Source organism: Pseudomonas sp. LBUM1666 (genome assembly GCF_059695775.1).
The window spans coordinates 5,549,178-6,009,292 of record NZ_CP166789.1; the positions used below are offsets into that span (position 1 = coordinate 5,549,178).

Annotated in this window: 420 protein-coding genes, 7 tRNA genes, 3 rRNA genes, 1 other RNA gene, 2 pseudogenes and 1 riboswitch (2 of these 434 cut by a window edge); of the genes and pseudogenes, 184 read left to right on the forward strand and 249 right to left on the reverse strand. The window is 59.1% G+C overall.

Annotation, left to right across the window (positions count from 1 at the left end; translation table 11 throughout):
- Positions 1 to 301, forward strand: the 3' portion of a protein-coding gene (locus tag ACA056_RS25620; protein ID WP_497268677.1) for an OmpW/AlkL family protein. Its footprint begins 398 nt before the window's first position; only the last 301 of its 699 coding nucleotides appear in the window; the start codon falls outside the window, past its left edge; its stop codon occupies positions 299 to 301.
- Positions 302 to 357: 56 nt separating this feature from the next.
- Here ACA056_RS25620 and pgnE read toward each other — a convergent pair whose 3' ends face one another.
- Positions 358 to 1,287 carry a UDP-N-acetylglucosamine epimerase PgnE gene (pgnE, locus tag ACA056_RS25625; RefSeq protein ID WP_497268679.1) on the reverse strand — a complete coding sequence of 310 codons (930 nt, stop codon included), beginning with the start codon at positions 1,285 to 1,287 and terminating at the stop codon, positions 358 to 360.
- A complete protein-coding gene (locus tag ACA056_RS25630; RefSeq protein ID WP_046053235.1) occupies positions 1,280 to 2,164 on the reverse strand; it encodes a sugar nucleotide-binding protein in 885 nt (294 codons plus the stop codon). Before ACA056_RS25630 ends, pgnE begins: the two co-directional genes overlap by 8 nt.
- A gap of 344 nt (positions 2,165 to 2,508) precedes the next feature.
- Here ACA056_RS25630 and ACA056_RS25635 point away from each other — a divergent pair, with 344 nt between their 5' ends.
- Positions 2,509 to 6,825 (forward strand): DEAD/DEAH box helicase, encoded by a 4,317-nt coding sequence (locus ACA056_RS25635; RefSeq protein WP_497268681.1) that lies wholly within the window; start codon positions 2,509 to 2,511, stop codon positions 6,823 to 6,825.
- A 61-nt stretch (positions 6,826 to 6,886) separates the two neighbouring features.
- Here the strand turns inward: ACA056_RS25635 and ACA056_RS25640 are convergent, their stop codons facing one another.
- Entirely contained in the window at positions 6,887 to 9,010 is a 2,124-nt protein-coding gene (locus ACA056_RS25640; protein ID WP_497268683.1) for a mechanosensitive ion channel family protein, read from the reverse strand.
- Positions 9,011 to 9,367: 357 nt separating this feature from the next.
- Here ACA056_RS25640 and ACA056_RS25645 point away from each other — a divergent pair, with 357 nt between their 5' ends.
- The 5 genes from ACA056_RS25645 to ACA056_RS25665 all read left to right on the forward strand — a co-directional run bounded on the left by ACA056_RS25645 (position 9,368) and on the right by ACA056_RS25665 (position 14,795).
- A complete protein-coding gene (locus ACA056_RS25645; protein WP_497268685.1) occupies positions 9,368 to 10,579 on the forward strand; it encodes an MFS transporter in 1,212 nt (403 codons plus the stop codon).
- Between the two features lie 226 nt (positions 10,580 to 10,805).
- Positions 10,806 to 11,732 (forward strand): DUF72 domain-containing protein, encoded by a 927-nt coding sequence (locus tag ACA056_RS25650; protein WP_497268687.1) that lies wholly within the window; start codon positions 10,806 to 10,808, stop codon positions 11,730 to 11,732.
- Positions 11,729 to 12,526, forward strand: coding sequence for an endonuclease/exonuclease/phosphatase family protein (locus tag ACA056_RS25655; protein ID WP_497268689.1), 798 nt, complete (start codon positions 11,729 to 11,731; stop codon positions 12,524 to 12,526). The genes ACA056_RS25650 and ACA056_RS25655 overlap by 4 nt, the downstream gene beginning before the upstream one ends.
- Complete coding sequence (gene clsB / locus ACA056_RS25660) at positions 12,523 to 13,806, forward strand: cardiolipin synthase ClsB (protein ID WP_497268691.1); 1,284 nt, start codon at positions 12,523 to 12,525, stop codon at positions 13,804 to 13,806. The genes ACA056_RS25655 and clsB overlap by 4 nt, the downstream gene beginning before the upstream one ends.
- Positions 13,806 to 14,795, forward strand: coding sequence for a lysylphosphatidylglycerol synthase domain-containing protein (locus tag ACA056_RS25665; RefSeq protein ID WP_497268693.1), 990 nt, complete (start codon positions 13,806 to 13,808; stop codon positions 14,793 to 14,795). Before clsB ends, ACA056_RS25665 begins: the two co-directional genes overlap by 1 nt.
- A gap of 11 nt (positions 14,796 to 14,806) precedes the next feature.
- Here ACA056_RS25665 and ACA056_RS25670 read toward each other — a convergent pair whose 3' ends face one another.
- The 3 genes from ACA056_RS25670 to ACA056_RS25680 form a co-directional block, all read right to left on the reverse strand.
- The gene (locus tag ACA056_RS25670) at positions 14,807 to 15,565 is read right to left on the reverse strand and encodes an alpha/beta hydrolase family protein (RefSeq protein ID WP_497268695.1); all 759 of its coding nucleotides are present in this window, start codon (positions 15,563 to 15,565) and stop codon (positions 14,807 to 14,809) included.
- The gene (locus ACA056_RS25675) at positions 15,555 to 16,664 is read right to left on the reverse strand and encodes a DUF3182 family protein (protein ID WP_497268697.1); all 1,110 of its coding nucleotides are present in this window, start codon (positions 16,662 to 16,664) and stop codon (positions 15,555 to 15,557) included. The genes ACA056_RS25670 and ACA056_RS25675 overlap by 11 nt, the downstream gene beginning before the upstream one ends.
- A gap of 177 nt (positions 16,665 to 16,841) precedes the next feature.
- Complete coding sequence (locus ACA056_RS25680) at positions 16,842 to 17,828, reverse strand: GlxA family transcriptional regulator (RefSeq protein ID WP_497268699.1); 987 nt, start codon at positions 17,826 to 17,828, stop codon at positions 16,842 to 16,844.
- 103 nt (positions 17,829 to 17,931) lie between these two features.
- Here ACA056_RS25680 and ACA056_RS25685 point away from each other — a divergent pair, with 103 nt between their 5' ends.
- Both ACA056_RS25685 and ACA056_RS25690 read left to right on the forward strand, forming a co-directional pair.
- A complete protein-coding gene (locus ACA056_RS25685) occupies positions 17,932 to 18,486 on the forward strand; it encodes a cysteine hydrolase family protein (RefSeq protein WP_497268701.1) in 555 nt (184 codons plus the stop codon).
- Positions 18,487 to 18,522: 36 nt separating this feature from the next.
- Positions 18,523 to 19,347, forward strand: a complete 825-nt coding sequence (locus tag ACA056_RS25690; protein WP_497268702.1) for an alpha/beta fold hydrolase — start codon at positions 18,523 to 18,525, stop codon at positions 19,345 to 19,347.
- A gap of 60 nt (positions 19,348 to 19,407) precedes the next feature.
- On the opposite strand, the gene ACA056_RS25695 is transcribed toward ACA056_RS25690, so the two are convergent.
- Positions 19,408 to 20,760, reverse strand: coding sequence for an amidase family protein (locus tag ACA056_RS25695; protein WP_497268704.1), 1,353 nt, complete (start codon positions 20,758 to 20,760; stop codon positions 19,408 to 19,410).
- 81 nt (positions 20,761 to 20,841) lie between these two features.
- Positions 20,842 to 21,639, reverse strand: coding sequence for an AraC family transcriptional regulator (locus ACA056_RS25700; RefSeq protein WP_497273600.1), 798 nt, complete (start codon positions 21,637 to 21,639; stop codon positions 20,842 to 20,844).
- 108 nt (positions 21,640 to 21,747) lie between these two features.
- Here ACA056_RS25700 and ACA056_RS25705 point away from each other — a divergent pair, with 108 nt between their 5' ends.
- From ACA056_RS25705 to ACA056_RS25720, 4 genes are all read left to right on the forward strand, one after another.
- A complete protein-coding gene (locus ACA056_RS25705; RefSeq protein WP_497268706.1) occupies positions 21,748 to 22,530 on the forward strand; it encodes a crotonase/enoyl-CoA hydratase family protein in 783 nt (260 codons plus the stop codon).
- 78 nt (positions 22,531 to 22,608) lie between these two features.
- Positions 22,609 to 23,568 (forward strand): diiron oxygenase, encoded by a 960-nt coding sequence (locus ACA056_RS25710; protein ID WP_497268708.1) that lies wholly within the window; start codon positions 22,609 to 22,611, stop codon positions 23,566 to 23,568.
- Positions 23,569 to 23,615: 47 nt separating this feature from the next.
- Positions 23,616 to 25,523 (forward strand): asparagine synthase (glutamine-hydrolyzing), encoded by a 1,908-nt coding sequence (gene asnB / locus ACA056_RS25715; RefSeq protein WP_497268710.1) that lies wholly within the window; start codon positions 23,616 to 23,618, stop codon positions 25,521 to 25,523.
- Between the two features lie 54 nt (positions 25,524 to 25,577).
- Positions 25,578 to 26,477, forward strand: coding sequence for an EamA family transporter (locus tag ACA056_RS25720; protein WP_497268712.1), 900 nt, complete (start codon positions 25,578 to 25,580; stop codon positions 26,475 to 26,477).
- Between the two features lie 151 nt (positions 26,478 to 26,628).
- Here ACA056_RS25720 and ACA056_RS25725 read toward each other — a convergent pair whose 3' ends face one another.
- Together ACA056_RS25725 and ACA056_RS25730 are read right to left on the reverse strand one after the other, a co-directional pair.
- On the reverse strand, positions 26,629 to 27,159 hold the full coding sequence (locus tag ACA056_RS25725) for a single-stranded DNA-binding protein (protein ID WP_008145505.1): 531 nt from the start codon (positions 27,157 to 27,159) through the stop codon (positions 26,629 to 26,631).
- Positions 27,160 to 27,168: 9 nt separating this feature from the next.
- Positions 27,169 to 28,566: an MFS transporter gene (locus ACA056_RS25730; RefSeq protein ID WP_415771747.1), complete on the reverse strand. Its 1,398-nt coding sequence runs from the start codon at positions 28,564 to 28,566 to the stop codon at positions 27,169 to 27,171.
- 191 nt (positions 28,567 to 28,757) lie between these two features.
- Between ACA056_RS25730 and uvrA the strand changes: the two genes are divergently transcribed.
- On the forward strand, positions 28,758 to 31,592 hold the full coding sequence (gene uvrA, locus ACA056_RS25735; RefSeq protein WP_497268714.1) for an excinuclease ABC subunit UvrA: 2,835 nt from the start codon (positions 28,758 to 28,760) through the stop codon (positions 31,590 to 31,592).
- Between the two features lie 65 nt (positions 31,593 to 31,657).
- On the opposite strand, the gene bfr is transcribed toward uvrA, so the two are convergent.
- From bfr to tyrS, 56 genes are all read right to left on the reverse strand, one after another.
- Positions 31,658 to 32,122 carry a bacterioferritin gene (gene bfr / locus ACA056_RS25740; protein ID WP_497268716.1) on the reverse strand — a complete coding sequence of 155 codons (465 nt, stop codon included), beginning with the start codon at positions 32,120 to 32,122 and terminating at the stop codon, positions 31,658 to 31,660.
- A 149-nt stretch (positions 32,123 to 32,271) separates the two neighbouring features.
- Positions 32,272 to 33,726 (reverse strand): catalase, encoded by a 1,455-nt coding sequence (locus ACA056_RS25745; protein WP_497268718.1) that lies wholly within the window; start codon positions 33,724 to 33,726, stop codon positions 32,272 to 32,274.
- Between the two features lie 209 nt (positions 33,727 to 33,935).
- Positions 33,936 to 34,322 (reverse strand): 50S ribosomal protein L17, encoded by a 387-nt coding sequence (rplQ, locus tag ACA056_RS25750; RefSeq protein WP_008145500.1) that lies wholly within the window; start codon positions 34,320 to 34,322, stop codon positions 33,936 to 33,938.
- A gap of 42 nt (positions 34,323 to 34,364) precedes the next feature.
- A complete protein-coding gene (locus ACA056_RS25755) occupies positions 34,365 to 35,366 on the reverse strand; it encodes a DNA-directed RNA polymerase subunit alpha (RefSeq protein ID WP_003186012.1) in 1,002 nt (333 codons plus the stop codon).
- A 22-nt stretch (positions 35,367 to 35,388) separates the two neighbouring features.
- Entirely contained in the window at positions 35,389 to 36,009 is a 621-nt protein-coding gene (rpsD, locus tag ACA056_RS25760; RefSeq protein ID WP_003210056.1) for a 30S ribosomal protein S4, read from the reverse strand.
- An 18-nt stretch (positions 36,010 to 36,027) separates the two neighbouring features.
- A complete protein-coding gene (gene rpsK, locus ACA056_RS25765; RefSeq protein WP_002555466.1) occupies positions 36,028 to 36,417 on the reverse strand; it encodes a 30S ribosomal protein S11 in 390 nt (129 codons plus the stop codon).
- A gap of 30 nt (positions 36,418 to 36,447) precedes the next feature.
- Complete coding sequence (rpsM, locus tag ACA056_RS25770; RefSeq protein ID WP_003186020.1) at positions 36,448 to 36,804, reverse strand: 30S ribosomal protein S13; 357 nt, start codon at positions 36,802 to 36,804, stop codon at positions 36,448 to 36,450.
- 130 nt (positions 36,805 to 36,934) lie between these two features.
- Complete coding sequence (gene rpmJ, locus ACA056_RS25775) at positions 36,935 to 37,051, reverse strand: 50S ribosomal protein L36 (protein ID WP_002555468.1); 117 nt, start codon at positions 37,049 to 37,051, stop codon at positions 36,935 to 36,937.
- Positions 37,052 to 37,078: 27 nt separating this feature from the next.
- A complete protein-coding gene (gene secY / locus ACA056_RS25780; protein ID WP_007896784.1) occupies positions 37,079 to 38,407 on the reverse strand; it encodes a preprotein translocase subunit SecY in 1,329 nt (442 codons plus the stop codon).
- A complete protein-coding gene (gene rplO / locus ACA056_RS25785; protein ID WP_007896782.1) occupies positions 38,408 to 38,845 on the reverse strand; it encodes a 50S ribosomal protein L15 in 438 nt (145 codons plus the stop codon).
- Positions 38,846 to 38,848: 3 nt separating this feature from the next.
- Positions 38,849 to 39,025: a 50S ribosomal protein L30 gene (gene rpmD, locus ACA056_RS25790; protein WP_003186033.1), complete on the reverse strand. Its 177-nt coding sequence runs from the start codon at positions 39,023 to 39,025 to the stop codon at positions 38,849 to 38,851.
- Between the two features lie 2 nt (positions 39,026 to 39,027).
- Positions 39,028 to 39,528: a 30S ribosomal protein S5 gene (rpsE, locus tag ACA056_RS25795; protein ID WP_003186035.1), complete on the reverse strand. Its 501-nt coding sequence runs from the start codon at positions 39,526 to 39,528 to the stop codon at positions 39,028 to 39,030.
- Between the two features lie 3 nt (positions 39,529 to 39,531).
- The gene (gene rplR / locus ACA056_RS25800) at positions 39,532 to 39,882 is read right to left on the reverse strand and encodes a 50S ribosomal protein L18 (protein ID WP_003186037.1); all 351 of its coding nucleotides are present in this window, start codon (positions 39,880 to 39,882) and stop codon (positions 39,532 to 39,534) included.
- A gap of 10 nt (positions 39,883 to 39,892) precedes the next feature.
- The gene (rplF, locus tag ACA056_RS25805) at positions 39,893 to 40,426 is read right to left on the reverse strand and encodes a 50S ribosomal protein L6 (protein ID WP_003176412.1); all 534 of its coding nucleotides are present in this window, start codon (positions 40,424 to 40,426) and stop codon (positions 39,893 to 39,895) included.
- A gap of 12 nt (positions 40,427 to 40,438) precedes the next feature.
- Positions 40,439 to 40,831, reverse strand: coding sequence for a 30S ribosomal protein S8 (rpsH, locus tag ACA056_RS25810; protein ID WP_003186040.1), 393 nt, complete (start codon positions 40,829 to 40,831; stop codon positions 40,439 to 40,441).
- 209 nt (positions 40,832 to 41,040) lie between these two features.
- Complete coding sequence (gene rpsN, locus ACA056_RS25815; protein WP_003176414.1) at positions 41,041 to 41,346, reverse strand: 30S ribosomal protein S14; 306 nt, start codon at positions 41,344 to 41,346, stop codon at positions 41,041 to 41,043.
- Between the two features lie 13 nt (positions 41,347 to 41,359).
- Positions 41,360 to 41,899 (reverse strand): 50S ribosomal protein L5, encoded by a 540-nt coding sequence (gene rplE, locus ACA056_RS25820; RefSeq protein ID WP_003176415.1) that lies wholly within the window; start codon positions 41,897 to 41,899, stop codon positions 41,360 to 41,362.
- 20 nt (positions 41,900 to 41,919) lie between these two features.
- Positions 41,920 to 42,234 (reverse strand): 50S ribosomal protein L24, encoded by a 315-nt coding sequence (rplX, locus tag ACA056_RS25825; RefSeq protein ID WP_033059465.1) that lies wholly within the window; start codon positions 42,232 to 42,234, stop codon positions 41,920 to 41,922.
- Positions 42,235 to 42,245: 11 nt separating this feature from the next.
- Positions 42,246 to 42,614 carry a 50S ribosomal protein L14 gene (rplN, locus tag ACA056_RS25830; protein WP_002555479.1) on the reverse strand — a complete coding sequence of 123 codons (369 nt, stop codon included), beginning with the start codon at positions 42,612 to 42,614 and terminating at the stop codon, positions 42,246 to 42,248.
- A gap of 23 nt (positions 42,615 to 42,637) precedes the next feature.
- Entirely contained in the window at positions 42,638 to 42,904 is a 267-nt protein-coding gene (gene rpsQ, locus ACA056_RS25835) for a 30S ribosomal protein S17 (RefSeq protein ID WP_003176419.1), read from the reverse strand.
- Between the two features lie 2 nt (positions 42,905 to 42,906).
- Positions 42,907 to 43,098, reverse strand: a complete 192-nt coding sequence (rpmC, locus tag ACA056_RS25840) for a 50S ribosomal protein L29 (RefSeq protein WP_002555481.1) — start codon at positions 43,096 to 43,098, stop codon at positions 42,907 to 42,909.
- Positions 43,098 to 43,511 (reverse strand): 50S ribosomal protein L16, encoded by a 414-nt coding sequence (gene rplP / locus ACA056_RS25845; RefSeq protein WP_282379294.1) that lies wholly within the window; start codon positions 43,509 to 43,511, stop codon positions 43,098 to 43,100. The genes rpmC and rplP overlap by 1 nt, the downstream gene beginning before the upstream one ends.
- 12 nt (positions 43,512 to 43,523) lie before the next feature.
- A complete protein-coding gene (rpsC, locus tag ACA056_RS25850; protein ID WP_003176422.1) occupies positions 43,524 to 44,210 on the reverse strand; it encodes a 30S ribosomal protein S3 in 687 nt (228 codons plus the stop codon).
- Between the two features lie 13 nt (positions 44,211 to 44,223).
- Entirely contained in the window at positions 44,224 to 44,556 is a 333-nt protein-coding gene (gene rplV, locus ACA056_RS25855; RefSeq protein WP_003103908.1) for a 50S ribosomal protein L22, read from the reverse strand.
- Positions 44,557 to 44,569: 13 nt separating this feature from the next.
- A complete protein-coding gene (gene rpsS, locus ACA056_RS25860) occupies positions 44,570 to 44,845 on the reverse strand; it encodes a 30S ribosomal protein S19 (RefSeq protein ID WP_002555486.1) in 276 nt (91 codons plus the stop codon).
- A gap of 16 nt (positions 44,846 to 44,861) precedes the next feature.
- Positions 44,862 to 45,686 (reverse strand): 50S ribosomal protein L2, encoded by an 825-nt coding sequence (rplB, locus tag ACA056_RS25865; protein WP_032884535.1) that lies wholly within the window; start codon positions 45,684 to 45,686, stop codon positions 44,862 to 44,864.
- Between the two features lie 14 nt (positions 45,687 to 45,700).
- Positions 45,701 to 46,000, reverse strand: a complete 300-nt coding sequence (gene rplW / locus ACA056_RS25870; protein WP_002555488.1) for a 50S ribosomal protein L23 — start codon at positions 45,998 to 46,000, stop codon at positions 45,701 to 45,703.
- A complete protein-coding gene (rplD, locus tag ACA056_RS25875) occupies positions 45,997 to 46,599 on the reverse strand; it encodes a 50S ribosomal protein L4 (protein ID WP_007896707.1) in 603 nt (200 codons plus the stop codon). Before rplD ends, rplW begins: the two co-directional genes overlap by 4 nt.
- A 12-nt stretch (positions 46,600 to 46,611) precedes the next feature.
- Complete coding sequence (gene rplC / locus ACA056_RS25880; RefSeq protein WP_003186059.1) at positions 46,612 to 47,247, reverse strand: 50S ribosomal protein L3; 636 nt, start codon at positions 47,245 to 47,247, stop codon at positions 46,612 to 46,614.
- A gap of 80 nt (positions 47,248 to 47,327) precedes the next feature.
- Positions 47,328 to 47,639 carry a 30S ribosomal protein S10 gene (gene rpsJ / locus ACA056_RS25885; RefSeq protein WP_003186070.1) on the reverse strand — a complete coding sequence of 104 codons (312 nt, stop codon included), beginning with the start codon at positions 47,637 to 47,639 and terminating at the stop codon, positions 47,328 to 47,330.
- 141 nt (positions 47,640 to 47,780) lie between these two features.
- Complete coding sequence (gene tuf, locus ACA056_RS25890; RefSeq protein ID WP_201190746.1) at positions 47,781 to 48,974, reverse strand: elongation factor Tu; 1,194 nt, start codon at positions 48,972 to 48,974, stop codon at positions 47,781 to 47,783.
- A 31-nt stretch (positions 48,975 to 49,005) separates the two neighbouring features.
- Complete coding sequence (gene fusA, locus ACA056_RS25895) at positions 49,006 to 51,111, reverse strand: elongation factor G (RefSeq protein WP_461966598.1); 2,106 nt, start codon at positions 51,109 to 51,111, stop codon at positions 49,006 to 49,008.
- 30 nt (positions 51,112 to 51,141) lie between these two features.
- Positions 51,142 to 51,612 carry a 30S ribosomal protein S7 gene (gene rpsG, locus ACA056_RS25900; protein WP_002555493.1) on the reverse strand — a complete coding sequence of 157 codons (471 nt, stop codon included), beginning with the start codon at positions 51,610 to 51,612 and terminating at the stop codon, positions 51,142 to 51,144.
- Positions 51,613 to 51,730: 118 nt separating this feature from the next.
- Complete coding sequence (gene rpsL / locus ACA056_RS25905; RefSeq protein WP_002555494.1) at positions 51,731 to 52,102, reverse strand: 30S ribosomal protein S12; 372 nt, start codon at positions 52,100 to 52,102, stop codon at positions 51,731 to 51,733.
- A gap of 216 nt (positions 52,103 to 52,318) precedes the next feature.
- A complete protein-coding gene (gene rpoC, locus ACA056_RS25910; protein WP_282379310.1) occupies positions 52,319 to 56,518 on the reverse strand; it encodes a DNA-directed RNA polymerase subunit beta' in 4,200 nt (1,399 codons plus the stop codon).
- A gap of 64 nt (positions 56,519 to 56,582) precedes the next feature.
- Positions 56,583 to 60,656, reverse strand: coding sequence for a DNA-directed RNA polymerase subunit beta (gene rpoB / locus ACA056_RS25915; RefSeq protein ID WP_095131480.1), 4,074 nt, complete (start codon positions 60,654 to 60,656; stop codon positions 56,583 to 56,585).
- A gap of 220 nt (positions 60,657 to 60,876) precedes the next feature.
- Complete coding sequence (rplL, locus tag ACA056_RS25920; RefSeq protein WP_008145490.1) at positions 60,877 to 61,242, reverse strand: 50S ribosomal protein L7/L12; 366 nt, start codon at positions 61,240 to 61,242, stop codon at positions 60,877 to 60,879.
- 80 nt (positions 61,243 to 61,322) lie between these two features.
- Complete coding sequence (gene rplJ, locus ACA056_RS25925) at positions 61,323 to 61,823, reverse strand: 50S ribosomal protein L10 (protein WP_008145489.1); 501 nt, start codon at positions 61,821 to 61,823, stop codon at positions 61,323 to 61,325.
- A gap of 198 nt (positions 61,824 to 62,021) precedes the next feature.
- Positions 62,022 to 62,717: a 50S ribosomal protein L1 gene (gene rplA, locus ACA056_RS25930; protein ID WP_497268733.1), complete on the reverse strand. Its 696-nt coding sequence runs from the start codon at positions 62,715 to 62,717 to the stop codon at positions 62,022 to 62,024.
- Complete coding sequence (gene rplK, locus ACA056_RS25935) at positions 62,717 to 63,148, reverse strand: 50S ribosomal protein L11 (protein ID WP_003210097.1); 432 nt, start codon at positions 63,146 to 63,148, stop codon at positions 62,717 to 62,719. Before rplK ends, rplA begins: the two co-directional genes overlap by 1 nt.
- 117 nt (positions 63,149 to 63,265) lie before the next feature.
- A complete protein-coding gene (gene nusG / locus ACA056_RS25940) occupies positions 63,266 to 63,799 on the reverse strand; it encodes a transcription termination/antitermination protein NusG (protein ID WP_007896622.1) in 534 nt (177 codons plus the stop codon).
- 9 nt (positions 63,800 to 63,808) lie between these two features.
- A complete protein-coding gene (gene secE, locus ACA056_RS25945; protein ID WP_008145488.1) occupies positions 63,809 to 64,177 on the reverse strand; it encodes a preprotein translocase subunit SecE in 369 nt (122 codons plus the stop codon).
- A gap of 45 nt (positions 64,178 to 64,222) precedes the next feature.
- Positions 64,223 to 64,298 (reverse strand) — tRNA-Trp (locus ACA056_RS25950).
- A gap of 53 nt (positions 64,299 to 64,351) precedes the next feature.
- Positions 64,352 to 65,545 carry an elongation factor Tu gene (tuf, locus tag ACA056_RS25955; protein WP_007896619.1) on the reverse strand — a complete coding sequence of 398 codons (1,194 nt, stop codon included), beginning with the start codon at positions 65,543 to 65,545 and terminating at the stop codon, positions 64,352 to 64,354.
- Between the two features lie 84 nt (positions 65,546 to 65,629).
- Positions 65,630 to 65,705 (reverse strand) — tRNA-Thr (locus tag ACA056_RS25960).
- Positions 65,706 to 65,731: 26 nt separating this feature from the next.
- Positions 65,732 to 65,805 (reverse strand) — tRNA-Gly (locus ACA056_RS25965).
- Positions 65,806 to 65,829: 24 nt separating this feature from the next.
- Positions 65,830 to 65,914: transfer RNA gene (locus tag ACA056_RS25970), tRNA-Tyr, on the reverse strand.
- Positions 65,915 to 66,056: 142 nt separating this feature from the next.
- Complete coding sequence (locus ACA056_RS25975; protein WP_497268735.1) at positions 66,057 to 66,497, reverse strand: hypothetical protein; 441 nt, start codon at positions 66,495 to 66,497, stop codon at positions 66,057 to 66,059.
- A 7-nt stretch (positions 66,498 to 66,504) separates the two neighbouring features.
- Positions 66,505 to 67,254, reverse strand: coding sequence for a pantothenate kinase (locus ACA056_RS25980; protein ID WP_497268737.1), 750 nt, complete (start codon positions 67,252 to 67,254; stop codon positions 66,505 to 66,507).
- Positions 67,244 to 68,203, reverse strand: a complete 960-nt coding sequence (birA, locus tag ACA056_RS25985) for a bifunctional biotin--[acetyl-CoA-carboxylase] ligase/biotin operon repressor BirA (RefSeq protein WP_497268739.1) — start codon at positions 68,201 to 68,203, stop codon at positions 67,244 to 67,246. Before birA ends, ACA056_RS25980 begins: the two co-directional genes overlap by 11 nt.
- Before the next feature lie 135 nt (positions 68,204 to 68,338).
- Positions 68,339 to 68,454, reverse strand: a 5S ribosomal RNA gene (rrf, locus tag ACA056_RS25990).
- A gap of 154 nt (positions 68,455 to 68,608) precedes the next feature.
- Positions 68,609 to 71,500 (reverse strand): 23S ribosomal RNA (locus tag ACA056_RS25995).
- Positions 71,501 to 71,736: 236 nt separating this feature from the next.
- Positions 71,737 to 71,812 (reverse strand) — tRNA-Ala (locus ACA056_RS26000).
- A 27-nt stretch (positions 71,813 to 71,839) separates the two neighbouring features.
- A tRNA-Ile gene (locus ACA056_RS26005) sits at positions 71,840 to 71,916 on the reverse strand.
- 161 nt (positions 71,917 to 72,077) lie between these two features.
- Positions 72,078 to 73,616 (reverse strand): 16S ribosomal RNA (locus ACA056_RS26010).
- The 16S, 23S and 5S rRNA genes sit together here with 2 tRNA genes alongside, the layout of an rRNA operon.
- Before the next feature lie 552 nt (positions 73,617 to 74,168).
- Positions 74,169 to 75,368, reverse strand: coding sequence for a tyrosine--tRNA ligase (tyrS, locus tag ACA056_RS26015; protein ID WP_010467228.1), 1,200 nt, complete (start codon positions 75,366 to 75,368; stop codon positions 74,169 to 74,171).
- Between the two features lie 212 nt (positions 75,369 to 75,580).
- Here tyrS and ACA056_RS26020 point away from each other — a divergent pair, with 212 nt between their 5' ends.
- Together ACA056_RS26020 and ACA056_RS26025 are read left to right on the forward strand one after the other, a co-directional pair.
- Positions 75,581 to 77,002: a peptidoglycan DD-metalloendopeptidase family protein gene (locus ACA056_RS26020; RefSeq protein ID WP_497268741.1), complete on the forward strand. Its 1,422-nt coding sequence runs from the start codon at positions 75,581 to 75,583 to the stop codon at positions 77,000 to 77,002.
- 3 nt (positions 77,003 to 77,005) lie between these two features.
- Positions 77,006 to 78,097, forward strand: a complete 1,092-nt coding sequence (locus tag ACA056_RS26025; RefSeq protein ID WP_497268743.1) for an anhydro-N-acetylmuramic acid kinase — start codon at positions 77,006 to 77,008, stop codon at positions 78,095 to 78,097.
- A 67-nt stretch (positions 78,098 to 78,164) separates the two neighbouring features.
- Here the strand turns inward: ACA056_RS26025 and erpA are convergent, their stop codons facing one another.
- Positions 78,165 to 78,515: an iron-sulfur cluster insertion protein ErpA gene (gene erpA, locus ACA056_RS26030; RefSeq protein ID WP_007947969.1), complete on the reverse strand. Its 351-nt coding sequence runs from the start codon at positions 78,513 to 78,515 to the stop codon at positions 78,165 to 78,167.
- Positions 78,516 to 78,683: 168 nt separating this feature from the next.
- A complete protein-coding gene (gene argC, locus ACA056_RS26035) occupies positions 78,684 to 79,718 on the reverse strand; it encodes an N-acetyl-gamma-glutamyl-phosphate reductase (protein ID WP_008147251.1) in 1,035 nt (344 codons plus the stop codon).
- Between the two features lie 135 nt (positions 79,719 to 79,853).
- Between argC and hemJ the strand changes: the two genes are divergently transcribed.
- From hemJ to coq7, 6 genes are all read left to right on the forward strand, one after another.
- Positions 79,854 to 80,282, forward strand: coding sequence for a protoporphyrinogen oxidase HemJ (hemJ, locus tag ACA056_RS26040; RefSeq protein ID WP_282481848.1), 429 nt, complete (start codon positions 79,854 to 79,856; stop codon positions 80,280 to 80,282).
- 33 nt (positions 80,283 to 80,315) lie between these two features.
- Positions 80,316 to 81,284, forward strand: a complete 969-nt coding sequence (locus ACA056_RS26045; RefSeq protein WP_497268746.1) for an NAD(P)H-dependent flavin oxidoreductase — start codon at positions 80,316 to 80,318, stop codon at positions 81,282 to 81,284.
- A gap of 56 nt (positions 81,285 to 81,340) precedes the next feature.
- Complete coding sequence (locus ACA056_RS26050; RefSeq protein WP_497268748.1) at positions 81,341 to 82,306, forward strand: DUF805 domain-containing protein; 966 nt, start codon at positions 81,341 to 81,343, stop codon at positions 82,304 to 82,306.
- A 62-nt stretch (positions 82,307 to 82,368) separates the two neighbouring features.
- Positions 82,369 to 83,157 (forward strand): SDR family NAD(P)-dependent oxidoreductase, encoded by a 789-nt coding sequence (locus ACA056_RS26055; RefSeq protein WP_046052341.1) that lies wholly within the window; start codon positions 82,369 to 82,371, stop codon positions 83,155 to 83,157.
- 83 nt (positions 83,158 to 83,240) lie between these two features.
- On the forward strand, positions 83,241 to 83,579 hold the full coding sequence (locus ACA056_RS26060; protein ID WP_008147240.1) for a histidine triad nucleotide-binding protein: 339 nt from the start codon (positions 83,241 to 83,243) through the stop codon (positions 83,577 to 83,579).
- A gap of 126 nt (positions 83,580 to 83,705) precedes the next feature.
- A complete protein-coding gene (gene coq7 / locus ACA056_RS26065; protein ID WP_008147238.1) occupies positions 83,706 to 84,353 on the forward strand; it encodes a 2-polyprenyl-3-methyl-6-methoxy-1,4-benzoquinone monooxygenase in 648 nt (215 codons plus the stop codon).
- 73 nt (positions 84,354 to 84,426) lie between these two features.
- Here the strand turns inward: coq7 and speD are convergent, their stop codons facing one another.
- Together speD and ACA056_RS26075 are read right to left on the reverse strand one after the other, a co-directional pair.
- Positions 84,427 to 85,221 carry an adenosylmethionine decarboxylase gene (gene speD, locus ACA056_RS26070; protein ID WP_497268751.1) on the reverse strand — a complete coding sequence of 265 codons (795 nt, stop codon included), beginning with the start codon at positions 85,219 to 85,221 and terminating at the stop codon, positions 84,427 to 84,429.
- A 239-nt stretch (positions 85,222 to 85,460) separates the two neighbouring features.
- Positions 85,461 to 85,883, reverse strand: coding sequence for an OsmC family protein (locus ACA056_RS26075; RefSeq protein WP_008061600.1), 423 nt, complete (start codon positions 85,881 to 85,883; stop codon positions 85,461 to 85,463).
- Positions 85,884 to 86,114: 231 nt separating this feature from the next.
- Here ACA056_RS26075 and crp point away from each other — a divergent pair, with 231 nt between their 5' ends.
- The gene (gene crp, locus ACA056_RS26080) at positions 86,115 to 86,759 is read left to right on the forward strand and encodes a cAMP-activated global transcriptional regulator CRP (RefSeq protein ID WP_008147233.1); all 645 of its coding nucleotides are present in this window, start codon (positions 86,115 to 86,117) and stop codon (positions 86,757 to 86,759) included.
- Here crp and ACA056_RS26085 read toward each other — a convergent pair.
- The 4 genes from ACA056_RS26085 to ACA056_RS26100 form a co-directional block, all read right to left on the reverse strand.
- Positions 86,756 to 87,457 carry a lipoate--protein ligase family protein gene (locus ACA056_RS26085; RefSeq protein WP_497268754.1) on the reverse strand — a complete coding sequence of 234 codons (702 nt, stop codon included), beginning with the start codon at positions 87,455 to 87,457 and terminating at the stop codon, positions 86,756 to 86,758. The genes crp and ACA056_RS26085 overlap by 4 nt on opposite strands.
- A 67-nt stretch (positions 87,458 to 87,524) precedes the next feature.
- On the reverse strand, positions 87,525 to 88,361 hold the full coding sequence (gene trpC, locus ACA056_RS26090; RefSeq protein WP_111452567.1) for an indole-3-glycerol phosphate synthase TrpC: 837 nt from the start codon (positions 88,359 to 88,361) through the stop codon (positions 87,525 to 87,527).
- Complete coding sequence (trpD, locus tag ACA056_RS26095; RefSeq protein ID WP_056741323.1) at positions 88,358 to 89,407, reverse strand: anthranilate phosphoribosyltransferase; 1,050 nt, start codon at positions 89,405 to 89,407, stop codon at positions 88,358 to 88,360. Before trpD ends, trpC begins: the two co-directional genes overlap by 4 nt.
- A gap of 9 nt (positions 89,408 to 89,416) precedes the next feature.
- Complete coding sequence (locus ACA056_RS26100; RefSeq protein WP_033056198.1) at positions 89,417 to 90,010, reverse strand: aminodeoxychorismate/anthranilate synthase component II; 594 nt, start codon at positions 90,008 to 90,010, stop codon at positions 89,417 to 89,419.
- A gap of 47 nt (positions 90,011 to 90,057) precedes the next feature.
- On the opposite strand from ACA056_RS26100, the gene ACA056_RS26105 reads away from it, so the two are divergent.
- Both ACA056_RS26105 and estP read left to right on the forward strand, forming a co-directional pair.
- Positions 90,058 to 90,420 (forward strand): hypothetical protein, encoded by a 363-nt coding sequence (locus ACA056_RS26105; protein WP_497268757.1) that lies wholly within the window; start codon positions 90,058 to 90,060, stop codon positions 90,418 to 90,420.
- On the forward strand, positions 90,417 to 92,324 hold the full coding sequence (gene estP / locus ACA056_RS26110) for an esterase EstP (RefSeq protein WP_497268759.1): 1,908 nt from the start codon (positions 90,417 to 90,419) through the stop codon (positions 92,322 to 92,324). The genes ACA056_RS26105 and estP overlap by 4 nt, the downstream gene beginning before the upstream one ends.
- An 81-nt stretch (positions 92,325 to 92,405) precedes the next feature.
- On the opposite strand, the gene trpE is transcribed toward estP, so the two are convergent.
- From trpE to ACA056_RS26160, 10 genes are all read right to left on the reverse strand, one after another.
- Entirely contained in the window at positions 92,406 to 93,887 is a 1,482-nt protein-coding gene (gene trpE / locus ACA056_RS26115) for an anthranilate synthase component I (protein WP_497268761.1), read from the reverse strand.
- Positions 93,888 to 93,958: 71 nt separating this feature from the next.
- Complete coding sequence (locus ACA056_RS26120; protein ID WP_497268763.1) at positions 93,959 to 94,777, reverse strand: phosphoglycolate phosphatase; 819 nt, start codon at positions 94,775 to 94,777, stop codon at positions 93,959 to 93,961.
- Positions 94,774 to 95,448, reverse strand: a complete 675-nt coding sequence (gene rpe, locus ACA056_RS26125; RefSeq protein WP_008035979.1) for a ribulose-phosphate 3-epimerase — start codon at positions 95,446 to 95,448, stop codon at positions 94,774 to 94,776. Before rpe ends, ACA056_RS26120 begins: the two co-directional genes overlap by 4 nt.
- Before the next feature lie 90 nt (positions 95,449 to 95,538).
- The gene (locus ACA056_RS26130; protein ID WP_497268765.1) at positions 95,539 to 96,687 is read right to left on the reverse strand and encodes an iron-containing alcohol dehydrogenase; all 1,149 of its coding nucleotides are present in this window, start codon (positions 96,685 to 96,687) and stop codon (positions 95,539 to 95,541) included.
- Positions 96,688 to 96,999: 312 nt separating this feature from the next.
- On the reverse strand, positions 97,000 to 97,824 hold the full coding sequence (locus tag ACA056_RS26135) for an ABC transporter permease (protein ID WP_045059981.1): 825 nt from the start codon (positions 97,822 to 97,824) through the stop codon (positions 97,000 to 97,002).
- A gap of 12 nt (positions 97,825 to 97,836) precedes the next feature.
- Positions 97,837 to 99,084 carry an ABC transporter permease gene (locus ACA056_RS26140; RefSeq protein ID WP_497268768.1) on the reverse strand — a complete coding sequence of 416 codons (1,248 nt, stop codon included), beginning with the start codon at positions 99,082 to 99,084 and terminating at the stop codon, positions 97,837 to 97,839.
- A 169-nt stretch (positions 99,085 to 99,253) separates the two neighbouring features.
- The gene (locus tag ACA056_RS26145) at positions 99,254 to 100,297 is read right to left on the reverse strand and encodes an ABC transporter substrate-binding protein (protein ID WP_282381942.1); all 1,044 of its coding nucleotides are present in this window, start codon (positions 100,295 to 100,297) and stop codon (positions 99,254 to 99,256) included.
- A 51-nt stretch (positions 100,298 to 100,348) separates the two neighbouring features.
- Complete coding sequence (locus ACA056_RS26150) at positions 100,349 to 101,473, reverse strand: ABC transporter ATP-binding protein (RefSeq protein WP_497268770.1); 1,125 nt, start codon at positions 101,471 to 101,473, stop codon at positions 100,349 to 100,351.
- A 341-nt stretch (positions 101,474 to 101,814) separates the two neighbouring features.
- On the reverse strand, positions 101,815 to 102,444 hold the full coding sequence (locus ACA056_RS26155) for a response regulator (RefSeq protein WP_003210977.1): 630 nt from the start codon (positions 102,442 to 102,444) through the stop codon (positions 101,815 to 101,817).
- Complete coding sequence (locus ACA056_RS26160; protein WP_497268772.1) at positions 102,445 to 104,847, reverse strand: PAS domain-containing sensor histidine kinase; 2,403 nt, start codon at positions 104,845 to 104,847, stop codon at positions 102,445 to 102,447.
- Positions 104,848 to 104,920: 73 nt separating this feature from the next.
- On the opposite strand from ACA056_RS26160, the gene ACA056_RS26165 reads away from it, so the two are divergent.
- Positions 104,921 to 105,913: an alpha/beta hydrolase family protein gene (locus ACA056_RS26165; RefSeq protein WP_497268774.1), complete on the forward strand. Its 993-nt coding sequence runs from the start codon at positions 104,921 to 104,923 to the stop codon at positions 105,911 to 105,913.
- A gap of 7 nt (positions 105,914 to 105,920) precedes the next feature.
- On the opposite strand, the gene ACA056_RS26170 is transcribed toward ACA056_RS26165, so the two are convergent.
- From ACA056_RS26170 to ACA056_RS26180, 3 genes are read right to left on the reverse strand one after another with little or no spacing between them, the layout of a single operon-like run.
- Positions 105,921 to 106,688, reverse strand: a complete 768-nt coding sequence (locus tag ACA056_RS26170; RefSeq protein WP_497268776.1) for a TerB family tellurite resistance protein — start codon at positions 106,686 to 106,688, stop codon at positions 105,921 to 105,923.
- Between the two features lies 1 nt (position 106,689).
- Positions 106,690 to 107,361 carry an N-acetylmuramate alpha-1-phosphate uridylyltransferase MurU gene (murU, locus tag ACA056_RS26175; RefSeq protein WP_497268778.1) on the reverse strand — a complete coding sequence of 224 codons (672 nt, stop codon included), beginning with the start codon at positions 107,359 to 107,361 and terminating at the stop codon, positions 106,690 to 106,692.
- A complete protein-coding gene (locus tag ACA056_RS26180) occupies positions 107,358 to 108,377 on the reverse strand; it encodes an aminoglycoside phosphotransferase family protein (protein ID WP_497268780.1) in 1,020 nt (339 codons plus the stop codon). The genes murU and ACA056_RS26180 overlap by 4 nt, the downstream gene beginning before the upstream one ends.
- 130 nt (positions 108,378 to 108,507) lie before the next feature.
- On the opposite strand from ACA056_RS26180, the gene ACA056_RS26185 reads away from it, so the two are divergent.
- The 11 genes from ACA056_RS26185 to ACA056_RS26235 all read left to right on the forward strand — a co-directional run bounded on the left by ACA056_RS26185 (position 108,508) and on the right by ACA056_RS26235 (position 122,698).
- Entirely contained in the window at positions 108,508 to 111,309 is a 2,802-nt protein-coding gene (locus tag ACA056_RS26185) for an LPS-assembly protein LptD (protein ID WP_497268782.1), read from the forward strand.
- The gene (surA, locus tag ACA056_RS26190; protein ID WP_497268784.1) at positions 111,290 to 112,606 is read left to right on the forward strand and encodes a peptidylprolyl isomerase SurA; all 1,317 of its coding nucleotides are present in this window, start codon (positions 111,290 to 111,292) and stop codon (positions 112,604 to 112,606) included. Before ACA056_RS26185 ends, surA begins: the two co-directional genes overlap by 20 nt.
- Positions 112,603 to 113,592, forward strand: a complete 990-nt coding sequence (gene pdxA, locus ACA056_RS26195; RefSeq protein WP_497268786.1) for a 4-hydroxythreonine-4-phosphate dehydrogenase PdxA — start codon at positions 112,603 to 112,605, stop codon at positions 113,590 to 113,592. Before surA ends, pdxA begins: the two co-directional genes overlap by 4 nt.
- Positions 113,589 to 114,407 carry a 16S rRNA (adenine(1518)-N(6)/adenine(1519)-N(6))-dimethyltransferase RsmA gene (gene rsmA, locus ACA056_RS26200; RefSeq protein WP_033056215.1) on the forward strand — a complete coding sequence of 273 codons (819 nt, stop codon included), beginning with the start codon at positions 113,589 to 113,591 and terminating at the stop codon, positions 114,405 to 114,407. The genes pdxA and rsmA overlap by 4 nt, the downstream gene beginning before the upstream one ends.
- Before the next feature lie 121 nt (positions 114,408 to 114,528).
- A complete protein-coding gene (gene apaG / locus ACA056_RS26205) occupies positions 114,529 to 114,909 on the forward strand; it encodes a Co2+/Mg2+ efflux facilitator ApaG/CorD (protein WP_008147202.1) in 381 nt (126 codons plus the stop codon).
- A complete protein-coding gene (locus ACA056_RS26210) occupies positions 114,909 to 115,790 on the forward strand; it encodes a symmetrical bis(5'-nucleosyl)-tetraphosphatase (protein WP_415771802.1) in 882 nt (293 codons plus the stop codon). The genes apaG and ACA056_RS26210 overlap by 1 nt, the downstream gene beginning before the upstream one ends.
- A 33-nt stretch (positions 115,791 to 115,823) precedes the next feature.
- Positions 115,824 to 116,153 carry a thiosulfate sulfurtransferase GlpE gene (gene glpE / locus ACA056_RS26215; protein WP_008147200.1) on the forward strand — a complete coding sequence of 110 codons (330 nt, stop codon included), beginning with the start codon at positions 115,824 to 115,826 and terminating at the stop codon, positions 116,151 to 116,153.
- 296 nt (positions 116,154 to 116,449) lie between these two features.
- Positions 116,450 to 118,372 carry a PrkA family serine protein kinase gene (locus tag ACA056_RS26220; RefSeq protein ID WP_033056218.1) on the forward strand — a complete coding sequence of 641 codons (1,923 nt, stop codon included), beginning with the start codon at positions 116,450 to 116,452 and terminating at the stop codon, positions 118,370 to 118,372.
- Positions 118,373 to 118,574: 202 nt separating this feature from the next.
- Positions 118,575 to 119,846 carry a YeaH/YhbH family protein gene (locus ACA056_RS26225; RefSeq protein WP_497268789.1) on the forward strand — a complete coding sequence of 424 codons (1,272 nt, stop codon included), beginning with the start codon at positions 118,575 to 118,577 and terminating at the stop codon, positions 119,844 to 119,846.
- Positions 119,843 to 121,405 (forward strand): SpoVR family protein, encoded by a 1,563-nt coding sequence (locus ACA056_RS26230; protein ID WP_347803164.1) that lies wholly within the window; start codon positions 119,843 to 119,845, stop codon positions 121,403 to 121,405. The genes ACA056_RS26225 and ACA056_RS26230 overlap by 4 nt, the downstream gene beginning before the upstream one ends.
- A gap of 63 nt (positions 121,406 to 121,468) precedes the next feature.
- On the forward strand, positions 121,469 to 122,698 hold the full coding sequence (locus tag ACA056_RS26235; protein ID WP_497268791.1) for a multifunctional CCA addition/repair protein: 1,230 nt from the start codon (positions 121,469 to 121,471) through the stop codon (positions 122,696 to 122,698).
- 82 nt (positions 122,699 to 122,780) lie between these two features.
- Here ACA056_RS26235 and folK read toward each other — a convergent pair whose 3' ends face one another.
- Together folK and folB are read right to left on the reverse strand one after the other, a co-directional pair.
- Positions 122,781 to 123,299: a 2-amino-4-hydroxy-6-hydroxymethyldihydropteridine diphosphokinase gene (gene folK, locus ACA056_RS26240; protein ID WP_497268793.1), complete on the reverse strand. Its 519-nt coding sequence runs from the start codon at positions 123,297 to 123,299 to the stop codon at positions 122,781 to 122,783.
- Complete coding sequence (gene folB, locus ACA056_RS26245) at positions 123,290 to 123,646, reverse strand: dihydroneopterin aldolase (RefSeq protein ID WP_008008297.1); 357 nt, start codon at positions 123,644 to 123,646, stop codon at positions 123,290 to 123,292. The genes folK and folB overlap by 10 nt, the downstream gene beginning before the upstream one ends.
- Positions 123,647 to 123,720: 74 nt before the next feature.
- Between folB and plsY the strand changes: the two genes are divergently transcribed.
- The gene (gene plsY, locus ACA056_RS26250; protein ID WP_129440691.1) at positions 123,721 to 124,290 is read left to right on the forward strand and encodes a glycerol-3-phosphate 1-O-acyltransferase PlsY; all 570 of its coding nucleotides are present in this window, start codon (positions 123,721 to 123,723) and stop codon (positions 124,288 to 124,290) included.
- Between the two features lie 23 nt (positions 124,291 to 124,313).
- Here plsY and tsaD read toward each other — a convergent pair whose 3' ends face one another.
- The gene (gene tsaD / locus ACA056_RS26255; protein ID WP_497268795.1) at positions 124,314 to 125,339 is read right to left on the reverse strand and encodes a tRNA (adenosine(37)-N6)-threonylcarbamoyltransferase complex transferase subunit TsaD; all 1,026 of its coding nucleotides are present in this window, start codon (positions 125,337 to 125,339) and stop codon (positions 124,314 to 124,316) included.
- 199 nt (positions 125,340 to 125,538) lie between these two features.
- Here tsaD and rpsU point away from each other — a divergent pair, with 199 nt between their 5' ends.
- The 5 genes from rpsU to ACA056_RS26280 all read left to right on the forward strand — a co-directional run bounded on the left by rpsU (position 125,539) and on the right by ACA056_RS26280 (position 134,083).
- Positions 125,539 to 125,754: a 30S ribosomal protein S21 gene (gene rpsU / locus ACA056_RS26260; protein ID WP_002551877.1), complete on the forward strand. Its 216-nt coding sequence runs from the start codon at positions 125,539 to 125,541 to the stop codon at positions 125,752 to 125,754.
- A gap of 482 nt (positions 125,755 to 126,236) precedes the next feature.
- Entirely contained in the window at positions 126,237 to 128,204 is a 1,968-nt protein-coding gene (dnaG, locus tag ACA056_RS26265; protein WP_033056223.1) for a DNA primase, read from the forward strand.
- 67 nt (positions 128,205 to 128,271) lie between these two features.
- Complete coding sequence (gene rpoD / locus ACA056_RS26270) at positions 128,272 to 130,122, forward strand: RNA polymerase sigma factor RpoD (RefSeq protein WP_497268797.1); 1,851 nt, start codon at positions 128,272 to 128,274, stop codon at positions 130,120 to 130,122.
- 122 nt (positions 130,123 to 130,244) lie between these two features.
- On the forward strand, positions 130,245 to 133,991 hold the full coding sequence (locus ACA056_RS26275) for an EAL domain-containing protein (protein WP_497268799.1): 3,747 nt from the start codon (positions 130,245 to 130,247) through the stop codon (positions 133,989 to 133,991).
- A gap of 15 nt (positions 133,992 to 134,006) precedes the next feature.
- Positions 134,007 to 134,083: transfer RNA gene (locus ACA056_RS26280), tRNA-Ile, on the forward strand.
- Between the two features lie 95 nt (positions 134,084 to 134,178).
- On the opposite strand, the gene ACA056_RS26285 is transcribed toward ACA056_RS26280, so the two are convergent.
- The gene (locus ACA056_RS26285) at positions 134,179 to 134,826 is read right to left on the reverse strand and encodes a peptidase M41 (RefSeq protein WP_497273601.1); all 648 of its coding nucleotides are present in this window, start codon (positions 134,824 to 134,826) and stop codon (positions 134,179 to 134,181) included.
- Positions 134,827 to 135,031: 205 nt separating this feature from the next.
- Between ACA056_RS26285 and ACA056_RS26290 the strand changes: the two genes are divergently transcribed.
- From ACA056_RS26290 to ACA056_RS26335, 10 genes are all read left to right on the forward strand, one after another.
- Positions 135,032 to 135,493, forward strand: a complete 462-nt coding sequence (locus tag ACA056_RS26290; protein WP_007980298.1) for an Lrp/AsnC family transcriptional regulator — start codon at positions 135,032 to 135,034, stop codon at positions 135,491 to 135,493.
- Positions 135,494 to 135,649: 156 nt separating this feature from the next.
- Positions 135,650 to 137,332 (forward strand): flavin monoamine oxidase family protein, encoded by a 1,683-nt coding sequence (locus ACA056_RS26295; RefSeq protein WP_497268802.1) that lies wholly within the window; start codon positions 135,650 to 135,652, stop codon positions 137,330 to 137,332.
- Between the two features lie 12 nt (positions 137,333 to 137,344).
- Positions 137,345 to 138,139, forward strand: a complete 795-nt coding sequence (locus ACA056_RS26300; RefSeq protein ID WP_497268804.1) for a carbon-nitrogen hydrolase family protein — start codon at positions 137,345 to 137,347, stop codon at positions 138,137 to 138,139.
- Between the two features lie 48 nt (positions 138,140 to 138,187).
- Entirely contained in the window at positions 138,188 to 140,620 is a 2,433-nt protein-coding gene (gene pqqF / locus ACA056_RS26305; protein WP_497268806.1) for a pyrroloquinoline quinone biosynthesis protein PqqF, read from the forward strand.
- A gap of 155 nt (positions 140,621 to 140,775) precedes the next feature.
- Positions 140,776 to 140,850 carry a pyrroloquinoline quinone precursor peptide PqqA gene (gene pqqA / locus ACA056_RS26310; RefSeq protein ID WP_009045898.1) on the forward strand — a complete coding sequence of 25 codons (75 nt, stop codon included), beginning with the start codon at positions 140,776 to 140,778 and terminating at the stop codon, positions 140,848 to 140,850.
- A 76-nt stretch (positions 140,851 to 140,926) separates the two neighbouring features.
- Complete coding sequence (gene pqqB / locus ACA056_RS26315; RefSeq protein ID WP_497268808.1) at positions 140,927 to 141,838, forward strand: pyrroloquinoline quinone biosynthesis protein PqqB; 912 nt, start codon at positions 140,927 to 140,929, stop codon at positions 141,836 to 141,838.
- A gap of 144 nt (positions 141,839 to 141,982) precedes the next feature.
- Positions 141,983 to 142,735, forward strand: a complete 753-nt coding sequence (pqqC, locus tag ACA056_RS26320) for a pyrroloquinoline-quinone synthase PqqC (RefSeq protein ID WP_497268810.1) — start codon at positions 141,983 to 141,985, stop codon at positions 142,733 to 142,735.
- Entirely contained in the window at positions 142,732 to 143,007 is a 276-nt protein-coding gene (pqqD, locus tag ACA056_RS26325; protein ID WP_415771827.1) for a pyrroloquinoline quinone biosynthesis peptide chaperone PqqD, read from the forward strand. Before pqqC ends, pqqD begins: the two co-directional genes overlap by 4 nt.
- Entirely contained in the window at positions 142,979 to 144,154 is a 1,176-nt protein-coding gene (pqqE, locus tag ACA056_RS26330) for a pyrroloquinoline quinone biosynthesis protein PqqE (RefSeq protein WP_497268812.1), read from the forward strand. The genes pqqD and pqqE overlap by 29 nt, the downstream gene beginning before the upstream one ends.
- Positions 144,120 to 145,946, forward strand: a complete 1,827-nt coding sequence (locus tag ACA056_RS26335) for a S9 family peptidase (protein ID WP_497268814.1) — start codon at positions 144,120 to 144,122, stop codon at positions 145,944 to 145,946. The genes pqqE and ACA056_RS26335 overlap by 35 nt, the downstream gene beginning before the upstream one ends.
- 65 nt (positions 145,947 to 146,011) lie before the next feature.
- Here the strand turns inward: ACA056_RS26335 and ACA056_RS26340 are convergent, their stop codons facing one another.
- Together ACA056_RS26340 and ACA056_RS26345 are read right to left on the reverse strand one after the other, a co-directional pair.
- Complete coding sequence (locus ACA056_RS26340) at positions 146,012 to 146,170, reverse strand: YqaE/Pmp3 family membrane protein (RefSeq protein WP_007904205.1); 159 nt, start codon at positions 146,168 to 146,170, stop codon at positions 146,012 to 146,014.
- Between the two features lie 207 nt (positions 146,171 to 146,377).
- Positions 146,378 to 147,661, reverse strand: coding sequence for an aspartate aminotransferase family protein (locus ACA056_RS26345; RefSeq protein ID WP_497268816.1), 1,284 nt, complete (start codon positions 147,659 to 147,661; stop codon positions 146,378 to 146,380).
- Positions 147,662 to 147,830: 169 nt separating this feature from the next.
- Here ACA056_RS26345 and ACA056_RS26350 point away from each other — a divergent pair, with 169 nt between their 5' ends.
- Positions 147,831 to 148,760, forward strand: a complete 930-nt coding sequence (locus ACA056_RS26350) for a LysR family transcriptional regulator (RefSeq protein WP_497268818.1) — start codon at positions 147,831 to 147,833, stop codon at positions 148,758 to 148,760.
- An 86-nt stretch (positions 148,761 to 148,846) separates the two neighbouring features.
- On the opposite strand, the pseudogene ltrA reads toward ACA056_RS26350, so the two are convergent.
- The 4 genes and pseudogenes from ltrA to ACA056_RS26370 all read right to left on the reverse strand — a co-directional run.
- Positions 148,847 to 150,088: pseudogene (gene ltrA, locus ACA056_RS26355) on the reverse strand (group II intron reverse transcriptase/maturase); the annotation flags it as partial.
- 574 nt (positions 150,089 to 150,662) lie between these two features.
- Positions 150,663 to 152,441 (reverse strand): acyl-CoA dehydrogenase C-terminal domain-containing protein, encoded by a 1,779-nt coding sequence (locus ACA056_RS26360; RefSeq protein WP_497268820.1) that lies wholly within the window; start codon positions 152,439 to 152,441, stop codon positions 150,663 to 150,665.
- A 187-nt stretch (positions 152,442 to 152,628) separates the two neighbouring features.
- Complete coding sequence (locus ACA056_RS26365; RefSeq protein ID WP_497268822.1) at positions 152,629 to 154,425, reverse strand: acyl-CoA dehydrogenase C-terminal domain-containing protein; 1,797 nt, start codon at positions 154,423 to 154,425, stop codon at positions 152,629 to 152,631.
- Between the two features lie 90 nt (positions 154,426 to 154,515).
- Complete coding sequence (locus ACA056_RS26370) at positions 154,516 to 155,805, reverse strand: GGDEF domain-containing protein (RefSeq protein ID WP_497268824.1); 1,290 nt, start codon at positions 155,803 to 155,805, stop codon at positions 154,516 to 154,518.
- A gap of 405 nt (positions 155,806 to 156,210) precedes the next feature.
- On the opposite strand from ACA056_RS26370, the gene ACA056_RS26375 reads away from it, so the two are divergent.
- Positions 156,211 to 157,794 carry a hypothetical protein gene (locus ACA056_RS26375; RefSeq protein WP_497268826.1) on the forward strand — a complete coding sequence of 528 codons (1,584 nt, stop codon included), beginning with the start codon at positions 156,211 to 156,213 and terminating at the stop codon, positions 157,792 to 157,794.
- A gap of 88 nt (positions 157,795 to 157,882) precedes the next feature.
- Here the strand turns inward: ACA056_RS26375 and ACA056_RS26380 are convergent, their stop codons facing one another.
- The 7 genes from ACA056_RS26380 to bioB all read right to left on the reverse strand — a co-directional run bounded on the left by ACA056_RS26380 (position 157,883) and on the right by bioB (position 164,990).
- On the reverse strand, positions 157,883 to 159,688 hold the full coding sequence (locus tag ACA056_RS26380; RefSeq protein ID WP_046045347.1) for a phenylacyl-CoA dehydrogenase: 1,806 nt from the start codon (positions 159,686 to 159,688) through the stop codon (positions 157,883 to 157,885).
- Between the two features lie 277 nt (positions 159,689 to 159,965).
- A complete protein-coding gene (locus ACA056_RS26385) occupies positions 159,966 to 160,262 on the reverse strand; it encodes a pyrroloquinoline quinone biosynthesis protein PqqE (RefSeq protein WP_150658478.1) in 297 nt (98 codons plus the stop codon).
- 120 nt (positions 160,263 to 160,382) lie between these two features.
- Entirely contained in the window at positions 160,383 to 161,063 is a 681-nt protein-coding gene (gene bioD / locus ACA056_RS26390; protein WP_497268829.1) for a dethiobiotin synthase, read from the reverse strand.
- Positions 161,060 to 161,872 carry a malonyl-ACP O-methyltransferase BioC gene (gene bioC / locus ACA056_RS26395; RefSeq protein WP_497268831.1) on the reverse strand — a complete coding sequence of 271 codons (813 nt, stop codon included), beginning with the start codon at positions 161,870 to 161,872 and terminating at the stop codon, positions 161,060 to 161,062. The genes bioD and bioC overlap by 4 nt, the downstream gene beginning before the upstream one ends.
- On the reverse strand, positions 161,865 to 162,596 hold the full coding sequence (locus ACA056_RS26400) for an alpha/beta fold hydrolase (RefSeq protein ID WP_497268833.1): 732 nt from the start codon (positions 162,594 to 162,596) through the stop codon (positions 161,865 to 161,867). The genes bioC and ACA056_RS26400 overlap by 8 nt, the downstream gene beginning before the upstream one ends.
- Positions 162,589 to 163,767, reverse strand: a complete 1,179-nt coding sequence (gene bioF / locus ACA056_RS26405) for an 8-amino-7-oxononanoate synthase (protein WP_497268835.1) — start codon at positions 163,765 to 163,767, stop codon at positions 162,589 to 162,591. The genes ACA056_RS26400 and bioF overlap by 8 nt, the downstream gene beginning before the upstream one ends.
- A 167-nt stretch (positions 163,768 to 163,934) precedes the next feature.
- Positions 163,935 to 164,990, reverse strand: coding sequence for a biotin synthase BioB (gene bioB, locus ACA056_RS26410; RefSeq protein ID WP_059407420.1), 1,056 nt, complete (start codon positions 164,988 to 164,990; stop codon positions 163,935 to 163,937).
- A 92-nt stretch (positions 164,991 to 165,082) separates the two neighbouring features.
- Here bioB and ACA056_RS26415 point away from each other — a divergent pair, with 92 nt between their 5' ends.
- The 5 genes from ACA056_RS26415 to rarD all read left to right on the forward strand — a co-directional run bounded on the left by ACA056_RS26415 (position 165,083) and on the right by rarD (position 170,864).
- On the forward strand, positions 165,083 to 165,823 hold the full coding sequence (locus ACA056_RS26415) for a ComF family protein (protein ID WP_497268837.1): 741 nt from the start codon (positions 165,083 to 165,085) through the stop codon (positions 165,821 to 165,823).
- A 63-nt stretch (positions 165,824 to 165,886) separates the two neighbouring features.
- Positions 165,887 to 166,651 carry a TOBE domain-containing protein gene (locus tag ACA056_RS26420; RefSeq protein WP_497268839.1) on the forward strand — a complete coding sequence of 255 codons (765 nt, stop codon included), beginning with the start codon at positions 165,887 to 165,889 and terminating at the stop codon, positions 166,649 to 166,651.
- A 58-nt stretch (positions 166,652 to 166,709) separates the two neighbouring features.
- Positions 166,710 to 168,611, forward strand: coding sequence for a PhoX family protein (locus tag ACA056_RS26425; RefSeq protein ID WP_497268841.1), 1,902 nt, complete (start codon positions 166,710 to 166,712; stop codon positions 168,609 to 168,611).
- Between the two features lie 185 nt (positions 168,612 to 168,796).
- Positions 168,797 to 169,771, forward strand: a complete 975-nt coding sequence (locus tag ACA056_RS26430) for a serine/threonine protein kinase (RefSeq protein ID WP_497268843.1) — start codon at positions 168,797 to 168,799, stop codon at positions 169,769 to 169,771.
- A gap of 205 nt (positions 169,772 to 169,976) precedes the next feature.
- Complete coding sequence (gene rarD, locus ACA056_RS26435) at positions 169,977 to 170,864, forward strand: EamA family transporter RarD (RefSeq protein ID WP_497268845.1); 888 nt, start codon at positions 169,977 to 169,979, stop codon at positions 170,862 to 170,864.
- 215 nt (positions 170,865 to 171,079) lie between these two features.
- Here rarD and ACA056_RS26440 read toward each other — a convergent pair whose 3' ends face one another.
- Positions 171,080 to 171,598: a glycine cleavage system transcriptional repressor gene (locus ACA056_RS26440; RefSeq protein ID WP_007947710.1), complete on the reverse strand. Its 519-nt coding sequence runs from the start codon at positions 171,596 to 171,598 to the stop codon at positions 171,080 to 171,082.
- Positions 171,599 to 172,075: 477 nt separating this feature from the next.
- Between ACA056_RS26440 and ACA056_RS26445 the strand changes: the two genes are divergently transcribed.
- Complete coding sequence (locus tag ACA056_RS26445) at positions 172,076 to 174,253, forward strand: malate synthase G (protein ID WP_497268847.1); 2,178 nt, start codon at positions 172,076 to 172,078, stop codon at positions 174,251 to 174,253.
- 69 nt (positions 174,254 to 174,322) lie between these two features.
- Here ACA056_RS26445 and ACA056_RS26450 read toward each other — a convergent pair whose 3' ends face one another.
- Positions 174,323 to 174,769: a response regulator gene (locus ACA056_RS26450; RefSeq protein WP_497268849.1), complete on the reverse strand. Its 447-nt coding sequence runs from the start codon at positions 174,767 to 174,769 to the stop codon at positions 174,323 to 174,325.
- Positions 174,770 to 175,023: 254 nt separating this feature from the next.
- Here ACA056_RS26450 and ACA056_RS26455 point away from each other — a divergent pair, with 254 nt between their 5' ends.
- From ACA056_RS26455 to ACA056_RS26490, 8 genes are all read left to right on the forward strand, one after another.
- Positions 175,024 to 176,964: a putative nucleotidyltransferase substrate binding domain-containing protein gene (locus ACA056_RS26455; protein ID WP_497268851.1), complete on the forward strand. Its 1,941-nt coding sequence runs from the start codon at positions 175,024 to 175,026 to the stop codon at positions 176,962 to 176,964.
- The gene (locus ACA056_RS26460) at positions 176,961 to 177,668 is read left to right on the forward strand and encodes a 3'-5' exonuclease (RefSeq protein ID WP_497268853.1); all 708 of its coding nucleotides are present in this window, start codon (positions 176,961 to 176,963) and stop codon (positions 177,666 to 177,668) included. The genes ACA056_RS26455 and ACA056_RS26460 overlap by 4 nt, the downstream gene beginning before the upstream one ends.
- A gap of 348 nt (positions 177,669 to 178,016) precedes the next feature.
- Positions 178,017 to 178,535, forward strand: coding sequence for an RNA polymerase sigma factor (locus ACA056_RS26465; protein WP_046052410.1), 519 nt, complete (start codon positions 178,017 to 178,019; stop codon positions 178,533 to 178,535).
- The gene (locus tag ACA056_RS26470; protein WP_497268855.1) at positions 178,532 to 179,503 is read left to right on the forward strand and encodes a FecR domain-containing protein; all 972 of its coding nucleotides are present in this window, start codon (positions 178,532 to 178,534) and stop codon (positions 179,501 to 179,503) included. Before ACA056_RS26465 ends, ACA056_RS26470 begins: the two co-directional genes overlap by 4 nt.
- A gap of 116 nt (positions 179,504 to 179,619) precedes the next feature.
- A complete protein-coding gene (locus ACA056_RS26475; protein ID WP_497268857.1) occupies positions 179,620 to 182,055 on the forward strand; it encodes a TonB-dependent siderophore receptor in 2,436 nt (811 codons plus the stop codon).
- A 72-nt stretch (positions 182,056 to 182,127) separates the two neighbouring features.
- Positions 182,128 to 183,258 (forward strand): PepSY-associated TM helix domain-containing protein, encoded by a 1,131-nt coding sequence (locus ACA056_RS26480; protein ID WP_497268859.1) that lies wholly within the window; start codon positions 182,128 to 182,130, stop codon positions 183,256 to 183,258.
- Complete coding sequence (locus tag ACA056_RS26485; protein WP_497268861.1) at positions 183,255 to 183,434, forward strand: hypothetical protein; 180 nt, start codon at positions 183,255 to 183,257, stop codon at positions 183,432 to 183,434. The genes ACA056_RS26480 and ACA056_RS26485 overlap by 4 nt, the downstream gene beginning before the upstream one ends.
- A gap of 68 nt (positions 183,435 to 183,502) precedes the next feature.
- On the forward strand, positions 183,503 to 184,132 hold the full coding sequence (locus ACA056_RS26490) for a glutathione S-transferase (protein WP_497268863.1): 630 nt from the start codon (positions 183,503 to 183,505) through the stop codon (positions 184,130 to 184,132).
- Between the two features lie 210 nt (positions 184,133 to 184,342).
- On the opposite strand, the gene creD is transcribed toward ACA056_RS26490, so the two are convergent.
- From creD to rloA2, 4 genes are all read right to left on the reverse strand, one after another.
- A complete protein-coding gene (gene creD / locus ACA056_RS26495; RefSeq protein ID WP_497268865.1) occupies positions 184,343 to 185,713 on the reverse strand; it encodes a cell envelope integrity protein CreD in 1,371 nt (456 codons plus the stop codon).
- 259 nt (positions 185,714 to 185,972) lie between these two features.
- A complete protein-coding gene (gene creC, locus ACA056_RS26500; protein WP_497268867.1) occupies positions 185,973 to 187,394 on the reverse strand; it encodes a two-component system sensor histidine kinase CreC in 1,422 nt (473 codons plus the stop codon).
- A complete protein-coding gene (gene creB, locus ACA056_RS26505; RefSeq protein ID WP_497268869.1) occupies positions 187,394 to 188,074 on the reverse strand; it encodes a two-component system response regulator CreB in 681 nt (226 codons plus the stop codon). Before creB ends, creC begins: the two co-directional genes overlap by 1 nt.
- Positions 188,075 to 188,148: 74 nt before the next feature.
- Positions 188,149 to 188,655, reverse strand: a complete 507-nt coding sequence (gene rloA2, locus ACA056_RS26510) for a retropepsin-like aspartic peptidase RloA2 (protein ID WP_497268871.1) — start codon at positions 188,653 to 188,655, stop codon at positions 188,149 to 188,151.
- Positions 188,656 to 188,954: 299 nt separating this feature from the next.
- On the opposite strand from rloA2, the gene yihG reads away from it, so the two are divergent.
- Positions 188,955 to 189,842, forward strand: a complete 888-nt coding sequence (yihG, locus tag ACA056_RS26515) for a 1-acylglycerol-3-phosphate O-acyltransferase, YihG family (protein WP_497268873.1) — start codon at positions 188,955 to 188,957, stop codon at positions 189,840 to 189,842.
- Position 189,843: 1 nt separating this feature from the next.
- Here the strand turns inward: yihG and ACA056_RS26520 are convergent, their stop codons facing one another.
- The 9 genes from ACA056_RS26520 to ACA056_RS26560 form a co-directional block, all read right to left on the reverse strand.
- Positions 189,844 to 190,395 carry a DUF2780 domain-containing protein gene (locus ACA056_RS26520; RefSeq protein ID WP_497268875.1) on the reverse strand — a complete coding sequence of 184 codons (552 nt, stop codon included), beginning with the start codon at positions 190,393 to 190,395 and terminating at the stop codon, positions 189,844 to 189,846.
- Positions 190,396 to 190,615: 220 nt separating this feature from the next.
- Positions 190,616 to 191,815 carry a formaldehyde dehydrogenase, glutathione-independent gene (fdhA, locus tag ACA056_RS26525; RefSeq protein ID WP_033053966.1) on the reverse strand — a complete coding sequence of 400 codons (1,200 nt, stop codon included), beginning with the start codon at positions 191,813 to 191,815 and terminating at the stop codon, positions 190,616 to 190,618.
- A 203-nt stretch (positions 191,816 to 192,018) separates the two neighbouring features.
- Positions 192,019 to 192,876 (reverse strand): formyltetrahydrofolate deformylase, encoded by an 858-nt coding sequence (purU, locus tag ACA056_RS26530; RefSeq protein ID WP_008147101.1) that lies wholly within the window; start codon positions 192,874 to 192,876, stop codon positions 192,019 to 192,021.
- Positions 192,877 to 193,103: 227 nt separating this feature from the next.
- Complete coding sequence (locus ACA056_RS26535; RefSeq protein ID WP_497268877.1) at positions 193,104 to 193,736, reverse strand: sarcosine oxidase subunit gamma; 633 nt, start codon at positions 193,734 to 193,736, stop codon at positions 193,104 to 193,106.
- 144 nt (positions 193,737 to 193,880) lie between these two features.
- Positions 193,881 to 196,898: a sarcosine oxidase subunit alpha gene (locus ACA056_RS26540; protein ID WP_497268879.1), complete on the reverse strand. Its 3,018-nt coding sequence runs from the start codon at positions 196,896 to 196,898 to the stop codon at positions 193,881 to 193,883.
- Positions 196,895 to 197,224, reverse strand: a complete 330-nt coding sequence (locus ACA056_RS26545; protein WP_059407449.1) for a sarcosine oxidase subunit delta — start codon at positions 197,222 to 197,224, stop codon at positions 196,895 to 196,897. Before ACA056_RS26545 ends, ACA056_RS26540 begins: the two co-directional genes overlap by 4 nt.
- Positions 197,225 to 197,238: 14 nt before the next feature.
- Positions 197,239 to 198,489: a sarcosine oxidase subunit beta gene (locus ACA056_RS26550; RefSeq protein WP_007947735.1), complete on the reverse strand. Its 1,251-nt coding sequence runs from the start codon at positions 198,487 to 198,489 to the stop codon at positions 197,239 to 197,241.
- A gap of 23 nt (positions 198,490 to 198,512) precedes the next feature.
- On the reverse strand, positions 198,513 to 199,766 hold the full coding sequence (gene glyA, locus ACA056_RS26555) for a serine hydroxymethyltransferase (protein ID WP_497268882.1): 1,254 nt from the start codon (positions 199,764 to 199,766) through the stop codon (positions 198,513 to 198,515).
- A gap of 204 nt (positions 199,767 to 199,970) precedes the next feature.
- Positions 199,971 to 200,690, reverse strand: coding sequence for a TraX family protein (locus tag ACA056_RS26560; protein WP_497268884.1), 720 nt, complete (start codon positions 200,688 to 200,690; stop codon positions 199,971 to 199,973).
- 133 nt (positions 200,691 to 200,823) lie between these two features.
- Here ACA056_RS26560 and ACA056_RS26565 point away from each other — a divergent pair, with 133 nt between their 5' ends.
- Together ACA056_RS26565 and ACA056_RS26570 are read left to right on the forward strand one after the other, a co-directional pair.
- The gene (locus ACA056_RS26565) at positions 200,824 to 201,864 is read left to right on the forward strand and encodes a threonine aldolase family protein (protein WP_497268886.1); all 1,041 of its coding nucleotides are present in this window, start codon (positions 200,824 to 200,826) and stop codon (positions 201,862 to 201,864) included.
- Positions 201,865 to 202,108: 244 nt separating this feature from the next.
- Positions 202,109 to 202,933: an SDR family oxidoreductase gene (locus ACA056_RS26570; RefSeq protein WP_497268888.1), complete on the forward strand. Its 825-nt coding sequence runs from the start codon at positions 202,109 to 202,111 to the stop codon at positions 202,931 to 202,933.
- 203 nt (positions 202,934 to 203,136) lie between these two features.
- Here the strand turns inward: ACA056_RS26570 and gbcB are convergent, their stop codons facing one another.
- A complete protein-coding gene (gene gbcB, locus ACA056_RS26575; RefSeq protein WP_129440532.1) occupies positions 203,137 to 204,237 on the reverse strand; it encodes a glycine betaine monooxygenase reductase subunit in 1,101 nt (366 codons plus the stop codon).
- Positions 204,238 to 204,523: 286 nt separating this feature from the next.
- On the opposite strand from gbcB, the gene gbca reads away from it, so the two are divergent.
- On the forward strand, positions 204,524 to 205,819 hold the full coding sequence (gene gbca / locus ACA056_RS26580; RefSeq protein ID WP_497268890.1) for a glycine betaine monooxygenase oxygenase subunit: 1,296 nt from the start codon (positions 204,524 to 204,526) through the stop codon (positions 205,817 to 205,819).
- 813 nt (positions 205,820 to 206,632) lie between these two features.
- On the opposite strand, the gene ACA056_RS26585 is transcribed toward gbca, so the two are convergent.
- The 7 genes from ACA056_RS26585 to ACA056_RS26615 all read right to left on the reverse strand — a co-directional run bounded on the left by ACA056_RS26585 (position 206,633) and on the right by ACA056_RS26615 (position 215,007).
- Positions 206,633 to 207,199: a GNAT family N-acetyltransferase gene (locus tag ACA056_RS26585; protein ID WP_497268892.1), complete on the reverse strand. Its 567-nt coding sequence runs from the start codon at positions 207,197 to 207,199 to the stop codon at positions 206,633 to 206,635.
- A 21-nt stretch (positions 207,200 to 207,220) separates the two neighbouring features.
- The gene (gene etfB, locus ACA056_RS26590; protein WP_056739081.1) at positions 207,221 to 207,991 is read right to left on the reverse strand and encodes an electron transfer flavoprotein subunit beta; all 771 of its coding nucleotides are present in this window, start codon (positions 207,989 to 207,991) and stop codon (positions 207,221 to 207,223) included.
- Between the two features lie 15 nt (positions 207,992 to 208,006).
- The gene (etfA, locus tag ACA056_RS26595) at positions 208,007 to 209,227 is read right to left on the reverse strand and encodes an electron transfer flavoprotein subunit alpha (protein WP_497268895.1); all 1,221 of its coding nucleotides are present in this window, start codon (positions 209,225 to 209,227) and stop codon (positions 208,007 to 208,009) included.
- Positions 209,227 to 211,176 (reverse strand): dimethylglycine demethylation protein DgcB, encoded by a 1,950-nt coding sequence (dgcB, locus tag ACA056_RS26600; RefSeq protein ID WP_497268897.1) that lies wholly within the window; start codon positions 211,174 to 211,176, stop codon positions 209,227 to 209,229. Before dgcB ends, etfA begins: the two co-directional genes overlap by 1 nt.
- 168 nt (positions 211,177 to 211,344) lie before the next feature.
- Positions 211,345 to 213,405 (reverse strand): dimethylglycine demethylation protein DgcA, encoded by a 2,061-nt coding sequence (gene dgcA, locus ACA056_RS26605; protein WP_133835677.1) that lies wholly within the window; start codon positions 213,403 to 213,405, stop codon positions 211,345 to 211,347.
- A 15-nt stretch (positions 213,406 to 213,420) separates the two neighbouring features.
- A complete protein-coding gene (locus tag ACA056_RS26610) occupies positions 213,421 to 213,951 on the reverse strand; it encodes a DUF5943 domain-containing protein (RefSeq protein ID WP_008033249.1) in 531 nt (176 codons plus the stop codon).
- A 78-nt stretch (positions 213,952 to 214,029) separates the two neighbouring features.
- On the reverse strand, positions 214,030 to 215,007 hold the full coding sequence (locus tag ACA056_RS26615) for a dipeptidase (protein ID WP_008033250.1): 978 nt from the start codon (positions 215,005 to 215,007) through the stop codon (positions 214,030 to 214,032).
- A gap of 235 nt (positions 215,008 to 215,242) precedes the next feature.
- On the opposite strand from ACA056_RS26615, the gene ACA056_RS26620 reads away from it, so the two are divergent.
- From ACA056_RS26620 to ACA056_RS26635, 4 genes are all read left to right on the forward strand, one after another.
- A complete protein-coding gene (locus ACA056_RS26620) occupies positions 215,243 to 215,644 on the forward strand; it encodes a lysozyme inhibitor LprI family protein (protein ID WP_497268900.1) in 402 nt (133 codons plus the stop codon).
- A 214-nt stretch (positions 215,645 to 215,858) separates the two neighbouring features.
- Positions 215,859 to 216,113, forward strand: a complete 255-nt coding sequence (locus ACA056_RS26625) for a type II toxin-antitoxin system RelE family toxin (RefSeq protein WP_497268902.1) — start codon at positions 215,859 to 215,861, stop codon at positions 216,111 to 216,113.
- Positions 216,097 to 216,420: a helix-turn-helix domain-containing protein gene (locus ACA056_RS26630; protein ID WP_497268904.1), complete on the forward strand. Its 324-nt coding sequence runs from the start codon at positions 216,097 to 216,099 to the stop codon at positions 216,418 to 216,420. The genes ACA056_RS26625 and ACA056_RS26630 overlap by 17 nt, the downstream gene beginning before the upstream one ends.
- Before the next feature lie 32 nt (positions 216,421 to 216,452).
- A complete protein-coding gene (locus ACA056_RS26635) occupies positions 216,453 to 216,869 on the forward strand; it encodes a DUF3010 family protein (RefSeq protein WP_497268906.1) in 417 nt (138 codons plus the stop codon).
- A gap of 120 nt (positions 216,870 to 216,989) precedes the next feature.
- Here the strand turns inward: ACA056_RS26635 and ACA056_RS26640 are convergent, their stop codons facing one another.
- Positions 216,990 to 217,949, reverse strand: coding sequence for a GlxA family transcriptional regulator (locus ACA056_RS26640; RefSeq protein ID WP_497268908.1), 960 nt, complete (start codon positions 217,947 to 217,949; stop codon positions 216,990 to 216,992).
- A 195-nt stretch (positions 217,950 to 218,144) separates the two neighbouring features.
- Between ACA056_RS26640 and choX the strand changes: the two genes are divergently transcribed.
- From choX to ACA056_RS26670, 6 genes are all read left to right on the forward strand, one after another.
- Positions 218,145 to 219,089, forward strand: coding sequence for a choline ABC transporter substrate-binding protein (gene choX / locus ACA056_RS26645; RefSeq protein ID WP_150658437.1), 945 nt, complete (start codon positions 218,145 to 218,147; stop codon positions 219,087 to 219,089).
- Between the two features lie 73 nt (positions 219,090 to 219,162).
- On the forward strand, positions 219,163 to 220,050 hold the full coding sequence (gene cdhC, locus ACA056_RS26650; RefSeq protein WP_140674841.1) for a 3-dehydrocarnitine:acetyl-CoA trimethylamine transferase CdhC: 888 nt from the start codon (positions 219,163 to 219,165) through the stop codon (positions 220,048 to 220,050).
- Positions 220,051 to 220,192: 142 nt separating this feature from the next.
- Positions 220,193 to 221,158 carry an L-carnitine dehydrogenase gene (locus ACA056_RS26655; protein WP_077747265.1) on the forward strand — a complete coding sequence of 322 codons (966 nt, stop codon included), beginning with the start codon at positions 220,193 to 220,195 and terminating at the stop codon, positions 221,156 to 221,158.
- A 229-nt stretch (positions 221,159 to 221,387) separates the two neighbouring features.
- Positions 221,388 to 221,864, forward strand: a complete 477-nt coding sequence (locus ACA056_RS26660) for a thioesterase family protein (protein ID WP_497268911.1) — start codon at positions 221,388 to 221,390, stop codon at positions 221,862 to 221,864.
- Positions 221,865 to 221,878: 14 nt separating this feature from the next.
- Positions 221,879 to 223,039, forward strand: a complete 1,161-nt coding sequence (locus ACA056_RS26665) for a gamma-butyrobetaine dioxygenase (RefSeq protein WP_497268913.1) — start codon at positions 221,879 to 221,881, stop codon at positions 223,037 to 223,039.
- A 370-nt stretch (positions 223,040 to 223,409) separates the two neighbouring features.
- Positions 223,410 to 223,673, forward strand: coding sequence for a hypothetical protein (locus ACA056_RS26670; RefSeq protein ID WP_497268915.1), 264 nt, complete (start codon positions 223,410 to 223,412; stop codon positions 223,671 to 223,673).
- Between the two features lie 118 nt (positions 223,674 to 223,791).
- Here ACA056_RS26670 and gbdR read toward each other — a convergent pair whose 3' ends face one another.
- Positions 223,792 to 224,895 carry a choline metabolism transcriptional regulator GbdR gene (gbdR, locus tag ACA056_RS26675; RefSeq protein ID WP_123368585.1) on the reverse strand — a complete coding sequence of 368 codons (1,104 nt, stop codon included), beginning with the start codon at positions 224,893 to 224,895 and terminating at the stop codon, positions 223,792 to 223,794.
- A gap of 572 nt (positions 224,896 to 225,467) precedes the next feature.
- A complete protein-coding gene (locus ACA056_RS26680) occupies positions 225,468 to 226,844 on the reverse strand; it encodes an L-serine ammonia-lyase (RefSeq protein WP_497268917.1) in 1,377 nt (458 codons plus the stop codon).
- A gap of 435 nt (positions 226,845 to 227,279) precedes the next feature.
- On the opposite strand from ACA056_RS26680, the gene ACA056_RS26685 reads away from it, so the two are divergent.
- The 3 genes from ACA056_RS26685 (at position 227,280) to choV (ending at position 230,328) form a co-directional block, all read left to right on the forward strand.
- Complete coding sequence (locus tag ACA056_RS26685) at positions 227,280 to 228,230, forward strand: choline ABC transporter substrate-binding protein (protein ID WP_010466989.1); 951 nt, start codon at positions 227,280 to 227,282, stop codon at positions 228,228 to 228,230.
- 77 nt (positions 228,231 to 228,307) lie between these two features.
- A complete protein-coding gene (gene choW / locus ACA056_RS26690) occupies positions 228,308 to 229,153 on the forward strand; it encodes a choline ABC transporter permease subunit (RefSeq protein ID WP_282380591.1) in 846 nt (281 codons plus the stop codon).
- Entirely contained in the window at positions 229,150 to 230,328 is a 1,179-nt protein-coding gene (choV, locus tag ACA056_RS26695; protein ID WP_283181978.1) for a choline ABC transporter ATP-binding protein, read from the forward strand. The genes choW and choV overlap by 4 nt, the downstream gene beginning before the upstream one ends.
- Before the next feature lie 198 nt (positions 230,329 to 230,526).
- On the opposite strand, the gene ACA056_RS26700 is transcribed toward choV, so the two are convergent.
- Entirely contained in the window at positions 230,527 to 232,476 is a 1,950-nt protein-coding gene (locus ACA056_RS26700; protein WP_497273602.1) for a BCCT family transporter, read from the reverse strand.
- A 379-nt stretch (positions 232,477 to 232,855) separates the two neighbouring features.
- On the opposite strand from ACA056_RS26700, the gene betI reads away from it, so the two are divergent.
- The 9 genes from betI (at position 232,856) to yccS (ending at position 246,777) form a co-directional block, all read left to right on the forward strand.
- Positions 232,856 to 233,449, forward strand: a complete 594-nt coding sequence (gene betI / locus ACA056_RS26705; protein WP_489264504.1) for a transcriptional regulator BetI — start codon at positions 232,856 to 232,858, stop codon at positions 233,447 to 233,449.
- 110 nt (positions 233,450 to 233,559) lie between these two features.
- The gene (gene betB, locus ACA056_RS26710; RefSeq protein WP_497268921.1) at positions 233,560 to 235,032 is read left to right on the forward strand and encodes a betaine-aldehyde dehydrogenase; all 1,473 of its coding nucleotides are present in this window, start codon (positions 233,560 to 233,562) and stop codon (positions 235,030 to 235,032) included.
- 151 nt (positions 235,033 to 235,183) lie between these two features.
- Positions 235,184 to 236,887, forward strand: coding sequence for a choline dehydrogenase (betA, locus tag ACA056_RS26715; RefSeq protein WP_497268923.1), 1,704 nt, complete (start codon positions 235,184 to 235,186; stop codon positions 236,885 to 236,887).
- 289 nt (positions 236,888 to 237,176) lie between these two features.
- Positions 237,177 to 238,619 carry a TldD/PmbA family protein gene (locus tag ACA056_RS26720; protein ID WP_497268925.1) on the forward strand — a complete coding sequence of 481 codons (1,443 nt, stop codon included), beginning with the start codon at positions 237,177 to 237,179 and terminating at the stop codon, positions 238,617 to 238,619.
- The gene (locus ACA056_RS26725; RefSeq protein WP_497268927.1) at positions 238,619 to 239,956 is read left to right on the forward strand and encodes a TldD/PmbA family protein; all 1,338 of its coding nucleotides are present in this window, start codon (positions 238,619 to 238,621) and stop codon (positions 239,954 to 239,956) included. The genes ACA056_RS26720 and ACA056_RS26725 overlap by 1 nt, the downstream gene beginning before the upstream one ends.
- 219 nt (positions 239,957 to 240,175) lie before the next feature.
- The gene (gene mdtD, locus ACA056_RS26730; protein WP_497268930.1) at positions 240,176 to 241,603 is read left to right on the forward strand and encodes a multidrug transporter subunit MdtD; all 1,428 of its coding nucleotides are present in this window, start codon (positions 240,176 to 240,178) and stop codon (positions 241,601 to 241,603) included.
- A gap of 105 nt (positions 241,604 to 241,708) precedes the next feature.
- Positions 241,709 to 243,046, forward strand: coding sequence for an ATP-dependent RNA helicase DbpA (gene dbpA / locus ACA056_RS26735; RefSeq protein WP_497273603.1), 1,338 nt, complete (start codon positions 241,709 to 241,711; stop codon positions 243,044 to 243,046).
- 145 nt (positions 243,047 to 243,191) lie between these two features.
- Positions 243,192 to 244,370 carry a BaiN/RdsA family NAD(P)/FAD-dependent oxidoreductase gene (locus tag ACA056_RS26740; RefSeq protein ID WP_497268932.1) on the forward strand — a complete coding sequence of 393 codons (1,179 nt, stop codon included), beginning with the start codon at positions 243,192 to 243,194 and terminating at the stop codon, positions 244,368 to 244,370.
- A gap of 223 nt (positions 244,371 to 244,593) precedes the next feature.
- Positions 244,594 to 246,777, forward strand: a complete 2,184-nt coding sequence (gene yccS, locus ACA056_RS26745) for a YccS family putative transporter (protein ID WP_497268934.1) — start codon at positions 244,594 to 244,596, stop codon at positions 246,775 to 246,777.
- A 150-nt stretch (positions 246,778 to 246,927) separates the two neighbouring features.
- Here the strand turns inward: yccS and ACA056_RS26750 are convergent, their stop codons facing one another.
- Positions 246,928 to 247,665: a substrate-binding periplasmic protein gene (locus tag ACA056_RS26750; RefSeq protein ID WP_497268936.1), complete on the reverse strand. Its 738-nt coding sequence runs from the start codon at positions 247,663 to 247,665 to the stop codon at positions 246,928 to 246,930.
- 257 nt (positions 247,666 to 247,922) lie between these two features.
- Here ACA056_RS26750 and ACA056_RS26755 point away from each other — a divergent pair, with 257 nt between their 5' ends.
- On the forward strand, positions 247,923 to 248,375 hold the full coding sequence (locus ACA056_RS26755) for a GNAT family N-acetyltransferase (RefSeq protein WP_046045281.1): 453 nt from the start codon (positions 247,923 to 247,925) through the stop codon (positions 248,373 to 248,375).
- 96 nt (positions 248,376 to 248,471) lie between these two features.
- Here ACA056_RS26755 and ACA056_RS26760 read toward each other — a convergent pair whose 3' ends face one another.
- From ACA056_RS26760 to ACA056_RS26770, 3 genes are read right to left on the reverse strand one after another with little or no spacing between them, the layout of a single operon-like run.
- Entirely contained in the window at positions 248,472 to 248,768 is a 297-nt protein-coding gene (locus ACA056_RS26760; protein ID WP_497268939.1) for a winged helix-turn-helix domain-containing protein, read from the reverse strand.
- Positions 248,769 to 248,799: 31 nt separating this feature from the next.
- The gene (locus tag ACA056_RS26765) at positions 248,800 to 249,291 is read right to left on the reverse strand and encodes a M48 metallopeptidase family protein (RefSeq protein WP_008151965.1); all 492 of its coding nucleotides are present in this window, start codon (positions 249,289 to 249,291) and stop codon (positions 248,800 to 248,802) included.
- Between the two features lie 45 nt (positions 249,292 to 249,336).
- A complete protein-coding gene (locus ACA056_RS26770) occupies positions 249,337 to 251,460 on the reverse strand; it encodes a putative bifunctional diguanylate cyclase/phosphodiesterase (protein WP_497268941.1) in 2,124 nt (707 codons plus the stop codon).
- A gap of 323 nt (positions 251,461 to 251,783) precedes the next feature.
- Between ACA056_RS26770 and ACA056_RS26775 the strand changes: the two genes are divergently transcribed.
- Positions 251,784 to 252,452 (forward strand): polysaccharide lyase family 7 protein, encoded by a 669-nt coding sequence (locus tag ACA056_RS26775; protein WP_497268943.1) that lies wholly within the window; start codon positions 251,784 to 251,786, stop codon positions 252,450 to 252,452.
- A 337-nt stretch (positions 252,453 to 252,789) separates the two neighbouring features.
- Positions 252,790 to 252,957 (forward strand): annotated as a pseudogene (locus tag ACA056_RS26780) (fructose-bisphosphate aldolase); the annotation flags it as partial.
- 68 nt (positions 252,958 to 253,025) lie between these two features.
- Here ACA056_RS26780 and fba read toward each other — a convergent pair.
- From fba to tkt, 6 genes are all read right to left on the reverse strand, one after another.
- Positions 253,026 to 254,090, reverse strand: coding sequence for a class II fructose-bisphosphate aldolase (gene fba / locus ACA056_RS26785; protein ID WP_497268945.1), 1,065 nt, complete (start codon positions 254,088 to 254,090; stop codon positions 253,026 to 253,028).
- Positions 254,091 to 254,333: 243 nt separating this feature from the next.
- The gene (locus ACA056_RS26790; protein WP_462048107.1) at positions 254,334 to 254,666 is read right to left on the reverse strand and encodes an MliC family protein; all 333 of its coding nucleotides are present in this window, start codon (positions 254,664 to 254,666) and stop codon (positions 254,334 to 254,336) included.
- 56 nt (positions 254,667 to 254,722) lie between these two features.
- Positions 254,723 to 254,944, reverse strand: a complete 222-nt coding sequence (locus ACA056_RS26795; protein WP_497268948.1) for a hypothetical protein — start codon at positions 254,942 to 254,944, stop codon at positions 254,723 to 254,725.
- A 34-nt stretch (positions 254,945 to 254,978) separates the two neighbouring features.
- Positions 254,979 to 256,142: a phosphoglycerate kinase gene (locus ACA056_RS26800; protein ID WP_033060390.1), complete on the reverse strand. Its 1,164-nt coding sequence runs from the start codon at positions 256,140 to 256,142 to the stop codon at positions 254,979 to 254,981.
- A gap of 12 nt (positions 256,143 to 256,154) precedes the next feature.
- Positions 256,155 to 257,222: an erythrose-4-phosphate dehydrogenase gene (gene epd, locus ACA056_RS26805; protein ID WP_497268950.1), complete on the reverse strand. Its 1,068-nt coding sequence runs from the start codon at positions 257,220 to 257,222 to the stop codon at positions 256,155 to 256,157.
- A gap of 179 nt (positions 257,223 to 257,401) precedes the next feature.
- Positions 257,402 to 259,399, reverse strand: a complete 1,998-nt coding sequence (gene tkt / locus ACA056_RS26810) for a transketolase (RefSeq protein ID WP_497268952.1) — start codon at positions 259,397 to 259,399, stop codon at positions 257,402 to 257,404.
- Positions 259,400 to 259,659: 260 nt separating this feature from the next.
- On the opposite strand from tkt, the gene ACA056_RS26815 reads away from it, so the two are divergent.
- The 4 genes from ACA056_RS26815 to ACA056_RS26830 all read left to right on the forward strand — a co-directional run bounded on the left by ACA056_RS26815 (position 259,660) and on the right by ACA056_RS26830 (position 264,198).
- Complete coding sequence (locus ACA056_RS26815; protein WP_497268954.1) at positions 259,660 to 260,655, forward strand: ArsR/SmtB family transcription factor; 996 nt, start codon at positions 259,660 to 259,662, stop codon at positions 260,653 to 260,655.
- A gap of 18 nt (positions 260,656 to 260,673) precedes the next feature.
- Positions 260,674 to 261,864 (forward strand): methionine adenosyltransferase, encoded by a 1,191-nt coding sequence (metK, locus tag ACA056_RS26820; RefSeq protein ID WP_497268956.1) that lies wholly within the window; start codon positions 260,674 to 260,676, stop codon positions 261,862 to 261,864.
- Between the two features lie 159 nt (positions 261,865 to 262,023).
- Positions 262,024 to 263,703 carry an NAD-dependent DNA ligase LigB gene (ligB, locus tag ACA056_RS26825; RefSeq protein WP_497268958.1) on the forward strand — a complete coding sequence of 560 codons (1,680 nt, stop codon included), beginning with the start codon at positions 262,024 to 262,026 and terminating at the stop codon, positions 263,701 to 263,703.
- Positions 263,704 to 263,802: 99 nt separating this feature from the next.
- On the forward strand, positions 263,803 to 264,198 hold the full coding sequence (locus ACA056_RS26830) for a DUF1090 domain-containing protein (RefSeq protein WP_497268960.1): 396 nt from the start codon (positions 263,803 to 263,805) through the stop codon (positions 264,196 to 264,198).
- A gap of 15 nt (positions 264,199 to 264,213) precedes the next feature.
- On the opposite strand, the gene ACA056_RS26835 is transcribed toward ACA056_RS26830, so the two are convergent.
- Positions 264,214 to 264,663 carry a c-type cytochrome gene (locus ACA056_RS26835; RefSeq protein ID WP_497268962.1) on the reverse strand — a complete coding sequence of 150 codons (450 nt, stop codon included), beginning with the start codon at positions 264,661 to 264,663 and terminating at the stop codon, positions 264,214 to 264,216.
- Between the two features lie 128 nt (positions 264,664 to 264,791).
- On the opposite strand from ACA056_RS26835, the gene mltA reads away from it, so the two are divergent.
- Positions 264,792 to 265,964 (forward strand): murein transglycosylase A, encoded by a 1,173-nt coding sequence (gene mltA / locus ACA056_RS26840; protein WP_497268964.1) that lies wholly within the window; start codon positions 264,792 to 264,794, stop codon positions 265,962 to 265,964.
- A 45-nt stretch (positions 265,965 to 266,009) separates the two neighbouring features.
- Here mltA and ACA056_RS26845 read toward each other — a convergent pair whose 3' ends face one another.
- Both ACA056_RS26845 and ACA056_RS26850 read right to left on the reverse strand, forming a co-directional pair.
- The gene (locus ACA056_RS26845) at positions 266,010 to 266,393 is read right to left on the reverse strand and encodes an MAPEG family protein (RefSeq protein ID WP_497268966.1); all 384 of its coding nucleotides are present in this window, start codon (positions 266,391 to 266,393) and stop codon (positions 266,010 to 266,012) included.
- A 40-nt stretch (positions 266,394 to 266,433) separates the two neighbouring features.
- Positions 266,434 to 267,267: an EamA family transporter gene (locus tag ACA056_RS26850; protein WP_008152002.1), complete on the reverse strand. Its 834-nt coding sequence runs from the start codon at positions 267,265 to 267,267 to the stop codon at positions 266,434 to 266,436.
- Between the two features lie 197 nt (positions 267,268 to 267,464).
- Here ACA056_RS26850 and ACA056_RS26855 point away from each other — a divergent pair, with 197 nt between their 5' ends.
- A complete protein-coding gene (locus tag ACA056_RS26855; protein WP_497268968.1) occupies positions 267,465 to 268,634 on the forward strand; it encodes an MFS transporter in 1,170 nt (389 codons plus the stop codon).
- Positions 268,635 to 268,744: 110 nt separating this feature from the next.
- Here ACA056_RS26855 and ACA056_RS26860 read toward each other — a convergent pair whose 3' ends face one another.
- Together ACA056_RS26860 and ACA056_RS26865 are read right to left on the reverse strand one after the other, a co-directional pair.
- On the reverse strand, positions 268,745 to 269,632 hold the full coding sequence (locus tag ACA056_RS26860) for a formate/nitrite transporter family protein (RefSeq protein WP_497268970.1): 888 nt from the start codon (positions 269,630 to 269,632) through the stop codon (positions 268,745 to 268,747).
- A gap of 108 nt (positions 269,633 to 269,740) precedes the next feature.
- Positions 269,741 to 270,142: an acyl-CoA thioesterase gene (locus ACA056_RS26865; RefSeq protein WP_008152010.1), complete on the reverse strand. Its 402-nt coding sequence runs from the start codon at positions 270,140 to 270,142 to the stop codon at positions 269,741 to 269,743.
- Positions 270,143 to 270,340: 198 nt separating this feature from the next.
- Positions 270,341 to 270,443, forward strand: a riboswitch (S-adenosyl-L-homocysteine riboswitch).
- 23 nt (positions 270,444 to 270,466) lie between these two features.
- Here ACA056_RS26865 and ahcY point away from each other — a divergent pair.
- From ahcY to rhlE2, 5 genes are all read left to right on the forward strand, one after another.
- Complete coding sequence (gene ahcY / locus ACA056_RS26870) at positions 270,467 to 271,876, forward strand: adenosylhomocysteinase (RefSeq protein ID WP_033060420.1); 1,410 nt, start codon at positions 270,467 to 270,469, stop codon at positions 271,874 to 271,876.
- A gap of 89 nt (positions 271,877 to 271,965) precedes the next feature.
- Positions 271,966 to 272,811, forward strand: a complete 846-nt coding sequence (gene metF / locus ACA056_RS26875) for a methylenetetrahydrofolate reductase [NAD(P)H] (protein WP_123369147.1) — start codon at positions 271,966 to 271,968, stop codon at positions 272,809 to 272,811.
- A 75-nt stretch (positions 272,812 to 272,886) separates the two neighbouring features.
- Complete coding sequence (locus ACA056_RS26880) at positions 272,887 to 273,969, forward strand: hypothetical protein (RefSeq protein ID WP_497268973.1); 1,083 nt, start codon at positions 272,887 to 272,889, stop codon at positions 273,967 to 273,969.
- An 88-nt stretch (positions 273,970 to 274,057) separates the two neighbouring features.
- Positions 274,058 to 274,873, forward strand: a complete 816-nt coding sequence (locus ACA056_RS26885; protein WP_497268975.1) for a substrate-binding periplasmic protein — start codon at positions 274,058 to 274,060, stop codon at positions 274,871 to 274,873.
- 223 nt (positions 274,874 to 275,096) lie between these two features.
- Positions 275,097 to 276,980: an RNA helicase RhlE2 gene (rhlE2, locus tag ACA056_RS26890; RefSeq protein ID WP_123369145.1), complete on the forward strand. Its 1,884-nt coding sequence runs from the start codon at positions 275,097 to 275,099 to the stop codon at positions 276,978 to 276,980.
- Positions 276,981 to 277,232: 252 nt separating this feature from the next.
- Here the strand turns inward: rhlE2 and ACA056_RS26895 are convergent, their stop codons facing one another.
- The 3 genes from ACA056_RS26895 to ACA056_RS26905 form a co-directional block, all read right to left on the reverse strand.
- A complete protein-coding gene (locus ACA056_RS26895; protein WP_497268977.1) occupies positions 277,233 to 277,859 on the reverse strand; it encodes a YceI family protein in 627 nt (208 codons plus the stop codon).
- Positions 277,859 to 278,410, reverse strand: coding sequence for a cytochrome b (locus ACA056_RS26900; RefSeq protein ID WP_497268979.1), 552 nt, complete (start codon positions 278,408 to 278,410; stop codon positions 277,859 to 277,861). The genes ACA056_RS26895 and ACA056_RS26900 overlap by 1 nt, the downstream gene beginning before the upstream one ends.
- Before the next feature lie 263 nt (positions 278,411 to 278,673).
- Entirely contained in the window at positions 278,674 to 280,425 is a 1,752-nt protein-coding gene (locus tag ACA056_RS26905) for a flavin monoamine oxidase family protein (RefSeq protein WP_497268981.1), read from the reverse strand.
- Between the two features lie 223 nt (positions 280,426 to 280,648).
- On the opposite strand from ACA056_RS26905, the gene ACA056_RS26910 reads away from it, so the two are divergent.
- Together ACA056_RS26910 and ACA056_RS26915 are read left to right on the forward strand one after the other, a co-directional pair.
- On the forward strand, positions 280,649 to 282,055 hold the full coding sequence (locus tag ACA056_RS26910; RefSeq protein ID WP_497268983.1) for an adenosylmethionine--8-amino-7-oxononanoate transaminase: 1,407 nt from the start codon (positions 280,649 to 280,651) through the stop codon (positions 282,053 to 282,055).
- A gap of 144 nt (positions 282,056 to 282,199) precedes the next feature.
- Positions 282,200 to 282,919 (forward strand): 16S rRNA (uracil(1498)-N(3))-methyltransferase, encoded by a 720-nt coding sequence (locus ACA056_RS26915; RefSeq protein WP_497268985.1) that lies wholly within the window; start codon positions 282,200 to 282,202, stop codon positions 282,917 to 282,919.
- A gap of 9 nt (positions 282,920 to 282,928) precedes the next feature.
- On the opposite strand, the gene ACA056_RS26920 is transcribed toward ACA056_RS26915, so the two are convergent.
- The 3 genes from ACA056_RS26920 to ACA056_RS26930 are packed head-to-tail and all read right to left on the reverse strand — an operon-like array spanning position 282,929 to position 285,469.
- On the reverse strand, positions 282,929 to 283,831 hold the full coding sequence (locus ACA056_RS26920) for a transporter substrate-binding domain-containing protein (RefSeq protein ID WP_497268987.1): 903 nt from the start codon (positions 283,829 to 283,831) through the stop codon (positions 282,929 to 282,931).
- Between the two features lie 27 nt (positions 283,832 to 283,858).
- Positions 283,859 to 284,209 (reverse strand): RidA family protein, encoded by a 351-nt coding sequence (locus ACA056_RS26925; RefSeq protein WP_149628292.1) that lies wholly within the window; start codon positions 284,207 to 284,209, stop codon positions 283,859 to 283,861.
- Positions 284,210 to 284,227: 18 nt separating this feature from the next.
- Positions 284,228 to 285,469, reverse strand: coding sequence for a D-amino acid dehydrogenase (locus tag ACA056_RS26930; RefSeq protein ID WP_497268990.1), 1,242 nt, complete (start codon positions 285,467 to 285,469; stop codon positions 284,228 to 284,230).
- Between the two features lie 107 nt (positions 285,470 to 285,576).
- Here ACA056_RS26930 and ACA056_RS26935 point away from each other — a divergent pair, with 107 nt between their 5' ends.
- Positions 285,577 to 286,539 (forward strand): LysR family transcriptional regulator, encoded by a 963-nt coding sequence (locus ACA056_RS26935; RefSeq protein WP_497268992.1) that lies wholly within the window; start codon positions 285,577 to 285,579, stop codon positions 286,537 to 286,539.
- Positions 286,540 to 286,592: 53 nt separating this feature from the next.
- Here ACA056_RS26935 and trhA read toward each other — a convergent pair whose 3' ends face one another.
- Positions 286,593 to 287,210: a PAQR family membrane homeostasis protein TrhA gene (gene trhA, locus ACA056_RS26940; protein WP_497268994.1), complete on the reverse strand. Its 618-nt coding sequence runs from the start codon at positions 287,208 to 287,210 to the stop codon at positions 286,593 to 286,595.
- Positions 287,211 to 287,348: 138 nt separating this feature from the next.
- On the opposite strand from trhA, the gene ACA056_RS26945 reads away from it, so the two are divergent.
- A complete protein-coding gene (locus ACA056_RS26945; protein ID WP_497268996.1) occupies positions 287,349 to 288,263 on the forward strand; it encodes a LysR family transcriptional regulator in 915 nt (304 codons plus the stop codon).
- A gap of 111 nt (positions 288,264 to 288,374) precedes the next feature.
- Here ACA056_RS26945 and madM read toward each other — a convergent pair whose 3' ends face one another.
- From madM to mdcA, 9 genes are all read right to left on the reverse strand, one after another.
- Entirely contained in the window at positions 288,375 to 289,139 is a 765-nt protein-coding gene (madM, locus tag ACA056_RS26950) for a malonate transporter subunit MadM (protein ID WP_497268998.1), read from the reverse strand.
- Between the two features lies 1 nt (position 289,140).
- Positions 289,141 to 289,557 (reverse strand): malonate transporter subunit MadL, encoded by a 417-nt coding sequence (gene madL / locus ACA056_RS26955; protein ID WP_046045246.1) that lies wholly within the window; start codon positions 289,555 to 289,557, stop codon positions 289,141 to 289,143.
- Positions 289,558 to 289,618: 61 nt separating this feature from the next.
- Positions 289,619 to 290,530, reverse strand: a complete 912-nt coding sequence (mdcH, locus tag ACA056_RS26960; RefSeq protein WP_497269000.1) for a malonate decarboxylase subunit epsilon — start codon at positions 290,528 to 290,530, stop codon at positions 289,619 to 289,621.
- The gene (locus ACA056_RS26965) at positions 290,527 to 291,138 is read right to left on the reverse strand and encodes a malonate decarboxylase holo-ACP synthase (RefSeq protein ID WP_497269002.1); all 612 of its coding nucleotides are present in this window, start codon (positions 291,136 to 291,138) and stop codon (positions 290,527 to 290,529) included. Before ACA056_RS26965 ends, mdcH begins: the two co-directional genes overlap by 4 nt.
- Complete coding sequence (gene mdcE / locus ACA056_RS26970; RefSeq protein WP_497269004.1) at positions 291,132 to 291,935, reverse strand: biotin-independent malonate decarboxylase subunit gamma; 804 nt, start codon at positions 291,933 to 291,935, stop codon at positions 291,132 to 291,134. Before mdcE ends, ACA056_RS26965 begins: the two co-directional genes overlap by 7 nt.
- Positions 291,932 to 292,774: a biotin-independent malonate decarboxylase subunit beta gene (locus ACA056_RS26975; protein ID WP_497269006.1), complete on the reverse strand. Its 843-nt coding sequence runs from the start codon at positions 292,772 to 292,774 to the stop codon at positions 291,932 to 291,934. The genes mdcE and ACA056_RS26975 overlap by 4 nt, the downstream gene beginning before the upstream one ends.
- Positions 292,767 to 293,066 (reverse strand): malonate decarboxylase subunit delta, encoded by a 300-nt coding sequence (locus ACA056_RS26980; protein ID WP_497269008.1) that lies wholly within the window; start codon positions 293,064 to 293,066, stop codon positions 292,767 to 292,769. The genes ACA056_RS26975 and ACA056_RS26980 overlap by 8 nt, the downstream gene beginning before the upstream one ends.
- Positions 293,066 to 293,941: a triphosphoribosyl-dephospho-CoA synthase gene (locus ACA056_RS26985; RefSeq protein WP_497269010.1), complete on the reverse strand. Its 876-nt coding sequence runs from the start codon at positions 293,939 to 293,941 to the stop codon at positions 293,066 to 293,068. Before ACA056_RS26985 ends, ACA056_RS26980 begins: the two co-directional genes overlap by 1 nt.
- Positions 293,941 to 295,611 (reverse strand): malonate decarboxylase subunit alpha, encoded by a 1,671-nt coding sequence (gene mdcA / locus ACA056_RS26990; protein WP_076029439.1) that lies wholly within the window; start codon positions 295,609 to 295,611, stop codon positions 293,941 to 293,943. The genes ACA056_RS26985 and mdcA overlap by 1 nt, the downstream gene beginning before the upstream one ends.
- A 655-nt stretch (positions 295,612 to 296,266) precedes the next feature.
- Here mdcA and ACA056_RS26995 point away from each other — a divergent pair.
- Positions 296,267 to 296,647: a DUF6124 family protein gene (locus ACA056_RS26995; RefSeq protein WP_497269012.1), complete on the forward strand. Its 381-nt coding sequence runs from the start codon at positions 296,267 to 296,269 to the stop codon at positions 296,645 to 296,647.
- Between the two features lie 113 nt (positions 296,648 to 296,760).
- Here the strand turns inward: ACA056_RS26995 and ACA056_RS27000 are convergent, their stop codons facing one another.
- From ACA056_RS27000 to pilG, 6 genes are all read right to left on the reverse strand, one after another.
- The gene (locus ACA056_RS27000; RefSeq protein ID WP_283182021.1) at positions 296,761 to 297,216 is read right to left on the reverse strand and encodes a chemotaxis protein CheW; all 456 of its coding nucleotides are present in this window, start codon (positions 297,214 to 297,216) and stop codon (positions 296,761 to 296,763) included.
- Positions 297,209 to 303,115 carry an Hpt domain-containing protein gene (locus ACA056_RS27005; RefSeq protein WP_497269015.1) on the reverse strand — a complete coding sequence of 1,969 codons (5,907 nt, stop codon included), beginning with the start codon at positions 303,113 to 303,115 and terminating at the stop codon, positions 297,209 to 297,211. The genes ACA056_RS27000 and ACA056_RS27005 overlap by 8 nt, the downstream gene beginning before the upstream one ends.
- Before the next feature lie 36 nt (positions 303,116 to 303,151).
- Positions 303,152 to 305,209, reverse strand: a complete 2,058-nt coding sequence (locus ACA056_RS27010; RefSeq protein WP_497269017.1) for a methyl-accepting chemotaxis protein — start codon at positions 305,207 to 305,209, stop codon at positions 303,152 to 303,154.
- A 135-nt stretch (positions 305,210 to 305,344) separates the two neighbouring features.
- Positions 305,345 to 305,893, reverse strand: coding sequence for a chemotaxis protein CheW (locus ACA056_RS27015; protein ID WP_497269019.1), 549 nt, complete (start codon positions 305,891 to 305,893; stop codon positions 305,345 to 305,347).
- Positions 305,894 to 305,903: 10 nt separating this feature from the next.
- Complete coding sequence (gene pilH, locus ACA056_RS27020) at positions 305,904 to 306,269, reverse strand: twitching motility response regulator PilH (RefSeq protein ID WP_008068134.1); 366 nt, start codon at positions 306,267 to 306,269, stop codon at positions 305,904 to 305,906.
- 57 nt (positions 306,270 to 306,326) lie between these two features.
- Positions 306,327 to 306,731: a twitching motility response regulator PilG gene (pilG, locus tag ACA056_RS27025; RefSeq protein ID WP_497269022.1), complete on the reverse strand. Its 405-nt coding sequence runs from the start codon at positions 306,729 to 306,731 to the stop codon at positions 306,327 to 306,329.
- 235 nt (positions 306,732 to 306,966) lie between these two features.
- Here pilG and gshB point away from each other — a divergent pair, with 235 nt between their 5' ends.
- The 7 genes from gshB (at position 306,967) to ACA056_RS27060 (ending at position 312,879) form a co-directional block, all read left to right on the forward strand.
- Positions 306,967 to 307,920, forward strand: a complete 954-nt coding sequence (gene gshB, locus ACA056_RS27030) for a glutathione synthase (RefSeq protein ID WP_497269024.1) — start codon at positions 306,967 to 306,969, stop codon at positions 307,918 to 307,920.
- Between the two features lie 77 nt (positions 307,921 to 307,997).
- Positions 307,998 to 308,897 carry an energy transducer TonB gene (locus ACA056_RS27035; protein WP_497269026.1) on the forward strand — a complete coding sequence of 300 codons (900 nt, stop codon included), beginning with the start codon at positions 307,998 to 308,000 and terminating at the stop codon, positions 308,895 to 308,897.
- 84 nt (positions 308,898 to 308,981) lie between these two features.
- Complete coding sequence (locus tag ACA056_RS27040; RefSeq protein ID WP_497269028.1) at positions 308,982 to 309,554, forward strand: YqgE/AlgH family protein; 573 nt, start codon at positions 308,982 to 308,984, stop codon at positions 309,552 to 309,554.
- Entirely contained in the window at positions 309,554 to 309,991 is a 438-nt protein-coding gene (gene ruvX, locus ACA056_RS27045) for a Holliday junction resolvase RuvX (RefSeq protein ID WP_005792259.1), read from the forward strand. The genes ACA056_RS27040 and ruvX overlap by 1 nt, the downstream gene beginning before the upstream one ends.
- A gap of 84 nt (positions 309,992 to 310,075) precedes the next feature.
- Positions 310,076 to 310,579 carry a bifunctional pyr operon transcriptional regulator/uracil phosphoribosyltransferase PyrR gene (gene pyrR / locus ACA056_RS27050; protein ID WP_033060467.1) on the forward strand — a complete coding sequence of 168 codons (504 nt, stop codon included), beginning with the start codon at positions 310,076 to 310,078 and terminating at the stop codon, positions 310,577 to 310,579.
- 27 nt (positions 310,580 to 310,606) lie between these two features.
- Positions 310,607 to 311,611: an aspartate carbamoyltransferase catalytic subunit gene (locus ACA056_RS27055; protein WP_007897943.1), complete on the forward strand. Its 1,005-nt coding sequence runs from the start codon at positions 310,607 to 310,609 to the stop codon at positions 311,609 to 311,611.
- Positions 311,608 to 312,879, forward strand: coding sequence for a dihydroorotase (locus ACA056_RS27060; RefSeq protein WP_497269031.1), 1,272 nt, complete (start codon positions 311,608 to 311,610; stop codon positions 312,877 to 312,879). Before ACA056_RS27055 ends, ACA056_RS27060 begins: the two co-directional genes overlap by 4 nt.
- A 138-nt stretch (positions 312,880 to 313,017) precedes the next feature.
- Here ACA056_RS27060 and ACA056_RS27065 read toward each other — a convergent pair whose 3' ends face one another.
- Positions 313,018 to 313,449 (reverse strand): NINE protein, encoded by a 432-nt coding sequence (locus ACA056_RS27065; RefSeq protein ID WP_497269033.1) that lies wholly within the window; start codon positions 313,447 to 313,449, stop codon positions 313,018 to 313,020.
- 250 nt (positions 313,450 to 313,699) lie between these two features.
- On the opposite strand from ACA056_RS27065, the gene ACA056_RS27070 reads away from it, so the two are divergent.
- Positions 313,700 to 314,320: a C40 family peptidase gene (locus ACA056_RS27070; RefSeq protein WP_497273604.1), complete on the forward strand. Its 621-nt coding sequence runs from the start codon at positions 313,700 to 313,702 to the stop codon at positions 314,318 to 314,320.
- A 137-nt stretch (positions 314,321 to 314,457) separates the two neighbouring features.
- Here ACA056_RS27070 and ACA056_RS27075 read toward each other — a convergent pair whose 3' ends face one another.
- Positions 314,458 to 315,492, reverse strand: coding sequence for a type IV pilus twitching motility protein PilT (locus ACA056_RS27075; RefSeq protein WP_497269035.1), 1,035 nt, complete (start codon positions 315,490 to 315,492; stop codon positions 314,458 to 314,460).
- A gap of 55 nt (positions 315,493 to 315,547) precedes the next feature.
- Between ACA056_RS27075 and ACA056_RS27080 the strand changes: the two genes are divergently transcribed.
- From ACA056_RS27080 to ACA056_RS27125, 10 genes are all read left to right on the forward strand, one after another.
- Complete coding sequence (locus tag ACA056_RS27080) at positions 315,548 to 316,234, forward strand: YggS family pyridoxal phosphate-dependent enzyme (RefSeq protein WP_497269037.1); 687 nt, start codon at positions 315,548 to 315,550, stop codon at positions 316,232 to 316,234.
- 35 nt (positions 316,235 to 316,269) lie between these two features.
- Positions 316,270 to 317,088, forward strand: a complete 819-nt coding sequence (proC, locus tag ACA056_RS27085; RefSeq protein ID WP_497269039.1) for a pyrroline-5-carboxylate reductase — start codon at positions 316,270 to 316,272, stop codon at positions 317,086 to 317,088.
- Between the two features lie 10 nt (positions 317,089 to 317,098).
- On the forward strand, positions 317,099 to 317,689 hold the full coding sequence (locus ACA056_RS27090; protein WP_497269041.1) for a YggT family protein: 591 nt from the start codon (positions 317,099 to 317,101) through the stop codon (positions 317,687 to 317,689).
- 4 nt (positions 317,690 to 317,693) lie between these two features.
- Positions 317,694 to 317,990: a DUF167 domain-containing protein gene (locus ACA056_RS27095; protein ID WP_497269043.1), complete on the forward strand. Its 297-nt coding sequence runs from the start codon at positions 317,694 to 317,696 to the stop codon at positions 317,988 to 317,990.
- A gap of 280 nt (positions 317,991 to 318,270) precedes the next feature.
- Entirely contained in the window at positions 318,271 to 319,410 is a 1,140-nt protein-coding gene (gene metX, locus ACA056_RS27100) for a homoserine O-succinyltransferase MetX (RefSeq protein WP_497269045.1), read from the forward strand.
- Positions 319,411 to 319,417: 7 nt separating this feature from the next.
- Positions 319,418 to 320,038 (forward strand): methionine biosynthesis protein MetW, encoded by a 621-nt coding sequence (metW, locus tag ACA056_RS27105; RefSeq protein WP_008152632.1) that lies wholly within the window; start codon positions 319,418 to 319,420, stop codon positions 320,036 to 320,038.
- A 26-nt stretch (positions 320,039 to 320,064) separates the two neighbouring features.
- Entirely contained in the window at positions 320,065 to 320,499 is a 435-nt protein-coding gene (locus tag ACA056_RS27110) for a DUF4426 domain-containing protein (RefSeq protein ID WP_497269047.1), read from the forward strand.
- Positions 320,496 to 321,092 carry an RdgB/HAM1 family non-canonical purine NTP pyrophosphatase gene (gene rdgB / locus ACA056_RS27115; protein ID WP_497269049.1) on the forward strand — a complete coding sequence of 199 codons (597 nt, stop codon included), beginning with the start codon at positions 320,496 to 320,498 and terminating at the stop codon, positions 321,090 to 321,092. Before ACA056_RS27110 ends, rdgB begins: the two co-directional genes overlap by 4 nt.
- Positions 321,089 to 322,294 carry a radical SAM family heme chaperone HemW gene (gene hemW / locus ACA056_RS27120; RefSeq protein WP_497269051.1) on the forward strand — a complete coding sequence of 402 codons (1,206 nt, stop codon included), beginning with the start codon at positions 321,089 to 321,091 and terminating at the stop codon, positions 322,292 to 322,294. Before rdgB ends, hemW begins: the two co-directional genes overlap by 4 nt.
- Before the next feature lie 22 nt (positions 322,295 to 322,316).
- Complete coding sequence (locus ACA056_RS27125) at positions 322,317 to 322,640, forward strand: DUF3392 domain-containing protein (RefSeq protein ID WP_497269053.1); 324 nt, start codon at positions 322,317 to 322,319, stop codon at positions 322,638 to 322,640.
- 117 nt (positions 322,641 to 322,757) lie between these two features.
- Here ACA056_RS27125 and trmB read toward each other — a convergent pair whose 3' ends face one another.
- From trmB to ACA056_RS27145, 4 genes are all read right to left on the reverse strand, one after another.
- Positions 322,758 to 323,483, reverse strand: a complete 726-nt coding sequence (gene trmB / locus ACA056_RS27130; RefSeq protein ID WP_497269055.1) for a tRNA (guanosine(46)-N7)-methyltransferase TrmB — start codon at positions 323,481 to 323,483, stop codon at positions 322,758 to 322,760.
- A gap of 9 nt (positions 323,484 to 323,492) precedes the next feature.
- Positions 323,493 to 324,287, reverse strand: a complete 795-nt coding sequence (locus ACA056_RS27135) for a thiazole synthase (protein WP_497269057.1) — start codon at positions 324,285 to 324,287, stop codon at positions 323,493 to 323,495.
- Positions 324,288 to 324,478: 191 nt separating this feature from the next.
- A complete protein-coding gene (gene thiS / locus ACA056_RS27140; RefSeq protein ID WP_007897898.1) occupies positions 324,479 to 324,679 on the reverse strand; it encodes a sulfur carrier protein ThiS in 201 nt (66 codons plus the stop codon).
- Positions 324,680 to 324,769: 90 nt separating this feature from the next.
- Positions 324,770 to 325,141: a DUF423 domain-containing protein gene (locus tag ACA056_RS27145; protein ID WP_497269060.1), complete on the reverse strand. Its 372-nt coding sequence runs from the start codon at positions 325,139 to 325,141 to the stop codon at positions 324,770 to 324,772.
- A gap of 74 nt (positions 325,142 to 325,215) precedes the next feature.
- Between ACA056_RS27145 and mtgA the strand changes: the two genes are divergently transcribed.
- Entirely contained in the window at positions 325,216 to 325,938 is a 723-nt protein-coding gene (mtgA, locus tag ACA056_RS27150; RefSeq protein WP_497269062.1) for a monofunctional biosynthetic peptidoglycan transglycosylase, read from the forward strand.
- Positions 325,939 to 326,005: 67 nt separating this feature from the next.
- On the opposite strand, the gene rpoH is transcribed toward mtgA, so the two are convergent.
- From rpoH to ftsY, 4 genes are all read right to left on the reverse strand, one after another.
- A complete protein-coding gene (rpoH, locus tag ACA056_RS27155; RefSeq protein ID WP_007897890.1) occupies positions 326,006 to 326,860 on the reverse strand; it encodes an RNA polymerase sigma factor RpoH in 855 nt (284 codons plus the stop codon).
- Positions 326,861 to 326,973: 113 nt separating this feature from the next.
- Positions 326,974 to 327,996: a permease-like cell division protein FtsX gene (gene ftsX / locus ACA056_RS27160; RefSeq protein ID WP_008152652.1), complete on the reverse strand. Its 1,023-nt coding sequence runs from the start codon at positions 327,994 to 327,996 to the stop codon at positions 326,974 to 326,976.
- Positions 327,993 to 328,664 carry a cell division ATP-binding protein FtsE gene (gene ftsE / locus ACA056_RS27165; RefSeq protein ID WP_283182044.1) on the reverse strand — a complete coding sequence of 224 codons (672 nt, stop codon included), beginning with the start codon at positions 328,662 to 328,664 and terminating at the stop codon, positions 327,993 to 327,995. The genes ftsX and ftsE overlap by 4 nt, the downstream gene beginning before the upstream one ends.
- Positions 328,661 to 330,181, reverse strand: coding sequence for a signal recognition particle-docking protein FtsY (ftsY, locus tag ACA056_RS27170; protein WP_497269065.1), 1,521 nt, complete (start codon positions 330,179 to 330,181; stop codon positions 328,661 to 328,663). The genes ftsE and ftsY overlap by 4 nt, the downstream gene beginning before the upstream one ends.
- A gap of 344 nt (positions 330,182 to 330,525) precedes the next feature.
- Here ftsY and ACA056_RS27175 point away from each other — a divergent pair, with 344 nt between their 5' ends.
- From ACA056_RS27175 to ACA056_RS27195, 5 genes are all read left to right on the forward strand, one after another.
- Positions 330,526 to 331,881 (forward strand): M16 family metallopeptidase, encoded by a 1,356-nt coding sequence (locus ACA056_RS27175; RefSeq protein ID WP_140675083.1) that lies wholly within the window; start codon positions 330,526 to 330,528, stop codon positions 331,879 to 331,881.
- The gene (locus ACA056_RS27180) at positions 331,874 to 333,364 is read left to right on the forward strand and encodes a M16 family metallopeptidase (RefSeq protein ID WP_497269067.1); all 1,491 of its coding nucleotides are present in this window, start codon (positions 331,874 to 331,876) and stop codon (positions 333,362 to 333,364) included. Before ACA056_RS27175 ends, ACA056_RS27180 begins: the two co-directional genes overlap by 8 nt.
- The gene (gene rsmD / locus ACA056_RS27185) at positions 333,364 to 333,975 is read left to right on the forward strand and encodes a 16S rRNA (guanine(966)-N(2))-methyltransferase RsmD (RefSeq protein ID WP_033060498.1); all 612 of its coding nucleotides are present in this window, start codon (positions 333,364 to 333,366) and stop codon (positions 333,973 to 333,975) included. Before ACA056_RS27180 ends, rsmD begins: the two co-directional genes overlap by 1 nt.
- A 63-nt stretch (positions 333,976 to 334,038) precedes the next feature.
- Positions 334,039 to 335,037 (forward strand): hydrolase, encoded by a 999-nt coding sequence (locus ACA056_RS27190; RefSeq protein WP_497269070.1) that lies wholly within the window; start codon positions 334,039 to 334,041, stop codon positions 335,035 to 335,037.
- Between the two features lie 4 nt (positions 335,038 to 335,041).
- Complete coding sequence (locus tag ACA056_RS27195; protein WP_497269072.1) at positions 335,042 to 335,872, forward strand: AraC family transcriptional regulator; 831 nt, start codon at positions 335,042 to 335,044, stop codon at positions 335,870 to 335,872.
- A 124-nt stretch (positions 335,873 to 335,996) separates the two neighbouring features.
- On the opposite strand, the gene ACA056_RS27200 is transcribed toward ACA056_RS27195, so the two are convergent.
- Together ACA056_RS27200 and ACA056_RS27205 are read right to left on the reverse strand one after the other, a co-directional pair.
- The gene (locus ACA056_RS27200) at positions 335,997 to 336,851 is read right to left on the reverse strand and encodes a sulfurtransferase (RefSeq protein ID WP_497269074.1); all 855 of its coding nucleotides are present in this window, start codon (positions 336,849 to 336,851) and stop codon (positions 335,997 to 335,999) included.
- 44 nt (positions 336,852 to 336,895) lie between these two features.
- Positions 336,896 to 337,567, reverse strand: coding sequence for a TetR/AcrR family transcriptional regulator (locus ACA056_RS27205; protein ID WP_497269076.1), 672 nt, complete (start codon positions 337,565 to 337,567; stop codon positions 336,896 to 336,898).
- A 146-nt stretch (positions 337,568 to 337,713) separates the two neighbouring features.
- On the opposite strand from ACA056_RS27205, the gene ACA056_RS27210 reads away from it, so the two are divergent.
- From ACA056_RS27210 to ACA056_RS27230, 5 genes are all read left to right on the forward strand, one after another.
- Positions 337,714 to 339,144: a coniferyl aldehyde dehydrogenase gene (locus ACA056_RS27210; RefSeq protein WP_497269078.1), complete on the forward strand. Its 1,431-nt coding sequence runs from the start codon at positions 337,714 to 337,716 to the stop codon at positions 339,142 to 339,144.
- 28 nt (positions 339,145 to 339,172) lie between these two features.
- A complete protein-coding gene (locus ACA056_RS27215) occupies positions 339,173 to 339,718 on the forward strand; it encodes a twin-arginine translocation pathway signal protein (protein ID WP_497269080.1) in 546 nt (181 codons plus the stop codon).
- Positions 339,719 to 339,862: 144 nt separating this feature from the next.
- The gene (locus tag ACA056_RS27220; RefSeq protein WP_497269082.1) at positions 339,863 to 341,458 is read left to right on the forward strand and encodes a GMC family oxidoreductase; all 1,596 of its coding nucleotides are present in this window, start codon (positions 339,863 to 339,865) and stop codon (positions 341,456 to 341,458) included.
- Positions 341,459 to 341,573: 115 nt separating this feature from the next.
- Complete coding sequence (gene coaD, locus ACA056_RS27225; RefSeq protein ID WP_008150570.1) at positions 341,574 to 342,053, forward strand: pantetheine-phosphate adenylyltransferase; 480 nt, start codon at positions 341,574 to 341,576, stop codon at positions 342,051 to 342,053.
- A gap of 102 nt (positions 342,054 to 342,155) precedes the next feature.
- Positions 342,156 to 342,407 carry a YfhL family 4Fe-4S dicluster ferredoxin gene (locus ACA056_RS27230; protein ID WP_003195146.1) on the forward strand — a complete coding sequence of 84 codons (252 nt, stop codon included), beginning with the start codon at positions 342,156 to 342,158 and terminating at the stop codon, positions 342,405 to 342,407.
- A 142-nt stretch (positions 342,408 to 342,549) separates the two neighbouring features.
- On the opposite strand, the gene ACA056_RS27235 is transcribed toward ACA056_RS27230, so the two are convergent.
- The 3 genes from ACA056_RS27235 to ACA056_RS27245 are packed head-to-tail and all read right to left on the reverse strand — an operon-like array spanning position 342,550 to position 344,583.
- Positions 342,550 to 342,873: a multidrug transporter gene (locus ACA056_RS27235; RefSeq protein WP_497269084.1), complete on the reverse strand. Its 324-nt coding sequence runs from the start codon at positions 342,871 to 342,873 to the stop codon at positions 342,550 to 342,552.
- 53 nt (positions 342,874 to 342,926) lie between these two features.
- Positions 342,927 to 343,739 (reverse strand): bifunctional DNA-formamidopyrimidine glycosylase/DNA-(apurinic or apyrimidinic site) lyase, encoded by an 813-nt coding sequence (mutM, locus tag ACA056_RS27240; RefSeq protein ID WP_497269086.1) that lies wholly within the window; start codon positions 343,737 to 343,739, stop codon positions 342,927 to 342,929.
- A gap of 28 nt (positions 343,740 to 343,767) precedes the next feature.
- Complete coding sequence (locus ACA056_RS27245) at positions 343,768 to 344,583, reverse strand: HDOD domain-containing protein (protein WP_497273605.1); 816 nt, start codon at positions 344,581 to 344,583, stop codon at positions 343,768 to 343,770.
- A gap of 233 nt (positions 344,584 to 344,816) precedes the next feature.
- On the opposite strand from ACA056_RS27245, the gene ACA056_RS27250 reads away from it, so the two are divergent.
- The 5 genes from ACA056_RS27250 (at position 344,817) to ilvD (ending at position 351,789) form a co-directional block, all read left to right on the forward strand.
- Positions 344,817 to 346,013 (forward strand): class I SAM-dependent rRNA methyltransferase, encoded by a 1,197-nt coding sequence (locus tag ACA056_RS27250; RefSeq protein ID WP_046045202.1) that lies wholly within the window; start codon positions 344,817 to 344,819, stop codon positions 346,011 to 346,013.
- 424 nt (positions 346,014 to 346,437) lie between these two features.
- Positions 346,438 to 347,517, forward strand: a complete 1,080-nt coding sequence (locus tag ACA056_RS27255) for a SagB family peptide dehydrogenase (RefSeq protein WP_497269089.1) — start codon at positions 346,438 to 346,440, stop codon at positions 347,515 to 347,517.
- Positions 347,514 to 348,491, forward strand: coding sequence for a diiron oxygenase (locus ACA056_RS27260; protein WP_497269091.1), 978 nt, complete (start codon positions 347,514 to 347,516; stop codon positions 348,489 to 348,491). Before ACA056_RS27255 ends, ACA056_RS27260 begins: the two co-directional genes overlap by 4 nt.
- Positions 348,484 to 349,689, forward strand: a complete 1,206-nt coding sequence (locus ACA056_RS27265) for a multidrug effflux MFS transporter (protein ID WP_497269093.1) — start codon at positions 348,484 to 348,486, stop codon at positions 349,687 to 349,689. Before ACA056_RS27260 ends, ACA056_RS27265 begins: the two co-directional genes overlap by 8 nt.
- Positions 349,690 to 349,947: 258 nt before the next feature.
- A complete protein-coding gene (gene ilvD / locus ACA056_RS27270; protein WP_497269095.1) occupies positions 349,948 to 351,789 on the forward strand; it encodes a dihydroxy-acid dehydratase in 1,842 nt (613 codons plus the stop codon).
- A 211-nt stretch (positions 351,790 to 352,000) separates the two neighbouring features.
- On the opposite strand, the gene ACA056_RS27275 is transcribed toward ilvD, so the two are convergent.
- A complete protein-coding gene (locus ACA056_RS27275) occupies positions 352,001 to 353,068 on the reverse strand; it encodes an HAD family hydrolase (RefSeq protein ID WP_497269097.1) in 1,068 nt (355 codons plus the stop codon).
- Between the two features lie 241 nt (positions 353,069 to 353,309).
- On the opposite strand from ACA056_RS27275, the gene ACA056_RS27280 reads away from it, so the two are divergent.
- Positions 353,310 to 354,701 (forward strand): L-cystine transporter, encoded by a 1,392-nt coding sequence (locus ACA056_RS27280; protein WP_497269099.1) that lies wholly within the window; start codon positions 353,310 to 353,312, stop codon positions 354,699 to 354,701.
- 117 nt (positions 354,702 to 354,818) lie between these two features.
- On the opposite strand, the gene ACA056_RS27285 is transcribed toward ACA056_RS27280, so the two are convergent.
- Positions 354,819 to 355,331, reverse strand: a complete 513-nt coding sequence (locus ACA056_RS27285; protein ID WP_497269101.1) for a dihydrofolate reductase — start codon at positions 355,329 to 355,331, stop codon at positions 354,819 to 354,821.
- A gap of 85 nt (positions 355,332 to 355,416) precedes the next feature.
- Here ACA056_RS27285 and ACA056_RS27290 point away from each other — a divergent pair, with 85 nt between their 5' ends.
- On the forward strand, positions 355,417 to 356,796 hold the full coding sequence (locus tag ACA056_RS27290; RefSeq protein ID WP_497269103.1) for a DUF2868 domain-containing protein: 1,380 nt from the start codon (positions 355,417 to 355,419) through the stop codon (positions 356,794 to 356,796).
- Entirely contained in the window at positions 356,789 to 358,165 is a 1,377-nt protein-coding gene (locus ACA056_RS27295; protein ID WP_497269105.1) for a GTPase/DUF3482 domain-containing protein, read from the forward strand. The genes ACA056_RS27290 and ACA056_RS27295 overlap by 8 nt, the downstream gene beginning before the upstream one ends.
- Before the next feature lie 126 nt (positions 358,166 to 358,291).
- On the opposite strand, the gene ACA056_RS27300 is transcribed toward ACA056_RS27295, so the two are convergent.
- The 8 genes from ACA056_RS27300 to ACA056_RS27335 form a co-directional block, all read right to left on the reverse strand.
- The gene (locus ACA056_RS27300; protein WP_497269107.1) at positions 358,292 to 358,714 is read right to left on the reverse strand and encodes a hypothetical protein; all 423 of its coding nucleotides are present in this window, start codon (positions 358,712 to 358,714) and stop codon (positions 358,292 to 358,294) included.
- An 85-nt stretch (positions 358,715 to 358,799) separates the two neighbouring features.
- Positions 358,800 to 359,366: a phosphonate degradation HD-domain oxygenase gene (locus tag ACA056_RS27305; protein WP_497269109.1), complete on the reverse strand. Its 567-nt coding sequence runs from the start codon at positions 359,364 to 359,366 to the stop codon at positions 358,800 to 358,802.
- A complete protein-coding gene (locus ACA056_RS27310; RefSeq protein ID WP_497269111.1) occupies positions 359,366 to 360,499 on the reverse strand; it encodes a TIGR03364 family FAD-dependent oxidoreductase in 1,134 nt (377 codons plus the stop codon). The genes ACA056_RS27305 and ACA056_RS27310 overlap by 1 nt, the downstream gene beginning before the upstream one ends.
- 117 nt (positions 360,500 to 360,616) lie before the next feature.
- Entirely contained in the window at positions 360,617 to 361,642 is a 1,026-nt protein-coding gene (locus ACA056_RS27315) for a putative 2-aminoethylphosphonate ABC transporter substrate-binding protein (RefSeq protein ID WP_497269113.1), read from the reverse strand.
- A gap of 31 nt (positions 361,643 to 361,673) precedes the next feature.
- Positions 361,674 to 363,398, reverse strand: coding sequence for a putative 2-aminoethylphosphonate ABC transporter permease subunit (locus ACA056_RS27320; RefSeq protein WP_497269115.1), 1,725 nt, complete (start codon positions 363,396 to 363,398; stop codon positions 361,674 to 361,676).
- Positions 363,398 to 364,474 (reverse strand): putative 2-aminoethylphosphonate ABC transporter ATP-binding protein, encoded by a 1,077-nt coding sequence (locus ACA056_RS27325; protein ID WP_497269117.1) that lies wholly within the window; start codon positions 364,472 to 364,474, stop codon positions 363,398 to 363,400. Before ACA056_RS27325 ends, ACA056_RS27320 begins: the two co-directional genes overlap by 1 nt.
- Positions 364,475 to 364,710: 236 nt before the next feature.
- A complete protein-coding gene (locus tag ACA056_RS27330) occupies positions 364,711 to 365,574 on the reverse strand; it encodes a LysR family transcriptional regulator (RefSeq protein ID WP_497269119.1) in 864 nt (287 codons plus the stop codon).
- Between the two features lie 16 nt (positions 365,575 to 365,590).
- Positions 365,591 to 367,864: a heavy metal translocating P-type ATPase gene (locus ACA056_RS27335; protein WP_497269121.1), complete on the reverse strand. Its 2,274-nt coding sequence runs from the start codon at positions 367,862 to 367,864 to the stop codon at positions 365,591 to 365,593.
- 85 nt (positions 367,865 to 367,949) lie between these two features.
- Here ACA056_RS27335 and cadR point away from each other — a divergent pair, with 85 nt between their 5' ends.
- Positions 367,950 to 368,399 carry a Cd(II)/Pb(II)-responsive transcriptional regulator gene (gene cadR / locus ACA056_RS27340; protein ID WP_010466748.1) on the forward strand — a complete coding sequence of 150 codons (450 nt, stop codon included), beginning with the start codon at positions 367,950 to 367,952 and terminating at the stop codon, positions 368,397 to 368,399.
- Between the two features lie 124 nt (positions 368,400 to 368,523).
- Here cadR and ACA056_RS27345 read toward each other — a convergent pair whose 3' ends face one another.
- From ACA056_RS27345 to ACA056_RS27355, 3 genes are all read right to left on the reverse strand, one after another.
- Positions 368,524 to 369,495: a thymidylate synthase gene (locus ACA056_RS27345; protein WP_438661234.1), complete on the reverse strand. Its 972-nt coding sequence runs from the start codon at positions 369,493 to 369,495 to the stop codon at positions 368,524 to 368,526.
- Positions 369,496 to 369,543: 48 nt separating this feature from the next.
- Positions 369,544 to 370,350 (reverse strand): prolipoprotein diacylglyceryl transferase, encoded by an 807-nt coding sequence (gene lgt, locus ACA056_RS27350; protein WP_415772068.1) that lies wholly within the window; start codon positions 370,348 to 370,350, stop codon positions 369,544 to 369,546.
- Positions 370,351 to 370,431: 81 nt separating this feature from the next.
- A complete protein-coding gene (locus ACA056_RS27355; protein ID WP_033060544.1) occupies positions 370,432 to 371,214 on the reverse strand; it encodes a sulfite exporter TauE/SafE family protein in 783 nt (260 codons plus the stop codon).
- A gap of 120 nt (positions 371,215 to 371,334) precedes the next feature.
- Between ACA056_RS27355 and ACA056_RS27360 the strand changes: the two genes are divergently transcribed.
- Positions 371,335 to 372,081 carry an NRDE family protein gene (locus ACA056_RS27360; RefSeq protein WP_497269124.1) on the forward strand — a complete coding sequence of 249 codons (747 nt, stop codon included), beginning with the start codon at positions 371,335 to 371,337 and terminating at the stop codon, positions 372,079 to 372,081.
- A gap of 114 nt (positions 372,082 to 372,195) precedes the next feature.
- Here the strand turns inward: ACA056_RS27360 and ptsP are convergent, their stop codons facing one another.
- Both ptsP and ACA056_RS27370 read right to left on the reverse strand, forming a co-directional pair.
- Positions 372,196 to 374,475 (reverse strand): phosphoenolpyruvate--protein phosphotransferase, encoded by a 2,280-nt coding sequence (gene ptsP / locus ACA056_RS27365; RefSeq protein WP_033060547.1) that lies wholly within the window; start codon positions 374,473 to 374,475, stop codon positions 372,196 to 372,198.
- A 22-nt stretch (positions 374,476 to 374,497) separates the two neighbouring features.
- Positions 374,498 to 374,977: an RNA pyrophosphohydrolase gene (locus tag ACA056_RS27370; RefSeq protein WP_008150514.1), complete on the reverse strand. Its 480-nt coding sequence runs from the start codon at positions 374,975 to 374,977 to the stop codon at positions 374,498 to 374,500.
- Between the two features lie 143 nt (positions 374,978 to 375,120).
- On the opposite strand from ACA056_RS27370, the gene ACA056_RS27375 reads away from it, so the two are divergent.
- The gene (locus ACA056_RS27375) at positions 375,121 to 375,777 is read left to right on the forward strand and encodes a histidinol-phosphatase (protein ID WP_497269127.1); all 657 of its coding nucleotides are present in this window, start codon (positions 375,121 to 375,123) and stop codon (positions 375,775 to 375,777) included.
- A gap of 104 nt (positions 375,778 to 375,881) precedes the next feature.
- On the opposite strand, the gene ACA056_RS27380 is transcribed toward ACA056_RS27375, so the two are convergent.
- Both ACA056_RS27380 and ilvA read right to left on the reverse strand, forming a co-directional pair.
- Complete coding sequence (locus ACA056_RS27380) at positions 375,882 to 376,310, reverse strand: DUF2269 domain-containing protein (RefSeq protein WP_497269129.1); 429 nt, start codon at positions 376,308 to 376,310, stop codon at positions 375,882 to 375,884.
- A 39-nt stretch (positions 376,311 to 376,349) separates the two neighbouring features.
- Complete coding sequence (ilvA, locus tag ACA056_RS27385; RefSeq protein ID WP_497269131.1) at positions 376,350 to 377,864, reverse strand: threonine ammonia-lyase, biosynthetic; 1,515 nt, start codon at positions 377,862 to 377,864, stop codon at positions 376,350 to 376,352.
- Positions 377,865 to 378,011: 147 nt separating this feature from the next.
- Between ilvA and rpiA the strand changes: the two genes are divergently transcribed.
- A complete protein-coding gene (gene rpiA / locus ACA056_RS27390) occupies positions 378,012 to 378,686 on the forward strand; it encodes a ribose-5-phosphate isomerase RpiA (RefSeq protein ID WP_497269133.1) in 675 nt (224 codons plus the stop codon).
- A 128-nt stretch (positions 378,687 to 378,814) separates the two neighbouring features.
- Here the strand turns inward: rpiA and ACA056_RS27395 are convergent, their stop codons facing one another.
- From ACA056_RS27395 to ACA056_RS27410, 4 genes are all read right to left on the reverse strand, one after another.
- On the reverse strand, positions 378,815 to 379,732 hold the full coding sequence (locus ACA056_RS27395) for an SdiA-regulated domain-containing protein (RefSeq protein WP_497269135.1): 918 nt from the start codon (positions 379,730 to 379,732) through the stop codon (positions 378,815 to 378,817).
- A 132-nt stretch (positions 379,733 to 379,864) separates the two neighbouring features.
- On the reverse strand, positions 379,865 to 380,794 hold the full coding sequence (locus ACA056_RS27400; RefSeq protein WP_497269137.1) for an SdiA-regulated domain-containing protein: 930 nt from the start codon (positions 380,792 to 380,794) through the stop codon (positions 379,865 to 379,867).
- Between the two features lie 257 nt (positions 380,795 to 381,051).
- Positions 381,052 to 381,717 (reverse strand): fumarylacetoacetate hydrolase family protein, encoded by a 666-nt coding sequence (locus tag ACA056_RS27405; RefSeq protein ID WP_497269139.1) that lies wholly within the window; start codon positions 381,715 to 381,717, stop codon positions 381,052 to 381,054.
- A gap of 36 nt (positions 381,718 to 381,753) precedes the next feature.
- Complete coding sequence (locus ACA056_RS27410; RefSeq protein WP_497269141.1) at positions 381,754 to 383,148, reverse strand: D-2-hydroxyglutarate dehydrogenase; 1,395 nt, start codon at positions 383,146 to 383,148, stop codon at positions 381,754 to 381,756.
- A gap of 204 nt (positions 383,149 to 383,352) precedes the next feature.
- Here ACA056_RS27410 and serA point away from each other — a divergent pair, with 204 nt between their 5' ends.
- The gene (gene serA / locus ACA056_RS27415; RefSeq protein WP_497269143.1) at positions 383,353 to 384,582 is read left to right on the forward strand and encodes a phosphoglycerate dehydrogenase; all 1,230 of its coding nucleotides are present in this window, start codon (positions 383,353 to 383,355) and stop codon (positions 384,580 to 384,582) included.
- A 63-nt stretch (positions 384,583 to 384,645) separates the two neighbouring features.
- On the opposite strand, the gene ACA056_RS27420 is transcribed toward serA, so the two are convergent.
- Complete coding sequence (locus ACA056_RS27420; RefSeq protein ID WP_415772087.1) at positions 384,646 to 385,071, reverse strand: DUF4399 domain-containing protein; 426 nt, start codon at positions 385,069 to 385,071, stop codon at positions 384,646 to 384,648.
- Positions 385,072 to 385,206: 135 nt separating this feature from the next.
- On the opposite strand from ACA056_RS27420, the gene ACA056_RS27425 reads away from it, so the two are divergent.
- Positions 385,207 to 385,794 (forward strand): transporter substrate-binding domain-containing protein, encoded by a 588-nt coding sequence (locus ACA056_RS27425; RefSeq protein WP_497269145.1) that lies wholly within the window; start codon positions 385,207 to 385,209, stop codon positions 385,792 to 385,794.
- Between the two features lie 208 nt (positions 385,795 to 386,002).
- On the opposite strand, the gene ACA056_RS27430 is transcribed toward ACA056_RS27425, so the two are convergent.
- A complete protein-coding gene (locus tag ACA056_RS27430; RefSeq protein ID WP_497269147.1) occupies positions 386,003 to 386,488 on the reverse strand; it encodes a 2-thiouracil desulfurase family protein in 486 nt (161 codons plus the stop codon).
- Between the two features lie 2 nt (positions 386,489 to 386,490).
- A complete protein-coding gene (locus ACA056_RS27435) occupies positions 386,491 to 387,123 on the reverse strand; it encodes a 2OG-Fe(II) oxygenase (RefSeq protein ID WP_497269149.1) in 633 nt (210 codons plus the stop codon).
- 108 nt (positions 387,124 to 387,231) lie between these two features.
- On the opposite strand from ACA056_RS27435, the gene ACA056_RS27440 reads away from it, so the two are divergent.
- A complete protein-coding gene (locus ACA056_RS27440; protein WP_497269151.1) occupies positions 387,232 to 387,984 on the forward strand; it encodes a DUF2059 domain-containing protein in 753 nt (250 codons plus the stop codon).
- A gap of 134 nt (positions 387,985 to 388,118) precedes the next feature.
- On the opposite strand, the gene bipL is transcribed toward ACA056_RS27440, so the two are convergent.
- The gene (bipL, locus tag ACA056_RS27445) at positions 388,119 to 389,066 is read right to left on the reverse strand and encodes a phospholipase BipL (protein WP_497269153.1); all 948 of its coding nucleotides are present in this window, start codon (positions 389,064 to 389,066) and stop codon (positions 388,119 to 388,121) included.
- A gap of 97 nt (positions 389,067 to 389,163) precedes the next feature.
- Between bipL and ACA056_RS27450 the strand changes: the two genes are divergently transcribed.
- Together ACA056_RS27450 and ACA056_RS27455 are read left to right on the forward strand one after the other, a co-directional pair.
- Positions 389,164 to 389,745, forward strand: a complete 582-nt coding sequence (locus tag ACA056_RS27450) for a DUF6436 domain-containing protein (RefSeq protein WP_497269155.1) — start codon at positions 389,164 to 389,166, stop codon at positions 389,743 to 389,745.
- A 108-nt stretch (positions 389,746 to 389,853) separates the two neighbouring features.
- Positions 389,854 to 392,265: a penicillin acylase family protein gene (locus ACA056_RS27455; protein WP_497269157.1), complete on the forward strand. Its 2,412-nt coding sequence runs from the start codon at positions 389,854 to 389,856 to the stop codon at positions 392,263 to 392,265.
- Positions 392,266 to 392,383: 118 nt separating this feature from the next.
- Here ACA056_RS27455 and ACA056_RS27460 read toward each other — a convergent pair whose 3' ends face one another.
- Positions 392,384 to 393,349 (reverse strand): GlxA family transcriptional regulator, encoded by a 966-nt coding sequence (locus tag ACA056_RS27460; RefSeq protein WP_497269159.1) that lies wholly within the window; start codon positions 393,347 to 393,349, stop codon positions 392,384 to 392,386.
- Between the two features lie 272 nt (positions 393,350 to 393,621).
- On the opposite strand from ACA056_RS27460, the gene ACA056_RS27465 reads away from it, so the two are divergent.
- A complete protein-coding gene (locus tag ACA056_RS27465; RefSeq protein WP_497269161.1) occupies positions 393,622 to 394,263 on the forward strand; it encodes an HD domain-containing protein in 642 nt (213 codons plus the stop codon).
- A 141-nt stretch (positions 394,264 to 394,404) separates the two neighbouring features.
- On the opposite strand, the gene ACA056_RS27470 is transcribed toward ACA056_RS27465, so the two are convergent.
- The 8 genes from ACA056_RS27470 to ACA056_RS27505 all read right to left on the reverse strand — a co-directional run bounded on the left by ACA056_RS27470 (position 394,405) and on the right by ACA056_RS27505 (position 403,586).
- Positions 394,405 to 395,298 carry an ABC transporter permease subunit gene (locus tag ACA056_RS27470; RefSeq protein WP_347802446.1) on the reverse strand — a complete coding sequence of 298 codons (894 nt, stop codon included), beginning with the start codon at positions 395,296 to 395,298 and terminating at the stop codon, positions 394,405 to 394,407.
- The gene (locus ACA056_RS27475; RefSeq protein WP_178082364.1) at positions 395,295 to 396,176 is read right to left on the reverse strand and encodes an ABC transporter permease subunit; all 882 of its coding nucleotides are present in this window, start codon (positions 396,174 to 396,176) and stop codon (positions 395,295 to 395,297) included. Before ACA056_RS27475 ends, ACA056_RS27470 begins: the two co-directional genes overlap by 4 nt.
- Before the next feature lie 35 nt (positions 396,177 to 396,211).
- Positions 396,212 to 397,354: an ABC transporter ATP-binding protein gene (locus ACA056_RS27480; protein ID WP_111448387.1), complete on the reverse strand. Its 1,143-nt coding sequence runs from the start codon at positions 397,352 to 397,354 to the stop codon at positions 396,212 to 396,214.
- A 70-nt stretch (positions 397,355 to 397,424) separates the two neighbouring features.
- Positions 397,425 to 398,522: a polyamine ABC transporter substrate-binding protein gene (locus ACA056_RS27485; protein ID WP_497269163.1), complete on the reverse strand. Its 1,098-nt coding sequence runs from the start codon at positions 398,520 to 398,522 to the stop codon at positions 397,425 to 397,427.
- 188 nt (positions 398,523 to 398,710) lie between these two features.
- Positions 398,711 to 399,808, reverse strand: a complete 1,098-nt coding sequence (locus tag ACA056_RS27490) for a polyamine ABC transporter substrate-binding protein (protein ID WP_403107633.1) — start codon at positions 399,806 to 399,808, stop codon at positions 398,711 to 398,713.
- 182 nt (positions 399,809 to 399,990) lie between these two features.
- On the reverse strand, positions 399,991 to 401,355 hold the full coding sequence (locus tag ACA056_RS27495; RefSeq protein WP_046045153.1) for an aspartate aminotransferase family protein: 1,365 nt from the start codon (positions 401,353 to 401,355) through the stop codon (positions 399,991 to 399,993).
- Positions 401,356 to 401,413: 58 nt separating this feature from the next.
- Positions 401,414 to 402,772 (reverse strand): glutamine synthetase family protein, encoded by a 1,359-nt coding sequence (locus tag ACA056_RS27500; protein WP_497269165.1) that lies wholly within the window; start codon positions 402,770 to 402,772, stop codon positions 401,414 to 401,416.
- A 37-nt stretch (positions 402,773 to 402,809) separates the two neighbouring features.
- Positions 402,810 to 403,586 (reverse strand): gamma-glutamyl-gamma-aminobutyrate hydrolase family protein, encoded by a 777-nt coding sequence (locus tag ACA056_RS27505; protein WP_497269167.1) that lies wholly within the window; start codon positions 403,584 to 403,586, stop codon positions 402,810 to 402,812.
- A 278-nt stretch (positions 403,587 to 403,864) separates the two neighbouring features.
- Between ACA056_RS27505 and ACA056_RS27510 the strand changes: the two genes are divergently transcribed.
- The 3 genes from ACA056_RS27510 to ACA056_RS27520 all read left to right on the forward strand — a co-directional run bounded on the left by ACA056_RS27510 (position 403,865) and on the right by ACA056_RS27520 (position 406,911).
- The gene (locus ACA056_RS27510; RefSeq protein ID WP_008150449.1) at positions 403,865 to 405,241 is read left to right on the forward strand and encodes a glutamine synthetase family protein; all 1,377 of its coding nucleotides are present in this window, start codon (positions 403,865 to 403,867) and stop codon (positions 405,239 to 405,241) included.
- A gap of 257 nt (positions 405,242 to 405,498) precedes the next feature.
- The gene (locus tag ACA056_RS27515) at positions 405,499 to 406,131 is read left to right on the forward strand and encodes a TetR/AcrR family transcriptional regulator (RefSeq protein WP_497269169.1); all 633 of its coding nucleotides are present in this window, start codon (positions 405,499 to 405,501) and stop codon (positions 406,129 to 406,131) included.
- A gap of 15 nt (positions 406,132 to 406,146) precedes the next feature.
- Positions 406,147 to 406,911, forward strand: coding sequence for a hypothetical protein (locus tag ACA056_RS27520; protein WP_497269171.1), 765 nt, complete (start codon positions 406,147 to 406,149; stop codon positions 406,909 to 406,911).
- A gap of 62 nt (positions 406,912 to 406,973) precedes the next feature.
- On the opposite strand, the gene ACA056_RS27525 is transcribed toward ACA056_RS27520, so the two are convergent.
- The 9 genes from ACA056_RS27525 to ACA056_RS27565 form a co-directional block, all read right to left on the reverse strand.
- A complete protein-coding gene (locus ACA056_RS27525) occupies positions 406,974 to 407,189 on the reverse strand; it encodes a TOBE domain-containing protein (RefSeq protein WP_003229256.1) in 216 nt (71 codons plus the stop codon).
- Positions 407,190 to 407,222: 33 nt separating this feature from the next.
- A complete protein-coding gene (ssuB, locus tag ACA056_RS27530) occupies positions 407,223 to 408,029 on the reverse strand; it encodes an aliphatic sulfonates ABC transporter ATP-binding protein (protein ID WP_497269173.1) in 807 nt (268 codons plus the stop codon).
- Positions 408,026 to 408,808, reverse strand: coding sequence for an aliphatic sulfonate ABC transporter permease SsuC (ssuC, locus tag ACA056_RS27535; protein WP_497269175.1), 783 nt, complete (start codon positions 408,806 to 408,808; stop codon positions 408,026 to 408,028). Before ssuC ends, ssuB begins: the two co-directional genes overlap by 4 nt.
- 8 nt (positions 408,809 to 408,816) lie before the next feature.
- On the reverse strand, positions 408,817 to 409,965 hold the full coding sequence (ssuD, locus tag ACA056_RS27540) for an FMNH2-dependent alkanesulfonate monooxygenase (RefSeq protein ID WP_497269177.1): 1,149 nt from the start codon (positions 409,963 to 409,965) through the stop codon (positions 408,817 to 408,819).
- Positions 409,966 to 409,990: 25 nt separating this feature from the next.
- Positions 409,991 to 410,956 (reverse strand): sulfonate ABC transporter substrate-binding protein, encoded by a 966-nt coding sequence (locus tag ACA056_RS27545; RefSeq protein WP_497269179.1) that lies wholly within the window; start codon positions 410,954 to 410,956, stop codon positions 409,991 to 409,993.
- 89 nt (positions 410,957 to 411,045) lie between these two features.
- Complete coding sequence (gene ssuE / locus ACA056_RS27550) at positions 411,046 to 411,639, reverse strand: NADPH-dependent FMN reductase (protein WP_149416286.1); 594 nt, start codon at positions 411,637 to 411,639, stop codon at positions 411,046 to 411,048.
- 303 nt (positions 411,640 to 411,942) lie between these two features.
- On the reverse strand, positions 411,943 to 412,581 hold the full coding sequence (locus ACA056_RS27555; protein WP_497269181.1) for a peroxiredoxin: 639 nt from the start codon (positions 412,579 to 412,581) through the stop codon (positions 411,943 to 411,945).
- Between the two features lie 294 nt (positions 412,582 to 412,875).
- Positions 412,876 to 414,249 (reverse strand): OprD family porin, encoded by a 1,374-nt coding sequence (locus tag ACA056_RS27560; protein WP_497269183.1) that lies wholly within the window; start codon positions 414,247 to 414,249, stop codon positions 412,876 to 412,878.
- A gap of 352 nt (positions 414,250 to 414,601) precedes the next feature.
- Positions 414,602 to 415,939, reverse strand: a complete 1,338-nt coding sequence (locus ACA056_RS27565; protein WP_497269185.1) for an OprD family outer membrane porin — start codon at positions 415,937 to 415,939, stop codon at positions 414,602 to 414,604.
- Between the two features lie 350 nt (positions 415,940 to 416,289).
- On the opposite strand from ACA056_RS27565, the gene tauA reads away from it, so the two are divergent.
- Entirely contained in the window at positions 416,290 to 417,279 is a 990-nt protein-coding gene (gene tauA / locus ACA056_RS27570; RefSeq protein ID WP_497269187.1) for a taurine ABC transporter substrate-binding protein, read from the forward strand.
- Positions 417,280 to 417,426: 147 nt separating this feature from the next.
- Here the strand turns inward: tauA and argA are convergent, their stop codons facing one another.
- Positions 417,427 to 418,725 (reverse strand): amino-acid N-acetyltransferase, encoded by a 1,299-nt coding sequence (gene argA / locus ACA056_RS27575; RefSeq protein ID WP_074871805.1) that lies wholly within the window; start codon positions 418,723 to 418,725, stop codon positions 417,427 to 417,429.
- A gap of 267 nt (positions 418,726 to 418,992) precedes the next feature.
- Complete coding sequence (argE, locus tag ACA056_RS27580) at positions 418,993 to 420,162, reverse strand: acetylornithine deacetylase (protein WP_497269189.1); 1,170 nt, start codon at positions 420,160 to 420,162, stop codon at positions 418,993 to 418,995.
- Between the two features lie 157 nt (positions 420,163 to 420,319).
- On the opposite strand from argE, the gene ACA056_RS27585 reads away from it, so the two are divergent.
- On the forward strand, positions 420,320 to 421,687 hold the full coding sequence (locus tag ACA056_RS27585; RefSeq protein WP_497269191.1) for a CYTH domain-containing protein: 1,368 nt from the start codon (positions 420,320 to 420,322) through the stop codon (positions 421,685 to 421,687).
- Positions 421,688 to 421,802: 115 nt separating this feature from the next.
- On the opposite strand, the gene ACA056_RS27590 is transcribed toward ACA056_RS27585, so the two are convergent.
- On the reverse strand, positions 421,803 to 422,267 hold the full coding sequence (locus tag ACA056_RS27590) for an Lrp/AsnC family transcriptional regulator (RefSeq protein WP_131061030.1): 465 nt from the start codon (positions 422,265 to 422,267) through the stop codon (positions 421,803 to 421,805).
- 125 nt (positions 422,268 to 422,392) lie between these two features.
- On the opposite strand from ACA056_RS27590, the gene ACA056_RS27595 reads away from it, so the two are divergent.
- From ACA056_RS27595 to ACA056_RS27620, 6 genes are all read left to right on the forward strand, one after another.
- Entirely contained in the window at positions 422,393 to 422,731 is a 339-nt protein-coding gene (locus ACA056_RS27595) for an ACT-like domain-containing protein (protein WP_497269193.1), read from the forward strand.
- Positions 422,732 to 422,821: 90 nt separating this feature from the next.
- Positions 422,822 to 424,606 (forward strand): type IV pilus assembly ATPase TfpB, encoded by a 1,785-nt coding sequence (gene tfpB, locus ACA056_RS27600; RefSeq protein ID WP_497269195.1) that lies wholly within the window; start codon positions 422,822 to 422,824, stop codon positions 424,604 to 424,606.
- Between the two features lie 108 nt (positions 424,607 to 424,714).
- On the forward strand, positions 424,715 to 425,635 hold the full coding sequence (locus ACA056_RS27605) for an SPFH domain-containing protein (protein ID WP_008150402.1): 921 nt from the start codon (positions 424,715 to 424,717) through the stop codon (positions 425,633 to 425,635).
- An 8-nt stretch (positions 425,636 to 425,643) separates the two neighbouring features.
- Positions 425,644 to 426,093: an NfeD family protein gene (locus tag ACA056_RS27610; protein WP_497269197.1), complete on the forward strand. Its 450-nt coding sequence runs from the start codon at positions 425,644 to 425,646 to the stop codon at positions 426,091 to 426,093.
- 68 nt (positions 426,094 to 426,161) lie between these two features.
- Positions 426,162 to 426,479, forward strand: coding sequence for a DUF2388 domain-containing protein (locus tag ACA056_RS27615; protein WP_134420813.1), 318 nt, complete (start codon positions 426,162 to 426,164; stop codon positions 426,477 to 426,479).
- A gap of 214 nt (positions 426,480 to 426,693) precedes the next feature.
- Positions 426,694 to 427,359, forward strand: a complete 666-nt coding sequence (locus tag ACA056_RS27620) for an outer membrane protein (protein ID WP_497269199.1) — start codon at positions 426,694 to 426,696, stop codon at positions 427,357 to 427,359.
- A gap of 66 nt (positions 427,360 to 427,425) precedes the next feature.
- Here the strand turns inward: ACA056_RS27620 and gcvP are convergent, their stop codons facing one another.
- The 9 genes from gcvP to ACA056_RS27665 form a co-directional block, all read right to left on the reverse strand.
- A complete protein-coding gene (gene gcvP, locus ACA056_RS27625; RefSeq protein ID WP_497269200.1) occupies positions 427,426 to 430,299 on the reverse strand; it encodes an aminomethyl-transferring glycine dehydrogenase in 2,874 nt (957 codons plus the stop codon).
- A 134-nt stretch (positions 430,300 to 430,433) separates the two neighbouring features.
- Entirely contained in the window at positions 430,434 to 430,817 is a 384-nt protein-coding gene (gene gcvH, locus ACA056_RS27630) for a glycine cleavage system protein GcvH (RefSeq protein WP_033060614.1), read from the reverse strand.
- A 50-nt stretch (positions 430,818 to 430,867) separates the two neighbouring features.
- Entirely contained in the window at positions 430,868 to 431,950 is a 1,083-nt protein-coding gene (gene gcvT / locus ACA056_RS27635; protein WP_497269202.1) for a glycine cleavage system aminomethyltransferase GcvT, read from the reverse strand.
- Between the two features lie 156 nt (positions 431,951 to 432,106).
- A complete protein-coding gene (locus ACA056_RS27640; RefSeq protein ID WP_497269204.1) occupies positions 432,107 to 433,723 on the reverse strand; it encodes an ABC transporter permease in 1,617 nt (538 codons plus the stop codon).
- A gap of 257 nt (positions 433,724 to 433,980) precedes the next feature.
- On the reverse strand, positions 433,981 to 434,985 hold the full coding sequence (locus tag ACA056_RS27645) for an extracellular solute-binding protein (protein ID WP_046053772.1): 1,005 nt from the start codon (positions 434,983 to 434,985) through the stop codon (positions 433,981 to 433,983).
- A gap of 221 nt (positions 434,986 to 435,206) precedes the next feature.
- A complete protein-coding gene (locus ACA056_RS27650) occupies positions 435,207 to 436,424 on the reverse strand; it encodes a 2-octaprenyl-3-methyl-6-methoxy-1,4-benzoquinol hydroxylase (protein ID WP_497273606.1) in 1,218 nt (405 codons plus the stop codon).
- 66 nt (positions 436,425 to 436,490) lie between these two features.
- Positions 436,491 to 437,678, reverse strand: a complete 1,188-nt coding sequence (ubiH, locus tag ACA056_RS27655) for a 2-octaprenyl-6-methoxyphenyl hydroxylase (RefSeq protein WP_497269207.1) — start codon at positions 437,676 to 437,678, stop codon at positions 436,491 to 436,493.
- Entirely contained in the window at positions 437,675 to 439,009 is a 1,335-nt protein-coding gene (pepP, locus tag ACA056_RS27660) for a Xaa-Pro aminopeptidase (RefSeq protein WP_497269209.1), read from the reverse strand. Before pepP ends, ubiH begins: the two co-directional genes overlap by 4 nt.
- A 27-nt stretch (positions 439,010 to 439,036) precedes the next feature.
- A complete protein-coding gene (locus ACA056_RS27665) occupies positions 439,037 to 439,597 on the reverse strand; it encodes a YecA/YgfB family protein (protein WP_497269211.1) in 561 nt (186 codons plus the stop codon).
- Between the two features lie 128 nt (positions 439,598 to 439,725).
- On the opposite strand from ACA056_RS27665, the gene ACA056_RS27670 reads away from it, so the two are divergent.
- The 4 genes from ACA056_RS27670 (at position 439,726) to ACA056_RS27685 (ending at position 441,150) form a co-directional block, all read left to right on the forward strand.
- Positions 439,726 to 439,935, forward strand: coding sequence for a TIGR02449 family protein (locus ACA056_RS27670; protein WP_007982902.1), 210 nt, complete (start codon positions 439,726 to 439,728; stop codon positions 439,933 to 439,935).
- Positions 439,932 to 440,249 (forward strand): cell division protein ZapA, encoded by a 318-nt coding sequence (locus ACA056_RS27675; protein WP_007942435.1) that lies wholly within the window; start codon positions 439,932 to 439,934, stop codon positions 440,247 to 440,249. The genes ACA056_RS27670 and ACA056_RS27675 overlap by 4 nt, the downstream gene beginning before the upstream one ends.
- Before the next feature lie 30 nt (positions 440,250 to 440,279).
- Positions 440,280 to 440,458, forward strand: a non-coding RNA gene (ssrS, locus tag ACA056_RS27680) — 6S RNA.
- Between the two features lie 86 nt (positions 440,459 to 440,544).
- Positions 440,545 to 441,150, forward strand: a complete 606-nt coding sequence (locus tag ACA056_RS27685; protein WP_046045124.1) for a 5-formyltetrahydrofolate cyclo-ligase — start codon at positions 440,545 to 440,547, stop codon at positions 441,148 to 441,150.
- Between the two features lie 34 nt (positions 441,151 to 441,184).
- Here ACA056_RS27685 and ACA056_RS27690 read toward each other — a convergent pair whose 3' ends face one another.
- On the reverse strand, positions 441,185 to 441,337 hold the full coding sequence (locus ACA056_RS27690; RefSeq protein WP_008024268.1) for a hypothetical protein: 153 nt from the start codon (positions 441,335 to 441,337) through the stop codon (positions 441,185 to 441,187).
- A gap of 201 nt (positions 441,338 to 441,538) precedes the next feature.
- Here ACA056_RS27690 and ACA056_RS27695 point away from each other — a divergent pair, with 201 nt between their 5' ends.
- On the forward strand, positions 441,539 to 441,991 hold the full coding sequence (locus ACA056_RS27695; protein ID WP_497269214.1) for an EVE domain-containing protein: 453 nt from the start codon (positions 441,539 to 441,541) through the stop codon (positions 441,989 to 441,991).
- 139 nt (positions 441,992 to 442,130) lie between these two features.
- Here ACA056_RS27695 and ACA056_RS27700 read toward each other — a convergent pair whose 3' ends face one another.
- Positions 442,131 to 442,538, reverse strand: coding sequence for a flagellar basal body-associated protein FliL (locus ACA056_RS27700; RefSeq protein ID WP_033060630.1), 408 nt, complete (start codon positions 442,536 to 442,538; stop codon positions 442,131 to 442,133).
- A 150-nt stretch (positions 442,539 to 442,688) separates the two neighbouring features.
- Between ACA056_RS27700 and ACA056_RS27705 the strand changes: the two genes are divergently transcribed.
- On the forward strand, positions 442,689 to 443,666 hold the full coding sequence (locus ACA056_RS27705) for an NADPH:quinone oxidoreductase family protein (protein WP_008150352.1): 978 nt from the start codon (positions 442,689 to 442,691) through the stop codon (positions 443,664 to 443,666).
- A 61-nt stretch (positions 443,667 to 443,727) separates the two neighbouring features.
- Here ACA056_RS27705 and ACA056_RS27710 read toward each other — a convergent pair whose 3' ends face one another.
- The gene (locus ACA056_RS27710; protein WP_497269217.1) at positions 443,728 to 444,342 is read right to left on the reverse strand and encodes an energy transducer TonB; all 615 of its coding nucleotides are present in this window, start codon (positions 444,340 to 444,342) and stop codon (positions 443,728 to 443,730) included.
- 327 nt (positions 444,343 to 444,669) lie between these two features.
- Between ACA056_RS27710 and glpT the strand changes: the two genes are divergently transcribed.
- Positions 444,670 to 446,019, forward strand: a complete 1,350-nt coding sequence (gene glpT, locus ACA056_RS27715) for a glycerol-3-phosphate transporter (RefSeq protein WP_497269219.1) — start codon at positions 444,670 to 444,672, stop codon at positions 446,017 to 446,019.
- On the opposite strand, the gene ACA056_RS27720 is transcribed toward glpT, so the two are convergent.
- The 6 genes from ACA056_RS27720 to ACA056_RS27745 all read right to left on the reverse strand — a co-directional run bounded on the left by ACA056_RS27720 (position 445,995) and on the right by ACA056_RS27745 (position 452,127).
- Positions 445,995 to 446,663 carry a gamma-glutamylcyclotransferase gene (locus tag ACA056_RS27720; RefSeq protein WP_497269221.1) on the reverse strand — a complete coding sequence of 223 codons (669 nt, stop codon included), beginning with the start codon at positions 446,661 to 446,663 and terminating at the stop codon, positions 445,995 to 445,997. The two genes, glpT and ACA056_RS27720, sit on opposite strands and share 25 nt — an antisense overlap.
- A 221-nt stretch (positions 446,664 to 446,884) precedes the next feature.
- On the reverse strand, positions 446,885 to 447,853 hold the full coding sequence (locus ACA056_RS27725; RefSeq protein WP_497269223.1) for a CDP-6-deoxy-delta-3,4-glucoseen reductase: 969 nt from the start codon (positions 447,851 to 447,853) through the stop codon (positions 446,885 to 446,887).
- Positions 447,853 to 449,319, reverse strand: a complete 1,467-nt coding sequence (gene ubiD, locus ACA056_RS27730) for a 4-hydroxy-3-polyprenylbenzoate decarboxylase (RefSeq protein ID WP_056738783.1) — start codon at positions 449,317 to 449,319, stop codon at positions 447,853 to 447,855. Before ubiD ends, ACA056_RS27725 begins: the two co-directional genes overlap by 1 nt.
- 142 nt (positions 449,320 to 449,461) lie before the next feature.
- A complete protein-coding gene (rho, locus tag ACA056_RS27735) occupies positions 449,462 to 450,721 on the reverse strand; it encodes a transcription termination factor Rho (protein WP_007942421.1) in 1,260 nt (419 codons plus the stop codon).
- 248 nt (positions 450,722 to 450,969) lie between these two features.
- Positions 450,970 to 451,299, reverse strand: a complete 330-nt coding sequence (gene trxA / locus ACA056_RS27740) for a thioredoxin TrxA (RefSeq protein ID WP_008150340.1) — start codon at positions 451,297 to 451,299, stop codon at positions 450,970 to 450,972.
- Positions 451,300 to 451,419: 120 nt separating this feature from the next.
- Complete coding sequence (locus ACA056_RS27745) at positions 451,420 to 452,127, reverse strand: FadR/GntR family transcriptional regulator (protein ID WP_140894862.1); 708 nt, start codon at positions 452,125 to 452,127, stop codon at positions 451,420 to 451,422.
- Positions 452,128 to 452,383: 256 nt separating this feature from the next.
- Here ACA056_RS27745 and ACA056_RS27750 point away from each other — a divergent pair, with 256 nt between their 5' ends.
- From ACA056_RS27750 to ppx, 5 genes are all read left to right on the forward strand, one after another.
- On the forward strand, positions 452,384 to 453,169 hold the full coding sequence (locus ACA056_RS27750) for a transporter substrate-binding domain-containing protein (protein WP_497269227.1): 786 nt from the start codon (positions 452,384 to 452,386) through the stop codon (positions 453,167 to 453,169).
- A gap of 36 nt (positions 453,170 to 453,205) precedes the next feature.
- Entirely contained in the window at positions 453,206 to 453,874 is a 669-nt protein-coding gene (locus tag ACA056_RS27755; protein WP_497269229.1) for an amino acid ABC transporter permease, read from the forward strand.
- Positions 453,871 to 454,521: an amino acid ABC transporter permease gene (locus ACA056_RS27760; RefSeq protein WP_033060645.1), complete on the forward strand. Its 651-nt coding sequence runs from the start codon at positions 453,871 to 453,873 to the stop codon at positions 454,519 to 454,521. The genes ACA056_RS27755 and ACA056_RS27760 overlap by 4 nt, the downstream gene beginning before the upstream one ends.
- The gene (locus ACA056_RS27765; protein ID WP_497269231.1) at positions 454,508 to 455,245 is read left to right on the forward strand and encodes an amino acid ABC transporter ATP-binding protein; all 738 of its coding nucleotides are present in this window, start codon (positions 454,508 to 454,510) and stop codon (positions 455,243 to 455,245) included. The genes ACA056_RS27760 and ACA056_RS27765 overlap by 14 nt, the downstream gene beginning before the upstream one ends.
- 216 nt (positions 455,246 to 455,461) lie before the next feature.
- Entirely contained in the window at positions 455,462 to 456,964 is a 1,503-nt protein-coding gene (gene ppx / locus ACA056_RS27770; RefSeq protein WP_497269233.1) for an exopolyphosphatase, read from the forward strand.
- Positions 456,965 to 457,192: 228 nt separating this feature from the next.
- On the opposite strand, the gene ppk1 is transcribed toward ppx, so the two are convergent.
- Both ppk1 and hemB read right to left on the reverse strand, forming a co-directional pair.
- Positions 457,193 to 459,415, reverse strand: a complete 2,223-nt coding sequence (gene ppk1, locus ACA056_RS27775; RefSeq protein WP_497269235.1) for a polyphosphate kinase 1 — start codon at positions 459,413 to 459,415, stop codon at positions 457,193 to 457,195.
- Positions 459,416 to 459,433: 18 nt separating this feature from the next.
- Positions 459,434 to 460,115 carry the 3' portion of a porphobilinogen synthase gene (gene hemB, locus ACA056_RS27780; RefSeq protein ID WP_497269237.1) on the reverse strand. 332 nt of this gene lie beyond the right edge of the window, so 682 of the gene's 1,014 nt are visible here — the last part of the coding sequence; its start codon lies off the right edge, out of view; it ends in the stop codon at positions 459,434 to 459,436.

Genomic DNA, 460,115 nt, shown 5'->3' on the forward strand with positions numbered 1-460,115 from the left:
TCAGCCGTATGTCGGTGCCGGTATCAACTACACCTGGATCTACGACGAGCACGTTGGCAGCGAAGCCAGCGCCAACGGCTTCAGCAATTTCAAAGCGGATAACTCCTGGGGCATGGCCTTCCAGGTCGGCGCCGACTACATGCTGACCGACAGCATCATGATCAACGCCCAGGTGCGCTACATCGACATCGACACCACCGCGACCGTGCAAAATAACGCAGTGGCACAAGGCACTCGCGCCAAGGTCGATGTGGACGTAGACCCGTTCATCTACATGGTTGGCCTGGGTTACAAGTTCTAAAATTGCCGCACAAAAAAGGCGCCTCGAAAAGCGCCTTTTTCATGACTGCGTAAACCTCAGAGCCCCAACAATCGCGCCAGGCCGACACGCATCGGAGTCTGTTCCGGGTAGGTAAAGCGCTCCAGCAAACGCTGATTGTTCGCTCGCGAATGGCGGATGTCACCGGAGCGCGCCGGGCCATAGCTCACCGGCGGCAATTGACCGACCACCGTTTCAAGGGCTTCAAGCATTTGCTTGAGCGTGGTGGCCTGGTTCCAGCCGACGTTCACCGCGCCGACTTCGACCTGCGGTTTCTCGATGGCTTGCACCAGCAAGTCGACCAGGTCTTCGACGTAGACAAAATCGCGAGTCTGCTCACCGTCCCCGAACACCGTGATCGGCAGGCCCTTCTGCGCGCGCTCGCTGAAAATGCTGATCACCCCGGAGTACGGCGAGGACGGATCCTGGCGAGGGCCGAAGATGTTGAAGAAGCGAAATACCACCGGCTCCAGACCATGTTGGCGACGGTAAAAATCGAAGTAATGCTCGCTCGCCAACTTGTCCGAAGCGTAGGGCGTCAACGGTGCCTTGGGCGTGTCTTCGTCGATCGACTCGCCTTCGCCATTGTTGCCGTAGACCGCCGCGCTGGAGGCGTACAGTACCCGTTTGACACCGGTCTGACGCATGGCTTCGCAGACATTCAGCGAACCAATGAAATTGCTCTGGTGAGTCTTCACCGGATCATCCACCGACGCCTGCACCGAGGCCACCGCGGCCAGGTGCGCCACCGCGCTGCAACCGATCATCGCCTTCGCGACCAGCGCGGCATCGGCGACATCGCCCACGATCAGTTCGACGCCGGGATTGTCCAACGGCAAGTTGCTGCGCTTGCCGGTGGAGAGGTCATCGAGAATGCGCACCGAATGGCCCTTGGCGAGCAAGGCATCGGTGAGGTGCGAGCCGATGAAACCGGCACCGCCGGTGATTAAAACAGGGCCGTCAGCCATGGCGATAAAACCTATCCAGTAAGCCCGGGAGTGCCGCACGCCAGGCGCGAGGCTTGATCCCGAAAGTGTGCAGAATTTTCTTGCAGGCCAGCACCGCGTGTTGCGGTTCTTCGGCGGCGTCCGGTCGCGCGGCGTGAGCCTGAGCGGTCGGAGCTTCGATGGCGAGCGGATGCAGAGCGCGTGCTTCGGTGAGGATCGCCTGCCCAAGTGCCAGCGGCGTGGTCGCCTCATGCCCGGCGTAATGGTAGGTGCCCCACAGCGGCGCCGAGCAATCGAGTTGCTTGAGGACCGAGATGATCACCCGGGCGGCGTCATCCACCGGCGTCGGATTGCCCCGGCGGTCATCGGCCATGAGCAATTCTTCAGGCAGTTCGGCGCGACCGAGGAAACGCCCGAGGGTGCCGTCGGGGCTGTCATCCAGCAGCCAGCCGAATCGCAGCAACACGTGTTGCGGGCAGGTGGCGCGAACGCTTTGTTCGATTCGCCACAAGGCCTGACCGCGCAGGCCCAGGGGCACCGGTTCGTCTTTTTCGCTGTAGGCCGTCGCCCGGGAGCCATCGAACACGCGATAGCTCGACGGTTGCAGCAGCACGATGTTGTGATGCTGGCACAGTTCGGCCAGACGCTCGATCGCCCGCTCCTGCCCGGCCAGACGCTGTTCGCTGACCGTCTCCGCCTGAAACCAGTCGAAGTAATAGGCGAGGTTGATCAACGCGTCCGGACGGGTGTCGTCGAGCAGTTGCGTCAGGGTCGCGGCGTCCCAGCCGTCTTGCGGTGGGCGGGGGGCGAGGAAGCCGATGTCTTCCTCCGCACCGAGGCGAATCAGCGCCTGCCCAAGGGCATTTCCGCCGCCCAGTAACATAAGGCGCATTCGCATAGAGTCAGCAGGCCCAGTCTGATTGAAACAATGGCTTTATCGACACCGCTCGCGGGCGATGTCGTCGATAGTTGCCGGAATCGTTGCATTTTGCGGGTTTAGTGCGCAACCGTCATCCGTAAAGTGTAGATACCTGAGAACGGCGACGCCTGTGTGGCGAGGGGGCTTGCCCCCGTTCGGCTGCGAAGCAGTCGCTATCCAGTCGATGCGGTGTGCCAGGCGAAACGTATTTGCTGATTCTGGGGCCGCTTCGCAGCCCAACGGGGGCAAGCCCCCTCGCCACAGGGATACCGGCCAGCTTCAAGGGCTTGCAACTTCCCCGACTCGCCCGCATAAATCAGGACATGAATCTGCCAATCCCGACGGACAGCGCCCTGGCAGGCTTCCACCCCGCCGTCAGCGCCTGGTTCAGCAGCACCTTCCCGACGGTCACCGCCGCCCAGGCCCGGGCGTGGCCGTTGATCCGCCAGCACCGTTCGACCCTGGTCGCCGCACCCACAGGCTCCGGCAAAACTCTCACCGCGTTCCTCGCGGTCATCGACGACCTGGTCCACCGCGCAATGGCCAACGGCGGCCATCTGCCGGATGAAACCCTGGTCGTCTACGTTTCGCCCCTTAAAGCCTTGTCCAACGACATCCAGATCAACCTGCAAAACCCGCTGGCCGGCATCACCGAGCAGTTACGCGCGATGGGCCTGCCGCAATTGCAGATCAACACCGCCGTGCGCACCGGCGATACACCGCAAAAAGACCGCTCGGCGATGCGCAAGACCGCGCCGCATATCCTGGTGACCACCCCGGAATCCCTTTACGTGCTGCTCGGCTCCGACTCCGGTCGGCAAATGCTCAGCACCGCCCGCACGGTGATCGTCGACGAAATCCACGCGATTGCCGCCAGCAAGCGCGGCAGCCACCTGGCCCTGAGCCTCGAGCGACTGCAAGCGTTATGCGCGGAACCGCTGATGCGGATCGGCCTGTCTGCCACGCAAAAACCCATCGAAGCCGTCTCGCAATTTCTGGTTGGCCGTGATCGCGCGTGCGAAATCATCGACATCGGCCACGCCCGCCCACGGGATCTGGACATCGAAGTACCGCCTGTGCCGTTGTCGGCGGTGATGGCCAATGACATCTGGGAACTGGTCTACGACCGCCTCGCCACCCTCGCCCGCGAACACCGCACCACGCTGATTTTCGTCAACACCCGACGCCTCGCCGAACGCCTGAGCCGTCACTTGAGCGAACGCCTCGGCAAGGAGGCGGTGGCCGCCCACCACGGCAGTCTGGCCAAGGAGTTTCGTCTCGACGCCGAACAGCGCCTCAAGCGCGGCGACCTGCAAGTGCTGATTGCCACGGCGTCCCTGGAACTGGGAATCGACATCGGCGATGTCGACTTGGTCTGCCAAATCGCCTCGCCCCGCTCGATTGCCGGATTCCTGCAACGGGTCGGCCGTTCCGGGCACCAGGTCGGCGGCACGCCCAAGGGCCGTTTGTTCGCCACCACCCGCGACGACCTGATCGAGTGCGCCGCCCTGCTCGACTGCGTGCGGCGCGGCGAACTCGACACCTTGCTGATCCCCAAGGCACCGCTGGACGTACTCGCGCAACAAATCATCGCCGAGGTCAGTTGCCAGGAATGGCAGGAGCAGGCGCTGCTGGAGATGTTCCGCAACGCCTCGCCCTACCGCGAACTCGACGAAAAACACTATCAAGCACTGCTGCAAATGCTCGCTGAAGGCTACAACGGTCGCCTGGGCATCCGCAGCGCTTACCTGCACCGCGACGCCGTGACCCGCACCCTGCGCGGTCGCCGGGGCGCCAAGCTGACGGCCGTGACCAGCGGCGGGACGATCCCGGACAACGCCGACTACAGCGTTTTACTCGAACCTCAAGGGCTGAACATCGGCAGCGTCAACGAAGACTTTGCGGTGGAAAGCATCGCCGGGGACGTCTTCCAATTGGGCAACACCTCCTACCGAATCCTGCGGGTCGAAACCGGCAAGGTCCGGGTCGAAGACGCTCAGGGCCAACCGCCGACCATCCCCTTCTGGCTCGGCGAAGCGCCGGGGCGCAGCGCGGAACTGTCGTTTGCCGTGGCCCGCCTGCAAGCGCAACTCGATGAGCTGCTCGGCGCCACACCCGGTCACTTGCAGCCCGCAATCGACTGGCTGACCGACACCCTTGGTCTGAACCTCGCCAGCGCAGAACAATTGGTCGATTACCTGGCCCGTGCGCGCCTGACGTTGGGCGCCCTGCCGTCACAGGACACGCTGCTGATGGAGCGGTTTTTCGACGAGTCCGGCGGCACGCAATTGATCATCCACACGCCGTTCGGCAGCCGCATCAACCGTGCCTGGGGCCTGGCCCTGCGCAAGCGCTTCTGCCGCACCTTCAACTTCGAATTGCAGGCCGCCGCCAGCGAAGACGCCATCGTCCTGTCGCTGTCCACCAGCCACAGTTTTGAACTCGATGATGTCTGGCGCTATCTGCACAGCAACAACGCCGAGCACACCCTGATTCAAGCCGTGCTCGATGCGCCGCTGTTCGGTGTGCGCTGGCGCTGGAATGCCGGGGTCGCTCTGGCGCTGCCGCGCTACAGTGGCGGCCGCAAAGTTCCGCCGCAGATCCAGCGGATGAAAAGCGAAGACCTGATCGCCAGCGTATTTCCGGATCAGATTGCCTGCGTGGAAAACCTCGCGGGCGAACGGGAAATTCCCGACCATCCACTGGTGGAACAAACCCTCGACGACTGCCTGCACGAAGCCATGGACAGCGAAGGCTGGCTGGCGTTGTTGCGGCGCATGGAACGTGGCGACATCCGCTTGATCAGCCGCGACCTGCCGGCTCCCTCGCCGCTGGCAGCGGAAATCCTCAGTGCCCGGCCCTACACCTTTCTCGATGATGCGCCGCTGGAAGAGCGCCGCACTCAAGCAGTGCTCAACCGCCGCTGGAGCGATCCGCAGTCCACCGACGACCTCGGTGCGCTGGATGCGCAAGCGATTCAAGCCGTGCGCGAGGAAGCCTGGCCAACGCCGACTGGCGTCGATGAAATGCATGAGGCGTTGATGAGCCTCGCGTGCATCACCGACGTCGAGGCCCAGGCCCATCCAGACTGGCTCGACTGGCTGAGCGCCCTGGCCGACAGCGGTCGCGCCAGCCGCTTGCAAGTCAATGCCGGGCAAGCGCTATGGTTGGCTCTTGAGCGACTGACCTGCCTGCGGGCGATTCATCCTCAGGCGATTTTGCAGCCACCGCTGGAGGCGTTGCCCGGGTTCGATGAAGTCTGGGCGCCGGACGAAGCGGTGCTGGAAGTGATCCGTGCGCGGCTCAGCGCGTTCGGTCCTTTGCCGCTGAACGCGATTGCCGAACCGCTCGGTTTATCGGCGACTCAAGTCACCCGGGCGTTGGCGCAACTGGAACGCGAAGGCTATGTGCTGCGCGGTCAATTCACGCCCGGCACGGTGGAGGAAGAATGGTGCGAACGGCACCTGCTGGCGCGGATTCACCGCTACACCGTCAAGCGTCTGCGGCGGGAAATCGAGCCCGTGGCGTTGCAGGATTTCATGCGTTTCCTGTTCGACTGGCAGCATCTGTCTGCCGCAACCCAGGGTCGGGGCAGCGCAGTGTTGCCCGCGATTGTCGGTCAGTTTGAAGGCTACCCCGCCGCCGCTTCGGCCTGGGACAGTGACATCCTGCCGGCGCGGATCAAAGACTATTCGGCCAGTTGGCTTGATGACCTGTGTCGCAGCGGCAAACTGGTCTGGACTCGCCTGACCGCACGCAACAAAAGCGCCAGCACGGCGCTGCGCAGCACACCGATTCTGCTATTGCCACGCAGTCAGGTCGGGTTATGGAGCGGGTTGACGGAGCAGACGCCGGTCAGCGAACTGTCACCCAAAACGCAAAAAGTCTACGAAGCCCTGAGCCAACACGGCGCGCTGTTTTTTGATGAGCTGACTCACGAAGCCCACCTGCTGCGCTCGGAACTGGAAATCGCTTTGCAGGAATTGGTCGGCGCCGGGTTGGTGAACGCCGACAGTTTCGCCGGTCTGCGAGCACTGATTACGCCGGCCAGCAAGCGACAGAATCGCAGCAGCCGACGCGGGCGCGGAGCGTTTGTCGGCGGGATGGACGATGCCGGGCGCTGGGCGCTGTTGCGGCGCGGGGCGCCTGCGCCGGTTGTGGATAACAAGCGCCCCGCGCCCACGCCTACCGACACCCTGGAACATATCGCCATGACCTTGCTCCGGCGCTACGGCGTGGTGTTCTGGCGCTTGCTGGAACGTGAAGCGGATTGGTTGCCGAGCTGGCGGGAATTGCTGCGCACTTTCCATCGACTGGAAGCTCGAGGCGAGATTCGCGGCGGGCGGTTTGTCAGTGGCTTGGCGGGTGAACAGTTTGCGTTGCCTGAAGCCATTCCGTTGCTGCGCGAAGTGCGGCGACGGCCGCATGACGGGAGTTTGATTGCCGTGTGTGGGGTTGATCCGCTGAACCTCGCCGGGACGCTTTTACCGGGTGCAAAAGTACCGGCATTGGCGAGTAATCGATTGGTGTATCGCGATGGATTACCCGCTGCTGCCGAGATTGCCGGTAAGCAGCTTTTTTGGTTGGAGCTGGATCAGCAAGACAGTGCTGAACTGCATAACAAACTGATCCGGCATTGATGTTTTCCGGGCTGGCCTCATCGCGAGCAAGCTCGCGATGAGGCCATCACCCCCACACAAATCATTGGGTTCTCGGCTGATCCGGCAGGAACACCGATGAATGCTCCGATGCAAGCCCATCGCTTTGCGGCGGCTCAACAGCCTGTCTGGGCATCAAGACCTGCTGTGGATAAGTCTGCGCAAAATGCACCCACGGACTGTTATCCACAAGCTTTTTCAAACGCTGGTTGAACGCCCGACTCACTGCGTATTGCCCGCCCGACACGGTTCGGAACTGTGCCGTCAGCACCACGCCGTTGAGGTCCATCTTGTCGACACCAAACACATCCAGCGGCCCTTGCAGGTTGTACTTGAGGAACGCATCGTCGCGGATGGAATCCCCGGCCTCGCGAATCAACTCGATAGCCTTGTCGACATCGGTGTCGTAGGTGAACTGCACCGAGAAGAACGCATAGGCGAATTGCCGCGATTGATTGGTCACGGCCTTGATCTGACCGAACGGCACCGAGTGCACAAACCCCTTGCCGTCGCGCAGGCGCAAGGTGCGGATGGTCAGGCCTTCGACGGTGCCGGCGTGACCAGAGTCGAGCACTACCCAATCGCCAATCGACAACGTGTCTTCGATGATGATGAACAGCCCGGTGATCACGTCCTGCACCAGTTGCTGGGAACCGAAACCGATGGCCAGCCCCACGACACCGGCACCGGCCAAAAAGGGAGCAACGTTGATCCCCAGGTTAGCCATGGTGGTGATGGCGCAGATCACCACCAGGATGATTTTGATCGCGTTGCGCAGCAGCGGCAGGATGGTTTTTGTTCGGGTACTGGGTTGGCGCGCCGAGCGTTTGTTAACGGGTGGTTTCAGGGCTTCCTGAATCGCCGTATCCAACACTACCCAACCCATCCAGGTCACCAGGAAAATCAAACCGATACGGCTCAGGGAATCGCTGATCGCCCGGCCGACCGAATTGCTCACCGCAAACTCAAACAGCGACACGCCCCAGATGCGTCCCAGGACATCGATGAAAACAATCGCCAGGGCGATGCGCAGCAACGCATGGGAAAGGCTAAGAAAGCGTTCTTTGTAGGCACTGCTGCGGCGTACGGCCAACTCACTGCGCGACTTGAACAAGTGATGAAGCGACGTGCTGAGAAACACCGTCGCAATCAGCAACACCGTGGTAAACAGCGCACAGCGCAGTACTTTCTGGTTGTCATCGCCGATGCCGATCAGGTTGATCACCGACACCAGCACCATCAACAGAATCGGCCAGTACCAGAGCCCGGAAAAGACCCGCAACATTTCACGCACAGCCGGCTGACTGAGGCGCTGGGACAACGGCAAAATGCGGATCAGATGGGCGACCGGACGGCGCATCTTGATCACCAAAAAGCCAAAGGTGACCGAGGCCGCCACCCCGGTGAACACCGCGACACTGCTGGTGAGATTGCCGCCGAGCAGGCGGGCGATCTGCGGACTGGTCAACGCATCGCTCAGGGCCACGAGGAAGCCCATCAAAAACAGCGGTCGTGGGCTGTACTGACGAATAATCTGCACCGCCCGGCGCTTGTGGCCGGCGTTGAACAGCACCACCAGCGACAACAGCAACGACGCGGCGAAAATGCCGCTGCTGGTGGCATAGGCGAAACACAATGCCAGCGCCCGGCCGGCGGACACTTGCAAGAAGTGGCTGACATACAGCGTCAGCGGCAGGCTGATCAGCGCCGGAACCGTGTAGGGCAACACATAACCCAGTAAAGCCTGACCGCGCTCGCGAGTGAGCAGCAGGCGGTTCTGGCACAGACGTTTGGCGAGCAGCCCTCCCAGCAGCCAGAGCAGCGCAAAGACGCCCATCCACACACCGGACAACAGCAGGAAATCCCCCGCCACGCTCCAGCTCGAACGGGCCGAAGGACGATTGACCAGTTGATCCACCTCAACCGCCGCCCGGTCTGCACGCAGACGCCAGGCGTCGAGCAGGTCCTCGTTGAGATCGAGTTTTCCCTGGACTTGATCAATGCTCGAACTGATGGCACCCAGCAAACCACCCTGTACCAGCGGTTCGGGGTGGGCCAGTGGTGTCGCGGCGGTGGCCGGCACACCCGGTAGTGCGGCAGCCTCCAGCTCGTTGCTGCCCAGAATCAGCAATGCCCCCAGTAGTATCGCGGTCTTGAACTTGAACAAACGCGGTGCTCCTGCAAAAGGGACTGTAAGGAACTGATCGGGGAATTGTAGGCAAGTTCGGTTTTTGGGTGAAATCAAGGGCCACCCCCTCACCCCAACCCTCTCCCCTGGGGAGAGGGAGCCTACCGAGGTGTTCTTGGAGCTACGTCGACCTGAAATATCGAGTCGAACTCAGGTTTGAAGAGCATGGAGATCTGCTCCCTTCCCCCTCGCCCCCTTTGGGGGAGAGGGCTGGGGTGAGGGGGCGCTTTTGATCTTTGCGCAGAACGCAAATATCAAATGCCCATCCCCCTATTTTTCCGCATAACCCAAACCCCGACACTGCGCTCCATCAATCAATCCACCGGAGTTGCAGCCATGCCCATTGCCTTGCTCGCGCTGACCCTCAGCGCCTTCGCCATCGGGACGACCGAGTTCGTCATCGTTGGCCTGTTACCCACCATCGGCGCCGACCTCGGCGTCAGCCTGCCGTCCGCCGGCCTGCTGGTCAGCCTCTACGCATTGGGCGTTGCCATTGGCGCCCCGGTGCTGACCGCCCTCACCGGCAAAGTCCCGCGCAAAATGCTGCTGTTGTCGCTGATGGTGCTGTTCACCCTCGGCAACCTGCTGGCCTGGAAAGCGCCGAGTTACGAGTCGCTGATCATTGCACGGATCGTCACAGGCCTGGCCCATGGGGTGTTTTTCTCGATTGGCTCGACCATCGCCACCAGCCTCGTGCCGAAGGAAAAAGCCGCCAGCGCGATCGCCATCATGTTCACCGGCCTGACCGTCGCACTGGTCACCGGCGTACCACTGGGGACGTTCATTGGTCAGCATTTCGGCTGGCGTGAAACCTTCCTCGCGGTGTCTGCATTGGGTGTGATCGCGTTCATCGGCAGCCTGCTGTATGTGCCGAAAAACATTGCCCACAGCAAACCGGCTTCACTGTTGCAGCAATTGCAGGTGCTCAAGCAACCCCGTCTGCTACTGGTGTACGCCATGACCGCGGTCGGTTACGGCGGCTCGTTCATCGCGTTCACCTTTCTAGCACCGATTCTTCAGGACATTTCCGGCTTCAGCGCCAGCACCGTCAGCCTGGTGTTGCTGGTCTACGGCATCTCGGTGGCCGTCGGTAACATCTGGGGCGGCAAACTGGCGGACAAACGCGGCCCGATCAGCGCCCTGAAAATCATCTTCGCCCTGCTCGCTGCCGTGTTGTTCGTACTGACCTTTACCGCTGGCAACCCATGGCTGGCCCTGGCCACCGTGCTGGTCTGGGGCGCGGTTGCGTTCGGCAACGTGCCGGGCCTGCAGGTTTACGTGGTGCGTCAGGCCGAACATCACACCCCGCATGCGGTGGATGTGGCGTCGGGCCTGAACATTGCCGCGTTCAACCTCGGCATCGCCGGTGGCGCGTGGGGCGGTGGCTTGATCGTTGCTCACATGGGCCTGATCCACACCGCGTGGATCGGTGGTCTGGTGGTGTTGGTCGCGTTGGCGCTGACTGCGTGGAGCGGGCGTCTTGATCGACTGGGTCCGGTGTATGCCGAACCTGTTGAAGGCTCACAACGGATCGTCACCGGCCACTAACCCCTGTGGGAGCGAGCTTGCTCCGGGCGGCGTTCCGACGATAGCGGACTAACAGTCGATTGAGATGTTGACTGACGCTCCGTCATCGCGAGCAAGCTCGCTCCCACATTTGATTTGTGTGGGTCTGTTGAGCATTAACCGTCCGTAGTCCCGTCGAAACTTTCTCGCCCGCCCCGCAGTCATCAAAAGACAGGGGCAGTCCGAAGACCATTAGACGGGAGGCGACATGGCGGCGATTCACATCGGTATTTCAGGCTGGCGCTACACGCCCTGGCGGGGGGATTTCTACCCAAAGGGGCTGGCCCACAAGCGCGAATTGCAATTCGCCTCACGGGCGGTCAACAGCATCGAAATCAATGGATCGTTTTACGCCCTGCAACGGCCCGAACGTTATGCCCAGTGGTACGCCGAAACCCCGAGGGGCTTCGTTTTCAGCGTCAAAGCCCCGCGCTTCATCACCCACATCAGGCGACTGCGGGAAATCGATAAACCCCTGGCGAATTTCTTTGCGTCCGGGGTGCTGGAACTAAAAGAAAAACTCGGCCCGATCCTCTGGCAATTCCCGCCCAACTTCAAATTCGATGCCGAGCTGTTCGAAACCTTTCTGGAGCAGTTGCCCCACAACACCGAAGAGGCCGCCGCCCTCGCCCGCCAGCATGATGCGCACGTGAACGGTCACGCCAGCCTGAAGGCCTACGGAAAAAAGCCTTTGCGCCATGCCGTAGAAATCAGAAACGAGAGCTTCGTCGACCCCGCCTTCATCCGCCTGCTCAAACGCCACAATGCTGCGCTGGTTATCGCCGACACCGCCGGTAAATGGCCGTACCGCGAAGACCTCACCAGTGACTTCGTTTACCTGCGCCTGCACGGTGCCGAAGAACTTTATGCCAGCGGTTATACCCCCGAAGCGCTGAAGCGCTGGGGTGACCGGATCGAGGCTTGGCACCACGGCCAGCAACCACCCGACCCGCAGCTGATTGCACCCCGGCAAAAGCCCAAGGCGCGCAAGTCCCGTGAGGTGTTTTGCTACTTCGACAACGACATCAAAGTCCGCGCGCCCTTCGATGCCCGCCGCTTGCTGGAGCGCTTTAATCTGGATAAAGACCTCGCTACCCGCCCCGGTGAACGGGTCGCCGAAGGAGTGCTGTCATGAGCATTTCCGAACCGCTCGGCACCACCGACGAACAGCAACCGATCATCAGCGCCGTGCGCCGCTTCACCGTGCTGACGGTCAACACGCACAAGGGATTCACCGCGCTCAACCGGCGTTTCATCCTGCCGGAATTGCGCGAAGCAGTTCGCAGCGTGTCCGCCGACGTGGTGTTTTTGCAGGAAGTCCACGGCACCCACGAGCATCACCCCCAGCGCTACAGCAATTGGCCGGCGATGCCGCAATACGAATTCCTCGCCGACACCCTGTGGCCGCAGTTCGCCTATGGACGCAACGCGGTCTATCCGGCGGGCGATCACGGTAATGCGCTGCTGTCGAAATTCCAGATCATTCGCCACGACAACCTTGATGTTTCCATCAGCGGTCACGAGAACCGCGGCATCCTGCATTGCGTGCTGCGCCTGCCGGGTGACGGCCAGGAAGTGCATGCCATTTGCGTGCATCTGGGCCTTCGCGAAACCCACCGGACCGAACAGCTCAAGTTGCTGGCCCGACGCCTCGAAGAACTGCCCAGCGATGCCCCGGTGATCGTTGCCGGTGACTTCAACGACTGGCGTCAGCGTGCCGATGCACTGCTCAACCCCTGCGGTTTACGGGAGGTTTTCGCCGAACTCCACGGCAAACCGGCGCGCAGTTTTCCAGCGCGCTTGCCGGCATTGCGCCTTGACCGCATCTACGTGCGCAACCTCAAGGCCAGTCAGCCGCAAGTGCTGGCCGCGCGACCCTGGTCACACCTTTCCGACCATGCACCGCTATCGGTGGAGATCGAGCTATGAGCAGCCCGTCGATGGATAAAACCAATGTGGAGCACTTATCCACAACCCCACCGGCCCGTGAGCCGGGTGTGGTCGACGTCGAATATGGCTGGCAAGGCAACAACCGCGTAGAGCTGCTGGAAAACGGTGAAGCGTATTTCCCTCGGGTGTTCGAGGCCATGCGTCAGGCGAAGACTGAAATCCTGCTGGAAACCTTCATTGTGTTCGAGGACAAAGTCGGCAATGAGCTGCAGGAAGTACTGATCGCCGCCGCTCAACGCGGCGTGCGAATCAGCGCCAGTCTCGATGGCTTTGGCTGCGGTGAACTGAGCACGGGATACCTCTCTGCCCTGAGCGAGGCTGGCGTGCGCATCCAGATTTTCGACCCAGCGCCCAAACATCTGGGCATCCGCACCAACTGGTTCCGCCGCCTGCACCGTAAGATCGTGGTGGTCGACGGCACGATTGCGTTCATCGGCGGCATCAACTTTTCGGCCGACCATTTGGCTGACTTCGGCCCTGAGGCCAAGCAGGATTATTCCGTGGAAGTGCAAGGCCCGGCGGTGGCCGACATCCATCACTTCGCCTTGCTGCAATGCGGTCGCCCGGCTCGCGCCAAATACTGGTGGCAACGACGCAGACAGCGGCGCTCGGAGCTGGCGTTCACCGATCATGACGGCCAGGTTCGCCTGGTGTACCGCGACAACGGCGAACATCCGACCGACATCGAAGAGGTTTACCGACAGGTGCTGCGCAGTGCCCAGCGCCGGGTGGTGATCGCCAATGCCTACTTCTTTCCGGGCTATCGCCTGCTGCGCGAGATCCGCAACGCGGCGCGCCGTGGCGTCGATGTGCGACTGATCCTGCAAGGCCAGCCCGATATGCTGGCGGCCAAACTCGCCGCGCGCATGACCTATGACTACCTGCTCAAATCCGGCGTGCAGATTTACGAATATTGCGACCGTCCACTGCACGGCAAAGTCGCGCTGGTGGATGAGGATTGGAGCACGGTCGGTTCGAGCAACCTCGACCCGTTGAGCCTGGCCTTGAACCTGGAAGCCAATGTGTTGATCCGCGATCGCGCCTTCAACCGTGACCTGTTCGAGCGCCTCGAAGACCTGAGTAACCACCACTGCAAGGCGATGTGCGCAGACAAGGCTCCGCGCGGGCGGGTCTGGCACATGACCGTCGGTTTTCTGGTGTTTCACTTTCTGCGGCACTTCCCCGCTTGGGCCGGTTGGCTGCCGGCGCACAAGCCGCGCCTGAAACCCTTTTCCCATTCCGCCGGGAGTGACACCTGATGAGCCACTCTGATACGCAACCGGCGACCCACGCCGACAACCCGACCAAATCCCGCTGGAGCCGCTGGAAACGGCCATTGACGATGCTGTTTTTCCTGGCGCTGATCGTGCTGTTCACGATGCTTGCCCAGCGCATTGAATGGGATGAAGTGTTCAACAACCTCGCAGATTTCAAGGTGCGCACGCTGATTATCGCGTCCGGTCTGACCTTGGTGAGTTTTCTGGTTTACGCCTGCTTCGACCTGATCGGCCGTACCTACATTCGCCAGGACCTGACGTGGAAGCAGATCCTGCCGGTGGGGATTATCAGCTATGCCTTCAACCTCAACCTGAGTGCCTGGGTCGGCGGCATTGCCATGCGTTATCGGCTGTATTCGCGACTCGGGGTGAGCAAGGGCAACATCGCGAAAATTCTCGGGTTGAGCCTGGCGACCAACTGGTTCGGTTACATGGTGATTGCCGGTGCAGTGTTCAGCAGCGGATTGGTGCGAATGCCGCCAGGCTGGAAGCTGAGCACCGGTGCGTTGCAAGTTGTGGGCGTGGTGTTGTTGCTGGTGAGCGCGGGGTACCTGGCAGCGTGTCAGTTTTCCAAGCGGCGGGAGTGGGTGATACGCGGGGTGGAAATCAACCTGCCGTCCCTGCGCATGGCGGTGCTGCAACTGGCCCTCGGGGCGCTGAATTGGTCGCTGATGGCGGCGGTGATTTTCACCCTGCTGCCGAGCAAGCTGGATTACCCGCTGGTGCTTGGGGTGTTGTTGATCAGCGCGATTGCCGGAGTCATCACGCACATTCCTGCCGGGCTTGGCGTGCTTGAAGCGGTGTTCGTGGCGCTGCTGCAACATGAAGCGTCCCGAGGCAGCCTGGTGGCCGGATTGCTGGCCTATCGGGCGATCTACTTCATCCTGCCGCTACTGATTACCCTGGTGATGTACCTGATCGTGGAAGCCAAGGCCAAGTCGTTGCGGATCGAGAAGAAACCGAGGCATTAACAGTCGAAGTTTTACGATGATTGAATGATGCTCAACCGTTCGCCCACCACCATTTCGGTGATCCAGCCCACCAGGATCGAGGTGTATGCCTGTTGCGAAACAGGCTCACTCAAGGCGTGATCGGAGCCGTCGATAATCCGGTGGGTCAGCGAGTGAGTCTGCTGACAGGCCGCGCGGTAACTCATGATGGTTGAGTGGGGCACATGGTCGTCGGTCTCCGATTCGACCAGCAGCACATCCCCGGTAAATTGCGAACAGGCATGCAGCGCACGATTGCTGTCGGCGCGCACTAACGTGCTGCGGTAATCACGTAAATCGAGCTTGTCCAGGTCACGTTTGGGCGTGTGCCATTGATCATCGCGATACAGCGCCGGCACCCGCAGCGCCAGCCAGCGCACCGGACGCAATGACGTCAGGATCGAGGCCAGGTAACCGCCATAACTGGTGCCGACCACGGCAATCGCCGATGTATCGAGCGCCGGGTGCGCGAGCAAGCGGTCATACGCCGCCAGAAGGTCGCGCAGGTTGTCTTCCCGCGTGACTCGACTCAGCGCAATACCGGCCCCGCCGGTGTGCCCGCGCAAGTCGAACGTCAGGCAAACGCAACCCAAACCGGCGATGCCTTTCGCCCGTTCCAGATCCCGCTCCTGACTGCCGCCCCAACCGTGCACAAAGAGCACACCGGGCACTTTCGATTTTGGACTGAGAAAGGTCCCGATCATCTGTTCATCGTCGATGTCGATTTGAATGGTTTCGCTTCTAGCCGTCATAGGATTTAACCGTTACGTACTTGAGAAGAAAGTCACTGTTTTGCGCCGGCCCGCGATACACCTCGATGGCGTCCGCCGGCAACGGCTGGTCGATGTAGGTCTCGACCGAAGACACGCGAATCGCACGCATCTCGGGGTCGTTGACGAAGCTTTGCAAGGCGGCGACTTCGGCGCTGCTGGCACCGCCCATCCGCCAGGACTGCTCGAGCACGCCGCTGCGCTGTTTGCCGTTACTGTCCACTCCTTGGGCGATGTCGTAGTTGCGACGCGAGGCGTAGAAACCGGGATAAGCCTCATCAGCGGCACGGTCGAACACTTGCGCCTGCCGGATCGCCAGCTGAATATCGTCCGGCAGTTCCAATTCGAGCAAATCGTCGTAGTGACCCCGCACCACCAGCAGGTTGGACCCTCCATAAACCTGCTCGCCCTGACCGTCTTCGGTCAAGTATTGATCACCGCAATAACTCAGCACCTGGTCGCCGATAAAGCTCTGACCGACGCTGTGGGTGATCACTTGGTCCAGGTCCTGCTCCAGCACCACGCCTTCAGTGAACAGCGCTTTGGCATCGGGTCTGGCGAGGATGGCATCGAACTGGTCGAGGCTTTTGATCACTTCCTGGCCACGGCCGGCACAGGCATGAATAGGTTTGATGCGGATAGGACCAGTGTAGAGCAGGTGTTCTGCCGCGGGCCGCGCATCGTCCATGGAAAAAACACTGAGGCCGTCGAGCACCACGCTGCGCACACGTTCGGAAAACAACGGTGACCAGCCTTCCGGAGCGTGAGCATTTTTGTTGCGCAACCCGTGACTGATGGCTTTGGTGCAGATGAAATCATGCTCGACATAACCGCCCCACAAATCCTCCGGTCCCTTGACGCCTAATTGCCGGGCGGCAGCGACGCCAACAAGCGTCTGGGTCGGCAACAAATAAAGGTCTCGACCGTTGTGCCGTTTGGGGTCGTAACTACCGCCGAATTTAAGCCCCAGTATCTGCGCCAGCCAACGGGCCAGCGCACGATTGGTTTCCACTTCGTGCAACGGAGCCTCGGGGCGCACGGAGTGGGCGACCACCACTTTCTTGCGGCTTGCTGGGGTCATGCGTCCCCCTTCAATCTGCGCTTGATGAATGTAGTAGAAGGGGTGCAGAGATCAGGCCAAGGGAGGCCAGAGATAAACGTTTTTCAAATCAGCCAGTTGCGAAAAACGTGATGGCACCGTGCCTGCCTGATTCTGCACGACAAGGGTTTCAACTCTGGCATTTTGCACGACTGACGCTCATCCCTGACTCGCTCCCACCCCAAACCGCGTCCGGTAATCACTGGGCGCCAACCCGGTAATCTTCTTGAACGTCGCCCGAAAGGCACTCGGGTCCTGATAACCCACCGTCCAGGCAATGTGATCGATGGTGCCGTTGGTGAACTCGAGCATTTCCCGAGCCTTGCCGACCCGCAGGTGCTGGCAGTACTCAGTGGGTTTGAGTCCGGTTGCCGCACGAAATCGACGCAGGAACGTGCGCTCTTCCAGCCCTGCCCGCTCGGCCATCGTCGCCAGCGACACATCGGTCGCTCCGGTGCTTTGCAGCCAATGCTGGACCTTGAGAATCGAAGCATCTCCATGGCTGAGAATGGGTGAAAAATTGCTGCCGCATTCACTCGCGCTGTCGCTGTGTTCCACCACCAGAAACCGCGCGGTACTGGTGGCGATGCTCGGCCCCAGCAGACGGTTGACCAGACGCAAGCCCAGTTCGGACCAAGCCATCAGCCCGGCGGTGGTGATCAGGTCGCCGTCATCAACGATGGGGGTGTCGGCCTTGAGGTTGATCGCCGGGTAACGCTCGGCGAAGGTTTTGGCCGAGGTCCAGTGGGTGGTGGCGCTACGACCGTCGAGCAGGCCGCTCTCGGCCAACAGAATCGACCCCACACAAACCCCGCCGAGTGTCGCGCCATTGGCGTGTTGCTGACGCAGCCAGCGAATCAGTCCCTGTGGTGCCTGGCCTTCGGAAAAACCGGCAATCGACGGCGGAATCAACACCGCCACCAACGCGCCGCCCGGAGCGGGATGACTGTCGTAGACCCGCACGGGCGTCTGATCGCCGTCAACTTGCCAATGGCTGACCCGCAGCAACGGCAACTGCGCCGCCTGATGCTCGGCGGCAATCCGGTTCGCCACACCGAACAAGTCCGTCAACCCATGCACCGCCGCCATCTGCGCACCGGGATAGATCAGCACGCCCAACTCGGCGATTGGCCTTTCTGCGTCCATTGTCAGTTTTCCCCCTTCTATTGTCGGTGCGGCCAATCCTCGGACGGCCTGCCAGACCCAATACTTCATTCCACACCCAACAAGCAACTTCGAGGAAACAGTCATGACCAAGCAAGCACTCATCGTAGTTGATATCCAAAACGACTACTTCCCCCAAGGCAAGTGGCCGCTGGTCGGCGCCGATGCCGCCGCGGACAACGCCGTTCGTATGCTCAAAGCCTTCCGCGATGTCGGTGATTCGGTGGTGCACATCCGCCACGAATTCACCTCCGACGAAGCGCCCTTTTTCACTCCGGGCTCCGAGGGCGCGAAGCTGCACCCTAAAGTCCTCAACCGCGCCGACGAACCGGTCGTGCTCAAACACTTCGTCAACTCGTTCCGCGAAACCGAACTACAGTCAATCCTCGACGAGCAAGGCATCAAGGAACTGGTCGTCGTCGGCAGCATGAGCCACATGTGTGTCGACGGCATCACCCGCGCCGCCGCCGATCTTGGCTACACCGTCACGGTGATTCACGACGCCTGCGCTACCCGTGATCTGGAGTTCAACGGCGTCACCGTTCCGGCAGCCCACGTTCATGCCGCCTTCATGTCGGCCCTGGGTTTTACCTACGCCAGCGTGGTGTCCACCGATGACTTCCTGGCGGCCAACCACTAACGCTTCAACCCACTATCCTCATCGGAGATGATCGACATGGCTACTCTGACGACTCGCGAAGGCAACACGCTTTATTACAAGGACTGGGGCAGCGGACAACCGGTGGTGTTCAGCCACGGCTGGCCATTGAGCAGCGACAGCTGGGAATCACAGATGCTGCACTTCGCCAACAACGGTTTCCGCGCCATCGCTCACGATCGTCGGGGCCATGGCCGATCGAGCCAGCCGTGGGACGGCAACGACATGGATCATTACGCCGATGACTTGGCGGAGCTGATCGAACACCTGGACTTGAAGGACGTGATCCTCTTCGGATTCTCCACCGGTGGCGGCGAAGTCGCCCGTTACATCGGCCGCCATGGCACACAGCGTCTGGCGAAAGCCGGGTTGATCTCCGCCGTGCCGCCGCTGATGCTGAAAACCGAAAGCAACCCCAAAGGCCTGCCGATCGACGTCTTCGACGGCATCCGCGCCGGTTCTATCGCCGACCGTTCGCAGCTGTACAAAGACATCGCTGGCGGCCCGTTCTTCGGCTTCAACCGGCCTGGCGCCAAACCGTCACAAGGGTTGATCGATTCGTTCTGGATGCAAGGGATGATGGGCGGCCATAAAAACACTCTGGACAGCATCAAGGCATTTTCGGAAACGGACTTTCGGGAGGATTTGAAGAAGTTTGATGTACCGACCTTGATCATCCACGGCGATGACGACCAGATCGTGCCGATCCAGGCGGCTGGGCTGGAGAGCAAGCGGTTGATCGCACATGCCGAGTTGATTGTGTATCCGGGCGCGCCGCATGGGCTGACGGATACGCATAAAGAGAAGGTGAATGCGGATATGTTGGCGTTTGCCAGAGGCTAGTCACCTTATGTTGTACGACTCAGGAAACCCGCGTCTGCCCTCCAGTCGCGGGTTTTACTGTCACGTTCTGTTCGCGCAACGACACAGCCGCTCGACGGCCAGTCCGATGCTCAAGACATCATCGTCCCGGCCAGAGGGTGCGGACAGCAGAATGGAGGTCGGCAGCCCTTGAGCGTCAACTCCGGTGGGCATGGCCAGCCCCGGCATATCGAGAAAACTGCCAATCATGGTGTTGGCCAGTGTCTGCAAATTCGTGGTGGCGAACAGCTCGTCGTCGGCCTCCAGCGCAGCGAGCGGTGGTGCGACGTGTTTGACGGTGGGCATCAGCAAAATGGCATCAGAGAGCTCCGCTCTGACACCGAGCATCAACTCGGTCCGTAACTGACGAAGCTCGGCTTCAGCAGTGTCTGGCAACGCCGCAGCGGCCAGAAGCCGGTTACGCACGCGCCGATCCATCCGCACACCGTCGGGGCTCTCGACAATACTGCGCAACAATCGCCAGGCCTCAATCGCCCCCAACCACCCCAGTCGTTTGATCGCCTCGCGGGTTCGACTGACCGAGAGCAGTGTTTTGTCATGCAGATGGGCCCCTGCCCGCTCCAACAGGTCCAGGGTGGCCAGGAAATTCGTGCGAACCGCAGGCTGGAGTTCCGGGTCGTCGAGACTCTGTTTTTCCACCACAAAATGAACGCCCTTGAGATCAACAGCGCCGCTGTGCTCCCCGGGCACTCCACGCATAAGGCAATCCAGCGTCACGCAGTCCTGAACGCTGTGGGCGAAGCAGCCAAGACTGTCAAAGGTGACCGCCAGAGGATGAATCCCGCTCATGTCGTATCGCTGACTGGATCCCTTGAACCCCGTCAAACCATTGAAAGCTGCGGGAACGCGAATGGAGCCCGCCGTATCGGTGCCAATGGCCACGCAGACAATACCGCGCTGCACCGCAATCGCCGATCCGGACGAAGACCCCCCGGGCACTCGCGGCTCAACCTGATTGAAGTCTGCGGTGGGCGTTCCGTAATGCGGATTCAGACCCAACCCCGAGTAGGCAAATTCGGTGAGGTTGGTCTTGCCGATCGGGATCATGCCGGCATCACGCAGTCGTGCAATGACGGGAGCATCCACCATCGCTGGCGCCCGTTCATCACGGGTAATGGAACCGGCAGTGGTCCGGCTGCCAGCCACATCGATAAGGTCCTTCACCGCAAATGGAATGCCATCCAGAACGCTCAGCGGATTGCCCTGCTGCCAGCGCGCGAGGGATTGTTGCGCTGCTGAAAGTGCTTGGGTATCGAGCAAGCTGATGAACACATGTTCTGCCGTCTCGCTCTTGCGCAGTGCTGCGCGAATCAGTTCCGGAGCGCTGGTCGTGCCTTGCGCCAGCGCTTCAATCGTCTCGCTCATGGTGTTCATGGTGATTCACTCCTTGAAGACGTCCCTGAGCGGCGCACCGAACTTACGGAGCGCCGGTCCTTTTGGCCCGCTGTCAATCGCTCAGAACAGCGAGGCCCCTTTTGATTTGGCCAGATACCGAGCCGGCGAATCCCCCAGGTTGCGGCGAAACACCGACGTGAATGCACTGGAGCTGCTATAGCCCAACTCAATCGCCACCTCGGTAATGGATGAGCCATGGCTCAGCCGTGCAGTCGCCTCAAGCAGGCAGACTTGCTGGCGCCAGGCAACAAAGCTCATACCGATGCTTTCGCGGAAATTGCGGGTAAATGTTCGTCGGCTCATGCTCGACCAGTCGGCCATCTCACTGATGGAAATTCTCTGGGTCGGGGCATCGAGGAATCGATGACAGGAGCGCGCCAGACGGGGTTCCGTGGGGATGGGGGCACTGAGCGGAAGCGCGGGCATGGCGCCAATCTCATCGACCAGCAGCGTCAACACGCACTGATTACGCACCGTCGGCGGTTGCTCCGGCCCGATCGCCAGCGCCGCCCCGAGCAGATGCCTGAGCAGCGGCGACACCCCGAACACCTGACATTGATCAGGCAAGCCCGCGCGTTTGGCGGCCGCATCATCCAGATAAGTATTGAGCATCGTGACATCACCGCGCATGTGCATCTCATGGGAGACCCCAGCGGGCACCCACAGTGCACGTTGCGGTGGAACGACCCAGTTGCCCAGGTCGGTAAACATCTTCATCGCCCCGGTGGAGGCATAAGCGAACTGGCCGCGCCGGTGGGTATGCCGCGCAAAAACAGTCCCGGAAGGGTACTCGCGCAAAGTCACCACAGCATCAGGGCTGTCGGATTCGAAAGGTTCAGATGTAAAAAATGATGTCATGGCCCGATTTTGGCAAAAAATGGCCTGACAGAGCAAGCAGGCCATTTGCCCCCACCCTAGAATCAACTCTCCCAAAGTTGGGGCTATTCGAAGGGATATTCGGAAAAAATGAGCACAAAGTACTTGGACGTCAGAGTAGAAGGCTCTGTTTTGCTGGTGGGCCTCAATCGCCCGCAAAAGCGCAACGCCATGTCGCTGGATGTCATGCACGAACTGCGCGAGACCTTCTCCAACATTCCTGACGGCGTCGGTGCAGCAGTGCTTTACAGCACTGGCGAGCACTTCTGCACGGGCCTGGACTTATCGGAAATCAGGGATCAATCCGTCATCGATAACGTGCATGCCTTCCGGGAATGGCATGCAACGTTCGATCTGATTCAGTTTGGCAAAGTACCGGTGGTTGCTGCCATCTCCGGCGCCGCGATTGGCGGCGGACTGGAAATCGCCACTGCCTGTAGCCTGCGTGTAATCGACGACAGCGCTTTCTTTTCGCTCCCCGAGGCGATGCGTGGCCTTTACGTGGGGGTCGGCGCATCGGTGCGATTCCCGAGAATTGCCGGTATCACGCTGATGACCGACATGATGCTTACCGGGCGCACGTTATACGCCCAGGAAAGCTACGACCGAGGCATTGCCCAGTACCTGGTGCCAAACGGTCAAGTGCTGATTAAGGCGATCGAGTTGGCACAAAAGATTAGCGGCAACCTGCCAATGACCAACTACGCCGTCACTCACGTCTTGCCAAGGATTGTTGATCAGAGCCAGCAGGATGGTCTCATCACTGAAGCCCTGATTGCCGCCGTGGTGTCATCGGATGCCCGTACGCAGGATCGCCTGGCTGACTATCTCGATCGTAAAAACAACAAGATCCAGACCGCCCCCGCACTGTAATCCCCGGACGTGACAGTTGCCGACGATTCGGCAAGCCCATGGATGGCCATAAAACTACAACAGTAAACCGGTGAAACGATGTTTCAGCATAGTACTCAAGATGATCTATACCGAAGCAATGACAGCTCCGATGAAAGGCTGATCAAGATAGAACGCAGCTGGCACAAACGCGCGCAAATAAAACTCGACTCCCAGCGCCCGGAAATCCAGCTTGATCTTAATGCACCGGACTTTCTGGAAACACTGCTGCCTTTTTCCGATGACCCCAACTACCAGCACTACCCGGCAAAGTTGAAGTTACTCATCCTGTCTGCCGGATGGGTTATTTACAACCAGAAAACCATTGCCATTGAAACAGAGATCATCTGTCCGTCCTGCATCGACCTGCTCCATCTTGGCTCGCGCCTGAGTTATGCAAGCGCCGCGACGATTTCTGAAACGCTGGCAGACGAAGCTTTTCATACGCTGTTCTCAATCAACATGTGCGAGTTGGCCATTACCCAGCGCGGCATGAGTATTCAATGGCCCGAACTCGAGCTGACGCGGCACTTGAGCCAAGCGCAGACGACAATGTCCGAGACCGACTTCAAGGTCTATCGCCTGGCGTTTTCGCTGGTCTCCGAAACGTTCATCAGCGATTACCTTGCCGAACTCAGCGATGCGACGCAGATACAGCCGGTGTTCCGCCACGCAGTGGCCTTGCACAAAAAAGACGAACTGGTGCACAAACACATATTCCCCCTGTTTGTGCAGCCCATAGTCGACGACTTTTCACCGCAACAGAAAACGTTGTTTACCCGCGGCATCGCCAACTCCATCCGGATCTTCCCGATGCGGGAGATTTCCGCCTGGCGAATCATTCTTCCGCAACTTCTTGAACTGTTCGGCGATCACTCACTGTTATTACCGACTCAGTTCATCGAGACCGGCGAAGCGGACTATTCCGCCATGCCCGGCATCCTGAGTTCAATCGGTATTCATCCGACAACCGAACTCACCGGTGCGGGCGTCACTGCCGAGCTGACCACAACCGTTTAAGAGTCATCGCGCTATTAACGGACTACAAAATCAATAGAGTAATTTTTATGTGTGGATACATTGGCGTCTTCTCCAAACAACCTCGTGCGTTCAATCCAAACATGTTTGATGCCGCCCTGCACGCGATACATCATCGTGGGCCGGACAGTTCCAGCCAGTGGTTCGATCCGCAAGGTCAAGCGGCCTTCGGTTATGTGCGTTTAGGCTTGGTCGGGCTGGGAAACGGCACTCAGCCCATCGTCGCCGACGAAGGCGACCTGGTGATGATGGTCAACGGGGAATTTTACGACTACCAACGCATTCGCAAAGAACTGGAAGGCTTTGGCTGCCGCTTCAAAACGTCCTCGGACAGCGAAATTGCCATGCACCTGTACCGCCGGCACGGTGTGCGCGGCCTCAAGCAATTACGCGGTGAATTCACCATTCTGATCTTCGATCGCCTGCGCAAGATGCTGTTTGCCGTGCGCGATCGTGTCGGCGTAAAACCGCTGTATTACACCGAGCACGAAGGCGCGTGGTATTTCGCGTCCGAAGTGAAGGCATTGCTCGCGGCGGGTGTTCCTGCGCAATGGGATCATGAAGCCTACGCCAATCGGGGTTTCATCTTGCGAGACCGTACGGTCTTCAAGAACATCCGCAGCGTCAAACCTGGCTGCTGGATCATCGCCGACGGCAGCGGTCTGCAGACCGAGCAGTATTGGGATTGGGACTTCCCAACGTCCGAAACCGCAGGCAACCACGCGTCTGAAGCCGAGATGATCGATTCGCTGCGTAGCACCATTGAAGAATCGGTGCGCCTGCGTCTGCACGCGGATGTTCCGGTGGGCGTGTGCCTGAGCGGAGGCCTGGACTCATCCGCCATGCTCGGAATCGCCACTGAACTGACTGGCAAACCACTGGAAGCGTTTCACCTGTCATTCGAAGGCGAAAAAGCCTACGACGAGCGCCAGTATGCAGAGATTGCAGCACTGCATAACCGCGCCAACCTGAACGTGTTGTCGGTTGATTCGTCTGACATGGCGGACAATTTCGAAAATGCCCTCTGGCATGCCGAGATGCCGTTCGCCAACGCCCACAGCGTGGCGAAGTACCTGCTCTGCAAGTTTGTTCAGAAGCAGGGGATGCGGGCAGTACTGACCGGTGAAGGCGCCGATGAAGTGTTCGGCGGTTACCCGCACTATCGCCGTGACATGGTGCTGTACAACCACGAGCATCAAGATCCCGCTGTCATCGCCGAGCTGACCAAGCGTCTGCGCGGTAGCGAAAACCGCTACCTGCCCGGCAGTACCAGTGGCGTCGACTGGGTTCACAACGAACTCGGCCATGGCGTGTCCTGGCTGGAAACCCAGGCAGCGTTGTTTGGTCCTCTCGCGCAACTGTACAGCGATGATTTCCGTGAACGTTTCTGTGACGTGGATGCCTATCGCCAGTTCTATGACCGCCTGAGCCCAAGGGCCCTGAACGGCTGGGAGCCAGTTAACCGTTCGCTGTACATGGTCGCCAAATCGAGCCTGCCAAACGTTGTACTGACCTCCCTGGGCGACCGAATGGAAATGGCCGGTAGTCTGGAAGGACGACCTCCCCTGCTCGATCACCAGGTCATTGAAGCGGCTTGCCGCCTCCCGGTGTCGATGAAAGTTCGTGGGGCCACCGAAAAGTACGCCTTGCGCGAGGCCATGCGGCCTTATGTTCCACAAGCGGTTTATGACCGCAAGAAACAATACTTTCGCGCGCCGCCAGCGTCCGAAAGCCCGCAGTCGAAGCTGTACGAAATGATCCACGATGTTTTGAGCGGGCCGGCACTCAGCCAGGTTCCGTTCTTCGATCCGGTCAAGGTTCGTGGATTGCTGGCCAAACTCCCTTCGCTGTCTCCCGCGCAACGTGCATCGGCGGACAACTTACTGATGGAAATCGCCGGGCTTTGCCTGATGCAAAAGCGGTTCGCATTGAACTGATTTGAATGCGGCATACCGTTGCTTCGGTGTGCCGCTTAATGTGAGGCGAGGTATATGCAGAAAAAACATTTGGCGCTCGCAGTACTGGTCACCCTGGTGTGGGGCGTGAACTTCCCTATCACAAAACTGGGGTTACGCTCGATCGATCCCTTTGTATTAACGGGAATACGTTTCGCACTGGCCGCCCTGCCACTGGTGTTCTTCATAAAACGCCCCTCAGTTAAATTCAGCTATGTCGCCGCCTATGGCTTCATCTTCGGGCTGGGTATGTGGGGTGTCATTAACTACGGAATTCAGGTGGGTGTCAGCCCAGGTATTGCGTCATTGATCATCCAGCTCAGTGTGTTCTTCACCATGGGTTGGGGGGCGTTACTGTTCAAGGAGAAAATTCGTGGGGCACAACTGCTCGGCGCGTTACTGGCGCTGGTCGGGCTAGCCGGAATTGTTTCCACCCAACAAGGAGAGCACGCCATTTTGGGGGTGATGCTGATTGTGCTCAGTGCCGTGGCCTGGAGTGTCGGCAATGTCATCATCAAGAAGTCCGGGGTGAAGGAAATCTTTTCGTTCATGGTCTGGGCCAGCCTGTTTCCACCCATCCCCCTGTTCCTTGTCGCCTGGTTCATGCATGGCGCAGCGCCCTTCCAGGGCTTGCAAGACAGTCTCGACCTGACTGCGATGCTGTCCATCATTTTCCAGGTTTACCTGGCTACGCACTTTGCCTATTGGGGCTGGAACTCGCTGCTCAAGTTGTACCCGGTTTCAACCGTGGCGCCGCTGTCATTGCTGATCCCGGTATTCGGTATCGCAAGCTCGATGCTGATTATCGGCGAACATATTTCGACCCCCAACTTGATCTCGATTGCGATCATTATTGCCGGGCTGGCAGTCGGTCTCTATCGCAAACCGGTCGGGACACTCAATATCGTGACAAAGGCGGGGCTCAGACCGGACTGACTCGATATGCCATAAACGAAAATTGGCTCGCAACCGTGAGGTTTGCGGGCTGTCTTATGGTGTAGATCCGCATTGTGTTTAGCGGCCATACAAAAAGGCCCATAGCATCTATAGCTACAGGCCTATTGTTTACACTTTGAAAAAGTATCCGCTAGAACGGAATATCGTCATCAAAGCTGTCGAAATCCGGTGCCGGCTGTGGAGCAGCCTGCTGTGGAGCCGGAGCCTGGCGCGACTGTTGCGGCGCTGCCGACTGCTGCGGACGCGGAGCCTGTTGGCGTGGGGCTGGGGCGGACTGCTGGTAGTTATTGCCCCCGCCTTGTTGGTCGCCCTGCTGTGGACGGCCGCCCAGCAGTTGCATGGTGCCTTGCATGTCGACCACGATTTCAGTGGTGTAACGCTTGATACCGTCTTTTTCCCACTCGCGGGTCTGCAGCTTGCCTTCGATGTAGACCTGCGAACCTTTACGCAGGTATTCGCCGGCGATCTCGGCAACTTTGCCGAACATCGACACACGGTGCCATTCGGTCTTCTCGACTTTCTGACCGGTTTGCTTGTCGGTCCACTGTTCGCTGGTCGCCAGACTCAGGTTGGTCACGGCGTTACCGTTAGGCAAGTAGCGAACTTCGGGATCCTGGCCGCAAGTGCCGACCAATATGACTTTGTTAACCCCACGGGCCATAACGTTCTCCTAGGCTACGCACGCTGCCCCGGCCGGGTTGTTCACCAGGCGCTCAAGGGTGGTGCGATCCAATAGTTCTGTGTCCAATTTGATGTAAATCGCCGCTTCATCTTCGACGATCACTGCATCTGTTACCCCTACGACGGCCTTCAGGCGCTCGACCAGACCCGCTTCGCGGATCGCCTCGGGCGACAACGGCAAGCGCAGGCTCGTCACGTAGGGAGGTTCGCGCATGGTAACAGCAAAGGCCAGCCAGAGGGCAGCCAGACCGGCGCATCCAAGGAACACAACCGACAGACCGCCATGCTGGAACAACCAGCCACCGAGGATGCCGCCCAGTGCCGAACCGAGGAACTGGCTGGTGGAATAAACCCCCATCGCCGTGCCCTTGCCGCCTGCCGGTGAAACCTTGCTGATCAGCGATGGTAGAGAAGCTTCCAGCAAGTTGAACGCGGTAAAGAACACCACCGTCCCGATCACCAAAGCTCGCAAGCTATCGCCGAACTGCCAGAAGAATAGCTCAGTGAGCATCAGCGTCGCGACGGCACCGAGTAAAACTCGTTTCATTTTGCGTTTCTTCTCGCCGTAGATAATGAACGGGATCATGGCGAAGAAGGAAATCAGCAGCGCGGTCAGGTACACCCACCAGTGCTGCTCTTTGGGCAACCCGGCTTTTTCGACCAGCGCCAAAGGCAACGCAACGAAGCTCGACATCAACATCGCGTGCAACACAAAAATGCCCAGGTCCAGACGCAGCAGGTCCGGGTGCTTGAGCGTCGGTATCAGCGCCTGGCGCGCAACACCGGACTCGCGGTGCTGCAACGGCCCGGTCGAGCGCGGCACCATGAACATCACGATCACGATGCCGAACAGCGCCATGCCGCCCGTGGCGAGGAACAATCCGGACAGGCCGAAGGCGCGGGTCAGCAACGGTCCTACAACCATCGCGACAGCGAACGACAGACCGATCGTCATGCCGATCATCGCCATGGCTTTGGTCCGATGCTGTTCGCGGGTCAGGTCTGACAGTAACGCCATCACTGCCGCGGAAATCGCCCCGGCACCTTGCAGGATTCGTCCGGCGATCACGCCCCAGATCGAGTCGGCATTGGCCGCCAGTACGCTACCGAGAGCGAAAACGATCAGCCCCAGATAAATCACCGGACGGCGACCGATCCGGTCGGAAATGAAGCCAAAAGGAATTTGGAAAATCGCCTGGGTCAGGCCGTAAGCGCCAATCGCCAGCCCGATGAGGGCCGGGGTCGCTCCCGCCAGGTCCATCCCATAGGTCGCCAGTACCGGCAACACCATGAACATGCCAAGCATACGGAAGGCGAACACCAGGGCCAGACCGCTTGCTGCGCGGGTCTCACTGCCACTCATGCGTTCGCTGTGGGGATCGTGCATGGAAAAACCTCATGTGAACCGGCGGCGATTCTACCAGTCCCATCGATTGACGGGGTATATCGCGACGCTTTGACGCGCTCTGCTGACAGACTCTTCATGTAAGGCTGCAACCCGCTCATTCGATAGTGTGCATCCATCCAGTATTTGGCCGTATACTCCTACGTTTTCGACGCCCGCCGAGCGAGGCCACTTTGGACAAGATCCTGATTCGTGGGGCCCGAACCCACAACCTGAAGAACATCGACCTGACCCTGCCACGGGACAAACTGATCGTCATCACCGGCCTGTCCGGATCCGGCAAATCGTCCCTGGCGTTTGACACGCTGTATGCCGAAGGCCAACGCCGCTACGTCGAATCGCTGTCGGCCTACGCGCGGCAATTTTTGTCGATGATGGAAAAGCCTGACGTCGACACCATCGAAGGTCTGTCGCCAGCCATTTCCATCGAGCAGAAATCGACCTCGCACAACCCGCGTTCGACGGTCGGCACCATCACCGAAATCTACGATTACCTGCGCCTGCTTTACGCTCGCGTGGGTATTCCGCGCTGCCCGGATCACGACATTCCGCTGGAAGCCCAGACCGTCAGCCAGATGGTCGACCTTGTCCTCGCCCAACCGGAGGGCAGCAAACTGATGCTGCTGGCCCCGGTGATCCGCGAGCGTAAAGGCGAACACCTCTCGGTCTTCGAGGAACTGCGTGCCCAAGGCTTTGTGCGAGCCCGGGTCAACGGCAGGCTCTGCGAGCTGGACGAGTTGCCGAAGCTGGACAAGCAGAAGAAGCACTCGATCGATGTGGTGGTCGACCGCTTCAAGGTGCGCTCCGATCTGCAACAGCGCCTGGCCGAGTCGTTCGAGACCGCGCTGAAGCTGGCGGACGGCATCGCCCTGGTAGCGCCGATGGACGATGAGCCCGGCGAAGAAATCATCTTCTCCGCGCGCTTCGCCTGCCCGATTTGCGGTCATGCCATCAGCGAGCTGGAACCCAAGCTGTTCTCCTTCAACAACCCGGCTGGCGCTTGCCCGACTTGCGATGGTCTGGGGGTGAAGCAGTTCTTCGACATCAAGCGATTGGTCAATGGCGAACTGACGCTCGCGGAAGGCGCGATTCGTGGCTGGGACCGGCGCAACGTCTATTACTTCCAGATGCTCGGCTCGTTGGCTTCGCACTACAAGTTCAGCCTGGAAGTGCCGTTCAACGAACTGACGGCCGATCAGCAGAAGTTCATCTTGCACGGCAGCGGTTCGCAGAACGTCGACTTCAAATACCTGAACGACCGTGGCGACATCGTCAAACGTTCGCACCCGTTCGAAGGCATCGTGCCGAATCTGGAACGTCGCTACCGTGAAACCGAGTCGGCTTCTGTGCGTGAAGAGCTGGCCAAGTTCCTCAGCACTCAACCTTGCCCGGATTGCCGTGGTACTCGCCTGCGTCGTGAGGCGCGGCATGTGTGGGTGGGCGAGAAGACGCTGCCGGCGGTGACCAATCTGCCAATTGGCGATGCCTGTGAATATTTCGGCGTGCTGAAACTTACTGGCCGTCGCGGTGAAATTGCCGACAAGATTCTCAAGGAAATTCGCGAGCGACTGCAGTTCCTGGTCAACGTTGGCCTGGACTATTTGTCGCTGGATCGCAGTGCCGACACGTTATCCGGTGGTGAAGCGCAGCGTATCCGTCTGGCCAGCCAGATTGGTGCCGGCCTGGTTGGCGTTCTGTACATCCTCGACGAACCGTCAATTGGTTTGCACCAGCGGGACAACGATCGGCTGCTGGGCACACTCAAGCACCTGCGGGATATCGGCAATACGGTGATCGTGGTCGAGCACGACGAAGATGCGATTCGCCTGGCTGACTACGTGGTGGATATCGGTCCGGGCGCAGGTGTACACGGCGGACACATTGTCGCCGAAGGTACGCCGGCCGAAGTCATGGCTCATCCAGATTCGCTGACCGGCAAATACTTGTCGGGCCGGGTGAAGATTGCAGTCCCAGCCAAACGCACGCCGCGTAACAAGAAGTTGTCGCTGTCCCTCAAAGGCGCCCGTGGCAACAACTTGCGCGATGTCGACCTGGACATTCCAATCGGCCTGCTGACCTGTGTAACCGGCGTGTCCGGCTCGGGCAAGTCGACGCTGATCAACAACACCCTGTTCCCGCTTAGCGCTACGGCATTGAACGGTGCGACGACGCTCGAAGCGGCCGCTCACGACAGCATCAAAGGTCTGGAGCATCTGGATAAGGTTGTCGACATCGACCAGAGCCCGATCGGTCGAACGCCACGCTCCAACCCGGCGACCTACACTGGGTTGTTCACACCGATTCGCGAACTGTTCGCCGGTGTGCCGGAGTCCCGCTCCCGCGGTTATGGTCCTGGACGCTTCTCCTTCAACGTGAAGGGCGGACGTTGCGAAGCTTGTCAGGGCGATGGCCTGATCAAGGTGGAAATGCACTTCCTGCCGGACATCTATGTCCCCTGCGACGTCTGCAAGAGCAAGCGCTACAACCGCGAAACCCTGGAGATCAAGTACAAGGGCAAGAGCATCCACGAAACCCTCGAGATGACGATCGAGGAAGCGCGGGTGTTCTTCGATGCGGTTCCGGCGCTGGCGCGCAAGCTTCAGACGCTGATGGATGTCGGCCTGTCTTACATCAAGCTCGGGCAGTCAGCGACCACGCTGTCGGGTGGTGAAGCCCAGCGGGTGAAGCTGTCCCGTGAACTGTCCAAACGCGATACCGGCAAGACGCTGTATATCCTCGATGAGCCGACGACCGGCCTGCACTTCGCGGATATTCAGCAGCTGCTCGACGTTTTGCATCGATTGCGCGACCACGGCAACACTGTGGTGGTGATCGAACACAACCTTGATGTAATCAAAACAGCCGACTGGTTGGTGGACCTCGGGCCGGAAGGCGGCTCCAAGGGCGGACAGATCATTGCCGTCGGTACGCCGGAAGAAGTGTCAGAGATGAAGCAATCCCACACTGGCTTCTACCTCAAGCCGCTACTGGCTCGCGACAAGGCCTGAATCAGGCCCACGAAAAAGCCCCTGTCACTTCATCGGTGACAGGGGCTTTTTTGTATCCGGTGGAATCAGGCGTGCGATTGCAGGTAATTTTCCAGACCGATCAACTTGATCAGACCCATCTGCTTTTCAAGCCAGTAGGTGTGGTCTTCTTCGGTGTCATGCAATTGAACCCGCAGCATCTCGCGACTGACATAGTCCTTGTGCTGTTCGCAGAGCTTTATGCCCTTGCAGAGCGCGGCGCGGACTTTGTATTCAAGTCGCAGGTCAGCGGCGAGCATGTCAGGCACTGTGGTGCCGACGTCCAGGTCGTCCGGACGCATGCGCGGCGTGCCTTCAAGCATGAGGATCCGGCGCATCAGGGCGTCAGCGTGCTGCGCCTCTTCTTCCATCTCGTGGTTGATACGTTCGTAGAGCTTGGTGAAACCCCAGTCCTCATACATCCGCGAATGGACGAAATATTGATCACGCGCCGCCAGTTCGCCGGTCAGCAACGTGTTGAGGTAATCGATTACGTCTGGGTGGCCTTGCATCGCCCTACATCTCCCTGCTTGAAAGTCTGTAGTTTGAACCAAGCAGACTGTTTGGTCACTCTGCTTGCGCGATAAAAGCGAAGATATTCTGAGAAAAGTGGTTTAAATAACGCAAAAACCGCCCAAATGAGGGCGGTTATGCTTCTCGTTTAGACTTCGTTAAGCTGTACACCCAACGCCGTTGCGATTGCTTCTCCGTACGCCGGGTCAGCTCTGAAGAAGTGCTGCAGTTGACGATCAACCACGTCACCGGAAACTCCCGACATGGCGCCTGCAATGTTGTTGACCAGCAAGGTTTTCTGCTCATCATTCATCAGGCGGAACAGTGCACCGGCGTGGCTGTAGTAGTCAGTATCTTCGCGATGATCGTAACGATCAGCTGCACCACTCAGCGCCAGCGCTGGCTCTGCATAGCGAGGCGCTTGTTTCGGCGATTCTATGTAGCTGTTCGGCTCGTAGTTAGGTGTCGCACCGCCATTGCTGCCAAACGCCATCGAACCGTCGCGCTGATAGCTGTTTACCGGGCTGCGAGGCGCGTTCACCGGCAATTGCTGGTGGTTGGTGCCAATGCGGTAGCGGTGAGCATCTGCGTAAGCGAACACTCGACCTTGCAGCATGCGGTCAGGCGACAAACCGACACCCGGGACCATGTTGCTTGGCCCGAACGCCGCTTGCTCGACTTCAGCAAAATAGTTCTGCGGGTTGCGGTTAAGCTCCAACTCGCCCACTTCGATCAGCGGAAACTCTTTCTGCGACCAGGTTTTGGTCACGTCAAACGGGTTCTCGTAGTGCGCTGCGGCCTGAGCCTCGGTCATGATCTGGATGCACACGCGCCATTTCGGAAAATCACCGCGCTCGATCGCGCCGAACAGATCACGCTGTGCGTAATCCGGATCGGTACCGGCCAGGCGTGCTGCTTCTGCTGGCGCCAGGTTTTTGATCCCTTGCTTGGTCTTGTAGTGCCATTTCACCCAGTGACGCTCGCCATTGGCGTTGATCAGGCTGTAGGTGTGGCTGCCGAAGCCGTGCATGTGACGGTAGCCATCAGGGATGCCGCGGTCCGAGAACAGAATGGTGACCTGGTGCAACGCCTCAGGCGAATGCGACCAGAAGTCCCACATCATTTGCGCGCTTTTCAGATTGCTTTGTGGCAGACGTTTTTGGGTGTGAATAAAGTCCGGGAATTTCAAAGGATCGCGGATGAAGAACACTGGCGTGTTGTTGCCGACGATGTCCCAGTTACCTTCTTCGGTGTAGAACTTCAGGGCGAAACCACGTGGATCGCGCTCGGTATCAGCAGAACCGCGCTCGCCACCCACGGTGGAAAACCGCAGGAAGGTTGGAGTTTGCTTGCCGACAGACTCAAACAGCTTGGCGCTGGTGTACTCAGTGATGTCACGCGTCACGGTGAACGTACCGTAAGCACCCGAGCCTTTGGCGTGCACACGGCGCTCAGGGATGTTTTCACGGTTGAAGTGGGCAAGCTTCTCGATCAGGTGAAAGTCGTCGAGCAGCAGCGGGCCACGAGGGCCGGCGGAACGCGAATTCTGGTTATCAGCGACAGGAGCGCCACTGGCGGTGGTAAGTGTTTTATTTTGGCTCATGCGATGTCTTCCTCTGTCAGTCTTTCCTACTGCCGGCTAATCGGCTGAGAGGGAGTATTGACGATCAGCATGACACCATCAAATTCATTAAATTGTGAGAATCGATAGATAAATACTAATGAAGCTGTATCGCCCAAGCCTCTCGATACTTTTCGAACGCGCACAAAAAACCGGGCACTAGGCCCGGTTCTTCGTTTCAGACTGACGTCTTACTCAGCGGATACAGCTTCACCACCGGCAGGACGATCAACCAACTCGACGTACGCCATAGGCGCGTTGTCGCCAGTGCGGAAACCGCACTTGAGGATGCGCAGGTAGCCACCCTCACGGGTAGCGTAACGCTTGCCCAGGTCGTTGAAGAGCTTACCAACGATTGCTTTCGAACGAGTACGGTCGAAAGCCAGACGGCGGTTAGCCAGGCTGTCTGTCTTGGCCAAAGTGATCAGCGGCTCAGCAACGCGACGCAGTTCTTTAGCTTTCGGCAGTGTAGTTTTGATCAGCTCGTGCTCGAACAGCGACACTGCCATGTTTTGAAACATGGCCTTGCGGTGCGAGCTAGTGCGGCTCAGGTGACGACCACTTTTACGATGACGCATGGTTCATTCCTTACCAAACACAACGTTCGGTGATTACGACGATCAGGCAGTCGCCTTGTCGTCCTTCTTAAGACTTGCAGGCGGCCAGTTGTCGAGGCGCATGCCGAGGGACAGACCGCGGGAGGCCAGAACGTCCTTGATTTCAGTCAAGGATTTCTTGCCAAGGTTCGGAGTCTTCAACAGCTCTACTTCGGTACGCTGAATCAGGTCACCGATGTAGTAGATGTTTTCCGCCTTAAGGCAGTTAGCCGAACGTACAGTCAGTTCCAGATCGTCAACCGGGCGAAGCAGGATCGGATCGATCTCGTCTTCCTGCTCGACAACCACTGGCTCACTGTCACCTTTGAGGTCGACGAACGCAGCCAACTGCTGTTGCAGAATGGTTGCAGCGCGGCGAATTGCCTCTTCAGGATCCAGAGTACCGTTGGTTTCCAGATCAATAACCAGCTTGTCCAGGTTAGTACGCTGTTCGACACGGGCGTTTTCCACCACGTATGCGATACGGCGAACCGGGCTGAACGAAGAGTCAAGCTGCAAGCGACCGATGCTGCGGCTTTCGTCTTCATCGCTCTGACGCGAGTCTGCCGGTTCATAACCACGACCACGAGCTACGGTGAGCTTCATGTTCAGGGCGCCGTTAGACGCCAGGTTAGCGATTACGTGATCGGGGTTAACGATCTCGACATCATGATCCAGCTGAATATCGGCAGCGGTAACCACCCCCGAACCCTTCTTCGACAAGGTCAGCGTAACTTCGTCACGGCCGTGCAGCTTGATAGCCAGACCTTTAAGGTTCAACAGGATTTCAATTACGTCTTCCTGTACACCTTCGATGGCGCTGTACTCATGGAGCACACCGTCAATCTCGGCCTCGACCACTGCGCAGCCGGGCATTGAGGACAACAGGATGCGGCGCAGCGCGTTGCCCAGGGTGTGGCCAAAACCACGCTCGAGAGGCTCGAGAGTGATCTTGGCGCGGGTTGGACTGACAACCTGCACATCAATATGGCGGGGTGTCAGGAACTCATTTACCGAAATCTGCATGGATGCACCTATTTTCTAGCCCTTACTTGGAGTAGAGCTCGACAATCAGGCTTTCGTTGATGTCGGCGGACAGATCACTGCGAGCTGGAACGTTCTTGAAAACGCCCGACTTCTTCTCAGTGTCTACTTCTACCCATTCTACGCGGCCACGTTGGGCACACAGATCGAGAGCTTGGACAATGCGAAGTTGGTTCTTTGCTTTCTCGCGAATCGCGACCACGTCACCAGCACGAACCTGGTACGACGGCACGTTTACGGTCTGACCGTTAACGCTTACGGATTTGTGCGATACCAGCTGACGGGATTCGGCACGAGTAGAGCCAAAACCCATACGGTATACAACGTTGTCCAGACGGCATTCGAGCAGTTGCAACAGGTTTTCGCCAGTTGCACCTTTCTTGCCAGCAGCTTCTTTGTAGTAGCCGCTGAATTGACGCTCGAGAACGCCGTAGATACGACGGACCTTCTGCTTTTCACGCAGTTGGGTGCCGTAATCGGACTGGCGACCGCGGCGTTGGCCGTGGATACCAGGTGCTGCTTCAATGTTGCACTTCGATTCGATCGCGCGCACGCCGCTCTTCAAGAAGAGATCGGTGCCTTCGCGACGAGCGAGTTTGCATTTTGGACCAATGTAACGAGCCATTCTTTACAATCTCCTGGATTACACGCGGCGCTTCTTCGGCGGACGGCACCCGTTGTGCGGGATTGGCGTCACGTCGGTGATGCTGGCGATCTTGTAGCCACAGCCGTTCAAAGCGCGGACTGCAGATTCACGACCTGGACCTGGACCTTTGACGTTAACGTCGAGGTTTTTCAGGCCGTATTCCAGCGCAGCTTGACCAGCACGTTCAGCAGCTACTTGAGCAGCAAACGGCGTGGACTTGCGGGAACCGCGGAAACCCGAACCACCGGAGGTAGCCCAGGAAAGAGCGTTGCCTTGACGGTCGGTGATGGTCACGATTGTGTTGTTAAAAGATGCATGGATGTGGGCGATGCCATCAACCACTGTCTTTTTAACTTTTTTACGAGGACGAGCAGCAGGTTTAGCCATGATTAATTTCCTGTCGATTCGCTGGGGCGATTACTTGCGGATCGGCTTACGCGGACCTTTACGGGTACGCGCGTTAGTCTTGGTACGCTGACCGCGCACTGGAAGACCACGACGATGACGCAGACCGCGATAGCAACCGAGGTCCATCAAACGCTTGATTTTCATGTTGATTTCGCGACGCAGATCACCTTCAGTGGTGAACTTCGCCACTTCGCCACGCAGCTGTTCAATCTGCTCGTCGCTCAGATCTTTGATCTTTGCGGCTGGGTTTACCCCAGTCACTGCACAGATCTTCTGTGCAGTAGTGCGACCAACACCATAGATGTAGGTCAGCGAGATAACAGTATGCTTGTTATCTGGAATGTTAACGCCTGCAATACGGGCCATTCAGTGGGACTCCAATTGACAGCTACCTACGCCCCGGAAGCCAAGAAATAGGGCGCGAGATAATATCGCTGTAATAACAAATAATCAACCCGGTAGCGCACTAGCTACCGGGCTTGAAGCACAATCACACTCAGCCTTGGCGCTGTTTGTGACGCGGTTCCGCGCTGCAAATTACTCGAACAACACCTTCGCGGCGAATAATCTTGCAGTTACGGCACAGCTTTTTCACCGATGCACGAACTTTCATCACCAACTCCTCGAACCTTATGGGTACTCAGCGCAACATGCCGCTGCCGTAACCCTTCAGGTTGGCTTTCTTCATCAGGGATTCGTACTGGTGCGAAACGAGGTGCGATTGTACTTGAGACATGAAGTCCATCACAACCACGACCACGATCAGCAACGAGGTCCCGCCAAGGTAGAACGGAACGTTTGCTGCAACCACCAGAAACTGGGGCAACAGGCACACGGCCGTCATATATAGAGCACCGAACAGGGTCAAACGAGTCAGAACGCCATCAATGTAGCGCGCAGACTGCTCACCTGGACGGATGCCCGGAATAAAGGCACCGGACTTCTTCAGGTTTTCCGCTACGTCTTTCGGATTGAACATCAACGCCGTATAGAAGAAGCAGAAGAAAATAATCCCTGCACTAAACAGCAGAATATTCAACGGCTGACCAGGAGCGATCGACTGCGAGATGTCCTGCAGCCAGCCCATACCTTCAGACTGACCAAACCAGGTACCCAACGAAGCCGGGAACAGCAAAATGCTGCTCGCGAAAATGGCTGGAATAACACCGGCCATGTTCACCTTCAACGGCAAGTGGCTAGTCTGCGCAGCAAAGACCTTGCGGCCCTGCTGACGCTTGGCGTAATGAACAGCAATACGACGCTGACCACGCTCAATGAACACCACGAAACCGATAATCGCTACTGCCAGCAAACCGATGGCAACCAGGGCAAAAATGTTGATATCACCCTGACGCGCAGACTCGAAAGACTGCCCGATCGCTCTCGGAAGACCGGCGACGATACCTGCGAAAATCAACATCGAGATACCGTTGCCAACACCACGCTCAGTAATCTGCTCACCCAGCCACATCATGAACATCGCACCAGCCACAAACGTGGATACCGCGACGAAATGGAAGCCAAAGTCACCAGTGAACGCAACGCCCTGCCCTGCCAGACCAATGGACATGCCAATTGCCTGAACGAGAGCGAGGACGACAGTGCCGTAGCGGGTGTACTGAGCGATCTTGCGACGCCCAGCTTCACCTTCCTTCTTCAACTGTTCCAGCTGCGGGCTGACGGCGGTCATCAGCTGCATGATGATCGATGCCGAAATGTACGGCATGATCCCCAATGCAAAGATGCTCATCCGTTCCAGCGCGCCGCCGGAAAACATGTTGAACAAGCTAAGAATGGTCCCCTCATTCTGTCGAAACAGGTCCGCGAGTCGGTCCGGGTTGATACCTGGAACCGGGATGTGTGCGCCTATTCGGTAGACGATAATCGCCAGGAACAGAAAACGCAGACGAGCCCAGAGTTCAGACATACCGCCTTTGCCGAGCGCAGAGAGAGCACCTTGCTTAGCCATTTATTCCTCGAACTTGCCGCCAGCTGCTTCGATAGCCGCACGCGCACCTTTGGTGGCGCCGATTCCCTTTCCGATGGTGACAGCGCGAGTAACTTCGCCGGACAGCATGATTTTCACACGCTGTACGTTGACGTTGATCACGTTGGCATCTTTCAGGGACTGCACGGTGACGATGTCGCCTTCCACTTTAGCCAGCTCGGACAGACGCACTTCTGCGCGGTCCATGGCTTTCAGGGAAACGAAACCGAACTTCGGCAGGCGACGATGCAGCGGCTGTTGACCGCCTTCAAAGCCTGGAGCAATGGTGCCACCGGAGCGGGAGGACTGACCTTTGTGGCCACGGCCACCGGTCTTGCCCAAACCACTACCGATACCACGGCCCGGACGATGCTTTTCGCGACGGGAACCCGGCGCTGGACTCAGATCATTGAGTTTCATCGATTAACCCTCGACACGCAGCATGTAGTAAGCCTTGTTGATCATCCCGCGATTCTCGGGAGTATCAAGTACTTCTACAGTGTGACCGATGCGACGCAGACCCAGACCCTTAACGCACAGTTTGTGGTTAGGGATGCGGCCGGTCATGCTTTTGATCAGCGTAACTTTAACGGTAGCCATGATCAGAAGATCTCCTTGACGCTTTTGCCACGCTTGGCGGCAATGGATTCAGGAGACTGCATAGCTTTCAAACCTTTGAAAGTGGCGTGAACCACGTTTACCGGGTTAGTCGAGCCGTAGCACTTGGCGAGAACGTTCTGAACGCCAGCAACCTCGAGGACAGCACGCATAGCGCCGCCAGCGATGATACCGGTACCTTCAGAAGCAGGCTGCATGTACACCTTCGAAGCGCCGTGAGCGGACTTCATTGCGTACTGCAGAGTGGTGCCGTTCAGGTCAACTTGGATCATGTTGCGGCGAGCAGCTTCCATTGCCTTCTGGATCGCAGCAGGCACTTCACGCGACTTGCCACGGCCGAAGCCAACACGCCCTTTACCATCACCAACCACGGTCAACGCGGTGAAAGTGAAGATACGGCCGCCTTTAACGGTTTTGGCTACGCGGTTAACTTGAACCAGCTTCTCGATGTAGCCTTCGTCGCGCTTTTGGTCGTTATTTGACATAACTTAGAACTCCAGCCCAGCTTCACGAGCAGCATCAGCCAGCGCCTTGACGCGGCCGTGGTACTTGAAGCCAGAGCGGTCGAAAGCCACCTGCGAGACGCCAGCGGCTTTAGCACGCGTAGCGACCAGCTGGCCAACCTTAGTGGCCGCGTCGATGTTGCCAGTGGCGCCATCACGCAGTTCTTTATCCAAAGTCGAGGCACTTGCCAGGACTTTGTTGCCGTCGGCCGAAATGACCTGGGCGTAGATGTGCTGCGACGAGCGGAACACGCAGAGACGCACGACTTCGAGTTCGTGCATTTTCAGGCGTGCTTTGCGAGCGCGACGCAGTCGAGTAACTTTTTTGTCGGTCATTTGCTATGCCCTACTTCTTCTTGGCTTCTTTACGACGGACGACTTCGTCCGCGTAGCGCACACCTTTGCCTTTGTACGGCTCTGGTGGACGGAAGTCGCGGATCTCGGCGGCCACTTGACCTACCAGCTGCTTATCGATGCCCTTGATCAGGATATCGGTCTGGCTAGGAGTCTCAGCGGTGATGCCTTCCGGCAGTTCATAATCCACTGGGTGCGAGAAGCCAAGAGCCAGGTTCAGCACTGTGCCTTTTGCTTGCGCTTTGTAACCAACACCGACCAGCTGGAGCTTGCGCTCGAAGCCTTGGCTTACGCCTTGGACCATGTTGTTTACCAACGCACGAGTGGTACCAGCCATTGCGCGAGTTTGTTGATCGCCATTGCGAGCAGCGAAACGCAGCTCACCAGCTTCTTCAACGATCTCAACGGACGAATGGATGTTCAGTTCGAGAGTGCCCTTGGCACCCTTCACCGAAAGCTGTTGGCCTGCGAATTTGACTTCGACACCGGCTGGCAGCTTAACGGGGTTCTTAGCGACGCGTGACATGCTTATCCCCCCTTAGAACACAGTGCAAAGAACTTCGCCGCCGACACCGGCAGCGCGCGCAGCACGATCCGTCATCACACCTTTGTTGGTGGAGACGATAGACACACCGAGACCGCCACGAACTTTTGGCAGATCATCGACGGACTTGTACTGACGCAGGCCTGGACGGCTAACGCGCTTCACTTCTTCGATGACCGGACGGCCTTCGAAGTACTTCAGCTCGATGGACAGCAGTGGTTTGATTTCGCTGCTGATCTGATAACCCGCAATGTAACCTTCGTCCTTCAGGACTTTGGCAACAGCTACCTTCAAAGTAGAAGATGGCATGCTTACGACGGACTTTTCAGCCATCTGGGCATTACGGATTCGAGTTAGCATGTCCGCTAACGGGTCCTGCATACTCATGGGCTAGACGCTCCTAATACAAAAAAATTAGCCTTGCGGCTACTACTTGTCGCCGAGCTCATCCATGCGAAAAAAGCACGGGCTCAGGCGAGCCGGGTATTCTAGACACACCCCACAAATGAATCAAGCCCCAATAGGGGCTTGATTCAAGTTCAAGGTCACCGGTGGTCAGGATCTTGCGATCCCGAACACCGAGACTTTGACAGTGCTTACCAGCTGGCTTTAACCAGACCAGGCACGTCACCACGCATTGCAGCTTCACGCAGTTTGTTACGGCCGAGGCCGAACTTGCGGTAAACGCCGTGTGGACGACCGGTCAGGCGGCAGCGGTTACGCATGCGCGAGGCGCTTGCGTCACGTGGCTGCTTCTGCAGAGCTACTGTAGCTTCCCAACGCGCTTCTGGACTTGCGTTCAGATCAACAATGATAGCTTTCAGTGCTGCACGCTTTTTGGCGTACTTGGCAACCGTGAGCTGACGCTTCAGCTCGCGGTTTTTCATGCTCATCTTGGCCATTTTCCTACTCCAATCAGTTGCGGAACGGGAATTTGAAAGCACGCAGCAGCGCGCGACCTTCATCATCGTTCTTGGCAGTGGTGGTCAGGGTAATGTCCAGACCGCGGAGAGCATCGATCTTGTCGTAGTCGATTTCCGGGAAGATGATCTGCTCTTTAACGCCCATGCTGTAGTTACCACGACCATCGAAGGACTTGGCATTCAGGCCGCGGAAGTCGCGGACCCTAGGCAGGGAGATCGACAGCAGACGATCCAGGAATTCGTACATACGCTCACGGCGCAGAGTCACTTTGACGCCGATCGGCCAACCTTCACGGACTTTAAAGCCAGCGATGGATTTCCGAGCGTAGGTCACAACGACTTTCTGGCCGGTGATCTTTTCCAGGTCAGCAACAGCGTGTTCGATGACTTTTTTGTCGCCGACCGCTTCGCCCAGACCCATGTTCAGGGTGATTTTGGTAACGCGCGGAACTTCCATCACGTTCGAAAGCTTAAGTTCTTCCTTAAGTTTCGGTGCGATTTCCTTCCAGTAAATCTCTTTTAGTCGTGCCATGGTCTTCTACCTAGCAGTGTTCAAGCATCAACCGCTTTTTGGGTCGACTTGAAGACACGAATTTTCTTGCCGTCTTCTACTTTGAAACCAACGCGATCAGCCTTGTTGGTTTCGCCGTTGAAAATGGCAACGTTGGAAGCGTGCAGTGGCGCTTCTTTTTCGACGATACCGCCTTGTACGCCCGACGCCGGGTTAGGCTTGGTATGACGCTTGACCAGGTTCAGACCACCAACGACCAGACGGTCGTCAGCGAGAACCTTAAGCACCTTACCGCGCTTACCTTTGTCTTTGCCGGCGATCACGATGATCTCGTCGTCACGACGAATCTTTTGCATGTCGGATCTCCTTACAGCACTTCTGGGGCGAGCGAGACGATTTTCATGAACTTCTCAGTACGAAGTTCACGGGTCACTGGCCCAAAGATACGGGTGCCGATCGGCTCTTGCTTGTTGTTCAGAAGAACAGCAGCGTTGCCATCAAAGCGGATAATGGAGCCATCAGCACGGCGTACGCCGTGACGAGTGCGGACTACAACAGCAGTCATCACTTGGCCTTTTTTCACTTTACCGCGAGGAATTGCTTCCTTGACGGTAACTTTGATGATGTCACCGATACCAGCGTAACGACGATGGGAGCCACCCAGCACCTTGATGCACATAACACGGCGAGCGCCGCTGTTATCGGCCACATCGAGCATGGATTGAGTCTGAATCATATAATTTCTCCGACCCCTAGTCCTTAGACTTCCACAGCGCGTTCGAGAACATCAACCAGCGCCCAAGACTTGGTCTTGGCCAAAGGACGAGTTTCACGAATAGTGACTTTGTCGCCGATGTGGCACTGATTGGTTTCGTCGTGCGCGTGCAGCTTAGTCGAACGCTTAACGTATTTACCGTAGATCGGGTGCTTAACGCGACGCTCGATCAGAACGGTGATGGTTTTGTCCATCTTGTCGCTGACAACACGGCCAGTCAGCGTACGGACAGTTTTTTCGGCTTCAGCCATGATCACTTACCTGCCTGCTGGTTGAGCACAGTCTTCACGCGAGCGATGTCACGTTTAACTTGCGAGAGCAGATGAGACTGCCCCAACTGGCCAGTTGCTTTCTGCATACGCAGATTGAACTGGTCGCGCAGCAGGCCGAGCAGTTGCTCGTTCAGCTGCTGTGCGGATTTTTCACGAAGTTCATTCGCTTTCATCACATCACCGTCCGTTTAACAAAGGAGGTGGCGAGCGGCAGCTTTGCAGCAGCCAGGGCGAAAGCCTCACGCGCCAGCTCTTCAGAAACACCCTCGATTTCATACAGGACTTTGCCTGGCTGAATCTGGGCAACCCAGTACTCCACGTTACCCTTACCTTTACCCATCCGAACTTCGAGTGGCTTTTTGGTTACAGGCTTGTCCGGGAACACACGGATCCAGATCTTGCCGCCACGTTTAACGTGACGGGTCAGAGCACGACGCGCTGACTCAATCTGACGAGCGGTGAGACGACCACGAGCTACAGACTTCAGCGCATATTCGCCGAAGCTGACTTTGCTACCGCGCTGAGCCAAGCCACGGTTGTGGCCAGTCATCTGCTTGCGGAACTTCGTACGCTTTGGTTGCAACATTTGGCGTACCCCTTACTTAGCAGCTTTTTTACGAGGCGCTGGTGCTTGTGGTTTCAGTTCTTCTTGGCGACCACCAATTACTTCGCCTTTGAAGATCCAAACCTTTACACCGATCACACCGTAAGTGGTGTGAGCTTCGTAGTTGGCATAGTCGATGTCGGCACGCAGGGTGTGCAGTGGCACACGACCTTCGCGATACCATTCAGTACGTGCGATTTCAGCACCGCCGAGACGACCGCTCACTTGGATTTTGATGCCTTTGGCACCAATGCGCATGGCGTTCTGAACAGCGCGCTTCATAGCGCGACGGAACATTACGCGACGCTCCAGCTGCTGAGCTACGCTCTGCGCAACCAGCATACCGTCAAGTTCCGGCTTGCGGATCTCTTCGATATTGATGTGCACAGGCACACCCATTTGCTTGGTCAGGTCCTGACGCAGTTTCTCAACATCTTCACCTTTCTTCCCGATAACGATACCAGGACGGGCGGTGTGAATGGTGATACGTGCAGTCTGAGCCGGACGATGGATATCGATACGGCTTACGGACGCGCTTTTTAGTTTGTCTTGGAGATACTCGCGCACCTTCAGATCAGCGAACAAATAGTCCGCATAAGTCCGACCGTCTGCGTACCAGACGGAGGTGTGCTCCTTGACGATTCCCAGGCGAATGCCAATGGGATGTACTTTCTGACCCATCTCTTCGACTCCGTTACTTGTCAGCAACCTTGACAGTGATATGGCAAGACCGCTTGACGATGCGATCAGCACGGCCTTTGGCACGTGGCATGATTCGCTTCAGCGAACGCCCTTCGTTGACGAAAACGGTGCTGACTTTAAGGTCATCAACGTCTGCGCCTTCGTTATGCTCGGCGTTGGCTACGGCCGACTCCAGCACTTTCTTCATGATCTCGGCGGCTTTCTTACTGCTGAAAGCCAACAGGTTGAGCGCTTCGCCCACCTTCTTCCCGCGGATCTGGTCGGCGACCAAGCGGGCTTTCTGGGCGGAGATTCGAGCGCCCGACAACTTAGCGGCTACTTCCATCGTTCCTTACCCCTTAACGCTTGGCTTTCTTGTCTGCCACGTGCCCACGATATGTGCGGGTACCGGCAAACTCGCCCAGTTTGTGGCCGACCATGTCTTCGTTCACGAGAACTGGAACATGTTGACGACCGTTATGCACTGCAATGGTCAAACCGACCATTTGTGGCAGGATCATCGAACGACGCGACCAGGTTTTAACTGGTTTGCGATCGTTCTTTTCCGCCGCCACTTCGATCTTCTTCAGTAGGTGAAGATCAATAAAAGGACCTTTTTTCAGAGAACGTGGCACTGTCGTATCCCTCTATTTACTTGCGACGACGGACGATCATTTTGTCGGTACGCTTATTACCACGAGTCTTCGCGCCCTTAGTCGGGAAGCCCCATGGCGATACCGGATGACGACCACCAGAGGTACGACCTTCACCACCACCATGTGGGTGGTCAACCGGGTTCATGGCAACACCACGAACGGTTGGGCGAACGCCACGCCAGCGTTTGGCACCAGCTTTACCCAGCGAACGCAGGCTGTGCTCGGAGTTCGAGACTTCACCCAGGGTCGCGCGGCATTCAGCCAGCACTTTACGCATCTCACCAGAACGCAGACGCAGGGTCACGTAGACACCTTCACGAGCGATCAGCTGAGCCGAAGCACCAGCGGAACGAGCGATTTGCGCGCCTTTACCTGGCTTCAATTCGATGCCGTGTACGGTGCTACCAACTGGAATGTTACGCAGTTGCAGAGCGTTGCCCGGCTTGATCGGTGCCAGAGCACCTGCGATCAGCTGGTCACCAGCACTCACGCCTTTAGGGGCGATGATGTAGCGACGCTCGCCATCTGCGTACAGCAGCAGAGCGATGTGAGCAGTACGGTTTGGATCGTATTCGATACGCTCGACAGTGGCAGTGATGCCATCTTTGTCATTGCGACGGAAATCGACCAGACGATAATGCTGCTTATGGCCACCACCGATGTGACGAGTGGTAATACGACCATTGTTGTTACGACCACCAGTCTTCGATTTTTTCTCGAGCAGCGGTGCGTGAGGAGCGCCTTTATGCAGCTCCTGGTTGACCACCTTGACCACAAAACGGCGGCCAGGGGAAGTCGGTTTGCATTTAACGATTGCCATGATGCACCCCTTCCTTACTCAGCACTGCTGCTGAAATCGAGATCTTGGCCTGGTTGAAGGGAGATAACTGCCTTCTTCCAGTCATTACGCTTGCCCAGACCGCGAGCAGTGCGCTTGCTCTTACCCAGAACATTCAGGGTAGTAACACGCTCTACTTTCACGCTGAACAGGCTTTCGACGGCCTTCTTGATTTCCAGCTTGGTTGCGTCAGTTGCAACCTTGAAAACGAACTGGCCTTTCTTGTCAGCCAGAACCGTAGCCTTCTCGGAAACGTGCGGGCCAAGCAGAACTTTAAATACGCGTTCCTGGTTCATCCCAGCAGCTCCTCGAATTTCTTCACGGCCGACACGGTGATCAACACCTTGTCGTATGCGATCAGACTAACTGGATCGGAACCTTGCACGTCACGTACATCAACGTGTGGCAGGTTACGAGCAGCCAGGTACAGGTTCTGATCAACCACTTCAGACACGATCAAGACGTCAGTCAGGCCCATGCCGGTCAGTTTGTTCAGCAGATCTTTGGTCTTCGGTGCATCAACAGCGAAGTCCTGAACCACAACCAGACGATCAGTACGCACCAGCTCAGCAAGGATGGAACGCATTGCTGCGCGATACATCTTCTTGTTCAGCTTCTGGGTGTGATCCTGAGGACGAGCTGCGAAAGTGGTACCGCCGCCACGCCAGATTGGGCTACGGATAGTACCGGCACGAGCACGGCCAGTACCTTTCTGACGCCATGGGCGCTTACCGCCACCACGAACGTCGGAACGGGTCTTTTGCTGCTTGCTACCTTGACGGCCGCCGGCCATGTAGGCCACGACTGCTTGGTGAACCAGCGTCTCGTTGAATTCGCCGCCAAATGTCAGTTCGGAAACTTCGATCGCTTGAGCGTCATTTACATTTAATTGCATGTCAGCTTCCCCTTAACCGCGAGCCTTGGCTGCTGGACGTACAACCAAGTTGCCGCCAGTAGCGCCAGGAACAGCGCCCTTGACCAACAACAGATTGCGTTCAGCGTCCACGCGCACTACTTCGAGGGACTGCACGGTCACGCGCTCAGCGCCCATATGACCGGACATTTTTTTGCCCTTGAATACACGACCAGGAGTCTGGCACTGGCCGATAGAGCCTGGAACGCGGTGGGATACGGAGTTACCGTGGGTATTATCTTGCCCGCGGAAATTCCAACGCTTGATCGTACCCTGGAAGCCTTTACCTTTGGACTGACCGGTTACATCAACCAGCTGACCAGCGGCGAAGATTTCAGCGTTGATCAGATCGCCGGCCTGGTACTCGCCTTCTTCAAGACGGAATTCCATTACGGTACGACCAGCGGCAACGTTCGCTTTAGCGAAGTGGCCAGCTTGAGCAGCTGTAACACGCGAAGCACGACGCTCGCCTACAGTGACTTGCACTGCACGATAGCCATCGGTCTCTTCAGTTTTGAACTGGGTGACGCGATTCGGTTCGATCTCAATGACCGTGACCGGAATGGAGACACCTTCTTCGGTGAAAATACGGGTCATACCGCATTTACGACCGACTACACCAATAGTCATGTTGTAAACCTCATGAGTGTACGGGGCTTTCACCCGCTATGGCCGCCCATTTCAGAGCGTTACACGACTAAGACCGAGTCTTAGCCGAGGCTGATCTGCACTTCCACACCGGCCGCAAGATCAAGCTTCATAAGAGCATCAACGGTTTTATCCGTTGGCTGGACGATGTCCAGAACGCGCTTATGAGTACGGATCTCATACTGGTCACGCGCGTCTTTGTTGACGTGCGGGGAGACCAGAACGGTGAACCGCTCTTTACGGGTAGGCAGTGGAATTGGACCACGCACTTGAGCACCAGTACGTTTCGCGGTTTCCACGATTTCCTGGGTGGATTGGTCGATCAGGCGATGGTCAAAAGCCTTCAACCTGATACGGATTTGCTGATTTTGCATTGGATTTCAGACTCCGGCTGCTATTCCCAGCGAGCGCAATACGCCCGTTAAAAGGAGGCGCAATTCTATAGACGGGCTACTACAGTGTCAACCCAATAAAAAAGCCCCCGCTAGGCGGGGGCTTTTTCAAGTCATCACTTATTAGGCGATGATTTTGGCTACGACGCCAGCGCCGACGGTACGACCGCCTTCACGAATAGCGAAACGCAGACCATCTTCCATTGCGATGGTTTTGATCAGGGTGACAACCATTTTGATGTTGTCGCCCGGCATTACCATTTCAACGCCTTCCGGCAGCTCGCAGTTACCGGTCACGTCAGTGGTCCGGAAGTAGAACTGTGGACGGTAGCCTTTGAAGAACGGAGTGTGGCGACCGCCTTCTTCTTTGCTCAACACGTACACTTCAGCTTCGAAGGTAGTGTGCGGCTTAACCGAACCTGGCTTGACCAGAACCTGGCCACGCTCAACGTCGTCACGCTTGGTGCCGCGCAGCAGCACGCCGCAGTTCTCGCCAGCACGACCTTCGTCGAGCAGCTTACGGAACATTTCAACACCGGTGCAGGTGGTGACAACAGTGTCACGCAGACCAACGATTTCCAGCGAATCCTGAACCTTGACGATACCGCGCTCGATACGACCAGTTACAACAGTACCGCGACCGGAGATCGAGAATACGTCTTCGATTGGCATCAGGAACGGCTTGTCGATAACACGAACTGGATCTGGAATGTAGCTGTCCAGAGTCTCAACCAGTTTACGAACGGCAGTTGTGCCCATTTCGTTGTCGTCTTGACCGTTCAGAGCCATCAGAGCGGAACCGATGATGATCGGAGTGTCGTCACCCGGGAAGTCGTAAGTGCTCAGCAGATCGCGCACTTCCATCTCAACCAGTTCCAGCAGCTCAGCGTCGTCAACCATGTCAGCCTTGTTCAGGAAGACAACGATGTACGGAACGCCAACCTGACGGGACAGCAGGATGTGCTCACGAGTCTGTGGCATCGGACCATCAGCGGCCGAGCAAACCAGGATAGCGCCGTCCATCTGAGCAGCACCGGTGATCATGTTCTTCACATAGTCAGCGTGACCTGGGCAGTCAACGTGAGCGTAGTGACGGATCAGCGAGTTGTATTCAACGTGCGCGGTGTTGATGGTGATACCACGAGCCTTTTCTTCCGGAGCGCTGTCGATCTTGTCGAAAGCAACAACGGCCGAACCGAAAACTTCGGAGCAGACGCGAGTCAGAGCAGCGGTCAGCGTGGTTTTACCGTGGTCAACGTGACCGATGGTGCCAACGTTAACGTGCGGGAGGTCACGTACAAATTTTTCTTTAGCCACGACAATTAACTCCTAGCCTAAAGGGGCTGAATCAGCCTTGTTTTTTGGTAACAGTTTCGACGATATGCGACGGAGCTGTATTGTATTTTTTGAATTCCATAGAGTAGCTTGCGCGACCTTGGGACATGGAGCGAACGTCGGTTGCGTAACCGAACATCTCACCCAACGGAACCTCGGCACGAATTACTTTGCCGGAAACCGTATCTTCCATACCCAGGATCATGCCGCGACGACGGTTAAGGTCGCCCATCACGTCACCCATATAGTCTTCAGGCGTAACAACCTCTACCGCCATGATCGGCTCAAGCAACTCACCACCGCCTTTCTGGGCCAGTTGCTTGGTCGCCATGGAAGCGGCCACCTTAAACGCCATCTCGTTGGAGTCGACGTCGTGGTAAGAACCGTCAAACACGGTAGCCTTCAGGCCGATCAGCGGATAGCCGGCGACAACGCCGTTCTTCATCTGCTCTTCGATACCCTTCTGGATAGCCGGGATGTATTCCTTAGGAACCACACCACCCACTACTTCGTTCACGAATTGCAGACCTTCCTGACCTTCGTCAGCAGGCGCAAAACGAATCCAGCAGTGACCAAACTGGCCACGACCGCCGGATTGACGAACGAACTTACCTTCGATTTCACAGTTCTTCGTGATGCGCTCACGATAGGAAACCTGAGGCTTACCGATGTTGGCTTCGACGTTGAACTCACGGCGCATCCGGTCAACCAGGATGTCCAGGTGCAACTCGCCCATGCCGGAGATGATCGTTTGACCAGTCTCTTCATCAGTCTTGACGCGGAAAGATGGATCTTCCTGAGCGAGCTTGCCCAGAGCGACACCCATTTTTTCCTGGTCGTCCTTGGTCTTAGGCTCTACGGCAACCGAAATAACCGGTTCCGGGAAGTCCATACGAACCAGGATGATTGGTTTGTCACCGTTGCACAAAGTTTCACCAGTGGTGACGTCCTTCATGCCGATCAAGGCCGCGATGTCACCAGCGCGTACTTCCTTGATTTCTTCACGGGCGTTTGCGTGCATTTGCACCATACGACCCACGCGCTCTTTCTTGCCTTTGACCGAGTTGATCACGCCGTCGCCGGAGTTCAACACGCCCGAGTAAACACGGACGAAGGTCAAGGTACCCACGAATGGGTCGGTGGCAATTTTGAATGCCAGAGCGGAGAACGGTTCGCTGTCATCTGCATGACGCTCCAACTCGATAGTCTCGTCATCCGGGTCAGTACCCTTGATGGCAGGAATATCGACAGGTGCAGGCAGGTAATCGATAACGGCGTCGAGAACCAGGGGAACACCCTTGTTCTTGAAGGAAGAACCGCAAACAGCCAGAACGATCTCACCAGCGATAGTACGCTGACGCAGAGCGGCCTTGATTTCCTCGTTGGTGAGTTCTTCACCTTCGAGGTACTTGTTCATCAGCTCTTCGCTGGCTTCGGCCGCAGCCTCAACCATATTGCCACGCCACTCGTCAGCCAATTCCTGCAGTTCAGCAGGGATAGGCTTGCGAACTGGAACCATGCCTTTGTCAGCGTCATTCCAGTAAACAGCTTCCATGGCCATCAGATCGATCTGACCCTGGAAGTTGTCTTCGGAACCGATAGCCAACTGGATTGGCACCGGGGTATGACCCAGACGCTGCTTGATCTGACCGATCACGCGCAGGAAGTTTGCACCAGCACGGTCCATCTTGTTTACGTAAACAAGACGTGGAACGCCGTATTTGTTGGCTTGACGCCATACGGTTTCCGACTGAGGCTCAACACCCGAGGTGCCGCAGAACACAACGACCGCGCCATCGAGTACACGCAGGGAACGTTCAACTTCAATAGTGAAGTCAACGTGGCCCGGGGTATCAATAACGTTGAAGCGGTATTGGTCTTTGTGCTGCTTCTCGGAACCCTGCCAGAAGGCGGTAATAGCAGCAGAAGTAATGGTAATACCACGCTCCTGCTCCTGCACCATCCAGTCTGTGGTCGCGGCGCCGTCATGCACCTCGCCCATCTTGTGACTTTTGCCAGTGTAAAAAAGGACGCGCTCAGTGGTGGTGGTTTTACCAGCATCCACGTGAGCAACGATACCAATGTTACGGTAGCGATTAATCGGTGTAGTACGAGCCATAAAGCCCTCGCAAAATTAGTGACGCTAAAATTAGAAGCGGTAGTGCGAGAAAGCCTTGTTGGCTTCAGCCATACGGTGCACGTCTTCACGCTTCTTAACTGCAGCACCTTTACCTTCGGCAGCATCCAACAGCTCGCCAGCCAAACGCAGAGCCATAGACTTCTCGCCGCGCTTGCGGGCGAAGTCTACCAACCAGCGCATTGCCAGGGCGTTACGACGGGACGGGCGAACTTCGACCGGAACCTGGTAAGTAGCACCGCCTACACGGCGCGACTTCACTTCGACCAGCGGAGCGATGGCGTCGAGAGCTTTCTCGAAGATTTCCAGGGGATCGCTGTTCTTGCGCTCTTTAACCTTCTCCAGCGCGCCATAAACGATACGTTCGGCAACGGCTTTCTTGCCGCTTTCCATAACGTGGTTCATGAACTTGGCCAGGATTTGGCTACCGTATTTTGGATCGTCAAGCACTTCGCGCTTGGCTGCTACGCGTCTTCTTGGCATGGATAAGCCCTCAAACGGTCTTCAGGTTCGCTCGGAATCGGTGCCCTTTCGGGACGCCTCCGACCTTACTCTTATCGACTCAGAAAAATAGAAAATCAGTTTTTACAAAAAGCCGCTACTACTTAGGCTTCTTGGTACCGTACTTCGAACGACCCTGGTTACGACCTTTAACGCCGGAAGTATCCAAAGAACCGCGTACGGTGTGGTAACGAACACCTGGCAAGTCTTTTACACGACCGCCGCGGATCAGTACCACGCTGTGCTCTTGCAGGTTGTGGCCTTCACCGCCGATGTACGAGGAAACCTCGAAACCGTTGGTCAGACGCACACGGCATACTTTACGCAGTGCCGAGTTAGGTTTTTTCGGCGTGGTGGTATACACACGGGTGCATACGCCACGACGTTGCGGGCAGTTCTGCAGCGCAGGCACGTCGGATTTCTCGACGATACGCTTACGCGGCTGACGTACCAGCTGGTTGATAGTTGCCATCTACTAGCTCCACTGTTGTCTTGCGACGCTATTGTCTTGCAAGAAAAGCAAAATGGCAGGAACGAATTCCCGCCAAATTTAGGGGTACAAGAGTCTAAAGAGGATCTTGCCCCCAGTCAAGGCAAGGCCCCGATCTCCCCCCTCATCCAACCTCGACGAATTGTCTCGATTCGATGAACGGAGCGACCAGGGCCTCACGCTCATTTACCGCAGAACTCAGTTACCGCTCGAGTTCAATGCTTCGGTCAGTGCAGCTTCCACTTCACTGGCGCTTACGCGCAACGGTTTGTCAGCTTCACGGCGACGCTTGCGCTCGCTGTGATAAGCCAGACCGGTACCAGCCGGGATCAGACGACCCACGACCACGTTTTCTTTCAGGCCGCGCAGGTAATCGCGCTTGCCGGTTACCGCCGCTTCGGTCAATACGCGAGTGGTTTCCTGGAAGGAAGCCGCCGAGATGAACGATTCGGTGGACAACGACGCCTTGGTGATACCCAGCAGCACGCGAGTGAACTTGGAAACGAATTTCTCGTCGCCCGCCAGACGCTCGTTTTCTACCAGAACGTGAGTCAATTCCATCTGGTCGCCCTTGATGAAAGTGGAATCGCCGGATTCAGCGATTTCAACTTTACGCAGCATCTGACGCAGGATGGTCTCGATGTGCTTGTCGTTGATCTTCACGCCTTGCAGACGATAAACGTCCTGGATCTCGTTCACGATGTACTTGGCCAGCGCACTCACACCCAGCAGACGCAGGATGTCGTGTGGATCGCTCGGCCCGTCGGAGATAACTTCGCCGCGGTTTACCTGTTCGCCTTCGAAGACGTTCAGGTGACGCCACTTCGGAATCAGCTCTTCGTACGGATCGCTACCGTCGTTCGGGGTGATAACCAGACGGCGCTTGCCTTTGGTCTCTTTACCGAACGCGATGGTGCCGCTGACTTCAGCCAGAATCGAGGCTTCTTTCGGACGACGAGCTTCGAACAAGTCGGCAACACGCGGCAGACCACCGGTGATGTCACGGGTCTTCGAAGTCTCTTGCGGAATACGAGCGATAACATCACCGATCGCGATTTTCGCACCGTCCGCTACACCGACAAGGGCGTTAGCAGGCAGGAAGTACTGAGCAATTACGTCGGTACCCGGCAGCAAGAGATCCTTGCCGTTGTCATCAACCATCTTCACAGCAGGACGGATATCTTTACCGGCAGCTGGACGATCTTTGGCGTCGAGTACTTCAATGTTGGTCATACCGGTCAATTCGTCAGTCTGACGCTTGATCGTGATGCCTTCTTCCATGCCCACGTAGGTCACGGTACCTTTCATTTCGGTAACGATTGGGTGAGTGTGCGGATCCCACTTGGCCACGATTGCGCCAGCGTCGACCTTGTCACCTTCTTTAACCGAAATCACAGCACCGTACGGCAGCTTGTAACGCTCGCGCTCACGACCGAAGTCATCAGCGATCGCCAGCTCACCGGAACGGGACACAGCAACCAGGCAACCATCCACTCGCTCAACGTGCTTCAGGTTGTGCAGACGGACGGTACCGCCATTCTTCACCTGAACGCTGTCGGCTGCGGAGGTCCGGCTTGCCGCACCACCGATGTGGAACGTACGCATGGTCAGCTGGGTACCCGGCTCACCGATGGACTGGGCAGCGATAACACCGACCGCTTCACCGATGTTCACCTGGTGGCCACGAGCCAAGTCACGGCCGTAGCACTTGGCGCAAATGCCGTAGCGCGTTTCACAGCTGATCGGCGAACGCACGATCACTTCATCGATGCTGTTCAGCTCGATGAACTCAACCCACTTCTCATCTACCAGCGTGCCGGCAGGAACGATGATTTCTTCGGTACCTGGCTTGTACACGTCACGGGCAATAACACGACCCAATACGCGCTCACCCAACGGCTCAACAACGTCACCGCCTTCAATGTGCGGAGTCATTACCAGGCCATGTTCGGTGCCGCAATCGATCTCGGTTACTACCAGATCCTGCGCCACGTCTACCAGACGACGAGTCAGGTAACCGGAGTTCGCAGTTTTCAACGCGGTATCCGCCAAACCTTTACGAGCACCGTGAGTGGAGATGAAGTACTGAAGTACGCTCAAACCTTCACGGAAGTTCGCAGTAATCGGCGTTTCGATGATGGAACCGTCCGGCTTGGCCATCAGGCCACGCATACCGGCGAGCTGACGGATCTGCGCAGCAGAACCCCGTGCGCCAGAGTCGGCCATCATGTACATCGAGTTGAAGGATTCCTGGTCGACTTCGACACCATGACGGTCGATGACTTTCTCTTTCGAGAGGTTGGCCATCATCGCCTTGGAAACTTCGTCGTTCGCCTTGGACCAAAGGTCGATCACTTTGTTGTACTTCTCGCCCTGGGTTACCAGGCCAGAGGCGTACTGACTTTCGATCTCTTTCACTTCATCAGTGGCAGCACTGATGATGCGAGCTTTTTCATCCGGGATAACGAAGTCGTTAACACCGATGGAAACGCCGGAAATGGTCGAATAGGCAAAACCGGTGTACATCAACTGGTCAGCGAAGATCACGGTCTCTTTCAAACCAACCACGCGGTAGCACTGGTTGATCAGCTTGGAGATCGCCTTTTTCTTCATCGGCTGGTTGACGACGTCGTACGACAGGCCAGGTGGAACAACCTGGAACAACAGCGCACGGCCGACAGTAGTGTCGACGATACGGGTGTTCTTGACGCTGCCACCGTCACGATCGTTGACGGTTTCGTTGATCCGCACTTTGACTTTAGCGTGCAGTGCGGCTTCGCCGGCACGGAACACACGGTCAACTTCTTGCAGATCCGCGAACACACGACCTTCGCCCTTGGCGTTGATCGCTTCACGAGTCATGTAGTACAGACCCAATACAACGTCCTGCGACGGAACGATGATTGGCTCACCGTTGGCTGGCGACAGAATGTTGTTGGTCGACATCATCAACGCACGCGCTTCCAACTGGGCTTCCAGTGTCAGCGGTACGTGCACGGCCATTTGGTCGCCGTCGAAGTCGGCGTTGTACGCAGCACAGACCAACGGGTGCAGCTGGATAGCCTTACCTTCGATCAGTACTGGTTCAAACGCCTGGATACCCAGACGGTGAAGGGTCGGTGCACGGTTGAGGAGAACCGGGTGTTCACGGATCACTTCAGCGAGAACGTCCCAAACCTCAGGCAGCTCGCGCTCGACCATCTTCTTGGCAGCTTTGATGGTGGTAGCGAGACCACGCATTTCCAGCTTGCCGAAAATGAACGGCTTGAACAGCTCGAGAGCCATCTTCTTCGGCAGACCGCACTGGTGCAGACGCAGGGTCGGACCTACGGTAATTACCGAACGACCGGAGTAGTCAACACGCTTACCGAGCAAGTTCTGACGGAAACGACCTTGTTTACCCTTGATCATGTCAGCCAGGGATTTCAGAGGACGCTTGTTGGAACCAGTGATAGCGCGGCCACGACGACCGTTATCGAGCAGTGCGTCGACAGCTTCCTGCAACATACGCTTTTCGTTGCGCACGATGATGTCCGGAGCGGACAGATCAAGCAGGCGCTTCAAACGGTTGTTACGGTTGATCACTCGACGATACAGATCGTTGAGGTCGGAAGTCGCGAAGCGACCGCCATCCAGCGGGACCAATGGACGCAGATCTGGCGGCAGAACCGGCAGAACGGTCAGCACCATCCACTCTGGCAGGTTGCCGGAACCCTGGAAGGCTTCCATCAACTTCAGACGCTTGGACAGCTTCTTGATTTTGGTTTCGGAGTTGGTTTGCGGAATTTCTTCACGCAGACGGCCAATCTCGTGTTCCAGGTCGATAGCGTGCAGCAGTTCACGGACAGCCTCGGCACCCATGCGGGCATCGAAATCATCACCAAACTCTTCCAGCGCTTCGAAGTACTGCTCGTCGTTCAGCAGCTGACCTTTTTCAAGGGTGGTCATGCCTGGATCGATAACGACATAGCTCTCGAAGTAGAGAACGCGTTCGATATCACGCAGGGTCATGTCCATCAGCAAACCGATACGCGACGGCAGCGATTTCAGGAACCAGATGTGGGCAACTGGCGAAGCCAGTTCGATGTGCGCCATGCGCTCACGACGAACTTTGGCCAGCGCAACTTCAACGCCGCACTTCTCGCAGATCACACCACGGTGCTTCAAGCGCTTGTACTTACCGCACAGGCACTCGTAATCCTTTACCGGGCCAAAGATCTTGGCGCAGAACAGGCCATCACGCTCAGGTTTGAACGTACGGTAGTTGATGGTTTCCGGTTTTTTAACTTCACCGAACGACCACGAACGGATCATCTCAGGCGATGCCAATCCAATACGGATGGCGTCGAACTCTTCGACTTGACCCTGGTTTTTCAGCAAATTCAGTAGGTCTTTCAAGGCCTTTCCTCCTGGCGGAGCAGAGAGCGGGCAATCCTGCCCCGCTCTCGATTCGCGTCACGTGTTATTCGGTTTCCAGATCGATATCGATGCCGAGGGAACGAATTTCCTTGATCAACACGTTGAAGGACTCGGGCATGCCCGGCTCCATACGGTGATCGCCATCCACGATGTTTTTGTACATCTTGGTACGGCCGTTCACATCGTCCGACTTCACTGTGAGCATTTCTTGCAGAGTGTAAGCAGCACCGTATGCTTCCAGTGCCCAGACCTCCATCTCCCCGAAACGCTGACCACCGAACTGCGCCTTACCACCCAGCGGCTGCTGAGTAACCAGGCTGTACGAACCGGTAGAACGAGCGTGCATCTTGTCGTCTACCAAGTGGTTCAGCTTCAGCATGTACATGTAGCCAACAGTAACCGGGCGCTCGAACTTGTTGCCGGTACGGCCGTCGGTCAGCTGCATCTGCCCGCTTTCTGGCAGGTCTGCCAGTTTCAGCATGGCCTTGATTTCGCTTTCCTTGGCGCCGTCGAACACTGGAGTGGCCATTGGAACGCCGCCACGCAGGTTCTTCGCCAGATCCAGGATTTCCTGGTCGGAGAAGCTATCCAGATCTTCGTTACGACCGCCGATCTGGTTGTAGATCTCGTCCAGGAATTTACGAAGCTCAGCGACTTTGCGCTGTTCTTCGATCATCCGGTTGATCTTCTCGCCCAAGCCTTTAGCCGCGAGGCCCAGGTGGGTTTCAAGGATCTGACCAACGTTCATACGCGAAGGTACACCCAACGGGTTGAGGACGACGTCGACCGGGGTGCCATTGGCATCGTGCGGCATGTCTTCAACCGGCATGATCACGGAGACCACACCTTTGTTACCGTGACGACCGGCCATCTTGTCGCCCGGCTGGATGCGGCGACGGATTGCCAGGTAAACCTTGACGATTTTCAGCACGCCTGGAGCCAGGTCATCGCCCTGCTGCAGTTTGCGCTTCTTGTCTTCGAACTTGTCGTCCAGCAGACGGCGGCGATCAACGATGTAGGCCTGAGCCTTCTCGAGCTGCTCGTTCAGAGCATCTTCAGCCATGCGCAGTTTGAACCACTGACCATGCTCAAGACCGTCGAGAACTTCGTCGGTGATTTCCTGACCTTTCTTCAGACCGGCGCCGCCTTCGGCTTTATGGCCGACCAGAGCGGAGCGCAGACGTTCGAAAGTTGCGCCTTCAACGATACGGAACTCTTCGTTCAGGTCCTTGCGGATCTCGTCGAGTTGAGTCTTCTCGATCGACAGTGCACGAGCATCACGCTCAACGCCGTCGCGGGTGAAGACCTGTACGTCGATGACGGTACCCTTGGTGCCGGTAGGCACGCGCAGGGAGGTGTCTTTAACGTCGCTGGCTTTTTCACCGAAGATGGCACGCAGCAGTTTTTCTTCCGGAGTCAGTTGAGTCTCGCCTTTCGGAGTGACCTTACCAACCAGGATGTCGCCTGCGCCAACTTCAGCACCTACGTAAACGATACCGGCTTCGTCCAGCTTGTTCAGTGCAGCTTCACCCACGTTCGGGATGTCTGCAGTGATTTCCTCTGGCCCAAGCTTGGTGTCACGTGCCACACAGGTCAGTTCCTGAATGTGGATCGTGGTAAAGCGGTCTTCTTGAACAACTCGTTCCGACAGGCAGATGGAGTCTTCGAAGTTGTAACCGTTCCAGGCCATGAACGCGATGCGCATGTTCTGACCCAGCGCCAGTTCACCCATGTCGGTGGACGGGCCGTCAGCCATGATGTCGCTACGCTGAACCCGATCACCTTTACGCACCAGCGGACGCTGGTTGATGCAGGTGTTCTGGTTGGAGCGGGTGTATTTGGTCAGGTTGTAGATGTCGACACCAGCTTCACCGGTTTCAACTTCATCATCAGCAACACGAACCACGATACGGCTGGCGTCGACGGAATCGATAACGCCACCACGACGAGCCACGACGCAAACGCCGGAGTCACGAGCTACGTTACGCTCCATGCCAGTACCGACCAACGGCTTGTCAGCGCGCAGGGTTGGTACAGCTTGACGCTGCATGTTCGAACCCATCAACGCACGGTTGGCGTCATCGTGCTCGAGGAACGGGATCAGCGACGCTGCAACCGAAACTACCTGCTTCGGAGAAACGTCCATCAAGGTGACGTCTTCCGGCGCCTTGACGGTGAACTCGTTCAAGTGACGAACAGCTACCAGCTCGTCGATCAGCATTTTCTTGTCGTTCATCGTGGCCGAAGCCTGAGCGATCACGTGATCAGCTTCTTCGATGGCAGACAGGAACACGATCTCGTCGGTGACCAGAGCGTCTTTCACCACACGGTACGGGCTTTCGAGGAAGCCGTACTGGTTGGTGCGCGCATAAGCGGCCAGGGAGTTGATCAGACCGATGTTCGGACCTTCCGGCGTTTCAATCGGGCATACACGACCGTAGTGAGTCGGGTGTACGTCACGAACTTCAAAGCCAGCACGTTCACGAGTCAAACCGCCAGGGCCGAGTGCAGAAACACGACGCTTGTGGGTGATCTCGGACAGCGGGTTGTTCTGGTCCATGAACTGGGAAAGCTGGCTGGAACCGAAGAACTCTTTCACCGCCGCAGCCACTGGCTTGGCGTTGATCAGGTCTTGCGGCATCAGGCCTTCGCTTTCAGCCATCGACAGACGCTCTTTGACCGCACGCTCAACACGTACCAGGCCAACGCGGAACTGGTTCTCGGCCATTTCGCCTACGCAGCGAACACGACGGTTACCCAGGTGGTCGATGTCATCGACGATGCCTTTACCGTTACGGATGTCGACCAGTGTCTTCAGCACCGCAACGATGTCTTCTTTGCACAACACGCCCGAACCTTCGATCTCGGTACGACCGATACGACGGTTGAACTTCATCCGGCCGACCGCAGACAGGTCATAGCGCTCAGGACTGAAGAACAGGTTGTTGAACAGAGTCTCGGCAGCGTCTTTGGTTGGCGGCTCGCCTGGACGCATCATGCGATAGATCTCGACCAGCGCTTCCAACTGGTTGCTGGTGGAGTCGATCTTCAGAGTGTCGGAGACGAACGGACCACAGTCGATATCGTTGGTGTACAGAGTTTCGATGCGAACAACCTGGGACTTGGCGATTTTTGCCAGGATCTCGGTGTTCAGCTCTGTGTTGCACTCTGCCAGGATTTCGCCGGTTGCCGGATGCACGATGACCTTGGCGGTAGTGCGACCCAGGACGTAGTCCAGAGGCACTTGCAGCTCTTTGATCCCGGCTTTTTCCAGCTGGTTGATGTGGCGAGCAGTGATACGACGACCTTGCTCGACAATAACCTTGCCTTTGTCATCCAGGATATCCAGGACAGCAATTTCACCACGCAGGCGGTGAGGCACCAGTTCCAGGCTGAGGTTTTCACCTTGCACGTGGAAGACGTTGGTGGTGTAGAACGCGTCGAGCACTTCTTCAGTGGTATAGCCGAGCGCGCGCAGCAGTACCGATGCAGGCAGCTTGCGACGACGGTCGATACGCACGAATACGCAGTCTTTCGGGTCGAACTCGAAGTCCAACCACGAACCGCGGTAAGGAATGATACGCGCCGAGTACAACAGTTTGCCGGAGCTGTGCGTCTTGCCACGGTCGTGGTCGAAGAACACGCCCGGGGAACGGTGCAGCTGGGAAACGATTACACGCTCGGTACCGTTGATTACAAAGGTACCGTTCTCAGTCATCAGGGGGATTTCACCCATGTAGACTTCTTGCTCTTTGATGTCCTTGATCGCTTTGTTCGACGATTCTTTGTCGAAAATGATCAGGCGCACTTTTACCCGCAAAGGTACGGCGTAAGTTACACCGCGCAATACGCATTCTTTGACATCAAATGCCGGTTCGCCCAGGCGATAACCGACGTACTCCAGCGCAGCATTGCCGGAGTAGCTGATGATCGGGAAAACGGATTTGAAGGCCGCATGCAGGCCCACGTCGCGGAACTGATCTTTAGTCGCTCCCGCTTGCAAGAATTCACGATACGAATCCAGCTGGATGGCCAGGAGGTACGGCACATCCATGACGTCCGGCAACTTGCTAAAGTCCTTGCGGATACGTTTTTTCTCAGTATATGAGTAAGCCATCAGCGTTCCCCAGCTTGGTCACCTGCTTGTTTGGCCCCTCCCGACGGGAGCAGCCAGAAAATCGTGCAAACCCCATGGTTTGCGCCACCGCATCGGGTGGTTACAGCTCGTTATCAGCACCGACCCAGTCGGCTGCCAATAACGGAAAAAGGCCGGTGGCAAGAGCCACCAGCCATCAGCCTTTCGCTTAACGCTCGGGCTGGAGACGCAAAGTCGATGCTTACTTCAGCTCGACTTTAGCGCCTGCTTCTTCCAGAGTGGCTTTTGCTTTGTCAGCTGCGTCTTTCGAAACAGCTTCCAGAACAACGCCAGGAGCGCCGTCAACTACAGCCTTGGCTTCTTTCAAGCCCAGACCGGTCAGTTCACGTACTGCCTTGATCACGTTAACTTTCTTCTCGCCAGCTTCCAGCAGCATGACGTTGAATTCAGTTTGTTCTTCAACAACGGCAGCGACAGCAGCTGGACCAGCGGAAGCAGCGGCAGCGGAAACGCCGAACTTCTCTTCCATGGCCTTGATCAGCTCAACGATTTCCAGAACGGATTTTTCGCCGATTGCTTCGATGATTTGGTCGTTAGTCAGAGACATGACTATAAATTCCTGTATTGGGGTGACAGCCTACGCGGCCATCGAAATAAACAATAAACGCTGAAAGGAGTCGCTCAGCCTTAGGCTGCAGCAGCTTCTTTCTGGTCGCGAAGAGCCGCCAGAGTACGAGCCAATTTGCTGGTTGCGCCTTGAATCACGCTCATCAGCTGAGAAATTGCTTCGTCACGGGTCGGCAGGCTTGCCAGTACGTCGATCTGATTAGCTGCGAGGAACTTGCCCTCGAACGCAGCTGCCTTGATCTCGAACTTATCCTGACCTTTTGCGAACTCTTTGAAGATACGGGCAGCAGCGCCCGGATGATCTTTGGAGAATGCAATCAAGGTCGGGCCGGTGAACACGTCGTTGAGCACGTCATATTGAGTGCCAGCAACGGCGCGCTTGAGCAGGGTGTTACGTACAACACGTACGTATACACCAGCTTCACGAGCCTCTTTACGGAGTCCGGTCATAGCGCCTACTGTTACGCCACGGGCATCAGCCACGACAGCGGACAGAGCAACTTGGGCAGCCTTGTTGACTTCAGCGACGATGGCCTTCTTGTCTTCAAGTTTAATTGCCACGGGAAAAACTCCTGCTTGTTACCGTTTCATCCAACCGAGGCCAGATGTCGTTTTGGTGTCTGATTCGGTAAGGAACCGGGAGCACCATCTGCGTAGGCTTGAGGTTTAAGACTTGCGTCGCCTACGGTCTTGGATAGCCCCCGCCAGGCAGGGACCCCAATCTTTCAATTGGCGCAATCGCTTGCACCAACCTGTGTCTTACGCGTCGAGCGAACCTTGGTCGATGACCAGGCCTGGACCCATGGTGGTGCTCAGGGTAACGCGCTTGACGTAAATACCTTTCGAGGAAGCTGGCTTGATACGCTTAAGATCAGCGATCAGGGCTTCAACGTTTTCCTTCAGCTTGACGGCGTCGAAGCCGACTTTGCCAACGGAGGTGTGAATGATGCCGTTTTTGTCGGTGCGATAACGAACCTGACCAGCCTTGGCGTTTTTAACCGCGGTAGCTACGTCTGGGGTTACGGTGCCGACTTTAGGGTTAGGCATCAGGCCACGTGGGCCCAGGATCTGACCCAGCTGACCGACAACGCGCATTGCATCCGGGGATGCGATAACGACGTCGAAGTTCAAGTTGCCGGCTTTCATTTCGGCAGCCAGATCGTCCATACCTACACGGTCAGCGCCGGCAGCCAAAGCGGCCTCAGCAGCTGGCCCCTGGGTGAACACAGCAACGCGAACGGTCTTGCCAGTGCCGTGTGGCAGCACAGTAGCGCTACGAACGACCTGGTCGGATTTACGCGGGTCAACACCCAAGTTTACAGCAACGTCAAACGACTCGCTGAACTTGACGGTCGACAGCTCAGCCAGCAGAGCAGCAGCGTCTACAAAGTTGTAGGACTTGCCTGCTTCGATTTTGCCGGCGATAGCCTTTTGACGCTTGGTCAACTTAGCCATTACACACCCTCCACGTTAAGGCCCATGCTACGAGCAGAACCGGCGATAGTACGCACGGCCGCGTCCATATCAGCTGCAGTCAGATCCGCGTTTTTGGTTTTCGCGATTTCTTCCAGCTGAGCACGGGTAACAGTGCCAACCTTAACGGTGTTCGGACGAGCGGAACCGCTAGTCAAACCAGCAGCTTTCTTCAGCAGAACCGAAGCAGGTGTGGATTTTGTTTCGAAAGTGAAGCTACGGTCGCTGTAGACAGTGATGATCACTGGAGTCGGCAGACCTGGCTCAATACCCTGAGTACGGGCGTTGAAGGCCTTGCAGAATTCCATGATGTTCACGCCGTGCTGACCCAGAGCAGGACCAACAGGTGGGCTTGGGTTAGCCTGAGCGGCCTTCACTTGCAGCTTGATGTAAGCGGTAATCTTCTTGGCCATGAGGCACTCCAATTACGGGTTCGAACGCCTCGAAAGGCTCCCCGGTTACTTGCGCGTTTATCCCAGTGACGACAAAACCCCACAGCCTAGGGCTGCGGGGTTGGGATGCTTGCTCAGCTAGACTTTTTCGACCTGGCTGAACTCTAGCTCTACCGGAGTAGAGCGACCGAAAATGAGCACTGCCACTTGGATCCGGCTCTTCTCGTAGTTAACTTCTTCGACCGTGCCAGTAAAGTCGGCAAACGGACCGTCATTGACACGTACTGACTCACCTGGCTCGAACAACGTCTTCGGCTTCGGCTTGTCGCTACCATCAGCAACGCGACGCAGAATCGCTTCTGCCTCTTTATCTGTGATAGGTGCAGGCTTATCAGCAGTACCGCCGATAAAACCCATCACCCGAGGAGTATCCTTGACCAAGTGCCAAGTACCCTCATTCATGTCCATCTGAACCAGCACATAACCTGGGAAGAACTTGCGCTCGCTTTTGCGTTTCTGGCCATTACGCATTTCAACCACTTCTTCAGTGGGAACCAGAATTTCGCCAAAGCCATCTTCCATGCCAGCCAGCTTTACGCGCTCTACCAACGAGCGCATGACATGCTTCTCGTAACCGGAGTAAGCATGCACAACGTACCAACGCTTAGCCACGGGACACCCTTAGCCGACAATCAAGGAAACAAGCCAGCCGAGCAGGGAATCAAGCCCCCACAACAGCAACGCCATAACCAGCACAACAGCCACAACGATCAACGTGGTCTGCGTGGTTTCTTGGCGAGTTGGCCATACGACTTTACGAATCTCAGTGCGAGCTTCCTTAACCAGTACAAAGAAAGACTTGCCCTTGACTGTTTGCAGGCCTACAAAGGCAGCTACAGCAGCAATGGCGAGCAAAGCTAGCACGCGGTACAGGATCGGCGAAGCAGAGTAATACTGATTGCCAACAACGCCAACAACCACCAAAGCAACTACTACTAGCCACTTGAGCAGATCGAAGCGAGAGCCTTGAGCTTCAGCTTTAGGAGTCATCTATGAAGATCCTGTGAAAAGAAAGCCAGACACACCAAGTGAATCTGGCAGGTCAGGAGGGAATCGAACCCCCAACCTACGGTTTTGGAGACCGTCGCTCTGCCAATTGAGCTACTGACCTAAAACAAAATCAGGCCGACCATTATGCCGGCCCGAAAAAGACATTACAACAACTTACTCGATGACTTTAGCTACGACACCGGCGCCGACGGTACGACCGCCTTCACGAATGGCGAAACGCAGACCATCTTCCATTGCGATGGTTTTGATCAGAGTGACCGTCATTTGGACGTTATCACCTGGCATCACCATTTCAACGCCTTCCGGCAGTTCGCAGTTACCGGTCACGTCGGTGGTCCGGAAGTAGAACTGTGGACGGTAGCCTTTGAAGAATGGCGTATGACGACCACCCTCTTCCTTGCTCAGAACGTAAACTTCAGCGGTGAACTTGGTATGAGGCTTGACAGTGCCCGGCTTGACCAGAACCTGGCCACGCTCAACATCATCACGCTTGGTACCACGCAGCAATACGCCGCAGTTCTCGCCAGCACGACCTTCATCGAGCAGCTTGCGGAACATCTCAACACCAGTGCAAGTAGTTTTGACAGTGTCACGAAGACCAACAATCTCAACTTCTTCCTGAATGCGGACAATGCCACGCTCAACACGACCAGTCACAACAGTACCGCGACCGGAGATCGAGAAAACATCCTCGATCGGCATCAGGAACGGCTTATCAATAGCACGCTCAGGCTGCGGAATGTAGCTATCCAGAGTCTCGACCAACTTCTTGACGGCAGTAGTACCCATCTCATTGTCGTCTTGACCGTTCAACGCCATCAGCGCAGAACCAATGATGATCGGAGTGTCATCACCTGGGAAATCGTAAGTGCTCAGCAGGTCGCGCACCTCCATCTCAACCAGCTCCAGCAGCTCCGCATCATCAACCATGTCAGCCTTGTTCAGGAAGACAACGATATACGGAACGCCAACCTGGCGGGACAGCAGGATGTGCTCACGAGTTTGCGGCATCGGACCATCAGCGGCCGAGCAAACCAGAATCGCACCATCCATCTGGGCAGCACCGGTAATCATGTTTTTTACGTAGTCAGCGTGACCTGGACAGTCAACATGTGCGTAGTGACGCACGGCCGAATCGTATTCAACGTGAGCGGTGTTGATGGTGATACCACGAGCTTTTTCTTCAGGGGCGCTATCGATCTTGTCGAAGTCAACCTTTGCCGAACCGAAAACTTCGGAGCAGACACGGGTCAAAGCAGCAGTCAGAGTGGTTTTACCGTGATCGACGTGACCAATGGTACCAACGTTGACGTGAGGCTTATTACGTTCGAACTTTTCCTTAGCCATCAAAATCACCCCTAGGAGAAGAATTGAGCAGGTCAAACAAGCCATTAAAACAAAGGCAGATATTTTCATATCTGCCTTGTTATATGGAGCTCTTGAGCGGATTTGAACCGCTGACCTCACCCTTACCAAGGGTGTGCTCTACCAACTGAGCTACAAGAGCGTAACACTATGCAGGATCTGCAAACTTGGAGCGGGTAGCGGGAATCGAACCCGCATCATCAGCTTGGAAGGCTGAGGTTCTACCACTAAACTATACCCGCGGAGCTTGCAGCTCTCGCTAAAAATGGTGGAGGGGGAAGGATTCGAACCTTCGAAGTCGTAGACGTCAGATTTACAGTCTGATCCCTTTGGCCGCTCGGGAACCCCTCCTAAGCGAGCCGGCATTCTATATCATGCCAGCCTTCTGTCAAGCATTTTCTCATTAAAAACCTGAGGTTAGCTGCGTTGACACCACTTTGCGGTGTTAACCATTAAAGGTCTTCACTGCGAAGCGGGCGCCATTCTATGCAAACTATTCGGCGGGTGCAACCCCCTCGCACGGCATTATTTTATGTTTTAACTCATTGAATTCTCTAGAAAGGTTTTTCAGCTGCGAATCATCCAGCCAACGCCGGCTTTCTGGTGCCACACGCACCCAGTAACCATCAGACTCGGCGGGGGCCCTCAGCAAGGACTCGAACTTGATTTCCATACCACTCAATCGCCGCTCAACCGCCTGAGCCGCTTCCTGACGAGTAAAACCGCCAAGATAGAGACATCCATCGTCTGCCTGGGCAGGCTTTCCTTTGTCACGAGCCGCATCAGTCGTTTCACTCAACAAGCGAATGTCCTGCTGCGAACCCCGATACAAACTCAAAGGGGTTACATCCTTTGCGCGCAGAGGAGCCTCTTGTTGGTGCCAGATGTAATAGAACACATTGAGGACAAGCAGCAGCAGAAACAACCAACGCATAAAAACCTCAGGATAAGGGACACGCCATCGCCAAACCTACAAAAACCAGATCGGGAACCAACCTGGCCCCAGGCACGATCTCGGAAACCAAATCTGCGTCTCCCCCAGTGAGGAACACCGCAAAATCCTCCCCCCAATAGCTACGCGCCAGCTCTAGCTGTGTCAGGACAAAGCCTCTCAGCATCAACGAGCATCCCCGCTCGACCGCTTCGACAGTTGTCCGACCAGGAACAAGACTTTCCAGAGCGCGCTCCGCCGCCAGATCCCCATAACGAATTTTACGGGTATGGGTACGCAGCTGGTTTCGCATCAACGGCATGCCCGGACATATAAACCCTCCGAGATGCTCTCCATCCCCGGAAATAAAATCAGAAGTAACAGCTGTACCAAAATCGAGCACAAGACACGCGCCCGAGGCAAGACGGAATCCTCCCAGCATCGCCAGCCAACGATCGAGCCCTAGCCGCTCGAACTCCTCATAGCCATTACGAACCCCGGACATTTCGCGGGACGGAGCCGCACATACCACCGACACACCAAAAGCTTCTGTCAGCAGAGAAATCAGCGCACTGGTTTCTTCGGCAGTCCTGACACTGACCAACCGACAAAATTTGAGAGCGAGCCCTTTAAGCGCTTTCAAACTCTCCAACAAAGCGAGATCCGAATCAACGACGCCCTCACCAACCACCCGCCGAACATCCGCGTCGAGCACACGCCACTTGATAAAACTGTTTCCGCAGTCGAGCTCAAGAATCATCACGCAACCTCAGACTGAGCTCACCACCACTAAAGACTTTTTCCACACCACCCACCTTCAAGCGCAGAGCACCCTGACTATCAATACCCAGCACTTCGCCTTCTATATGGTTAACACCTGCGATCAACGACACGGCCCGCCCCTGCCAGAGATGATTTTGCTCCCACTCTGCCTGGATAGCTGAAAATCCGTCGACTTGATGACGACACAGATATGCCTGGAGCATCGCGCCCAACTCCCCGATCAAGTGATTACGATCAAACACCTTGCCCGACTCTAGCCGCATGGACGTCCACTGCTGATCTACCTCATCGGTAATCTGCATGTTCACATTAATTCCCACACCCAGCACAACGTGACACACATCAGCAGGATCTCCCACCAGCTCGAGCAATATCCCGGCAATCTTCTTCTGACCAACCAGAACATCGTTGGGCCACTTCAATCCAGCCCCCGAAATACCGAGTTCACGCAGGGCCTGCATGACGGCAAGCCCAACAACAAGACTCAAGCCTTCCAGCTGACGCATTCCACCTTCAATACGCAGCACGAGGCTGTAATAGATGTTTTCCGCGAATGGACTCGCCCATTTACGTCCACGCCGCCCACGACCTGCAGTTTGCCGTTCGGCAAGCACCAGAAAGGGTGCCGCCTGCCCCCGCTCTATGGCGCGCAAAGCCTCGGCATTAGTGGAGTCAATTGAATCAAAAACCAGGATGGGCCAATCACAAGAAGGCGCCTGCTCTCTTATCTCGACAGGATCAAGCAGCGTCAATGGCGCAGCCAGTTGATAGCCGCGACCCCGCACCTTATGAATGGATAATCCCAGCTCCGCTTCTAAATGCTGAAGCTGCTTCCAAACGGCACTACGACTGATACCCAAGGCGACGCCCAAGGCCTGACCCGAATGGAATCGGCCATCTTTAAGAAGCTTTAACAATGTCAGCATGCAAGTCTCGCCTCACAATGAGGCCCGCATGATAGCCATGCCCCGCGCCATTGCATAGAAACCCTACAGGTCAGTTTTCCTGCGGACAAAACAAAACCCCTACCTGCATACGCAGATAGGGGTTTCGGAATTTAATCTTGACGATGACCTACTCTCACATGGGGAAACCCCACACTACCATCGGCGATGCATCGTTTCACTGCTGAGTTCGGGATGGGATCAGGTGGTTCCAATGCTCTATGGTCGTCAAGAAATTCGGTAGCCAGGTCGTTTGCCTTGCGGCTCACGCTCCAGCGAATGGGTATGCGATAGATTTGTGTGTTACGTTGCGAATTTTCGACTCGTGTCGTCTTCACACACCGCAATCTGGTGCCTCTTCAGGTCAGCAAATTGCTTGGGTGTTATATGGTCAAGCCTCACGGGCAATTAGTATTGGTTAGCTCAACGCCTCACAGCGCTTACACACCCAACCTATCAACGTCGTAGTCTTCGACGGCCCTTCAGGGGACTCAAGGTCCCAGTGAGATCTCATCTTGAGGCTAGTTTCCCGCTTAGATGCTTTCAGCGGTTATCTATTCCGAACATAGCTACCCGGCAATGCCACTGGCGTGACAACCGGAACACCAGAGGTTCGTCCACTCCGGTCCTCTCGTACTAGGAGCAGCCCCTCTCAAATCTCAAACGTCCACGGCAGATAGGGACCGAACTGTCTCACGACGTTCTAAACCCAGCTCGCGTACCACTTTAAATGGCGAACAGCCATACCCTTGGGACCGGCTTCAGCCCCAGGATGTGATGAGCCGACATCGAGGTGCCAAACACCGCCGTCGATATGAACTCTTGGGCGGTATCAGCCTGTTATCCCCGGAGTACCTTTTATCCGTTGAGCGATGGCCCTTCCATACAGAACCACCGGATCACTAAGACCTACTTTCGTACCTGCTCGACGTGTCTGTCTCGCAGTCAAGCGCGCTTTTGCCTTTATACTCTACGACCGATTTCCGACCGGTCTGAGCGCACCTTCGTACTCCTCCGTTACTCTTTAGGAGGAGACCGCCCCAGTCAAACTACCCACCATACACTGTCCTCGATCCGGATAACGGACCTGAGTTAGAACCTCAAAGTTGCCAGGGTGGTATTTCAAGGTTGGCTCCACGCGAACTGGCGTCCACGCTTCAAAGCCTCCCACCTATCCTACACAAGCAAATTCAAAGTCCAGTGCAAAGCTATAGTAAAGGTTCACGGGGTCTTTCCGTCTAGCCGCGGATACACTGCATCTTCACAGCGATTTCAATTTCACTGAGTCTCGGGTGGAGACAGCGCCGCCATCGTTACGCCATTCGTGCAGGTCGGAACTTACCCGACAAGGAATTTCGCTACCTTAGGACCGTTATAGTTACGGCCGCCGTTTACCGGGGCTTCGATCAAGAGCTTCGCGTTAGCTAACCCCATCAATTAACCTTCCGGCACCGGGCAGGCGTCACACCCTATACGTCCACTTTCGTGTTTGCAGAGTGCTGTGTTTTTAATAAACAGTCGCAGCGGCCTGGTATCTTCGACCGGCATGGGCTTACGCAGTAAATGCTTCACCCTCACCGGCGCACCTTCTCCCGAAGTTACGGTGCCATTTTGCCTAGTTCCTTCACCCGAGTTCTCTCAAGCGCCTTGGTATTCTCTACCCAACCACCTGTGTCGGTTTGGGGTACGGTTCCTGGTTACCTGAAGCTTAGAAGCTTTTCTTGGAAGCATGGCATCAACCACTTCGTCACCCAAAGGGTAACTCGTCATCAGCTCTCGGCCTTAGAATCCCGGATTTACCTAAGATTCCAGCCTACCACCTTAAACTTGGACAACCAACGCCAAGCTGGCCTAGCCTTCTCCGTCCCTCCATCGCAATAACCAGAAGTACAGGAATATTAACCTGTTTTCCATCGACTACGCTTTTCAGCCTCGCCTTAGGGACCGACTAACCCTGCGTCGATTAACGTTGCGCAGGAAACCTTGGTCTTTCGGCGTGGGTGTTTTTCACACCCATTGTCGTTACTCATGTCAGCATTCGCACTTCTGATACCTCCAGCAAGCTTCTCAACTCACCTTCACAGGCTTACAGAACGCTCCTCTACCGCATCACCTAAGTGATACCCGTAGCTTCGGTGTATGGTTTGAGCCCCGTTACATCTTCCGCGCAGGCCGACTCGACTAGTGAGCTATTACGCTTTCTTTAAAGGGTGGCTGCTTCTAAGCCAACCTCCTAGCTGTCTAAGCCTTCCCACATCGTTTCCCACTTAACCATAACTTTGGGACCTTAGCTGACGGTCTGGGTTGTTTCCCTTTTCACGACGGACGTTAGCACCCGCCGTGTGTCTCCCATGCTCGGCACTTGTAGGTATTCGGAGTTTGCATCGGTTTGGTAAGTCGGGATGACCCCCTAGCCGAAACAGTGCTCTACCCCCTACAGTGATACATGAGGCGCTACCTAAATAGCTTTCGAGGAGAACCAGCTATCTCCGAGCTTGATTAGCCTTTCACTCCGATCCACAGGTCATCCGCTAACTTTTCAACGGTAGTCGGTTCGGTCCTCCAGTTAGTGTTACCCAACCTTCAACCTGCCCATGGATAGATCGCCCGGTTTCGGGTCTATTCCCAGCGACTAGACGCCCTATTAAGACTCGCTTTCGCTACGCCTCCCCTATTCGGTTAAGCTCGCCACTGAAAATAAGTCGCTGACCCATTATACAAAAGGTACGCAGTCACCCAACAAAGTGGGCTCCCACTGCTTGTACGCATACGGTTTCAGGATCTATTTCACTCCCCTCTCCGGGGTTCTTTTCGCCTTTCCCTCACGGTACTAGTTCACTATCGGTCAGTCAGTAGTATTTAGCCTTGGAGGATGGTCCCCCCATATTCAGACAAAGTTTCTCGTGCTCCGTCCTACTCGATTTCATGACTAAGAGATTTTCGCGTACAGGGCTATCACCCACTATGGCCGTACTTTCCAGAACGTTCCGCTAATCTCAAAGCCACTTAAGGGCTAGTCCCCGTTCGCTCGCCACTACTAAGGGAATCTCGGTTGATTTCTTTTCCTCAGGGTACTTAGATGTTTCAGTTCCCCTGGTTCGCCTCTTAAGCCTATGTATTCAGCTTAAGATAACCATCTTATGATGGCTGGGTTCCCCCATTCAGACATCTCCGGATCAAAGTCTGTTTGCCGACTCCCCGAAGCTTTTCGCAGGCTACCACGTCTTTCATCGCCTCTGACTGCCAAGGCATCCACCGTATGCGCTTCTTCACTTGACCATATAACCCCAAGCAATCTGGTTATACTGTGAAGACGACATTCGCCGAAAATTCGCAATTTAACTCACAAATTTTACCTTAGCCTGATCCGTTACCAGTGAAAGTAACGTTCAGTCTATCTTTCTATCACATACCCAAATTTTTAAAGAACGATCTAATCCAAAGACTAGAAATCAACATTCACCATCGTGCGATGGAATGCTCATTTCTAAGCTTTCAACAAACAGAAGCAGTAGTGGTGGAGCCAAACGGGATCGAACCGTTGACCTCCTGCGTGCAAGGCAGGCGCTCTCCCAGCTGAGCTATGGCCCCGTATTTCTACAGGTTCCCACACAAAATTGGTGGGTCTGGGCAGATTCGAACTGCCGACCTCACCCTTATCAGGGGTGCGCTCTAACCAACTGAGCTACAGACCCAATTTCGAGCTTTAAGGCCGACCTCACCCTGCTCTTTACCACAGAGCATGGGGTGCGCTCCAACCAACTAAGCTACAACCTGTTAGGGCTGCTTCTTATCGTCTTCTTCAATGAATCAAGCAATTCGTGTGGGAGCTTATGGAGCAGCTGATGTCGTCGATTAAGGAGGTGATCCAGCCGCAGGTTCCCCTACGGCTACCTTGTTACGACTTCACCCCAGTCATGAATCACACCGTGGTAACCGTCCTCCCGAAGGTTAGACTAGCTACTTCTGGTGCAACCCACTCCCATGGTGTGACGGGCGGTGTGTACAAGGCCCGGGAACGTATTCACCGCGACATTCTGATTCGCGATTACTAGCGATTCCGACTTCACGCAGTCGAGTTGCAGACTGCGATCCGGACTACGATCGGTTTTCTGGGATTAGCTCCACCTCGCGGCTTGGCAACCCTCTGTACCGACCATTGTAGCACGTGTGTAGCCCAGGCCGTAAGGGCCATGATGACTTGACGTCATCCCCACCTTCCTCCGGTTTGTCACCGGCAGTCTCCTTAGAGTGCCCACCATTACGTGCTGGTAACTAAGGACAAGGGTTGCGCTCGTTACGGGACTTAACCCAACATCTCACGACACGAGCTGACGACAGCCATGCAGCACCTGTCTCAATGTTCCCGAAGGCACCAATCCATCTCTGGAAAGTTCATTGGATGTCAAGGCCTGGTAAGGTTCTTCGCGTTGCTTCGAATTAAACCACATGCTCCACCGCTTGTGCGGGCCCCCGTCAATTCATTTGAGTTTTAACCTTGCGGCCGTACTCCCCAGGCGGTCAACTTAATGCGTTAGCTGCGCCACTAAGAGCTCAAGGCTCCCAACGGCTAGTTGACATCGTTTACGGCGTGGACTACCAGGGTATCTAATCCTGTTTGCTCCCCACGCTTTCGCACCTCAGTGTCAGTATCAGTCCAGGTGGTCGCCTTCGCCACTGGTGTTCCTTCCTATATCTACGCATTTCACCGCTACACAGGAAATTCCACCACCCTCTACCATACTCTAGCTTGTCAGTTTTGAATGCAGTTCCCAGGTTGAGCCCGGGGATTTCACATCCAACTTAACAAACCACCTACGCGCGCTTTACGCCCAGTAATTCCGATTAACGCTTGCACCCTCTGTATTACCGCGGCTGCTGGCACAGAGTTAGCCGGTGCTTATTCTGTCGGTAACGTCAAAACACTTACGTATTAGGTAAATGCCCTTCCTCCCAACTTAAAGTGCTTTACAATCCGAAGACCTTCTTCACACACGCGGCATGGCTGGATCAGGCTTTCGCCCATTGTCCAATATTCCCCACTGCTGCCTCCCGTAGGAGTCTGGACCGTGTCTCAGTTCCAGTGTGACTGATCATCCTCTCAGACCAGTTACGGATCGTCGCCTTGGTGAGCCATTACCTCACCAACTAGCTAATCCGACCTAGGCTCATCTGATAGCGCAAGGCCCGAAGGTCCCCTGCTTTCTCCCGTAGGACGTATGCGGTATTAGCGTCCGTTTCCGAGCGTTATCCCCCACTACCAGGCAGATTCCTAGGCATTACTCACCCGTCCGCCGCTCGCCACCAGGTACAAGTACCCGTGCTGCCGCTCGACTTGCATGTGTTAGGCCTGCCGCCAGCGTTCAATCTGAGCCATGATCAAACTCTTCAGTTCAAACATCTTTGGGTTTTTAAGAAACCCTAAACTTGGCTCAGCAATCGTTGGTTACATCTTTGATTTCTCGCGGAGTAACTTGTGATGCTGATAATCTTGTTGACTATCAGTCTGACTCCACAAGCACCCACACGAATTGCTTGATTCAGTTGTTAAAGAGCGGTTGGTTAAGATCTTTCGTCTCAACCGAGGCGCGCATTCTACAGCAGCCTCTGTTGCTGTCAAGCGGTTATTTTTCGAAGTTTTCAAAGTTTCCTTTGCAACTTCAACCACTTGCGCTTCCGATCTCTCGTTAGCGGGAGGCGAATTCTACAGCGTTACTCGCTGCTGTCAACACCTCTTTTACACCGCTTTCGACCGAGAAGATCGAATCGTTAAAAGAGCCAAACAACCTCGCTCTTTCAACTCCTTCTGGGCTTCGATGACCTGAAACAACTCGCTGTCGAAAACTGCGTAACTCATTGTTTACCAAGGAGTTTCCCGTTTCGACTGCGCCGGAAGTGGGGCGAATTATAGACTTCCAGAATCTGCCGTCAACCCCTGATTTCAGGTTTATTCGGATTTGAGCGTAATACGCGCAAATGCCTTCTTTCCGGCCTGGCAAACATGGGTTGCACCAAGTACATATATAAAGGTGCGATCGACAACCTCACCATCTATACGCACACCACCGGAATTCAGCAGATCACGAGCCACCGCCGAGTTCTTCACCAGGCCTGCCTTATTAAGGACAGCTGCAATCGGCATGTCTTCAGTAGCCGTCAATTCGATCTCTGGCAGATCGTCCGGCAGCTCACCATCCTTCATACGGTTGCCCGCTGCACGGTGAGCATTAGCCGCAGCCTCTTCACCATGGAAACGCGCAACGATTTCTTCGGCCAGCTTGATCTTGATATCACGCGGATTGGCACCCGCCTCGACATCAGCACGGAATGCGTTGATCTCATCCATGGAACGGAAGCTGAGCAATTCGAAGTAGCGCCACATCAGCGCATCCGGAATAGAGACCAGCTTGCCGTACATGACGCCCGGCGCTTCCTGGATACCGACGTAGTTGCCCAAGGACTTGGACATCTTCTTCACGCCATCCAGACCTTCGAGCAGCGGCATGGTCAGAATGCATTGAGCCTCTTGACCATAACCACGCTGCAGCTCACGCCCCATCAGCAGGTTGAACTTCTGATCGGTACCACCCAACTCGACGTCCGCGCGCAAAGCAACCGAGTCATACCCTTGAACCAACGGATAGAGGAACTCGTGAATGGCGATTGGCTGATTGGTGGTGTAGCGCTTGTCGAAGTCATCGCGCTCAAGCATGCGAGCCACAGTGTACTGCGAAGTCAGACGAATGAAGTCCGCCGGCCCCATCTGATCCATCCAGGTGGAGTTGAACGCTACTTCCGTCTTGGCTGGATCAAGAATCTTGAAGACCTGAGTCTTGTAGGTCTCGGCATTCTCGAGAACCTGCTCGCGGGTGAGCGGAGGACGCGTCGCGCTCTTGCCACTCGGATCACCAATCATCCCGGTGAAGTCACCTATAAGGAAGATCACTTGGTGACCCAGCTCCTGGAACTGGCGCAGCTTATTAATAAGCACGGTATGACCCAGGTGCAAATCCGGCGCAGTCGGATCGAAGCCTGCCTTAATACGTAGCGGTTGGCCACGCTTGAGCTTTTCGATCAGCTCGGACTCGACCAACAGTTCTTCCGCACCACGTTTTATCAGCGCTAGCTGCTCTTCAACCGACTTCATAACAGACCCGCAAGGCTCGAATTCAAAGGGAACCAACCATACAAGATCACGCGTCAAATACAAAGTTTGGCCGGCGCAATGACGCCAATCCGCTGGCAGAGTGACCATGGACTTGCTTCAGAGATGATTTGGTTATATTTTATACAGTTATTTCATCTTCATCATGTCATTCATCTTTTCCAATTCATCTTTTTCAAAGTCAAAAATTACCTATGACCAAAGAATCGTCTAAAGCGCCACCGCTTTACCCGAAGACCCACCTGCTCGCAGCAAGTGGTATCGCCGCTCTTCTGAGCCTGGCGCTTCTGGTATTTCCTTCCAGTGATGTAGAAGCCAAAAAGACGACGCTGAGTCTTGAACTGGAAAGACCTGCTGAACAACTGACACAAGATCAAGACGCTGCCGAAGCCGTTCAAGCCACAAATGAGCCGGCAGCTTCTCCTTTTGCGCAGATCGAAAACAGCGCCGAAGAGACTCAGGAAACCGCCCAGGCCGAGCCTGCACCTGCCCCGGTGATCGAAGAAAAGAAGGCCCCAAACCACAGGGAAGTGATCGTTTCCAAAGGCGATACGCTGTCCACACTGTTTGAGAAAGTCGGCCTCCCCGCCACTTCGGTCCATGAAGTACTGGCCAGCGACAAGCAGGCCAAGCAGTTCAGCCAACTCAAGCACGGCCAGAAACTCGAATTCGAACTGACCCCCGATGGCCTGCTGACCAACTTGCACAGCAAGGTCAGCGACGTCGAAAGCATTACCCTGACCAAGAATGACAAGGGTTTTACGTTCAACCGCATTACCGCCAAACCTACCGTGCGTTCCGCCTACGTTCATGGCGTGATCAAAAGCTCGCTGTCACAGTCTGCCGCGCGCGCCGGCCTGTCCCACAGCCTGACCATGGACATGGCCAGCGTGTTTGGCTATGACGTCGACTTCGCCCAGGATATTCGCCAGGGTGACGAGTTCGATGTGATCTACGAGCAGAAAGTCGTCAACGGCAAGGCTGTCGGCAACGGCCCGATCCTTTCCGCACGCTTCACCAACCGCGGCAAGACCTACACCGCTGTGCGTTACACCAACAAACAAGGCAACAGCAGCTACTACACCGCCGATGGCAACAGCATGCGCAAGGCGTTTATCCGCACACCGGTAGACTTTGCCCGCATCAGCTCGAAATTTTCCATGGGCCGCAAACACCCGATCCTGAACAAAATCCGCGCCCACAAAGGTGTCGATTACGCAGCACCACGCGGCACCCCGATCAAAGCGGCCGGTGACGGTAAAGTATTGCTGGCCGGTCGCCGTGGCGGCTACGGCAACACCGTGATCATCCAGCATGGCAACACCTACCGTACGCTGTACGGCCACATGCAAGGCTTCGCCAAAGGGGTCAAGACTGGCGGCAGCGTCAAGCAAGGCCAGGTGATCGGCTATATCGGCACAACCGGGCTCTCCACTGGCCCGCACTTGCACTACGAGTTCCAGGTCAATGGCGTGCACGTCGACCCACTGGGCCAGAAAGTTGCGATGGCCGATCCAATCTCCAAAGGAGAACGCGCACGCTTCCTTGCGCAGAGTCAGCCGTTGATGGCCCGTATGGACCAAGAGAAAGCCACAATGCTGGCTTCGAAGCGCTAAATCATGACGCTCTATATAGGTGTGATGTCCGGGACCAGCCTCGATGGCCTGGACATCGCGCTGATCGAGCTGACCCCGGCGATCAAGCTGATCGCCACTCACTACACCCCCATGCCTGATTCCCTGCACGCCGAGCTGCTTGGCTTGTGCGCCAGCGGCCCGGACGAGATTGCCCGCTCCGCCATCGCTCAGCAGAACTGGGTGACACTGGCCGCTCAGGGCATTAACGCCCTCCTCCAACAACACAACCTGAAACCCGAAGACATTCGCGCGATTGGCAGCCACGGCCAGACCATTCGCCACGAACCGGCGCGCGGTTTCACGGTGCAGATCGGCAACCCTGCCCTGCTCACCGAGTTGACCGGCATCACCGTGGTCAGCGACTTCCGCAGCCGTGACGTGGCCGCCGGCGGGCAAGGTGCACCGCTGGTTCCAGCCTTTCACGAAGCGTTGTTTGATGAACGTGCCGGTAATCGTGCGGTATTGAATGTTGGCGGATTCAGTAACCTGAGCCTGATCGAGCCTGGCAAACCCGTTGCCGGTTTCGACTGTGGCCCGGGCAATGTTCTGCTGGACGCGTGGATTCACCAGCAACGCGGCGACAACTTTGATCGCGATGGCCAATGGGCGGCCAGCGGCAAGGTTGAACCAATACTGCTGAATGAATTGCTGAGTGATCCGTTCTTCGTGACCAAGGGCCCGAAAAGCACCGGTCGCGAAGTGTTCAACCTGCCATGGCTGACACAGCACCTCTCGAAGCTGCCGAGCTTCACCGCTGAAGACGTGCAAGCAACCCTGCTTGAGCTGACCGCACTGACTATCGTCGAGTCATTGCAGCACGCCCAATCGGACACGCAGGAACTGCTGGTCTGCGGTGGCGGCGCGCACAACGCCACACTGATGAGACGCCTGGCCAGCCTGCTGCCGACCGCGACGGTCAGCAGCACCGCCGCTTACGGCGTAGACCCGGACTGGGTCGAAGCCATGGCCTTCGCCTGGCTAGCCCATTGCTGCCTTGAAGGCATCGCTGCCAATCGCCCGAGCGTTACCGGCGCCCGCGGCCTGCGCGTACTCGGCGCCATCTACCCGGCATAAACGCCACACAGCAAAACGCCGCAAAGCCCTGAAGCCATGCGGCGCCTGGTAATGCGGTGAAGCGCGATCAGATCGAGAACGAAGAGCCGCAGCCACACGTGGTGCTGGCGTTCGGATTCTTGATCACAAAGCGCGAACCTTCCAGACCTTCCTGATAATCCACCTCGGCACCTGCCAGATACTGGAAGCTCATCGGATCAACGACCAGACTCACCCCTTCGCGTTCGACGATGGTGTCGTCATCGGCCACTTCTTCATCGAAGGTAAAGCCGTACTGAAAACCTGAACAACCGCCGCCCGTAACGAATACGCGCAGTTTCAAGCGATCATTCCCCTCTTCATCGACCAGGCTCTTCACCTTGTGCGCGGCACCGTGGGTGAATTGCAAAGCCGTGGGGGTGAAGGATTCGACGCTCATGCTAACTATCTCCCGGCGTTACGCCGCCATAATGCGTGATGACGCGCATTATCCGCTTCTCCTAGAAAATCGGTCAACTATTGTTACGGTATATCAATAAACCCGATTGCCGGCTCGAAATGCAAAAAGGCCCGTCAGACGGGCCTTTTTGCTGAGCGGGCTAAAGCCTTACGGCAACATGCCAGCGTGGGACAAGCCCAGGCGCTCATCCAGCCCAAACAGGATGTTCATGTTCTGCACCGCCTGCCCCGACGCGCCTTTGACCAGGTTGTCGATCACCGACAACACCACCACCAGGTCACCATCCTGTGGACGGTGCACCGCAATACGGCAAACGTTGGCACCGCGCACGCTGCGGGTTTCCGGATGGCTGCCAGCGGGCATGACATCGACGAACGGTTCGTTGGCATAGCGCTTTTCAAACAGCGCCTGCAGATCCACCGAGCGATCCACGACCGTCGCGTAGAGCGTCGAGTGGATGCCTCGAATCATTGGCGTCAGGTGCGGAACGAACGTCAGACCGACGTCCTTGCCCGCAGCGCGACGCAGGCCCTGGCGGATTTCCGGCAGGTGACGGTGACCTTTGACGGCGTAAGCCTTCATGCTTTCCGACGTCTCGGAGTACAACGAACCTACAGACGCGCCACGACCGGCACCACTGACACCGGATTTGCAGTCAGCAATCAAGCGAGTGGTATCGGCCAGACCTGCTTCCAGCAATGGCAGGAAACCCAATTGCGTCGCGGTCGGGTAGCAACCCGGCACGGCGATCAGACGAGCCTGCTTGATCTGCTCGCGATTGACTTCCGGCAAGCCGTAAACCGCCTCTTCCAGCAGTTCCGGCGCGCCGTGCGGTTGACCGTACCACTTGGCCCACTCATCGGCGTCTTGCAGACGGAAGTCCGCCGACAGGTCGATGACTTTGGTCCCGGCCGCCAACAGTTCGCCGGCCAGGGCATGAGCAACACCGTGAGGCGTGGCGAAGAACACCACATCGCAAGCACCCAGCGTCTTGATGTCCGGAACGCTGAACGCCAGGCCATCGTAATGACCGCGCAGGTTCGGATACATATCAGCCACGGCCAGACCGGCCTCGGATCGGGAAGTGATCACTACCACTTCAGCTTGCGGATGCTGTGCCAACAGACGCAGCAGTTCGACACCGGTGTAACCCGTGCCGCCGACGATACCGACCTTGACCATAAACCTGCCCTCAACGAACCCACTGGAAAGCCGTCGATAATAGGGCCCGTATCGTCCTGCGACAACCGGCAAGGTGACGTGCGGACGCTCAAGCCTCTACTATCCGGGCTACCGTGAACCTGGGAATAACTAAAAATGCTTTATCTGTGGCTCAAAGCGCTTCACATCGTCAGCATGGTCTGCTGGTTTGCCGGCCTGTTTTACCTGCCGCGCCTGTTCGTCTATCACGCTCAAAGCGAAGACACCGTCAGCAAGGAACGCTTCAGTATCATGGAGCGCAAGCTGTACCGGGGCATCATGGGGCCGGCGATGATCGCCACCCTGGTATTCGGCATCGCACTGATCGCCCTCAACCCCAGCATCTTCAGCCAAGGCGCGTGGATACACGCCAAGTTGACCCTGGTGGTGATCCTGATCGGCTACCACCACATGTGCGGCGCCCAGGTGAAACGTTTTGCCCGTGGCGAGAACACCCGCAGTCATGTCTTTTATCGCTGGTTCAATGAAGTGCCGGTTCTGATATTGCTGGCCATTGTAATTCTGGTCGTCGTTCGACCGTTCTAACTCCAATAAGCACAACTCACCGGAGTACTTCCAATGTCGCTGCCCGCTCTGCTCGAACAACGCTTGCGTCTACCAGTGGTGGCAGCGCCGATGTTCCTGATTTCCAACCCACAATTGGTGCTCGCCTGCTGCCGTAATGGCGTGGTGGGCAGCTTCCCCGCACTGAATCAGCGCGAGAGCAGCGGCTTCAAGGCCTGGCTGGAAGAGATCGAAGCAGGATTGGCGACATTGGAGAATCCGGCGCCTTATGCGGTGAACCTGATCGTCCACAACAGCAACCCGCGGCTGCAAGCGGACCTGGCGATCTGCATCGAGCACAAAGTGCCGATTGTGATCACCAGTCTCGGCGCTGTGAAAGAACTGGTCGATGCAGTGCACAGCTATGGCGGTCTGGTGTTCCATGACGTGACGACTCGTCGCCATGCAGAGAAAGCTGCCGAGGCAGGGGTCGACGGTTTGATCGCCGTGGCAGCAGGCGCCGGTGGACACGCCGGAACCTGGAGCCCGTTCTCGCTGATTGCCGAGATACGCCAATTCTTCGACAAGACCCTGCTGCTGGCCGGTTGCCTGAACCACGGCCACGAGATTCTCGCGGCACAATTGCTCGGTGCGGATCTGGCCTACTTCGGTACGCGATTTATCGGCACCACCGAAAGTCATGCGCCTGACGCCTATAAAGAGATGCTGCTGACTTCCAGAGCCGCGGACATCGTCCATACTCCAGCGGTGTCGGGCGTACCCGCGAGCTTTATGCGTCAGAGCCTTGAGGCTGCGGGTTTCGACATGGCAGCGCTGCAAGGCAAAGGTGAGGTGGACTTCGGCTCCAAACTCAAGCCTATAAGCGATGAAGCCAAAGCCTGGAAAACCGTTTGGTCCGCAGGCCAGGGCGTCGGCGAAATCGATGACCTGCCGAGTGTCGATCAATTGGTCGCTCGTCTCGATGCCGAGTACCGCAAAGCACTGGAGCTGGCGGCAACGCTGCCCAAGCGCTGGCCGCGCTGACAGGAAAACCGGGCCAGTCCATTCCGGCTGGCTTTACACGACAAGGATGCCACGCTATGAGCGAAAACCGTTTCAAGATCGTGTTCGACGGCGCTCTGCTGCCAGGTGTTGACGTCACCACCGCCAAGCTCAATCTCGCCGAGTTGTTCAAAAGCGATGTGGCTGCCATCGAGCGGCTGTTCAGTGGCAAGCCGGTTGCGCTCAAACGCGACCTGTCGCAGGTCGATGCGCAGACTTATCTCCAGGCGCTGACCAAAACCGGTATCGATGCCCGGATCGAATCCGAACCCTCGATCGAGCTGAACCTGGCTGACGTTCATGAACACGCCCCTGCCGTCGCGGCAGATCCCGAATCCCCTTACGCACCACCTCAGGCCACCGTTGGCGAAGCCTTGCCTGCGTTTTCCACACTCAAGCCGTTCAGCTTCGACGGTCGCATCGGCCGCTTGCGTTATCTGGCCTGGACGATGTCGCTGACGCTGGTGACCCTTAGTGTTGGTGCTGTGCTTGCTGTTTTCGGCTTGGCCCTCATCACTACGGACTCGACCGCCGGCCTGATTCTCGGTGGCTTGCTGGCCTTTATTCTCTTCGTGGCGCTCGCGTTCGTCAGCATTCAGTTCAGTGTCCAGCGTCTACACGATATCGGCTGGTCTGGCTGGCTCTGGCTGCTGACCCTCGTGCCGTTCGTGGGCAGCATCTTTCCGTTCGTGATGATGATCGCGCCGGGTAATAACAACGCCAATCGATACGGTGCGCCACCACCGCCCAACAGCACCGCGGTCAAGATCCTGTCATCACTGTGGCTGGTGTTTATCGCGATCCTGTTCATCGGCGGACTGACCGGTGGCCTTACTACCATTCAGAGCGAATACGAAAGCGCCACCCAGAGCAGCTATGAAAGTGACTCCGTGACCACCGAAGAGATCGAAGATCAAACCGCCGTGGAAGCAGAGCCAGCGCCAAATTCAGCCGACGATGCAGCCGAAGAAGCCCAGCCCCCTGTAGACTCTGCGAAAGAATGAACAGCGCTCCCCGCCCGTGACACCTGCGTCGCCGGCGCGGAGCTGTTGCGATGGAGAAATGCATGACCCGTTACGCTCTGATCACTGGCGCTTCCAGCGGCATCGGCCTGGCGATGGCCGAAGCGCTGGCCCGGCGCGGCCGCAGCCTGATTCTGGTGGCCCGTCAGCGTGATCAGCTGGAAAGTATTGCGATTGAACTGACTCAACGTTTTGGCGTGGAAGTGCTGTTCCGAGCCTGTGACCTCGGCGAGCCACTACGGCTGTCCGGTTTTCTGCTGGAGCTGGAGGAAGGTGACCGACAGATCGATTTGCTGGTCAACTGCGCCGGCATCGGCACCTGCGGCCCATTCCTGGCTCAGGACTGGATGACCGAGCAGGACCTGATCGAAGTGAACATCCTCGCGCTCACTCGCCTGTGTCACGCTATCGGCAACAGTATGGCGCTGCAGGGCGGCGGGCAGATTTTGAATGTCGCCTCGGTAGCGGCGTTCCATCCCGGCCCGTGGATGAGTACTTACTACGCCAGCAAGGCTTATGTGCTGCACTTTTCCGAAGGGTTGCGCGTCGAACTGAAAAAATGCGCGGTCAAGGTGTCGGTGCTCTGCCCCGGCCCTACCCGCACGGCGTTTTTCCGCACCGCGCAATTGGACGCTGGCAAACTGGTCGACAGCAAAATGCTGATGAGCCCCGAGGAAGTCGCGCTCTACACCGTCCGGGCTCTGGAGAAAAATCGCGCCATCATTATTCCGGGTCGACGCAACCGCTGGCGCGCCTTCCTTCCGCGACTCGGCTCGCGCTGGCTGACCCGGACAATCGCCGGCATGGTCAACAAGGCTTACTGCCCGCGCTGATCGCACCCTCAAGGTAAAAGGCTGGGCCTCGGGCATAACCCATGGTTACACTCAGGCCAGCCCAAACAACGGAGAAAAAAGCTGTGGATACTCTGTTCACCAAGATCATCAACCGGGAAATCCCGGCGAAGATCATTTACGAGGACGACCAGGTACTGGCCTTCCACGACATCGCCCCACAGGCACCGGTGCATTTTCTGGTGATTCCAAAAAAAGCGGTGCGCACGCTTAACGACCTGACCGAGGACGACAAGGCATTGGCTGGGCATATTCTGTTCACCGCCCAGCGTCTGGCCCTGGAACTGGGTTGCGAAGAGGGCTTCCGCGTGGTCATGAATTGCAATCCACTGGGTGGGCAGACCGTCTATCACATACATATGCATGTATTGGGTCAGCGCCAGATGCATTGGCCGCCGGGCTGATTGCAGTAAGCCCTGTGGGGGTGGGCAATCCCGCTCCCACAAGCACCTGCGTCGCAATGACCCAGCGCAAACCTTCCCCGGCCGATTGGGTTAAACTGGCCGCCGAGATTCTTCCCGGAGGTCAGCATGACTACCCAACGTCACTACTCGCCGATTGACCGCCTTCTGCTGCAAGCCGATGCCGCGATGCGTACCTTGTTGCCCTTCAGTGGCCAGCCGTACCGTCCTTCGCCCGCTATCGTTCAGCCGGATGCGCAAATGAGCGACGAAGACACCCGGCACGTCGCCGGTCTGATGCGCATCAACCATACCGGCGAAGTCTGTGCCCAGGCGCTGTATCAGGGTCAGGCCCTGACCGCCAAGCTGCCGCAAGTGCGCGCCGCCATGGAACATGCCGCCGAAGAAGAAATCGACCACCTGGTCTGGTGCGAACAACGCATAAAACAGTTGGGCAGCCACACCAGTATTCTCAATCCGCTGTTCTATGGCATGTCGTTCGGGATTGGCGCGGTGGCCGGGTTGATCAGCGATAAAGTCAGCCTGGGTTTCGTTGCTGCTACCGAGCATCAGGTCTGCAAACACCTCAACGAACACCTTGAGCAACTGCCAGCCGAGGACGAAAAGTCCCGGGCGATCCTCGAACAGATGCGCATTGATGAAGAACACCACGCCGAAAGCGCGCTGGAGGCTGGGGGTTTCCGCTTCCCGGCACCGGTGAAGTTCGGCATGAGCCTGATGGCCAAGGTCATGACCAAGAGTACTTACCGGATCTGACCCCCCTCACCCCAAAAAAACCCGGGCACAAAAAAGGGCGCTTTTCAGCGCCCTTTTTTTTGCTCGCAGAAAATCAGCTCGGCATGTTGCGCGCGTAGAAGATTTCCAGCATTTCGTGTTTCACGCGGTCAGTCACCTGGGCACGCTGCTCAGCGGACAGGCTGCTGGTGGCGTCGCCGAACAGGTAGTTATCCAGTTCGAAGTTCTTCAGCAGCATTTTGGTGTGGAACAGGTTTTCCTGGTACACGTTCACGTCGGTCATCTGGTACGCGTCGCGGGTGTCTTCGGAAAGGTAGTTCTGAATCGAGTTGATCTCGTGGTCGATGAAGTGCTTTTTGCCTTCCACGTCACGGGTGAAACCGCGCACACGATAATCCACGGTCACGATGTCCGAATCGAACTGGTGAATCAGGAAGTTGAGCGCCTTGAGCGGTGAAATGACGCCACAAGTCGACACATCAATGTCCACACGGAATGTCGCGATGCCATCGTCCGGATGGATTTCCGGGTAGGTGTGCACCGTGATGTGGCTCTTGTCGAGGTGGGCCAGGATAATTTCAGGCAGCGGGCCCGGGGACTCTTCGATCTGGCTGTCGGTCGGGGTCACCGGCTCTTCGGAGATCAGAATCGTGACACTGGCGCCTTGGGGCTCATAATCCTGACTGGCAATGTTCAGGATGTTGGCACCAATGATATCGACAACTTCTGTGAGGATCTGCGTCAGGCGCTTCGCGTTGTACTCTTTATTGATGTACTCGACGTAAGCCTGTTGGTCTTGCGGGGTTTGCGCGTAGCAGATGTCATAGATGTTGAAGCTCAAGGTCTTTGTCAGGTTATTGAACCCGTGGAGCTTGAGTTTGCTTTTCACCGTTAGACGCTCTCTGTGTATTGCGGACCGGCCGCGTGATCAAGCATGCCCGTCAGCTGCGAACGACGCACCTGCGTAGGACGGGTTAACACCTCTTCGCAATGGCGATTTTGGTTATCTGTTCGGGTGCGCGGCCTGTCGGCGGACGGGCCACTACCCTGAAAAAAGTGGCGCATTGTGCAGACGTCAGCTTGGGATCGCCACAGTCTGCACTGCCTTTATGATAGTTGAATGTCGATTCAACCGAGCTCGATGATCTCGTAGTCGTGGGTGATCTCTACGCCCGCCGCGCCCAGCATGATCGACGCCGAGCAATACTTCTCGGCAGACAGCTCGATGGCGCGTTTGACCTGGGCTTCTTTCAAGCCTCGGCCCTTGACCACGAAGTGCATGTGGATCTTGGTGAATACCTTCGGATCTTCGGTGGCACGCTCGGCTTCGAGGAAGGCTTCGCAGCTTTCAACGGCCTGACGGGACTTCTTGAGGATGCTGACCACGTCGAAATTGCTGCAACCGCCAACACCCAGCAGGAGCATTTCCATCGGCCGGACACCCAGGTTGCGGCCGCCGGCATCGGGCGGACCATCCATGACCACGACATGACCGCTGCCGGATTCGCCGAGGAACATGGCTTCGCCAGCCCATTGGATGCGTGCCTTCATCGCCAAGACTCCACTGTATAAAAAAGGGTCGCCAGCTTAGCACAGGGGCCTTGATTGACGACGTCTCGCCTTCCTACGACGCAAGCCGCTGCGCTGTAGGTAAATTCTCGAATATTGCAGGAAGTGTCTGTTAAGCTGGCGCCAATTCACTGGCGCATAGCCAGCTTTGTAGCAACCTCAGCGACTCATAAGAAAACCAAACACACCGTGAAGTCTTTTCGGGATACAACCATGGTTGCTATTACCCCAACACCCAAAATCAAGAACCTCGACAAGCTGTTGATGCACTGCCAGCGCCGTCGTTATGCGGCCAAAAGCAACATCATTTGTGCCGGCGACCGCTCGGACACGTTGTTCTTCATCATCAAAGGTTCGGTCACCATCCTGATCGAGGATGACGACGGCCGCGAAATGATCATCGCCTACCTGAACTCCGGAGACTTTTTCGGCGAGTTGGGCCTGTTCGAACAGGCCGGCCTGGAACAGGAACGCAGCGCCTGGGTGCGCGCCAAGATCGAATGCGAAGTCGCGGAAATCAGCTACGCGAAATTCCGCGAGCTGTCCCAACAGGATCCAGACATTCTTTACGTGCTCAGCGGACAAATCGCACAGCGCCTGCGTAACACCACCCGCAAAGTGGGTGACCTGGCATTCTTCGACGTTACCGGCCGCGTCGCACGCTGCCTGCTGGAACTGTGCAAACAGCCGGATGCCATGACCCATCCCGATGGCATGCAGATCAAGGTAACCCGTCAGGAAATCGGGCGGATTGTCGGTTGTTCACGTGAGATGGTTGGTCGCGTACTCAAGGACCTGGAAGAACGTAACCTGGTGGACGTCAAAGGCAAGACCATGGTGGTCTTCGGTACGCGCTAAGCCCTGAACATGTCTGCCAGCAACTGGCGGTACAACGTGTCGAGTCGCTCCAGCGCATCAGGTGCTGCATATTTTTCATGCAGGGCGATGTGGCTCTCGGCGCGAACTCGCTGCTCCAGGCCACAGGCTTCATTGAAACGGTTAACCGCCGCAACCATCGACTCACGCTCGTTATCGAGCAACAAAGCACCGTGCACCAACCCTACCGGGCGCGTACCGCCCTTGCTCTGGCGCCAGCGTTGAGCCGTGCCGACCATCTTGCGCCCATCAAGGTTGACGTTGAAACGGCCATCACAGAACGCACCCTCTATTTCGCCCAAAGACGAAACGCCGCCCAGTTCATCGAGTAACTGACAAATCGGATCGCAAAGTCGGCGATAACCGGTTTCGATGCGGTTCTGGTCACCCTCGCTACGCGGTGGCGCGTAGACCAGTGCGATGTTGATCGTTGAGGCCGATTGCGGCACCGGTTCACCGCCGGTCTCACGCAACAGCACCGGCCAACCCGCCGCAGCCGAAACCTCGCACGCGGCCTCGAATCCAGGCAGACGATTCAACCGCCGCGGCATGACCAGCGCCCGGTCACTGGGCTGCCAGAACAACAGACCAAACTCCGAATCACCGGTGCACACATGGGCCAACAGGTCCTGTTCGGCGAGCAGGCCGGCTTCGACGGTCAAGGCGATGGGCTGGGTCATGGCAGTAGACATCCTTTGTTTGGGGTACAAAAAAGCCGGCATCGCCGGCTTCTTCATTAAGTCACGTTCAGTCGAGTGTAGAACCGCTCACCGCGATGCCACGCTCAGGAAAGAACAGACGCTGCAGTTCGGTGCCTGGGCTTTCGGCGCGCATGAACGCTTCGCCAACCAGGAACGCGTACACATCGCTGATTTCCATCAGTTCAACATCGGCCCGGTTGAGAATGCCACTTTCGGTGATCACCAAGCGATCACGCGGGATACGCGGCAACAGATCGAGGGTGGTTTCCAGATTGACTTCGAAGGTATGCAGGTTGCGGTTGTTGACGCCGACCAATGGAGTGTCGAGGGTTTTCAAGGCCCGTTCCAGCTCGTCGCCATCGTGAACTTCCACCAACACATCGAGGCCGACGCTTTTGGCCACGGCCGCCAACTCGGCCATTTTCACGTCATCCAGTGCGGAGACGATCAATAGCACGCAGTCAGCGCCCAACGCTCGAGCTTCAATGATCTGGTACGGATCGATCATGAAGTCCTTACGGATCACCGGCAGTTTGCACGCCGCCCGCGCCTGTTGCAGATACACGTCGGCGCCCTGGAAGTAATCGATATCCGTCAGCACTGACAGACAGGTCGCGCCGCCCTTCTCGTAACTCTTGGCGATGTCGGCGGGAACGAAATTCTCGCGGATCACGCCTTTGCTCGGTGAAGCTTTCTTGATTTCCGCAATGACCGCTGGCTGCTTGAGCTTGGCCTGAGCCAACAATGCCTTGGCAAAACCACGGGGTGCATCGGCCGCCTTGGCCAGACTTTCCAGCTCCGCCAGGCTTACGCGAGCGCTACGCTCAGCGACTTCCTGGACTTTACGGGCCAGAATGTTTTCCAGAACCGTCGGTACACTCATCCCTCATTCTCCACTTTGAATACCGCGGTAAATGCACCCAACTCCTCCAGTTTTTCCCGAGCGAGGCCTGTGTGCAGCGCATCGTGCGCCAGGGCAACGCCTTCTTTCAAACTGCTGGCATGGTCGGCGGCGTACAGCGCGGCACCGGCATTGAGCATTATCATTTCCGCGGCTTTCTGACCGTTCTCAGTCTTGCGCTTGCCCAGAGCATCGCGAATCAGCTCCAGCGAGGCCGCCGGGCTATCCACTGCCAGACCGTGCAGGCTCTGGCTTTTCATGCCCAGGTCTTCTGGCTCGACCCAATACTCGGTGATCTGGTCATCCTTCAATTCCGCCACAAAGGTGGGTGCCGCCAGACTGAACTCGTCCAGGCCATCCTTCGAATGCACCACCAGCACGTGCTTGCTGCCCATCCGCTGCAAGACTTCAGCCAGCGGCCGGCACAGCGCCTGATTGAATACGCCCACCACCTGATGCTTCACGCCGGCCGGATTCGTAAGCGGGCCGAGCATGTTGAACAGCGTACGCAAGCCCAGCTCCCGGCGCGGGCCGGCGGCATGTTTCATGGCGCTGTGATGGGTCTGGGCGAACATGAAACCGATACCGACGTTGTCGATGCAGCGTGCGACCTGAACCGGGGTCAGGTTCAAGTAGATACCCGCCGCCTCCAGCAAATCGGCGCTGCCGCTTTTGCCCGAAACCGCACGGTTGCCGTGCTTGGCGACGGTGCAACCCGCCGCCGCGACCACGAATGAGGAAGCGGTCGAGACGTTAAAAATGTTCGCGCCATCGCCACCGGTACCCACCACATCGACGACGCCGTCGAGGGTCTTGAGTTCGACCTTGTCTGCCAGCTCACGCATGACTGACACGGCGCCGACGATCTCGTCGATGCTTTCACTCTTCATGCGCATGGCCATCATGAACGCGCCGATCTGCGCATCCGTGCATTGACCGGTCATGATTTCGCGCATCACATCGCGCATCTCATCGGTGCTGAGGTCGAGCTGTTCGACGATACGGCTCAGGGCTGTCTTGATATTCATGAAAAGTCCTTAGCGCGTGCCGCCGGTTTGTTTGAGGAAATTAGCGAACAGCTCGTGGCCCTGTTCGGTGAGGATCGACTCAGGGTGAAACTGGACGCCCTCGATGTTCAGTGTCTTGTGGCGCAGGCCCATGATTTCGTCGACCGAACCGTCTTCAAGCTGAGTCCAGGCGGTCAGCTCCAGGCAATCGGGCAGGGTTTCGCGTTTGACGATCAGTGAATGATAGCGGGTGACTGTCAGCGGATGGTTCAGGCCTTCAAATACGCCTTTGTCCTCGTGGAACACCGGGCTTGTTTTGCCGTGCATGACCTGACGGGCGCGCACAACATCTCCACCAAAGGCCTGGCCGATGGACTGATGACCCAGGCAGACGCCGAGAATCGGCAATTTACCGCCAAAATGTTTGATCACATCAATCGACACGCCTGCTTCATTCGGCGTGCAAGGGCCGGGCGAAACGACGATTCGCTCAGGGTTGAGGGCTTCGATTTCGGCAATGGTGAGTTCATCGTTGCGCACGACTTTGACCTGGGAGCCGAGCTCACCGAGGTATTGCACAACGTTGTAGGTAAAAGAGTCGTAGTTATCGATCATCAGCAACATGGCGTTAAGAACCTCTTGAATTTACTGACTTTGAATACAGCCTTCGAATGATTTACCCGCAGCGTCCTGCACTTTGTCAGTCGCTGGAGTTGCGCTGCAAAGCGGTTTGTCTTACGGGTAAAGAAGGCAAAGCGGTAAAGATCCGGCCGGGCCGGCAGAAGGATTCAGGCGCGCCAACGCCAACGGGCGTGTGCCTTGATGACTTGATCCAGAAGTTTGCTGACGATCAACACGGGGAAGGTCTCATTTATACGTCTTGGCACAGTAACTTAGCTGGGCAGAGCGTGCAATATGGGGCGATCGAAGCTCTTGAAACAATTGACGGGTTCGCGCCGAACGGCAACAGGCTCTATAGTTTTTGGCACTGTCGTTTTGCTCACTACAACAATAACAAACGGACTTGCTCATGATCAGACAGACGTTGGCTGTACCGCTTGCCGGCTGCCTGCTCGCTATGGCCTGCACCCAGGCGATCGCGGCGCCCAACCCTTATTCGAATTTCATCGTCTTCGGCGATAGCCTCAACGATGCCGGGCAGTTTACCGACACGGGCGGCCCTCCCGGCTCGACCCTGCGCTTCACCAACCGGACCGGACCGGTTTACCAGGACGGCAGCGGCGAAGTCTACTCCGCCAACTCGACCCAACTGCTGGGTGGCAAGCTCGGGTTTTCACCGGACCAGACGGCCGCTTCAACCTCGGCGGCGCGTGCGAACCTGGGCCTGCCGGACGGTAATAACTGGGCCGTTGGCGGATATCGCACCGACCAGATCCTCACCTCGATCACCAGCGTATCCGCCACGGGTGAACGCACGCGTTCGGGCTATCTGCCGACAAACAACTTCAGCGCCGATCCGAATGCGCTGTATTACATCTCCGGGGGCGGGAACGATTTTCTTCAGGGGCGTGTACAAAGTGGCGCTCAGGCGAATGCCGCTGCGGATCGTCTGGCCAACAGCGTCCAGGTTCTGCAAACCGCCGGCGCCCGGTACATTATGGTCTGGCTGCTGCCCGACCTGGGTTTGACGCCCGCCATCAATGGCACGCCCCAGCAGACACCCACCTCACTACTGAGCTCTGCCTTCAACCGGCAACTGGTCACCCGTCTCGCGGGGATCGATGCCGAAATCATCCCGTTGAACATTCCGCTGCTGTTGCAGGAAACCTTCGCCGATCCGGCTCGATTCGGTTTTGCTACAGGCCAGAACCTGACGGCGACCTGTTTCAGCGGTAACAGCTGCACCGAAAACCCTACGTATGGCATCAACAGTGCCACCCCGGACCCCAGCAAGCTGATTTATAACGATGGGGTTCATCCGACCGAAGCCGGGCAAAAACTGATTTCCGACTACGCCTATTCCTTACTGGCAGCGCCTTGGGAGCTGACGTTGTTGCCGGAAATGGCCCACGCTACCTTGCGTGCGCACCAGGATGAACTGCGCAGCCAATGGCAATCGGACTGGGAGAACTGGCAAGCGATCGGCCAATGGCGCGCGATTGTCGCCGGTGGCGGTCAGCATCTGGATGTCGATAGCCAAAGCAGCGGCGCCAGCGCCGATGGCAACGGTTACAACTTGAATATCGGCGGCAGCTATCGGCTCAATGACGCTTGGCGCGTCGGTGTGGCGGCGGGTTTCTATCGTCAGAACCTGGAAGCAGGCAATAACGATTCGGACTACAAACTCAACAGCTACCTCGCCACCGCCTTCGCCCAGTTCCAGCAGAATCGCTGGTGGGCCGATGCTGCGTTGACCGGCGGCAAGCTGGATTACGACAACCTCAAACGCAAATTCGATCTGGGTGCCGGCGAAGGAGCGGAAAAAGGTGATACCGATGGCTATCTGTGGGCCTTCAGCACACGGGTTGGCTACGACATTGCACAACCGGGCAGCGAGTGGCACCTGTCGCCGTTCATCAGCGCCGATTACGCGAAAGTGGAAGTCGACGGCTACTCGGAAAACAGCACTCGTTCCACAGCGCTGACTTTTGATGACCAGAAACGCGATTCAAAACGTCTGGGGGCCGGGCTGCAGGGTAAGTATCAGTTCACCGTGCAGACTCAAATATTCGGCGAATACGCATATGAGCGTGAATACGAGGATGACACTCAGAAAGTAAACATCGCGCTCAACAGCCTGCCGTCCCTGGACTTCAAGCTGGATGGCTATACACCGCAAAGCCACTTGAATCGCGTGAGCCTGGGGGTCAGCCACAAGTTGACGGCCGATCTGGCGCTGCGCGGTGGGTATACGTTCCGCAAGGATGATGACTTTACCCAGCAAGGGCTTACCGTTGGGGTTGCGCTGGACTTTTAATCCGGCAAACAGCAGGCACAAAAAACGCGGCTCCCTCACAGGTGCCGCGTTTTTTTATGGTGGTGAGATCTTTGTGGAAACTCAGCTTGCCGGGGTTTGCTCGGCCAGGGCCACCGCACGGAACATCGCGCGGCGCTTGTTCAGGGTTTCTTCCCATTCCAGCGCCGGCACCGAGTCGGCAACGATGCCGCCACCTGCCTGCACGTGCAGTTCGCCGTTCTTGATCACCGCGGTGCGGATCGCGATCGCGGTGTCCATGTTGCCGTTCCAGGCGAAGTAGCCGACCGCGCCACCGTAGACACCACGCTTGACCGGTTCCAGTTCGTCGATGATTTCCATCGCGCGAATCTTCGGTGCGCCAGACAAGGTGCCCGCCGGCAGAATCGCCCGCAGTGCGTCCATCGCTGTCAGCCCGGCCTTCAATTGACCGGTGACGTTGGAAACGATGTGCATCACGTTGGAATAACGCTCGATCACCATCTTTTCAGTGAGTTTCACCGAACCGATTTCCGAGACCCGACCGGTGTCGTTACGACCCAGGTCGATCAGCATCAAGTGCTCGGCAATTTCCTTGTCGTCGGACAGCAGGTCTTTTTCCAGCGCCAGGTCAGCCTCTTCGTTGGCCCCGCGTGGGCGGGTGCCGGCGATCGGGCGCACGGTGATCAGGTTGTCTTCGACCCGCACCAGCACTTCCGGCGAACTGCCGACGACGTGGAAGTCGCCGAAGTTGAAGAAGTACATATAAGGCGTCGGGTTGAAGCAACGCAGCGCCCGGTACAGATCGATCGGCGCAGCCTTGAAGTCGATCGACATGCGCTGGGACGGCACGACCTGCATGCAGTCACCGGCCAGGATGTATTCCTTGATGGTGTCGACGGCTTTTTCGTAATCGTCCTGGGTGAAACTGGAGCGAAACACCGGATCAGCAGACTGTTGTTTGCTGAAATCCAGACCACGGCGCGGGGTAATCGGCTGACGGAGTTTTTCCAGCAGCTCTTCCAGACGCGCCTGACCTTGTTCGAAAGCATCGTCTTGCGAGGGATCGGCCAGGACAATCGCGTGCATCTTGCCGGCGAGGTTGTCGAATACCACTACCGCGTCAGAAACCATCAGCAGAATGTCCGGCACGCCCAACGGATCCGGGTTCGGGCACTTGCCCAGACGCTTTTCCACATAGCGCACGCAGTCGTAACCGAAGTAACCCACCAGACCGCCATTGAAACGCGGCAGGCCGGCGATGGTCGGCACGTTGTAACGGGCCTTGAACGCTTCGACGAACGCCAGCGGATCTTCAGCTTCGTGGCTTTCGATCTCGACGCCGTCATGGATCACGCTGATGTGATGGTCATGAACCCGCAGCACGGTGCGGCACGGCAGGCCGATGATCGAGTAACGGCCCCACTTCTCCCCGCCCTGCACCGATTCCAGCAGGTAGGAGTTGGGCTCGTCGGCCAGTTTCAGGTAGATCGACAACGGCGTGTCGAAGTCGGCCAGGGTTTCGCAGGCAAGCGGGATGCGGTTATAGCCGGCAGCGGCCAAACGCAGGAATTCTTCGCGGATCATGGGGTAGCCTCGTGGCTTGAGGGTCTAACAGTCAGGTATGCAAACGCGCCGGTACGCCGGCCAGGAACAAGTCAGGCGCGCCAACGCCAGCGGGCCAGGGCCTTGATGACTTTCATCCAGAGTTTGCGAGTGACCACCACGATGGCGTTTCCAGAAGGGGGTTGAACAGCGTCGGGCAACGTTATCTCAGCGGCCGGATCCAGGCAACCGCGAATTAACTTGCGCAGATCGTCGATCACCAGCGCCGGCGACTCTTCGGCAATCGGCCGGCCATGGTTATAGCCGTAACTGAGCGCCACGCATTTGACCCCCGCCGCTTTCGCCGCCAGCACATCGCTGCGCGAATCGCCGACGAACAAGGATTGCGACGCCGGGATGTTGGTCATTTTCATCACGAAAAACAGCGCTGCCGGGTCCGGCTTTTTCTGTGGCAGGGTGTCGCCGCCGATGATCAAGCGGAAGTAACGACCGATTTTCATCTGATCCAGCAGCGGCGCGACGAAGCGCTCCGGCTTGTTGGTGATCAGCGCCATCTCGACACCCTGCTTGTGCAGCCATTTCAGGGTGTCGCGCACGCCGGGGTAAACCACCGTCAGCTCGTGACCGTCTTCGTAAAAGCCGTTGAACAACTCCAGGGCATGCTCGGCCTCGACCTCATCGACACCCTCGGCGTCGATGTGATTGGCCAAGGCCCGGCGCACCAGCGTTTGCACGCCGTTGCCTACCCAATCACGCACCGATGCGATGCCGACAGGTTGACGCCCGAGTTTGAGCAGCATGTTATCCACAGCCGCTGCGAGGTCGGGGACCGAATCGACCAGCGTGCCATCCAGATCGAACATCACCAGCCGCGGCAGAGACCCCGGGAACAGCTGCTCAAAGCCACTCATGGGCGGGCCAGCGCCAGTTCGGAACGCATCTTTTCAATCACCTCTTGGTAGTTCGGTGCATTGAAGATCGCCGAGCCGGCGACGAAGGTGTCGGCGCCAGCAGCGGCGATTTCACGAATGTTGTTCACGTTCACGCCGCCGTCGATTTCCAGGCGGATGTCACGCCCGGAAGCATCGATCAGCGCCCGCGCTTCACGCAGCTTGTCGAGGGTGCCGGGGATGAACTTCTGCCCGCCGAAGCCTGGGTTGACGCTCATCAGCAGGATCATGTCGACCTTGTCCATCACGTACTTGAGCACGTCCAGCGGGGTCGCCGGGTTGAACACCAGGCCCGACTTGCAGCCACCTTCGCGGATCAGTTGCAGGGAACGGTCGACGTGCTGCGTGGCTTCCGGGTGAAAAGTGATGTAGGTCGCGCCGGCTTCGATGAAGTCACCGACGATGCGGTCCACCGGGCTGACCATCAGGTGCGCGTCGATCGGCGCAGTCACGCCGTACTTGCGCAGCGCGGCACACACCATCGGGCCGATGGTCAGGTTCGGCACGTAGTGGTTGTCCATGACATCGAAGTGCACGAAGTCGGCGCCAGCGGCCAGGACGTTGTCCACTTCCTCACCCAGGCGGGCGAAGTCGGCGGAGAGAATCGACGGAGCAATTACGAAGGGCTGCATGACGCACCTTTTTTGAGCAGAATCACGATGGCGCGCATTGTATACCTCATGCTTTGACCCGCGCACCGTGGCCGCGATGATTGACCCGCCCTAGTAGGCCGCTCGGTAGATCTTCTCGATATCGACAGCGCTCAATTTGCGCGGATTGTTGCGCATCAGGCGCTCAATTCCCGCCGCTTCCACGGCCATGGCAGGGAGGGCGTCTTCGGGAACGCCGAAGCTGCGCAGTCCCGGCGGGATTTCCACCGCAGCGCACAACTCGGTCATCGCCTCGACGGCTTTGTCGGCCGCGTCGTTGGCGCTCAGATGAGCGGTCTTCACGCCCATGGCCTCGGCAATATCCTGCATGCGCTCCACGCAGGCCATTTTGTTCCAGGTCATGACATACGGCAGCAGCAAGGCATTACTGACCCCGTGTGCAATATTGAACCGCCCGCCGAGCGGATACGCCAATGCATGCACCGCGCCGACCCCGGCATTACCAAACGCCATACCGGCCATCAGGCTGGCGGTGGCCATGTCTTCGCGGGCCTGGAGGTTGGACGGATTGGCGTAAGCCTTCGGCAGTGCCTTGGCGATGAGCTTGATGGCGCCGATGGCCAGCGCGTCGGTAATCGGTGAGGCGTTCAACGACAGATAGGATTCGATGGCGTGCACCAGTGCATCGACGCCACTGGCGGCAGTGACACTGCGCGGACAGGTCAGGGTCATTTGTGGACTGACCAGCGCCACGTCCGGTAATAGATAGTCGCTGACGATGCCTTTCTTCAGTTGCGCGACCTTGTCGGAGAGGATCGCCACGTTGGTGACTTCCGAGCCGGTGCCGGCGGTGGTCGGGATGGCGATCAGCGGCGGGCCTTTGCGCGGCACCTGATCGATGCCGAACAGATCCTCCAACGCCCCGTGATAACCGGCGTAGGCCGCGACACTTTTGGCGATGTCGATGGCACTGCCGCCGCCCAGGCCGATCAGTCCGTCGTGCCCACCCTCGCGGTAGACCCGCATGCAATCTTCGACGATGGCGATTTCCGGGTCTGGCAACACACGGTCGAAAATTTCGTAGGTTCGGTCACCCAGCTGGGCCAGCGCCAGCTCGACCGTGCCGGACTTGACCAGTGCGGCATCGGTGACGATCAGCGGGTTGTCGATGTCCAGGCGTGTCAGTTCAGCCGCCAGTTGCTCGATGGCACCTGCGCCGGTGATTAGTTTGTGAGCGATTTTGAAAGAGGAAAGACTCATGTGCGCAGCCTCTTATAGATAGGGGAGCTGGGCACAAGAGTAGCTGGGGATTGGGGTTTGTCTGCTATTTGGGGGGTGAATGATTGGTTGGTTTGCGGTGGTGGATAAGTATTGGGTGGGTCAGTTGGATCCGCCCCTCACCCTAACCCTCTCCCCAAGGGGTAGAGGGGACTGACCGAGGTGTCTTTCGCTATACATCGACCTGAAATATCCAGTTGAACTCAGGCTCTGAAAACGCTGGAGATCGGCCCCCTTTCCCCCTCTCCCCACTGGGGAGAGGGCTGGGGTGAGGGGTGGCTCTTCAGCTCGCCACTAAACTTGCGCGGTACGCAGTTTTTCGCTACGCCCGCGCAACCATTCCAGGGTCAGCAGCAGGATCACCGAGAAGGCAATCAGCAACGTTGCGGCCGCCGCGATGGTCGGGCTGAGGTTTTCGCGGATACCGCTGAACATCTGCCGTGGCAATGTAGCTTGTTCAGGGCCGGCGAGGAACAGCGTCACCACCACTTCATCGAACGAAGTCGCGAAGGCAAACAGCGCACCGGAAATCACACCGGGAGCGATCAACGGCAAGGTCACTCGGCGAAACGCCGTCAATGGCGAGGCACCGAGGCTCGCAGCGGCGCGCACCAGGTTTTGATTAAACCCCTGCAACGTCGCCGATACCGTGATGATCACAAACGGCACGCCCAACACCGCATGCACCACGATCAGCGAGAAGAAGCTGTTACCCAGCCCCAAAGGCGCGAAGAACAGATAGCTCGCCACACCGATGATCACCACCGGCACCACCATCGGCGAAATCACCAGGGCCATGACCAGCGCCTTGCCCGGGAAATCACCCCGAGTCAGGCCGATAGCCGCAAGCGTCCCGAAGATCATTGCCAGCACGGTCGCCGCCGGGGCAACGATGATGCTGTTCTTCAATGCCCGCATCCATTCCGCCGAAGCGAAGAAATCCTGGTACCAGTGCAGCGAAAAGCCTTGCAACGGGTACACCAGAAAACTCCCGGAGTTGAATGACAGCGGAATGATCACCAGCACCGGCAGAATCAGGAACAACAGAATCAAGCCGCAGAGAATCCGCAAGCTGTAGAACCACACCCGCTCGATGGGCGACATATAAGGACTCAGCATTTCATTCTCCCCTTAGCTCAGGCGCAGGCGACTGGCGCCCACCAGCCAGCTGTAAATCAGATAAAGCACCACGGTCGCCAACAGCAGCAGCCCACCGAGTGCGGTCGCCATGCCCCAGTTGATGCTGGTGTTGGTGTAGAAGGCGACGAAGTAACTGACCATCTGATCGTTCGGGCTGCCCAGCAAGGCCGGGGTGATGTAGTAGCCGATGGCGAGGATGAACACCAACAGGCAACCGGCGCCGACACCGGCATAGGTCTGCGGGAAGTACACCCGCCAGAAACTGGCGAACGGGTGGCAACCGAGGGAAATCGCGGCGCGCATGTAGGTCGGCGAAATGCCTTTCATCACGCTGTAGATCGGCAGAATCATGAACGGCAGCAGGATGTGCACCATGGAGATGTAGACCCCGACGCGGTTAAACACCAATTCGAGCGGCTTATCGATGATACCCATGGCCATCAGGCCGCTGTTGATCAAGCCACCCGATTGCAGCAACACGATCCACGCGGCAACCCGCACCAGAATCGAGGTCCAGAACGGCAACAGCACCAGAATCATCAGCAAATTGCTTTGGCGTGATGGCAGGTTCGCCAGCAAGTACGCCAACGGATAAGCCAGCAACAGGCAGATCACGGTGATGATCAGCCCCATCCAGAAGGTCCGGGCGAAGATGTCGAGGTAGATCGCCTGATCGGGTGTGGCCGGGGCGATTTCGCCGAGGTCGTCGATACGGTGATCGACCGCCGCCAGCAAGTAATAAGGTGTGATGTTGCTGGTGTTGCGGCGCACGGCTTGCCAATAGGCCGGGTCGCCCCAGCGCTCGTCGAGACCTTCCAACGCTTCTTTATAAGAGGCCGGTTCGGTGGCGAACGGTAAGGCACGTGCAGTTTTGGTCAGCAGGCTGCGGTAGCCGGCCAACTCCATGTTCAAGCGCTTGGACAGGTCGCCCAGGGTCTGATTCTTGCGCGCTTCAGCGAGATCTTCGCTGGCCGCCTTGTAAACCGGTTCAGCGGGCAGGCCTCGGCCATCCCAACTGGCGATAGCCGCGACGGTGCGGGGCATGCCGCCGACCACTTCCGGGTTACCGACACTTTTGTAGAGCAGCGCCACGATGGGCACCAGGAACACCAGCAACAGAAACAGCACCAATGGCGCGATCAAGGCTTGTGCTTTCCAGCGGTTGATCCGCTCGGCGTGCTTGAGCCGCTGCTTCAAGGTGGGGTCGGTGCCCGCGTTCAGGGGAATGGCGGTGGCCATGGCGTACTCCGGAAATCTTTGATCGTTACAGAGGCATACAAACAACCTGTGGGAGCGAGCTTGCTCGCGATGGGGGCATTACATTCAACATCAATGTTGACTGCCCCACTGCTATCGCGAGCAAGCTCGCTCCCACAAGGATTGCGGTGTTCAAACCACAGGGTATTGCTTACTTCGCAGCCCAGGAATTGAAGCGCTGTTCCAGTTGCTCACCGTTGTCAGCCCAGAAGCTGACGTCGATCTGCACCTGGTTGGCGATGTTTTCCGGGGTGGTCGGCATGTCTTTGAGGACATCCTTGGCCAGCAACGGTACGGCTTGAATGTTGGCCGGGCCGTAGGCGATGTTTTCCGAGTAGGTCTTCTGCTGCTGCGGCTGCACCGAGAACGCGATGAATTTCTTCGCCGCTTCAGCGCGTGCTTTATCCAGACCTTTCGGGATGGCCCATGCGTCAAAGTCGTAGATACCGCCGTTCCACACGACTTTCAGGTTGCTTTCTTTCTGCACGGCAGCGATCCGGCCGTTGTAGGCCGAGCTCATGACCACGTCGCCGGAAGCGAGGTACTGCGGCGGTTGCGCGCCGGCTTCCCACCACTGGATGCTCGGTTTCAGCTCATCGAGCTTCTTGAACGCGCGGTCCTGACCATCCTTGCCGGCCAATACTTTGTAGACGTCTTTCGGCGCAACGCCGTCAGCCATCAGAGCGAATTCCAGGGTGTACTTGGCGCCTTTGCGCAGGCCACGTTTGCCCGGGAATTTCTTGGTGTCCCAGAAATCCACCCAACTGGTCGGTGCGGAAGCCAGTTTGTCGGCGTTGTAGGCCAGCACGGTCGACCACACGAAGAAGCCCACGCCGCATGGCTGGATGGCGCCTTTGACGTAGTCTTCGGACTTGCCGAACAACTTCGGATCAAGCTGCTCGAACATGTCTTCGTCGCAACCACGGGACAGTTCTGGCGATTCAACTTCTACCAGGTCCCAGGACACGCTCTTGGTGTCGACCATGGCTTTGACCTTGGCCATCTCACCGTTGTACTCGCCCGCCACGATCTTGCCGTTGCCTGCCGCTTCCCACGGTGCGTAGAAGGCTTTGACCTGCGCTGCCTTGTTCGCCCCGCCAAAGGACACCACGGTCAGGTCCGGGCCCGCCGCCATTGCGTGTGCCGCACCGATCATGCCCATGACCAAAGCGGTGAATTTCAGGGATCTCAACATTTATTGTTCTCTCCACGTGCAGGGTTGGTGTTGTTGAAGCAGGGGGGGCGATCAATGCGCCTCTAGAAGTGGGTCGAGCGCGCGAACGTGTTCGACCTGCCAGCCAAGCGGTACTACGTCGCCGACGGCCAGCGCGGGATCGAGCTCGGCAATCGGTTGTTTCACAAAGAAATCGGTCTTGCCGCAGACTTCCAGGCGAACCCGGACGTGGTCGCCCAGATAGATGAATTCCGCCACCCGCCCTGAGAAGCGGTTGACGCAGGATTCGCTGGAGCCGTTGAGGCTCACGCGTTCCGGGCGAATCGACAGCGTGACCGGTTCGCCGGTCTTGCCGACATTGACCGCCAGCGCTTCAACCTTTTCACCGCGACCGAGTTCGACGATGCAGCGGTCGCCGGTCTGGCTGTGCAAGCGGCCGTTGAGGCGGTTGTTCTCGCCGATGAAGTTGGCGACAAAGGTGTTTTTCGGCTCTTCATAGAGGGTGCGCGGCGCAGCGATCTGCTGGATCTCGCCCTGATGGAACACTGCCACGCGGTCGGACATGGTCAGGGCTTCGCCCTGGTCGTGAGTCACGTAGACCACGGTCACGCCGAGGCGCTGGTGCAGGTGTTTGATTTCCATCTGCATGTGTTCGCGCAGTTGTTTGTCCAGTGCGCCGAGGGGTTCGTCCATCAGCACCAGTTGCGGTTCGAACACCAAGGCGCGGGCCAGGGCCACACGCTGCTGCTGACCGCCGGACAGTTGCGCCGGGTAGCGCTGGGCGAAGGCGTCGAGCTGAACCATGCTCAGGACTTTTTTGACCTTGTCGCTGACGTCGCTCTTGTTCAAACCGCGCACGGTCAGCGGGAACGCCAGGTTCTCGGCGACGGTCATGTGCGGGAACAACGCGTAGTTCTGGAACACCATGCCGATGTCGCGTTTGTGCGGCGGCACGTTGTTGATGGAGCGTCCGGCCAGCAGGATTTCCCCGGCGGTCGGGGTTTCGAAACCGGCGAGCATCATCAGGCTGGTGGTTTTGCCGGAGCCGGAGGGCCCGAGCAGGGTGAGGAACTCGCCTTTGCGAATCTCCAGGTTGAGGTCTTTGACGATCAGGTTCTCGCCGTCGTAGCTTTTTTGTACTCCACGAAAGCTGACCAGAATATCGCTGGCCCCTGCGCTTGAATCGACCTGGCTCATACCCACACCTTTGTTGTGATGACTGCTGTGGACTAAGCCTAGTGGACGCTGCCGACCACGCAAATCGGGGTGCAGGAGAGAATGGCCTCAGCGGGATGGAAGGTTGGGGGTAGGGATTGCCCTACAAGGATGACGGGGATGGATAGGGGCAGCGGTGATCTTGACGCTGCAAGCCGCAAGAACGGGCAAAAGCGATGATTAAGCCTGTCGCAAATGGACATGTCACCACGGTCCTGTGGAAGCGAGCTTGCTCGCGAAAGCGGTCTGCCAGCCGACATATGTATTGAATGTAACGCCGCCTTCGCGAGCAAGCTCGCTCCCACAGGGGACAGCGGTGTTCTTTAGAGCAGTTTGTGCTCCATCGCGTACTTCACCAGCTCCGCCAGGGAGGTGATGTTGAGTTTCTGCATCAGCCGCGCCTTGTGGGTGCTGATGGTTTTGCTGCTCAAGGCCAGTTGCTGGGCGATGTCGTTGACGTTGGCGCCCTGGGCCAAGCGTTCGAACACCGAGAATTCGCGCTCGGACAGCAACGAGTGCAACGGCCGCGAATCGGTCAGGCCGACTTCGAAGACCATGCGGTCGGCCAGGTCCGGGTCGATGTAGCGCCCGCCCGCCGCGACCTTGCGGATCGCCGTCAGCAGTAGCGCCGGATCGCTATCCTTGGTCGCATAACCCGCAGCGCCGACCTTCAACGCACGGGCGGCCATTTGCGCTTCGTCGTGCATCGACAACACCAGAATCGCTGGCGGATTGTTCAACGCACGAATCCGCGGAATCGCCTCCAGGCCGTTAACCCCGGGCATGGAGATGTCCAGCAAGACCACTTCGCAGGGAACATGGCGCAAGGTCTCGAGCAACTGCTCGCCATTGCTCGCCTCCCCTACCACTAGCAAATCCTTGGCCAGGCCGATCAATTGCTTGATGCCTTCGCGGACGATGGTGTGGTCTTCGGCTACCAGTACACGGATCACTTACTTCTCCTCATCCAGCGGCACTCGCACGCTCAGGGTCGTGCCTTCACCCGGTTCACTCTCAAGCGACAACTGCCCGCCCATGATCAACACTCGCTCGCGCATGCCGACCACCCCGAAGGAGGTTGACCTACCGGTGGCAGGGACGAATCCTACGCCATCATCGCTGACGGTCAGACACAACTCGTCGCCTTCCAGCGCCAATGTCAGTTCGACAGTATGCGCCTGGGCATGGCGCATGACATTGGTCAGCGCTTCCTGAAGGATCCGGAACAGGCCAATCGCCTTGGCATCACTGAGTACCGGCAGGTTCTCCGGCACCTGCACCAGACACGGAATCTGCGTGCGCGCCTCGAATCGGCGAGCCTGCCACTCGATGGCCGACGCGATCCCGGCGTCGAGAATCGGCGGCCGCAGCGCCGTGGCGACATCGCGAACCAGTTGGAACAGCTGAGCGATCAAGCGCTTCATGCTGTTCAAACGTTCGTTCAGACCGGGGTCGAGCTGGGCGTAGGCCAGTTCGCACATTGAGGTTTCCAGCTTGAGCACGGTGAGCATCTGACCCAGTTCGTCGTGAACTTCTCGGGCGATGCGGGCCTTTTCCTCTTCCCGCACGCTCTCCAGGTGCGCGGACAATTCACGCAACTGCTCGCGAGAGCTGGCCAGTTCCAGTTCGATGCGTTTGCTCTCGCTGATGTCCCAGACGATCCCGTCCCAGACATAGGCGCCGTCTTCGAGTCGGCGGGTGATGGCCTTGATTTCGGCCCAGCGCTGTTCACCCGAACGGGTGAGAATCCGTCCCTGCCACGACCAGTCACTGTCGGTATCCAGCGCATGGTCCTGGGTTTGGTGATAACTGGCCTTGTCGTCCGGGTGCACCAGGCTGCGCAGGCCTTTGTCGCGATGGGCCAGGGTGGCCGGCGAGTAACCGACCAGGCTCTCGCTGCCTTCACTGATGTAGGCAAAGTCGATCTGCCCCGTCACCGGTGCCCGCTCCAGACGAAAGACCAGTCCTGGAACGTTGGCGGCGATCCCTTGCAGACGCGCTTCGCTTTCCTGCAACGCGGCCAATGCACGACGGCGCTCGGTGACGTCGTTGAGGTAAACCACCAGGTATTCGCCGTCGCGAAACCGCAAAAAGCTCAGCGAAACATCCACCGGCAAATCGCTGCCATCCGCCCGTACGCAGTTGGTTTCAAAACTTTGCGGGCCGTCTTCACTGGCCCGGGCGCGTTTCCACAGGTTCAGCCAGCGGTCCATGTGCAAGCCGGGTTCGAAGTCGATCAGCGGCCGATCAATGATCCCGCCCGCCGGATAACCCAGCATGGTTTCGGCCGCGCGATTGGCGTAGCGCACATGGCTGTCCCAGTTGACCCAAAGGATGCCGACGGTGCTCTGGTCGATTGAAAACTGGGTGAGGCTCAAGGCTTCTTCGCTGGCGGCACGCAGCGCAATGTCTTCGCGAGCGGCTCGCAAACGATGCTCAAGACTGTGCTGCTGCCGACGCTGCCAGAACACGATGGCCATGCTGCTGAGCATCAACACCACCAACAGCAGGCAGAGGTTTTGCCAGAACCCCGGGGACTCGGTCAGCCTCGGGTATTTGGGTTGCAGCCATTGGTTGTGCAGTTGCTCCAGGTCCTTGGCCGGGATCGCCCGCAGCGCGCTTTCGACGATGCCGGCCAGTTCTGGCCAGTCCCGGCGCGTGGCCACCCGCAACAGTTGCGGCAGGCCGATGTCGCCCACCACCACCACCAGCCCGGCGAACTCCGGTTCGACGGACAAACGCCCCAGCTGCGCTTCGTCGACCACGGCGTAACTGGCCTGCTGACTCAGTAACAGTTGCAGTGCCTGGCGCTCGATCGGTACGCCTTGAAGGTTCAGGTGCGGGTAGTTGCTGCGCAGGTAATCGGCGGTGGCGCCGGGCATGCGCACGGCGACGCGGGTCTGGCTGTCGAGTTTTTCCAGTTCTACCACGCCGGCGCTTTTCTGGTCGCTGACCACCAGTTGCGGCACCCGCATATACGGGTCGGAAAACTGCCAGAGCCGCAGGCCACCGGGGGTTTGGGTCAGCCCCGGAGCGATGTCGATTTCACCCTCGCGCGCGGCGGCTTCCAGTTGCGCCAGGTCGGGAAAGTTGCGCCAGCTCAGCTCGACTTTGAGCGCCTTGGCCAGCCACTTCATCAGCTCGACATTGACCCCGGACAAACGCTGCAAGCGGCGATCGTATTGGGCGTAGGGCACCTGCAACACCAGCCCTACGCGCAATTCGCCATGTTGCGCCAGCCATTGCTGCTGGTCCGCAGACAATTGCGCGACGTGCACCGGTGGCGCGGGAGCCGCCCAGCCCATCAAGGGAAACCACAAACAGCCGATAACCCACAGGCAGCGAAAACGCATCATCGAAGTCTCACACACTGACAAATACTGACCAACCCATTAGGCTGCCGGAATAACTTCTGGCCTGGAATATCCGATGCCCCCTGTCTACCGCCTGGCACTGCCAGCATTGTGCCTGTCGCTGATCCTGCCCTGCGCCTTTTCTGTCGAGGCTGCCGCCCCGGAACCTGCCGCAACGGAAACACCCGCCGAAGAAAAACCGGTCGAGCGCCAGCCGCTGCTTGAGCGTAGTCAGGAAGAAGCGTCTGCACTTGAGCGACAGATCCCGGCTCAGGAACAGCAGCAACTGCAAGCGGGCAGCGACACGTTTCTGGCCTTGTGGAAACCGGCCAATACCGCCGAACCCAAAGGCGCTGTGATTATCATCCCGGGCGCCGGCGAAACCGTTGACTGGCCGCAAGCAATCGGTCCATTGCGACGTAAATTACCGGACGCCGAATGGAGCAGCCTGAGTATCACCTTGCCGGACCTGCAAAGCGATGCCATTGCGCCGCGTATCGTAGAAGTGGCACCCACACCAAAAGCCCCTGATGCCGGCAGCAAAGACTCGACCACTGCAGCGCCCATCGAACAAGTGGCGGGCGGCGAAGCGGAGGTGGCGGACAAAGCGATCACCGAAACCACCGAGGAGCAGGCCAAAGCCGACGCCGAACGAATCTTCGCCCGCATCGACGCCGCGATTGCCTACGCCGAACAGCAAAGTGTTCGCCGCATTGTCGTGCTGGGGCATGGCACTGGCGCTTACTGGGCCGCGCGCTACCTGAGCGAGAAGCAGCCCCCGCAAGTGGAGAAGTTTGTGATGGTCGCCGCTCAGATGCCAGCGAAAGCCAAACCAGAGCTGGTCGAACTGACACCGACCCTGAAGCTGCCCACCGCAGACATCTTCTATATGGATAGGCCGCTGGATCGCAACCTGGCGCTGGAACGCTTGCAAGCCAGCAAACGTTTGAAGACTTCGGGGTTCAGTCAGGTCTCGCTCAAGGCTTTGCCGGGTAATTCCAAGGCTGAGCAAGAGCAGCTGTTCCGTCGGGTGCGGGGCTGGTTGAATCCACAGAGCACGGTGAACTGATAGACCGCTACCGAAAATCCCGCCGCTCGCGAATCAATGTGTAGGCGCTATGCAGTTCGCGAGTCTTGTCAGTGGCTTCGCGCACCTGCAGCGCCGTCGCACCGCTGCCGGCGATCTTGTCCGGGTGATGGCGACTCAGCAGGCGTCGATAAGCACGCTTGATCTGCGCCGGCTCGGTGGTCGCCGAAACGCCCAAAAGCCGCAGAGCCTCTTGATAGGTCAGCGCGCTGCTGGCCTGTGCAAACTTGTGCGGCTCGTAATCGGCCGACAGAGCCTGTACCTGTCGTGACGTCCAGCCCAGCCATTTGCCCCACTGCCTGATCAGCTCTCGCTCAGCCCTACCGGCGTGGCCATCAGCCCAAATCATTCGCCAACAGGCGCGCAAGACGCCTTCGGCGGCATGGGGTTGAGCACGCAAGCGGCGCAGGTAACCGCTCAATCGGTCATCTCCCGACTTGCCGCGATTGAACGCGGCAATGGCCCGACGCTGGGCCGACTCGGTCATTTCCAGCGAACGCATTTCCTGACGGGCCTGCTGGATGTGGCCTTCCACCACCCGTCCATCGCACTTGGCCAGCCGCCCCAACAACACAAACAGCAGTTCATCATTGCGCAGCACCGAGCGGCCACCGAGCATTTCTCGCAAGTGCGCCCAGCTCTGCAAGTGCAAGTGCCGATCCAGCACCTGCCCCAACAAGGCGCCAAGCATGGCCCCCGGAATGCTGGCGATGTAAAAGCCCGCTCCGGCTCCAATCAGAGTCCCTGGCCACAGCATGTCAGCGTCTCGCTTCTAGCAGGGTTTCGACTTCAGCCAGACGTTCGTGAGTGCCAACATCCACCCAATGTCCGTTCAAGTGTTCGCCAGTGACTTGTCCATCAACCATAGCCTTGCGCAACAGTGGTGCAAGCTTGAAGGCCCCGGCGGAGCAACCGTCGAACAGCTGCGGGTGCAGGACCGCGATGCCGCTGTAGGTCAGGGTTGCAGTGTCTGGCTGACCGTCGCGGACTTGCCCGTCGATCAGGCTGAAATCGCCTGTCGGATGATGGGCAGGGTTATCCGCCAACACCAAATGCGCCAGCCCGGTGATGGGTTGGTGCAACACGCTGAAGTCGTAGTCGGTCCAGATGTCACCGTTGACCACCATAAAGGCCTCGTCACCCAGCAACGGCAGCGCGCGGAAAATCCCGCCTCCGGTTTCCAGTGGCTCACCTTCCGGCGAGTACTGAATACGTACGCCGTATTGCGAGCCATCACCCAGGTAGTTTTCGATCAGCTGGCCGAGCCAGGCGTGGTTGATCACCACCTCGGTAAACCCCGCCACCGCCAAGGCCTTCAAGTGATACTCGATCAACGGAATACCGCCAGCGCGAACCAACGGTTTCGGCGTGGTCAGGGTCAGCGGGCGCATGCGCTCGCCTTTGCCTGCTGCCAGAATCATTGCCTTCATGCATTCGCTCCAGCACGCAAACTCAGCAGCAACACATCCAGCTCGGCCAGTTCAGGACGGCGGGCGATCACGGCGTCTATATAAGCAAAGAAGCGCGGTACATCACCAAGATAGCGCGGCTTGCCGTCGCGATGGCAGATGCGGGCAAAGATGCCGATCACTTTCAGGTGCCGCTGCACGCCCATCAGGTCGCTGGCACGCAGGAAATCATCGAAATCGGGCTGAACCGGGATCCCGAGATCGCCCGCTTGCTGCCAGTAAGCTTCCAGCCATCCGCGCACTCGCTCTTCGGGCCAGCTGAGGAACGCATCCTTGAACAGGCAGGTCACGTCGTAGGTCACGGGACCATAAACTGCATCCTGGAAATCCAGCACACCGGGATTTGGCTCGCTGAGCATCAGGTTGCGCGGCATGTAATCGCGGTGCACCAGCACTTTGGGCTGGGCCAGTGCGCTGTCGATCAATAGCTCAGTCACGTTCTGCCAGAGCATTTGCTGCGCCGAGTCGAACTCGATGCCCAATTCGCGCTTCACGTACCACTCAGGGAACAATTCCAGCTCGCGTCGCAGCAGCGCCACGTCATAACTTGGCAACGGTGCAACCATCGGCAACTGCTGAAAAGCCAGCAGCGCTTGCAGGGCATCCTTGAACAAATCGTCGGCATTTTCGCTGTCGATCACGTCAAGGTAAGTCTTGTTGCCCAGGTCATTGAGCAAAAGAAAACCACGCTCGAGGTCTTCGGCATAAATTTTCGGAACATTTATTCCGGATTTCGCCAGCAAAAAAGCGATATCCACGAAGGGTTTACAGTTTTCCTGGGGCGGTGGCGCGTCCATCACGACGAAGCTTCTGCCCTCGCCTTCCCAGCGGAAATAACGTCGAAAACTCGCATCACTACTGGCCGCGGTCAACGTGGCCGGGGGTACGGCACCCCAACCCTGTTCTGCAAAGAGGGCAGCCAATTGCTCATCGAGCCATACTTTCAGGTGTTGCAAACGTACATCTTGGTCAGGCATTGCAAGGGTCTCCGACGGCGCTAGCCGTCAAGCGGGTCATGCTTTATTATCCAGCATCTTTTTCAGACCATCGAGAGGCGTGCGGCCCACACCGCGGGCAGATGGCACGCAGGAAGCCCGGACTAATAAGATGGCATTGAAATCCCCCGCGTTTCGTAAAAAATTTCCGTTGTTGGTTACCGGCAGTCTGCTGGCCCTGCAACCTCTAGCCACTTCGTTCGTGGTCGCCGCGGAACAGTATGACTGCTCAGTCTCTGCTTCGGGTGCCTGGAACTGTGCGCCAAAATCTCCAGCAGCTGCGCTGCCACCTCGCCCCGTCCATGACGGCAGTGCGGCGGTAAGCACGAGCGGCGAGACTCCGGCTGACAGCGGTTTTAGTCAAGACACCGGCGCCAAGCCTGTGCTGGTGACCGAATCCAAGGGCCGCGGCCTGAAGTCGCGTAGCGAAGACTACAGTCACCTCGACTGGGTTCCGCGCGAGAAGCTCACTGCAGCGCAATTGGCCGAAACAGGTCCTTACTGCGCTGGTTCCTATATCGAACCGATTCGTCCTGGCATGAATGACAAGACGAATAAAAGTGACGCTCCGACCTTTCTCGGCGCCAAAGCCTCTCGCTATAAGCAGGATGAGCAGGTCGCGACCCTCGCGGGTGACGTGGTCATGCGTCAGGGCAGCATGCAGGTCGAAGCCGACGAAGCGAACCTGTACCAGGCCGAGAGCCGTGGCGAACTGAGCGGCAACGTCCGTATTCGCGACAACGGCGCACTGATCGTGGGCGACCACGCCGACGTGCAGCTCGACACCGGTGAAGCCAAGGTCGACAACGCCGAATACGTGATGCATAAATCCCGTATCCGCGGTAATGCGCTGTACGCCAAGCGTGCCGAGAACGCGATCATCCGCCTCAAGGATGGTACGTACACCACGTGCGAACCGGACAGCAACGCCTGGCAGCTCAAGGGCAACAACATCACCTTGAACCCCGCCACCGGCTTCGGTACCGCGACCAACGTGACGCTGCGGGTCAAGGACATTCCGGTCCTGTACACGCCGTACATCTATTTCCCGATCGACGACCGTCGCCAGTCCGGTTTCCTGCCGCCGACTATCGGCACCGGTACCGATACCGGCTTCCTGCTGGTCACACCGTATTACTTCAACCTGGCACCGAACTACGATGCCACGTTGTACCCGCGCTACATGAGCAAGCACGGGCTGTTGATGGAAGGCGAGTTCCGTTACCTGACCCCGTCCAGCGAAGGTCAGTTCGGTGCCGCGTACCTCAACGACGAAGACACCGATCGCAGCAAGCAGACCGACTACCAGAAAAACCGCTACATGTATAACTGGCAGCACAAGGGCGGTCTCGACTCGCGCGTTCTGACACAAGTCGATTACACCAAGATCAGCGATCCGTATTACTTCCAGGATCTGCAAACCGATCAGATCGGGGTTAAAAGCTCTGACTTCGTGAATCAGCAGGGTTCTGTCACCTATCGTGGCGACAGCTACACCGCTCGCTTGAATGCACAGGCTTATCAGCTCGCGACGGTTTCGGACATTACGCCGTACGACCGGTTGCCGCAGATCACTTTCAATGGTCAGTTGCCGACTCACCCTGGCGGCCTGAATTTCGACTACGAGACAGAAGTCGTGCGGTTTGACCGTGACTTGAAGGACGGTAACTTCGTAAACGAAGATGGTAGCGTTGATCCGCGTCTTGATAACAACGTGACGGGACTGGCACGTGCCAACGGCGACCGTTTGAATCTCAAACCGGGTGTCAGCCTGCCGCTGGACTGGACTTATGGCTTCCTGAAGCCATCGCTGAAGTATCAGTACACCCAGTACCAGTTGGACCTCGACGGCCAGGGTAAAACCGACATTGCCAATCAGGGCGCTGAAGGCGACCGACTCAACGGCACTTTCAGCAGCAACCAGAACCGTGGCGTCCCGATCGCCAGCATCGACAGCGGTCTGTACTTCGATCGCAACACCAACTGGTTCGGCAAGGACTATCGCCAGACCCTGGAACCGCGCCTGTTCTACCTTTACGTACCTGAGGAAGACCAGAAAGACATTCCGGTATTCGACACCGGCGAGTACACCTTCAACTACGCATCGTTGTTCCGCGACAACCGCTTCTCCGGCTCCGACCGTGTCGGCGACGAGAACAAGCTGTCTCTGGGCGTCACCAATCGCTGGATCGAAGAAAACGGTTTCGAGCGTCAACGCATCAGCGTCGGTCAGGCCCTCTACTTCAAGGATCGCAAGGTTCAGTTGCCAGGCATTGATGCCAGGACTCGCAAGGACACGCAGTCGGACGTTTCGCCCTACGCGCTGGAATACGAATACCGCTGGAACCGCGATTGGCGCACCACTGCCGATTACAACTGGGACCCGGACAGCCGCAGCCCTCGCTCGGGCAGCGCAATGTTCCACTACCAGCCCGAAGACAACCCGAACAAGATCATCAACGCGGGCTATCGCTATCGCAATGACCAGATCCGTTACGACCAGAACACCGGTCAATGGTCCGTGGGTGGCGGTGACTACGGCACCCCGGGCACTCCGGGCTACGTGAAGGATTACTACAAGATCCAGCAGCACGACTTCTCGGTAATGTGGCCGATCGTGCCGCAATGGAACCTGATCAGCCGCTGGCAGTATGACTACAACCGCAACCGTACCCTGGAAGCTTTCGGTGGTTTCGAGTACGACAACTGCTGCTGGAAACTGCGCCTGATCAACCGTTACTGGGTCGACTATGACGAAACCAGTCAAGACGCCCCGGAAAACGAAAAAGGCGACCACGGCATCTTCCTACAAATTGTTCTGAAGGGACTCGGCGGCCTCACCGGCGCCAAAGTAGAGAGCTTCCTCGACAAAGGCATCCAAGGTTATCGTGAACGTGAAGACCAAGCTTTCTGATTGTCTGCGCCCGCTGATGCTGGGCGCGCTGTTCCTGGGTACCGCGGCGAACGCCGCGGTGCAGTCCATCGATAAAGTGGTGGCCATTGTCGATAACGACGTGGTCATGCAGAGCCAACTGGACCAACGCGTTCATGAAGTTCAGCAAACCATCGCCAAACGCGGCTCTGCTGTACCACCGGCCAACGTGCTGGATCAGCAGGTGCTTGAACGTCTGATCGTCGAAAACCTGCAACTGCAGATCGGCGAACGTTCCGGTATCCGCATTACCGATGAAGAACTGAACCAGGCTGTCGGCACCATTGCCCAGCGCAACAACATGTCCGTGGATCAATTCCGCGCCGCCCTGACTCGCGACGGTCTGTCTTACGACGACGCCCGTGACCAGATTCGCCGCGAGATGGTCATCAGCCGTGTGCGTCAGCGTCGAGTGGCCGAGCGCATCCAGGTTTCCGAACAGGAAGTGAAGAACTTCCTCGCTTCCGACCTTGGCAAAATGCAGCTGTCCGAAGAGTTCCGCCTGGCCAACATCCTGATTCCTACGCCGGAAAGCGCCAACTCCGACGCGATTCAGAATGCAGCCAAACAGGCAGACGCGGTTTACCAGCAGCTCAAGCAAGGCGCTGACTTCGGTCAGTTGGCAATCGCCAAATCCGCCAGCGAAACCGCACTGGAAGGTGGCGACATGGGCTGGCGTAAAGCCGGTCAACTGCCACCTCCGTTCGATCGCATGCTGAGCACCATGGCTGTGGGCGACATTACCCAGCCAATGCGCACACCGGGCGGCTTCATCATCCTGAAGATCCTCGACAAGCGTGGCGGTGAGACCCAGGTACGTGATGAAGTGCACGTACGTCACATCCTGGTCAAACCTAGCCCGATCCGCGACGAAGCAAAAACCAAGGCGCTGGCTGAGTCGCTCTACACCCGAATCGAAGCGGGCGAAGATTTCGGCGAACTGGCGAAAAGCTTCTCGGAAGATCCGGGTTCAGCCCTCAACGGCGGCGACCTGAACTGGATCGACCCAAATGCATTGGTGCCTGAATTCCGCGAAGTGATGGCCAAGACCCCACAAGGTCAGCTGTCCAAGCCATTCCAGACCCAATACGGCTGGCACGTTCTGGAAGTCCTTGGCCGTCGTGCCACTGACAGCACCACCCAGGCCCGCGAGCAGCAAGCAATGACCGTATTGCGTAACCGCAAATATGACGAAGAGCTGCAAACCTGGCTGCGTCAGATCCGTGACGAAGCGTACGTAGAGATCAAACTCCCTGGTGCAGACCAGGCAGCGCAGTGAAACCCAAACGTTTCGCGCTGACACCCGGCGAACCGGCCGGCATAGGTCCTGACCTGTGCCTGCTGCTCGCCTCGCAAGCCCAGCCACATCCCCTGATTGCCATTACCAGCCGCGACCTGCTCCTTGAGCGGGCCGTGCAGCTGGGTGTGGTGGTCGATTTGCTGCCGGTCGCCCCGGACAACTGGCCGGATGTACCCGCGCCAGCTAACAGCCTGTATGTCTGGGATACACCGCTCAACGCCAAGGTCACCGCCGGGCAACTGGACAAGGCCAACGCGGCTTTCGTTCTCGAAACCCTGACTCGAGCCGGCCAAGGCTGCCTGGACGGGCATTTTGCCGGCATGATCACGGCGCCTGTGCACAAAGGCGTGATCAATGAATCCGGGATCGCCTTTTCCGGGCACACAGAATTTCTCGCCGACCTGACCCATACCGCACAAGTGGTGATGATGCTCGCCACTCGCGGATTGCGCGTGGCGCTGGTCACCACTCACCTGCCTCTTCGCGAGATTGCCGATGCGATCACGCCGGAGCGTCTGGAACGGGTCACGCGAATTCTGCACACCGATCTACAAGAAAAATTCGGCATTGCCCGGCCACGCATCCTCGTGTGTGGGCTCAACCCCCATGCCGGCGAAGGCGGACACCTGGGCCATGAAGAAATCGACATTATCGAACCTACATTAGAGCGCCTGCGCGGCGAAGGAATGGACCTTCGTGGCCCCCTGCCCGCCGACACTCTGTTTACCCCCAAGTATCTGGAGCACTGCGATGCAGTGCTGGCGATGTACCACGACCAGGGCCTGCCTGTGCTGAAGTACAAAGGCTTCGGTGCGGCAGTCAATGTGACCCTCGGCTTGCCGATCATCCGCACATCGGTCGACCACGGCACTGCCCTGGACCTGGCCGGCAGCGGCAAAATCGATACCGGCAGCCTGCAAGTCGCCCTGGAAACCGCCTACCAGATGGCCGAGACCCGTTTATGACCGAGCATTACCAACACCGTGCGCGCAAGCGCTTCGGCCAGAACTTCCTGCACGATGCCGGCGTTATCGACCGCATCCTGCGCGCCATCCACGCCAAGCCCGAAGACCGTCTTCTGGAAATCGGCCCTGGCCAGGGTGCGCTAACCCAAGGCCTGCTAAACAGCGGCGCCCAGTTGGACGTGGTGGAACTGGACAAGGATCTGATCCCGATCCTCAACCAGCAATTTGCCAGCAAGAGCAATTTCAACCTGCATCAGGGCGACGCGCTGAAGTTCGACTTCACCAGCCTGAACGCCGCGCCGAACAGCCTGCGGGTGGTCGGCAACCTGCCGTACAACATCTCTACGCCGCTGATTTTTCACCTGCTGCATAACGCCAGCCTGATTCGCGACATGCATTTCATGCTGCAAAAGGAAGTGGTCGAGCGCCTGGCAGCAGGCCCTGGCGGTGGTGACTGGGGTCGCTTGTCGATCATGGTTCAGTATCACTGCCGGGTTGAACATCTGTTCAACGTTGGCCCGGGCGCGTTCAATCCGCCGCCCAAAGTCGATTCGGCTATCGTGCGCCTGGTGCCTCACGCGGTGCTGCCGCACCCGGCCAAGGATCACAAGCTGTTGGAGCGTGTCGTGCGCGAAGCCTTTAACCAGCGCCGCAAGACCCTGCGCAACACCCTCAAGCTGCTGCTGAGCAACGCTGAAATCGAAGCCGCCGGCGTTGATGGCAGCCTGCGCCCCGAACAGCTCGATCTGGCCGCCTTCGTGCGCCTGGCCGACAAGCTCAGCGAACAAGTCCTACAGACGCCCGCCGCCGACTGACAGGCAATGAGCGTTATCGGGTAGGACACCAGCCTTCATGTCTGGTTTACTACCCGATACTTGGCCTAGACTGATCTCCATCAGCTACGCCCCGCGTTCCGCTTCGTTTAAGGCCTCTTGCATGTCCGATCCTCGTTACCAGGTCGACGTCAGCGTCGTCACCCGCTATCTGGCAGAACAATCGCAACCCGAGCAAAACCGCTTTGCCTTCGCCTACACCATCACCGTGCACAACAATGGCGAGCTACCGGCCAAACTGTTGTCGCGGCACTGGGTGATCACCGACGGTGACGGGCATGTCGAAGAGGTTCGCGGTGCGGGCGTTGTTGGCCAGCAACCGTTGATCGAGGTGGGCGAAAGCCACACCTACAGCAGCGGCACCGTCATGACCTCCAAGGTCGGCACGATGCAGGGCACTTATGAAATGGTTGCCGATGACGGCAAACACTTCGACGCCATCATCGCCCCATTCCGTCTGGCGGTGCCCGGAGCCCTGCACTGATGGCAACGTACGCCGTCGGCGATCTGCAAGGCTGCCTTCAAGCATTGCAATGTCTGCTCAAGCAGGTCGCCTTCGACCCGACACGGGATCGTCTGTGGCTGGTAGGCGATCTGGTCAACCGTGGCCCGCAGTCCCTGGACACCTTGCGCTTCCTCTATAGCATCCGCGAATCGCTGGTATGCGTGCTCGGCAACCATGACCTGCACTTGCTGGCCGCCGGGAAAAACATCGAACGCCTGAAGAAGTCCGACACCCTGCTCGAGATTCTCGCAGCCCCCGATTGCGCGGAACTGCTGGAGTGGCTGCGTCAGCAAAAGCTCATGCATTACGACGAACAGCGCGATGTCGCCCTGGTACATGCTGGCATTCCGCCCCAGTGGTCGCTGCGCAAGGCCTTGAAGCATGCCGCCGAAGTCGAGACTGCATTGCGCGATGACAACCTGTTGCCGCCCTACCTCGATGGCATGTACGGCAACGATCCGGCGAAATGGGACAACGACCTCAAAGGCGTGACACGCCTGCGGGTGATCACCAACTATTTCACCCGCATGCGGTTTTGTACCGCCGAGGGCAAGCTTGACCTCAAAAGCAAGGAAGGCCTCGACAATGCGCCACCGGGCTACAAACCCTGGTTTCAGCACAAAGAGCGCAAGACCAAGGGCCTGAAGATCATCTTCGGTCACTGGGCCGCTCTGGAAGGCCGATGCAATGAGCCGGGCATCTCGGCCCTCGACACCGGTTGTGTCTGGGGTGGCGCCCTGACCCTCATGAATGTCGACAGCGGTGAACGCCTGTCTTGCAAATGCGACGAGCATGGCCTTGCCCTGCCGCCAGTCGCCGCACTTATCCCCGAACCATCGTCAGCCAGCGCCCCGCGCTAGACTGCGCTTTCAGCCGAGCCACAGGAGCCCGCAATGAGCGAATTCAAACGTATCCCCCCGGAACAGGCCCAGGCCCTGCGCGAACAAGGCGCGGTGGTGGTCGATGTTCGCGACCCAGCGACCTTTGCCGCACTGCATATCGCCGGCTCGAAGCATCTGGATAACCACTCCATCTCGGATTTCATCCGCGCTGCCGACCTCGACGCACCGACCGTGGTCGTCTGCTACCACGGCAATTCCAGTCAGAGCGCCGCTGCGTACCTCATTAGCCAGGGCTTCTCCGACGTCTACAGCATGGATGGCGGTTTTGAGCTGTGGCGTACGACTTACCCTTCGGAAACGGCGCAAGGCACTTCCGAATAATTTTTTTGTAACGCGCAAGCCCCGGTCCCCGCGGGCTCGCGCGGTGGCAGACGAACGGTCTGCCACAACTAATTACGTATCTCGCCTTTACCTCCCGAATTCCCAACTATCCTTAAGCGCAGGCCATCCAAAACAGGGGAGAGCCGGTACACCGGCGCGCGGGTCATCGGGAGTAGCTTTCGGGGTAGTCAGCTTCGAAAGAGTTCTGGGGGGTAAACAGCGACTGCATATTCGGTCGCTGCCAGCATCGACTGAATGATCCGGCGTCGGCTCCACGTATCGAGCGAGGTGACGTCATGAGTATCTTTAGCCACTTCCAACAACGCTTCGAGTCCACACGCCAGGAAGAACTCTCGCTGCAAGAGTATCTGGAGCTGTGCAAAAGCGACCGCAGCGCCTACGCCTCCGCCGCCGAGCGTCTGTTACTGGCCATCGGTGAACCGGAGCTCCTCGACACCTCGGCCAACTCGAGGCTGTCGCGAATCTTTTCCAACAAGGTAATCCGCCGCTATCCGGCCTTTGAAGACTTCCACGGGATGGAAGAATGCATTGACCAGATCGTGTCGTATTTCCGCCATGCCGCTCAGGGCCTGGAAGAGAAGAAACAGATTCTCTATTTGCTCGGCCCTGTGGGTGGTGGTAAATCGTCCCTGGCCGAGAAGCTGAAACAGCTGATCGAAAAAGTGCCCTTCTACGCGATCAAGGGCTCGCCGGTATTCGAATCACCTCTGGGTCTGTTCAACGCCACTGAAGATGGCGCGATCCTCGAGGAAGACTTCGGCATTCCACGGCGCTACCTAAACACCATCATGTCGCCATGGGCTACCAAACGCCTCGCCGAATTCGGCGGCGACATCAGCCAGTTCCGTGTGGTGAAGCTGTATCCGTCGATCCTCAACCAGATAGCCGTGGCCAAAACCGAGCCGGGAGATGAAAACAACCAGGACATCTCGGCGCTGGTGGGCAAGGTCGATATCCGCAAACTCGAAGAATTCCCGCAGAACGACGCCGACGCCTACAGCTACTCGGGCGCACTGTGCCGGGCCAACCAGGGCCTGATGGAATTCGTCGAAATGTTCAAGGCACCGATCAAGGTGCTGCACCCACTGCTGACCGCCACTCAGGAAGGCAACTACAACAGTACCGAAGGTCTGGGGGCAATTCCGTTTACCGGGATCCTGCTGGCCCACTCCAACGAATCGGAATGGCACACCTTCCGTAACAACAAGAACAACGAAGCCTTCATCGACCGGATCTACATCGTCAAAGTGCCATACTGCCTGCGGGTCAGCGACGAAGTGAAGATCTACGACAAGCTCTTGTTCAACAGCTCCCTGGCCAAGGCTCACTGCGCGCCTGACACCCTGAAGATGCTTGCCCAGTTCACCGTACTCTCGCGACTGAAAGAGCCGGAAAACTCCAACATCTACTCCAAAATGCGCGTGTATGACGGCGAAAACCTCAAGGATACCGATCCGAAGGCCAAGTCGATCCAGGAATACCGCGACAACGCGGGTGTCGACGAAGGCATGAACGGCTTGTCGACCCGCTTCGCGTTCAAGATCCTGTCGAAAGTGTTCAACTTTGATCCGCACGAAATCGCTGCCAACCCGGTGCACTTGCTTTACGTGCTGGAACAACAGATCGAACAGGAACAATTCCAGGCGGAAACCCGCGAACGCTATCTGCGCTTCCTCAAGGAGTACCTGGCACCGCGTTATATCGAGTTCATTGGCAAGGAAATCCAGACCGCCTACCTCGAGTCTTACAGCGAGTATGGCCAGAACATCTTTGATCGCTATGTGCTGTACGCCGACTTCTGGATCCAGGACCAGGAATACCGCGACCCGGAAACCGGCGAGATCCTCAACCGCGTAGCGCTGAACGAAGAACTGGAGAAAATCGAAAAACCGGCCGGCATCAGCAATCCGAAGGATTTCCGCAATGAAATCGTCAACTTCGTGCTGCGCGCCCGGGCCAACAACAACGGCAAGAACCCGACCTGGCTCAGCTACGAAAAACTGCGGGTGGTCATCGAGAAAAAAATGTTCTCCAACACCGAGGACCTCCTGCCAGTCATCAGCTTCAACGCCAAGGCCAGCAAAGAGGACCAGCAGAAGCACAACGACTTCGTCACACGGATGGTCGAGCGGGGCTACACCGACAAACAGGTACGACTGCTGTCCGAGTGGTACCTGCGGGTCAGAAAATCACAATAACCCGCTGCCGGTCAGACCGGTTGTCGTCAGCCAGAGGCCTGTGTACGCATTTTCTGTTACACAGACCTCTGGAAGGTGTTCGAAAGTCGGTAGCGAGGTTCAGGCAGCGTCCAAAAGCGCTTGGGGGAGCGTGAACATCCCTTGGCACCGTCGATGCTGCATAACCGCTCGCCCCTTTCAGGACAGCTTCTAAGGAGCAGTCATGAGCTATGTGATCGACCGACGTCTCAATGGCAAGAACAAGAGCACGGTGAACCGTCAGCGGTTTCTGCGGCGTTACCGTGATCACATCAAAAAGGCTGTCGAAGAGGCGGTCAGCCGGCGCTCCATTACCGATATGGAACACGGCGAACAGATCAGCATTCCCGGCCGCGACATTGATGAGCCGGTGCTTCACCACGGTCGCGGTGGCAAGCAGACCGTCGTGCACCCGGGCAACAAGGAATTCACCAGCGGCGAGCACATTGCCCGTCCGCCCGGAGGTGGCGGTGGCAGAGGCCCCGGCAAGGCCGGCAACTCGGGCGAAGGGATGGACGAATTCGTCTTCCAGATCACCCAGGAGGAATTCCTCGAATTCATGTTCGAGGACCTTGAACTACCGAACCTGGTCAAGCGCAACCTGACCGGCACCGACACCTTCAAGACCGTTCGTGCCGGGATCAGTAACGAGGGCAATCCGTCGCGGATCAACATCATCCGCACTTTGCGCTCGGCCCATGCACGGCGAATCGCCCTGTCTGGCAGCAGCCGGGCAAAATTACGCGAAGCCAAGGAAGAACTCCTGCGACTCAAGCGTGATGAGCCAGACAACTTCGGCGATATTCGGGAAGTCGAAGCAGAAATCGAAAAACTCAGTGCGCGCATTCATCGCGTACCGTTCCTCGATACCTTCGACCTCAAGTACAACTTGCTCATCAAGCAACCCAACCCCAGTTCCAAAGCGGTGATGTTCTGCCTGATGGACGTGTCCGGCTCCATGACCCAAGCGACCAAGGACATCGCCAAGCGTTTCTTTATCCTGCTGTACCTGTTTCTCAAGCGTAACTACGACAAGATCGACGTCGTGTTCATCCGCCACCACACCAGTGCCAGGGAAGTGGATGAAGAGGAGTTTTTCTATTCTCGCGAAACCGGCGGCACCATCGTTTCCAGCGCCTTGAAACTGATGCAGGAGATCATGGCCGAGCGTTATCCGAGCAACGAGTGGAACATCTATGCCGCCCAGGCCTCCGACGGCGATAACTGGAACGACGACTCGCCGATTTGCCGCGACATCCTGATCAACCAGATCATGCCGTTCGTGCAGTACTACACTTACGTTGAGATCACCCCGCGCGAACATCAGGCCTTGTGGTTCGAGTACGAACGCATCGCCGAAGCCTTCTCTGACACTTTTGCCCAGCAACAACTGGTCTCGGCCGGGGATATCTATCCGGTCTTCCGTGAACTCTTCCAGCGCAGGTTAGTGACATGACCGCCAAAGAGCAGAAGCGCCAACCCATTTCCACCGGCTCCGAATGGACGTTCGAGCTGATTCAGGCCTACGACAAAGAAATCAGTCGTCTGGCGGCTCGCTACGCGCTCGATACTTACCCTAACCAGATCGAAGTGATCACCGCCGAGCAGATGATGGACGCCTATGCCTCCGTCGGCATGCCGCTGGGTTATCACCATTGGTCCTATGGCAAACACTTCCTCAGCACCGAAAAATCTTACAGCCGTGGGCAGATGGGGTTGGCCTACGAGATCGTGATCAACTCGGACCCCTGCATTGCCTATTTGATGGAAGAAAACACCATCTGCATGCAGGCGTTGGTCGTCGCCCATGCCTGCTATGGGCACAACAGTTTTTTCAAAGGCAACTACCTGTTCCGCACCTGGACTGACGCCAGTTCGATCATCGATTACCTGGTCTTCGCCAAGCAATACATCATGCAGTGCGAAGAGCGCCACGGTATCGACGCGGTCGAGGACCTGCTGGATTCCTGCCACGCCCTGATGAACTATGGGGTCGATCGCTACAAACGCCCATATCCGATTTCCGCTGAAGAAGAACGTCGCCGGCAAAAGGATCGGGAAGAGCATTTGCAGAAACAGATCAACGACCTGTGGCGGACCATTCCAAAAGGTGCGGACAAGTACAGCGACAAGGACAACGCACGCTTCCCCGCCGAGCCTCAGGAAAATATCCTCTACTTCATCGAAAAACACGCCCCACTGCTGGAGCCATGGCAGCGGGAAATCGTGCGGATCGTGCGCAAGATCGCTCAGTATTTCTACCCGCAACGTCAGACTCAGGTGATGAACGAGGGGTGGGCCACGTTCTGGCATTACACCCTGATGAACGACCTGTATGACGAAGGCCTGGTGACCGACGGCTTCATGATGGAGTTTTTGACGTCCCACACCAGCGTGGTCTATCAACCCGGCTTCGACAGCCCCTACTACAACGGCATAAACCCCTACACCCTGGGTTTCGCCATGTACCGGGACATTCGCCGCATGTGTGAACACCCTACCGAAGAGGACTACCGCTGGTTCCCTGAGATTGCCGGCACCGACTGGCTGTCGAGCATCAAGTTCGCCATGAGCAGCTTCAAGGATGAAAGCTTCATCCTGCAGTACCTGTCACCCCAGGTGATCCGTGACCTGAAGTTGTTCAGCATTCTTGATGATGACCAGAAGGACGATCTGCTGGTCCCGGCCATTCATGACGAAGGTGGCTACCGCATCATCCGTGAAACCCTGGCGGCACAGTACAACCTCGGCAATCGTGAACCCAACGTGCAGATCTACAGCATCGACCGGCGTGGTGACCGCTCGCTGACCTTGCGTCACCAACAACACGACCGCAAACCGCTGGGCGAGTCCACCGAGGAAGTGCTCAAACACCTGCATCGCCTCTGGGGCTTCGATATTCATCTGGAAACCCTGCAAGGCGACCAGGTGATGAAAGTCCATCATGTTCCGCCCAGAGGTGAACACAGCGAAGGGGACTACGGCCGGCTGGACCTGGCTGTCATCCATCTTTGATCCTGTTTCTGCCTCCGGAGGTTCGACGCAAAGGTTATTCTGTCGGGCTAACGGAGGTTTTTTATGCAGATTTATAAAGTCGGCGGCGCGGTACGTGATCGCCTGCTGGGCAAGCCTGTCACCGACATCGACTGGGTTGTTGTTGGCGCCACCACTGAAGAAATGCTCGCCAAGGGCTTTCGCCCGGTGGGTGCGGATTTCCCGGTTTTTCTTCACCCCAAAAGCGGTGAGGAATACGCCCTCGCCCGGACCGAGCGCAAAAGCGGACGCGGTTACGGCGGCTTTACCTTTCACGCCAGCCCCGAAGTCACCCTCGAAGAAGACCTGATCCGTCGTGACCTGACCATCAATGCCATGGCCGAAGACGATCAGCAGAACCTGACCGATCCTTACCATGGCCAGCGCGATCTCGAGGCGCGCTTGCTTCGTCACGTTTCCCCCGCGTTCGCCGAAGATCCACTCCGGGTCCTGCGCGTTGCCCGCTTCGCAGCTCGTTATGCGGGGCTCGGTTTCACCGTGGCGCCGGAGACACTGGAACTGATGCGCCATCTCAGCGAATCAGGCGAACTGGAAGCCTTGACCGCCGAACGCAGCTGGAAGGAAATTTCCCGCGCCCTGATGGAAGATCAGCCACAGGTGTTCATCGAAGTGCTGCGCGAGTGTGGCGCTCTCAAGGTATTGATGCCGGAAGTCGATGCCCTGTTCAGCGTACCGCAACCGGAAGCCCACCACCCGGAAATCGACACGGGCGTGCACACCCTGAGCGTGCTGGAGCAAGCGGCGAAGCATAAACAACCACTCACCGTACGCTGGGCCTGCCTACTGCACGACCTCGGCAAAGGACTGACGCCCGAGGAAGAGTGGCCCCGACACATTGCTCATGAGCACAAGGGCTTGAAGCTGATCAAAGCGGTCAACGAACGCTTCAAGGCGCCGAAGGACTGTCAGGAGCTGGCACTGCTGGTGGGCGAATATCACACCCACGGCCATCGCGCCCTGGAGCTGAAGCCGTCGACTTTGCTGGAGTTGCTGCAAAGTTTTGACATTTACCGTCGGCCGCAGCGGTTCGAGGAATTTATCGCGGCGTGCGAGATGGACGCGCGTGGACGCAAAGGATTGGAGCAGCGAAGTTATCCACAGGCGGAATATTTGCGGGGAGCGGCGAATGCTGCTCGGACCGTGGCGGTTCAGCCGTTGCTGGAGAAGGGATTCAAGGGGCCGGAGCTGGGTGAAGCTCTGAAACGAGAACGCCTGAAAGCGTTGAAATTCTACAAGGAAGCGGCGTCTGCCTGAAAAGCTTCGCGAGCAGCTCGCTCCCACAGGGGTCAGCGCAAATCCTGTGGGAGCGAGCCTGCTCGCGAAGACGTCATCCGCATCACAACAATTCTGAAGGGGTCAACTGCTCACCGCGCCACTCGAACGCCACCGGCGCTAACACCTGATCAATCTTCGCCTCACACCACAACGCCGCAAAGCTCTTGCCTACACCCGGATGCACGCGATCCGGCGCAATCAGCGACAACGGCCACAGCACGAAGGCATTTTTCAGAATCTCTGCCCGCGGCAGGATCAAACCATCGAAGTTGCCCACCAGATCGCCGAATAGCAAAACGTCGATATCCAGCGGCAAACCCTTGCGATCCGGCGCATAACGGCCGTTGTCCGCCTCGATGAATTTCAGCCGGCGATCCAGCTCCATCAGCGGCAAATCGGTAAAAGCCGACACCACAAAATTGAAGAACGGCCCGCTCTTGATCCCCACCGGCTGGCTTTCGAACACCGCCGAGCAGCGTATATCCACCAGGAAGCCTGCCAAGGCTTCCAGGCCAGCCTGCAAATGGGATTCGCGCTCGATATTGCTACCGAGCCCGAGATACACCTGAGTCAGCGACATCCGCGCTCGATCTCCACGCCCACACCGCCCGTGGCAGCCGGGATGGCGCCTGGCTTGGTCAGCTTGAGACGCATCCAGGTGATGTTGAATTCGCTCATCAGGACTTCAGCCAGACGCTCGGCGAAGGTCTCGACCAGCTGGAACTGCGCCTGCTCGGCAAAGGCCTGGATTCGCGACGACACACTGGCGTAATCGAGCGCCAGTGTCAGGTCATCACCGGCGGCGGCCGGGCGATTATCCCAGGCGAAGCTCAGATCAAGACGCAAGCACTGTCGGATGCCTCGCTCCCAGTCGTAGGCACCAATCACGGTGTCGACTTCCAGGCCCTCGATAAACACTCTGTCCAAGCACTTTTCTCCGCTGCACGACAAGGGCGCAATGCGCCGTTAGAATCAGGGCGTCCTCGCCCGGAATAGTTAGCATGTTTTGGTTACTGGCGACCCTCGCCTACCTGCTCGGCTCTCTGTCCTTCGCCATTTTGCTCAGCCGCCTGACCGGTAACCCCGATCCGCGAATGAGTGGCTCGGGCAATGCCGGCGCCACCAACATGTTGCGCCTGGCCGGCAAAAAGCTCGCCGTTCTGACCTTGATCGGGGACCTCTTCAAAGGTCTGCTACCCGTACTGATCGCCGGCGTTGCGGGCCTTTCGCTTCAGGAGCAGGCCTGGATCGGCGTCTGTGCCGTCATCGGTCACCTGTTCCCGCTGTACTTTCGCTTTCGCGGTGGCAAGGGTGTCGCCACCGCTGCCGGCATGTTGCTGGGCCTCTACCCGCCCGCAGCACTGCTGGCGGTTTGCGCCTGGCTGCTGACGTTCTACCTGACTCGCACCAGCTCATTGGCGGCCTTGATCGCCACACCGCTGACCCTGCCGCTGCTGGCCTGGCAAGAACCGGCGGCACTGCTGCCCATGAGCGCACTCACGGGACTGATTGTCTGGCGTCATCGGGGCAATCTACGCGACCTGTTTGCCGGGCGCGAACGGCATTTTTAATTACCGGGCATGAGCGCCGCTCATCACAGCGCCGACAATTGCTCCATCGGCCAACGCGCCTGCACGCTGATCGCCAGGCTTTCATGCTGGCCGGCCTGCAAACGCTGGCAGCCGGCAAAGGCAATCATCGCGCCGTTGTCGGTGCAGAACTCCGGGCGAGCATAAAAAACATCGCCCTTCATGTCGCCGAGCATCTTCTCAAGTGAGGTACGCAGTGCCTTGTTGGCGCTGACGCCGCCAGCGATCACCAGACGCTTCATACCGGCCTGTTTCAGGGCTCGCTTGCACTTGATGGTCAAAGTCTCCACCACGGCCTGCTGGAACGCCAGCGAGATGTCGCAACGGGCTTGCTCGCTGTCGTCCCCGGCGCTGACACACTGCTGCCAGGTGTTCAGGGCGAAGGTTTTCAAGCCACTGAAGCTGAAAGCCAGGCCCGGGCGGTCGCACATCGGACGCGGGAAAGTGAAACGTCCTGCAACCCCTTGCTCCGCCAGGCGCGCGATTTCCGGGCCACCCGGATAATTGAGCCCCATCATCTTCGCGGTCTTGTCAAAAGCTTCACCGGCGGCATCGTCGAGGGTCTCGCCCAAGAGTGTGTATTGACCGATCCCGTCGACCTGAACCAGCTGCGTATGACCGCCAGACACCAACAAAGCGACGAACGGGAATTCCGGTGGTTGCGACTCCAGCATCGGCGCCAGCAGGTGACCTTCCATGTGGTGCACACCCAGCGCCGGAATACCCCAGGCGAAGGCCAGCGCCTGAGCGCAAGAGGCGCCCACCAACAAGGCACCGACCAGGCCAGGACCCGCGGTATAAGCGATGGCGTCGATCTCGGTCGGCACACAGTCAGCTTCGGCCAACACCTGACGAATCAAGGGCAGCATGCGTTTGACGTGATCACGCGAGGCCAGCTCGGGCACGACCCCGCCATAGGCGCGGTGCAGGTCGATCTGGCTGAACAGCGCGTCGGCCAGCAGGCCGCGCTCACTGTCATATAATGCGACACCGGTTTCGTCGCAGGAGGTTTCTAATCCCAGTACTAGCATGGGTTTGCGCCTTGTTTAGGCTGAATTCGAAGGCGCGCATAATAGTCGCCATGGGATGCCCCGACTAGCGGTTTTCGATCAGAGGCTTTGCATTCCTGTCGATGAGGAGTTAACATCCGCAACCCTTAAAAACCGACGTCTTCAAGTGCTCTTTTGCCACGAGGATGTTGACCCCGGTAATGAATGAAGGTAGCTCTGGATGCCAGCCGTCAAAGTAAAAGAGAACGAACCCTTCGACGTAGCTCTGCGTCGTTTCAAGCGCTCCTGCGAAAAAGCCGGTGTACTGGCTGAAGTTCGTAGCCGCGAATTCTACGAGAAGCCTACTTCTGAGCGTAAGCGCAAAGCAGCAGCCGCTGTTAAGCGTCACGCCAAGAAAGTTCAGCGCGAACAGCGCCGCGCGGTTCGTCTGTACTAATACACAGACGTTCGTAGCAAGCTTCTGCCAAGCCCGGCCCTCAGCCGGGCTAATGGCATTTGCGGACAACGCTTGATGCTTCACCGTCAAAGCCGCACACGCGACCGAGACAAACCTGCTTCACAGCGTCAGACCTGGCTCTTTTGCCAGCGGTGCACGTCTTTTCTGACGAGCCTTCCAAGGCTACTGACGAGCACACCCACTGATTCCTCTCACGACGATCAGCCCAAGGCACCTTCTTGCGTGCCAGCTTATGAGCTATCCGAGGCCATCGACAGGCCGCAGCCGGATTCAGCGCAACACTTTCAAATAGTCGAATACTGATTGGTACTAACGTCAGTGGATTTTCGGCAGATACACTTCCCGACAGCGATTACGCAGACGACACTGGTCGAGCCGCACATTTTGCGCGCCTCAAACAACGACCCGCGCTCAGCCGCTCTTCGTTTCGGATCCATTGCAGCGCAGATGACGAGAACGCCATGGCCGGGCTAATTCCCCAGAGCTTCATTGACGACCTTCTGAACCGGACCGACATCGTCGATGTGGTCAGCTCGCGCCTGCAAATGAAAAAGGCTGGCAAGAATTACACCGCCTGCTGCCCGTTTCACAAAGAGAAAACCCCCTCCTTCAGCGTCAGCCCCGACAAGCAGTTCTATTATTGCTTTGGCTGCGGCGCTGGCGGCAACGCCCTCGGCTTCATGATGGACCACGACAATCTGGATTTCGTCCAGGCTGTCGAAGAACTGGCCAAAGCCGCCGGCATGGAAATCCCCCGCGAAGAAAGCGGACGTCCGCACAAACCGCGGCAGCCGACCGATTCGCCGCTCTACCCGCTGCTCACCGCCGCCGCCGACTTTTACCGTCAGGCACTGAAAAGCCATCCATCGCGAAAAGCGGCTGTGGATTACTTGAAAGGTCGCGGACTGACCGGTGAAATCGCCCGTGACTTCGGCCTCGGCTTTGCCCCGCCTGGCTGGGACAATCTGTTCAAGCACTTGAGCAGCGACACCCTGCAACAGAAAGCCATGATCGATGCCGGCTTGCTGATCGAGAACGCCGAAACCGGCAAACGCTATGACCGCTTCCGCGATCGCGTGATGTTCCCGATCCGCGACAGCCGCGGGCGAATCATCGCCTTCGGCGGCCGGGTATTGGGCGACGACAAGCCGAAATACCTGAACTCACCGGAAACCCCGGTATTCCATAAGGGCCAGGAACTCTACGGCCTTTATGAAGCACGCAAGAACAACCGCAACCTCGACGAAATAATCGTCGTCGAAGGCTACATGGATGTTATCGCCCTCGCCCAGCAAGGCCTGCGCAATGCTGTCGCGACCCTGGGCACCGCCACCAGCGAAGAGCACTTGAAGCGCCTGTTTCGCGTCGTGCCCAACGTGCTGTTCTGTTTCGACGGCGATCAGGCAGGTCGAAATGCCGCCTGGCGGGCATTGGAGGCAGCGCTGCCGAGCCTGCAGGACGGGCGGCGCGCACGCTTTCTGTTCCTCCCCGAAGGCGAAGACCCGGACACGCTGGTCCGCTCCGAAGGCACTGACGCCTTCCGCGCACGGATCAACCAGCACGCCCAACCATTAGCGGATTATTTTTTTCAACAGCTGACCGAAGAATCGGACCCACGCTCGCTCGAAGGCAAGGCCCACATGGCCACCCTCGCGGCGCCACTGATCGACAAAGTCCCGGGTGCGAACCTGCGTATCCTGATGCGTCAACGCCTGACCGAAATTACCGGGCTTAGCGGTGAAGCCGTGAGCCAACTGGTACAAAGCGCCCCCCAGGAAGCGCCGCCGGCGTACGACCCGGGCATCGATTACGACGCCATGCCGGATTACAGCGACTACCATCAGCCGCAGGCACAAGAGATGTATGCGCCGCAACAGGAATGGACGCCGAAGAAACCCGGCGCCGGCGGCAAAAAATGGGACAAAAAACCGTGGGACAAAAACGGCAAACGCGGTGGTGATCACGATCAACCCCGCGCGCCACGGGTGCCGGCCGCTGTAGAGCCGCCGACCCTGGCCGCCTTGCGCACGCTATTGCATCACCCTCAATTGGCCGAGAAAGTCGAGGATGCCGGACACTTTGCTGCCGAGGATCACACCAACACACAATTACTGGTGGCCCTTCTCGAAGCCGTACAGAAGAATCCCAAGCTAAACTCATTTCAGTTGATTGCACGCTGGCACGGTACGGAGCAAGGACGTTTGCTCAAGGCGCTGGCGGAAAAGGAATGGCTGATTGATGGAGATAACCTTGAACAACAGTTTTTCGACACCATTACTAGCTTGTCAGCTCGCCAACGCGAGCGAAACCTGGAACAACTTCTCAGGAAAGCACGTCAAAGTGAACTGAGTGCCGAAGAGAAAAATCAACTGCGCGACCTATTAAGTCGCAATGTTTCCGCAACAAGCCCGACCTCAACTGGCGCGTGAGGTCATAGCTCAGGTATAATCCTCGGCTTGTTTTTTGCCCGCCAAGACCTTCAGTGGATAGGGTGTTATGTCCGGAAAAGCGCAACAGCAGTCTCGTATCAAAGAGTTGATCACACTTGGTCGTGAGCAGGGTTACCTGACTTACGCGGAGGTCAACGACCACCTGCCGGAGGATATTTCAGATCCGGAACAGGTGGAAGACATCATCCGCATGATCAATGACATGGGGATCAACGTATTCGAGGTTGCGCCAGATAAGGATTCCCTTATGCTGGCCGACGCCGATACCGACGAAGCCGCGGCCGAAGAGGCAGCAGCAGCGTTGGCAGCGGTCGAGACCGACATTGGTCGCACCACCGACCCAGTGCGCATGTACATGCGTGAAATGGGTACGGTAGAGCTCCTCACACGTGAAGGCGAAATCGAAATCGCCAAACGTATTGAAGAGGGCATCCGCGAAGTGATGGGCGCAATTGCGCACTTCCCTGGCACGGTTGACCATATTCTCTCCGAATACACTCGCGTCACCACCGAAGGTGGCCGCCTGTCCGACGTCCTGAGCGGTTATATCGACCCGGACGACGGTATTGCGCCACCTGCAGCGGAAGTGCCACCGCCTGTCGATCCGAAAGCCGTGAAAGCGGACGACGACACCGAAGACGATGACGCCGAAGCGACGACTGATGACGAAGAAGAAACCGAAAGCGGTCCGGATCCGGTCATCGCTGCACAGCGCTTTGGTGCTGTCTCCGATCAGATGGAAGTCACCCGCAAGGCGCTGAAAAAGCACGGTCGTGGCAACAAGCTGGCAATTGCCGAGCTGGTGCTCCTGGCTGAGCTGTTCATGCCGATCAAACTGGTTCCGAAGCAATTCGAAGGCCTGGTCGAGCGTGTTCGCAGTGCCCTGGATCGTCTGCGTCAGCAAGAGCGCGCGATCATGCAACTTTGCGTTCGTGATGCTCGTATGCCGCGTGCCGACTTCCTGCGCCAGTTCCCGAGCAATGAAGTCGACGAAAGCTGGACCGATGCACTGGCCAAAGGCAAAAGCAAATACGCTGAAGCCATTGGTCGCCTGCAACCGGACATCATTCGTTGCCAGCAGAAGCTGATCGCGCTGCAAACCGAAACCGGTTTGACGATCGCCGAGATCAAGGACATCAACCGTCGCATGTCGATCGGTGAGGCCAAGGCCCGCCGCGCGAAGAAAGAGATGGTAGAAGCGAACTTGCGTCTGGTGATCTCCATCGCCAAGAAGTACACCAACCGTGGTCTGCAATTCCTCGATCTGATCCAGGAAGGCAACATCGGTTTGATGAAAGCGGTAGACAAGTTCGAATACCGCCGCGGCTACAAATTCTCGACTTATGCCACCTGGTGGATCCGTCAGGCGATCACTCGCTCGATCGCCGACCAGGCCCGCACCATCCGTATTCCGGTGCACATGATCGAGACGATCAACAAGCTCAACCGCATTTCCCGCCAGATGTTGCAGGAAATGGGTCGCGAACCGACCCCGGAAGAGCTGGGCGAACGCATGGAAATGCCTGAGGACAAGATCCGCAAGGTATTGAAGATCGCTAAAGAGCCGATCTCCATGGAAACCCCGATCGGTGATGACGAAGACTCCCATCTGGGTGACTTCATCGAAGACTCGACCATGCAGTCGCCAATCGATGTCGCCACTGTTGAGAGCCTTAAAGAAGCGACTCGCGAAGTTCTGTCCGGCCTCACTGCCCGTGAAGCCAAGGTTCTGCGCATGCGCTTCGGTATCGACATGAATACCGACCACACCCTCGAGGAGGTTGGTAAGCAGTTCGACGTGACCCGTGAACGGATTCGTCAGATCGAAGCCAAGGCGCTGCGCAAGCTGCGCCACCCGACGAGAAGCGAGCATTTGCGCTCCTTCCTCGACGAGTAACAACAAAACCCCCGGCCCAGGCCGGGGGTTTTGCTTTTATACAGATTAAATCCCCCGCACCTCCCTCCCTCCGAATTGCCCGTCTACACTCGAAACATTCCCCGAGCCATAACGAGACCGTTATGCCCAGACTGCCGACCGTGCTTTTTTTGCTGTCGCTATTGACCTGGACCGCAACGGCTGGCGCGCTGACTCTGACCGACGAAGAACGTAGCTGGCTGGCGGCTCACCCGGACTTGCGCCTGGGTGTCGATGCGTCATGGCCACCCTTCGAGTTTCGCGACGATCAGGGCCGCTATCAGGGCCTTGCAGCAGACTATATCGACCGGATCCGTCAACGCCTGGCCATCAAGCTCACGCCCATCGAGCCCGTCAGCTGGACCGTCGTCCTGGAGCAGGCCAAACAAGCCAAGCTGGACCTGTTGCCCGGCATCATGTCGACCCCGGAGCGCCAGACTTACCTCTCATTCACCCGCCCCTACCTGGACTTTCCGATTGTCATCCTTGCCCATGTCGGAGGCCCCCAGCCACGTAAACTCGAAGACTTGTACGGTCTGAAAGTCGCCGTGGTGGAAAACTACGCACCCCACGAGCTGTTGCGCACCCACAATCCCGACCTCAATCTGGTGGCGATGCCTAACGTCAGCTCAGCGCTGCAGGCGCTGGCTACCAATGAAGTGGATGCGGTGGTCGGCGATCTCGCCTCCAGCGTCTGGAGCCTGCGTCAGCTAAAGCTCGACGGGCTCTACGTCAGCGGCGAAACCCCCTATCGCTATCAATTGGCGATGGGCGTGCCCCGGGACAACAAGATACTGGTCGGCATTCTGGATAAAGTCCTGGCGGACATGACCCCGAACGAAATCAATGAGATTCAGGAGCACTGGGTCGGCAACGTCCTCGATCATCGAACATTCTGGAACGATCTGCTGGTTTACGGTCTGCCGGGATTACTGCTGCTGATCATCGTGCTGGCGATGGTTATCCGGATCAACCGACGGCTGAGTTCAGAAATTGCCCGCCGGGTCAACCTGGAGCAAGAGCTGCGCAGCAGCGAATACCATTACCGCGGGCTGGTGGAGAGCCTTTCGGCCATCGCCTGGGAAGCGCGGATCAGCGATTTCACCTACAGCTATGTGTCGCCCCATGCCGAGGATCTGCTCGGTTACCCCTTGTCTCATTGGCTGATTCCGGGCTTCTGGCGCAACATTATCCACCCGGCCGACCTGACTCGCGCCCAGACCTTCTGCGATCACGAAGTACTGGCCGGACGCGATCACAGCCTCGATTACCGGGTCATCACCGCCGATGGCCGCTGCATTTGGGTGCGAGATATCGTCAGCCTGATCGAGCACGGCCATGAACCGGTAATGCGCGGGCTGATGATCGACATCAGCGAAGCCAAGCGCACCGAAGAGGCGTTGCGCCTGTCGGAACAGAAGTTCGCCTCGGTGTTCCAGCAATGCCCGGACATTCTGGTCATCGCGCGACTCTCCGACGGCTGCCTGCTGGAGGTCAACGAGGCGTTCGAAGAACAGATCGGCCTCAAGGCTGAAGACGTCATCGGGCAGACGGCCACCGACCTGAACATCTGGGGCATACCCGGCGTCGGGCCAGGCTTGTTGCAACGGTTGCAGGCCGGCAGCATCCGTAACCTGGAGATGCCCTTTCGCCGCAACAATGGCCAAGTGTTTACCGGCCTGATCTCCGCTGAACCGTTCGACCTCGATACAACCCCTGCGCTGGTAGTGGTCGTGCGGGACATCAGCCAGCTCAAGGAAACCCAGCAACAGCTGCAAACCTCCGAAGAGAAATTCGCCAAGGCCTTCCATGCCTCCCCCGACGGCTTGCTATTGTCACGGCAGAGCGACGGTTTACTGATTGAGGTCAACGAGGGTTTCAGCCGCATTACCGGTTTCAACAGCGCGATGTCCGTGGATCGCTCCGCCCTCGAACTGGGAATCTGGGTCAATCTCAACGAACGCAAACAGATGCTCGATCTGCTGCACCGGGACGGTTTCGTCCGCGACTTCAGTTGCCATATACGCCGTAGCGACGGACAGATTCGCCTCTGCGAAGTGTCCAGCCGTCCGCTACCGATCGGCGATGAAGATTGCATGCTGACCATCGCCCGGGATATCACCGAGCGACACCTGATGCAGGAGAAACTGCAACAGGCTGCGACGGTATTCGAGAGCACCGCCGAAGGTGTATTGATCACCGACACTCAACAGCACATCAGCGCAGTCAACCGTGCGTTTACCGAAATCACCGGCTACAGCGAGAGCGAAGCGTTGGGCCACACCCCTCGCCTGCTCGCCTCGGGCCTGCACGACAGCGCGTTTTATGCCGCCATGTGGCATCAACTGACCGCCGAAGGTCATTGGCAGGGCGAAATTTCCAACCGGCGCAAGAATGGCGAGCTCTATCCGAGCTGGCTGACCATCAGTGCGGTGCGCAACCGAGACAGATTCGTCACCCATTTTGTCGCGGTGTTCGCGGACATTTCCAGCCTCAAACACGCCCAGGCCAAGCTCGATTACCAGGCACACCACGACCCGCTGACCGGGCTGCCAAATCGCACGCTGTTCGAGAGCCGATTGCTGACTGCGCTCAACAACCAACAGGAAAACGGCGGCCAGGGCGCGGTGCTGTTCCTGGACCTGGACCGTTTCAAACACATCAACGACAGCCTGGGTCACCCGGTCGGTGACCTGCTGCTCAAGGGCATTGCCGTGCGCCTCAAGGAGCAGTTGCGCGACATCGACACCGTGGCGCGCCTGGGCGGCGACGAATTCATCATCCTGCTGCCCGGGTTGCAGCAAGCCAGTGACGCCGACAATATCGCGACCAAGCTGCTCAATTGCTTTGGCGCACCGTTCCAGGCTGGCGAACATGAGTTTTTTATCAGCGCCAGTATCGGCACCAGCCTGTATCCCAAAGATGGCTGCGACGTCGCCACGCTGGTCAAGAACGCCGATGCGGCGATGTACCGCTCAAAGGCCAAGGGTCGCAACCGGGTCGAAAGCTACACCCGCGACCTCACCGCTCAAGCCAGCGAGCGAGTGGCACTGGAACATGAACTGCGACGCGCTATCGAGCGCAACGAACTGCACCTCCATTATCAACCGAAGATCAGCCTGGTCGACCATCGCCTGGTCGGCGCAGAAGCGCTCATTCGCTGGCGCCACCCGACCTTCGGCGATGTGCCACCGGAGCACTTCATTCCGCTGGCCGAAGAAAACGGCATGATCCTGCAAATCGGCGATTGGGTTCTCGAAACCGCCTGCCGGCAGATGTTCGAGTGGAATCAGGTTTACGAACCCGTCGGCCCGCTGTCGGTCAACCTCGCGGGCGCTCAATTGCGCCAGCCGAACCTGCTCGGCCGGATCGAACAATTGCTCAAGGACAACCGCCTCAAACCCGGTTTCCTGCAACTGGAAATTACTGAAAACTTCATCATGAGCCAGGCTGAAGAGGCGCTGGCTGTGCTGCATCAACTCAAACACCTGGGCGTGCAACTGGCGATCGACGACTTCGGCACCGGCTACTCGTCCCTGAGCTACCTCAAACGTCTGCCACTGGACATTCTCAAGATCGACCAGTCTTTCGTCCGCGGCCTGCCGGATGATCCCCATGACGTAGCCATCGTTCGCGCCATCATCGCCCTGGGCCGCAGCATGCAATTCACCATCATCGCCGAGGGTGTCGAAACCCTCGCGCAGCAGCAATTCCTCGCTGCCGAAGGCTGTGAACAGATCCAGGGCTATATCGTCAGCCTGCCCTTGCCACCGGAAGAGTTTGCCGCGACGTTTCTTCGTATAGCCATTTCAGACTTTTCGGATAGCACAGCGGAGAAACCGTCGCTATAATCCGCGGCCTACTGAGGGCCTATAGCTCAGTTGGTTAGAGCAGGGGACTCATAATCCCTTGGTCGTAGGTTCGAGTCCTACTGGGCCCACCAAACAAGAAAGCCGCGCAATGCGCGGCTTTTTCGTGCCTGATGTTTAATCGGTTGCTTACCGTGGATGCCGCTCATATGCGTACGCCATCCTCGGCTCAAGAAGCCACCGTTAGCACGGGAATGGCCTTCACCGATTGCAGCCGCTCAAGCATTTCCCCCGTCAACACGACCTCATACGTATCCGCCGCCCTGCCCCACTGCTCCACGATGACCATACCGTCTACCAGCATGCTTCCCAATCCGGTCACCGTTTCGGCCAGTTCCTCTACGATTTCTTGAGTCCGAAACCACACACGATCAGTAATCTCTTTCAGCTCAGCCGTTATGCGGTCAGACGACGCCGGATCCGTATCGGGGTAGGCGATATTGCGCAGCAAGTGCCGTAACTCTCTTATTTTTGCGTAATCCTGTTCCGCCCCGAGCTCTCCTTTGAGGATGGCTGTCGCTTTCGACTTATCGACGCGTTTCTCGGGCGAAGGCTTTGAAGCTAATGTCTGCCCCATAGCGCCAGCAAACAGGACCATCATCCGCGCTTCCAGATGTTCCCTCATTGCTTCTATCGACGAAATTGACCGCGCCAAGCTTATGGACGCCCCACCTTGATGCCGCAAGTCCATGGTCACTGTCAGGCTCACGCCGCCCGTTGCAAAACCCAAGGCACGGGCTACGACGTAGTGCGCCATTTCATGATGTGCAATCTGCAATGCATGATCCCGCAATGCGGGAGGCATTTTGTTTGTCATTTCCATTGCCTCGCATCCCTCGATTTTGCATTCGACTACGACTGACTGTTGGTGTCCATCCTGTCGATCGCGCCTTGCTCAAGCCAAAGAGAACCCCGTGATGTAGAAACTGGTATGAACGGTACTGAGGCGAGATCAACCATCCGCTGTGCGAGATGTGCCTGTAACATGCCAACCCATTGATCTGTGCCGCTGGAGACGACCCTTGCCTGACACTCGCCCACCCGTTCTTGACGAAATCGACCGCCAATTGATTGCAGCCCTGCAGATCAATGCCCGCGAAAGCGTGGCTATGCTCGCGCGACAATTGGGCATTGCTCGCACCACCGTGACTTCGCGATTGGCTCGGCTGGAAAAGGCCAAAGTGATCACCGGTTACGGCGTGCGTTTGGGTCAACGTGTCGTGGATGGCGGCTTGCAGGCGTACGTCGGGATCACGGTGCAACCGCGCTCGGGCAAGGAAGTGTTGCGACGCCTCAGCGCGATGGCCCAGGTTCAGCAATTGTGCGCGGTCAGTGGCGAATTTGATTACGTGGCGTGGCTGCGCACTGATTCACCTGAGCAGCTGGATCAGTTGCTCGATCAAATTGGCAGCGTGGATGGCGTGGAGAAGACCACGACCTCGATCATTCTCAGCAGCAAGATTGATCGGGGCCAGCCGGTTTAATCCAATCTGCTCTTCATGCTCGTCAAATTGTAGTATTAACAAGCAAAACGACGACACATTGCGTCTTATTAACGTGTTCTACGCTCTCTAGAATGGCTGCCATCTTTTCCTATACTCAGACGCGCATCCCGCGTCCGGTCGCCAGCAAGGTCAGCCATGAACAAGAACAATCGCCATCCTGCAGACGGTAAAAAACCAGTCACCATTTTCGGTCCGGACTTTCCCTTCGCTTTCGACGACTGGATCGAGCACCCGGCCGGCCTGGGCAGCATTCCTGCGCACAACCATGGCGCCGAAGTCGCGATCGTCGGTGCCGGTATCGCAGGTTTAGTGGCAGCGTACGAATTGATGAAAATGGGCCTAAAACCCGTCGTCTACGAAGCCTCAAAAATGGGCGGCCGTCTGCGCTCCCAGGCATTCAACGGCGCTGAAGGCATCATCGCCGAGCTCGGCGGCATGCGCTTCCCGGTGTCGTCCACCGCGTTTTATCACTACGTCGACAAGCTCGGCCTTGAAACCAAACCTTTCCCGAACCCGCTGACACCTGCCTCGGGCAGCACGGTGATCGACCTCGAAGGTCAGACCCATTACGCACAGAAGCTGGCGGATCTTCCTGCACTGTTCCAGGAAGTCGCCGACGCCTGGGCCGATGCGCTGGAAGCCGGTTCACAGTTCTCTGACATCCAGCAAGCGATCCGCGACCGTGATGTGCCGCGCCTCAAAGAGCTGTGGAACACCCTCGTTCCGCTGTGGGACGACCGCACTTTCTACGACTTCGTTGCCACCTCCAAAGCCTTCGCCAAACTCTCGTTCCATCACCGCGAAGTGTTTGGTCAGGTCGGTTTCGGTACCGGCGGCTGGGACTCGGACTTCCCGAACTCGATGCTGGAAATCTTCCGTGTGGTCATGACCAACTGCGACGATCACCAGCACTTGGTGGTCGGCGGCGTGGAACAAGTGCCGCTGGGAATCTGGCGTCATGTGCCGGAACGTTGCGTGCACTGGCCGGAAGGCACCAGCCTCAGTTCGTTGCACAGGGGCGCTCCACGCTCCGGCGTGAAGAAAATCGCCCACGCAGCGAACGGCCGTTTTACGGTCACCGACAACTACGGCGACACTCGCGAATACGCCGCTGTTCTGACCACCTGCCAGAGCTGGCTGCTGACCACCCAGATCGAATGCGATGAAACCCTGTTCTCGCAAAAAATGTGGATGGCCCTCGACCGCACCCGCTACATGCAATCGTCGAAAACCTTCGTGATGGTCGACCGGCCCTTCTGGAAGGACAAGGATCCGGAAACCGGCCGCGACCTGATGAGCATGACCCTCACCGATCGCCTGACCCGCGGCACCTATCTGTTCGACAACGGCGACGACAAGCCGGGCGTGATTTGCCTGTCGTACTCATGGATGAGCGACGCGCTGAAAATGCTCCCGCACCCGGTGGAAAAACGCGTGAAACTGGCGCTGGATGCGTTGAAAAAGATCTACCCGAAAGTCGACATCGCTGCGCGGATCATTGGCGATCCGATCACCGTGTCCTGGGAAGCCGACCCGCATTTCCTCGGCGCTTTCAAAGGCGCCCTGCCCGGCCACTATCGCTACAACCAGCGTATGTACGCGCACTTCATGCAGGCTGACATGCCGGCCGAGCAGCGCGGGATTTTCATCGCCGGCGACGATGTTTCGTGGACGCCTGCGTGGGTCGAAGGCGCGGTGCAGACCTCGCTCAATGCGGTGTGGGGCATCATGAAACACTTCGGCGGTGAAACTCACGCCGAGAACCCGGGTCCAGGAGATGTGTTCAACGAGATCGGCCCGATCGCCCTGCCCGAGTAAGAGGAATCCCGAATGCGCGTAGCCCTTTACCAATGTCCACCGCTGCCCCTGGATGTCGCAGGTAATCTGCAACGTCTGCATCAATTGGCGCTGGAGGCCAAGGGCGCGGATTTGCTGGTGCTGCCGGAGATGTTTTTGACCGGTTACAACATCGGCATCGATGCCGTCAGCGTGCTGGCGGAAGTGCACAACGGTGAGTCTGCGCAGCAAATCGCGCGCATCGCCAAGTCGGCCGGGATTGCCATTTTGTATGGCTATCCCGAGCGCACCGAAGACGGGCAGATCTACAACGCCGTGCAGTTGATCGACGCTAATGGCGAGCGGTTGTGCAACTACCGCAAGACTCACCTGTTCGGCGACCTCGATCACTCGATGTTCAGCGCCGGGCCGGATGAGTTTCCGCTGGTTGAACTCAATGGCTGGAAGCTCGGCTTCCTGATCTGCTACGACCTGGAGTTCCCGGAAAACGCCCGACGCCTGGCCCTGGCTGGCGCCGAGCTGATCCTGGTGCCCACGGCGAACATGATTCCCTACGACTTCATCGCCGACGTCACCGTCCGTGCCCGGGCTTTCGAAAACCAGTGCTATGTGGCTTACGCCAACTATTGCGGCAACGAAGGCGAGATCCAGTATTGCGGCCAGAGCAGCATCGCCGCACCGGATGGCAGCCGCATCGCCCAGGCCGGCCTCGATGAAGCACTGATTGTCGGCGAGCTGGATCGTCAGTTGATGGCCGATTCCCGCGCCGCCAATCGCTACTTCCTCGATCGCCGCCCCGAGCTTTATGGCGAGCTGAACAAGCGCTGACTACCCCTTATCCGCTAGCATTAGCGCTTCTCTGCTCTGGAAGTGCTCATGCCTGCGCTGAACCACCCCCACCCTCACACTGAAACCCTGGCCAACGGTCTGCGGGTAACGCTGCGTCATCGGCCCGATTTGAAGCGCAGTGCTGCTGTGTTGCGGGTCGCTGCTGGCAGCCATGACGTGCCGGCGGCCTGGCCCGGGCTGGCGCACTTTCTCGAACACTTGCTGTTTCTCGGCACAGAACGTTTCCCCACAAGCCAAGGGCTGATGGCCTACGTCCAGGGTCATGGCGGTCAGGTGAATGCGCGGACCAGCGAACGCACCACGGACTACTTTTTCGAGTTACCGCCTCAGGCATTTACTGGAGGATTGGAGCGCCTGTCAGACATGCTCGCTCATCCACGTATGAATCAGGACGATCAGCGGCGGGAACGGGAAGTGCTGCACGCAGAATTTGTCGCATGGTCCCGTGATGCGACGGCCCAGCAGCAATTCGCGTTGTTCGACGGTCTTTCAGCGGCGCATCCACTGCGGGCGTTTCATGCCGGCAACCGCTACAGCCTGCCGGTGCCGCAACCTGAGTTTCAACAAGCCTTGCAGGATTTCTATCAGCGGTTTTATCAGACCGGGCAGATGACCTTGAGCCTGACCGGGCCGCAGAGTCTCGATGAGTTGAGGGCGATGGCTCAGCGCTTTGGCGCTGCTATTCCCGTAGGGGAAAAAGTCCCGCAACAAGCGCCTACATCGCTGATGGACTCTTCGGACAAAAGTTATCAACAAGCTGGCGCGCGTCGACTGGATCTGCTGTTTTCCTTCGACGCGTTGCCCGATTCTTCACCCGAGGCGCTGGCGTTCCTGTGTCATTGGCTGAACGCCGCGAAACCCGGCGGTCTGCTGTCGCAATTGCGCGAGCACGGGCTGGCTGACAGCCTGAAAGCTGCGCCACTCTATCAATTCGCCGGCCAGGCTTTGTTGCACATCGAATTCACGTTACCTGCCAACGCAACGCCCAACGGGATCCGCGAGCGGCTACTGGATTGGCTCGGATTCTTTGCCTCGCAGCAACCCTGGACCGGGTTGCGCGAAGAATACGCCGCCCTGCTGCAGCGTCAGCAGCAAGTCAGCGGCGCCCTGCAACTGGCCCGACTGGACAGCGAACAGCGTGAAACAGGGTTATCCGAATCGAGCGTTGCAGCCCTCAGGGAAGTCCTGAAACAAATCGGCGCTGTGGATAACTTCACCGGCCCATGGCAACGGCCCACACCTAATCCGTTTTTACGCGCAGAGGTTCCGGCCCCGAGTGCCGGACTGATCCGCGGCCAGACCAGCAAACACCGGGGCCTGCGGACTTTTGCTCAGGATCGCTCACGCGGTCGTCGTGAACGTTCGCCCATGCAGTTCAGTCAGGCGTTGCCGGATAACAGTGCCGAAGGCGCCGTTTACCTGCGCTGGCGTCTGGACTTGACACCTCGCAGCAACCTTCAGGCGAGCCTGGAAAACCGCCTTCAGCCATTGAGTGAAGACGCTCGCCAGGCAGGTGTCGATTTTTCCTTCAGTGCATCGGGCAATGAATGGCTGCTGAAAATGACCGGGCTACAGGAGCCGATGCCGACCGTCCTCGAACACGCGCTGAAAGAACTGACAACACCTGAAGCCGGTTTCTCGCAAGCAGAGCCGCCGAGCGTTGGGTTGATGCCGATTCGACAGTTGCTGAAAGCGCTGCCTGATCACTGCCTTGAGCGCACCGCTGATTCGGACGATTTGATGCAGCTTTGGTTGGGCGCACGCTGGGATGGTCTGGCGACCGGGCTGTCCGCCCAGACACAAGCGGCGATGGGCCTTGCCTTGAATCGTGTGCCCGGCACTGCGGACAATCAACTGACGCCGCCCTCCCCGATAAACGCGCAGCACCTGTGGAGCGCTGTCGACACCGGGTCCAGCGAACACGCGTTGTTGCTCTTCTGCCCGACGGCAACCGCTGACATCGCTGACGAAGCCGCCTGGCGCTTGCTGGCTCACGTCTGCCAGACACCGTTTTACCAACGCCTGCGGGTAGAACTGCAGCTCGGTTATGCGGTGTTCAGCGCCCTGCGTCAGATCCATGGGCAGACCGGGCTGCTGTTCGGCGTGCAATCGCCCAGCGTCGCCCCTCTGGATCTGCTGGAACACATCGAACACTTCCTGAGCGGATTGGCCGGGATGATCGACGACATCAATGACGATACCTTCATCGACCAGCGCCAGGCACTGGCCGATCAATTCGATAGCGCGGCACTACCCAATGCCCAGGCCGCCGAACTGCTCTGGCAGGGCAAACTGGCCGGCCACTCGTCGGATTATCTGACCCAACTGCCTCAGGCAATTCTAATGATCGAACGCGAAACGTTACTGGCCGCCGCACAACGACTGAATCAGGCCGAAGGCGGTTGGCGCTGCCTGGCCAGCGGACCTTGCCCGGGCTCGCCTTGGCAAGCGGCAAAATGATCATTACCGGTGCTGCAATTAGCTTTCTCAAAGATTCCCGGCCAATCGCCCTGAAATTTTGAGTAACATAGCCACCTAACTATCTGAACATCTCCGGCTGGAGGTGGACTATATGTATAGACCTCAACTGTCCCATCACCTGAAGGAGCGTTCCTATGTCCTGGTCCAAACCTGCTTACACCGACCTGCGTATCGGCTTTGAAGTCACCATGTACTTCGCAAGCCGCTAATCTTTTTGTAGCGCAGTGCAACGCCTCGGCTCGCCGAGGCGTTTTTATTTTCAGTTTTCAAAATGATGGAGCGGCCATGTTTGTCCAGATTCTAGGTTCCGCCGCTGGCGGTGGTTTCCCCCAGTGGAACTGCAACTGCGTGAACTGCGCCGGTTTTCGCGATGGCAGTCTGAACGCCAAGGCGCGGACCCAGTCGTCCATCGCAATTTCCGATAACGGCGTGAATTGGGTGTTGTGCAACGCATCGCCGGACATCCGCGCCCAGCTCCAGAGCTTCGCCCCGATGCAACCGGGCCGCGCCCTGCGCGATACCGGCATCAACGCGATCATCCTGATGGACAGCCAGATCGACCACACCACCGGCCTGCTCAGCCTGCGTGAAGGTTGCCCGCACCAGGTCTGGTGCACCGACATGGTCCACGAAGACCTGAGCACCGGTTTCCCGCTGTTCACCATGCTGACCCACTGGAACGGGGGGCTGACCTGGAACCAGATCGAGCTCGACCGCAGCTTCACCATCCCGGCCTGCCCGAACCTGCGCTTCACCCCCTTGCCGCTGCGTAGCGCCGCACCGCCGTACTCGCCGCACCGTTTCGACCCGCACCCGGGCGACAACATCGGCCTGATCGTTGAAGACCTCAACACCGGTGGCAAACTGTTCTACGCACCGGGCCTGGGCAAGGTCGACGCACCGCTGCTTGAGATCATGGCCGGCAGCGATTGCCTGCTGGTGGATGGCACGATGTGGGATGACGACGAAATGCAGCGCCGTGGCGTCGGCACCCGCACCGGCCGGGAAATGGGCCACCTGGCGCAGAACGGCCCCGGCGGCATGCTGGAAGTGCTGGAACAACTGCCCAAGCAGCGCAAAGTGCTTATCCACATCAACAACACCAACCCGATTCTCGATGAGGATTCGCCAGAGCGTGCAGAACTGGCTCGGCGCAATGTTGAAGTGGCGTATGACGGTATGAGTATTGTGTTGTAGGGCATCGAGACCGCTGCGCGGCCTATCACCAGCAGGCTGGCTCCCACAGGGGAATGCGATCAACTGTGGGAGCGAGACCGGCTTGCCGGCGATGAGGCCGGTCCTGACACCTAAGAATCCACCGGTCGTACCCGGAGAACCGAAATGACTGACACAGCAATGTCCCCCACCGAGTTCGAAGCAGCCCTGCGCGCCAAGGGCGCCTATTACCACATCTATCACCCGTATCACGTGGCGATGTACGAAGGCCGGGCAACGCGCGAGCAGATCCAGGGCTGGGTCGCCAACCGTTTCTATTATCAGGTGAACATCCCGCTCAAGGACGCCGCGATCCTCGCCAACTGCCCGGACCGCGAGATTCGTCGCGAGTGGATTCAGCGCTTGCTTGACCATGACGGAGCCCCCGGCGAAGACGGCGGCATCGAAGCCTGGCTGCGCCTGGGCCAGGCCGTCGGTCTCGACCCGGATCAATTGCGCTCGCAGGAATTGGTACTGCCCGGCGTGCGTTTTGCCGTCGATGCCTACGTCAACTTTGCCCGCCGTGCCAGTTGGCAGGAAGCCGCCAGCAGCTCGCTGACCGAACTGTTTGCGCCGCAAATCCACCAGTCGCGCCTGGATAGTTGGCCGCAGCATTACCCGTGGATCGATCCGGCCGGTTACGAGTATTTCCGCACCCGCCTGGGTCAGGCGCGCCGCGATGTGGAACACGGCTTGGCGATCACATTGCAGCATTACACGACGCGGGTCGGCCAAGAGCGCATGCTGGAAATTCTCCAGTTCAAACTGGACATTCTTTGGAGCATGCTCGATGCCATGAGCATGGCCTACGAACTGAAACGCCCGCCGTATCACAGCGTGACCGAGCATCGGGTCTGGCATAAAGGAATCACCTTATGAGTTTTGATCGCAGCAAGACCCCGACCTGGCGTCAGGGCTACCGCTACCAGTACGAACCGGCGCAGAAAGGCCATGTGCTGCTCTACCCGGAAGGCATGATCAAACTCAACGAAAGCGCCGCACTGATCGGCGGTTTGATCGACGGCGAGCGTGATGTCGCGGCGATCATTGCTGAACTGGACGCGCAGTTCCCCGGCGTGCCCGAGCTCGGTGATGACATCGAGCAATTCATGGAGGTCGCCCGTGCTCAGCACTGGATCGAACTTGCCTGACTCCGCGTCAGACAAGTTACCGCCCAAACCGGAAATCGGTCTGCCCTTGTGGCTGCTGGCCGAGCTGACGTATCGCTGCCCGCTGCAATGCCCGTACTGCTCCAATCCGCTGGACTTCGCCGAGCAAGGCAAAGAACTGAGCACTGAGCAGTGGATCAAGGTCTTTTGCGAAGCGCGGGAAATGGGCGCGGCGCAATTGGGCTTCTCCGGCGGCGAACCGCTGGTGCGCCAAGACCTCGCCGAGCTGATCACCGAGGCGCGCAAGTTGGGTTTCTACACCAACCTGATCACTTCCGGCATCGGCCTGACCGAGCAGAAAATCAGCGATTTCAAGAAGGCTGGCCTGGACCACATTCAGATCAGCTTTCAGGCCAGCGACGAGCAAGTGAACAACTTGCTGGCCGGCTCGAAAAAGGCCTTCGCCCAGAAGCTGGAAATGGCCCGCGCAGTGAAAGCCCACGGCTATCCGATGGTGCTGAATTTCGTGACCCATCGGCACAACATCGACAAGATCGACCGGATCATCGAGCTGTGCATCGCCCTTGAGGCGGACTTTGTGGAACTCGCCACTTGCCAGTTCTACGGTTGGGCGCAGCTCAACCGGGTCGGTCTGTTGCCGACCAAGGAACAACTGGTCCGCGCCGAACGCATCACCAACGAATACCGCGCCAAACTCGAAGCCGAAGGGCATCCGTGCAAGCTGATTTTCGTCACCCCTGACTATTACGAAGAACGCCCGAAAGCCTGTATGAACGGCTGGGGCAGTATCTTTCTGACGGTCACGCCGGACGGAACTGCCCTACCTTGTCACGGCGCCCGACAGATGCCGGTGAAGTTTCCCAACGTGCGCGACCACAGCATGCAGCACATCTGGTACGACTCGTTCAGCTTCAACCGCTTCCGCGGTTACGACTGGATGCCCGAGCCCTGCCGTTCCTGCGACGAGAAAGAAAAAGACTTCGGCGGCTGTCGCTGCCAGGCGTTCATGCTCACGGGGGATGCGAGCAACGCCGACCCGGTGTGCAGCAAATCGGAACATCACGGCGTGATCCTCAAGGCTCGCGAAGAAGCCGAGCACGCGACCCAGACCATCGAACAACTGGCCTTTCGCAATGAACGAAATTCACGACTCATCGCTAAAAGCTGAACCCTTCAGCGCTGCCAAGGCTGTTGCGGCTGGCATCGACTTCGCCGAGTTACAGGTCGGCCCACATGGCTTGCTCTGGAACGAGTACCGCCCCGAGGACGCCGCCTGCCGAATCTGGCATTGGCGTGACGGCCAGGCGCATTGCCTGACGCCAGCGGGCTTCAGTGTGCGCAGTCGGGTGTACGAATATGGCGGCGGCGCGTTCTGTCTGACCGATGACGGGGTTGTTTTCGTCAACGAGGCGGACCAACAGTTGTATCGACAGTCGCTGGCCGGCGAGACACCTGAGTTACTGAGCTCAGGCGAATGCCGATACGGCGATCTGCAGTTCGCTAACGGGCAGGTATTGGCGGTTGAAGAAAACCGCGACCGGCACCGTCTGGTGGCTATCGATGTGGCTGACGGGGTACGTCATCTGCTGGCCGAAGGCGCTGATTTCTATGCCGCGCCGACGTTGAGTCCCAATGCGCAACGACTGGCGTGGATCGAGTGGAGCCGCCCGGATCAGCCATGGACCGCGACTCGCCTGATGGTTGCCGAACGCCAGAACGATGGCCGTTTTGCTCTGCCGCGTTGCGTGGCGGGCGAAGACGCTGAGGAATCGCTGCAACAACCGAGGTTCGATGCAAGCGGCCGTCTGTTTTGCCTGACAGATCGCAGCGGCTACTGGCAGCCTTGGGTGGAATCGGCAGACGGTCTGAGCCCGCTGCCGAGTGCCGCCGCTGATCATGGGCCTGCGCCGTGGCAGCTGGGTGGCAGCACTTGGTTGCCACTGAGCGAACGCAGCTATCTGGCGAGCTGGACCGAAGACGGATTTGGCAGACTGGGGCTTTGTGGTGACGCCGGTGAAGATTTCACGGGCGATTACAGCCGCTTCCGCTCTCTCGCACTGGATGAGCAGTTCATCTACTGCATCGCCGCTTCACCAGTCAGTTCGTCGTCAGTCATTGCCATCGACCGCCAGACCCGACAGGTCAAAACATTGGCTGGCGGTATTGCACCGTTGCCTGCCGAACAGATCAGCGTCCCGCAAACCCTGCGCTACCCGAGCGGTTCGGGCGAGGCGCACGGCTTCTTCTATCCAGCAATGACCAGTGAGGAAAAACCGCCTCTGGTGGTGTTCATCCACGGCGGCCCGACTTCGGCCTGCTACCCCATGCTCGATCCGCGAATCCAGTACTGGGCGCAACGCGGCTTCGCGGTGGCCGACCTCAACTACCGCGGCAGCAGTGGTTATGGTCGGGCTTATCGACAAGCGCTGCATTTGAGCTGGGGCGAAGTGGACGTGGAGGACGCCTGCGCCGTCGTCGCTCATCTTGCCGAACGCGGACTGATCGACGGCGACAAGGCGTTTATTCGCGGTGGCAGTGCCGGTGGTTACACCACCCTTTGCGCATTGGCCTTCCACAACGTCTTTCGCGCCGGCGCCAGCCTGTATGGCGTCAGTGACCCTCTGGCGCTGGGCCGGACGACTCACAAGTTCGAAGGCGACTATCTGGATTGGCTGATCGGCGACCCGGTGCAGGACGCCGAACGCTACGCCGCTCGAACGCCGTTGCTGCACGCAGGCAACATCAGTGTGCCGGTGATTTTCTTTCAGGGTGAACTGGACGCAGTGGTGGTGCCGCAACAGACCCGCGACATGGTCACGGCACTACAGGACAACGGCATTCTGGTTGAAGCGCATTACTACGCTGACGAACGCCATGGCTTTCGCAAGGCCGGCAATCAGGCCCATGCGCTGGAGCAGGAGTGGTTGTTTTATCGAAGGGTGATGGCGTTGGCAGGCTGAGATGGCAACGTTCCATTCGCGGGCAAGCCTTGCCCGCGAATGCAATCTAGATGACGCCGCGAAACTCAGCGCTTGGCGATGATGTACACCGCATGCACGATCCCGGGGATGTAACCGCACAGCGTCAGCAGAATATTCAGCCAGAACGCCCCGGCGAAACCGACTTGCAGAAACACACCCAGTGGCGGCAACAGAATGGCGATGATGATGCGAATAAAGTCCATGGGGTCAGCTCCTGATTAAAGTTGGCTCGTGCGAGCTTACAGCTAATCGACCTTTGCCGTTCGTCAGGGTTCAGTCTGTGACTTCCGAGCACCAAACCATCGCGGTGAATTTCGCAGACAAAAAAACGCCCCACGCCAAAAGAATCAGGCATGGGGCGATGCGTTATACCGCGAGACGGTTCGGGAATTCGTGTAGGAAAGGTCTGATCAGACGGCAATCCCTTTGCGGCACTGCAGTTGTGCAGTGCGCACACGGGAGAAGGCACGGGCCAGGCGCAGGAGCATTTCGTCGATGTTGGTTTTGCTGACGGTGAGGGCCGGGGTAAAGCGCAGGCAATCAGGCTGCGGAGCGTTGAGCAGCAAACCTTCGTACAACGCTGCTTTGACGACGGCGTCAGCCGATTCGGCTGACAAGGTAAGACCCCAGAACAGCCCTTGCCCGCGCAACTCGCCGTGACCATAGCGACGGGATAAACGCTGCAGACCTTCGCTCAGGTGCTGACCGATTTCCCCGACATGATCGAGAAACCCCTTGTCCTGCACGCTGTCGAGGACGGCAAGACCGGCAGCCGTCATCAGTGCATTGCCATGATGTGTACCTGTCACCTCGCCGACCTCGAAACAGCAGGCTTTGCCCCGCGCCAACAACGCTGCCAATGGCACGCCACCGCCCAGCCCTTTGCCGAGAACGACGATATCTGCCCGCACGCCGTAGGATTGTTCGGCGAGCAAGGTGCCACAACGCCCTAAACCGGTTTGCACTTCGTCGAAGATCAGCAGAATGCCCAGCTCACGGCACAGGCGCTCGACCCCTTTGAGGTAATGCTCGGTGGCCGGTATCACCCCGGCTTCGCTCTGGATTGGTTCGAGCATGATCGCCACGGTCTGGGCGTCGACGGCCGCATGCAAGGCCGAAAGATCATTGAACGGTACGTGACTAAAGCCCGGAAGCAGCGGCTCGAATCGGTTGGTCAGAGTCGAACTGTCCGACGCAGAAATCGTCCCCAGACTACGACCGTGGCAACCGTTGTTGGCAACGATGATCCGCGTAGCACCGCCGCGATGCCGTTGGCCCCATTTGCGTGCCAGTTTGATCGCCGCTTCACAGGCTTCGCTGCCACTGTTGAGCAGGTACGCCTGATCACTGCCGGTGCTGGAACACAGCCGCTCAGCAAGATTGAGCATGCCGCGGTTATGCAGGCCGAAACCGGGGTTGATCAACGACTGAGCCTGCGCCGCGATGGCGTTGACCAGAACCGAAGGACTGTGTCCGAGGCTATTGGCCCCGCCACCCTGTGAGAAATCCAGATAAGCGCGGTCATCACTGTCCCACAACCATGAGCCCTGGCCGCGCACGAATATCTGTTTCGGTCGCTCGACACTGGGCATCAGGCACTCGCTGGAAAGATTGTCATCTTTGGACGGCAAGAAGGTGCCCACCGCCAGGTCATCAAGACTCGGAGGATTGCGCCGCAAGCTGAACAAGTTCATCTGATCAAACCTCGTGCGAGGTTTTTTGCCTTACCTATGTAAACACCCTCGATGCAAACGGTATTCATCGCTCTCTGCGGCCCTGTAAGCCTTGTGAATGCGGTTAGACTAGGCTCACGCGAGGCCTTGAGCCATTTCGATTTCCCAGCATTTTCGATAAGCACACCTTATGGATTTCAAGCAACTGCGTTATTTCGTCGCGGTCTATGAAGAAGGTCATGTGGGCCGGGCTGCCGAGCGGCTTTCAATCTCCCAACCGGCACTGTCCCAGCAGATCCGCCACCTAGAGCAAAACCTCGATGTGAGCCTGTTCGAACGCAGCAGCAAACGGCTGCTGCCAACCCTGGCTGCTCATACGTTGTACAACCATGCCCTGCCCTTGCTGGATGGATTGCAGCGGGCACGGGAAGCCTTGGGCAACTTCAAGGGCCAGGCACTGCGCACGTTGGCGATCGGTGTATTGCAAACCGTCCACAGCAGCCTGGTGCCGCAGATGCTCGAACGCGTGCGCAAGGCGCAGCCGCATTTGGTGGTGCAGATCTATGAACTGACGGGGCTGGAAATCGAGCGGCGCTTGCTCAACGGTTCTCTGGACATCGGCATCAGCTATCTGCCGCCTCGTCAGCCGGGATTGCACGGCGTGATGCTGTACGAAGACGAACTGACCCTAGTCATCCCGGCGGATCACCCATTGCGGGAATTCAAGAAAGTTTCGATGAGTCAGGCCGCCGAATTGCCGATGTTACTGCTGGGTGAAGAGTTTCAAGTGCGGCAGATCTGGCAGGCGCAACTGGCCAATCTGGGACGACGTCCGCAGGTACAGGCAGAACTGAACAACATGGCGGGGATTCTCGACAGCCTGCCGCACACGCGACTGGCGACGGTGCTGCCCGGACGCTCACAACAGACACACGGCGACAAGGAACTGTTGTGGAAACCACTGAGCGAGCCGAGGGTGCCGCTTAAAGTTGGATTGGTATGTCGGGATGTGCAGCGACAACAGGCCTCGCTGGCCTTATTGCGTACGTTGCTGGAAGAAGTGATGAATGGCTCGGATGGGCACCGGAGCAGCCCGGCAACATTGGATGAAATGAGCTGAGCACTTTTCTGCAGGATCGAGTAGGAGGCGGATTTACATCCGCCGTCCTCTCACACCACCGTACGTACGGCTCCGTATACGGCGGTTCAGGCTGTGCGGTTAAGCCGGTTTATCGTATCCAGTATCGAGACCAGACCCAGTCGATCCCACAGCTTCTTCGGTAGCGCCTGATTCATGTGTGGTGCTCCCGAGTTCCACCATGGGCCTCGGCCATTAGAGGCTGATGCGCAGGCGCGCCCTTCGCCGATTCCCAGACGTATCAAGTTGCGAGCCCTCGTCGAGGGTCGCTTCCATTGACGCCATACAATGCAGCGAAGTTTGTGACGTACCCAGCCATCAAGCTTCTCCAGCGCTCGCTTGCCTTGAGTTAACTTGAAGTAGCCCGCCCAACCGCGCAGCACGGGGTTTATCCGCTCGATGACATTCGCCATCTTGTGGCCCCGCGCTCCGCGCAACAAGCCTGTGAGTCGGTCGCGCAAGCGACCCAGGCTTATCGTTGCCACTCTAAGCCTTGGCTGTTGATGCCAGCTCATCCCATACCCCAAGTAATCACACACCCAAGATCCTGCTACCCGACTCTTTTCCCGATTCAGCGTCAGTTTCAGCCGCAGACTCAGGAAGCGCTCGACACCGGCTATCACTCGCTCGCCGGCACGACGACTACGTACATAAATGTTGGCGTCGTCGGCATAGCGCACGAAACGATGGCCCCGCCGTTCCAGTTCGCGGTCGAATTCGTTGAGCAGGATGTTCGACAGCAGCGGCGAGAGCGGGCCGCCTTGCGGCGTGCCCTCTTGCCGTTGGCTGACGATCCCGCCCGACATCACACCGGCTTCGAGGTAACGGCGGATTAGCCTCAGCACACGCTTGTCTTCGATTTGACGCTCTACACAGGCCATCAATACATCGTGGTTGACCCGATCAAAGAACTTCTCCAGGTCGAGTTCCACGCACCAGCGGTGACCCGCAGCCACATGGGCACGGGCGGTTTCGATGGCTTGGTGAGCGCTTCTGCTTGGACGAAAGCCATAGCTGTAGTCCGAGAACAGAGGGTCGAAGATCGGCGTGAGCTGTTGCAACAGAGCTTGCTGGATCAGGCGATCCATCACATTGGGGATACCCAACTGACGGGTTCCGCCTTTGGGTTTTTGGATTTCGACGGCGCGTACACCTTGCGGGTGATACTCACCGGCCAGCAACCGAGCCTTGAGGATAGGCCAATACTGTTTCACGTAATCCGCCAGTTGGTCGACCGTCATGCCATCGGCACCCGGTGCGCCCTTGTTGCTGACTCGTTGATACGCACGCTTGAGGTTGGCCGGTGCAAGCTTCGGCTGACTTCTGCACGTTCACTCGGTAGGACACTGGCAAACGGGCAGATCTCCCAGGGTAATTCGCGCGACCTTCCTGCTTATGCCTGTCGGATCTACGTCATAGCGTTCCGTGCAAGTACTGGGCTTTGGCAATTTTGGCTACCTCACCCCGCTACGCCGCCTAATCCGCTTCCTGTTCGTCAGGCCAGCATTTTGCCTCGGGCTTCCTTCGGATTCGCAGTCACCCGCGACACCCTTGCCTCTGGCTAACACTTCCCCTTGCCGGGTGTGTAGAGGACTTTCACCTCCAAGTCACCAGCGTGGCCACCACAGCCAAACTGGTTGCGCTTGCGCGCAACGCGCCATGCCTGGCGCACCAAAAGAAAACCCCGCCGAAGCGGGGCTTTGCAGACTGTTTCCCTGACATCCATTTCACTCCGCCTTCCTGGCAGAATCCTACGTGTCCGTGTTGTTGCTTTGCGCTTCCTGCGCGACGTCCATGTGAAGTAGATTAGCTGTGGATCCAATCTTCATCTATGGGAGAAGAGCAGCACGTTATGTAAGAGAATGCTTACATAACGTTACATCGTCAGAACTGCCCTGCGTCCAGCAGGAACAACGATTCGCTGCCGGCCTTCACCGACGCGCTCAACGAGTGAATGCGCGGCAGCAGGCGGGCGAAATAGAAGCGCGCCGTGCCCAACTTGCTCGCGTAGAAATCGTCCTGCGCTTCTTTGCCAAAAGCGGCCTTGGCCATCAGTGCCCACATGTACGCATACGCCACGTAACCGAATGCTTGCAGATACTCGACCGAGGCAGCGCCGATTTCGTTCGGGTTGTTTTTCGCCCGATCCAGCAACCAGGCGGTCAGTTCGTCGAGGGTGGTCACGGCATCGCTCAGCGGCTTGGTGAACTCGGCCAGATCAACACTGGCAGTCGCGGTGAAATGACGGATCTCGTCGGCAAACAGGTTATAGAACGCCCCGCCGGTGCCGACGATCTTGCGCCCGACCAGGTCCAGCGCCTGAATGCCGTTGGTGCCTTCGTAGATCTGGGTGATGCGCACGTCGCGCACCAATTGCTCCTGGCCCCACTCACGGATGTAACCGTGGCCGCCGAAAATCTGCTGGCCGTGAATGGTGGTTTCCAGACCCAGATCGGTGAGGAACGCCTTGGCCACCGGAGTCAGCAGTGCCACCAGATCTTCCGCGCGTTTGCGGGTGGTGGCGTCTTCGCTGAACTTGGCGGTGTCCAGTTGCATGGCCACGTAAGTCGAGAAGGCACGACCGCCTTCGTTCGAGGCTTTCATGGTCAGCAACATGCGACGTACGTCCGGGTGGACGATGATCGGGTCAGCGACCTTGTCCTTGTTCTGCGCACCGGTCGGCGAACGGCTTTGCAGACGGTCGCGGGCGTATTCGATGGCGTTCTGGTAGGAGCGCTCGCCGGTGGCCAGGCCTTGGATACCAACCCCCAGACGCTCGTAGTTCATCATGGTGAACATAGCGGCCAAACCTTTGTTTGGCTCGCCGACCAGGTAACCCACGGCCTCATCGAAGTTCATCACACAGGTCGCGGACGCCTGGATGCCCATCTTGTGTTCGATCGAACCGCAGTTCGCCGGGTTGCGTGCGCCCAGGCTGCCATCGGCATTGACCATGAACTTCGGCACCAGGAACAGCGAAATGCCTTTCGGCCCCGCCGGTGCGTCCGGCAGCTTGGCCAGCACCAGATGGATGATGTTTTCGGTCAGGTCGTGTTCACCGCCGGTGATGAAGATCTTGGTGCCGCTGACCTTGTAGGAACCGTCGGCCTGAGGCTCGGCCTTGGTGCGGATGATCCCCAGGTCAGTCCCGGCGTGTGGCTCGGTCAGGCACATCGAACCGGCCCAGACGCCGGCATACATGTTCGGCAGGTACGCGGCTTTCAGCTCGTCGCTGGCGTGGGCGTTGATCGACAGGCAGGCGCCGGCAGTCAGCATCGGGTACAGGCCGAACGACAGGCTGGCGGAGTTGACCATTTCTTCGACTTGCGCCGAAACAGCCTTGGGCATGCCCATGCCGCCGTAGGTCGGATCGCCGCCGACACCGACCCAACCGCCTTCAGCATAAGTCTGATAAGCCTGTGGGAAACCTGCCGGCGTGGTGACGGCACCGTCCGCCCAATGGCAACCTTCTTCGTCAGCCGCACGGCTCAGGGGCGCGATGCTTTTGCTGGTGACCTTGCCGGCTTCTTCAAGAATGGCTTCGACCGTTTCAGCATCGATGGTCTCGGCCAGCGCAGGCAGTTCGGCCCAGAGTTTGGCGACCTCGAAAACTTCATTGAGAACGAAGCGCATATCGCGCAGGGGCGCTTTGTAGTCAGCCATGGCAAACCTCGCAAGATCTAAACAGGTGATTCGTAGGAGTGGTGCTTTCGTTGGGTCCGAGTGTAACCCAACAACTTTTGAGACACATAGGGTCAGCCAATGACCGCTTTGTAATTTTTAGTCACTGACTAATCAGTCATAAAAAAGCCCGCAATATGGCGGGCTCCTTTGTCACTGGTTTTAAAGATTAAAGCGCAAACAACTCCGCAGGCAGGTTCATCAGGCAATCGCTACCCGCTTCGATGGCGGCGCGATGAGCGGCAGTGCGTGGCAACAATCGCTTGAAGTAAAACTCGCTGGTCGCCAGTTTTGCCTGGCAGTAATCGGCCTCGCCACTACCCGAATCGAGCTGCGCCTGAGCGACCAGCGCCATGCGCAGCCACAGATAGCCGAGGATGATGTAACCGCTGTACATCAGGTAGTCCACCGAAGCCGCGCCGACTTCATCCGGATTTTTCATCGCAGCCATGCCGACCTTGGCGGTCACCTCTCCCCACTGCTGATTCAGGTCGTTGAGCTGCCCCACGTAGCTGGCAAGTTGCGGATGTCCGGCGTTTGCCGCACACAATTTGTGGACAATTTTGGTGAACCCGCGCAGCAATTCCCCCTCGCTCCCGAGGACTTTTCTTCCGAGTAAGTCCAGCGCCTGAATGCCGTTGGTGCCTTCGTAGATCGGTGCAATCCGGCAATCACGAACCAGCTGCTCCATGCCCCACTCGCGGATAAAACCGTGACCACCAAACACCTGCATGCCGTGGTTGGTCACTTCCAGTCCGGTATCGGTCATGAAGGCTTTGCAGATCGGCGTGAGGAACGCCAGCAGGTCTTCGGCATCCTGACGCGCCGTCTCATCCGTACTCAGATGCGCCACGTCCAGCAACTGCGCGGTGAAATAAGTCAGCGCCCGATTGCCTTCGTTGAAGGCCTTCATCGTCAGCAACATCCTGCGTACGTCAGGATGAACAATGATCGGATCGGCGGCTTTTTCCGGCGATTTCGGGCCGGTCAGCGCGCGCATCTGCAGACGGTCGTTGGCGTACTTGATCGCGCCTTGAAAGCTCGCCTCCCCGAGACACAATCCCTGCATGCCGGTGCCCAGTCGTGCATGGTTCATCATGGTGAACATGCAATTCAGTCCCTTGTTCGGCTCACCGATCAAGAAGCCCTTGGCGTCGTCGAAGTTCAGCACGCAGGTGGCTGAAGCCTTGATGCCCATTTTATGTTCGATGGAACCGCAGGAAACGCCGTTGCGCTCGCCCGCCTCACCCTCGGCATTGGGTAGGAATTTTGGAACGATAAACAGCGAAATGCCTTTGGTACCGGCTGGCGCATCCGGCAGTTTCGCCAGCACCAGGTGAATGATGTTGTCACTCATGTCGTGTTCGCCGGCGGAGATGAAAATCTTGCTGCCAGAGATCGCATAGCTGCCGTCGGCCGCAGGCACGGCGCGGGTTTTGATGATGCCCAGGTCAGTGCCGCAATGGGCCTCGGTCAAGCACATGGTGCCCGTCCATTGGCCGGCGGTGAGCTTGCTCAGGTAAGTCTGTTTCTGTTCTTCAGTGCCATGGGCATGGATTGCCGACATCGCGCCGTGAGTCAGACCAGGGTACATGCCCCAGGAGGTGTTGCTGGAGCCAACCATTTCGCTAATGACCAGCCCCAGTGAACTCGGCAAACCTTGGCCACCGTAAACCGGATCAGCCGCCAGACCGTGCCAGCCACCTTCAACGTATTGTGCGAAGGCCTGCTTGAAGCCTGTAGGCGTAGTCACCACGCCATTGTCGAAATGGCATCCTTCTTCGTCGCCGCTGCGGTTCAGCGGTGCGAGAACGTTCTCACAGAACTTTGCACCTTCTTCGAGGATCGCGTTGACCATGTCCGGGCTGGCATCGGTGGCACCCAGCGCGGCGTAGTTGCTGTGAAAATCGAAGACGTGGTCGATCAGAAAGCGCATGTCGCGCAGGGGAGCTTTGTACTCAGGCATGGTCATTTCTCCGGCAGCAGATTCCCCAAACCTACTGCCGCGCCCCCGGCCTCACAATCACAGTCCAGACGCTGAATGCGCCATCATCACTCAATCATTAGCGGCGTCCATGCGCACCGCGCCACGACGGGTCTGACCGAACGCCACCACACAGTTTCGCCCCGCCCCCTTGGCACTGTAGAGCGCCTCGTCCGCGGACTTGAGTACTTTTTCGGGGGTGCGCTGCTCCAGTCGCTCGGCCACGCCAATGCTGACGGTGACCGACACACTTGTGGCGCCCGAGCCTGCGCGACGTTGACGACCTTGCTGGTCGTCCTGAGGACGGCTGTCCTGATTGCGCAGTTGAATGTTGTAGGTGGCGATAGACTCGCGAATGACTTCCAGGTGCGGCATGCACTCTTCGAGGGTCTTGCCTGCGAACACCAGGGCGAATTCCTCACCACCGTAGCGATACGCCCTACCGCCTCCGCCGATTTTCGACAGTTTGCTGGCGACCAGTCGCAGTACCTGGTCGCCGACATCGTGGCCGTGGGTGTCATTGAATTTCTTGAAGTGGTCGACGTCGCTCATCGCCAGCACGTAATTGCGCCCCAATCGCTGCATCCGCTCATTCAAGGCGCGGCGCCCCGGCAGGCCGGTAAGTTCGTCGCGGAAGGCCATTTGATAGGCCTCATGGGCGACCGCTGCGGCAATCATCAACATCACCTGGCTGCACATGATGTTCAAGGTGAACGGCAGGATGAAGGTTTTCGGCAACATCCAGAACAACCCGAGCAAACCCACCAATTGGGCAGCATGCAAGGGCCTCGGGTTGCGCCAGTATTGCCAGGCCAGTAACGCAAAAGAGGCGAAGAACACTGGGTAAGACAACTGGATCAAGCTCATCCAGGCGCCATGCAAGGCTGGCCAACGGATCTCCGACAGCCACATCAACAGCGCCTGCGGGTAACTTTGTTCCAGTCCCAGCGCCACGCTACCGAAGGCCAGCAACACGGCGAAGCGCGCCACCATGTCCTGGAACAGGTGGGTGCGCTCCTGCCAGGCGGCGAACACACCAAATAGCAGCGGCAGCAACAGGCAACACAAATGGAACACCACGGCTGCGTCTTCACGAACCTTGCCGTTATCGCGGTAAAAGTCGGTCTGGGTGTCGAGCAGGAAGTAGGCGATGTACACCGTGACCATCAGGAACAGCTCGCGCTGTCGCCGATAAACCGCACAATACGACCCGCCAAGCAGCAGGACCAAGGTCGGCAGGACGTTGAACAATGACGTGAAGAATACGTTGAGATCTTTGACGTAAGCCGCGGCAAGCCCCGCCAGTAACAGGACCAGCGACGGCAGGAAATGGTTGATATGAACAGCAGAAGAACGCGGCAAGGGGTTGAGCTCCGGCCCGGGCAAATCAAAGATGGCATTGTGCCTTCGCTTGGCACAGTTACGCACACGCAATGTGATCTGCATCACACCGCCCCTCTATAACGGCAGGAATTCGGTTTTTCTGAGCGATTTGCCAGGTATTTCACAAAAAAAGTGGCTGATAGCCATTAGATCGATCAACCATGGTTTTTTACAGATTTTGGATCGCCCGGAGTAGGAAAGCCTTCAGAGCTTGGCGCTTGGCAACTCCACGCCTCTTGCAACATGCGCGCCAGTTACAACTGTCATTTATGACAGTATCGGCCGGTGTTTTAACGGCGTTTAATTCCCTGTACCACTCACCGGAGCCCGGCCACCACTTTCGGGATAGGAGAGTGTCGTCCGAACCTGACAGGAGTGACACGTATGGAAGACCCAATTATCGAGGCAGTCAGCACCACTTCACTTGCTCCGATTCGTGATCCGATACCCAGGCTGCTACCGCTGACCGTGGTGGAAGCCATACCCAATTCCGGTGGCTTGATTCCCCTGACGGCGACGGCACGTGACCTGCGTATTGGCATCCCGGCATTGCCACAGCCGGGGCCCGCCGGGTCGCGCCCCATTATCCGGATATACGCAGAGTCACCGTCTCCGGGGGAGTATGAAATCCTTGCCCACCATCAAATGGCGGCGTATCCCGCCGGGGATTTCGAGGTGCTTGTACCGCGCCGTAAGGTAGGCAGTGAAGGCGAGTATCGGCTCACGTACGTTCTGGATGACGGCGACAATTTACTGAGCGCCACCGCCAGCACCCGGTTGCAGATTCAGAAAACTGCACCTTTTGGCCAACTGACCATCACACCGCCACGCCCGCTGCTACCGCTCAACCTCGACACTGCGCTGATCAGCGAGGCTTATCTGCTCGCCAACGACCCCGTCATGTTCCGGATGCCACCGCACCCCGAAATCGATAACCAGATTGCCCTGCGCTACGTGCCCTACTACGGCAATACGGATAGCCAAATGCAGGTTTCTTACGCTGTTCCACCGGTGATTACGCTGCCCGACACTCCGGCTGACCGATTTATCCCCGTACCAGCGGCAACTATTCGCGCCCGAGGCAATGGCATACAGCAACTGACCTACCGTTGCCTGGACCGGGCCGGCAATCGCGCTCGAGACTCATTGATCCTTGAAGTCAGGGTCGCGCTTCAAATAGCGCCTTCAAATATTCCCGTGCCGCGGGTGACGCAGGCTATTGCACCAGACAACACGGTGACCCTGGCTGACATCACCCCAGCCGGGATGGAGGTGTGGCTGGACAGTGTCGACGGTTTGCAGATTGGCGCCTCCATCACGGTGCTCGTCGGTACGCTGGCGGCGGTGGTTGTTGTGTATGCCGGGCAGTCGTTGCCGATGCGGTTGGTGGTACCTGCGGCACGCGTGCAAGCCGCTGTTCCGGGAGCCACCACCAATGATACGCCGGCCTCCGTCAGGTTCAGGATCACCAGTGGCGGGGCAAACTTCGACGGGCTGGTCGCCAGGAATCTGATCTTCAATCTGTCGACCTTCATGCAGTTGCTGCCGCCAGTGGTGAGAAACCTGAACAACGGCAATCTCACCTGTAACTCCCCGCAACCCAGCAACCTGCCCTATTCCGACCGTTTCATTGAGGTGTTTATCCCTCCCTCGGTGCTCTTGCGGGCCAATGCGACGGTTACTGTGAACTGTGCACTCAGTCGACAGGACGATGGCTCGACGCTGATCAATCCGCCAGTCACCGTCTCTGCCTTGCTGTCAGCCGACGCTGCGACGCTGGGTCAGACCTTGAGCGTGCCGTATCCATTGACCATGGGCCTGATCGGCAGAGGGGTAATGTACGTCTTCTATACGACGCTCAATGCGCAGGGGCAAGCGATTCGGTCAGCCCCGGTGGCCGTACCGGTCAGGGGTGTTTTGCCGGGGAACTTCTATTGCGACGGCACCCCTTTTATCCCGACGCCTTGATGGATGCTGCAGCGTTGCGTGTCTGGCTCCCATAAAAAAACCGCCGCTCCCAAAAGAAGCGGCGGTTTATTGAAGAGCGGCGTGAGGCTTAGTAACCCAGCGCGAAGTCTTCTTCTTTCATGTCCATCAGGTTGTTAGCGCCCGACAGCATGGTGACAACGTGAGTGCGGGTACGCGGCAGGATGCGCTGGAAGTAGAAGCGCGCAGTCTGCAGCTTGGCGGTGTAGAACGCCGTTTCGGTGGTGCCGGCAGCCAGTTTTTCGGCAGCCAAACGCGCCATGTCCGCCCAGAAGTAAGCCAGGCAAGCGTAACCGGAGTACATCAGGTAATCCACCGACGCCGCGCCGACTTCTTCGCGATCCTTCATGGCCGCCATACCGACCTTCATGGTCAGCTCGCCCCACTCTTTGTTCAGCGCAGCCAATGGCTCGACGAACTCTTTGACCGCTTCGTTGCCTTCGTTGGTCTGGCAGAACTTGTGGACGATCTTGGTGAAGCTTTTCAGGGCTTCGCCTTGAGTCATCAGCACTTTACGGCCCAGCAAGTCGAGTGCCTGGATACCGGTGGTGCCTTCGTACAGCATCGAAATACGGCTGTCTCGAACGTTCTGTTCCATGCCCCACTCAGCGATGAAGCCGTGGCCGCCGTAGATTTGTACGCCGTGGTTGGCGGATTCGAAGCCGACTTCAGTCATGAAGGCTTTGGCGATTGGCGTCATGAACGCCAGCAGTGCGTCGGCCTTCTTCTTCTCTTCTTCGTCCACGCCGTATTTGACGATGTCGACTTGCTTGGCCGTGAAGTAAACCATCGCACGGTTGCCTTCGGCGAAGGCCTTCATGGTCAACAGCATGCGACGTACATCAGGGTGAACGATGATCGGGTCAGCGGCTTTTTCCGGCGCTTTCGGGCCAGTCAGGGAGCGCATTTGCAGACGATCACGAGCGTATTTCAGACCGCCCTGGAAGCCGATTTCGGCGTGAGCCAGACCTTGCAGCGCAGTACCCAGACGTGCGGTGTTCATGAAGGTGAACATGCAGTTCAGGCCTTTGTTCGCCGGGCCGATGAGGAAACCGGTGGCCGCGTCGAAGTTCATCACGCAGGTGGCGTTACCGTGGATGCCCATCTTGTGTTCCAGGGAACCACAGGTCACAGCGTTGCGTGCGCCGACCGAACCGTCTTCGTTCGGCATGAACTTGGGAACGATGAACAGCGAAATGCCTTTGGTGCCAGCGGGCGCATCCGGCAGACGTGCCAGCACGATGTGGACGATGTTGTCGGCCATGTCGTGTTCACCGGCCGAGATGAAGATCTTGGTGCCAGAGACTTTGTAGGAACCATCGGCCTGAGGTTCAGCCTTGGTGCGCAGCATGCCCAGGTCGGTGCCGCAATGCGGTTCGGTCAGGCACATGGTGCCGGTCCATTCGCCGGAAACCAGCTTGGTCAGGTAAGCCTCTTGTTGCTCAGGCGTGCCGTGCTCGGAAATGGTGTTCATCGCACCATGAGACAGGCCCGGGTACATGCCCCACGACCAGTTGGCTTCGCCAACCATTTCGCTGACGGCCAGACCCAGAGATTCCGGCAGGCCTTGGCCACCGTGCTCTACGTCGTGAGCCAGGCTTGGCCAGCCGCCTTCGACGAATTGTTTGTAGGCTTCTTTGAAGCCCGTCGGGGTTTTAACGCCGGACTCGCTCCAGGTGCAGCCTTCGGTGTCACCCACGCGGTTCAGCGGAGCCAGCACCTGCTCACAAAACTTGGCGCCTTCTTCGAGAATGGCGTCAACCATGTCTGGAGTTGCGTCCTGGCAAGCCGGAAGGCTCTGATAGTGCGCTTCGTAGCCGAGCAGTTCGTCACGAACGAAGCGAATATCACGCAAGGGGGCCTTGTAGTCAGGCATAGCGATAAACCTCTGCTGATGTAACCGGGAATGAACGACCGCGTTGATTTGTTGTGGCGGTCAAACAGTTGTTTGAAACATACGTTTACGCCCAAATCTTGTCAAGCGCCGATCTTTTGCCGTTCGTCATCACCCGAGGCAAATACCAGACCCACAGCAACGCAACACCGTCGCCTGAGCAATACGCTGTGCAGAAGAGATTAGTTGAGCGAGAAGGACTTACGCAGAAAAACGCCGCGAATATTCGCGGCGTTGAGGGAACGGATTCAGCGAGGGATCAAGCGAAAGTATCAATCAGCGTGCCGAGCACTTCATCGGATGCCTTGGCGACTTTGACACCCAGTTCAACCTGAAATTTGCCCTGAGACATCTCGACCATATTGCTGGCCAGGTCCGACTGCTGACTGCGATCTACCGAGCGTAGACGATCAACCTGCGCCTCGGAAGACTGGCTGGTCACCGAGCGCTCGATCGTCGTGTTGGCGATCTGGCCAGACGCCTGATCGACACGGTTCTGCCCTGTCTGAATAGTGCTCAGACCGGCATAAAAAGCGGTGTTTCCTGAGATTTCCATGGGAGAACTCGTCCTACAAAGGATCAACAGCGGCCATTGAATCAGACCCACTGACAAAAGGCCCGACAAAAACACTAATGGCACAGTGCCTCGTCATAGTTAAAACCCCTGCCAGAAAACTCAGTCCAGCAGATCCAGTTGCAGATGCTCCGCCACCGCTTCAGGCGTCACCAACTTGAGTTTCGGCACTCGCCCCAGGCACGGTGCCGGGATCCGCTCAGCGAGTGTCGCAAGGTTTTCTTCCAGACGCGAAGTCTTCGGATCGATGATATTGGCCACCCACCCCGCCAACTGCAAACCGTCCTGAGCAATCGCCTCGGCCGTCAGCAGCGCATGGTTGATACAACCCAGGCGCACGCCCACAACCAGGATCACCGGCAGATCCAGCGCCATCGCCAGGTCCGACAGATTGTCCTGATCCGCCAACGGCACCCGCCAGCCTCCAGCGCCTTCGATCAAGGTGAAATCCGCCTGCATATCGAGAATCTCCCGCATCGGCGTCAACAATGATTGCACCGTCAATGCCACGCCGGCCTCCCGCGCTGCCAGATGCGGCGCGATCGGCGGCTCGAACGCCATAGGGTTGACCTGTGCATAAGTCAAAGGCACTGAGCACTCCGCCAGCAACGCCAACGCATCGGCATTGCGCAAGCCCTTGGGCGTCACATCGCAACCGGAGGCGACCGGCTTGCCCGCCGCCGTGCTCAAACCGGCCGACCGCGCGGCATGCAGTAAACCTGCGGCAATGGTGGTCTTGCCGACATCGGTGTCAGTGCCAGTGATGAAATAGGCTGCGCTCATAAAGGTTTCTCCAAAACGGCGTAGACCACTTGATAAGTCGCCGGCAATCCTTCGGCCTGACGAAACTGCTCATACGCCTCGATCAAGCCGAGGATCCGCGCCCTTCCGGTTAAACCACCCGGCCGACCGGGGTTCAAGTTGTGGGCACCCAGTGCCTTGAGTTCATGGGTCAGGCTGCGCACATCCGGGTAGTGCAACACGTGCGGTCGGGTTTCCAGACTCACGACGCTCAACCCACTGTCCGCGCAAAGCTGTTGATAAACCCCGAACTCGCGGAAGCGGTTGACGTGCACCAGGCCATCCACCTGACGCCAGCTGTCACGCAGCTCGAACAGTGTGCCTACGCACAGACTAGCAAACGCGAAAATTCCGCCTGGTTTCAGCACCCGATTGGCTTCACTGAGCACCGAAGCGAAGTCCGCGCACCATTGCACCGCCAGGCTGGAGAAGATCAAATCGCAGGTCGAATCCTGCAACGGCAACCGCTCGGCATCGCCTGCGATGAAATGCGTTGCACCACCCAACGGCCGGGCGTGATTGAGCATGCCTTCGGCGATGTCCAGTGCGAGTCCGTGACTGGCAGGAAATCGCTCGCCCAGTGCACGACTGAAATGCCCGGTGCCGCAGCCCAGATCCAGCCACACACCCGGCACGAAGTCCTCAGGCAAACGATTCGACAACTCACTGCCAACATCGCGCTGAAATTCGGCCACGCTGTCGTAGCTTGCCGCCGCACGGGAAAAAGATGCCGCCACCTGGCGTTTGTCGGGCAAACCGCCGGGCAGGTTGGGAAGGGATAAATCAGTCATCACCGGACTCATGCAAAAAGGCCTGGATCGCCCCCGCCACACCGTGAGGGTCTTCCAGAAGAAACGCGTGACTGGCCTGCTCGATCAGACCAATTTCAACATCCGGCAGCAATGTCAGCAGGTCGCCCGCTGCTTCGGCTGGAACCAGTCCATCGAGGCCGGCGAACAAGTGCAATTGCGGACCGCGGAACGCCTGCAAAGCCTGGCGGGTATCCAGTTGTGCGAGCAACTCCAGGCCGCTCATCAGCACCTCTGCCGAAGTGTGTGGCGCGCCACCGAGCAACAGCCGAGACAACCCGCGCGGGTCTTCGGCACCCTGAGCGCAGAGCAGCGAGAAACGTTTCAACGTCATGCGCGGATCAGCCTTGCAACCGGCCAGAAACGCATCGAAGGTTTCGGCAGGCATCGCGCTCGGCCATTGCTCATGGGCGACAAAAGAAGGATTGCTCGCCAGGGTCAGCAAGCCGCAGCAGCGATCGCCACGCCGGGCCGCCAACGCTGAAGCGAGCATGCCGCCGAGCGACCAGCCGCCGAGCCAGGCGTCCTGAGGCACCGTCGAATCCAGTTCATCGAGCCACTCTTCAAGATCGCTCGATTCCAGTTCCGGCAACGGTTCAATTTCGACCCGCAAGTGTTCATCCAGTCCTTGCAACGCTGCCGCCAAGGGCTCGAGGGGAGAAATACCGAGGCCCCAGCCGGGCAGCAGAATCAGACGATCACGCATGGCTTGGCTCCGGTCCCAGTTGTTGAAAACAATCGGCCAGTCCATTTAACAATAGCTGTACCTGCGCCTCGCTGTGCGCAGCGGTCAGGGTCACCCGCAGTCGGGCGCTGCCGGCGGGCACGGTCGGTGGACGGATCGCAGTGACCATCAGACCGCGTTCGCGCAGCATCTGCGACAGTCGAACCGCGCGCCCGGCATCGCCGATCATGATCGGCTGGATCGGTGTGAAGCTGTCCATCAACTCCAGGCCGATTTGTTCGGCACCATGGCGGAACTGGGCTATGAGCGTCTTCAGATGCTCACGACGCCAGTGTTCAGTGCGCAGCAATTCGAGGCTTTTCAGCGTCGCGCAGGCCAGCGCCGGCGGCTGGCTGGTGGTGTAAATGTAGGGACGGGCGAACTGGATCAGGCTCTCGATCAGCTCTTCGCTGCCGGCGACAAAAGCCCCGGCGGTACCGAACGCCTTGCCGAGGGTGCCGACCAAAACCGGCACATCCTCCTGGCTCAGACCGAAATGCTCGACGATCCCGCCACCATTGGCACCCAGCGGACCAAAACCATGAGCGTCATCGACCATCAACCATGCACCTTTGGCCTTGGCTTCCCGCGCCAGCGCGGGCAGGTCGGCGATGTCGCCGTCCATGCTGAACACGCCATCGGTGACCACCAGGGTGTTGCCGGTCGCCTTCTCAAGACGCTTGGCCAGACTCACCGCGTCGTTGTGCAGATAGCGATTGAAGCGCGCTCCGGACAACAGACCCGCATCCAGCAGGGACGCGTGATTGAGCCGGTCTTCCAGCACCGTATCACCCTGCCCGATCAGCGCGGTGACTGCGCCGAGGTTGGCCATGTAACCGGTGGTGAACAACAGCGCGCGCGGGCGACCGGTGAAATCGGCCAACGCCTCTTCCAGCGCGTGATGCGGACTGCTGTGGCCGATGACCAAATGCGACGCCCCGCCGCCGACGCCCCAACGGGTCGCACCGGCGCGCCAGGCTTCGATCACTTGCGGGTGATTGGCCAGGCCCAGGTAGTCGTTGTTACAGAACGCCAGCAACGGCTGACCATCGACCACCACTTCCGGGCCTTGGGGGCTTTCGAGCAATGGGCGTTGGCGGTAGAGATTTTCGGCACGACGGGCAGCAAGGCGTGCGGCGAGATCGAAAGACATGCAGGCCTCGTGGATCAGAATTCAAAAGCGATCGCTGTACCTGTGGGAGCGAGCCTGCTCGCGAAGAGGCCATGACATCCAACATCTATGTTGAATGTTAAATTGCTTTCGCGAGCAAGCTCGCTCCCACAGTGTTTTGCATTCCTTCAGAGGAATCGGTGGAGGCCTCAGACAGCAGCGTTATAGAACTGCTCGCTGCTCTTCTGCTCAACCAGCGCCTGTTCGATAGCCGCCTGATGCACTTCGTCGGCATGCTCCTCGCGCGCTTCCGGCAGGATGCCAAGGCGCGAGAACAGTTGCATGTCCTTGTCGGCCTGCGGGTTGGCGGTGGTCAGCAGTTTGTCGCCGTAGAAAATCGAGTTCGCACCGGCGAAGAACGCCAGGGCCTGCATCTGCTCGTTCATCGCTTCGCGGCCGGCGGACAGGCGCACGTGGGATTGCGGCATCAGGATACGTGCGACTGCGAGCATGCGGATGAAGTCGAACGGGTCGATATCGTCAGCATTTTCCAGCGGCGTACCGGCGACTTTCACCAGCATGTTGATTGGCACCGACTCTGGATGCTCTGGCAGGTTGGCCAGCTGGATCAGCAAATTGGCGCGGTCATCAAGCGACTCGCCCATGCCGAGGATACCGCCGGAGCAGATCTTCATCCCCGATTCACGCACGTAGGCCAGGGTTTGCAGGCGCTCGCTGTAAGTGCGGGTGGTGATGATGCTGCCGTAGAACTCAGGCGAGGTATCGAGGTTGTGGTTGTAGTAGTCGAGGCCGGCGTCAGCCAGAGCGACGGTCTGGTCCTGATCCAGGCGACCGAGGGTCATGCAGGTTTCCAGGCCCATGGCTTTCACGCCTTTGACCATTTCCAGCACGTAAGGCATGTCTTTGGCCGACGGATGTTTCCACGCCGCGCCCATGCAGAAACGGGTCGAACCGATGGCCTTGGCGCGAGCGGCCTCTTCGAGGACCTTCTGCACTTCCATCAGCTTTTCTTTTTCCAGGCCGGTGTTGTAGTGACCGGACTGTGGACAATATTTGCAATCTTCCGGGCAGGCACCGGTTTTGATCGACAGCAGCGTGGAAACCTGGACCCGATTGGCGTCGAAATGCGCGCGGTGCACCGTCTGCGCCTGGAACAACAGGTCGTTGAATGGCTGAACGAAGAGTGCTTTGACTTCGGCCAAAGACCAGTCATGACGCAGGGTTGCAGTGGTGCTGGCGCTCATGGGCGTTTCCTTTGTTTTATGCTTGGCAAGCGGCTGGGGAATGGAATACCCACAGACGCGACACGGATGTTCGGCATATTTAAGGAAGACTCATGCGCTGTCAACCACGATACGAAGGACCGGTTTACATCTGGTTAAAAAACGATCAATACTGTTTGCTCTGCTCAGAACCCGCCGATGAACACACACCCATCTGCATGGCCTGTGAAACGGAGCTGCCCTGGCTGGGCGATCAATGCCAAACCTGCGCTCTGCCATTGCCCACCGATGGCCTGACCTGCGGCCAATGCCTGAAACAACCACCCGCCTTCGAGCGAGTTGCCGCACCTTGGACTTACAGCTTTCCGGTAGACACGTTGATCACACGCTTCAAACATTCTGCGAAGTGGCCGTTTGGTCGCCTGCTCGCCGAACTTCTCGCTCAGTTCCTGCAACATCGCTTCGATGAAGACCTGAATCGACCCGACGCCCTCATCCCGGTTCCGCTGGCCTCCAAACGACTGCGTAAACGGGGTTTCAACCAGGCCGCGATGCTCGTCCGCTGGCTCAGCACCAGCCTCGAAATTCCGTGCGATGAAACGCTGTTACTGAGGATTCAGGACACCAGCGCCCAACAGGACCTGAGTGCCGAGGCCCGCCAAAAGAACCTGCGCAACGCCTTCGCTCTGGCACCCGATGCGTGCATCAAGGGTCGTCACCTGGCACTAGTGGACGACGTACTGACCACCGGCGCCACGGCCCAAGCCCTGGCTCGCCTGCTGATGGACGCCGGCGCCGCACGTGTCGACGTCTATTGCCTGGCCCGCACACCCAAACCCGGCGATGCGCCCTGACTTGACTCCCGAGCCCCAAGCCGCCAACGTCCTTCCCATCGCCACAGCCCAAAGCGTCTTGCCATGTCCTTGCCTACGTTGTTGTCGCAGCACATTGTCCGTCGCCCGCAGCGCATTGCGTTGCTGCAACACATCGCCGAACAGGGCTCAATTACCCGCGCCGCGAAAAGCGCGGGCCTGAGTTACAAAGCGGCGTGGGACGCCATCGATGAGCTGAACAACCTCGCGCAAAAGCCGTTGGTGGAGCGCAGTGTCGGTGGCAAGGGCGGCGGTGGTGCCAAACTCTCCAGCGAAGGCGAGCGCGTATTGCGCCTGTATCAAAAGCTGCAAGCCTTGCAGGCTCAGGTGCTGGAAGCCGCCGAAGATGCCAGCGATCTCGACCTGCTCGGCCGACTGATGCTTAGAACCAGCGCGCGCAATCAACTGCATGGCAAGGTCGTGGCGATTGATACCCAAGGGCACAACGACCGGATTCGCCTTGAACTGGCCGAAGGCTTGAGCATCGATGCGCAGATCACTCACGACAGCACCACGCGTCTGGAACTGGAAACCGGCACCGAAGTGGTCGCGCTGATCAAGGCCGGTTGGCTGGAGTTGCTGGGCATCGGTCAAGTGGCAACACCCGACAATAATTGCCTGAAGGGCATCATCGAAGAAATCCTCGACGCCGAGGACGGCCCCAGCGAAGTGCGCATCGGCCTGCCCAATGGCCAGACACTCTGCGCGCTGGCCGAACCGCTGCACTTGAGAACCCTCGGCCTCGCCGCTGATAAACCGGTGTTGGTGCAGTTCGCGCCATCCAACGTTTTACTCGGTACACCGCTTTGAAACACAAGTGTCATTAACGCTCATTAAGGTGACTGCAAAAACCCGCAGGGAGCCTGATGTGAGCCTATTAGAAGATAACCAATCCACCGACCTCGAGAAAATGGTCGGCCTCAGCCGTCGAGGTTTCATCAGCGCCGGCGCCCTTTGCGGTGCAGCAATGTTCCTGGGCGGCAACCTGCTGAGCCGCAGCGTGCTGGCCGCCAGCGTCAGCGCCGGCTCCAGCAAACTGTTGGGTTTTGACAGTATCCCCGCCGCCGCCAGCGACGCTATCACCCTGCCGTCAGGTTACAAATCTTCGGTATTGATCAGTTGGGGCCAACCCCTGCAGAAGAACGGCCCGGCATTCGACCCGAGCGGCAACGGCACGGCCGAACATCAGGAAGTCCAGTTCGGCGACAACAACGACGGCATGAGCCTGTTCGAATTTCCCGGTGACAACAACCGGGCGCTGATGGCGATCAACAACGAATACACCAACTATCGCTACCTCTACGCCCACGGCGGCATGCCGCAGTCGGCTGCTGACGTGCACAAGGCACTGGCCTGTGAAGGCGTGTCGGTGATCGAAGTGCAACGCAAGAACGGCCAATGGCAATTCGTCCAGGGCTCGCGCTACAACCGGCGCATTCACGGCAACGCACCGATCAGCCTGAGCGGTCCGGCCGCCGGCCACGAACTGCTGAAAACCAGCGCCGACCCGCACGGCAAAAAAGTCCTTGGCACCTTCCAGAACTGCGCCAACGGCAAGACGCCGTGGGGCACTTATCTGACCTGCGAAGAAAACTTCACCGACTGCTTCGGCAGCAGCAATGCCGAACTAAAGTTCGACGCCGCACAGAAACGCTACGGTGCGGTGGCGGCCAGCAAAGAGATCAACTGGCACCCGCACGACGAGCGTTTCGACCTGGCGAAAAACCCCAACGAACTCAACCGTCACGGTTGGGTCGTGGAAATCGACCCGTTCGACCCGCAATCGACGCCAGTCAAACGCACTGCGCTGGGCCGCTTCAAACATGAAAACGCCGCCCTGGCCGAAACCAGTGACGGTCACGCGGTGGTGTACATGGGCGACGATGAGCGCGGCGAGTTCATCTACAAATTCGTCAGCCGCGACAAGATCAACCACAAAACCCCCAAGGCCAATCGCGACCTGCTGGACCACGGCACCTTGTACGTGGCGCGCTTCGATGCGGGCGATGGCAATGCCGATCACCCAAAAGGCCAGGGCGAATGGATCGAACTAACCCACGGTAAAAACGGCATCGACGCCAGCAGCGGTTTCGCCGATCAGGCCGAAGTGTTGATTCACGCCCGCCTCGCCGCCAGCGTAGTGAAAGCCACGCGCATGGACCGTCCGGAATGGATCGTCGTCAGCCCCAAGGATGGCCAGGTTTATTGCACCCTGACCAACAACGCCAAGCGTGGCGAGGACGGGCAGCCTGTGGGCGGACCGAACCCGCGCGAGAAGAACGTCTACGGGCAGATTTTGCGCTGGCGCACCGACCGTGACGATCACGGCTCGAAAAGCTTTGCCTGGGATCTGTTTGTGGTCGCGGGCAACCCGGGCGTCCACGCCGGCACGCCGAAGGGCGGTTCATCGAACATTACACCGCAAAACATGTTCAACAGCCCGGATGGCTTGGGTTTCGACAAGGCCGGAAGGTTGTGGATTCTCACCGATGGCGATTCGAGCAATGCCGGTGATTTCGCGGGCATGGGCAACAATCAGATGCTGTGTGCCGACCCGGTAACCGGGGAGATTCGTCGCTTCATGGTCGGGCCGGTGGGCTGCGAAGTGACAGGGATCAGCTTCTCGCCGGATCAGAAGACCTTGTTTGTCGGGATTCAGCATCCTGGGGAAAACGGCGGGTCGACGTTCCCAGAGCATCTGCCGAATGGCAAACCGCGGTCTTCGGTGATGGCGATTTCCCGGGAAGATGGCGGGATCGTCGGCGCCTGATAAGGCCCCTTCGCGAGCAAGCTCGCTCCCACACTGGATTTGTGAACACATACCCTGTGGGAGCGAGCTTGCTCGCGAAAGCGTCAGCCCAGACAACACTCATCTCAAGCCCAACCCCTAAAGAAGCCCCGTCTGCGCTACCATGCTTGGCCGGACGCGGCAGCCTGCTGCGCGCAGGAGTCAGCATGGCCCACCCGTTTGCAACCCTCACCCCAGACCTCGTGCTCGATGCCGTCGAAAGCATCGGCTTTCTCAGCGACGCGCGCATTCTGGCGCTCAACAGCTACGAGAACCGCGTCTATCAGGTCGGCATCGAAGACTCCGAGCCGCTGATCGCCAAGTTCTACCGTCCGCAGCGCTGGACCAACGAAGCGATTCTCGAAGAACACCAATTCACCTTCGAACTCGCCGAGTGCGACGTGCCGGTGGTCGCGCCGATGATTCACAACGGTGCCAGCCTGCACGAGCACAACGGTTTCCGTTTCACCCTGTTCCCACGCCGTGGCGGCCGTGCGCCGGAGCCCGGCAATCTCGATCAGTTGTATCGCCTGGGGCAACTGCTCGGTCGCCTGCACGCCGTCGGCACTACAAAACCGTTCGAACACCGTGAAGCGCTGGGCGTGAAAAACTTCGGTCATGACTCGCTGACGACATTGCTCGAAGGCAATTTCGTACCCAAAAGTCTGCTGCCGGCCTACGAGTCCGTGGCCCGCGACCTGCTCAAGAGAGTGGAAGAGGTCTACAAGGCCACGCCGCACAAGAACATCCGCATGCACGGCGACTGCCACCCCGGCAACATGATGTGCCGCGACGAGATGTTCCACATCGTCGACCTCGACGACTGCCGCATGGGCCCGGCGGTGCAGGACATCTGGATGATGCTGGCGGGTGATCGTCAGGAATGTCTCGGTCAGTTGTCGGAATTGATGGACGGCTACAGTGAGTTCCACGACTTCGATCCGCGGGAACTGGCGTTGATCGAACCGCTGCGCGCCTTGCGCCTGATGCACTACAGCGCCTGGCTCGCCCGCCGCTGGGACGACCCGGCGTTCCCGCACAGTTTTCCGTGGTTTGGTACGGAGCGGTATTGGGGGGATCAGGTGTTGGCGTTGCGTGAACAGTTGTCTGCGCTCAACGAAGAACCGCTGAAGCTGTTCTGACCAACACAGATCCAAATGTGGGAGCGAGCCTGCTCGCGAAAGCGGTGTGTCAGACGACATTGATATCGACTGACCTGTCCTCTTCGCGAGCAGGCTCGCTCCCACAGGTATTGTGTTCACAATTGCCCAACCTAATCAGGTAGGACATCCGTAGACAAATCTCCTTACAATCCCTCTTTGTTAGCTGCCTAAGCAAGGATTCTGCATGCAAGCTGCCAACCCGCGTCGCGGGTACATCCTGGGCCTGAGTGCCTACATTATCTGGGGACTTTTCCCGCTCTACTTCAAAGCCATTGCCAGTGTGCCCGCCGTGGAGATCATCATCCACCGAGTGCTCTGGTCCGCGCTGTTCGGCACCTTGTTGCTGATGGTCTGGAAACATCCGGGCTGGTGGCGCGAGTTGCGGGACAACCCCAAACGCCTGGCGATCCTGGCCTTGAGCGGCACGCTGATCGCCGCCAACTGGCTGACTTACGTCTGGTCGGTGAACAACGGACGGATGCTCGAAGCCAGCCTCGGTTACTACATCAACCCGCTGGTAAACGTGCTGCTGGGGATGTTGATCCTCGGCGAACGGCTGCGGCGCATGCAGTGGCTGGCGGTAAGTCTGGCGGCGGTGGGCGTGGCGCAACAGGTGTGGCAGGTCGGCAGTCTGCCGTGGGTGTCGCTGGTGCTGGCGCTGACCTTCGGCTTCTACGGATTGATCCGCAAGCAAGCGCCGGTCAAGGCGCTGCCGGGGCTGGTGGTGGAAACCTGGATGCTGGTTCCGATTGCGGTCGCCTGGTTGTTGTTCAATCAGACAGCCGCCAGTGCGCAGCCCGAGTTCTGGACCACATCCCAAGCCTGGTGGCTGGTAGCGGCCGGTCCGGTGACGCTAGTGCCGCTGGTGTGTTTCAACGCGGCTGCACGGCATTTGCCCTACACCACGCTGGGCTTTCTCCAGTACCTGGCGCCGACATTGGTGCTGCTGCAAGCCGTGCTGCTGTTTGGTGAACACCTGTCGTCCAGCACTCTGGTGGCGTTCATCTTTATCTGGGCCGGCCTCGCGGTTTACAGCGTCGATGCGGTGATCAGCCTGCGTCGCCGCAGCTGATCAAAAAACACACAAACCTCTGCAGGCCACGACTCCCGTGGCCTGCATCAATCCTTCCCAAGGTTATCCACAGCGTGATCCCCGCCGTTTGTGCGCAACTTGTTGAAACTGCTGGTTTTTTGATCAGCTCCTGAAGAGCCCCGGCCGACGTGGCCTAGAGGACGGTCTCTACAGGTTATCCACAGGCAGGTGCACGTATAACTTGGATAACCTGTTCAGGGTTCACTGCGCAGCACCAATTCGACCATCAAATCATCCGCCAGCGTTTCCAGGCGCGATTGCAGCACGTCCAGGGACAGCGTCAGCGGCACTGCCAGAATCGCTTCGGCGTGGAACAAAGGCTCGCTGCTCATCGGTGCCGGACGTACTTCGGTCACCAGACGCTCCAGGTTCACCCCCTGTTCACTCAGCAGACGCGTGATGTCGCGTACGATCCCCGGGCGGTCATTGCCCACCAATTCCATGGCTATCGGTTTCCAGGTGCAGGATTGCTCGATGCCGCTTTCGGCAATCAGCACGCGAATGCCATGGGCGGATAACGCCTGTAGGGCATCGACCAATTCGTCGTAAGCCTCGGCCGGCACGCCCACGCGAAGAATCCCGGCGAATTGCCCGGCCATGCGCGACATGCGGCTCTCCAGCCAGTTGCCGCCGTGCTCGGCGATGCATTGGGCAATGCGCTCGACCTGCCCTGGCTTGTCCGGAGCGAATACAGTGAGTACGAGGTGGTCCATGGCGCAGCCCTCTTGTCATGACTTTTGTATAGAGAAGCAAGTATAGGCAAGGGCCGGGAATCGGCTCGGCGTCTCAGAAAACCAAAGCCCCCATAGCAGGGCAATGAAGATTATGTGTACAAGTTTTTATATTTAACTGGAACAATCCAATAGTTTTTTGAGAACATCCCGTACCCCGACGTGACCGCAATGCGTCATGGCGTCGCAGAACGACGTAATTAGTCTAATTTTCACAAGCGCAATTCATCATGTAGTATGCCGCAGCGCGCACTACATAACGCTGGATCGATGTCTGCCGCAGGCGCATCCACAACCCTGAAAGCCCCGTCAGCAAGGCCTCAACGCCGTTGATTGGTCCCACCCAGCCGCCCGCAATGGCATGTACTGGTCAAAGGGTTTGTGGTTTAAATGGCCAGAGGCTTCATTGTTAAATTGAAGAGCTGAAAAGCGAAATAGCTGAGCAGAGTGAGGCAAGCAATGACTGAACACGTTCAAGTCGGTGGCCTGCAGGTCGCCAAAGTCCTGTTCGACTTCGTGAACAACGAAGCCATTCCCGGTACCGGCCTCACCGCCGATAAGTTCTGGGCCGGTGCCGACAAGGTCATTCATGACCTGGCGCCGAAGAACAAAGCCCTACTCGCCAAACGCGATGATTTCCAGGCTCGTATCGATGGCTGGCACCAGTCGCGTGCCGGTCAGGCGCATGACGCCGTGGCTTATAAAGCCTTCTTGCAAGACATCGGTTATCTGCTGCCAGAAGCGGCTGATTTCCAGGCAACGACGCAAAACGTCGATGACGAAATCGCCCGCATGGCCGGTCCACAGCTTGTGGTTCCGGTGATGAACGCCCGTTTCGCGCTCAATGCCTCGAACGCTCGTTGGGGTTCGCTGTATGACGCGCTCTACGGCACCGATGCCATCAGCGAAGCTGACGGCGCGGAAAAAGGCAAAGGCTACAACAAGGTTCGCGGTGACAAGGTCATCGCCTTCGCCCGTGCCTTCCTCGACGAAGCCGCGCCATTGGCTGCCGGCACTCACGTCGATTCCACCGGCTACAAGATCGTTGACGGCAAACTAGTGGTCGCCCTCAAAGGCGGTAGCAACACCGGCCTGCGCAACGATGCACAACTGATCGGTTTCCACGGCGATGCAGCGGCACCGACCGCGATCCTGCTGAAAAACAACGGCCTGCACTTCGAAATCCAGGTCGACGCCAGCACCCCGGTCGGCCAGACCGACGCTGCCGGCCTCAAAGACATCCTGATGGAAGCCGCGCTGACCACCATCATGGACTGCGAAGATTCCGTCGCTGCGGTCGATGCCGATGACAAAGTGGTGATCTACCGCAACTGGCTCGGCCTGATGAAGGGCGATTTGTCGGAAGAAGTCTCCAAGGGCGGTCAGACCTTTACCCGCACCATGAACGCCGACCGCACCTACACCGCCCTCGATGGCAGCGAATTGAGCCTGCACGGTCGCTCGCTGTTGTTCGTGCGTAACGTCGGTCACCTGATGACCATCGACGCGATCCTCGATAAAGACGGCAACGAAGTGCCGGAAGGCATCCTCGACGGTCTGGTCACCAGCCTCGCGGCCATCCACAGCCTCAACGGCAACAACTCGCGCAAGAACAGCCGCACTGGCTCGGTCTACATCGTGAAGCCGAAGATGCACGGCCCGGAAGAAGCGGCGTTCACCAACGAGCTGTTCGGTCGCATCGAAGAAGTACTTGGTCTGCCGCGCAACACGCTGAAAGTCGGGATCATGGACGAGGAGCGCCGTACCACGGTCAACCTCAAGGCCTGCATCAAGGCGGCCAGCGAGCGTGTAGTGTTCATCAACACCGGTTTCCTCGACCGTACCGGTGATGAAATCCACACCTCCATGGAAGCCGGCCCGATGGTGCGCAAGGCGGACATGAAGGCTGAGAAGTGGATTGGCGCCTACGAGAACTGGAACGTTGATATCGGTTTGAGCACCGGCCTGCAAGGTCGCGCGCAGATCGGTAAAGGCATGTGGGCGATGCCGGACCTGATGGCAGCGATGCTCGAACAGAAAATCGCTCACCCGCTGGCTGGCGCCAACACTGCGTGGGTTCCATCGCCGACCGCTGCTGCGCTGCACGCGCTGCACTACCACAAGGTCGATGTGTTCGCCCGTCAGGCCGAATTGGCCAAACGTGCACGCGCTTCAGTGGATGACATCCTGACCATCCCGTTGGCCGTCAATCCAGACTGGACTGCAGAGCAGATCAAGAACGAACTGGACAACAACGCCCAGGGCATTCTCGGTTATGTGGTGCGCTGGATCGACCAAGGTGTGGGTTGTTCGAAAGTGCCGGACATCAACGACGTCGGCCTGATGGAAGACCGTGCGACGCTGCGCATTTCCAGCCAGCACATCGCCAACTGGCTGCGTCACGGCATCGTCACCGAAGATCAGGTCATGGAAAGCCTCAAGCGCATGGCGCCAGTGGTTGACCGTCAGAACGCCAATGACTCGCTTTATCGCCCGCTGGCACCGAACTTCGACAGCAACATCGCCTTTCAGGCGGCCGTCGAACTGGTGGTCGAAGGCACGAAGCAGCCGAACGGCTACACCGAGCCGGTCCTGCACCGTCGTCGCCGCGAGTTCAAGGCTGCCAATGGCCTGTAACTAAGCGCTGACGCCGGACAAAAAAAGCCCTGATCGAAAGATCAGGGCTTTTTTGCTTCAAATCAGTTCCTACGCATCCATTCCCAACTCACGTTTGACCAGCTCCAACAGCTTGCCGGTATCGACAGGCTTGAGCAGGAAGTCGACCACGCTCAAGTGCATCGCCGCGATCGCATCTTTCACGTCGGCGTCACCGGAAACGATGATGAACGGCATGGCCGCCCGAACCGATTCACGAACCTGACGAATCAGATCCAGGCCATCGACATTTCCCATCCGCAGATCGGTAATCACCAAGCCAATCGATGGCATCGTCTCCAACATCTTGAGTGCAGTTTCGCCACTGGCGGCGGTCATGCAGCGCACCCCGTCCAGCGCCAGAATCTCCGACAGCAACTCGCGCGCGTCTTTATCGTCGTCGACGATCAGCACCCGCTGCGGCGGCAGGTCAGGTTCCAGCATGACGTCGCTCAGCGCCTTGCGCTCGGCGTCACTCAAAATATCGTGGTCGGACATGGCTTACTCTACGTTTTCATTTCTATTCCCTAGCACATCCGTCAGACATCGCTAAGCAGGCCTTCAATGTGCACTTCGTCGGAAAAGTTTCCTATAGCCAATGTAGGAGGTTTTTCCCACAGTTGCGTCAGACATTTCCCAAATACCGACAGCGTCACTGCCTACCTAGACTTACGTCCAATGGGCACCCCGCGCGCAGGGGCCGACCATGGCTGAGTCATCCGACAACAACAATTCAAAAAAAGACTGCGGTAATGGTTATGAGTAAAGAGGACGCCTTCACACAGGCAGGGAAAACCGCGGTGTTGCAGAACATCCAGGGCACTTTGCAATTCCTTCAGCGCTTCCCGCCCTTCAATCAAATGGAACACGCCCACCTGGCGTACCTGGTCGAGCAGTGTCAGCTGCGTTTTTATGCGCCTGGCGAGAGCATCCTCACGCCCGCCGACGGCCCGGTTGAGCATTTCTACATCGTCAAGCAAGGCCGGGTCGTGGGTGAGCGTCCCCACACGGCTAAGGGTGGGACCGAAACCACCTTTGAAATCACCACCGGCGAGTGTTTCCCCCTCGCCGCCCTGCTGGGTGAGCGTGCGACTCGTACCGAACATCTGGCCTCCGAAGACACCTTTTGCCTACAGCTGAACAAGCTCGCGTTCATCAAACTGTTCGCGCTTTCCGATGCGTTTCGTGACTTTTCCCTACGCGGCGTGAGCAGCCTGCTGGATCAGGTCAACCAGCAAGTCCAGCAAAAAGCCGTGGAAACCCTCGGTACCCAGTACTCGCTCAATACCCGACTGGGCGAATTGGCCATGCGCCACCCGGTCACCTGCAGCCCGACCACGCCACTGCGTGAAGCCGTGACCCTGATGCATGAGCAGCAGGTCGGCAGCATTGTGGTGGTCGACGAACATAAAGCGCCGCTGGGGATTTTCACCCTGCGCGACCTGCGCCATGTGGTGGCCGACGGCACTGACGATTTCAACGAAGCCATCGAGCGTCACATGACCCAGGCGCCGTTTTACCTGTCGCCGGACCACAGCGCCTTCGATGCGGCGATTGCCATGACCGAGCGGCACATCGCCCACGTCTGTCTGGTGAAGGATCATCGCCTGTGCGGCGTGGTCTCGGAACGTGACTTGTTTTCCCTGCAACGGGTCGATCTGGTGCACCTGGCGCGGACTATCCGCAGCGCCCAGAAGGTGGAAAATCTAGTCGCGATGCGCGGCGAGATCGGCCAACTGGTGGAGCGCATGCTGGCCCACGGCGCCTCTTCAACCCAGATCACGCACATCATCACCCTGCTCAACGACCACACCGTGTGCCGGGTGATCGAACTGACCCTCGCCGAGAAAGGCGACCCCGGCATTCCGTTCAGTTGGCTGTGCTTCGGAAGCGAAGGCCGCCGCGAGCAGACGCTGCACACCGATCAGGACAACGGCATTCTGTTCGAAGCCCGGGACGCGGCCCACGCCGCCGAGATTCGCGGCAAATTGCTACCCATTGCCCAGCAGATCAACCAGAGCCTGGCGCTCTGCGGTTTCACCCTGTGCAAGGGCAACATCATGGCCGGCAACCCTGAGCTGTGTCTGTCCCGGGCCGAGTGGTCACGACGTTTTTCCGCATTTATCCGCGAGGCCACGCCGGAGAACCTGTTGGGTTCGAGCATTTATTTCGACTTGCGGGTGGTCTGGGGCGACGAGCAAGGCTGCGAGCAGCTGCGTCAGGGCATTCTCGATCAGGTGAATGACAACCGTCTGTTCCAACGGATGATGGCCGAGAACGCCCTGCGCAACCGTCCGCCCGTGGGACGTTTCCGTGAGTTCGTACTGGCTCGCAAGAATGGCGAGAAAGCCACCCTGGATTTGAAACTCCAGGGGCTGACGCCGTTTGTCGACGGTGCCCGACTGCTCGCGTTGGCCCACGGGGTCGAGGCGAACAACACGTTGGAGCGCTTTCGCCAACTGGTGGACAAAGAAGTCATCGAACGGCTGGACGGTGCCGCGTACGAAGAGGCCTATCACTTCATCCAGCAAGCCCGCATGCAGCAACATCAGCTACAGACTCGGGAGAACTTGCCCTACTCCAACCGGGTCGATCCAGACAGCCTCAATCATCTGGATCGACGGATCCTGCGTGAATCCCTGCGCCAGGCACAACGCCTGCAAAGCAGCCTGGCCCTGCGGTATCAGCTATGAGCCTGTTTTCATGGCTGCGCCCGGTAGGTCCCAGCCTTCCCGGCGAACTCCAACAACGTCTGCAATGCTTGCCCTCCGCGGCAGAGCTCGGCGAATGCAGCTTGCGCGAACAGCGCTGGGTGGTGCTCGACCTGGAAACCACCGGATTGAACCTGAACAAGGATCGGGTGTTGTCCATCGGCGCGGTGGTGATCGAGGACGGGGCGATCGACTTCAGCCAGCAGTTCGAACGCACGTTGCAATGCGCGGACATGAAGTTGGCTCCCAGCGTGTTGATCCATGGCCTGGGGCCGAGTGCGATTGCCGCTGGCAGTGATCCGGCTCAGGCCCTGGTCGAATTCATGGAGTTTGTTGGCGACAGCCCGGTGCTGGCGTTTCATGCGCCGTTCGATCAACACATGCTCGGGCGCGCCTTGAAAGACCATCTGGGCTACAAGTTGCAGCATCCATTTCTGGATGTGGCTGATATCGCGCCGTTGCTTTGCCCTCAGGCGCACATTCGCGATGCCGGGCTGGATGAGTGGATCGACTGGTTCAAACTGGAAGTGTTCGAGCGTCACAATGCCAGTGCCGATGCGTTGGCCACCGCTGAGCTGGCGTTGATTTTGTTTAGCCGGGCGCGGCAGATGCAGATTCATAGCCCGTTGAATCTGCAGCAGCGATTGAGTCAGTGGAAGCGGCGGCAGCGGGCGCCTTCGTTTTGAAATAGGGGGCAACTTCAAGAGCCACCCCTCACCCCAACCCTCCCGAAACGTCGGACCGCCCCAGAGGGGAGAGGGGGAAAGGGAGCCGATCTCCATGCATTTCAAAACTTGAGTTCATCTCGATATCTCAAGTCGCAAATTTTCTAAAGAAACCCACAGTCTGTCCCCTCGCCCCTCTGGGGCGGTCCGACGTTTCGGGAGGGTTAGGGTGAGGGGTCGATTTCAAGCCGTGCCCCCAACCAAACCTCCCACGCCCCACCCGACCAGCGCCAATTGCTTACCTCCCCCGCCTCTGCCACAATCGCGAACAATTCTCGTTAGTTAATACTTCCCAATCGGTGATGCTGCGTGTCGTCAGTCCAAAGCCCTCAAAGTGAACTCGTTGGTGCGTTGTATCGCGACCATCGCGGTTGGCTATTGGCCTGGCTGCGACGCAATGTGGCCTGTCCGCAACGGGCCGAAGACCTGAGTCAGGACACTTTCGTGCGTTTGCTGGGTCGTGAAGAACTGAAGGAACCGCGTGAACCTCGCGCGTTTCTAGTGGCGATTGCCAAGGGTCTGCTGTTCGACTATTTCCGCCGCGCCGCGCTGGAACAGGCCTACCTCACCGAACTGATGCTGATCCCCGCAGGTGAACAACCGTCGGTGGAGGAACAGCAGCTGATCCTCGAAGACCTCAAAGCCATCGACCGCCTGCTCGGCAAGCTCTCAAGCAAGGCCCGGGCGGCGTTTCTCTATAACCGTCTCGACGGCCTCGGCCACGCCGAAATCGCCGAGCGCCTGGGTGTGTCAGTACCAAGGGTGCGTCAGTATCTGGCCCAAGGCATTCGTCAGTGCTACATCGCGTTGTACGGTGAGCCGGTATGAGTCCGGTCAGCTCTAAACCCGTCTCGGCGCAGGTGCTGGATGCCGCGATTGCCTGGCAGTTGTCCCTGGACTCCGGCAACCCGGTGGAGCGCGAAGAGTTCGCCAAATGGCACGCCGCCCACGAAGAACACGCGCGGGCCTGGCGCCAACTGGGCATGCTCGACCAGCGCTTCAGCGTGGCCAGCGGCCCGGCTCGCACCGCGTTACTGCAATCGCGCGAAAGCATCCGCCGGCGTGTGCGCAAACTCGGCAGCGGCGTGGCCAGTATCGTCGCGGTGATCGGGTTGGCGTTGTTCGCCGGTGATCGTTATCTGCCGATTGACTATTGGCTGGCCGACCAGCGCACCGCCACGGGTGAGCAACGCACCCTGCGCCTGACCGACGGCACGCTGATCAACCTCAACACCCACAGTGCCGTGGATGTGCGTTTCGATGAAAAACAACGGCTGATCATCCTCCAGGAAGGGGAAATCCTCGTCGAAACCGGCCATGGCGACGCCCGGCCGTTTATCGTCGAAACCCGCGAAGGCAGCATGCGTGCGTTGGGGACAAGGTTCCTGGTCAAGCGTGAAGAAGAAGGTACGCGCCTGAGCGTGCTGAAATCGGCAGTGGCGGCCCATCCCGAGTCGAGCCCTGAAGAGCAGATTCTGCGTGAAGGCCAGCAAGTCCTGATGCGCAGCAATGGCCTCGGACCGATCGTCGCGCTCAACCTCGGCGCCGATGCCTGGACCCGCGGCATGCTGGTGGTGGACAACACGCGGCTGGAAGACCTGGTCCATGAACTCGGTCGTTATCGACGCGGACATCTTGGCGTTGCTCCAGAAATCGCCGACCTGCGCATCACCGGCAGCTTCCCGCTGCACGACACCGATCTGGCCCTGAGCGCCCTGCTGCCGACCCTGCCGGTGCAGATCGAACAGCACTCGCCGTGGTGGGTGACGGTATCGGCAAAGACTGAGAACAAGTGATCGCGCCACAAACGATCACTTACTGAATCGAAATTATTTTCAATCAGCCCTATCACTTTTGAATTCTCGTTCGGCACCTAGGCAATTGAGAAGTATTTCCATTCAGGAGCCGCTGTATGTCCCGTTCGCTAGACACCTTGTTGCGCCCCAGTTTGCTGGCGATTGCCATTGCCCTTTGCGCCCCTCTGGCCAGCAGTCAGCTGATGGCCGCTGAACAGGCGTCCAGCGTTCGCGCCTACAACCTGCCGGCCGCGCCATTGGCCAACACCCTGAACCAGATCGCCAGCCAGGCTGGCCTGGCGCTGTCGTTGAATCCTTCACTGGCGGCAGGCAAGACCTCGGCACCGGTCAAAGGCCAGTTCGACGCAGCCGGCGCCCTGCGCGAAGCTTTGCGCGGCACCGGTCTGCAACTGGAACAAAGCAGCGCTGGCACCTTCAGCCTGGTGGCCGTGCCCGAGGGCGTGATGGCCCTGCCGGAAACCGCCGTCATTGGCGTGGAAAACACCGAGAGCGCTTGGGGGCCGGTACAAGGCTACCTCGCCAAACGTACGGCAGCAGGGACTAAAACCGATACGGCACTGGCGGAGGCACCGCGGTCAATTTCTGTTGCCACCCGTGAACAGATGCAAGACCGCGCCGTACAAAATCTGGATGACGCAGTTCGTTACATGCCCGGCGTCGTAGCCAGCAGCTACGGCAGCGATAGCCGCGCCGAGTGGTTGAAGGTTCGTGGCTTTGAGCCCACCCAATTCCTCGATGGACTGCCCCTGCCCAAGGGCACCTATACCATGCCGAAGATGGAAACCTGGGATCTGGAGCGCGTGGCCCTGCTGCGTGGCCCGGCCTCATCGGTTTACGGCCAGACGCCTCCTGGTGGTTTGATCGATATGGTCAGCCGCCGCCCTGAAGACATTGCCAGCAACGAAGTGCAATTGCAGATCGGCAACTATCAGCGCAAGCAAATCAGCTTCGACAGCACCGGCCCCATCGATGACGAAGGACGCTTGCTTTACCGTGTCAGCGGCGTGGTGCGAGACAGCAACACAACCATCGAGCACAACGACGACAAGCGTTACAACATCGCTCCCAGCCTGACATGGAACATCGATCCCGACACCAAGCTGACGTTCCTCAGCCAGTTCAACCGTGACGACACAGGCATCACCAGCCAGTTTCTTCCTTTACAGGGCACCAAACTTTCAACGCCTGCTGGCGAAGTGAAGTACCACAAGAATCTCGGTGACCCGGAGTGGGAGTTCTACGACAAGACCTATTACGCTTTGGGATATGCCTTTGAGCACCGGATGAACGATGTCTGGCAGTTCCGTCAAAACCTGCGCTACACCAAGAGTGATCTGTCCTTCCAAGGCATCACCGCAGGCGGTTTTTTCGGTTCGGTCAGTGACGACGGTACCCTGGCCCGAGGTGCCAACGTCGTCAACGAAGACATCAGTCAGTTCGCCGTGGATAACAATTTCCAGGCGGATTTCGACACGGGTTCGATCAAGCACACAGTGTTGCTGGGCCTGGACCACCAGCGCGTCAACACCAATTACAAATGGCTGTTTGGCAGCGCGCCGACCAGCAATATCATCAACCCGATTTACGGCCAGGACTTCAGCAACGTCAGCTACACCGCGTTCAATGATTACAACCAGAAGACCTATGACACAGGTCTGTACTTCCAGGACCAGATGGCCCTGGATAACTGGCGCCTGACCTTGGGCGGCCGTCAGGACTGGCTGCACACCGACACGACCTTCTACAACATGAACGATGCAAAGGACACTCGCGACGACACCGCCTTCACCGGCAACGCGGCGCTTAGCTACGTGTTCGACTCCGGCTTTACACCGTACATCTCCTACGCCGAATCCTTCCAGGCGGAAGCCGGTGGCGCCAATGGCGCGGCTTTCCGTCCAGGCACTGGCAAACAATATGAGATCGGTATCAAGTACCAGCCTCCGGGCAGCGACATCTTGTTCACCGCAGCTGCCTATGACCTGACCCGCAAGGACATCGTACTCAGTGACACCCTGGGTGTATCTCGCCCACTGGGTGAGGCCAATGTGCGTGGGTTCGAGTTGGAAGCTACCGGTAACGTCAACGAGAACTTGAAATTGACGGCCGCGTACACCTACGCCAACAGCAAGATGACGAAAGTCACCGACCCTCTGGATAAAAACCGCCCACTACCACTGACCCCGGAAAACCAGGCTTCTGCATGGGCTGATTACACATGGCATACAGGTGTTCTGGATGGCTTTGGAATCGGCTTCGGCGTGCGCTATATCGGCGAAACCGACAACATCGCCATCGGCAGCATGGGCTTCGTACGCGATCCATCAGATGGTCATAGCAGTTCCTACACCGTCTATGACGCGGCAGTCCATTACGACTTGGGCCGCCTGAACAATACGCTCAAGGGTGTCAGTCTCAGCGTCAATGCCAACAACGTGTTCGATAAAGAATACATTTCGACCTGCGACGGTTTTTACTGCTATTACGGCGACCGTCGCAACGTAATGGCCAGCGTCGGCTACAAGTGGTAACGGCTTGATCTGACACACCTGATACCCAGGCCGTCCTTCGAGGACGGCTTTGGTATTTCTGAAGGCTATGAAATGAAAAGCAAAACAATTCGCCGCTGGTCCTTCGTCCACACCTGGACCAGCCTGATCTGCACCGTGTTCCTGCTGATGCTGGCGCTGACCGGCCTGCCATTGATCTTCCATCACGAAATCGACCACTTGCTGGGCGATGCCGCTGAATTGAAGGCCATGCCGGCGGACACCCCGCAGCTGAATTTGCAGCAGTTGGTGCAGGCGGCTGAAAAGCATCGGCCCGGTGAGGTCATGCAGTATTTCGGCTTCGACGAAGACGAGCCCAACGCCGCGATTACGATCATGGCAGCCACCGCCGGCACTGAACCGAACTCGTCTCACACCTTCATGCTCGACGCCCGCACCGGCGAAGCGCTGGATATGCCGTCGGCCAATGGCGGCTTCATGATGATCATGCTGCGCCTGCACGTGGACATGTTCGCCGGTCTGCCGGGCAAGTTGCTGCTGGCGTTCATGGGCATTCTGTTCGTGGTGGCGATTGTCTCCGGGACCGTGCTGTACCTGCCGTTCATGCGGCGATTGAAATTCGCCACTGTGCGCCAAGACAAATCCGCCCGTCTGCGCTGGCTCGATCTGCATAACCTGATCGGCGTGGTGACCTTGACCTGGGTCTTGGTGGTCGGCGTCACCGGCGTCATCAGCGCCTGCGCCGACCTGTTGATCGCCGCGTGGCGCAACGACAGCCTGAGCGCGATGGTCGCGCCGTACCGCGACGCGCCGCCACTGACACAACTGGCGCCCGCGACCCGCTTGCTCGACATCGCCAAGGAAGTCGCACCGGGCATGCAGCCGGATTTTATCGCCTTCCCCGGCACACGATTCTCCAGCGAACACCATTACGCGGTGTTCATGAAAGGCAGCACTCACCTGACCTCGCACCTGCTGACACCGGTGCTGATCGACGCCAGTACCCTGCAAGTCACCGCCGTGGCCGAGCGCCCGTGGTACATGGACGCCATGGGCATGTCGCAACCGTTGCACTTCGGTAATTACGGCGGCATGCCGATGAAGATCCTCTGGGCGACCCTGGATGTGCTGACCATCATCGTGCTCGGTAGCGGGGTTTACCTGTGGGTGGTGCGGCGCAAGGCTGCCAAACCGGTGCTCGAGAACGCGGAGAGTCCAGCATGAGGCCAAGGCAGTCGAATTTCTGGAAGGTCTTCTCCACCCCCACCGTTATCGCCCTGCTCAGCGCCGCGGGGTTGTTTGCCGCGTTGCTGGGGGATGGGGTGTGGGACGCATTGAGCTGGTTGGGCCTGGGCGTTCCAGCCACCCTTGCGCTGCGCGGCCTGCTGCAACGCCGCTAATAACACCGAACCTGTTGCGTGATTCACGCGCTATGCTGCCCAACACTGTCCCACACCGAGACGCTGCCATGTCCGCCCCCAACATGACCCTGTTCCACAACCCGTTGTCGCCCTTCGTTCGCAAAGTCATGGTGCTGCTGCACGAAACCGGTCAACAGGACCGCGTGGCGCTGCAAGACTGCGTGCTCACACCAGTCAGCCCGGACCTGATACTCAACGAAGACAATCCGCTGGGTAAAATTCCAGCCTTGCGCCTGGCCGATGGCAACGTCATCCATGACAGCCGGGTGATCCTCGATTACCTCGACCACCAGCACGTCGGCAACCCGCTGATACCGCGCGACGGCTCGGCCCGCTGGCGGCGCCTGACCCTGGCCTCCCTGGCCGACGGGATCATGGACGCTGCGGTGCTGATTCGTTATGAAGTCGCCCTGCGTGCCCCGGAAAAACACTGGGACGAATGGCTCGATGGCCAGCGCGAGAAGATTCGTCGCGGCCTGGCATTGCTGGAAGTGGACGCGATTGCCGAGCTGACCAGCCATTTCGATGTGGCGGCGATCAGTGTTGCCTGTGCATTGGGCTACCTGGATTTGCGCCATCCGGATCTGGAATGGCGCACGACGAATCCGAAGCTGGCGAACTGGTATTTTGAGGTGAGTCAGCGGCCTTCGATGGTGGCGACGATGCCGAAGGTTTAGATTTTCGCTAACTCTACGGGCCTCTTCGCGAGCAGGCTCGCTCCCACAGTTGATCTGTGGTGTGCACAAACTTAGTGTTCACTGGAGATCTTTTGTGGGAGCGAGCCTGCTCGCGAAGGCACCACACCGGATCTAACGGAAACAACACCGCAATCTGCATCGCCAACTCTTCCCCCTCCCGCTGATCCTCACGCAACCCCAACGACCGGCTCATTCCATCGCTCCAATATCAAACGCCAACGGCTTGGCCGACTTCTGCCCAATCCCATACCAGTCCAGCTTGCGGGTCAGCACCATGAACACGCCCAGCAAACCGAACAACAGCAGCGAACCCATCAACAACGCGTAATCCTCTGCACTGAGCAAGCCATAGAGCAAGCCATACAACGCCGCCAATCCCGCCGAAAAACTCAAGCCGTGACGCACGCTGCGCAGCACATGGCAGACATAAAAACCGATCAACAACACACAGCTGCCCGCCGACAACAAGTATGCCAGGGCAAAGCCGATGTGCTCGGACAGTGACAGCAACAGCAGGTAGAAAAACGCCAGGGCCACGCCTACCAGCGCGTATTGCACCGGGTGTACCGCCAGGCTTTTCAGCACTTCGAAGAGGAAGAAACCGGCGAAGGTCAGGACGATAAACAGCAACGCATATTTGATGGCCCGATCACTCTTCAGGTACTGATCCACCGGGTCGATGAAGCTCACCCCGAAACTGCGGCCGGTGTAGGCTTCGCAGCCACCGCCGGACACGCAACTGCTCAAGGCCTCTTGCAAATTGGTGGAGAAAAACGAGGTCTGCCAATGGGCGGTGAATCCCTGATCACTGACTTCACGCTGGGCCGGCAGGTAGTTGCCGATGAAACTCGGATGCGGCCAATTGGCGGCCAGCGATACTTTGCTGGTTTTGCCCACCGGAAGAATCTGCAACTGGCCAGTGCCTTGCAGACGCAGGTCGAAACCGAAGGCCAGTTCTGTGGCTTGCTTCGCGTCGAACGCCGGCAGGGTGACATGCACGCCCTCCCCCAACCAGCCCACCTGGCTACCCGGCACGAAGTCCAGTTTCAAACCATTGAGCTCGAGTTTCAGGGCATTTTCGATGCCGCGAATGTCGCTGATCCCGACCGCCAAAAATGGCTGATCGAACTGGTAATCGGCGAAATCCTCCTTGATACCAAATTGAGCAGGGACCGAAAAATGCCCGCTGATGCGGTTGTCCGCATGAAACAGACGCGCCTCATAAATGCCCCGGGAACGCAGTTCGGTCTGGACCTGGCCGTCGAGTTCGAAGCGTTCAGGGAGGAAATACAAACGGCCGCGCTCTTCACCCACGTCCTGATAACGCTCGTTGGTTTTCTCGTTGAGCTTCCAGGTGCGCACCACTTTGCGATACGGCACCACCATCAGCGGCCCGCTCAGTTGCTGGCTGTAGCTGGAACTGCGGGCGATGTCTTCGAGGACACCGTCGCGCAGTTGCTGACGATCCTGGATCACACCGTTAATCATCAAGAGCGGGATCAGCAACAACAGAATCAGAAGGGCAATTGCCCCGAGTTTTATGGTCAGGCTGCGGTTCATGGGACTCTCCCTGTTTGGATGGGGAGAGTCTGGGATTTGTATGTGGAGGGTGTGTGGGGTGTATGTGGAGAGTGTGTGAGAAGTTCAAGAACCACCCCTCACCCTAACCCTCTCCCCAGAGGGGCGAGGGGACTGATCCGTGAGTTCCTTAGAAATACTGCGACCTGAAATATCGAGTCGAACTCAAGTTTGAAAAGCTTGAAGATCAGCTCCCTTTCCCCTCTCCCCTCTGGGGAGAGGGCTGGGGTGAGGGGTGGATCTAAGCAGGCATACGCAATTTGACTTGAACACCACCGTCAACATTACCGATGTTCAATGACCCACCATGTAACTTGACCACCTCTTCAACGAAGTTAAGCCCCAACCCCGTGCTCTTGCGCCCGCTGTCCGGTCGCGGCAGGGAATAGAAGCGTTCGCTCAGTCGCGGCAGCGCATAGTCGGGAATCGCCTCGGCCTGGTTGAACAGCCTGAATTCGATCTGTTCACCGATCTTCTCGGCGCTGAATCGCAGCAAGCCCTGCGCCGGGGTGAAATCCAAAGCGTTCTCCAGCAGATTGCCCAGCGCCTGACGCAACAGGAACGGTTCACCGGTCAGCAACAGATCCGTTGCAATGGTTTGTTCCACGCGCAACTGCTTGCCTTCGATGCGCGCCGCCTGAGCGCTCAGCAATTCATCCACCAACTTCGCCAGCGGCACCGCCACCCGCTCTTCCAGCCCTTGGCGTTGCTCGACCAGGGCCAGATTCAACAGGCGTTCGATCAACTGCTGCATCCGCGCGCTTTCGCTGTCGATGTTGCTGACAAAACGCTGTTGCTGGGCCAGCGGCATCTCGCCTTGCAGCAACTCCGCCGCGCCACGAATAGCCGCCAGCGGGCTTTTCAGTTCGTGGGTCAATGTGTGCACATAACGCTCGACGTAGGCTTTGCCTTCGAGCTGCGTGCGCATCTGCTCCACCGCCGTCGCCAGTTGTTCCAGCTCGCCGCCACGGTAGTGCGGAATCTCGACCCTGCGGCCCTCACTGACTGCCTGAGCGTAAGCAGTCAGCCGCCGCAGCGCGGCGCTCAACCACCACGACAACAGCGCGCCAAACAGCAGACCGAGGCCGATCAACCCGGCCCCCCAGGCAAGCAATCGCCGCTCAGTGCGATCAACGTATGGCTGCAACGAGCTGTTGGGTTTGGCGACGGTGACCACGCCGATGATCTGGCCGTTGTCGCGAATCGGAGCGCCGACGTGCATCACTGAGGAGTTCGGATCGTCCGGATCGCTGCGGCTGGAACGAGCGCCGTATTCGCCACGCAGGGTCAGTAAAACATCGTTCCAACGCGAGTAATCCTGCCCCACTGCCACACCGCTGGAGTCCAGCACCACAACGCCCTTGGCATCGGTGACGTAGATCCGGTGGTTGACCTGATTCTTCGGCAATCCCCAGATACTCGCCTTCGGTTGCCGTTCGCCATAAGCCTTGAGCAGCTCGGGCCAACGGTTCTGATTCAGGGTGCCGGCCTTGAAGTCGTCGCGCAGGATTTCGGCCATCAGGTTGGCGGTGTCGACCAGGGTTTCTTCGGTGGACTGGCGCACGCCGGGACGGATTTCTTCCATCACGGTGTTCAACACGAAGTAACCGGTCAGGCCGATAAACAGCACATAGACCAGAAAAATCCGGATCCCCAGCGGCATCAGCTACGCCCCGGGCTATAGCTGTAGCCGAGGCCGCGATGGGTCTGGATCGGTTCAGCGTCGGCTTTCACCTGGCGCAGTTTGGCGCGCACGCTCTTGATGTGGCTGTCGATGCTGCGCTCGTACCCGGCATCTGCAGCGACGCCCAGCGCATCGAGCAATTGCTCGCGACTGAAGACGCGTTCGGGTTGGTCCAGCAGGCATTGCAACAGACGGAATTCATGGCGGGTCAGGGTTAGAAGCTGACCGCGATAGCTGATCTGCACCCGTTCGCTGTCAATGCGAAACAGCGCCGATGTCACCTCGGCGGTCGCTCGCGGCGCCATGCGTTTTAGAATCGCCCGGACCCGCGCCGCCACTTCCCTTGGGCTGAACGGCTTGACCACATAATCGTCGGCCCCGATTTCCAGGCCCACGACGCGATCGATTTCAGCATCACGGGCGCTGAGGAAAATCACCGGTACTTCACTGAAACGCCGCAATTGCTTGCAGGTCTCGAAGCCGCTGATGTCCGGCAGACCGATGTCGAGAATGATCAGATCGGCAGGAGTCTGGCGCTGATGCTCAAGCGCAGCGGCGCCAAGGCTCAGCCAGGTGGTGGTGAAGCCCTCGCCCTGCAAGGCGAAAATCAGGGTGTCGGCAATCGCTGCTTCGTCTTCGACAATCAGGATATGAGGCATGGCGTCCGAGCCCGGGAGTTAAGTGGGCGAACGGTGCCCCAAGGCTCACGTCACGTCAATGAGACCACTTGAAATCAGCAGTCGGGTTTGTCCGCCGTAAAGCGCCGTGCCGGGTTCACCGCCGCGCCGAACTCACGCAAGGCTTTGGCACCGATCAACAAAGGGTAGTTGAAGCTGCTGCGGTCGGTGAGGTTGACCTCCACGGTGCGCTTGACGTTGCCCAGGCACAGTTCCAGATCGACCACCGGGCGCTTGGTGGGCTCGACCGCGTCGTTGTCATCCTCGTCTTCTTCGGAGCGGGTCTTGATCTTGCTGATCCGCGCGACCTTGTGTTCGTAGACCTTGTTGCTCGCGCCTTTGGTGGCGAGGCGGAAACGCACCCACTCGTCGCCATCGCGGGTAAAGGTTTCGATGTCTTTGGCCGACAGCGACGCGGTCAGGGCGCCGGTGTCCATCTTGGCCTTGAGGACTTCGCCACCGATTTCCGGCAGCGCGATGTATTCGTAGCGCCCGTACAGGGTCGGCTCAGCGGCCAGGACCGGCAGGGCCACGAGGGAAAGCAGTGCAAGGAGGGATTTCACGTAATGGGCTTCCTTGGGCAATTGGGGCGTCGAACGCGGAATTTTAGACCGCCAGTAGGGAATTCGTTCGTTCTTCAGATCTTTCGCGAGCAGGCTCGCTCCCACAGGGATCTCTATTGTTCACAGTTCAAGTGTTCAACACACAAATCCTGTGGGAGCGAGCCTGCTCGCGATGGGGCCGGAATGATCACGACAGGACCAGCATAACCACGTAAAGGTGAAACATTCGTCCTCACCGATTTGGCCTGCCGTCCGAAGCTGCTTATCATTGCGCGCCCAAAGGCTTTCAAGAGTTATTTATGCGCCGCCTGCTCACCGGCTGTTTCGTTACCCTGCTGCTGTTGCTCAATACCCTGGCCCTGTTCGGGCCGCTGATGGTGTTCGCCTTGCTCAAACTGGTCCTGCCCGGGCGCTTGCGTGATTACGCCTCATGGACGGTCATGGGGATCGCCGAGACCTGGGCCGAAATCGACAAGCTGATTTTCCGCCTGTGCATCCCCACGCAATGGGATATCCGTGGCGGCGATGACCTGCGGGTCGATACATCGTATCTGGTGATCAGTAACCATCAATCCTGGGTCGATATCCCGGCGCTGATCCAAACGTTGAACCGACGCACGCCGTTCTTCAAGTTCTTCCTCAAGAAAGAGCTGATCTGGGTGCCGTTCCTGGGGTTGGCGTGGTGGGCGCTGGATTACCCGTTCATGAAACGCTACACCAAGGCATTCCTGGCGAAGCACCCTGAGTTGGCCGGCAAGGACCTGGAGATCACCAAAGCGGCGTGCGAGTTGTACAAGCGTCAGCCGGTGACGGTGGTCAATTACCTGGAAGGCACACGCTATACCGCGGCGAAAAGTGCCCAGCAGCAATCACCTTTCACCCACCTGCTCAAGCCCAAGGCTGGCGGCGTGGCGTTTGTACTGGCGGCAATGGGCGAACAGCTGGACGCCGTCCTTGATGTGACGGTGGTGTATCCGCAGCAGACGATTCCGGGGTTCTGGGATTTGCTCAGCGGCAACGTGCCGAGGGTCATCATCGACATCAAGACCCGCGAACTCGACCCGGCGCTGTGGCAGGGCGATTACGAAAACGATCCGCAGTTTCGCGAAACCATCCAGAACTGGGTCAACCAGCTCTGGATCGAGAAGGACCTGCGCATCGACGCGTTGCGCGCCGAGCGCCGCTGAATCAGGTACCGGTGCCTGCGCCCCAGATCCCGCCCAGGTTTGTCAGCAGCGACCCGCCGACGCCCTGCTGACCGAAAAATTGCAGAAGCACGGGGGCAAACAGGCCGATCATGCCAGTGTCCATGCCCAATGCGCTGAAGGCACTGTTCAGGTCGTTGGTGTTATTCACGTTGCCCAGGACGTTGTCCAGACCTGCCGCTTTACCGGACGAGCCAAGCAAGCCGCTGAGGACGCCCAGTTCACCGCCACCGGACAGTAAGTCGATTCCGGGCACGCTTTTGGCCAACTCCGAGTAGTCAGTCGAACTCAATTGATTCTTCGCCAGACCGAGCATCGCCCCGGCACCGCCAATGGCTTGTTCTGGCGTCACGTTCAATTGGCTAAGCGCACTCAGCAGACCGGCCGTCTGCGCGGTCGGTGCGGCCGCGGCGGCGTCATCGCCCTGCGTGCCGGAGAGGGCATTGGCCGCATCGAACAGGCTGAACTGAGCAAAGACCGGACTGGCCGCCAGACACATCAGCGAAGCCAGTGCAAAACCGCGTGAAATCTTCATTCAGACATCCTCATGTGCCATGAAAACCGCCCGGCAATGGGCGGCGAAAAATCGTGTGTTGGACTGGCATCCCAGGGGATTGTTCCCAGCCTTGGCGAGCCCCTGACGAACAGTCGAAAAAGAATTAGGCGCTGAAAGGCGCATTGGCAGCCCTGTAAATGATCGTTCCAGCCATAAAAAACGGCGACCCGAGGGCCGCCGTTTTGTTTTGCCTGAAGCCTTACGCCGCGCTAAACAACTTGTGCGGATCGATCACAAACTTCTTCGGCACGCCCGCATCGAACTCGCCATAACCACGCGGCGCGTCATCCAGGCTGATGACTTCCACGCCAACGATGTCGGCAATATGAATGCGGTCCCACATGATCGCCTGCATCAGCTGGCGGTTGTACTTCATAACCGGCGTTTGACCAGTGTGGAAGCTGTGGGATTTGGCCCAGCCCAGACCGAAGCGAATGCTCAGGCTGCCCATCTTCGCGGCTGCGTCGACTGCACCCGGATCTTCAGTCACGTACAGGCCTGGGATACCGATCTTGCCGGCCACCCGAACCACGCCCATCAGCGAGTTGAGCACGGTGGCCGGAGCCTCGTGTTTCACGCCGTCATGGCCGTGGCCACGCGCTTCGAAGCCCACGGCGTCGACGGCGCAATCCACTTCTGGCTCACCCAGCAGCGCAGCGATTTGTTCGTGAAGCGGGGTGTCCAGCGACAGGTCGGCGATTTCGAAACCCTGAGCCTTGGCGTGTGCCAGGCGGACAGTGTTGACGTCACCGATGATCACCACGGCCGCGCCCAACAGGCGAGCGGAAGCAGCAGCGGCCAGACCGACAGGACCGGCACCGGCGATGTACACGGTGCTGCCTGGGCCAACGCCAGCCGTCACTGCGCCGTGGTAACCGGTCGGCAGGATGTCGGAGAGGCAGGTCAGGTCGCGGATTTTTTCCATCGCGCGATCGCGATCCGGGAGTTTCAGCAGGTTGAAATCGGCATACGGCACCATCGCGTATTCAGCCTGGCCACCGGTCCAGTCGCCCATGTCGACATAACCGTAAGCACCACCCGGACGCGCCGGGTTAACGCTCAGGCACACACCGGTGTGCATTTCCTTGCAGGAACGGCAGCGCCCGCAAGCAACGTTGAACGGTACCGACACCAGGTCGCCGATTTGCAGGTTTTCGACGTCGCTGCCCTTCTCGATCACTTCACCGGTGATTTCGTGGCCCAGGACCAGGCCGGTTTGAGCAGTGGTACGACCGCGCACCATGTGCTGATCGGAACCACAGATGTTGGTGGAAACCACACGCAGGATGACAGCGTGATTAATCTTCCTGCCGCGCGGGTCCTGCATTTTCGGATAGTCGATTTTCTGTATTTCGACCTTGCCATCGCCGAGATACACCACACCACGATTGCCAGACATGCTTTCACCTCGCTGTTGTTTTTATGTAGCGGTCGCGTCGCCATGGATCGGCGGCGCGTTGATTGCTCGGGTACAGATGCTGTTTATGTGTTGCTTGTAATGGCCTCATCGCTAGCAGGCTAGCTCCCACAGTGATTCGGGTGAGCACAGGATTTGTGAACAACCCAAAACCCTGTGGGAGCTAGCCTGCTAGCGATGGCGACCTAAAGAACGACGGTGCGATTGGCGTTGAGGAACACGCGTCGCTCAATGTGATAACCAACGGCCCGGGCCAGGGTCAGCCCTTCGATATCCCGCCCCTTGGCGATCAGGTCTTCGGGGTAGTGACTGTGGTCCACGGCCTCTACGCCCTGGGCGATGATCGGGCCTTCGTCCAGGTCGTTGTTGATGTAGTGCGCCGTGGCGCCGACCAGTTTCACGCCCTTGTTGTAGGCCTGGTGATAGGGCTTGGCGCCCTTGAAACCCGGCAGCAGGGAGTGATGGATGTTGATCGCCTTGCCGTCGAGTTTGCGGCACAGCTCGGGCGACAGGACTTGCATGTAGCGGGCAAGGATCACCAGTTCGGCGCCGGACTCTTCAATCACCTGCCACACCTGACGTTCTTGGGACGGCTTGTCGTTCGGGTCCAGCGGGAAGTGGTAATACGGAATCTGGTGCCAGTCGGCCAACGGTTTGAGGTCTGGGTGGTTGGAGACCACGGCGGCCACGTCCATCGACAATTGGCCGATGCGCTGGCGGTAGAGCAAATCGTTGAGGCAGTGATCGGCCTTGGAGACCATGATCACCACTTTCGGGCGGTAGTTCGGCGCTGTGAGTTCGAAGATCATGCCGAAGGCTTGGCCGCGTTCCTCGAGCCCTGCGCGAAAGGCTTGTTCGTCGAAACCGTCAGGCTGGCGGAATTCCACGCGAATGAAGAAACGGCCCGAAAGCCGGTCATCGAAGGAATGGTGCTCGGTGACGTAGCAGCCCTGCTCGAACAGAAAGCGGGTCACCGCGTCCACGGTGCCGAGAACGCTTGGGCAGTCGGCGGTCAGAATCCATGTGTCTGGGGCGCGGCTCATAGTGCGGTGACTCCTGTTCGTTGTTCTGGGTGTCAGGGAAATCCACCCCTCACCCTAACCCTCTCCCCAAAGGGGCGAGGGGACTGACCGAGTTGTACTTGGCGCTACATCGACCTGAAATATCGAGTCGAACTCAGGCTCTGAAAAACATGCAAATCGGCTCCCTTTCCCCCTCTCCCCTCTGGGGCGGTCCGACGTTTCGGGAGGGTTGGGGTGAGGGGTGGCTTTTAAGCCTGGACGCTCAAGCCGTATTCGGCTGCCGCATCCTGCAACCACAACCACCAGTAATCCGAGAAGCTGCGACGAATCAGCAGTTCCCAGGTGTCTTCGGCGGTATGGCGAATTACCAGTTGCGACTTGGCAAACACGGTGCCCACAGCCTTGCCAACCGGGAAGCTGTTGGGGTGCACGTCGTAGCTGGTGGACTTCATCAGCACCTGGCGCACGTTCGGGCCGCTCAGTTCGAGGAGCTGCTGGCCGCCGCTGACGTTGGTGATCGCAATGTGCAGGTCGCCCAGCGCTTCACGCAGTTTTTGCTCGGCGGCGAATTCTTCACCGGTCGGCACGATCAGCAGCCATTCATCCGGCCCCATCCATTGCAGGCTGGTTTCGCCTTTGACGACGACGGTCAGCGCGCCCGGCAATTCGATACCGAGGGCTTTGTGCACGCCGGCAGCGAACGCCGCATCGTGGCCATCGCCACGAATGGTCAGGTGGCCGAGGAGTTTTTTCTCACGCACGATCACGCCGGCGCTTTTGCGACCCTTGCCCACCAGGCTGGCGAGGTCGGCGTGATGCAGCGACGACTCGGCCTTGGCCCCGGTGGTTGGGCGTTGTTGGTAAACATTGGCTGTGGTCATAAAGCACCTGTCCTGAATTCTGTTGGTTCCTGTGATGGCTGCACTGCCGTCATCGCCAGCAGGCTAGCTCCCACATTCAACCGCGTTCCCCTGTGGGAGCTAGCCTGCTAGCGATTGGTAGCCCGCCCACAGTTCTCGAGGCCATTAGACGTTCTGGCGATCACCCTTTGGATCGAAGAACACCGAAGAAACGATTTCCGCTTCGATCACGCTGCCATCGGCCAGCGGTGCGAACACGCGCTCACCGATACGCTTCAAGCCGCCCTTGACCACACCCATGGCAAACGAATAGCCCAGGGAGTTGTGCAAGTAGCTGGAGGTCACGTGACCGACCATCGTCATCGGGATCGCCTGCTTGGTGTTGAACACCAGTTGCGCACCTTCCGGCAGCCATTTGGTCGGATCGATCGGCTTCAGGCCGACCAACTGTTTGCGCTGATCACGCACGCAGTCTTCGCGGTTCATGCCACGCTGGCCGATCCACGAGAACGGTTTGGTGCGACCGACGCACCAGCCCATGTTCAGGTCATCCGGGGTCATCGACCCGTCAGTGTCCTGCCCAACGATGATGAAACCCTTCTCCGCCCGCAGAACGTGCATGGTTTCGGTGCCGTACGGCGTCAGGTTGTACTTTTTGCCGGCTTCGACGATTTTCTCGAGCACGCCCATGGCGTAGTCGGCTTGCACGTTGACTTCGTACGACAGTTCACCGGTAAACGAAATCCGGAACACCCGCGCCGGCACACCGCCGACCAGACCTTCTTTCCAGGTCATGAACGGGAAGGCTTCGTTGGTCAGATCGATGTCGGTGACTTCGCTGAGCAGCTTGCGGCTGTTCGGTCCGGACAGGGTCATGGTTGCCCAGTGATCCGTCACGGAAGTGAAGTACACCTTCAGGTCTGGCCATTCGGTCTGGTGGTAGATTTCCAGCCATTGCAGCACGCGTGCAGCGCCGCCGGTGGTGGTGGTCATCACGAAATGGTTGTCGGCCAAGCAGGCGGTTACGCCGTCGTCGAACACCATGCCGTCTTCTTTGCACATCAAGCCGTAGCGCGCCTTGCCCACGTCGAGCTTGGTCCAGGCGTTGGTGTAGATGCGGTTGAGGAACTCACGCGAATCCGGGCCCTGAATATCGATTTTGCCCAGAGTCGAAGCGTCCAGCAGGCCGACGCTGTCGCGCACGGCTTTGCATTCGCGTTTCACGGCAGCGTGCAGACCTTCACCGTTTTTCGGGAAGTACCACGGACGTTTCCACTGACCGACGTCTTCAAACTCGGCGCCGTTCTTCACGTGCCAGTGATGCAGCGCGGTGAAACGCACCGGTTCGAAGATGTGCCCACAGTGACGGCCGGCCACAGCGCCGAAAGTCACCGGCGTGTAGTTCGGACGGAACATGGTGGTGCCCATCTGCGGGATGGTCACGTTCAGCGAACGGGCGGCGATGGCCAGGCCGTTGACGTTGCCGAGCTTGCCCTGGTCAGTGCCGAAGCCCAGTGCGGTGTAGCGTTTGACGTGCTCGACCGACTCGAAGCCTTCGCGGGTCGCCAGTTCGATGGCGGCCGCGGTGACGTCGTTTTGCAGGTCGACGAATTGCTTCGGCGCACGTGCGGTGTTCTTTTCGTGCGGCACCTGGAACAGCGCCAGTGTTGGCTCTTCCAGACGGCTCAGGGCTTTCGGCAAGGTGCCTTCGACCACGCTGAAACCGGCTTCGCTGGCTGCGCGTGCGCCGCCTTCAAAACCATCGGCCAGGGAATCGCCGAGGCCATAGACGCCGTTGATGCCACCGACGCACACGCGTTTCTGCGGTGCTTCGCCCGGTACGAAACCGAGGATGTCTTCACGCCAGATCGGCTTGCCACCCAAGTGCGACGCCAGGTGAACCACCGGGCTGTAACCGCCGGAGCTGGCAACCAGGTCGCATTCAAGCCACTCACCTGGGCTGGTCACGGCGTGCGCTTTGACATCGATCGCGGCAACGCGAGCGGCGGTCACGTGCTTGCTGCCACGTGTCTCGATCACGGCGCTGCCGGTCAGGATGCGGATGCCTTTGGCGCGGGCTTCTTCAACCAGCGCACCGCGCGGATTGCTGCGGGCATCGGCGATGGCGACGACTTGCAGGCTGGCGTCGAGCCAATCCAGAGCAACGCGATAGGCGTGATCGTTGTTGGTCGACAGCACCAGTTTTTTGCCCGGTGCCACGCCGTAACGACGAACGTAAGTCGACACAGCGCCGGCGAGCATGTTGCCCGGCACGTCGTTGTTGCCGTAAACCAGTGGACGCTCGTGAGCGCCGGTCGCCAGCACTACACGCTTGGCGCGAACGCGGTGGATGCGCTGACGGACCTGGCCAATCGGGGCGCGGTCGCCGAGGTGATCGGTCAGGCGCTCGTGAATGGTCAGGAAGTTATGGTCGTGGTAACCGTTGACCGTGGCGCGCGGCAACAGCAGCACGTCCGGGGTGTCTTTCAGTTCGGCGATGACGCTGGCGACCCATTCGGAAGCCGGTTTGCCGTCGAGGCTTTCGCGGGAGTCGAGCAGGCTGCCGCCGAATTCTTCCTGTTCATCGGCGAGGATTACGCGGGCACCGCTGCGGGCAGCCGCCAGTGCAGCGGCCAGGCCAGCAGGGCCACCGCCGACGATCAGCACGTCGCAGTGCTGGTTCATGTAGTCGTAGGTGTCCGGATCGTTCTCGGTCGGCGAGCGGCCTAAACCTGCAGCCTTACGAATGTATTTCTCGTAAGTCATCCAGAACGATTGCGGGTACATGAAGGTTTTGTAGTAGAAGCCCGGCGGCATCAGCTTGCCGCCGACCTTGCCGAGAATCCCCATCATGTCGTTGTTTACGCTCGGCCAGCCGTTGGTGCTGGTGGCGACCAGACCTTGGTACAGCGCTTGTTGCGTGGCGCGTACGTTCGGGATTTGCGTGGCTTCGGTCGCGCCGATCTGCAGCACAGCGTTCGGCTCTTCAGCGCCAGCAGCGAAGATGCCGCGCGGACGGGAATACTTGAAGCTGCGACCGATGATGTCGACGCCGTTGGCCAGCAGTGCAGCGGCCAGCGAGTCGCCTTCAAAGCCTTTGTAGCTCTGGCCGTTGAAGGTGAAGTTCAGCACTTTGTTGCGGTCGATCCGTCCGCCGTTGGACAGGCGATTAATCTGGCTCATACCTTCTCTCCCAGAGCCGTGGCGGCCGCTTTCGGGCTATCGGTCTTGTCGGTGAACTGCGGCTTGGTGCCGATCTTGTAGGTTTCGAGAATCTCGTAGGTCACGGTGTCACGGGTAGCGTTGAAGTACTGACGGCAACCGGCGACGTGATCCCACAGCTCGTGGTGCAGACCGCGAGGGTTATCGCGGAAGAACATGTAGTCGCCCCACTCCTCGTCGGTGCAGGTAGTTGGGTCCAGTGGACGCGGGATGTGCGCCTGGCCGGATGCGTGGAATTCCTCTTCGGAGCGCAGTTCGCCGCAGTGAGGACAGAAGATATGCAACATGGGGATTTCTCCTGTTAGTGGGCAACCGCAGCAGCGCCGTGTTCATCGATCAACGCACCGTTGTGGAAACGGTCGATGGAGAAAGGTGCAGCCAATGGGTGCATTTCACCCTTGGCCAGACTCGCGGCAAATACGTTGCCCGAGCCAGGTGTTGCTTTGAAGCCACCGGTGCCCCAACCGCAGTTGAAGAACATGTTCGGGACCGGGGTTTTCGAGATGATCGGGCACGCATCCGGCGTGGTGTCGACGATGCCGCCCCACTGACGGTTCATGCGTACGCGGGACAACACCGGGAACATCTCGACGATGGCCTGGATGGTGTGCTCGATCACCGGGTACGAACCACGTTGGCCGTAGCCGTTGTAGCCGTCGATACCGGCGCCGATCACCAGGTCGCCCTTGTCGGACTGGCTGATGTAACCGTGTACGGCGTTGGACATGATCACGCTGTCGATAATCGGCTTGATCGGCTCGGACACCAGCGCTTGCAGCGGGTGGGATTCGATCGGCAGACGGAAACCGGCGAGTTTGGCCATGTGTCCGGAGTTACCGGCGGTCACGACACCGACGCGCTTGGCGCCGATGAAACCCTTGTTGGTTTCAACACCGATGCACACGCCGTTTTCCTTGCGGAAACCGATCACTTCGGTCTGCTGGATCAGGTCCACGCCCAGTGCGTCAGCGGCACGGGCAAAGCCCCATGCCACGGCATCGTGACGAGCCACGCCGCCGCGACGCTGGACGGTTGCGCCCATCACCGGGTAGCGCGTGTTCTTCGAGCAGTCGAGGTACGGAATCTCGTCAGCCACTTGTTTGGCATCCAGCAGCTCGCCGTCCACGCCGTTGAGGCGGTTGGCGCTGACCCGACGCTCGGAATCACGAATGTCCTGCAGGGTGTGGCACAGGTTGTAAACGCCACGCTGGGAGAACATCACGTTGTAGTTCAGGTCCTGAGACAGGCCTTCCCACAATTTCATCGCGTGTTCGTACAGGTGCGCCGACTCGTCCCACAGGTAGTTGGAGCGAACGATGGTGGTGTTGCGCGCGGTGTTACCGCCGCCCAGCCAGCCTTTCTCGACCACGGCCACGTTAGTGATGCCGTGTTCCTTGGCGAGGTAGTAGGCGGTCGCCAGACCATGCCCGCCACCGCCGACGATGACCACGTCATAGACCTTTTTAGGGGTCGGCGTGCGCCACATTTTCTGCCAGTTTTCGTGATGGCTGAGGGAGTGTTTGAAGAGGCCGAAGCCCGAGTATCGTTGCATAGTCATTTACTCCAAAACCGCGCTCAGCGATAAACCGGGAAGTCCGCGCACAGGGCCGAAACTTGCTGCGCAACATTGGCCTCTACGTCGGCGTCGCCGAGGTTGTCGAGGATGTCGCAGATCCAGCCGGCCAGCGTGACGCACTGGGTCACCTTGAAGCCGCGAGTGGTCACCGCCGGGGTGCCAATGCGCAGGCCGGAGGTCACGAACGGCGACTGTGGATCGTTCGGGACAGCGTTCTTGTTCACGGTGATGTGGGCGCGACCGAGTGCTGCATCCGCCTCTTTGCCGGTGAGGCCCTGACGGATCAGGCTGACCAGGAACAGGTGGTTGTCGGTACCGCCGGACACTACATCGTAGCCGCGTTTAATAAATACGCCGGCCATGGCCTGGGCGTTGTCGATCACTTGTTGCTGGTAAGCCTTGAAGCCAGGCTCCAGCGCTTCCTTGAAGCACACCGCTTTACCGGCGATTACGTGCATCAACGGGCCGCCCTGGGCACCCGGGAAGACTGCCGAGTTGAGCTTCTTCTCGATTTCTTCGTTGGATTTGCACAGGATCAGGCCGCCACGTGGACCGCGCAGGGTCTTGTGGGTGGTGGTGGTGACCACATCGGCGTACGGCAGCGGGTTCGGATACAGGCCGGCAGCGACCAGACCTGCAACGTGAGCCATGTCGACGAACAGCAGCGCACCGACCTTGTCGGCGATCTGACGGAAGCGTGGGAAGTCGAGGGTCTTGGAGTAGGCCGAGAAGCCAGCGACGATCATCTTCGGCTTGCACTCGACGGCCAGGCGCTCGACTTCGTCGTAGTCGATCAGCCCGGTTTTGGTGTCGATGCCGTACTGCACGGCGTTGTACAGCTTGCCCGAGGACGACACTTTGGCGCCGTGGGTCAGGTGACCACCGTGGGCCAGGCTCATGCCGAGGATGGTGTCGCCGGCCTGCAGCAGAGCCAGGTAAACGGCGCTGTTGGCCGAGGAGCCGGAGTGCGGCTGCACGTTGGCGTAGTCGGCGCCGAACAGTTGCTTGGCGCGTTCGATGGCCAGCGCTTCAACTTTATCGACGTGCTCGCAGCCACCGTAGTAGCGCTTGCCCGGATAGCCTTCGGCGTATTTGTTGGTCAGGCCACTGCCTTGCGCTTCCATGACGCGTTTGCTGGTGTAGTTCTCTGACGCGATCAGCTCGATGTGATCTTCCTGGCGTTGCTCCTCGGCATTCATCGCCGCCAGCAGTGCATCGTCGTAACCCTTGATCTGGTCTTGCTTGCTGAACATCGCGTCTCTCCCAGCGGCATCTATGCGCCATTCGTCTCGGTAAGGCACCGGTGTTTCGACAGTGCCCTTTGAATGCGATGGTATGACCGGCGCAGACAGGCCAAATGCCTACGGACGCCACGCAAAGGTGCGTTTACGACATGGATCGAAATGGCTGGCCGGACACAACCTTCGAACCAACGAAGATCCCCTGCTCCCACAGGGTCAGGCGATGACCTGTCGCACTGCGAGCAGCAGTAGAAAATGCAGTGGATACAGCGCATACGCCCAGCGACGCATCGGTGGCGGAGGTTTGAACCGGCCGGCGTAACGCAGCAAAAGCACGCCGGCCAATGGCGCGATCAGACAAGTGGCGATGCCGAGGATGGCTTCACTGTTGTGAAACCGCGCGGAGGAATACAGCACTGGCCACTGATTGGCTGCCAGACAGACCAATCCCGGCAACAGGCTGAAGTACCAGGGCCGCTTGATCACCAGCAACATCGCCAGCGGCAACAGGACGCCGAAGAAGCCGAACATCAGCCGTTCCGGGAATAGCGCCGCCAGCAGCAAGGCGCCTGCCGCCAACAGTCGCGTTTGCGGGGTTCGGTCCTGCCAGCCACGGGCCACCAGCAATCCCAGCACCAACGTGGGTAGCACGTTCAAGGTGTCGGGATCAGGAATGTACATCCGATAGGGAATTTCGCTGATGGCGCTAAACAGCAGCAACCACCCCAGATAACGCCACTGGCCGTCGGTCGCCACCACGCGGGCCCGTGCCAGGTTTGCGGCCATTGCCAGGCAGAACCAGGGAAACGCCAACCGCCCCGGAACATACAGAATATCGACGGAATAACCGACATATCGCAGGTGATCGAGCACCATACTCAATAGCGCCAGCCACTTAAGCAGATCCAGTGCCCCATCCCTTTGCGTCATGTGCATAATCGCCTGTCGTCTTTGTATTTTTCTGTCAGACGCATCGCGTGTGCTCTCCGGATGATCTTCGGTAAAGTGCGCACCATCATTGACCACGAGGTTCTTCACCATAAGAGTCTCGACCACGGAAAGCAGGGCCATGACTGATAAGAGCCAACAATTCGCCAGCGACAACTATTCCGGTATCTGCCCTGAAGCCTGGGCGGCCATGGAACAGGCCAACCACGGCCACCAGCGCGCTTATGGCGACGATGAATGGACCGCCCGCGCGTCCGATCAATTCCGCAAACTGTTCGAAACCGACTGCGAAGTGTTCTTCGCCTTCAACGGCACCGCGGCCAACTCGCTGGCCCTGTCGTCGCTGTGCCAGAGTTACCACAGCGTGATCTGCTCGGAAACTGCCCACGTCGAAACCGACGAATGCGGCGCACCGGAATTCTTTTCCAATGGTTCCAAGCTGCTTGTCGCCCGCACCGAAAACGGCAAGCTGACCCCGGAATCGATCCGCGAAATCGCGCTCAAGCGCCAGGACATCCACTACCCGAAACCGCGCGTAGTCACCCTGACCCAAGCCACCGAAGTCGGCAGCGTCTATACCCCGGAAGAAATCCGCGCCATCAGCGCCACGTGCAAAGAGCTGGGCCTGAACCTGCACATGGACGGTGCGCGGTTTTCCAATGCTTGTGCATTCCTCGGCTGCTCACCAGCCGACCTGACCTGGAAGGCCGGCGTCGACGTGTTGTGCTTCGGCGGCACCAAAAACGGCATGGCCGTCGGGGAAGCGATTCTGTTCTTCAACCACAAGCTGGCTGAAGACTTCGACTACCGCTGCAAACAGGCCGGGCAACTGGCCTCGAAAATGCGTTTCCTGTCGGCGCCGTGGGTCGGGATTCTGGAAAACGACGCCTGGCTCAAATACGCCCGCCACGCCAACCACTGTGCGCAGCTGTTGGCTGAACTGGTGAGCGATATTCCTGGCGTGGAACTGATGTTCCCGGTACAGGCCAACGGCGTGTTCCTGCAACTCTCGGAACCGGCCATCGCTGCACTGACGGCCAAGGGCTGGCGCTTCTACACCTTCATCGGCAACGGCGGCGCACGCTTCATGTGCTCGTGGGACACCGAAGAAGAACGCGTACGCGAATTGGCGACGGATATTCGCGAAGTCATGTCCCGCTAAACAGCAACCCGATCCCCTGTGGTGAGGGGATTCATCCCCGTTGGGCCGCGAAGCGGCCCCAAAACCATTCAACGTAATCTGTCAGACAGATTGAAATTGCAGGTTTTACGACGGCTTCGCCGCCGAACGGGGATAAATCCCCTCGCCACAAGGTTCGCTCCCCCACTTTCCGCTTGCGTCAGCTCCATCGTCTACATTGTTTGTCGAGCCCTCCGCTCAGACAACAATAATCGGGAGCGCACGCATGTCATTGAAAGGCAAAACCCTGTTCATCACCGGCGCCAGCCGTGGGATTGGTCGTGAGATCGCGCTGCGGGCTGCGCGGGATGGGGCCAACATTGTGATTGCCGCCAAAAGCGCCGATCCCCACCCCAAACTGCCGGGCACGATTTTCAGCGTGGCGAAGGAAGTCGAAGCCGCGGGCGGCAAGGCGTTGGCCTTGCAGGTGGATGTGCGTGATGAAGTCGCGGTACGCGAGGCGCTGGCCCAGGCCCACGAACATTTCGGCGCCATTGATGCGCTGATCAACAATGCCGGGGCGATCAAGCTGACCGGTGTTCAACACATCGAACTCAAGCGCTTCGACCTGATGCACCAGATCAACACCCGCGCCGTGCTGCTGTGCAGCCAGGCTGCCCTGCCCTATCTGAAGAAAAGCGGCGGACACATCCTCAGCCTTTCCCCGCCACTGAATCTGGCGACCAAATGGTTTGCTCAGTACAGCCCTTACACGGTGACCAAATACGGCATGAGCATGCTGACATTGGGCATGAGCGAGGAATTCAAGAACTACGGCATCAGCGTCAATTCCCTGTGGCCGCAAACGATGATCGCCACCGCTGCCATTGAATTTCAGCTCGGGTCACGCGAGTCGTTCAAACATGCGCGCACGCCCGCGATCATGGCCGATGCCGCCCATGTGATTCTGAGCAGCAGCGGTCGCAGCATTACTGGGCGATTGCTGATTGATGAGGAAATTCTGGGTGAAAACGGGATGACGGATTTTGAACAGTATCGGTTTGCGCCCGACACCACCGACCCGCTGATGCCGGACTTGTTTGTTGGTTGATATCCACCCCTCACCCTAACCCTCTCCCCAGAGGGTAGAGGGGACTGACTGTGGATTTCTTTAGAAAATTTGCGACCTGAGATATCGAGGTGAACTCAGGTTTTGAACAGTATGAAGATCGGCTCCCTTTCCCCCTCTCCCCACTGGGGAGAGGGCTGGGGTGAGGGGTGGATCTTGAAGTTGACTACCCTTCCAGACTTCTATCAGAACTCGATCCGCACATCCCCTTTCGGCACGCTGCAGCACGAAAGAATGAACCCTTCCGCTTCGTCTTCTTCGGTGATCCCGCCGTTGTGGTCCATCTCGACCTCGCCCCCCAGCTTCATCACCTTACACGTCCCGCAGATCCCCATCCCGCAAGCCTTCGGAATCAACAGCCCCAACTTGGCAGCAGCGGCATGAACGGTTTCCCCCGGTGCAACGCGAATGCTTTTCCCGGACGCGGTGAATTCCACCTGATGCAGGTCCGCCACGTCGATGTCCGGCGCATCGGCAGCAATTTCGGCCTGTTCCACCGCATCAGCACGGGCTTCCGGTGGTGTAGCACCAAAGGATTCCTCGTGATAACGCGACATGTCGAAGCCGACCGCTTCCAGCATGCGCTTGACCGCATTCATATACGGCGTCGGGCCACAGCAAAACACTTCGCGCTCCATGAAGTCCGGAGCCATCAGCTCAAGCATTTTGTGGTTCAGGTAACCGCGATAACCGGCCCACGGTTCGCCCAGACCATGCTTCTCGCAGATCAGGTGCAGGCTGAAGTTATCGATCCGCGACGCCATGTGTTCCAGCTCGCGGTGGTAAATGATGTCTTTGGGCGAACGGGCGCTGTGGATAAACACCATGTCGACGTTGCCGTTGGTGTCGTAGAACCAGCGAGCCATCGACATGACCGGCGTGATACCGACGCCGCCGCTGAGGTACAGCACCTTCGGCGCGGTGAAATCCATAGCGTTGAACAGTCCGACCGGCCCGTGCACGGCCAGCTCCTGCCCTTCGTGCAGGGTGTCGTGCAACCAGTTGGAGACCTTGCCGCCCGGCACACGTTTGATGGTCACCGAAAAGCTGTAAGGAACCGACGGCGAGCTGGAAATAGTGTAGGAGCGCATGATCGGCACGCCTTCGATTTCCAGCTCCAGGGTGACAAACTGCCCCGGCTTGAAGAAGAACAGGATTGGCTGGTCAGCCATAAAGCAGAAGGTGCGCACATCCCAGGTTTCCTGGATGACTTTGACGCAACGGACGATGTGTCGACCATTGGCCCAGGTCTGGGTGGTTACCGGATTCAGGAAGCTGTTGGACATGCTGTTCTCCACCGCCGATGGTCGGCCTTATGTTGGCGATTCTGCGTAACGTGCGAACCACCCATTTACCTATCTGCGACATTCACATACTTATCGCGACCAGCCCGCATCTACCGGGGGTTGCGCGTCGGGAACAGATTGGGCCATGTCGCCCATGGATAAGGTTCTGGCGTGCGCCGGCCCCACACTCGCTCCACACAAAGACGATTTCTTTACACCCTTGCGTAGCAAACCGTATCAGCCACTATTTCGCCGGCCACACAGAATGGCCTTGAGGATCAAATCGATGGACGTCACCGCAAAAATCAGCCTGGGCGATCCGCTGGAACCCGCACGCAAGGCCACCGCGCAGATGCTGCAAGAACGCGAGCGCACTTTCTCGCTGCCGCAGCCGTTTTACTCTGACGAGCGGCTGTTTGATATCGACATGCAGGAAATCTTCCAGAAAGAGTGGTTGATCGCCGGCATGACCTGCGAGATCCCGACCAAGGGCAACTACCTGACCCTGCAAGTCGGCAAGAACCCGATCATCGTGATTCGCGGCGCCGAAGGCGTGGTGCATGCGTTCCACAACGTCTGCCGTCACCGCGGTTCGCGGCTGTGCACCAGCGAAAAAGGCAAGGTCGCCAAGCTGGTTTGCCACTACCACCAATGGACCTACGAACTGGACGGCCGCCTGCTGTTCGCCGGCACCGAGATGGGCGCCGACTTCGACATGAAGCAGTACGGCCTCAAGCCGGTGAACGTGAAGACCGCTGGCGGTTACATCTTCATCAGCCTGTCGGAGAACCCGCCAGCCATTGATGACTTCCTGTCGACGCTGACCCATTACATGGAACCGTACGACATGGAGAACACCAAGGTGGCGATCCAGACCACCTTGTTCGAAAAAGCCAACTGGAAACTGGTGCTGGAAAACAACCGCGAGTGCTACCACTGCAACGCGGCGCACCCGGAACTGTTGAAAACCCTGCTGGAATGGGACGACGTCACCGACCCGCGGGCCGATCAGGCCTTCAAAGACCACGTCGCCGCCTCTGCCGCTGCCTGGGAAGCCGAGAAGATCCCTTACGCCCACGCCAGCTTCGGCCTGCGTAACCGTATTGTGCGCATGCCGCTGCTCAAAGGCACCGTGTCAATGACCCTGGACGGCAAACAGGGCTGCGCCAAACTCATGGGCCGCATCAAGAACCCGGACCTGGGCTCGATGCGCATCCTGCACCTGCCGCACTCGTGGAACCACTGCATGGGCGACCACATCATCGTGTTCACCGTGTGGCCGATCAGCGCCCAGGAAACCATGGTCACCACCAAGTGGATCGTGCACAAGGATGCGGTCGAAGGCGTGGATTACGACGTGGAACGCATGCGCAAGGTCTGGGATGCGACCAACGACCAGGACCGTCGCCTGGCCGAAGAGAACCAGCGCGGCATCAACTCCACCGCTTACCAGCCAGGCCCTTACTCCAAGACCTATGAGTTTGGCGTGGTGAACTTCGTGGACTGGTACAGCGAGCGTTTGCTAAACAATCTGGGCGCGGAACCTGCGCCTTACCTCAAAGGGGTTCCGGTTCAAGGCTGACCGATCCGCTGAGACAAAAAACCGCGAACATGTTTCGCGGTTTTTTATTGTTCAAATTTCGATCAGTCGCTATAGAGCTGCCGCTGGCATGGGGCTGTAGAGGTTCGCGAACAAGTTATCCACACCTTCGCCCACAGCAAATGGGGACAACTCGGTTTACCGCGCAAATTTTCTCCACAGAAACTGAAGAAAATCCGTGACTTATCCAGAAGCAGGGTTTTGAGCAGCGATTGGTTGTTTTTTGATCGAAAGCTTGAAAGGCACGTTATACGTGGCTTGCAGCGGATGGCGAACACCTTATCCACAGAAGCGCCAACAGACTTTGGGGGCAACTTGGGCAGATCTGTGGAAAACCGTTGGAAGCCGCGATAAATCGGGGTTTGCGCGAGGTTTGTCAGCTTAAAACGATGATTTGATCGTTTTTTGATCAGTCGCCTGACAAGCCCATTTTATATGGCCTGTAGAGGACAGCGAACATCTTATCCACAGATGCGCTAACAGAGATTGGGGGCAAGTATTGGCTCTCGTGCAAAGTTATCCTCTGGAAAAAGCCTGAAAAAACCACGAGTTAGGCTGGTTGTTTTTTGCACGAAGGGTTGCAGGGCTTGATTTGTATGGGGTGTAGCGAAGGGCGAACATGTTATCCACAGAAGCGCTAACAGGGATTGTGGGTAAATACACAAATCCGCTTATCTCCCCATCCCTGTAGGAGCAGAGCTTGCTCGCGAAAGCGGTGTATCAGACAAATATTGATGTTGGATGTGATGGCCTCTTCGCGAGCAAGCTTCGCTCCTACAGGGGTTTGAGTTGGGTTCAGGGGCGATACATCAAATAAGCCTCACCCGTGACCCGAATCATCGGATGCGGTGTGATCTGGCAGGTATCGACGATACGAAAACCATGTCGCTCGTAAAACCGACGGGCGCCGGTGTTCACCGCGTAGTCAATCAGGCTCAAGCCATTGAGCCCCAGCTGGTTGGCACGGTCGTAAGCGTAGGCGAGGAATTGCTTGCCCAGGCCCTGGTTTCGCCAGCCTTCATGCAGCGCCAGGCTGGAAATATAGAGGGTGTCGGGGATTTCCATCTTGGCGTACGGCGCCAGGACCGGATCGGTCGTCGGCTCTGCCAGAGGATCGTGACGCATCACGTAGCAGTGCATCATGCCGATGACGTTTCCATCAACCTCGGCGATGAGGCAGTTCTGATAAGAAAAATCTACGTCGTCACGGGCGTAACGGCTGGCGCCCACGTCCAGTAAATCCTGACCGGGTTGCGCGAGTTGGCTCCAGATGTAATCCGCAGCGCCTTCTGATGAAATCTGAAACAAACGAGCAATCTCCCGCGCATCGCTGCGCAGGGCCGAACGAAACTCAACAGCCATTTACCTGCCCCCACAAGACCGCTAGCGGACCACGCCTTCTTCGATCAGCAACTTGAGAATCGCCTCAGCCCCCGCCTCGGCACTCAACCCTTTAAGCACCTGGCCGCCGCCACCGCTGGCCTTGGCCGTCGCGGCTTTCATCCGGTCTGCGCCGCTCTTGGCCTTGATCACCTTCAAGCGTTTAGGCCGTGGCTTGGCCGGTTGCAGCGTGGCGACCGCCAGCAGTTCATCGTCGATCACTTCGACTTCATCCGCCTGCAACACCCCACGTCGGGCCGGGCCGTAGGCGCTCTGCCGAGGTTTCGGTGCCGCGTTATCCACAGTCGCCAGAAATGGCAGCCGTACTTTCAGGCGACGGCGCTGACCACGCGGCAAAGCTTGCAGCACCAGTGCTGAATTACCGTCGATGGATTCAACTTGAGCCAGCCCGACGACCAGCGGCCAGCCCAGGCTTTCGGCCAGCAAGAACGGCAGCATGCCCGAGCCTTCGCCGGTTTCCGCCTGGCTGCCGGTCAGCACGACCTGAGCCCCGGCGTCGCGCAAATAAGCGGTCAATGCCGGCAGTGCATCGGCGCCTTCCGGCTGCTCAAGCACATGCAGCTGTTCCAGGCCCATGCCCAGATACGCACGCAATGCCGGTTCCGCGACGTCGCCGGCATGCAGCACTTGCAAGTTATCCCCAGCCAGTTGCAGGCCCAATTCCACCGCCCGCGCATCCTGCTCCGCGCGACGTGGCCGGCCGGAGGTCGGGTGGGCGCCGATGGACACCAGGCTGATGATTTTCGTGCTCATAACCCTTTCCTTTCCTTAAGCCGCATCGCGCTTGGCTTCGTTGCGGTAAGCCTCTACCGCCGCGATCAAGGCTTGAAGAATCTCGGCGCTCTCGCCGATCACCGACAGGTCGGCCCGTTTGATCATGTCGCAGCCAGGGTCGAGGTTGATCGCCACCACCTTGTCGCAGGCACCGATGCCTTGCAGGTGCTGGATCGCCCCGGAAATCCCCACCGCCACGTAAACCCGCGCGGTGACCCAGGTGCCGGACGCGCCGACTTGGCGGTCGCGCGCCATGAAGCCATCGTCCACCGCCACTCGGGACGCGCCTTCGGTAGCGCCCAGCGCTTCGGCGGTCCTGTGGAAAAGTCCCCAGTCCTTGACCCCGTTGCCGCCGGAGAAGATGAACTCTGCTTCGGCCATCGGAATCGCCGCCGGGTCCACCGCCACTGCGCCCAGATCCTCGATGCGCGACAAGCTGCGCGCCACGGCTGTGGATAACTCCACCAGCAACGCTTCGTGGCGGGTTTCGCTGACCGGTTCGGCGCATTCGACGGCAGCCAGAATCAAGCGTGCAACCGGGCGCGCAAGGTCTTGTAAGCCAGCGCCGGCGCGGCCGATGCATTCCTGATCCTTGACCTGCCAGACCCGTGTGGCCGGGCGTTCGCCCAGTGCTGCGGCAAAGCGTCGACCCAATTCACCACCACCGCTGCGGCTGTCCGGCAGCAACCAGTGACGCGGGCTGAACTGGTTATCCACAGCCCGCAGACCCTGGACCCGTTGTTCCGGTGCATAACCGCTGAATTCGTCACCTTCCAGCACCAGCAAGCGATCAACGCCAGCGGTAGCGAAGGCGCTTTCTTTGTGTTCACCGAAGACCACGGCCAATACCGCGCCGTCCTTGCCGGCCAACTGATGAGCCAGACCGAGCAAGTCGCGGTCGTGGCTGCTCAAGCGGCCGCCGACCATGTCCGGCACCACGCTGATGTAAAACGCTGGTGCAGGCACTTGATGCAGCGGCAATTGCACTTCAACGGCGGCCGAGCGTTTGCTCGCCCCGCCCTGTTGAGCGCCGCTGCGATCGATTCGCTTGATGCCGTTGGGACCGATAAAACCGATGCCATGGGGATTCTTGCGGATGACGCCGTTAGGCCCCATCCAGCTGTGTTGCGCCGGTTGCATGGCCGCGTGCAGCGGGTGCAAACGGTTACGGGCGATCCATTCGGCGCGTGGGTCGCGGCGGATAATGTCGCTCATCAGTGGGCCTCCGCAGGTTCACGTTGGGCCGGTTTGGTCGGCTTGCTCGGGGCAGCGTCTTCGAGCAATGCGTCCGCCACCAGTTCGGCGATGTCCTTGATCAGCGGCCGGGGTTCGACCACGCCTTCGAGCATCGCGGTGCACTGAGGACAACCCACGGCCACCAGTTCGGCGCCGGTTTCGCGGATGTCTTCCATGCGCATGTCGGGGATCCGTTGCTTGCCCGGAATGTCGGTGATCGGTGCACCGCCGCCACCGCCGCAGCAGCGCGAGCGGAAACCGGAGCGTTGCATTTCCTTGATCTCGATCCCCAGGGCGCGCAGCACTTCACGCGGTGCCTCGTATTCGCCGTTGTAGCGGCCGAGGTAGCACGGGTCGTGATAGGTCACGCTGCTGCCTTTGTGCTGGCCGAGGTTCAGGGCGCCTTCGCCAATGATTTCCGCCATGTAAGTGCTGTGATGCTGCACGAGGTAGTTGCCGTCGAAGGCGCCGTACTCGTTTTTCAGCACGTGGAAGCTGTGCGGGTCGCAGGTGACGATGCGGTTGAAGCTGTACTTGGCCAGGGTCTGAATGTTGCGTTTGGCCAACAGCTGGAAGGTGGCTTCGTCGCCCAGACGTCGGGCCACATCACCGCTGTCGCGCTCTTCAAGCCCCAGCACTGCGAAGTCAACCTTGGCCGCTTTCAGCACTTTGACGAAGGCGCGCAAGGTGCGCTGGTTGCGCATGTCGAAGGCACCGTCGCCGACCCAGAACAGCACGTCGACGGATTTCTTCTCGCTCATCAGATTGAGGTTCAAATCCGCCGCCCAGTTCATCCGCCCGCCCGGCGCAAAGCCGCCCGGGTTGTCGGTGGCAATCAGGTTTTCCAGGACTTCAGCGCCCTTGTTCGGGGTCGCGCCTTTTTCCAGGGTCAGATGGCGGCGCATGTCGACGATGACATCGACGTGCTCGATCATCATCGGGCATTCCTCGACGCAGGCGCGGCAGGTGGTGCAGGACCACAAGGTTTCAGCGTCCACCAGACCGTTGACGATCGGTTGATGCGGATTACCGGCGTGTTCGCCGATCGCCTTGCCTGGATACGGGCTGCCGGCGAATTTGGCATCGGTGCCACCGGCCAGGCCGACCACCATGTCCTGAATCAGCTTTTTCGGGTTCAGCGGCTGGCCGGCGGCGAACGCCGGGCACGCGGCTTCGCACTTACCGCACTGCACGCAGGCGTCGAAGCCGAGCAGTTGGTTCCAGGTGAAATCCTTGGGTTTTTCCACGCCCAGTGGCGCGGTTGGGTCGTTCAGGTCCAGCGGTTTCAAACCGGTGGAACGACCGCCACCAAAGCGTTCGGCGCGACGGTGCCAGGCCAGATGCAAAGCACCGGCGAAGGCGTGCTTCATCGGCCCGCCCCAGGTCATGCCGAAGAACAGTTCGCTAACGCCCCACAGCACACCGACGCCGAGGATCGCAGCCACCACCCACCCGCCGAAGTTTTCCGGGAGGATGCCGGCAACCGGCAGGGTCAACAGGAAGAAGCTCGCAGAGAACGCCAACAGGCTTTTTGGCAGGCGCATCCATGGGCCTTTGGAAAGACGAGCCGGTGGGTTGCGACGACGCAGGAACATGAAAATCGCACCGACGAACATCACCGCCGAGGCAATCAACAGGGCAACACCGAGAATGCGATTGTGCAGGCCGAAACCGTGAACCAGGATCGCCAGCACAATCGACGCCACCGCACCGCCAGCCGTGGCGACGTGAGTGTTGGCGATGTATTTGTCCCGCGCGACGACATGGTGCAAATCGACCATGTAACGCTTGGGCATGGCGAACAGGCCGCCGATCAGGTCGACTTTCGAAGCCCGGCCTCGGCGCCACATAGCCACCCGCCGCAACGCGCCGAGGACAGCAAGGCCCAGGGCTGCGAACAACAGGATTGGAAGAAGGGTGTTCAACATGGTGGAGCTCCCAAAGACCTCGGGTCTTGCAGGCCAAACTACCTGGATGCCTTGCTCGATTCCTGTGGGAGCGAGCTTGCTCGCGATTCAGGCGACGCGGTGCATCAGAAACTCCGCGCTATCGTTCATCGCGAGCAAGCTCGCTCCCACAGGGTTATCCACAAGCTCTTAGAAATCCTTGCACAACCGCAACGCGTCATAGATCGCCGCGTGGGTGTTGCGCTGCGCCACGCAGTCGCCGATACGGAACAGCAAGTAGCCGTCGCCCGCCTGGCTCAGCGAAGGTTGTGGCTTGATCGCGAACAAAGCTTCGATGTCCATCTGGCCTTTGTTGCGCGACGCTTCCTTCAGCGCGTAATAGATTTCTTCGTCCGGACGCACGCCGTTTTCGACGACGACCTGATCCACCACCCGCTCCTCTTTGGCGCCGGTGTATTCGTTTTCCAGCACTGCCACCAGCTTGTCGCCTTCGCGGTAGACCTTCTCCAGCATCATGTCCCCGGTCATGATCACTTCTTTGGGGTACATGCTGCGGTAGTACGTTGGGAACGAGGTACCGCCAATCGCCACGCCCGGTTTGATGTCGTCAGTGACGATCTCGACCTGGCTGCCCTTGTCGGCGAGGAAGTCGGCGGTCGACATCCCGGTGAACTCGCAAATGGTGTCGTAGACCAGCACGTTCTTGCCCGGTGCCACCTTGCCGTCGAGGATGTCCCAGCTGCTGACCACCAGGCCTTCAGCCGCGCCCCAGTGCTCGTTCTGCTCCAGGAATGGATGGCCGCCGACGGCGAGCACGACCACGTCCGGACGCAGGTCGAGAATGGTTGCCGCATCGGCGGCCACGCCCAGGCGCAGGTCGACTTTCAAACGCGCCAATTCCAGTTGGAACCAACGGGTGATACCGGCGATCTGGTCCCGTTGCGGGGCTTTCGAGGCGGTCGTGATCTGGCCGCCGATAAATTCTTTCTTCTCGAACAGGGTCACGTCGTGGCCACGTTCGGCCGACACACGCGCAGCTTCCATCCCGGCAGGACCGGCACCGACGACGACAACTTTGCGCTTCACACCGGTCGACTTCTCGATGATGTGCGGCACGCCCATGTATTCACGGGAGGTCGCAGCGTTCTGGATGCACAAGACATCCAGGCCCTGGTACTGACGGTCGATGCAGTAGTTGGCGCCGACGCATTGTTTGATCTGGTCAACCTGGCCCATTTTGATCTTGGCGATCAGGTGCGGGTCGGCGATATGGGCGCGGGTCATACCGACCATGTCCACGTAGCCGCCTTCCAGAATACGGGTTGCCTGGTTCGGGTCCTTGATGTTCTGCGCGTGCAGCACCGGGGCCTTGACCACTTCTTTGATACCGGCGGCCAAGTGCAGGAACGGCTCCGGTGGATAACTCATGTTCGGAATTACGTTGGCCAGGGTGTTGTGGGTGTCGCAACCCGAACCCACCACGCCAATGAAGTCGATCATGCCGGTATCGTCGTAGTACTTGGCGATCTGCTTCATGTCCTCGTGGGACAAGCCGTCCGGGTGGAACTCGTCACCGCACAGACGGATGCCAACACAGAAATCCGGACCGACTTCAGCCCGCACAGCCTTCAGCACTTCCAGGCCGAAACGCATGCGGTTTTCGAAGCTGCCGCCCCATTCGTCGGTACGCTTGTTGACCCGTGGGCTCCAGAACTGGTCGATCATGTGCTGGTGCACTGCGGACAATTCAACGCCGTCCAGGCCACCGGCCTTGGCGCGGCCAGCCGCGGTGGCGTAGTTGCCGATCACCCGCCAGATTTCTTCCGGCTCGATGGTTTTGCAGGTCGCACGGTGTACCGGCTCGCGGATGCCCGACGGCGACAGCAGGGTTGGCCAATGCTCGCCGTCCCAACGCGAGCGTCGGCCCATGTGAGTAATCTGGATCATGATCTTGGCGCCATGCTTGTGCATGGCATCGGCCAGGTTCTGGAAGTGCGGAATGATCCGGTCATCGGCCAGGTTGACCGACTTCCACCAGCCTTGCGGGCTGTCGATGGCCACACTGGAGGAACCGCCGCAAATCGCCAGGCCGATCCCGCCCTTGGCTTTCTCTTCGTAATACTTGACGTACCGGTCGGTGGTCATGCCGCCGTCGGTGGCATAGACCTCGGCGTGCGCGGTGCTGAGCACGCGGTTGCGGATGGTCAGTTTGCCGATCTGGATCGGCTGGAACATTGCTTCGAAAGCCATGGCGGGTTCCTCGACTTACAACGGCTTGACGGTGAACAGGCCGTCGTCGTGGCCTTCTTCGGAGCCACCGTAAACCTGTTCGGCAACGGTGCGGATCTTGCTGCCGCGGGCTTGCAGAATCTGGTCCATGGCACCGGCAAACCAACCGGTGAACATGTAGTCAACCTTGCGCCCGACCTTGCCGTACACGTAGACGAACGCCGAGTGTTCGAGCTTGACGCTGGCAGTGCCTTTGTCGAGGTCGATGTCCTGGATCTTGAACAGGCCCCAGCCGCGTTGCGACAGGCGTTTCATGTAGTGCTCGAACACCGCAACGCCTTCCAGGCCGTGGCATTCGGCTTCTTTTTCACACCAGTGCCAGGCGGATTTATAGCCAGCCTTGTAGAGGATCTCGGCGTAGGCGTCAGCACCCAGAACTTCCTCGATGCCCATGTGGTTGTTGACGAAGAAATGACGCGGCACATACAGCATTGGCAGGGCGTCGGAGGTCCAGACACCGGTTTCGCTGTCGACTTCGATTGGCAATTGCGGGGCGATCTTGGCCATGGAAACTTAACTCCAGAAAAATTTTGGTGTTGCCCCCGGCGCGGACGGCCGGGGGAAAGGATTCAGATTTGCTGTGGCTTACTCGCCCCAGACGTCCTTGAGGACGTTGACCCAGTTCTCGCCCATGATCTTGCGGACCACGCGCTCGGAATGGCCGCGCTTGAGCAGGGTTTCGGTCAGGTTCGGGAACTCGCCGACGGTGCGGATGCCCAGCGGGTTGATGATCTTGCCGAAGCTGGTCAGGCGGCGGGCGTAGCCCTTGTCATGGGTCAGGTATTCGAAGAAGTCCTGGCCATGGCCCTGGGTGAAGTCGGTGCCGATACCGATGGCGTCTTCGCCAACGATGTTCATGGTGTATTCGATGGCTTCGGCGTAATCGTCGATGGTCGAATCGATGCCTTTGGCCAGGAATGGCGCAAACATGGTCACACCGACGAAACCGCCGTGGTCGGCGATGAACTTCAGTTCTTCATCGGACTTGTTGCGCGGGTGAATTTTCAGACCCGACGGTAGGCAGTGGGAGTAGCAAACCGGCTTCTTGGATTCGAGGATGACTTCTTCGGAGGTTTTCGAACCCACGTGGGACAGGTCGCACATGACGCCGACACGGTTCATCTCGGCGACGATTTCACGACCGAAACCCGACAGGCCGCCATCACGCTCGTAGCAACCGGTACCGACCAGGTTCTGGGTGTTGTAGCACATCTGCACGATACCGACGCCCAGCTGCTTGAACACCTCGACGTAGCCGATCTGGTCTTCAAAGGCGTGAGCATTCTGGAAACCGAAGAGGATGCCGGTCTTGCCCTGCTCCTTGGCCTTGCGGATATCGGCGGTGGTGCGCACCGGAATCACCAGGTCGCTGTTTTCGCGGATCAGCTTCTGGCTGGCGGCGATATTGTTGACGGTGGCCTGGAAGCCCTCCCACACCGACACGGTGCAGTTGGCCGCGGTCAGACCGCCCTTGCGCATGTCTTCGAACAGCTCACGGTTCCACTTGGCAATAATCAGACCGTCGATAACGATGCTGTCGGCGTGCAATTCGGCTGGGCTCATCAGGCTGTCCCCTATTAGCGATTCGTGCGCCGAATCGTGTGCCGGCGCTTTGGGGCCAGCATATGCCTGAGGGAGGGGGCAGCCGGGTGCAAAAACGACAGGGGGTTTGCCGAAAGCGTCAATCCGCGACAAAGGGTCGTCGTCGGGCGTCATGGGCCACCTGTTCAAGGGCCTTCGCATGGGCCAGAATTCGCAGCATTACTGGATGTTTCACTGAAAAAGGGGCGGCGGCGCAATGAAATCGATCTTCCTGGCTTTGGCACTGATAGCGACCGGCGTACACGCGGCTGAAGAGGCCGACGATAACCCCTGCGACAAAGTCGAAAACGAGGTTCAGACCCTGGAATGCTCGGTCTACAGCAGAACCACCGCCGAAGACCTGCTGAAAGACAACTACCAAACCCTGACCGAACGCATGCAATCGCTCTACGGCAAGAACCCGGCGCAACTGACCGACATCACCGCCAAGCTCAAGGCTGCGCAGCAGCAATGGCTGAAAACCCGGGATGCGGATTGCGCGGTTAAGGCGTTTCCGGCGACCAGTGGTAGCAAGGCGTTCACAATTGCGCAGAATGATTGCGTGGCGCGGATGAGTGATGAGCGGTCGGAGTTTTTGGAGTCGATTGGGCAGGATTAAACCTTGTCGTCCGTCGGAAGCTGGTGCTGTTCACCAGCTTTCTAACCGCAAGAAATGACCTTTCCCGCAAGCAGTTTTCATCTCGCCTACAACCGCCCTTCAGCTCCATAAACGACCGCTTCAGTCGGGCAACATGCCGACACGGTTCGTTTGTTTGCGACCTGGAAAATATAAGCAAAGATTCGCAAATCTTATAAAAGACTTATATCCTCCTATGAACAGCATCCACTGGACTCGAAAGGCCGTTAAGCAACTTCTGAAATTGCATTCCGCTCATCAGATCCAGGTTCGTGATGCCGTCACGGTGCTGGCTGGCATGCCGGATGTAGGCAATGTCAAAGCACTGGTTGGTCATGATTACGCCTACCGTCTGCGAGTCGGCAATTATCGGATCATGTTCGACTGGGATGGCGCAATTAAAGTGATCAGTATTCAAGAGGTCAAAAAACGCGATGAGCGCACCTACTGACGTTCAAATTATTAATGACGCTGACGGAAACCCCGCCTTCGTGGTTATTCCATACGCGCAATACGTCGCGCAGAAGATAGAGCCCGATCTGATCCCTCACGAGGTGGTCAGCCGCATCGTCGACGGCGCGACGCCTATTCGTGCCTGGCGTGAACACTTAAACCTTACACAGGATGAAGTGGCCAAACGCATGGGCATCTCCCAACCGGCCTTCGCCCAGCAGGAGACTGTTGCCAAGCCTCGCAAGGCCACTCGCGAAAAAATCGCCGCAGCTTTTGGCATCAAGCCCAATCAACTCGAGCTGTAAGCTGCACTCCACCAACAAGGAAAGGGATTCACATGAAAATCTGCGGCATCGAAATCAAAGGCAGCGAAGCCATCATCGCCGTGGCCTCCCTCGACGATCAGGTCCTGAGCCACGTCGCTCTAGCCACCAAGAAAATTGCCCTCGACGATGACGACGAAGCCGCCAACGTCAAAGTGTTTGCTGCTCAGGTGGCGTCGTTTGTGCGCGAGAATTCCATCGACCGGATCGTGATCAAGAAGCGCAGCAAGAAAGGTGAGTTCGCCGGTGGGCCGACTACATTCAAGATTGAGGGCATTTTTCAGTTGCTGGAGAGTTGCGAGGTGACGTTGCTGTCGCCGCAGACGATCAATGCGCAGAACAAGAAGTTTGACTTTGCGCTGCCGGAGACGCTGAACAAGTATCAGCATGAGGCTTACAAGGCGGCCTGTTCCGCCCTGATGAAGAAATAACACCCAAGCAGATCCCCCGTGGGAGTGAGCCTGCTCGCGATAGCGGTCCGTCATTCAAGTTGATGTTGATGATCCACCGCTATCGCGAGCAAGCTCGCTCCTACAGGGGATCTTCTGTGTTCAGACGAGCTCCCGCCCGTCTCCCAATCGTCGTCGATCCTCCCGCGGACACCGCGCAAACCGTGCCCGATAACTGCGGGTGAAATACGACGGCGATTCAAACCCGCACGCAATGCTCACTTCCAGCACGCTCATGTCCGTCTGCCGCAGCAACTGCCGCGCCTTCTCCAACCGTAATCGCAGGTAGAAATTGCTCGGTGTGTCGTTCAGGTGCAACCGAAACAATCGCTCCAACTGCCGCCGCGTCACCTTGATCGAGTCGGCCAATTCCAGCGTGCTCAGCGGCGGTTCGCTGTGCTGCTCCATCTCGCCGATCACATGCACCAGTTTCTTGTTGCTGATGCCATAACGCGTGGCGACTTCCATGCGCTGGTGGTCTTTGCGCGGGCGGATGCGGCCGAGCACGAATTGCTCGCTGACCTGGATCGCCAGTTCCGGGCCGTGGGCCTGGCTGATGAGGTCGAGCATCAGGTCGATGGAAGCGGTACCGCCGGCGGAGGTGATGCGCCGGCGGTCGATCTCGAACAGCTCCTGGGTGACGCTGAGCTGCGGATAGGACTCCTTGAACGCGTCGATGGCTTCCCAGTGCAGGGTCAGGCGATGGCCGTCGAGCAGGCCGGCTTCGGCGAGGACGAAACTGCCGGTGTCGATGGCGCCGAGGGTCACCCCTTCGTTGTCCAGGCGGCGCAACCAGTGTTCCAGCGCCGGGGTTGCGAATTTCAGGGGTTCGAAGCCGGCGACCACCAATAGCGTTGCGCCTTTCTTCAGCGGTTCCAGCGCCGCATCGGCGTTGACCGACATGCCGTTGCTGGCCAATACCGCCCCGCCGTCCGCGCTGAGCACATGCCAGCGGTAAAGCTCGCCACGAAAGCGATTGGCGACCCGCAGCGGCTCGATGGCCGAGATAAAACCGATGGCCGAGAAACCCGGCATCAACATGAAGTAGAAATCCTGGGACATGGAGCGCACTCGATAGGCGGGTAGCGTGTGGACGTTGATACGCCAGTTACACGCGGCATTCAAGAGCGCAGGTCGCTGCAGTGCAAGAGCTGGTCGCCGCAGTGCGCTTTAGCGGGCCCTAAGCTGCGTAACTTGGTCATCACCGGCGCACGAAGATGCCGGAACCCACAATAACGACCTGCCGAGGAACCCGACATGAAACGACTGATCAGCAGCTGTGTTCTTGCACTCAGCGGTACCGCTTTCTTGAGCGCCAGCGTCATGGCGGCCGAACCTGCTTCATGCCAGAACGTGCGCATGGGCGTTGTGAACTGGACCGACGTGATCGCCACCAGTGCCATGACCCAAGTCCTGCTCGATGGCCTCGGCTACAACACCAAACAAACCAGCGCTTCCCAGCAAATCATCTTCGCCGGGATCCGCGACCAGCGCCTGGACTTGTTCCTGGGCTACTGGAACCCGCTGATGACCCAGACCATCACGCCGTTCGTCGCGGCCAATCAGGTCAAGGTGCTTGAGGCGCCGAGCCTGAAAGACGCTCGCGCCACCCTTGCCGTACCGACGTATCTCGCCGACAAGGGCCTGAAAACCTTTGCCGACATCGCCAAGTTTGAAAAGGAACTGGGCGGCAAGATCTACGGTATCGAGCCAGGTTCAGGTGCCAACACCCAGATCAAGGCGATGATCGCCAAGAACCAGTTTGGCCTCGGCAAGTTCCAGTTGGTCGAGTCCAGTGAGGCCGGCATGCTCGCGGCGGTGGATCGCGCCGTGCGACGCAAAGAGGCCGTGGTGTTCTTCGGCTGGGCGCCGCACCCGATGAACGTCAACGTGCAAATGACTTATCTAACCGGCAGCGAAGACGCTCTGGGCCCGAACGAAGGCATGGCCACGGTCTGGACCGTCACCTCGCCGAACTACGCACAGCAATGCCCGAACATCGGCCGTTTGCTGAGCAACCTGACCTACACCGCCGAAGACGAGAGCCGGATGATGCAGCCGCTGCTGGATCACAAAGACGCCTTCGAATCGGCCAAGCAATGGCTGAAAGATCACCCACAAGACAAGCAACGCTGGCTCGAAGGCGTGACCACCTTCGATGGCAAACCGGCGGCTGACAACCTGAAACTGACCACCAAATAAACCCGATTGAACCACCGACTCGCAGCCCGACCGGGCTGCGAACGGAATCATCACGCCTGTAAGGAACCGCCTCATGAACCACGACGTCATCATCACCTGCGCACTCACCGGTGCTGGCGACACGACCAGCAAGAGCCCACACGTGCCGGTCACCCCGAAACAAATCGCCGCTGCCGCCGTGGAAGCCGCCAAGGCCGGCGCCACTGTCGTTCACTGCCACGTTCGCAACCCCGAAACCGGCAAATTCAGCCGTGATGTAGCGCTGTATCGCGAAGTGATGGAGCGCATTCGCGAGGCGGACGTCGACATCATCGTCAACCTCACCGCCGGCATGGGCGGCGACCTGGAAATCGGCGCGGGCGAAAACCCGATGGAGTTCGGCCCGAACACTGACCTGGTCGGCCCGCTGACCCGTCTGGCCCACGTTGAAGAGCTACTGCCGGAAATCTGCACCCTCGATTGCGGCACCCTGAACTTCGGCGACGGCGACACCATTTACGTGTCCACCCCGGCCCAGTTACGTGCTGGCGCCAAACGCATTCAAGAGCTGGGCGTGAAGGCCGAGCTGGAAATTTTCGACACCGGTCACCTGTGGTTCGCCAAGCAGATGATCAAGGAAGGGTTGCTCGACGACCCGTTGTTCCAGCTGTGCCTGGGCATCCCGTGGGGCGCTCCGGCCGACACCACCACCATGAAAGCCATGGTCGACAACCTGCCTGCCAATGCGGTCTGGGCCGGTTTCGGCATCGGTCGCATGCAAATGCCAATGGCCGCACAAGCGGTGCTGCTCGGCGGCAACGTGCGGGTCGGTCTGGAAGACAACATCTGGCTGGACAAAGGCGTACTGGCGACCAACGGCCAACTGGTCGAGCGCGCCTCGGAAATCCTCAGCCGTCTCGGCGCCCGTGTTCTGACGCCGGCGGAAGGCCGGGCAAAAATGGGCCTGACCAAGCGCGGTTGACCGCTAATCACACTTAACCCTGTGGGAGCGAGCTTGCTCGCGATAGCGTCGGTACATCCAGTGCAACTTTTGCAGCCGGAATACCGTCATCGCGAGCAAGCTCGCTCCCACAAAGGATCACCGAATTCTTTAGGACGTCGCCATGAGCTTTATCACCGAAATCAAAACCTTCGCAGCCTTGGGCAGCGGTGTCATCGGCAGCGGTTGGGTGTCCCGCGCCCTCGCCCACGGCCTCGACGTGGTGGCCTGGGACCCGGCGCCCGGTGCCGAAGCCGCGCTGCGCAAACGCGTCGCCAATGCCTGGGGCGCTTTGGAGAAACAGGGCCTTGCGCCAGGTGCATCGCAGGATCGGTTGCGCTTTGTCGCAACCATTGAAGAATGCGTTCGTGACGCGGACTTCATTCAGGAAAGCGCCCCTGAGCGTCTGGACCTGAAACTGGAACTGCACAGCAAAATCAGCGCAGCGGCCAAGCCCAATGCCTTGATCGGTTCCAGTACTTCCGGCCTGTTGCCGAGCGAGTTTTACGAGAGTTCGACGCACCCGGAACGTTGCGTGGTCGGGCACCCGTTCAACCCGGTTTACCTGCTGCCGCTGGTGGAAGTGGTCGGTGGCAAAAACACGGCGCCTGAAGCGGTTCAAGCGGCGATGAAAGTGTATGAATCCTTAGGCATGCGTCCACTGCATGTGCGCAAGGAAGTGCCGGGTTTTATCGCTGACCGCTTGCTCGAAGCGCTGTGGCGTGAGGCGCTGCACCTGGTTAACGACGGCGTGGCGACCACTGGTGAAATCGACGATGCAATCCGCTTTGGCGCGGGCCTGCGTTGGTCGTTCATGGGCACATTCTTGACCTACACACTGGCGGGTGGCGATGCGGGTATGCGGCACTTCATGGCGCAATTCGGGCCGGCGTTGCAATTGCCGTGGACGTACCTGCCAGCACCGGAACTGACCGACAAGTTGATCGATGATGTGGTGGATGGCACCAGCGATCAGTTGGGCACGCACAGCATTTCGGCGCTGGAGCGCTATCGTGATGATTGCTTGCTGGCGGTGCTGGAGGCGGTGAAGACCACCAAAGAGAAGCATGGGATGGCGTTTGCCGACTGATAGTGATCGGCTTGAAATCCCCCCCTCACCCTAACCCTCTCCCCAGAGGGTAGAGGGAACTGACCGAGGTGTACTTAGAGCGACATCGACCTGAAAGAACTGAGTCGAACTCAGGCTTTGAAAAGCATGGAGATCGGCCCCCTTTCCCCCTCTCCCCTATGGGGAGAGGGCTGGGGTGAGGGGTGGATCTTGAACCATAAACACATTCCCACCTCCCGGACCCCCAATCATGCCCACCCTCACCACCTACCAAACCAAAATCATCCCCGACTGGGTCGACTACAACGGCCACCTGCGCGATGCCTTTTACCTGCTGATTTTCAGCTACGCCACCGACGCCCTGATGGACCGCCTGGGCATGGACAGCAACAACCGCGAAGCCAGCGGCAACTCGCTGTTCACCCTCGAACTGCACCTCAATTACCTGCACGAAGTGAAGCTCGACGCCGACGTCGAGGTGCGCACTCAAATCATCGGCCACGACAGCAAACGCCTGCACCTCTATCACAGCCTGCATCTGGTCGGCGACGACAAGGAACTGGCGGGCAACGAACAAATGCTCCTGCACGTGGACCTCGCCGGGCCGCGCTCCGCACCGTTCAGCGAAGACACTTTGAGCAAGCTGCAAGCCATCGTCGCCGAGCAAACCGACCTGCCTGCCCCTGAGTACATTGGCCGAGTGATCGCGTTACCCCCTAAAAAATAACAAGGAGATCGCCATTGAACACCGCCGCTTTTGCCGACTTCCGTACCTACCCGTTGATCAGCGCGTTGACCGCCGTACACACCCTGGCGGACCGAATACAAGTGAAGTGGGCCGATGACCGTGTCAGCCCGTTCCATCATCAGTGGCTGCGGGACAACTGTCCGTGCCCGCTGTGCGTCTACACCGTGACCCGCGAGCAAGTGCTGGAAATCGTCGACGTCGCAGAGGACCTCACGCCAACAGAGGCAAACGTCGATGTCGAAGGTTGCCTCAGTATCGAATGGCAGGACGGCCATCTCAGCCGCTTCGATCCGGGCTGGCTGCGGGCTCACGCCTATGACGATGAATCCCGCGCCGAACGCCGGGCCGGCAAACCAAAATCCAAACTGTGGAAAAGCGACTTGCAGCTGCCGGTATTCGAATACCAGGCGCTGATAAACAACAACGACGCCTTGCTGCAATGGCTGCTGGCTGTGCGCGATATCGGCCTGACTCAAGTGCGCGGCGTGCCCACCGAACCCGGCTCACTGAAACTGATCGCCCAGCGGATTTCCTTCATCCGCGAGAGCAATTTTGGCGTGCTGTTCAACGTGCAATCCAAAGCCGATGCCGACAGCAATGCCTATACCGCTTTCAACCTGCCGCTGCACAGCGACCTGCCAACCCGGGAGTTGCAACCGGGACTGCAATTTCTGCATTGCTTGGTCAATGACGCGGACGGTGGCGAGAGTATTTTCGTCGACGGCTTTGCCATCGCCCATGCGTTGCGCGAGGAGGATCCCGAGTCATTCAAGGCCCTGTGTGAAATCCCCGTGGAGTTTCGCAACAAGGACCGCCACAGCGACTACCGCTGCCTGGCACCGATCATCGCCCTCGATGCGTTGGGGCAGGTTTCGGAGATCCGCATGGCGAACTTTCTGCGGGGGCCATTTGATGCGTCTATCGAAGACATGCCCAAGCTATACCGGGCTTATCGGCGGTTTATTGCGATGGCTCGCGAGTCGCGGTTTCGGGTGATGACGCGGCTCAATCCCGGCGAGTTGTGGTGCTTCGACAACCGCCGCACCCTCCACGCCCGCAACGCCTTCGACCCCGCCAGCGGCGCCCGGCATTTCCAGGGGTGCTATGTCGATCGTGACGAGTTGTTGTCACGAATCCTGGTGTTACAGCGTTAAACCGCGTCATCGTTCATCGCGAGCAAGCTCGCTCCCACAGGGGAATGCAATCCCATGTGGGAGCGAGCTTGCTCGCGATGGCGTCAGTCCAATCAACACTTCCATACCTGATTCACAGGCAAAAAAAACCCCGATCAAGCCGTGACAGGATCGGGGCAGAAGTGGGTACTGTTGAGGAGCCGTTGCGCGAGGGTGACCAAACCTTCGTGAAGCCAGCTGAATCCAGTGTGCCCACTCTCCCCTCTGGCAAGTTAGCCGAAAACGACCTGTTCATAGGTATCGCGGCCATTGCGACAAATCGTCCTTGCCGACGCCCCCTACCCCTACGAGAATCGAGCCACGACACCGTTCCCTGAAGAAGGATTGCGTCATGATGTACGCCGATTTGATTGACCAGGAAGACCTGTTGGGCCAGCTGAAATCGTTGGGTTTTCAAGTACCGAACGGCGCCACAGCCGAGCAGGCTTGCGAGTGCGCAGTGCGAGGCTTGAACGATGAACGGGCGATAGTCCTGCGGACTATGGTCAAGCAGATGTACACCAGCAGCGCGACCATCCTGCCGGCCGTGCGCCAGGCCATCGATAGGCAATTGCTGCCCGCGCTGGCGGAGTATCAACAGAGCCGTAGCGCCTGATAGAACCCATCGTCGGAACGCCGCCCGGAGCAAGCTCGCTCCCACAGTTGACCGCATTCCCCTGAGAGAACTCGGCCAATGTGGGAGCGAGCTTGCTCGCGATGAAGCCAACCCGGTCTTAGAGCCTTACGCTGGCGAACGTCGACTCATTACGCGCCTGACTCAACGCCGACAACGGCCCGGACAACGGTGACAACACCAGTGCTTGCGGCAGCGGCATCATCGCAACCTGTTGCGTGGTGTTGGAACCTACGCGTTCGTCACGCGGCGGAATGCCGAAGTATTCGCGGTAGCACTTGGAGAAGTGCGGCGTAGACACGAAGCCACACACCGACGCCACTTCGATGATCGACATCGGCGTTTGCTTGAGCAGCTGCCGGGCGCGGATCAAGCGCAGTTTCAGGTAGTAACGCGACGGCGAGCAGTGCAGGTATTTCTGGAACAGCCGCTCCAGCTGACGACGCGACACGGCGACATACACCGCCAGTTCGTCGAGGTCGATCGGCTCTTCCAGGTTGGCCTCCATCAGCGCGACGATTTCCTGCAACTTCGGCTGGTTGGTACCGAGCATGTGCTTGAGCGGCACACGCTGGTGATCCTGCTCGTTGCGGATGCGCTCGTAGACGAACATTTCCGAGATCGCGGCCGACAGTTCACGACCGTGATCGCGGCTGATCAGGTGCAGCATCATGTCCAGCGGCGCGGTGCCACCGGAGCTGGTGAAACGGTTACGGTCGAGGGTGAACAGACGAGTACTCATGGCCACACGCGGGAAAGCTTCCTGCATAGCGGCCAGGCATTCCCAGTGCACGCTGCAATCGAAACCGTCCAACAAACCGGCGCAGGCCAGGGCCCAGCTACCGGTGCAGACCGCGCCCAGACGCTTGGACTGACGCGCCTGGCTTTGCAGCCATGACACGTGTTCACGGGTAACAGTGCGTTGAATACCAATACCGCCACAGACAATGATGGTGTCCATGGGAGGCGCTTTGTGCATGGAGGCGTCGGGGGTGATCTGCAGACCGTCACTGGCCCAGACCTGACCACCGTCGACGGTCAGTGTGGTCCAGCGATACAGCTCGCGGCCGGACAATTGGTTGGCCATGCGCAGGGGTTCTACTGCGGAGGCCAGAGAAATAAGCGTGAAATTGTCCAGCAGCAAAAAGCCGATGGATTGAGGCGCACGGTTCTGGGGTTGGGCCCCGGAGTTGAACGTCGTCATCGCGGTATCTCCTCACACAAAGCGGGTGATGGCCTCAGGCGGAGGCTCTTGTTATTGCCATCGTTCTCGCGTGGGAGACGGGCTTTGTAATGACAGAGCAAATGCCATGCCTAAAGTTGAATGGCCGTTCAATAACTCCTGAAAACGACGTCGCGCCGCGTCTATATAAGCCGCGCCGCGAGTGGGGGTTATAACTGCCATTATCGGCGGGAGGCGCTCTGCCCCGTTGGGCGTGAGCAAATCGGTAGCACTTGTGGGAACAGGGCTACAGCGACCTGGTGAAGAGTGTCACCGCAAGCACAGGTGACAGGCGGTAATGGCCAACTTGGATCCCTGACCTGGGTGAAGTCGCTTATCTGTAAGCGACGCTCTAAAAGGTGGCGCGTTTTGATTCCGGTGTTCACTTAGCGCGCAGTTTTGACTGGTCTAGTGTGGCAAATGAGGTATCTGTGGCGAGGGGGCTTGCCCCCGTTCGGCTGCGCAGCAGCCGCAAAGATTTCAGGGCCGCTGCGCGACCCAGCGGGGGCAAGCCCCCTCGCCACAAAAGCCCCTCGCCACAGGTCAACTCGGTCTCAGCACTCAACCGCGCTAACCGCCAACCCACCCCGCGATGTCTCTTTATATTTGTCATGCATGTCCGCGCCGGTATCACGCATGGTGCGAATCACCCGATCCAGCGAGATAAAGTGCTGACCATCCCCGCGCAGCGCCATCTGCGCCGCGTTGATCGCCTTCACCGCGGCAATCGCATTGCGCTCGATGCACGGCACTTGAACCAGCCCGCCCACCGGGTCGCAAGTCAGGCCAAGGTTGTGTTCCAGGCCGATTTCCGCCGCGTTGCACAGTTGCTCCGGCGTCGCGCCGAGAATCTCCGCCAACCCCGCCGCCGCCATCGCACAGGCCGAACCGACTTCGCCCTGGCAACCGACTTCGGCACCGGAAATCGAAGCGTTCTTCTTGCACAGAATCCCGACCGCTGCCGCGCTGAGGAAATAGTCGACCACGTTGGCGTCGGTCACCACCTCGCTGAACTTCATAAAGTAGTGCAGCACCGCCGGAATGATCCCCGCCGCGCCATTGGTCGGTGCCGTGACCATGCGCCCGCCAGCGGCGTTTTCTTCGTTGACCGCCAGGGCGAACAGGTTGACCCACTCCATGGCGCTCAAGGTCGAGCCGATGACGTTGGGTTTGCCCAGCTCTTGCAGGCTGCGGTGCAACCTGGCCGCACGACGGCGCACATTCAGGCCGCCGGGCAAGATACCTTCGTGCTTGAGGCCTTGCTCCACGCAATCCTGCATGGCGCGCCAGAGTGTCATCAGGCCAGCGCGGATTTCCTCTTCGCTGCGCCAGACCTTCTCGTTAGCCATCATCAATTCGGCGACGCGCAGGTTGTGCTTCTGGCAGAGGCTCAGCAGTTCGACGGCGCTGGAGAAATCGTACGGCAGCACAGTGCGGTCCAGATCGACCACTCCGCTTGAAGCCTGCGCCTCATCAACGACAAAACCGCCGCCGATGGAGTAGTAGGTGTCGCGATGCAGCTCGCCGTCATCGCCTTCGACGATCAGCGTCATGGCGTTAGGGTGGAACGGCAGGTTCTCGTCGACCAGGCGCATGTCCCGGGCCCAGATGAACGGGACCGACAAACGACCGTCGAGCAACAGCGTGTGGGTTTCGCGCAGGGTTTCGATGCGAATTCCGATTTGTGACGGATCGATCGCGTCCGGCCACTCGCCCATCAGGCCCATGATCACGGCGTTGTCGCTGCCGTGACCGATGCCGGTGGCCGACAACGAACCATAAAGCTGAACTTCGACGCGCCGTACTTGTTCCAAAAGACCCTGCTCACGCAAACCTTGCACGAACAACGCCGCGGCCCGCATAGGTCCCACGGTGTGCGAACTGGAAGGGCCGATGCCGATTTTGAACAGGTCGAAAACACTGATAGCCATTACTGCCGAACTCCTGGATGTGCCAACTCCAGACGCAAAAGCGCCCAGTGACGGAGCTGCTACGCTCAAGCTGCAATCCGCCGAGATGGCCGCATCATCAGGCTTTTGTCATGTCGTTCGACGTCTCACACCGACGCACTCATGCCCACCAACGCCGCGAGGCTTTGACGCTACGTTTTCGCCGTTTTTTTGCGGATCAGAGGGGCAAAGTGGGCTGAAAAAAGCTGTAAACGACGTCACCGACACTGGATGCGACCATCCCTGTACTGGTTACGACGCACCCTGTAGGCGTCAGATTTTCACTGGTACATGATCGTATCGACTCGATTGCAAGGCGCCGTGGTAGAGATGTCTCCAAAACGCCATCCAACCGCAACCTATAAGTGCGGTGGTCCAGTCGGAACACTGCCAAAAAAAACACCAAGGAGTCCATCCATGAAAGGTTCCCCGTCGTTGTTGTTGGCCGCCATGCTGAGTCTGCCGTTACTGGCTCAAGCTGCAGAACCCGCTCAGTGCAGCACCGTAAACTTCTCCGATGTCGGCTGGACTGACATTACCGTCACCACCGCCACCACCAGCGTCGTTCTCGATGCCCTGGGCTACAAGACCAAAACCACGATGATTTCCGTTCCGGTGACCTACAAGTCCCTGGCCGACGGCAAGAACATGGACGTGTTCCTGGGTAACTGGATGCCGACCATGGAAAACGACATCAAGGCCTACCGTGATGCCGGCACCGTGGAGACCCTGCGCGCCAACCTGGAAAACGCAAAATACACACTCGCCGTCCCCGAAGAGTTGTATAACAAGGGTCTGAAAGATTTCGCCGACATCGCCAAGTTCAAGAAAGAACTCGACGGCAAGATCTATGGCATCGAACCAGGCAACGACGGCAACCGCCTGATCCAGAGCATGATCGACAAGAACGCCTTCGGCTTGAAAGACGCCGGCTTCAAGGTGGTCGAGTCCAGCGAGGCAGGCATGCTCTCGCAAGTCGATCGCGCCCAGCGCCGCAACACCGCCGTGGTGTTCCTGGGCTGGGAACCGCACCCGATGAACACGCGTTTCAAGATGAAGTACCTGACTGGCGGCGACGACTTCTTCGGCCCCAACTTCGGTCAGGCGACCATCTTCACCAACACCCGCAAGGGTTACGCGCAGGAATGCAGCAACGTCGGTCAGTTGCTGAAAAACCTGGTGTTCACCCTCGACATGGAAAGCACGCTGATGGGCAACGTCCTGGACGACAAAATGAAGCCTGATGCGGCCGCCAAGGCCTGGCTGAAAAAGAATCCACAGGTGCTCGATACCTGGCTCGCTGGCGTGACCACCATTGACGGTAAACCAGGCCTGGAGGCCGTGAAAGCCAAGCTCGCGCAGCCTTGAATTAAGAAGCACCGCTTACGCCGGGCGGGTTCGCTCGCCCGGGCTGTTTATTTCCTTGCATGCGGACGTTCACTACCATGCTGATTGATCAGAAAATACCTCTAGGCCAGTACATCGCGGGATTCGTTGAATGGTTGACGCAACACGGCGCCAACACCTTCGACGCAATCGCCGTGTCACTGGAAACGATGATCCACGGCGTGACTTTTGCGCTGACCTGGTTCAACCCGCTGGCATTGATCGGCCTCATCGCGCTACTGGCACACTTCATTCAACGAAAGTGGGGCCTGACCGTTTTTGTCATCGCCTCCTTCCTGCTGATCCTCAACCTGGGGTACTGGCAGGAAACCATGGAAACCCTTGCCCAGGTGTTGTTCGCCACCCTGGTCTGCGTGGTCATCGGCGTGCCGTTGGGCATTGTCGCCGCGCATAAACCGATGTTTTACACACTGATGCGTCCGGTGCTCGATCTGATGCAGACCGTACCGACCTTCGTGTACCTCATTCCTACCCTGACCCTCTTCGGTCTGGGTGTGGTCCCGGGTCTGATTTCTACGGTGGTGTTCGCGATTGCCGCACCTATCCGCCTGACTTACCTGGGTATTCGCGATGTTCCCGCAGAACTGATGGACGCCGGCAAAGCCTTCGGCTGCTCGCGCCGTCAACTGCTCGCACGCATCGAACTGCCCTACGCCATGCCAAGCATCGCGGCCGGTATCACCCAGTGCATCATGCTGTCGTTGTCGATGGTGGTGATCGCGGCACTGGTAGGCGCCGACGGCCTGGGCAAACCCGTGGTCAACGCACTGAACACTGCTGATATCGCCCTGGGCTTCGAAGCCGGCCTGGCGATCGTACTGCTGGCGATCATGCTCGACCGTATCTGCAAACAACCCGAAGCCAAAGTAGGGGGTGACGCATGAGCATTATTCGCTTCGAAGACGTCGACGTAATCTTCTCCAAAGACCCGCGCGAGGCCTTGAAACTCCTCGACCAGGGCATGACCCGCGACCAGATCCTGAAAAAGACCGGGCAGATTGTTGGCGTTGAAAAGGCCAGCCTGGACGTCGAAAAGGGTGAAATCTGTGTACTGATGGGCCTGTCCGGCTCCGGCAAGTCCAGCTTGCTGCGCTGCATCAACGGCCTCAATACCGTCAGCCGCGGCAAGTTGTTCGTCGAGCACGAAGGCAAGCAGATCGACATCGCTTCCTGCACCCCGGCGGAACTGAAAATGATGCGCACCAAGCGCATTGCGATGGTGTTCCAGAAGTTCGCCCTGATGCCTTGGCTGACCGTTCGCGAGAACATCAGCTTCGGTCTGGAAATGCAGGGTCGTCCGGAGAAGGAACGGAAAAAACTGGTCGATGAAAAACTTGAGCTGGTGGGCCTGACCCAGTGGCGCAACAAGAAGCCGGACGAGCTCTCCGGTGGTATGCAGCAACGTGTGGGTCTGGCCCGCGCACTGGCGATGGATGCCGACATTCTGCTGATGGACGAACCGTTCTCGGCCCTTGACCCGCTGATCCGCCAAGGCCTGCAAGACGAACTGCTGGAACTGCAAAGCAAGCTGAACAAAACCATCGTGTTCGTGAGCCACGACCTCGATGAAGCCCTGAAGCTCGGCAGCCGTATCGCAATCATGAAAGACGGCCGGATCGTCCAGTACAGCAAACCGGAAGAGATCGTATTGAACCCTGCGGATGATTACGTGCGGACCTTCGTCGCCCACACCAACCCGCTGAACGTACTGTGCGGTCGCAGCCTGATGCGCACCCTGGACAACTGCAAACGCATCAACGGTTCGGTGTGCCTCGATCCGGGCGGCGATTCGTGGCTGGACCTGGCCGAAGGCAACACCATAAAAGGCGCACGCCAGAATGGCGCGAGCCTGGACCTGCAGAACTGGATCCCCGGGCAAGCGGTTGAAGGGCTGGGTCGTCGTCCAACGCTGGTGGATTCGAACATCGGCATGCGCGACGCGCTGCAGATTCGATATCAGACGGGTAATAAGCTGGTGCTGCACGACAACAACAAAGTGGTCGGGATTCTCGGTGACAGTGAGCTGTATCACGCACTGCTCGGCAAGAACCTGGGTTAAGGCAACACACACAAAAACGCCGCGAGAGGATCGCGGCGTTTTTGTTTATGGGGTATCGGATGATGCAGTATTGAAGTTGAAACCCCAATCGCCAGCAGGCTGGCTCCCACATTGGAATGCATTCTCTTGTGGGAGCCAGCCTGCTGGCGATGAATCCGACGCGGTGCTTCAGACAGAAACACTGCGTCCTATCGAAACTCAGCTATAGACACGGCCAAGGAGCTGCCGATGGCTTTCAAACTGATCGAGCACGTCACGGGTGATCTGATCCTGAGTGAAGCCCATCAAGTCGTAGTCCTGGCTGCCGTTGTGCAGGTACACCTCGGCGCGGTAGTAACGTGCACGCGGTTCATCAGCACTTTCAGCCGAGACCGTGTCGCTCGCCGCCGCCAGGTAGCCATCCAGGCTCACTTCATAGACAAAAGGGTTGCCCTCTTCCATCTCGATGCGCACGCCCATGCAACGCTTGGATTTACCCAACAACGTTTGCACTTCCAGGCCTTGACCGCGCAATTGCACCGCCGCCTCTTCCAGCGCCGGGCTGACTTGCTTGTCCATGAAACGCTGAACAATCGACTGATTCGGCTGCAAGTCCAGCTGCGTCAAACGCTCGCTGAAACCACGACGACCACGCGCTGCGAGCTCCGCTTGCTCCTGTTCGATCTGCACGTCCTGGCGCATCGCCTTGTGCAAGCCGAACATGAAGAACACCAGCACCACCGAGAACGGCAGACCGGCCAGCACCACCATGGTTTGCATGGCTTCGAAGTTACCGGCGAACAGCAGGCCGATGGTCACCAGCGTGATCACCGCCGACCAGAAGATCCGCAGCCAGTGCGGGGCGTCTTCGTCGACGTTGCCACCCTTGCAGGAAAGGTTCGCCATCATCACCGCGCCGGAATCCGCCGGGGTCAGGAACAGCACGAAACCGACAAAAATCGACACGCCGATTACGATCTTCGACGCCGGGTAATGCTCCAGCAACTGGTAGATCGCCATCGACGGCTGTTCCAGCGCCGTCTTGCCGAGTTCCACCGCCCCATGGTTCATCACCAGGTCCAGGGCCGAGTTACCGAAGATCGACAGCCACGCGAGAGTGAAACCCAGCGGGATCAGCAGCACGCCGGCTACCAGTTCACGCACCGTGCGACCACGGGAAATACGCGCGATGAACATGCCCACGAATGGTGCCCAGGAAATCCACCAGGCCCAGTAGAACAGGGTCCACAGGCCCAACCAGCGGTCAGACTTCTCACTGTCGCCTTCGTACACATAGAGGTCGAACGTCTTCAGCACCACGCCGTTCAGGTAGTCGCCGACGTTTTGCACGAAGCCGTTGAGCAAGTGCAGGGTCGGGCCGAACAACAACACGAAAATCAGCAGGCCGCTGAACAGCACGATGTTCAGGTTGGACAGACGGCGAATACCGTTTTCCACGCCAGACACAGCCGCGATGGTCGCCACGGTGCTCATCACGATGATCACGATCAGCAGGTTGGTGTTGCTGTGTTCCATGCCGAACAGGTTTTCAAGCCCCGACGACACCTGCAGCGAACCAATCCCCAGGTTCGTCACCAGACCCAGCAGGGTCACGAACATACCGAAACCGTCCACCGCGTGACCCGCGGCGCCTTTGACCCAACGCTCGCCGACCAGCGGATACAGCGCCGAACGCAACGCCAGCGGCTGGTTATGACGGTAAGCAAAATAGGCCACGGCCAGGCCGACCAATGCGTAGATCGCCCAGCCGTGCAGGCCCCAGTGCAGGAAGGTCAGTTGCACCGCCTGACGCGCAGCGAGGTTGCTGCCGGCGACGCCTTCCGGCGGATTGAAGTAGTGGTCCAGCGGCTCGGAGGCACCGAAGTACAGCAGCGAAATGCCGATACCCGACGAGAACAGCATCCCTGCCCAGGCGCCGTAGCTGAAGTCCGGGGTGTCGTCCTTGCTGCCCAGTTTGAGCTTGCCGTAGGACGAAAACGCCAGACCGACCACGAAGACCAGGTAAGCGGCGATCACCACCATGTAGTACCAGCCGAAGCTGCGGGACAACCAGGCCTGGGCAATACCAAGCAATCTGCCGGCCTCTTGCGGGGCGATGATCAGAATGGCGGTCAACAACAGGATCAACGCGGTAGAGGTGTAGAACACCCAACCGTTGACCGTCACCTTCTCGGGTGGGGTCTTTATAAGAGAGGCAGAACTCATGGCACAGATGCTCCAGGCAGTGCGAGAGAAGAACACAAGGCAACGCGTTACCCGACCAATCGGTTAGTTGGCAGCCGACCAGCGGGTGATATAAAGACAGCCCGAAAAAAGCCCGAAGCCCGTGAGCGCCAGTGCGCGTGGGTTTCGAGCGTTTTCGGATGTCGTTTTTCCGCCAACTACGCGTAGGAAAAACCTGTAGGCAGCGACGAATTGTCGCAGATCTTATTCTTTGTTGATTGAACGTTCAATCAAAACAAAATAGACTGGCCTTCAATCCGATAGACGTTTTACGTCCGCCGGAAGGCCTAAGGAGATGTGCAAGATGCCCAAGGTCGGTATGCAACCCATCCGCCGCCAGCAGTTGATCGAAGCCACATTGCAGGCGGTCGATCAGGTCGGAATGGGGGACGCCAGCATTGCGCTGATCGCCCGCTTGGCCGGTGTCTCGAATGGCATCATCAGTCACTATTTTCAGGACAAGAACGGCCTGATCGCTGCCACGGCGCAGTACCTGATGAGTGTCCTCAGCGAGAACGTCACCGCGCGCCGTCAGGCGCTGGAGGACAGCAGCCCGCGGGCGCACCTCCAGGTGATCATCGAAGGCAACTTCGACGCCAGCCAGGTCAATGGCCCGGCAATGAAAACCTGGCTGGCCTTCTGGGCCACCAGCATGCACCACCCGTCTTTGCACAGGTTGCAGCGGATCAACGATCACCGTCTGTATTCCAACCTGTGCTGCCAGTTCCGCCGTGTATTGCCGCTTGATCAAGCGCGCAGTGCAGCCCGAGGCCTGGCAGCCCTCATTGACGGTTTGTGGTTGCGCGGCGCGCTGTCGGGAGATGCTTTCGACACCGAGCAGGCGCACCAGATCGCTTACGAATACATGGATTTCCAACTGGCCAAGCAGGTGAGTTAGAGCACACATAAAACGCTCAGCCCCTGAACTGCTGCTGATTGGTGTTGCCACAACCATATGGCATCACTCCAGTGGCCTACGCCAACCACTTATGCACTTGCGAGGACACTATGGCCCGTTTCGAACTGCAAAAACTCTACATCGATGGCGGTTACTCCGACGCCAGCAGCGACGCCACCTTCGAAGCCATCAACCCGGCTAACGGTGAAGTCCTCGCAACCGTACAGCGTGCGACCAAGGAAGACGTTGAGCGCGCCGTCGTCAGCGCCGAAAAGGGCCAGAAAATCTGGGCCGCGATGACTGCCATGGAGCGTTCGCGCATCCTGCGTCGTGCCGTCGACATCCTGCGCGAGCGCAACGATGAACTGGCCGCCCTGGAAACCCTGGACACCGGCAAGTCGTTCTCCGAAACCAAGTACGTCGACATCGTTACCGGCGCTGACGTGCTGGAGTACTACGCAGGTCTGGTTCCGGCCATCGAAGGCGAGCAGATCCCGCTGCGCACCACTTCGTTCGTCTACACCCGTCGCGAGCCGCTGGGCGTCGTGGCCGGTATCGGCGCATGGAACTACCCGATCCAGATCGCCCTGTGGAAATCCGCACCAGCCTTGGCGGCCGGTAACGCGATGATCTTCAAGCCAAGCGAAGTCACTTCCCTGACCACGCTGAAACTGGCCGAGATCTACACCGAAGCCGGCGTTCCGGCTGGCGTGTTCAACGTGCTGACCGGCAGCGGCCGTGAAGTCGGCACCTGGTTGACCGAGCACCCACGCATCGAAAAAATCTCCTTCACCGGCGGCACCGACACCGGCAAGAAGGTCATGGCCAGCGCTTCCGCCTCGTCGCTGAAAGACGTGACCATGGAACTGGGCGGCAAATCCCCGCTGATCATTTTCGACGACGCCGACCTCGATCGCGCCGCCGACACAGCCATGATGGCCAACTTCTACAGCTCCGGTCAGGTCTGCACCAACGGCACTCGCGTGTTCGTGCCGAGCCACCTGAAAGCCGCGTTCGAAGCCAAGATCGTTGAGCGCGTTGCGCGCATCCGCGTCGGCAACCCGGAAGACGAAAACACCAACTTCGGCCCGCTGGTCAGCTTCGCTCACATGGAAAGCGTGCTGGGTTACATCGCCAAAGGTAAGGAAGAAGGCGCTCGCGTCCTGTGCGGCGGTACTCGCCTGACCGACGGCGACTTCGCCAAAGGCGCGTTCGTGGCACCGACCGTGTTCACCGACTGCACCGACGAGATGACCATCGTTCGCGAAGAAATCTTCGGCCCGGTGATGAGCATCCTGACTTACGAAACCGAAGAAGAAGTGATCCGTCGCGCCAACGACACCGACTTCGGCCTGGCCGCTGGCGTTGTCACCAAAGACCTGAACCGCGCTCACCGCGTGATTCATCAACTGGAAGCCGGTATCTGCTGGATCAACGCCTGGGGCGAATCCGACGCGAAGATGCCGGTCGGCGGCTACAAGCAGTCGGGCGTGGGTCGTGAGAACGGCATCAGCTCGCTGAACAACTTCACACGCATCAAGTCGGTACAGGTCGAACTGGGCGATTACGCCTCGGTTTTCTAAGCAGGCATCTGCTTTGCCTGCGAGGCCGTCATCGCCAGCAGGCTGGCTCCCACAGGAGTACGCATTCCAATGTGGGAGCCAGCCTGCTGGCGATCGAGTGCGCAGCACTCGCGATGGCCAGACCTGACCAACTTCAATGAGGGTGCATTCAATGTCCCAAGAATTCGATTACATCATCATCGGTGCCGGCTCGGCCGGTAACACCCTGGCGACCCGTCTGACTGAAGACGAAGGCGTCACCGTCCTGCTGCTCGAAGCGGGCGGCCCGGACTACCGTTTAGACTTCCGCACGCAAATGCCGGCCGCTTTGGCGTTCCCGCTGCAAGGTCGTCGCTACAACTGGGGCTACGAAACCGATCCAGAGCCACACATGGACGGTCGCCGGATGGAATGCGGTCGCGGCAAGGGCCTGGGTGGTTCTTCGCTGATCAACGGCATGTGCTACATCCGCGGCAACGCGATGGACTACGACAACTGGGCCAAACTGCCAGGTCTTGAAGACTGGGACTACCTGAACTGCCTGCCGTATTTCCGCAAAGCGGAAACCCGTGACATCGGCGCGAACGACTACCACGGTGGCGAAGGTCCGGTCAGCGTGACCACGCCAAAAGCCGGCAATAACCCGCTGTTCAGCGCGATGGTTGAAGCCGGCGTACAAGCCGGTTACCCGCGTACCGAAGACCTGAACGGTTACCAGCAGGAAGGTTTCGGTCCGATGGACCGTACCGTGACGCCGAACGGCCGTCGCGCCAGCACCGCTCGCGGTTACCTGGACATCGCCAAGAAGCGCTCGACCCTGACCATCGTCACCCACGCCTTGACCGACAAGATCCTGTTCGAAGGCAAGCGTGCGGTCGGCGTGCGTTACCTGATCGGCTCCGCTGAAGAGCGCGTTGAAGCCCGCGCTCGCAAAGAAGTGTTGCTGTGCTCCGGCGCCATCGCTTCGCCGCAGATCCTGCAGCGTTCCGGCGTCGGCCCGGCCGAGCTGCTGAAAAAACTCGACATCCCGGTGGTCCACGACCTGCCGGGCGTGGGTGAAAACCTGCAGGATCACCTCGAGTTGTACCTGCAATACGCGTGCACCCAACCAGTCTCGCTGTACCCGTCGCTGCTCTGGTACAACCAGCCGGCCATCGGTGCCGAGTGGCTGTTCAATGGCACCGGCATCGGCGCCAGCAACCAGTTTGAAGCCGGCGGCTTTATCCGTACTCGCGAAGAGTTCGATTGGCCGAACATCCAGTACCACTTCCTGCCGGTGGCGATTAACTACAACGGCAGCAACGGTGTGAAAGAGCATGGTTTCCAGGCGCACATGGGTTCCATGCGTTCGCCGAGCCGTGGTCGGATTCAGGCCAAGTCGAAGGATCCGCGCGAGTACCCGAGCATCCTGTTCAATTACATGGCCACCGAGCAGGACTGGCAGGAATTCCGCGACGGCATCCGCCTGACCCGTGAAATCATGCAACAGCCGGCGCTGGACGCTTTCCGTGGCCGCGAAATCAGCCCGGGCATTGACGTGCAAACCGATGAACAGCTCGACCAGTTCATCCGCGAACACGCCGAAACTGCGTTCCACCCGTCCTGCTCGTGCAAGATGGGCACCGACGAAATGGCCGTGGTTGACGCAGAAGGTCGTGTCCACGGCATGCAGAGCCTGCGTGTGGTCGATGCCTCGATCATGCCGATCATCACCACCGGCAACCTGAACGCGCCGACGATCATGATCGCCGAGAAAATCGCCGACAAGATCCGTGGCCGCAAGCCGTTGCCGCGTAGCAAGGCCGCCTACTTCGTGGCCGGCGACGCGCCGGTGCGTGGCAAGCCGTTGCGTGATGTGAGCCTTACCGCTCAGTAATACCGTTACACCGCGTCATGGCCAATCGTCGGAACGCCGCCCGGAGCAGGCTCGCTCCCACAGGGGATCTTCAGTGAACACAGATTCTGTGAACACCCAAGATTAAATGTGGGAGCGAGCCTGCTCGCGATGGGGCCCGACCATACGCCCCACATCTCCCGGTTATCCCTTCCTACACCGCTCCACGCTTGATCCTACCCCCCGCACCGGCCTAATCTAGCGCCACGCAAACGTTTCACCCCCCTCGCAACATCGATACACCGCCACTCCATACCAAGGAGGTTCCCGAATGTTCGATTTCCATCCCCAGCTCAAGCAGCGCTTTGCTGCCTTGCGCACGGGCGCTGAATTCTTTTCGCTGCGTTATGTGCGCGAGTCCGGCCAATACCTGTCGGTGCGCAAAAACGTCGCTGAACCTCCCAGCCTGAGCCGCGACGAAGGCGCGATGCTGACCGTTCGGGTCAACGGCGTCGAAGCCTATGCCGCGACCAACGACCTGTCGCAATCCGGCCTGCAAGCCGCGCTGGAGCGAGCCGAGCAACAAGCCCGCCGACTCAAGCCCCACGCCCTGCTCGACCTGAGCGCGCAAGTGGTCTCCAGCGACCGCGCCGACTACTTTTCGCCGAACCTGGACCAGCCCTTCCCGTCCCTGAGTGATTGCTACCAACTGCTCGGCGCCGAATCCGCATCCGTGCCCAAGGACGAGCGACTGGTGAACTGGCAGGTGAGCATCGGCATCACTAACGTCGAGCAGATCTACCTCAACAGTGCCGGCGCCGAACTGCGCCAGGCCCAGCGTTTCGTCTACCCGAGCGTGGAAGTCACCGCCTACAACGGCAATGACAGCCAGACCCGTACCCTGGGTCGCGAAAATTTCGGCCAACAAGGCGGCTTTGATGTGATCAGCCGCTGCGGCCTGGTCGGTGCCGGCCCGAAAGTCGCCGATCAGGCGCTGCAATTGCTGCTGGCGCCGAACACCCCGAAAGGCCCGCGTGACCTGCTATTGATGCCGGACCAGATGATGCTGCAGATCCACGAATCCATCGGTCACCCGCTGGAACTGGACCGCATCCTCGGTGACGAGCGCAATTACGCCGGCACCAGTTTCGTCAAGGCCGAAGACTTTGGCAGCCTGCAATACGGCTCCAAACTGCTCAACGTGACCTTCGACCCGGACATCCCCGAACAGCTCGCCAGCTACGGCCATGACGACGACGGTACTGCCGCGAGCAAACAATTCCTGATTAAAGAAGGCTTGCTGCTGCGCCCATTGGGCGGCGCGCTGTCGCAGTTTCGCGCGGGCATGGATGGCGTGGCCAACAGCCGCGCCTGCAGCTGGAACCGTCCGCCGATCGACCGCATGGCCAACCTGAACATCGAGCCCGGCGATCAACCGCTGGAGCAGATGATCGGCAACATCGAGCACGGCATCTTGATGAGCACCAACCGGTCCTGGTCCATCGACGATGCCCGCAACAAGTTCCAGTTCGGCTGTGAATGGGGCCAGCTGATCGAAAACGGCGAACTCAAAGGCGTGGTCAAGAACCCCAACTACCGGGCGATTTCCGCTCAGTTCTGGAAAAGTCTCAGCGCCGTCGGCGATGCGAATACCGTCAAGGTTCTGGGCACGCCGAACTGCGGCAAGGGCGAACCGAATCAGGTGATCCGCGTCGGCCATGCCTCGCCGGCCTGCGTGTTCAGCAACGTTGATGTGTTTGGGGGAGATGCCTGATGAGTACTTCAAATAGTCAGGCCGATGCGTTCAAGGCCTTGGTCAACTGGCTCCGCGACGCGATTCGCGAACCGGAACAGTTCACTCTAAGCTACGCCGCCGAATCCTCGGCCTTCGTGCGCTTCAACCACGCCAAGGTCCGTCAGGCCGGGCAGGTGCAACAGGCGAGCGTCGGTTTCAAACTGATCAACGAGGGGCGCCACGCCGACCTGAACATTACTCTGTCGGGTGATGCCGCAGCCGATGTGCAGCGCCTGGCCGAAGGTCTGCAACAGCTGCGCGAAACCTTGCCGCTGCTGCCGCAGGATCCGTACCTGCTGCTCAACCACAACGGCTGGCAGAGCAAGAATGTGCAGGAGCATCCACTGCCGGACACCGAGCAAGTGGTCGCTGAAATCACCCAGGCGGCCGAAGGGCTGGATCTGGTCGGTTTCTACGCCGCCGGCCCGATCAGTCGCGGCTTCGCCAGTTCTTCAGGCGCGTTCGGCTGGCATCAGGCCAACAGCTTCAACTTTGATTTCAGTCTGGTCCATGAAAACGGCCAAGCGGTGAAAGCCAGTTACGCCGGGCACGACTGGAACAGCGAAGGGTTTGCCAAGCGCTTTGCGCAGGCGCGCGAGCAGTTGGCGTTTCTCGGCAGACCGCAACACACCCTGGCGCCCGGTCAGTACCGCGCCTATCTGGCGCCGGCAGCCCTGGGAGAAATCATGGACATGCTGGGCTGGGGCGGTTTCTCGGCGCAGTCGATTGCCAGCAAAAACAGCCCGCTGCAGAAGCTTTACGCGGGCGACAGTGCGTTCAGCCCGCTGGTGTCCGTCGATGAAAAGGTCAGCGGCTCGTTGAGCCCGGCATTCTCCGGCGAGGGTTATCCGCGCAGCGATCTTGGGTTGATCGTCAACGGCAAGGCCGGCGCACAGATGGTCAGTTCACGCAGTGCGGCCGAGTACGGCCTGACCGCCAATGGCGCCAGCGGTGGTGAAATGCCGAGCGCAGTGAACATGGCGGCCGGTACGTTGCCTGATGCAGAGATTCTCAAGCAATTGGGCACGGGCTTGTACATCAGCAACCTGTGGTACCTGAACTACTCAGACCAACCGGCAGCACGCCTGACCGGCATGACGCGGTTTGCGACCTTCTGGGTCGAGAACGGCGAGATTCAGGCGCCGGTGAGCACCATGCGGTTTGATGACAGTGCCTACAGTTTGCTGGGATCGCAGCTGGAAGCATTGACCGAGGAGCGCGAGTTGCTACTGTCGGCGAGCACTTACAGTCAGCGGGCTACGGCGTCGGCGTTGTTGCCGGGGGCGCTGATCAGCCGGTTGACCTTGACCCTGTAAACTCAAAACCTCGGTACACCGGAGACCCTGTGGCGAGGGGGCTTGCCCCCGTTGGGCTGCGAAGCAGCCCCAGATCGGCAAACGCGGTTCACCAGACAGACCGCATTCGCTGGATTTACGACTGCTTCGCAGCCGAACGGGGGGAAAGCCCCCCTCGCCACAATGGCTCCCTTCTGCCAGGGATCGCGCACTACCTGACCCACATCCACAAGAGGTCCCATGCCCAACCGCCCGCCTCTCGACGCTGTCACCGCCCGCTGGGTGCCGTGGGTCGTCGCCATCGCGTTCTTCATGCAATCCCTCGACGGGACCATCCTCAATACCGCCTTGCCTGCCATGGCCCGAGACCTGGCCGAAGACCCCCTACGCATGCAGGGCGTAATCATCGCCTACATGCTCACCGTCGCGCTGCTGATCCCCGCTTCAGGCTGGATCGCCGACCGTTTCGGCACCAAGAAAATCTTCTTCAGCGCGATTCTGCTGTTCAGCCTCGGCTCGTTGCTGTGTGCGCTGTCGAGCACCCTGAGCCTGCTGATTGGCGCACGAGTGATTCAAGGCCTGGGCGGCGCGCTGATGTTGCCGGTCGGACGGTTGGTGGTGCTGCGTGCCTACCCTCGCTCGGAGCTGGTGCGGATCATGGGCTTCATTACCATTCCCGGTCTGCTCGGCCCGTTGATCGGCCCGACCATGGGCGGCTGGATGGTGGAATACCTGACCTGGCACTGGATCTTCCTGATCAACCTGCCGGTGGGCGCCGTCGGTTGTTACGCGGTGTGGAAGTTCATCCCCGACCTGCGCGGCACCGAACGCACCCGCTTCGATAGCCTGGGGTTTTTACTGTTCGGCGCGGCGATGGTGCTGATCACTATCGCCATGGAAGGCCTCGGTGAACTGCACCTGCCGCACTTGCGGGTGATGTTGCTGCTGTTCGCCGGCATGGCCTGTCTGGCGGCATATTGGTTGCGGGCCGGGCACATCGAAAATCCGCTGTTCGCGCCGTCGCTGTTTAAGACCCGGACGTTTGCCGTGGGCATCCTCGGCAACCTGTTCGCCCGCCTGGGCAGCGGCGCCCTGCCATTTCTCGTGCCGTTGCTGCTGCAAGTGGCGCTGGGATATTCGCCATCCCAGGCCGGGATGAGCATGTTGCCGCTGGCGGCGGCAGCGATGGTCGCCAAGTCGGTGGCGCGACCACTGATCGAACGCTTGGGCTATCGCATCGTGCTCACCGGCAACACATTGGCGCTGGGGCTGATGCTGGCGAGCATGGGGCTGGTCAGCGAGCAAACGCCGTACTGGTTGCTGTTGGTGATGCTATCGATTCTGGGGGCGATCAACTCCTTGCAGTTCACCGCGATGAACACTGTAACCCTGATCGACCTCGACGACGCCAGCGCCAGCAGCGGCAATAGCTTGCTGTCGGTGGTCGCGCAATTGTCCCTGAGCCTGGGTGTTGCCTGTGCCGGTGCCTTGCTCGGCGGGTTCACCGCAGAAGTTGGCAACGATGGCGTGGACACGGTTTTGGGCGCGTTCCAGCTGACCTTTGTAACGGTCGGGATCATGGCGATGCTGGCTGCAACCATCTTCTCCCAGCTCTCAAAGGAAGACGGACGGCGCGTCAAGCGTCCGGAAGAGCACATAGAGCCTTAGGGCGAATGGCCACCGGGCTGGTACACTGCGCGACATTTTGTTTTGCAGGCCAGTCCCGTGACCACCATCGCCACCGCTTTTAATACTTTGCCGCTGTCCGCCGCCATGCTGGCTAACCTCGACTCCCTCGGTTATGCCCAGATGACGCCGATCCAGGCGCAAAGCTTGCCGGTGATCCTCAAAGGGATGGACCTGATCGCCCAGGCCAAGACCGGCAGCGGCAAGACCGCCGCCTTCGGTATCGGCCTGTTGAACCCGATCAATCCGCGCTTCTTCGGTTGCCAGGCGCTGGTCATCTGCCCGACTCGCGAGTTGGCTGACCAGGTCGCCAAGGAAATCCGTCGCCTGGCCCGCGCCGAAGACAACATCAAGGTTCTGACCCTGTGCGGCGGCGTGTCCTTCGGCCCGCAGATCGGCTCCCTGGAGCACGGCGCGCACATCATCGTCGGCACCCCGGGCCGCCTTCAGCAGCATTTGCGCAAAGGTTCGCTGGTGCTCCATGGCCTGAACACGCTGATCCTCGACGAAGCCGACCGCATGCTCGACATGGGCTTCTACGACTCCATCGAAGAAATCATTGCCCAGACCCCAGAGCGTCGCCAGACCCTGCTGTTCTCCGCCACGTACCCGACGGGTATCAAGCAGTTGGCGGCGAAATTCATGCGCACCCCTCAGATCGTGAAGGCCGAGGCGTTCCACGACGACACGCAGATCGAGCAACGTTTCTACGAGATTTCCCCGGAAGAGCGTATGGACGCCGTGGTCAAAGTCCTCGCGCACCATCGTCCGGCCTCCTGCGTCGCCTTCTGCTTCACCAAGCAGCAGGTTCAGGAAACCGTTGATCACCTGACCTCCAAAGGCATCTCCGCCGTCGGCCTGCACGGTGATCTGGAACAGCGTGACCGTGACCAGGTGCTCGCCATGTTCGCCAACCGCAGCACCTCGGTGCTGGTTGCTACCGACGTCGCCGCGCGCGGTCTGGACATCGATGCGCTGGACATGGTGATCAACGTCGAACTGGCCCGTGATTCGGAAATCCACATCCACCGTGTTGGCCGTACGGGCCGCGCCGGTGAGAAAGGTATTGCGATCAGCCTGGTCGCACCGTCCGAAGCGCACCGCGCCCAAGCCATCGAGCTACTGCAGAAGTCGCCGTTGAGCTGGGATCAGTTGGACAACCTCAAATCCCAGGGCGGCGCACCGCTGCTGCCGGTGATGAGCACGCTGGTCATCGGCGCTGGCCGTAAAGACAAGGTGCGTCCGGGCGACATTCTCGGCGCACTGACTGGCGATGCCGGTATTCCGGGCGCTCAGGTCGGCAAGATCGCGATTTTCGACTTCCAGGCTTATGTGGCTGTGGAACGCGGGATCGCCAAGCAAGCGCTGCAGCGCCTGAATGACGGCAAGATCAAAGGCCGTTCGCTGCGCGTTCGCATCCTCTAAGAACGACGCGGCCCCCTGTGGGAGCTGGCCTGCCAGCGATGGCATCGACTCGGTCTGACTGGTAAACCGAGTCGATGCCATCGCCGGCAGGCCAGCTCCCACATTTGATTGCATTCCAGATCAGCTCTTGTGTGAGGACACCGTTTTGCGCTCTACCGAAGTCGTGATCATTGGCGCTGGCGCCGCAGGTTTGATGTGTGCGCTGACCGCCGCCGGGCGCGGGCGCAAGGTGATGTTGCTCGACCATGCCAACAAGGCCGGCAAGAAAATCCTGATGTCGGGCGGTGGCCGCTGCAATTTCACCAACATGTACACCGAACCGAGCAATTTTCTCTCGCAGAACGAACACTTCTGCAAATCTGCCCTGGCGCGCTACACCCAGTGGGATTTCATCGGCATGGTCGCCAAACATGGCGTGCCGTACCACGAGAAAAAACTCGGCCAACTGTTCTGCGATAACAAATCCAGCGACATTCTCGAGATGCTGCTCAACGAGTGCGATCAGGCCGGCGTCAGCCTGCACCTGGACACCTCGATCCAGACCATCGAAAAACTCGAAAGCGGTTACCTGCTGGACACCACGCTCTGCCAAATCACCTGCGAATCCCTGGTGATCGCCACTGGCGGCCTGTCGATCCCGACGCTGGGCGCCACTGGTTTCGGTTATCAGGTGGCCAAGCAGTTCGGCCACGACTTGCTGCCGACCCGCGCAGGTTTGGTGCCGTTCACTATTACCGATCAGCTCAAGGAGCTTTGCACCGAGCTGTCCGGTACGTCGGTGGATTGCCTGGTGAGCTGCAATGACCAGAGTTTCCGCGAAAACATCCTGTTCACCCACCGCGGCCTCAGCGGTCCGGCGATTTTGCAGATTTCATCGTTCTGGGAATCGGGAGACACGGTAGAGATCAACCTGCTGCCGGACCATGACGTACCGAGCTGGCTGCAACAGCAGCAAGCCGAACGCCCAAACAGCGAACTGAAAACCCTGCTGGGGGAAATCTTCACCAAGAAGATGGCCAACCTGCTGGCAGACAACTGGTTCGCCTCCAAACCGATGAAGCAGTACACCCATGCGGAAATTGCCGACATCGCCGAAAAACTGGCGAGCTGGCAAGTGGTTCCGGCCGGCACTGAAGGCTACCGCACTGCCGAAGTGACCCTCGGCGGCGTCGACACGCGCGAAGTGTCGTCCAAGACCATGGAATCGCTGAAAAGCCCCGGCCTGTATTTCATCGGCGAAGTGCTCGACGTCACCGGTCATCTGGGGGGGTTCAACTTCCAGTGGGCCTGGGCCTCGGGTTACGCCGCCGCGCAATTCGTCTGATTGAACCAATTACCTGTAGGAGCGAGCCTGCTCGCGATAGCGGTCTGACAGTCGACGTAAACGTTGAATGTACCGGCCTCATCGCGAGCAGGCTCGCTCCCACATTCGTTATGCGCTGATCTTTAAAGGAACAGATTTTGCTGTCAGATGTGATCGGCGCCATTGCGTCGGCGTCATTACTGGCTCAATTTAGCGTCATTGCCTCGGAAGGCCCTCGCACTTCATGTCATCGACCCCTTTTAGTCAGTCTCTGCGTCGCCTCTGGGCGCTGGATAAATTCAGCTACAGCGTGCGGGTATTCATCGCCCTGACCGGCAGCATGGCGCTGTGTTGGTACAAGGATGAAATGGGGCTGCTGATCCCGCTGTTCCTCGGGATCATCGCCAGCGCCCTGGCCGAGACCGACGACAGTTGGCAAGGCCGCCTTAACGCACTGGCCGTGACGCTGGTGTGCTTCAGCGTCGCCGCCCTCTCCGTCGAACTGCTCTTCCCCTACCCCGTCGTTTTTGTCATCGCCCTGGCCCTGGCCAGTTTCGGCCTGACCATGCTCGGCGCCCTGGGTGAACGCTATGGCGCGATTGCCTCGGCGACGTTGATTCTGTCGGTCTACACCATGATCGGCGTGGACCAGCGCGGCGGCGCAGTCACCGATTTCTGGCACGAGCCGGTGCTGCTGGTGGCCGGTGCAGCCTGGTACGGTTTGCTCTCGGTGCTATGGCAGGCGATGTTTTCCAATCAGCCGGTGCAGCAAAGCCTGGCGCGGTTGTTCCGCGAGTTGGGTTACTACCTGAAGCTGAAATCGTCGCTGTTCGAGCCGATCCGGCAGATGGACGTGGAAGCGCGTCGACTGGAACTGGCGCAGCAAAACGGTCGTGTCGTGGCAGCACTGAACGCCGCCAAGGAAATCATCCTGCACCGGGTCGGCAACGGTCGACCGGGCTCGAAACTCAGCCGTTACCTGAAGCTGTACTTCCTCGCTCAGGACATCCACGAGCGCGCCAGTTCCTCGCACTACCCTTACAACGCCCTCGCCGATGCCTTCTTTCACAGCGACGTGATGTTCCGCTGCCAGCGCCTGCTGCGACAGCAAGGCAAGGCCTGCCGAGCGCTGGCCGAGTCGATCCAGATGCGCCAGCCGTTCATCTATGACGCCAGCTTCGCCGAAGCCCTGAGCGACCTGCACGCCTCCCTCGAACACCTGCGCATTCAGAGCAACCCGGCCTGGCGCGGATTGCTGCGCTCGTTGCGGGCACTGGCGGCCAACCTCGGCACGCTCGATCGTTTGCTCAGCGACGCCAGCAACCCCGATGCCCTGGCGGACGCCACCGACAGCAGCCTGCTCGACCGTTCGCCCCGTAGCCTCAAGGATGTGTGGATTCGGTTACGCACGCAGCTGACACCGACGTCATTGCTGTTCCGTCACGCACTGCGTTTGCCCCTGGCCTTGAGTATCGGCTACGGGATGGTGCATTTGATCCACCCGTCTCAGGGTTACTGGATCATCCTCACCACACTGTTTGTCTGCCAACCGAACTATGGCGCCACCCGCCGCAAACTCGGCCAGCGGATCATCGGCACCGCCATCGGCCTGACCGTGGCCTGGGCGCTGTTCGATCTGTTTCCGAATCCCTTGGTCCAATCGTGCTTCGCGATCGCCGCCGGGGTGGTGTTCTTTATCAACCGCACCACCCGCTACACCTTGGCAACGGCCGCGATCACCTTGATGGTGCTCTTCTGCTTCAACCAGGTCGGGGATGGTTACGGGCTGTTCCTGCCGCGGTTGTTCGATACCTTGCTCGGCAGCCTGATCGCTGGGCTCGCGGTGTTCCTGTTCCTGCCAGACTGGCAGGGCCGCCGCCTGAATAAAGTGCTGGCCAACACCCTCACGTGCAACAGCATTTACCTGCGCCAGATCATGCAGCAATACGCCGCTGGCAAAAGCGACGACCTGGCGTATCGCCTGGCCCGGCGCAATGCACACAACGCCGACGCGGCACTGTCGACGACGCTCGCCAACATGCTGATGGAACCGGGGCACTTCCGTAAGGAGGCGGATGTCGGGTTCCGCTTCCTGGTGCTTTCGCACACCTTGCTCAGTTATTTGTCCGGACTGGGCGCACACCGGGAAACCCAGCTACCGCCGGACGTACACGAGCATTTGATCGACGGCGCCGGCGTGAGACTGGCCGCCAGCATCGATGAAATTGCCCAAGGCTTGTCGAGCAAACTGCCGATTGCGATTCAAAGCGATGAGGAAGAGGCACTGGCCAATTCGCTTGAACAGATGCCGGACGAAATCGATGAAGGCCAACGGCTGGTGCAGACACAGTTGGCGTTGATCTGCCGTCAGCTTGGGCCATTGCGGACGCTGGCAGCGCACCTCATCAAGGAAACGAGCGAGGATTGAAATCTGCGGCGGCTGAGCGGGCCCCTTCGCGAGCAAGCTCGCTCCCAAAGTGGATCTGCAGTGGGTACAGATTTTGTGTACGACAGAGAGCTAATGTGGGAGCGAGCTTGCTCCGGGCGGCGATCCGACGATGAGGCCATCAGCCACACCTTACATCCCATGCTGTTTCATCAACCGCTGATAACTGCCATCCTCTTTCATCGCCGCGATCTCGCGGTCGAAACCGGCGACGATCTGTTCATGCCTGGGGTTCTTCAGGCTGACCAGGATGTGCAGGCTGTTCTCGCTCATTGGTTTGGGCAAAAACTCCACGGCATTGCGCACCTTGGTTGATTCCCGGGCCAGGTAGTAACGTGCGACGTATTCATCTTCCAGCGTCAATTTGACCCGGTCGGCGGCGACCATGCGCACAGCCATGGAAAAGCTGTGCACCGGGACTTTCTGCAGCGACACGTCGTCATCGAACTCCGGCGAATAGGCGTAACCGCGCACCACCGCTATCGGGTAGGTATGCAGTTGTTGCAGGTTGTTGTATTCGATCGGCGTGTCTTTGCGCTTGAGAAAGCGCACCCGGTTGAGCAGGTATTCGCCGGAGAACTGGCCAAGTTTCGTACGATCGTCGGTGTACCAGGCGTTGACCAACACGTCGTATCGACCCTCGCCAACCCCCAGCAAGGCCCGCGCCCAAGGCACTTGTTCAAAGTCAGTGGCATAACCAGCCCGGGCCAGCGCTGTGCTGACGATGTCCGTGGCCAACCCACCGTTGACCAGCGTGGCGTCGGTAAAGGGTGGCCAGGCATCGGCTACCAATCGCAGCTTTTCCGCTGCCGCGCCTTGAGTCAGCAACAGCAATCCAATCAAAGCAAAGGCTCGATGCAATTGCGGCATGCTAGAAAATCCTTAGCGGGCGGGACGCCCGACGTGTTTTCAGCCAAAACTCCAAGGCCCCCGTACTGCCAAACCCAGGTACTAACATTAGCTCATCGAAGCCACTGCACAGCGCTTCATCTCAGATTACACAAACAAGACAAGGCCGCGCGAAATGAATGATGGCATTTTGGCCTTTGTCACAGAATTCTCTGCCATACAGACATCTTTCTCCTGGGCGCTTAGTATCGGAGCGACGATGTTCAAGGAGTGTGAAGATGACAATCGATTGGGTCTGCAAACACCACAGCGATCTGGGCAAAGAGCAGCTGTACGCCATTCTGCAGCTACGTGCAGAGGTGTTTGTCGTTGAGCAGAAATGCGTCTATCAGGACGTCGACGGCCAGGATCTGGAAGGTGACACCTGCCATTTAATGGCTTGGGACGGGGATCGGCTGGTGGCGTACCTGCGGTTGCTCGACCCGGAGTTACAGGGTGGTGACGTGGTCATCGGACGAGTGATCATTGCCCCTCAAGCGCGCGGTACAGGGCTTGGGCATGAGTTGATGGCACAGGCGTTGAAGCAGGCTGAAAAGCGCTGGCCTGAAGTACCGATCTATCTCTCGGCCCAGGCGCATTTGCAGGGGTATTACGGGCGGTACGGGTTTGTGGTGGCGGGCGAGGAATTTCTCGAGGATGACATTCCGCATATCGGAATGCGCCGCCCTTAAGTACCTCTTCGCGAGCAGGCTCGCTCCCACAGGGATCACCTAAATCCTGTGGGAGTGAGCCTGCTCGCGATAGCGTCAGCTGTAACACCGCAGGAACTAGGGATACTCCAGCACCGCTTTAATCTGCCGAAGATTGCGCTCAATCCACCCCCGATCTATCGCCCCCCACTCGCGAATCCGATAGCGCCCGGCATGATTGCGCGCACCGTCTTCCTGCTCGAACTCGCAAACAATGTCCAGATCTGCCAATGCCGCGATGGTGTCCTGCGCCGTGCGCCGGGGCATGCCGGTCACGTCGGTCAGCGTCGGGACGCTACTGGCCAACCCGCTATCAATCAGGTACGCCACATACAACCGACGATAGAAGCTGCTCTTGGTCTTGCTTACATCCATCTAAACACTCCCGGTTGCGATATTTTGATCTCTATTGCATATCCCGCCACGTCAGGTACACCCGCACATCGAACTCCACCTGGTGATACCCCGGCAACATGTGTTCGCAAAGCTTGTAGAACGCCTTGTTGTGATCCGACTCTTTGAAGTGAGCCAGTTCATGCACCACGATCATTTTCAGAAACTCGGCGGGTGCATCCTTGAACAATGAAGCCACACGAATTTCTTTCTTGGCCTTGAGCTTGCCGCCCTGCACCCGGGATATCGCGGTGTGCAATCCGAGGGCGCGGTGGGTCAGGTCCAGGCGGTTGTCGAACAACACCTTATCGATGGCCGGGGCGTTACGCAGGTATTCCTGCTTGAGGTCCAGCGTATAGGTGTACAACGCCTTGTCGCTCTGTACCCGGTGTTTTTCCGGGTAACGCTGGCTCAGGTAGTCGCCCAGCCGACCGTCGGCGATCAGCTGGCGCACTTGGTCCTGCAGCGCGGCGGGATAGGCCTGGAGGTATTTCAACGCGGTCATTGGGGCGGCAACACGATTCACGAAAAGGTCGCCAGTGTAGCGAATTCAGCCGGTCAGCGTGTTCCAGTCGAATGGCTGCACAAAGTCGCCGACGTCCTCGGCCATCATCGGCCGCGCGACCAGAAATCCTTGCACGTACTCGCAACCATTGGCTTGCAGCCACTGATATTGCGCAACGGTTTCCACACCCTCGGCAATCACCAGCATCCCGTACTCCTTGCACAGGCCGATCACACTGCGCACCAGCGCCGCATCGCGTGAGGACTCCGGCAGCCGGGCAATCAAATGCCGGTCGAACTTGAGCGTGTCCAACTCCAGATCCCGCAGATGAGACAGCGAACACGACCCGGAACCAAAGTCATCCAGGGCCACCCGCACACCCAGGTTACGCAGCAGGCGCAGCTGTTTGCGAGTTTCCTCGGGGTTATGCATCAAGGCTTCTTCAGTGACCTCGACTTCCAGATGGCGCGCCTGTAAACCATGGCGCTCCAGTACCTGGCGCAACTCGGTGACCAGATTGGGCATGCTGAACTGCGTACTGCTCAAGCTGACACCCAGCACCAGGTCCTCAACAAACAAGGTTTCCCAGGCTTTTCGCTGGCTCGCCACTTGTTGATAGATCCAGCTGCCCAGGCGACTGATCAACCGCGCCTCTTCCAGCAATGGCAAAAACAGCCCCGGCGGTACATCGCCGACGCTCGGGTGCTGCCAGCGGATCAGCGCTTCGAACCCACGAATCTGCCCGCTGGCAATGGCCACCTGAGGTTGATATACCAAATTGAAATCACGGTTCTCGATCGCCGCGCGCACACTTTCTTCGAGCATCAGCCGCGAGCGTGCCCGGCCGTTCATTTCGTGATCGTAGAAACGATATTGCTGACGGCCGGCGCGCTTGGCTTCGTACATGGCGATGTCGGATGCGCGCAGCAAGCCGTCGAGATTGGAACCGCAATCCGGGTACGTCGCAATGCCGATGCTGGCGCCCAACGCGATATCCAGACCATCGATCTGCTGACAGATCGACACCCGCTCAATCAGCTTCTCGGCAATTTTTGCCGCTTGCTCGGGGAATTCCAGATCCAGCAAAGCGGTGAACTCATCACCGCCCATGCGCGCCAGAATGTCGAAGGGCCGCAGACAAGCCTTCAACTGCTCGGACACCCAGCGCAGCACCCGGTCGCCGGCATCGTGACCGAGGGAATCATTAACCCGTTTGAAGCCGTCGAGGTCCAGATACAGCAGCACCCAGGCACTGTCGGAGCGGTCGCCACGCAACAGCAGGTTTTCCGCCGTCTGGTAAAAACCGCGACGATTGAGCAGCCCGGTCAATGGATCAGTGACCGCCTGGAACTCCAGTTGCTGATGCAGATGGCGCACCACCGACATGTCCAGCACCGTCACCACCATCGCCTGTTGTTCGCTGGGCAACGGTGCGCAGGATAGCGCCACGGGCACCTGCTGGCCGGGCGCCGTACGCAGCAATGCGTCATGCAGGCGCAGGGTTTCGCCGCGCTGGTAACCGGCGAACAGCTCGGAGTCAGCCCAGATCGGGATGTGTGGGTTTTGCAGGAAATCCAGGAACTCTTTGCCTTGCAGGTCTTGCACCGTGGCATTGAGCAACCGCGACATCGCCGGATTGGCAAAGCGGATCAGACCGTCCTCACCGACCACCAGGATGCCTTCGGCGGCATTGTCGAGCACCGAGGCATTAAACGCGCGTGCGACCTCCAGATCGTGGCTCAGGCGCTGCAACGCACGGCGATTGCGCTGATGCTCGAGCAGCGCCTGGACTTTGGGCTTGAGAATTTGTGGGTCGAACGGTTTGAACAGGTAATCCACCGCACCACTGGCATAGCCCTTGATCACGGCGTCCTGGGACTGCTCGTTGGCGGTAAGGAAAATGATCGGCGTGAGGCGGGTTCGCTGGCTTCCGCGCATCAGGCGTGCCACTTCAAAACCGTCCATGCCCGGCATCTGTACATCCAGCAGCACCAGGTCGACATCGTGTTCGAGTAACAGACTGAGCGCCTCGAAGCCCGAGGCGGCGGTCATGACCTGCCAGTCCTGGCGCTGCAACAACGCGCGCATGCTGATCAGGTTTTCAGGGTAATCATCGACGATTAAAAGAATTGAACTGCCTTCAGCTGGCGTGGGTTGCGCGCATTCCATGCTGCTTCTCTTATGCGGGACGTCAGGCCGGTTTCTCGTGAAAACCGGACAAATACTAAGCCTTCACTCTAGACCGGGTTCTGCAAAAGCAGAAGCTATCAGTACGCCATCATTTAACTAAAGCGTCCATTTGCCGACTAACGGTCGGCGCCACAGGCCCCTGAAACCGGGAAAGATGGCCTTTTAACAGGATTTTGACGTCACCCGTTTGTCATTTACGCATTAACAAATTGAACTTCTACGATTATAAGGATGGCCCCCAAGGCGCGTGCCAGAGCTTCTGGCACGTCCGTGCAGTAAAAAAAACGTGGAAGCTTTTGTCTATGATTGATCTCGCAACCTGGAACCTCAGCGTTCCCGTCGGCAATCCGCCGTACACCGTTGAAACGTCAAAACTGGTGGATGGCTTCAAGGACCAATACTTCCACTCCGACACCGGCACCTTGTTTTTCTGGGCCCCGGTCACCGGTGCTACAACTGAAAACGCAAAGTATCCCCGCACCGAACTTCGCGAAACCTACAGCAATGGCACCCTGAAAAACTGGCTCTACCCGGACGCCGACAACTCCCTGCGTGCCACCCTGGCGGTGAACCAGGTACCGACCTCGGGCAAGATCGTCATCGGCCAGATCCACGCCTATGAAAGCCAGAAACCCATGGTGAAGCTCGAGTATCAGTACTCGACCAGCACGCAGTCAGGCAACATCGTCGCCAAGGTTCGTATGCGCCCTGATGACGATAACGCACGGATAATCACCCTTGCTACCGGGGTGAAACTGGATCGGGAGTTTTCCTACCTCATCCACCTGAGCCCGGGCGGCGCGCTGGGCATCAGTGCGGCGGGCTACCAATGGGACACCGACATCAGCAAGACCTGGAGCGTCAAGCCGCTGTACTTCAAGGCCGGGGCGTATGTGCAGGACAACACCGGGTACACCAGCGAAGGCGGGAAAGTGACGTTCAGCAAGCTGGATATTGATCACGACAAGTAGCCTCCTCACTCTGATCGTTCCCTCGCGCAGCAATGGAATGCATCCCGGGACGCTCCGCGCCCCATCCAGAGCCGAACGCGGAGCGTCCGTTGAGGCATTCCCACGCGGGAGCGTGGGAACGATCTCATCTCTGTAGCAGCTGCCGAGCCTGCGAGGCTGCGTCCGAGGACGAAGTCCTCGCAAGCTTGATGAACCCGGTCTACCTGAATAAATGCGTTGTCTGATTTACGACTGCTACGTCCGAACGCGGCCCGAGCCTCGCAGCCTCGCAGGCTCGACAGCTGCTACAAAATCCTGGCGTCCGCAAAACTCGTAGGACTCCTCCAACCGTGCCTCAAACGCCGCCCTCAAATATCTGAACCTCATGGCCTGCACCAGCCTGCCGGACTATGCCGAAAACGATATCAACACCGTCACCAACATCGCCCGGATCCTGGTCCAGGATGTGAGCGATGTGTTTCGGGTGATTGAGCAGCGCGGGTTTGAAACGCCCAAGAGTCAGTAGTCAATTTTCAGGCAATAAAAAACCCGCATCGCTGCGGGTTTTTTAATACCGGTAGTAACGCTGAAGGCTTAGTTAACCTTAGCGTTCAACTCACCTTTCAGATAACGCTGATACATCGCTTCCAACGAGATCGGTTTGATCTTCGAGGCATTACCCGCCGTACCAAACGCTTCATAACGTGCGATACACACATCACGCATGGCAGTAACAGTCGCGCCGAAGAATTTACGCGGATCAAACTCGCTCGGATTGGTAGCCATCAGGCGACGCATCGCACCGGTGGATGCCAAGCGCAGGTCGGTGTCGATGTTGACCTTACGCACGCCGTGCTTGATGCCTTCGACGATTTCTTCAACCGGTACGCCGTAGGTTTCTTTGATGTCGCCGCCGTACTGGTTGATGATCGCCAGCCAGTCTTGAGGCACCGAAGACGAACCGTGCATCACCAGGTGGGTGTTCGGGATGCGTTTGTGGATTTCTTTGATGCGGTCGATGGCCAGCACGTCGCCGGTAGGCGGCTTGGTGAACTTGTACGCGCCGTGGCTGGTGCCGATGGCGATAGCCAGGGCGTCGACTTGAGTGCGCTTGACGAAGTCAGCGGCTTCTTCCGGGTCGGTCAGCATTTGGCTGTGATCCAGAACGCCTTCGGCGCCGATGCCGTCTTCTTCACCGGCCATGCCGGTTTCCAGCGAACCCAGGCAGCCCAGCTCGCCTTCTACCGATACGCCGCAGGCGTGAGCCAGGGCAACGGTTTGTTGGGTAACGCGGACGTTGTAGTCGTAGTCGGTCGGGGTCTTGCCGTCTTCACCCAGGGAACCGTCCATCATCACCGAGCTGAAGCCCAGTTGGATGGAGCGCTGGCAGACGTCAGGGCTGGTGCCGTGGTCCTGATGCATGCACACCGGGATGTGCGGGAATTCTTCGATTGCCGCCAGGATCAGGTGACGCAGGAACGGTGCGCCGGCGTATTTGCGAGCACCGGCCGAAGCCTGGACGATCACCGGGGAGTCAGTCTTGTCAGCGGCTTCCATGATGGCGCGCATCTGCTCAAGGTTGTTGACGTTGAAGGCTGGAACGCCGTAGCCGTACTCGGCTGCGTGGTCCAGCATCTGGCGCATGCTGATAAGTGCCATTGTGTGTGTCTCTCCCGGTTTAGGGTCGTTAATCGTGCCAGCCTGCCGTAGCGGCGGCGGCTATTCAAGTTATTGCAGATCGGGGGTTGCCCCGGCCCGCTCATTCGGTAGTACGCAGAAACCCTGTGGGAGCGAGCTTGCTCGCGATGGGGGCCTGGCAGCCAACAGTGCAGCGACTGTCAGACCGCAATCGCGAGCAAGCTCGCTCCCACATTTGGATCTCTGTGAATCAAATCAATCGTCTTACTCGGCTTTGCAACCGCGGCCGATCAAATCATTGGTGGCGACCCAGTACACCAGGCCTTCCTCACCTTTTATGTGAAACGCCAGCATGTCGTTGCTGTACAGCGAACCTTCGGCGCCCGGTTCATGCTTCAAGCGGTAGACCTGATCGGCTCCGCCCAGGCGAACGTCGACTTCCTTGCGGCTTTCATCGGTGTAGCGCCAGAGCACTTTGGCCTGACTGTCGCAGGTCCAGGTGGTCCAGCTGTCCGTCGATTCGGCAGGCTTGAACAGGTTCAAATTAGCGCAACCTGCCAGCAGAGCCAGCGCCGTAACGGCGATAAAACCTTTCATCCATGTTCCTCGACTGACGACGCACGTCGCCAGCCCTGAGTAAAGTGTCAGACCCGTCAAGGGCAACCATGTTCCTTGGCCGGGGTCTGTGTCTCGTATTTTTCCAGGCCATCAGGCCCGGAACGCTTGTTGATCACCGGGTTGGTTTCGGCCTGCCAGTCGGCCTGGTAGCAGCCTTTGTCCTGTTCAGGCGTCTCGGGCACCTTCGGGGCTTTCGGGTTACTCCCGCAAGCTGCCAGCGACCCCGCGATGATCAACAGCGCTAATGTTTTGACCATCTGAACACTCCTTTGCCTGGTCAAATGGGCGACCTCAGGCCTTGGCCCGGCTTTCCAGGACTTCAACGGCTGGCAGCACTTTGCCTTCGACGAACTCGAGGAAAGCGCCGCCGCCGGTAGAAATGTAGGAGATTTGATCAGCAACGCCATATTTATCGATGGCGGCCAGGGTGTCGCCGCCGCCAGCGATGGAGAATGCAGAGCTTTCTGCGATGGCCTGGGCCAGGACTTTGGTGCCGTTACCGAACTGGTCGAATTCGAACACACCCACCGGGCCGTTCCACAGGATGGTCTTGGACGACTTCAGCAGCTCGGCGAAATTCGCCGCGGTCTGTGGGCCGATATCCAGAATCATGTCGTCTGCGGCCACATCGGCGATCAGCTTGACGGTAGCAGTCGCGCTTTCAGCGAATTCCTTGGCAACCACGACGTCGACCGGCAGCGGCACGCTGACCTTGGCGGCGATGGCGCGAGCGGTATCCAGCAGGTCCGGCTCGTACAGGGACTTGCCGACCGGGTGACCGGCAGCGGCCAGGAAGGTGTTGGCAATGCCGCCGCCGACGATCAGCTGGTTGCAGATCTGGCTCAGGCTGTTCAGCACGTCGAGTTTGGTCGAGACCTTGGAGCCGGCAACAATCGCCGCCATTGGCTGGGCCGGGGCGCCGAGGGCTTTGCCCAGTGCGTCCAGTTCGGCGGCCAGCAACGGGCCAGCGGCCGCGACTTTGGCGAACTTGGCCACGCCATGGGTCGAACCCTCGGCGCGGTGAGCGGTGCCGAAGGCGTCCATCACGAACACGTCGCACAGGGCGGCGTATTGCTGGGCCAGTTCGTCAGCGTTCTTTTTCTCGCCTTTGTTGAAGCGCACGTTTTCGAACAGCACGATGTCGCCGGCCTTCACGTCAACACCGCCCAGGTAATCGGCCACCAGTGGCACTTCACGGCCCAGAGCCTTGCTCAGGTAGTCAGCGACTGGCTTGAGGCTGTTCTCGGCCGAGAACTCGCCTTCGGTCGGACGGCCAAGGTGCGAGCAGACCATCACGGCCGCACCTTTTTCCAGGGCCAGCTTGATGGTCGGCAGCGAGGCCAGGATTCGCGCATCGCTGGTGACAACACCGTCCTTGACTGGGACGTTGAGGTCTTCGCGGATCAGTACGCGCTTACCTTGCAGATCGAGGTCGGTCATCTTCAACACGGTCATGGGTCGCAGTTCCTACTGTTTTTGAGAGCAGTGTTTTGGAGAGCCAGCTGATTGCAGATAGTGTTCCGCAACATCCAGCATTCGATTGGCAAAACCCCATTCGTTGTCGAACCAGGCCAGGATGTTCACCAGCCGTGGGCCGGATACTCGGGTCTGACTGGCATCGACGATCGCCGAATGTGGGTCATGGTTGAAATCACAACTGGCGTGAGGCAACTCGGTGTAGGCCAGAAGGCCTTTGAGCGGGCCGCTGGTGGCGGCCTCGCGCAGAATCCGGTTGACCTCGGTGGCGTCGGTGTCGCTCACGGTCTGCATCGTAATGTCGAGGCAAGACACGTTAACCGTCGGCACCCGCACGGCTTTGGCCTGAATTCTCCCGGCAAGTTCCGGTAACAGGCGTTCGATGCCACGCGCCAGACCAGTGGACACCGGAATCACCGACTGAAACGCCGAACGGGTGCGGCGCAAGTCTTCGTGATGATAGGCATCGATCACCGGCTGATCGTTCATCGCCGAGTGAATGGTGGTGATCGACACGTATTCCAGACCAATAGCCTGATCCAGCAGGCGCAACAGCGGCACGCCGCAGTTGGTGGTGCAGGACGCGTTGGACACCAGCAGCTCGTCGCCGGTCAGGCAATCCTGGTTCACGCCGTAGACGATGGTGGCGTCGACATCCGCTTCGCTGGCCATCGGCTGGGAAAACAACACGCGCGGCGCACCGGCGTCGAGGAAACGCTGGCCGTCTTCACGAGTGTGGTAAGCGCCGGAGCACTCCAGCACCAGATCGACGCCCAGTGACGCCCAATCGATGCCTTCAGGGGTGGCACTGCGCAAGACCTTCACGCAGTCGCCATTAATATGCAGACAATCGCCGTCGACCTTCACTTCGCCGGGAAAACGCCCGTGAGTGGAGTCGAAGCGTGTCAGGTATTCGATGCTGGCCATGTCAGCCAGATCGTTTATCGCAACAATTTCAAACCCGGCCTTATCGCCTCGCTCAAACAACGCACGCAAGACGCAACGACCAATCCGGCCGTAGCCGTTGAGTGCAACTTTGTAAGGACGCGGTTGAGGCATGGGGTTCTCGATAGACGCAGGCAGAACGAAAATCTCGTTAACAACACGACCCCTGTAGGAGCTGTCGAGTGAAACGAGGCTGCGATCTTTTGATCTTGTTTTTAAGATCAAGATCAAAAGATCGCAGCCTTCGGCAGCTCCTACAGGAAACGCGGCAGCCTGGGCCGCCGCGTCGTGTTTTAGTCTTCCAGCAGCTCTTCAGCCTGACCCAGGATGTTTTCCAGGGTGAAGCCGAACTCTTCGAACAAGGCTGGCGCAGGCGCCGACTCGCCGTAGGTGGTCATGCCGATCACGCGACCTTCCAGGCCCACGTACTTGTACCAATAGTCCGCGTGGGCGGCTTCGATGGCGATACGGGCGCTGACCTGCAACGGCAGAACTGCTTGCTTGTAACCGGCGTCCTGAGCATCGAACACGCTGGTGCAAGGCATCGAAACAACACGTACTTTGCGACCCTGTTCAGTCAGCTTGTCGTAAGCCTGAACCGCCAGACCCACTTCGGAACCGGTGGAGATCAGGATCAGCTCTGGCTCGCCGTCGCAGTCCTTCAACACGTAACCGCCACGGGCGATGTCGGCAATCTGGAACGCATTGCGGGTTTGGTGCTGCAGGTTCTGACGCGAGAAAATCAGCGCCGAAGGGCCGTCCTTGCGTTCCAGAGCCAGTTTCCAGCACACCGCCGATTCAACGGCATCGGCTGGGCGCCAGGTGTCGAGGTTCGGCGTGCTGCGCAAGCTGGTCAGTTGCTCGATCGGCTGGTGAGTCGGGCCGTCTTCGCCCAGACCGATGGAGTCGTGGGTGTAGACGAACACGACGCGCTGCTTCATCAGCGAGGCCATGCGCACTGCGTTGCGGGCGTATTCCATGAACATCAGGAAGGTCGCGCCGTAAGGCACCAGACCGCCGTGCAGGGTCACGCCGTTCATGATCGCGCTCATGCCGAACTCGCGAACGCCGTAGTACATGTAGTTGCCGCTGGCGTCTTCAGCCGAAACACCTTTGCAACCTTTCCACAGGGTCAGGTTGGAACCGGCCAGGTCAGCGGAGCCGCCCAGCAGTTCAGGCAGCAACGGGCCGTAGGCATTCAATGCGTTCTGGCTGGCTTTGCGACTGGCGATGGTTTCGCCCTTGGCCGCGACTTCAGCAATATAAGCCGAGGCTTTTTCCGCGAAGTCTTCCGGCAGCTCGCCGCTCAGACGACGAATCAGCTCGTTGGCCAACTCAGGGAAGGCAGCAGAGTAGGCAGCGAAACGCTGATCCCATTCGGCTTCGGCCGCGCGACCGGTTTCCTTGGCGTCCCACTCGGCGTAGATGTCGGCCGGGATTTCGAACGGACCGTGATTCCATTTCAGCGCAGCACGGGTCAGAGCGATTTCCGCGTCACCCAGTGGGGCGCCGTGGCAGTCTTCCTTGCCTTGCTTGTTCGGCGAACCGAAACCGATGGTGGTCTTGCAGCAGATCAGCGTCGGTTGCTCGCTTTTACGCGCGGTGTCGATCGCAATCTTGATCTCTTCAGGGTCGTGACCGTCGACGTTGCGGATCACCTGCCAGTTGTAGGCTTCGAAACGCTTAGGGGTGTCGTCGGTGAACCAGCCTTCGACTTCGCCGTCGATGGAGATGCCGTTGTCGTCGTAGAAGGCGATCAGCTTGCCCAGGCCCAACGTACCGGCCAGGGAGCCGACTTCGTGGGAAATGCCTTCCATCATGCAGCCATCACCCAGGAACACGTAGGTGTGGTGGTCGACAACATTGTGGCCCGGACGGTTGAACTGCGCCGCCAGGACTTTTTCTGCCAGGGCAAAACCAACGGCGTTGGCCAGGCCTTGGCCCAGTGGACCGGTGGTGGTTTCAACGCCTGGGGTGTAGCCGAATTCCGGGTGACCCGGGGTACGGCTGTGCAGCTGGCGGAAGTTCTTCAGGTCTTCGATCGACAGATCGTAGCCGGTCAGGTGCAGCAGCGAGTAGATCAACATCGAGCCGTGACCGTTGGACAGCACGAAGCGGTCACGGTCGGCGAACGATGGATTGCTCGGGTTGTGCTTCAGGTAGTCACGCCAAAGTACTTCGGCGATATCCGCCATACCCATAGGGGCACCGGGATGGCCGCTGTTGGCTTTTTGCACGGCATCCATGCTGAGGGCACGAATGGCGTTGGCACGCTCACGACGGCTGGGCATCGCTGTTCTCCTGGGGGCTGAATAAAACGAAACGGAAAAAAGGCGAGCATTTTCCCTCACCCACCCGCCTCGGGGCAATGACAGATAGTCATCTGAAGGCGTTTTTCCGGTGGATAAAGTCGCATTCGCCTGATGAAACCTTTCCGCTGACGAATTGTAGAGTGACCCTTTCCCCGAGAAGTGCCATCTATCGAGCAATATCAAAACTTTTTGATATTGCTCTTGCGGTGTTTTCTGAGCGTCACTAGACTGCTGGCCTTATGAGTTTACGTGTGCCTTCCATTCGACATGACGATTGCGATGAGCTGGCGGCCCTGTGCAAGGCCGGCGGCGATCCTCTGCGGCTGAATGTATTGCGCGCGCTGGCCAACGATTCGTTCGGCGTCCTGGAACTGGCGCAGATCTTCGGCATCGGTCAGTCGGGCATGAGTCACCACCTCAAGGTCCTGGCCCAGGCCGACCTGGTGGCGACTCGTCGTGAAGGCAACGCGATTTTCTACCGTCGCGCCCTGCCCCACACCGACCTGCTGGGTGGCAAGCTGCATGCCGCGCTACTGGAAGAAGTGGACAACCTGGCCCTGCCTGCCGAGGTGCAGTCGCGGATTGCTCAGGTCCATGGGCAACGAGCGGCGGCCAGCCAGGACTTTTTCTCACGGGTCGCGGAGAAGTTTCGCGCCCAGCAAGACTTGATCGCCGGTCTGCCGCAATACCGCGAAAGCGTGGTGGCATTGCTCGACAAACTGAGTTTCAGCGAAGGCGCCACGGCCATCGAAGTCGGCCCCGGAGATGGCGCATTTCTGCCGGAACTGGCGCGCCGCTTCACACAGGTCACGGCGCTGGACAACAGCCCGGCGATGCTCGAACTGGCGCGCCAGGTTTGCGAACGTGAAACGCTGGCTAACGTCAGCCTGCAATTGGCCGATGCATTGAACGGTGTCCGCCTCAAGGCTGACTGCGTTGTACTGAACATGGTGCTGCACCATTTCGCCGCGCCGGCCGAAGCACTCAAGCACATGGCCAATTTGCTGCAACCGGGCGGTAGCCTGCTCGTGACAGAGTTATGTAGCCACAACCAGAGTTGGGCCAGGGAGGCCTGCGGTGATCTCTGGTTGGGGTTTGAACAGGACGATTTGGCCCGTTGGGCCACCGCTGCGGGACTCGTTCCCGGGGAAAGCCTCTATGTAGGCTTACGTAATGGTTTCCAGATCCAGGTCCGCCATTTTCAGCGACCGGCTGGCGACACTCACCATCGGTAAATTCAGGAAAAAATCGAGATGAGCGAATACTCCCTCTTCACCTCCGAGTCCGTGTCCGAAGGACATCCGGACAAAATCGCCGACCAGATTTCCGATGCTGTGCTGGACGCCATCATTGCTGAAGACAAGTTCGCCCGTGTAGCGGTCGAGACCCTGGTAAAAACCGGCGTTGCAATCATCGCAGGTGAAGTCACCACGTCGGCCTGGGTCGACCTGGAAGAGATCGTGCGTAACGTGATTCTGGACATCGGCTACAACAGCTCCGATGTCGGCTTCGACGGCGCCACTTGCGGCGTGATGAACATCATTGGCAAGCAGTCTCCTGACATCAACCAGGGCGTCGACCGTGCCAAGCCTGAAGATCAAGGCGCCGGCGATCAGGGCCTGATGTTCGGCTACGCCAGCAACGAGACCGACGTGCTGATGCCAGCACCGATCACCTTCTCGCACCAGCTGGTTAAGCGTCAGGCCGAAGCCCGTAAATCCGGCCTGTTGCCTTGGCTGCGCCCGGACGCCAAGTCGCAAGTGACTTGCCGTTACGAAGGCGGCAAGGTTGTTGGTATCGACGCCGTTGTACTGTCGACTCAGCACAACCCTGACGTGTCCTACAAAGACTTGCGCGAAGGCGTGATGGAGCTGATCGTCAAGCACGTACTGCCTGCCGAACTGCTGACCAAAGACACCCAGTTCCACATCAACCCGACTGGCCAGTTCATCATCGGTGGCCCGGTAGGCGACTGCGGCCTGACCGGTCGCAAGATCATCGTTGACAGCTACGGCGGCATGGCCCGTCACGGCGGCGGCGCGTTCTCCGGTAAAGATCCATCGAAGGTTGACCGTTCGGCCGCCTACGCTGGTCGTTACGTGGCCAAGAACATCGTGGCAGCCGGCCTGGCCGAGCGTTGCGAGATTCAGGTTTCCTACGCGATCGGTGTTGCTCAGCCGACGTCGATCTCGTTGAACACCTTCGGCACCGGCAAAATCAGCGACGACAAAATCGTCAAACTGGTTCGCGAAGTGTTCGACCTGCGTCCATACGCAATCACCACCATGCTCGACCTGCTGCACCCGATGTACCAGGAAACCGCTGCGTACGGCCACTTCGGACGTACTCCGGCCACCAAGACAGTGGGCGATGACACTTTCACCACCTTCACCTGGGAAAAGACCGACCGCGCCGATTCCTTGCGCGCTGCTGCCGGCCTGTAAGACTTCCCCGGCGGTACCAAAAGCCCCGCACGGTTCGCCGTGCGGGGCTTTTTATTGCCTGCTTTCCAGAGGCCGACACACGCTGAAAAACAGCCGGCCCTCTCATCCTGAAAATCCGTCCTAGCCTTCAAGCATTCCACTTGAGCAAGGACGCTCACGATGCCGCTCCACCTGCGCGTATTTTTCGGTTTTCTACTGATCATTTTCTGTCTGACCACCCATGCTGGCGAGTGCCCCGGCTGGCCACCCGCACGCGCCCTGGACGAAATCACGTCACTGCAGAAACAAATCGACCTCTGGGACGACAGCTATCACCGGGGCGGCCGCTCATTGGTCGCCGATGAACTCTACGATCAGTCCCGTGCACGACTGACCGAATGGCGCACTTGTTTCGACCTGGACCAATCCGCGGAACCGCTACGTACCGCGGTCGGCACGATGCCTCATCCCATCGCCCACACAGGCCTGGAAAAACTCCACGATGGTCGCGCCGTCGAAGCCTGGCTAAATGGACGGAGCGATGTCTGGATTCAGCCCAAGATCGACGGCGTGGCGGTGACGCTGATCTACCGCAAAGGCCTGCTGACTCAGGCTATCAGCCGCGGCGACGGAGTAAATGGCCAGGACTGGACGGCTTCGGCACGCCAGATCGCCGCCATCCCCCAACAATTGCCAGAGCCGCTGGACCTGCTGCTGCAAGGTGAGCTCTATTGGCGCCTGACCGACCACGTACAGGCCCGTGCCGGCAGCCTCAATGCACGCGCCACAGTGGCCGGCTTGATGGCCCGCAAAAAGTTAAGCACTGAGCAAGCCGCCGGGATCGGCCTGTTTGTCTGGGACTGGCCCCAAGGCCCGGCCAGTTTGCCCGCCCGCATCGCAGCCCTGGATGAGTTGGGTTTCCCGAGCACCGCACCTTACAGTCACTCGATCAAGGTATTTGCCGACGCAGAACGCTGGCGCGATCACTGGTATCGCTCGCCCCTGCCCTTCACCAGTGATGGCATCGTCCTGCGCCAGGATCAGCGCCCACCCGCCGAGCGCTGGCAGGCTAAACCGCCTTATTGGAGCGTCGCCTGGAAATACCCTTTTGCCCAGGCCCTGGCCGAGGTGCGCAAGGTCCATTTCAAGATTGGACGGACCGGACGAATCACCCCGGTACTGGAGCTGACACCGGTAATGCTCGATGACCGGCAGATCAAGCGAGTCAGTGTGAGCTCACTGCAACGCTGGGAAACACTGGATATCCGGCCCGGAGATCAGGTCGCCATCAGCCTGGCAGGCCTGACCATTCCCAGGTTAGACGGTGTCATGCTGCGCAGCACCCAACGCGCTGAATTGAGCGTACCGCTGGCGGAGGACTTTCATCATTTGAGTTGCTGGCAGCCGACACCGGGATGCGAAAGTCAATTCCTCGCCCGACTGACCTGGCTCAGCGGCAAGCAGGGACTGGCCCTGCCCCATGTCGGTCCTGGCACTTGGGAGAAACTTTTCGAAACAGGCCGTCTGAATGGCCTGCTGGATTGGTTGACCCTCGACGCTCAAGAGCTTGCTAACATTGGCGGATTCGGCGAACGCAGCAGCGCTCGTCTGCTGAACAGTTTCAACAGCGCCCGACAACGCCCTTTCGCTCGCTGGCTCAAAGCCCTGGGTTTACCGCCGACCGGCCAAGCGCGGCTTGCCGATTCATGGCAGGAACTGGCACAACGAAACACCGAACAATGGCAGGCAGAAGCCGGCATCGGCCCGGGACGCGCAGCGCAATTGAGCGCATTTTTCCGCGACCCGCAGGTCCTGGCCTTGAGTGAAACATTACGTCTTGCGGGGATTGACGGTTTTTAGCGGCCGGTGATGCCCGCCAACCCGGGAACCCAATGGTGCCGCTGGGCTCAAACACCCCATCGCCACATCGACCCGATCGCTTTTTCACATGGAGCTTTTATGAAACTTCTTTCACCGCTCGCCCTGTTGACCCTTTGCAGCGTGCTGGCCGCTCCACTAATGGCCGCCGAAGAAGCTCCCGGCCTGACCGGCTGCGCCGCAAAGAAGCAGGGCCTCATCAACCAGATTGAACTGGCCAAGTCTCACGGTAACGCCGATCAGCAGGCAGGCCTTGAAACGGCCCTGAGCGAAGTCACTGCTCATTGCACCGATGCTTCCCTGAAGAAAGAACGGGAGAACAAGGTACTCGACGCCAAGCACGAAGTCAGCGAGCGTCAGGCTGATCTGGACAAGGCCATGAAGAAAGGCGACGCCGAGAAGATCAACAAGCGCAAAGACAAACTCGCCGAGTCCCGCAAGGAATTGCAGAACGCACTCGATGAGCTGGATAAATAAGGATCAGTTCAGGACTCAATGATCCCGGAACTCTTTATGGCAGGCACTGCAGGCATCTTCGACCTTCTGCACGGCCGGCCCCAGGTTGCTGGCCTTGTAGGGTTGAACCTTGCTGGCAATCACCAATTCACCGGTGGCGGCTTCAAGGGTGCGGGCCATGTCCTGGAAGTGTTCCTGCTTCTGCCAGACATCGCTCTTGGCGCTGGTGTGATCTTCTTCGCGCACCTGCGGAAAATGTTTCCAGGGTTCACGGGACAACGCATCGAGCTTCACGGCACCGTCAGCGAATTTCGGACCGTCAAACGGGATGCGACCACGCAACATGCCGCCCAGGTCTTCGCCGGTCTTGAGCATTTGCTTGAAGATCGCCTTGCGCTGGCCCAGCGGCGAGTTGGGGTCGACACCACCGCAGGCGGACAACATCAGGCAGGCCAGCAATACAACAGAAAGTCTTTTAAGAGTCATGGTGGCTTCAGGTCACGGGAAACGGCGGCCAGTATCCTCGCGTCATCGGCAAAGACCAATAGCCCTATTATCAATACGGGTTGTTTGAGCGCATGGAGCACTCAGGCAACCGACAAAGGAATTACTCCATGAACAGCCGTTTCAAGGCATGGCGTCACAACCTCGCCTGGACTCTTCCGATGGTGGCCGTGCTTGCGGGCTGCACCGGTGGCGATAACAACAAACCGAAAACCCACGCCTTGGCCACTTACTCCAGCGCCACGTGGGAAGCACTTCCGACGGTGTCCGACAACGACCTGGTCGCCGGCTTCGGTTCGTGGCGCAGCGCCTGCACCCGACTCAAAGCCGACCCGGTGTGGGGCTCGACGTGTGCGGCTGCCGCCAACGTGCCGCAAACCGCCAGCGACATTCGTGGCTTCCTCAAGCAGAACCTCGACGTCTACGGCCTGCGCGCCGCCAATGACAATCCCAACGGCTTGATCACCGGCTATTACGAGCCGGTCTACCCCGGCAGCCTGACCCAGACCGAAGTGGCAAACATCCCGGTGTACGGTGTGCCCGAGGACATGATCATCGTCTCTCTGGACAGCATTTATCCGGAACTCAAAGGCAAACGCCTGCGCGGACGACTCGAAGGTCGCGTGCTCAAGCCTTACGACGATGCGGCAACGATTGAAACCAAAGGGGTCAAGGCACCGGTTGTTGCCTGGCTGACCGACCCGATGAATCTGCAATTTCTGCAAATCCAGGGCTCGGGTCGTATCCAGCTCGATGATGGCCGACAGTTGCGCATTGCGTATGCCGAACAGAACGGTCACCCGTATCGACCGATCGGCCGCTGGCTGGTGGACCAGGGCGAGCTGAAAAAAGAAGAAGTGACCATGGGCGCCATCAGCAATTGGGCCAAGGCCAATCCGATGCGCATTCCGGAACTGCTGGGCAGCAACCCCAGCTACGTATTCTTCACCCGCAATCCGGACAGCAACGAAGGACCTCGCGGCTCGTTGAACGTACCGCTGACCGCCGGCTACAGCGCGGCGGTGGATCGCAAAGTGATTCCGCTGGGCAGCCTGTTGTGGTTATCGACCACTAAACCGGACGGTACCGCACTGGTACGCCCGGTTGCCGCTCAGGACACCGGCGGCGCAATTGCCGGCGAAGTCCGTGCAGACCTGTTCTGGGGCACGGGCGATGCGGCCGGGCAATTGGCCGGCGACATGAAACAGCAGGGACAGATCTGGATGCTATGGCCTAAAGGCGCAGCCCTGCCTCAAGTGCCTCAGGTGACCGATAAGCTTTAAAGTCAAAAGATCGCTGGCTTCGCCAGCGATCTTTTGATCTTGCTCTTAAACAGAAACCACAAAGAAACTGACGATCAACCCCACCCCCACCAACCACACCAGCGACCGCAAAATAGCCCAGTCCGCCAAGTAGCAAATGATGTACAGCAGTCGACTGGTGATGAACAACACCGCCAGCACATTGATCGTCACCAGTTCGGCATTGCCGGCCAGGTGCGCAACGATCACCGCCGCCGCGAACGCGGGAGTCACTTCTAAACCGTTCAGATGCGCCGCATACGCGCGTCGGCCAACACCATTCAGTGACTCGAGAAAGTCACGGGGGTCATGGTTGTCTTTCGGCCTGAACCCGCCACTGACCCTGGCGATGCCCGTGCAGATATAGGGCAGGAAAATCGCGATCAAAATGCACCACAAAGCAACCGTCATAACGCAATCCCTTCTTCAAGTTTCAAGAGTCGAGCTCCAGTCAAAACTTCATCACCAGCATGCCGATCAGCACCAGCCCACAGGCTAGGAGCCGTGGTCTGCCGAAAGGTTCTTTCAGGTAACGCATGCCGAACAGCACCACCAGGATCACGCTGATCTCGCGCAATGCCGCCGCTTCGGCAATCGAGCCCAGCTGCATGGCCCACAGCACCAGAGCGTAGCTGAACAACACGCAAAACCCGACCGCTAACCCCAGTCGCCACTGTTCACGCCAGAACAACATGAAGGCCGGTCGCTTACGCACCAGTGCCAGTAACGGGAACGGCCAGGCGCTGAGCAACGTGACCCACACCAGGTAATCCAGCGGATGCGACCAGCGCCGCAACGCCTGGCCGTCGATGAAGGTGTAGCAGCCGATGCACAGGCCGATCAACGCCACCACCGGCAGCATCGACCACGGCAATCGCGCACCGCCGCCGCCCTGCCAGAGCAAGCAAAGCATGCCGAACGGGATCAGCAGAATCCCGAAGATCTGCTGGTTCGTCAGCACTTCCCCGGCAAAAATCAGCGTCAGTGCCAGGACCACCAGCGGCGACAAGCCACGCATCAGCGGATAGACCAATCCGAGGTCGCCGACCCTGTACGCCTGAATCAGCAAATAGCGATAGAGCAATTCAAACGCCGCCGACGCCAGAATCCACGGCCAGATGTCCAGGGGTGGCAACGCCACGAACGGCAGCATCAGCGCGACAAACAGCATTGCAACGCTGTCCATGCAGGCCACCACCAGCAGCCGTTCCGCACTGAATTTGATCAGGGTATTCCACGCCGCGTGCAACAGCGCCGCTACTAACACCAGTGCTGTTGCAAGCACGGCACACTCCTTTTGTTGAACGAGATAATTGATTCGCCATATGTCAGCAGCTGTTTATACTGCAAGCGACCACGCCGCACTCAGTTGCGCACAGACTAATTCCAATAATTTCTGCCACCGTCCGCTCTCGTCGAGAACGGGCGTCGGCATGCGTATGCCTGATCAGAGCGTCAAGACTACCGACAGAGACCTTGCGCATGCCACTCGCCTTGCTTGCCCTCGCTGTTGCCGCGTTCGGCATCGGCACCACTGAATTCGTCATCATGGGCTTGCTGCCCGATGTCGCCCGCGACCTCGCCGTGAGCATCCCCCACGCGGGCCTGCTGATCACCGGCTACGCCCTCGGCGTGGTCTTCGGTGCGCCGATCCTCGCGATCGGCACCGCCAACATGCCGCGCAAAGCCACGCTGCTGGGCATGACCCTGATGTTCATCCTCGGCAACATTCTTTGCGCATTGGCGCCGAACTACGCCACGCTGATGGCCGCACGAGTGGTCACCGCGCTCTGCCACGGCGCGTTCTTCGGCATCGGTTCGGTGGTTGCCGCCGGTTTGGTAGCACCTAACAAACGCGCCCAAGCGATTGCGATGATGTTCACCGGCCTGACCTTGGCCAACGTGCTGGGCGTGCCATTGGGCACTGCGCTCGGGCAATACGCCGGCTGGCGCTCGACGTTCTGGGCGGTGTCGGTAATCGGCGTGATTGCCGCGATCGCGCAGTGGGTCTGGTTGCCAAAGGACATCGCCATGGACAAGGCCAACCTCGCCAGCGAGTTCAAAGTGCTGGGCAAGGTCAACGTTCTGTTAGCCCTGGGCATGAGCGTGCTGGCGTCGACCAGCCTGTTCAGCGTCTTCACTTACATTGCCCCCATCCTGCAAGACATCACCGGTGTCAGCCCACATGGCGTGACCATCATGCTGCTGCTATTCGGGGTCGGACTGACGGCGGGCAGCATGCTCGGTGGTCGCCTGGCCGACAGTCGATTACTGCCGTCGCTGGTGGGCATGGCGCTGGCCGTGCTGGTCGTGCTGGCCGCGTTCACACAGACCAGTCACTCAGTGATCCCGGCAGCGATCACGCTGGTGTTGTGGGGCATCTTCGCGTTTGCCCTGTGCCCGATTTTGCAACTGCTGATCATCGATCAGGCCCATGAAGCGCCGAATCTGGGCTCAACGTTGAACCAGAGCGCCTTCAACCTCGGCAACGCGGCAGGTGCGTGGATTGGTGGGCTGGTCGTCGCCAGTGGTGCGGACCTGGCGGACTTGCCGTGGACCGGCGCGCTGGTCAGTGGCTTGACGGTGCTGACGGCGCTTCTCTACATCTATCTGCAACGTCGCGGTGTTGCTGCGGTCAATGTGTCCGGCTGAACATCGTGGTGCTGTCGTCGATCCTGTTGCAGGGTTTGAGCATTGGCAAACTGGTCAAGCACGTGACCAAGGATGAGCCTGCGCCAGCGGCACAGGCCGAGCATCACTGATTACTTTTTGGTCTTCTGCGGGTCGGGCTCCGGGCCTTGATCCGCAGTCTTCTTCGGCGGACCGCTCTCGCTGCGAATCTGCGCATGGCTGATCAGCGCGAAGATGAAGCTGCCGCCGATGATGTTCCCCGCCAGCGTCGGCCCGGCGAACACCAGCCAGAAATCCTTCCACGGCAACTCGCCGGCAAACACCAGATACGAGACCTCGGCGGACCCGACCACGATGTGGGTGAAATCCCCCAGCGCCATGAGGTAGGTGATGAGGATGATGATCCACATCTTCGCGCTCTCCATGGACGGAATCATCCAGACCATGGTGGCGATCATCCAGCCTGACACAATGCCTTTGGCGAACATCTGGCTGGCGTTGTTCTCCATGATCTTGCGTCCGATATCGAGGAAGGCCAAATCGGTCTTGCTGTCGAAAATCGGCAGATTCAGCATCACATACGCCACCAGCAACGTGCCGCAGAGGTTGCCCACCAGCACCACCGACCACAGGCGTAGCAATCGACCGAAATTGTTCAGTGTGGGTTTGGTCATGATCGGCAGCACAGCCGTCAGGGTGTTCTCGGTGAACAACTGCTGACGGGCGAGAATGACCGCAAGAAACCCCGCGCAGTAACCAAAACTGGCGATCACCTTGAAGCCTTCGCCGTCTGGCAGACGGGAATTGAGCAGCCCCATGGCCATCAGCGACAGTCCCATGGTCAGGCCCGCGGCCAGCGCCGACCACCACAAGGCGGCGACACTGCGCTCGAGTTCCTGATCGCCCTGGGTGCGGATGATTTCGTGCAGCACCGCCGCCCGCGGCGGCTGGCTCTTGTCGACGTCGTGCTGTTCTTCAGGCGAGAGGTTCGGGGTCTTGCCGTCTTTTTGCGTGTCCATAAAGCTCCGGAACCAGTGGCGTGTCATGTAGGTACGACACGCAGGGTTCGGAGCTGTTCACTGCCCCAACAGAAACCGAGGTGAGCCCATCGCGAGCAAGCTTTGCTCCTACGGGGCGATGTCATCCTTGAACTGGTCTTTGACGTACGTGATCTCGGTCCGGCCGTGCGGCGCGGGCAAGCCGTCTTCACCCAGATTGACGAAAACAATCTTCTCCACCGTCAGGATGCTTTTGCGGGTGATCTTGTTACGCACTTCGCACTTGAGGGTGATGGAGGTGCGACCGAACTCGGTGGCGGTGATGCCCAGTTCGATGATGTCGCCCTGACGCGAGGCGCTGACGAAGTTGATCTCGGAAATGTACTTAGTGACCACACGCTGATTGCCCAGCTGGACGATGGCGTAGATCGCCGCTTCTTCGTCGAGCCAGCGCAACAGGCTGCCGCCGAACAGCGTGCCGTTGGGGTTGAGGTCTTCGGGTTTTACCCATTTGCGGGTGTGGAAATTCATACTCACTCCTGACCGTCTTGCCGATTGATGCCGGCCATCATGGCAGAGCCCGACCTAGAGCTCTATCAAGCATCGGCTATGGCCTCGATTACCGTTCAGACATTGACCAACAGAAACGCTTTGGAAGTATCGCTCACACGGCTATAATCGCCACCGTTTCAAAACGGTCATCTTCAGTTGATACCGTTTTCCCGCCACCTGTCCGAGGGGCGCTGCAGCAGGTTCGACCTGTCAGGCTCGGATGGGGCGTTGCTTGACCGTTATCGGTCAGACACTAAACGCACAACGGCGCCCATTCGCATACATTACGAATGGAGGCTCATCATGAGCGCTGTTATCACGCCTGCAGATTTTAACGATTACAAAGTTGCCGACATGTCCCTGGCTGCCTGGGGCCGTCGCGAAACCATCATCGCCGAATCCGAAATGCCAGCCCTGATGGGTCTGCGCCGCAAGTACGCCGGTGAGCAGCCGCTCAAAGGCGCGAAAATCCTCGGCTGCATCCACATGACCATTCAGACTGCCGTGCTGATCGAAACCCTGGTTGCCCTGGGTGCCGAAGTACGCTGGTCGTCCTGCAACATTTTCTCGACTCAAGACCAGGCCGCTGCCGCTATCGCCGCTGCCGGTATCCCGGTTTTCGCCTGGAAAGGCGAAACTGAAGCAGAGTACGAGTGGTGCCTGGAGCAAACCATCCTCAAAGATGGCGCGCCTTGGGATGCCAACATGATCCTCGACGACGGCGGCGACCTGACCGAGCTGCTGCACAAGAAATACCCGGCGATCCTGGACCGCGTCCACGGCGTTACCGAAGAAACCACCACTGGCGTTCACCGCCTGCTGGACATGCTGGCCAAGGGCGAGCTGAAAATCCCGGCCATCAACGTCAACGACTCGGTAACCAAGAGCAAGAACGACAACAAGTACGGCTGCCGTCACAGCCTGAACGACGCGATCAAGCGCGGTACCGACCACCTGCTGTCCGGCAAGCAAGCGCTGGTCATCGGCTACGGTGACGTGGGCAAGGGTTCGGCCCAGTCCCTGCGTCAGGAAGGCATGATCGTTAAAGTCTCCGAAGTCGACCCGATCTGCGCCATGCAAGCCTGCATGGACGGCTACGAGTTGGTTTCGCCGTTCATCGACGGTATCAACAACGGTACCGAAGCAAGCATCGACAAAGCGCTGCTGGGCAAGATCGACCTGATCGTGACCACCACCGGTAACGTCAACGTTTGCGACGCAAACATGCTCAAAGCCCTGAAGAAGCGCGCTGTTGTCTGCAACATCGGCCACTTCGACAACGAAATCGACACTGCTTTCATGCGCAAGAACTGGGCATGGGAAGAAGTGAAGCCACAGGTTCACAAGATCCACCGTACCGGCCCTGGCGCATTCGACGCTCAGAACGACGACTACCTGATCCTGCTGGCCGAAGGCCGTCTGGTTAACCTGGGTAACGCAACCGGCCACCCAAGCCGCATCATGGACGGTTCGTTCGCCAACCAGGTTCTGGCTCAGATCTTCCTGTTCGGCCAGAAGTACGCCGACCTGTCGCCAGCCCAGAAAGCCGAGCGTCTGACCGTTGAAGTACTGCCGAAGAAACTCGACGAAGAAGTGGCCCTGGAAATGGTCCGCGGTTTCGGCGGCGTGGTGACTCAACTGACCAAGACCCAGGCCGACTACATCGGCGTGACCGTTGAAGGTCCGTTCAAGCCGCACGCTTACCGCTACTGATTGGACCCGGCGGGCTTTGCGCCCGCCGATCCTGACCAGGCGGACCGGCCATCACCGGCCCGCCTTTTGCGATTGCAAAGGGTATTCCCATGTCCGAAGACCGTCGCTACAGCTTTGAGTTCTTCCCTACGAAGACCGACGCTGGGCATGAAAAACTGATCGCCACTGCCCGTCAGCTGGCCACGTACAACCCCGATTTCTTCTCCTGCACCTACGGCGCTGGTGGTTCGACCCGTGATCGCACCCTCAACACCGTGTTGCAGCTCGAAAGCGAAGTCAAAGTACCTGCCGCACCGCATTTGTCCTGCGTTGGCGACAGCAAGGACGACTTGCGCGGCCTGCTGACTCAATACAAGGCGGCCGGCATCACCCGTATCGTTGCCCTGCGCGGTGACCTGCCTTCGGGCATGGGCATGGCCAGTGGCGAAATGCGCCACGCCAATGACCTGGTTGAATTCATTCGTGAAGAAACCGGAGATCATTTCCACATCGAAGTCGCCGCTTACCCGGAAATGCACCCGCAAGCGCGCAATTTCGAAGACGATCTGAACAACTTCGTGCGCAAGGCCAACGCTGGCGCCAACAGTGCGATCACCCAGTACTTCTTCAACGCCGACAGCTACTTCTACTTCGTCGAGCGTGTGCGGGCGATGGGCGTGAACATCCCGATCGTGCCGGGCATCATGCCGATCACCAACTACAGCAAGCTGGCGCGCTTCTCCGATGCCTGCGGTGCGGAAATCCCGCGCTGGATCCGCAAGCAGCTGGAAGCCTACGGCGACGACACCCAGAGCATTCAAGGCTTTGGTGAGCAAGTCATCACCGAAATGTGCGAACGCCTGCTGCAGGGTGGCGCTCCAGGGTTGCACTTCTACACGCTGAACCAGGCCGAACCGAGCCTGGCGGTGTGGAACAATCTGAAGTTGCCGCGCTGATAGACTCTATGCCTCATCCCAAGGCCCTCTTCTGAGGGCCTTTTATATTCAAAGCCCCATGGAATGTTGTTTCCAATGATGACTGAGTCCTCGCCACCACGCCCTCAACTGGTTTATCTGGTTTTTGGCTCCCAGACGTACCACCAGGAAGCGGTGTTCAGCATCGCCAGTGCCTTGGCCTGGCTGCGTGAAACGCCCCACGCAGAGCTCGACATCCAGGTTTTCAGTGACAACCCGCAGCCCTACGAGCACCTACCGGTACGAGTGCGCCCCCTCGACGAACCTACTCGTCGCCGCTGGAACGAACCCCACGGCTATCACTTTCGAGCCAAGCATGTCGCGTTGCGCACGGTGCTTGAGGAGTCGGAAGTCGCATTGCTGATCGACACCGACACGTTCTTCCATTGTTCACCCGTCGAACTGTTCAATCGCGTGCAACCCGGCACTCTGCTGTGCAACGACTACTACACCCAATACGGCACCAATAAGGAGAACGTGCTCTACAGTGCGCTGTCGAGTACGCTTTTTAACAAAGGCCTGGCAGACGATCAGATGATGCTGCTCAACTCCGGCGTGATCGGGTTGCACCAGCAGGACGCGCAGGTGCTTGATCACTCCATTGCCTTGATCGACGAATTGTTTCCCATGGCACAGGGGGCTTATACCCTTGAAGAGTTTTGCCTGTCGGTCGCAGCCTATCGCACGATGAAGATCAATAAGTGCCCGGACCTGATCCATCACTACTGGAGCCGCAAGCAGCTGTTCAGGGCCAAGGTTAAAGCCTGGGTCGTCAAACACGCCAAGAACCCGACCAGTCAGGCGGCATTGGACGATACTCGCCGCGTGTCAGCTCACCTGCCACGACCGCCACGGGCCCAGCGAATGCTCTACAAACTTATCACCCTGGCACTGCCCAAACATCTGCGTCAGTTCATCCGCGAAATCCTTTACGGCTGCTATGAACACCACAATGAGTTCGACAAGGCCTGTGGGCCGGTGTGGTGGGACAAGGCGCTGCAAAACCAGGAAGAGCGCCTCGGCAAGCCGGTCACTCCGCACTTGCTCGAACGCTGGTTCGACAGGGAATTGGTCCGACTGATCCTGGGCGGTCGACGCAAAGCTATCCACGACCACTTGCTCAATTCGCCCGATAAATAGAGGTCTTGCGCACAATCTACCTCAAGGCCAGCGCTAAACATGCTCGCCAGAGCTTCTCATTAGGCCTTGAGAGTACTAACCTCAGGCCATGCCCGTTATTGCCCAGTTCCTGACAGTTCTGCTTTTTACTTGCCTGAGCTTTACCGCTCGGGGCGAGAAGCTGCGCATTGTCACCGAACCCTGGGCGCCGTATGTGTATGAGGAAAACGGCAAATCCCTGGGTCTGGATTACGAAACCACGGCCATCGTATTCAAACGCCTGGGGATCGAAGTGGACTGGCAGTTCCTGCCGTGGAAACGCTGCCTGTCGATGCTTGAATCGGGCCAGGCGGATGGCGCGCTGGACATTTTTCACAGCGATGAGCGCGACGCCACCCTCCTCTATCCCGGCGAACCGCTGTCGGAAGTCGAATTCGTGATGTTCTACGCCAATGAGCGGCCCCATCCGTTTCGCACCCTGGCCGACCTGAAAGGGCTGACCATAGGCACTTCGCCGGGCTATCTGTACAGCCAGGACTTCAGCGAATCGACCCTGTTCACTCGCGAACCGGCGCCGACCCATGAAGCCAACTTCGGCAAACTGGTGCGCGGGCGCATCGACCTGCTGATCACTGATCGCAGGGTTGGTCAGCACTTACTCGACGAATTGGGCATCCGCGACAAGATTACCGAGAACCCGACCGTCATCAGCCACCAGAGCCAGTTCCTGGCAGTGCGCCGCAACGCCGGCATGGACTTGTTGGTGCAGCGCTTCGGCGCCGAGCTCAAACGCTTCAAGCGCGAGCCTGCGTACGCTGAATTGAGCGCCCGTTATGGCGCCGACCCGGCGGTCGAGGTAAAAACCACCAGAGCCACCGCCGCCAGCGGAAAAACCGTTGAGCAGCAGGAAAGCGGCGCGCAGTGATTGCTCTGTTATACTCCGGCCTTCCCGCCAGGCTCACGCCCGGACGCTCGGAATCGTTCAAGGCATCTCGACCCCGCTACAGCGCAGCTTTTCAGCCCGCGCGAGCGCTCCAGACGAGCCTTCGAAACCCAGCAGGACCGGACGGGATTGCGTTCCTCTTAAACGCCATTCGCGCCAGGCAAGACTCCCATTGGGCCAAGCCCTAACTAAAACAGGATTACTCATGTCCTTTGCTTCCCTCGGTCTCTCCGAGGCTTTAGTCCGCGCCATCGAGGCAGCGGGCTATACCGAGCCTACTCCGGTGCAACAGCGGGCTATTCCCGCCGTGTTGCAAGGTCGCGACCTGATGGTCGCGGCTCAGACAGGTACTGGTAAAACCGGCGGCTTCGCCCTTCCGATTCTGGAGCGGTTGTTCCCCAACGGTCACCCGGACAAATCCCAGCGTCACGGCCCGCGCCAACCGCGCGTACTGGTCTTGACCCCTACTCGCGAACTCGCGGCTCAAGTACACGAGAGCTTCAAGGTCTATGCCCGTGACCTGAAGTTCGTCAGCGCCTGCATCTTCGGCGGCGTCGGCATGAACCCGCAGGTTCAGGCCATGTCCCGCGGTGTTGACGTGCTGGTGGCCTGCCCCGGCCGCCTGCTCGACCTCGCCGGTCAAGGCAGCGTCGATTTGTCCCACGTGGAAATCCTCGTGCTGGACGAAGCCGACCGCATGCTCGACATGGGCTTCGTCCATGACGTGAAAAAGGTCCTTGCCCGTCTGCCGAGCAAACGCCAGAACCTGCTGTTCTCGGCGACCTTCTCCAAAGACATCACCGACCTCGCCGGCAAACTGCTGCACAACCCGGAACGCATCGAAGTCACGCCACCGAACACCACGGTCGAGCGTATCGAACAGCGCGTATTCCGCCTGGCCGCCAGCCACAAGCGTTCGTTACTGGCGCACCTGATCACCGCGGGCGCCTGGGAACAGGTCCTGGTGTTCACCCGCACCAAGCACGGTGCCAACCGTCTGGCCGAGTACCTGGACAAACACGGCCTCAGCGCCGTTGCGATCCACGGTAACAAGAGCCAGAACGCTCGCACCAAAGCCCTGGCCGACTTCAAGGCCGGCGAAGTGCGCATCCTGGTCGCCACCGACATCGCCGCTCGCGGCCTGGATATCGACCAGTTGCCACACGTGGTCAACTTCGAATTGCCAAACGTCGACGAAGATTACGTTCACCGTATCGGTCGTACCGGCCGTGCCGGTCGTTCGGGCGAGGCGATCTCGCTGGTCGCTCCGGACGAAGAAAAACTGCTGAAAAGCATCGAACGCATGACCAAGCAGAAGATTGCCGACGGCAACCTGATGGGCTTCGATTCCAGCGCTGTAGAAGCCGAGAAACCAGAAGTCCGCGAGCGTCCGGATGTGCGTAACCCGCGCAACCCACGTGGCCCGCGCGGCGACGGTCCGAACGGCACTGGCGGTGGTGGCGGTCGTAAAGACAAAGGCAAGGACAAGGGCGGCAAGGAAAAACCTGCAGCCACTGGCCGCGGCGATCGCCCGGCGCGTGAACACAAGCCACGCGAAGGCACTCCGGCTCGCGAGCAACAGCGTCCAGCGCCACGCGCTGCTGCTGCAGACCGTGCTCCGGACGAGTTCCTGGACGACGATATCGATAACTTCGGTAACCGCGTCGACTACGTTCCTCAAGCCAAACCGGCTCAGGGCCGTGGCCGCCGTCCGGGTGCTCCGGCACAAGGCACGACAGCTGGCGCAGGTGCTCCGCGCACCGGCGGCGGCAAGCCTCAGGGTCGTCAAAGCGGCCCACGCAGCAGCGACGGCGCCACCACCGGCACGCCGCCGGCCAAGCGCAGCGGCCCACGCAATGGCGCTCCACGTGACGGCCAGGCCCGTCGCGAAGAGTCCCGCAACCGTCGCCCGGCTCGCACCGACGATCAGCCGCGTTCGGAACCGGCCGTGCAAAACCCGCGCGGCCCGGCACCGAAGATCATTCACAAGGAGTCGAAAACCGATCGTTTCCCGACTCCTGAGCAACTTGATCAACTGCCAGGCCGTCCGCGCGGTGAAAAACCAGCCTTGCTAACCCGCAACCGCTGATTTAGCGCAGTAACAAAAATGCCCCTGATCTCGCGATCAGGGGCATTTTTTATGGCTGACGCAAACCCCCTGTGGGAGCGAGCCTGCTCGCGAATGCGGTTGTTCATGCAACATTGATTTCGACTGACCCACCGATTTCGCGAGCAGGCTCGCTCCCACAAGGGATCTGCGGTGGCGCCGCCTATTTTGGCAGGCAATAAAAAAACGCCCCTGATCATAAGATCAGGGGCGTTTTTGTGTCAGGCGTGAAAATTACTTCGCTTTGACACCTTCAAACGTTACATACAACTCGACCGCGTCGGACTGTGGGCCCAAGTCTTTCTGCTTGCCGAAATCGGAGCGCTTGAGGTTGGTGGTGCCTTCGAAGCCGGCACGGTAACCGCCCCATGGATCCTTGCCTTCACCCAGGAAGGTGGCCTTGACCACAACCGGCTTGGTCACGCCAGCAATGGTCAGGTCGCCGGTCACATCGGCAGTGTCTTTGCCAGCGGCGTTCTTGCCGGTGGATTTGACGCTGGTGGAAACAAACGTGGCTTTAGCGAATTTGCTCGCGTTCAGGAAATCGCCGCTGGCGATGTGCTTGTCGCGCTCAGCGTTATTGGTGAACACGCTAGCGGTGTTCACGTTGAACTCGATCTTGCTGTCTTCTGGCTTGGCAGCGTCGAAGCTGAACTTGCCGTCGATATCCTTGAAGGTACCGGTGATGAAGCTGTAGCCCAGGTGGCTGATCTTGAAGTCAACGAAGGCGTGCTGGCCTTCCTTGTCGACGACGTAGTCAGCCGCCATCACGTTGGCGGACAGCAGAGCAGAACCGATTGCCAGAGCGGCGAGAGTCTTTTTCAACATGCTTTCTATTCCTTTGGAGTCGAGGTTGAACATCAGGCTTTGCGCCCCAGCATTCGCGTCAGGGTCGCATCACGATCAATAAAGTGGTGTTTCAGTGCTGCCAACGCATGGAGACCGGAAAAAATTACCAGCGCCCAGGCCAGGTACAAATGAATCACACCGGCTGTATCTGCCTGATCCGGTAGTCCGGATATCAGTGCAGGAACTTCAAACAGGCCAAACACCGGAATCCCGACACCGTCTGCGGTGGAAATCAGATAACCGGCAATCATCACAGCAAACAGACTGAGATACAGGAACGAATGGCCGAACTTGGCGCCAATGCGCGTCATGCGGCCATAGCTTTCAAGCGTGGGTGGTGGCGGGCTGATGAAACGCCACAGCACCCGTAGAACCATGACGGCTAATAACACCAGGCCAATGCTCTTGTGCAAGTCGGGCGCGTCTTTGCGCCAGACGCTGTAGTAGTCGAGACCGACCATCCACAAGCCCAACGCAAACAAACCGAAGACCACCAGCGCCACACCCCAGTGCATGAAGATGCTGACCCAACCGTAGCGCGAAGAAGAGTTACGTAGCTGCATTGCCCAAATCCTGTGAGAACTGCGACCAAGACTATCGTTTTACCTATCGAATTAAAGCGGAAAATTTCGCTTTGAAATATCGAGAAATACGATCAAGAGTCTGAAATAGGTGAGTTAAGGAAAGATTAAAGACCCATGTGTAAGAAAAAATGAAGTCCAACTAAGGAACACCTCCGCCATTAGGTTTATTCGATTCTTGATATTGGTTTTCTTCGGGCATAAAAAAACGCGGCATTTCTGCCGCGTTTCTTTAATCCCAAAGCTTACTGCGCTTTGGTATCCATCGCCGGGGTCGCAGCGGGTTTTGCCGCTGGTTTCTTCGCCGGTTCAGCTTTCTTCGCCGGGGCTTTTGCCGGAGCCTTTTTGGCCTCGGTTTTGGCAGCAGGCTTTTTCGCCGGGGCTTTTTTGGCCGGTTCGACTTTCACCGGGGCCGCTGGTTTCGGCGCTTCTACCGGTGCTGGGGCCGGCGCAGGTGTTGGAGCCGGTGCCGGTGCAACCGGAGCCACTGGCTCTGGCGCCTTGGCCGGTGCCGGTTTGTCGTCAGAACCACCGAACAGGTTGGTGAAGAAGTTACCTTTCTTCGCCGCCACCGCACCAGCCGCCGCAACGGTCGCTGCCGGAACAACCTTCGCCGGTTCAAACGACTTGCCGGCCGCCAGGTCTTCTACCTGACTGGCTGCCCGCTGACCGGTGCGCAATGCACCTTCCAGCGTGCCCGGGTACAAGGTGTCGGTGTGTTCGCCGGCAAAGGCTACACGCTGAATCGGACGCTCCCACAGACGCCAGTACTTGCTGATCTGGCCAGGGCCGAATGCCAGGTAAGCGCCGCCCATTGATGGATCGGTGCTGTAGCGGCGGATTTCGTAACCGGTGAACGAACCGCGCGCCTGTGGATAAAAGGCGTGCAGACGGATCAGCACCTGATCGACCATCTGCTTGTCGCCGAAGGCCTGCATCACGCGCGCGTTGTCGCCGGACAGGTTGATCACCACGTTGGCGCCGCCCTTCAGCGCCGGTTCAACCCACAACATGCCCAGACCGGCGTTGCTGTAGATCTCGCCGGTCATCCGCGCCTTGCTTTCCCACACTGGCGTCTTGAACTTCAGCATGATCTGGTCGCGCCAACCGTAGTTGGTGCCCTTGATCGCGCCCATGTGCTGGGTATCCAGCGACGGAGTCATCTGGATCTTGTTCAGTGCGCGCAATGGCACGGCCACGACGACGTAGTCAGCCTGATAGCCAACGCTGCCGACTTTGACGGTCACGCCGTCCTTGTCCTGGGTGATCGCCGAGACCGGGGAGCTGGTCTTGATGGTTTTCAGTTGTTTAACGAACGCCTGAGCCAACACCGGGCTACCGCCGAGCAGACGCGAAGCGCGCAGGTCACGGTCGGCAACGCCACGGTAAACGCGGCTTTGCTGTGCGAAGTACAGCAGCGACAGACGCGACGGTTCGTCATAACGGGTACGAATCTGCTGATTCACCAACTGACGTGCCGTGGCCGGCAGACTCAGACGGTCGAGCCAATTGGCCACGTTGATCTGGTCCAGGGCGAACAGTGTGCTGTTGGCCGCCGGGTTCTGCGGGTCTTCGATCGAGCGCGCCAGATCGTCCAGGGTTTTTTCGTAGCGCTTGAGCGCGTCGCTGGTGGCCGGTTGCTTGGTGGCCAGATCGGCGGCAGTGAAATACTCACCGTCAATCAGGTAGCTCGGGGTCCGCACGAACTCTGGGGCCGGCGTGGTACTCAGCTTGAAGGTCGATACGTACTTGTTCAGAACCGGTTGGGTCTTGTCATTGCCGATCCACTCACTGGTGGCCATCCCGGAGCGACCGCCCATGCTCGGTTTAGCTTCCAGCAGGGTGACCTGCCAGCCCTTGTTTTGCAGTTCGTAAGCAGCAGTGAGGCCAGACAGCCCTCCCCCGATCACGATCGCCGTTTTATCTTTGGCCAGCGCAGACACGCTGAACAGCCCTAACATCACCAGCGCACAGGCGCGCAGCCAACCAGCAGACATTCAGCGAACTCCGGAAATACACGTAGGAAATAACGGTTTTGCGAGTCAGACGACCCAAAGAACCGCGAAGAATACGTCAGCCATCAAAAGGCCGCCAGCGACGTCTATCCACCTATACAAAGTAGCTCAATCGACACAATGGGTTGTTCCCACGCCACGCATTGCATAGGCTTGCGCGATTGTTTGCCCGCGCACGTCGCGAGCCGCCTCGAGGAGACTGAAAATGGGCCTGAATAATCAGTGGATGCAACGCGATCTCGCGGTTTTGTGGCATCCGTGCACCCAGATGAAAGACCACGAACAGCTGCCGCTGATCCCGATCAAGCGTGGTGAAGGCGTGTGGCTGGAAGACTTCGAAGGCAAACGTTACCTCGACGCCGTCAGCTCCTGGTGGGTCAACGTGTTTGGTCACGCCAACCCGCGGATCAACCAGCGCATCAAGGATCAGGTCGATCAGCTGGAGCACGTGATCCTCGCTGGTTTCAGTCATCAGCCAGTGATCGAGTTGTCCGAGCGCCTGGTGAAAATGACGCCGGAAGGCCTGACCCGGTGCTTCTACGCCGATAACGGTTCGTCCTGCATCGAAGTCGCGCTGAAAATGAGCTTTCACTATTGGCTCAACCGCGGCCAGCCGAACAAGAAGCGCTTCGTCACCCTGACCAACAGCTACCACGGCGAGACCATGGCGGCGATGTCGGTGGGCGACGTGCCGCTGTTCACCGAAACCTACAAGGCGCTGCTGCTGGACACCATCAAGGTGCCGAGTCCCGATTGCTACCTGCGCCCGGAAGGCATGAGCTGGGAAGAACATTCGCGCAACATGTTCGCCGCCATGGAACAGACCCTGGCCGAGAACCACGACACCGTCGCGGCAGTCATCGTCGAGCCGCTGATTCAGGGCGCCGGCGGCATGCGCATGTACCACCCGGTTTATCTGAAACTGCTGCGCGAAGCCTGCAACCGCTATGGCGTGCACCTGATCCACGACGAAATCGCCGTCGGCTTCGGCCGCACCGGGACGATGTTCGCCTGCGAACAGGCCGGCATCCGTCCGGACTTCCTCTGTCTGTCCAAGGCCCTGACCGGCGGTTACCTGCCGTTGGCGGCCTGCGTGACCACCGAAGATGTCTACAGCGCTTTCTACGACGACTACCCGACCCTGCGCGCCTTCCTGCATTCCCACAGCTACACCGGCAATCCGCTGGCGTGCGCGGCGGCATTGGCGACTCTGGATATCTTCGAAGAAGACAACGTCATCGAGAACAACAAGGCGCTGGCTCAGCGCATGGCCACCGCCACTGCGCATCTGGCCGATCACCCGAACGTTTCGGAAGTGCGTCAGACCGGCATGGTGCTGGCCATCGAGATGGTCAAGGACAAGGCCACCAAGGAAGCTTATCCGTGGCAGGAACGTCGCGGCTTGAAAGTGTTCCAGCATGCGTTGGAGCGTGGTGCTTTACTTCGACCGTTGGGCAGCGTGGTGTACTTCCTTCCGCCCTACGTGATCACGCCTGAACAGATCGACTTTCTGGCCGAAGTGGCCAGCGAAGGCATCGACATCGCGACTCGCGATAGCGTCAGCGTGTCGGTGCCGAAAGACTTTCATCCGGGCTTCCGCGATCCGGGCTGATTGATTTCACCTAAGCTTCTGCGGTGACCGGACTACCGTCATCGCGAGCAAGCTCGCTCCCACAGTTGACCGCGTACACCTGTGGGAGCGAGCTTGCTCGCGATAGGGCCGCCAAAACCTGCACACATTTTACAGAGACCCCCGATGAGACTGTCCCGCTTCTTTATCGACGCCCCCTTGAGCACTGGCGAACACGAGTTGCCCGAGGCCCAGGCCCATTACATCAGCCGCGTGTTGCGCATGGCCGAGGGGGATGCGCTGCAACTGTTCGACGGCTCGGGCCAGGAGTTTCGCGCCACGCTGGTGGAGGTCGGCAAGAAGCGCGTCGTCGTGCAGATCGATGAAAGCTTCGCCGGGCAGGTCGAGTCGCCCTTGCAGATCCATCTCGGCCAGGGCTTGTCCCGTGGCGAGCGGATGGATTGGGCGATTCAGAAAGCCACCGAACTGGGGGTCACTGAAATCACCCCGATCTTCAGCGACCGCTGTGAAGTCCGACTCAAGGACGAACGCGCCGACAAACGACTGATGCACTGGCGCCAGGTTGCGATCAGCGCGTGCGAGCAATGCGGACGCTCAAGGGTGCCGGTGATTCACCCGCCGCTGCTGCTGGCCGATTGGCTGAAGCAGACGGAGGCAGAATTGAAACTGGTACTGCATCCGGTGGCCGAGCCATTGGTGAGCCATGCGAAACCGGCGACGCTGGCGTTTTTGATCGGCCCGGAAGGCGGGTTGTCCGACGCTGAAGTCGAGCAGGCCAAGGCCGGCGGTTTTCACGCCGCCCGCCTCGGCCCTCGCGTGCTGCGCACCGAAACCGCTCCCGTCGTGGCACTGGCGGTGGCGCAACAACTGTGGGGCGACTTTTAGGTTCTGATCCTACTTCACCGGATCACTCACTGGTTTGGCGATGATTGCTTTCAGTTCGCTGGTCATCGGGAATTCCAGGTTCAGGCCTTTGGGTGGAATCGGTTGCTGGAACCAGCGCTGGTAGATGCCGTTGATCTCGCCAGAGCTGTACAGATCGGCGAGGGTCGAGTTCACCAACTCGAGAAACTGCGGATCACCCTTGCGCACCATGCAGCTGTAGATTTCCCGCGATTGCTCCTCACCCACCACGACCCAGTTATGCGGATCGCGGGCCTTGGCGCGTTCGCCGTAAAGCAGCGCGTCATCCATATAGAACGCCGCCGCCCGACCTGACTGCAGCATCTGGAAGGCTTCGCCGTGGTCCTTGGCGCTGATCACGAACATATCGATCTTGTGATCGATGTTGTAGCTCTTCAGAAACCGCTCATTGGTGGTGCCCGCGGTGGTCACGACGTTCTTGCCACGCAGGTCGGCGAAGCGCTTGATGCCGCTGTCCTTCGCCGTGAGCAACTGACCCTTCACGTAGATAAACCCGTAGGAAAACGCCACTTGCTGCATGCGCTCGGCGGTCACGCCGGTGGAGCCGCACTCAAGGTCGACCGTGCCGTTCTGCACCAGTGGAATACGCGTTTGCGAGGTCACCAGGTTGTACTTCACCTGCAGATCCGGCAGTTCAAGCTTTTGCTTGATGCGCTCGACAATCTTGCTCGCCAAGTCCACCGAATAGCCCATCGGCTGCCCCGTGTGATCACCCACGTAGGAGAACGGCACCGACGCGTCGCGATAGCCCAGCGTGATGCTCTTGGCATTGGCGACCTTGTTCAGCGTGCCGGTCAGCGGCGCTTCGTTGGCCTGGACCTGACTGGCGAGCAGCAGGCCGAGGGTGCAGCCGATCAACGTGATTTTTTGCATTGTTATTCTCCGTTGTGGGTAAGGCGATTAGCGGCGGGCGGCGATCACGGTGATTTCCACCAGCACCTCTGGACGGGCCAGTTGCGCCTGCAAGGTGGTGCGGGTCGGCGCGTTGCCCGGTGACAGCCACTGCGACCAGACCTCGTTCATGGCGGCAAAGTCGCGACCAATGTCGTTCAGGTAAATGGTCGCGTTGAGCAGATGATCCTTGTCGCTGCCAGCTTCGGCCAACAACGCATCGATTTTCGCCAGCACCTCGGCGGTTTGACCGGTGACGTCGGTGCTGTCACCCGGAACCTGTCCCGAGAGAAACACCAGATCGCCAAAGGTCACCGCGCCAGAGAGTCGGCTGTTGCTGTTGATACGGTTGATGTTCATCGGTTTTTCCTTTTCAAGTCAGGCAACGCGGGGGGCGAGGCCCTGCATTTCGATTGAAGGTGCGCGCCGGGCGATCAACTCGCTGAGCAACCGGGCGCTGCCACAGGCCAAGGTAAAACCCAGGGCGCCATGACCGAGGTTGAGCCACAGGTTGCGATACGCCGCGGCGCCGATCAACGGCACGCCGCTGGGGGTGGCCGGGCGCATGCCGGCCCATTCGATGGCGGCGTCGTAATTACCGGCATTGGGCAAGGTTTCCTGCGCCTGGCGCTTGATCAGCGCCAGGCGTTTGGGGTCGAGCGCCGGGTCGAAACCGACAATGTCGACCATCGCCGCCACGCGCAGCTGTTCACCGATGCGGGCGTAAACGATCTTGCGGTTGTAATCGGTGATGCTCAGCTCCGGCGCACGATGTTCGGCGCGGATCGGCAAGGTCAGGCTGTAGCCTTTGAGCGGATACAGCGGCAGGTTCATGCCTGGCAGCGCCAGCGCCGGACTGCGATGACCGGCGGCAATTACCAGTTGCTCGACCGGCAGCACCTGCGCACCCATTTCTATGGCCTGCACCGCGCCGTCCGCGTGGCGAATGCCGGTGACCTTGCGACCGAGCAAAAACTCGCAACGCCCCGACGCCTGGAGTCGAGCCAGCAGTTGCTGGCAGAAAGCATGGCAATCGGCGACTTCTTCGTCAGGCGTATAAATCGCGCCCACAAACGGCGCCTCGGCGAGTGCAGGCTCCAGCTGCGCGCATTCGGCCCGCGACAACACGTGCTGCTGTCGCGGATCGGCGAGGCCATGGCGAGCGTGTTCGAAACTCGCGGTTTCACGAAACGTCACCAGTTTGCCGTTGCGCCGCCAGTCGAAACCGTCGAGACGGTCTTCGTCGCGCCAGCCTTGCAGCGTGGACTGGCTCAGCAATGCCAGACGCAGCAGGTGCGCGCCGTTGCGCTGATTCACCGAACGACGGCAGGCCGCCAGGAAGGACGCCATCCAGCGCCATTGCGCCGGGTCCAGGCGCGGGCGCAGCTTCAACGGCGAGTCACCGCGCAGCATCCAGCCAAGCGCCTGCAATGGGACGCCGGCATCGGCCAGCGGCGCGACGTAGCGGTAGGACAACTGGCCGCCGTTGGCGAAACTGGTCTCGCTGCCCAGCGAGTCCCGGGCCTCGATCAATGTCACGTCGATGCCGTCGCGAACCAGTGCGTAAGCCGTCGTCAGCCCGATGACGCCACCACCGATAATGCAAACCCGCTGAGCCATGTCTGTCCTTAACCGTTGTTGAAACAGGCTTCAGGTTAGGACCAGGTGACAGCCGTTGAACAATGCATAAAGATGCCTGACCCATAAACAAAGGTTATGGACTTGCCATGCGACTGCGACACATCGAGATTTTCCAGGCCATTCGCCAGACCGGCTCGGTCAGTGGCGCCGCGCAGTTGCTGCACGTGTCGCAGCCGGCGGTGAGCAAAGTGCTGCAACACGCCGAACAGCAACTGGGCTTCCCGTTATTCCTGCGGGTGCGCGGCAAATTGCAGGCTACGCCCGAAGCGCTGGAGCTTGAGCGCGAGGTCGACAAGGTCACCGAAAGCCTGCAAGGCGTGCGACGTCTGGCCCAGAGCCTGCGTCGCGAGCCGGGTCACAGCGTACGGATTGGCGCGATCCCGGCGCTGGCCTTGTCGCTGCTGCCGCCAGCAATCAACGAGTGGACGCAACGCTACCCGGACATTGTCTGCGAACTGTCCAGCGCCCACAGCCGTGAGCTGATGCAGAATTTGTTGATGCGCGAAGTGGATGTCGCGCTGACCTTGCAACCGCCGGATCATCCGGGCTTGAAGGCGCAGGTGTTGGCCTGCGGGGTTTTGGTGGCGCTGGCGCCGTTGGGCTATTGGACCGATGACGCCTTGGGCCAACCGTTGCCATTGATCGAACTGGCCGGCGCGCCGCTGATCGGCCTGTCCAGCGCCGACCCGCTGGCTGCCAGACTCGACAGCTACCTTGAGGCGGTCGATCCGCCGCCACGGGTACGCATCGCCGTGCAGACCTATTCGCTGGCGCGGGCGATGGTTGAATCCGGTGCCGGATTGGCGGTGATCGATCCGTTTACTGCACTGGGCGCGTCCCCCGCCACCACGGCGATTCGACCTCTGGCGCCAGCGTTACCGATCACGTTGTATGCGGTCACCCGCGCCGACGAACCGCCACCCCACACCTTGAGCGACTTGTTGCAGGTGTTCAGCCGACGGGCGCAGGCGCAACTGGATCGCCTGTGTCCCTGTGGGAGCGAGCCTGCTCGCGAATGCGGTGGATCAGTCAGCGATGATGTCGACTGACCTGACGCTTTCGCGAGCAGGCTCGCTCCCACAGGTTTTTCAAACAGTGCGATCTACAAGACATAAAACAGAATCGCCACAAAGTGCAGCAAACTCCCGGCGATCACGAACAGATGCCAGATCCCGTGGGCATGGCGTAAACGACTATCCAGCGCAAAAAAGACAATGCCCACGGTGTACAGCACGCCGCCCGACGCCAGCCAGGCGAAACCTGTACTGCCCAACGCCGCCAGTAACGGTTTGACCGCCACCAGCACGATCCAGCCCATCACCGCATAGATCACGATCGACAGAATCCGCGCTTCCGAACGCGGTTTGATCTCTTGCAGGATGCCGATCAGCGCCAATCCCCAGACAATCCCGAACAGCGTCCAGCCCCACGGCCCGCGTAGCGTCACCAGACAGAACGGCGTGTAGCTGCCGGCAATCAACAGGTAGATCGAAAAGTGATCGACCTTCTGCATGATCTCTTTCTTGCGCCCGCGCACGCTGTGGTAAACGGTCGACGCGCTGTAAAGCACCAGCAAGGTAAACCCGTAAATCGCCACGCTGACGATCTTCCACGGGCTGCCGTCCATGCTGGCAATCACCAGCATCCACACCACCCCGACACACGCCGCCACCGCCCCAACCAGATGCGTCCAGGCGTTCAATCTTTCCCCGTGATACATGTGTTGCTCACCTCAACGTTCGTTGCAACATCGCGCAAGGCTCAGGCCTGAAGGTTAAAAGCGCAATGTTTCAAAACACAAATCCCCCAAGAACCCACATACGTGCACAATCGAGCCATTCGAATAAGAGTCTGCATCATGCTGATCGATGAAGAGTTGACCCTGAAAAAACTCGAGGTGTTCCTGGCCTTCATGCGCACCGGCAATCTGGCCCGGGCCGCCGCCGAGTTGCAGACCAGCAATGTCAGCGTGCACCGTGCCATTCACTCCCTGGAAAGCGCCCTGCGCTGCCCGCTGTTCAAACACGAAGGCCGCAACCTGACACCGCTGGAAAGCGCTTATGTGCTGGAAGAGCGGGCGCAGAAGCTGATTCAGGACGTGGTCGAAACCGTGCGCCTGACCCGCGAAGCCGCCGGGTTCTCCGCCGAGCGCTTCAAGCTGGGTTCGTTGTATTCATTGACGGTGAAGACCGTGCCGCAGCTGATCATGGGCCTGAAGATCCGCCGCAGCGAACTCAATATCGACCTGATCCTCGGCTCGAACTTCGACCTGCTGTACAAGCTCAAGAACATGGAAGTCGACGCGATCCTGGTGTCGCTGGACGAGAGCGTGAATGATCCGGATTGCGCGCAAATCCACCTGTTTTCCGATGACATGTTTCTGGCCACGCCGGCTGATTCGAAGTTTGCCCAGCGGACCGACGTTGATCTTGCCGAAGTGCGCGACGAGACATTCATTACGCTGACTCAGGGCTTCGCCACGCATCAGGACGGTAATCGGGTGTTCAAGCAGGCGGGGTTCGAACCGAAGGTGGCGATGCAGGTCAACGACATCTTCACCCTGCTGAGCATGGTCAGCTCGGGGGTGGGTTATGCGTTGCTGCCGGGACGGATTGCGGCGGTGTATGAGAACCGGGTGAAGCTGATTCCGTTGCAGGAAAAGTATCGGTTGCAGCAGCACATTGGCGTGGTGTTCTTGAAGGCCAAGGAGCGGGATCCGAATCTGTTGGCGTTGTTGGCGGAGTGTCGGATGTACGCCAATCGCCAGGCTTGAGACCGCGGCGCCCCTATCGCGAGCAGGCTCACTCCTACCCTGGAATGCATTTCCCTGTAGGAGTGAGCCTGCTCGCGATGGCGTCGGTACATTCAATAGAGATCCAGCGGCTTAACCCACAATCCCACGAACAATGAAGTACAACAACGAAGGCCCAAGCAAGCACCCAAGCCCGGTATGGAACGTCGCCGTCAACGCCCCATAAGGCACCAACCGCCGATCCGTCGCCGCCAGCCCGGCCGTCACACCGCTGACGGTGCCAGCCAACCCACCAAACACCATCGCCGAGCGTGGGTTATCCAGCCCCATCCAGCGTGCGGCCATCGGTGTGCCAACCATCACCAGAATCGCCTTGATCAACCCGGTGGCAATCGACAACGCCATCACATCCGAACTCGCACCAATTGCGGCCCCGGTCACCGGCCCGACGATGTAGGTCACCGCACCCGCGCCGATGGTGGTCATGCTGATCGCATCGCGATAACCGAACGCCCAGGCCATGCTTGCGCCGACAATGAATGGCAGGATCGTGCCCAGCAGCAGCGCAATCACACCGATCAAACCGGCCTTTTTCGCTTCGGTGGCTTGCACTTCGAATGCCGTGGCGACGATCGCAAAGTCCCGCAGCATGGCGCCGCCCATCAGGCCGATGCCGGAAAACAGCGTCAGGTCCGCCAGGCCTTTTTGCCCGCCGGTCATGGTGCCGCCGACCCAGGCCAGCACCAGCCCAATCACAATGGCAATCGCCGAACCGTGAATCCGTCCGAACGTCAGGCGCTTGGACAACACCACCGACACCCACATGATCACACCAACGAATGCGAACGCGGTGACCAGACTGTTATTGGCCAGACCCTTCTCAATGAGTTCCCACATATCAGCGACCTCCTACTGGCGTGCCGACCGGCGTTATTTCCGCTGGCTCATCGGGCAAGGGTTCGCCTTTGTGAGTCCGGCTGATCAGGGCAATGGTGCAGCCGCAAATCACCACCGAACCAATCGCCGCCAGCACCGCCACCGGGCCGCCGTGCAGTGCGGTGACGACGTTCTGTTGCGCGGCCATTGCGACCACGACAGGAATGTACATGGCGCCCCAGAAACCGACGCCCATCTCACAATCCTTGGTCATGCCGCCGCGTTTTTGCATCCATAACCGCGCGCAGATCAACAGGATCATCGCGATCCCGACGCCGCCGACGTTTGATTTCACACCCAGCAACACGCCGAGCATGTCGCCCACGATCACCCCTGCCAGCGTACAAATCGCCAACAGCGCCACACCGTAAATAATCATTGTTGTTGTCCTCAAAGTGCATCGTCGAATGTTATTTTTGTTGTTCGAAGGCCTGAGTGTTCTAGGGTTGGCGGCTTCCCTCCTCACGCAACAGCGCCTGCAGGGTATCGAGCCGCGCACCGTCGAAGGCAATCACGGTGCCCTGCTCGAACACCCGGCGCGCCAGCCCGGTCAGCACCGCACCGGGCGGCAGTTCGATCTGTAGACGTACGCCGCGCTCGTAGGCGCTTTGTACCGTGCCGCGCCAATCCACCACGCGGCACATGTTGAAGGCCAGGTCGTCACGCAAGGCTTCGGTGTTGATGATTGGCCGTGCGCGACTGCCGCTCAGGTAACCCAGCGTCGGTGTTTTCAGCTGCACCTTGGCGAAGGCTTCGGCCAGGGCTTTAGCGGGGGTTTCCAGCAGCGGGCAGTGAGACGGCACACTGACAGCCAGACGTTTGGCCAGACCTGCACCGCGACCTTTCGCTAACTCGGCCACCGCTTTCATCGCGCCATCGCTGCCGGCAATGACCACCTGGTTATCGGCGTTGATATTGGCCAGGTAAACCGGCGTGTCGACGCTGTGAACCTGCGCCAGCAACTCTTCCACCGTGGTCAGGTCCAGACCGATGATCGCGGTCATGCCGTAGCCTTGTGGATAAGCCTGCTGCATCAATTCACCGCGCAGGCTGACCAGATGCAGCGCATCGCTGAAACTCAAGGCGCCGGCAACCACTGCTGCCGGGTAGGCGCCGATGGACAATCCCGCGACGTAATCCGCTGGCAGTGATAACTGACGTGAAGCGGCGACACCGGCGATCAACAGGCAAAGCTGAACGGCCCTTGTCGACTTCAACGCCTCGGCAGAATCCAGCAGCAAAGTGTCTTCGCCAAGCACCTCACTCGCCTCGATCACCGTTTCGCGAGGCAAACGATGGAGCATGCCCGGCTGCTGAGCGCCCTGGCCGGGGAACACCAGCAAACTGCTCACGCTGCTTGCTCCCACGGATCAATGACCAGGCAGGCTTCACGGGCGTTTTTCAGCAAAACCCGGCGGGCAGGACTGGCCCATTCGCGCAGGGCGACGGCGCCAAAAGGCGTCTGCAACTGCATGTCTACCTGGCACGCAGCCGTGTCCAGAATCTTCACCAGCGCCTGCGCTTTCAATCGGTCGAGCGGTTGCGGCGTGCGCAGGATCAAGTCGAGATCGCTGCCCTTGTGCAACGCCTGAACACCGCTGGCCAATTCAAAGCCGGCGCTGCCGCTGATACCCCAGATCCAACCGCAGGTATCGAACACCGGCCGCAAATCATTGAGGGCGCGCACTGCCGGCAAATCCCGCTCAATCAAGACATGACAAAGGTCTTCCGGTTTGACGCGACGCGAAATCGCATCGATCGACATCACCGTTGCAAAACGCTGTTCACGCAAACGCCCACGCACCCCGACCGCGATGTGATCCGCCGCGCTCAACGCACGCCGAACCACCACCGGTTGACCCGCACTGATCGACTCGATCACCCACGAAGGTGCATCCGCAGGCAACTGCTCCGGGGTCAGCCCCCAGAGCAGGTCGTGGGCCAGAAGCGTGTTCACCACTGCTCTCTCAGCAATTGGCGAACATGGCTCGACGCCGCACGGTTGCTCGCGCCCAAGCGGCTGCTCAGGTCTCGACCACTGGCGGCGACATCGCCAATCGCCTGGGTCAGGCATTCAGTCACCCGCGACAGATCCGCCGCCGTCGGCTGCTCGATCTGTTCCACCGACAAGGTTTCCCAGAGCAGTCCAAGGCTCGCGTAACTGTCGATGTCATACGCCATCGGCGGCACGCTGGCGGCCAGCGCTTCGAGTTCTTCGACGCTGCGCAACGTCACCCGCGCCGCCGAAGCCTTGCCCATCGCGTGAACCATCACGCCGGGATCGCGCAGGGCGATCAGCCGATTGGCCTGATATCCATGAGCGAGAAACGCCCCGGACATTGCCTTGCCCACCAGCAAACCGATCACGGCATGGCCGGCCAGTCGGGCGCGGGCATAACTGTCCGCGGCACCGGCCAAGGCTTGATGAATGCCGAGTGCTTCTTCGCGCCGACCGTAGGCCTGACTCGGCACGTCGACGATGGCGATCAAGGCGCGTTTTTGCGGTTTATCCAGATCCGCTGCGATGACTTCATCCACGGCTTTGGCCAGCCCCCAACCTTCCAGCAAACCGACCTCGCCATTGCGGGCGCGGACGAAACGGTTGTCGGGATCAGCCACCACCGCGATAAAGCGAACGGGCTGGTCACCCAATACACCGTCGGCAACCTTCAATGAAGCGGGCAAACCATCCACCGGTTTCGCGCCCGCACTCAAGGCGTTGAACCAGTTCAAACCTCTCAGGGAATACGAACTCATGAGCGCTCTCCTTGATACAGATCGCGAACCGTCGCCGGCTCGATTTGCGGCTCGGCGTCCAGACGGGCCAACCGTTGCAGGAACAATTCGGCCTGACGGCTGCGTTGCTGTTCCGGCAAACCTTGCTTGAGCAATTCACTGACCTGCTGCTGAACCTGCGCCACGTCGTCGGCGACAAAACGATCCACCAAACCACTGGCGAAACGTTGCTCGCCACCGGTCAGGCTCCAGATGAAGGGACGATCACGGGAGTCGTATTCCTCAAGCCCGGCTTCCAGTTCGATCACTTGCGGACCGTTCAGGCCAAGCCGTGCTTCCTGAGTCACCAGTAAATAACTGCACAACCCGGCAGCAATCGACATCCCGCCAAAACAGCCGACGCTGCCCGCCACCACACCAACCACTGGCTGGTATTGGCGCAGATCGACAATCGCCGCATGAATATCGGCAATCGCCGCCAGCCCAAGATTGGCCTCCTGCAAACGCACGCCACCGGTTTCCAGCAGCAACACGGCGCGAGTGGGAATGCCATTGCGGTTGTCTTCGGCCGCCAGTTCCAGCGCACCGGCAATCTTCGCCCCGCCAACCTCGCCGAGGCTGCCACCCTGGAATGCACCTTCGATGGCGGCGATCACCACCGGCAAACCACCGAGACTGCCCTTGGCGATCACCACGCCGTCATCGGCTTGCGGCACCACGCCCTGACGAGATAGCCACGGCGACATGACGCGTTGAAACGGGTCGAGCAATTCACGGAAGGTGCCGGCGTCGAGCAAGGCCTTGGCACGTTGCCGGGCGCCGAGTTCGACGAAGCTATGTTTGTGGAGGAGATCAGTCATGGCCGATCTCCTCAAAGCCTTGTTCCAGACGCAAGCGCACCACGCCCGGTGTCGCGCCGAAATCGTGGATATCGATCGCCATCGCCGGCGGTGTCTGACCGTCGAACATCCGCGCAAACAGATGCTTCCAGCGTTGTTCGCTGCCGTTAACCGAGGTCTGCACCTTGATCGTCAGTTTGCCGGCCTGGCCTGGTTCGATCAGCACTTCCAGATCGCCCGAGCCGACACAGCCCACCAGCGTCCGGCCGCGTGGCGGCTGCCCGGCGGGGAATTCAAAAGATAAGGTTTCCATCAAAAAGCTCCCTGGATGAGGCCATCGCCAGACTCGATGCGGTCGATGAACAGGCAGGCGGCGAGCAAGTCGGCAGCACCGCCGGGCGAGGCATTCAACGCGATGAGTTGTTGGTCCAGCTCATGCAAACGACGGCGGCCGGCGAGGCTGGCACTGCCGCCCGCATCGAGCACCGCTTGGGCGCCGAGTTGCATGGTCTGCAGGCCTTCTTCGCCTGCGCGATAGAGCACACAGGTGTCGGCCAGATTCGTCATGATCGCCAGCAAGGCATCGAGCCGGGCGTTCTGCTCGCCATGACCGGCGGCGCGGCTGCGTTTGAGTTGTGGCAGTGCGCGTTGGATCACCGCCGGAAAACCGAGCTGGGCTTCTTCACGGGCACCGCGTGCGCCGTAACGCTGAGCGACTTGCGCGCCGTGGCTCAGAGGACGCGGGGCGTAACGATCGTCGAGCAAGGCCAGACGTGCGGCGCGCAAAGAGATCGAGCCGGCAGCCATGGATTCGGGTTCCAGTGCAGCCGCCGCGACCAACAGACCCAAGGCCCAGATGGCGCCGCGATGGGTATTTATCCCGCCCGTGGTGGCGAGCATCACTTCCTCGCCTTCACGACCGATCAGGCCAATGGCTTCGCGCAGCGGCACACCGACTTCGCCAAACTCGATGGCCGCTTCAGCCATTTCCTTGAACGCAGGCCACAGGGACAGCGCCGAGGCGTGCATCAGCCCGAGGTGCAAATCGGTGTGCGCGCCATTGCCGCGACGGTCGACCAGCGCCGGTTTCGGCGACAGATCCGCTTCGTCGATCAGTGCGTCGACGGCCAGATCCGCCAGCCGCTCAGCCAGGGACAGGGTTTTCGGTTGCAGGTTGAATGCGTGCATTACCAGCTCCTGAACTTGGCGGGCGGGTTGTAGAGACCACCGGACCACTCGACCAGATCGGCCACGCTTTTCGCCGCCAGCAATTCGCGGGTGGCGTCGGTGCGGCGGATGCCGAGGTCTTCGGGCAAGGCGATCAGGCCTTCGCGGCGCATGCGCGCGGTGTCTTTCGGATTGTGGCGAAGGCCGATGACGGTCACCCCGGCCACGGCGGCGATCATCGCCTGGCGCTCTTCCAGCGAACGCGCCTTGTAGAGATAGGCGATGCCTTCTTCAGTCAGCAGGTGGGTGACGTCGTCGCCGTAGATCATGATCGGCGCCAGCGGCATGCCGCTTTTCTTCGCCACTTCCACCGCGTCGAGGGTTTCGACGAAGGTCGGTTTGCCGCCCTCCTGGAAGGTCTCGACCATTTGCACCACGAGTTTCTTGCCTCGTTCCAGCAGCGCTTCGGGCGCATCGTCGTGGCGCATATCGAGCCAGGCCGGCGTGCCGTGACGACGGCCGCGCGGGTCGTGGCCCATGTTCGGCGCACCACCGAAACCGGCCAGGCGGCCGCGCGTCACGGTAGAGGAATGGCCATCGCCGTCGACTTGCAGCGTGGCGCCGATGAACAGGTCCACCGCGTATTGCCCGGCCAGTTGGCAGAACATCCGATTGGAGCGCAGGGAGCCGTCGCGACCGGTGAAGAACACGTCAGGCCGAGCGGCGATGTAGTTTTCCATGCCCAATTCGGTGCCGAAGCAATGCACGCTTTCGACCCAGCCGCTTTCGATGGCCGGGATCAAGGTAGGGTGAGGATTGAGGGTCCAGTTGCGGCAGATCTTGCCTTTAAGGCCGAGGGATTCGCCGTAGGTCGGCAGGATCAATTCGATGGCGGCGGTGTTGAAACCAATGCCGTGGTTCAGGGACTGGACGTTGTGTTTTTCGTAGATCCCGCGGATCGCCATCATCGCCATCAGCACATGCACAGGCTTGATGTGGCGCGGGTCGCGGGTGAACAGCGGTTCGATGTAGAACGGCTTGTCGGCCACCACCACGAAATCGACCCAGGACGCGGGGATGTCGACGCGCGGCAGGTCGCTGACATCGTCCACCAGTTGATTGACCTGAACGATGACGATGCCGTCGCTGAAGGCGGCCGGTTCGATCAATGCCGGGGTGTCTTCGGTGCTCGGGCCGGTGTAGATGTTTCCGGCGCGGTCGGCCATGAAACCGGCCGAGAGCACGACGTTGGGAATCAGGTCCACCACCAGCCGCGCATAGAGCTCGATGTAGGTGTGGATCGCACCGATTTCCAGCAAACCGTCTTCGAGCAACTGGCTGATGCGCAGGCTCTGGGTGCCGGCGAAAGAGAAGTCGAGCTTGCGGGCGATGCCGCGTTCGAACAGGTCCAGATGCTCGGAGCGTCCGACGCTGGGCATGATCATGTGCAGGTCATGCAGTTTGGCGGGATCGGCCTTGGCCAGGGAGCGGGACAGGAAATCCGCCTGCTTCTGGTTATTGCCCTCCAGCACCACACGGTCGCCGGGCAGGATCAAGGCCTCCAGCGCCGCAACGATTTTGTCGGTGGGCAGGACCACACCGTCGGCGAGACCCCGCACCAGCTCGAGACGCCGCTGCTTTTCGCTGCGCCGCCGCGTCCATCGCGAGTCGGGGGATATTGTTGTTGTCATGACCACTCCACGGGTTCGCTGTCGTGGGAGTGACATTAGGAGTGTTGGGTGGGGGCATCAATCAAGCAGAGTGGTGGATTGTTACGGTCAGGGTAATGGTTGATCTGGTTTTCTTTTTTGTCAGTTAGATCGACCCCTCACCCTAACCCTCTCCCCAGGGGGTAGAGGGGACTGACCGAGGTGTTCTTGGAGCTACATCGACCTGAAATACCGAGTAGAACTCAGGTTTGAAAACAACACAGATCTGCTCCCTTTCCCCCTCTCCCCACTGGGGAGAGGGCTGGGGTGAGGGGTGGATTTCGAACACACCTAGTTTTAGTGTTGAAACATCTGTCCTGAGAAAGCTCCACAGCAATCATCGACAAGTCCCAAAAAAGGACCAATCAAGCCCTTTTTGGGACTCTTCAACCTTCGCCAGCCAAATGGGGATTTGTGTTTAAAAGTTTGTCCGCAGGAACGGTGAGAGGCTACGCAGTCTGGCGTCGCTGCCTACAGCAATGCCGGAACCCACTGACTGGTGCGGTTTTGCGTTGGTCCTTATCGTTTGCGTGTTGCTGCACATCCAGTGACTGGGACTGGAAACCCAAAAAAAAAGGGCGCAAAAGCGCCATTCATAACGAATGGGCCAACTCCAATCTGTAAGCGGAAACTCATTATGTCCAAGGTAACGCCCAACTCAGCAGATAACACTGACACCGATTCCCAAGCCTCCCTCGAAGCCGAAAAACTCAAAGAAGCCGCCGACCGCGCCTTCTCCCACTACTTCCCCCCACTCCAAGAAAAACCGGCCAAGCGCTGTAAATCCCAGCTCTTCACCGTCTCCCCCGATATCGACACCGAAGCCCTTCTGGCCAATGCATCCGAAGACCTGCTGTCCATCAGCGCCATTGCTGCCGATCTGGCGGACGACGTGGAAGGCTCACGCCGTTCTGTAGCCTTGGCGCTCAGCCGCATGGCGGATGGGGTGCAGTTGTTGGTAGAGCGGGCGCTGGATCATCATGAGTTGTTGCAAATGAAGGCTCAGGCCGGGGTTTAGCAGTCAGGACTGCGGTGAGTTAAAGGCCGCATTCGCGAGCAGGCTCGCTCCCACAGGGGTTTGTGTACGACACAGATCAAATGTGGGAGCGAGCCTGCTCGCGAAGGGGCCCGTCAGGTCAACCCGGCATTCACCAGTAACTCCTCCAACGCCAACAAGTCAGGGACTTTAGCCACTTGCTCCCCCACCTGCACCGCCGCCTGTTCCAGCGAGCACAACGGCACATCCACATAGCTCAATTGACTGTCGAGCTTGTAAGACCGCGGAATCCCCTGCACCAGCAAGGCGATGAATTTCAAATCGGGCCGCCCACCGAGAGCATTGAGGATGACAATCCGCGCCCGCTCACCGATCACGATTTTCTGCCCACACGCCGACTCGAAACTCAGCAACGGAATCTGCCGGTTCCGCCACATTACCCGCCCGAGGTACCACGGCGGAGTGTCGAGGTCGAAGGCGCTGGGTTGGTAATCAATAAGCTCCGCAACAGCGACGTTGGGCAAAATCAGGTTGCGGTCAGCCAAGGGCAGCAGCAGGCCGGTAAGGTTGCTGGTGCGGTGCTCAAGCATGGGTTTTGCTCCACAGGGTGATGCTTTCGAGCAGCACCGATTCCTGGTATGGCTTGCCGAGGTAGTCGTTGACGCCGATGGCCATGGCGCGGTCGCGGTGTTTCTGCCCGGTGCGGGAAGTGATCATGATGATCGGCAGGTGCTGCAAGCGTTCGTCGGCGCGGACCTGGGTCGCGACTTCGAAGCCGTCCATGCGTGGCATTTCGATGTCCAGCAACATCACGTCGGGCAGGTGATCCTCAAGCAGCAGCATGGCGTCGACCCCGTCCTTGGCGGTCAGCACGTTCATGCCGTGGCGTTCCAGCAGACGGCTGGTGACCTTGCGCACGGTGACCGAGTCATCGACCACCAGCACCAGCAGCGGTTTATGCGGCTCGACCTCTGTCTCCTGAGTCGATGACTGTTGCGGCACGCGGGCCTGCATAGCGCGGATTGGCGCCAGCAAATCGAGAATCAGCACCACCCGCCCATCGCCGAGAATCGTCGCGCCGGACAAACCCTGCACCGCCGCAAATTGCGGGCCGAGGCTTTTGACCACGATTTCGCGAGTGCCGGCCATGGAGTCGACTTGCACGGCGATGTGCCGCTCGTTGCACTGCACCAGCAACACCGGCAGCGGCAGGCTCTGGCCCAGCAGTTTCGGGCGGTGGCTGGTTTTCAGCAGTTCACCGAGGTAGCACAACTCATAGTGTTGCCCGGCGTATTTGTAGGTCGGCGGATCGAGCCGGTAATGTCCTTCGAGTTCGTTGGGCAGCACGCGAACGATGCCGTCGATGGTGTTCAGCGGGATCGCGTACTGATCATCAAAGCACTGCACCATCAGCGCCCGGTTGACCGACACGGTGAACGGCAGTCGAATCCGGAAGTGCACGCCCTGCCCCGGCACAGAGTCGATGCTCATGGTGCCGCCGAGTTGCCGGACCTCTTCATGCACCACGTCCATGCCGACGCCGCGCCCGGAAATCTGGGTGATTTTCTCTGCGGTGGAGAACCCCGGTTGCAGGATGAATTGCAGCACATCGCGATCGCTGATGTCGCTGTCCGGGGCCAGTAACCCGCGCTTGATCGCCTTGCGCCGCACCGCGTCCAGCGGCACGCCGGCACCGTCGTCGCGGATGTCGAAAATGATGTCGCCGCCTTCTCGCGACAGGTCGAGGGTGATTCGACCCTGAGCCGGTTTACCCGCCGCGATACGCACCTCGGCGGATTCCAGGCCATGATCCACGGCGTTGCGCAGCATGTGTTCCAGCGGCGCGGCCATGCGTTCGAGGACGTTGCGGTCCATCTCGCCTTCGGCATTGCCGACGATGAATTCCACATCTTTGCCCAACTCGCCGGAGACCTGACGGACGATCCGCTTCAAGCGCGGCAGCATCCGCTCGAACGGCACCATGCGCGTACGCATCAGGCCTTCCTGCAATTCGGTGTTGATGCGGCCCTGCTGTTGCAGCAGGTTTTCCGCGTCCTGATTGCGTCGGTCGAGGGTTTCCTTGAGGTCGAGCAAGTCGGAGGCGGATTCGAACAGTGCGCGCGACAGTTGCTGCAACTGTGAGTGGCGGTCCATTTCCAGCGGATCGAATTCTTCGTAGCCCAGGCGTTCGGCTTCGACTTGCTGGCGGCTGAGAATCCGCCCCTGGGTTTCGGTGTCGAGCCGGCGCAACTGGTCGCGCATGCGCTCGATGGTGGTTTCCATTTCGCTCAGGGTTACGCGCGCATCGTTGACCTGTTGTTCGATCCGACCACGGAAGATCGACGTTTCGCCGGCCAGATTGACCAGATCGTCGAGCAGTTCTGCCGAGACCTTGACCATGTCCGCGCCGGCATCGGGTTGCGCTGCGAGCGTCTCGACTTTCGGCGTTGCGGACACCACGACCGGTGCCGGTGCTTCGGGCACAGCCGGATGACTGAAATTCTTGATCGCGTCGATCAGTTGATCGGCGGGCGGCAGTGGCTGACCGGCACGGGTCGCGTCGAGCATCTGCGCCAGTCGGTCGTGGCTGCTTTGCAACAAGCCGAACAACGCGGCGGTGGGTTGCAGCACGCCAGCGGACAGGCCTTCGTAGAGGAATTCCAGCTCATGGGCGAGGTCGCCAATCGGCGCGATTTCCACCATCCGCGCGCCACCCTTGAGGGTGTGCAAATCACGCAGCAGGGTTTCCACTTCCTGACGATTCGACGGCTCGGCCTGCCAGCGCACCAGTGCCGCGCCGGAGTTTTCGATGATGTCGAAACCTTCCTCGAGGAAGATCTCCAGCAGCTCCGGATCATGCCCCGGTGAATCTTCGGCCCGTGCCGGTTCGACCGTTTCAACAGCGCTGGCGTTGCCCTGGCGAAACTCACGAATGGCCTCGATCACCTCACCCGGATCGCCCAATGGCTGCTGGTTCTGTAACTGATCAAGCAGCGTTGCGAGCCGGTCATGACTGTGTTGCAGCAGGTGCGCCAAGGCTTCGCTGTAGGCGTAGCGGCGATCCACCAGACCTTCGTAAAGGCTTTCCAGTTCATGGGCCAGATCACCGACCGGCTCGACCTCGGCCATCCGCGCGCCACCCTTGAGGGTGTGCAAATCGCGCTGCAACGACAACAACGGCGCGGCGTTGTCCGGGTCGCTCAGCCAGCGCTGCAAGGCCTGGCCGGCGCTTTCGAGGATATCCACCGCCTCTTCGAGGAAGATCGAAACGATCTCATCGTCCAGCTCAACCTGGGTCGCGGTCTGTTCCAGCTCGGCCGTGGCACTGCCCAGTTCCCGGATGCTCAACGTGCGGCTGCCATCGCTGCGAATCAGCCCCATCGCCGACGGATCCAGGCTCTCATCGAGCAAGCCGCGCAAGGCCCGGATGCGTTCCGGTTGCGGGCTGACTTCCTGGCCGGCGGCCAGTTCGTCGAGCATATTGATCAGCGCTTCATGGGCACTTTGCGCCTCGTGGAAAAACGCCTCGCTGACCGCCAGGCTACTTTCTTCCACCGCACCGTAGAGGTCGAGCAAGGCTTCGCAGAGCTCATCCACCGGATGCAGATCAGCCAGGTGGGCGCCTTCGCCGAGGGTGGTCAATTCGTCCAGCAATGCGCTGAGTTCCTGACGCTCGCCGGGATGTTGCTGCCAGCGCTGCAACAGGCTTTCGGCGTCCAGCAGGATGTCCATGCCTTGTGCGAGGAAGTTGTTGATCAGTTGCGGATCACGCTTGATGCGCAACCCGGTATTCGGTGAACTCAGGAGGGCTTCCAGACGTTCGGCCAGCAATGCCTGGGTTCGCTCGATCAAGGAGCGGGCGCCGGGAATCTGCGCCAGTGGATCAGTCTTGAGCTGTCGTAGCCCGAGACGAAACAGTCCTTCGGCTTCCAGCAACAGTTCGACTTCGTCCAGGTCGAGGGCGATCAGGTGCGCCTTGTACTCCCGGGCCAGATGATCCAGTGGCTTCGCCAGCTCGGCAATCGGTACTACGCCGGCCATGGAGGCGCTGCCCTTGAGGGTGTGCAGCGCCCGCTGCAACTCGTCGCTGGCCTGCAATGGCACGTGCTCGGCGGCTTTATCGAGGAAACGGTTGAGGCTGGCGAGATGGGTCTCGGCTTCCTTGCGGAAGATCTCCAGCAACAGCGGATCGAGGGCCGCCACATCCTGGGTATCTTCATCGCTGACAGGCGTATCGCCCTTGGCGAGGGCATGGGCTCGAGCAGCCAATTGGTCGACCTGGTTGCATTGGCGCTGGGCATTGGCGGCAAATTCGGCCACCAGCTTCGGCAGCAGGTCCAGGGCATCGCGGAGCAATTGTTGCACCGCTGCCCCTGGCGGAACGCTGCGTTCCAGCACGCGGTTGAGCAAGTTTTCCACCGCCCACGCCAGCTCGCCCAGCACCAGCGCACGGACCATCCGGCCACTGCCTTTCAAGGTGTGGAATGCCCGGCGCAATTCACTCAAGGCAGGTTTATCGTCGGGGTTAGCCGTCCAGCGCGGCAAGTACTCCCGGAGAATTTCCAGGACTTCATCGGTTTCTTCGAGGAACACTTCCCGCAGCTCATCGTCCACCGGTTCTTCACCGGCGGGCGGCGGCAACAGACTTCCCGGAGTCGTCAGGGCGGGCGGATTGATGGAGGACACAGGGCTGGCCAATACATCGGCCAGTGACTTGACGGTCTCAGGGTCGTCCAGCTCCTGCAGATCCTGCATGACCTGCGCTTCACTCGGGCTGAGTACATCTTCAAGCACCGGCACCTGTTGCTCGATGGGGAAAAAGCCGAGTGAGGCCAGGCTTTTTTCCGCGACGTCGAGCAACTTTTCGCCCGGCGCTTCGGGGTCGTCGCTGAGGCGCTCCAGGTAATACTCGATGCTGGTGATGACGTCGGCCAGGTTGTCCAGCTCCTGCCAGCCGGGGTGATCCGGATCCAGCAGCAGGTGCTCGCGGATGAAGTGGTTGCACGTTTCGATCAGGCTGGCTGCACGGCTCAACGGAATCATCGCCAGTGCACCGCGCACCTGGGTCAGCAAGGCCGGCAGTGGCTGCAAGTGCTGGCGGTCCCAGTCGGCGTCGATGTAGTCGACGATCATGTCCTTGGCCTGTTGCAGGCAGATGCGCGCTTCCTTGATCACGATCTGATGGATCTGGGTCAGGTCGGTGGTCGGCAGGCGGCTTTCTTCCTGGCTTTCCGGCTCGACGGTGCCGACCATGCCGGCGAGGGTCGCTTCGACGTAGAGCAAGGCACCGGCGACGTCCATCAGGATCGCGTCGTTGGGCTCGCGCTGGCCCTGGGCCAGGCTCAGCACCATCGCCAGTTGATCGATGATGACCTTGCGTGGCTGGCCGAAACCGAGCACCGCCAGGGTGTCGGCGATTTGCCGCAGGGGCGCCAGCAGACTTTCGAGGTCAGAGGTGTGTTGGCGGTCACTGCGCACGAACAGGTCCAGGCGTTCCTTGACCCGCACCAGCTCTTCACACAAAGCGGCCAACACCGAGCGCATGGCATCGCGGTCGGGGCCGGCCAGCCGTGCCCGTTCTTCGTCGACCATTGCGCTGTCAGGTAGCGCGTCGTCCAGTCCGTAGCGATCTTTCATGGTCAGCATCTGCCCGGTGGGATGTTCGGCCTTGGCAATGTAAAACAGCAAACTCTTGAGCAACTCTAGCGGCGCCGGCTGATTGATGCCCGGCATGCCCTGTTCAAGCAGGCGCTTGAGTTCTTTATCGGCCTCCTTAAACAGACTGCGCAACGCCGGACTGTTGGCAATCGAGCCGCCGCGCATGCCTTCGACCAGCGCCGAGGCGACTTGCCACAACGGGCTCAAGGGCGCGTTGCCGCACAGCCCTTCGAGGCGCGCAAAAACCTTGGTCAGGTAACCGAGGTTGGTTTCGCCGTCCTGTTCACGCAGTAACCCGACCAGGGCCATCTGCAGCATCTGCCGCAACTTGCGCAGCACGTTCGGTAAATCCGCCGGCTCCAGCAGCGCCAGCGACTCTTTGTCCAGGGGCGGCAGGTCCGGCAATTGCGGGCTGAACAGACTGGTTTCCGACAACAGGCTTTCGCCACGGGCGCTGCGCAGATCGTTGATCAGTGGCAACACAACCAGCGGCAGGTCGCGGCGCGCACCTTGCACCCGGTCGAGGTAAATCGGCAGCTGCCCGAGGGCTTGCAGCAACAGGTGGAGCGTCTCATCGCGATGACTGACGCGGTTCTGTTGCAAGGCGGTGGTCAGATGTTCCATCTCTTCGGCGAGCAGCGCCGCGCCGTAGAACTCGACCATCTGCAAACTGCCGTGAACCTGATGGATGCATGCCAGGCATTCACTGAGGGCGTGCGTCGCCTGCGGGTCATCAAGCAACGCTTCAATCGCCTGATGAGCCACCTTCAGCGTTTCGGCAATCTCGCCTTTGACCCACTCGAGGGCCACATAGTCGTGCCGATCACCCATAGCCACTCCACTCATAATTCGCGCGCCTCAGGCGCATCACACTTTATCCACAGCCTGCGCCTTGGCGGCCGGCAAGGTAAAACCGGACACCGAACGCCGCAGCTGGCTGGCCATTTTCGCCAGGTTGCCAATGCTCTCGGCGGTGGCGGTGGAGCCAGACGAGGTCTGCGTGGTGATCTGCTGGATCACGTTCATCGTCAGGGAAATCTGACCGGCCGAAGACGTCTGCTGCTGCGCTGCGTTGGAAATACTCTGGATCAACGCGGCGAGGGTCTTCGACACCCCTTCGATTTCTTCCAGGGCCACTCCGGCATCCTGCGCCAGACGAGCGCCGCGCACCACTTCGGTGGTGGTCTGTTCCATGGAAATCACGGCTTCGTTGGTGTCGGTCTGAATCGCCCGCACCAGGGTTTCAATCTGCCGGGTGGCGGCGGACGAGCGCTCGGCCAACCGCTGGACTTCATCGGCGACCACCGCAAAACCGCGCCCGGCGTCACCGGCCATGGAGGCCTGGATCGCCGCGTTGAGCGCAAGGATGTTGGTCTGGTCAGCAATGTCATCGATCAGGCTGACAATGTCGCCGATTTCCTGAGACGACTCGCCGAGGCGTTTGATGCGCTTGGCGGTGTCTTGAATCTGCTCGCGAATATTGTCCATGCCGTGGATGGTGTTGTGCACCACCTCATTGCCCTTGTTGGCGATTTCCACCGAGCGTTCGGCCACCGCCGAGGATTCGGCGGCGTTGGCCGAGACCTGATCGATGGACTCGGCCATGTCATTGATCGCGGTGGAGGCTTCGGCAATCTGCTGCGCCTGATGCTCCGAAGCCTGCGCCAGGTGCATGGCGGTGGCCTGGGTTTCCTGCACGGCGGCAGCGACCTGGCCAGCGGTGAGGTTGATGGTCGCCACCAGATCGCGCAGTTGGTCCACGGAATAGTTGATCGAGTCGGCGATGGTCCCGGTAAAGTCTTCGGTCACCGAGGCGGTCACGGTCAGGTCGCCGTCCGCCAGGTCTTCGATCTCGTCGAGCAGGCGCATGATCGCGTTCTGGTTACGCTCGTTCTTCTCGGCCGTTTCGCGTAGCTGACGGTTGGTTTCACGGACCATCACCAGACCAATGAGGATGATCGACATCAGCGCCAACAGCCCCAGCACGTAGCCGCCAATGGTGTCGGTGTTGCGCCCGCCGGCCAGATTTTCGAAACCGCCGGCCAGCTGCGAGGCTTCCTCGAGCAGGGTCTGCGAAAGGGTGAAAATATTGGTGGCCGATTCACGGACCTTGAACAGCTCCGGCGAGGTTTCGAGGATTTCATCCACCGAACCCGAGACGAATTCGAACAGCTCGGAAATCTCGGTCAACCGCGCACGAGCGTCGCGGTCTTCGACCTGACTGACTTTTAGTGACGGATTGCCCTGGAGCATACCGTTGAGCACCTGGCCGAATCGCGCAGCATCACGACCGAAGGCGTCGGCGGCCTGCTGCGAATTTTCATCACCGGACAGCACGGTGTTCACCGCACCGAGAATCCGCTCAGCCAATAGCGACTGGCGCTGCGCCATGGCCACCTGCGCGGCCGGGGCCCCGCGCTGGAGGAGCGTTTCGACGACTTTTTCGTACTCGACCTGCAACTGCGGCACAGTTTCGGCCAGGGTCGCGGCGACTTGATGCAGCGACAGTACGGTCTGCTCGCTGGAGAGGATCGCGTCGGTGTTTTTCAGCAAGCGTTCCCAGTCCAGTTGCACGGCGCGCATTTCCGGGCGCACGGTGGACGGCGCCGGCGGCAGGCCGGTGGCGGGATCGCCTTTCTTCAGATAGCCCCAGCGTTGGGCAAAGTCATTGCGCGCATCGCTCAGCAGCTTGAACGCCGCCGCCTTGCCGGCAGCAGCTTCGGTGGCGTTCTTGGCAATGCGCTGGGACAGCACGCGCAGCTCACCGGCGTGGCCGATGTACTGTTTGTCGTACGTGGCCTGGGTGTTGAGGTACGCGAAGTTGGCGAACAGCAGCATGATGAAGACGATCAGCGCAATGAACAGCGCGATGATCTGTGACCGGCTGCGCGACCCTTCTGGCTTGCCTGTTTTTGCTTTTATCATCGGTAACCAACACCCTTAAAGATTGCCGAAGAACCTGTGGGAGCGAGCTTGCTCGCGATAGCGGTGTATCAGTCGACATCAATGTTGGCTGTGAGTCCGTCATCGCGAGCAAGCTCGCTCCCACAGTGGCCGCGTTTACACAGCGACGTGCATGAAGCTTTGGGACTGCACCAACGCAAACGGGCTGAACACCTGCCAGTTCTGCTCACGCTGAAACCGGCCTTTGATGAACGGTGCAATCGCGCCGCTCAAGCTATCTGCCGGCTCCAGGCTGTCCTGGGCAAAGTGCTGCAAGCCGAAAACCTCATCGACCATCAACCCGGTAAACACCTCGTTATGCTCGACCACCAATACCCGCCGTTGCTTGCGCACGGCTGACAGCTCATGCCCAGGCTCATTACCAGAAAAGAAGCCGCACAAGTCGATGATCGGCAACAGACGCCCGCGCAAGTTGGCCACGCCCTTGACCCAGGGTCTGACCCCCGGCAGCTGGGTGAACCGCGGCTCGTGCAACACTTCGCTGACCTCGCCCATCGGCGCGACGTACCAGTGCTCGCCCAAGCGAAAACCAATGCCGCTCCAACTGTCTTGTCGGGTCGGCTGGGACGGCAAGTCCGCCGCCAGCAGACGACAACGCTGGTCGATCTGCAGCAGCAGTTCGAAAGCCGTCAGCGACTCGGTCATGGCTGGACGATCAACCGGCCAACACGTTGTTCAGGGTTTTGATCAGGGTTTCTTCGTCGACCGGTTTGGTCAGGTAGTCCTTGGCGCCCTGGCGCGTGCCCCAGACCTTGTCGGTTTCCTGATCCTTGGTGGTGATGATGATCACCGGGATGTGCCCGGTTTCCGGGTCTTTGGTCAACTGACGGGTCGCCTGGAAACCATTGAGGCCGGGCATGACGATGTCCATCAGCACTGCGTCGGGTTTTTCCTGACGGGCCAGGGCCACGCCGTCGGCGCCGTTTTCGGCTTTCAACACTTCATGACCGTGCTTTTCCAGCATGCCGGTCAGTTTGTACATTTCGGTCGGCGAATCATCGACGATCAGAATACGTGCCATGGTCTTCCCCATTCTTGTCGACACCGGGCCCGCTGGCCGAGCGTCACTGTGCGTGTCCTACAGCGGCAAAACGGTGGCGAAGCCCGGAACATGGGCCTGGATCGCGTTCAGCAGTTCTTCCTTGCTGAAAGGTTTGGTCAAAAACTGGTCGGAGCCGACGATGCGCCCCTTGGCCTTGTCGAACAGCCCGTCCTTGGACGACAGCATAATCACTGGCGTGGACTTGAACGCACTGTTGTTCTTGATTAAAGCGCAGGTCTGATAGCCATCCAGGCGCGGCATCATGATGTCGACAAAGATAATGCCGGGGTGATTGTCGGCAATCTTGGCCAGGGCATCGAAACCATCGATGGCCGTAATGACTTCACAGCCCACGTTCTTCAATAGCGTTTCGGCGGTGCGGCGAATCGTCTTCGAATCGTCGATCACCATGACCTTCAAGGCGCTGGAATGCTGTTCCATATTTGCTCTACCGTCGCCTTTGCGAATCAATTTGTCCGTTTACGGATCTTCGGTGGCTCGAAACCCTTGATACTCAAGGGCCAATACAACTTGGCAGTCTTTTTAGCACAGTCTCCCATACCAATCTATCGGCCGACCCGCGTGGTGGTTTTTCCTTGACCGGGGACACACTGAGCGCCAATCTGACGCCACTTTTTCGCGCCACACCGGCCACCCAAATTTCGAGGAAAAACCCATGAGCGTTCGCGTCGGGATTGTCATGGATCCTATTGCCAGCATCTCCTATAAAAAGGATAGCTCGCTGGCCATGCTGCTGGCCGCACAGAAGCGCGGTTGGGAACTGTTCTATATGGAACAGAGCGATTTGTACCAGGCCGAAGGCGAAGCGCGGGCGCGGATGCGTCCGTTGAAAGTCTTCGCCAACCCGGAAAAATGGTTCGAACTCGAAGCCGAGACCGACGCGCTGCTGAGCGACCTGGACGTGATCCTGATGCGCAAGGATCCGCCGTTCGACATGGAATTCGTCTACTCCACGTACCTGCTGGAGCAAGCCGAACGTGCTGGCGTGCTGGTGGTCAACAAGCCGCAAAGCCTGCGTGACTGCAACGAAAAACTGTTCGCCACGCTGTTCCCGCAGTGCACACCGCCGACCATCGTCAGCCGTCGCCCGGATGTACTGCGTGAATTCGCCGATCACCACGGCGATGTGATCCTCAAGCCGCTGGACGGCATGGGCGGTTCTTCGATCTTCCGTCACACCGCTGGCCACCCGAACCTGTCGGTGATCCTCGAAACCCTGACCCTGCACGGCAAACAGCAGATCATGATCCAGGGTTACCTGCCGGCGATCGTCGATGGTGACAAGCGCATCCTGATGATCGACGGCGAACCAGTGGATTACTGCCTCGCGCGAATTCCAGCTGCTGGCGAAACCCGTGGCAACCTCGCCGCCGGTGGCCGTGGCGAAGCCCGACCGCTGACCGAGAAAGATCGCTGGATCGCCGCCCAAGTCGGCCCGACCCTGCGCGAAAAAGGCCTGCTGTTCGTCGGTCTGGATGTGATCGGCGAGCATCTGACGGAAATCAACGTCACCAGCCCGACCTGCATTCGCGAAATTGATAATGCGTTTGGCACCGACATCGGCGGCCTGCTGATGGATGCCATCGATCAGAAGCTCAAGGCTCGTTGATATAGAACAGCCAAGAAACGACCAACATTGCGTTATCATCCGCGGCCTGTGAAAAACGCGATGTTGGTCTTTTTGTCATGACACTTCCGTCCGATCTGCCCGCTGAACTCGCCCATCGTGGCGTGCGCCCGGCCGATCGCCTCGGTTTTACCCTGTTTCTCGCAGCGCTGATTCACCTGGCCTTGCTGTTGGGCGTCGGCTTTACGATGGTCGAACCCAAGCAAATCAGCAAAACCCTGGAAATCACCCTCGCCACCTTTAAAAGCGAAAAGAAGCCTGAAAAAGCCGATTTCCTCGCTCAAGAGAATCAGGAAGGCAGCGGCACCCTGGATAAAAAAGCGATCCCCAAGACCACCGAGGTCGCGCCTTTCCAGGACAACAAGGTGCAGAAAGTCACGCCACCGCCAGCGGCCAAGCCTGAAGTGCAGGAAGCCGCACCGAAGGCAGCCGTGACGACCGTCGCGCCCAAGCCGAAAAAAGCCCCGGCCAAAACCGAAGAACCCAAGCCCGTCACCAAACCCGCAGTCGCCGCGCCGACGTTCGACAGTGAACAGCTGTCCAGCGACATCGCCAGCCTGGAAGCGGAACTGGCCAACGAACAACAGTTGTATGCCAAGCGCCCGCGAATCCATCGCCTGAGCGCCGCGTCAACCATGCGCGATAAAGGCGCCTGGTATAAGGACGAGTGGCGCAAGAAAGTCGAGCGCATCGGCAACCTGAATTACCCCGACGAAGCGCGACGCAAGCAGATCTACGGCAATTTGCGCCTGATGGTTTCGATCAACCGCGACGGCTCACTCTTTGAAGTGCTGGTGCTGGAGTCGTCCGGGCAACCGCTGCTGGATCAGGCCGCCCAGCGCATCGTGCGGCTGGCGGCGCCGTTTTCACCGTTTACCGGGGATTTGTCGGATATCGATCGTCTGGAAATCATCCGGACCTGGAAGTTTGCCCGCGGGGACAAACTCTCCAGCAACTGACACCCCACACTGGATCGATGTCGGCTGCCAAATTGCGCCATCCTCAGCTTGTCAGTTCGCCCCTCCAACGCCACACTAGCGCTCATGAAGAACGTCAGCCCCAGCTACCTCAAGCATCACTTCCTGATCGCCATGCCTCACATGGTCGACCCGAACTTTGCGCACACCTTGACCTACATCGTCGAGCACACGGCCAATGGTGCCATGGGCCTGGTGGTCAATCGTCCGCAAGATCTCAACCTGGCCGATATCCTCGAGCAACTGCGTCCCGACATCGAACCGCCGGTGCTCTGCCAGCATGTGCCGATCTTCATCGGCGGCCCGGTGCAGACCGACCGCGGTTTTGTCCTGCACCCTTCGGGGCAGAGTTATCAGGCCACCGTTGAGCTTGATGAGAAACTGGCCCTCTCGACCTCCCAGGACGTGCTGTTTGCCATCGCCGACGGCGTCGGTCCGGCGAAAAGCCTGATTGCCCTCGGATACGCTGGCTGGGAAGCCGGGCAACTGGAAGCCGAACTGGCCCAGAACGCCTGGCTGACGTGCCCGTTCGATGCCGATATTTTGTTCAACACCAGCAGCGAACTGCGCCTGGAAGCAGCGGCCAAGCACCTGGGCGTCAATCTCAGCCTGCTGACCAGCCAGGCGGGACACGCCTGATGGCCCTGCGCCTGATTTTGGGTTTCGACTACGGCACCAAACAGATCGGCGTTGCGGTCGGCCAGGTGATTACCGGCCAGGCCCGCGAGCTGTGTACCTTGAAGGCACAAAACGGTATTCCCGACTGGAATCAGGTCGAAGCCCTGATCAAAGAGTGGAAACCCGATGCCGTGGTGGTTGGCCTGCCCTTGAACATGGACGGCACGCCGAGCGACATGTGCCTGCGCGCCGAGAAATTCGCCCGCCGCCTCAATGGCCGCTACAACCTGCCCTTCTATACCCACGATGAACGCCTGACCACGTTCGAGGCCAAGGGTGAACGGCGTGATCGTGGCGGACAAAAGGGCAGCTACCGCGACAATCCGGTCGACGCCATCGCCGCCGCCCTGCTGCTGCAAGGCTGGCTCGACGAAAACACCGCACTGTTCGAATCCTGAAGAGCCGCAACAAGCGTCTCTACTTAGCTACAACCCGAGCCACCTCTCCAGCAGAACCCGGCTCGGGCCCAAGAAGGAGCAACCATGAGCCTGCCCAATCCCGTTGAACTGATCAGCCAGATGGCGACCCGGCTTGACGCCTATCTGGCCAAACGTGGCATCAGCGAACCGCGCTACATCGGTATTCGTACCGGCGGCGTCTGGGTCGCCCAGGCATTGCTCGATGAACTGGGCAGCGATTCGCCCCTCGGCACCCTGGACGTCTCCTTCTACCGCGACGACTTCAGTCAGAACGGCCTGCACCCGCAAGTGCGCCCTTCGGCGCTGCCGTTCGAGATCGAAGGCCAACACCTGGTGCTGATCGACGACGTGCTGATGAGCGGCCGGACCATACGCGCCGCCCTCAATGAGCTGTTCGACTATGGCCGCCCGGCCAGCGTGACATTGGTGTGCCTGCTGGACCTGGACGCCGGCGAGCTGCCGATCCGCCCGAATGTGGTCGGCGCGACCCTGTCGCTGGCAGCCCACGAACGAGTGAAACTGTCCGGCCCGGAGCTCAAGCTCGAACTGCAAGACCTCGCCCTTTAATTCGCCCTATTGAGAGTCCCCCTCGCGATGACGCCTCTAGAAACCAAGCGCCCGCTGCAGCTCAATGATCAGGGCCAGCTGCGCCACTTCCTCTCGCTCGACGGTTTGCGCCGCGAGCTGTTGACGGAAATCCTCGACACCGCCGACTCGTTCCTCGAAGTCGGCGCCCGGGCGGTGAAGAAGGTCCCGTTGCTGCGCGGCAAGACCGTGTGCAACGTGTTCTTCGAGAACTCCACCCGCACCCGCACCACCTTCGAACTGGCGGCCCAACGGCTGTCGGCGGACGTGATCACCCTGAACGTGTCCACGTCGTCGGCGAGCAAGGGCGAAACCCTGCTCGACACCCTGCGCAACCTGGAAGCCATGGCCGCCGACATGTTCGTCGTGCGCCACGGTGATTCCGGCGCGGCGCACTTCATCGCCGAACATGTCTGCCCGCAAGTGGCGATCATCAACGGCGGCGACGGCCGTCACGCCCACCCGACCCAGGGCATGCTCGACATGCTCACCATCCGTCGGCACAAGGGAGGCTTCGAAAACCTTTCCGTAGCCATCGTCGGCGACATCCTGCATTCGCGGGTGGCACGCTCGAACATGCTCGCGCTGAAAACCCTCGGCTGCCCGGACATCCGCGTCATCGCGCCGAAAACCCTGCTGCCGATCGGCATCGAGCAATACGGAGTGAAGGTTTACACCGACATGACCGAAGGCCTGAAAGACGTCGACGTGGTGATCATGCTGCGCCTGCAGCGTGAACGCATGACTGGTGGCCTGCTGCCGAGCGAAGGCGAGTTCTACCGCCTGTTCGGCCTGACCACCGCGCGCCTGGCCGGAGCCAAACCGGATTGCATCGTCATGCACCCGGGGCCGATCAACCGTGGCGTGGAGATTGAGTCGGCGGTGGCCGACGGCCCGCACTCGGTGATCCTCAACCAGGTCACCTACGGCATCGCGATTCGTATGGCCGTGCTGTCCATGGCCATGAGCGGGCAGACTGCCCAGCGCCAATTCGAGCAGGAGAACGCCCAGTGAAGCTCAGCATTCTCGGCGCCCGCGTCATCGATCCGGCCAGCGGCCTGGATCAAGTTACCGATATCCATATTGAAGCCTGCAAGATAATTGCCCTTGGCACCGCGCCAGCCGGTTTTGTCGCCGTCGACACCCTCGACGCCAAAGGCCTGGTCGCAGCCCCTGGGCTGGTTGACCTGAACGTCGCCCTGCGTGAGCCGGGTTACAGCCGCAAAGGTTCAATCGCCAGCGAAACCCGCGCTGCCGCGGCCGGTGGCGTCACCAGCCTGTGCTGCCCGCCGAAAACCAAACCGGTGCTGGACACCTCGGCCGTGGCCGAACTGATCCTCGACCGCGCCCGTGAAGCCGGCAACACCAAAGTTTTCCCGATCGGTGCCCTGAGCAAAGGCCTGGACGGCGAACAGCTGGCAGAACTGGTCGCCTTGCGCGATGCCGGTTGCGTGGCCTTCGGCAACGGCCTGGACAGCTTCCGCAACACCCGCACGCTGTGCCGGGCGCTGGAATACGCCGCAACATTCGACCTGACGGTGATTTTCAACTCTCAGGACCATGATCTGGCCGAAGGTGGCCTGGCTCACGAAGGCCCGACCGCCAGCTTCCTCGGCTTGCCGGGCATTCCCGAAACCGCCGAAACCGTGGCTCTCGCGCGGGATCTGCTGCTGGTCGAGCAAAGTGGTGTGCGTGCGCACTTCAGCCAGCTCACCAGCGCCCGTGGCGTGGCCCTGATCGCTCAGGCCCAGGCTCGCGGCCTGCCGGTGACGGCCGATGTCGCCCTGTATCAGCTGATCCTGACCGACGAAGCATTGATCGACTTCAGTAGCCTCTATCACGTCCAGCCGCCGCTGCGCACCCGCGCCGACCGCGATGGCCTGCGCGAAGCGGTGAAATCGGGTGTGGTCTCGGCCATCTCCAGCCATCACCAACCCCATGAACGGGATGCCAAACTGGCGCCGTTCGGTGCCACCGAGCCGGGCATCAGCAGCGTTGAACTGCTGCTGCCGTTGGCGATGACGCTGGTGGAAGACGGTTTGCTGGACCTGCCAACGCTGTTGGCGCGCTTGAGCACCGGACCTGCCGAGGCGTTGCGCCTGCCGGCGGGCAAACTGGCGGTAGGTGGACCGGCGGACATCGTGCTGTTCGATCCGGCGGCCTCGACCGTGGCCGGTGAGACCTGGCTGTCCAAAGGCGAAAACTGCCCGTTCATTGGCCACAGCCTGCCGGGCGTGGTGCGTTACACCTTGGTGGACGGGCGGATTAGCCACCAGGCTTAAGACCCTGCGGTGAGGGGGCTTGCCCCCGTTGGGCCGCGAAGCGGCCCCAAAATCAGCAATCGGGTTTCATCAGGATGAACTCGTTGGCCGATTGGCGACTGCTACGCAGCCGAACGGGGGCAAGCCCCCTCGCCACAACTACTGGAAAGCACCCCGGTTCTGGGCATTGCGAATCGACACCTGATCATTCAGCGTCCAGAAGTCATACAGCACCCCCAGAAAGAACAACCCACCCGTCACCAGGTACAGCAATCCGCTGATCCACTTCCCCTGATACATGCGGTGTACGCCGAATACCCCAAGAAACGTCAGCAGAATCCACGCCACGTTGTACTCAATGGGCCCAGCGGTAAAACGCAGGTCCGCTTCACGATCCATGGCCGGAATCAGAAACACGTCGATCAGCCAACCGATACCCAACAAACCGAAGGTAAAGAACCAGATCGTCCCGGTCACCGGCTTGCCGTAATAGAAACGATGAGCGCCGGTAAAACCCAAAATCCACAGCAGGTAACCGATCACTTTGCTGTGGGTATCTTGTTGCGGATCGGACTGTTGATAGGTGTTCATGTAGGTCCTCGATTCACACGATAGATAAATATTCTTTAAATCTTTGTGACTTTTTTACAGGTGGCCGACGTATGGCAAATGCTACCTTGTGTCCCGTCAAAGCCTTGTAACACAGGCGTTGTGTCCGACAATCGCGTCTATTTTCTGCTTATTTGGTTCCGTTGACCCCAAGGTTGAATCGACCAACGGCCTCGAAAGGGCCAAAAAAGCTGTTATAAAGTTGCGCGCTAACTTATATGAGCCTTGCCTAATGCGTCCATTTTTCAAGACATGGCTAACCATTTGCCTTTTGATGCCACTGGCCGCCCACGCCACCAATCGTGAGCAACGTCTTCCTAACGTTAATGGTTACACCCAAAAATCCCATGTTTCTGCTCCTTCGAGCAAAAACAAACAATCCGTAAAACGCGCTCCCCAGTTGAGCAGCAGCAAAAGTAGCCTGGTTCCGCCGATGGCGAGCAAGGAAAGCAGCGATGTGCTCAGCCGTGCCGTCAACGTCCTCGGTACACCCTACCGTTGGGGCGGCAGCAGCCCAAGTAAAGGGTTCGACTGCAGTGGCCTGGTGAAATACGCGTTTAATGACGCCACGTTCGACCTGCCGCGCACGTCCAATGCGATGGCTAGCGGTCATGGCGACAAAGTCGATCGCAACGACCTGAAACCGGGCGACCTGATTTTCTTCAATATCAAGAGTCGTCGGGTCAATCACGTTGCCATTTACCTGGGCAACGACCGCTTCATCCACGCACCGCGTCGTGGCAAGTCGGTGAGCATCGACACGCTGAAGAAACCGTACTGGCAAAAACACTACGTGGTTGCCAAGCGGGTTATGCCGAAAGAAAAGAACACCCTGCAGGTTGTTCAACGCTGAACTTCCGGGGTCTGACCCAGAAGTCACTTTGAATATGACGGCCCCATCGCGAGCAAGCTCGCTCCCACAGGATTGATGCAGTCCATGTGGGAGCGAGCTTGCTCGCGATGGCGTCTTTGAAAGCACTACAATCCCCCTCAAAAACCATCCGGCGTGCGCGCTTTCTCCCGCGCATGCTCGCGGCTGATCAAGCCCTTGGTCACCAGCTCCTTCAAGCACATATCCAGCGTCTGCATCCCCAGGTTTCCCCCGGTCTGAATCGACGAGTACATCTGCGCCACCTTGTCTTCTCGGATCAGGTTACGGATCGCTGACGTGCCGAGCATGATTTCGTGGGCCGCGATCCGCCCGCCGCCGATCTTCTTGACCAACGTCTGCGACACCACCGCCAGTAACGACTCGGACAGCATCGAACGAACCATCGATTTCTCGTCCCCCGGAAACACGTCCACCACCCGGTCGATGGTTTTCGCCGCCGATGTCGTGTGCAGCGTGCCAAACACCAGGTGACCGGTTTCGGCGGCGGTCAACGCCAGGCGAATGGTCTCGAGATCCCGCATTTCCCCCACCAGAATCACGTCTGGGTCCTCCCGCAGGGCCGAGCGTAGAGCCGTGGCGAAACTGCGAGTATCACGATGAACTTCACGCTGATTGATCAAGCATTTGCGTGACTCGTGGACGAACTCGATCGGGTCTTCGATGGTGAGGATGTGATGATGACGATGGCTGTTCAGGTGATCGATCATCGCCGCCAGGGTGGTGGATTTGCCGGAACCGGTCGGACCGGTCACCAGCACCAGCCCCCGCGGTGCTTCGGTAATTTTGCGAAACACTTCCCCCATACCGAGGTCGTCCATGCTCAGGACCTTGGACGGAATGGTCCGGAACACCGCGCCAGCACCACGATTGTGGTTGAACGCGTTAACCCGAAAACGCGCCACGCCGGGCACATCAAAGGAGAAGTCGGTCTCCAGGTGCTTCTCAAAGTCCACCCGCTGAGTGTCGTTCATGATGTCGTAGATCAGCGCCTGCACCTGTTTGTGGTCCAGGGCTGGCAGGTTGATGCGCCGCACATCGCCGTCGACCCGAATCATTGGTGGCAGGCCGGCAGACAGATGTAAGTCGGACGCGCCCTGTTTCGCGCTGAAAGCCAGCAGCTCAGTGATATCCATAGCGTTCCTCAATTCCAGTAGAATGCCGCGAACCTTCAGCCGCCGGCGCCTCTTGATGTCCACGATAGCAGACAACATTGCTCAGGTTAGTTCACGCATCCACGCCGCTGCCGTCGCCGCAAAACGCGACGAAGACAGCGTCCAGCTATTGGCCGTGAGCAAGACCAAGCCCGCCGAGGCCTTGCGCGAAGCGTATGCCGCCGGGCTGCGCGACTTTGGCGAGAACTACCTGCAGGAAGCCTTGAGCAAACAGCTCGAATTGGCCGACCTGCCCTTGATCTGGCACTTCATCGGCCCCATTCAATCGAACAAGACTCGCGCTATCGCCGAGCACTTCGCCTGGGTGCATTCCGTGGATCGTTTGAAAATCGCACAACGCCTGTCCGAACAACGTCCTGCCGAATTACCCCCACTGAACATCTGCATCCAGGTCAACGTCAGCGGTGAAGCCAGCAAGTCCGGCTGCACCCCGGCTGATCTTCCGGCGCTGGCCAATGCCATCAGCGAACTTCCGCGCATCAAGCTGCGCGGGTTGATGGCAATCCCCGAGCCGACCGAAGATCGCGCCGCTCAGGATGCCGCTTTTGCTGCCGTGCAAAGCCTGCAAGCCAGCCTGAACCTGCCGCTCGACACACTTTCCATGGGCATGAGCCACGACCTTGAGTCCGCCATCGCCCAAGGCGCTACTTGGGTCCGCATCGGAACTGCCCTGTTTGGCGCCCGCGACTATGGTCAACCCTGATCAATGGCTGACTCCTCTCTTTATAAGGACCTGACATGAGCAAGACTCGTATTGCCTTTATCGGTGCCGGCAACATGGCCGCCAGCCTGATCGGCGGCCTGCGCGCCAAAGGTCTGGACGCCGCGCAGATTCGCGCCAGTGACCCGGGCGCCGAAACCCGCGCTCGCGTGAACGCTGAACACGGTATCGACGTGTTCGCCGACAACGCCGAAGCCATCCAGGGCGCCGACCTCGTTGTATTGGCGGTCAAACCTCAAGCGATGAAAGCCGTCTGCGAAGCGCTTCGCCCAAGCCTCAAGCCGAATCAACTGGTGGTCTCGATTGCGGCCGGCATTACCTGCGCCAGCATGAACAACTGGCTCGGCGCCCAACCGATCGTGCGTTGCATGCCCAACACCCCGGCGCTGCTGCGTCAGGGTGTGAGTGGTTTGTTCGCCACGGCTGAAGTGAACACCGAGCAACGCCAACAGGCGCAAGAACTGCTGTCCGCCGTCGGCATCGCACTGTGGCTGGATGAAGAGAAGCAACTGGACGCAGTCACCGCCGTTTCCGGCTCGGGCCCGGCGTACTTCTTCCTGCTGATCGAAGCCATGACCGCCGCCGGCGTGAAGCTTGGCCTGCCAGCAGACATCGCCGCACAACTGACCCTGCAGACCGCTTTGGGCGCTGCTCACATGGCCGTGGCCAGTGACGTCGACGCTGCGGAACTGCGTCGCCGCGTGACGTCGCCTGCGGGCACGACAGAAGCGGCCATCAAGTCGTTCCAGGCCGGTGGCTTCGAAGCCCTGGTAGAAAAAGCACTCGGCGCCGCGGCGCACCGCTCGGCCGAGATGGCCGAACAATTGGGTCAATAAGGAGCCTTACATGATTGGATTGAACACTGCAGCGGTCTACGTGCTGCAAACCCTCGGCAGCCTGTACCTGCTGATCGTACTGCTGCGCTTCGTGCTGCAACTGGTACGCGCAAACTTCTACAACCCGCTCTGCCAGTTCGCCGTGAAAGCCACCCAGCCGCTGCTCAAGCCACTGCGCCGGATCATCCCGAGCATGTTCGGCCTGGACATGTCCTCGCTGGTGCTGGCGATCCTCGTGCAGCTGGCACTGATGGCTCTGACCCTGTTGCTGACTTACGGCACCACCGGCAACCCGCTGCAATTGCTGATCTGGTCGCTGATTGGCGTGACCGCGCTGTTTCTGAAGATTTTCTTCTTTGCCATGATCATCAGCGTGATCCTGTCCTGGGTCGCACCGGGCAGCCATAACCCTGGCGCCGAGCTGGTGAACCAGATTTGCGAGCCGGCCTTGGCGCCATTCCGCAAGATTCTGCCCAACCTTGGCGGCCTGGATATCTCGCCGATCCTGGCGTTCATGGTGCTCAAGCTGATCGACATGCTGGTGATCAACAACCTCGCCGCCATGACGATGATGCCGGAAATCCTGCGCCTGCTGATCTGACCCGGTGAGCTACTTTCGCTGGGACGGTGACGACCTGATTCTGGAATGCCACCTGCAACCGGCGGCCCGCAGCGATGATTTCTGCGGGCTGCATGGGGATCGATTGAAGATTCGTCTGACGGCGCCGCCGGTTGAAGGCAAGGCCAATGCGTATTTGATAGCGTTTCTGGCCAAGGCGTTTGGAGTGTCCAAGAGTCAGGTGAGTTTGATTAGCGGCGAGTTGAATCGGCAGAAACGGGTGCGGATATGTTCGCCGAAGAAATTGCCGGAATTGCCTGGGTTGGTGATGCGTTCGCGTTGATTGTGGGTTGCGGCATAGAGCCACCCCTCACCCCAGCCCTCTCCCCATAGGGGAGAGGGAGCCGATCTCGGCTGATTTCAATCCTGAGTTCGACTTAATATTTCAGGTCGATGTAGCTTGGCCAAACAACTCGGTCAGTCCCCTCGCCCCTTTGGGGAGAGGGTTAGGGTGAGGGGTCGATCTCCAGCCGAACACCCATTCTCCAAACACCCCGGCCTTTGCTTGCCGCTAACCCCACCGGTCTTTAGACTTACGCCTCATTTCAACGAGAGCAGGGTCGATGCCAACTGCCTTTCCCGCCGATTCTGTTGGTCTGGTGACGCCGCAAGTGGCGCACTTCAGTGAACCCCTGGCCCTGGCCTGCGGCCGTTCGCTCCCAGCTTATGACCTGATCTATGAAACCTACGGCACGCTGAACGCCGCGGCGAGCAACGCCGTGCTGATCTGCCACGCCTTGTCGGGTCACCATCACGCTGCCGGTTTCCATAGCCCCGACGACCGCAAGCCCGGTTGGTGGGACAGCTGCATCGGCCCCGGCAAGCCGATTGATACCAACAAATTCTTCGTGGTCAGCCTGAACAACCTCGGCGGTTGCAACGGCTCCACCGGCCCGAGCAGCATCAACCCGGAAACCGGCAAGCCGTTTGGCGCCGACTTCCCGGTGTTGACCGTGGAAGACTGGGTTCACAGCCAGGCGCGCCTGGCAGACCGCATCGGCATCAGCCAATGGGCCGCCGTGATTGGCGGCAGTCTCGGTGGCATGCAGGCGATGCAGTGGAGCATCACCTACCCGGATCGCATTCGGCACTGCCTGGCCATTGCCTCGGCCCCCAAGCTGTCGGCGCAGAACATCGCGTTCAACGAAGTGGCGCGCCAGGCGATCCTCACTGACCCCGAATTCCACGGCGGTTCGTTCCAGGAAGCGGGCGTGATCCCCAAGCGTGGCTTGATGCTGGCGCGGATGGTCGGGCATATCACGTACCTGTCCGACGACTCCATGGGTGAGAAATTCGGTCGTGGCCTCAAGAGCGAAAAGCTCAACTACGACTTCCACAGCGTCGAATTCCAGGTCGAAAGCTATCTGCGTTATCAGGGCGAAGAGTTCTCCGGACGTTTCGACGCCAACACCTACCTGCTGATGACCAAGGCGCTGGACTACTTCGATCCGGCAGCGAACTTCGACGATGACCTGGCGAAAACCTTCGCCAACGCCCAGGCCAAGTTCTGCGTGATGTCTTTCACCACCGACTGGCGCTTCTCCCCTGCCCGCTCGCGGGAACTGGTGGACGCGCTGATGGCAGCCAAGAAAGACGTCTGCTACCTGGAGATCGATGCTCCGCAAGGCCACGACGCCTTTCTGATTCCGATCCCGCGCTACTTGCAGGCGTTCAGCAACTACATGAACCGTATTTCGCTTTGAGGAAGACATGAGAGCCGATCTGGAAATCATCCAGGAATGGATCCCCGCCGGTAGCCGCGTACTCGACCTCGGCTGCGGTGACGGTGAGCTGCTGACCTGGCTGCGCGATAACAAGCAAGTGACCGGCTATGGCCTGGAAAACGACCCGGACAACATCGCCGAGTGCGTGGCCAAGGGCATCAACGTGATTGAGCAGGACCTGGACAAGGGCCTGGGTAACTTTGCCAGCAACAGCTTCGACGTCGTGGTCATGACCCAGGCGCTGCAAGCCGTGCACTACCCGGACAAGATCCTCGACGAAATGCTGCGGGTCGGTCGCCAGTGCATCATCACCTTCCCCAACTTCGGTCACTGGCGCTGCCGCTGGTACCTGGCGAGCAAGGGCCGGATGCCGGTGTCCGATTTTCTGCCGTACACCTGGTACAACACGCCGAACATCCACTTTTGCACCTTCGAAGACTTTGAAGCGTTGTGTCGCGAACGTGAAGCCAGGGTCATTGATCGGCTTGCCGTGGATCAACAGCACCGTCACGGGTGGGCCAGTAAGCTATGGCCTAATCTATTAGGTGAAATCGGTATTTACCGCGTCAGCAGCCCCGGGCTGCAAGACCACAAGGTCGCGGTCTGAGTCACGACACTTCGAGGAGAACGATCATGGGTCGTCTAGCGCTGTTTGTACTTACTGCCTGCCTGAGCGTCACCGCCATGGCCGCCGACGTCATCAAAGGCGAGCGCAAAGAAACCTTTGGCGATGTAACGGTGCACTACAACACCTTCAACTCCACTTTCCTGACACCGGATATCGCCAAAGCAGCCGGACTGACGCGCAGCAAGAACCAGGGTGTGATAAACGTCTCCGTGCTCAAAGAAGGCAAGCCAATGACCGCTGAAGTCAACGGCACGGTCAAAGACCTCACCAGCCAAAGCGTTTCGTTGAAATTCAAACAGGTCACCGAACAGGGCGCTATCTACTACATCGCGCAATACCCGGTCGATCAGCAGGAAACCCGTACCTTCCAGATCAACGTGAAGAACGGCGATAAAACCAACACCATCAATTTCAACCAAGAGCTCTTCCCCGGCGAATGATCAATTTCACGCAACTCGTACTGGCCAGCCACAACGCCGGCAAACTCAAGGAACTCCAGGCCATGCTCGGCGAATCGGTGCAACTGCGCTCGATCGGCGAGTTCAGCAGCGTCGAACCTGAAGAAACCGGCCTGTCGTTCGTCGAAAACGCCATCCTCAAGGCCCGTAATGCTGCGCGCATCTCCGGCCTGCCGGCGCTGGCAGACGATTCGGGGTTGGCCGTGGATTTCCTCGGCGGTGCGCCGGGTATCTACTCGGCTCGTTATGCCGACGGCCAAGGCGATGCGGCGAACAACGCCAAACTGCTTGATGCTTTGAAAGACGTGCCGGAAGCCGAACGCGGCGCGCAGTTCGTTTGCGTGCTGGCGCTGGTGCGTCATGCCGAAGATCCGTTGCCAATTATCTGCGAAGGCCTGTGGCACGGACGAATCCTGCCAGCGGCCAGCGGCGAACACGGTTTTGGTTACGATCCGCTGTTCTGGGTGCCGGAACGCGATTGCTCCAGCGCCGAGCTGAGCCCGAGCGACAAGAACCTCATCAGCCACCGCGCCCGTGCAATGGATCTGCTGCGCCAGCGTCTGGGCCTGAAATGATCCACGACTCATCCTCGTCGCCGCTGATCTTCGGCGGCGCCACGCAATCTCCTCGGGCCGCGCTCCCCGTGCTGCCGCCCCTGGCGTTGTACATCCACATCCCGTGGTGTGTGCGCAAATGCCCTTATTGCGACTTCAATTCCCACACCGCCAGCCCGGTGCTGCCGGAAGAAGAGTATGTGGACGCGCTGCTGGCCGACCTCGATCAGGATTTGCATGCAGTCTATGGTCGTGAGCTGAGTTCGATTTTCTTTGGTGGCGGCACGCCGAGCCTGTTCAGCGCTGAAGCCCTGGGCCGCTTGCTTAAAGGTGTCGAGCAACGCATTCCTTTCGCCAGCGACATCGAAATCACCCTGGAAGCGAATCCCGGGACGTTCGAACAAGAGAAGTTCGTCGCCTACCGCGCGCTCGGCATCAATCGCCTGTCGATCGGCATCCAGAGCTTTCAGGAAGAAAAACTCAAAGCGTTGGGGCGGATTCACAACGGCGACGAAGCGGTACGTGCCGCCGGCATGGCCCGTCAGGCCGGGTTCGATAACTTCAACCTGGACCTGATGCACGGCTTACCCGATCAGTCCCTGGACGACGCCCTGAGCGACCTGCGCCAGGCCATCGCCCTGAAACCGACCCACTTGTCCTGGTATCAGCTGACCCTGGAGCCGAACACGGTGTTCTGGAACCAGCCGCCGACGCTGCCGGAAGACGACACGCTGTGGGACATTCAGGAGGCCGGTCAGGCGCTGTTGGCCGAGCACGGTTACGCGCAATACGAAGTCTCGGCGTATGCCCAGCCCGGTCGTCCGGCACGTCATAACCTAAATTACTGGAGCTTCGGCGACTTCATCGGCATCGGTGCCGGCGCCCACGGCAAGCTCAGCCATCCCGACGGGCGCATCGTGCGCACCTGGAAGACTCGCCTGCCGAAGGATTACCTGAACCCTGCGAAAAGCTTCAAGGCTGGCGAGAAAGCGCTGACCAACGATGAACTGCCGTTCGAGTTCCTGATGAATGCCTTGCGCCTGACCGAGGGCGTCGAATCGCGGCTGTATCCGGAACGCACCGGACTGAGCCTGGAAAGCCTCGCAGAAGGCCGCCGGGAAGCCGAACAAAGCGGCTTGTTGCTGGTCGAACCGTCACGTCTGGCGGCGACCGATCGCGGACAGCTGTTTCTCAATGACTTGCTGCAGACATTTCTGAGCTGATTTCAGCCTTAGGGGAAAACGAATGGATTTGATACTCGACCTGCTCGCCACCGTCTCCCGCTGGAGCCGCAGCAACCTGTCGGAAATCTCTCTGGCACTGGTGGGCTGCCTGCTGGTGTTGTTTGGCGCCGATATCAAAGGCTGGGTCGACCAACGCCTGGGCAGCATCGCCGGCGCCTTGCGCGTCCCGCTGATGGCCCTGCTGTGCATGATCGGCAGCGGCGTTGCACTGATCTACGCCACGCCGTGGATCATCAAAGGCCTGAGCCAGTTCAACAACTACAGCCTGGCGCCGGTGTTGTTGGTGGTGCTGGTGTTGATCGGCGTGGTCGCAGACCGCCGCTGACCTTTGGCTACACCCAAAACAACTGTGGGAGCGAGCCTGCTCGCGATAGCGTCATAACATTCAACATCTTCGTTGACTGTCAGATCGCTATCGCGAGCAGGCTCGCTCCCACAGGTTTTACGCCTGTTTTTCGAACTTCAAATCCCACACGCCATGCCCAAGACGTTCGCCGCGGCGTTCGAACTTGGTGATCGGGCGCTCGGCCGGGCGCGGGACGCATTTGCCGTCTTCGGCCAGGTTGCGATAACCCGGCGCAACGTTCATCACTTCCAGCATGTACTCGGCGTACGGCTCCCAATCGGTGGCCATGTGCAGCACACCGCCGACCTTCAACTTGCTGCGCACCAGTTCAGCGAACGACGCCTGAACGATACGACGCTTGTGGTGGCGGCTCTTGTGCCACGGATCCGGGAAAAACAGCATCAGGCGATCGAGACTGTTGTCGGCTACACAACGGTTGAGCACTTCGATCGCGTCGCAATCGTAGACCCGCAGGTTGGTCAGGCCCTGTGTCAGCACGCCATTGAGCAGTGCGCCGACACCCGGACGGTGAACTTCCACACCAATGAAATCCTGTTCCGGCGAGGCCGCAGCCATTTCCAGCAGCGAATGGCCCATGCCGAAACCGATTTCCAGCGAGCGCGGCGCCGAACGGCCAAACACCTGGTCGAAGTCCACCGGCGCGTCGGCCAGCGGCAGCACGAACAGCGGCGTGCCCTGCTCCAGGCCTTTTTGCTGGCCTTCGGTCATGCGCCCGGCGCGCATCACGAAACTCTTGATGCGGCGGTGTTGGCGTTCTTCGCCTTCTTCCGTCTGGATAGGCGTGTCGTTTGATTCAGTCATCAATGGCTCTTACTTGATCAGACCATCCAGCGGCGAGGAGGCGCTGGCATAGAGTTTTTTCGGCATGCGGCCGGCGAGGTAGGCCAAGCGACCTGCAACGATGGCGTGTTTCATGGCTTCAGCCATCATGATCGGCTGCTGGGCATGGGCGATGGCCGAGTTCATCAGCACCGCTTCGCAACCCAGTTCCATGGCGATAGTGGCGTCGGAGGCGGTACCGACACCGGCATCCACCAACACCGGAATCTTGGCTTCTTCGAGGATGATCTGCAGGTTGTACGGGTTGCAGATCCCCAGGCCCGTGCCGATCAGGCCGGCCAGCGGCATGACCGCGATGCAGCCGATTTCCGCGAGTTGACGGGCAATGATCGGGTCATCGCTGGTGTAAACCATCACATCGAAACCTTCCTTGACCAGCACTTCGGCGGCCTTGAGGGTTTCGATCACGTTGGGGAACAGGGTTTTCTGGTCCGCCAGCACTTCCAGCTTCACCAGGTTGTGGCCGCCGAGCAGTTCACGGGCCAGGCGGCAGGTGCGCACAGCCTCGGTCGCGTCGAAGCAGCCGGCGGTGTTCGGCAGGAAGGTGTAGCGATCCGGCGACAGGACTTCGAGCAGGTTCGGTTCGCCCGGGTTCTGGCCGAGGTTGGTGCGGCGCACGGCGAAGGTGACGATCTCGGCACCCGAGGCTTCGATGGCCAGGCGGGTTTCTTCCATGTCGCGGTACTTGCCGGTGCCTACCAGCAAACGCGACTGGTAAGTACGACCGGCCAGGACGAAGGGCTTGTCGTTACGAACGATGCTCATGGGAAATCCTCTGTAGGGGTGAGGTTCTTGCAGAATTCCTTATTAACCAAACGCTGTGAAAACGTCGCGAGCGAAGGAAAGACAAGGCAAAAACAGGCGAGGAAGCGGAGTTTACGGGTTGTAAATGAGCATTCCGAGCCTGTTTTTAACGCAGTATTTCCGAGCGCAGCAGTTTTCACAGTGTTTGGCGACTAGCCGCCGCCGATGGCGTGTACCACTTCGACGGAATCGCCGTCGTTCAGCGTGGTTTCTGCGTGCTGGCTGCGCGGGACGATATCCAGATTGAGTTCGACCGCCACCCGGCGTCCGGTCAGTTCCAGACGGGTCAGCAGGGCCGCAACGGTTTCACCGTCGGGCAGTTCAAGGGATTCGCCGTTCAACTGAATGCGCATGCCGGATGCCGCCATCATTTTTAGGGGCTGGCATTCTAGCCCGATCAGTCTTGGCGACCCAAGCCATTCGTCATGAAATGGACTGCCCGGTCAGCTCAACCGCCAGGCGGCAAGCCCCAGGCAGAACCAGCCGACCAGAAATGCCAGCCCGCCGAAGGGGGTGATGATCCCGAGCTTGCTGACGCCGGTCATGGTCAACAGGTACAGACTGCCGGAAAACAACAGTATGCCAATGACAAACGATGCACCCGCCCACGTGATCAGGCGACCGGGAATCTGCGTGGCCAGCAGCGCAACGCCCAGCAATGCCAACGTGTGCACCAATTGGTAGGTCACGCCGGTGTGGAAAATCGCCAGGTACTCGGGCGTCAGACGGCTTTTCAAGCCATGGGCGGCAAACGCGCCAAGGGCAACGCCAGTGAAGCCGAAAAAAGCGGCCAGCATCAGAAAGCCACGCAGCATGAAGAACTCCAGTCAGACTCGATCCACAGGGTCTGTATAATGGCCCGCTCAACGGGTTCGGCCAAGCCATCTCTATGCTGCGTTTATTTTTGCGACGATTCACGAAGGCCCTGCTCTGGTTCGCGGGTGGCAGCGTATTGCTGGTGCTGATCTTTCGCGTGGTACCGCCACCGGGAACCGCGTTGATGGTCGAGCGCAAGGTCGAATCCTGGTTCGACGGCGAGCCCATCGACCTGCAACGCACCTGGAAACCCTGGGATGAAATCTCCGATGACCTGAAAGTCGCAGTGATTGCCGGCGAGGATCAGAAATTCCCGGAGCATTGGGGTTTTGACTTCGGTGCGATCCAGAAAGCATTGGCCCACAACGAACTCGGCGGATCAATTCGCGGCGCCAGCACCCTGAGTCAGCAGGTCTCGAAGAACCTGTTTCTGTGGTCCGGCCGTAGCTGGCTGCGCAAAGGCCTGGAAGCCTGGTTTACCGGGCTGATCGAAGTGTTCTGGCCCAAGCAGCGAATTCTCGAGGTGTACCTCAACAGTGTCGAGTGGGATGACGGTGTATTTGGCGCTGAAGCAGCAGCCAGGCATCACTTTGGCGTCGGCGCTCGCTCGCTGTCTCGCCAGCAGGCAAGTTTGCTGGCTGCGGTGCTGCCTAACCCGCGGGTGTGGAGTGCCAGTCACCCAACCAGCTACGTCGCACGGCGAGCGGGATGGATTCGACGGCAGATGAGTCAGCTCGGTGGCGACAGCTACCTCGTAGGAATCAATGATTCTCGCCGCGTACCTTGGGCCCACTGACCTTTTGATGCATAAACAAAAACGCCCCGATCAATGATCGGGGCGTTTTTTTATGCTTGGGCTGCGGTTAGGCGGCAATCGACAACTTGAGCTTGTTCATCGCGCTCTTCTCGAGCTGACGAATTCGCTCGGCCGACACGTTGTACTTCTGCGCCAGGTCGTGCAGCGTGGCTTTTTCTTCTGCCAGCCAGCGCTGGTAGAGGATGTCACGGCTGCGGTCGTCCAGCACTTCAAGCGCTTCGTGCAGGTTGTGGTTGGAGTTGTCGCTCCAGTCGGCATCTTCCAGCTGACGGGCCGGGTCGTACCGGTGGTCTTCCAGATAGTTGGCCGGCGACTGGAAAGCACTGTCGTCGTCCGCTTCCGCGGCCGGGTCGAAGGCCATGTCATGGCCGGTCAGGCGACTTTCCATCTCACGCACTTCCCGAGGCTCTACACCGAGGCTTTCCGCCACACGGTGAACTTCCTCGTTGTTCAACCACGCCAGACGTTTCTTCTGGCTGCGCAGGTTGAAGAACAGCTTGCGCTGGGCCTTGGTGGTCGCGACTTTCACAATGCGCCAGTTGCGCAGGATGAACTCGTGGATTTCCGCCTTGATCCAGTGCACAGCGAACGAAACCAGACGCACACCCATTTCCGGGTTGAAGCGCTTCACGGCCTTCATCAGGCCGACGTTGCCTTCCTGGATCAGGTCAGCCTGAGCCAGACCGTAGCCGGAATAGCTACGGGCGATATGTACAACAAAACGCAGGTGGGCGAGCACCATCTGCCGAGCCGCCCCCAAATCCTGCTCATAATAGAGACTCTCGGCCAGTTCGCGCTCCTGCTCCGGCGTCAGCAATGGAATGCTGTTCACCGTGTGCACATAGGCCTCCAGGTTCGCACCCGGGACCAGAGCATATGCAGGTTGCAAAGAATTGGTCATACGAAAAAACCTCCGACTTACATAACTCGTGCAGTTCAGCACTGCGAAAATTGACCGGAAACCGAAAGACAAGTTCCCATAAACGCTGAAAGGTCAATACGAGCAAAATGATACTACTTAGGCGCAAGCTCCCTCAGGTGGCGTGCGACTGCAATCCATGCACCGATATACCCCAACAGCACCGCGCCAAGCAAGAGAGACAGACCATCGGCAACCGGCACTCCGGCCAGCGCAAAATCACTGCCGTACAGACCGGCCAGCCCAACCACCGCGTCGTTCAGCCAATCAAGGCCGAACGCCAATACGCCCCAGGAAAGAATCCCCGCACCGAAGCCATAAAGCGCACCCATATACAGAAAGGGCCTGCGCACATAGCTGTCAGTGCCGCCGACGAGTTTAATCACTTCTATCTCTGTGCGGCGGTTTTCAATATGAAGACGAATGGTATTGCCTATCACCAAAAGTAATGCAGAAACCAAAAGCACGGTCAGACCGAAGACAAAACGGTCACCCAGCTTGAGGATCGCTGCCAGACGCTCGACCCAGACTAGATCAAGTTGCGCCTGTTGTACCTTGGGCAACTCGGAAAGTTTTTGTCGTAATGCTTCAAGGGCCGGCTTGTCGACTTCATTCGGCGTCACCAGAACCACGCCCGGCAGCGGGTTTTCCGGCAGTTCCTTGAGCGCCTCGCCCAGACCGGACTGCTGCTGGAACTCTTCCAGCGCCTGATCGCGACCGACATATTCAGCATCAGCTACGCCAGGCATCCCCTTGATCTGCTCGCGCAACGACTCGCCCTCCGCAGGGCTGGCCTCGATTTGCAAATACAGGGAAATCTGCGCCGCACGCTGCCAGGAACCGCCGAGACGCTCGACGTTACTTAGCAAAAGTGACAGGCCCATCGGCAAACTCAGGGCAACCGCCATCACCATGCAGGTGAAGAAGCTGCCGATGGGCTGCTTGCCCAAACGACGCAAGCTATCGAGCAGGCTGGCGCGATGACTCTCGACCCAGGCACGAAACAGCGTGGCGAAATCCGGGCCGTCATCATCGTCGCGTTTTTTCTTCTGCGGCTGCTGGTCGGCAGCCTTCGGGGCCACGCGCTCGGAAACCTTGGGGCTGCGTGTCGCACTCATACGCCGGCCTCCCCGTCGCCGATCAATCGGCCGCGCTGCAGGGTCAGCATGCGGTGGCGCATGCGGGCGATCAGTGCCAGGTCGTGACTGGCAATCAGCACGCTGGTGCCCAGACGGTTGATGTCTTCGAACACGCCCATGATTTCTGCCGCCAGACGTGGATCGAGGTTACCGGTCGGTTCGTCCGCCAGCAGCAAGGCCGGACGGTGAACAATGGCGCGGGCGATGCCGACGCGCTGTTGTTGACCAGTGGACAGGTCGCCAGGGTACAAATCGGTTTTGTCCGACAGCGCCACGCGCTCCAGCGCCGAATCCACGCGCTTGGCGATCTCGGCCTTGGACAGCCCGAGGATCTGCAAAGGCAGCGCGATATTGTTGAACACCGTGCGATCGAACAACAGCTGGTGATTCTGGAACACCACGCCGATCTGGCGCCGCAGGTAAGGAATCTGTGCGTTGCTGATGGTGCCAAGGTCTTGCCCGGCCAGCAGCAATTTGCCGGTGGTCGGACGCTCCATCGCCAGCAGCAGGCGCAACAAGGTGCTTTTACCGGCACCAGAGTGCCCGGTCACAAACAAAAACTCGCCCCGACGGACTCGAAAGCTCAGCTCATGCAAGCCGACATGACCGTTCGGGTAGCGCTTACCGACCTGTTCGAAACGAATCATGAACGCTCCCGCTCGGCAAACAATGCCTGGACAAAGGGTTCTGCTTCAAAAGTACGCAAATCATCGATGCCTTCACCGACGCCGATGTAGCGAATCGGCAAGCCAAACTGCTTGGCGAGGGCGAAAATCACCCCGCCTTTGGCGGTGCCATCGAGCTTGGTCAGCACCAGGCCGGTCAGTTCGACGGTCTGGTTGAATTGTTTGGCCTGGTTGATCGCGTTCTGCCCCGTACCGGCATCGAGCACCAACAGCACCTCGTGAGGCGCGTCGGCGTCGAGTTTGCTGATAACCCGGCGAACCTTCTTCAGTTCTTCCATCAAATTGTCTTTGGTGTGCAGACGACCGGCGGTGTCGGCGATCAGCACGTCGATGCCACGGGCCTTGGCTGCTTGCACGGCATCGAAGATAACCGAAGCCGAGTCAGCGCCGGTGTGCTGGGCGATGACCGGGATCTTGTTGCGCTCGCCCCAGACCTGCAATTGTTCGACGGCGGCGGCGCGGAAGGTATCGCCGGCCGCGAGCATGACTTTCTTGCCTTCGAGCTGCAGCTTCTTCGCCAGTTTGCCGATGGTGGTGGTCTTGCCGGCACCGTTGACGCCGACGACCAGGATTACGAACGGCTTGGTCTGCGAGGTGATTTTCAGCGGTTGCTCGACGGGTTTGAGCATGGCCGCCAGTTCCGCTTGCAGGGATTTGTACAGCGCATCGGCATCGGCCAATTCTTTACGGGCGACCTTCTGGGTCAGACGCTGAATGATCACCGAAGTCGCCTCGACGCCAACGTCGGCGGTCAGCAGGCGGGTTTCGATGTCTTCGAGCAGCTCGTCATCGATGATCTTCTTGCCCAGGAACAGGCTGGCCATGCCTTCGCCGATGCTGGCGCTGGTCTTGGACAAGCCTTGTTTCAGGCGGGCGAAGAAACCGGCTTTGGTTTCTTCGGTGCGCGCGGGCTCGGCAGGCGCTTCGACGGGAGCGACAGGTGCGGCGGCAACAGGGGCGACCGGAGCGACGACCGATGCCGGCGCTTGAACAACCGGGGCAACGAATGCGGGCACCACTGGCTCTGGAACAACCGGTTCAGGCTCGGCCACCACAACTGGCGCGACAACCGGCTCAACCACTGGTGGCTGAACGGGCTCAGGAGCAAACGCAGTCGGTGCCGGAATCGGCGGCGTTACGTGGGGCGCCAGCTCATCTTCGACCAATGCCACCGGTTCTTCCGCCACAGGCAACGTCAGCCATGGCTCGGCAACGGGCGTGAGCGGCACCTGGGCCACGACTTCGGCGACAACGTCAGGCTCAGGCTCAGGCTCGGTGACCGGTTGCAGCACCGGCTCGGCGATCGGCAAGACAATCGGCGCAAGCTCTTCTTCTATTACCGGCGCAGGCGTGGGCTCAGGAAGTGGCTGTGGCTGTTCGACGACGGGTTCCTGCGGCTTTTTGCGCAGCCATCCGAACAGGCTTTTCTTCTCGCCAGCCGCAGCTGGGGCTTTCTTGTCGTCGTTGGAACCAAACATGGAGGACGGCTATCTCACGGTAGCGACGCGCCAAAGGGCGCCTCGGCAAATAAATATTCGATGCAGAACAGACTGCGATTGACCCAGCTTGTTCATGCGCAACATTTTGTCGAGGTACAAACAGCACCTCAAAGGTCGACTAATACGAAGGACTGGAACGGCATCGTCGGCGAAAACGCAGAGTTTAGCTGACAAACTCAAAGCTTTAGCCGTAAACCCAAACAACCTGCTGACCGATCAAAGGCCTGATAGGCGTGGCCGCCAGTAAAACGGATCAGTATCCTAGCACCCTCTCGCCCGCCGACGCTAAGACCAAGCGGGCAGCCCCAAAGGTTTAAAAACGAATGAATGCTCTAGCCCGCCGCGCTGCAGGCCTGCTGCTCAGCACAGTTTGTCTGCCCCTCTCGGCCCTGGCTGCCGATCCACAACCCACACACGAATTCACCCTCGATAACGGCCTGAAGGTCGTCGTGCGCGAAGACCATCGTGCGCCAGTGGTGGTTTCCCAAGTCTGGTACAAGGTCGGCTCAAGCTACGAGACGCCGGGTCAGACCGGTTTGTCCCACGCACTGGAACACATGATGTTCAAGGGCAGCGAGAAAGTCGGGCCCGGCGAAGCGTCGCTGATCCTGCGCGACCTCGGCGCCGAAGAGAACGCGTTCACCAGCGATGACTTCACGGCGTATTACCAGGTGCTGGCCCGCGACCGTCTGGGTGTGGCCTTCGAGCTGGAAGCCGACCGCATGGCCAGCCTGCGCCTGCCGGCCGACGAGTTCGCCCGCGAGATCGAAGTCATTAAAGAAGAACGTCGCCTGCGCACCGACGACAAGCCGATGTCCAAGGCCTACGAACGCTTCAAGGCCATGGCCTACCCGGCCAGCGGTTACCACACGCCGACCATCGGCTGGATGGCTGACCTGGACCGCATGAAAGTCGAAGAGCTGCGCCACTGGTACCAATCCTGGTACGTGCCAAACAACGCCACGTTGGTGGTGGTCGGCGACGTGACCCCGGACGAGGTGAAAACCCTGGCCCAACGCTATTTCGGCCCGATCGCCAAACGTGATGTGCCACCGGCGAAAATCCCGCTGGAACTGGCCGAACCCGGCGAACGGCAGATCACCCTGCACGTGCAGACTCAACTGCCAAGCCTGATGCTGGGCTTCAACGTGCCGAGCATCGCCACCGCTGAAGACAAACGCTCGGTCAATGCCTTGCGCCTGATCTCCGCCTTGCTCGACGGCGGCTACAGCGGCCGTATCCCAACGCAACTGGAGCGCGGCGAAGAGCTGGTGTCCGGCGGTTCGTCGAGTTACGACGCCTACACCCGGGGCGACAGCCTGTTCACCTTGTCGGCAACGCCCAATACCCAGAAGAAGAAAACCATGGCTCAGGCTGAAGCTGGCCTGTGGAAGCTGCTCGAACAGCTGAAAACCACCGCGCCGTCCGCAGAAGAACTGGAACGCGTCCGCGCGCAGGTCATCGCCGGCCTGGTTTACGAGCGTGACTCGATCACCAGCCAGGCCACCGCTATTGGCCAACTGGAAACCGTCGGCCTGTCCTGGAAGCTGATGGACACCGAACTCGCAGAGCTGGAAAGCGTGACCCCGCAAGACATCCAGAAAGCCGCCAAGCTGTATTTCACCCGCGAACGTCTCAGCGTCGCCCATGTATTGCCAGAGGAGACGACTCATGAGTGAGCGTAAAAAACCGCGCCTGGTCCTGATGGGCCTGATCGCCGTCGCATTGATCGGGTCTGCCGCGTTTTACTTTTCAAAGACCGACGAATCCAAGGCCAGCGAAGCCCTCGACAAGGCCAAGGCCAGCCAGAAACTGCAATCACTGGCCGAACTCGACGGCAAAGCGCCAAGCCACCGCACCCTGGACGTGCAGACCTGGAAAACCGCTGAGGGCGCCAAGGTGCTGTTCGTTGAAGCCCGGGAGCTGCCGATGTTCGACATGCGCCTGATCTTCGCCGCCGGCAGCAGCCAGGACGGCGACGCACCTGGCCTCTCCGTGCTGACCAACGCCATGCTCAACGAAGGTGTGGCCGGCAAAGATGTCGGCGCCATCGCTCAGGGCTTCGAAGGCCTGGGCGCAGACTTTGGCAACGGCGCATTTAAAGACATGGCACTGGCTTCCCTGCGCAGCCTCAGTGCCGCGGACAAACGCGAACCGGCCCTGAAGTTGTTCTCTGAAGTCGTCGGCAAACCGACCTTCCCGGCCGATTCCTTTGCGCGCATCAAGAACCAGATGCTCGCCGGTTTCGAGTACCAGAAGCAGAACCCCGGCAAACTCGCGAGCCTGGAGCTGATGAACCGTCTGTACGGCGATCACCCGTACGCGCACTCCAGCGACGGCACGGCGAAAACCGTTCCGGCGATTACCGTGGCGCAGATGCGCGCGTTCCATGAGAAGGCCTATGCGGCTGGCAACGTGGTGATTGCGTTGGTGGGCGACCTGTCTCGTGCCGAGGCGGAGGCGATTGCTTCGCAAGTCTCCAGCGCGCTGCCAAAAGGCCCGGAGCTGGCGAAAATCCCGCAACCGGAGGAACCGAAAGCCAGCATCGGCCACATCGAGTTTCCGTCCAAGCAGACCAACCTGATGCTCGCGCAATTGGGCATCGACCGTGACGACCCGGACTATGCGGCACTGTCCTTGGGCAACCAGATTCTTGGCGGCGGTGGCTTCGGCACACGGTTGATGAGCGAAGTGCGCGAGAAGCGCGGCCTGGCTTACGGCGTGTATTCGGGCTTTTCCCCGATGCAGGCTCGCGGTCCGTTCATGATCAACCTGCAAACCCGCGCCGAGATGAGCGAAGGTACGTTGAAACTGGTGCAGGATGTGCTCGCCGACTACCTTAAAACCGGCCCGACCCAGAAAGAACTCGACGACGCCAAGCGTGAACTGGCCGGCAGCTTCCCGCTGTCCACCGCCAGCAACGCCGATATCGTCGGCCAACTCGGCGCCATGGGTTTCTACAACCTGCCGCTGAGTTATCTGGATGACTTTATGCGCGAGTCCCAGAGCCTGACGGTCGAGCAGGTCAAAACCGCACTGAACAAACACTTGAGCACGGACAAAATGGTCATCGTCAGCGCTGGCCCGACCGTGCCGCAAAAGCCGTTACCGGCCCCAACTGATAAACCTGCCGAGCAACCGCTCGGGGTTCCGGAGCATTAATGGCCACTCGTCCTAAAAAACCCGTTCACAACGTACACAACGGCGTGAACCAGCTGCGCATTATCGGCGGCGAATGGGGCAGCCGGAAGCTGAGCTTCCCGGATGCCCCGGGCCTGCGCCCTACCCCGGACCGGGTGCGTGAAACCCTGTTCAACTGGCTCGCGCCTTATGTCGCTGGCGCCAAGGTTCTGGACCCGTTCGCCGGCAGCGGCGCGTTGTTCCTTGAAGCCTTGTCCCGTGGCGCGGCCATGGGTCAGGCGCTGGATGCCAGTAACATCGCGGTCGCCAGCATCAAGGAACATCTGGGCACGCTGCGCTGCACCACCGGCCAGATTCAGACCGCCGATGCCCTGCGCTACCTGGAAACCCAGACAGCGACTGCTTACGACCTGGTGTTCCTCGATCCGCCGTTCAACCAGAACCTGTTGCCGGGCGTTTGCGCATTGCTTGAAGAACGTCAGTGGCTGGCCGATGAAGCCTGGATCTACACTGAAAGCGAGAATGCGCCATCGAGCCTTGGCTTACCAGGCAACTGGCGCCTGCACCGGGAGCAGAAATCCGGGCGGGTGTATTACGCGTTGTGGCAACGTATGGCAGAGATTGCCGGTTAATCAACCGGCCTGAAAAAGGTGCGCGCCTCAAGCGAGGCTCGCACCGCTGCATCGAGAACCATCGTGCCCCAAACGCCAGAACGCTTCACCCCCGCCTTCGGCCTCGGCAACCCGCACTTGCAAACCTTGTGGGGACCGCTGTGGCGCAAAACCACGCACATCGAACGCCAGCGCGAACGCTTGTGGCTTGAGGATGGCGACTTTCTCGATCTCGACTGGCATGGCCCGCACAGCGCCGAGGCGCCACTGGTACTGGTGTTGCACGGCCTGACCGGCTCTTCAAATTCGCCTTACGTGGCCGGGGTGCAGAAAGTACTGGGTGCCCAAGGTTGGGCCAGCGTCGCACTGAACTGGCGTGGCTGTTCGGGCGAGCCAAATCTGCTGCCACGTAGCTACCATTCCGGCGCCAGTGAAGACCTGGCCGAAACCATCAAACACCTGAAGGCCCAACGACCGCTCGCGCCGTTGTATGCGGTCGGCTATTCCCTGGGCGGCAATGTGTTGCTCAAGCACTTGGGCGAATCCGGCAGCAACAGTGGCGTGGTCGGTGCGGTGGCGGTGTCGGTGCCGTTTCGTCTCGATCAATGCGCCGACCGTATCGGCCAGGGTTTCTCCAAGGTCTATCAGGCGCATTTCATGCGGGAGATGGTGGCCTACATCAAGAACAAGCAGCGACAGTTCCAGCATGACGGGCGCGAGGATGGTCTGGCGGCATTGGCCGCGCTGGGCTCGCTGGAGAACATGCGCACGTTCTGGGATTTCGATGGCCGAGTCACCGCGCCGCTGAACGGTTTTGTCGATGCCAAGGATTACTATGACCGCGCCTCAAGTCGCTATTTCCTTGGCGAAATTCGTACGCCAACCCTGATCATTCAAGCGGCCGATGACCCGTTTATATTTCCTCATAGCCTGCCGCACGCCGACGAATTGTCCGCCTGCACTCAATTCGAGTTACAGACCAGGGGTGGGCATGTCGGCTTCGTCGATGGTTCGTTCAGGCAACCGGGTTACTACCTGGAACGCCGCATCCCGCAATGGCTGACTGCCGTGGGTCGTCAGTAAGGCCATGGACGTCGATCAGGGCGAGTCGATCCGATTCTGGCAAACAGCGCCGTTGGCCGGCGTCGAGTTATTGTCCGCGCGCTACATCGAACACCGTTTCGCGCCACATGTGCATGACGGTTACGTGATCGGCATGATCATGGCGGGCGCCCAGCGCTATCGTTATCGCGGTGCCGAACACCTGGCGGGCAGCGGCACGCTGGTGCTGATCAATCCGGACGAACTGCACACCGGCCATAAAGGCACGGAGGATGGTTGGTTGTATCGGGCGTTCTATCCCGACAGCGGTCAGATTCTGTCGCTGTTGGCGGAGCTGGAACTACCGACCAACAACTTGCCGGCATTCGGCGCGACGCTGTATCGCGATCCGGATCTGGTGAAGGGTTTCTGCCAACTGCATCGTCTACTGGAAAGTCCGTCCACCGCCTTGCAACAACAAACGGTCTGGCGGGAAATGATGTTGTCGCTGCTGCAACGCCACGCGGCCGTGCCGATTGCAGGCAAGCCGGGCAAGGAACACCGCGCGGTGACGCTGGCTAAGGATTTGCTGCATGCACAGTTGGCGACGCCGCCCTCGCTGGAAGAACTGGCAGCGGCGGTCAATCTTTCGCCCTTCCACTTCGCCCGGGTGTTCCGCCGCGCCACCGGCATGCCGCCGCACACCTGGCTGATGCAGCAACGCATCGCTCGGGCGCGAGTGCTGTTACAGAATGGTTGCTTGCCACTGGAAGTGGCGACGCAGCTGGGGTTTGCTGACCAGAGCCATCTGAGTCGGCAGTTCAAGCAGGTTTACGGCGTCGGGCCGGGCGCGTATCGCAGCGCCCGCCTACGGTGATATCTCAAAGCACCTAATACCCATGTGGGAGCGAGCTTGCTCGCGATGGGGCAATCAAATTCAACAATGATGTTGACTGACAGTCCGCTATCGCGAGCAAGCTCGCTCCCACAGGGGTTTGTGTTTACTCGCCCTTGGCAACGCCCCGCGCAGGATCGTTGATCCACTCGCTCCATGAACCGGCATACAACGAACCCAATGGATAACCCGCCAGACACAACGCAAACAGGTTGTGACAGGCCGTCACGCCAGAACCGCAATACGCCACCAGATCGGTCGGCGAACGATCACCGAGCTTCGCGGCAAAACGCTGCTTGAGCTGATCGGCCGGCAAAAAACGCCCGTCGCTGCCCAGGTTGTCGGTGAACGCCGCGCATTGCGCGCCGGGGATGTGTCCGGCAATCGGGTCGATCGGTTCTACTTCGCCCTTGAAACGCGGCAAGCCGCGGGCATCAAGCAGGGTCAGCGCGGGCTGGCCGAGACGTTGCTGGAGCTGTTCGGCGCTCAAGATCAGCGCGTTGTCCGGCGTCCCCGTGAAGGTGCCGCGTTCAATCTGCGGCGCATCAAGACTCAGGGGCAAACCGGCCGCGTGCCAGGCCTTGAGCCCGCCATCCAGAATAAACACGCCGTCACGTTTGCCCAGCCAGGCCAGTAACCACCAGGCCCGCGCCGCGTAGGCACCCGGACCGTCGTCGTACAAAATCACATCGCTGTCGGCGTTGACGCCCCAGGCTTGCAGACGTTCGATCAAGTCTTCAGGTTCAGGCAACGGATGCCGCCCGGTCACCCCCTTGATCACTGTCCCGCTCAAATCACGCTCAAGATCGGCAAAGCTCGACCCGGCAATATGCCCTTCGGCATAGCTGCGCTGACCGTAATCCGGCTCTTCGAGGGCAAAACGACAATCCAGAATCACCAGCCCCGGCTGCTCCTTTTTCAGGTCCAACGCTTGCGGGCTGATCAGTTGCGCAATGGGCATAACGGGCTCCTGTGATTGGGCGATGTCTGATCCTACTGCACTTTTTATCCCACTTCTTCCAGCGCTTGGGCCAGCGGCACGTAAAACTCCTCGAACAGCGCATTCACCGCGGAGCGAGACTGATCCGTGACAAAACCGGCCTCAAGCACCAGCACCTGATACACGCCACGTTTAATGGCCTGTTCGCTTAGGTGATTGGAATTTTCACGTGTAGTGCACAGGAAACGCACCCAGGACGTCAGGATGATCCAGGCATTGAGCGTCAGGGATTCGATCTGAACCTTGTCCATTTGCAGGATGCCGGCCTCGACGAAGCCCGCGTAGATGTGCGTGCCATGGATCAGACAGCGTTGGGAAAAGCGCCGATAGCGGGCGGCCAGCTCTGGATCACTGTCGAGCAAATGTTCCAGATCGCGGTGCAAAAACCGGTAGCGCCACATGGCGGCCAGCAATTCCTGAAGGTAGAAGCGCTTGTCTTCAACCGTCGCGGCACGGCCTTGGGGCGGGTGCAGGAAGCTGTCCACCAGGCTTTCGTACTCACTGAACAGCACGGCGATAATCGCCTGCTTGTTGGGGAAGTGGTAGTACAGGTTGCCCGGGGAAATTTCCATGTGGGCAGCAATGTGGTTGGTGCTGATGCTGCGCTCACCCTGCTGATTGAACAGCTCCAGGCTGTTCTGCACGATGCGCTCGCTGGTTTTGATCCGAGGGGCCATGGCTTGGGCTTTAATTCAGAATGCGTTGACGGGCATCTTACGACCTATCCGCGAGTGGATAAAACAAAGCTGCACCAGGATGTCATTTGACTTTATAGAGCATAGACTCTAAAAAGTCCCTCATTACAATAAATCCGGAGCCGACCATGACTGCTGACATCGCCTACCTGCAGAACCTTCAGCAGCCCTTGGAAGAGCTCCAGACCCTGTTCGACGCCCAACGCGCGGCGTATGCCGCCAACCCGATGCCGCCCGCCGCCCAGCGCCAGCAATGGCTAAAAGCCCTGCGAGACCTGTTGAGCAATGAGCGCCAGGCACTGATCGATGCCATCAGCCAGGATTTCAGCCATCGCAGCGCCGATGAAACCCTGCTCGCCGAACTGATGCCCAGCCTGCACGGCATTCACTACGCCAGTCAGCACCTCAAAGGCTGGATGAAGGCGTCGAAGCGCAAGGTCGGGGTTGCCTTTCAACCCGCGGCGGCCAAAGTCGTTTATCAACCGCTGGGTGTGGTCGGGGTGATCGTGCCGTGGAACTACCCGCTGTATCTGGCCATCGGGCCGTTGGTGGGCGCGTTGTCGGCAGGCAATCGGGTGATGCTCAAGCTCAGCGAATCGACCCCCGCCACCGGTTTGTTGCTCAAGGAACTGCTGGGCCGAATCTTCCCGCAAGACCTCGTCTGCGTGGTACTGGGCGAAGCCGATATCGGTGTAGCGTTCTCCAGATTGCGTTTCGATCACCTGCTGTTCACTGGCGCCACCAGCATCGGCAAACACGTGATGCGTGCGGCGGCCGAAAACCTGACTCCGGTGACCCTCGAACTCGGCGGCAAATCCCCGGCCATCGTGTCGCGCGACGTGCCGCTCAAGGACGCTGCCGAACGTATCGCCTTCGGCAAGACGCTCAACGCCGGACAGACCTGCGTGGCCCCGGACTATGTGCTGGTGCCGGAAGATCGCGTCGGGGCTTTCGTCGAAGCCTATCGTCAGGCGGTTCGCGGGTTTTATCCGACCCTGACCGACAACCCGGACTACACCGCGATCATCAATGACCGGCAATTGGCGCGCCTCAACGGCTACATCAGCGACGCAACCAGCAAGGGCGCGCTGCTGATTCCGTTGTTCGACAAGGGCCAGGGGCGCCGCATGAGCCACAGCCTGCTGCTCAACGTCAGCAACGACATGATGGTGATGCAGGACGAAATCTTCGGCCCGCTGTTGCCGATCGTTCCGTACAAGGATCTGGATCAGGCCTTTGCCTACATCAATGAACGACCTCGTCCGCTGGCCCTGTATTACTTTGGCTATGACAAGCGTGAGCAACACCGCGTACTTCACGAAACCCATTCCGGCGGCGTGTGCCTGAACGACACCCTGCTGCACGTCGCTCAGGACGATATGCCATTCGGCGGGATCGGCGCCTCGGGCATGGGCCATTACCACGGCCACGAAGGTTTCCTGACCTTCAGCAAAGCCAAAGGTGTGCTGATCAAACAGCGGTTCAATGCGGCGAAATTGATCTACCCGCCGTACGGAAAATCCATTCAGAAGCTGATTCAGAAGCTGTTTATCCGCTAACGATCATCCCCTTCGGGTAATAACAATAATGAGCCCAACTCTGTCCGACACACCCGCGCTGTCACGGCGCGGCTTGCTTAAGTTCAGCCTGGGTGCCAGCGCTTTTCTCGCCACCGCCGGTTTGGGCGCGAGCCTCAGCGGCTGCTCATCGAGCATTCCGGCCAGCGGTTTCGCGATTCTGCGCAGCGGTGATTTGCTGTTTCTGCGGGCACTGATTCCGGTGATGCTCGACGGCGCTGTAGCCGTCGAAAAAATGCCGACGGCCGTCGGTGAAACCCTGCACTGCCTGGATAACGGTCTGAATCATCTGTCGCCGGAAATGCTCAAGCTGACCCGACAGTTATTCGATGTGCTGGGAATGAGCATCACCCGCGGGCCACTGACCGGGATCTGGGGCAGTTGGGAAAATGCCAGTGCTGATGAGATTCGGCACTTCCTTGATCGTTGGGAAAACAGTTCGCTGAGCTTGCTGCGTATGGGGCACAGCTCGCTGCTGCAACTGGTGATGATGGCGTGGTACAGCCGCACTGAATCGTGGGCGCATTGCGGGTATCCCGGGCCGCCAACGGTTTAAGACCGAGTTGACCCTATCGCGAGCAAGCTCGCTCCCACAGGGTTTACGCGGTCAATGTGGGAGCGAGCTTGCTCCGGGCGGCGATCCGACGATGGCGTCAGTCGCCTCACTACTTCTTCCAAATAATAAAAAGAGACCCTGAAGATGCCCGTACCCGATCCGTTCCGCGAAGGCCTGGCCCGTGGCTGGAAAACCTATAACGGTTCACAACTGACCCAGGACCTGACCCTCGAAGCGGACGTGGCGATTATCGGCAGTGGCGCGGGCGGCGGCACCACCGCCGAAATCCTCAGCGCCGCGGGCTACAAGGTATTGCTGATAGAGGAAGGCCCGCTCAAAACCAGCAGCGACTTCAAGATGCTCGAAGACCAGGCCTACACCAGCCTCTATCAAGAAGGTATCGGCCGCATGAGCAAGGACGGCGCGATCACCATCCTTCAGGGCCGGGCGGTGGGCGGCACCACGCTGATCAACTGGACCTCAAGCTTTCGCACGCCGGACCCGACCCTCGACCACTGGGCCAAGGAACACGACGTCAAAGGCCACACGCCGGCCGAGATGGCGCCGTGGTTCGAGAAAATGGAACAACGCCTGGGCGTCGCCCCCTGGATGATCCCGCCCAACGCCAACAACGATGTGATCCGCAAAGGCTGTGAAAAACTCGGTTACGCCTGGCATGTGATCCCGCGCAACGTGCGTGGCTGTTGGAACCTTGGCTACTGCGGCATGGGTTGCCCGACCAACGCCAAGCAATCGATGCTGGTCACGACCATCCCCGCGACCCTGGAAAAAGGTGGGGAGTTGCTCTATCTGGCTCGCGCCGAAAAGCTCTTGATCAGCGGCGACAAGGTCACAGGCTTGCACTGCGTAGCGATGGACGACCGTTGCGTCGCGCCTACCGGACACACGATCACGGTCAAGGCACGGCATTACGTGCTGGCCGGTGGCGGGATCAACAGCCCGGCGCTGCTTATGCGCTCCGAGGCGCCGGATCCGCACAAACGGCTGGGCAAACGGACTTTTCTACACTTGGTGAACATGTCGGCTGGGCTGTTCGACGAGGTCATCAACCCGTTCTACGGCGCACCACAGTCGATCTATTCGGACCATTTCCAATGGCAGGACGGCACCACCGGAAAAATGTCTTACAAACTCGAAGTGCCACCGCTGCATCCGGCGCTGGCCACGACCCTGCTCGGCGGTTTCGGCCAGGAAAACGCCCGGCACATGGAAAACCTGCCCCACACCCACGCCATGTTGGCGTTGCTGCGGGACGGCTTTCACCCGGACAGCCCCGGCGGCAGCGTCGAGTTGCGCGGTGACGGCACGCCGGTGCTCGATTATCAGGTTTCACCCTATGCCTGGGATGGATTGCGTCGGGCGTTCCACAGCATGGCCGAGATCCAGTTCGCGGGCGGTGCAAATGCGGTGATGCCAATGCACGCCGATGCTCGCTACGTGAAAACCCTGGCCGAAGCGCGCACGCTGATCGACGGCCTGAGCCTTGAGCTGTATCGCACACGCCTGGGCAGCGCCCATGTGATGGGCGGTTGTGCCATGGGTGAAGACCCGAAAAACGCCGTGACCGACAGCCTCGGCCGGCATCATCAGTTAGGCAATCTGTCGATTCATGACGGCTCGCTGTTCCCCACCAGCATTGGCGCAAACCCGCAATTGTCGGTCTACGGGCTGACAGCGCAGTTGGCAACTTCTTTGGCCGAACGTTTGAAAAACCCATGAAAATGGAGAATATTCCAATCGTCTATAGTGCTTTCTTACCCAAAAGGCGACTTGGCCGACCGGGAAGGCTGCGATACCATCCGACTCCCCAACGGACTCCCGCCAGGACGACGCGATGAACCGAGTGTTGTACCCAGGTACCTTCGACCCTATTACCAAGGGCCATGGCGATCTGGTCGAACGCGCCGCGCGCCTGTTCGATCATGTGATCATCGCCGTCGCCGCCAGCCCGAAGAAAAACCCGTTGTTTCCCCTGGAACAGCGTGTGGCGCTGGCCCGCGAGGTCACTAAACATCTACCCAACGTTGAAGTCGTCGGCTTCTCGACGTTGCTGGCGCATTTCGCCAAAGAGAAGAACGCCAACGTGTTCCTGCGTGGTTTGCGCGCGGTGTCGGACTTCGAATACGAATTCCAGCTGGCCAACATGAACCGTCAGCTGGCGCCGGATGTGGAAAGTCTGTTTCTTACCCCGTCCGAGCGTTATTCGTACATTTCCTCGACGCTAGTGCGTGAAATCGCAGCCCTGGGCGGCGATATCACCAAGTTCGTTCACCCTGCGGTGGCGGACGCCCTGAACGAGCGCTTCAAGAAGTAACAACCGCTCAAGCGGCGCCCGCGTGCACTGCGGGCGCCAATGCGGCACAATTGTGCGCATTGGTTTATTGCGCCCGGGCCTTCCGCCCTGGCTGGAGTTAGCATGTCCCTGATCATCACCGACGATTGCATCAACTGCGACGTCTGCGAACCCGAGTGTCCGAACGCCGCCATCTCCCAGGGCGAAGAGATCTACGTGATCGACCCAAACCTGTGCACCCAGTGCGTCGGCCACTACGATGAACCTCAGTGCCAGCAAGTGTGCCCGGTGGATTGCATTCCGCTGGACGAGGCGCATCCGGAGACTGAAGAGCAGCTGATGGAGAAGTACCGGAAGATTACTGGCAAGGCTTGATTCAGATAGTTTTGTAGCGTTTGTACGGGCCTCATCGCGAGCAAGCTCGCTCCCACAGGGGATTTGCGTCGATCACAAATCCAATGTGGGAGCGAGCTTGCTCGCGATGAGGCCATCAGCCACACCAAAGATGTAACTGACTTCATTCCCGCTGTTCAAACCCTTCTCCGATACACCCCAGACACCGCACGAACGCCGCTTTCGCCGGGTCGACCACCAACGCCTGCCCCGCATCGCCGACGCCGCCACCCAATGCGGTAAACGGCAACGACACCACAAACACTCCGGCACCAATCACCGTCGCCACGACCAGCAAAGGTCGGGCAATCAGCAAATCGCCGATCATGGCGTACGCCGGGGGATTCTGGATGGTGTAACGCGGGTCGCCGCTGCCCGTGTTTGCTGCCAGCGCTGGCGCACCGACGCTCAGCAGCAAAACGACGACAACGGTTCGAAACAGATTCATGGCACGGTCCTTGGGTTAGGCAGTCAGAACACTGACTATAGACCCTGGGCGTGTCAGCTCTGACAGCGCGGGCAAAAGACGCTGGCGCGCTGCCCAAGCTTCACTTCCCGCAACTCCGTGCCACAGACCTTGCAGGGCGCACCGCTACGGCCGTACACGAACAGTTCCTGCTGGAAATAACCCGGCTGACCGTCACCGCCGATAAAGTCGCGCAGTGTGGTGCCGCCGCGCTCGATTGCGGCAGCGAGGATGCGTTTGATCTCGATCGCCAATTTCAGATAACGCCCTCGAGAGATGCTTTTGGCCTCACGACGCGGGTCGATACCGGCGGCGAATAACGCTTCGGTTGCGTAGATATTGCCCACGCCAACCACCACCGCGTTGTCCATGATGAACGGTTTGACCGCCATGGATCGCCCGCGGGACTGCTGGAACAAGCGCTCGCCGTCGAACAGGTCGGTCAACGGCTCCGGCCCCAGGCGAATCAACAATTCGTGGTTGAGCGGGTCGAGGCTCCAGAGCATCGCGCCAAACCGTCGCGGGTCGGTGTAACGCAAGGCCAGGCCGGATTCCAGTTCGATGTCCACATGCTCATGCTTGGCCACCGGCGTGCCGATTTCCACCAGACGCAGATTTCCCGACATGCCCAAATGGCTGATCAGCGTGCCGACTTCGGCATTGATCAGCAGGTACTTCGCGCGTCGCTCCACCAGCACGATGCGCTGGCCCGACAGCCGCACATCCAGGTCTTCGGGAATGGGCCAGCGCAAGCGTCGCTCACGCACGATCACCCGGCTGACGCGCTGGCCCTCCAGGTGCGGCGCAATTCCGCGGCGGGTGGTTTCGACTTCAGGCAGTTCCGGCATGGTGCTCTCGAATCAGGCTGTGCAACGCTCAGCGGTGAGCGCCAAGGTCACGAATCGTTTGTTTGAGGGTCTCGAAGTCGTAGTCCGAGAGACCGACATAATCGAGAACCAGCGGTGCAATGCTGTTCCACTCGTGGTCATCACGCTGGCTGCCCAGCACCCGGAAGGACGCACAAATGTGCTCGGCCATTTTCAGGATCGCCAGCAAGTTTTTCAGCTGACTGTTGCGCGACGACTCATCGCTGAAGATCGCCAACGCATTGTGGTGATTAGCGATGGCGGCGGTGACATGCTCGGGCAGGCGCCAGGATTTGGCGGTGTAATAACCCACCACCGCATGATTGGTATTGAACACCCGATTCTCAGTGTCCACCACCCGACATTCGGCGCTGGCACTGGCGTAGGCCTCTTCCAGAACGGTCATGTAGTTGGGGAAGCGCTGGAGCATCAGCGGCACGCCGCAGTCATGGAACAGACCCAAGGCGTACGCTTCATCGCCGGCCTGGGCGCCGATGCGCTTGGCCAGGGTCAGGCAGGTCATCGCCACGTCCTGAGCGGTATCCCAGAAACGATTCAAGGTAACGATGGTGTCGTCGTTCATCTCGCCCTTGATCGACTGCGCGTTGATCAGGTTGATGATCGAGCGGCTGCCCAGCAGATTCACTGCACGCTGAATCGAGGCGATCTTGTTGCTCAAGCCGTAATACGGCGAGTTGACGATTTTCAACAAGGCCCCAGAGAGGCCAGGGTCCTGGGAGATCAGCTTCGCGATCACCTCCAGATCCGGATCGGGCATGTACTGTTCCATCTGCAAATCCACCATGATCTGCGGCTGGGCCGGCACGCTGATGCCTTGCAGGGACTGTTGAATCTGTTCGGTAGTCAGCTCTGGGGACATAAGTACACACTCTGGGACAGGCGGCGATTCTAACCCTTATAAAGTTGGATCCGACACCCTGGCCGATCCATCGCCTGAAGTTTCATCAAATGCCGGCCCCTCCTCACCGCATGTCCATCCGCCAAACCGTGGCCGTGCGCAACACGCTATACTCCCGCTCTTTTTTCCGGAGCGACGTCATGTCCCTGCCTAGCCTGCGCCTCAAAGCCAACGCCGACCGTCGCCTGCGAAACGGCCACTTGTGGGTCTACAGCAACGAAATCGATGTAGCCGCCACCCCGTTGCACGGCTTCAAGGCCGGCGACCAGGCGATCCTCGAAGCCGCTGGCGGCAAGCCGCTGGGCATCGTTGCCATGAGCCCGAACAACCTGATCTGCGCCCGCCTCTTGTCGCGCGACATCAAGTTGCCGCTGGACAAGTCGCTGCTGGTGCATCGCCTGAACGTCGCCCTGTCCCTGCGCGATCGCTTGTTCGACAAGCCGTTCTATCGCCTGGTCTACGGCGATTCCGACCTGTTGCCAGGTCTGGTAGTCGACCGTTTCGGCGACATCCTGGTGGTACAGATCGCTTCGGCCACCATGGAAGCCCATAAAGAAGACGTGATCGCAGCGCTGACCCAAGTGATCAAGCCTAGCGGCATTCTGTTCAAGAACGACTCCGCTGCCCGTGATGCCGAAGGCCTCAACCGCTACGTCGAAACCGTGTTCGGCCTGGTGCCGGAGTGGGTTGCCCTGGAAGAAAACGGCGTGAAATTCGAAGCACCCGTCATCCAGGGACAGAAAACCGGCTGGTTCTACGACCATCGCATGAACCGCGCACGCCTGGCACCTTATGCCAAAGGCAAACGCGTGCTGGACCTGTACAGCTACATCGGTGGCTGGGGCGTGCAAGCGGCTGCGTTCGGCGCCAGTGAAGTGTTCTGCGTCGATGCGTCCGCCTTCGCCCTCGACGGCGTCGAGCGCAACGCCGCGCTGAACGGCTTCGCCGACAAAATGACCTGCATTGAAGGCGACGTGTTCGAAGCCCTGAAAGAGCTGAAAGCCAGCGAAGAGCGTTTCGACGTGATCGTTGCCGACCCTCCGGCGTTCATCAAACGCAAGAAAGACATGAAGAACGGTGAAGGCGCCTACCGTCGCCTGAACGAGCAAGCCATGCGTTTGCTCAGCAAGGACGGCATCCTGGTCAGCGCTTCGTGCTCGATGCACCTGCCCGAGGACGATCTGCAGAACATCCTGCTGACCAGCGCCCGTCACCTGGACCGCAACATCCAGATGCTGGAGCGCGGCGGTCAGGGCCCGGATCACCCGGTTCACCCGGCCATCGCCGAAACCCGCTACATCAAGAGCATCACCTGCCGTCTGCTGCCAAACAGCTGATTACGCCGGTTTGACGGGGAGCCAGCCGGCTCCCCGTTCTGTTATCTGTTATTGAACCCTCCAACTTCCTACTCCAGCGGTCTTAATGACTTGCAGGACGTTTCGCTTTGTCTTTTATTTTAGCGGACAGAACTTACAATATTCATCCAGCCCTCAGATCAATCCGACAAAATTACTGGAACATTCCTACCCAATCTCCCCTTGATAAGAACTCATTACAAACTATGATTAAGTCGTCACAAAGGAGTGACACTCACTATCAATTACAAGGAGTTCAAAACATGAAAGCAATTACTCTGGAAACCAACAAAATCGCTAACCTGGCTTTTCTGGTTGCGCCAAAAGTCCGCTAAGTAAATGAAACGCTGGGGAGTGCCGGCTACCCAGCGTTTTCTATGGCAAAGACCAGAGTGAGTCGCCAATCATGCAGATAAACCCTTATATATTCATACTTCCTCGCACGCCCGACCAAATAGTCTGGGATTACAAGAACCACAAACAGTTCGAATTGAATATTGAATATTCAACCCGTCTCGCACATCTTATCGACAACCCTGAAAAGTTCGATGACAACAACATAATAGACACGCAACTCCTGAACGCGGGAATACTCACAACATCAACACAAGACACCCTTGAATGGGGTTGGGATGAACTGTCGAAGATATTTCATATCGGCACCAAGAACATTCCTTGTGAATATGTCCCCCAAGATATTAATGAATGGTCGAGACACTATCTGGACCATTGCACCGAAGTACTGGCCACCCCTGCCCCGGAGGTCAGACTCACAGAACGCCCGACAAGCGAGCGGATTGCCCTGCCCCAACCTTCCTGTCTGCCGCAAAGCGCACTTGCAAAGACGTTGATCGACCGAAAGACCTGTCGCTCCTTCACGGGTGAAGGGGTTTCTCTCAACGATGTGGGCACTCTTTTGTATTTGTCCCTTGGCTATCTACGTGAGCGCGACAACGACATCGACGAAACCATCGCTGAAGGTCTCGGCGCCCGGCGTAGCAGTCCATCCGGTGGAGGGCTGAATGCCTGCGAAGGTTTTCTTCATGTTCAGAACGTCAGCGGCCTGAATCCCGGGCTCTACGCCTACCACCCCGACGAACATGCGTTGAGCTTCGTCAATCCGGTGCCTGACTCGCCCTTGGGCCAGTTGCTGTGTGGGCAGCATTTCATCAACAACCTGCCAGTCGGCCTGTTTATCACCGCTCGCTTCGACAAACTGTGGTGGAAATATGAACACTCGCGGGCCTACCGAATGGCTTACGTCGAGGCAGGTCATATTTCCCAGACCTTTCAACTGGTGGCCACCGCACTTGGGTTCAGCACCTGGCTGACCGGTGCGTTGGCCGACGATCAGGTCGAAACGTTGCTGGGGATCGAGGACAGCGCCGAACAAACGTTGTTTTTTGTGGGTTGCGGCCAGAGTGACGGACAAGTGATGTGCAAGGAATTAAAAGCACTGCTAAGTAGCCGAGGCTCACAACAATGACCGAGCCCCGCACAGACGACCTGTCCCTGCCCGACGCCTGGGCCCAGCGCTTCACCCTCGGCGACTGGAACACCAGAGCCTCGGTACGAACCAGCGAGCACACCTATCAATTGCCATCAGATCTGGAACGGCAACTGGAAACACGACACTGGTTCCCGCCCGCCTTCCTGCCCTACCTGAATCACCCGGAAATCGATGCAGCCGGCAGTGCGATCACCCATCGTTTATCGGCCAACCATCTGGTGTATTTCCTCGACTACACCACCCGGCTCGAACATCGAATCGTCAACCGCGCCGTGGAAACCATCGTCCACGATGAGCTCGGTGCGTCCATCCCCCGACGGATGAAAACGGCCGCCCTCCAGCTCTATACCGATGAGGGTTATCACGCGCTGTTCTCCAATAGTCTCGCCGAGCAGATAGCCGACCTCTACGGCATGACCCAACGCCCGGTGATACCGCACCGCATTACCCGACTGAACACCCTGATTGACCACAGCCCAGAGAGGCATAAGGCGCTGGCCTGGTTTCTCGTCGGCTTCGTGTCCGAGACCATCATCGCCAGGGAACTGCTCGAGGTTTGCCGCAACGAGCTGGTGTCCAGCGTCCAGGAAATGCTCAGGGACCACCTCACCGACGAGGCCCGTCACAGTCGTTACTTTTGCGAAGTGTTCCATTATCTGTGGCTGACCCTGAACAGCAGCCAACGCACGTTCGCCGCGAAGCTGCTGGTGGACATCCTCCTGATTTTCTTTGAGGTCGATGAGCGATGGCTGAAGGAAAGCCTGAACAGCGTGGGCCTCAGGGAGAATTGCGTCGCAGAAATCCTCAGTGCCCTTACCGGCCCGCAAGCCTGCCTACAGCGCGCCCGATCAGGTGCAGGCGCGACGCTACAGGCAATGGAAAAGGCAGGTTTTTTCGACCTGCCTTTTAACCAGCAGCTCTTCGCACAGGCAGGACTTGTCGATGGATGAAGGAAAATCTGCGGTCAGTGTCAAACACCGCCGCTCTGCGATCACCCTATTAATGACCATGGTGATGCTCGGGGTCTTCCCTCTCGATGTCCTACTGCCATCGTTCCCGGCGCTGGCGGAACACTTCCGGACCACGCCAGGCGACATCGCGTTTTCCATCAGCCTGTTTGCCATCGGGATCGCACTTTCCCAACTACTGGTCGGGCCGCTCTCGGATGTCATCGGGCGCAAAAGTCTGCTGCTGGCGGGAATGGCGGTCTCGATAGTCGGTGCGACAGGTTGCGTGCTGTCCACCGACTACGCCTGGTTCCTGATGTTCCGGGTGGTGCAGGCCATCGGCTGCGGTTGCTTCGTGCTCTCGCAGGCGCTCGTTCAGGACCTGTTCGACGGCAAGGAGCGGGATCAACTGCGGATTCTGATGGTCACCGCCAGCGGGATCTTCATTTCCGTCTCGCCACTGGCTGGGACCCTGTTGCAACAGGCACTGGACTGGCCTGCAAGCTTCATTGTCTTTATTGCCCTCGCCGCCGCCGTGTTCCTTAAGGCCTGCTTCTTTCTTGAAAACCGGCACACCGCCACAACCCCGCGCCGAAGCATTCTTCAGTCCTACCGGCGCGTCTGTCGCGATGCGGGTTTCCTCGTCTATTGGCTGATCGCCGCAATCGCCTTCACCTGCCACTTTTCCTTCATTGTCATCTCGCCCCTGATCTTCATGGAGCAGTTGCAGCTTTCGGCCTACGAGTTTTCCCTGACACTGCTGCTGTATGGCGCGGCCTACATCATCGGCGGCATTGTCGCTCGAGTCCTCGCCGGGCGGATCACGGCCGATAGACAGATAGTCGTCGGCCTGGGCCTGATCTTCATTTCGGGACTGGTGATGCTCTTGCTCTCAAACCTGCTGGGACTTTCAACCCTGACGGTGCTGATTCCGATGATCATCTGCACCGCCGGTACCACCATCGCGCGCCCTGTCGCCACCTCCAAGGCGATGGAGGTGTTTCCGGATATGGCCGGCACGTCGGCGTCGGCCGGGAACACGCTGGTCTTCATCTTCGGCGGGCTGACCAGCGCCCTGATCAACCTGAGTGGAACCCATCTGCAAACGACCCTGGCAGTGAGTTTCCTCGTACTGAGCACCACCGGTGTTTCCCTCAATGCGCTGATCACACGTCGGCATCAGGCGCTGAGTAGCGGCTGATACCTGCCGATCGTCATCCCGTACGTTGTGTCAGTACTGGATCAACACTTCCCGGCATTCCCTCCTGACGCCAGCCGTGTAGAATCGCGACATTCATCGCCAGTCATCCCCCGGCGGGTTTATGAGCTCAAGCTGAAGCGCGCGGCGATCCCGCAAAGTTATCGGCAACTTCCGGACACACGGCCATTTCTGAGTGTTCCAGACGTCAATAGAAGCTCACTTCCCTTTTGATACCTGATTAGCCGCCCGGAGTGCTTCATGCCTGATTACCGCTCGAAAACATCCACCCATGGCCGCAACATGGCCGGCGCCCGCGCACTGTGGCGCGCCACGGGGATGAAAGATGACGACTTCAAAAAGCCGATCATCGCCATTTCCAACTCCTTCACCCAGTTCGTACCGGGCCACGTCCACCTCAAGGACCTGGGCCAACTGGTCGCCCGCGAAATCGAACGCGCCGGTGGTGTAGCGAAAGAATTCAACACCATTGCCGTGGATGACGGCATCGCCATGGGCCACGACGGCATGCTGTATTCGCTGCCGAGCCGCGAGATCATCGCCGACTCCGTCGAGTACATGGTCAACGCCCACTGCGCCGACGCCATCGTCTGCATCTCCAACTGCGACAAGATCACTCCAGGCATGCTGATGGCTGCCCTGCGCCTGAACATCCCGGTGATCTTCGTTTCCGGCGGCCCGATGGAAGCCGGCAAGACCAAACTGGCCAGCCACGGTCTCGACCTCGTCGACGCCATGGTCATCGCCGCCGACTCCAGCGCTTCTGACGAGAAAGTCGCTGAGTACGAGCGCAGCGCCTGCCCGACCTGCGGTTCATGCTCCGGCATGTTCACCGCCAACTCGATGAACTGCCTGGTCGAAGCCCTCGGTCTGGCATTGCCGGGCAACGGTTCGACTCTCGCGACCCACAGCGACCGCGAACAGCTGTTCCTGCAGGCCGGCCGCACCATCGTCGAGCTGTGCAAGCGTTACTACGGCGACAACGATGAGTCGGTATTGCCGCGCAACATTGCCAACTTCAAGGCGTTCGAAAACGCCATGACGCTGGACATCGCGATGGGCGGTTCCACCAACACCATCCTGCACTTGCTGGCTGCGGCCCAGGAAGCCGAGATCGATTTCGACCTGCGCGACATCGACCGTCTCTCCCGCCACGTGCCGCAGTTGTGCAAAGTTGCGCCGAACATCCAGAAGTACCACATGGAAGACGTACACCGTGCCGGCGGGATCTTCAGCATCCTCGGCTCGCTGGCCCGTGGCGGTCTGCTGCACACCGACCTGCCGACCGTGCACAGCAAAACCCTTGCCGAAGGCATCGCCAAGTGGGACATCACCCAGACCAACGACGAAGCGGTGCATCACTTCTTCAAGGCCGGTCCTGCGGGCATCCCGACGCAAACCGCGTTCAGCCAGTCGACCCGTTGGGAAACCCTGGACGACGACCGTGAAAACGGCTGCATCCGTAGCGTCGAACACGCCTACTCGAAAGAAGGCGGCTTGGCCGTTCTGTACGGCAACATCGCGCTGGACGGCTGCGTGGTGAAAACCGCCGGCGTCGACGAATCGATCCACGTCTTCGAAGGCAACGCGAAGATCTTCGAAAGCCAGGACAGCGCCGTACGCGGCATCCTCGCTGACGAAGTGAAGGCCGGCGACATCGTGATCATCCGTTACGAAGGCCCGAAAGGCGGCCCGGGCATGCAGGAAATGCTGTACCCGACGTCGTACCTGAAATCAAAAGGCCTGGGCAAAGATTGCGCCCTGCTCACCGACGGTCGTTTCTCCGGCGGCACATCGGGCCTGTCCATCGGCCACGCTTCGCCAGAAGCGGCGGCGGGCGGCGCGATTGGTCTGGTGCAGGATGGCGACAAAGTGCTGATTGACATTCCGAACCGCTCGATCAACCTGTTGATTAGCGATGAAGAAATGGCCGGCCGTCGTGCCGAGCAGGATCAGAAAGGCTGGAAGCCTGTGGAAAAACGTCCACGCAAGGTGACCACCGCACTGAAGGCCTACGCTCTGTTGGCGACCAGCGCCGACAAGGGTGCCGTGCGTAACAAGGCAATGCTCGACGGGCTGTAAGCGTCAGTCGCAGAAATAAAAATGCCCCGCCAAGTGCGGGGCACTTTTTTCCACGATCCCCAAAACACTGGAGATCAACTGTAGGAGTGAGCCGGCTCCGGGCGGCGTTCCGACGATAGCGGAGTGTCAGGCAACATAAATGTGAATGACACACTGCTATCGTCGGAACGCCGCCCGGAGCCGGCTCACTCCTACACTGGATTTTTGGTGCTTACTGAATCTCTTCAGGCTTGACGATCACCCAGTTCTTGTCCGCCGTGACCTGCAACCCTTCCTTGGCCTGAGCCGCGGCGTGCTTGGCCATCATGCCGTTAATCTGGGTCATGTACTTGTCTTTGCGGTTGATCCACAAGTGGATGCCGCCCTTGGCCACGTCGACATCGTGGAACAGCATGTAGCCGTCGCTGGTCGGGGTATCGCCGCCAACCAGTACCGGTTTTTTCCACTCATCGATGTAGGTCAGGATCGCCGCGTGCTTGCCGGCCATCCAGGTCGCCGGAGTCCACAGGTACGGGGTCAGTTCGAGGCCCAGGTTTGCTTTCTCGTCATACTTGCCCGCGGTGATCTGTTTGCGCGCCGTGGTCAGCTCGCCGGTCTTGCGGTCCTTGAGCAGCGTGGTCACGCCGATCACGTTCTGCGGTTTCACGTTGTAGCCGTACTTCGGATCGGCGGCGACCATCCGCACCAGTTCTTCGGAGGCAGCGGTCATCACGTAGACCTCGATGCCGTTCTCCATCAACTTGTTATAGAGCTCTTTCTGGCCGGTGAAGATTTTCGGCGGGTTGACGTCGAGATTCTTCACCACATCGCCTTCGTAATAGGTGGCCGGCACTGGTTTGCCTGAGGCCATCAGCTCATCGACGTAGCCTTTAAGTTCCTGGAGGGTGAAACCGGAGAACACTTGCGCGACCCATGGATAGCACACCATGTCGTCGAGTTCGCAGAGGCGATAGTAGTAGCTGAACAGGCTTTCCTTATGGTCGGCGGTGTCTTTGAACGGAATCAGTTTCAGGGAGGGGTCGAGTTTCTCGCGAGTGATCAGGCCCTTGTTTTCCATGAACGGCAACAACGACTCTTCGAGGTCGTAGCGGTAACTGGTGTTGTCCATGTCGAACACCGCGTAGTTACCTTTGTTGGCATTGGCTGCAATCATCGCGTCCAGCGCCTTGGCCTGATCGGCGGGCCAGTGTTTCAAATCCGTGGCGAAGACCTGACCGACGAGGCCAAGGCCCAAACTCAATCCCAACGCAGCAGCCAGAATTTTCGGTGCAAGCTTCATTGGCGTTTCTCCCTGATGTAAAGACATCGACGCTAACAAATATGTGTGACAGTCCTCGCCTGCCTGCGACCGCTCACGTCCCTATTGCGCCAGCTGCATCCCTGAGAACGACATCGGCTTATTCCAAAAACGACGGTATCCATACGTTTTTGATATTAATTCATTGGAAATCAAGCTGTTAGGCTTGCCGGTTCGCAGCTACCCCGGAAGGTGGCTGGCACAAGTCACTTTCGGAGTTCTCATGAATCTGCCGCTGATCCTCAATCTGCTGGTGTTCCTCGCATTACTGTTTGGCCTCGCGCAAACCCGCCACACCACCTGGAGTCTGGCGAAAAAAGTCCTGCTCGCGTTGGTGCTGGGCGTGTTGTTCGGTGTGGCTCTGCACACCGTTTACGGTGCCGGCAACCCGGTACTGAAAGCCTCGATCGGCTGGTTCGATCTGGTGGGCAACGGTTACGTGCAGTTGCTGCAAATGATCGTGATCCCGCTGGTGTTCGCCTCGATCCTCAGCGCCGTTGCCCGTCTGCACAACGCCTCGTCGCTGGGCAAGATCAGCTTTCTGACCATTGGCACGCTGCTGTTCACCACCGCCATCGCGGCGCTGATAGGCATAGGCCTGACCAACCTGTTCGGCCTCACCGCTGAAGGCCTGGTCGCTGGCACTCAGGAAATGGCCCGTCTGCAAACCATCCAGACTGACTACGCGGGCAAGGTTGCCGATCTGAATGTGCCGCAGTTGCTGCTGTCGTTCATTCCGCAAAACCCGTTCGCCGACCTCGCTCGCGCGAAGCCGACCTCGATCATCAGCGTGGTGATTTTTGCTGCGTTCCTTGGGGTCGCGGCGTTGCAACTGCTGAAAGATGACATCGAGAAAGGTCAGAAAGTGATCAACGCTATCGACACCCTGCAAGCCTGGGTGATGCGTCTGGTGCGACTGGTGATGAAGCTGACCCCGTACGGCGTATTGGCGCTGATGACCAAAGTGGTCGCTGGCTCCAACCTGCAGGACATCATCAAGCTCGGCAGTTTTGTCGTGGTTTCCTACATCGGCCTGGGCCTGATGTTTGTGGTACATGGCCTGCTGGTGTCGGCCGCCGGGATCAATCCGCTGCGCTTCTTCCGCAAGATTTGGCCGGTGCTGACATTTGCCTTCACCAGCCGCTCCAGCGCCGCGACTATTCCGCTGAGCATCGAAGCCCAGACCAGCCGTTTGGGAATTCCACAATCCATCGCCAGTTTCGCCGCGTCGTTCGGCGCGACCATAGGCCAGAATGGCTGTGCCGGTCTGTACCCGGCGATGTTGGCAGTGATGGTTGCGCCAACCGTGGGCATCAACCCGCTGGACCCGCTGTGGATCGCGACGCTGGTGGCGATTGTGACGCTGAGTTCGGCCGGCGTGGCCGGCGTGGGCGGTGGCGCGACGTTTGCCGCGTTGATCGTGTTGCCGGCGATGGGCTTGCCGGTGTCACTGGTGGCGTTGCTGATTTCGGTTGAGCCGCTGATCGACATGGGCCGTACGGCGTTGAACGTGAGTGGTTCGATCACGGCCGGGGCGATTACCAGCCAGATCATGCAGCAGACGGATAAAGAATTGCTGGACGCGGATGAGCATTCGGCGTTGGCGCACGCTTGATCGGCGTCTGAAAGACCGCTATCGCCAGCAGGCTGGCTCCCACAGGGATTTGGGGTGTTCACACAATCTGTGTTTCACCTCAAACCCACTGTGGGAGCCAGCCTGCTGGCGATGCTTTTAGGCTTTTTCCCAGACTTCGAAGTTGTACGCTGGCTTGTCATCGACTGCCGGATTTTCGATGTTGGAAACCAGTTTCCACTGCCCCAAATCAAACTCCGGAAACCACGCATCCCCATCCGGGCTCAGCGCCACGCGCGTCAGGTACAACCGATCCGCCTGCGCCATCCCCTGCGCATACAACTGCGCCCCGCCAATCAGCATCACCTCATCGACGCCCTGCTCTTTCGCCCACTCTTCAGCGCGAACCACTGCAGCCTCCAGCGACGGATAAACCTCCGCGCCTTCCAGCAGCAGATCCGCCTGACGGCTGACCACGATGTTCAACCGGCCCGGCAAAGGACGACCGAGGGAATCCCAGGTCTTGCGACCCATGATGATCGGCTTGCCGAGGGTCGTGGCCTTGAAGTATTTGAAGTCCCCCGGCAAGTGCCAGGGCATGCTGTTGTCGACGCCGATCACACGGTTTTCACCGAGGGCTGCGATCAGGCTGAGGGGGAGTGATTTAGTCATGCCGGCGAGGATACCAGAGCCTCCCGTACCCCGATAAGCGCCACAGCGGTTATGCTCACCACTGAATTAAGCGACGGGATGCCGCGTGACTGAACTGACTCCACTGCAAAACCTCTGGCTGACCGAGACGGTGCGCCTGCGTGAAGAACACGCCGGCCCCCTGGATGATCTGGAAGCCAACCGACTGGCCCGCAGCGCCGGCGGCGACCTGCCGACACGCATTCAACGCCGCGCCCTGTGGCTGGCCGAGCGCGATGGACTGTCCAGCGCCCTCAAACATTGGCTGCAAGGGGCGCGGCTGGCACTGTTGGTGCTGGCTGTTCTCGCCGTTGCCAGCGGCGCCGGCCTGGCGATTGCCGCGCTGGGCGACGGACAAACCCCGGTCAATGTGTTCTGGGCCTTGGGCAGTTTGCTCGGACTGAACCTGATTCTATTGCTGAGCTGGGCATTGGGCCTTGCCTTCGCTGGCGAACACGGCGCCACCCTCGGCCGCTTATGGTTATGGCTCAGCGAAAAACTCGCTCGCGATGCCAAAGCCGCGCAACTGGCCCCGGCCCTGCTGCTATTGCTGCAACGACAGAAACTCAATCGCTGGGCAGTCGGCGTACTGGTCAACGGTTTGTGGTTGCTGGCAATGCTCAGCGCGCTGGTCATGCTGTTGATGCTGATGGCGACCCGGCGTTACGGCTTCGTCTGGGAAACCACGCTCCTCGGCGGCGACACCTTCGTCGCCATGACCCAGGCCCTCGGCGCCCTGCCGGCCCTGCTAGGCTTCAGCGTACCCAGCGTGGAAATGATCCGCGCCAGCGGCGATACCGCGCTGAACATCGAAAGCGCCCGTCAGGCCTGGGCAACATGGCTGGTCGGCGTGCTGGTCGTCTACGGTGTTTTGCCGCGACTGTTGCTGGCCCTGTTTTGCCTGTGGCGCTGGAAAACAGGCCAAGCGGCATTGCGTCTGGATTTGAACCTGCCCGGTTACGCCCAATTGCGCGAACGGCTGATGCCGACCAGTGAACGCCTGGGTATCAGCGATGCTGCGCCAGAGCAACTGCACCCTATTGAAAGCGGCGTCAGCGACCTGCAAAGCGATGGTGCGTTGTTGGTCGCCATCGAGCTGGACAATCAACGTCCATGGCCGCCGCAATTACCGAAAACCGTGGGCAACGCAGGCATCCTCGACAGCCGCGAATCGCGGCACAAACTCCTAGAACAGCTGAGCCGCTTCCCCCCGGCCCGTATGGCCATCGCTTGCGATCCGCGACGTTCGCCGGACCGCGGCAGTCTGGCACTGATCGCCGAACTGGCGCGCAGCGCCAGCGCCACCCGCGTCTGGCTGCTGCAAGCACCGCCGGGCGAAGCGCTGGATGCCGAAAGGCTGGGTGACTGGCACGTGGCGCTGCAACAGCTGGACCTGCCGTTCGCCGATTGCGCGCCGCTGAACTGGCTGGAGAGCGGTCATGACTAACCCCTGGAAACCGCCCTTGAAGCTCGCCGTGGTCGGCCACACCAACGTCGGCAAAACCTCATTGCTGCGAACGCTGACCCGCGATGTCGGCTTTGGCGAAGTCTCCCACCGCCCGAGCACTACCCGCCACGTCGAAGGCGCGCGGTTGTCAGTGGACGGCGAGCCGTTGCTCGATCTCTTCGACACGCCGGGCCTGGAAGACGCCATCGCCCTGCTCGACTACCTCGAACGTCTGGAACGCCCCGGCGAGCGCCTCGACGGCCCGGCCCGACTGGCGCGCTTCCTTGAAGGAAGCGAAGCACGGCAGCGTTTCGAACAAGAAGGCAAAGTGCTGCGGCAATTGCTGACCTGCGACGCTGGCCTCTATGTGATCGACGCCCGGGAACCGGTGCTGGCCAAGTACCGCGACGAACTGGAAGTGTTGGCCAGCTGCGGCAAACCGCTGCTGCCGGTGCTGAATTTTGTCAGCAGCGCCAACCACCGCGAGCCTGATTGGCGCGAAGCGTTGGCACGTCTGGGCTTGCACGCATTGGTCCGCTTCGACAGCGTCGCACCGCCGGAGGATGGCGAACGTCGACTCTATGAAAGCCTCGCGCTGTTGCTGGAAAACGCCCGCCCACAACTGGAACGCCTGATCGCCGATCAGCAAGCCCAACGCCTGGCTCGTCAACAGAGTGCGGCGCGACTGATTGCCGAATTATTGATTGATTGCGCCGCCTGCCGGCGCAGCGTGGTCAGTGAAGCCGAGCAAGAACAGCAGGCCATCAACGAACTGCGCAAAGCGGTTCGACAACGGGAACAACGCTGCGTCGAAGCGCTGCTCAAGCTCTACGCCTTCCGCCCACAGGACGCAGCGGCCAGTGATTTGCCACTGCTCGATGGCCGTTGGGGTGACGACCTGTTCAACCCGGAAACCCTGAAACAGCTCGGCGTGCGAGTCGGTGGCGGTATCGCGGCCGGCGCGGCAGCCGGGGCCGGGGTCGACTTGTTGGTGGGCGGGCTGACCCTTGGCGCAGCGGCACTGGCCGGCGCGATTGCCGGCGGCGCCCTGCAAACCGCGCGCAGTTATGGCAGCCGGTTATTGGGCAAGATCAAAGGTCAGCGAGAGCTGACCGTCGATGACAGCGTGCTGCGGCTATTGGCATTGCGTCAGCGGCAACTGCTGCAAGCGCTCAATGCACGTGGGCATGCAGCGATGGACAGCATTCAGGTCGCCACACCCCAGGACAAATCCTGGCGCGAAGGCAAACTGCCCGAACCGCTGAACAAGGCGCGGGCGCATCCGCAGTGGTCGTCGCTTAATCCGCATCCGAAGTTGAATCAGGCGGAGCGGCAAGAGCAGATCGAAGCGTTGACGCAGCAGCTTTAAAGGTCCGCAATCTGCGGTGTCGGCCCTGACCCCATCGCGAGCAAGCTCGCTCCCACAGGAGTACGCGTTCCCTTGTGGGAGCGAGCTTGCTCGCGATGGCCTTAACTCGGTGGCGCAGTTTGATCACTACCCGCCGGCCTTCAAAAGCTCCCGCACCAACGACCTGACACGATTGCGATCCGTGCGATCCGCGCGCCCGTCATTGTCCACATCCGAACTCAATATCACCTCCAGTCCACCATCGTTATCAAGATCGTGAGCCGCGGCTTTATAGGCAATCGCCTGTCCCTCATGAAAATGCAGGCGCACCGTTTCAGGTGTGCCGTCAGCGGATGGATTCTGCGAAAAGATCCGCAGGTGTCGCTCCTCACCTTCACCCACGTTGAACCAGGCGCATTTCAAATAGGTTTTGCCGAACGACTGGAGCCGCTGTCGATCTGCATTGGTCGCCTCTCGCTGCAATTGGTCATTTTCATAAAACTCAAAATGAACGGTATCTGCCGCACCCTTCCCGCTTCGATCCTGTGCAATCACTTTCAAATAACGCATCCGTGCGCTTCCTTGCGAAAAGCCCAGATTGAACCGTTACCGCAAGGCGATCCATCCACTGTTTCTGGATTGCCTGTGAGACAAATCAACGCGCCTCGCCGGACAAGACACTCGCGGCTTTACGCTTTAAAACCTCGAGATCGATCACCGGCACCCGCATTTCCTTGGCCTGCTCATCCCACTGCCGCATGCGCAAACTGACGGCACACAACGGATCCTTCTCGAAGGCTTCAGCTTCGGCTGCGGTCATCACCCCACCCTGATACTCCAGAGTGCGGCGACTGGCTTCACTCAAGCGCTCGTAGTACCCAGGCTCCTTGAGCGTCAGATAACGCTTGGCCTGAACGTGGTATTCCACCAGCCGCGCCATGCGCTCGCTGAAACCTGCGCGGCGTAAATAATCCGCGCCCAGACGCTCGTGACTGACCACGCCGAAGCCGCCCATGTTCTCGGCGCTCTCGGCGCAGATATGCCCGATGTCGTGGAAGAACGCCGCCAGCACCACCTCATCATCGAAACCTTCGGCCATGGCCCGTTCGGCGGCCTGGGACATGTGCTCGATCTGCGACACCGGCTCGCCGATGTAATCGCTGTCGCCAAAGCGCTCGTACAAACCAAACACCTCGGCGATCACTTGCTCATTGCGGTCCATCAACGCTCTCCCAACAATGTCGCTACGTTACATTCAGCCATCGCCGGCCCGACGCTCATGCCGACCCCCGTGTGCATCAGTGCCACGCTCACACCCGGCATCGGACGCAGAAACGAAAACGGCCCCGGTCCACGAGAACCATAGACGCCCTGCCAGCGTTCGACCACTTGCACCTTGCAGCCCAACGTCTGCTCGGCCAGTTCAATCATCCAGCTGTCCACTTGCTCGGCATTGAATGGCGACGGGTCGCTGCCGTAATGGTGGGAGTCGCCGATGATCAATTCACCATACGGCGTTGGGCTGATCAGCAGGTGAATGCCGTTTTCATGCAGATGCGGTTCCTCTCGCAGGATTTGCGCTTGCACCGCCGCCGCTTCCGGCAGATCGGCAAACGCACCGTAGTGCACGCAGCTCAAACCTGTGAGCAACGCGTGTTGCAGGTTGAGGTTGATTTGCGGTCGGGCGCGGAGCATTTGCAGGCGGCAGATTTGCGGGTTGAGTTCGGCGATCGGCTCAGCCATCAGCGTCTGATAATCGTGGCCGGAACAGACGATGATCTGCTCGGCACTGAAGGATCCGGCGGTGCTGTGCAAGCGGCCGGGCTCGATGTCGCGCACGAGTGTGGAGAAGTGAAATACGACGCCGAGTTCGCGGCGCAGGTAGTCGATCAGCGCTGGAATGGCTTCACGGGAATACAGTTGCTGATCGTCCATCCCGTGCAACGCGGCGCGGTGATGGCTGAATTGGCCGCCATACAAGTCACGCAATGCAGCGCCGCGCAACAGCTCGACGCGGTAACCGTGTTCCACGGCGCGACCGGCGCAGAAGGCTTCCAGCAGGTGTTCTTCGGCGTCGGTGCGAGCGAACAGGTACGAGCCATTGCGCTTGAGTTGCAGGCCGGCGAGTTGTGCCCATTGGCCCCATATTTCGCGACTGGTCTTGGCCAGCTCGAGCATCGGGCCCGGTGGTTGGCCGGTGACCAGGGCTTGGCCGAAGTTGCGCACCGATGCGCCCAAAGGCGTTTCGCTGCGTTCGAAAACGGTGACCTTGAGACCGCGTTTGGCGGCGGCGTAGGCGTGGGACAGGCCAAGAATGCCGGCGCCGACGATCAGCATGTCGTTGTGTTGTGTCATGGGGTTTTGTCCTGATCTCAGGACCGCTATCGCGAGCAAGCTCGCTCCCACAGGGGAACGCATTCCAAAGTGGGAGCGAGCCTGCTCGCGAAGGGGCCCTGTCAGCCGATGAAGATCTTACTTGGCGGCCACTTTCTCGGACTTGCCGTCATAGCGCTTGCGCCATTCGGTGAGGATTTCGTCGCGATTCTTCGACGCCCAGGCAAAGTCGTTCTTGATCAAACGCTGCTCATAATCCGCCGGCAATTCGGTTTGCGGCTTGGCAATACCCGGTTGCGCGAGCACGGCGAAGTTCTCTTTATAAAGCTCCATCGCCGCTGGACTGGCGGAGAAGTCAGCCAGTTTCTTCGCCGCCTCTTCATGCGGTGTGCCCTTGATCACAGCCGTCGCTTCGATCTCCCAGCCCAGGCCTTCTTTCGGCAGGATGATGTCCAGCGGCGCACCTTGGCGCTTCAGCTGAACGGCCGGGTATTCAAAGGAAATACCGATCGGGAATTCACCCGCAGCCGCCAGTTTGCAAGGCTTGGAACCGGAGTGAACGTACTGGCCAATGTTCTGGTGCAGGTCGTCCATGTACTGCCAGCCCTGCTTTTCGCCGAAGGTTTGCAGCCAGGCGCTAACGTCGAGGAAACCGGTGCCGGACGAGGCCGGGTTGGGCATGACGATCTTGCCTTTGTACTCTGGCTTGGTCAGGTCCTGCCAGCTCACGGGTTTGGTCAAACCCTGCTTTTCGGCTTCGACAGTGTTGAAGCAAATGGTCGCGGCCCAGACGTCCATGCCGACCCAGGCCGGCGGGTTGGCGGCGTCGCGGTAGTTGCCGCCGATCTTGCCAAGGTCCTTCGGCGCGTAGCTTTGCAGCATGCCTTGCTGGTCGAGAATCGCCAGGCTTGAAGCCGCCAGGCCCCACACCGCGTCAGCTTGCGGGCGGGCTTTTTCGGCCAGCAGTTTGGCGGTGATGATGCCGGTGGAGTCGCGCACCCACTTGATCTCGACATCCGGGTTAGCCTTTTCGAAGGCTTCTTTATAGGTCTTCAGTTGTTCGGCTTCGAGGGCGGTGTACACCGTCAACTCGGTTTTCGCCGCGAAGGCGCTCAGGCTGAAAGCGGTGAGGACAGCAGCGGCCAGGGCCATAGGCTTGAACATGATCTTTTCCTGTTTGAGTTGAGGGGTTGAATCAATGACCGGGCGCGGTCTGCCGCCAGGCCTGGGAGCGACGCAGCAAACCGCGCGAAGCCCAGGCCAGCAGCAGGGACACGCCCGCCGAGGTGATCAGAATCAGGGTCGACATCGCCGCAGCGCCGCCGACGTTGCCGGCATCGTCCATGTTCAGCACCGCCACCGCCGCGAGGATGGTGTCGGGGCTATAGAGGAAGATCGCTGCCGAAACGGTGGTCATGGCCGAGACGAACAGGTAGCGCACGATGTCCAGCAGCGCCGGCAGGCAGATCGGCACGGTGACCCGCAGGTAATGCCGATACAGCGGCGCCTTGAGCGACAGCGCGGCGGCTTCGAACTCGGCGTCGAGTTGGCGCAGCGCGGTGGTGGCGGTCATTTGTGCGGTGGTCAAATAGTGAGCAATGGTGCAGACCACCAGCAGGGTCATGGTCCCGTAGAGCACATGCAGCGGGTTGCCGCTGAGGTTGAAGAAAAAGACGTAACCCAGGCCCAGCACCAGACCCGGCACCGCCATCGGTACGAAACTGAGCATGCGCAGTGTCAGATTCAGCCCGCGCTGGCCCTTGGTTTTCTCCATCAGGTAGGCACCGGTGAAGATCAGCACGCTGCCGATCAACGCCGTGCACAACGCCATCTTCACGCTGTTGCCATAGGCCAGCCAGCCACCGCCCGCCGTGTCGTTGAACTGGTAATGGTTGAGTGACAGCGACAGGTTGTACGGCCAGAATTTCACCAGCGACGAGTACACCGCCATGCCGAACACCAGCAGCAACACTGCGCAGATCAACAGCACGATCGCCAGGTAGCATCCGTCCCGCAGTTTCGACGGCGCCGGTTGAAAGACCTGTGCCCGACCGCTCATGGAGTCGCCGTGACGCCGACGCAGCCAGGCGTCGACACCGAAGCTGAACAGCGCCGGCAGCAACAGGACCATGCCGATCAATGCGCCGCGACCGAATTGTTGCTGGCCAACCACGGCTTTGTAGGCTTCCAGTGCCAGCACCTGATAATCGCCACCGACCACAACGGGCACGCCAAAGTCGGTGATGGTCAAGGTGAACACCAGACAAAACGCCGCGAACACAGCCTGACGAGTCGCAGGCCAGGTGATGCTACGGAAAGCTTTCGCCGGACTCGCGCCCATGCTGGAGGCGGCATCGAAGAGTCGCGCATCCGCCAGGGACAGCGCCGACAGCAGAATCATCAGCGCGTGTGGGAAGGTGTAGATGACCTCACCCAGAACAATGCCCCAGAAGCCGTAGATATTGTCCGAGAGCAAACCGCGCAGCATGCCTTGGTTGCCGAACAGATAGACCAGCGCAATCCCCGGCAACATCGATGGCGCCATCAGCGGCAACAGCGACATGCCGCGCCAGATGCCTTTGCCCGGTATCAACGTGCGTTGCAGGGCGTAGGCAAACAAGTAAGCCAGCGGTACGACAATCGCCGCAACGCTGAGGGACACTTTCAAACTGTTGCCGAGCAACCAGTGGAAATTCGCACTGGTCACCAATTCACGGGCAGCCACCAGACCGCCGCCCTGCCCGGCTTCAGAGCTGAAACCGCGCCAGAAGATCGCCAGCAACGGCATCAGTACCGCGACACCGAGTAACACCAGCAAAAGGACTTTGCCGCCGACCACGAACACCCGGTCGCCAATCTCGGCACGGGAGGTCTGCCGAACCTGCTTGTGTGGTATCGGCAGCGCGAGGTTCGCGCTCATCAGGCAAACACCTGCAGGCTGCGCGGAGGCAAGGCGACCATGATCTGCTGGGCGCCGAGGCGCGGCATGGCTTCCGGCGCCAGTTCCGCCAGCAGCGCATGACCCGGCAGTTGATCGAGTTCGAAGCTCATGCGGCAGCGGTTGCCGAGGAAGGTGATCTCGCGAACCTTGGCCGGAAACAGGTTTTCTTCATGTACGGGCGGGTTGACGTTGATCGCTTCGGGGCGACAGAACAAACGACCCGAGGCGGCGTTGCCCGAATCGGCGGCCAGGCGCATGTTCATCCCTCCGACCTGGGCGTGGCTGTCGCTGCTGCGCTGGAATGGCAGCCAGTTGCCCTGGCCGACGAACTCAGCCACAAACGGCGTGGCCGGGCGGTCGTAGATTTCCTGCGGCGTGGCGTATTGCTCGACCTTGCCGTTGTTCATCACGGCGATGCGGTCGGCCATCAGCATGGCTTCGTCCTGATTGTGGGTGACCATCAGGGTCGTGATGCCTAGGTTGCGCTGTAGCTGGCGCAGTTCGGTGCACAGATGCTCGCGGACCCTGGCGTCGAGGGCCGACATCGGTTCGTCCAGCAACAACAAGGACGGCGCCGGCGCCAAGGCTCGGGCCAGTGCGACGCGTTGCTGTTGGCCACCGGACAATTGGCCGGGGTACTTTTTCTCACTGCCAATCAAGCCGACCAGCTCCAGCATCTGACCAACACGCTTGCGCACTTCATCGCGACCACTGCCGGCGAGGCCGTAGGCAATGTTCGCTTCGACGGTGAGATTGGGAAACAGCGCGTAGGACTGAAACAGAATGCCGTAGTCCCGAGCCTGGGGCGCCAGGTGGGAAACGTCGCGATCGCCGAGGTACAACTCGCCGCTGTCTTGTTTCTCCAGACCGGCGATGCAGCGCAGCAAGGTGGTTTTTCCGCAGCCCGACGGACCGAGCAGACACACCAGTTCACCGGCTGCCACGTCGAGGGAAACGTTATCCAGCGCGGTGAAGGCGCCGAAGCGTTTCTGCACGCCGCGCACTTTCATCGGGGCGCCGGGGTTGGTCAGGGCAGTTGCGATCGAGTGGTTCATGGAAAGGCCTCATCAAGCAGATGAAGGCCATCCTAGATTTGTAATGCGTCCGTCATGTGGCAGTGAGGCAAAAACGGCTGATAGTGGTATTCAAGGATTTTGGTTCAGGTCAGGTGGTGCCTGAGCTGACGCCATCGTCGGATCGCCGCCCGGAGCAAGCTCGCTCCCACAGGGGAACGCGTTTCAATGTGGGAGCGAGCTTGCTCGCGATGAGGCCCTAACAGGCGACGAAGATCTTAAGCCGGAGCCATTTCCTGCGCCAACCCCAGAAACGCCGCCGGCAGCCGCGCGCCTTTGCGCTCCTTGAGGCAGTACAAATACTCAGGAATCTGCGGCGCATTCTCGATGGTCAGCACGCGTAGTTGCGGATCATGCGGCACTTCCTGCCGGGCAATGATGCTGATACCGATGTTGCGCAGCACTGCCTCGCGAATCGACTCACGGCTGCCGATCTCCAGCAACGGTCCGAAACACACCCCCGCGCTGGCCAACAACTCTTCGGTCAGTTGACGAGTGGTCGAACCCGACTCGCGCATCAACAACGTATGCCCGGCCAACGCACTGAGCGGCACATGGTCGTGGACCGCCAGCGGATGATTGCGATGCACCGCCAGTACCAGCGGATCGCTGCCCAGCACCCGCCGGATCAGCCGTGCATCCTCGAGCAACTGCGATGAAGCCGCGACATCAACCCGGTATTCCTCCAGTGCCTCCAGCACCTGCTGGGAGTTGCCGATTTCCACCGACACTTCCACCTGCGGCAACCGTTCGCGAAAGGTCTTCACTAGATCAAGGATGTAGTAAGGCGCCGTGGCCGCGATGCGCAACGTGCCCTGAACCTGACCGCTGTTACGCAGGAAAAACTCGATGTCGGCTTCCTGCTGCAACAGCGCCTTGACCATCGGCAACAGCCGCGCACCTTCGTCGCTGACGCTGAGGCGGCGGCCGCCACGGTAGAACAGTTCAACCGAGTACTGACTTTCCAGATGCTTTATCTGCGTCGTCACCGTGGGTTGACTCAGGCCGAGCTTCTTGGCCGCGAGGGTAATGCTGCCCAGGCGGGCAACCATGTAAAACGCCTTCAGCTCGGCACTCAGCACACCCTTTCCTCATCGCTTATTTGCGCAACAGGCGCAAACCGTTAAACACCACCAACAGGCTCACACCCATGTCGGCGAACACCGCCATCCACATGGTGGCGATCCCGGCGAAGGTTACCCCAAGAAAGATCGCTTTGATGACCAATGCCAGGGCGATGTTCTGTTTGAGGATGCTTGAGGTTTGCCGTGACAGCCGGATGAAGGTCGGGATCTTGCGCAGATCATCGTCCATCAGGGCGACATCGGCGGTCTCGATGGCGGTATCGGTGCCCGCCGCTGCCATGGCAAAACCGATCTCGGCTCGCGCCAGCGCCGGAGCGTCGTTGATGCCGTCGCCGACCATGCCGACGTTATGGCCCTGTGCATAAAGGGCTTCGATGGCTTGCAGCTTGTCTGTCGGCAACAGATCGCCCTTGGCCTCGTCGATGCCGACTTGCGAGGCAATCGCCTGAGCGGTGTGGACGTTATCTCCGGTCAGCATCAGGGTTTTGATGCCCAGATCGTGCAGTTGCTGAATCGCCTCGCGGCTGGACTCTTTCACGGTGTCGGCTACGGCGAACAGCGCCAAGGGGCCGGATTTGTCGAGCAGCAGCACCACGGACTTGCCCTGTTTCTCCAGCGCGAACAGCTTTTCCTCCAGCGCAGGCGAGCACAGGTTCAGTTCTTCCACTAAACGGTGATTACCCAAGTGGTAAACCTGACCGTTAATTTCGCCGCGTACACCGCGACCGGCCAGCGCCTCAAAGTTATCCACAGTCAGCGGTGCGAGTTGTTTATCCACAGCCGCGTTGGCGATGGCCAAGGACACCGGGTGATCCGAACGACCAGCGAGCGCTGCCGCAATCGCCGGGGCTGATTCGTCCGCAGTCGGATCAAGCGACAGGTAATCGGTCTGCACCGGTTTGCCGTGCGTGATCGTGCCGGTCTTGTCCAAGGCCAGGTAATCGAGCTTGTAACCGCCCTCCAGATAGACGCCGCCCTTCACCAGAATCCCTTTGCGCGCCGCTGCCGCGAGGCCGCTGACGATGGTCACCGGGGTGGAAATCACCAACGCGCATGGGCAGGCGACCACCAGCAACACCAACGCCCGGTAGATCCAGTCGAACCATGCGGCGCCCATGAACAGTGGCGGAATCACAGCGACGGCGAGGGCCAGGATAAACACCGCCGGGGTGTAGATTTTCGAGAAACTGTCGACGAAACGCTGGGTCGGTGCCCGCGCGCCTTGGGCCTGTTCCACGGCGTGGATGATCCGCGCCAGGGTCGAGTTGTTGGCCGCTGCGGTCACGGTGTATTCCAGCGAGCCCGCCTGGTTGATGGTACCGGCGAAGACTTTATCGCCGATGGTCTTCTCCACCGGCAGGCTTTCACCGGTGATCGGCGCCTGATCGATGGTTGAACTGCCCGCCACCACTTCACCGTCCAGACCAATCCGCTCACCGGGACGCACCCGTACTCGCGCCCCCAACTCGATGGTTTTGACATCCCGCTCGATCCAACTGCCGTCGGCCTGCTGCACCGTGGCCTGTTCCGGGGTCATCTGCATCAGGCCGCCGATGGCGTTGCGCGCCCGGTCCAAAGACTTGGCCTCAATCAACTCGGCCACGGTGAACAAGAACATCACCATCGCCGCTTCCGGCCACTGACCGATCAGGATCGCGCCAGTCACCGCGATGCTCATCAGCGCGTTGATGTTCAGGTTGAGGTTTTTAAGTGCGATCCAGCCCTTTTTATAGGTGCCGAGGCCGCCGCTGAGGATTGAGATCAGCGCGATGACCGCCACAACCCAGTTCGGCGCGGCGTTGGTGAAGTGGATCACTTCGGCGGCCAGTGCACCAATACCCGACAGCGCCAAGGGCCACCAGGGCTTTTTCTCGGGAGCCGGCGCTGGCGGTTCAGCGCCCTGCTCTATCGGCTCGGCTTGCATGCCGAGGGACTTGATGGCGTCGATGATCGGCGCGGTGTTCGGCAGGTCATGGGTGACGCCCAACACGCGGTTGATCAGGTTGAATTCCAGTTGCTGCACACCCACGAGTTTGCCGAGTTTGTTCTCGATCAGCGTCTGCTCGGTTGGGCAATCCATGGCGTCGATGCGGAAACTGCTCAGGCGCGCGCCAGCCGTTGGGGTTTCGCTGAGTTTGATCAGCGACGGCGCCGCCACTTTGGACGAACAGCAGGAATCCCCGTGACTGCCATGCTCATGTTTCTGCACAGGCTGCAGCTTGTGGCTGTGATCGTGATCGTGATCGTGATCAGCCTCGGGTTTGTGCGTGTGAAGGGAATCGCTCATTGGGTCGCGTCCGGAAAGGTGCCTGTTGCCAAGTAAAGACCCTGTAGCCACTATAGGGTCAAGCACCCTTTTGGAGATTGCCGTCATGAAGATCGGAGAACTGGCCAAACTCACCGACTGCGCCGTGGAAACCATTCGCTACTACGAGCGCGAAAACCTGCTGCCGGAGCCAGCCCGCAGCGACGGCAACTACCGCGTCTACACCCAGGCCCATGCCGAGCGCCTGACCTTCATCCGCAACTGCCGCACGCTCGACATGACGCTGGAAGAAATCCGCAGCCTGCTGGCCTTGCGCGACAGTCCGCAGGATCAGTGTGAAAGCGTGAATGCGTTGATCGACGAACACATTCATCACGTGAAGGCGCGGATCGATGGGTTGATGGCGTTGCAGACACAACTGCTCGACCTGCGCCAAAGGTGTGGCGAAGGGCCGGATATTGATCAATGCGGGATTTTGCAGCGGTTGGAGGTCAGCGGCGGGGTTGTGGCGACGGAGGTTGAGCATTCTCATGTTGGCCGCAGTCACGGCCATTGAGCCCAACACAAATCAAATGTAGGAGTGAGCCTGCTCGCGATAGCGGTTGTTCAGTCACATCGATATTGGATGTGTCGACGTCATCGCGAGCAGGCTCACTCCTACAGGGGTATTGCGTGGGGCTTTAGACAGCCATCGGCGCGGTCATCGGCGGGTGATGCTCATAACCCTCAAGCGAGAAATCGCTCGGCTCGATCAACTCCAGCCACTCCGGCTGATACACACCGGTCTTGGCAAACTCCGGCACACGATCACTAATCACCAGTTTCGGCATCGGGAACGGCTCGCGCTTGAGCTGTTCATTCAGCATGTCCAAGTGGTTTTCGTAGACGTGGGCATCACCGATGAAATAGGTGAACCAGCGCGGCGTGTAGCCGGTCAGGCGACCGATCAGGCTCAGCAGAGCGGCACCTTCGGTGAGGTTGAATGGCGTGCCCAGGCCCAGGTCGTTGGAGCGGATGTAGAGGGTCAGAGAAATCTCTTTGGTCTCGACATTCGGGTGGAACTGGTACAGCAGATGGCACGGCGGCAAGGCCATTTCGTCGAGCTGCGCGACGTTCCAGCCGTGGAACAGGATGCGGCGGCTGCCCGGGTCTTTGATGATGGTGTCGACGCACTGGCGGATCTGGTCGATCGCCTTGTACAGCACCACGTAAGCCTGGCCGTCTTCTTCGCCTTCGGCGATTTGGCGGTAGCCCTGACTCAGGGTCTGTTCGATGGCGGCCTGATTGCTGACCGGGATCTGCTTGTACGCCGGCCATTTGCGCCATTGCACGCCGTAGATCTCGCCAAGGTCGTCCTCGCCCTGACGGAACGGGTTGGCCAGCCACTGGGCGTTTTCGTTGGCGTTCTGATCCCAGACCTTGCAGCCCAGCGCACGGAATTCGGCGGCGTTGTTCACCCCGCGCAGAAAACCACACATCTCGCCGATGGCTGATTTGAAGGCCATTTTGCGGGTGGTGATCGCCGGGAAACCTTCCTTCAGGTCATAACGCAGCATCGCGCCAGGGAAGCTGATGGTGTTCACGCCGGTGCGGTTGGCCTGTTTGGTGCCGTTCTTGATGACGTGGGCGACCAGTTCGAGATATTGCTTCATGAGTTACCTGTGTCCTTGAACCCGGGACCGTCGCCCCGGGGTTCGAATTTATACAGCCGCCGCTGGAGCCGCCGGTGCACGGTGATACGCCAGCCAGATCAGGAACAGACCGCCGACGATCATCGGTACGCACAGTACCTGACCCATGGTCAGCCAGTTCCAGGCCAGATAGCCCAGTTGCGCGTCCGGTACGCGGACGAATTCGACGATGAAACGGAAGATGCCATAGAACAGCGCGAACATCCCGGACACCGCCATGGTCGGCCGCGGCTTGCGCGAGAACAACCAGAGAATGGCGAACAGCGCTACGCCTTCGAGCGCGAATTGGTACAGCTGCGACGGGTGGCGCGCCAGTTGCGCCGGATCGGTCGGGAAGACCATCGCCCATGGCACATCGGTTGCCTTGCCCCACAATTCGGCGTTGATGAAGTTGCCAATACGTCCGGCGCCCAAACCAATCGGCACCATCGGTGCGACGAAGTCCATCAGCTGGAAAAACGACTTGCCGTTCTTTTTACCGAACCACAACGCGGCCAACATCACGCCGATGAACCCGCCGTGGAACGACATGCCGCCCTTCCACACTTCAAAGATCAACAGCGGGTTGGCGATGTAAGCACTCAGATCGTAGAACAGCACATAGCCCAAGCGGCCGCCGACAATGACCCCCATCGACATCCAGAACACCATGTCGGAGAGTTTCTCTTTACTCCAGGTCGGGTCGAAGCGGTTCAACCGGCGCGACGCCAGCAGCCAGGCGCCGCCGATGCCGATCAGGTACATCAAGCCGTACCAGTGGATTTTCAGCGGACCGATGGCCAATGCCACCGGGTCGATCTGCGGGTAAGGCAGCATTGCGACTCCTCGTTAGAGTTGAAACCTTTAAAATTCCCGGGCGACGCTGTCACGCCAGGATTAAGTCAGGATTGCGCTGCGTCAGAGCAGGAAATTCAGGCCCACGCAGAACAGCAAAGCGGCGAACAGTCTTTTCAGCAACTTCGGCGACAGGCTGTGGGCCAGTCGTGCGCCGAGTCGGGCGAAGAACATGCTGGTGAGGGCGATCCCCAACAGCGCCGGCAAATAAACAAAACCGAGACTATGAGCCGGCAGCAACGGATCGTGCCAGCCCAGAATCATGAAAAATAATGCACTGGACAACGCAATCGGCAGACCGCAGGCGGATGAAGTCGCCACCGCTTGCTGCATCGGTACGCTGCGCCAGGTCAGGAACGGCACCGTCAGCGAGCCGCCGCCAATCCCGAAAATCGCCGATGCCCAGCCAATCACACTGCCGGCCACCGTCAGACCGACTTTACCCGGCACCGTTCGGCTGGCCTTGGGTTTGAAATCCAGCGCCAGTTGCGCGGCGATGACCAGGGCGAAGACGCCAATGATTTTCTGCAGGTTGGGCCCGGAGATCGCCTCTGCCGTCAGCGCACCGAAACCGGCACCAATGAGAATACCGAGGGTCATCCAGGCAAAAATCGGCCAACGCACAGCACCGCGGCGATGATGTTCGCGAATCGCATTGACCGAGGTAAATATGATTGTCGCCAGGGACGTGCCGACCGCCAGGTGCGTGAGAATCGACGGATCGAACCCTTGCAGCTTGAAACTGTAAACCAGCACCGGAACGATAATGATCCCGCCGCCGACCCCGAACAGCCCGGCCAGCACACCTGCGCAGGCGCCGAGCGCCAGATAGAGCAGAAATTCCATGCGCATCCCCAAATGAGAGCGGCATGGTAACGGATGCATGGCCTCAAGCTCCACTGGATGGCGATGGATACCCACACGATGACTGAGTAGAGTGGGCAGAAAACACACAAGGACTACCTTATGTGCCTGATTGTTTTCGCTTGGCGACCGGGTCACGCCCAGCCGCTGATCGTGGCGGCCAACCGCGACGAATTCTATGCCCGGCCCAGCCTGCCGCTGGCGCAATGGCCCGAAGCACCGCACGTGCATGCCGGTCGCGATCTGGAGGCCGGAGGCACCTGGCTCGGTGTTGGCGCCCATGGACGCTTCGCCGCACTGACCAATATCCGTAATCCGCCTCAACCTCCATCGCGCAAATCGCGAGGGGAACTGGTGGCGGGTTTTCTTTTAGGCGACATGTCGATTGATGATTACTTAAGCGACGTTGTCGGACGTTCGCTGGAATATGCCGGATTTAACCTGCTGGTCGGCAACGCCAATGAACTGTGGCACTTCAATGCTCGAGAGACTGAGGCGGTGAGGCTGCAGCCGGGTGTTTATGGGTTGTCGAATGCCGGACTGGATACGCCATGGCCGAAACTGCTCAAGGCGAAGGCAGCGCTGGAGGAAGTGCTGGACGATCCGCAGCCCCAGGCGTTATTGGCGTTGCTGAATGATCCGCAGACGGCGCCGTTTACCGAACTGCCGGATACCGGAGTCGGGCTGGCCACCGAGACGTTGCTGTCGAGTGTGTTTATTGCCAGTCCGACTTATGGGACGCGAGCGAGTACGGCGTTGATTGTTCAGGCGGATGGAGTGCGGCATATGGTCGAAAGGAGTTTCGGGCCATATGGCGGGCATCTTGGGGAAGTGGAGATCAGGGTTTAGATTGGTGTTGTCAGGGCTGGCCCCATCGCGAGCAGGCTCGCTCCCACAGGGGACTTGCGTCGATCACAAATCAAATGTGGGAGCGAGCCTGCTCGCGATGGGGCCATCAGCCTTTTAAAGAGTTTTAGCCGAAGCCGGATTAATCATCCGCGCCAACCCAAGGTTCTTCAGCGCCAGTTGCAGCGAGCTGTGGATAACTTGCGGGTTGTCGATGGTCATCAGCTCAGCAAGCAATTCCTTGGCCTTGCTCAGATTGATCTGACGCAACATCCACTTCACTTTCGGTAAGTTGGTGGCGTTCATCGACAGGCTGTCGAAGCCCATCGCCATCAACAGCACTGCCGCCGCCGGGTCACCGGCCATTTCACCGCAGATACTCACTGGCTTGCCTTCGGCATGAGCGTCACGCACCACGCTCTGAAGGGCTTGCAGCACCGCTGGGTGCAGGTAGTCGTAGAGGTCGGCTACCCGCGGGTTGTTTCGGTCCACCGCCAACAGGTACTGGGTCAGGTCGTTGGAGCCAACCGACAGGAAGTCCACTTGCCGCGCCAGTTCCTTGGTCTGATAAACCGCCGCCGGTATCTCGATCATCACGCCGATCGGCGGCATAGGCACGTCGCAGCCTTCGTCGCGGACTTCGCCCCAGGCCCGGTGAATCAGGTGCAGGGCTTCTTCCAGCTCGTGGGTGCCGGAGATCATCGGCAGCAGAATACGCAGGTTGTTCAAGCCTTCGCTGGCCTTGAGCATGGCGCGGGTCTGCACCAGGAAGATTTCCGGGTGGTCGAGCGTGACGCGAATGCCGCGCCAGCCGAGGAACGGGTTGTCTTCCTTGATCGGGAAGTACGACAGCGACTTGTCGCCACCGATGTCCAGGCTGCGCATGGTCACCGGTTGCGGGTGGAACGCGGCGAGTTGCTCGCGATAGATCGCCAGCTGTTCTTTTTCACTCGGGAAGCGCTGGTTGATCATGAACGGCACTTCGGTGCGGTACAGACCGACGCCTTCAGCGCCACGCTTCTGCGCTCGCGCCACATCCGCCAGCAGGCCGGTGTTGACCCACAGCGGCATGCGATGGCCATCAAGGGTCACGCAAGGCAAGTCCCGCAGTGCATCCAGCCCGAGGGCCAGTTGCTTCTCCTCCTCGACCACTTCGGCGAACTGCTTGCGCAGCACTTCGCTGGGGTTGGTGTAGACCTCGCCGTGGTAGCCGTCGACGATCATCTGGATGCCGTCGACCTTGGAATACGGCAAGTCGACCAGGCCCATCACCGTCGGGATACCCATGGCGCGTGCCAGGATCGCCACGTGGGAGTTGCCGGAACCGAGTACCGACACCAGACCGACCAGCTTGCCTTCCGGCACCTCGCCGAGCATCGCCGGCGTCAGTTCTTCGCTGATCAGGATGGTGTTGTCGGGGTAGACCAGTGTCTGCTGGCGCTCTTCCTGCAAATAAGCCAGCAAGCGCCGACCGAGGTCTTTGACGTCCGAGGCGCGTTCACGCAGGTAGGCGTCGTCCATCAACTCGAAACGGTTGACGTGTTCGGTGACCACCTGACGCAACGCGCCCTGGGCCCACTGACCGGTCTTGATCACGGTGGTGATTTCGCTGCCGAGCGATGCATCGTCAAGCATCATCAGGTAAACATCGAACAGCGCGCGCTCTTCCGGGCGCAACTGATTCGCCAGCTTGGCGGACAAGGCGCGCATGTCGGCGCGCACGCCTTCGATGGCCGTCTTGAACAGCCCAAGTTCGGCGGCGATGTCGGTGATGGTCTTGTCGGGTACCACGTCCAGATCGGCCGGCGGCAGCATGACTACCGCGGTACCGACCGCCGCACCCGGCGAACCCGGTACGCCGATGAACTTGGCTTCCTGGATGCCCTTGCCCTGACGACCCAGCCCCCGGATCGAACCGGTGGCTTCGGCGTGGGCGATAACGCCGGCGAGCTGCGCGCTCATGGTCACGAGGAAGGCTTCTTCACCTTCATCGAACTGGCGGCGTTCTTTTTGCTGAATGACCAACACGCCGACGACGCGGCGGTGGTGAATGATCGGCGCCCCGAGGAACGAGGCGTAGCGTTCTTCACCGGTCTCGGCGAAGTAGCGGTAGCGCGGGTGATCCGCGGCGTTTTCGAGGTTCAGGGGTTCTTCACGCGTGCCGACCAGGCCAACCAGACCTTCGTTGGGTGCCATGCTGACTTTGCCGATCGAGCGCTTGTTCAAGCCCTCGGTGGCCATCAGCACGAAGCGGTTGGTCTCAGGGTCAAGCAGGTAGACCGAGCAGACCTGGCTGCCCATGGCCTCTTTGACGCGCAACACAATAATCCCCAACGCCGCCTTGAGATCCTTGGCGGAGTTAACTTCCTGGACGATCTTGCGCAGCGTATTGAGCATGGCTCGGGGTCGAACTCCGTCGTCAGTCGCGCGATAAAAGGCGCGGGGCAAGCTCTTTGAGAGCGCGTCGATACACTTCGCGCTTGAATGTCACCACCTGGCCCAACGGATACCAATAGCTGACCCAGCGCCAGCCATCGAATTCCGGTTTACCGGTCAAATCCATCCGCACCCGCTGCTCGTTGGAGACCAGGCGCAGGAGAAACCATTTCTGTTTCTGGCCGATGCACAGCGGTTGGCTGTGCGTGCGGACCAGACGTTGCGGCAAACGATAGCGCAACCAGCCCCGGGTGCAGGCGAGAATTTCAACATCTTCGCGCTCAAGACCCACTTCTTCGTTCAACTCGCGGTACAAGGCGTCTTCCGGCGTCTCCTGGGGGTTGATCCCGCCCTGTGGAAACTGCCAGGCATCTTGATTGATACGGCGAGCCCATAGCACCTGTCCGGCATCATTCGTGAGAATGATCCCGACATTGGGGCGGAAACCATCGGGGTCGATCACGGCAACAACCTCGCAAACGCATGTCGCCGCATTGTTCCACAAAGGTTGTGATAGCAGCAACGAGCCGGTCTACCTTATGTGCACTCTTGTGAAAAGTCCGTATTCTGGACGCCTTTCTACAGACTTTTCAGCGAGTAACTGCAATGCGGCTGGCTTTATTCGACTTGGACAACACGCTCTTGGGCGGTGACAGTGACCACGCCTGGGGCGATTACCTCTGCGAACGCGGCTTCCTCGACGCCGTTGCCTACAAGGCGCGCAACGACGAGTTCTATCAGGATTACCTGGCCGGCAAGCTGGATAACGATGCCTACCTGAACTTCTGCCTGGAAGTGCTCGGCCGCACCGAGATGGCCACGCTGGATCAATGGCATCTGGATTACATGCGCGATTGCATTGAGCCGATTGTGTTGCCAAAGGGTCTCGAATTGCTGGCCAAGCACCGCGAGGCCGGCGACAAACTGGTGATCATCACCGCCACCAACCGTTTTGTTACCGGGCCAATTGCCCAGCGTCTGGGCGTCGAAACCCTGATCGCCACGGAATGTGAAATGGTCGACGGCCGCTACACCGGGCGCAGCACCGACGTCCCGTGCTTCCGGGAAGGCAAGGTGACGCGGTTGAATCGTTGGCTGGAAGAAACCGGGTATTCGTTGGAGGACAGCTATTTCTACAGCGACTCGATGAATGATTTTCCGCTGCTGGAGCAGGTGACGCATCCGATCGCTGTCGATCCGGACCCGAATCTGCGTGCTGAAGCCGAGAAGCGTGGTTGGCCGGTAATTACTCTGCGCGACTGATATCGCCTTCGCGAGCAAGCTCGCTCCCACAGGGGATTTGAGTCGTTCACACATCCAATGTGGGAGCGAGCTTGCTCGCGATGGGGCCGACTCGGTCCCAAGCCTTAAACCGGCTTCGCGCCCATCAGCCCTGCAATGGCGATAAAGCAGACAAAACTGAACAACGCCAAGGCAAAGGTAAACTTCCCATTGCCCGCTGCCGGCGCCTTACGCAGCCGATTCAGCCGCACCAGCAACCACAACCAACCCAACGCCGCGACGGTGTAAAGCACACTGGAAGCCAACAACCAGATCTGCCCCAGCGGCCAGCCCACCAGATGCACCATCCACCAGCCGGTAAACGGCATGCTCAGCAGCGCTAGCCCCATCACCAGCCAGATGAACACCTGCGGCCGCTGCAACGTGCGCACATGAACCGTTGCGTCACCATTACGTCGTGCGCGCCAGACCCAGATGGCCAGACCCAGCGCGCTGACCAGCAGCAACACCGTCGCCACCATATGAGCGACTTTCAGGGCGGTTAACGTTTCCATTGTTCGATTTCCTTATGGCCTGGCCATCAGCGTAGCCGCTCAGCCGAGAAACAGCTGATAGGCCGGGTTGTCGCTTTCGTCCCAGTAGGGGTAGCCGATTTCTTCCAGCGCTGCGGGCACCAGGTGGCGCTCATCGTGAGGCACTTGCAACCCCGCGACCACACGACCATCCGCCGCGCCATGGTTGCGGTAGTGGAACATCGAGATGTTCCAGCGCCCGCCGAGCTTGTTGAGGAAGTTGAACAGCGCGCCCGGACGCTCCGGGAATTCGAAGCGCAGAATCACTTCATCAACCACATGAGCCGCACGGCCGCCGACCATGTGGCGGATGTGCAACTTGGCCAGTTCGTTGTCGGTCAGGTCCAGCACCGGGAATCCCTGCTCGGTCAGGCTGGCAAGCAGCGCACTGCGCGGATCGTTTTCCGGGTGCGTCTGCACGCCAACAAAGATGTGCGCCTCGCTGCCGGTGTTGTAGCGGTAGTTGAATTCGGTGATCTGGCGCTTGCCGATGGCTTCACAGAACGCCTTGAAGCTGCCCGGCTTCTCGGGAATCGTCACGGCGATGATCGCTTCGCGGCCCTCGCCCAATTCAGCGCGCTCGGCGACGTGGCGCAGGCGGTCGAAGTTGACGTTGGCGCCGGAGTCGATGGCTACAAAGGTGTGACCGGTGACGCCGCGTTGCTCGACGTATTTCTTGATCCCTGCCACGCCCAATGCGCCGGCAGGTTCAGTGATCGAGCGGGTATCGTCGTAGATGTCCTTGATCGCCGCGCAGATTTCATCGGTGCTGACGGTGATCACTTCATCGACATAGTCTTTGCAGATATCAAAGGTGTGCTGACCAATTTGCGCCACTGCGACGCCGTCGGCGAAGAGGCCCACGGTCGGCAGGATCACACGCTCGCCAGCGGCCATGGCGGCTTGCAGGCAGTTGGAATCGTCCGGCTCGACGCCGATGATTTTGATTTCAGGTCGCAAGTACTTCACGTACGCCGCGATCCCGGCGATCAACCCGCCACCGCCCACCGGGACGAAGATCGCGTCGAGACGGCCAGGGTGCTGGCGCAGAATCTCCATCGCCACCGTGCCCTGCCCGGCAATGGTGTGGGGATCGTCGTAAGGGTGGATGTAAACGTAGCCTTTTTCGTCGACCAGTTTCAGCGAGTAGGCCAGGGCTTCCGGGAACGAATCCCCGTGCAGCACCACTTTGCCACCACGGGAACGCACGCCTTCGACTTTGATTTCCGGGGTGGTCTTGGGCATCACGATGGTCGCTTTCACGCCCAACACTTTCGCCGCCAGGGCCAGGCCTTGAGCGTGGTTGCCCGCGGAAGCAGTGACCACGCCGCGAGCGCGCTCTTCATCGGAAAGCTGCGTGAGCTTGTTATAGGCGCCACGAATCTTGAACGAGAACACCGGCTGCAAGTCTTCGCGCTTGAGCAAAATACTGTTGCCCAGCCGCTCCGAGAGCTGGCGGGCAGTCTGCAATGGGGTTTCTACGGCAACGTCATAAACGCGCGAGGTGAGGATCTTTTTGACGTACTGTTCGAGCATCGGAAAGCATCACTGAGCGGGTTGGGCAGGGCCAAGGAGTCTAACCCGGCTTTCGGGCGGGCGACCACACGAATCAAGAGGTTTTAGCCCGGCATGGGGCTATAATGCCGGCCTTTCCGTTCTCCCCTTGCCCGCTTCGGAGCCCGCATGACCCAGGATCAACTCAAACAGGCAGTGGCTCAGTCCGCCGTCGACTTCATCCTCCCGAAACTCGACGACAAGAGCATCGTCGGGGTCGGCACCGGCTCCACCGCCAACTGCTTCATCGACGCACTGGCCAAGCACAAAGGCGCGTTCGACGGCGCGGTCGCCAGTTCCGAAGCCACCGCTGCCCGCCTCAAGGGCCACGGCATTCCGGTGTATGAGCTGAACACTGTCAGCGACCTGGAGTTCTACGTCGACGGCGCCGATGAAAGCGACGAGCACCTGAACCTGATCAAGGGCGGCGGCGCAGCCCTGACCCGCGAGAAGATTGTGGCGGCTGTGGCCAAGACCTTCATCTGCATCGCCGACGCCAGCAAACTGGTGCCGGTGCTCGGTGCGTTCCCGCTGCCGGTGGAAGTGATCCCGATGGCCCGCAGCCACGTGGCCCGCGAGCTGGTGAAGCTCGGGGGCGACCCGGTTTACCGTGAAGGCGTGCTGACCGACAACGGCAACATCATCCTCGACGTGTTCAACATGCAGATCACCAACCCGGTGGAGCTGGAGACGCAGATCAACGCCATCGTCGGCGTGGTCACCAACGGTTTGTTCGCGGCACGTCCGGCGGATTTGCTGCTGCTGGGCACCAGCGAAGGCGTGAAAACCCTGCGCGCCAAATAATCCCGATACGACGTAAAACCTGTGGGAGCGAGCCTGCTCGCGATGAGGCCGTGTCAGTCGACAGCGATGTTGAATGATGCACCGTCATCGCGAGCAGGCTCGCTCCCACAGTTGTTTTGGGGTGTTTTTTAGGGTTGTGCTGGTTTTTTGAAGACGTAGAACAGGTTCGGCTCGCTCACCAGGTACATCGTACCGTCGTCATCCATGGCGATCCCTTCCGCTTGCGGCACTGTCTTCTGCAACCCCTGACGGCCTTTGCTCAGTGACATGGTGCTCAGCGGTCGCCCGTCCACATCGAGCTCCAGAATCAACCGCGACTCATCCGACAACGCCAGCAGATGGCCGCTGCGCTCGTCGTATTGCAGGCTCGACAGGTCCGTCACGAACATTCCGGCATCGCGCTTGGGGTTGTTCACTACGTGCACCGCGTAGGATTTTTCCGGGTTGTAATGGGGAAAGCCCTGCACTTCGTAGATCAGCATCGGGTCGCGCTCCTTGGCGACAAACAACCGTTTGCCCACCGAGTCGTAAGCCAGACCTTCGAAACCCTTGTTGCCGCTCATGTGCACGCCAAGCGTCATCTGCTCGGCATCCGCTGCGTCGAGGAACGTTGTGTCCTTCTCCAGATGAATCTTGATCAGCCGCTGCTGACGCTCGTCAGTGATCACGTAAGTGTCAGCACTGATGAATTCCACGGCTTCCGGATCGCCAAACCCGACCAGCGCAATGCGTCGAACAATTTGGCCGTCCAGCGACAGTTCGATCAGCTCCGAGTTTTTGTTGGTGACGGTGAACAGGCTTTTGCGCACCGGATCGAAGGTCAACGCCGAAACATCGTCGTCCAGCCCCACAATGACTCGCGCCTCGACTGCTACCTGGTACTGATCCAGAGCGATGGACTGATCGTTCACGGGCTGCCAAAGGGTGTGCAGGTTAAACCAGGCGCGCTCGAACAGGCGCAGGTACTGGCCGGCCGCAACCAGCGCGATCAACGCAATGACCGACAGGATCAGAATCAGGGGTTTGGGGCGGGCAAGTCGGCGCATTCGGGCATGCTCGGAATCAGGACGGGCGGATGAAATACCACGGCAGTCTGAATTAAAGCTTAATGGCCAGTGGCCGCGGGCCCGCAGGTGTACCCCAACAGGCGACCGCGCGCCACCCTCACGACGACGGGCTTATTTCTGTTTTTCGAAGCGGTAGAACAGGTTCGGCTCGCTCACCAGGTACAGTGTGCCCGCCTCGTCCATGGTCACGCCTTCGGCGCGAGGAATGGTCTTCTTCAAACCATTGAAGCCACCCAGCAAGGTCATGAAGCTGACCTGCTCGCCCTTCTCGTCCAGCTCCAGCAACAAGTGGGAGTCGGCAGACAGCACCAGGGTGTGGCCAGTGCGCGGGTCGATGGCCAGCGCCGAGAGGTTGCGGATGTCCAGTTCGTCACTGGCGAGTTTTTGCTTGTCGCCCTTCAGGATCTGGCTGCCATCGCTTTTCCAGCTGAACAGCGCCGGAGGACGCTCTTCACCCAGCAGGATTTGCTGATTGCGCGAATCCCAGACGATGGCTTCGAACGCCTTGTTCTGGTCTTTCGAAGGGCCGAGGTCGTATTTCGGAAAGTTGGCGATGTTCAGCTCGCGGGTATCGGCATCCACCTTGACGATGGAGAGCATGTGTTCGCGCTCATCAACGATGGCCAGCAGGCCATTTCCCATCACCGTCACGCCTTCTGGATTGCTCCAGCCCACCAGCGGCATTTTGCGCAGGACGTCGCCCTGCAACGTCAGCTCGACCAGGAACGGATTTTTGCCCATGACCGAAAACAGGGTTTTGGTCTGTGGGTCGTAGGCCAGGTCCGACGCTTCGTCCTTCTCCATGCCCGGCAGCACCTTGGCATCGATCACTGCCCGATAATCCGGCAGCCAGATGCTCTCCTGGCGTTCGGCGGGACTTTCGAAACGCTCCAGCACCCAGAGCACGCCTCGGTCATCCCAGTGCATCGCAAAGGCGAGGCCATACGCGGCGGCGACCACCAGCAAAAGCCAGGAATACCAACGCATGACAAAGCGCGAACGGCGGGCAGTTTTAAGCTTGGGCAGTGGTTGGGTGACCATCGAGGAATGCGTTCCAGAAATTCAGGCTAAGGGTAATAGCACAATTGGGACCGGCTCAGACGCCGCAAGTCCCGGAATTATCCGGACAAGATGTGAAAAAAACGGGAAATGGCGGGAAAGCCCTTCTGCGGTCGAGCACAAAAACCAATGTGGGGGCGAGCCTGCTCGCGATGGCGGTGTAACAGTCAACATAAATGCTGAATGAAAGACCGCTATCGCGAGCAGGCTCGCTCCCACAGGGTATTGCAGTGTCTGGACTAGCGGACGCTGCTGGTGAAGCTGCTGGCGCCTGGCAATTCAATCACCAGTTCGTCACCGACATTCAGCGGACCAACACCCACCGGCGTACCCGTGAGGATCACGTCACCGGCCTGCAGCGAGAAGCAGCCGGCCATGTGCTGGATCATCGGCACGATCGGGTTGAGCATCGCGCTGCTGTTGCCGTCCTGGCGCACTTCGCCGTTGATGGTCAGGCGGATGCCGATGTCGGTCAGATCAGCGAACGTGCTGCCGGACACGAAGGGCGCAATCACCGCCGCACCGTCGAAAGACTTGGCGATTTCCCACGGCAGGCCCTTGGCTTTCAGCTCGGCCTGCTTGTCGCGCAGGGTCAGGTCCAGGGCCGGGGCGAAGCCGGAGATAGCATCAAGCACTTCTTCACGGCTCGGTTTGGTCGACAAAGGTTTGCCGATCAACACCGCGATTTCCGCTTCGTAATGCACTGAACCGCGTTCGGTCGGAATGCTGAAACCACCTTCCAGCGGCACTACGCAACTGCCCGGCTTGATGAACAGCAGCGGTTCTGTAGGCACCGGGTTGTCCAGTTCCTTGGCGTGTTCCGCGTAGTTACGGCCAATGCACACCACTTTCCCAATCGGGAAGTGAATACGCGTACCGTCGACATACTGGTGCTGATAGCTCATTACCGACTCCTGTTTCGTAGCTCTTAAATTCAAAAGTCAAACAGCGAAAATTTTGCCCGGGTTCATGATGCCGTTCGGATCGAACACCGCTTTGACGGCTTTCATGTACTCGATCTCAACCGGCGAGCGGCTGTAGGTCAAGTAGTCACGCTTGGTCATGCCCACGCCATGTTCGGCGGAAATCGAACCGTTGTACTTCTCAACGGTTTCGAACACCCACTTGTTGACGGTCGCGCACTTGGCGAAGAACTCATCCTTGCTAAGGTTTTCCGGCTTGAGGATGTTCAAGTGCAAGTTGCCGTCGCCAATGTGGCCGAACCAGACGATTTCGAAATCCGGGTAGTGTTCGCCGACGATCGCGTCGATTTCCTTCAGAAAGGCCGGGACTTTCGACACAGTCACCGAAATGTCGTTCTTGTACGGCGTCCAGTGGGAAATGGTTTCGGAGATGTATTCGCGCAACTTCCAGAGGTTCTGTAGCTGGGTTTCGCTCTGGCTCATCACGCCGTCCAGCACCCAGCCCTGTTCAACACAGTGCTCGAAGGTTTCCAGGGCGTGGTTGGCCACTTCTTCGGTGGTCGCTTCGAATTCCAGCAGCGCGTAGAACGGGCAATCTGTTTCGAATGGCGCTGGTACGTCGCCCCGGCCCATGACCTTGGCCAAGGCTTTGTCGGAGAAAAACTCGAAGGCGGTCAGGTCGAGCTTGCTCTGGAACGCGTGCAACACCGGCATGATCGAGTCGAAATCGGCAGTGCCAAGGACCATTGCAGTGAGGTTTTTCGGGGCACGGTCCAGACGCATGGTGGCTTCGACCACAAAACCGAGGGTGCCTTCAGCGCCGATGAACAGCTGACGCAGGTCGTAACCGGTGGCGTTCTTGATCAGGTCTTTGTTCAGTTCCAGCAAATCGCCTTTGCCGGTGACCACTTTCATGCCGGCCACCCAGTTACGGGTCATGCCGTAGCGAATCACCTTGATCCCGCCGGCATTGGTGCCGATATTGCCGCCAATCTGGCTCGAACCTGCCGAGGCGAAATCCACCGGGTAGTAAAGGCCTTTTTCTTCGGCGACGTTCTGCAAGTGTTCGGTGACCACGCCCGGCTGGCAGACCGCGGTGCGGTCGGTCATGTTCACGTCGAGGATCTGGTTCATGTAGTCGAAGGACACAACGACTTCGCCATTGGCAGCCACAGCCGCGGCGGACAGCCCGGTGCGACCGCCGGACGGTACCAGCGCAACCTTGTGCTCATTGGCCCAGCGGACAATGGCCTGGACCTGCTCGGTGGTCTTGGGGAACACAATGGCCGTCGGGGCCGGGGCGAAATGCTTGGTCCAATCCTTGCCGTAAGCATTCAGGGAGTCGGCGTCGGTCAGCACCTTGCCAGGCTCAACCAGGGTCTTCAGCTCATCAATCAGGGCAGGATTGGTCATCGACAGAACTCTCGAACAATTCATGGTCATCCTGAGAACGCTTCACGTCGCAGGAATGAGTGTTTAGCGGGGTGCGTATGCTAGCATACCGACCCCGCAGGATAGTGCCCAACGGCTATTCTGCGGTAACGGCATTCTTGCCGTTCGGGTCAGCATCTGTTGACCATTTCCTGCCATTTTTCTCCGGGATACAGGTTTACGCAGATGAGCAAGACTTCTCTCGATAAGAGCAAGATCAAGTTCCTTCTTCTCGAAGGCGTCCACCAATCGGCTGTCGACGTTCTCAAGTCGGCGGGCTACACCAGCATCGAGTACCTCACAGGTTCTCTGCCGGAAGCCCAGCTGAAGGAAAAGATCGCTGATGCGCACTTCATCGGCATTCGCTCTCGCACTCAACTGACCGAAGATATCTTCGATCACGCGAAGAAACTGGTCGCTGTCGGCTGTTTCTGCATCGGCACCAACCAGGTTGACCTTAATGCTGCCCGCGAACGCGGCATCGCAGTGTTCAACGCTCCGTACTCCAACACTCGCTCCGTCGCGGAACTGGTGCTGGCCGAAGCGATCCTGTTGCTGCGCGGCATCCCTGAGAAGAACGCTTCCTGCCACCGTGGCGGCTGGATCAAGAGCGCGGCCAACTCCTTCGAAATCCGTGGCAAGAAGCTCGGCATCGTCGGTTACGGCTCGATCGGTACTCAACTGTCGGTCCTGGCTGAAGGCCTGGGCATGCAGGTGTACTTCTACGACACCGTGACCAAGCTGCCATTGGGCAACGCGACTCAGGTCGGTAACCTGACCGAACTGCTGGGCATGTCCGACATCGTCACCCTGCACGTTCCAGAAACCGCTGCGACCCAATGGATGATCGGCGAGAAAGAAATCCGTGCGATCAAGAAGGGCGGCATCCTGATCAACGCCGCTCGCGGCACGGTAGTTGAACTGCAAGCGCTGGCGGACGCGATCAAGGACAAGCACCTGATCGGCGCGGCCATCGACGTATTCCCGGTGGAGCCTCGCTCCAACGACGAAGAGTTCGAAAGCCCGCTGCGTGGCCTGGACAACGTGATCCTGACGCCGCACATCGGTGGTTCTACCGCTGAAGCGCAAGCCAACATCGGTCTGGAAGTGGCAGAGAAACTGGTCAAGTACAGCGACAACGGTACGTCGGTGTCCTCGGTCAACTTCCCGGAAGTGGCCCTGCCGGCCCACCCTGGCAAGCACCGTCTGCTGCACATCCACGAGAACATTCCGGGTGTGATGAGCGAGATCAACAAGGTCTTCGCCGAAAACGGCATCAACATTTCCGGTCAGTTCCTGCAGACCAACGAGAAAGTCGGCTACGTCGTGATCGACGTCGACGCCGAATACTCGGAAATGGCGCAAGAGAAGCTGCAGCACATCAACGGCACCATTCGTTGCCGCGTGTTGTTCTGATAGTGACTTGAGTGACAAAAAAAGGAGACCTTCGGGTCTCCTTTTTCATGGACGTGACTGATGTTACTTAACGTTGACGGTGATTTTCTCCGACACGATCGGTGGATCGAAGGCCATATGGTTCATGTCGCCCAACTCCAACTGCAAGGTGTGCTTGCCAGGTGTCAGCGTCAGCTCGGTTTCTGTCTGCGCCTTGCCGAAATGAACGTGATTGGCATCTGCCGGGATGACTACTCCTGCTGCAACTACATCCTTGGCATCGACCAGTAAATGGTGGTGGCCAGTATTCTTGGTGGTATCGCCCGCTGGTGCCAACGCAACGTTCTCAACAGCGAATTTGATTTTGAAAGTTTGCGGGACAGTCCCACCATCTTTAGGAGAAACGATGGACACTTCAGCACCCTTGGGTGCCGGCGTGGCAGCACTGGCCAGCACCGAAACACCCATCAGCAGGCCAGCCAAAGCAGCACGAGACATAAACGTTTTCATTCTCTTCTCCAGTTTTTTCGTAAAATCCGTGTGGCCATGACAACTTCACGGCCATTCGTTGTCGAAGGTTCTCGACAACCATAGCAAAGCGAGCCTGAACCAGAGCATCGCGATAATGAATTCAAAGGAGTGACCATGCGCTTTTTGCCTGGCCTGATCTGCCTGCTACCCCTTCTGAGCCCTTTGGCTCATGCCGAACTGATTGACGATGTAAACGACCGTGGCGAATTGCGTATTGCCCTTGAGGCTAATACACCGCCCTTCAGTTTCAAGGAAGACGGCAAACTCACCGGGTTCGAAGTCGAATTGGGGCAAATGCTGGCCAGCGAACTGGACGTACGGGCCGACTTCGTCGTTACCGATTCCAGCGATCTGTTGCAAGGCGTTGAAACCGGCAAGTACGACGTCGCCATCAACCACATAGCAGTGACCCCGGACCTCAAGGATCGTTTCGATTTCAGCGAACCTTACATTCACACCGATGCGCAATTGATCGCGCAGAAGGAAGAGCAACCGCGCTCGATGCTGCTGGTGCAATCGCTGACGGAAGAGAAGCCGAAGGCTGGCCCGGCAGTGAGCCTGGCGATTCCGTTTCAGAAAGGTAACCCGGCGTTTCATGCCAGCCTGGAAAATGCGCTGCAGCGGATCAAGGCGGATGGGCGATTGGAGGCGTTGTCGCAGAAGTGGTTGGGGACGGATACGAGTGTGGCGCCGAAACCCTAGATATCGTCAGCCGCTCGAACCACCCCTCACCCTAACCCTCTCCCCAGGGGGGCGAGGGGACTGACCGAGTTGTCTAACGCTATCCATCGACCTGAAGAATCGAGTCGAACTCAGGATTTGAAAAGCCCCCGATCGGCTCCCTTTCCCCCTCTCCCCATTGGGGCGGTCCGACGTTTCGGGAGGGCTGAGGTGAGGGGTGGTTCTTGAATCAGTTCAGAGTATTTAAAGCCACCGCTGCTTCCGCCAACTCCAGCTCACTGAAGACCTGAACGCCATGGCGCTTGAGCAATGCGGCAGTCACGCCTTCACCGCTGACCTTCACTCCACTGAACGTCCCGTCATAGGTCAACAGATTCCCGCAAGACGGGCTGTTAGCCTTGAGCACGGCAATCCGGATGCCGTGCTTTTGCACCAAATCCAACGCTTGATAAGCCCCCGAGAGAAACTCGGCGCTGACGTCCTCGCCCTCGGTGGTGATCACTGAGGCGTGGCCATCAAGCACTTCAGCCCCCTGCCCGCCCGGAATTTCCGCCGCCGCCCTCGGCGTCGGCAACCCGCCGGCCACCTCTGGACACAACGGCACCACCCGACCTTCATCAAGCCATTGCTGAAGCTGATCGAACGGCCCACTCGCCCCGCCGTCGTAACGTACGCGGTGACCCAGCAGACAGCGGCTTACCAGAATTTTTTGCATGATCAGAACGGCTCGTTGCCACGCCGCCGGAACCAGCCGGTCAACGACAGGCGATCACGGGTCGCGGGCAGGACTTCGTGGGGCACTTCACCCGACAGGAACACCACCAGGCATCCACCTGTGGGCACCACTTCATGTTCGACGCTTTCATCCAGGTACATGCGCAACTGGCCGCCGTGTTCGGGCAGCCAGGCGTCATTGAGATAGACCACCGCCGACACCATGCGCCGGTCGTCGTCGCGGAAACGGTCGACATGCTTGAGGTAGAACGCGCCGGGCGGGTACAGCGCGAAATGACTTTCGAAATCTTCCAGGCCCAGAAACAAACCGCGATTCATCGCCTCGCGCAGGCTGTCCATCAAATCCAGATAGCTGTCGCACGCCAAAGCCTGGCCGGGCTCGATCCACTGGATATGGTCGCCGCGAATCCCCTCGCGAATCTCGGATGTCGACCCGCGCCCCACGGCGGCCGGGGCTAATTCGCCCTCGGCAGCACGTTTACGGCACTCAGCCGCCAGTTCCCGGGTCAGACCCAGAGGAAGGAAAATATTCTGCTGCGACCAGCCGTGTTCAGCCAGGTCGTCGACGATACGTAACAGCAGCGGGTCATCAGAGGGTATTCGCATGCCGCGCATAGTATTCCTGTGCCTGAAAATCCGACAGAGCCGCGCAGCGGGTTGATACGAATTCTCGACAAGGACGAATGCCACACGGAGAATAGTCGCCTGCTGACAGGAGTCCCTATGCGCCGTTTGCTTTTTTCACTGTTGATGTTCTGTGTATTGCCCGCTTGGGCAGACGGCCACGACCAGTTGTACAAGGTCGCCGGTTGGCCAGAACAACGCGCGCATTTCAACGACGCTCTCTCGGCCGCTCAGCAGCGGTACCAGAACAGTCTGCCGCCGGCAGTGTTCCAGGCGCTGGTGAACAACAGTAATCAGCGCTTTGCCCCCCAGGCCGTCGACCAGCGCGCCGAAGCGCAATTGCGCAAGACCCTCGCCGATCCGAAACCTGCGCTGACATTCTTTCAGTCACCCTTGGGCAAGAAAATCGTGGCCGCCGAATTGCTCGCGACCCGTCGCGATCAGCTGGCAAAAAACGCCAAGGGTTTGCCCAAGATCCAGGCCAGCGACAGCCGCATGCTGATCATCGGCCATCTGGCCCAGGCCCTGCCCGCTCGCGAGGCTGGCGCGGAAGTCAGCCTGGCGATTGCCGGCGTCGCGGCCGACAGCCTCAGTTCGATGATCCCCGGCCTGCTCGGCGGTGGTCAGGCTCAAGGCATGTTGAATGGTCAGCGTCAGCGCTTGATGGACCAGATCGGCAGCGACCTGAACAACACGCTGTTGTATGTCTATCGCGACCTGTCGGATGAAGAACTGGAAGAGTTCGCGACCTTCGCCGAGTCCACCGAGGGCAAGGCTTATTACCAGGCAGCATTGGCGGCAATTCGCGCGGGGCTGGCGGTGGGGCAGGATCCTTCAAGTCTTCGCCAGTAATTTTTAGCACCTGATAAATCGCTATCGCGAGCAGGCTCGCTCCCACAGGTGACCGAGTCGTTCAGACCTACTCGGTCTAATGTGGGAGCGAGCTTGCTCCGGGCGGCGATCCGACGATGAGGCCATGACAGACGCTAAAGATTCCTGCCCTTGATCCGCTTCGTCAAAAACCCGAAATACTCCCGCCGCAACGTCAGCGTCTCATTCGCCAGGTGATGCCGCGCTTCAGGCAACATCAGCACCTGCGGCCGATCGAACTTGCCCCGCAATACTTCAAGGTTATGCTCCCAATCCACGGTCATGTCCGCCTGCCCCTGCACAATCAGCGGTCGACGCGTGCTGTTCGGTGCGGCCTCGATGCGTTTGATCCAGCGAGCCAGCGCACCGACCCAGGCAGTCGGCAAGCGCAGCGGCTGCAACGGATCGGCTTGCAGGAAAGGCAGAAAATCCGGGTCATTGGAGTTCTCGCTGAAACGCCGGGCGATGGCTTTGACGAAAGGCTTGAGCAGGTAATAGCTGAGTTGCGACCAACCCCAGGCACGTGGTCTCACCAGCGGCGACAACAGGATGACCTGACCCTGGGCCGGACTGCTGGCGCCCTGATTGAGTACATGATCAATCACGATCGCGCCGCCCGTGCTTTGCCCGCACAGGTGCCACGGCTGCGGCAGATCGAGGGATTGCGCCTCGGTGAACAACCCTTGCAGCGTGTCCTGGTACTCGGCGAAATCCTTGATGCTGGCCCGTTCACCGCTGGACAGTCCGTGCCCCGGCAGGTCGCAGGCAATCACCGCAAAATCCTGATCCAGCGCCCATTCGATCACATGCCGGTAAAGCCCGGTGTGATCGTAAAAGCCGTGGAACAAAAACAGCGTCGCCTTCGCCCGCTCGGGCCACCAGATCTGGCTGACCACTTCATAACCATCGACCACGAAACGTCCAAGGCCACTGCGCACGTTACGCCCCGCAAAATCCAGCCCGTAGAAGCGCTGGTAAGCCAGCGCTTCCACCGACAGCGGCTGCCAGTCGGCCAGTGGCCGCAGGCTGGCACGCAGGTGATCGGGGTCGAAAGTGGCAGACATGAGCAATTCCAGAACGCGAAACGGACTTTATGGGCCTGCGATATTCATCTGTTGGGGCAAGCATGGCAAGCTAGCGCACCTTCGAGGACTGAAATCCATGCGCTCGCCCTACCGCGCCACACTGCTTGCCAGCCTGCTCGCCCTCGTGTGTGCCGGTGTGCTGTGGGCTGCTTACGACTGGTTTGAGGGGCGCTACCTGCGAGCGTTCAGCGAGCACACCGCGGTGTTCTCCGGCGACCCGCTGCGCCTGCCCGCCCCTCTTGCCGGCCCCGGCGCCATCCGCCTCGTACATTTCTGGGACCCGGCCTGCCCGTGCAATGTCGGCAACCAACAACACCTGAGCGAACTGGTTGAGCGCTATGTACCGCAAGGCGTGGAGTTTTATGCGGTACAAAAGCCTGGCAGCCACGGTCAGTTGCCGAACACTTTAAGCAGCCTGAAAAGCATCGACGTCCTGCCGGGTTCCGAACAGATCCCGGCCAGCCCGGCCGTGGCGATCTGGGATCGAAGCGGCAAACTGGCGTATTTCGGCCCGTACAGCGAAGGCCTGACCTGCAATTCGAGCAACAGCTTTATTGAACCCATTCTGCAAGCATTGAACGAAGGCCGCGAGGTGAATGCCACGCACACACTGGCAGTGGGTTGTTACTGCCCGTGGCCTGTCGACGCAGTGAAGTAAGGCTGACAGGAGACGCGAATCCCTCCTAAGTGCGATGGCCATGTCGCCAAGCCGTGTTAAACAGTGGCGCCAGGGAACTGCAGCCACTGATAACAACAAGGAATCACCATGAAACGTAGCCTGACCGTCCTCGCCCTGCTGGTTGCCGCGCTTGCCGCAGGTGCCGGCTGGTACGTCTACAGCAAGCAGCCGTCACGCCAGGGCATGGTGGAACTGCAACACTTGCAGGGGTCGGTCACCGTGCGCTATGACGAGCGCGGCATCCCGCACATCCGCGCTGAAAACGAAACCGACCTGTACCGCACCCTCGGGTACGTGCACGCCCAGGACCGGTTGTTTCAGATGGAAGTCCTGCGCCGCCTCGCCCGCGGCGAGCTGGCCGAGGTCCTGGGCCCGAAATTGCTCGACACCGACAAGCTGATGCGCAGCCTGCGCATTCGCGAACGCGCCGACACCTACCTGGCGAATATGGACAAACAGTCGCCAGCCTTTATCGCCATGCAAGCCTATCTGGATGGCATCAACCAGTATCAGGACAGTCATCCAAAACCTGCCGAGTTCGATGTCCTGGGTATCCCCAAACGCCCGTTCACTGCTCAAGATACCATCAGCATCGCCGGCTACATGGCCTACAGTTTTGCCGCAGCGTTTCGCACCGAACCGTTGCTGACCTACGTGCGCGATCAACTGGGTGCCAGCTACCTGAACGTCTTCGATCTCGACTGGCAGCCCAAGGGCGTGCTGGCGAAAAACCGCAGCGATGCCATGCCGCCCCTCGCCAGTACCGACTGGAAAGACCTCAACGCCCTCGCCCGCCTCAGCGAGCAGGCACTGGCCGACAACGGTTTGCCGCAGTTCGAGGGCAGCAACGCCTGGGTCGTCGCCGGCAGTCGCACCAAAAGCGGCAAACCGCTGCTGGCCGGCGACCCGCATATACGTTTTTCCGCGCCGTCGGTGTGGTATGAAGCGCAGCTCTCGGCGCCGGGTTTTGAGCTCTACGGCCACTATCAGGCATTGATGCCGTTCGCCTCTCTCGGGATGAACCGCGACTTCGGCTGGAGCATCACCATGTTCCAGAACGACGACCTCGATCTGATCGCCGAAAAGGTCAATCCGGACAACCCCAATCAGGTCTGGTATCGCGGCAAGTGGGTGGACATGGTGACCAGCGAGCAGCAGATCGCGGTCAAGGGCCAGGTGCCGGTGACATTGGTGCTGCGCCAGTCGCCCCACGGTCCGATCGTCAACGATGCGCTCGGCAGCAGCGTCGGCAAAACGCCGATCGCCATGTGGTGGGGTTTTCTCGAAAGTCAGAATCCGATCCTTGAAGGCTTCTACCAGCTCAACCGCGCCGACACCCTGGTCAAGGCGCGCAGTGCCTCCGCAAAGATCCAGGCGCCGGGCCTGAACATCGTCTGGGCCAACGCCAAGGGCGACATCGGCTGGTGGGCAGCGGCGCAACTGCCAAAACGTCCGGCGGGTGTGCGTCCGGGGTTCATCCTCGATGGGAGCACCGCCGACGCGGACAAGGAAGGTTTTTACCCATTCAGCGCCAACCCGCAAGAAGAGAACCCGGCACGCGGTTACATCGTCTCGGCCAACTTCCAGCCGGTGTCGCCGACCGGCATGGAGATTCCCGGTTACTACAACCTGGCCGATCGAGGTCAGCAGCTCAATCGCCAGCTCAGCGACAAAACCATCAAGTGGGATCTGGACGCCAGCCAGAAGCTGCAACTGGGCACCACCACCGCTTACGGCCCGCGCTTACTGGCGCCGTTGTTGCCCGTCATGCGTGAAGTGGTGAGCGATCCCGCCGAACTCAAACTGGTTGAGCAACTGGCCCAATGGAAAGGCGACTACCCGCTCGATTCCACCAGCGCCACGCTGTTCAACCAGTTCCTGTTCAACCTGGCTGACGCGACGATGCACGATGAGCTGGGCAATGATTTCTTCGAGACGTTGCTGTCGACCCGGGTGATTGATTCCGCACTGCCGCGCCTGGCCGCGACTGCCGATTCGCCGTGGTGGGACAACCGCAACACCCTCGGCAAGGAAACCCGAGCCGATACAGTCAAGGTTGCATGGCAGGCGAGTATCGCTCACCTCAAGAGCACCCTCGGTGGCGATTTCGCGCAATGGCAGTGGGGCAAGGCGCACACGCTGACCCATGGCCATCCGTTGGGGCAGCAAAAGCCGCTGGACCGGATTTTCAATGTCGGTCCGTTCGCAGCGCCCGGCACTCACGAAGTACCGAACAACCTTTCGGCCAAAATCGGCCCGGCGCCGTGGCCAGTAACTTATGGTCCCTCGACCCGCCGCCTGATCGACTTCGCCGACCCGGCCCACAGCCTGACCGTCAACCCTGTTGGCCAGAGTGGCGTACCGTTCGACAGCCACTATGACGATCAGGCTGAGGCGTATATCGAAGGGATCTACTACCAGGCGCATCTCAATGACGAAGAAGTCACGGCCAACACGCGTAGTACGTTGAAGCTGTTGCCAGCGCGGGCTGCGCAGTAGATTTTCGTTGGCCGGGCTGACGCCTTCGCGAGCAAGCTCGCTCCCACAGGAAAATGCATTCCAATGTGGGAGCGAGCTTGCTCGCGATGAGGCCCTGCCAGCCAACAAAAATCCCTGCTCAAACCATCGCCGCAAAATTCAGCCTGAACTGCTGCGGCGTCACCCCCAGCCTGCGGTTGAACACACTGCGCATGTGCTGGGCATCGCGAAATCCGCACTGATAAGCCACGGTCTTCAGCGGCGATTGGGTGCTTTCAAGCAGCACCCGCGCGGCGTCCACTCTGGCCCGCTCGACGAATTCCGCCGGAGTGATTTTTGCCTCTTTGGCAAACACCCGGGAAAAGTTGCGGGCACTCATGTTGGCGGCGTTGGCCAGGTCGGCAATCGTCAGGTCCCCCGTCAGATTCGCCAACACGTAGAGCTGCACCAACGCCACGGCAGAAGTGGGTTCGGCGTATGGCGTGAGGAATGGGCTGAACTGTGACTGCCCGCCGGAGCGCTGAGTGAACACCACCAGCCGCTTTGCCACACTCAGCGCTACTTCCGGCCCGTGATCCCTGGCCAGCAAGTACAGCGACAGATCAATCCCGGCCGTGACACCCGCCGAGGTGTAGAGCTCGCCGTCCTCCACGTAAAGGCGATCCGCCTCGACCTGAGTCGACGGGCACAACTGCGCCAGCGCCGCGGCGTCGCCCCAGTGGGTGGTCACCGTTCGCCCCTCCAGCAATCCAGCCCGGGCGAGCATGAACGCGCCGTTGCAGATCGAACCAAAACGTTGCGCCTGCGCGCAGGCATCGCGCAGCCAGGTATCGAATGCCGCACCAAAATCCATGAACGGCAACTGCGGCCCACCAGCTACCAGCAGCAAGTCGTAGGCCTCCAGCGCTTCGCTGAAATGCCGATGGGCATTGAGTGACAAACCGTTGGAACACGCCATCACCCCGCGCTCGACACCGATCACCTCCAGTCGATAGTGATCGGGTGGCTCAAGGAAACGATTGGCTTCGCAAAACACATCCATGGGACCGGTGACGTCCAGAGACTGAACGCCGGCGAAGACCACGATGGCAACGGTTTTACTCATGGCAAGATTCGCCTTCTATGGCACTGGACTGAATATCAGCTAATACACGACCTGTAGCAGCAGCCTCGCAGGCTCGGCAGCCGCTACAGGGCGTGCGTGCATCCCGGATTGTCTGATTCAAACTTAGCCAATCCGCGCCCAACAAGCGAGGTTGGCGCGATATGCATGCTCATTGGCCGGGATCGCAGCCATGGATCGATTGTCCGGTTTCGGGTGCGCGGACAGACTGAACCCATCAGCGCCGCCACGGCGTTCCCCACGAGGACAGCACCATGAGCAGCACCATCGCCGGTATCAAAATCCCCGACAGCGCGTTGGCCAAGGCCACCACGGAATACATTCGCGACGTCGAATCAGACCTGCTGTATCACCACTCGCGTCGGGTGTTTCTGTTCGGTGCCTTGAGTGGTGAACGCAAGCAACTGGCCTACAACCCCGAACTGTTGTACGTCGGCGCGATGTTCCATGACTTGGGTCTGGTGGAGGGTCATCGCACTGACGATGAGCGCTTCGAAGTCGATAGCGCCAACGCTGCCAAAGCGTTCCTTAAACCCTACGGGTTGTCCGACGACGATATCGAGCAGGTGTGGTTGTCGATTGCCCTGCACACCACACCTGGCGTGCCGCAGCATTTGCGGCCGAACGTAGCGCTAGTCACCGCTGGAGTCGAAATGGATGTGTTGGGCATTGATTACGCGGCGTTCCCCAGCGCGCAACGCGAAGAAGTGGTGCATGCCCACCCGCGTGGCGAAGGGTTCAAGGAGTGCATCCTGTGTGCGTTCGCCAATGGCTTCCAGCACCGGCCGGACACCACGTTCGGCACTGTAAACGCGGATGTTCTGGTGGATAGCAAGCCAGGCTTCAAACCGATGAACTTCGTCGAGATCATCCGCAAGTCGCCTTGGGTGGCATAAGCAAAATGTGGGAGCGAGCTTGCTCGCGATTGCGGACGGTCATTCAACATTTTCGTTGAATGTTACGCCCTCATCGCGAGCAAGCTCGCTCCCACATTGGATCTGGGTCGGCCACACTGTTGTGGTCAACCCGGCATTACTTCAAGCCGCTTCCGGCGCCTGCTGAGCGCGACGTACGTCCGGTTGCTTCCAGGAGTCGGCAGCGCCTTCTTCGATCGCCTGCTGAATCGCACGCTTGCGACTTTCTTCAGCACGACGGCTGAAGAACCAGACCAGGAACGTCATCAGCGATACCGCCAGCAAAATCAGACTGGCCACGGCGTTGATCTCGGGTTTCACGCCCAGGCGCACCGCCGAGAACACTTCCATCGGCAGGGTCGTGGAACCCGGACCGGACACGAAGCTCGCCAACACAAGGTCATCCAGGGACAGGGCGAAGGACATCATGCCGCCGGCCCCCAACGATGGCGCGATCATCGGGATGGTGATCAGGAAGAACACCTTCCACGGCCGCGCACCAAGGTCCATGGCTGCTTCTTCGATGGACAGGTCCAGCTCACGCAAACGCGCCGAGACCACCACTGCTACATACGCCGCACAGAACGTGGTGTGGGCGATCCAGATGGTGATGATGCCGCGCTCCTGCGGCCAACCGATCATCTGCGCCATGGCGACGAACAGCAGCAACAGCGACAGACCGGTGATTACTTCAGGCATCACCAGCGGCGCGGTGACCAGGCCACCGAACAGCGTGCGACCCTTGAAGTGGGTGATACGGGTCAGCACGAATGCCGCCAACGTCCCCAGCGCCACCGCCGCCACCGCCGTGTAGCAGGCGATTTCCAGCGAGCGCACCACTGAGCCCATCAGTTGGGTGTTGTCCATCAAGCCGACGTACCACTTGATCGACCAGCCACCCCACACCGTTACCAGTTTCGAGGCGTTGAACGAGTAGATCACCAGGATCAGCATCGGCGCGTAGATGAACAGCAAACCCGCAACCAGCATGAAACTTGAGAAACGGAAGCGCTTCATTCTTTACCCTCCATTTCCTTGGCCTGACTACGGTTGAACAGGATGATTGGCACAATCAGGATCAGCAGCATGACCACTGCCAACGCAGAGGCCACCGGCCAGTCACGGTTGTTGAAGAATTCTTGCCAGAGCACTTTACCGATCATCAGGGTTTCCGGACCGCCGAGCAGTTCCGGGATCACGAACTCACCCACGACCGGAATGAACACCAGCATGCAGCCCGCGACGATGCCGTTCTTGGACAATGGAATCGTGATCTTCCAGAAGCTGTTGAACGTGCTCGAACCCAGGTCCGATGCGGCCTCCAGCAGACTGTTATCGTGCTTCACCAGGTTGGCGTAGAGCGGCAGGATCATGAACGGCAGGTACGAATAAACCACGCCGATGTACACCGCGAGGTTGGTGTTGAGGATCTGCAGCGGTTCGTCGATCCAGCCCATGGTCATCAGGAAACCGTTGAGCAGACCGTTGTTGCTGAGGATGCCCATCCACGCATAAACCCGGATCAGAATCGCGGTCCAGGTCGGCATCATGATCAGCAGCACCAGCACCGTTTGCATCTCTTTGCGGGCACTGGCAATGGCGTAGGCCATCGGGTAGCCGATCAGCAGGCAGAGGACGGTGCTGATCAGCGCCATCTTCAGCGAGCCAAGGTAGGCGGCGATGTACAACTCGTCGCCGGCCAGCATCGCGTAGTTACCCAGGTTCAACAGCACCTGGAGCTTCTGGTCGATGAAGCTGTAGATCTCGGTGTACGGCGGGATGGCCACGTCGGCTTCGGCGAAGCTGATCTTCAGGACGATGAAGAACGGCAACATGAAGAACAGGAACAGCCAGATGAACGGAACCCCGATGACCAGCTGGCGGCCACCGGGAATTATTCGATTGAGGCGGCGTTTGAATTTGCGCATGTTCATGAGCGAAGTACCACGCCGCTGTCGTCTTCCCAATACACGTAGACCTGGTCACCCCAGGTTGGGCGCTGACCGCGGCGTTCGGCGTTGGCGACGAAAGACTGGACGATCTTGCCGCTCGGCAGTTCGACGTAGAACACCGAGTGGCCACCGAGGTAAGCGATGTCATGCACCTTGCCGCTGGACCAGTTGTATTCGCAGGTCGGCATGGTCGGCGTCACCAGCAGTTTTTCCGGACGGATCGCGTAGGTCACGGATTTGTCCTGCACCGACGTGCTGATGCCGTGGCCCACGTAAATCTGGCGGTCCAGATCCTTGCAGGTGATGATCGCGTGACCTTCAGCGTCGTCGATCACTTCACCGTCGAAGATATTGACGTTGCCGATGAACTCGCAGACCAGACGGCTGGTCGGGGTTTCGTAGATGTCGATCGGGCTGCCGATCTGGGCGATCCAGCCCAGGTGCATGATCGCGATGCGCTCGGCCATGGTCATGGCTTCTTCCTGGTCGTGGGTCACCATGACGCAGGTTACGCCGACCCGCTCGATGATCTCGACAAGCTCAAGCTGCATTTGCGAACGCAGCTTCTTGTCCAGAGCACCCATCGGTTCGTCGAGCAGCAACAGCTTCGGGCGCTTGGCCAGGGAACGCGCCAGGGCCACACGCTGACGCTGGCCACCGGACAACTGATGCGGCTTGCGCTTGGCGTACTGCGTCATCTGAACCAGCTTGAGCATGTCCGCGACACGGGCATCGACTTCAGCGGCGGGGATTTTGTCCTGCTTGAGGCCGAAGGCGATGTTCTGCGCCACGGTCATGTGCGGGAACAAGGCGTAGGACTGGAACATCATGTTGATCGGCCGCTCGTACGGCGGCATGTCGGTGATGTCTACGCCATCGAGGAAAATGCGCCCCTCCGTGGGCCGTTCGAAGCCTGCGAGCATGCGCAGCAACGTGGATTTGCCCGATCCCGAACCGCCGAGCAGGGCGAAAATCTCGCCTTTCTTGATTTCCAGGGACACGTCGTCCACGGCAATCGTCTCGTCGAACTTCTTCGTGACCCGGTCGATTTTGACCAACACCTGTTTAGGTGATTGGTCGCCCTCGAGGGCTTTCTTATAGGCGCCGGAGGCAACTGCCATTTACGAAACTCCCAACAAAATTTGCAGTTCGCCCGAGGCGAGCGAACCTTGGATAGTTTGAGCCTTGTAGCTATTTACCCGACTTGACCTTGGTCCAGCTGCGGGTCATCAAACGTTGAATGTTTGGTGGTAACTCGATAGACACGTAAGTCTTGTCGAGGACGGCTTGCGGTGGATAAACCGATTCGTCGGTGCGAATGGACTGTTCCATCAGCGTGTCCGACCCTGGGTTAGGGTTGGCGTAACCCACGTAATCACTGACCTGGGCGATCACCTCAGGTTTCAGCAAATAGTTGATGAAGGCATGGGCTTCCTTGACGTTGGCCGCATCCTTGGGGATCGCCAGCATGTCGAACCAGAGCGCGCCGCCCTCTTTCGGAATCGAGTAGGCGATGTTCATGCCTTTGCCGGCTTCAGCCGCGCGGGCCTTGGCCTGGAACATGTCGCCGGAAAAGCCGATCGCCACGCAGATATCGCCGTTGGCCAGGTCCGCGATGTATTTGGACGAGTGGAAATAGGTCACGTAAGGCCGCACCGCCAGCAACTTGGCTTCGGCCTTTTTGTAGTCTTCGGGGTTGGTGCTGTTGGCGTTCAGGCCCATGTAGTTGAGGACCGTGGGCATCATTTCATCGGCGGAGTCGAGAAACGCCACGCCGCAGCTGTGCAGTTTCTTGATGTTTTCCGGCTCGAACACCACATCCCAGGAATCGATCTTGTCGAGGCCCAGTACAGCCTTGACCTTGTCGACGTTGTAACCGATGCCGTTGGTGCCCCACAGATACGGCACGGCGTACAGGTTACCCGGATCGTTTTGCTCCAGGCGCTTGAGCAGCACCGGGTCGAGGTTGGCATAGTGGGTGAGCTTGGACTTGTCGAGCTTCTGGAAAGCGCCCGCCTTGATCTGCTTGCCAAGGAAGTGGTTGGACGGCACGACCACGTCATAACCGGTACGCCCGGCCAGCAACTTGCCTTCCAGGGTTTCGTTAGAATCGAAAACGTCATAAACCGGTTTGATGCCGGTCTCTTTCTGGAAGTCGGCCAGCGTCGTCGAACCGATGTAGTCCGACCAGTTATAAATATGCACAGTGCCAGCCGCCTGGACACTAACGGCAAGCGTCAGTCCGGCGCCGACCAGCAGTGCATTGCGCAACAAAGAAAAAATAGGCACGTGGAGGTCCTCTAAAATTAGTTGGGCCCAAGTTGCCCCGCGTTACATGACAGCCAAGGCTGCCTGGCAACAAAACCGGCGCGCAACTTACCCTCGAAAAACCGTTCCAGCAAAACTTTCTGTCATTTAATTACACCTGCTGCCGTCACCGCGCAGGCGACGACAACAGGTTATTGCCTCAAACCGGCTTACTTACCGGATTTGATCTTGGTCCAACTGCGAGTCATGATCCGCTGGGTCGCGGCCGGCAAGTCGGCAATCGCGTACAGCTTGGCCAGCACGTCTGCCGGCGGGTAGATGCCTGGATCGTCGGTGATTTCTTTTTCGACCAATGCGGTGGCGGCCGCGTTACCGTTCGGGAAGCGTACGGCGTTGGTGATTTCAGCCATGATTTCCGGCTTCTGCAGGAAGGTCATGAACTTGTAGGCGCCTTCGACGTTTTCGGCATCTTTAGGGATGGCGACCATATCGTAGAAGCTGCCCGCACCTTCTTTCGGAATGTTGTAGCTGACTTTCACCTTGTCACCGGCTTCAGCCGCGCGGGACTTGGCCTGGTAGATGTCACCCGAGTAACCAACGGCGACGCAGATGTTGCCGTTGGCCAGGTCAGAGATGTACTTGGACGAGTGGAAGTAGCCCACCGAAGGACGAATCTTCAGGAACAGTGCTTCGGCTTCGGCCAGTTGTTTTTTGTCCTGGCTGTCGGTTGGATAGCCTAGGTAGTGCAACGCCACCGGAATCATCTCGGTAGGCGAGTCGAGGAAACTGATACCGCACGACTTCAACTTGGCGGCGTTTTCAGGTTTGAACAGCAGGTCCCAGGAGTTGGTTGGCGCATCGGCACCCAGTGCAGCCTTGACCTTCTCGGCGTTGAAGCCAATACCGATCGAACCCCACATGTACGGGAAAGCGTGCTCGTTGCCCGGGTCGCTGACCGATACCGCTTTGAGCAGGTCAGGGTTCAGGTTTTTCCAGTTAGGCAGCTTGGATTTGTCCAGCTTCTGGTAAACGCCGGCCTTGATTTGCTTGGCCAGGAAGTTGTTCGACGGCACGACAATGTCGTAGCCGGACTTGCCTGCCAGCAACTTGGCTTCCAGGGTTTCGTTACTGTCGAAAACGTCGTAAACAACCTTGATCCCCGACTCGGCTTCGAACTTCTTGACGGTATCCGGTGCGATGTAGTCGGACCAGTTGTACACGTGAAGAACCTTGTCGTCCGCCTGAACTGCACCCGCCATCACGCCCATCAGGGACATGGCGAGGAGGGTCTTGCCAGCTATCTTCATACCTAATGCCTTCATGGGTAATGCTCCAATTATTCTTTTTAACCACGTGTTCAGCGGCCTTTCCTGGGCATCTGAAACAACCGGTAGTCTGGCAAGATCCAAGGCAGGCTTTCAAGGAAAGACCCATCCTTTGTTTGCGCTGAGCGAAATGCGAACTTCACACCCCGCTCAGAGCCTAGCACTTAGCCCTGCAATGCACTCAGGGTCAGGTCCAGACACTTGCGTGCCTTGGTCACCAACTCATCGATTTCAGCCGGTGTAATCACCAGTGGCGGAGCGATGATCATGGTGTCGCCGACGGCGCGCATGATCAGGCCGTTTTCGAAGCAGAACGTGCGGCAAATCATGCCCGCGCCCTTGCCTTCGTAACGCTTGCGAGTGGCCTTGTCCTGCACCAGTTCGATCGCCCCCAGCAGACCCACCCCACGCACTTCCCCCACCAACGGATGATCGTTCAGTTCCCGTAGACGCTTTTGCAAATAGGGTGCCGTTTCTGCATGAACGCGCTCGATAATTTTTTCTTCGCGCAAGATGCGGATGTTCTCCAGTGCCACCGCAGCGGCCACCGGGTGCCCGGAATAGGTGAAACCGTGGTTGAAATCGCCACCTTCATTGAGCACCGCAACCACTTCGTCACGCACGATCAGGCCACCCATAGGGATGTAGCCGGACGTCAGGCCTTTGGCGATGGTCATCATGTCGGGTCTGAGGTCGTAGAAATCGGAACCGAACCACTCACCGGTGCGGCCGAAACCGCAGATCACTTCGTCAGCCACGAACAGGATGTCGTACTTGGCGAGGATTTCCTTGATGCGCGGCCAGTAGGTGTCTGGCGGAATGATCACGCCGCCGGCACCCTGGATCGGCTCGGCAATAAAGGCACCGACGTTGTCCACGCCGACCTCCAGAATCTTCTCTTCCAGCTGATTGGCCGCCCAGATACCGAACTCTTCCGGTGTCATCTCGCCGCCTTCAGCGAACCAGTACGGCTGCGCGATGTGGACGATGCCCGGGATCGGCAAGTCGCCTTGTTCGTGCATGTAGGTCATGCCACCCAGGCTCGCGCCGGCCACGGTGGAACCGTGATAGCCGTTCTTGCGGCTGATGATGACTTTCTTTTTCGGTTGCCCCTTGATCGCCCAGTAGTGACGAACCATACGCAGCATGGTGTCGTTGCCTTCGGAACCGGAACCGGTGAAGAACACGTGGTTCATGCCTTGCGGCGCGATGTCGGAGATGGCCTTGGCCAGTTCCAGCACCGGCGGGTGAGCCGTCTGGAAGAACAGGTTGTAGTAAGGCAGTTCGCGCATTTGTTTGCTGGCGGCATCGGCCAGTTCATCGCGACCGTAGCCGATGGCTACACACCACAGGCCGGCCATACCGTCGAGGATCTTGTTGCCTTCGCTGTCCCAGAGGTAAACGCCCTTGGCGTTGGTGATGATCCGCGGGCCTTTCTCTTTCAGCTGCTTGAAATCGCTGAACGGGGCCAGGTGGTGATCATTGCTCAGGGTTTGCCATTCACGGGTTTGCGGGTTGTTGCTGGTCATGCGAATTCTCCTAAGATTTCAGTGAAGGGCGCCGCCAAGTGCAGCGGCGCCCGGCGCATCAGACGGCGAAGAGCAGGAATTCCCGCTCCCACGAACTGATCACGCGCTTGAAGTTTTCATGCTCGGCCCGCTTGACCGCGACGTAGCCAGTGATGAATTTTTTGCCCAGGTATTTCTCGATAGTCGCGCTGTGTTCCATGCGTTCCAGCGCGTCTTCGATGGTCAGTGGCAGGCGCAGGTTGCGGCGTTCATAGCCACGGCCCACCACCGGCGCACTAGGGTTGATGCCTTCGACCATGCCGATGTAACCGCAGAGCAGGCTCGCGGCAATCGCCAGGTACGGGTTGGCGTCGGCGCCCGGCAGGCGGTTTTCCACCCGACGGTTTTGCGGCCCGGCATCCGGAACCCGCAGGCCCACGGTGCGGTTCTCTTCGCCCCACTCCACGTTCACCGGTGCCGAGGTGTCCGGCAGGAAGCGGCGGAACGAGTTCACGTTCGGCGCGAACAGCGGCAACAGCTCGGGGATCAGTTTCTGCAAACCACCGATGTGGTTCAGAAACAACTGGCTCATGCTCCCGTCTTCATTGGAGAAGACGTTCTTGCCGGTCTCGATGTCGATGATGCTCTGGTGCAAGTGCATCGCGCTGCCCGGCTCGCCAGTCATGGGCTTGGCCATGAAGGTGGCTGCCACGTTGTGCTTGAGCGCGGCTTCGCGCATGGTGCGCTTGAACACCAGGATTTGGTCGGCCAGGGACAGGGCATCGCCATGACGGAAGTTGATTTCCATCTGCGCCGTGCCGTCCTCGTGGATCAGCGTGTCGAGGTCCAGTTCCTGCAACTCGCACCAGTCGTAGACGTCTTCGAACAGCGGATCGAATTCGTTTGCCGCTTCAATCGAAAAGGACTGGCGACCGGTTTCCGGGCGACCGGAACGGCCAACCGGCGGTTGCAGCGGGAAGTCCGGGTCTTCGCAGCGCTTGGTCAGGTAGAACTCCATTTCTGGCGCCACGATCGGCTGCCAGCCCTTGTCGGAATAGAGTTTCAGCACCTTTTTGAGCACGTTGCGCGGCGACAGCTCGATCGGGTTGCCTTGCTTGTCGTAGGTGTCGTGGATCACCTGAGCGGTGGGCTCGATGGCCCAGGGCACAAGGAATACCGCGTTCTGGTCGGGGCGGCAGATCATGTCGATGTCGGCCGGGTCGAGCAGTTCGTAATAGATGTCGTCTTCGACATAGTCGCCGGTCACGGTCTGCAACAGAACGCTCTCGGGCAGGCGCATGCCTTTTTCGGCAATGAACTTGTTGGTCGGCGAAATTTTGCCCCGGGTGATCCCGGTCAAGTCGGCGATCATGCATTCGACTTCTGTGATCTTGTGGTCTTTCAACCAATCGGTGAGCTGGTCGAGGTTGTTACTCATAAATGCCTCTTAGGCTTGGTTTCCTGACTCTTATAAGTCAGGCGTTGTTTGACGCATCGGCGTCGCGTTGTAATGCGCGCTTACGGCAGGCATCGCCAAATGCCTGGAAGATCGCAAGGTAATCCGGGTTTGAGCTTACCTGCCATTCGGGATGCCATTGCACTCCCAAAGCAAAACCCTTGCCCTGCGGGACCGAGACTGCCTCGATCAACCCGTCAGGCGCCAAGGCCTCGACGCAAAGGCCCGGCGCCAGACGTTCAACGCCCTGACCATGAATCGAATTGACGTGTATCTCGCTCGCCAGGCCCAGACCTGCGAGCACACCACCCGGTTGAATATGCACCGGGTGACTTGGCGCATACTGTCCTTCAAGCGGTAGGCTATCGTCTTCACGGTGATCCATGAATGGACCGGCTTCGTGGACTTTTTGATGCAGGCTGCCGCCGAACGCCACATTCATTTCCTGGAAGCCGCGGCAAATACCGAGCACGGGAATACCGGCCTCGACGGCGGCGCGGATCAACGGGAGAGTGGTCGCATCGCGTGCAGAATCATGAGCAGTGCCCGGTGCGCTGGCTGGGCCGCTATAGTGAAACGGTTCTATATTGGAAGGAGAGCCTGTAAAGAGGATGCCATCCAGACCGTCCAGAATATCGGACGGTGCCAGCAAATCGGCCAGGGACGGAAGAATCACCGGCAGCCCCTTGGCTGCTGAGGCCACGGCGCGGACGTACTTGTCGCCACTGATGTGATAAGCATGCAGACCGATCTGCTTAGAGCAGGCGGTGACGCCGATTAACGGCAGGCGAGACATGAAGCACCCCGGTATTATTGGTGTTATGGGTTTGAATCGAGCTTAGCCTTGTTCATTTTTTTACACAACACCCCCGTAAAAAATACAACACGGCCCGCTCCAGCCCACAGACGCTAAAGCGCTCAAAGGCATAAAAACGCCCCAAAGTGCCTCAAAAAAGCCCAATGGGTGCTTTTTTAGGGCAAAAAAGGCCTCGCTTGACTTCGGCATGCCGTTCGGGTTGACTGAAACCCGAAGAGATCAATGATTGATATTTTTAACAACAAAGGTGTTGCATCATGTCGGTACCCCCGCGTGCCGTTCAGCTTAACGAAGCGAACGCGTTCCTTAAGGAACATCCTGAGGTTCTGTACGTTGACCTTCTGATTGCGGATATGAATGGTGTGGTGCGCGGCAAGCGCATTGAACGCACCAGCCTCCACAAGGTTTACGAGAAAGGCATCAACCTGCCGGCCTCTCTATTTGCTCTGGATATCAATGGCTCGACGGTGGAAAGCACCGGCCTGGGCCTGGACATCGGCGATGCTGACCGAATCTGCTATCCAATCCCTGACACCCTGTGCAACGAGCCTTGGCAGAAGCGCCCTACCGCGCAACTGTTAATGACCATGCACGAACTTGAAGGTGAACCTTTCTTCGCGGATCCCCGTGAAGTTCTGCGTCAAGTTGTTGCCAAGTTCGACGAGATGGGTCTGACCATCTGCGCCGCGTTCGAACTGGAGTTCTACCTGATCGACCAGGAGAACGTGAACGGTCGCCCACAACCGCCTCGCTCGCCGATCTCCGGCAAGCGCCCGCATTCGACACAGGTTTACCTGATCGACGACCTCGACGAATACGTCGACTGCCTCCAGGACATTCTGGAAGGTGCGAAAGAGCAAGGCATCCCTGCCGACGCGATCGTCAAGGAAAGTGCCCCGGCACAGTTCGAAGTGAACCTGCACCACGTGGCCGACCCGATCAAGGCCTGCGACTACGCGGTCCTGCTCAAGCGTCTGATCAAAAACATCGCCTACGACCATGAAATGGACACCACGTTCATGGCCAAGCCTTATCCGGGCCAGGCGGGCAACGGTCTGCATGTCCATATCTCGATTCTTGATAAAGATGGCAAAAACATTTTTGCCAGTGAGGATCCCGAGCAGAACGCCGCACTGCGTCACGCGATCGGCGGTGTGCTCGAGACCCTACCGGCGCAGATGGCTTTCCTCTGCCCGAACGTCAACTCCTACCGTCGTTTCGGCGCACAGTTCTACGTGCCGAATGCACCGTGCTGGGGTCTGGACAACCGTACTGTTGCGGTGCGTGTGCCGACCGGTTCCGCCGACGCGGTCCGTCTGGAACACCGCGTTGCCGGTGCCGATGCCAACCCGTACCTGCTGATGGCTTCGGTCCTGGCAGGCGTGCACCACGGCCTGACCAACAAGATCGAGCCGGGCGCACCCGTGGAAGGCAACTCCTACGAGCAGAACGAGCAAAGCCTGCCGAACAACTTGCGCGATGCCTTGCGTGAGCTGGACGACAGCGAAGTCATGGCCAAGTACATCGATCCGAAATACATCGATATCTTCGTCGCGTGTAAAGAGAGCGAGCTGGAGGAGTTCGAACACTCCATCTCCGACCTCGAGTACAACTGGTACCTGCATACCGTGTAAGCGACTGCAGTAAAAAACAACGCCGCAGGCCTCACAGCTTGCGGCGTTTTTTTATGGGTTCATTGAGTAGGACCGCGGTGGATTCATCGCGAGCAGGTCGAATCGTCGCACCGTCGCTCCCACAGGGGATCTCCTGCGTACGCGAAATCTGTGTTTCACATCGATCAAATGTGGGAGCGAGCCTGCTCGCGAAGGCGGCCGAGAAGACAACACACAACTCGACTCGTACAATGCCCGCTGCCCCGCAGGAGACTTCGATGACCCGACTCGCCACCCCACGCAAACCCCGCGCTCGCAGCCAGGCCCGGATCGACTCGATACTCGATGCCGCCCGCACGCTGCTGGCTGCCGAGGGCGTGGCCAGCCTGTCGATCTATAGCGTCGCCGAACGCGCGGAGATCCCGCCCTCCTCCGTCTACCACTTCTTTGCCAGCGTCCCGGCGCTGCTCGAAGCCCTGACGGCCGACGTCCACGCGGCGTTCCGTGCCTGCCTGCAAGCCCCCATCGACCATGACGCCCTCAACGGCTGGCGTGATCTGTCGCGACTGGTGGAACAACGCATGCTCGCGATCTACAGCGACGACGCCGCCGCCCGCCAGCTCATTCTTGCCCAGCACGGTTTGACCGAAGTTACCCAGGCCGACCGTCAGCACGACATCGAACTCGGCGACCTGATGCACAAACTCTTCGATCATCACTTCGAATTGCCGAAGCTTCCGACCGACGTCGATGTGTTTGCGTTGGCCATGGAACTTGGCGACCGCGTCTATGCGCGCTCGGTGCAACTACACGGGCAGATCACCCCACGCATGGCCGAAGAAGGCATGCGGGTATTCGATGCCTATCTGGGCCTGTATTTGCCGCCCTACCTGTCCAAGCGCGACGCATAACGCAACGAGGTGTTCATGGCGAACGTTCCAGACAACTACCTTGGCGTGTGGCAACGACGCCTGATCAAATTCCAGTCGGGGCGCGTCGACAGCGAAACAGCCGTGTACTGGCTGCAAACCCCGCGTTTGTTTGCCGACCTGCGCATCCCGCCGGCAACGCTTCCGGCGCTGCCGCTGGAGCAACAGAATCACGCTGACCTGCTGGCCCTGAGCGAGCAAAAAGGCTTCGCCGGCGTAACCGAAGTCAACGGTGACATTTGCCAGTGGCATCGCAACCTCGACTACCAGCCCGTCAGCACCGAAGAAGACATCGGGCGCATGCATTTCGAAACCAGCGAACGCCTGATCGAAACCGCCCTGGACGACAGCTACTACGAGATCTGGGAGCGGCTGCCGGACTCTCGCGGCACCTGTCGCGGTCAGTGGTTGCAGGCGGTCGATGATCCGGCGCGATTTGCCTGTCTGGTGCTGGCCGGTGACTACTTTCTGTTCGCCGCCAGCCGTGCCGTTGCGCTGACACCTGGCGGCCATTTGCGTGAACACATCGATGGGGCAACCGCACCGCAACAGCTTGCCTGCGAACTCTCTTTTGGTCGCCACCATGCCGGGCAAACCCCGTGGCACATCGACTATTCCACACTACCCATGCTGACCGGTCAGCCACTGTTGCCGGCAGACATCGATCCAAACACCAGCGAACTATTCAGCGACCCACGCCTGCTGTCTTCACTCGGCACCTACGCGCCCGTAACCGGTTGGCGCTGCGCACCGGAGCCCTGAACACCCGCGCATAAAAAACCCCGAGGGTTCACACCCTTCGGAGTTCTGCGCAATGCACGCGCTTACAACTTGGCGATCGACACCTCGGTGGATTTCACAAACGCGATCACTTCGCTGCCGACCACTAGTTCCAGCTCTTTCACCGAGCGAGTGGTGATCACCGAGGTGACGATGCCGGAAGCGGTCTGTACGTCGATTTCGGACAGCACGTCGCCGAGTACGATTTCCTTGATGGAGCCTTTGAACTGGTTGCGAACGTTGATGGCTTTGATCGTCATGATGTTGATTCCTGTCGTTGGATAAGGCTTGAGTTATTGAGCCCAGCGCAATTGCGTGGGCAATGGTGAAACAGGTTCCGGTGCCGGCGGTTCGCCGGGCAACGCCAGCACGCGATGGAGGACTTCGGTCTCCAGCGCCGCCAGCCGATGAGAGCCGCGAACCCGAGGGCGCGGCAGCTCAACGTGCAGGTCGAGGCCGACTTCGCCCTCTTCGATCAGGATCACCCGATCGGCAATCGCCACCGCTTCACTGACATCGTGGGTGACCAGCAACACGGTGAAACCGTGCTTCTGCCAGAGCCGTTCGATCAGCTGCTGCATTTCAATTCGGGTCAGTGCGTCCAGCGCGCCCAGCGGTTCGTCCAGCAACAGCAACCGCGGTTGATGGATCAGCGCGCGGGCCAGGGCCACGCGTTGCTTCTGGCCGCCGGACAAGGCCGCCGGCCATTCATCGGCTCGATCCGCCAGGCCCACCGACTCCAACGCTTCCAGTGCTTGTGGTCGCCAGTTGCCCTTGAGCCCGAGACCGACGTTGTCGATGACCTTTTTCCAGGGCAGTAAACGCGCTTCCTGGAACATCAATCGGGTGTCTTCCCGCGCCTCACTCAGCGGTGCGGAACCGGCCAGCAATTCACCGCCCGTGGGTTTGTCGAGACCGGCGAGCAAGCGCAGCAAGGTACTTTTGCCGCAACCGCTACGACCGACCACGGCGACAAACTGACCGGCCGGGATGTGCAGATCGATCTCACGCAGCACTTGCCGCGCGCCGAAGGTTTTTTGCAGTTTGCGCACCACCAGCGGAATCCCGCGCAGCAGGCGTGGAGGTTGTTGAGCCGTCATGCCGCACCTCCCTTGGTCACTTGATAGGCCGGGTGCCAGCGCAGCCAAACGCGCTCAAGTCCACGGGCCGCGAGGTCGGCGAGTTTGCCGAGCACGGCGTACAAAAGAATCGCCAGCACCACCACGTCGGTCTGCAAGAACTCCCTGGCATTCATTGCCAGGTAGCCGATGCCGGAGCTGGCGGAAATGGTTTCCGCGACGATCAACGTCAGCCACATGAAGCCCAGAGCAAACCGCACGCCGACCAGAATCGAAGGCAACGCCCCCGGCAGAATCACCTGACGGAACAGGCTGAAACCGGACAAGCCATAACTGCGGGACATTTCCACCAGCGCCGGATCGACGTTGCGGATGCCGTGATAGGTGTTGAGGTAGATCGGGAACAACGTGCCCAACGCCACCAGGAAAATCTTCGCCGACTCATCGATGCCGAACCACAGGATCACCAGTGGAATCAGCGCCAGGTGCGGCACGTTGCGGATCATCTGCACCGAACTGTCGAGCAGGCGCTCGCCCCATTTCGACAGGCCGGTGATGAAGCCCAGGGTCAGGCCGATGCTGCCGCCGATGGCGAAGCCCAGCGCTGCACGCCAGCCGCTGATCGCCAGGTGCGTCCAGATTTCACCGCTGCGCACCAGGCTGACGCCGGCTTCGATGACGGCGATTGGCGCCGGCAGAATCCGTGTCGACAACCAGCCCGCCGACACCGACAACTGCCACACCGCCAGCAGCAGCACCGGCAACGCCCAAGGCGCGAGGTTATGGATAATTTTCTTCATGGCGCGCCTCAACTCTGCGACGCGGCTTTGGGAAGGATGTCGTTGGCGACCATCTCACCAAACGGGCTGACGTAACCGGTGCTTTTCGGCAATTCCGGGCGCTCGATATCGAGGTGCGGGAACAGCAATTCGGCGACGCGGTACGACTCTTCCAGGTGTGGGTAACCGGAGAAGATGAACGTGTCGATGCCCAGGTCCGCGTATTCCTTCACGCGGGCGGCCACGGTCGGACCGTCGCCCACCAACGCTGTGCCGGCCCCACCACGTACCAGGCCGACACCGGCCCACAGGTTGGGGCTGACCTCCAGATTGTCACGGCTGCCGCCATGCAGCGCGGCCATGCGTTGCTGACCGACCGAGTCGAAGCGCGCCAGAGAAGCTTGAGCGCGAGCGATGGTGTCGTCGTCCAGATGAGAGATGAGCCGATCCGCCGCTTGCCAGGCTTCGGCATTGGTTTCACGAACGATCACATGCAAACGAATCCCGAAGCGCACAGTGCGCCCGAGCTTCGCGGCTTTAGCGCGTACTTGTTCGATCTTCTCGGCAACGGCTGCCGGAGGTTCGCCCCAGGTCAGAACCATCTCGACCTGCTCTGCCGCGAGGTCTTGCGCCGCTTCCGAAGAACCGCCGAAGTACAGTGGCGGACGCGGTTGCTGAATCGGCGGGTAGAGCAACTTCGCGCCCTTCACGCTGATGTGCTGACCGTCGTAATCGACGGTTTCGCCTTCCAGCACGCGGCGCCAGATGCGGGTGAATTCCACCGAGGCTTGATAGCGCTCTTCGTGAGTCAGGAACAAACCGTCGCCAGCCAATTCTTCCGGATCACCGCCGGTTACCAGGTTGAACAACGCACGGCCGCCGGACAGACGATCCAGCGTCGCGGCCTGACGCGCTGCCACCGTCGGGGAAATGATCCCGGGGCGCAGGGCGACGAGGAATTTCAAACGCTGGGTCACCGGGATCAGCGACGCGGCCACCAGCCACGAATCTTCGCAAGAGCGCCCGGTGGGAATCAGTACCCCACCGAAGCCCAGACGATCCGCTGCTTGCGCGACTTGTTGCAGATAACCGTGGTCGACGGCGCGAGCGCCTTCAGCGGTGCCAAGGTAATGGCCGTCGCCGTGGGTAGGCAGGAACCAGAAGATATTGAGGCTCATGGAGTGGTCTCCTTAGGGATTCGAATTACTGAGCTTTGGCAACGGCCGCCGGTGGCGCCCAGATCACGTCTTTGATGCTCAGCGGCTTTGGAATCAGCTTGAGCTGGTAGAAGCTGTCGGCGATTTTCTGTTGCGCGGCGACCACTTCAGGCGTGAGGAACAGTGCACCGTAGCCCTGGCGTTTCACCGAAGTCAGGGTGATGTCCGCCGGCAGGCCGAGCAGTGGCGAGACTTGTTTGGTCACGTCTTCGGGATTGGCCTTGGACCATTCGCCGACCGCGCGCACTTCTTCCACCAGGGTCTTGATCACCTCAGGGTTTTTCTGCGCATAAGGCTTGGTCGCGAGGTAGAACTGATGGTTGTCGACGATGCCTTGGCCATCACGCAGGGTGCGTGCTTGCAACTGTTGTTCGGCAGCGGCCTGGTACGGGTCCCAGATCACCCAGGCATCGACGCTGCCACGCTCGAACGCAGCGCGGGCATCGGCCGGCGGCAGGAATACGGTCTGGATGTCGGTGTATTTGAGGCCGGCATCTTCCAGTGCGCGGACCAGCAGGTAATGAACGTTGGAGCCTTTGTTCAGGACGACTTTCTTGCCCTTGAGGTCTTGCACCGATTTGATCGGCGAGTCCTTCGGCACCAGGATCGCTTCGCTGTGAGGTGCTGGCGGTTCGTAGGCGACATAGAGCAGATCGGCGCCGGCTGCTTGAGCGAATACCGGTGGAGTTTCACCCGTAACGCCGAAGTCGATGGAGCCGACATTCAGGCCTTCGAGCAGTTGCGGGCCACCTGGGAATTCAGTCCATTGCACGTCCACGCCTTGGGCGGCGAGGCGTTTTTCGAGTGTGCCTTTGGCTTTGAGCAGCACCAGGGTGCCGTACTTTTGATAACCGATTCTTAGCGTCTCGGCTTGTGCTTGAGTAATGGCGCCGAAGGTTACAGCCGCAGCAAACAGAGCGACCAGACCACGACGCAAAATGACAGTGCGCATAGCGCTCTCCTATTTGCTGTTGGGTTTTGGCTGCACCTGCTTGGCCGTTGGCGGCTGAGTAAGGTGAGTACTTCAAATTGGGGTAAGGCTTAAATGCTCCAGCGAGCACTCAACAAACGTTCATTCAACAGGTTCGGATCGATCGGCTTGGGCCGTCGGGCCATGGCGCTGAAAAACAGCTCCAGCGATTCATTCAGTCGTTGTTCCAGCTCCGGTGCCAACTGCGCCTGGACGCTGCCTTCGCCGTAAGCGATCTGGCTGTCTACGGCAAAAATCCCGTGAAGCATTTCCTGGGCTTTCAACGCCGACAACACTGGCTTGAGCGCGTAATCCACCGCCAGCATGTGAGCGATGCTGCCACCGGTGGCCATTGGCAAAACCACCTTGTGGGCCAGGGCGCGTTCGGGCAGCAGATCCAGCACGGTTTTCAATGCGCCGGAGAACGACGCCTTGTACACCGGCGTCGCGATCAGCAGGCCATCGGCGTTTTCAATTTGCTGCAGCAGGTCGATCACCTTGGGGCTGTCGAAGCGTGCATGCAGCAAGTCTTCGGCCGGGAAGTCCCGCACCTGGTAACTCACCACTTCCACACCTTGCTCCTGCAACCAGCGTTGGGAGCGTTCCAGCAGCACCCCGGAACGGGAGCGTTGGCTGGGACTGCCACCGAGTGAGACGACCAGCATTCAGACGATTCCTTGAACGGTGTTGGCGATTCGCGGTTTGCGATCTCGCTTTGATGGAAGTGACCTTAACAGGTGATTGTTATATCCATAAATCATATTTATTCATTTGGTTATGCACTTTGGAGATATAAGAAAACACTCCTGCGGGTGAAAAAAAAGGCCGTCGAAACGGCCTGAAATCCCCTGCTTTATGGATACCGCGGCGCTTGTCAGTCCGCTTTCGCGAGCAGGCTCGCTCCCACATTGGATCGCACCTTACCTGCTCGCGAAGGCGATCCCAGCCACACCGAAAATGCTGATGGCTTACCTGTTGGGCTGTGGCGTCAGTCGCAGGTACGGCTTCACCGCGCGATAGCCCTTGGGAAAGCGTTTCTTGATTTCGTCTTCGTCCTTGAGCGACGGGACGATCACCACTTCATCACCGTCCTGCCAGTTGGCCGGCGTGGCCACCTTGTAATTGTCGGTGAGTTGCAGCGAGTCGATCACTCGCAGGATTTCATGGAAGTTACGGCCGGTGCTCGCCGGGTAGGTGATGGTCAGCCGAACCTTTTTGTTCGGGTCGATCACGAACAGCGAACGCACGGTCAGGGTGTCGTTGGCGTTCGGGTGGATCAGGTCGTAGAGGTCCGAGACCTTGCGGTCGGCGTCAGCAAGGATGGGGAAGTTGACGAGGGTGTTCTGGGTTTCGTTGATGTCTTCGATCCACTTGTGGTGCGAGTCCACCGGGTCCACGGACAGGGCAATGGCTTTCACACCGCGCTGCGCAAACTCGTCCTTGAGCTTGGCAGTGAAGCCCAACTCGGTGGTGCACACCGGGGTGAAGTCCGCCGGGTGGGAAAACAGCACGCCCCAGCTATCGCCCAGCCATTCGTGGAAACGGAGGATGCCAGCGCTGGAATCCTGTTCAAAGTCGGGGGCGATATCGCCCAGTCTGAGGCTCATGGTGCTGCTCCTGGTGAGTGCTTATTGAGCTCAACTGTGCCTGCATTTCTCATTCATTAAAAAGAATAAATATCGATTTGTTTAGATCGTAAACGAATATTAAAAATGTGTTCACTGGACCTCAGCGACGATCGGGACGACTATCGCCCACAAGGTTCGAGAAGGCCTTGAGTTGCTGCACAAAGAGGGAAATTTCGAGGAGGGTTTACGGGGGTGAGCCTGACTTGAAAACGCAAAAGCCCCGCCCGGCGTGATGCCGGGCGGGGCTTTTTTACATCAGTTACGCGAGGGCTATTACAACAGCGGAATCGAGTAGCTGACGATCAGGCGGTTTTCGTCCTGGTCGCGCTGGCCTGGGACGTCGTTGCGCCACATGGCGTTTTTCCACGTGAGGCCCAGGTTTTTCAGTGGGCCGCTCTGGACTACGTACGCCAGGGTCAGGTCGCGTTCCCATTCGGAACGGCCGGAGCCGGCCACTGCGGTACTGGAGCTGCTGATGGTGTCAATGTTATCACCGCGCAGGTAAACGATGCCGGCAGTGGCGCCTGGCAAGCCAACCTTGGCGAAGTCATACGAGTAGCGAGCTTGCCAGGTACGTTCGCCGGCACGGGCGAACTTGGCAATCTGCGAGTCGGTAATGATGTAAGCCGACGAGCCATCACCCTGGTTCAACCAAGGGAAATCGCTGCTGCCGTTGCTGACCTGATAACCACCACCGAAGGTGTGACCGGCAACGGAGTACAGGAACAGGCCGCTGTAAAGGTTGTTGTCAACTTTGCCCCTGCCAGCGCGGAAGCCCTGATAGTTACCCGAGCTGAAGTAGTTCGAGTCGTTACCGTTGGCACCATCGTCAGAGCTGTTGAAGTAACGCAAGTCAGACTTCAGCACACCAGGACCGATTGCCCAATTGTGAACCAGACCCAGGAAGTGTTGCTTGTAGAAGTCTTCCAGGTTGCCGTAGTAGTACTGGGCAGTCAGGTCTTTGGTGATTTTGTAGTCACCACCACCGTAGATGAACTTGTTGCTGTCACGGCCATTTGCAGTACGACCGTTAGCACCAGCGATCGACAACTCTTCGTTGTTGCTGGAGTTACGGCCCTTGACGTGCTCGATCTGACCACCGACCAGTGTCAGGTCCTTGATCTCGTTCGAAGTGATCTGACCGCCCTGGAAGGTTTGCGGCAGCAGACGACCGTCGTTGGTCACGATCACCGGCAGTTTTGGCTGCAGCGTGCCCAATTTCAGTTCGGTCTGGGAAATCTTGGCTTTAGCAGTCAGGCCCAGGCTGGAGAAGTTATCAACTGCTTCGCCGTTGGACTTGCTTGGAAATACAGTACCGCCATAAGAACCATAGTTCGTGGCGGTTGCAGGGCTCGCACCATTAGTGCCGCCGCCCGAATCCAGACGCACACCCAGCAGGCCGATAGCATCGATACCGAAGCCGACGGTGCCTTGGGTGTAGCCGGAGATGAAGCGCAGGTCGAAGCCTTGACCCCATTCTTCAGCTTTGCTCTGGGTGGTATGAGCACCGGAATCACGGTTATCGTTATTGATGTAGAAGTTACGCAGCCCCAAAGTAGCTTTGCTGTCTTCGATGAAACCGGCGGCGCCTGCCTGCTGCGCCATAACCCCTACGGCCACAGCCAGGGCCAAGGTGGACTTGTTCATTTGTTTCGCTCCTATCGTTTCTAATTTTTGAGGTCCTGGGTCGAATGCCCTGGATCCTGAAATGCTCGGTGAGTGCCAGACCGTGTGACTACGGCGATGGCCTGACCCCTGTGATTTTGGCCCGCATAATAAACACAAAAAGAATTATTTCATCATTTTTCATGCCATTCAGGAATATAGCTTCGCGCTATTACTCCGAGTCGGGACACAAGGTATCGGCTCATAAGCCACCCACTTTAGGCGTTTGTCCTAAAAGCTAAAAAGAATAAAAAATTACTAAGTAAGCTCCATTTGGAATATTGAAAAACACAAAAAAAGCCTCGCTTGCAGGCGAGGCTTTATCTGACGGCTATTACAAGAAGCTGTAGGTGTAGTTGAAGATCAGACGGGTCTGGTCCTTGTCGGGAAGACCGGCTGCGTCGCCACGGTAGACGCCATGACGTACCGTTGCGCCTAAGCCTTTGAGTGCGCCCTGCTGAATGGTGTAGTCCACCCGCATGTCGCGCTCCCACTCGGATGCATCGCTGCCGCCGGTTGCGGATTTGATGTTTTCGCCCTTCAAGTAAGCCACGGACGCTTTCAGACCCGGCACACCCGCAGCGGCGAAATCGTAGGTGTATTGACCGAAGGTGGTGTTTTCACCTGCACGGACAAAACCGTTGATCATGGCATCGGTGAACAGGTAGAAACTGGTACCACCGTTCCCTTCCGGACGGCCATTGCCATCGACGACGTTACCCTGGTTCAGGTAGACGAAACCGCCGTCATCATTGACGCGTTGGTGACCGAGCAGGAAGGCGTTGCCACCCAAGGTGTACGTGAACATGGCGCTCCAGGTCTTGTTATCGACCTCGCCCGGGGTCTTGGCGAAACCACCGTTGTTGTTGAAGCGGTAGCCGAGGTCGCCGTTCTTGCCATCGGAGCTGCTGTCAAAATAACGCAGGTCTGTCTTGAAGGACTGTTTGGCGTCGATCGTGAAAACGTGAATCAGGCCAAGGAAGTCCTGCTTGTAGTAATCCTTCAGATTCGAGTGGTAGTACTGCAGGGTAAGGTCCTTGGTGACCTTCCAGTCAGCACCGGCATAGCGGAACTGATTGCTGTCCTGAGTACCGCCAGCCACTGCCAGGCCGGTGGAGTTTGAAGAGGCGCGACCCGCCGAGTGTTCCAACTGACCCGCGTTGAGGGTCACGTTGTCGATTTCCTTCGAGGTGATGGTGCCACCGTCAAAGGTCTGTGGCAGCAGGCGGCTGTCGTTCGCTACCAGGATCGGCATGTTCGGTTGCAGAGCGCCACCCAGGTGGGCTTCGGTCTTCGAGAAGCGCGCCTTGACGTTAGCCGCCGCGCGGCTCCACTCGTCCACGGCCGAACCATCGGTGTCGCTTGGGAAGAATGTGTTGTTGTTGGCTGGGTGGTGACCTTTGCCGCCGTCCAGATGGATACCCACGAGGGCCTGGGCGTCGATACCGAAGCCGACAGTACCTTGGGTGAAACCGGACAGATAATCGAACTTGAGGCCTTCAGCGGTCTCTCTCTGATCCGTGCCACCGGCATCGCGGTTATCGTCGTTGTAATACATGGTGCGAGAACTGACGGAAGCTTTGCTGTCTTCCAGGAAACCCGCGGCGCCTGCCTGCTGCGCTAAAACCCCGACGGCCACGGCCACACCCAGAGCCAAGGTGGACTTGTTCATTGTTTCGCTCCTCTCGTTTCTAATTCTTGTGTTCCTGGTCCTGGGTCGTATGCCCGGGATCCTAAGATCCGCGATTAGCGCCAGACCGTGACCCACAAGTCAATCGTAACTTTGTGTGTCTACGACCATGGTCTAATCCCCAATAAATTCCGTCCTTGTCGGGCTATAAACCCAAAAAGAATCACCCAATTCTTTTTCATACCATTTAGGAATTTAGCTCCGCACTACCTCTTGAGCTGGGACACAGGCACCGGCTCATAAGCTAATTCCTAAATGGTATTTGTTAGCCTTTTTTTAGATCGATTAGTTTTGATGCAATTCACGATCAATCCCTATCGAAAGGCAGCGCCATGACGACCAAACGCGCACTATCCGGTCCAATTGTTACAGTTTGTGTATCACTAATAATATCTTTTAGCGCTCACGCGGCGAACCTCACGATCGGTTATCAAACCGGTATCGACCCCAGCAAAGTCCCCCAGGCAGACGGGCTGTACGAGAAAACCATCGGCCAGAAAATTGACTGGCGTCGTTTCAACAGTGGCCCGGAAGTGGTTACTGCCATTGCTTCCGGTGACGTGCAGATTGGCAACCTCGGCTCAAGTCCGCTGGCAGCCGCTGCTTCGCGCAATCTGCCGATCGTTGCGTTCATTGTTTCCGCCCAGATCAACGCCGCTGAAGCACTGGTGGTACGCAACGGCAGCGGCATCGATAAACCGGAAGATCTGATCGGCAAGACCATCGCCACACCCTTCGTTTCAACCTCCCACTACAGTTTGCTGGGTGCGTTGAAGCACTGGGGCCTGGACACCTCGAAAGTCAAAGTGGTGAATTTGCAACCGGCGGAAATCGCGGCGGCGTGGAAGCGTGGTGACATCGATGGTGCGTTTGTCTGGTCACCCGCGCTGGGGGAAATTCGCAAGACTGGCAAGACTCTGACCGACGCTGCACAGGTTGGCCAATGGGGTGCGCCGACATTCGAGGTTTGGGTCGCGCGCAAGGATTACGCCGAGAAGCACCCAGAGGTTGTGGCCAAATTCGCCAAGGTCACGTTGGACTCGTTCGCCGACTATGCCGCGCATAAGGACAGCTGGACCGCTGACTCGGTACCGGTGCAAAAAATCGCCAAACTGACCGGTGCCAATGCCGTTGATGTGCCGGAGTTGCTGGCCGGTTCCACGTTCCCGGATGCTAAAGCCCAACAGACCACCGCGCTGCTGGACGGCGGCACGGCCAAGGCGATTGGCGAGACGGCGAAGTTCTTGAAGGAACAAGGGAAGGTCGAGACGGTGCTGCCGGATTATTCGCCGTATGTCAGTGGCAAGTTTGTCACTGAATAACAGGCTGAACACCTGTGGCGAGGGGGCTTGCCTCCGTTGGGCTGCGGAGCAGCCCTAAAACCTGCCGGACCGAGTCGCATGGTTTTGCAGTCGCTTCGCGACCGAACGGGGCGATGCGGCGGTCCGACAAGCCCCCTCGCCACAGAGTTACAAGGTTTTTTCGAAGATCTTCGAATTACGCTGATAGTTGTACAGCGATGCCCGCGCTGATGGCAGACGCTCTACGCTGCTCGGCACAAACCCACGCTCGCGAAACCAGTGAGCGGTCCGGGTCGTCAGTACGAACAAGGTTTTCAGCCCCTGCGCCCGAGCGCGGGTTTCGATGCGCTCCAGCAGTTCATCACCACGACCGCCATGGCGATACTCCGGGTTCACCGCCAGACACGCCAACTCCCCCGCATCCGAATCAGCAATCTGATACAGCGCCGCACACGCGATGATCATGCCTTCGCGTTCGACCACACTGAACTGCTCGATCTCACGCTCCAGTACCTCGCGGGAACGGCGCACCAGAATGCCCTGCTCTTCCAGCGGGCTGATCAAATCGAGCAAACCACCGACGTCTTCGATCGCTGCTTCACGCACGATCTCGAATTGCTCCTGGGCCACCAGCGTACCGCCACCGTCACGGGTGAACAGTTCGGTCAGCAGCGCGCCGTCTTCGGCGTAGCTGACGATATGACTGCGAGCCACGCCGCCGCGGCAGGCCTCCGCGGCCGCATCCAGCAGCTCAGCCTGATAGTTGCTGCCCAGACGCTGCAAATGCGCCGGCACTTGTTGCGGACGCAACTCACGAACCAGACGACCGTTTTCATCGATCAAACCCAGGTCGGCACCGAACAACAGCAGCTTGTCCGCCCCCAGATCGATGGCCGCGCGGGTGGCAACGTCTTCGCAGGCGAGGTTGAAAATCTCACCGGTCGGCGAGTAACCCAGCGGCGACAGCAGCACGATGGAACGTTCATCCAGCAGGCGATTGATGCCCTTGCGGTCGACCCGACGCACTTCGCCGGTGTGGTGATAGTCGACGCCTTCGAGCACGCCGATTGGCCGCGCCGTCACCAGGTTGCCGCTGGCCACCCGCAGACGCGAGCCCTGCATTGGCGATGAAGCCATGTCCATGGACAGCCGCGCTTCGATGGCGATACGCAACTGGCCCACCGCATCGATCACACACTCCAGCGTTGCGGCATCGGTGATGCGCATCCCGTGGTGGTAATGCGGGGTCAGGCCCCGCGCAGCCAGGCGGGTTTCAATTTGCGGACGGGAGCCGTGAACCAGCACCAGTCGCACACCCAGGCTGTGCAACAGCACCAAGTCGTGGACGATATTACCGAAGTTCGGGTGCTCCACGCCGTCGCCGGGCAGCATGACGACGAAGGTGCAATCACGGTGGGCATTGATGTAAGGCGAAGCGTGACGAAGCCAATTAACGTATTCGGGCATGAACCTGGGCCTGTAATAAATAGCAGCCAAAAAATGGGCGAAACAGAAAACGCACAGCGGGCTGATGGTTATCGTCGGAACAGGCTTGGCGACACGCGCGCTCTCCTCATGAATACGGGTTTGGACACGGGCGATTTACAAAGCTTGTCAGTCACAGCACAGACCCTGTGGGAGCGAGCTTGCTCGCGATAGCGGTTGTACATTCGACACATGTGTTGCCTGTCAGTCCGCTATCGCGAGCAAGCTCGCTCCCACATGGATTTGTACTCAATTGACTGGCATTGGCGTTTTGGCCGGTGTCAGGCAGTAATGTTCAATCAGTTGACGTAATAGATGCACCGTAGGCTGCAAACGTGACATTTCGAGGTATTCCCCCGGTTGGTGCGCACAGGCGATGTCGCCAGGGCCGAGCACCAGTGTTTCGCAGCCAAGACGCTGAAGATAAGGCGCTTCGGTGCCGAACGCCACTGCTTCGGCACTATGGCCTGTGAGCTTTTCCGCGAGCCGGACCAATTCTGCATCCTCGGCCTGCTCGAACGGCGGCACTTCGGGGAACAGCGGCGCGTAATCGATCTTCACCTGATGCCACTCGGCAATGGGCTTGAGCTTCTGCAGAATCTCCGCGCGCAGGGCATTGGGGTCCATGCCCGGTAACGGGCGTAGATCAAACTCCAGCGAACACTGGCCGCAAATACGGTTGGGATTATCGCCGCCATGGATGCAGCCGAAATTCAGGGTCGGCGTCGGCACGCTGAACTGTGGATTACGGAATTCACGCTGCCACGCCAACCGCAAACCACGCAGTTCACCGATGGCATCGTGCATGGCTTCAAGGGCGCTGTGGCCAAGGCGCGGATCAGAGGAGTGGCCGCTCTGGCCGAGGATGTCGATGCGCTCCATCATGATGCCTTTGTGCATGCGGATCGGCTTCAGCCCGGTGGGCTCGCCGATCACCGCCGCACGACCCAGCGGACGCCCGGCTTCGGCCAAGGCGCGAGCGCCGGACATCGAGCTTTCTTCATCGCAGGTAGCGAGGATCAGCAGCGGTTGCTTGAATGGCTGATCGAGCAGCGGTATGACGGCTTCGATGGCCAGGGCGAAAAAGCCCTTCATGTCGCAGCTGCCAAGTCCGACCCAGCGACCATCAACCTCGGTCAGCTTCAGCGGATCGGTTTGCCACAACGCACCATCGAACGGCACCGTGTCACTGTGACCGGCCAGCACCAAACCACCGGGGCCGGAACCGAAACTGGCCAGCAGATTGAATTTGCCGGGGTTGACCTGCTGGATGTCGCAGGTAAAACCCAGATCGCCGAGCCACGTCGCCAGCAAATCAATCACCGGACGGTTTGTTTGATCGAGGCTGGCCTGCGTACAGCTGACGGACGGCGCAGCGATCAGCGCAGCGAACTGATCTTTCATGGATGGCAAAGGCATCGCTGACTCCAACTCCCGAATTGAAGTCCATCATAGAACCATCCGGCGACAGGAATAAACCGCTGCGGCGCGTAGGTACCTTCAGTCCTGTACACTGCACGACCTTGGCAGCCACACATTCCCCCCGGCTGCGCTCCCGATCCTGGATTTTCCGGCCATGCAGAAAGAAACCGAAATCAAACTCCGCGTCAGCCGAGAAACGCTCGCTGCCCTGCGCGAGCACCCGCTCCTGAAAAAACGCAACAAAAGTGGCTGGGAACGCCGTGAGTTGATGAATCAGTACTTCGACACGCCTGAGCGCGACCTGGCCCGCGCCAAGGTTGCCCTGCGCCTGCGCCGCGATGGCGAAGAAGTGATTCAGACCCTCAAGACCCGCGGCCAGAGCGTTGCCGGTTTGTCCGAGCGTAACGAATACGACTGGAACCTGCCCAAAGCCAAGCTCGACGTGAAGAAACTCGACGGCGAATGCTGGCCTGAAGAGTTGGCCGAGCTGGACAAGAAAACCCTGAAGCCGATCTTCACCACCGATTTCGTCCGCGAACGCGCGGAAATCGCCTGGGGCCGTGGCAAGACCAAAGTGGTGATCGAAGCCGCGCTGGACCTGGGCCACGTGGTGGTCGGCAAGCAGAAAGAAGAAATCTGCGAACTGGAACTGGAACTGCGCGAAGGCGAGCCGGCCGCTCTGCTGGAGCTGGCCGCCGAACTGGCCGCGACCCTGGCCCTGATGCCGTGTGACATCAGCAAGGCCGAGCGCGGTTATCGCCTGTACGACGCCAACAGCTATTCGTTGAGCCTGCCGGCGCCGCAGATCACCGCGGAAACGCCGCTGGACGACGCTTTCGCCGCGCTGAGCTGGCACTTGCTAAGCAGCAGCCAGCGTCTGGCCGAGCAGTATCGCTTCAATGGCCACTGGCGCCTGTTGCAGGACTGGGTCGAAAACCTGGCTGAATTGCGCGCGTTGCTGAGCAGCCTGGGTCAAGCCGCGCCGCGTCAGTCGACGCACGATCTGCGGGTTGCGCTGGATGCCTTGTTGGAAGACTGGCGCCCACTGGTGCAAGCCGGTGTCGACGACGAAGACGTGCGCAAAGCCGCGCCGGAGCAGTTCCTCGAAGAACTGGAAGATCCGCGTTGGGGCTTGTTCTCGCTGAACACTTCGCGCTGGTTGCTGGCCCGCACCTGGGCTGCCGATCGCAACGTCCGTGGCAATCGCCAGGGCGCTGCGCAACTGGGCAGCTGGTTGCCGCGTTTGCTGGGTGAAGAAGCGACTTCCCTGCAACTGCAGCGTTATCAGCAACAGCCGGAAGACCTGGCCGAGCAACTGCCGCGCATCGAGCGCATCCAGGCCTGGCTGCACCATGCCCGCAGCGTGCTGGACATCCCGGAAATGGATCGCCTGTACGGTGAGCTGAAACAGCTTGCTCAATTGGCGAACGAGCCGATCACCGACGAATCGCTGGATGCACGCAAGCAGCAGGCGATTGCGGTTTATCAGAATCGTGCCTGGAAGATGCTGTTGCGTATGTAATACCGCCATCGCGAGCAGGCTCGCTCCCACAGTTAACCGAGTTGTCTGAATGGACGCGGTCTAATGTGGGAGCGAGCTTGCTCGCGATGAGGCCTGCACATCCACCGCAAAAACATCAGACCGGCAAACTCGTCGTGGATTTGATTTCCGATAACGCCACAATTGAGTTCACCTCCTGAATCCCCGGCACCATCGACAGCTTCTCGAAGAAGAACCGCTCATACGCCTCGATGTCCGCCGTCACAATCCTCAGCAAGAAATCCACCGACCCCATCAGCACATAACATTCCAGCACTTCGGGAAAACCGCGAATCGCCTCGGTGAATTCGGTGAAGTTCGAACGCCCGTGAGCGTTGAGTTTGATTTCAGCGAAGATCTGCGTATTCAGACCGATTTTCTTCCGGTCGAGCAAGGTCACCTGCCCTCGAATGATCCCCTCCTCTTTCATCCGCTGAATCCGCCGCCAGCACGGCGACTGGGAGAGCCCTACTTGTTCGGCGATCTGCGCGCTGGAGAGCGAAGCGTCTTCCTGGAGTAACGCGAGAATCTTGCGGTCGTAGCCATCCAGTTCGTTTTGCATAAATAAACCTGTAATTGATAGATAGCTGAATCAAACAATTCGAAAAATAGGCAATAACCCCAATCATAGATAAGAAATGCCCCGCACCGAATGTAAAAATTGCTCCATTGATTTGGAGGCCGACCATGCCGCACCTGGAAGCTGTGAACACCTCGCCCGCCCGCGCCGATGTCTGGAACGCCAGCAACGCCCACTGCCGCGCTCACTATCAATTGCTGGCCGAGGCCGAACCTGATCTGCTGTGCCGGGCGCTCAACCTGTTCGCCTTGCAGTTTCTGACGCCGCAACAGGTCAACGTGCAGCGGATGGATGATCTGTTGTCGATCGACATCGTAATAGACGGCCTGAGCTGGCACCGCGCCCAAGTGATCGCGGAAAAATTACGTAACCTGATCAGCGTCTGTTCGGTTGAGCTGCAAGCTGCTGATTCCGCGTGGGATGAGCCTGCTCAGGCGGCGGGCTGAAAAAACTCGACACGGCTTCGTCGGGTAGTGGCCCAACGGTCGGCGGGTCCGCGACTATCCTTTGCGAACTGTTGTTCATGAGGAGCCCGCATGTCCGTTCAACTTGCCATTCAGGACCGCTGGCTGGATCTCAATGATTTGCTGCGTGAACTGGTCGCCCAAGGCTTTATCAGCCAGGACTCGGCCGAGCACGCGGTAAACGCTCGTCGCCGGCATGCCGCCAATGGCCAGATACATCCACTGGAGTTCATCGCCAGCCAACACCTCGACGACCTCAGTCGTCCCGGTAAACACCTGGATCTGGAAAGCCTGACCCTGTGGTTGTCACAACAGGCCGGTCAGCCTTATTTGCGCATCGACCCGCTGAAAATCAACGTCGCGGCCATTACCCCGCTGATGTCCTACGCGTTCGCCCAGCGTCACAAGATCCTCGCGGTGTCCATCGACCGCGACGCTGTCACCGTGGCCAGCGCCCAGCCTTACGTCAACGGCTGGGAAGCCGACCTGACCCATGTGCTGAAGCTGCCGATCAAGCGTGTGGTCGCCAACCCGGTGGACATCCAGCGCTTCAGCGTGGAGTTTTTCCGCCTGGCCAAATCGGTCAGCGGTGCGACCAACGCCGATCAGCAGATGAACACCCTGGGCAATTTCGAGCAGCTACTGAACCTCGGCGCCAGCGACCAGGAACCGGACGCCAACGATGCGCACATCGTCAACATCGTCGACTGGTTGTTCCAGTACGCGTTCCAGCAACGCGCCAGCGATATCCACATCGAACCCCGGCGCGAACAAGGCACGGTGCGTTTTCGTATCGACGGCGTGCTACACAACGTCTATCAATTCCCGCCGCAAGTGACCATGGCCATCGTCAGCCGCCTGAAAAGCCTCGGGCGGATGAACGTCGCGGAAAAGCGCAAACCCCAGGACGGCCGGGTCAAGACCAAAACCCCGGACGGTGGCGAAGTCGAGCTGCGGCTGTCGACATTGCCTACCGCATTCGGCGAAAAAATGGTTATGCGGATCTTCGACCCGGAGGTACTGCTCAAAAACTTTGATCAGTTGGGCTTCTCCGCCGACGACTTGCGCCGCTGGCAGGATATGACGAGCCAGCCCAACGGCATCATTCTGGTCACCGGCCCGACCGGTTCCGGCAAGACCACCACGCTGTACACCACCTTGAAGAAACTGGCGACGCCGGAGGTCAACCTCTGCACCATCGAAGACCCGATCGAAATGGTCGAGCCGGCGTTCAATCAGATGCAAGTCCAGCACAACATCGACCTGACTTTCGCCGCCGGTGTGCGCGCGCTGATGCGACAGGATCCGGACATCATCATGATCGGTGAGATCCGTGATCTGGAAACCGCTGAAATGGCGATCCAGGCTGCGCTCACGGGCCACTTGGTGCTGTCGACGCTGCACACCAACGATGCGCCGAGCGCGATCAGCCGCTTGCTGGAGCTGGGCGTGCCGCATTACCTGATCAAAGCCACGGTGCTCGGCGTCATGGCCCAGCGCCTGGTCCGCACCTTGTGCCCGCATTGCAAGGCACCGCTGACGCTGGGTGAAGAAGACTGGCAAACCTTGACCCGGCCCTGGCAGGCACCGTTGCCGAGCAACGCACATCGCGCCATCGGTTGCCTTGAATGCCGCGATACCGGTTACCGCGGCCGCGCCGGGGTCTACGAAATCATGCAGCTGACGGATGGCGTCAAAGCGCTGATCAACCCCGACACCGATTTACTGGCCGTGCGGCGTCAGGCGTTCAAGGAAGGCATGCGCAGTTTGCGATTGTCGGGGGCGCAAAAAGTGGCGGCCGGGCTGACAACCATCGAGGAGGTGCTGCGGGTGACACCGCAGAGCGAGCAGAAATGAAACCTTTTATGTCTCCTGATGATGCAAGGGCCGACTAACGGTTCTTATCCCCAACCGGCGCCGCTACACTCCTGCGATCGAAATTTCATTGATTAACAGGGAATCGTTATGCAGATCGGAAGCGTGCTTTTACTTTTTGTCGGCCTGGTGGTCGCCATTCTGTTCATGGGTTTCAAGGTCGTACCTCAGGGTTACCAGTGGACCGTCGAGCGTTTTGGTCGTTACACCAACACGCTCAAGCCCGGCCTTAACATCATCATTCCGGTGATGGACCGCATCGGTCGCAAGATCAACGTGATGGAAAGTGTGCTGGATATTCCGCCCCAGGAAGTCATCACCGCCGATAACGCCACGGTGCAGATCGACGCCGTGTGCTTCTTCCAGGTGGTCAACACTGCCCAGGCCGCCTACGAGGTCAACAACCTCGAACACGCGATTCGCAACCTCTTGCAAACCAACATCCGTACCGTACTCGGCTCCATGGAGCTGGACGCGATGCTCAGCCAGCGTGACGGGATCAACGAAAAACTGCTGCGCACCGTCGACGAAGCCACGGCGCCGTGGGGCATCAAGATCACCCGGATCGAGATCAAGGACATCAGCCCGCCGGCTGACTTGATGGCTGCGATGTCGGGGCAGATGAAAGCCGAGCGGATCAAGCGCGCGCAAATCCTTGAAGCCGAAGGTCTGCGTGCCGCGGCGATTCTGACTGCCGAAGGTAAGAAGCAGGCGCAGATTCTGGAGGCCGAAGGGGGTCGTCAGGCCGCGTTCCTCGAAGCCGAAGCCCGTGAACGTCAAGCCGAAGCCGAAGCCCAGGCCACCAAAGTGGTGTCCGAAGCCATTGCTGGCGGCAACGTGCAGGCGGTCAATTACTTCGTGGCGCAGAAATACATCGATGCGCTGGGCAAACTGGCCTCGGCCAACAACAGCAAAGTGATTCTGATGCCGCTCGAGGCCAGTTCGATGATCGGCGCAGTCGGCGGCATCGGCGAAATCGTCAAAGCCACGTTCGATAACAAGAAAGCCTGAGGCACGTTATGTGGGCATTCCTGCAGCATTTATCGTTCTGGGACTGGCTGGCATTAGGCACCGTGCTGCTGATTCTCGAAGTGTTCGGCGCCGGTGGCTACTTGCTGTGGATTGGCATGGCAGCCGCCGCCGTTGGCGTGCTGACCTTTGCAGCGCCGGACATCACCTGGGAAATGCAGTTTCTGCTGTTCGGCCTGCTCTCGATCGCGACCGCCCTGTACTGGTGGAGGCGCCAGCGCAGCGCGGTACGGATGAGTGATCAGCCAAACCTCAATCTGCGCGGTCAGGAACTGATTGGCAAAACCTTTGTGGTACATGAAGCGATTGTCGACGGCAGCGGCAAAATCAAGGTCGCCGACGGTGTGTGGATGGCCCGAGGGCCCGATGCCGCGGTGGGCAGCCGCGTTCGGGTGAGTGGGCAGCAAGGGGCTATTTTACTGGTTGAACCGGCTGAATGAGCCGTTATGGAACTCGATTGGGGGATTGGCAATCCAACGCCGTAGTTAACCCAGTGGAGTCACCCAATATGCGTCTCAAACTTGCTGTCGCTACCATCGCCTTGTTGTCCCTTCCTGTCGGTTCGGCGATGGCCGATAGCTTTTGGCGTAACGTCATCTCGTCCGGTGCGACTACCGGCTCGACCTACCTGACCTTCAAGGATCACAAGCTGATCATTGCCGCCCAGGACGATGCCGGCAGCTTTGTCGCCAGTGACGGCGGCATTCGCGGCCCATACCTGGAGGCCGCAATGCAGAAAGTCCGCGCCGACAACCCTGGCCTGCAGGCCACGGACATGGAACTGGCGAACGCGATCCTGGCGAAGAATGCCGTCGCTTCGGAATAAGCGTTGTTGCTGAATAAAAAATGCCGCTCTCAATGAGCGGCATTTTTTTTGAACCAGAGAAATTGCACAGCTATTTCCTACGTAGGCTAACGCCAAAACACTGACATGCAGACGAGTTTTCACCGACCTACTGATGAAAGCTCTGATATGAGCGTCCGACGTGCGAACTCAAACTTTGTCGATTCGGATTACCCCCACAAGCGAATCGACTCACATGAAAAAACCAGTCTTATCTTTACTTCTGCTGGCCGCCTACAGTCACGCTTCCCACGCGGAAGGCCTGTACGGCTCGATAAAAATCCAGAGTGTCCAGCAAGACCTTGCCGACGCCCTGCTCACAAGTCCCAGGGTGAACAACCGTATTGTCAGTCCGGAGCGCAACAAAGATGTCGGCGGCTCCGTTGCGCTCGGCTATGAGTTCATAGGTGGCTGGCGCCTGGAAAGCGAGTACACCATCAAGCAGGACTCGGAGTTCAAGAGTTACTGGGCGCCATTCAACGCCAACGTTAACAACATGCAGGTCTCATCCAAGCGCCTGATGCTCAATGCCTATAAGGACTTCCCCTTGACCCAAAGCCTATCGCTGTACGCCATGGCCGGCGCAGGCGTGGCCCATATCAATTCCGAAGGCTATCAGTCCAACCCTTCACGTCGATTTGCCAACAATACCCAAAACAATTTCGCCTACACCCTGGGCGTCGGTGCAGACCTCAAACTGACCCGGCAAATTACCGTCGGTACCGGCTACCGCCATGTCGACATGGGTAAGGTTGAAACCGGCTATAACACCTTCGCCAACCGCATCAATGCGCGGGACGAACAACTAAAGGGCAAGCTTCGAGAGCAGAATCTTTACGTTGAAGCGCGGATGTCGTTCTGATTCATGACTCAAAAAAATGCCGCTCTCCATGAGCGGCATTTTTTTGCTGGAATACAAAACGGTGTGTCAGCGGTAATCGTCCACCGGCACACAAGCACAAAACAGATTGCGGTCACCGTAGACATTGTCCACCCGGTTCACCACCGGCCAGTACTTATGCGCCTTGGTGTGAGCGTCCGGCGTCACCGCCTGCTCGATGCTGTAGGACCGCTCCCAAACCCCGGTGATATCCGCCAGGGTATGCGGTGAACGTTTCAGCGGGTTGTCATCGGCCGGCCAGTTGCCGTTTTGCACCTCGGTGATTTCCGCGCGGATACTCAGCATCGCCCCGATAAACCGGTCCAGCTCTGCCTTCGATTCACTTTCGGTGGGTTCAACCATCAACGTCCCCGGCACCGGAAACGACATGGTCGGCGCATGGAAGCCATAGTCCATCAGCCGCTTGGCGACGTCCTCCTCGCTGATCCCGGTCAGGGCCTTGAGTGGGCGCAGGTCAAGAATGCATTCGTGAGCCACCCGCTCGTTGCGCCCGGTGTAAAGCACCGGAAACGCACCGGACAAGTGCTGCGCCAGGTAATTCGCGGCGAGGATCGCCACCTCACTGGCATCCACCAATTGCGGTCCCATCATCGCGATGTACATCCAGCTGATCGGCAAAATGCTCGCACTGCCCCAAGGCGCCGCGCTGACTGCGCCGTTCTGCGCCAGTGGCCCGTCGATCGGCACCACTGGATGGTTGGCCACGAACGGCGCCAGATGCGCCCGCACACCAATCGGCCCCATGCCCGGCCCACCGCCACCATGGGGAATGCAGAAAGTCTTGTGCAGGTTCATGTGGGACACGTCGGCGCCTATGTCCGCCGGGCGCGCCAGTCCGACCTGAGCGTTGAGGTTGGCGCCATCCATGTACACCTGGCCGCCGTGGCTGTGGATAACTTCACAGATTTCGCTGATGCCTTCCTCGTATACGCCGTGGGTCGAAGGATACGTCGCCATCAGGCAGGCGAGTTTGTCTCCGGCCTCTGCGGCTTTGCCTTTGAGGTCATCCAGATCGACGTTGCCCGCCTCGTCGCATTCGACGATCACCACCCGCATCCCGGCCATCTGCGCCGAAGCCGGGTTGGTGCCGTGGGCCGAGGACGGAATCAGGCAAATATCCCGCGCGCCCTCATGACGACTCTCGTGATATTTGCGGATCGCCAGCAGCCCGGCGTACTCACCTTGCGCGCCAGAGTTGGGTTGCATGCAAATCGCGTCGAAACCGGTGATCGCGCAGAGCCAGCGCTCCAGTTCCTCGATCATCAGCGAATAACCCACCGCCTGCTCTTTCGGCACAAACGGATGCAGGTTGGCGAACTGCGGCCAGGTGATGGGGATCATCTCGCTGGTGGCATTGAGTTTCATGGTGCAGGAGCCCAGCGGGATCATCGATTGATTGAGCGCCAGGTCCTTGTTCTCCAGTTGCTTGAGGTAGCGCAGCATCTCGGTTTCGCTGTGATGGGCGCTGAACACCGGATGACGCAGATAAGGCGAGGTACGCAGCAGACCTGCGGGAATGCCGGAAGCCAGGGTTTCAGCGTCCAGTTCGTCGACGTTGAGCCCATGATCGGCACCGAGGAACACATCAAACAACTTCGCGACGGTGGATTCGTCAGAGGTTTCGTCGAGGCTCAGCCCCAACTGCCCGCGCCCGAGAATACGCAGGTTGATCTGCGCCGCCTGGGCACTTTCGATGATTGCCGTCTGAGTACCACCGACCTCCAGCGTCAGCGTGTCGAAAAAGTGTTTATTAAGGCGAGTGATGCCGTGGCGCTCCAGGCCAGCGGCGAGGATGCCGGTCAGCCGGTGGACGCGTTGGGCAATGCGTTTGAGCCCTTCCGGACCGTGGTAGACCGCATAGAAACTGGCAATGTTGGCCAGCAGCACCTGAGCGGTGCAAATGTTCGAGTTAGCCTTTTCCCGGCGGATATGTTGCTCGCGGGTTTGCAGGGCCATGCGCAGGGCGACGTTGCCGCGAGCATCTTTCGAGACGCCGATGATCCGCCCGGGAATCGCCCGTTTGTACTCATCGCGACTGGCAAAAAACGCCGCGTGAGGCCCACCGTAACCCATGGGCACGCCGAAACGCTGGGATGAACCGAACACCACGTCGGCGCCCAACTCCCCCGGCGGCGTCAGTAACAGCAGACTCAGCAGATCGGTTGCGACACACGCCAAGGCTTGCTGCGCATGCAGATGATCGATCAATGGACGAAGATCGCGGATCTCGCCGTGGGTGTCGGGATATTGCAGGAGCGCGCCGAACACCTGGTGCTGTTTCAAGTTATCCACAGTGTCGATGATGAGTTCGAAGCCGAACCCTTCTGCCCGGGTCTGCACCACGGAAATGGTCTGCGGATGACAGTTTTCGTCGACGAAGAACAGATTGCTTCTGGACTTGGCGACACGCTTGGCCAGTGCCATGGCTTCCGCCGCCGCCGTGGCTTCGTCCAGCAGCGAGGCGTTGGCCAGTTCCAGGCCCGTGAGGTCGATGGTCAATTGCTGAAAGTTCAGCAGCGCTTCGAGCCGCCCTTGGGCGATCTCTGGTTGATACGGCGTGTACGCGGTGTACCAACCGGGATTTTCCAGCACGTTGCGCACAATGACGGTCGGCGTGAGGGTGCCGTGGTAGCCCATGCCGATCAGGCTGGTCCAGACCTGGTTTTGCTCGGCGTAACCGCGCAGTTTGGCCAGCGCTGCTTCTTCGTCGAGGGCGGGCGGCAGGTCCAGCGGCCTGTTCAGGCGAATTCCCGGCGGCACTGTCTGCTCGATCAACTCGACCCGGCTGCCGAGGCCGAGGCTGTCGAGCATCGCCTGTTGCTCGGCGGCATCGGGCCCGAGGTGGCGGCGAAGGAAGGCATTGGGGTCGCGTAACTGGCTCAAGGACGGCAACTGGGACATGACGGGCTCTCTCTTGACTGGCGCTCAACGTCGATGCAACACGGTCAAACCAGCATAGCAGTCGATGCCGGGGAGTCCTGAGCGGACAATAAAAAGCCCCGACAAGTCGGGGCTTTGGGGATGACGCTGAACGCTTACTCGCCGATGGCGGCCTTGTAGCCCGCCGCATCGAGCAGCTTGTCCAGATCGCCAGCGTTGCTTGGCTTGAGCTTGAAAATCCAGGCACCGTACGGGTCGGAGTTGAGCAACTCAGGGTTAGCGCTCAGTTCTTCGTTGATGGCAATCACTTCACCGGCAACCGGGGAGTAGATGTCCGAAGCGGCTTTAACCGACTCCACCACACCGGATTGATCACCGGCAGCAAAGACTGTTCCGACTTCGGTCAGCTCAACGAACACCACATCGCCCAAGGCTTCCTGAGCGTGATCGCTGATGCCCACGGTGACGGTGCCATCGGCTTCAAGACGGGCCCATTCGTGACTTTCGGCAAAACGCAGGTCGGCAGGAATATCGCTCATGTTCTGTGTCCTCAAGAGAATTGTCAGCGGTCGTTGCCCGCCAGAAAAGGTTAGATCAAGGTTTTGCCATGGCGTACGAAGGTCGGTTTGACCACTCGGACCGGGTACCACTTGCCACGGATTTCCACTTCTGCGCGGTCGGCAGTTGCCATCGGCACGCGCGCCAGTGCTATCGACTTGCTAAGCGTAGGAGAGAAACTACCACTGGTGATCTCCCCTTCGCCAACATTGGCGATGCGGACCACTTGATGAGCGCGCAAAACCCCACGCTCCTCAAGGACCAGACCGACCAGTTTGTGCTGCACGCCACCCGCCCGTTCAGCTTCTAGAGCGCTGCGACCGATGAACTGGCGAGTGGCCGGTTCCCAGGCAATGCTCCAGGCCATGTTGGAGGCCAGTGGTGAAACGTCTTGGTGAATGTCCTGACCGTAGAGGTTCATGCCGGCTTCGACCCGCAGAGTATCGCGCGCCCCGAGGCCGATCGGCGAGATGCCCGCGCCCACCAGATCGTTAAAGAATCCTGGCGCTTGATTGGCCGGCAGCACGATTTCCAGGCCATCTTCGCCGGTGTAACCCGTACGCGCGATGAACCAGTCACCATCGGCCTGGCCTTCGAAGGGCTTGAGCATCTGAATCAGGTTGCCGCGGGACTGGGTCACCAGTTCGGAGATTTTGTGCCGGGCCTGGGGACCTTGAATGGCCAGCATCGCCAGTTCGGAGCGCTCGTTGAGCCGCACCTTGAAACCATCGAGGTGAGCCTGCATCCAGGCGAGGTCCTGATTACGGGTGGAGGCGTTGACCACCAGCCGATAACCGTCCTCGAGACGGTAGACGATCATGTCGTCGACGATGCCGCCGCGCTCGTTGAGCATGGTGCTGTACAAGGCACGGCCAGGGCTGTGCAGACGTTCGACGTCATTGGCCAGCAAATGCTGGAGCCAGGCCTTGGCCTGGGGGCCGCTGACATCGATCACGGTCATGTGGGATACATCGAAAACCCCGCAATCGCGGCGCACCTGATGGTGTTCCTCGACCTGCGAGCCGTAATGCAAAGGCATATCCCAACCGCCAAAATCGACCATCTTCGCGCCGAGGGCGAGATGAAGGTCATACAGAGGCGTGCGCAGTCCCATGGGTTTCTCCTTCCGGGCGTGGCGAAGGTGCGGGCCGGTGCTGTACGGGGTCAAAGCCTTGAAATAGAAGGCTTTCAGCCGATTTCAGCTACCTGGTTTGTAGGACGGACCGCACCGAATGCCGCGCATTGTAGCCTCAAGGTGTAGGACTGGCACCTAGGCGTTTCGATGCGCCGAACGTCGAATCAATCCGATGACCGGTAACAGCCCGACCAAAACCAGAGTCAGTGCGGGCAAGGAGGCCCTCGCCCACTCGCCTTCGCTGGTCATTTCGAAGATCCGCACTGCCAGCGTATCCCAGCCAAACGGGCGCATCAGCAGGGTCGCGGGCATTTCCTTGAGCACATCGACGAACACCAGCAACGCAGCGCTCAACGTTCCTGGCAGCAATAACGGCAGATACACTTTGAAAAACAGTCGCGGCCCACTGACGCCAAGGCTACGTGCCGCTTCGGGCAAAGATGGCCGTATTCGCGCCAGACTGCTTTCCAGCGGCCCATAAGCCACCGCGATGAAACGCACCAGATAGGCCAGCAACAACGCCGACAGGCTGCCCAGCAGCAATGGCTTGCCGACGCCCCCCAGCCAACCCGACAACGGGATCACCAGTTCGCGATCCAGGTAACTGAACGCCAGCATGATCGACACCGCCAGCACCGAACCCGGCAAGGCGTAGCCGAGGTTGGCCAGGCTGATGCCGGTGCGGATCGCTCGGGTCGGGGCCTGGCGCCGGGCAAACGCCAGCACTAAAGCAACACTGACGGTGATCAGCGCCGCCATGCCGCCCAGGTACAAGGTATGAACGATCAGCCCCGCGTAACGCTCATCCAGGTCGAAGCGCCCGCGCTGCCAGAACCACACCACCAGTTGAAGCACTGGAATGACGAAAGCGCAGGCGAACACCAGACCGCACCAACTCATGGCCGCCAGCGCCTTGAAACCGCGCAGGTGATACAGCGCCTTGACCCGTGGTCGTTCGTTACTCGCCCGGTTGGCCCCGCGAGCACGGCGCTCGCCGTACAGCACGACCATCACCACCAGCAGCAACAGGCTGGCCAGTTGCGCGGCGGTGGAGAGGCTGAAGAATCCGTACCAGGTCTTGTAGATGGCGGTCGTGAACGTGTCGAAGTTGAACACCGACACCGCACCGAAGTCTGCCAGGGTTTCCATCAGCGCCAGCGCCACGCCAGCGCCGATGGCCGGGCGCGCCATGGGCAACGCGACTCGCCAGAACGCTTGCCACGGGGACTGCCCCAGGACTCGCGCCGCTTCCATCAGGCCTTTGCCCTGCGCCAGGAACGCGGTTCGCGCCAACAGGTAAACGTAGGGATAGAAGACCAGCACCAAAACCAGAATCACGCCGCCAGTGGAGCGCACGCGCGGCAACCTCAAGCCCGAGCCGAACCATTCGCGTAACAGGGTTTGCACGGGGCCGGCGAAATCCAACAGGCCGACGAAGACGAAGGCCAGCACGTAGGCGGGAATGGCGAATGGCAGCATTAGCGCCCAGTCCAGCCATCGTCGGCCGGGGAATTCGCAGAGGCTGGTGAGCCAGGCGAGGCTCACGCCCAGGAGCGTCACGCCGATACCGACGCCGAGCACCAGGGTCAGGGTATTGCCCAGCAGCCGCGGCATCTGGGTATCCCAGAGATGGGACCAGATTTGATGATCGATGGTTTGCCATGACAACAGCAAAACGCTAAGTGGCAGCAGGACCAGCGCAGCGATGGCGAAGACCAAGGGATACCAGCGGCGTTGGGCGGGGTGGGCCACGTTAAGGTCTCTGAGACGGTGAGTTTTGTGTGTGGTTCAAGATCGACCCCTCACCCTAACCCTCTCCCCAGGGGGGCGAGGGGACTGACTGAGTTGTTTGTGGGAAATACTGCGACGTGAAATATCGAGTCGAACTCAGGTTCTGGAAACAACCGAGATCGGCTCCCTTTCCCCCTCTCCCCCGTGGGGAGAGGGGTGGGCGGGCGGCGTTCCGATGAGGGGTGGATCTAGAATCCAACAACGTAATAACGACAGACTCAGTTCCAACCAGCCCGATCCATCATCCGAATCGCTTCAGCCTGACGTTTGCCGGCAATTTCCACAGGCAAGGTATCAGCCACAAACTTGCCCCAGCTCGCCACTTCCGCGGAAGGCTGAACCGCAGGGTTGGCCGGGAATTCCTGGTTCACGTCAGCAAAGATCTTCTGTGCTTCAGGTGTGGTCATCCATTCCACCAAGGCCTTGGCCGCCTCCGGGTGCGGAGCATGTTTGGTCAGGCCGATGCCCGACAGGTTCACGTGCACGCCACGGTCGCCCTGGTTCGGCCAGAACAGCTTCACCGCCAGATCAGGCTTCTGCTTGTGCAGACGACCGTAGTAGTACGTGTTGACGATACCGACGTCGCATTGACCCGCGTTGATGGCTTCGAGCACCGCGATGTCATCCGAGAACACATCGGTGGACAGGTTACTCACCCAGCCCTTGAGAATCTTCTCGGTTTTGTCGGCGCCGTGGACTTCGATCATGGTGGCGGTCAGGGACTGGTTGTAGACCTTCTTCGCCGTGCGCAGGCACAGGCGGCCTTCCCAGTTCTTGTCGGCCAGACCTTCGTAGGTGGTCAACTCACCGGGTTTCACCCGATCGGTGGAGTAAGCGATGGTCCTCGCCCGCAGGCTCAGGCCAGTCCAGGCATGGGCGGATGAGCGGTATTGCAGCGGGATGTTGGCGTCGATCACCTTGGAAGTGAACGGTTGCAGGATGCCCATTTGCTCGGCCTGCCAGAGGTTGCCGGCATCGACGGTCAGCAGAAGGTCAGCGGTGGCGTTCTCGCCCTCGGCCTTGATCCGCTGCATCAGCGGCGCTTCCTTGTCGGTGATGAACTTCACCTGCACGCCGGTTTTCGCGGTGTAGGCATCGAAGACCGGTTTGATCAGCTCGTCGATACGCGAGGAGTAAACCACCACCTCGTCAGCGGCCTGGGCAGCAGTGCTGCCAATCAGGGTCAGGGCGAGGGCGGTCAGTAGACGCTTCGGTACCAACATGGGAGCGATCTCTCTATTGAAAAAGTGAGGACAAATGATATGGACTCACATTTACGTTCTCAATCGAACAGTTCGCGGAGGCGTTACCAGATGTTGCACAGATTGGAGTTTGTGGTGAATGTACCGGACCCTTCGCGAGCAAGCTCGCTCCCACAGTTGAAATGCATTCCAATGTGGGAGCTAGCCTGCTCGCGAAAGGGCCATCAGCCGCAGCGCAAATCTCAGGCCTTGGCCAACGCAGGCAGATCCCCGGTCAACCCCAGCGCCTCACGCACGAACAGCGCCTTGGCTTCGGGCATTTGGTCGACCATCTTTAACCCGGCATTGCGCAACCAGCGAATCGGCAACGGATCAGCCTGAAACAGGCGCTCGAAGCCTTCCATCGCTGCCATCAACGCCAGGTTGTGAGGCATGCGCCGGCGTTCGTAACGGCTGAGCACTTTCACATCCGCCAGACGCTCGCCACGCGTGGCCGCTTGCAACAGCACTTCGGCCAGCACGGCGGCATCGAGAAAACCAAGGTTCACGCCCTGCCCGGCCAATGGGTGAATGGTGTGCGCCGCATCACCGATCAACGCCAAACCTTCAGCCACATAACGCTTGGCATGACGCTGCCGCAGCGGTACGCACAGACGCGGATCGGCGCTGAGCACCTTACCGAGTCGGCCTTCGAAGGCCCGCTCCAGCTCTTTGCAGAAACCGTTCTCATCCAGCGCCATCAGGCGTTCGGCTTCGCTCGGGGTGGTCGACCAGACGATCGAACACCAATCCTGCTGACCGTCACGCTCCAGCGGCAAAAACGCCAGCGGACCGTTGTCGGTGAAGCGCTGCCACGCGGTCAGTTGATGAGGTTTGGCGCTGTGCACGCTGGTGACAATCGCGTGGTGCATGTAGTCCCACTCGCGCGTCGCCATGCCGGTCAGACGCCGAACGGCGGAATTAGCGCCATCCGCTGCGATCACCAAAGGTGCGCGCAAGGTGCGGCCATCGGCCAGGGTCAGCAGCCACTCGTCGCCGGAGCGACGCATTTGCTCCAGGCGCGCGTTGGCCAACATTCCAAGGTCGCAGTCGTGCAAGCGGTCGAGCAAGGCGTCCTGAACCACGCGATTCTCGACGATATGCCCCAGCACGTCGGCATGCACACTGGACGCCGAGAAATGGATTTGCCCGGTGCCGCTCCCGTCCCAAACGTGCATATCGGTGTAGGGGCTGCTGCGCCGATTGGCGATGCCGTCCCAGACGCCCAGACGTTCGAGAATCCGCTGGCTGGCAGCCGATAAGGCGCTCACTCGCGGTTCGAACGGCGCCTGCCCATCGAAGGGTTTGACGCTCAGGGGGCTGCCGTCCAGCAGCAGGACTTCCAGCCCGCTGTCCTGCAACGCCAGCGCCAGGGCGCTGCCGACCATTCCGGCCCCGACAATCAGCAGATCTGCGCGCATTTCCATGCTTTAAGCCTGTCTCGCTTGCGGCTTGAGCCGCATATAAAGGGATTTTCCGACCGCCACTTAAGCATCGGGACGCGTACCCAAACCCATGGCCTGCCGGGCGAACCAACGTTTGGCCGGCGGCAGCAAATCGAGACCCAGCAGACCGATGTTGCGGCCCAGGGAAACCAATGGTTGAGTGCTGCCGAACAAACGGGTGACCTGATCGGAGAAACCCACGGTCAGGTTCTGATCCAGACGCTGATGCTCGCGGTAAGCCTGCAAGGTCGCAAAGTCGCCGGGAGATGTTTCGCTGGCCAGCAATGCATCAGCCAGCGCTTGAGCATCACGCAAAGACAGGTTGAAACCTTGCCCGGCAATCGGGTGCAGGCTGTGGGCAGCATTGCCGAGAATCGCCAGATTGGGACGCACCTGCTCTTCGGCCTCGATCAATGTCAGCGGGTACAAGTGCCGCGCGCCAACCTGTTTCAAAGTGCCAAGGCGATAACCGAACACGCCTTGCAATTCGCTGAGGAAGCTCTTTTCATCGAGGGCCGCGAGCCGTTGCGCGTCCATTCCCAATCGAGTCCAGACCAATGCGCAGCGGTTTTCCGGCAACGGCAACAAGGCCATCGGCCCGTCATCGGTGAAACGCTCGAAGGCCATGCCGTTATGCGCTTCACTCGGCGTGATGTTGGCAATCAACGCGCTCTGGTTATACGGGCGCTTTTTGATGCCGATCCCCAGTTGCTCGCGCAGGCCGGAACGGCCGCCATCGGCGAGTACCGCAAGATCGCATTCCAGAGTGGTTTCGTCGTTGAGGGTCAGGCGATAGCCATCGATCAGCGGCTCCATGCGCGTGACTTCCGCCGGGCAACGCCAGCTGATCACGTCCTTGTCCAGCCCCTGCCAGAGGCATTGACCGAGCCAGGCGTTTTCCACCACATAACCCAGCGCCGGAACACCCTCTTCCATCGCCGACAATCGCGCGGTGGAGAAGCGCCCACGGTCGGAGACATGAATCTGTTTGATCGGCTCGGCGCGGCGGGAGATTTCCTGCCACACGCCCAACCGTTGATAAATTTGCTTGGCACCGTAGGACAACGCCGAAGAACGGGCGTCGTAGCTCGGTTGGTAGGTGTCGCCCGGGGCGAACGGCTCGATCAGCACGATCTTCCAGCCACGAGCCTTGGCTCCGGCCTGCAGTGCCAACGCCAGGCTGGCGCCGACCAGACCGCCACCGATGATTGCCAGATTGACTCGACTCATGCCGCTTGTGTCCGCGCGGCGGCCATCAAGGCCTCGATCTCGGCGACCGTTTTCGGTACGCCTTTTGTCAGGATTTCACAGCCGCTTTTGGTGACCACTACGTCGTCCTCGATGCGCACGCCAATGCCGCGCCATTTCTTCGCCACGTTCTGGTTGTCCGGGGCAATGTAGATGCCCGGTTCCACGGTCAACGCCATGCCGACTTCCAGCACGCGCCATTCGCCGCCGACCTTGTATTCGCCGACATCATGCACATCCATGCCCAGCCAGTGGCCGGCGCGGTGCATGTAAAACGCTTTATAGGCTTCGCTGGCGATCAACTCGTCGACGTCGCCCTGCAACAGACCCAATTTCACCAGACCGGTGGTAATCACCCGGACCGTGGCTTCGTGGGCCTGATTCCAGTGTTTGTCCGGGGCGATTTCGGCAAACGCGGCTTCTTGCGACGCCAGCACCAGCTCGTAGATCGCCTTCTGTTCCGCTGAATACTTGCCGTTGACCGGCCAGGTGCGGGTGATGTCGCTGGCGTAGCAGTCGATCTCGCAACCGGCATCGATCAACACCAGATCGCCGTCCTTTAGCACCGCGTCATTCTGCTGGTAATGCAGGATGCAGCTGTTGCGCCCAGCGGCGACGATTGAACCGTAGGCCGGCATTTTCGCCCCGCCCTTGCGGAACTCGTAGTCGAGCTCGGCTTCGAGACTGAACTCATGCAGCCCGACTCGGCTGGCCTGCATCGCGCGGATATGCGCCTGGGCGGAAATCCGTGCGGCTTCGCGCATCACCTTCACTTCTGCCGCCGATTTATACAGGCGCATGTCGTGAAGCAGATGATCCAGGGCAACGAATTCGTTCGGCGGCTGGGCGCCGAGGTGCGCTTTAGAGCGGATCACATTGATCCAGTCCATCAGGTGCCGGTCGAATTCCGGGTTGCTGCCCATTGCCGAATACACCCGGTCGCGACCTTCGATCAGGCCCGGCAAGATGTCGTCGATGTCGGTGATGGGGAAGGCGTCGTCGGCGCCAAAGTCGCGAATCGCGCCTTCCTGCCCGGCGCGCAGGCCGTCCCACAACTCCCGTTCGGCATTGCGTTCACGGCAGAACAGTATGTATTCGCCATGTAAGCGCCCAGGCATCAAAACGATGACCGCCTGAGGCTCGGGAAAACCGCTGAGGTACTGGAAGTCGCTGTCCTGGCGGTAGACGTGCTCGACGTCACGGTTGCGGATCGCAACCGCGGCGGCGGGCAGGATGGCGATGCTGTTGGGTTCCATCTGCGCCATCAGGGCCTTGCGGCGACGGCTGTATTCCGATTTCGGGATATGAATCATGGGCAGATGGCTTTCCCTGGCACGCGATTAATGCAACGACGGTTTGGCGGCTGGCGGTACATCCGCTTTTTTTGTTTCGGAGAACAGCAGCAGCGGCGCAACCCGTAGGTATTCCATGACTTCCATGTAGTCGCTTTCGCCGTCTTCGGACTCTTCCAGGGCGTCTTGCACCTGAGAAATGGCCGCCAGATCCTGCAACACTTCGGTGGCCTCGGTGCTCAGCATGCTGCTGTCACGGCAGTTCAGGCCAAAACCGCTGAGGAAGCCCTGGCACCATTGGCCCAGTGCGGCGGCGCGGTCGGCCAGTGGCTCGTCATCGGTCGGCAGCAGCAGAACGACAGTCACGTCGTCGCCAGTGAGCTCGCCTTTGACCATCTCTTGCAAGCCGATCAGGGCGTTGCGGACATTATCCTGCGGCTCGTTTTCGAGTAGCTCGGCAGCATCAATCAGCCAGCCTTCGGCATCGAAGCCGGCACCGGCGCAACTGCGGCCGAGCAGCAAGCCATGCAGTTCGGCAGGCGAGACGTTATGACCGCTGGAAGTCAGCAGTGTGGCGAAGGCTTGGTACGGGGAATTCTGAATGGGCATGGGCAGCTAGGCGCCAGACGGCGCTATGTCTAGAATGAAGGCCTTGTATCCTACATCGACAGACTCGCCAAGACTATTAAAGGCTGTCCGCCAGCTATCACCCATCTGACACAATTTCAGTGGACACAATGGAAGACACCGACCTGCAAGCGCTAATGGCCAGACTCGAACTGCTAATTACCCGTGTCGAGCAACTAAAGAGTCAAAACGGACTCCTATTAGCTCAGGAAAAGACCTGGCGCGAGGAACGCGCTCACCTCATTGAAAAGAACGAAATCGCCCGGCGTAAGGTCGAATCAATGATTTCGCGCCTCAAGGCCCTGGAGCAAGACTCATGAGTTCAAGCAATAGCGTTACCGTGCAGATCCTCGATAAAGAGTATTCGATCATCTGCCCGCAGGAAGAGCGCAGCAACCTGGTGAGCGCCGCCCGTTACCTGGACGGCAAAATGCGCGAAATCCGCAGCAGCGGCAAAGTCATCGGTGCCGATCGCATCGCCGTGATGGCCGCCCTGAACATCACTCACGATCTTCTGCACAAGGAAGAACGCCCGGATGTACAGGCCAGCGGCTCGACCCGAGAGCAGGTTCGCGACCTGCTGGATCGCGTCGATCTGGTGCTCGCCACCGATCCGGACGTCACCAAGGGCTGAAACGCGATACCGCTTGGGGTATACTCGCATCACTCCCTGGGGTGCTTGCCAGTTGGCGATGTCCCTGAGCCGATTTGCTATACCCTGGAGGTTGCACGTTGGGCTGGTGTGCATGTCCGCTAGACGGAAAGCCTTAAAGCCTACTGCATCTTCCACCTTGAACTTTCGGGTTCAAGGGCTAAGTCGACAGCGGTACATCCGGGGAGCCTGATTCCAGTCCGATGCCGGTTTAAATACCGGCATCGGCTTTTTTACGGGTACGCTTTATGTACCCGCACTGCCGAAGCCCGAATTCATGACCGAACCTGCGCTGCTGCCCCGCCCGCAACTTCGACGCATGCTGCGCAAGGCCCGCCGCGCACTGACACCCAGTCAGCAACGCCAGGCTGCTCGCGGGCTGTACAAGCAATTGGCCCAGCAGCCGCTGTTTCGCCGCGCAAAACATATCTCCCTGTATCTGCCCACTGACGGTGAAATCGACCCGCGTGTTTTGCTGCGTGCCGCTCAACGTCGGGGCAAGGCGACTTATCTGCCGGTGCTCAGCGCCTGGCCACGAACCAAAATGGTGTTCCAGCGAATTCGCCCCGGCGAAAAACTGAAACCCAACCGCTTTCGTATCCTCGAACCCCGGCACAACCTCGCTCGGCAACGCAAAGTCTGGGCGCTCGATCTGGTGCTGTTGCCCTTGGTGGGATTTGACGATGTCGGCGGACGCCTGGGCATGGGCGGTGGTTTTTATGATCGAAGCCTGGCGTACCTGGCACGACGTAAAAACTGGCGCAAGCCGACGCTTTTGGGGCTGGCCCATGAATGTCAGAAGGTCGAACGATTGGCTCAAGCGAGCTGGGATGTGCCGTTACAGGGAACGGTGACAGACAAGGCGTGGTATTTCGCCGGCTAGACGCCACTGGAATCAGCGGCGTCCGAAGACAGCTTCAGCGTTTGAAGGCCGACGGCTGTTGTTGCTGCGCGATTTCGATCGGAGCGTCGGTCTTGTTGCTCCACAGGCTTTGGGCATAGCCGGTGGTCACGACGCCGAGGCCGAACAAAATAACCAAAATCCATAGTAAATCCGGTTTGCGTTTCATCGATTGCCCCCCAAAGGCACATCAACACGATGACAGCAGCGGTTTCCGTTGTAGGTGTAGGCCGTGCAGCAGCGTCAAGCTTAGAAGGCCGGCATTTTGCGACAACGTGAACCGACACGCAAACGCTGGCGTCAACCGACCGTCGGTTTGTCATAAAATCCCCCGACAACTTGCCCACCCACTTCGCAAGGAGCAAAAACCATGGCTTATTGGCTAATGAAGTCCGAGCCCGACGAGCTCTCGATCAAGGGTCTGGAGACGCTTGGCAAAGCGCGCTGGGACGGGGTTCGCAACTACCAGGCGCGTAATTTTCTGCGGGCCATGGCCGTGGGCGACGAGTTTTTCTTCTATCACTCCAGCTGCCCCGAACCGGGGATCGCCGGGATCGGAAAGATTGTCGAAGCCGCGTATCCGGACCCGACGGCGCTGGAGCCGGAAAGTCATTACTACGATCCGAAAGCCACGCCAGAGAAAAATGCCTGGAGCGCGATCGATGTCGCGCATATCGAGACGTTTCCCAACGTGCTTAAGCTGGATTACCTGAAACAGCAGGCGGCGCTGGCCGAAATGCCGCTGGTGCAGAAAGGTTCGCGACTGTCGGTGATGCCGGTGACGGCCGAGCAGTGGGCGGCGGTGATTGCATTACGGGCTTAAGCCATGCAGTGACTGGAAGAATGCTTTCGCGAGCAAGCTCGCTCCCACAGGGGATCTTCAGTGAATGCAGATCTATTGTGGGAGCGAGCTTGCTCCGGGCGGCGTTCCGACGATGAGGCCGGTTCAGACAACAAAAGTCTTACTGGATGATCAGGTTGTTGAACAACAGATCCTCAACCACCGGCTTACCGGTTTCGTCATTCATGATTTGCTGGGTCTGCTTCAGGGCTTCCTGACGCAGCTTTTCCTTGGCCTCGACGTTGTTCATCGCTTCAGTGGTCTGCTGGGCAAACAACGCCACCAGTTGATTACGAATCAACGGCTCATTGGCTTTCACCAGTTTGGTCGCCTCATCACCGGTCACTCGCAATGCCACATCGGCCTTGTAGACCTTGAGCTTCGGCGTCCCGTCCAGCCCATAGTTGCCCACGAACGGCGGGCTCAGGGTGATGTAATTGACCTTCGGAGCTGCACCTTCTTTGGCTTCTTCGGCCATCGCTGCCACAGGCAGAGACAGGGCCAGCAACAACATGATCCACGCTTTCACAATTCGCTCCTTATCCGGTTTGCGGCCTAGCATAACGACCCGCCGCTCAAGCACAAGCTTATGGCTGACTATCAGGGCCGGGCATGCTCGTTGACCCATCGACTCACACACCTACACTTATCGGCCATCACTCCCAAAGGAATAGCCCTGATGAAAGCCGTGCTGTGCAAAGCCTTCGGCCCTGCCGAATCGCTGGTGCTGGAAGATGTCGCCAGTCCTGTCGCGAAGAAGAATGAAATCCTGCTGGACGTGCACGCCGCCGGGGTAAATTTCCCGGACACGCTGATCATCGAGGGCAAATATCAGTTCAAGCCGCCTTTCCCGTTTTCCCCAGGTGGCGAAGCGGCGGGCGTGGTCAGCGAAGTAGGCGAAAAGGTCAGCCACCTCAAGGTTGGTGATCGGGTCATGGCGCTGACCGGCTGGGGCAGCTTCGCCGAACAGGTCGCGGTGCCGGGCTACAACGTGCTGCCCATCCCGCCATCGATGGACTTCAACACCGCCGCCGCGTTCAGCATGACCTACGGCACTTCGATGCACGCGCTCAAGCAACGGGGCAATCTGCAACCGGGTGAAACCTTGCTGGTACTCGGTGCTTCCGGCGGTGTCGGCCTGGCCGCCGTGGAAATCGGCAAAGCCATGGGCGCCCGCGTGATCGCCGCCGCCAGCAGCGCCGAAAAACTCGCCGTGGCCAAAGCTGCCGGTGCCGATGAGCTGATCAACTACAGCGAAACCAGTCTCAAGGACGAAATCAAGCGCCTGACCGATGGCCAGGGCGCCGATGTGATCTACGACCCGGTCGGTGGCGACCTGTTCGACCAGGCCATCCGCGCCATTGCCTGGAACGGCCGCCTGCTGGTGGTGGGCTTTGCCAGCGGTCGCATCCCTGAATTGCCGGTCAATCTTGCGCTACTCAAAGGTGCAGCGGTGGTGGGTGTGTTCTGGGGCTCGTTTGCCCAGCGCCAGCCTCAAGACAACGCGGCGAACTTCCAACAATTGTTTGGCTGGTTTGCCGAGGGCAAGTTGAAGCCGTTGGTGTCGCAGGTGTATCCACTGAGCAATGCGGCGCAGGCGATCAATGATCTTGGCCAGCGCAAAGCGGTTGGGAAAGTGGTGGTTCAGGTTCGCTGAGCCCAAAAAAGCGGTCTGGACTTCAAATGAAGTTGTTCAGGCCGCTTTTTATTGTCCGGGACTAAAGCAACTTCCGAATATCCTCCGGCAGCAAACTCATGTATTTACGCACAGGGCTCGCCCGGCAATCCCTGACGATTTTCGGTACCCGCTTATTCAGTTTGGCAATCAAGGCCAGACGCTGCTCGTTCTGCAACTGTGTCGTATAAATCACGTTCGACAGATAGGCACGAGTGTAATCAAACACTTTTGAATCAACCCACGCGTGCTCCGGAAAATCCACCAACGACTCATTGAGGTCACGACATCTCAACTGTTTGAGCCAATGGTTGGTGTGAATGGGTGTGTCCAGATCCAGTCTAAAAACCATCGGAGCGATCACTTCCTGCTCGGCGGGTTTGTCGCCTTCTCCCGTCCATGGTTTAAAGCGCCACTGCGCTATCGCCTTCCGGGTCGCTTCGGCCAGATCGGGATGGTCACTTTGCAAAATGCTCACATTGCTGACCGAGCCATCGGCATTGGCAGTGAACCTGACTCGAACTTCACCTGTTATCCCGGCCCTGAAAAGCGACCTGGGGTAAATCGGCTTGGGATTGTTTTCCGGGATCAGAAACACTTCCTCGGCCCGAACACCGACCGATACAACCAACAAAAGCACACACGCCAACCACCGCATAACCCCTCCCCTTCGCAACTGAAATGCCAGAGCTGGCAGCTGTGTAAAGGTTAAGGCTCGACGACCGGGAACAGAACGCCACGACTTCCCATTCAAACGAAGGACATTTCCCAAAGCCTCGTCCTACCCTGGACCGAAATGCGGCATGAAGATCTGCAAGTAACGTTTCCCACAACGCCCTACATTTATACCTGAGCGACATGTTCATAAAAGAACATGCAATCGCCAGCATTTCCGCTATTTGGCCGATGCGAACCGGTGCTATTTTCGGTAACGAAACTGTAACATTCGCATCCGCAGTCAAAACAAGAAATCTGGAGCTCTTGAATGTTTGCTTTCTTTCGTCCTGCCGCACATCAGGCTCCATTGCCTGAAGAAAAAATAGACAACACCTACCGACGCCTTCGCTGGCAGATCTTCGCCGGTATTTTTATCGGCTACGCCGGCTATTACCTGCTGCGCAAAAACTTCTCACTGGCCATGCCCTATCTGATCGAAGAGGGCTATACCCGCGGTGAGTTGGGCCTGGCACTGTCGGCCATCGCCATTGCCTACGGCCTGTCCAAGTTCCTGATGGGCATCGTGTCCGACCGTTCCAATCCGCGTTTCTTCCTGCCCTTCGGCCTGTTGGTATCGGCCGGTGTGATGTTCATTTTCGGCTTCGCGCCCTGGGCGACGTCCAGCGTGACCATCATGTTCATCCTGCTCTTTATCAATGGCTGGGCTCAGGGCATGGGCTGGCCGCCGAGTGGGCGGACAATGGTGCACTGGTGGTCGCAGAAGGAACGCGGTGGCGTAGTGTCCTTGTGGAACGTGGCGCATAACGTCGGTGGCGGCCTGATCGGCCCGCTGTTCCTGCTCGGCATGGGCCTGTTCAATGACTGGCACGCAGCGTTTTACGTGCCGGCGGCGGTCGCCATGGCGGTGGCGGTGTTTGCCTTCGTCACCATGCGCGACACCCCGCAATCGATGGGCCTGCCGCCCATCGAGAAGTACAAGAACGACTACCCGGAAGGCTACGACGCCAGCCACGAAGAAGAATTCAGCGCCAAGGAAATCTTCGTCAAATACGTGCTACGCAACAAAATGCTCTGGTACATCGCCCTGGCCAACGTCTTCGTCTACCTGTTGCGCTACGGCGTGCTGGACTGGGCACCGACCTACCTCAAGGAAGCCAAGGGCTTCACCGTGGATAAAACCTCGTGGGCCTACTTCTTCTACGAATGGGCAGGTATTCCGGGCACGCTGCTGTGCGGCTGGATGTCGGACAAGATCTTCCGTGGCAACCGTGGCCTGACCGGCATGGTGTTCATGGCTTTGGTGACCGTGGCGACCCTGGTGTACTGGCTCAACCCGGCCGGCAATCCGACTGTCGACATGATCGCGCTCGTCTCGATCGGCTTCCTGATTTACGGCCCGGTGATGCTGATCGGCCTGCAAGCGCTGGAATTGGCACCGAAGAAAGCCGCCGGTACGGCAGCGGGCTTCACGGGTCTGTTCGGTTATCTGGGTGGTTCGGTCGCGGCCAGTGCAGCGATGGGCTACACCGTGGACCACTTCGGCTGGGACGGCGGTTTCGTGCTGCTGATCGGCGCATGCTTACTGGCGATGGCCTTCCTTGCGCCGACACTGTGGCACAAACAAGTCGCCAGTCAGAGCCGCGAAGCAATCGCCTGATCGGCCTTTGATTTGCAGCGCTTGAGCCGCGCCTCCAGATTCCGGTCTGGCATGGCGTGGCTACGCAGGGCGTGGGCGGTCTGCTCGACATAATCGCGAGTCGTGCCGTAACGCCCGCAAGCGTTTTCAAACACGTGGCTCAGCACGTGATCCGGCAAGTTGCCCGCATAGCTGGGCAGATGCCGCTCCAATACAAACCCCAACGCCTGAACCTGACTTCCGTCTTCAAGACGGCAGTTGAGCCAGTGCGGGCGATAGGACGGGAATGGCATTTCGCGCTGCCAAAGTGCGTAAAGGGATGCTTCAAGTTGTTCTTCAGGCAAGCGATAGGCGAAGCCGCTGCAAGAACCACCGCGATCCAGGCCGAACACCAGCCCAGGCACTTCGGGTGTGCCGCGATGTTCGTGGGACCACAAATACAAACCGCGATGGTAGCCATGCACCCGACCACGCACTCGCTCCACCGCTGCACATTCAGGACGCCAGATCAGCGAACCGTAGGCGAACAGCCAAACCGGCCCGCCCTTGTGGCGCGCCATCGTCGACTGCATTGAGCTGACCAATTGTTCGTGCGTGAGCTGCGGCCCCAGATCGAGCAGCGGAGGGTAAGCCAGATTCAAAAAAGCAGATTCAATGGCGCTCATGGCGATTAGCGTTCAGCTCCCCGCGGGTGAAGAATTACTTAATAGAACGCACCGCTGTAACAATAAGGCACATATGTTTTAAGGCAATTTAAGTGCCATGGCACAGTTCTTAAATATTTGCCTGGATGACATATAACCTACCGGCATTTATATAATTTTATAAATACCGATCGGCTATATAGAGAGTTATAACGATCAAGACCGTGGATCAAGATCGCGGATCAAGATCGCGGAGCGTACGCAAACACATCCGCACGCATTTGATGAGCATCCATCCCGGCTTCGACCAAAGCATCCAGCGTGCCGTAGACCATAGCCGGAGAGCCGCTGGCGTAGACATGCAAGGGTTTCAGATCCGGGAAGTCCTCGCACACCGCCTCATGCAACATCCCGCAGCGCCCCTGCCAGCCGCATTGATCGCTGACGACTTTATGCAGGAACAGATTGGGCAGCTTCAGCCACTCATCCCAATGTTCGATCTCGTAAAAGTCTTCAGGACGACGCACGCCCCAATACAGATGCACCGGATGTTTGAAGCCCGTAGCGCGGCAATGTTCGATCAGGCTATGGATCTGGCCCATGCCGGTGCCCGCACCGATCAGCACCAATGGACCGTCCGGCAGTTCCGCCAGATGGGTGTCGCCGAACGGCATTTCGATCCGCACCATCGGGTTGCGTTGCAACTGGTCGATCAGGCTCAGCGCACTGCTTTCGCGCGCCAGCACATGGATTTCCAGATCACGCCCGCCATGCGGTGCCGAGGCCAGGGAGAATGCGGATTTTTCACCGTTCTCGCGCTCGATCATCAAGTACTGACCGGCGTGATAACGCGGCGGCTTGCCGGCCGGCGCTCGCAGACGCACACGCCAGGTATCGCCGCCGACGTCCCTGCATTCAATGACCTGACACGACAAGCTGCGCACCGGCAATTCTCCCAGCGCGAGCACGCCATCCCACAGCACGATGCAGTCTTCCAGCGGCTCTGCAATGCAAGTGTAGAACTCGCCATGGTCGCGCACATCGCCAGCCTGCTCGACTCGCCCTTCTACCAGCAGCGCGGCGCACACGTGGCAATTGCCGTTTCGACAGCTTTGCGGGCATTCATAGCCCAGACGCCGCGCGCCATCGAGAATCCGCTCGCCGGGCAGAATCTGTAGCACTGCTCCGGAGGGCTGCAAGGTTACACGCATCAATCTATTCCTAACTGATTCCAGATGGCATCGATCCGCTGGGTAACGGCTTCGTCCTTGACGATCACCCGGCCCCACTCGCGAGTGGTTTCGCCCGGCCATTTATGCGTGGCATCGAGCCCCATCTTCGAACCCAGGCCGGAAACCGGCGAGGCGAAGTCCAGGTAATCGATCGGCGTGTTGTCGATCATCACCGTGTCGCGCTTGGGGTCCATGCGCGTGGTGATGGCCCAGATCACGTCGTTCCAGTCGCGTGCGTTGATGTCGTCATCAGTGACGATAACGAACTTGGTGTACATGAACTGTCGCAAAAACGACCAGACACCGAGCATTACCCGCTTGGCATGGCCGGGATACGACTTCTTCATGGTCACGATGGCCATGCGATACGAGCAGCCTTCGGGCGGCAGGTAGAAGTCGGTGATCTCGGGGAACTGCTTCTGCAGGATCGGCACGAACACTTCGTTCAGCGCCACGCCGAGAATCGCCGGCTCATCCGGCGGACGGCCGGTGTAGGTGCTGTGGTAGATCGGTTTGATCCGGTGGGTGATGCGCTCGACGGTGAACACCGGGAAGCTGTCGACTTCGTTGTAGTAACCGGTGTGGTCGCCGTACGGGCCTTCATCGGCCATCTCGCCCGGATGGATCACGCCTTCAAGGATGATCTCGGCGGTGGCCGGCACTTGCAGGTCATTGCCGCGGCACTTCACCAGTTCGGTGCGGTTGCCGCGCAGCAGACCGGCGAAGGCGTATTCGGAGAGGCTGTCCGGCACAGGAGTCACCGCGCCGAGAATGGTCGCCGGGTCAGCACCCAGCGCCACGGACACCGGGAACGGCTGGCCAGGATGCTTCTCGCACCACTCGCGGTAATCCAGCGCGCCGCCACGGTGACTGAGCCAGCGCATGATGACCTTGTTGCGGCCGATCACTTGTTGACGGTAGATGCCGAGGTTCTGGCGATCCTTGTTCGGACCTTTGGTGACAGTCAGGCCCCAGGTGATCAGCGGGCCGACGTCGCCCGGCCAGCAGGTCTGCACCGGCAGCATCGCGAGGTCGACGTCGTCGCCTTCGATCACCACTTCCTGGCAGACCGCGTCTTTGACCACTTTCGGTGCCATGGCGATGATCTTGCGGAAGATCGGCAGCTTGGACCAGGCATCTTTCAGGCCTTTCGGCGGCTCGGGTTCCTTGAGGAACGCCAGCAGCTTGCCGATCTCGCGCAATTCGCTGACCGCCTCTGCGCCCATGCCCAGCGCCACCCGCTCGGGTGTGCCGAACAGGTTGCCGAGCACCGGGATGTCATAACCCGTAGGCTTTTCGAAAAGCAGGGCCGGACCTTTGGCACGCAGGGTGCGGTCGCAGACCTCGGTCATTTCGAGCACTGGGGACACCGGAACCTGGATGCGCTTGAGTTCGCCGCGCTTTTCCAGGCCGCTGATAAAGTCGCGCAAGTCGCGATACTGCATGCGTGAGCCTCGTGTTGGCCGTGCCGTTCGGGGGTGGCAGTTTAGCGCCGAACCCCTCTATTCAGAACCACGAACTGCCGGTTCATCAAAAATCAGATAGCAAAAAGCCGGGTTTCCCCGGCTTTTGCTGACTTTCTGCGATTTACTTGCGTTTCATCGACAGGAAGAACTCATCGTTGGTCTTGGTCGTTTTCAGCTTGTCGACCAGGAACTCGATGGCAGCGATTTCGTCCATCGGGTGCAACAGCTTGCGAAGGATCCACATGCGTTGCAACTCGTCGTCGGCTGTCAGCAACTCTTCGCGGCGGGTGCCGGAACGGTTGATGTTGATGGCCGGGAAAACGCGTTTTTCAGCGATACGACGATCCAGCGGCAGTTCCATGTTGCCCGTGCCTTTGAATTCTTCGTAGATCACTTCGTCCATCTTCGAGCCGGTTTCAACCAGCGCGGTGGCGATGATGGTCAGCGAACCGCCTTCTTCGATGTTCCGCGCGGCGCCGAAGAAACGTTTCGGTTTCTCCAGGGCGTGGGCATCGACACCACCGGTGAGTACTTTGCCGGAGCTCGGGATCACGGTGTTGTAGGCGCGAGCCAGACGGGTGATGGAGTCGAGCAGGATCACCACGTCCTTCTTGTGTTCGACCAGGCGCTTGGCCTTCTCGATCACCATTTCGGCAACCTGCACGTGGCGGGTTGGCGGCTCATCGAACGTCGAGGCAACCACTTCGCCGCGCACGGTGCGCTGCATTTCGGTTACTTCTTCCGGACGTTCGTCGATCAGCAAAACGATCAGATGAACTTCAGGGTTATTACGTGCGATGTTCGCTGCGATGTTCTGCAGCATGATCGTTTTACCGGCTTTCGGCGGTGCAACGATCAGACCGCGCTGGCCTTTGCCGATCGGGGCGCACAGGTCGATGACACGACCGGTCAAGTCTTCGGTGGAACCGTTGCCGGCTTCCATCTTCATGCGCACGGTCGGGAACAGCGGGGTCAGGTTCTCGAAGAGAATCTTGTTTTTCGCGTTCTCGGGACGATCGTAGTTGATCGTGTCGACCTTGAGCAGCGCGAAATAACGCTCGCCTTCCTTTGGAGGACGGATCTTGCCAACGATGGTGTCACCGGTGCGCAAGTTGAAGCGACGGATCTGACTCGGCGAGACGTAGATATCGTCTGGGCCGGCGAGATAGGAAGCGTCAGCGGAGCGAAGGAAGCCGAAGCCGTCCTGGAGAATCTCCAGCACGCCATCACCGGAGATTTCCTCGCCGCTTTTAGCGTGCTTTTTGAGCAGGGAGAAAATCACGTCCTGCTTGCGCGAACGGGCCATATTTTCTATGCCCATCTGTTCGGCCAATTCGAGCAGTTCGGTAATCGGCTTTTGCTTGAGTTCAGTCAGATTCATATAGGAATGACGTAATCATTTATGGAGGGGGGGAAATTAAGCTTTTGGCTTAATGAGGCCGCGCCGCAGAGAAGGCGACAGGATCGCGTACTTATTCGAAAAGGAGTGCGTCGGCGACGGCTAGCAGGGGGCAGTGGAGAAACCAGTGCGGGGCCGAATGTACCACCTGAGTTTCAGAGCGTCTAGCCCTCAATAACGAAAAGGCCCCGCGATGTGCGGGGCCTTTTTGATGACGCTTTAAACGACGCTTAGATGTTGGCGTCGAGGAAGGCAGCCAGTTGCGACTTCGACAGCGCACCGACCTTGGTGGCTTCAACGTTGCCGTTCTTGAACAACATCAGAGTCGGGATACCACGCACGCCGTGCTTGGCCGGGGTTTCCTGGTTTTCGTCGATGTTCAGTTTGGCAACGGTCAGCTTGCCTTTGTAGGTTTCAGCAATTTCGTCCAGAACAGGAGCGATCATTTTGCAAGGGCCGCACCATTCAGCCCAGTAGTCGACCAGTACAGCGCCTTCGGCCTTGAGGACGTCGACGTCGAAGCTAGCGTCGGTGACGTGTTTAATAAGATCGCTGCTCATGGAAGTCTCCAGGTTGTAAGCAAAAAAACGTGGCCCATCATAGCCGCCCTTCCCTCGTTCAGGAAGGTGCAGATGATTGAGTCTCGCTATGGTGCCGCATGAGTTTGGGTATAGCCCAAGTCACGAGGTGGCGGGAGCGACGAAGGCAATTCCTGTGCGCAGTGCCGCGTTACGCACATGTTCGTGCATGGCCTTCTGCGCTGCGCCGGACGCCCGCCGGGCCAGTGCGCGGAGGATTTTGCGGTGTTCCTGCCAGGTTTCCATGGCCCGCTCTGCCCGGATGAACGGTAGTTTCTGGCTCTCCAGAAAAATGTCGGCGCTGGCCGTCAGAATACTCAGCATCGCCTGATTGCCGCTCGCCAGCAGGATGCGCCGGTGAAACTCGAAATCCAGTCGCGCCGCCGCCTCGAAGTCGCCGGCCTTCAATTCGATGCGCATGGCGGCAACGTTATCTTCCAGTGCATCGAGTTCGTGAGTACTCAGGGTCACCGCCGCCAAACCGGCGGCAAAGCCTTCCAGGGCATAGCGCAACTGGAAGATGTCCAGCGGCGAGGCCTGGGCCGCGAACGGCCAACTCAGCGCCGCATCACCTCGCGGCAAATCAACCGGCGACTGCACAAACACGCCTTTGCCCGGCTGGATGCTGATCACCCCCAACGCACTCAATGACGACAACGCTTCGCGCAGCGACGCCCGACTGACCCCCAATTGCACCGCCAAATCCCGTTGCGAGGGCAAGGCATCGCCCGGCCCGAAACCTTGCTCGGTGATCAGTTTACGGATGGCTTGCAGCGCCACTTCAGGTACGGCGCGGGAGATCGAGTTCATGGTTTTTCAGACGAACCAGGCCAATGAGCGGTTAGTTGTAAAGCTATTCGCGACACCCGGCAAGTCGTGCCCCATGGGGGTTCGGAGATTTTCATGAATGTGCTATCGGGGTGCGAAACGCCGCCCAACTGTTCAGACCAGTAAGACCGAGAGACACCAGCAAAACCGTGGCCTCGCGCCCCTAAAACCCGATATTGGCACGGCCCATGCTCTGTCGATCCGCAGAATTTACTTCTCGCCGATTCGGAGATTTGCCATGACCCAGCGTTACAGCGCCCTCCTCGCAGCCCTGTTTGCCAGCCTGATGCTGAGCCAGGCGCCCGCCCACGCCGACGGTCTGGAGGATGTGGTCAAGCGTGGCGTCCTCAAGGTGGCCGTGCCTCAGGACTTCCCGCCCTTCGGTTCGGTCGGCCCGGACATGAAACCGCGCGGTCTTGATATCGACACCGCCAAGCTGCTGGCCGACCAACTCAAGGTCAAACTCGAGCTGACGCCGGTCAACAGCACCAACCGCATTCCGTTCCTGACCACCGGCAAGGTCGATCTGGTGATCTCCAGCCTCGGCAAGAACCCCGAGCGCGAGAAAGTCATCGACTTCTCCCGTGCCTACGCACCCTTCTACCTCGCCGTATTCGGTCCGCCAGACGCCAGTATCAAAAGCCTGGACGACCTCAAGGGCAAAACCATCAGCGTCACCCGTGGCGCCATCGAAGACATCGAGCTGACCAAAGTCGCGCCCGAAGGCGTGACCATCAAACGCTTCGAAGACAACAACTCGACCATCGCCGCTTACCTCGCCGGGCAAGTTGATCTGATCGCCAGCGGCAACGTGGTGATGGTGACCATCAGCGAGCGCAACCCGAAACGCATTCCGGCGCTGAAAGTGAAGCTCAAGGATTCGCCGGTCTACGTCGGCGTGAACAAAAACGAGCCGGCGCTGCTGAACAAGGTCAATCAGATCCTCGCCACCGCCAAGACCGACGGCGCGCTGGAGAAGAACTCCCGGACCTGGCTCAAAGAGCCGCTGCCGGCCGATCTCTGATTGTCGTGCGACGCCGTTTAAACAAGGAGCCTAAACATGGCTTATCAGTTCGATTTCATACCGGTGGTGCAAAACACCGACCTGCTGCTGCGCGGTGCGCTGTTCACCCTTGAACTGACGGCCATCGGCGCGGTGCTCGGGGTGAGTCTGGGCATCGTCGGGGCGCTGGTGCGGGCGTGGAACATCCGTCCGTTCGCCGGCATTTTTGGGGTCTACGTCGAGTTGATCCGCAACACGCCGTTTCTGGTGCAGTTGTTTTTCATCTTCTTCGGCCTGCCGTCACTGGGTGTGCAGATTTCGGAATGGCAGGCGGCGGTGCTGGCGATGGTGATCAACCTGGGCGCCTATTCCACCGAGATCATCCGCGCCGGCATCCAAGCAATCCCTCGAGGACAGCTTGAAGCCGCTGCGGCGCTGGCAATGACGCGCTTCGAAGCCTTCCGCCACGTGGTGCTGCTGCCGGCGCTGGGCAAGGTTTGGCCGGCATTGAGCAGCCAGATCATCATCGTGATGCTGGGTTCGGCAGTCTGCTCGCAAATCGCCACCGAAGAGCTGAGCTTCGCCGCCAACTTCATTCAGTCGCGCAACTTCCGCGCCTTTGAGACCTACGCCCTGACCACGCTGCTCTACCTGTGCATGGCGCTGCTGATCCGCCAGTTACTGAAATGGATCGGCCGCCGTTTTGTCGCAAGGACCAGCCAATGAGCGATTTCACCTTCTGGGACGTCGTACGCAACCTGCTCACGGGCCTGCAATGGACCCTGGCGCTGTCGCTGGTGGCATTTATCGGTGGCGGACTGATCGGCTTGCTGATCATGGTCATGCGCATCTCGAAAAAATCCCTGCCCCGCAGCTTCGCCCGCACCTACATCGAACTGTTCCAGGGTACGCCGCTGTTGATGCAGCTGTTTCTGGTGTTCTTCGGCGTGGCGTTGGCCGGGGTGGAGATTTCGCCGTGGATGGCCGCGGCGATTGCCCTGACGCTGTTCACCAGCGCCTACCTGGCGGAGATCTGGCGTGGTTGCGTCGAATCGATCCCCAACGGCCAGTGGGAAGCCTCGTCGAGCCTGGCGCTGAACCCGCTGGAGCAACTGCGCTACGTGATCCTGCCGCAAGCGCTGCGGATCGCCGTAGCACCGACCGTGGGCTTCTCGGTGCAGGTGGTCAAAGGCACCGCCGTCACCTCGATCATCGGCTTCACCGAACTGACCAAGACCGGTGGCATGCTCGCCAACGCGACCTTCGAACCGTTCATGGTCTACGGCCTCGTGGCCCTCGGTTACTTCCTGCTCTGCTACCCCTTGTCCCTCAGTGCGCGCTACCTGGAAAGGAGACTGCATGCCTCTGCTTAGAATTTCGGCCCTGCATAAATATTACGGCGACCACCATGTACTCAAAGGCATCGACCTGAGCGTCGAGGAAGGCCAGGTGGTGGCGATCATCGGTCGCAGCGGCTCGGGAAAATCGACGTTGCTGCGCACGTTGAACGGTCTGGAGTCGATCAACGACGGCGTGATCGAGGTCGACGGCGAATACCTCGATGCCGCCCGTGCCGATCTGCGCAGCTTGCGACAGAAAGTCGGGATGGTGTTTCAGCAGTTCAACCTGTTCCCGCACCTGACGGTTGGTGAGAACGTGATGCTCGCGCCGCAAGTGGTACAGAAAGTGCCAAAAGCCAAAGCGACCGAGCTGGCGCGGGAGATGTTGGAACGGGTCGGGCTGGGGGAGAAATTCGATGCCTTTCCGGATCGGTTATCTGGCGGGCAGCAACAGCGGGTGGCGATTGCTCGGGCGCTGGCGATGTCGCCGAAGGTCTTGCTGTGCGATGAGATTACCTCGGCGCTGGACCCGGAATTGGTCAATGAAGTGCTAAGCGTGGTCCGGCAACTGGCCAAGGAAGGGATGACGTTGATTATGGTCACCCATGAGATGCGCTTTGCCCGGGAGGTTGGGGATAAGTTGGTGTTCATGCATCAGGGCAAGGTGCATGAGGTCGGGGATCCGAAGGTGTTGTTTGCCAATCCGCAAACGGCTGAACTGGCGAATTTCATTGGCACAGTTGAAGCGGCGGGCTGAAGGACGCCATCGCGAGCAGGCTCGCTCCCACATTGGTTCTGTGTCGTGCGCAGGATGGGCGGCAACGCAAAACCCTGTGGGAGCGAGCCTGCTCGCGATTGACCGCGCAGCGGTCACCTGCATGACTGCGCTGGATCAAGGCTTTGAACACTGCGCGTTGGCGGCAGCGTTTGATCGTGGCACGATGTCGAGGTTATCGACCGAGACCCCCTGACCATGCCGCAATCTCAAGCCAAGAATCTGTCCCTGATCGCCGCAATCGACCTGGGCTCCAACAGCTTTCACATGGTCGTGGCCAAGGCCCAGAACGGCGAAATCCGTATTCTCGAACGTCTCGGGGAGAAGGTTCAGCTGGCCGCCGGCATCGACGATGAGCGCCAGCTCAGTGAAGAATCCATGCAACGCGGGCTTGATTGCCTGAAGCGTTTCGCCCAACTGATCAGCGGTATGCCGACCGGCGCCGTGCGGATCGTCGGCACCAACGCCCTGCGTGAAGCCCGTAACCGTGCCGAATTCATCCACCGCGCCGAAGAAATTCTCGGCCACCCGGTGGAAGTCATCTCCGGCCGTGAAGAAGCGCGCCTGATCTACCTCGGCGTGTCCCACACCCTCGCCGACACCCCGGGCAAGCGTCTGGTGGCCGACATCGGCGGCGGCAGTACCGAATTCATCATCGGCCAGCGCTTCGAACCGCTGCTGCGCGAAAGCCTGCAAATGGGTTGCGTCAGCTACACCCAGCGCTACTTCAAGGACGGCAAGATCACCCCGGCCCGCTACGCCCAGGCGTACACCGCAGCGCGGCTGGAGATCATGAGCATCGAACACGCCCTGCACCGCCTGACCTGGGATGAAGCCATCGGCTCCTCGGGCACCATCCGCGCCATCGGCCTGGCACTGAAGGCCGGCGGCCATGGCACGGGCGAGGTCAACGCCCAAGGTTTGGCCTGGCTCAAGCGTAAGCTGATCAAACTTGGCGACGTCGAGAAGATCGACTTCGAAGGCATCAAGCCTGACCGCCGGGCGATTTTTCCAGCCGGTCTGGCGATTCTCGAAGCGATCTTCGACGCACTCGAACTGCAACGCATGGACCACTGTGAAGGCGCCCTGCGCGAAGGCGTGCTCTATGACCTGTTGGGCCGTCATCATCACGAAGACGTCCGTGAGCGCACCCTCAGCTCGTTGATGGAGCGTTATCACGTCGATCTTGAACAAGCGGTGCGCGTTGAGCGCAAGGCGCTGCATGCCTTCGATCAAGTGGCTGAGGATTGGGAGCTGGATGACGGGGTCTGGCGCGAATTGCTCGGCTGGGCGGCCAAGGTCCATGAAGTGGGCCTGGACATCGCTCACTATCACTACCACAAGCACGGTGCCTACCTGATCGAGCATTCGGACCTGGCCGGGTTCTCCCGCGAAGACCAACTGATGCTTGCGCTACTGGTGCGTGGCCACCGACGCAATATCCCCAAGGACAAGTTTGCCGACTTCGGCGATGAAGGCATCAAGCTGATTCGCCTGTGCGTGCTGCTGCGCTTTGCGATCCTGTTCCATCACATCCGCGGCACCCAGGAAATGCCTCAGGTCGTGCTGCAGGCCAATGGCGACAGCCTGGACGTGTTGTTCCCGGAAAACTGGCTGGACGAAAACCAGCTGACCCAGGCCGACTTCGGTCTGGAAGCGGAATGGCTGACCCGCGTCGGCTTTGTGCTCAACGTTCGCTGAAATTGAAAAAGGCCTTCTTCGGAAGGCCTTTTTTTGCCCGCGATTCAGCAGACGACACAACCCCCTGTGGGAGCGAGCCTTTGTGGCGAGGGGGCTTGCCCCCGCTGGGGCGCGAAGCGGCCCCCTGCGCCCTTCAGTCATACCGAGTAGCATTCTTGACGACTGCTTCGCAGCCGAACGGGGGCAAGCCCCCTCGCCACAAAAGCTCACTCCAACAGACTCCTTACGTTATCGGACTGTCAGAATCGGGCTACCCAATCGTTCCAGCAAAGTCGCCTGCGCGCTGCGCGGGTTCTGGTTGCCGGTCGGCGTGTTGCGGATGTAACGACCGTCCGCCTGCAAGCTCCAGCTGTGAGTGTTATCGGTGAGATATAGCTCCAGCTCTTTCTTGACCCGCATGATCAGCTTCTTGCCCTCGACCGGGAAGCAAGTCTCGACGCGCTTGTCGAGGTTGCGCTCCATCCAGTCGGCGCTGGACAGGAACATCTGCTCTTCGCCGCCATTGAGGAAGTAGAAGACCCGGGTGTGCTCCAGGAAACGCCCGATGATCGAGCGCACGTGGATGTTGTGCGATACCCCGGCAATGCCCGGACGCAGGCAGCACATGCCGCGCACCACCAGATCGATACGCACCCCGGACTGACTGGCCTTGTACAGCGCGCGGATGATCTTCGGATCGGTCAGCGAGTTGAACTTGGCAATGATGTGCGCCGGTTTGCCATCGAGGGCGAACTGGGTCTCCCGGGCAATCATGTCGAGCATGCCCTTCTTCAACGTGAACGGCGCGTGCAGCAGCTTCTTCATGCGCAGGGTTTTACCCATGCCGATCAGCTGACTGAACAGTTTGCCAACGTCTTCACACAAGGCGTCATCCGAGGTCAGCAAGCTGTAGTCGGTATACAGACGGGCGTTGGCCGCGTGGTAGTTGCCGGTACCCAAGTGGGCGTAACGGACAATCTCGCCGGCCTCGCGACGCAAGATCAGCATCATCTTGGCGTGGGTCTTGAAGCCGACGACGCCATAGATCACCACCGCACCGGCCGCTTGCAAACGGCTGGCCAGTTGCAGGTTGGACTCTTCGTCGAACCGCGCACGCAATTCGATCACCGCGGTGACTTCCTTGCCGTTACGCGCCGCATCGACCAGCGCATCGACGATTTCCGAGTTGGCGCCGGAGCGGTACAGGGTCTGACGGACCGCCAACACATGCGGGTCCTTGGCAGCCTGGCGCAGCAAGTCGACCACCGGGGTGAATGACTCGAACGGGTGCAGCAACAGGATGTCCTGCTTGCTGATCACGCTGAAGATGTTCTCGCTGTTCTGCAGCAGTTTCGGGATCTGCGGGGTGAACGGCATGTATTGCAGCGCCCGCTGACTGTCCAGGCCGGTGATGCTGAACAGGCGGGTCAGGTTGACCGGGCCATTGACCTGATACAGCTCGGTTTCGTGCAGGTTGAACTGCTTGAGCAAGTAGTCGGACAAATGTTTCGGGCAGGTGTCAGCGACTTCCAGCCGCACCGCGTCACCGTAGCGACGGGAGAACAACTCGCCGCGCAGGGCGCGGGCCAGGTCTTCTACATCTTCGGTGTCGACGGAAAGGTCGGCGTTTCGGGTCAGACGGAACTGGTAGCAGCCCTTGACCTTCATGCCCTGGAACAGGTCATCGGCGTGAGCGTGGATCATCGACGACAGGAACACGTAGTTGTCGCCAGAGCCGCCCACTTCTTCCGGCAATTTGATGACGCGCGGCAGCAGACGTGGCGCCGGGATGATCGCCAGACCGGAATCGCGGCCGAAGGCGTCGATACCTTCGAGCTCGACGATGAAGTTCAGGCTCTTGTTGACCAGCAACGGGAACGGGTGCGTCGGGTCGAGGCCGATCGGGGTGATGATCGGCGCGATCTCGTCGCGGAAATAGCGGCGCACCCAGGTTTTGATCTTGGTGGTCCAGTGACGCCGGCGGATGAAGCGGACCTGATGTTTCTCCAGTTCCGGCAACAGAATGTCGTTGAGGATCGCGTACTGGCGGTCGACGTGACCGTGTACCAGTTCGCTGATGCGCGCCAGGGCCTGATGCGGTTGCAGGCCATCGGCGCCCGCCTGTTCACGGGCGAAGGTGATCTGCTTCTTCAGGCCGGCCACACGAATCTCGAAGAACTCGTCCAGGTTGCTGGAGAAGATCAATAGAAACTTCAGCCGCTCCAGCAACGGGTAGGACTCATCCAGCGCCTGCTCCAGCACGCGGATGTTGAACTGCAGTTGCGAGAGCTCGCGATGGATGTACAGGCTGCTGTCATCCAGGCCGGGAATGGCAATCGCTGGCGCCGCTATTGCAGGCTCGGCCACCGCCGCGGGAGCAGCAGGCTCCAGTTCCGGCGGGGTTTCGGCGATTTGCTCCACCACAGGTTGAGCATCTTTTACGGCAACTTCAGTGAGTCCTTCGGTATTCATCGAATGTTCCTGGGAGGGCTATTTTTGCTCTCGTAACAATTGAGCAGCACGGACGGCAAAGTAAGTCAGGATGCCATCAGCGCCTGCACGTTTAAAAGCGGTCAGGGATTCGAGGATAACCCCTTCGCTCAACCAGCCATTCTGGATTGCCGCCATGTGCATGGCGTATTCACCGCTGACCTGATAAACAAAGGTCGGCACTTTAAATTCTTCTTTGACCCGGTAAAGGATGTCCAGATACGGCATGCCTGGCTTGACCATGACCATGTCCGCGCCTTCTGACAAGTCCGCCGCCACTTCGTGCAGGGCTTCGTTGCTGTTGGCCGGGTCCATCTGATAGGAGTCCTTGTTGGCCTTGCCCAGGTTCAGCGCCGAACCGACCGCATCGCGGAACGGGCCGTAATAGGCGCTGGCGTACTTCGCCGAGTAGGCCATGATCCGCACGTTGACGTGATCGGCCAGTTCAAGCGCTTCGCGGATCGCCTGGATGCGACCGTCCATCATGTCCGACGGGGCCACCACCTGAGCGCCGGCTTCGGCGTGGGACAGCGCCTGCTTGACCAATGCGTCAACGGTGATGTCGTTCTGCACGTAGCCTTCTTCGTCGAGGATACCGTCCTGGCCGTGGGTGGTGAACGGGTCCAGGGCGACATCGGTGATCACGCCCAGCTCAGGGAATTGCGCACGCAACGCGCGGGTG

Bases quoted from the DNA above. Each gene is read 5' to 3' on its own strand.
- ACA056_RS27515 (WP_497269169.1), top strand. From the start codon at position 405,499: ATGACCCGACTCGCCACCCCACGCAAACCCCGCGCTCGCAGCCAGGCC.
- ACA056_RS27565 (WP_497269185.1), bottom strand. From the start codon at position 415,939: ATGAACAAGTCCACCTTGGCTCTGGGTGTGGCCGTGGCCGTCGGGGTT.
- ACA056_RS26925 (WP_149628292.1), bottom strand. From the start codon at position 284,209: ATGAACATCAACCGTATCAACAGCAACAGCCGACTCTCTGGCGCGGTG.
- ftsE (WP_283182044.1), bottom strand. From the start codon at position 328,664: ATGATTCGTTTCGAACAGGTCGGTAAGCGCTACCCGAACGGTCATGTC.
- ACA056_RS27520 (WP_497269171.1), top strand. From the start codon at position 406,147: ATGGCGAACGTTCCAGACAACTACCTTGGCGTGTGGCAACGACGCCTG.
- metW (WP_008152632.1), top strand. From the start codon at position 319,418: ATGAGAGCCGATCTGGAAATCATCCAGGAATGGATCCCCGCCGGTAGC.
- ACA056_RS26985 (WP_497269010.1), bottom strand. From the start codon at position 293,941: ATGCACGCATTCAACCTGCAACCGAAAACCCTGTCCCTGGCTGAGCGG.
- ACA056_RS27405 (WP_497269139.1), bottom strand. From the start codon at position 381,717: ATGAGCTATCAGCACCAGTATGTCGACGGTACGCGTATTCACTTCCCG.
- ACA056_RS27590 (WP_131061030.1), bottom strand. From the start codon at position 422,267: ATGCAAAACGAACTGGATGGCTACGACCGCAAGATTCTCGCGTTACTC.
- ACA056_RS27310 (WP_497269111.1), bottom strand. From the start codon at position 360,499: ATGACACAACACAACGACATGCTGATCGTCGGCGCCGGCATTCTTGGC.
- ACA056_RS27450 (WP_497269155.1), top strand. From the start codon at position 389,164: ATGCGCTCGCCCTACCGCGCCACACTGCTTGCCAGCCTGCTCGCCCTC.
- hemW (WP_497269051.1), top strand. From the start codon at position 321,089: ATGATCCACGACTCATCCTCGTCGCCGCTGATCTTCGGCGGCGCCACG.
- ACA056_RS26865 (WP_008152010.1), bottom strand. From the start codon at position 270,142: ATGAATTTCCACACCCGCAAATGGGTAAAACCCGAAGACCTCAACCCC.
- pqqB (WP_497268808.1), top strand. From the start codon at position 140,927: ATGTTTGTCCAGATTCTAGGTTCCGCCGCTGGCGGTGGTTTCCCCCAG.
- rpoH (WP_007897890.1), bottom strand. From the start codon at position 326,860: ATGACCAATTCTTTGCAACCTGCATATGCTCTGGTCCCGGGTGCGAAC.
- estP (WP_497268759.1), top strand. From the start codon at position 90,417: ATGATCAGACAGACGTTGGCTGTACCGCTTGCCGGCTGCCTGCTCGCT.
- ACA056_RS27465 (WP_497269161.1), top strand. From the start codon at position 393,622: ATGAGCAGCACCATCGCCGGTATCAAAATCCCCGACAGCGCGTTGGCC.
- ACA056_RS26140 (WP_497268768.1), bottom strand. From the start codon at position 99,084: ATGGCCACCGCCATTCCCCTGAACGCGGGCACCGACCCCACCTTGAAG.
- ACA056_RS26460 (WP_497268853.1), top strand. From the start codon at position 176,961: ATGAGCCTGTTTTCATGGCTGCGCCCGGTAGGTCCCAGCCTTCCCGGC.
- ACA056_RS27375 (WP_497269127.1), top strand. From the start codon at position 375,121: ATGCGGCTGGCTTTATTCGACTTGGACAACACGCTCTTGGGCGGTGAC.
- argC (WP_008147251.1), bottom strand. From the start codon at position 79,718: ATGGTCAAGGTCGGTATCGTCGGCGGCACGGGTTACACCGGTGTCGAA.
- ACA056_RS26225 (WP_497268789.1), top strand. From the start codon at position 118,575: ATGAGCTATGTGATCGACCGACGTCTCAATGGCAAGAACAAGAGCACG.
- ahcY (WP_033060420.1), top strand. From the start codon at position 270,467: ATGAGCGCTGTTATCACGCCTGCAGATTTTAACGATTACAAAGTTGCC.
- madM (WP_497268998.1), bottom strand. From the start codon at position 289,139: ATGTGGGAACTCATTGAGAAGGGTCTGGCCAATAACAGTCTGGTCACC.
- mltA (WP_497268964.1), top strand. From the start codon at position 264,792: ATGAACAGCCGTTTCAAGGCATGGCGTCACAACCTCGCCTGGACTCTT.
- betI (WP_489264504.1), top strand. From the start codon at position 232,856: ATGCCCAAGGTCGGTATGCAACCCATCCGCCGCCAGCAGTTGATCGAA.
- ssuE (WP_149416286.1), bottom strand. From the start codon at position 411,639: ATGCTGGTCGTCTCACTCGGTGGCAGTCCCAGCCAACGCTCCCGTTCC.
- ACA056_RS25650 (WP_497268687.1), top strand. From the start codon at position 10,806: ATGGCGGCGATTCACATCGGTATTTCAGGCTGGCGCTACACGCCCTGG.
- ACA056_RS27610 (WP_497269197.1), top strand. From the start codon at position 425,644: ATGTGGGCATTCCTGCAGCATTTATCGTTCTGGGACTGGCTGGCATTA.
- bioC (WP_497268831.1), bottom strand. From the start codon at position 161,872: ATGACTGATTTATCCCTTCCCAACCTGCCCGGCGGTTTGCCCGACAAA.
- ACA056_RS26775 (WP_497268943.1), top strand. From the start codon at position 251,784: ATGATTGATCTCGCAACCTGGAACCTCAGCGTTCCCGTCGGCAATCCG.
- erpA (WP_007947969.1), bottom strand. From the start codon at position 78,515: ATGAGCGTCGAATCCTTCACCCCCACGGCTTTGCAATTCACCCACGGT.
- ACA056_RS26350 (WP_497268818.1), top strand. From the start codon at position 147,831: ATGGATTTCAAGCAACTGCGTTATTTCGTCGCGGTCTATGAAGAAGGT.
- dgcA (WP_133835677.1), bottom strand. From the start codon at position 213,405: ATGGCTTTCGAAGCAATGTTCCAGCCGATCCAGATCGGCAAACTGACC.
- ACA056_RS25755 (WP_003186012.1), bottom strand. From the start codon at position 35,366: ATGCAGATTTCGGTAAATGAGTTCCTGACACCCCGCCATATTGATGTG.
- trpE (WP_497268761.1), bottom strand. From the start codon at position 93,887: ATGATCCGCGAAGAATTCCTGCGTTTGGCCGCTGCCGGCTATAACCGC.
- ACA056_RS26045 (WP_497268746.1), top strand. From the start codon at position 80,316: ATGTCGCTGCCCGCTCTGCTCGAACAACGCTTGCGTCTACCAGTGGTG.
- ACA056_RS26380 (WP_046045347.1), bottom strand. From the start codon at position 159,688: ATGCCTGACTACAAGGCCCCCTTGCGTGATATTCGCTTCGTTCGTGAC.
- birA (WP_497268739.1), bottom strand. From the start codon at position 68,203: ATGCTGACATTGTTAAAGCTTCTTAAAGATGGCCGATTCCATTCGGGT.
- ACA056_RS27430 (WP_497269147.1), bottom strand. From the start codon at position 386,488: ATGCAAAAAATTCTGGTAAGCCGCTGTCTGCTGGGTCACCGCGTACGT.
- ACA056_RS26975 (WP_497269006.1), bottom strand. From the start codon at position 292,774: ATGACTGATCTCCTCCACAAACATAGCTTCGTCGAACTCGGCGCCCGG.
- ACA056_RS27355 (WP_033060544.1), bottom strand. From the start codon at position 371,214: ATGGAATTTCTGCTCTATCTGGCGCTCGGCGCCTGCGCAGGTGTGCTG.
- rpoD (WP_497268797.1), top strand. From the start codon at position 128,272: ATGTCCGGAAAAGCGCAACAGCAGTCTCGTATCAAAGAGTTGATCACA.
- dbpA (WP_497273603.1), top strand. From the start codon at position 241,709: ATGCTGGCTAACCTCGACTCCCTCGGTTATGCCCAGATGACGCCGATC.
- rpsQ (WP_003176419.1), bottom strand. From the start codon at position 42,904: ATGGCTGAAGCCGAAAAAACTGTCCGTACGCTGACTGGCCGTGTTGTC.
- rho (WP_007942421.1), bottom strand. From the start codon at position 450,721: ATGAATCTGACTGAACTCAAGCAAAAGCCGATTACCGAACTGCTCGAA.
- cdhC (WP_140674841.1), top strand. From the start codon at position 219,163: ATGAACCACGACGTCATCATCACCTGCGCACTCACCGGTGCTGGCGAC.
- ACA056_RS27750 (WP_497269227.1), top strand. From the start codon at position 452,384: ATGACCCAGCGTTACAGCGCCCTCCTCGCAGCCCTGTTTGCCAGCCTG.
- glpT (WP_497269219.1), top strand. From the start codon at position 444,670: ATGTTTGCTTTCTTTCGTCCTGCCGCACATCAGGCTCCATTGCCTGAA.
- ACA056_RS26660 (WP_497268911.1), top strand. From the start codon at position 221,388: ATGCCCACCCTCACCACCTACCAAACCAAAATCATCCCCGACTGGGTC.
- ACA056_RS25630 (WP_046053235.1), bottom strand. From the start codon at position 2,164: ATGCGAATGCGCCTTATGTTACTGGGCGGCGGAAATGCCCTTGGGCAG.
- ACA056_RS27135 (WP_497269057.1), bottom strand. From the start codon at position 324,287: ATGAGCATCGTTCGTAACGACAAGCCCTTCGTCCTGGCCGGTCGTACT.
- ACA056_RS25675 (WP_497268697.1), bottom strand. From the start codon at position 16,664: ATGACCCCAGCAAGCCGCAAGAAAGTGGTGGTCGCCCACTCCGTGCGC.
- bipL (WP_497269153.1), bottom strand. From the start codon at position 389,066: ATGTCTGCCACTTTCGACCCCGATCACCTGCGTGCCAGCCTGCGGCCA.
- ACA056_RS27595 (WP_497269193.1), top strand. From the start codon at position 422,393: ATGCCGCACCTGGAAGCTGTGAACACCTCGCCCGCCCGCGCCGATGTC.
- ACA056_RS26755 (WP_046045281.1), top strand. From the start codon at position 247,923: ATGACAATCGATTGGGTCTGCAAACACCACAGCGATCTGGGCAAAGAG.
- ACA056_RS27545 (WP_497269179.1), bottom strand. From the start codon at position 410,956: ATGCGCACTGTCATTTTGCGTCGTGGTCTGGTCGCTCTGTTTGCTGCG.
- coq7 (WP_008147238.1), top strand. From the start codon at position 83,706: ATGACTACCCAACGTCACTACTCGCCGATTGACCGCCTTCTGCTGCAA.
- ACA056_RS26430 (WP_497268843.1), top strand. From the start codon at position 168,797: ATGGCCCACCCGTTTGCAACCCTCACCCCAGACCTCGTGCTCGATGCC.
- ACA056_RS26170 (WP_497268776.1), bottom strand. From the start codon at position 106,688: ATGCTGTGGCCAGGGACTCTGATTGGAGCCGGAGCGGGCTTTTACATC.
- tsaD (WP_497268795.1), bottom strand. From the start codon at position 125,339: ATGCTAGTACTGGGATTAGAAACCTCCTGCGACGAAACCGGTGTCGCA.
- rplA (WP_497268733.1), bottom strand. From the start codon at position 62,717: ATGGCTAAGTTGACCAAGCGTCAAAAGGCTATCGCCGGCAAAATCGAA.
- rpsH (WP_003186040.1), bottom strand. From the start codon at position 40,831: ATGAGTATGCAGGACCCGTTAGCGGACATGCTAACTCGAATCCGTAAT.
- rpsU (WP_002551877.1), top strand. From the start codon at position 125,539: ATGCCAGCCGTCAAAGTAAAAGAGAACGAACCCTTCGACGTAGCTCTG.
- ACA056_RS26440 (WP_007947710.1), bottom strand. From the start codon at position 171,598: ATGGACCACCTCGTACTCACTGTATTCGCTCCGGACAAGCCAGGGCAG.
- ACA056_RS26765 (WP_008151965.1), bottom strand. From the start codon at position 249,291: ATGACCGCGTTGAAATACCTCCAGGCCTATCCCGCCGCGCTGCAGGAC.
- ACA056_RS26885 (WP_497268975.1), top strand. From the start codon at position 274,058: ATGCCCGTTATTGCCCAGTTCCTGACAGTTCTGCTTTTTACTTGCCTG.
- ACA056_RS27435 (WP_497269149.1), bottom strand. From the start codon at position 387,123: ATGCGCGGCATGCGAATACCCTCTGATGACCCGCTGCTGTTACGTATC.
- rplD (WP_007896707.1), bottom strand. From the start codon at position 46,599: ATGCAATTAAATGTAAATGACGCTCAAGCGATCGAAGTTTCCGAACTG.
- choW (WP_282380591.1), top strand. From the start codon at position 228,308: ATGCTGATTGATCAGAAAATACCTCTAGGCCAGTACATCGCGGGATTC.
- ACA056_RS26160 (WP_497268772.1), bottom strand. From the start codon at position 104,847: ATGATGCGTTTTCGCTGCCTGTGGGTTATCGGCTGTTTGTGGTTTCCC.
- ACA056_RS25700 (WP_497273600.1), bottom strand. From the start codon at position 21,639: ATGACATCATTTTTTACATCTGAACCTTTCGAATCCGACAGCCCTGAT.
- gcvH (WP_033060614.1), bottom strand. From the start codon at position 430,817: ATGAGCGATATTCCTGCCGACCTGCGTTTTGCCGAAAGTCACGAATGG.
- apaG (WP_008147202.1), top strand. From the start codon at position 114,529: ATGTCCGATCCTCGTTACCAGGTCGACGTCAGCGTCGTCACCCGCTAT.
- pilH (WP_008068134.1), bottom strand. From the start codon at position 306,269: ATGGCACGTATTCTGATCGTCGATGATTCGCCGACCGAAATGTACAAA.
- ACA056_RS27460 (WP_497269159.1), bottom strand. From the start codon at position 393,349: ATGAGTAAAACCGTTGCCATCGTGGTCTTCGCCGGCGTTCAGTCTCTG.
- ACA056_RS27015 (WP_497269019.1), bottom strand. From the start codon at position 305,893: ATGACCGAGTCGCTGACGGCTTTCGAACTGCTGCTGCAGATCGACCAG.
- ACA056_RS25710 (WP_497268708.1), top strand. From the start codon at position 22,609: ATGTTTCAGCATAGTACTCAAGATGATCTATACCGAAGCAATGACAGC.
- rplX (WP_033059465.1), bottom strand. From the start codon at position 42,234: ATGCAAAAGATTCGTCGTGACGACGAGATCATCGTGATCGCCGGCAAA.
- mtgA (WP_497269062.1), top strand. From the start codon at position 325,216: ATGCTGCGTTTATTTTTGCGACGATTCACGAAGGCCCTGCTCTGGTTC.
- secE (WP_008145488.1), bottom strand. From the start codon at position 64,177: ATGACTCCTAAAGCTGAAGCTCAAGGCTCTCGCTTCGATCTGCTCAAG.
- creD (WP_497268865.1), bottom strand. From the start codon at position 185,713: ATGAACCGCAGCCTGACCATAAAACTCGGGGCAATTGCCCTTCTGATT.
- ACA056_RS26535 (WP_497268877.1), bottom strand. From the start codon at position 193,736: ATGACCACAGCCAATGTTTACCAACAACGCCCAACCACCGGGGCCAAG.
- mdcA (WP_076029439.1), bottom strand. From the start codon at position 295,611: ATGACAACAACAATATCCCCCGACTCGCGATGGACGCGGCGGCGCAGC.
- ACA056_RS26375 (WP_497268826.1), top strand. From the start codon at position 156,211: ATGGAAGACCCAATTATCGAGGCAGTCAGCACCACTTCACTTGCTCCG.
- ACA056_RS27075 (WP_497269035.1), bottom strand. From the start codon at position 315,492: ATGGATATCACTGAGCTGCTGGCTTTCAGCGCGAAACAGGGCGCGTCC.
- ACA056_RS26855 (WP_497268968.1), top strand. From the start codon at position 267,465: ATGCCACTCGCCTTGCTTGCCCTCGCTGTTGCCGCGTTCGGCATCGGC.
- ACA056_RS25690 (WP_497268702.1), top strand. From the start codon at position 18,523: ATGGCTACTCTGACGACTCGCGAAGGCAACACGCTTTATTACAAGGAC.
- ssuD (WP_497269177.1), bottom strand. From the start codon at position 409,965: ATGAGCCTCAATATCTTCTGGTTCCTGCCTACCCACGGCGACGGCCAT.
- ACA056_RS27605 (WP_008150402.1), top strand. From the start codon at position 424,715: ATGCAGATCGGAAGCGTGCTTTTACTTTTTGTCGGCCTGGTGGTCGCC.
- ACA056_RS26630 (WP_497268904.1), top strand. From the start codon at position 216,097: ATGAGCGCACCTACTGACGTTCAAATTATTAATGACGCTGACGGAAAC.
- ACA056_RS27010 (WP_497269017.1), bottom strand. From the start codon at position 305,209: ATGATAAAAGCAAAAACAGGCAAGCCAGAAGGGTCGCGCAGCCGGTCA.
- ACA056_RS27230 (WP_003195146.1), top strand. From the start codon at position 342,156: ATGTCCCTGATCATCACCGACGATTGCATCAACTGCGACGTCTGCGAA.
- ACA056_RS26455 (WP_497268851.1), top strand. From the start codon at position 175,024: ATGGTTATGAGTAAAGAGGACGCCTTCACACAGGCAGGGAAAACCGCG.
- ACA056_RS27400 (WP_497269137.1), bottom strand. From the start codon at position 380,794: ATGGTCACCCAACCACTGCCCAAGCTTAAAACTGCCCGCCGTTCGCGC.
- rpmD (WP_003186033.1), bottom strand. From the start codon at position 39,025: ATGGCTACCGTTAAAGTTACGCTGATCAAAAGCATGACCGGCCGCATC.
- ilvA (WP_497269131.1), bottom strand. From the start codon at position 377,864: ATGCTCGAACAGTACGTCAAAAAGATCCTCACCTCGCGCGTTTATGAC.
- rpsK (WP_002555466.1), bottom strand. From the start codon at position 36,417: ATGGCTAAACCTGCTGCTCGTCCTCGTAAAAAAGTTAAAAAGACAGTG.
- ACA056_RS27250 (WP_046045202.1), top strand. From the start codon at position 344,817: ATGTCCCTGCCTAGCCTGCGCCTCAAAGCCAACGCCGACCGTCGCCTG.
- ACA056_RS26100 (WP_033056198.1), bottom strand. From the start codon at position 90,010: ATGTTGCTGATGATCGATAACTACGACTCTTTTACCTACAACGTTGTG.
- ACA056_RS27490 (WP_403107633.1), bottom strand. From the start codon at position 399,808: ATGAAGATAGCTGGCAAGACCCTCCTCGCCATGTCCCTGATGGGCGTG.
- ubiH (WP_497269207.1), bottom strand. From the start codon at position 437,678: ATGAGTCGAGTCAATCTGGCAATCATCGGTGGCGGTCTGGTCGGCGCC.
- dnaG (WP_033056223.1), top strand. From the start codon at position 126,237: ATGGCCGGGCTAATTCCCCAGAGCTTCATTGACGACCTTCTGAACCGG.
- ACA056_RS26025 (WP_497268743.1), top strand. From the start codon at position 77,006: ATGACGCTCTATATAGGTGTGATGTCCGGGACCAGCCTCGATGGCCTG.
- ACA056_RS27500 (WP_497269165.1), bottom strand. From the start codon at position 402,772: ATGAGTAACAACCTCGACCAGCTCACCGATTGGTTGAAAGACCACAAG.
- ACA056_RS26150 (WP_497268770.1), bottom strand. From the start codon at position 101,473: ATGAGCCAGGTCGATTCAAGCGCAGGGGCCAGCGATATTCTGGTCAGC.
- ACA056_RS26635 (WP_497268906.1), top strand. From the start codon at position 216,453: ATGAAAATCTGCGGCATCGAAATCAAAGGCAGCGAAGCCATCATCGCC.
- ACA056_RS25645 (WP_497268685.1), top strand. From the start codon at position 9,368: ATGCCCATTGCCTTGCTCGCGCTGACCCTCAGCGCCTTCGCCATCGGG.
- ssuB (WP_497269173.1), bottom strand. From the start codon at position 408,029: ATGACGGCTCAACAACCTCCACGCCTGCTGCGCGGGATTCCGCTGGTG.
- gbdR (WP_123368585.1), bottom strand. From the start codon at position 224,895: ATGACGACGTTCAACTCCGGGGCCCAACCCCAGAACCGTGCGCCTCAA.
- ACA056_RS26300 (WP_497268804.1), top strand. From the start codon at position 137,345: ATGCGCGTAGCCCTTTACCAATGTCCACCGCTGCCCCTGGATGTCGCA.
- ACA056_RS27175 (WP_140675083.1), top strand. From the start codon at position 330,526: ATGAATGCTCTAGCCCGCCGCGCTGCAGGCCTGCTGCTCAGCACAGTT.
- serA (WP_497269143.1), top strand. From the start codon at position 383,353: ATGAGCAAGACTTCTCTCGATAAGAGCAAGATCAAGTTCCTTCTTCTC.
- ACA056_RS26120 (WP_497268763.1), bottom strand. From the start codon at position 94,777: ATGAGTGGCTTTGAGCAGCTGTTCCCGGGGTCTCTGCCGCGGCTGGTG.
- ACA056_RS26610 (WP_008033249.1), bottom strand. From the start codon at position 213,951: ATGGCCAAGATCGCCCCGCAATTGCCAATCGAAGTCGACAGCGAAACC.
- ACA056_RS27000 (WP_283182021.1), bottom strand. From the start codon at position 297,216: ATGCTTGAGCACCGCACCAGCAACCTTACCGGCCTGCTGCTGCCCTTG.
- ACA056_RS27220 (WP_497269082.1), top strand. From the start codon at position 339,863: ATGCCCGTACCCGATCCGTTCCGCGAAGGCCTGGCCCGTGGCTGGAAA.
- ACA056_RS27525 (WP_003229256.1), bottom strand. From the start codon at position 407,189: ATGACGATCAAAGCCATCAACGTTCGCAACCAGTTCAAAGGCTCCATC.
- dgcB (WP_497268897.1), bottom strand. From the start codon at position 211,176: ATGTTGAACACCCTTCTTCCAATCCTGTTGTTCGCAGCCCTGGGCCTT.
- ACA056_RS27685 (WP_046045124.1), top strand. From the start codon at position 440,545: ATGACCGAACCTGCGCTGCTGCCCCGCCCGCAACTTCGACGCATGCTG.
- purU (WP_008147101.1), bottom strand. From the start codon at position 192,876: ATGAGCCGCGCCCCAGACACATGGATTCTGACCGCCGACTGCCCAAGC.
- ACA056_RS27275 (WP_497269097.1), bottom strand. From the start codon at position 353,068: ATGAAGCTTGCACCGAAAATTCTGGCTGCTGCGTTGGGATTGAGTTTG.
- ACA056_RS26800 (WP_033060390.1), bottom strand. From the start codon at position 256,142: ATGACCGTGTTGAAGATGACCGACCTCGATCTGCAAGGTAAGCGCGTA.
- betB (WP_497268921.1), top strand. From the start codon at position 233,560: ATGGCCCGTTTCGAACTGCAAAAACTCTACATCGATGGCGGTTACTCC.
- ACA056_RS26920 (WP_497268987.1), bottom strand. From the start codon at position 283,831: ATGCAAAAAATCACGTTGATCGGCTGCACCCTCGGCCTGCTGCTCGCC.
- madL (WP_046045246.1), bottom strand. From the start codon at position 289,557: ATGATTATTTACGGTGTGGCGCTGTTGGCGATTTGTACGCTGGCAGGG.
- metX (WP_497269045.1), top strand. From the start codon at position 318,271: ATGCCAACTGCCTTTCCCGCCGATTCTGTTGGTCTGGTGACGCCGCAA.
- ACA056_RS26670 (WP_497268915.1), top strand. From the start codon at position 223,410: ATGATGTACGCCGATTTGATTGACCAGGAAGACCTGTTGGGCCAGCTG.
- gbcB (WP_129440532.1), bottom strand. From the start codon at position 204,237: ATGTCCAACAGCTTCCTGAATCCGGTAACCACCCAGACCTGGGCCAAT.
- ACA056_RS27470 (WP_347802446.1), bottom strand. From the start codon at position 395,298: ATGAAGCGCTTCCGTTTCTCAAGTTTCATGCTGGTTGCGGGTTTGCTG.
- ACA056_RS27410 (WP_497269141.1), bottom strand. From the start codon at position 383,148: ATGACCAATCCTGCCCTGATTGATGAGCTGAAGACCCTGGTTGAGCCT.
- ACA056_RS27650 (WP_497273606.1), bottom strand. From the start codon at position 436,424: ATGCGCGCAGATCTGCTGATTGTCGGGGCCGGAATGGTCGGCAGCGCC.
- ACA056_RS25720 (WP_497268712.1), top strand. From the start codon at position 25,578: ATGCAGAAAAAACATTTGGCGCTCGCAGTACTGGTCACCCTGGTGTGG.
- ACA056_RS26130 (WP_497268765.1), bottom strand. From the start codon at position 96,687: ATGAGTCTTTCCTCTTTCAAAATCGCTCACAAACTAATCACCGGCGCA.
- ACA056_RS26930 (WP_497268990.1), bottom strand. From the start codon at position 285,469: ATGGCTCAGCGGGTTTGCATTATCGGTGGTGGCGTCATCGGGCTGACG.
- ACA056_RS27035 (WP_497269026.1), top strand. From the start codon at position 307,998: ATGACACTTCCGTCCGATCTGCCCGCTGAACTCGCCCATCGTGGCGTG.
- ACA056_RS27335 (WP_497269121.1), bottom strand. From the start codon at position 367,864: ATGAGCGATTCCCTTCACACGCACAAACCCGAGGCTGATCACGATCAC.
- ACA056_RS26750 (WP_497268936.1), bottom strand. From the start codon at position 247,665: ATGCCGCAATTGCATCGAGCCTTTGCTTTGATTGGATTGCTGTTGCTG.
- ACA056_RS26790 (WP_462048107.1), bottom strand. From the start codon at position 254,666: ATGAAAGGTTTTATCGCCGTTACGGCGCTGGCTCTGCTGGCAGGTTGC.
- ACA056_RS27425 (WP_497269145.1), top strand. From the start codon at position 385,207: ATGCGCTTTTTGCCTGGCCTGATCTGCCTGCTACCCCTTCTGAGCCCT.
- ftsX (WP_008152652.1), bottom strand. From the start codon at position 327,996: ATGAGTGCGACACGCAGCCCCAAGGTTTCCGAGCGCGTGGCCCCGAAG.
- ACA056_RS25670 (WP_497268695.1), bottom strand. From the start codon at position 15,565: ATGACGGCTAGAAGCGAAACCATTCAAATCGACATCGACGATGAACAG.
- ACA056_RS25730 (WP_415771747.1), bottom strand. From the start codon at position 28,566: ATGCACGATCCCCACAGCGAACGCATGAGTGGCAGTGAGACCCGCGCA.
- ACA056_RS26365 (WP_497268822.1), bottom strand. From the start codon at position 154,425: ATGCCTGAGTACAAAGCTCCCCTGCGCGACATGCGCTTTCTGATCGAC.
- etfA (WP_497268895.1), bottom strand. From the start codon at position 209,227: ATGAGCGACATTATCCGCCGCGACCCACGCGCCGAATGGATCGCCCGT.
- crp (WP_008147233.1), top strand. From the start codon at position 86,115: ATGGTTGCTATTACCCCAACACCCAAAATCAAGAACCTCGACAAGCTG.
- rpe (WP_008035979.1), bottom strand. From the start codon at position 95,448: ATGCAGCCCTTCGTAATTGCTCCGTCGATTCTCTCCGCCGACTTCGCC.
- cadR (WP_010466748.1), top strand. From the start codon at position 367,950: ATGAAGATCGGAGAACTGGCCAAACTCACCGACTGCGCCGTGGAAACC.
- ACA056_RS27665 (WP_497269211.1), bottom strand. From the start codon at position 439,597: ATGCCCATTCAGAATTCCCCGTACCAAGCCTTCGCCACACTGCTGACT.
- mdtD (WP_497268930.1), top strand. From the start codon at position 240,176: ATGCCCAACCGCCCGCCTCTCGACGCTGTCACCGCCCGCTGGGTGCCG.
- rplR (WP_003186037.1), bottom strand. From the start codon at position 39,882: ATGACCGACAAAAAAGTTACTCGACTGCGTCGCGCTCGCAAAGCACGC.
- rpsM (WP_003186020.1), bottom strand. From the start codon at position 36,804: ATGGCCCGTATTGCAGGCGTTAACATTCCAGATAACAAGCATACTGTT.
- ACA056_RS26905 (WP_497268981.1), bottom strand. From the start codon at position 280,425: ATGTCTGCTGGTTGGCTGCGCGCCTGTGCGCTGGTGATGTTAGGGCTG.
- metF (WP_123369147.1), top strand. From the start codon at position 271,966: ATGTCCGAAGACCGTCGCTACAGCTTTGAGTTCTTCCCTACGAAGACC.
- ACA056_RS26340 (WP_007904205.1), bottom strand. From the start codon at position 146,170: ATGGACTTTATTCGCATCATCATCGCCATTCTGTTGCCGCCACTGGGT.
- ppx (WP_497269233.1), top strand. From the start codon at position 455,462: ATGCCGCAATCTCAAGCCAAGAATCTGTCCCTGATCGCCGCAATCGAC.
- rpsD (WP_003210056.1), bottom strand. From the start codon at position 36,009: ATGGCTCGTTACATTGGTCCAAAATGCAAACTCGCTCGTCGCGAAGGC.
- rplQ (WP_008145500.1), bottom strand. From the start codon at position 34,322: ATGCGTCATCGTAAAAGTGGTCGTCACCTGAGCCGCACTAGCTCGCAC.
- trpD (WP_056741323.1), bottom strand. From the start codon at position 89,407: ATGAATATCAAGACAGCCCTGAGCCGTATCGTCGAACAGCTCGACCTC.
- ACA056_RS26480 (WP_497268859.1), top strand. From the start codon at position 182,128: ATGAAAAGCAAAACAATTCGCCGCTGGTCCTTCGTCCACACCTGGACC.
- ACA056_RS26915 (WP_497268985.1), top strand. From the start codon at position 282,200: ATGAGACTGTCCCGCTTCTTTATCGACGCCCCCTTGAGCACTGGCGAA.
- rplL (WP_008145490.1), bottom strand. From the start codon at position 61,242: ATGTCTCTGACTAACGACCAAATCATCGAAGCAATCGGCGAAAAATCC.
- choV (WP_283181978.1), top strand. From the start codon at position 229,150: ATGAGCATTATTCGCTTCGAAGACGTCGACGTAATCTTCTCCAAAGAC.
- rpiA (WP_497269133.1), top strand. From the start codon at position 378,012: ATGACCCAGGATCAACTCAAACAGGCAGTGGCTCAGTCCGCCGTCGAC.
- ACA056_RS26450 (WP_497268849.1), bottom strand. From the start codon at position 174,769: ATGTCCGACCACGATATTTTGAGTGACGCCGAGCGCAAGGCGCTGAGC.
- ACA056_RS26860 (WP_497268970.1), bottom strand. From the start codon at position 269,632: ATGGACACGCAAAAAGACGGCAAGACCCCGAACCTCTCGCCTGAAGAA.
- pqqC (WP_497268810.1), top strand. From the start codon at position 141,983: ATGACTGACACAGCAATGTCCCCCACCGAGTTCGAAGCAGCCCTGCGC.
- ACA056_RS27455 (WP_497269157.1), top strand. From the start codon at position 389,854: ATGAAACGTAGCCTGACCGTCCTCGCCCTGCTGGTTGCCGCGCTTGCC.
- ACA056_RS27205 (WP_497269076.1), bottom strand. From the start codon at position 337,567: ATGGCCCCTCGGATCAAAACCAGCGAGCGCATCGTGCAGAACAGCCTG.
- ACA056_RS27505 (WP_497269167.1), bottom strand. From the start codon at position 403,586: ATGTCTCGCCTGCCGTTAATCGGCGTCACCGCCTGCTCTAAGCAGATC.
- ACA056_RS27295 (WP_497269105.1), top strand. From the start codon at position 356,789: ATGACTAACCCCTGGAAACCGCCCTTGAAGCTCGCCGTGGTCGGCCAC.
- betA (WP_497268923.1), top strand. From the start codon at position 235,184: ATGTCCCAAGAATTCGATTACATCATCATCGGTGCCGGCTCGGCCGGT.
- ACA056_RS26415 (WP_497268837.1), top strand. From the start codon at position 165,083: ATGCGCTGTCAACCACGATACGAAGGACCGGTTTACATCTGGTTAAAA.
- rplE (WP_003176415.1), bottom strand. From the start codon at position 41,899: ATGGCACGACTAAAAGAGATTTACTGGAAGGAAATCGCACCGAAACTT.
- ACA056_RS26725 (WP_497268927.1), top strand. From the start codon at position 238,619: ATGAGTACTTCAAATAGTCAGGCCGATGCGTTCAAGGCCTTGGTCAAC.
- gbca (WP_497268890.1), top strand. From the start codon at position 204,524: ATGGACGTCACCGCAAAAATCAGCCTGGGCGATCCGCTGGAACCCGCA.
- rpsJ (WP_003186070.1), bottom strand. From the start codon at position 47,639: ATGCAAAATCAGCAAATCCGTATCAGGTTGAAGGCTTTTGACCATCGC.
- ACA056_RS27210 (WP_497269078.1), top strand. From the start codon at position 337,714: ATGACTGCTGACATCGCCTACCTGCAGAACCTTCAGCAGCCCTTGGAA.
- ACA056_RS26075 (WP_008061600.1), bottom strand. From the start codon at position 85,883: ATGAAGGCACGCATCCAATGGGCTGGCGAAGCCATGTTCCTCGGCGAA.
- ACA056_RS27380 (WP_497269129.1), bottom strand. From the start codon at position 376,310: ATGGAAACGTTAACCGCCCTGAAAGTCGCTCATATGGTGGCGACGGTG.
- ACA056_RS26620 (WP_497268900.1), top strand. From the start codon at position 215,243: ATGAAATCGATCTTCCTGGCTTTGGCACTGATAGCGACCGGCGTACAC.
- rplV (WP_003103908.1), bottom strand. From the start codon at position 44,556: ATGGAAGTAGCCGCTAAGTTGTCGGGCGCTCGAATCTCCGCCCAGAAA.
- epd (WP_497268950.1), bottom strand. From the start codon at position 257,222: ATGCCTCAACCGCGTCCTTACAAAGTTGCACTCAACGGCTACGGCCGG.
- ACA056_RS26520 (WP_497268875.1), bottom strand. From the start codon at position 190,395: ATGAAGATTTCACGCGGTTTTGCACTGGCTTCGCTGATGTGTCTGGCG.
- ptsP (WP_033060547.1), bottom strand. From the start codon at position 374,475: ATGCTCAATACGCTGCGCAAGATCGTCCAGGAAGTTAACTCCGCCAAG.
- ACA056_RS27675 (WP_007942435.1), top strand. From the start codon at position 439,932: ATGAGTTCAAGCAATAGCGTTACCGTGCAGATCCTCGATAAAGAGTAT.
- ACA056_RS26895 (WP_497268977.1), bottom strand. From the start codon at position 277,859: ATGTTCAACCTCGACTCCAAAGGAATAGAAAGCATGTTGAAAAAGACT.
- ACA056_RS26880 (WP_497268973.1), top strand. From the start codon at position 272,887: ATGATGACTGAGTCCTCGCCACCACGCCCTCAACTGGTTTATCTGGTT.
- ACA056_RS26830 (WP_497268960.1), top strand. From the start codon at position 263,803: ATGAAACTTCTTTCACCGCTCGCCCTGTTGACCCTTTGCAGCGTGCTG.
- ACA056_RS25705 (WP_497268706.1), top strand. From the start codon at position 21,748: ATGAGCACAAAGTACTTGGACGTCAGAGTAGAAGGCTCTGTTTTGCTG.
- pqqD (WP_415771827.1), top strand. From the start codon at position 142,732: ATGAGTTTTGATCGCAGCAAGACCCCGACCTGGCGTCAGGGCTACCGC.
- ACA056_RS26020 (WP_497268741.1), top strand. From the start codon at position 75,581: ATGACCAAAGAATCGTCTAAAGCGCCACCGCTTTACCCGAAGACCCAC.
- ACA056_RS27320 (WP_497269115.1), bottom strand. From the start codon at position 363,398: ATGAGCGCGAACCTCGCGCTGCCGATACCACACAAGCAGGTTCGGCAG.
- ACA056_RS26235 (WP_497268791.1), top strand. From the start codon at position 121,469: ATGCAGATTTATAAAGTCGGCGGCGCGGTACGTGATCGCCTGCTGGGC.
- ACA056_RS27280 (WP_497269099.1), top strand. From the start codon at position 353,310: ATGAATCTGCCGCTGATCCTCAATCTGCTGGTGTTCCTCGCATTACTG.
- trpC (WP_111452567.1), bottom strand. From the start codon at position 88,361: ATGAGTGTACCGACGGTTCTGGAAAACATTCTGGCCCGTAAAGTCCAG.
- ACA056_RS26625 (WP_497268902.1), top strand. From the start codon at position 215,859: ATGAACAGCATCCACTGGACTCGAAAGGCCGTTAAGCAACTTCTGAAA.
- ACA056_RS26220 (WP_033056218.1), top strand. From the start codon at position 116,450: ATGAGTATCTTTAGCCACTTCCAACAACGCTTCGAGTCCACACGCCAG.
- ACA056_RS27260 (WP_497269091.1), top strand. From the start codon at position 347,514: ATGACCGAGCCCCGCACAGACGACCTGTCCCTGCCCGACGCCTGGGCC.
- ACA056_RS25980 (WP_497268737.1), bottom strand. From the start codon at position 67,254: ATGATTCTTGAGCTCGACTGCGGAAACAGTTTTATCAAGTGGCGTGTG.
- ACA056_RS27315 (WP_497269113.1), bottom strand. From the start codon at position 361,642: ATGTTCAAGCCTATGGCCCTGGCCGCTGCTGTCCTCACCGCTTTCAGC.
- ACA056_RS26050 (WP_497268748.1), top strand. From the start codon at position 81,341: ATGAGCGAAAACCGTTTCAAGATCGTGTTCGACGGCGCTCTGCTGCCA.
- ACA056_RS27040 (WP_497269028.1), top strand. From the start codon at position 308,982: ATGAAGAACGTCAGCCCCAGCTACCTCAAGCATCACTTCCTGATCGCC.
- ACA056_RS27695 (WP_497269214.1), top strand. From the start codon at position 441,539: ATGGCTTATTGGCTAATGAAGTCCGAGCCCGACGAGCTCTCGATCAAG.
- ACA056_RS26910 (WP_497268983.1), top strand. From the start codon at position 280,649: ATGGGCCTGAATAATCAGTGGATGCAACGCGATCTCGCGGTTTTGTGG.
- tfpB (WP_497269195.1), top strand. From the start codon at position 422,822: ATGTCCGTTCAACTTGCCATTCAGGACCGCTGGCTGGATCTCAATGAT.
- pgnE (WP_497268679.1), bottom strand. From the start codon at position 1,287: ATGGCTGACGGCCCTGTTTTAATCACCGGCGGTGCCGGTTTCATCGGC.
- hemJ (WP_282481848.1), top strand. From the start codon at position 79,854: ATGCTTTATCTGTGGCTCAAAGCGCTTCACATCGTCAGCATGGTCTGC.
- rhlE2 (WP_123369145.1), top strand. From the start codon at position 275,097: ATGTCCTTTGCTTCCCTCGGTCTCTCCGAGGCTTTAGTCCGCGCCATC.
- gcvT (WP_497269202.1), bottom strand. From the start codon at position 431,950: ATGGGACTGCGCACGCCTCTGTATGACCTTCATCTCGCCCTCGGCGCG.
- ACA056_RS27110 (WP_497269047.1), top strand. From the start codon at position 320,065: ATGGGTCGTCTAGCGCTGTTTGTACTTACTGCCTGCCTGAGCGTCACC.
- clsB (WP_497268691.1), top strand. From the start codon at position 12,523: ATGAGCAGCCCGTCGATGGATAAAACCAATGTGGAGCACTTATCCACA.
- ACA056_RS26485 (WP_497268861.1), top strand. From the start codon at position 183,255: ATGAGGCCAAGGCAGTCGAATTTCTGGAAGGTCTTCTCCACCCCCACC.
- gshB (WP_497269024.1), top strand. From the start codon at position 306,967: ATGAGCGTTCGCGTCGGGATTGTCATGGATCCTATTGCCAGCATCTCC.
- rpoB (WP_095131480.1), bottom strand. From the start codon at position 60,656: ATGGCTTACTCATATACTGAGAAAAAACGTATCCGCAAGGACTTTAGC.
- ACA056_RS27090 (WP_497269041.1), top strand. From the start codon at position 317,099: ATGATTGGATTGAACACTGCAGCGGTCTACGTGCTGCAAACCCTCGGC.
- tauA (WP_497269187.1), top strand. From the start codon at position 416,290: ATGACGACCAAACGCGCACTATCCGGTCCAATTGTTACAGTTTGTGTA.
- ACA056_RS26210 (WP_415771802.1), top strand. From the start codon at position 114,909: ATGGCAACGTACGCCGTCGGCGATCTGCAAGGCTGCCTTCAAGCATTG.
- ACA056_RS27265 (WP_497269093.1), top strand. From the start codon at position 348,484: ATGGATGAAGGAAAATCTGCGGTCAGTGTCAAACACCGCCGCTCTGCG.
- ACA056_RS27195 (WP_497269072.1), top strand. From the start codon at position 335,042: ATGGACGTCGATCAGGGCGAGTCGATCCGATTCTGGCAAACAGCGCCG.
- ACA056_RS26760 (WP_497268939.1), bottom strand. From the start codon at position 248,768: ATGGATGTAAGCAAGACCAAGAGCAGCTTCTATCGTCGGTTGTATGTG.
- bioF (WP_497268835.1), bottom strand. From the start codon at position 163,767: ATGTCTTTCGATCTCGCCGCACGCCTTGCTGCCCGTCGTGCCGAAAAT.
- ACA056_RS27720 (WP_497269221.1), bottom strand. From the start codon at position 446,663: ATGAGCGCCATTGAATCTGCTTTTTTGAATCTGGCTTACCCTCCGCTG.
- ACA056_RS26540 (WP_497268879.1), bottom strand. From the start codon at position 196,898: ATGAGCCAGATTAATCGCCTGTCCAACGGCGGACGGATCGACCGCAAC.
- ACA056_RS27615 (WP_134420813.1), top strand. From the start codon at position 426,162: ATGCGTCTCAAACTTGCTGTCGCTACCATCGCCTTGTTGTCCCTTCCT.
- ACA056_RS25655 (WP_497268689.1), top strand. From the start codon at position 11,729: ATGAGCATTTCCGAACCGCTCGGCACCACCGACGAACAGCAACCGATC.
- bioD (WP_497268829.1), bottom strand. From the start codon at position 161,063: ATGAGCGCAGCCTATTTCATCACTGGCACTGACACCGATGTCGGCAAG.
- ACA056_RS26165 (WP_497268774.1), top strand. From the start codon at position 104,921: ATGCCCCCTGTCTACCGCCTGGCACTGCCAGCATTGTGCCTGTCGCTG.
- yihG (WP_497268873.1), top strand. From the start codon at position 188,955: ATGCGCCGCCTGCTCACCGGCTGTTTCGTTACCCTGCTGCTGTTGCTC.
- fba (WP_497268945.1), bottom strand. From the start codon at position 254,090: ATGGCACTTATCAGCATGCGCCAGATGCTGGACCACGCAGCCGAGTAC.
- ACA056_RS26550 (WP_007947735.1), bottom strand. From the start codon at position 198,489: ATGCAACGATACTCGGGCTTCGGCCTCTTCAAACACTCCCTCAGCCAT.
- ACA056_RS26945 (WP_497268996.1), top strand. From the start codon at position 287,349: ATGCTGATCGATGAAGAGTTGACCCTGAAAAAACTCGAGGTGTTCCTG.
- ACA056_RS27760 (WP_033060645.1), top strand. From the start codon at position 453,871: ATGAGCGATTTCACCTTCTGGGACGTCGTACGCAACCTGCTCACGGGC.
- ubiD (WP_056738783.1), bottom strand. From the start codon at position 449,319: ATGCAGTATCGCGACTTGCGCGACTTTATCAGCGGCCTGGAAAAGCGC.
- ACA056_RS27480 (WP_111448387.1), bottom strand. From the start codon at position 397,354: ATGGCAGTTGCCTCCGGCGCCTATAAGAAAGCCCTCGAGGGCGACCAA.
- ACA056_RS26275 (WP_497268799.1), top strand. From the start codon at position 130,245: ATGCCCAGACTGCCGACCGTGCTTTTTTTGCTGTCGCTATTGACCTGG.
- ACA056_RS27065 (WP_497269033.1), bottom strand. From the start codon at position 313,449: ATGAACACCTATCAACAGTCCGATCCGCAACAAGATACCCACAGCAAA.
- fdhA (WP_033053966.1), bottom strand. From the start codon at position 191,815: ATGTCTGGCAATCGTGGTGTGGTGTATCTCGGCGATGGCAAGGTCGAA.
- creB (WP_497268869.1), bottom strand. From the start codon at position 188,074: ATGCCTCATATCCTGATTGTCGAAGACGAAGCAGCGATTGCCGACACC.
- pilG (WP_497269022.1), bottom strand. From the start codon at position 306,731: ATGGAACAGCATTCCAGCGCCTTGAAGGTCATGGTGATCGACGATTCG.
- ACA056_RS27125 (WP_497269053.1), top strand. From the start codon at position 322,317: ATGGATTTGATACTCGACCTGCTCGCCACCGTCTCCCGCTGGAGCCGC.
- ftsY (WP_497269065.1), bottom strand. From the start codon at position 330,181: ATGTTTGGTTCCAACGACGACAAGAAAGCCCCAGCTGCGGCTGGCGAG.
- ACA056_RS27055 (WP_007897943.1), top strand. From the start codon at position 310,607: ATGACGCCTCTAGAAACCAAGCGCCCGCTGCAGCTCAATGATCAGGGC.
- mdcE (WP_497269004.1), bottom strand. From the start codon at position 291,935: ATGAGTTCGTATTCCCTGAGAGGTTTGAACTGGTTCAACGCCTTGAGT.
- ACA056_RS25745 (WP_497268718.1), bottom strand. From the start codon at position 33,726: ATGAGCCAAAATAAAACACTTACCACCGCCAGTGGCGCTCCTGTCGCT.
- ACA056_RS26720 (WP_497268925.1), top strand. From the start codon at position 237,177: ATGTTCGATTTCCATCCCCAGCTCAAGCAGCGCTTTGCTGCCTTGCGC.
- ACA056_RS27285 (WP_497269101.1), bottom strand. From the start codon at position 355,331: ATGACTAAATCACTCCCCCTCAGCCTGATCGCAGCCCTCGGTGAAAAC.
- ACA056_RS26475 (WP_497268857.1), top strand. From the start codon at position 179,620: ATGTCCCGTTCGCTAGACACCTTGTTGCGCCCCAGTTTGCTGGCGATT.
- argA (WP_074871805.1), bottom strand. From the start codon at position 418,725: ATGCCCGAATACGTTAATTGGCTTCGTCACGCTTCGCCTTACATCAAT.
- ACA056_RS27690 (WP_008024268.1), bottom strand. From the start codon at position 441,337: ATGAAACGCAAACCGGATTTACTATGGATTTTGGTTATTTTGTTCGGC.
- rplN (WP_002555479.1), bottom strand. From the start codon at position 42,614: ATGATTCAGACTCAATCCATGCTCGATGTGGCCGATAACAGCGGCGCT.
- ACA056_RS25680 (WP_497268699.1), bottom strand. From the start codon at position 17,828: ATGGACGCAGAAAGGCCAATCGCCGAGTTGGGCGTGCTGATCTATCCC.
- ACA056_RS26655 (WP_077747265.1), top strand. From the start codon at position 220,193: ATGAGCTTTATCACCGAAATCAAAACCTTCGCAGCCTTGGGCAGCGGT.
- ACA056_RS26360 (WP_497268820.1), bottom strand. From the start codon at position 152,441: ATGGCTGACTACAAAGCGCCCCTGCGCGATATGCGCTTCGTTCTCAAT.
- ACA056_RS27420 (WP_415772087.1), bottom strand. From the start codon at position 385,071: ATGAAAACGTTTATGTCTCGTGCTGCTTTGGCTGGCCTGCTGATGGGT.
- ACA056_RS27360 (WP_497269124.1), top strand. From the start codon at position 371,335: ATGTGCCTGATTGTTTTCGCTTGGCGACCGGGTCACGCCCAGCCGCTG.
- ACA056_RS25685 (WP_497268701.1), top strand. From the start codon at position 17,932: ATGACCAAGCAAGCACTCATCGTAGTTGATATCCAAAACGACTACTTC.
- ACA056_RS27325 (WP_497269117.1), bottom strand. From the start codon at position 364,474: ATGAACCACTCGATCGCAACTGCCCTGACCAACCCCGGCGCCCCGATG.
- mutM (WP_497269086.1), bottom strand. From the start codon at position 343,739: ATGCCGGAACTGCCTGAAGTCGAAACCACCCGCCGCGGAATTGCGCCG.
- ACA056_RS26980 (WP_497269008.1), bottom strand. From the start codon at position 293,066: ATGGAAACCTTATCTTTTGAATTCCCCGCCGGGCAGCCGCCACGCGGC.
- ruvX (WP_005792259.1), top strand. From the start codon at position 309,554: ATGGCCCTGCGCCTGATTTTGGGTTTCGACTACGGCACCAAACAGATC.
- rpmJ (WP_002555468.1), bottom strand. From the start codon at position 37,051: ATGAAAGTTCGTGCATCGGTGAAAAAGCTGTGCCGTAACTGCAAGATT.
- ACA056_RS26145 (WP_282381942.1), bottom strand. From the start codon at position 100,297: ATGTTGAGATCCCTGAAATTCACCGCTTTGGTCATGGGCATGATCGGT.
- ACA056_RS26180 (WP_497268780.1), bottom strand. From the start codon at position 108,377: ATGCCTGACCAAGATGTACGTTTGCAACACCTGAAAGTATGGCTCGAT.
- glpE (WP_008147200.1), top strand. From the start codon at position 115,824: ATGAGCGAATTCAAACGTATCCCCCCGGAACAGGCCCAGGCCCTGCGC.
- ACA056_RS27070 (WP_497273604.1), top strand. From the start codon at position 313,700: ATGCGTCCATTTTTCAAGACATGGCTAACCATTTGCCTTTTGATGCCA.
- ACA056_RS27705 (WP_008150352.1), top strand. From the start codon at position 442,689: ATGAAAGCCGTGCTGTGCAAAGCCTTCGGCCCTGCCGAATCGCTGGTG.
- ACA056_RS27620 (WP_497269199.1), top strand. From the start codon at position 426,694: ATGAAAAAACCAGTCTTATCTTTACTTCTGCTGGCCGCCTACAGTCAC.
- coaD (WP_008150570.1), top strand. From the start codon at position 341,574: ATGAACCGAGTGTTGTACCCAGGTACCTTCGACCCTATTACCAAGGGC.
- rarD (WP_497268845.1), top strand. From the start codon at position 169,977: ATGCAAGCTGCCAACCCGCGTCGCGGGTACATCCTGGGCCTGAGTGCC.
- ACA056_RS26585 (WP_497268892.1), bottom strand. From the start codon at position 207,199: ATGGCTGTTGAGTTTCGTTCGGCCCTGCGCAGCGATGCGCGGGAGATT.
- glyA (WP_497268882.1), bottom strand. From the start codon at position 199,766: ATGTTCAGCAAGCAAGACCAGATCAAGGGTTACGACGATGCACTGCTG.
- ACA056_RS27395 (WP_497269135.1), bottom strand. From the start codon at position 379,732: ATGCGCCGACTTGCCCGCCCCAAACCCCTGATTCTGATCCTGTCGGTC.
- ACA056_RS26545 (WP_059407449.1), bottom strand. From the start codon at position 197,224: ATGTTGCATATCTTCTGTCCTCACTGCGGCGAACTGCGCTCCGAAGAG.
- thiS (WP_007897898.1), bottom strand. From the start codon at position 324,679: ATGCGCATTCAGTTGAACGGCGAATCCCTTGAACTGCCCGACGGTGAA.
- ACA056_RS27215 (WP_497269080.1), top strand. From the start codon at position 339,173: ATGAGCCCAACTCTGTCCGACACACCCGCGCTGTCACGGCGCGGCTTG.
- bfr (WP_497268716.1), bottom strand. From the start codon at position 32,122: ATGCAAGGCCACCCAGACGTAATCGATTACCTCAACACGTTGCTGACC.
- ACA056_RS25725 (WP_008145505.1), bottom strand. From the start codon at position 27,159: ATGGCCCGTGGGGTTAACAAAGTCATATTGGTCGGCACTTGCGGCCAG.
- pyrR (WP_033060467.1), top strand. From the start codon at position 310,076: ATGAGCCTGCCCAATCCCGTTGAACTGATCAGCCAGATGGCGACCCGG.
- ACA056_RS25635 (WP_497268681.1), top strand. From the start codon at position 2,509: ATGAATCTGCCAATCCCGACGGACAGCGCCCTGGCAGGCTTCCACCCC.
- ACA056_RS26680 (WP_497268917.1), bottom strand. From the start codon at position 226,844: ATGGCTATCAGTGTTTTCGACCTGTTCAAAATCGGCATCGGCCCTTCC.
- gcvP (WP_497269200.1), bottom strand. From the start codon at position 430,299: ATGTCCCAGTTGCCGTCCTTGAGCCAGTTACGCGACCCCAATGCCTTC.
- rpsN (WP_003176414.1), bottom strand. From the start codon at position 41,346: ATGGCCAAGATGAGCATGAAAAACCGCGAGCTGAAGCGTCAGCTCACG.
- ACA056_RS26185 (WP_497268782.1), top strand. From the start codon at position 108,508: ATGGCATTGAAATCCCCCGCGTTTCGTAAAAAATTTCCGTTGTTGGTT.
- trmB (WP_497269055.1), bottom strand. From the start codon at position 323,483: ATGACTGAATCAAACGACACGCCTATCCAGACGGAAGAAGGCGAAGAA.
- ACA056_RS26770 (WP_497268941.1), bottom strand. From the start codon at position 251,460: ATGGAATGCGCGCAACCCACGCCAGCTGAAGGCAGTTCAATTCTTTTA.
- ACA056_RS27755 (WP_497269229.1), top strand. From the start codon at position 453,206: ATGGCTTATCAGTTCGATTTCATACCGGTGGTGCAAAACACCGACCTG.
- ACA056_RS27255 (WP_497269089.1), top strand. From the start codon at position 346,438: ATGCAGATAAACCCTTATATATTCATACTTCCTCGCACGCCCGACCAA.
- ACA056_RS27765 (WP_497269231.1), top strand. From the start codon at position 454,508: ATGCCTCTGCTTAGAATTTCGGCCCTGCATAAATATTACGGCGACCAC.
- bioB (WP_059407420.1), bottom strand. From the start codon at position 164,990: ATGAGCGCCAGCACCACTGCAACCCTGCGTCATGACTGGTCTTTGGCC.
- ACA056_RS26295 (WP_497268802.1), top strand. From the start codon at position 135,650: ATGAACAAGAACAATCGCCATCCTGCAGACGGTAAAAAACCAGTCACC.
- proC (WP_497269039.1), top strand. From the start codon at position 316,270: ATGAGCAAGACTCGTATTGCCTTTATCGGTGCCGGCAACATGGCCGCC.
- ACA056_RS27300 (WP_497269107.1), bottom strand. From the start codon at position 358,714: ATGCGTTATTTGAAAGTGATTGCACAGGATCGAAGCGGGAAGGGTGCG.
- ACA056_RS27345 (WP_438661234.1), bottom strand. From the start codon at position 369,495: ATGAAGCAATATCTCGAACTGGTCGCCCACGTCATCAAGAACGGCACC.
- ACA056_RS27585 (WP_497269191.1), top strand. From the start codon at position 420,320: ATGCAGAAAGAAACCGAAATCAAACTCCGCGTCAGCCGAGAAACGCTC.
- ACA056_RS27235 (WP_497269084.1), bottom strand. From the start codon at position 342,873: ATGAATCTGTTTCGAACCGTTGTCGTCGTTTTGCTGCTGAGCGTCGGT.
- ACA056_RS26935 (WP_497268992.1), top strand. From the start codon at position 285,577: ATGCGACTGCGACACATCGAGATTTTCCAGGCCATTCGCCAGACCGGC.
- rplP (WP_282379294.1), bottom strand. From the start codon at position 43,511: ATGTTGCAACCAAAGCGTACGAAGTTCCGCAAGCAGATGACTGGCCAC.
- ACA056_RS26345 (WP_497268816.1), bottom strand. From the start codon at position 147,661: ATGAACTTGTTCAGCTTGCGGCGCAATCCTCCGAGTCTTGATGACCTG.
- metK (WP_497268956.1), top strand. From the start codon at position 260,674: ATGAGCGAATACTCCCTCTTCACCTCCGAGTCCGTGTCCGAAGGACAT.
- rpmC (WP_002555481.1), bottom strand. From the start codon at position 43,098: ATGAAAGCGAATGAACTTCGTGAAAAATCCGCACAGCAGCTGAACGAG.
- ACA056_RS27745 (WP_140894862.1), bottom strand. From the start codon at position 452,127: ATGAACTCGATCTCCCGCGCCGTACCTGAAGTGGCGCTGCAAGCCATC.
- rpsC (WP_003176422.1), bottom strand. From the start codon at position 44,210: ATGGGTCAGAAAGTACATCCCATTGGCATTCGCCTGGGAATCGTCAAG.
- ACA056_RS26640 (WP_497268908.1), bottom strand. From the start codon at position 217,949: ATGTCCCAGGATTTCTACTTCATGTTGATGCCGGGTTTCTCGGCCATC.
- asnB (WP_497268710.1), top strand. From the start codon at position 23,616: ATGTGTGGATACATTGGCGTCTTCTCCAAACAACCTCGTGCGTTCAAT.
- ACA056_RS27305 (WP_497269109.1), bottom strand. From the start codon at position 359,366: ATGGACCGCAATGAGCAAGTGATCGCCGAGGTGTTTGGTTTGTACGAG.
- folK (WP_497268793.1), bottom strand. From the start codon at position 123,299: ATGTCGCTGACTCAGGTGTATCTCGGGCTCGGTAGCAATATCGAGCGC.
- ACA056_RS27440 (WP_497269151.1), top strand. From the start codon at position 387,232: ATGCGCCGTTTGCTTTTTTCACTGTTGATGTTCTGTGTATTGCCCGCT.
- tuf (WP_007896619.1), bottom strand. From the start codon at position 65,545: ATGGCTAAGGAAAAGTTCGAACGTAATAAGCCTCACGTCAACGTTGGT.
- rpsL (WP_002555494.1), bottom strand. From the start codon at position 52,102: ATGGCAACTATCAACCAGCTGGTACGTCAGCCGCGTAAGCGTATCGTC.
- ACA056_RS26085 (WP_497268754.1), bottom strand. From the start codon at position 87,457: ATGACCCAGCCCATCGCCTTGACCGTCGAAGCCGGCCTGCTCGCCGAA.
- trhA (WP_497268994.1), bottom strand. From the start codon at position 287,210: ATGTATCACGGGGAAAGATTGAACGCCTGGACGCATCTGGTTGGGGCG.
- ilvD (WP_497269095.1), top strand. From the start codon at position 349,948: ATGCCTGATTACCGCTCGAAAACATCCACCCATGGCCGCAACATGGCC.
- ACA056_RS27145 (WP_497269060.1), bottom strand. From the start codon at position 325,141: ATGCTGCGTGGCTTTCTGATGCTGGCCGCTTTTTTCGGCTTCACTGGC.
- ACA056_RS26490 (WP_497268863.1), top strand. From the start codon at position 183,503: ATGTCCGCCCCCAACATGACCCTGTTCCACAACCCGTTGTCGCCCTTC.
- pepP (WP_497269209.1), bottom strand. From the start codon at position 439,009: ATGATTCATATCCCGAAATCGGAATACAGCCGTCGCCGCAAGGCCCTG.
- ACA056_RS27560 (WP_497269183.1), bottom strand. From the start codon at position 414,249: ATGAACAAGTCCACCTTGGCCCTGGCTGTGGCCGTAGGGGTTATGGCG.
- ACA056_RS26900 (WP_497268979.1), bottom strand. From the start codon at position 278,410: ATGCAGCTACGTAACTCTTCTTCGCGCTACGGTTGGGTCAGCATCTTC.
- trxA (WP_008150340.1), bottom strand. From the start codon at position 451,299: ATGAGCAGCGATCTTATTAAACACGTCACCGACGCTAGCTTCGACGTC.
- ACA056_RS26335 (WP_497268814.1), top strand. From the start codon at position 144,120: ATGAACGAAATTCACGACTCATCGCTAAAAGCTGAACCCTTCAGCGCT.
- ACA056_RS26470 (WP_497268855.1), top strand. From the start codon at position 178,532: ATGAGTCCGGTCAGCTCTAAACCCGTCTCGGCGCAGGTGCTGGATGCC.
- ACA056_RS26565 (WP_497268886.1), top strand. From the start codon at position 200,824: ATGACTGATAAGAGCCAACAATTCGCCAGCGACAACTATTCCGGTATC.
- lgt (WP_415772068.1), bottom strand. From the start codon at position 370,350: ATGCTGCCTTACCCGCAGATCGACCCGGTGGCATTGGCCATCGGTCCG.
- rplK (WP_003210097.1), bottom strand. From the start codon at position 63,148: ATGGCCAAGAAGATTACCGCTTACATCAAGCTGCAAGTGAAGGCCGCT.
- rplC (WP_003186059.1), bottom strand. From the start codon at position 47,247: ATGACTATTGGTGTAGTCGGTCGTAAATGCGGTATGACCCGTATTTTC.
- ACA056_RS26815 (WP_497268954.1), top strand. From the start codon at position 259,660: ATGAGTTTACGTGTGCCTTCCATTCGACATGACGATTGCGATGAGCTG.
- ACA056_RS27645 (WP_046053772.1), bottom strand. From the start codon at position 434,985: ATGTTGGTACCGAAGCGTCTACTGACCGCCCTCGCCCTGACCCTGATT.
- ACA056_RS25975 (WP_497268735.1), bottom strand. From the start codon at position 66,497: ATGCGTTGGTTGTTTCTGCTGCTGCTTGTCCTCAATGTGTTCTATTAC.
- ACA056_RS26445 (WP_497268847.1), top strand. From the start codon at position 172,076: ATGACTGAACACGTTCAAGTCGGTGGCCTGCAGGTCGCCAAAGTCCTG.
- ACA056_RS26385 (WP_150658478.1), bottom strand. From the start codon at position 160,262: ATGGAAATCTCAGGAAACACCGCTTTTTATGCCGGTCTGAGCACTATT.
- ACA056_RS26230 (WP_347803164.1), top strand. From the start codon at position 119,843: ATGACCGCCAAAGAGCAGAAGCGCCAACCCATTTCCACCGGCTCCGAA.
- ssuC (WP_497269175.1), bottom strand. From the start codon at position 408,808: ATGAAGAAAATTATCCATAACCTCGCGCCTTGGGCGTTGCCGGTGCTG.
- ligB (WP_497268958.1), top strand. From the start codon at position 262,024: ATGCCGCTCCACCTGCGCGTATTTTTCGGTTTTCTACTGATCATTTTC.
- ACA056_RS26135 (WP_045059981.1), bottom strand. From the start codon at position 97,824: ATGCTGAGTCCTTATATGTCGCCCATCGAGCGGGTGTGGTTCTACAGC.
- ACA056_RS25695 (WP_497268704.1), bottom strand. From the start codon at position 20,760: ATGAACACCATGAGCGAGACGATTGAAGCGCTGGCGCAAGGCACGACC.
- ACA056_RS26685 (WP_010466989.1), top strand. From the start codon at position 227,280: ATGAAAGGTTCCCCGTCGTTGTTGTTGGCCGCCATGCTGAGTCTGCCG.
- tkt (WP_497268952.1), bottom strand. From the start codon at position 259,399: ATGCCCAGCCGTCGTGAGCGTGCCAACGCCATTCGTGCCCTCAGCATG.
- ACA056_RS26560 (WP_497268884.1), bottom strand. From the start codon at position 200,690: ATGCACATGACGCAAAGGGATGGGGCACTGGATCTGCTTAAGTGGCTG.
- ppk1 (WP_497269235.1), bottom strand. From the start codon at position 459,415: ATGAATACCGAAGGACTCACTGAAGTTGCCGTAAAAGATGCTCAACCT.
- ACA056_RS27555 (WP_497269181.1), bottom strand. From the start codon at position 412,581: ATGAGCCTCAGACTGGGCGATATCGCCCCCGACTTTGAACAGGATTCC.
- ACA056_RS25665 (WP_497268693.1), top strand. From the start codon at position 13,806: ATGAGCCACTCTGATACGCAACCGGCGACCCACGCCGACAACCCGACC.
- rpsG (WP_002555493.1), bottom strand. From the start codon at position 51,612: ATGCCAAGAAGACGCGTAGCAGCCAAGCGCGAAGTGCTTGACGATCCA.
- ACA056_RS27710 (WP_497269217.1), bottom strand. From the start codon at position 444,342: ATGCGGTGGTTGGCGTGTGTGCTTTTGTTGGTTGTATCGGTCGGTGTT.
- ACA056_RS27495 (WP_046045153.1), bottom strand. From the start codon at position 401,355: ATGACCAGCAACAACCCGCAAACCCGTGAATGGCAAACCCTGAGCAAT.
- rplW (WP_002555488.1), bottom strand. From the start codon at position 46,000: ATGAACCAGGAACGCGTATTTAAAGTTCTGCTTGGCCCGCACGTTTCC.
- ACA056_RS26615 (WP_008033250.1), bottom strand. From the start codon at position 215,007: ATGAGCCCAGCCGAATTGCACGCCGACAGCATCGTTATCGACGGTCTG.
- choX (WP_150658437.1), top strand. From the start codon at position 218,145: ATGAAACGACTGATCAGCAGCTGTGTTCTTGCACTCAGCGGTACCGCT.
- tyrS (WP_010467228.1), bottom strand. From the start codon at position 75,368: ATGAAGTCGGTTGAAGAGCAGCTAGCGCTGATAAAACGTGGTGCGGAA.
- creC (WP_497268867.1), bottom strand. From the start codon at position 187,394: ATGCCGCTGGGGATCCGGATTTTTCTGGTCTATGTGCTGTTTATCGGC.
- ACA056_RS26055 (WP_046052341.1), top strand. From the start codon at position 82,369: ATGACCCGTTACGCTCTGATCACTGGCGCTTCCAGCGGCATCGGCCTG.
- ACA056_RS27080 (WP_497269037.1), top strand. From the start codon at position 315,548: ATGTCCACGATAGCAGACAACATTGCTCAGGTTAGTTCACGCATCCAC.
- rdgB (WP_497269049.1), top strand. From the start codon at position 320,496: ATGATCAATTTCACGCAACTCGTACTGGCCAGCCACAACGCCGGCAAA.
- murU (WP_497268778.1), bottom strand. From the start codon at position 107,361: ATGAAGGCAATGATTCTGGCAGCAGGCAAAGGCGAGCGCATGCGCCCG.
- rplB (WP_032884535.1), bottom strand. From the start codon at position 45,686: ATGGCAATCGTTAAATGCAAACCGACTTCCCCTGGCCGCCGTTTTGTG.
- rsmD (WP_033060498.1), top strand. From the start codon at position 333,364: ATGGCCACTCGTCCTAAAAAACCCGTTCACAACGTACACAACGGCGTG.
- etfB (WP_056739081.1), bottom strand. From the start codon at position 207,991: ATGAGCACGAAAATCATCAGCCTGGTGTCCATCGGCGCCCACCCGACC.
- ACA056_RS27180 (WP_497269067.1), top strand. From the start codon at position 331,874: ATGAGTGAGCGTAAAAAACCGCGCCTGGTCCTGATGGGCCTGATCGCC.
- ACA056_RS27725 (WP_497269223.1), bottom strand. From the start codon at position 447,853: ATGCGTGTAACCTTGCAGCCCTCCGGAGCAGTGCTACAGATTCTGCCC.
- rsmA (WP_033056215.1), top strand. From the start codon at position 113,589: ATGACCGAGCATTACCAACACCGTGCGCGCAAGCGCTTCGGCCAGAAC.
- ACA056_RS26105 (WP_497268757.1), top strand. From the start codon at position 90,058: ATGATTTACCCGCAGCGTCCTGCACTTTGTCAGTCGCTGGAGTTGCGC.
- ACA056_RS26995 (WP_497269012.1), top strand. From the start codon at position 296,267: ATGTCCAAGGTAACGCCCAACTCAGCAGATAACACTGACACCGATTCC.
- ACA056_RS27005 (WP_497269015.1), bottom strand. From the start codon at position 303,115: ATGGGTGATCGGCACGACTATGTGGCCCTCGAGTGGGTCAAAGGCGAG.
- rpsE (WP_003186035.1), bottom strand. From the start codon at position 39,528: ATGTCAAATAACGACCAAAAGCGCGACGAAGGCTACATCGAGAAGCTG.
- plsY (WP_129440691.1), top strand. From the start codon at position 123,721: ATGTTTTGGTTACTGGCGACCCTCGCCTACCTGCTCGGCTCTCTGTCC.
- ACA056_RS26570 (WP_497268888.1), top strand. From the start codon at position 202,109: ATGTCATTGAAAGGCAAAACCCTGTTCATCACCGGCGCCAGCCGTGGG.
- ACA056_RS27200 (WP_497269074.1), bottom strand. From the start codon at position 336,851: ATGCCCATTGCGCAACTGATCAGCCCGCAAGCGTTGGACCTGAAAAAG.
- rplF (WP_003176412.1), bottom strand. From the start codon at position 40,426: ATGTCACGCGTCGCTAAGAACCCCGTTAAGCTGCCAGCCGGTGTCGAA.
- ACA056_RS26795 (WP_497268948.1), bottom strand. From the start codon at position 254,944: ATGGTCAAAACATTAGCGCTGTTGATCATCGCGGGGTCGCTGGCAGCT.
- pqqF (WP_497268806.1), top strand. From the start codon at position 138,188: ATGCCTGCGCTGAACCACCCCCACCCTCACACTGAAACCCTGGCCAAC.
- rplO (WP_007896782.1), bottom strand. From the start codon at position 38,845: ATGAAACTCAATGATCTGAGTCCAGCGCCGGGTTCCCGTCGCGAAAAG.
- ACA056_RS26285 (WP_497273601.1), bottom strand. From the start codon at position 134,826: ATGACAAACAAAATGCCTCCCGCATTGCGGGATCATGCATTGCAGATT.
- ACA056_RS26845 (WP_497268966.1), bottom strand. From the start codon at position 266,393: ATGACGGTTGCTTTGTGGTGCATTTTGATCGCGATTTTCCTGCCCTAT.
- fusA (WP_461966598.1), bottom strand. From the start codon at position 51,111: ATGGCTCGTACTACACCGATTAATCGCTACCGTAACATTGGTATCGTT.
- ACA056_RS26420 (WP_497268839.1), top strand. From the start codon at position 165,887: ATGTCCTTGCCTACGTTGTTGTCGCAGCACATTGTCCGTCGCCCGCAG.
- ACA056_RS27510 (WP_008150449.1), top strand. From the start codon at position 403,865: ATGTCGGTACCCCCGCGTGCCGTTCAGCTTAACGAAGCGAACGCGTTC.
- ACA056_RS26400 (WP_497268833.1), bottom strand. From the start codon at position 162,596: ATGCGTGATCGTCTGATTCTGCTGCCCGGCTGGGGCCTCGGTATTTCT.
- yccS (WP_497268934.1), top strand. From the start codon at position 244,594: ATGTCATCGACCCCTTTTAGTCAGTCTCTGCGTCGCCTCTGGGCGCTG.
- argE (WP_497269189.1), bottom strand. From the start codon at position 420,162: ATGCCTTTGCCATCCATGAAAGATCAGTTCGCTGCGCTGATCGCTGCG.
- ACA056_RS26835 (WP_497268962.1), bottom strand. From the start codon at position 264,663: ATGACTCTTAAAAGACTTTCTGTTGTATTGCTGGCCTGCCTGATGTTG.
- ACA056_RS27670 (WP_007982902.1), top strand. From the start codon at position 439,726: ATGGAAGACACCGACCTGCAAGCGCTAATGGCCAGACTCGAACTGCTA.
- secY (WP_007896784.1), bottom strand. From the start codon at position 38,407: ATGGCTAAGCAAGGTGCTCTCTCTGCGCTCGGCAAAGGCGGTATGTCT.